The 461,373-nt window shown below is 69.6% G+C and carries 388 protein-coding genes, 7 tRNA genes, 5 pseudogenes and 2 riboswitches (1 of these 402 only partly in view); of the genes and pseudogenes, 218 read left to right on the forward strand and 182 right to left on the reverse strand.

The features are described 5' to 3' along the window. The first annotated feature begins 217 nt into the window (after positions 1-217). Entirely contained in the window at positions 218-667 is a 450-nt protein-coding gene (locus tag B0I29_RS12915; RefSeq protein WP_111649197.1) for a YdeI/OmpD-associated family protein, read from the forward strand. Positions 668-679: 12 nt separating this feature from the next. On the opposite strand, the gene B0I29_RS12920 is transcribed toward B0I29_RS12915, so the two are convergent. After that, a complete protein-coding gene (locus tag B0I29_RS12920; RefSeq protein ID WP_111649198.1) occupies positions 680-1,852 on the reverse strand; it encodes a hypothetical protein in 1,173 nt (390 codons plus the stop codon). A 153-nt stretch (positions 1,853-2,005) separates the two neighbouring features. On the opposite strand from B0I29_RS12920, the gene B0I29_RS12925 reads away from it, so the two are divergent. Then, positions 2,006-2,704 (forward strand): SemiSWEET transporter, encoded by a 699-nt coding sequence (locus B0I29_RS12925; protein ID WP_111649199.1) that lies wholly within the window; start codon positions 2,006-2,008, stop codon positions 2,702-2,704. A gap of 78 nt (positions 2,705-2,782) precedes the next feature. Beyond that, positions 2,783-4,531, forward strand: a complete 1,749-nt coding sequence (locus B0I29_RS12930; protein ID WP_111649200.1) for an alpha/beta hydrolase — start codon at positions 2,783-2,785, stop codon at positions 4,529-4,531. Between the two features lie 3 nt (positions 4,532-4,534). On the opposite strand, the gene B0I29_RS12935 is transcribed toward B0I29_RS12930, so the two are convergent. From B0I29_RS12935 to cbiE, 6 genes are read right to left on the reverse strand one after another with little or no spacing between them, the layout of a single operon-like run. Further along, the gene (locus tag B0I29_RS12935; RefSeq protein ID WP_111649201.1) at positions 4,535-5,251 is read right to left on the reverse strand and encodes an SDR family oxidoreductase; all 717 of its coding nucleotides are present in this window, start codon (positions 5,249-5,251) and stop codon (positions 4,535-4,537) included. Beyond that, positions 5,251-5,691 (reverse strand): hypothetical protein, encoded by a 441-nt coding sequence (locus B0I29_RS12940; protein WP_111649202.1) that lies wholly within the window; start codon positions 5,689-5,691, stop codon positions 5,251-5,253. The genes B0I29_RS12935 and B0I29_RS12940 overlap by 1 nt, the downstream gene beginning before the upstream one ends. Then, positions 5,688-6,200, reverse strand: a complete 513-nt coding sequence (locus B0I29_RS12945) for a hypothetical protein (RefSeq protein WP_111649203.1) — start codon at positions 6,198-6,200, stop codon at positions 5,688-5,690. The genes B0I29_RS12940 and B0I29_RS12945 overlap by 4 nt, the downstream gene beginning before the upstream one ends. 55 nt (positions 6,201-6,255) lie before the next feature. Then, positions 6,256-6,987: a cobalt-precorrin-6A reductase gene (locus B0I29_RS12950; RefSeq protein WP_111649204.1), complete on the reverse strand. Its 732-nt coding sequence runs from the start codon at positions 6,985-6,987 to the stop codon at positions 6,256-6,258. After that, positions 6,975-7,718, reverse strand: a complete 744-nt coding sequence (gene cobM / locus B0I29_RS12955; protein ID WP_111649205.1) for a precorrin-4 C(11)-methyltransferase — start codon at positions 7,716-7,718, stop codon at positions 6,975-6,977. The genes B0I29_RS12950 and cobM overlap by 13 nt, the downstream gene beginning before the upstream one ends. After that, the gene (cbiE, locus tag B0I29_RS12960; protein ID WP_111649206.1) at positions 7,715-8,923 is read right to left on the reverse strand and encodes a precorrin-6y C5,15-methyltransferase (decarboxylating) subunit CbiE; all 1,209 of its coding nucleotides are present in this window, start codon (positions 8,921-8,923) and stop codon (positions 7,715-7,717) included. The genes cobM and cbiE overlap by 4 nt, the downstream gene beginning before the upstream one ends. Positions 8,924-9,082: 159 nt before the next feature. On the opposite strand from cbiE, the gene B0I29_RS12965 reads away from it, so the two are divergent. The 4 genes from B0I29_RS12965 to B0I29_RS12980 are packed head-to-tail and all read left to right on the forward strand — an operon-like array spanning position 9,083 to position 12,425. Next, positions 9,083-10,654 carry a ferredoxin reductase family protein gene (locus B0I29_RS12965; RefSeq protein ID WP_111649605.1) on the forward strand — a complete coding sequence of 524 codons (1,572 nt, stop codon included), beginning with the start codon at positions 9,083-9,085 and terminating at the stop codon, positions 10,652-10,654. A 48-nt stretch (positions 10,655-10,702) separates the two neighbouring features. Continuing rightward, positions 10,703-11,248, forward strand: a complete 546-nt coding sequence (locus tag B0I29_RS12970; RefSeq protein WP_111649207.1) for an FMN-binding protein — start codon at positions 10,703-10,705, stop codon at positions 11,246-11,248. Positions 11,249-11,280: 32 nt separating this feature from the next. Further along, entirely contained in the window at positions 11,281-12,009 is a 729-nt protein-coding gene (locus B0I29_RS12975) for an FAD:protein FMN transferase (protein ID WP_111649208.1), read from the forward strand. Continuing rightward, entirely contained in the window at positions 12,006-12,425 is a 420-nt protein-coding gene (locus B0I29_RS12980; RefSeq protein ID WP_111649209.1) for a GNAT family N-acetyltransferase, read from the forward strand. Before B0I29_RS12975 ends, B0I29_RS12980 begins: the two co-directional genes overlap by 4 nt. On the opposite strand, the gene B0I29_RS12985 is transcribed toward B0I29_RS12980, so the two are convergent. Further along, a complete protein-coding gene (locus B0I29_RS12985; RefSeq protein ID WP_111649210.1) occupies positions 12,412-12,999 on the reverse strand; it encodes a GNAT family N-acetyltransferase in 588 nt (195 codons plus the stop codon). The two genes, B0I29_RS12980 and B0I29_RS12985, sit on opposite strands and share 14 nt — an antisense overlap. Positions 13,000-13,114: 115 nt before the next feature. Here B0I29_RS12985 and B0I29_RS12990 point away from each other — a divergent pair. The 6 genes from B0I29_RS12990 (at position 13,115) to B0I29_RS13015 (ending at position 16,996) form a co-directional block, all read left to right on the forward strand. Further along, a tRNA-Gly gene (locus tag B0I29_RS12990) sits at positions 13,115-13,186 on the forward strand. A gap of 29 nt (positions 13,187-13,215) precedes the next feature. Beyond that, a tRNA-Cys gene (locus tag B0I29_RS12995) sits at positions 13,216-13,286 on the forward strand. A 25-nt stretch (positions 13,287-13,311) separates the two neighbouring features. Continuing rightward, positions 13,312-13,383 (forward strand) — tRNA-Val (locus tag B0I29_RS13000). Between the two features lie 608 nt (positions 13,384-13,991). Further along, positions 13,992-15,200, forward strand: coding sequence for a S1C family serine protease (locus tag B0I29_RS13005; RefSeq protein ID WP_111649211.1), 1,209 nt, complete (start codon positions 13,992-13,994; stop codon positions 15,198-15,200). A 36-nt stretch (positions 15,201-15,236) separates the two neighbouring features. Beyond that, positions 15,237-15,830, forward strand: coding sequence for a transcriptional regulator (locus B0I29_RS13010; protein ID WP_111649212.1), 594 nt, complete (start codon positions 15,237-15,239; stop codon positions 15,828-15,830). Beyond that, positions 15,827-16,996 (forward strand): PEP/pyruvate-binding domain-containing protein, encoded by a 1,170-nt coding sequence (locus B0I29_RS13015; RefSeq protein WP_111649213.1) that lies wholly within the window; start codon positions 15,827-15,829, stop codon positions 16,994-16,996. Before B0I29_RS13010 ends, B0I29_RS13015 begins: the two co-directional genes overlap by 4 nt. Here B0I29_RS13015 and B0I29_RS13020 read toward each other — a convergent pair. Next, positions 16,964-17,599 carry a TetR/AcrR family transcriptional regulator gene (locus B0I29_RS13020; RefSeq protein ID WP_111649214.1) on the reverse strand — a complete coding sequence of 212 codons (636 nt, stop codon included), beginning with the start codon at positions 17,597-17,599 and terminating at the stop codon, positions 16,964-16,966. The two genes, B0I29_RS13015 and B0I29_RS13020, sit on opposite strands and share 33 nt — an antisense overlap. 22 nt (positions 17,600-17,621) lie before the next feature. On the opposite strand from B0I29_RS13020, the gene B0I29_RS13025 reads away from it, so the two are divergent. Next, positions 17,622-18,743, forward strand: a complete 1,122-nt coding sequence (locus tag B0I29_RS13025) for an oxygenase MpaB family protein (protein WP_111649215.1) — start codon at positions 17,622-17,624, stop codon at positions 18,741-18,743. 3 nt (positions 18,744-18,746) lie between these two features. On the opposite strand, the gene B0I29_RS13030 is transcribed toward B0I29_RS13025, so the two are convergent. Then, positions 18,747-20,702: a methyl-accepting chemotaxis protein gene (locus B0I29_RS13030; protein ID WP_146616778.1), complete on the reverse strand. Its 1,956-nt coding sequence runs from the start codon at positions 20,700-20,702 to the stop codon at positions 18,747-18,749. Positions 20,703-20,750: 48 nt separating this feature from the next. On the opposite strand from B0I29_RS13030, the gene B0I29_RS13035 reads away from it, so the two are divergent. Further along, on the forward strand, positions 20,751-21,164 hold the full coding sequence (locus B0I29_RS13035; RefSeq protein ID WP_111649217.1) for an acyl-CoA thioesterase: 414 nt from the start codon (positions 20,751-20,753) through the stop codon (positions 21,162-21,164). A 133-nt stretch (positions 21,165-21,297) separates the two neighbouring features. Here the strand turns inward: B0I29_RS13035 and B0I29_RS13040 are convergent, their stop codons facing one another. Further along, positions 21,298-22,317, reverse strand: coding sequence for a hypothetical protein (locus tag B0I29_RS13040; protein WP_111649218.1), 1,020 nt, complete (start codon positions 22,315-22,317; stop codon positions 21,298-21,300). 209 nt (positions 22,318-22,526) lie between these two features. Here B0I29_RS13040 and B0I29_RS13045 point away from each other — a divergent pair, with 209 nt between their 5' ends. From B0I29_RS13045 to B0I29_RS13060, 4 genes are all read left to right on the forward strand, one after another. Then, on the forward strand, positions 22,527-22,715 hold the full coding sequence (locus B0I29_RS13045) for a hypothetical protein (protein ID WP_181557815.1): 189 nt from the start codon (positions 22,527-22,529) through the stop codon (positions 22,713-22,715). Positions 22,716-22,789: 74 nt separating this feature from the next. Next, positions 22,790-22,861: transfer RNA gene (locus tag B0I29_RS13050), tRNA-Gly, on the forward strand. Positions 22,862-22,899: 38 nt separating this feature from the next. After that, positions 22,900-22,970: transfer RNA gene (locus B0I29_RS13055), tRNA-Cys, on the forward strand. Positions 22,971-22,992: 22 nt separating this feature from the next. Next, positions 22,993-23,064 (forward strand) — tRNA-Val (locus B0I29_RS13060). A gap of 240 nt (positions 23,065-23,304) precedes the next feature. Here the strand turns inward: B0I29_RS13060 and B0I29_RS13065 are convergent. Further along, entirely contained in the window at positions 23,305-23,721 is a 417-nt protein-coding gene (locus B0I29_RS13065; protein ID WP_111649219.1) for a hypothetical protein, read from the reverse strand. 447 nt (positions 23,722-24,168) lie between these two features. On the opposite strand from B0I29_RS13065, the gene B0I29_RS13070 reads away from it, so the two are divergent. The 7 genes from B0I29_RS13070 to B0I29_RS13100 are packed head-to-tail and all read left to right on the forward strand — an operon-like array spanning position 24,169 to position 38,361. Next, the gene (locus tag B0I29_RS13070; protein WP_111649220.1) at positions 24,169-28,878 is read left to right on the forward strand and encodes a type I polyketide synthase; all 4,710 of its coding nucleotides are present in this window, start codon (positions 24,169-24,171) and stop codon (positions 28,876-28,878) included. A 7-nt stretch (positions 28,879-28,885) separates the two neighbouring features. Then, positions 28,886-31,138, forward strand: a complete 2,253-nt coding sequence (locus tag B0I29_RS13075; protein ID WP_111649221.1) for an MMPL family transporter — start codon at positions 28,886-28,888, stop codon at positions 31,136-31,138. 58 nt (positions 31,139-31,196) lie between these two features. Further along, a complete protein-coding gene (locus tag B0I29_RS13080; protein ID WP_111649222.1) occupies positions 31,197-31,682 on the forward strand; it encodes a hypothetical protein in 486 nt (161 codons plus the stop codon). Then, positions 31,682-33,043, forward strand: coding sequence for a hypothetical protein (locus B0I29_RS13085; protein WP_111649607.1), 1,362 nt, complete (start codon positions 31,682-31,684; stop codon positions 33,041-33,043). Before B0I29_RS13080 ends, B0I29_RS13085 begins: the two co-directional genes overlap by 1 nt. Next, complete coding sequence (locus tag B0I29_RS13090) at positions 33,040-34,467, forward strand: vWA domain-containing protein (protein ID WP_111649223.1); 1,428 nt, start codon at positions 33,040-33,042, stop codon at positions 34,465-34,467. The genes B0I29_RS13085 and B0I29_RS13090 overlap by 4 nt, the downstream gene beginning before the upstream one ends. A gap of 10 nt (positions 34,468-34,477) precedes the next feature. Next, positions 34,478-35,590, forward strand: coding sequence for an ATP-binding protein (locus B0I29_RS13095; protein ID WP_111649224.1), 1,113 nt, complete (start codon positions 34,478-34,480; stop codon positions 35,588-35,590). Then, positions 35,587-38,361, forward strand: a complete 2,775-nt coding sequence (locus tag B0I29_RS13100) for a DUF5682 family protein (RefSeq protein WP_111649225.1) — start codon at positions 35,587-35,589, stop codon at positions 38,359-38,361. The genes B0I29_RS13095 and B0I29_RS13100 overlap by 4 nt, the downstream gene beginning before the upstream one ends. Before the next feature lie 403 nt (positions 38,362-38,764). Here the strand turns inward: B0I29_RS13100 and B0I29_RS13105 are convergent, their stop codons facing one another. Further along, positions 38,765-40,822, reverse strand: coding sequence for an endo-1,4-beta-xylanase (locus B0I29_RS13105; RefSeq protein ID WP_111649226.1), 2,058 nt, complete (start codon positions 40,820-40,822; stop codon positions 38,765-38,767). Positions 40,823-41,015: 193 nt separating this feature from the next. Between B0I29_RS13105 and B0I29_RS13110 the strand changes: the two genes are divergently transcribed. From B0I29_RS13110 to B0I29_RS13150, 9 genes are all read left to right on the forward strand, one after another. Next, complete coding sequence (locus B0I29_RS13110; RefSeq protein ID WP_181557792.1) at positions 41,016-41,696, forward strand: Imm21 family immunity protein; 681 nt, start codon at positions 41,016-41,018, stop codon at positions 41,694-41,696. Between the two features lie 10 nt (positions 41,697-41,706). After that, positions 41,707-42,210 (forward strand): hypothetical protein, encoded by a 504-nt coding sequence (locus B0I29_RS13115; RefSeq protein ID WP_111649228.1) that lies wholly within the window; start codon positions 41,707-41,709, stop codon positions 42,208-42,210. Between the two features lie 121 nt (positions 42,211-42,331). Continuing rightward, positions 42,332-43,192 (forward strand): S1C family serine protease, encoded by an 861-nt coding sequence (locus tag B0I29_RS13120; RefSeq protein WP_111649229.1) that lies wholly within the window; start codon positions 42,332-42,334, stop codon positions 43,190-43,192. A 17-nt stretch (positions 43,193-43,209) separates the two neighbouring features. Further along, a complete protein-coding gene (locus tag B0I29_RS13125; protein WP_111649230.1) occupies positions 43,210-44,196 on the forward strand; it encodes an AAA family ATPase in 987 nt (328 codons plus the stop codon). Between the two features lie 3 nt (positions 44,197-44,199). Continuing rightward, positions 44,200-45,072 carry a DUF58 domain-containing protein gene (locus tag B0I29_RS13130; RefSeq protein ID WP_221402029.1) on the forward strand — a complete coding sequence of 291 codons (873 nt, stop codon included), beginning with the start codon at positions 44,200-44,202 and terminating at the stop codon, positions 45,070-45,072. Beyond that, positions 45,069-46,031, forward strand: coding sequence for a VWA domain-containing protein (locus tag B0I29_RS13135; RefSeq protein WP_111649232.1), 963 nt, complete (start codon positions 45,069-45,071; stop codon positions 46,029-46,031). The genes B0I29_RS13130 and B0I29_RS13135 overlap by 4 nt, the downstream gene beginning before the upstream one ends. Continuing rightward, positions 46,031-47,110 (forward strand): VWA domain-containing protein, encoded by a 1,080-nt coding sequence (locus B0I29_RS13140; protein ID WP_111649233.1) that lies wholly within the window; start codon positions 46,031-46,033, stop codon positions 47,108-47,110. Before B0I29_RS13135 ends, B0I29_RS13140 begins: the two co-directional genes overlap by 1 nt. Positions 47,111-47,348: 238 nt before the next feature. Next, complete coding sequence (locus B0I29_RS13145; RefSeq protein ID WP_375790593.1) at positions 47,349-48,623, forward strand: VWA domain-containing protein; 1,275 nt, start codon at positions 47,349-47,351, stop codon at positions 48,621-48,623. 1 nt (position 48,624) lies between these two features. Next, positions 48,625-49,482 (forward strand): peptidase, encoded by an 858-nt coding sequence (locus B0I29_RS13150; RefSeq protein WP_245972493.1) that lies wholly within the window; start codon positions 48,625-48,627, stop codon positions 49,480-49,482. Between the two features lie 11 nt (positions 49,483-49,493). On the opposite strand, the gene B0I29_RS47710 is transcribed toward B0I29_RS13150, so the two are convergent. Both B0I29_RS47710 and B0I29_RS13160 read right to left on the reverse strand, forming a co-directional pair. Further along, positions 49,494-51,464 (reverse strand): DUF6596 domain-containing protein, encoded by a 1,971-nt coding sequence (locus B0I29_RS47710; protein WP_311733528.1) that lies wholly within the window; start codon positions 51,462-51,464, stop codon positions 49,494-49,496. After that, on the reverse strand, positions 51,461-51,784 hold the full coding sequence (locus B0I29_RS13160) for a YciI family protein (RefSeq protein WP_111649235.1): 324 nt from the start codon (positions 51,782-51,784) through the stop codon (positions 51,461-51,463). The genes B0I29_RS47710 and B0I29_RS13160 overlap by 4 nt, the downstream gene beginning before the upstream one ends. 132 nt (positions 51,785-51,916) lie before the next feature. Between B0I29_RS13160 and B0I29_RS13165 the strand changes: the two genes are divergently transcribed. Beyond that, on the forward strand, positions 51,917-52,621 hold the full coding sequence (locus B0I29_RS13165) for a DUF998 domain-containing protein (protein ID WP_111649236.1): 705 nt from the start codon (positions 51,917-51,919) through the stop codon (positions 52,619-52,621). 804 nt (positions 52,622-53,425) lie between these two features. Here the strand turns inward: B0I29_RS13165 and B0I29_RS13170 are convergent. Further along, entirely contained in the window at positions 53,426-54,811 is a 1,386-nt protein-coding gene (locus B0I29_RS13170) for an Nramp family divalent metal transporter (RefSeq protein WP_146616780.1), read from the reverse strand. Positions 54,812-54,832: 21 nt separating this feature from the next. Continuing rightward, complete coding sequence (locus B0I29_RS13175) at positions 54,833-55,639, reverse strand: shikimate dehydrogenase (protein WP_111649238.1); 807 nt, start codon at positions 55,637-55,639, stop codon at positions 54,833-54,835. A gap of 92 nt (positions 55,640-55,731) precedes the next feature. Here B0I29_RS13175 and B0I29_RS13180 point away from each other — a divergent pair, with 92 nt between their 5' ends. Both B0I29_RS13180 and B0I29_RS13185 read left to right on the forward strand, forming a co-directional pair. Then, positions 55,732-56,379 carry a TetR/AcrR family transcriptional regulator gene (locus B0I29_RS13180; protein ID WP_111649239.1) on the forward strand — a complete coding sequence of 216 codons (648 nt, stop codon included), beginning with the start codon at positions 55,732-55,734 and terminating at the stop codon, positions 56,377-56,379. Further along, positions 56,379-58,172 (forward strand): bifunctional sugar phosphate isomerase/epimerase/4-hydroxyphenylpyruvate dioxygenase family protein, encoded by a 1,794-nt coding sequence (locus B0I29_RS13185; RefSeq protein WP_111649240.1) that lies wholly within the window; start codon positions 56,379-56,381, stop codon positions 58,170-58,172. Before B0I29_RS13180 ends, B0I29_RS13185 begins: the two co-directional genes overlap by 1 nt. A gap of 644 nt (positions 58,173-58,816) precedes the next feature. Here the strand turns inward: B0I29_RS13185 and B0I29_RS13190 are convergent. Beyond that, on the reverse strand, positions 58,817-59,995 hold the full coding sequence (locus B0I29_RS13190; protein WP_111649241.1) for an acyl-CoA dehydrogenase family protein: 1,179 nt from the start codon (positions 59,993-59,995) through the stop codon (positions 58,817-58,819). A gap of 64 nt (positions 59,996-60,059) precedes the next feature. Between B0I29_RS13190 and B0I29_RS13195 the strand changes: the two genes are divergently transcribed. Together B0I29_RS13195 and B0I29_RS13200 are read left to right on the forward strand one after the other, a co-directional pair. Beyond that, positions 60,060-61,052 carry a polyprenyl synthetase family protein gene (locus tag B0I29_RS13195; protein ID WP_111649242.1) on the forward strand — a complete coding sequence of 331 codons (993 nt, stop codon included), beginning with the start codon at positions 60,060-60,062 and terminating at the stop codon, positions 61,050-61,052. A 62-nt stretch (positions 61,053-61,114) separates the two neighbouring features. Then, entirely contained in the window at positions 61,115-61,951 is an 837-nt protein-coding gene (locus B0I29_RS13200; RefSeq protein ID WP_146616781.1) for an MEDS domain-containing protein, read from the forward strand. Between the two features lie 4 nt (positions 61,952-61,955). Here the strand turns inward: B0I29_RS13200 and B0I29_RS13205 are convergent, their stop codons facing one another. Continuing rightward, positions 61,956-62,969: a zinc-dependent alcohol dehydrogenase gene (locus B0I29_RS13205; protein ID WP_111649244.1), complete on the reverse strand. Its 1,014-nt coding sequence runs from the start codon at positions 62,967-62,969 to the stop codon at positions 61,956-61,958. A 59-nt stretch (positions 62,970-63,028) separates the two neighbouring features. Between B0I29_RS13205 and B0I29_RS13210 the strand changes: the two genes are divergently transcribed. After that, positions 63,029-63,925: a LacI family DNA-binding transcriptional regulator gene (locus B0I29_RS13210; RefSeq protein ID WP_111649245.1), complete on the forward strand. Its 897-nt coding sequence runs from the start codon at positions 63,029-63,031 to the stop codon at positions 63,923-63,925. Positions 63,926-63,969: 44 nt separating this feature from the next. On the opposite strand, the gene B0I29_RS13215 is transcribed toward B0I29_RS13210, so the two are convergent. Beyond that, a complete protein-coding gene (locus tag B0I29_RS13215; protein ID WP_111649246.1) occupies positions 63,970-64,812 on the reverse strand; it encodes a superantigen-like protein SSL4 in 843 nt (280 codons plus the stop codon). Then, complete coding sequence (locus B0I29_RS13220; protein WP_111649247.1) at positions 64,809-65,315, reverse strand: SigE family RNA polymerase sigma factor; 507 nt, start codon at positions 65,313-65,315, stop codon at positions 64,809-64,811. Before B0I29_RS13220 ends, B0I29_RS13215 begins: the two co-directional genes overlap by 4 nt. A gap of 152 nt (positions 65,316-65,467) precedes the next feature. Between B0I29_RS13220 and B0I29_RS13225 the strand changes: the two genes are divergently transcribed. After that, positions 65,468-66,709 carry an SGNH/GDSL hydrolase family protein gene (locus tag B0I29_RS13225; protein ID WP_111649248.1) on the forward strand — a complete coding sequence of 414 codons (1,242 nt, stop codon included), beginning with the start codon at positions 65,468-65,470 and terminating at the stop codon, positions 66,707-66,709. Positions 66,710-67,257: 548 nt separating this feature from the next. On the opposite strand, the gene B0I29_RS13230 is transcribed toward B0I29_RS13225, so the two are convergent. Both B0I29_RS13230 and B0I29_RS13235 read right to left on the reverse strand, forming a co-directional pair. Next, positions 67,258-67,749 carry a beta-class carbonic anhydrase gene (locus B0I29_RS13230; RefSeq protein ID WP_111649249.1) on the reverse strand — a complete coding sequence of 164 codons (492 nt, stop codon included), beginning with the start codon at positions 67,747-67,749 and terminating at the stop codon, positions 67,258-67,260. Positions 67,750-67,883: 134 nt separating this feature from the next. Further along, on the reverse strand, positions 67,884-70,310 hold the full coding sequence (locus B0I29_RS13235) for a glycogen/starch/alpha-glucan phosphorylase (RefSeq protein WP_111649250.1): 2,427 nt from the start codon (positions 70,308-70,310) through the stop codon (positions 67,884-67,886). Positions 70,311-70,507: 197 nt separating this feature from the next. On the opposite strand from B0I29_RS13235, the gene B0I29_RS13240 reads away from it, so the two are divergent. Both B0I29_RS13240 and B0I29_RS13245 read left to right on the forward strand, forming a co-directional pair. Then, the gene (locus tag B0I29_RS13240; protein WP_111649251.1) at positions 70,508-71,545 is read left to right on the forward strand and encodes a YncE family protein; all 1,038 of its coding nucleotides are present in this window, start codon (positions 70,508-70,510) and stop codon (positions 71,543-71,545) included. 47 nt (positions 71,546-71,592) lie between these two features. After that, complete coding sequence (locus B0I29_RS13245) at positions 71,593-72,228, forward strand: 4'-phosphopantetheinyl transferase family protein (protein WP_111649252.1); 636 nt, start codon at positions 71,593-71,595, stop codon at positions 72,226-72,228. Here B0I29_RS13245 and B0I29_RS13250 read toward each other — a convergent pair. From B0I29_RS13250 to B0I29_RS13260, 3 genes are all read right to left on the reverse strand, one after another. Continuing rightward, complete coding sequence (locus B0I29_RS13250) at positions 72,222-73,685, reverse strand: class E sortase (protein ID WP_111649253.1); 1,464 nt, start codon at positions 73,683-73,685, stop codon at positions 72,222-72,224. The genes B0I29_RS13245 and B0I29_RS13250 overlap by 7 nt on opposite strands. Beyond that, on the reverse strand, positions 73,682-74,677 hold the full coding sequence (locus B0I29_RS13255; RefSeq protein ID WP_181557793.1) for a WxL protein peptidoglycan domain-containing protein: 996 nt from the start codon (positions 74,675-74,677) through the stop codon (positions 73,682-73,684). The genes B0I29_RS13250 and B0I29_RS13255 overlap by 4 nt, the downstream gene beginning before the upstream one ends. Positions 74,678-74,753: 76 nt before the next feature. Continuing rightward, a complete protein-coding gene (locus B0I29_RS13260; RefSeq protein WP_111649255.1) occupies positions 74,754-75,944 on the reverse strand; it encodes a hypothetical protein in 1,191 nt (396 codons plus the stop codon). 269 nt (positions 75,945-76,213) lie between these two features. Between B0I29_RS13260 and B0I29_RS13265 the strand changes: the two genes are divergently transcribed. From B0I29_RS13265 to B0I29_RS13280, 4 genes are all read left to right on the forward strand, one after another. Further along, positions 76,214-77,074, forward strand: a complete 861-nt coding sequence (locus B0I29_RS13265; protein WP_245972494.1) for an iron-siderophore ABC transporter substrate-binding protein — start codon at positions 76,214-76,216, stop codon at positions 77,072-77,074. Between the two features lie 9 nt (positions 77,075-77,083). After that, a complete protein-coding gene (locus B0I29_RS13270) occupies positions 77,084-77,680 on the forward strand; it encodes a hypothetical protein (protein ID WP_146616782.1) in 597 nt (198 codons plus the stop codon). A gap of 92 nt (positions 77,681-77,772) precedes the next feature. Continuing rightward, a complete protein-coding gene (locus B0I29_RS13275) occupies positions 77,773-78,708 on the forward strand; it encodes a FecCD family ABC transporter permease (RefSeq protein WP_281270890.1) in 936 nt (311 codons plus the stop codon). After that, positions 78,705-79,739, forward strand: a complete 1,035-nt coding sequence (locus B0I29_RS13280; protein ID WP_111649258.1) for a FecCD family ABC transporter permease — start codon at positions 78,705-78,707, stop codon at positions 79,737-79,739. The genes B0I29_RS13275 and B0I29_RS13280 overlap by 4 nt, the downstream gene beginning before the upstream one ends. Positions 79,740-79,817: 78 nt before the next feature. Here B0I29_RS13280 and B0I29_RS13285 read toward each other — a convergent pair whose 3' ends face one another. Continuing rightward, positions 79,818-83,609, reverse strand: a complete 3,792-nt coding sequence (locus B0I29_RS13285; RefSeq protein WP_111649259.1) for a non-ribosomal peptide synthetase — start codon at positions 83,607-83,609, stop codon at positions 79,818-79,820. A gap of 49 nt (positions 83,610-83,658) precedes the next feature. On the opposite strand from B0I29_RS13285, the gene fes reads away from it, so the two are divergent. Then, complete coding sequence (fes, locus tag B0I29_RS13290; protein WP_146616783.1) at positions 83,659-84,909, forward strand: enterochelin esterase; 1,251 nt, start codon at positions 83,659-83,661, stop codon at positions 84,907-84,909. Between the two features lie 65 nt (positions 84,910-84,974). On the opposite strand, the gene B0I29_RS13295 is transcribed toward fes, so the two are convergent. From B0I29_RS13295 to B0I29_RS13320, 6 genes are all read right to left on the reverse strand, one after another. Next, positions 84,975-85,613 (reverse strand): isochorismatase family protein, encoded by a 639-nt coding sequence (locus tag B0I29_RS13295; RefSeq protein ID WP_111649261.1) that lies wholly within the window; start codon positions 85,611-85,613, stop codon positions 84,975-84,977. 3 nt (positions 85,614-85,616) lie between these two features. Further along, positions 85,617-87,197 (reverse strand): (2,3-dihydroxybenzoyl)adenylate synthase, encoded by a 1,581-nt coding sequence (locus tag B0I29_RS13300; RefSeq protein WP_111649262.1) that lies wholly within the window; start codon positions 87,195-87,197, stop codon positions 85,617-85,619. Next, a complete protein-coding gene (locus B0I29_RS13305) occupies positions 87,187-88,302 on the reverse strand; it encodes an isochorismate synthase (protein WP_111649263.1) in 1,116 nt (371 codons plus the stop codon). The genes B0I29_RS13300 and B0I29_RS13305 overlap by 11 nt, the downstream gene beginning before the upstream one ends. Positions 88,303-88,358: 56 nt before the next feature. Continuing rightward, entirely contained in the window at positions 88,359-89,129 is a 771-nt protein-coding gene (locus B0I29_RS13310; protein WP_111649264.1) for a 2,3-dihydro-2,3-dihydroxybenzoate dehydrogenase, read from the reverse strand. After that, positions 89,126-89,446, reverse strand: a complete 321-nt coding sequence (locus tag B0I29_RS47405; RefSeq protein ID WP_111649265.1) for a phosphopantetheine-binding protein — start codon at positions 89,444-89,446, stop codon at positions 89,126-89,128. The genes B0I29_RS13310 and B0I29_RS47405 overlap by 4 nt, the downstream gene beginning before the upstream one ends. Positions 89,447-89,541: 95 nt before the next feature. Further along, positions 89,542-91,716 carry an ATP-binding protein gene (locus B0I29_RS13320; protein WP_111649266.1) on the reverse strand — a complete coding sequence of 725 codons (2,175 nt, stop codon included), beginning with the start codon at positions 91,714-91,716 and terminating at the stop codon, positions 89,542-89,544. Between the two features lie 103 nt (positions 91,717-91,819). Between B0I29_RS13320 and B0I29_RS13325 the strand changes: the two genes are divergently transcribed. After that, positions 91,820-93,289: an ArnT family glycosyltransferase gene (locus B0I29_RS13325; protein ID WP_245972496.1), complete on the forward strand. Its 1,470-nt coding sequence runs from the start codon at positions 91,820-91,822 to the stop codon at positions 93,287-93,289. Between the two features lie 581 nt (positions 93,290-93,870). Here the strand turns inward: B0I29_RS13325 and B0I29_RS13330 are convergent. The 4 genes and pseudogenes from B0I29_RS13330 to B0I29_RS13345 all read right to left on the reverse strand — a co-directional run bounded on the left by B0I29_RS13330 (position 93,871) and on the right by B0I29_RS13345 (position 98,707). Further along, positions 93,871-95,064: a CynX/NimT family MFS transporter gene (locus tag B0I29_RS13330; protein WP_111649267.1), complete on the reverse strand. Its 1,194-nt coding sequence runs from the start codon at positions 95,062-95,064 to the stop codon at positions 93,871-93,873. Positions 95,065-95,135: 71 nt separating this feature from the next. Beyond that, the gene (locus tag B0I29_RS13335; protein ID WP_111649268.1) at positions 95,136-95,975 is read right to left on the reverse strand and encodes a siderophore-interacting protein; all 840 of its coding nucleotides are present in this window, start codon (positions 95,973-95,975) and stop codon (positions 95,136-95,138) included. A gap of 997 nt (positions 95,976-96,972) precedes the next feature. After that, positions 96,973-97,518 (reverse strand): annotated as a pseudogene (locus tag B0I29_RS46670) (Pecanex-like protein 1); the annotation flags it as partial. Positions 97,519-97,915: 397 nt separating this feature from the next. Then, positions 97,916-98,707 carry a glycerophosphodiester phosphodiesterase family protein gene (locus tag B0I29_RS13345; protein WP_111649270.1) on the reverse strand — a complete coding sequence of 264 codons (792 nt, stop codon included), beginning with the start codon at positions 98,705-98,707 and terminating at the stop codon, positions 97,916-97,918. Positions 98,708-98,761: 54 nt separating this feature from the next. Here B0I29_RS13345 and B0I29_RS13350 point away from each other — a divergent pair, with 54 nt between their 5' ends. The 10 genes from B0I29_RS13350 to B0I29_RS13395 all read left to right on the forward strand — a co-directional run bounded on the left by B0I29_RS13350 (position 98,762) and on the right by B0I29_RS13395 (position 112,102). Continuing rightward, entirely contained in the window at positions 98,762-100,132 is a 1,371-nt protein-coding gene (locus B0I29_RS13350; protein ID WP_245972497.1) for a GMC family oxidoreductase, read from the forward strand. Positions 100,133-100,275: 143 nt separating this feature from the next. Further along, positions 100,276-102,603 (forward strand): GcvT family protein, encoded by a 2,328-nt coding sequence (locus tag B0I29_RS13355; RefSeq protein ID WP_111649271.1) that lies wholly within the window; start codon positions 100,276-100,278, stop codon positions 102,601-102,603. An 88-nt stretch (positions 102,604-102,691) separates the two neighbouring features. Next, positions 102,692-103,447 carry an L-type lectin-domain containing protein gene (locus tag B0I29_RS13360; RefSeq protein WP_245972498.1) on the forward strand — a complete coding sequence of 252 codons (756 nt, stop codon included), beginning with the start codon at positions 102,692-102,694 and terminating at the stop codon, positions 103,445-103,447. A 127-nt stretch (positions 103,448-103,574) separates the two neighbouring features. Then, positions 103,575-104,402: a glycosyltransferase family 2 protein gene (locus tag B0I29_RS13365; RefSeq protein WP_111649273.1), complete on the forward strand. Its 828-nt coding sequence runs from the start codon at positions 103,575-103,577 to the stop codon at positions 104,400-104,402. Further along, complete coding sequence (locus B0I29_RS13370) at positions 104,399-105,499, forward strand: glycosyltransferase family 4 protein (RefSeq protein ID WP_111649274.1); 1,101 nt, start codon at positions 104,399-104,401, stop codon at positions 105,497-105,499. Before B0I29_RS13365 ends, B0I29_RS13370 begins: the two co-directional genes overlap by 4 nt. After that, the gene (locus B0I29_RS13375) at positions 105,496-107,427 is read left to right on the forward strand and encodes a hypothetical protein (protein ID WP_111649275.1); all 1,932 of its coding nucleotides are present in this window, start codon (positions 105,496-105,498) and stop codon (positions 107,425-107,427) included. The genes B0I29_RS13370 and B0I29_RS13375 overlap by 4 nt, the downstream gene beginning before the upstream one ends. Continuing rightward, the gene (locus B0I29_RS13380) at positions 107,424-108,272 is read left to right on the forward strand and encodes a hypothetical protein (protein WP_111649276.1); all 849 of its coding nucleotides are present in this window, start codon (positions 107,424-107,426) and stop codon (positions 108,270-108,272) included. The genes B0I29_RS13375 and B0I29_RS13380 overlap by 4 nt, the downstream gene beginning before the upstream one ends. Next, positions 108,266-109,660 (forward strand): lipopolysaccharide biosynthesis protein, encoded by a 1,395-nt coding sequence (locus B0I29_RS13385; RefSeq protein WP_245972499.1) that lies wholly within the window; start codon positions 108,266-108,268, stop codon positions 109,658-109,660. Before B0I29_RS13380 ends, B0I29_RS13385 begins: the two co-directional genes overlap by 7 nt. Further along, positions 109,657-110,889, forward strand: coding sequence for a glycosyltransferase family 4 protein (locus B0I29_RS13390; protein WP_111649277.1), 1,233 nt, complete (start codon positions 109,657-109,659; stop codon positions 110,887-110,889). The genes B0I29_RS13385 and B0I29_RS13390 overlap by 4 nt, the downstream gene beginning before the upstream one ends. After that, positions 110,867-112,102 (forward strand): glycosyltransferase, encoded by a 1,236-nt coding sequence (locus tag B0I29_RS13395; protein ID WP_111649278.1) that lies wholly within the window; start codon positions 110,867-110,869, stop codon positions 112,100-112,102. The genes B0I29_RS13390 and B0I29_RS13395 overlap by 23 nt, the downstream gene beginning before the upstream one ends. On the opposite strand, the gene B0I29_RS13400 is transcribed toward B0I29_RS13395, so the two are convergent. The 4 genes from B0I29_RS13400 to B0I29_RS13415 all read right to left on the reverse strand — a co-directional run bounded on the left by B0I29_RS13400 (position 112,042) and on the right by B0I29_RS13415 (position 117,184). Further along, positions 112,042-113,565, reverse strand: a complete 1,524-nt coding sequence (locus B0I29_RS13400; protein ID WP_111649279.1) for a cellulase family glycosylhydrolase — start codon at positions 113,563-113,565, stop codon at positions 112,042-112,044. The genes B0I29_RS13395 and B0I29_RS13400 overlap by 61 nt on opposite strands. 160 nt (positions 113,566-113,725) lie before the next feature. Continuing rightward, positions 113,726-115,333, reverse strand: coding sequence for a precorrin-2 C(20)-methyltransferase (locus B0I29_RS13405; protein WP_111649613.1), 1,608 nt, complete (start codon positions 115,331-115,333; stop codon positions 113,726-113,728). A 31-nt stretch (positions 115,334-115,364) separates the two neighbouring features. Next, entirely contained in the window at positions 115,365-115,982 is a 618-nt protein-coding gene (locus tag B0I29_RS13410) for a precorrin-8X methylmutase (protein ID WP_111649280.1), read from the reverse strand. Then, on the reverse strand, positions 115,982-117,184 hold the full coding sequence (locus B0I29_RS13415) for a precorrin-3B synthase (RefSeq protein WP_111649281.1): 1,203 nt from the start codon (positions 117,182-117,184) through the stop codon (positions 115,982-115,984). Before B0I29_RS13415 ends, B0I29_RS13410 begins: the two co-directional genes overlap by 1 nt. Before the next feature lie 128 nt (positions 117,185-117,312). Then, a riboswitch (cobalamin riboswitch) is annotated at positions 117,313-117,384 on the forward strand. A 54-nt stretch (positions 117,385-117,438) separates the two neighbouring features. Between B0I29_RS13415 and cobN the strand changes: the two genes are divergently transcribed. Further along, the gene (gene cobN / locus B0I29_RS13420) at positions 117,439-120,975 is read left to right on the forward strand and encodes a cobaltochelatase subunit CobN (RefSeq protein ID WP_111649282.1); all 3,537 of its coding nucleotides are present in this window, start codon (positions 117,439-117,441) and stop codon (positions 120,973-120,975) included. Here the strand turns inward: cobN and cobF are convergent. Together cobF and dinB are read right to left on the reverse strand one after the other, a co-directional pair. Beyond that, complete coding sequence (cobF, locus tag B0I29_RS13425) at positions 120,972-121,727, reverse strand: precorrin-6A synthase (deacetylating) (protein WP_111649283.1); 756 nt, start codon at positions 121,725-121,727, stop codon at positions 120,972-120,974. The two genes, cobN and cobF, sit on opposite strands and share 4 nt — an antisense overlap. 16 nt (positions 121,728-121,743) lie before the next feature. Continuing rightward, positions 121,744-122,916, reverse strand: coding sequence for a DNA polymerase IV (gene dinB / locus B0I29_RS13430; protein WP_111649284.1), 1,173 nt, complete (start codon positions 122,914-122,916; stop codon positions 121,744-121,746). Between the two features lie 153 nt (positions 122,917-123,069). Here dinB and B0I29_RS13435 point away from each other — a divergent pair, with 153 nt between their 5' ends. Continuing rightward, positions 123,070-123,420, forward strand: a complete 351-nt coding sequence (locus tag B0I29_RS13435) for an Hsp20/alpha crystallin family protein (RefSeq protein ID WP_111649285.1) — start codon at positions 123,070-123,072, stop codon at positions 123,418-123,420. Positions 123,421-123,467: 47 nt separating this feature from the next. Here B0I29_RS13435 and B0I29_RS13440 read toward each other — a convergent pair whose 3' ends face one another. The 4 genes from B0I29_RS13440 to B0I29_RS13455 form a co-directional block, all read right to left on the reverse strand. Continuing rightward, complete coding sequence (locus tag B0I29_RS13440) at positions 123,468-124,100, reverse strand: carbohydrate-binding protein (RefSeq protein ID WP_111649286.1); 633 nt, start codon at positions 124,098-124,100, stop codon at positions 123,468-123,470. Positions 124,101-124,134: 34 nt separating this feature from the next. Next, positions 124,135-126,810 carry a putative bifunctional diguanylate cyclase/phosphodiesterase gene (locus tag B0I29_RS13445; RefSeq protein WP_111649287.1) on the reverse strand — a complete coding sequence of 892 codons (2,676 nt, stop codon included), beginning with the start codon at positions 126,808-126,810 and terminating at the stop codon, positions 124,135-124,137. Positions 126,811-126,872: 62 nt separating this feature from the next. Continuing rightward, a complete protein-coding gene (locus tag B0I29_RS13450; RefSeq protein WP_111649288.1) occupies positions 126,873-127,523 on the reverse strand; it encodes a response regulator transcription factor in 651 nt (216 codons plus the stop codon). A 2-nt stretch (positions 127,524-127,525) separates the two neighbouring features. Then, complete coding sequence (locus tag B0I29_RS13455; protein WP_111649289.1) at positions 127,526-128,623, reverse strand: sensor histidine kinase; 1,098 nt, start codon at positions 128,621-128,623, stop codon at positions 127,526-127,528. Positions 128,624-128,747: 124 nt separating this feature from the next. Here B0I29_RS13455 and B0I29_RS13460 point away from each other — a divergent pair, with 124 nt between their 5' ends. Next, the gene (locus B0I29_RS13460; RefSeq protein ID WP_111649290.1) at positions 128,748-129,269 is read left to right on the forward strand and encodes a hypothetical protein; all 522 of its coding nucleotides are present in this window, start codon (positions 128,748-128,750) and stop codon (positions 129,267-129,269) included. Between the two features lie 552 nt (positions 129,270-129,821). Here the strand turns inward: B0I29_RS13460 and B0I29_RS13465 are convergent. Both B0I29_RS13465 and B0I29_RS13470 read right to left on the reverse strand, forming a co-directional pair. Beyond that, positions 129,822-130,784 carry a DNA polymerase domain-containing protein gene (locus B0I29_RS13465; protein ID WP_111649291.1) on the reverse strand — a complete coding sequence of 321 codons (963 nt, stop codon included), beginning with the start codon at positions 130,782-130,784 and terminating at the stop codon, positions 129,822-129,824. A gap of 10 nt (positions 130,785-130,794) precedes the next feature. Continuing rightward, complete coding sequence (locus B0I29_RS13470; RefSeq protein WP_111649292.1) at positions 130,795-132,066, reverse strand: ABC transporter substrate-binding protein; 1,272 nt, start codon at positions 132,064-132,066, stop codon at positions 130,795-130,797. A gap of 256 nt (positions 132,067-132,322) precedes the next feature. Here B0I29_RS13470 and B0I29_RS13475 point away from each other — a divergent pair, with 256 nt between their 5' ends. Further along, positions 132,323-132,901 (forward strand): hypothetical protein, encoded by a 579-nt coding sequence (locus tag B0I29_RS13475; protein ID WP_146616784.1) that lies wholly within the window; start codon positions 132,323-132,325, stop codon positions 132,899-132,901. A 1-nt stretch (position 132,902) separates the two neighbouring features. On the opposite strand, the gene rnhA is transcribed toward B0I29_RS13475, so the two are convergent. Continuing rightward, positions 132,903-133,361 carry a ribonuclease HI gene (gene rnhA / locus B0I29_RS13480; protein ID WP_111649294.1) on the reverse strand — a complete coding sequence of 153 codons (459 nt, stop codon included), beginning with the start codon at positions 133,359-133,361 and terminating at the stop codon, positions 132,903-132,905. A gap of 124 nt (positions 133,362-133,485) precedes the next feature. On the opposite strand from rnhA, the gene B0I29_RS13485 reads away from it, so the two are divergent. The 8 genes from B0I29_RS13485 (at position 133,486) to B0I29_RS13520 (ending at position 149,308) form a co-directional block, all read left to right on the forward strand. Then, entirely contained in the window at positions 133,486-134,394 is a 909-nt protein-coding gene (locus B0I29_RS13485) for an ABC transporter ATP-binding protein (protein ID WP_245972500.1), read from the forward strand. Beyond that, a complete protein-coding gene (locus B0I29_RS13490; RefSeq protein WP_245972501.1) occupies positions 134,391-135,152 on the forward strand; it encodes an ABC transporter permease in 762 nt (253 codons plus the stop codon). The genes B0I29_RS13485 and B0I29_RS13490 overlap by 4 nt, the downstream gene beginning before the upstream one ends. A gap of 88 nt (positions 135,153-135,240) precedes the next feature. Beyond that, complete coding sequence (locus B0I29_RS13495; RefSeq protein WP_111649297.1) at positions 135,241-136,080, forward strand: ABC transporter ATP-binding protein; 840 nt, start codon at positions 135,241-135,243, stop codon at positions 136,078-136,080. After that, positions 136,077-136,859, forward strand: a complete 783-nt coding sequence (locus tag B0I29_RS13500) for an ABC transporter permease (RefSeq protein WP_111649298.1) — start codon at positions 136,077-136,079, stop codon at positions 136,857-136,859. Before B0I29_RS13495 ends, B0I29_RS13500 begins: the two co-directional genes overlap by 4 nt. Beyond that, entirely contained in the window at positions 136,856-137,968 is a 1,113-nt protein-coding gene (locus B0I29_RS13505; protein WP_181557794.1) for a sensor histidine kinase, read from the forward strand. Before B0I29_RS13500 ends, B0I29_RS13505 begins: the two co-directional genes overlap by 4 nt. Continuing rightward, positions 137,965-138,582, forward strand: a complete 618-nt coding sequence (locus tag B0I29_RS13510; RefSeq protein WP_111649299.1) for a response regulator — start codon at positions 137,965-137,967, stop codon at positions 138,580-138,582. The genes B0I29_RS13505 and B0I29_RS13510 overlap by 4 nt, the downstream gene beginning before the upstream one ends. A gap of 151 nt (positions 138,583-138,733) precedes the next feature. Then, positions 138,734-146,104, forward strand: coding sequence for a Calx-beta domain-containing protein (locus B0I29_RS13515; RefSeq protein ID WP_111649300.1), 7,371 nt, complete (start codon positions 138,734-138,736; stop codon positions 146,102-146,104). A gap of 200 nt (positions 146,105-146,304) precedes the next feature. Further along, positions 146,305-146,384, forward strand: a riboswitch (cyclic di-GMP riboswitch). Between the two features lie 14 nt (positions 146,385-146,398). Next, complete coding sequence (locus B0I29_RS13520; protein WP_111649301.1) at positions 146,399-149,308, forward strand: Calx-beta domain-containing protein; 2,910 nt, start codon at positions 146,399-146,401, stop codon at positions 149,306-149,308. 466 nt (positions 149,309-149,774) lie between these two features. Here the strand turns inward: B0I29_RS13520 and B0I29_RS13525 are convergent, their stop codons facing one another. Genes B0I29_RS13525 through B0I29_RS13535 form a run of 3 tightly spaced genes read right to left on the reverse strand, consistent with a single transcriptional unit; the run spans position 149,775 to position 154,083 of the window. Next, on the reverse strand, positions 149,775-151,745 hold the full coding sequence (locus B0I29_RS13525; protein WP_111649302.1) for an ABC transporter ATP-binding protein: 1,971 nt from the start codon (positions 151,743-151,745) through the stop codon (positions 149,775-149,777). Further along, complete coding sequence (locus B0I29_RS13530; protein ID WP_111649303.1) at positions 151,742-153,496, reverse strand: ABC transporter ATP-binding protein; 1,755 nt, start codon at positions 153,494-153,496, stop codon at positions 151,742-151,744. The genes B0I29_RS13525 and B0I29_RS13530 overlap by 4 nt, the downstream gene beginning before the upstream one ends. Beyond that, positions 153,490-154,083 carry a TetR/AcrR family transcriptional regulator gene (locus B0I29_RS13535; protein WP_245972502.1) on the reverse strand — a complete coding sequence of 198 codons (594 nt, stop codon included), beginning with the start codon at positions 154,081-154,083 and terminating at the stop codon, positions 153,490-153,492. Before B0I29_RS13535 ends, B0I29_RS13530 begins: the two co-directional genes overlap by 7 nt. A 167-nt stretch (positions 154,084-154,250) precedes the next feature. On the opposite strand from B0I29_RS13535, the gene B0I29_RS13540 reads away from it, so the two are divergent. Next, positions 154,251-155,882 carry an alkaline phosphatase family protein gene (locus B0I29_RS13540; protein WP_221402031.1) on the forward strand — a complete coding sequence of 544 codons (1,632 nt, stop codon included), beginning with the start codon at positions 154,251-154,253 and terminating at the stop codon, positions 155,880-155,882. A 4-nt stretch (positions 155,883-155,886) separates the two neighbouring features. Here the strand turns inward: B0I29_RS13540 and B0I29_RS13545 are convergent, their stop codons facing one another. Next, positions 155,887-156,855 carry an Acg family FMN-binding oxidoreductase gene (locus B0I29_RS13545; protein WP_111649304.1) on the reverse strand — a complete coding sequence of 323 codons (969 nt, stop codon included), beginning with the start codon at positions 156,853-156,855 and terminating at the stop codon, positions 155,887-155,889. Between the two features lie 61 nt (positions 156,856-156,916). Between B0I29_RS13545 and B0I29_RS13550 the strand changes: the two genes are divergently transcribed. Next, on the forward strand, positions 156,917-157,447 hold the full coding sequence (locus B0I29_RS13550) for a GNAT family N-acetyltransferase (RefSeq protein WP_111649305.1): 531 nt from the start codon (positions 156,917-156,919) through the stop codon (positions 157,445-157,447). On the opposite strand, the gene B0I29_RS13555 is transcribed toward B0I29_RS13550, so the two are convergent. After that, a complete protein-coding gene (locus tag B0I29_RS13555) occupies positions 157,436-157,900 on the reverse strand; it encodes a substrate-binding domain-containing protein (RefSeq protein WP_111649306.1) in 465 nt (154 codons plus the stop codon). The genes B0I29_RS13550 and B0I29_RS13555 overlap by 12 nt on opposite strands. Before the next feature lie 136 nt (positions 157,901-158,036). Here B0I29_RS13555 and B0I29_RS45720 point away from each other — a divergent pair, with 136 nt between their 5' ends. The 4 genes from B0I29_RS45720 to B0I29_RS13575 all read left to right on the forward strand — a co-directional run bounded on the left by B0I29_RS45720 (position 158,037) and on the right by B0I29_RS13575 (position 163,867). Then, positions 158,037-159,005 carry a class I SAM-dependent methyltransferase gene (locus B0I29_RS45720; protein ID WP_181557795.1) on the forward strand — a complete coding sequence of 323 codons (969 nt, stop codon included), beginning with the start codon at positions 158,037-158,039 and terminating at the stop codon, positions 159,003-159,005. Positions 159,006-159,567: 562 nt separating this feature from the next. Then, positions 159,568-160,725 carry an NAD(+)/NADH kinase gene (locus B0I29_RS13565; RefSeq protein ID WP_111649307.1) on the forward strand — a complete coding sequence of 386 codons (1,158 nt, stop codon included), beginning with the start codon at positions 159,568-159,570 and terminating at the stop codon, positions 160,723-160,725. Between the two features lie 10 nt (positions 160,726-160,735). Further along, positions 160,736-162,394: an NAD(P)/FAD-dependent oxidoreductase gene (locus B0I29_RS13570; protein WP_111649308.1), complete on the forward strand. Its 1,659-nt coding sequence runs from the start codon at positions 160,736-160,738 to the stop codon at positions 162,392-162,394. 3 nt (positions 162,395-162,397) lie between these two features. Then, the gene (locus B0I29_RS13575; RefSeq protein ID WP_111649309.1) at positions 162,398-163,867 is read left to right on the forward strand and encodes an ATP-binding protein; all 1,470 of its coding nucleotides are present in this window, start codon (positions 162,398-162,400) and stop codon (positions 163,865-163,867) included. Here B0I29_RS13575 and B0I29_RS13580 read toward each other — a convergent pair. The 6 genes from B0I29_RS13580 to B0I29_RS13605 form a co-directional block, all read right to left on the reverse strand. After that, positions 163,864-164,358: a mycothiol transferase gene (locus B0I29_RS13580; protein WP_111649310.1), complete on the reverse strand. Its 495-nt coding sequence runs from the start codon at positions 164,356-164,358 to the stop codon at positions 163,864-163,866. The two genes, B0I29_RS13575 and B0I29_RS13580, sit on opposite strands and share 4 nt — an antisense overlap. 1 nt (position 164,359) lies before the next feature. Further along, entirely contained in the window at positions 164,360-165,025 is a 666-nt protein-coding gene (locus B0I29_RS13585; protein WP_146616785.1) for a hypothetical protein, read from the reverse strand. Positions 165,026-165,126: 101 nt separating this feature from the next. Next, positions 165,127-166,446 carry an MFS transporter gene (locus tag B0I29_RS13590; protein ID WP_111649312.1) on the reverse strand — a complete coding sequence of 440 codons (1,320 nt, stop codon included), beginning with the start codon at positions 166,444-166,446 and terminating at the stop codon, positions 165,127-165,129. Between the two features lie 79 nt (positions 166,447-166,525). After that, positions 166,526-168,328, reverse strand: a complete 1,803-nt coding sequence (locus tag B0I29_RS13595) for a S9 family peptidase (RefSeq protein WP_111649313.1) — start codon at positions 168,326-168,328, stop codon at positions 166,526-166,528. An 18-nt stretch (positions 168,329-168,346) separates the two neighbouring features. After that, positions 168,347-170,116 (reverse strand): N-acetylglutaminylglutamine amidotransferase, encoded by a 1,770-nt coding sequence (locus tag B0I29_RS13600; protein ID WP_111649314.1) that lies wholly within the window; start codon positions 170,114-170,116, stop codon positions 168,347-168,349. Positions 170,117-170,137: 21 nt separating this feature from the next. Beyond that, the gene (locus B0I29_RS13605) at positions 170,138-172,690 is read right to left on the reverse strand and encodes a carboxylate--amine ligase/circularly permuted type 2 ATP-grasp protein (protein ID WP_111649618.1); all 2,553 of its coding nucleotides are present in this window, start codon (positions 172,688-172,690) and stop codon (positions 170,138-170,140) included. A 261-nt stretch (positions 172,691-172,951) separates the two neighbouring features. Between B0I29_RS13605 and B0I29_RS13610 the strand changes: the two genes are divergently transcribed. Next, positions 172,952-174,022 carry an NAD-dependent epimerase/dehydratase family protein gene (locus B0I29_RS13610; protein ID WP_111649619.1) on the forward strand — a complete coding sequence of 357 codons (1,071 nt, stop codon included), beginning with the start codon at positions 172,952-172,954 and terminating at the stop codon, positions 174,020-174,022. A gap of 1,217 nt (positions 174,023-175,239) precedes the next feature. Then, complete coding sequence (locus B0I29_RS13615; RefSeq protein ID WP_245972503.1) at positions 175,240-177,420, forward strand: SulP family inorganic anion transporter; 2,181 nt, start codon at positions 175,240-175,242, stop codon at positions 177,418-177,420. A gap of 58 nt (positions 177,421-177,478) precedes the next feature. Here B0I29_RS13615 and B0I29_RS13620 read toward each other — a convergent pair whose 3' ends face one another. The 6 genes from B0I29_RS13620 to B0I29_RS13645 form a co-directional block, all read right to left on the reverse strand. Next, the gene (locus tag B0I29_RS13620; RefSeq protein ID WP_111649315.1) at positions 177,479-180,790 is read right to left on the reverse strand and encodes a CARDB domain-containing protein; all 3,312 of its coding nucleotides are present in this window, start codon (positions 180,788-180,790) and stop codon (positions 177,479-177,481) included. A 92-nt stretch (positions 180,791-180,882) separates the two neighbouring features. Further along, positions 180,883-182,442: a glycoside hydrolase family 13 protein gene (locus tag B0I29_RS13625; RefSeq protein WP_245972504.1), complete on the reverse strand. Its 1,560-nt coding sequence runs from the start codon at positions 182,440-182,442 to the stop codon at positions 180,883-180,885. A gap of 76 nt (positions 182,443-182,518) precedes the next feature. Beyond that, on the reverse strand, positions 182,519-183,394 hold the full coding sequence (locus tag B0I29_RS13630) for a carbohydrate ABC transporter permease (protein ID WP_111649317.1): 876 nt from the start codon (positions 183,392-183,394) through the stop codon (positions 182,519-182,521). A 1-nt stretch (position 183,395) separates the two neighbouring features. Then, the gene (locus tag B0I29_RS13635) at positions 183,396-184,331 is read right to left on the reverse strand and encodes a carbohydrate ABC transporter permease (protein ID WP_111649318.1); all 936 of its coding nucleotides are present in this window, start codon (positions 184,329-184,331) and stop codon (positions 183,396-183,398) included. A 57-nt stretch (positions 184,332-184,388) separates the two neighbouring features. Then, positions 184,389-185,768: an ABC transporter substrate-binding protein gene (locus B0I29_RS13640; RefSeq protein ID WP_111649319.1), complete on the reverse strand. Its 1,380-nt coding sequence runs from the start codon at positions 185,766-185,768 to the stop codon at positions 184,389-184,391. A 302-nt stretch (positions 185,769-186,070) separates the two neighbouring features. Then, entirely contained in the window at positions 186,071-187,066 is a 996-nt protein-coding gene (locus B0I29_RS13645; protein WP_111649320.1) for a LacI family DNA-binding transcriptional regulator, read from the reverse strand. A gap of 193 nt (positions 187,067-187,259) precedes the next feature. On the opposite strand from B0I29_RS13645, the gene B0I29_RS47410 reads away from it, so the two are divergent. From B0I29_RS47410 to B0I29_RS13670, 5 genes are all read left to right on the forward strand, one after another. After that, the gene (locus tag B0I29_RS47410; RefSeq protein ID WP_111649321.1) at positions 187,260-187,757 is read left to right on the forward strand and encodes a methyl-accepting chemotaxis protein; all 498 of its coding nucleotides are present in this window, start codon (positions 187,260-187,262) and stop codon (positions 187,755-187,757) included. Positions 187,758-187,784: 27 nt separating this feature from the next. After that, a complete protein-coding gene (locus B0I29_RS13655; protein WP_111649322.1) occupies positions 187,785-188,186 on the forward strand; it encodes a YchJ family protein in 402 nt (133 codons plus the stop codon). 22 nt (positions 188,187-188,208) lie between these two features. After that, positions 188,209-189,060 (forward strand): tryptophan 2,3-dioxygenase, encoded by an 852-nt coding sequence (locus B0I29_RS13660; protein ID WP_111649323.1) that lies wholly within the window; start codon positions 188,209-188,211, stop codon positions 189,058-189,060. After that, on the forward strand, positions 189,057-190,283 hold the full coding sequence (gene kynU / locus B0I29_RS13665; protein WP_111649324.1) for a kynureninase: 1,227 nt from the start codon (positions 189,057-189,059) through the stop codon (positions 190,281-190,283). The genes B0I29_RS13660 and kynU overlap by 4 nt, the downstream gene beginning before the upstream one ends. 200 nt (positions 190,284-190,483) lie before the next feature. After that, positions 190,484-191,491 (forward strand): amidohydrolase family protein, encoded by a 1,008-nt coding sequence (locus tag B0I29_RS13670; protein ID WP_245972506.1) that lies wholly within the window; start codon positions 190,484-190,486, stop codon positions 191,489-191,491. A 131-nt stretch (positions 191,492-191,622) separates the two neighbouring features. Here B0I29_RS13670 and B0I29_RS13675 read toward each other — a convergent pair whose 3' ends face one another. Continuing rightward, positions 191,623-192,642, reverse strand: a complete 1,020-nt coding sequence (locus B0I29_RS13675; protein WP_111649326.1) for a Gfo/Idh/MocA family protein — start codon at positions 192,640-192,642, stop codon at positions 191,623-191,625. Between the two features lie 221 nt (positions 192,643-192,863). Between B0I29_RS13675 and B0I29_RS13680 the strand changes: the two genes are divergently transcribed. Then, positions 192,864-193,691, forward strand: coding sequence for a methyltransferase domain-containing protein (locus B0I29_RS13680; RefSeq protein ID WP_111649327.1), 828 nt, complete (start codon positions 192,864-192,866; stop codon positions 193,689-193,691). Positions 193,692-193,778: 87 nt separating this feature from the next. Here the strand turns inward: B0I29_RS13680 and B0I29_RS13685 are convergent, their stop codons facing one another. From B0I29_RS13685 to B0I29_RS13700, 4 genes are all read right to left on the reverse strand, one after another. Then, a complete protein-coding gene (locus tag B0I29_RS13685; protein ID WP_221402158.1) occupies positions 193,779-195,215 on the reverse strand; it encodes a glycoside hydrolase family 130 protein in 1,437 nt (478 codons plus the stop codon). A gap of 44 nt (positions 195,216-195,259) precedes the next feature. Continuing rightward, positions 195,260-196,375, reverse strand: a complete 1,116-nt coding sequence (locus B0I29_RS13690; protein WP_111649329.1) for a glycosyltransferase — start codon at positions 196,373-196,375, stop codon at positions 195,260-195,262. Between the two features lie 49 nt (positions 196,376-196,424). Continuing rightward, positions 196,425-197,591, reverse strand: coding sequence for a glycosyltransferase (locus tag B0I29_RS13695; protein WP_111649330.1), 1,167 nt, complete (start codon positions 197,589-197,591; stop codon positions 196,425-196,427). Between the two features lie 159 nt (positions 197,592-197,750). Beyond that, complete coding sequence (locus B0I29_RS13700) at positions 197,751-198,752, reverse strand: glycosyltransferase family 4 protein (protein ID WP_111649331.1); 1,002 nt, start codon at positions 198,750-198,752, stop codon at positions 197,751-197,753. An 82-nt stretch (positions 198,753-198,834) separates the two neighbouring features. Between B0I29_RS13700 and B0I29_RS13705 the strand changes: the two genes are divergently transcribed. After that, positions 198,835-200,529 (forward strand): alpha-glucosidase, encoded by a 1,695-nt coding sequence (locus B0I29_RS13705; protein WP_111649332.1) that lies wholly within the window; start codon positions 198,835-198,837, stop codon positions 200,527-200,529. On the opposite strand, the gene B0I29_RS45725 is transcribed toward B0I29_RS13705, so the two are convergent. Next, a complete protein-coding gene (locus tag B0I29_RS45725; protein ID WP_181557796.1) occupies positions 200,526-200,675 on the reverse strand; it encodes a hypothetical protein in 150 nt (49 codons plus the stop codon). The two genes, B0I29_RS13705 and B0I29_RS45725, sit on opposite strands and share 4 nt — an antisense overlap. Before the next feature lie 78 nt (positions 200,676-200,753). After that, positions 200,754-202,331, reverse strand: coding sequence for a CocE/NonD family hydrolase (locus tag B0I29_RS13710; RefSeq protein WP_220091308.1), 1,578 nt, complete (start codon positions 202,329-202,331; stop codon positions 200,754-200,756). Between the two features lie 55 nt (positions 202,332-202,386). On the opposite strand from B0I29_RS13710, the gene B0I29_RS13715 reads away from it, so the two are divergent. The 3 genes from B0I29_RS13715 (at position 202,387) to B0I29_RS13725 (ending at position 205,711) form a co-directional block, all read left to right on the forward strand. Next, positions 202,387-203,019: a TetR/AcrR family transcriptional regulator gene (locus B0I29_RS13715; protein ID WP_220091309.1), complete on the forward strand. Its 633-nt coding sequence runs from the start codon at positions 202,387-202,389 to the stop codon at positions 203,017-203,019. Between the two features lie 42 nt (positions 203,020-203,061). Beyond that, positions 203,062-203,550: a TspO/MBR family protein gene (locus B0I29_RS13720; RefSeq protein WP_111649333.1), complete on the forward strand. Its 489-nt coding sequence runs from the start codon at positions 203,062-203,064 to the stop codon at positions 203,548-203,550. A 148-nt stretch (positions 203,551-203,698) separates the two neighbouring features. Then, positions 203,699-205,711, forward strand: coding sequence for a peptidoglycan recognition protein family protein (locus B0I29_RS13725; RefSeq protein WP_111649334.1), 2,013 nt, complete (start codon positions 203,699-203,701; stop codon positions 205,709-205,711). Here B0I29_RS13725 and B0I29_RS13730 read toward each other — a convergent pair. Continuing rightward, on the reverse strand, positions 205,695-206,402 hold the full coding sequence (locus B0I29_RS13730) for an SGNH/GDSL hydrolase family protein (protein ID WP_111649335.1): 708 nt from the start codon (positions 206,400-206,402) through the stop codon (positions 205,695-205,697). The genes B0I29_RS13725 and B0I29_RS13730 overlap by 17 nt on opposite strands. 62 nt (positions 206,403-206,464) lie before the next feature. Further along, positions 206,465-207,352: an NADP-dependent oxidoreductase gene (locus tag B0I29_RS13735; protein WP_111649336.1), complete on the reverse strand. Its 888-nt coding sequence runs from the start codon at positions 207,350-207,352 to the stop codon at positions 206,465-206,467. Positions 207,353-207,423: 71 nt separating this feature from the next. Between B0I29_RS13735 and B0I29_RS13740 the strand changes: the two genes are divergently transcribed. The 6 genes from B0I29_RS13740 to B0I29_RS13765 all read left to right on the forward strand — a co-directional run bounded on the left by B0I29_RS13740 (position 207,424) and on the right by B0I29_RS13765 (position 214,893). Continuing rightward, a complete protein-coding gene (locus B0I29_RS13740) occupies positions 207,424-208,446 on the forward strand; it encodes a class I SAM-dependent methyltransferase (RefSeq protein WP_111649337.1) in 1,023 nt (340 codons plus the stop codon). Between the two features lie 742 nt (positions 208,447-209,188). Beyond that, positions 209,189-211,933 carry an AfsR/SARP family transcriptional regulator gene (locus tag B0I29_RS13745; protein ID WP_146616786.1) on the forward strand — a complete coding sequence of 915 codons (2,745 nt, stop codon included), beginning with the start codon at positions 209,189-209,191 and terminating at the stop codon, positions 211,931-211,933. Positions 211,934-211,968: 35 nt separating this feature from the next. Continuing rightward, positions 211,969-212,484 carry a hypothetical protein gene (locus tag B0I29_RS13750; RefSeq protein ID WP_111649339.1) on the forward strand — a complete coding sequence of 172 codons (516 nt, stop codon included), beginning with the start codon at positions 211,969-211,971 and terminating at the stop codon, positions 212,482-212,484. A 41-nt stretch (positions 212,485-212,525) separates the two neighbouring features. Further along, the gene (locus tag B0I29_RS13755; protein ID WP_111649340.1) at positions 212,526-213,164 is read left to right on the forward strand and encodes a bifunctional 4-hydroxy-2-oxoglutarate aldolase/2-dehydro-3-deoxy-phosphogluconate aldolase; all 639 of its coding nucleotides are present in this window, start codon (positions 212,526-212,528) and stop codon (positions 213,162-213,164) included. Beyond that, on the forward strand, positions 213,161-214,087 hold the full coding sequence (locus tag B0I29_RS13760; protein WP_111649341.1) for a sugar kinase: 927 nt from the start codon (positions 213,161-213,163) through the stop codon (positions 214,085-214,087). Before B0I29_RS13755 ends, B0I29_RS13760 begins: the two co-directional genes overlap by 4 nt. A gap of 380 nt (positions 214,088-214,467) precedes the next feature. Further along, on the forward strand, positions 214,468-214,893 hold the full coding sequence (locus tag B0I29_RS13765) for a PRC-barrel domain-containing protein (protein ID WP_111649342.1): 426 nt from the start codon (positions 214,468-214,470) through the stop codon (positions 214,891-214,893). On the opposite strand, the gene B0I29_RS13770 is transcribed toward B0I29_RS13765, so the two are convergent. After that, a complete protein-coding gene (locus B0I29_RS13770) occupies positions 214,881-215,624 on the reverse strand; it encodes a MerR family transcriptional regulator (protein ID WP_111649621.1) in 744 nt (247 codons plus the stop codon). The two genes, B0I29_RS13765 and B0I29_RS13770, sit on opposite strands and share 13 nt — an antisense overlap. A gap of 34 nt (positions 215,625-215,658) precedes the next feature. Here B0I29_RS13770 and B0I29_RS13775 point away from each other — a divergent pair, with 34 nt between their 5' ends. The 4 genes from B0I29_RS13775 (at position 215,659) to B0I29_RS13790 (ending at position 218,378) form a co-directional block, all read left to right on the forward strand. Beyond that, the gene (locus B0I29_RS13775) at positions 215,659-216,153 is read left to right on the forward strand and encodes a DUF6194 family protein (protein ID WP_220091310.1); all 495 of its coding nucleotides are present in this window, start codon (positions 215,659-215,661) and stop codon (positions 216,151-216,153) included. 68 nt (positions 216,154-216,221) lie between these two features. Then, positions 216,222-216,806, forward strand: a complete 585-nt coding sequence (locus B0I29_RS13780; RefSeq protein WP_111649344.1) for a cysteine hydrolase family protein — start codon at positions 216,222-216,224, stop codon at positions 216,804-216,806. Positions 216,807-216,813: 7 nt separating this feature from the next. After that, on the forward strand, positions 216,814-217,701 hold the full coding sequence (locus tag B0I29_RS13785) for a GlxA family transcriptional regulator (RefSeq protein WP_111649345.1): 888 nt from the start codon (positions 216,814-216,816) through the stop codon (positions 217,699-217,701). Continuing rightward, positions 217,701-218,378: an HAD family hydrolase gene (locus B0I29_RS13790; RefSeq protein ID WP_111649346.1), complete on the forward strand. Its 678-nt coding sequence runs from the start codon at positions 217,701-217,703 to the stop codon at positions 218,376-218,378. The genes B0I29_RS13785 and B0I29_RS13790 overlap by 1 nt, the downstream gene beginning before the upstream one ends. Here B0I29_RS13790 and B0I29_RS13795 read toward each other — a convergent pair. The 3 genes from B0I29_RS13795 to B0I29_RS13805 all read right to left on the reverse strand — a co-directional run bounded on the left by B0I29_RS13795 (position 218,369) and on the right by B0I29_RS13805 (position 222,310). Beyond that, entirely contained in the window at positions 218,369-219,157 is a 789-nt protein-coding gene (locus tag B0I29_RS13795; protein ID WP_245972507.1) for a pectate lyase, read from the reverse strand. The genes B0I29_RS13790 and B0I29_RS13795 overlap by 10 nt on opposite strands. 36 nt (positions 219,158-219,193) lie before the next feature. Beyond that, positions 219,194-219,790, reverse strand: coding sequence for a nucleotidyltransferase family protein (locus B0I29_RS13800; protein WP_111649347.1), 597 nt, complete (start codon positions 219,788-219,790; stop codon positions 219,194-219,196). A gap of 1,029 nt (positions 219,791-220,819) precedes the next feature. Next, positions 220,820-222,310 carry a hypothetical protein gene (locus B0I29_RS13805; RefSeq protein ID WP_245972508.1) on the reverse strand — a complete coding sequence of 497 codons (1,491 nt, stop codon included), beginning with the start codon at positions 222,308-222,310 and terminating at the stop codon, positions 220,820-220,822. Positions 222,311-222,421: 111 nt separating this feature from the next. Between B0I29_RS13805 and B0I29_RS13810 the strand changes: the two genes are divergently transcribed. Genes B0I29_RS13810 through B0I29_RS13830 form a run of 5 tightly spaced genes read left to right on the forward strand, consistent with a single transcriptional unit; the run spans position 222,422 to position 227,188 of the window. Further along, complete coding sequence (locus B0I29_RS13810; RefSeq protein WP_181557797.1) at positions 222,422-223,318, forward strand: hypothetical protein; 897 nt, start codon at positions 222,422-222,424, stop codon at positions 223,316-223,318. Continuing rightward, entirely contained in the window at positions 223,315-223,731 is a 417-nt protein-coding gene (locus B0I29_RS13815) for an ABA4-like family protein (protein WP_245972509.1), read from the forward strand. The genes B0I29_RS13810 and B0I29_RS13815 overlap by 4 nt, the downstream gene beginning before the upstream one ends. A gap of 10 nt (positions 223,732-223,741) precedes the next feature. Further along, complete coding sequence (locus B0I29_RS13820; protein WP_181557798.1) at positions 223,742-224,878, forward strand: sensor histidine kinase; 1,137 nt, start codon at positions 223,742-223,744, stop codon at positions 224,876-224,878. Then, positions 224,875-225,513 (forward strand): response regulator transcription factor, encoded by a 639-nt coding sequence (locus tag B0I29_RS13825; protein ID WP_111649349.1) that lies wholly within the window; start codon positions 224,875-224,877, stop codon positions 225,511-225,513. The genes B0I29_RS13820 and B0I29_RS13825 overlap by 4 nt, the downstream gene beginning before the upstream one ends. 40 nt (positions 225,514-225,553) lie before the next feature. After that, positions 225,554-227,188: a S8 family peptidase gene (locus tag B0I29_RS13830; protein WP_111649350.1), complete on the forward strand. Its 1,635-nt coding sequence runs from the start codon at positions 225,554-225,556 to the stop codon at positions 227,186-227,188. Positions 227,189-227,234: 46 nt separating this feature from the next. Here the strand turns inward: B0I29_RS13830 and B0I29_RS13835 are convergent, their stop codons facing one another. Both B0I29_RS13835 and B0I29_RS13840 read right to left on the reverse strand, forming a co-directional pair. Beyond that, positions 227,235-227,717 (reverse strand): NADPH-dependent FMN reductase, encoded by a 483-nt coding sequence (locus B0I29_RS13835; protein WP_111649351.1) that lies wholly within the window; start codon positions 227,715-227,717, stop codon positions 227,235-227,237. 11 nt (positions 227,718-227,728) lie between these two features. After that, a complete protein-coding gene (locus tag B0I29_RS13840; RefSeq protein ID WP_111649352.1) occupies positions 227,729-228,241 on the reverse strand; it encodes a flavin reductase family protein in 513 nt (170 codons plus the stop codon). Positions 228,242-228,418: 177 nt separating this feature from the next. Here B0I29_RS13840 and B0I29_RS13845 point away from each other — a divergent pair, with 177 nt between their 5' ends. Beyond that, positions 228,419-228,946, forward strand: a complete 528-nt coding sequence (locus B0I29_RS13845) for a winged helix-turn-helix domain-containing protein (protein ID WP_111649353.1) — start codon at positions 228,419-228,421, stop codon at positions 228,944-228,946. A gap of 274 nt (positions 228,947-229,220) precedes the next feature. Next, positions 229,221-230,270, forward strand: a complete 1,050-nt coding sequence (locus B0I29_RS13850) for a S1 family peptidase (protein ID WP_181557799.1) — start codon at positions 229,221-229,223, stop codon at positions 230,268-230,270. Between the two features lie 1,213 nt (positions 230,271-231,483). Here B0I29_RS13850 and B0I29_RS13855 read toward each other — a convergent pair. Beyond that, complete coding sequence (locus tag B0I29_RS13855; RefSeq protein WP_245972510.1) at positions 231,484-232,458, reverse strand: hypothetical protein; 975 nt, start codon at positions 232,456-232,458, stop codon at positions 231,484-231,486. Positions 232,459-232,592: 134 nt separating this feature from the next. On the opposite strand from B0I29_RS13855, the gene B0I29_RS13860 reads away from it, so the two are divergent. Further along, a complete protein-coding gene (locus B0I29_RS13860) occupies positions 232,593-233,516 on the forward strand; it encodes a serine hydrolase (protein WP_311733534.1) in 924 nt (307 codons plus the stop codon). Here B0I29_RS13860 and B0I29_RS13865 read toward each other — a convergent pair. Together B0I29_RS13865 and B0I29_RS13870 are read right to left on the reverse strand one after the other, a co-directional pair. Further along, positions 233,513-234,091, reverse strand: coding sequence for a DedA family protein (locus B0I29_RS13865; protein WP_111649355.1), 579 nt, complete (start codon positions 234,089-234,091; stop codon positions 233,513-233,515). The genes B0I29_RS13860 and B0I29_RS13865 overlap by 4 nt on opposite strands. Further along, positions 234,088-234,864, reverse strand: a complete 777-nt coding sequence (locus B0I29_RS13870; protein WP_111649356.1) for an MBL fold metallo-hydrolase — start codon at positions 234,862-234,864, stop codon at positions 234,088-234,090. Before B0I29_RS13870 ends, B0I29_RS13865 begins: the two co-directional genes overlap by 4 nt. 67 nt (positions 234,865-234,931) lie before the next feature. Between B0I29_RS13870 and B0I29_RS13875 the strand changes: the two genes are divergently transcribed. From B0I29_RS13875 to B0I29_RS13895, 5 genes are read left to right on the forward strand one after another with little or no spacing between them, the layout of a single operon-like run. Continuing rightward, positions 234,932-235,879 (forward strand): diacylglycerol/lipid kinase family protein, encoded by a 948-nt coding sequence (locus tag B0I29_RS13875; RefSeq protein ID WP_111649628.1) that lies wholly within the window; start codon positions 234,932-234,934, stop codon positions 235,877-235,879. Continuing rightward, positions 235,876-236,886, forward strand: coding sequence for a YihY/virulence factor BrkB family protein (locus tag B0I29_RS13880; protein WP_111649357.1), 1,011 nt, complete (start codon positions 235,876-235,878; stop codon positions 236,884-236,886). Before B0I29_RS13875 ends, B0I29_RS13880 begins: the two co-directional genes overlap by 4 nt. 39 nt (positions 236,887-236,925) lie before the next feature. After that, the gene (locus B0I29_RS13885) at positions 236,926-238,380 is read left to right on the forward strand and encodes a phosphatase PAP2 family protein (RefSeq protein ID WP_245972511.1); all 1,455 of its coding nucleotides are present in this window, start codon (positions 236,926-236,928) and stop codon (positions 238,378-238,380) included. Beyond that, positions 238,380-239,150, forward strand: a complete 771-nt coding sequence (locus B0I29_RS13890) for an endonuclease/exonuclease/phosphatase family protein (protein ID WP_181557800.1) — start codon at positions 238,380-238,382, stop codon at positions 239,148-239,150. The genes B0I29_RS13885 and B0I29_RS13890 overlap by 1 nt, the downstream gene beginning before the upstream one ends. Further along, complete coding sequence (locus tag B0I29_RS13895) at positions 239,147-239,656, forward strand: mycothiol transferase (RefSeq protein WP_111649359.1); 510 nt, start codon at positions 239,147-239,149, stop codon at positions 239,654-239,656. Before B0I29_RS13890 ends, B0I29_RS13895 begins: the two co-directional genes overlap by 4 nt. A gap of 20 nt (positions 239,657-239,676) precedes the next feature. Here the strand turns inward: B0I29_RS13895 and B0I29_RS13900 are convergent, their stop codons facing one another. The 3 genes from B0I29_RS13900 to B0I29_RS13910 all read right to left on the reverse strand — a co-directional run bounded on the left by B0I29_RS13900 (position 239,677) and on the right by B0I29_RS13910 (position 244,352). Beyond that, positions 239,677-240,099: a CAP domain-containing protein gene (locus tag B0I29_RS13900; RefSeq protein ID WP_111649630.1), complete on the reverse strand. Its 423-nt coding sequence runs from the start codon at positions 240,097-240,099 to the stop codon at positions 239,677-239,679. A gap of 994 nt (positions 240,100-241,093) precedes the next feature. Further along, positions 241,094-242,665 (reverse strand): GGDEF domain-containing protein, encoded by a 1,572-nt coding sequence (locus tag B0I29_RS13905; protein ID WP_245972513.1) that lies wholly within the window; start codon positions 242,663-242,665, stop codon positions 241,094-241,096. Positions 242,666-242,789: 124 nt separating this feature from the next. Continuing rightward, a complete protein-coding gene (locus B0I29_RS13910) occupies positions 242,790-244,352 on the reverse strand; it encodes a fibronectin type III domain-containing protein (RefSeq protein ID WP_245972514.1) in 1,563 nt (520 codons plus the stop codon). A gap of 74 nt (positions 244,353-244,426) precedes the next feature. Here B0I29_RS13910 and B0I29_RS13915 point away from each other — a divergent pair, with 74 nt between their 5' ends. Next, positions 244,427-245,332 carry a hypothetical protein gene (locus B0I29_RS13915; RefSeq protein ID WP_111649362.1) on the forward strand — a complete coding sequence of 302 codons (906 nt, stop codon included), beginning with the start codon at positions 244,427-244,429 and terminating at the stop codon, positions 245,330-245,332. On the opposite strand, the gene B0I29_RS13920 is transcribed toward B0I29_RS13915, so the two are convergent. The 4 genes from B0I29_RS13920 to B0I29_RS13935 all read right to left on the reverse strand — a co-directional run bounded on the left by B0I29_RS13920 (position 245,321) and on the right by B0I29_RS13935 (position 247,599). Continuing rightward, positions 245,321-245,500, reverse strand: coding sequence for a DUF4236 domain-containing protein (locus B0I29_RS13920; protein ID WP_111649363.1), 180 nt, complete (start codon positions 245,498-245,500; stop codon positions 245,321-245,323). The genes B0I29_RS13915 and B0I29_RS13920 overlap by 12 nt on opposite strands. 71 nt (positions 245,501-245,571) lie before the next feature. Further along, complete coding sequence (locus B0I29_RS13925) at positions 245,572-246,027, reverse strand: RrF2 family transcriptional regulator (RefSeq protein ID WP_092554613.1); 456 nt, start codon at positions 246,025-246,027, stop codon at positions 245,572-245,574. A 65-nt stretch (positions 246,028-246,092) separates the two neighbouring features. After that, entirely contained in the window at positions 246,093-246,962 is an 870-nt protein-coding gene (locus tag B0I29_RS13930) for a helix-turn-helix transcriptional regulator (RefSeq protein ID WP_111649364.1), read from the reverse strand. A gap of 205 nt (positions 246,963-247,167) precedes the next feature. Next, positions 247,168-247,599 (reverse strand): SsgA family sporulation/cell division regulator, encoded by a 432-nt coding sequence (locus tag B0I29_RS13935; RefSeq protein WP_014446635.1) that lies wholly within the window; start codon positions 247,597-247,599, stop codon positions 247,168-247,170. 309 nt (positions 247,600-247,908) lie between these two features. Here B0I29_RS13935 and B0I29_RS13940 point away from each other — a divergent pair, with 309 nt between their 5' ends. Together B0I29_RS13940 and B0I29_RS13945 are read left to right on the forward strand one after the other, a co-directional pair. After that, positions 247,909-248,283 carry a TIGR02611 family protein gene (locus tag B0I29_RS13940; RefSeq protein ID WP_375790594.1) on the forward strand — a complete coding sequence of 125 codons (375 nt, stop codon included), beginning with the start codon at positions 247,909-247,911 and terminating at the stop codon, positions 248,281-248,283. Between the two features lie 51 nt (positions 248,284-248,334). Beyond that, a tRNA-Val gene (locus B0I29_RS13945) sits at positions 248,335-248,409 on the forward strand. Between the two features lie 215 nt (positions 248,410-248,624). On the opposite strand, the gene B0I29_RS13950 is transcribed toward B0I29_RS13945, so the two are convergent. The 3 genes from B0I29_RS13950 to B0I29_RS13960 all read right to left on the reverse strand — a co-directional run bounded on the left by B0I29_RS13950 (position 248,625) and on the right by B0I29_RS13960 (position 252,290). Continuing rightward, positions 248,625-249,929, reverse strand: coding sequence for a hypothetical protein (locus B0I29_RS13950; protein ID WP_111649631.1), 1,305 nt, complete (start codon positions 249,927-249,929; stop codon positions 248,625-248,627). Between the two features lie 151 nt (positions 249,930-250,080). Beyond that, positions 250,081-250,812 (reverse strand): AlkZ-related protein, encoded by a 732-nt coding sequence (locus B0I29_RS13955; RefSeq protein WP_111649366.1) that lies wholly within the window; start codon positions 250,810-250,812, stop codon positions 250,081-250,083. After that, on the reverse strand, positions 250,809-252,290 hold the full coding sequence (locus tag B0I29_RS13960) for an amidohydrolase (RefSeq protein ID WP_260329410.1): 1,482 nt from the start codon (positions 252,288-252,290) through the stop codon (positions 250,809-250,811). Before B0I29_RS13960 ends, B0I29_RS13955 begins: the two co-directional genes overlap by 4 nt. A 511-nt stretch (positions 252,291-252,801) precedes the next feature. Between B0I29_RS13960 and B0I29_RS13965 the strand changes: the two genes are divergently transcribed. The 8 genes from B0I29_RS13965 to B0I29_RS14000 are packed head-to-tail and all read left to right on the forward strand — an operon-like array spanning position 252,802 to position 261,635. Further along, entirely contained in the window at positions 252,802-253,962 is a 1,161-nt protein-coding gene (locus tag B0I29_RS13965; protein WP_260329411.1) for an ATP-grasp domain-containing protein, read from the forward strand. Then, positions 253,959-255,176, forward strand: a complete 1,218-nt coding sequence (locus B0I29_RS13970) for an ATP-grasp domain-containing protein (protein WP_111649369.1) — start codon at positions 253,959-253,961, stop codon at positions 255,174-255,176. Before B0I29_RS13965 ends, B0I29_RS13970 begins: the two co-directional genes overlap by 4 nt. Beyond that, complete coding sequence (locus B0I29_RS13975) at positions 255,173-256,603, forward strand: coproporphyrinogen-III oxidase family protein (protein ID WP_111649370.1); 1,431 nt, start codon at positions 255,173-255,175, stop codon at positions 256,601-256,603. Before B0I29_RS13970 ends, B0I29_RS13975 begins: the two co-directional genes overlap by 4 nt. Beyond that, entirely contained in the window at positions 256,600-257,835 is a 1,236-nt protein-coding gene (locus B0I29_RS13980; protein ID WP_181557802.1) for an MFS transporter, read from the forward strand. Before B0I29_RS13975 ends, B0I29_RS13980 begins: the two co-directional genes overlap by 4 nt. After that, positions 257,822-259,036: an ATP-grasp domain-containing protein gene (locus tag B0I29_RS13985; protein ID WP_111649371.1), complete on the forward strand. Its 1,215-nt coding sequence runs from the start codon at positions 257,822-257,824 to the stop codon at positions 259,034-259,036. Before B0I29_RS13980 ends, B0I29_RS13985 begins: the two co-directional genes overlap by 14 nt. After that, positions 259,033-259,416, forward strand: a complete 384-nt coding sequence (gene speD / locus B0I29_RS13990; protein ID WP_181557803.1) for an adenosylmethionine decarboxylase — start codon at positions 259,033-259,035, stop codon at positions 259,414-259,416. Before B0I29_RS13985 ends, speD begins: the two co-directional genes overlap by 4 nt. Position 259,417: 1 nt before the next feature. Further along, positions 259,418-260,635: a tryptophan 2,3-dioxygenase gene (locus tag B0I29_RS13995; protein WP_111649373.1), complete on the forward strand. Its 1,218-nt coding sequence runs from the start codon at positions 259,418-259,420 to the stop codon at positions 260,633-260,635. Between the two features lies 1 nt (position 260,636). Continuing rightward, on the forward strand, positions 260,637-261,635 hold the full coding sequence (locus B0I29_RS14000) for a methyltransferase (RefSeq protein WP_220091312.1): 999 nt from the start codon (positions 260,637-260,639) through the stop codon (positions 261,633-261,635). On the opposite strand, the gene B0I29_RS14005 is transcribed toward B0I29_RS14000, so the two are convergent. From B0I29_RS14005 to B0I29_RS14035, 7 genes are all read right to left on the reverse strand, one after another. Next, positions 261,610-261,996 (reverse strand): hypothetical protein, encoded by a 387-nt coding sequence (locus B0I29_RS14005; protein WP_220091325.1) that lies wholly within the window; start codon positions 261,994-261,996, stop codon positions 261,610-261,612. The two genes, B0I29_RS14000 and B0I29_RS14005, sit on opposite strands and share 26 nt — an antisense overlap. Before the next feature lie 50 nt (positions 261,997-262,046). Next, positions 262,047-262,544 carry a flavin reductase family protein gene (locus B0I29_RS14010; RefSeq protein ID WP_111649375.1) on the reverse strand — a complete coding sequence of 166 codons (498 nt, stop codon included), beginning with the start codon at positions 262,542-262,544 and terminating at the stop codon, positions 262,047-262,049. Between the two features lie 58 nt (positions 262,545-262,602). Next, positions 262,603-263,676, reverse strand: coding sequence for an N-methyl-L-tryptophan oxidase (gene solA, locus B0I29_RS14015; RefSeq protein WP_111649376.1), 1,074 nt, complete (start codon positions 263,674-263,676; stop codon positions 262,603-262,605). Continuing rightward, positions 263,673-264,947 carry an NtaA/DmoA family FMN-dependent monooxygenase gene (locus B0I29_RS14020; RefSeq protein ID WP_111649377.1) on the reverse strand — a complete coding sequence of 425 codons (1,275 nt, stop codon included), beginning with the start codon at positions 264,945-264,947 and terminating at the stop codon, positions 263,673-263,675. The genes solA and B0I29_RS14020 overlap by 4 nt, the downstream gene beginning before the upstream one ends. Next, the gene (locus tag B0I29_RS14025; protein WP_111649378.1) at positions 264,944-266,188 is read right to left on the reverse strand and encodes an LLM class flavin-dependent oxidoreductase; all 1,245 of its coding nucleotides are present in this window, start codon (positions 266,186-266,188) and stop codon (positions 264,944-264,946) included. Before B0I29_RS14025 ends, B0I29_RS14020 begins: the two co-directional genes overlap by 4 nt. 10 nt (positions 266,189-266,198) lie before the next feature. Beyond that, complete coding sequence (locus tag B0I29_RS14030) at positions 266,199-267,089, reverse strand: LLM class flavin-dependent oxidoreductase (protein WP_111649379.1); 891 nt, start codon at positions 267,087-267,089, stop codon at positions 266,199-266,201. Between the two features lie 97 nt (positions 267,090-267,186). Then, positions 267,187-267,840 (reverse strand): type 1 periplasmic-binding domain-containing protein, encoded by a 654-nt coding sequence (locus B0I29_RS14035; protein WP_111649380.1) that lies wholly within the window; start codon positions 267,838-267,840, stop codon positions 267,187-267,189. Between the two features lie 114 nt (positions 267,841-267,954). On the opposite strand from B0I29_RS14035, the gene B0I29_RS14040 reads away from it, so the two are divergent. The 3 genes from B0I29_RS14040 (at position 267,955) to B0I29_RS14050 (ending at position 272,300) form a co-directional block, all read left to right on the forward strand. Beyond that, positions 267,955-269,124: a HupE/UreJ family protein gene (locus tag B0I29_RS14040; protein ID WP_220091313.1), complete on the forward strand. Its 1,170-nt coding sequence runs from the start codon at positions 267,955-267,957 to the stop codon at positions 269,122-269,124. 133 nt (positions 269,125-269,257) lie between these two features. Then, positions 269,258-271,204, forward strand: coding sequence for a purple acid phosphatase family protein (locus tag B0I29_RS14045; RefSeq protein WP_111649381.1), 1,947 nt, complete (start codon positions 269,258-269,260; stop codon positions 271,202-271,204). A gap of 61 nt (positions 271,205-271,265) precedes the next feature. Next, entirely contained in the window at positions 271,266-272,300 is a 1,035-nt protein-coding gene (locus tag B0I29_RS14050) for a WxL protein peptidoglycan domain-containing protein (protein WP_111649382.1), read from the forward strand. Positions 272,301-273,138: 838 nt separating this feature from the next. Here the strand turns inward: B0I29_RS14050 and B0I29_RS14055 are convergent. After that, a complete protein-coding gene (locus B0I29_RS14055) occupies positions 273,139-275,847 on the reverse strand; it encodes a carbohydrate binding domain-containing protein (RefSeq protein WP_245972515.1) in 2,709 nt (902 codons plus the stop codon). A 258-nt stretch (positions 275,848-276,105) separates the two neighbouring features. After that, entirely contained in the window at positions 276,106-276,765 is a 660-nt protein-coding gene (locus B0I29_RS14060) for a TetR/AcrR family transcriptional regulator (RefSeq protein ID WP_281270885.1), read from the reverse strand. 80 nt (positions 276,766-276,845) lie between these two features. Here B0I29_RS14060 and B0I29_RS14065 point away from each other — a divergent pair, with 80 nt between their 5' ends. Continuing rightward, on the forward strand, positions 276,846-278,294 hold the full coding sequence (locus tag B0I29_RS14065) for an MFS transporter (protein ID WP_111649384.1): 1,449 nt from the start codon (positions 276,846-276,848) through the stop codon (positions 278,292-278,294). 4 nt (positions 278,295-278,298) lie between these two features. Here B0I29_RS14065 and B0I29_RS14070 read toward each other — a convergent pair whose 3' ends face one another. Next, positions 278,299-279,009 (reverse strand): nicotinamide mononucleotide transporter family protein, encoded by a 711-nt coding sequence (locus tag B0I29_RS14070; RefSeq protein WP_111649385.1) that lies wholly within the window; start codon positions 279,007-279,009, stop codon positions 278,299-278,301. Positions 279,010-279,030: 21 nt separating this feature from the next. On the opposite strand from B0I29_RS14070, the gene B0I29_RS14075 reads away from it, so the two are divergent. Genes B0I29_RS14075 through B0I29_RS14090 form a run of 4 tightly spaced genes read left to right on the forward strand, consistent with a single transcriptional unit; the run spans position 279,031 to position 286,683 of the window. Continuing rightward, positions 279,031-280,023, forward strand: coding sequence for a magnesium transporter CorA family protein (locus tag B0I29_RS14075; protein ID WP_111649386.1), 993 nt, complete (start codon positions 279,031-279,033; stop codon positions 280,021-280,023). A 44-nt stretch (positions 280,024-280,067) separates the two neighbouring features. Beyond that, positions 280,068-283,040 carry an FtsX-like permease family protein gene (locus B0I29_RS14080; RefSeq protein ID WP_111649636.1) on the forward strand — a complete coding sequence of 991 codons (2,973 nt, stop codon included), beginning with the start codon at positions 280,068-280,070 and terminating at the stop codon, positions 283,038-283,040. Continuing rightward, positions 283,037-286,036, forward strand: a complete 3,000-nt coding sequence (locus tag B0I29_RS14085; protein WP_111649387.1) for an FtsX-like permease family protein — start codon at positions 283,037-283,039, stop codon at positions 286,034-286,036. Before B0I29_RS14080 ends, B0I29_RS14085 begins: the two co-directional genes overlap by 4 nt. Beyond that, on the forward strand, positions 286,033-286,683 hold the full coding sequence (locus B0I29_RS14090) for an ABC transporter ATP-binding protein (RefSeq protein WP_111649388.1): 651 nt from the start codon (positions 286,033-286,035) through the stop codon (positions 286,681-286,683). The genes B0I29_RS14085 and B0I29_RS14090 overlap by 4 nt, the downstream gene beginning before the upstream one ends. On the opposite strand, the gene B0I29_RS14095 is transcribed toward B0I29_RS14090, so the two are convergent. Beyond that, positions 286,667-287,494: an ABC transporter ATP-binding protein gene (locus tag B0I29_RS14095; protein ID WP_111649389.1), complete on the reverse strand. Its 828-nt coding sequence runs from the start codon at positions 287,492-287,494 to the stop codon at positions 286,667-286,669. The genes B0I29_RS14090 and B0I29_RS14095 overlap by 17 nt on opposite strands. Before the next feature lie 46 nt (positions 287,495-287,540). On the opposite strand from B0I29_RS14095, the gene B0I29_RS14100 reads away from it, so the two are divergent. From B0I29_RS14100 to B0I29_RS14110, 3 genes are all read left to right on the forward strand, one after another. Beyond that, positions 287,541-288,479 carry a ribose-phosphate diphosphokinase gene (locus B0I29_RS14100; protein ID WP_111649390.1) on the forward strand — a complete coding sequence of 313 codons (939 nt, stop codon included), beginning with the start codon at positions 287,541-287,543 and terminating at the stop codon, positions 288,477-288,479. 61 nt (positions 288,480-288,540) lie between these two features. Further along, positions 288,541-290,580, forward strand: coding sequence for a hybrid sensor histidine kinase/response regulator (locus tag B0I29_RS14105; protein ID WP_245972516.1), 2,040 nt, complete (start codon positions 288,541-288,543; stop codon positions 290,578-290,580). A 246-nt stretch (positions 290,581-290,826) separates the two neighbouring features. Beyond that, entirely contained in the window at positions 290,827-292,446 is a 1,620-nt protein-coding gene (locus B0I29_RS14110) for a serine/threonine-protein kinase (protein WP_245972517.1), read from the forward strand. A gap of 35 nt (positions 292,447-292,481) precedes the next feature. Here the strand turns inward: B0I29_RS14110 and B0I29_RS14115 are convergent, their stop codons facing one another. Continuing rightward, positions 292,482-292,856 carry a hypothetical protein gene (locus B0I29_RS14115; RefSeq protein ID WP_111649393.1) on the reverse strand — a complete coding sequence of 125 codons (375 nt, stop codon included), beginning with the start codon at positions 292,854-292,856 and terminating at the stop codon, positions 292,482-292,484. Positions 292,857-293,097: 241 nt separating this feature from the next. Here B0I29_RS14115 and B0I29_RS14120 point away from each other — a divergent pair, with 241 nt between their 5' ends. Together B0I29_RS14120 and B0I29_RS14125 are read left to right on the forward strand one after the other, a co-directional pair. Continuing rightward, the gene (locus B0I29_RS14120; protein WP_111649394.1) at positions 293,098-293,877 is read left to right on the forward strand and encodes an SGNH/GDSL hydrolase family protein; all 780 of its coding nucleotides are present in this window, start codon (positions 293,098-293,100) and stop codon (positions 293,875-293,877) included. An 81-nt stretch (positions 293,878-293,958) separates the two neighbouring features. Beyond that, the gene (locus B0I29_RS14125; protein ID WP_111649395.1) at positions 293,959-294,249 is read left to right on the forward strand and encodes a PLD nuclease N-terminal domain-containing protein; all 291 of its coding nucleotides are present in this window, start codon (positions 293,959-293,961) and stop codon (positions 294,247-294,249) included. Here B0I29_RS14125 and B0I29_RS14130 read toward each other — a convergent pair. Further along, complete coding sequence (locus B0I29_RS14130) at positions 294,246-295,265, reverse strand: LacI family DNA-binding transcriptional regulator (protein ID WP_111649396.1); 1,020 nt, start codon at positions 295,263-295,265, stop codon at positions 294,246-294,248. The genes B0I29_RS14125 and B0I29_RS14130 overlap by 4 nt on opposite strands. Before the next feature lie 142 nt (positions 295,266-295,407). Here B0I29_RS14130 and B0I29_RS14135 point away from each other — a divergent pair, with 142 nt between their 5' ends. From B0I29_RS14135 to B0I29_RS14155, 5 genes are read left to right on the forward strand one after another with little or no spacing between them, the layout of a single operon-like run. Further along, complete coding sequence (locus B0I29_RS14135; protein ID WP_111649637.1) at positions 295,408-297,381, forward strand: beta-galactosidase; 1,974 nt, start codon at positions 295,408-295,410, stop codon at positions 297,379-297,381. Further along, positions 297,378-298,247 (forward strand): carbohydrate ABC transporter permease, encoded by an 870-nt coding sequence (locus B0I29_RS14140; protein WP_111649397.1) that lies wholly within the window; start codon positions 297,378-297,380, stop codon positions 298,245-298,247. Before B0I29_RS14135 ends, B0I29_RS14140 begins: the two co-directional genes overlap by 4 nt. A 26-nt stretch (positions 298,248-298,273) precedes the next feature. Beyond that, on the forward strand, positions 298,274-299,080 hold the full coding sequence (locus B0I29_RS14145; RefSeq protein ID WP_181557804.1) for a carbohydrate ABC transporter permease: 807 nt from the start codon (positions 298,274-298,276) through the stop codon (positions 299,078-299,080). 52 nt (positions 299,081-299,132) lie between these two features. Continuing rightward, the gene (locus B0I29_RS14150) at positions 299,133-300,464 is read left to right on the forward strand and encodes an ABC transporter substrate-binding protein (protein ID WP_111649399.1); all 1,332 of its coding nucleotides are present in this window, start codon (positions 299,133-299,135) and stop codon (positions 300,462-300,464) included. Positions 300,465-300,499: 35 nt separating this feature from the next. Continuing rightward, the gene (locus tag B0I29_RS14155) at positions 300,500-302,524 is read left to right on the forward strand and encodes an alpha-galactosidase (RefSeq protein WP_245972536.1); all 2,025 of its coding nucleotides are present in this window, start codon (positions 300,500-300,502) and stop codon (positions 302,522-302,524) included. A 484-nt stretch (positions 302,525-303,008) separates the two neighbouring features. Here the strand turns inward: B0I29_RS14155 and B0I29_RS14160 are convergent, their stop codons facing one another. Genes B0I29_RS14160 through B0I29_RS14175 form a run of 4 tightly spaced genes read right to left on the reverse strand, consistent with a single transcriptional unit; the run spans position 303,009 to position 306,284 of the window. Next, positions 303,009-303,269 (reverse strand): DUF6510 family protein, encoded by a 261-nt coding sequence (locus B0I29_RS14160; RefSeq protein ID WP_111649401.1) that lies wholly within the window; start codon positions 303,267-303,269, stop codon positions 303,009-303,011. Further along, positions 303,269-303,991, reverse strand: a complete 723-nt coding sequence (locus tag B0I29_RS14165) for a ferredoxin reductase (protein WP_111649402.1) — start codon at positions 303,989-303,991, stop codon at positions 303,269-303,271. The genes B0I29_RS14160 and B0I29_RS14165 overlap by 1 nt, the downstream gene beginning before the upstream one ends. A 7-nt stretch (positions 303,992-303,998) precedes the next feature. Further along, on the reverse strand, positions 303,999-304,598 hold the full coding sequence (locus B0I29_RS14170; protein WP_111649403.1) for a sulfite oxidase-like oxidoreductase: 600 nt from the start codon (positions 304,596-304,598) through the stop codon (positions 303,999-304,001). Positions 304,599-304,634: 36 nt separating this feature from the next. Then, a complete protein-coding gene (locus B0I29_RS14175; RefSeq protein ID WP_111649404.1) occupies positions 304,635-306,284 on the reverse strand; it encodes a S8 family serine peptidase in 1,650 nt (549 codons plus the stop codon). Between the two features lie 119 nt (positions 306,285-306,403). Here B0I29_RS14175 and B0I29_RS14180 point away from each other — a divergent pair, with 119 nt between their 5' ends. Genes B0I29_RS14180 through B0I29_RS14190 form a run of 3 tightly spaced genes read left to right on the forward strand, consistent with a single transcriptional unit; the run spans position 306,404 to position 308,738 of the window. Next, positions 306,404-306,838 carry a nitroreductase family deazaflavin-dependent oxidoreductase gene (locus B0I29_RS14180; protein WP_111649405.1) on the forward strand — a complete coding sequence of 145 codons (435 nt, stop codon included), beginning with the start codon at positions 306,404-306,406 and terminating at the stop codon, positions 306,836-306,838. Positions 306,839-306,881: 43 nt separating this feature from the next. Next, the gene (locus B0I29_RS14185) at positions 306,882-307,964 is read left to right on the forward strand and encodes a DUF5925 domain-containing protein (RefSeq protein WP_111649406.1); all 1,083 of its coding nucleotides are present in this window, start codon (positions 306,882-306,884) and stop codon (positions 307,962-307,964) included. Positions 307,965-307,973: 9 nt separating this feature from the next. After that, positions 307,974-308,738 carry a 3-keto-5-aminohexanoate cleavage protein gene (locus B0I29_RS14190; RefSeq protein ID WP_245972518.1) on the forward strand — a complete coding sequence of 255 codons (765 nt, stop codon included), beginning with the start codon at positions 307,974-307,976 and terminating at the stop codon, positions 308,736-308,738. Between the two features lie 17 nt (positions 308,739-308,755). On the opposite strand, the gene B0I29_RS14195 is transcribed toward B0I29_RS14190, so the two are convergent. Next, positions 308,756-309,280 carry a YfbM family protein gene (locus tag B0I29_RS14195; protein WP_111649639.1) on the reverse strand — a complete coding sequence of 175 codons (525 nt, stop codon included), beginning with the start codon at positions 309,278-309,280 and terminating at the stop codon, positions 308,756-308,758. 101 nt (positions 309,281-309,381) lie between these two features. Between B0I29_RS14195 and B0I29_RS14200 the strand changes: the two genes are divergently transcribed. Continuing rightward, positions 309,382-309,894, forward strand: coding sequence for a SigE family RNA polymerase sigma factor (locus B0I29_RS14200; protein WP_111649407.1), 513 nt, complete (start codon positions 309,382-309,384; stop codon positions 309,892-309,894). Then, complete coding sequence (locus B0I29_RS14205) at positions 309,891-311,087, forward strand: hypothetical protein (RefSeq protein WP_111649408.1); 1,197 nt, start codon at positions 309,891-309,893, stop codon at positions 311,085-311,087. Before B0I29_RS14200 ends, B0I29_RS14205 begins: the two co-directional genes overlap by 4 nt. A gap of 265 nt (positions 311,088-311,352) precedes the next feature. Here the strand turns inward: B0I29_RS14205 and B0I29_RS14210 are convergent, their stop codons facing one another. From B0I29_RS14210 to B0I29_RS14230, 5 genes are all read right to left on the reverse strand, one after another. Further along, the gene (locus B0I29_RS14210; RefSeq protein WP_111649409.1) at positions 311,353-311,646 is read right to left on the reverse strand and encodes a DUF1540 domain-containing protein; all 294 of its coding nucleotides are present in this window, start codon (positions 311,644-311,646) and stop codon (positions 311,353-311,355) included. Between the two features lie 216 nt (positions 311,647-311,862). Next, positions 311,863-313,053, reverse strand: a complete 1,191-nt coding sequence (locus B0I29_RS14215) for an adenylosuccinate synthetase (RefSeq protein WP_111649410.1) — start codon at positions 313,051-313,053, stop codon at positions 311,863-311,865. Continuing rightward, a complete protein-coding gene (locus B0I29_RS14220) occupies positions 313,050-314,009 on the reverse strand; it encodes a hypothetical protein (protein WP_111649411.1) in 960 nt (319 codons plus the stop codon). The genes B0I29_RS14215 and B0I29_RS14220 overlap by 4 nt, the downstream gene beginning before the upstream one ends. 19 nt (positions 314,010-314,028) lie before the next feature. After that, on the reverse strand, positions 314,029-314,946 hold the full coding sequence (locus B0I29_RS14225) for a molecular chaperone DnaJ (RefSeq protein WP_111649412.1): 918 nt from the start codon (positions 314,944-314,946) through the stop codon (positions 314,029-314,031). Positions 314,947-314,990: 44 nt separating this feature from the next. Then, positions 314,991-315,743 (reverse strand): NUDIX hydrolase, encoded by a 753-nt coding sequence (locus B0I29_RS14230; protein WP_111649413.1) that lies wholly within the window; start codon positions 315,741-315,743, stop codon positions 314,991-314,993. A 297-nt stretch (positions 315,744-316,040) separates the two neighbouring features. On the opposite strand from B0I29_RS14230, the gene B0I29_RS14235 reads away from it, so the two are divergent. Further along, complete coding sequence (locus tag B0I29_RS14235; protein ID WP_181557805.1) at positions 316,041-317,195, forward strand: IPT/TIG domain-containing protein; 1,155 nt, start codon at positions 316,041-316,043, stop codon at positions 317,193-317,195. 67 nt (positions 317,196-317,262) lie between these two features. Here the strand turns inward: B0I29_RS14235 and B0I29_RS14240 are convergent, their stop codons facing one another. Both B0I29_RS14240 and B0I29_RS45205 read right to left on the reverse strand, forming a co-directional pair. Next, on the reverse strand, positions 317,263-317,820 hold the full coding sequence (locus tag B0I29_RS14240; protein ID WP_146616788.1) for a hypothetical protein: 558 nt from the start codon (positions 317,818-317,820) through the stop codon (positions 317,263-317,265). 295 nt (positions 317,821-318,115) lie between these two features. Further along, positions 318,116-318,850 (reverse strand): hypothetical protein, encoded by a 735-nt coding sequence (locus B0I29_RS45205; RefSeq protein WP_146616789.1) that lies wholly within the window; start codon positions 318,848-318,850, stop codon positions 318,116-318,118. A gap of 203 nt (positions 318,851-319,053) precedes the next feature. Here B0I29_RS45205 and B0I29_RS14250 point away from each other — a divergent pair, with 203 nt between their 5' ends. Beyond that, complete coding sequence (locus B0I29_RS14250; RefSeq protein WP_111649417.1) at positions 319,054-321,078, forward strand: S8 family peptidase; 2,025 nt, start codon at positions 319,054-319,056, stop codon at positions 321,076-321,078. 51 nt (positions 321,079-321,129) lie between these two features. Here B0I29_RS14250 and B0I29_RS14255 read toward each other — a convergent pair whose 3' ends face one another. Further along, positions 321,130-321,849 (reverse strand): hypothetical protein, encoded by a 720-nt coding sequence (locus B0I29_RS14255; RefSeq protein WP_111649418.1) that lies wholly within the window; start codon positions 321,847-321,849, stop codon positions 321,130-321,132. A 273-nt stretch (positions 321,850-322,122) separates the two neighbouring features. Here B0I29_RS14255 and B0I29_RS14260 point away from each other — a divergent pair, with 273 nt between their 5' ends. Next, entirely contained in the window at positions 322,123-322,347 is a 225-nt protein-coding gene (locus tag B0I29_RS14260) for a hypothetical protein (protein ID WP_221402038.1), read from the forward strand. A gap of 72 nt (positions 322,348-322,419) precedes the next feature. Here the strand turns inward: B0I29_RS14260 and B0I29_RS14265 are convergent, their stop codons facing one another. The 5 genes from B0I29_RS14265 to B0I29_RS14285 are packed head-to-tail and all read right to left on the reverse strand — an operon-like array spanning position 322,420 to position 330,408. Further along, positions 322,420-323,193, reverse strand: a complete 774-nt coding sequence (locus tag B0I29_RS14265) for a class I SAM-dependent methyltransferase (protein ID WP_111649419.1) — start codon at positions 323,191-323,193, stop codon at positions 322,420-322,422. Positions 323,194-323,207: 14 nt separating this feature from the next. Further along, the gene (locus tag B0I29_RS14270; RefSeq protein WP_111649420.1) at positions 323,208-324,368 is read right to left on the reverse strand and encodes a VWA domain-containing protein; all 1,161 of its coding nucleotides are present in this window, start codon (positions 324,366-324,368) and stop codon (positions 323,208-323,210) included. Positions 324,369-324,399: 31 nt separating this feature from the next. After that, a complete protein-coding gene (locus tag B0I29_RS14275) occupies positions 324,400-326,571 on the reverse strand; it encodes a DUF5682 family protein (protein ID WP_111649421.1) in 2,172 nt (723 codons plus the stop codon). Continuing rightward, complete coding sequence (locus tag B0I29_RS14280; protein WP_111649422.1) at positions 326,564-327,625, reverse strand: ATP-binding protein; 1,062 nt, start codon at positions 327,623-327,625, stop codon at positions 326,564-326,566. The genes B0I29_RS14275 and B0I29_RS14280 overlap by 8 nt, the downstream gene beginning before the upstream one ends. Beyond that, positions 327,622-330,408 carry an SWIM zinc finger family protein gene (locus B0I29_RS14285; protein WP_111649423.1) on the reverse strand — a complete coding sequence of 929 codons (2,787 nt, stop codon included), beginning with the start codon at positions 330,406-330,408 and terminating at the stop codon, positions 327,622-327,624. Before B0I29_RS14285 ends, B0I29_RS14280 begins: the two co-directional genes overlap by 4 nt. A gap of 50 nt (positions 330,409-330,458) precedes the next feature. On the opposite strand from B0I29_RS14285, the gene B0I29_RS46680 reads away from it, so the two are divergent. Then, the gene (locus B0I29_RS46680; protein ID WP_245972519.1) at positions 330,459-331,103 is read left to right on the forward strand and encodes an NAD-dependent epimerase/dehydratase family protein; all 645 of its coding nucleotides are present in this window, start codon (positions 330,459-330,461) and stop codon (positions 331,101-331,103) included. 69 nt (positions 331,104-331,172) lie between these two features. On the opposite strand, the pseudogene B0I29_RS46685 reads toward B0I29_RS46680, so the two are convergent. Next, positions 331,173-331,928 (reverse strand): annotated as a pseudogene (locus B0I29_RS46685) (EamA family transporter); the annotation flags it as partial. On the opposite strand from B0I29_RS46685, the gene B0I29_RS45730 reads away from it, so the two are divergent. Together B0I29_RS45730 and B0I29_RS14295 are read left to right on the forward strand one after the other, a co-directional pair. Continuing rightward, positions 331,864-332,010 carry a hypothetical protein gene (locus tag B0I29_RS45730; RefSeq protein WP_181557824.1) on the forward strand — a complete coding sequence of 49 codons (147 nt, stop codon included), beginning with the start codon at positions 331,864-331,866 and terminating at the stop codon, positions 332,008-332,010. The pseudogene B0I29_RS46685 and the gene B0I29_RS45730 sit on opposite strands and share 65 nt — an antisense overlap. Then, complete coding sequence (locus tag B0I29_RS14295) at positions 332,007-332,495, forward strand: MarR family winged helix-turn-helix transcriptional regulator (RefSeq protein WP_111649425.1); 489 nt, start codon at positions 332,007-332,009, stop codon at positions 332,493-332,495. The genes B0I29_RS45730 and B0I29_RS14295 overlap by 4 nt, the downstream gene beginning before the upstream one ends. On the opposite strand, the gene B0I29_RS14300 is transcribed toward B0I29_RS14295, so the two are convergent. Then, the gene (locus tag B0I29_RS14300) at positions 332,482-333,495 is read right to left on the reverse strand and encodes a glutathione S-transferase family protein (RefSeq protein WP_111649426.1); all 1,014 of its coding nucleotides are present in this window, start codon (positions 333,493-333,495) and stop codon (positions 332,482-332,484) included. The two genes, B0I29_RS14295 and B0I29_RS14300, sit on opposite strands and share 14 nt — an antisense overlap. 1,024 nt (positions 333,496-334,519) lie before the next feature. Here B0I29_RS14300 and B0I29_RS14305 point away from each other — a divergent pair. Genes B0I29_RS14305 through B0I29_RS14315 form a run of 3 tightly spaced genes read left to right on the forward strand, consistent with a single transcriptional unit; the run spans position 334,520 to position 337,117 of the window. After that, the gene (locus B0I29_RS14305; RefSeq protein WP_245972537.1) at positions 334,520-335,227 is read left to right on the forward strand and encodes a response regulator transcription factor; all 708 of its coding nucleotides are present in this window, start codon (positions 334,520-334,522) and stop codon (positions 335,225-335,227) included. Continuing rightward, positions 335,220-336,575: a HAMP domain-containing sensor histidine kinase gene (locus B0I29_RS14310; RefSeq protein ID WP_111649428.1), complete on the forward strand. Its 1,356-nt coding sequence runs from the start codon at positions 335,220-335,222 to the stop codon at positions 336,573-336,575. Before B0I29_RS14305 ends, B0I29_RS14310 begins: the two co-directional genes overlap by 8 nt. A gap of 56 nt (positions 336,576-336,631) precedes the next feature. Continuing rightward, entirely contained in the window at positions 336,632-337,117 is a 486-nt protein-coding gene (locus B0I29_RS14315; protein WP_245972520.1) for a hypothetical protein, read from the forward strand. 123 nt (positions 337,118-337,240) lie between these two features. Here the strand turns inward: B0I29_RS14315 and B0I29_RS14320 are convergent, their stop codons facing one another. Then, positions 337,241-338,011 carry a DUF5995 family protein gene (locus B0I29_RS14320; protein WP_111649430.1) on the reverse strand — a complete coding sequence of 257 codons (771 nt, stop codon included), beginning with the start codon at positions 338,009-338,011 and terminating at the stop codon, positions 337,241-337,243. 252 nt (positions 338,012-338,263) lie between these two features. Further along, the gene (locus tag B0I29_RS14325; protein ID WP_111649431.1) at positions 338,264-341,095 is read right to left on the reverse strand and encodes an ATP-binding protein; all 2,832 of its coding nucleotides are present in this window, start codon (positions 341,093-341,095) and stop codon (positions 338,264-338,266) included. A gap of 177 nt (positions 341,096-341,272) precedes the next feature. On the opposite strand from B0I29_RS14325, the gene B0I29_RS14330 reads away from it, so the two are divergent. The 3 genes from B0I29_RS14330 to B0I29_RS14340 all read left to right on the forward strand — a co-directional run bounded on the left by B0I29_RS14330 (position 341,273) and on the right by B0I29_RS14340 (position 346,606). Then, the gene (locus B0I29_RS14330; RefSeq protein WP_111649432.1) at positions 341,273-341,881 is read left to right on the forward strand and encodes an adenylate/guanylate cyclase domain-containing protein; all 609 of its coding nucleotides are present in this window, start codon (positions 341,273-341,275) and stop codon (positions 341,879-341,881) included. A 137-nt stretch (positions 341,882-342,018) separates the two neighbouring features. Beyond that, on the forward strand, positions 342,019-344,076 hold the full coding sequence (locus B0I29_RS14335; RefSeq protein ID WP_111649433.1) for a DNA gyrase/topoisomerase IV subunit B: 2,058 nt from the start codon (positions 342,019-342,021) through the stop codon (positions 344,074-344,076). A gap of 10 nt (positions 344,077-344,086) precedes the next feature. After that, positions 344,087-346,606 (forward strand): DNA gyrase/topoisomerase IV subunit A, encoded by a 2,520-nt coding sequence (locus B0I29_RS14340; RefSeq protein WP_111649434.1) that lies wholly within the window; start codon positions 344,087-344,089, stop codon positions 346,604-346,606. A 497-nt stretch (positions 346,607-347,103) separates the two neighbouring features. Here the strand turns inward: B0I29_RS14340 and B0I29_RS14345 are convergent, their stop codons facing one another. From B0I29_RS14345 to B0I29_RS14395, 11 genes are all read right to left on the reverse strand, one after another. Beyond that, on the reverse strand, positions 347,104-348,072 hold the full coding sequence (locus tag B0I29_RS14345; RefSeq protein WP_111649435.1) for an aldo/keto reductase: 969 nt from the start codon (positions 348,070-348,072) through the stop codon (positions 347,104-347,106). A 123-nt stretch (positions 348,073-348,195) separates the two neighbouring features. Then, positions 348,196-348,396 carry a hypothetical protein gene (locus B0I29_RS14350; protein WP_111649436.1) on the reverse strand — a complete coding sequence of 67 codons (201 nt, stop codon included), beginning with the start codon at positions 348,394-348,396 and terminating at the stop codon, positions 348,196-348,198. Positions 348,397-348,441: 45 nt separating this feature from the next. Continuing rightward, a complete protein-coding gene (locus B0I29_RS14355) occupies positions 348,442-349,269 on the reverse strand; it encodes a class I SAM-dependent methyltransferase (RefSeq protein ID WP_111649437.1) in 828 nt (275 codons plus the stop codon). Beyond that, positions 349,266-350,582: a GH1 family beta-glucosidase gene (locus B0I29_RS14360; protein ID WP_111649438.1), complete on the reverse strand. Its 1,317-nt coding sequence runs from the start codon at positions 350,580-350,582 to the stop codon at positions 349,266-349,268. The genes B0I29_RS14355 and B0I29_RS14360 overlap by 4 nt, the downstream gene beginning before the upstream one ends. A gap of 73 nt (positions 350,583-350,655) precedes the next feature. Then, positions 350,656-351,666, reverse strand: coding sequence for an ABC transporter ATP-binding protein (locus B0I29_RS14365; protein WP_111649439.1), 1,011 nt, complete (start codon positions 351,664-351,666; stop codon positions 350,656-350,658). Beyond that, complete coding sequence (locus tag B0I29_RS14370) at positions 351,663-352,712, reverse strand: ABC transporter permease (protein ID WP_111649440.1); 1,050 nt, start codon at positions 352,710-352,712, stop codon at positions 351,663-351,665. The genes B0I29_RS14365 and B0I29_RS14370 overlap by 4 nt, the downstream gene beginning before the upstream one ends. Before the next feature lie 3 nt (positions 352,713-352,715). Beyond that, positions 352,716-353,696, reverse strand: a complete 981-nt coding sequence (locus tag B0I29_RS14375) for an ABC transporter permease (RefSeq protein WP_111649441.1) — start codon at positions 353,694-353,696, stop codon at positions 352,716-352,718. Further along, complete coding sequence (locus tag B0I29_RS14380; protein WP_111649442.1) at positions 353,693-354,739, reverse strand: ABC transporter ATP-binding protein; 1,047 nt, start codon at positions 354,737-354,739, stop codon at positions 353,693-353,695. Before B0I29_RS14380 ends, B0I29_RS14375 begins: the two co-directional genes overlap by 4 nt. 62 nt (positions 354,740-354,801) lie before the next feature. Next, a complete protein-coding gene (locus tag B0I29_RS14385) occupies positions 354,802-356,490 on the reverse strand; it encodes an ABC transporter substrate-binding protein (protein WP_111649443.1) in 1,689 nt (562 codons plus the stop codon). Between the two features lie 147 nt (positions 356,491-356,637). After that, positions 356,638-357,648, reverse strand: a complete 1,011-nt coding sequence (locus B0I29_RS14390; protein WP_111649444.1) for a LacI family DNA-binding transcriptional regulator — start codon at positions 357,646-357,648, stop codon at positions 356,638-356,640. 112 nt (positions 357,649-357,760) lie between these two features. Further along, positions 357,761-358,636, reverse strand: a complete 876-nt coding sequence (locus tag B0I29_RS14395; RefSeq protein WP_111649445.1) for an NAD-dependent protein deacetylase — start codon at positions 358,634-358,636, stop codon at positions 357,761-357,763. A gap of 254 nt (positions 358,637-358,890) precedes the next feature. On the opposite strand from B0I29_RS14395, the gene B0I29_RS14400 reads away from it, so the two are divergent. Next, positions 358,891-359,580 carry a hypothetical protein gene (locus B0I29_RS14400; RefSeq protein ID WP_245972521.1) on the forward strand — a complete coding sequence of 230 codons (690 nt, stop codon included), beginning with the start codon at positions 358,891-358,893 and terminating at the stop codon, positions 359,578-359,580. Positions 359,581-359,669: 89 nt separating this feature from the next. Beyond that, complete coding sequence (locus B0I29_RS14405; RefSeq protein WP_111649447.1) at positions 359,670-360,725, forward strand: App1 family protein phosphatidate phosphatase; 1,056 nt, start codon at positions 359,670-359,672, stop codon at positions 360,723-360,725. Between the two features lie 48 nt (positions 360,726-360,773). Here B0I29_RS14405 and B0I29_RS14410 read toward each other — a convergent pair whose 3' ends face one another. Further along, positions 360,774-360,953 carry a hypothetical protein gene (locus B0I29_RS14410; RefSeq protein ID WP_111649448.1) on the reverse strand — a complete coding sequence of 60 codons (180 nt, stop codon included), beginning with the start codon at positions 360,951-360,953 and terminating at the stop codon, positions 360,774-360,776. Positions 360,954-360,970: 17 nt separating this feature from the next. Between B0I29_RS14410 and B0I29_RS14415 the strand changes: the two genes are divergently transcribed. From B0I29_RS14415 to B0I29_RS14425, 3 genes are read left to right on the forward strand one after another with little or no spacing between them, the layout of a single operon-like run. Beyond that, entirely contained in the window at positions 360,971-361,621 is a 651-nt protein-coding gene (locus B0I29_RS14415; protein ID WP_111649449.1) for a hypothetical protein, read from the forward strand. Positions 361,622-361,656: 35 nt separating this feature from the next. Further along, on the forward strand, positions 361,657-364,404 hold the full coding sequence (locus tag B0I29_RS14420; protein ID WP_111649450.1) for an ATP-binding protein: 2,748 nt from the start codon (positions 361,657-361,659) through the stop codon (positions 364,402-364,404). 35 nt (positions 364,405-364,439) lie between these two features. Further along, entirely contained in the window at positions 364,440-364,982 is a 543-nt protein-coding gene (locus B0I29_RS14425) for a YceI family protein (protein ID WP_111649451.1), read from the forward strand. Positions 364,983-365,090: 108 nt separating this feature from the next. Here the strand turns inward: B0I29_RS14425 and B0I29_RS14430 are convergent, their stop codons facing one another. After that, positions 365,091-366,626 (reverse strand): DEAD/DEAH box helicase, encoded by a 1,536-nt coding sequence (locus B0I29_RS14430; protein WP_111649452.1) that lies wholly within the window; start codon positions 366,624-366,626, stop codon positions 365,091-365,093. A gap of 247 nt (positions 366,627-366,873) precedes the next feature. Here B0I29_RS14430 and B0I29_RS14435 point away from each other — a divergent pair, with 247 nt between their 5' ends. Beyond that, on the forward strand, positions 366,874-367,737 hold the full coding sequence (locus B0I29_RS14435) for a sigma-70 family RNA polymerase sigma factor (protein ID WP_111649453.1): 864 nt from the start codon (positions 366,874-366,876) through the stop codon (positions 367,735-367,737). 61 nt (positions 367,738-367,798) lie between these two features. On the opposite strand, the gene B0I29_RS14440 is transcribed toward B0I29_RS14435, so the two are convergent. Then, a complete protein-coding gene (locus B0I29_RS14440; RefSeq protein WP_111649454.1) occupies positions 367,799-368,317 on the reverse strand; it encodes a hypothetical protein in 519 nt (172 codons plus the stop codon). A 174-nt stretch (positions 368,318-368,491) separates the two neighbouring features. On the opposite strand from B0I29_RS14440, the gene B0I29_RS14445 reads away from it, so the two are divergent. Continuing rightward, positions 368,492-370,810 carry a HelD family protein gene (locus tag B0I29_RS14445; protein WP_375790595.1) on the forward strand — a complete coding sequence of 773 codons (2,319 nt, stop codon included), beginning with the start codon at positions 368,492-368,494 and terminating at the stop codon, positions 370,808-370,810. An 81-nt stretch (positions 370,811-370,891) separates the two neighbouring features. Here the strand turns inward: B0I29_RS14445 and B0I29_RS14450 are convergent, their stop codons facing one another. Continuing rightward, positions 370,892-371,791: a sigma-70 family RNA polymerase sigma factor gene (locus B0I29_RS14450; protein ID WP_111649456.1), complete on the reverse strand. Its 900-nt coding sequence runs from the start codon at positions 371,789-371,791 to the stop codon at positions 370,892-370,894. A gap of 182 nt (positions 371,792-371,973) precedes the next feature. Here B0I29_RS14450 and B0I29_RS14455 point away from each other — a divergent pair, with 182 nt between their 5' ends. Next, a complete protein-coding gene (locus tag B0I29_RS14455; protein ID WP_111649457.1) occupies positions 371,974-372,471 on the forward strand; it encodes a DUF456 domain-containing protein in 498 nt (165 codons plus the stop codon). Here the strand turns inward: B0I29_RS14455 and B0I29_RS14460 are convergent. Both B0I29_RS14460 and B0I29_RS14465 read right to left on the reverse strand, forming a co-directional pair. After that, positions 372,468-373,700, reverse strand: coding sequence for a D-alanyl-D-alanine carboxypeptidase family protein (locus tag B0I29_RS14460; protein ID WP_111649458.1), 1,233 nt, complete (start codon positions 373,698-373,700; stop codon positions 372,468-372,470). The two genes, B0I29_RS14455 and B0I29_RS14460, sit on opposite strands and share 4 nt — an antisense overlap. Continuing rightward, positions 373,691-374,122, reverse strand: a complete 432-nt coding sequence (locus tag B0I29_RS14465; protein WP_111649459.1) for a hypothetical protein — start codon at positions 374,120-374,122, stop codon at positions 373,691-373,693. Before B0I29_RS14465 ends, B0I29_RS14460 begins: the two co-directional genes overlap by 10 nt. Positions 374,123-374,312: 190 nt before the next feature. Here B0I29_RS14465 and B0I29_RS14470 point away from each other — a divergent pair, with 190 nt between their 5' ends. Then, entirely contained in the window at positions 374,313-374,663 is a 351-nt protein-coding gene (locus B0I29_RS14470) for a histone-like nucleoid-structuring protein Lsr2 (protein WP_111649460.1), read from the forward strand. A gap of 99 nt (positions 374,664-374,762) precedes the next feature. Here B0I29_RS14470 and B0I29_RS14475 read toward each other — a convergent pair whose 3' ends face one another. The 4 genes from B0I29_RS14475 to B0I29_RS14490 all read right to left on the reverse strand — a co-directional run bounded on the left by B0I29_RS14475 (position 374,763) and on the right by B0I29_RS14490 (position 377,821). Then, on the reverse strand, positions 374,763-375,644 hold the full coding sequence (locus B0I29_RS14475) for an LLM class flavin-dependent oxidoreductase (protein ID WP_111649461.1): 882 nt from the start codon (positions 375,642-375,644) through the stop codon (positions 374,763-374,765). Between the two features lie 9 nt (positions 375,645-375,653). Continuing rightward, the gene (locus B0I29_RS14480) at positions 375,654-376,115 is read right to left on the reverse strand and encodes a MarR family winged helix-turn-helix transcriptional regulator (RefSeq protein ID WP_111649462.1); all 462 of its coding nucleotides are present in this window, start codon (positions 376,113-376,115) and stop codon (positions 375,654-375,656) included. Between the two features lie 74 nt (positions 376,116-376,189). Beyond that, positions 376,190-377,326 (reverse strand): PP2C family protein-serine/threonine phosphatase, encoded by a 1,137-nt coding sequence (locus B0I29_RS14485; RefSeq protein WP_111649463.1) that lies wholly within the window; start codon positions 377,324-377,326, stop codon positions 376,190-376,192. Positions 377,327-377,422: 96 nt separating this feature from the next. After that, positions 377,423-377,821, reverse strand: coding sequence for an ATP-binding protein (locus tag B0I29_RS14490; protein ID WP_111649464.1), 399 nt, complete (start codon positions 377,819-377,821; stop codon positions 377,423-377,425). A 132-nt stretch (positions 377,822-377,953) separates the two neighbouring features. Here B0I29_RS14490 and B0I29_RS14495 point away from each other — a divergent pair, with 132 nt between their 5' ends. Further along, positions 377,954-379,783 carry a sigma-70 family RNA polymerase sigma factor gene (locus B0I29_RS14495; RefSeq protein ID WP_111649465.1) on the forward strand — a complete coding sequence of 610 codons (1,830 nt, stop codon included), beginning with the start codon at positions 377,954-377,956 and terminating at the stop codon, positions 379,781-379,783. 9 nt (positions 379,784-379,792) lie between these two features. Beyond that, positions 379,793-380,788 (forward strand): glucose-6-phosphate dehydrogenase (coenzyme-F420), encoded by a 996-nt coding sequence (fgd, locus tag B0I29_RS14500; protein WP_111649466.1) that lies wholly within the window; start codon positions 379,793-379,795, stop codon positions 380,786-380,788. Positions 380,789-380,877: 89 nt separating this feature from the next. On the opposite strand, the gene B0I29_RS14505 is transcribed toward fgd, so the two are convergent. Next, a complete protein-coding gene (locus B0I29_RS14505; RefSeq protein WP_181557806.1) occupies positions 380,878-382,044 on the reverse strand; it encodes a glycosyltransferase in 1,167 nt (388 codons plus the stop codon). Positions 382,045-382,252: 208 nt separating this feature from the next. Between B0I29_RS14505 and B0I29_RS14510 the strand changes: the two genes are divergently transcribed. The 5 genes from B0I29_RS14510 to B0I29_RS14530 all read left to right on the forward strand — a co-directional run bounded on the left by B0I29_RS14510 (position 382,253) and on the right by B0I29_RS14530 (position 386,096). Then, positions 382,253-383,104, forward strand: coding sequence for an LLM class F420-dependent oxidoreductase (locus tag B0I29_RS14510; protein WP_111649468.1), 852 nt, complete (start codon positions 382,253-382,255; stop codon positions 383,102-383,104). Continuing rightward, positions 383,101-383,754, forward strand: a complete 654-nt coding sequence (locus B0I29_RS14515) for an HAD family hydrolase (protein ID WP_111649469.1) — start codon at positions 383,101-383,103, stop codon at positions 383,752-383,754. Before B0I29_RS14510 ends, B0I29_RS14515 begins: the two co-directional genes overlap by 4 nt. A 60-nt stretch (positions 383,755-383,814) precedes the next feature. Further along, on the forward strand, positions 383,815-385,491 hold the full coding sequence (locus B0I29_RS14520) for a sodium:solute symporter family protein (RefSeq protein ID WP_181557807.1): 1,677 nt from the start codon (positions 383,815-383,817) through the stop codon (positions 385,489-385,491). Positions 385,492-385,502: 11 nt separating this feature from the next. Then, complete coding sequence (locus B0I29_RS14525) at positions 385,503-385,757, forward strand: hypothetical protein (RefSeq protein WP_111649470.1); 255 nt, start codon at positions 385,503-385,505, stop codon at positions 385,755-385,757. A gap of 87 nt (positions 385,758-385,844) precedes the next feature. Then, a complete protein-coding gene (locus B0I29_RS14530) occupies positions 385,845-386,096 on the forward strand; it encodes a hypothetical protein (RefSeq protein ID WP_111649471.1) in 252 nt (83 codons plus the stop codon). 3 nt (positions 386,097-386,099) lie between these two features. Here B0I29_RS14530 and B0I29_RS14535 read toward each other — a convergent pair whose 3' ends face one another. Continuing rightward, the gene (locus tag B0I29_RS14535; RefSeq protein ID WP_111649472.1) at positions 386,100-387,212 is read right to left on the reverse strand and encodes a PQQ-dependent sugar dehydrogenase; all 1,113 of its coding nucleotides are present in this window, start codon (positions 387,210-387,212) and stop codon (positions 386,100-386,102) included. 231 nt (positions 387,213-387,443) lie between these two features. Between B0I29_RS14535 and B0I29_RS14540 the strand changes: the two genes are divergently transcribed. Further along, positions 387,444-388,841, forward strand: coding sequence for an alpha/beta hydrolase (locus tag B0I29_RS14540; RefSeq protein ID WP_245972522.1), 1,398 nt, complete (start codon positions 387,444-387,446; stop codon positions 388,839-388,841). An 82-nt stretch (positions 388,842-388,923) separates the two neighbouring features. Next, complete coding sequence (ggt, locus tag B0I29_RS14545) at positions 388,924-390,720, forward strand: gamma-glutamyltransferase (RefSeq protein WP_111649474.1); 1,797 nt, start codon at positions 388,924-388,926, stop codon at positions 390,718-390,720. Between the two features lie 424 nt (positions 390,721-391,144). On the opposite strand, the gene B0I29_RS14550 is transcribed toward ggt, so the two are convergent. From B0I29_RS14550 to B0I29_RS14560, 3 genes are all read right to left on the reverse strand, one after another. Then, positions 391,145-393,322, reverse strand: a complete 2,178-nt coding sequence (locus B0I29_RS14550; RefSeq protein WP_111649475.1) for a sensor histidine kinase — start codon at positions 393,320-393,322, stop codon at positions 391,145-391,147. Positions 393,323-393,476: 154 nt separating this feature from the next. Beyond that, entirely contained in the window at positions 393,477-394,100 is a 624-nt protein-coding gene (gene trmB, locus B0I29_RS14555) for a tRNA (guanosine(46)-N7)-methyltransferase TrmB (protein ID WP_220091326.1), read from the reverse strand. A 76-nt stretch (positions 394,101-394,176) separates the two neighbouring features. Then, a complete protein-coding gene (locus B0I29_RS14560) occupies positions 394,177-395,151 on the reverse strand; it encodes a TolB family protein (RefSeq protein ID WP_111649477.1) in 975 nt (324 codons plus the stop codon). A gap of 761 nt (positions 395,152-395,912) precedes the next feature. On the opposite strand from B0I29_RS14560, the gene B0I29_RS45735 reads away from it, so the two are divergent. Beyond that, positions 395,913-396,218 (forward strand): hypothetical protein, encoded by a 306-nt coding sequence (locus tag B0I29_RS45735; RefSeq protein ID WP_181557825.1) that lies wholly within the window; start codon positions 395,913-395,915, stop codon positions 396,216-396,218. On the opposite strand, the gene B0I29_RS14570 is transcribed toward B0I29_RS45735, so the two are convergent. The 3 genes from B0I29_RS14570 to B0I29_RS14580 all read right to left on the reverse strand — a co-directional run bounded on the left by B0I29_RS14570 (position 396,182) and on the right by B0I29_RS14580 (position 399,013). Beyond that, positions 396,182-397,081, reverse strand: coding sequence for a DMT family transporter (locus B0I29_RS14570; RefSeq protein WP_245972523.1), 900 nt, complete (start codon positions 397,079-397,081; stop codon positions 396,182-396,184). The two genes, B0I29_RS45735 and B0I29_RS14570, sit on opposite strands and share 37 nt — an antisense overlap. Positions 397,082-397,296: 215 nt before the next feature. Then, on the reverse strand, positions 397,297-397,902 hold the full coding sequence (locus B0I29_RS14575) for a hypothetical protein (protein ID WP_181557821.1): 606 nt from the start codon (positions 397,900-397,902) through the stop codon (positions 397,297-397,299). A gap of 208 nt (positions 397,903-398,110) precedes the next feature. After that, the gene (locus B0I29_RS14580; RefSeq protein WP_111649642.1) at positions 398,111-399,013 is read right to left on the reverse strand and encodes a proteasome assembly chaperone family protein; all 903 of its coding nucleotides are present in this window, start codon (positions 399,011-399,013) and stop codon (positions 398,111-398,113) included. Positions 399,014-399,171: 158 nt separating this feature from the next. Here B0I29_RS14580 and B0I29_RS14585 point away from each other — a divergent pair, with 158 nt between their 5' ends. From B0I29_RS14585 to B0I29_RS14600, 4 genes are read left to right on the forward strand one after another with little or no spacing between them, the layout of a single operon-like run. Continuing rightward, positions 399,172-399,840, forward strand: coding sequence for an EcsC family protein (locus tag B0I29_RS14585; RefSeq protein WP_111649480.1), 669 nt, complete (start codon positions 399,172-399,174; stop codon positions 399,838-399,840). 55 nt (positions 399,841-399,895) lie between these two features. After that, positions 399,896-400,474 (forward strand): fibronectin type III domain-containing protein, encoded by a 579-nt coding sequence (locus B0I29_RS14590; RefSeq protein WP_111649481.1) that lies wholly within the window; start codon positions 399,896-399,898, stop codon positions 400,472-400,474. A 54-nt stretch (positions 400,475-400,528) separates the two neighbouring features. Then, entirely contained in the window at positions 400,529-402,103 is a 1,575-nt protein-coding gene (locus tag B0I29_RS14595; protein WP_111649482.1) for a Na+/H+ antiporter, read from the forward strand. After that, positions 402,100-402,363 carry a UBP-type zinc finger domain-containing protein gene (locus B0I29_RS14600; RefSeq protein WP_111649483.1) on the forward strand — a complete coding sequence of 88 codons (264 nt, stop codon included), beginning with the start codon at positions 402,100-402,102 and terminating at the stop codon, positions 402,361-402,363. Before B0I29_RS14595 ends, B0I29_RS14600 begins: the two co-directional genes overlap by 4 nt. 13 nt (positions 402,364-402,376) lie before the next feature. Here the strand turns inward: B0I29_RS14600 and B0I29_RS14605 are convergent, their stop codons facing one another. Together B0I29_RS14605 and B0I29_RS14610 are read right to left on the reverse strand one after the other, a co-directional pair. Then, positions 402,377-403,855 (reverse strand): cation:proton antiporter domain-containing protein, encoded by a 1,479-nt coding sequence (locus tag B0I29_RS14605; RefSeq protein WP_111649484.1) that lies wholly within the window; start codon positions 403,853-403,855, stop codon positions 402,377-402,379. A 9-nt stretch (positions 403,856-403,864) separates the two neighbouring features. Further along, on the reverse strand, positions 403,865-404,092 hold the full coding sequence (locus tag B0I29_RS14610; RefSeq protein ID WP_111649485.1) for a cation:proton antiporter regulatory subunit: 228 nt from the start codon (positions 404,090-404,092) through the stop codon (positions 403,865-403,867). A gap of 223 nt (positions 404,093-404,315) precedes the next feature. On the opposite strand from B0I29_RS14610, the gene glgX reads away from it, so the two are divergent. The 8 genes from glgX to B0I29_RS14650 all read left to right on the forward strand — a co-directional run bounded on the left by glgX (position 404,316) and on the right by B0I29_RS14650 (position 416,024). Beyond that, positions 404,316-406,427, forward strand: a complete 2,112-nt coding sequence (gene glgX, locus B0I29_RS14615; protein ID WP_111649486.1) for a glycogen debranching protein GlgX — start codon at positions 404,316-404,318, stop codon at positions 406,425-406,427. Further along, positions 406,427-408,694: a malto-oligosyltrehalose synthase gene (gene treY, locus B0I29_RS14620; protein WP_111649487.1), complete on the forward strand. Its 2,268-nt coding sequence runs from the start codon at positions 406,427-406,429 to the stop codon at positions 408,692-408,694. Before glgX ends, treY begins: the two co-directional genes overlap by 1 nt. Next, positions 408,691-410,421, forward strand: coding sequence for a malto-oligosyltrehalose trehalohydrolase (treZ, locus tag B0I29_RS14625; protein ID WP_111649488.1), 1,731 nt, complete (start codon positions 408,691-408,693; stop codon positions 410,419-410,421). The genes treY and treZ overlap by 4 nt, the downstream gene beginning before the upstream one ends. A gap of 41 nt (positions 410,422-410,462) precedes the next feature. Then, complete coding sequence (gene yidD, locus B0I29_RS14630) at positions 410,463-410,660, forward strand: membrane protein insertion efficiency factor YidD (RefSeq protein ID WP_111649489.1); 198 nt, start codon at positions 410,463-410,465, stop codon at positions 410,658-410,660. A 24-nt stretch (positions 410,661-410,684) separates the two neighbouring features. Continuing rightward, positions 410,685-411,830 (forward strand): transporter substrate-binding domain-containing protein, encoded by a 1,146-nt coding sequence (locus B0I29_RS14635; RefSeq protein WP_245972524.1) that lies wholly within the window; start codon positions 410,685-410,687, stop codon positions 411,828-411,830. Beyond that, positions 411,827-412,861, forward strand: a complete 1,035-nt coding sequence (locus B0I29_RS14640; RefSeq protein ID WP_111649491.1) for a hypothetical protein — start codon at positions 411,827-411,829, stop codon at positions 412,859-412,861. The genes B0I29_RS14635 and B0I29_RS14640 overlap by 4 nt, the downstream gene beginning before the upstream one ends. Before the next feature lie 81 nt (positions 412,862-412,942). Then, positions 412,943-413,665 (forward strand): PP2C family protein-serine/threonine phosphatase, encoded by a 723-nt coding sequence (locus B0I29_RS14645; RefSeq protein ID WP_111649492.1) that lies wholly within the window; start codon positions 412,943-412,945, stop codon positions 413,663-413,665. 55 nt (positions 413,666-413,720) lie between these two features. Beyond that, positions 413,721-416,024 (forward strand): putative bifunctional diguanylate cyclase/phosphodiesterase, encoded by a 2,304-nt coding sequence (locus B0I29_RS14650; RefSeq protein ID WP_245972525.1) that lies wholly within the window; start codon positions 413,721-413,723, stop codon positions 416,022-416,024. Between the two features lie 114 nt (positions 416,025-416,138). Here the strand turns inward: B0I29_RS14650 and hrpB are convergent, their stop codons facing one another. Continuing rightward, the gene (hrpB, locus tag B0I29_RS14655) at positions 416,139-418,628 is read right to left on the reverse strand and encodes an ATP-dependent helicase HrpB (protein WP_220091327.1); all 2,490 of its coding nucleotides are present in this window, start codon (positions 418,626-418,628) and stop codon (positions 416,139-416,141) included. 118 nt (positions 418,629-418,746) lie between these two features. Between hrpB and uraD the strand changes: the two genes are divergently transcribed. The 6 genes and pseudogenes from uraD to B0I29_RS14685 all read left to right on the forward strand — a co-directional run bounded on the left by uraD (position 418,747) and on the right by B0I29_RS14685 (position 424,635). Further along, positions 418,747-419,235 (forward strand): 2-oxo-4-hydroxy-4-carboxy-5-ureidoimidazoline decarboxylase, encoded by a 489-nt coding sequence (gene uraD, locus B0I29_RS14660; protein WP_111649644.1) that lies wholly within the window; start codon positions 418,747-418,749, stop codon positions 419,233-419,235. Further along, on the forward strand, positions 419,225-419,587 hold the full coding sequence (uraH, locus tag B0I29_RS14665) for a hydroxyisourate hydrolase (protein ID WP_111649494.1): 363 nt from the start codon (positions 419,225-419,227) through the stop codon (positions 419,585-419,587). Before uraD ends, uraH begins: the two co-directional genes overlap by 11 nt. 13 nt (positions 419,588-419,600) lie before the next feature. Continuing rightward, positions 419,601-420,452, forward strand: a complete 852-nt coding sequence (gene pucL / locus B0I29_RS14670) for a factor-independent urate hydroxylase (RefSeq protein ID WP_245972526.1) — start codon at positions 419,601-419,603, stop codon at positions 420,450-420,452. Next, positions 420,449-421,822 (forward strand): 8-oxoguanine deaminase, encoded by a 1,374-nt coding sequence (locus B0I29_RS14675; protein ID WP_111649645.1) that lies wholly within the window; start codon positions 420,449-420,451, stop codon positions 421,820-421,822. The genes pucL and B0I29_RS14675 overlap by 4 nt, the downstream gene beginning before the upstream one ends. Before the next feature lie 107 nt (positions 421,823-421,929). After that, positions 421,930-423,480: pseudogene (aceB, locus tag B0I29_RS14680) on the forward strand (malate synthase A); the annotation flags it as partial. Positions 423,481-423,498: 18 nt separating this feature from the next. Continuing rightward, positions 423,499-424,635 carry a DUF6986 family protein gene (locus tag B0I29_RS14685; protein ID WP_111649497.1) on the forward strand — a complete coding sequence of 379 codons (1,137 nt, stop codon included), beginning with the start codon at positions 423,499-423,501 and terminating at the stop codon, positions 424,633-424,635. Positions 424,636-425,243: 608 nt separating this feature from the next. Here the strand turns inward: B0I29_RS14685 and B0I29_RS45210 are convergent. Beyond that, positions 425,244-425,573 (reverse strand): hypothetical protein, encoded by a 330-nt coding sequence (locus B0I29_RS45210; RefSeq protein WP_146616790.1) that lies wholly within the window; start codon positions 425,571-425,573, stop codon positions 425,244-425,246. A gap of 779 nt (positions 425,574-426,352) precedes the next feature. Next, complete coding sequence (locus tag B0I29_RS14700; RefSeq protein WP_111649499.1) at positions 426,353-426,778, reverse strand: glutaredoxin domain-containing protein; 426 nt, start codon at positions 426,776-426,778, stop codon at positions 426,353-426,355. Between the two features lie 93 nt (positions 426,779-426,871). Here B0I29_RS14700 and allB point away from each other — a divergent pair, with 93 nt between their 5' ends. The 3 genes from allB to B0I29_RS14715 are packed head-to-tail and all read left to right on the forward strand — an operon-like array spanning position 426,872 to position 430,297. After that, the gene (gene allB, locus B0I29_RS14705) at positions 426,872-428,194 is read left to right on the forward strand and encodes an allantoinase AllB (protein ID WP_111649500.1); all 1,323 of its coding nucleotides are present in this window, start codon (positions 426,872-426,874) and stop codon (positions 428,192-428,194) included. 10 nt (positions 428,195-428,204) lie between these two features. Continuing rightward, positions 428,205-429,185 carry an allantoicase gene (gene alc, locus B0I29_RS14710; RefSeq protein ID WP_111649501.1) on the forward strand — a complete coding sequence of 327 codons (981 nt, stop codon included), beginning with the start codon at positions 428,205-428,207 and terminating at the stop codon, positions 429,183-429,185. Continuing rightward, positions 429,185-430,297 (forward strand): phosphotransferase, encoded by a 1,113-nt coding sequence (locus tag B0I29_RS14715; RefSeq protein WP_111649502.1) that lies wholly within the window; start codon positions 429,185-429,187, stop codon positions 430,295-430,297. The genes alc and B0I29_RS14715 overlap by 1 nt, the downstream gene beginning before the upstream one ends. Here the strand turns inward: B0I29_RS14715 and B0I29_RS14720 are convergent. After that, complete coding sequence (locus B0I29_RS14720) at positions 430,294-431,073, reverse strand: transglutaminase-like domain-containing protein (protein ID WP_220091316.1); 780 nt, start codon at positions 431,071-431,073, stop codon at positions 430,294-430,296. The two genes, B0I29_RS14715 and B0I29_RS14720, sit on opposite strands and share 4 nt — an antisense overlap. Before the next feature lie 42 nt (positions 431,074-431,115). Between B0I29_RS14720 and B0I29_RS14725 the strand changes: the two genes are divergently transcribed. Both B0I29_RS14725 and B0I29_RS14730 read left to right on the forward strand, forming a co-directional pair. Continuing rightward, positions 431,116-432,186, forward strand: a complete 1,071-nt coding sequence (locus B0I29_RS14725) for a protein-L-isoaspartate O-methyltransferase family protein (RefSeq protein ID WP_111649504.1) — start codon at positions 431,116-431,118, stop codon at positions 432,184-432,186. 9 nt (positions 432,187-432,195) lie between these two features. Then, positions 432,196-432,768 (forward strand): GNAT family N-acetyltransferase, encoded by a 573-nt coding sequence (locus tag B0I29_RS14730; RefSeq protein ID WP_111649505.1) that lies wholly within the window; start codon positions 432,196-432,198, stop codon positions 432,766-432,768. 3 nt (positions 432,769-432,771) lie between these two features. On the opposite strand, the gene B0I29_RS14735 is transcribed toward B0I29_RS14730, so the two are convergent. Continuing rightward, complete coding sequence (locus tag B0I29_RS14735) at positions 432,772-434,355, reverse strand: phospholipase D family protein (protein ID WP_111649506.1); 1,584 nt, start codon at positions 434,353-434,355, stop codon at positions 432,772-432,774. 100 nt (positions 434,356-434,455) lie between these two features. Between B0I29_RS14735 and B0I29_RS47415 the strand changes: the two genes are divergently transcribed. The 4 genes from B0I29_RS47415 to B0I29_RS14750 all read left to right on the forward strand — a co-directional run bounded on the left by B0I29_RS47415 (position 434,456) and on the right by B0I29_RS14750 (position 437,852). After that, positions 434,456-434,584 carry a hypothetical protein gene (locus tag B0I29_RS47415; protein WP_260329412.1) on the forward strand — a complete coding sequence of 43 codons (129 nt, stop codon included), beginning with the start codon at positions 434,456-434,458 and terminating at the stop codon, positions 434,582-434,584. Between the two features lie 1,312 nt (positions 434,585-435,896). Continuing rightward, the gene (locus B0I29_RS14740; RefSeq protein ID WP_111649507.1) at positions 435,897-436,337 is read left to right on the forward strand and encodes a MarR family winged helix-turn-helix transcriptional regulator; all 441 of its coding nucleotides are present in this window, start codon (positions 435,897-435,899) and stop codon (positions 436,335-436,337) included. Positions 436,338-436,340: 3 nt separating this feature from the next. After that, positions 436,341-437,288 carry a pirin family protein gene (locus B0I29_RS14745; protein WP_111649508.1) on the forward strand — a complete coding sequence of 316 codons (948 nt, stop codon included), beginning with the start codon at positions 436,341-436,343 and terminating at the stop codon, positions 437,286-437,288. Positions 437,289-437,384: 96 nt separating this feature from the next. Continuing rightward, positions 437,385-437,852 carry a GNAT family N-acetyltransferase gene (locus B0I29_RS14750; protein WP_245972527.1) on the forward strand — a complete coding sequence of 156 codons (468 nt, stop codon included), beginning with the start codon at positions 437,385-437,387 and terminating at the stop codon, positions 437,850-437,852. A 6-nt stretch (positions 437,853-437,858) separates the two neighbouring features. Here B0I29_RS14750 and B0I29_RS47715 read toward each other — a convergent pair. From B0I29_RS47715 to B0I29_RS14775, 6 genes and pseudogenes are all read right to left on the reverse strand, one after another. Further along, positions 437,859-438,218, reverse strand: a pseudogene (locus B0I29_RS47715) (Clp protease N-terminal domain-containing protein); the annotation flags it as partial. A 57-nt stretch (positions 438,219-438,275) separates the two neighbouring features. After that, positions 438,276-438,470, reverse strand: a pseudogene (locus B0I29_RS47720) (Clp protease N-terminal domain-containing protein); the annotation flags it as partial. A gap of 1 nt (position 438,471) precedes the next feature. After that, positions 438,472-438,708 carry a helix-turn-helix domain-containing protein gene (locus B0I29_RS14760; RefSeq protein ID WP_111649511.1) on the reverse strand — a complete coding sequence of 79 codons (237 nt, stop codon included), beginning with the start codon at positions 438,706-438,708 and terminating at the stop codon, positions 438,472-438,474. A 106-nt stretch (positions 438,709-438,814) separates the two neighbouring features. After that, positions 438,815-439,429, reverse strand: coding sequence for a VOC family protein (locus B0I29_RS14765; protein WP_342768360.1), 615 nt, complete (start codon positions 439,427-439,429; stop codon positions 438,815-438,817). A gap of 246 nt (positions 439,430-439,675) precedes the next feature. Beyond that, positions 439,676-440,920 carry a cation:proton antiporter gene (locus B0I29_RS14770; RefSeq protein ID WP_111649513.1) on the reverse strand — a complete coding sequence of 415 codons (1,245 nt, stop codon included), beginning with the start codon at positions 440,918-440,920 and terminating at the stop codon, positions 439,676-439,678. A gap of 29 nt (positions 440,921-440,949) precedes the next feature. Next, the gene (locus B0I29_RS14775; RefSeq protein WP_111649514.1) at positions 440,950-443,112 is read right to left on the reverse strand and encodes an ATP-binding SpoIIE family protein phosphatase; all 2,163 of its coding nucleotides are present in this window, start codon (positions 443,110-443,112) and stop codon (positions 440,950-440,952) included. A 295-nt stretch (positions 443,113-443,407) separates the two neighbouring features. Here B0I29_RS14775 and B0I29_RS14780 point away from each other — a divergent pair, with 295 nt between their 5' ends. After that, a complete protein-coding gene (locus B0I29_RS14780; RefSeq protein WP_111649515.1) occupies positions 443,408-445,093 on the forward strand; it encodes a mechanosensitive ion channel family protein in 1,686 nt (561 codons plus the stop codon). Positions 445,094-445,539: 446 nt separating this feature from the next. On the opposite strand, the gene B0I29_RS14785 is transcribed toward B0I29_RS14780, so the two are convergent. Together B0I29_RS14785 and B0I29_RS14790 are read right to left on the reverse strand one after the other, a co-directional pair. Continuing rightward, the gene (locus B0I29_RS14785; RefSeq protein WP_111649516.1) at positions 445,540-446,799 is read right to left on the reverse strand and encodes a helix-turn-helix domain-containing protein; all 1,260 of its coding nucleotides are present in this window, start codon (positions 446,797-446,799) and stop codon (positions 445,540-445,542) included. A 191-nt stretch (positions 446,800-446,990) separates the two neighbouring features. Continuing rightward, positions 446,991-447,347 (reverse strand): DUF6401 family natural product biosynthesis protein, encoded by a 357-nt coding sequence (locus B0I29_RS14790; protein ID WP_111649517.1) that lies wholly within the window; start codon positions 447,345-447,347, stop codon positions 446,991-446,993. Positions 447,348-447,457: 110 nt separating this feature from the next. On the opposite strand from B0I29_RS14790, the gene B0I29_RS14795 reads away from it, so the two are divergent. Continuing rightward, positions 447,458-447,871 carry a hypothetical protein gene (locus tag B0I29_RS14795; protein WP_111649518.1) on the forward strand — a complete coding sequence of 138 codons (414 nt, stop codon included), beginning with the start codon at positions 447,458-447,460 and terminating at the stop codon, positions 447,869-447,871. A gap of 5 nt (positions 447,872-447,876) precedes the next feature. On the opposite strand, the gene B0I29_RS14800 is transcribed toward B0I29_RS14795, so the two are convergent. Continuing rightward, the gene (locus tag B0I29_RS14800; RefSeq protein ID WP_111649519.1) at positions 447,877-448,086 is read right to left on the reverse strand and encodes a hypothetical protein; all 210 of its coding nucleotides are present in this window, start codon (positions 448,084-448,086) and stop codon (positions 447,877-447,879) included. A gap of 100 nt (positions 448,087-448,186) precedes the next feature. Between B0I29_RS14800 and B0I29_RS14805 the strand changes: the two genes are divergently transcribed. Then, entirely contained in the window at positions 448,187-448,939 is a 753-nt protein-coding gene (locus B0I29_RS14805; protein WP_245972528.1) for a hypothetical protein, read from the forward strand. Positions 448,940-448,985: 46 nt separating this feature from the next. On the opposite strand, the gene B0I29_RS14810 is transcribed toward B0I29_RS14805, so the two are convergent. Continuing rightward, entirely contained in the window at positions 448,986-449,450 is a 465-nt protein-coding gene (locus tag B0I29_RS14810) for an SRPBCC family protein (protein WP_111649521.1), read from the reverse strand. Between the two features lie 97 nt (positions 449,451-449,547). Between B0I29_RS14810 and B0I29_RS14815 the strand changes: the two genes are divergently transcribed. Beyond that, positions 449,548-451,137 carry a phytoene desaturase family protein gene (locus tag B0I29_RS14815; protein ID WP_111649522.1) on the forward strand — a complete coding sequence of 530 codons (1,590 nt, stop codon included), beginning with the start codon at positions 449,548-449,550 and terminating at the stop codon, positions 451,135-451,137. A gap of 6 nt (positions 451,138-451,143) precedes the next feature. Here B0I29_RS14815 and B0I29_RS14820 read toward each other — a convergent pair whose 3' ends face one another. Then, positions 451,144-451,332 (reverse strand): hypothetical protein, encoded by a 189-nt coding sequence (locus B0I29_RS14820; protein WP_111649523.1) that lies wholly within the window; start codon positions 451,330-451,332, stop codon positions 451,144-451,146. 351 nt (positions 451,333-451,683) lie between these two features. Between B0I29_RS14820 and B0I29_RS14825 the strand changes: the two genes are divergently transcribed. Both B0I29_RS14825 and B0I29_RS14830 read left to right on the forward strand, forming a co-directional pair. After that, positions 451,684-451,893, forward strand: coding sequence for a hypothetical protein (locus B0I29_RS14825; RefSeq protein ID WP_111649524.1), 210 nt, complete (start codon positions 451,684-451,686; stop codon positions 451,891-451,893). 42 nt (positions 451,894-451,935) lie between these two features. Beyond that, entirely contained in the window at positions 451,936-452,814 is an 879-nt protein-coding gene (locus tag B0I29_RS14830) for a helix-turn-helix domain-containing protein (RefSeq protein WP_146616791.1), read from the forward strand. Here B0I29_RS14830 and B0I29_RS14835 read toward each other — a convergent pair whose 3' ends face one another. Then, positions 452,815-453,246, reverse strand: a complete 432-nt coding sequence (locus B0I29_RS14835; RefSeq protein WP_311733541.1) for an SRPBCC family protein — start codon at positions 453,244-453,246, stop codon at positions 452,815-452,817. 173 nt (positions 453,247-453,419) lie between these two features. Between B0I29_RS14835 and B0I29_RS14840 the strand changes: the two genes are divergently transcribed. The 7 genes from B0I29_RS14840 (at position 453,420) to B0I29_RS14870 (ending at position 459,383) form a co-directional block, all read left to right on the forward strand. Further along, a complete protein-coding gene (locus B0I29_RS14840; RefSeq protein ID WP_111649646.1) occupies positions 453,420-454,616 on the forward strand; it encodes a glycosyltransferase in 1,197 nt (398 codons plus the stop codon). Between the two features lie 82 nt (positions 454,617-454,698). Then, a complete protein-coding gene (locus B0I29_RS14845; RefSeq protein ID WP_111649527.1) occupies positions 454,699-455,613 on the forward strand; it encodes an ABC transporter ATP-binding protein in 915 nt (304 codons plus the stop codon). Continuing rightward, positions 455,610-456,350: an ABC transporter permease gene (locus tag B0I29_RS14850; RefSeq protein ID WP_111649528.1), complete on the forward strand. Its 741-nt coding sequence runs from the start codon at positions 455,610-455,612 to the stop codon at positions 456,348-456,350. The genes B0I29_RS14845 and B0I29_RS14850 overlap by 4 nt, the downstream gene beginning before the upstream one ends. 6 nt (positions 456,351-456,356) lie before the next feature. After that, positions 456,357-457,619 carry a sensor histidine kinase gene (locus B0I29_RS14855; protein WP_111649529.1) on the forward strand — a complete coding sequence of 421 codons (1,263 nt, stop codon included), beginning with the start codon at positions 456,357-456,359 and terminating at the stop codon, positions 457,617-457,619. Then, entirely contained in the window at positions 457,616-458,242 is a 627-nt protein-coding gene (locus tag B0I29_RS14860) for a response regulator (RefSeq protein ID WP_111649530.1), read from the forward strand. The genes B0I29_RS14855 and B0I29_RS14860 overlap by 4 nt, the downstream gene beginning before the upstream one ends. A 36-nt stretch (positions 458,243-458,278) precedes the next feature. After that, positions 458,279-458,788, forward strand: a complete 510-nt coding sequence (locus B0I29_RS14865) for a sigma-70 family RNA polymerase sigma factor (protein WP_111649531.1) — start codon at positions 458,279-458,281, stop codon at positions 458,786-458,788. Continuing rightward, on the forward strand, positions 458,778-459,383 hold the full coding sequence (locus B0I29_RS14870) for a LytR C-terminal domain-containing protein (RefSeq protein WP_111649532.1): 606 nt from the start codon (positions 458,778-458,780) through the stop codon (positions 459,381-459,383). The genes B0I29_RS14865 and B0I29_RS14870 overlap by 11 nt, the downstream gene beginning before the upstream one ends. Here B0I29_RS14870 and B0I29_RS14875 read toward each other — a convergent pair. From B0I29_RS14875 to B0I29_RS14890, 4 genes are all read right to left on the reverse strand, one after another. After that, positions 459,366-459,761, reverse strand: coding sequence for a VOC family protein (locus B0I29_RS14875; RefSeq protein ID WP_311733542.1), 396 nt, complete (start codon positions 459,759-459,761; stop codon positions 459,366-459,368). The two genes, B0I29_RS14870 and B0I29_RS14875, sit on opposite strands and share 18 nt — an antisense overlap. Then, positions 459,754-460,590, reverse strand: a complete 837-nt coding sequence (locus tag B0I29_RS14880) for an AraC family transcriptional regulator (protein ID WP_111649534.1) — start codon at positions 460,588-460,590, stop codon at positions 459,754-459,756. The genes B0I29_RS14875 and B0I29_RS14880 overlap by 8 nt, the downstream gene beginning before the upstream one ends. 63 nt (positions 460,591-460,653) lie before the next feature. Beyond that, complete coding sequence (locus tag B0I29_RS14885) at positions 460,654-461,157, reverse strand: hypothetical protein (RefSeq protein WP_111649535.1); 504 nt, start codon at positions 461,155-461,157, stop codon at positions 460,654-460,656. A gap of 56 nt (positions 461,158-461,213) precedes the next feature. Next, on the reverse strand, positions 461,214-461,373 hold the 3' end of the coding sequence (locus B0I29_RS14890; protein WP_245972529.1) for a class I SAM-dependent methyltransferase. Its footprint extends 854 nt past the window's final position; 160 of the gene's 1,014 nt are visible here — the last part of the coding sequence; the start codon falls outside the window, past its right edge; its stop codon occupies positions 461,214-461,216.

A 461,373-nucleotide genomic window follows, 5' to 3' on the forward strand; every position in this document is an offset into this window, starting at 1 on the left:
GCGTGGCGTGAGGGGACGGTGCGGCGTGGCGTGAGGGGACGGTGCGGCGTGGCGTGAGGGGACGGTGCGGCGTGGCGTGAGGGGACGGTGCGGCGTGGCGTGAGGGGACGGTGCGGCGCTGCGTGGATGGGGAGGTGCGGCGGGGGCGGGCCGGCGCGGCAGGGGAGGGCGGTGGAAGTGGGGGAGGGTGGGGGAGAAGCGTCGTAGGGTGGCGGTTATGGAGTTTCGGGGGGAGTTGCGGGCTACGGGTGGGACCACCACCGGCTTTCAGGTGGCTGAGCTGGTTGTCGAGCAGCTTGGCGGGGGCGGGCGGCCCAAGGTGGTCGTACGGGTGAACGGCTTCGAGTTTCGGTCGTCGATCGCTCGGATGGGCGGGGAGTACTGGCTCGGGGTCAGCTCGGAGCGCCGGAAAGCGGCGGGGATCGAGGCTGGGCAGGTCTACGACGTCGAGGTGGAGCTGGACAGCACGCCGCGGACCGTCGAGGTGCCTGCGGATCTGGAAGCCGCGCTCACCGGGGAGCCGCAGGTGAAGGCGTTCTGGGACAGCCTGTCGTTCAGCAATCAGCGGTGGCATGCCGAGCAGCTGACCTCGGCCAAGACCGACGAGACTCGGGCCCGGCGGCTGGCGAAATCGCTCGACCTTCTGCGGGCTAATAAAAGCCGGTAAAGCTCGCTGATCTCACGCGGTCGGGCGGTACGCCACCTCGGGGTCCAGCAGTGGCACCCAGGACGGGCGGTACGCCGGCAGTCTCGTGTCCATCTCCTCCTGCAAGTTGGTGCGCCACGGGCCGGAGACGCCGTCGTGGTGCCACCAGCTGGGCCAGGAGTCGTACCGTCGCTCGATCTGGACGCCGGTCGCGCTGGTCTCCACCCGCAGGTACAGCCAGCGGCCGTAACGCGGGTCGGACTCGGCTCGGCGCAGGGCGCGAATGAGCTCGGTGAGGCGGCGGAACGCGGCGTACCGCTCCTCGCCCGGGTGGTCGGCGGGCGGGCGGTCGCCGGGCTGGGAGCTGACGCTGGTGGCGTCGGCGTACGCGAGCAGGGTGCATCGGCCGTCGTCCTGCGGTGAGCGTTCCCGCAGCCAGCTGACCAGGGTGTCCAGCTCGTCGGTGGTCGGCGGTGCGGGGCGGCGCAGCTCGGTGGCGTCATGCATGGCGGCCCAGACGAGGCGGTCGTGTTCGCCCTGGCTGAGCTGGCGTACCCGGCGCATCGCAGGACGCTTGCCCGCGGTGATCCGGGGCGCCCGGGTGCCGGGGATCAGCCCGGCCCGCGCCGCGACAGCGAGAGCCGCGTCGACATCAAGATCAAGACCATCGGGAAGCTGACTCAGCAGCGCCTCTAGACCACCCGCGGTGAGCTCCGCGCGTACCCCGGCGTTGAGCAACCGCTCTCCTGCCTCGCGCGTGCTTCCGGCGGTCATCGCGCTCAGCGCGATGATCGTGCTTTCCGCCGTGAGCAACGGCGCGAGCAGCTCGGTCATGCCGTCCTGGAGGCCGTCGCGGTAACGCACGCGGGACCAGCGGCCGTTCTCGTGCCAGATCACGAAGCCCAGCCGGTCGGATTCGGCGAGGGCGGACAGCTCGTCCCAGGGCAGCCAGTCGGGTGCGCCGGTGAGCAGGTCGATCGGGGGATCGGTGGTGGCGCTGTGCTCCCGGTGGTGACCGTAGAGAACAGCGCGTCTGCCGTCGAGCAGGGCGAACCGGCCCCAGCCGCCGTCGTGGTCGTCGAACGCGGCGCCACGGTCGTCGATCGACCACACGGTGGCGTGCCCGATGGCGGTCAATGCGGCGCCCAGTGTCGCCCAGCGGGTCCAGAGCAGTCCGGGCGCGGGCAGGTCCACGTCGGTCAGCATCTGTCCACTGTGCCAAACGCAGGCGGGTGACCGGCACCCCAGGGGCCGGGTTGCGGCTTCGTTGCCGCGGGGTGCCATCCGGTTTCCAGGGGTCAGCGGGCCCGTGACCAGGTCGAAGGGACCAGTGCCACTGACCCCGACCGGAAACGGAACATGCTTACCCACGTCTTCGGCATTCTCGGCGCCGCACTGTCCATGTCCATCGCCTGGCCTCAGGTGTACCGCTCCTGCGTGCGTCGCCGCACCAGCGGTCTCTCGGCCACGGCATGCATGCTGGGTGTCGCGATGCCGGCCGGGTGGGTGACGTACGGGTTGCTGATCAGTGACTCGTTCCAGGTGGTCACGAACACGGTCAGCTCGTCGACCGGTCTGGCGATCCTGGTCGCGCTGCTGGTCACCCAGCCGCACCTGCGTTCCGGCCGGGCGCTGCTGACCAGCGCCGGGATGGCCGGTGGGGTGCTGCTGGCGGTCGTCGCCATCGCCGCGCTCGCCGCCCTGCCGCAGGTCAGTGGTCCGGCCGCGGCCGCGATGCTCGGCACGGTCCTCGCGTCGGTCTCGTTCGTGTCCGCGATTCCGCAGCCGCTCGCCCTGCTGCGCGACCGCACTCAGGACCTTTCCGGCATCTCGCCGCTGCGCTGGCGCCTGGCCGCGGGTGCTTGCGCATCGTGGCTGGCGTACGGCCTCGGCGCCGGTCAGCCGGCCGTCTGGGCGTCCGCTCTCGTGGGCCTGACCAGCGCGTTGGTCGTCAATGGCGTGCTGATCGCCCGCCGCCCGCGCCGCCTCAAAGCCTCCGCGACCGTGTGCTGGCGCCACGACGTGGTCACCCGCAGCCTGGCTACCGCAGGAATCTGAGAAGCCCTCGATAGAGGGACTTGCAAGCGTGCATGGCTCCCCTACGATGCCGTGCGTCATCAAGACAGGGGGCAATGCATGCACATTTCACGATCGCGCTTTCTGGTCGCGGGCGTCGCCGGCTTGGCCGGCATCGCTCTGGCGCTGAGCGCGTCCGTTCCCGCCCAGGCGTTCACGCCGACAGCAGAGGCCGCGAAATCGGCCACCACCAGCAAGGCGGAGCGTAAGCGGCTGGACAAGCTGAAGACGCCGAAGCTGGGCTGGTACAAGTGTTACGGCACCGCCGAGTGCGCCACCGTGAAGGTGCCGCTCGACTACGACAAGCCGAAGGGCGCCAAGACCGAGATCGCGGTCCTGCGCATCAAGGCGAAGAACCAGAAGAAAAAGATCGGTAGCCTTTTCCTGAACCCCGGTGGCCCGGGCGGCTCGTCCACCGAGTTCGCGCTCTTCGCCCCGAGCTTCCTGAGCGACTCGCTCCTTGAGCGGTTCGACATCGTCGGCGTGGACCCGCGCGGCATCGGCGCGAGCGCCAACATCAAGTGCTTCAAGTCGGTCAAGGAACAGACCGCTGTCCTGAACGGCATGAACGTCGCCTTCCCCCTCGGCAAGAAGGAGGAGGCGAAGTACATCAAGTCCGCCAAGGCGTTCGGCAAGGGCTGTTCGACCACCGGCAAGTCCATCGCGGGTGCGATGTCGACGGCCGAGGTCGCCCGGGACATGGAGCTGATGCGTCGCGCCGTCGGCGACAAGAAGCTGACCTACCTGGGCTTCAGCTACGGCACCGCGCTGGGCCAGTACTACGCGAACATGTTCCCGGACCGGTTCCGCGCGATCGCGGTCGACGGCAACATCGACCCGCGGCAGTGGGTGGGCGCCGGCAAGAGCGGCAACCAGATCCTGGACGCGCGGATGAAGTCCGCCGACGGGGCGTACAAGGCGCTCAAGGAGATCCTGAAGCGCTGTGACAAGGCGGGCGAGCAGTACTGCCCGTACGCGGCAGGCGACCCGCTCAAGAACTTCACCGCTCTCGCCAAGAAGCTGCGGGCCAAGCCGCTGGTGATCGAGGACGATTTCGGCAGCTACAAGATCACGTACGCCGACTTCGTCGGGGCGCTCCTCGGATCGCTCTACTCGACGTACGCCGGTGAAGAGGTCGCCTCGATCATCGCCATGGTCGGCCAGGCGGCGAACGGTGGGGCGGCCGCGAAGGCCGGCCTGCTCGAGCGGATCAAAGCCGCCCGGTCGATCGGGTACGACTTCCCGTACGACAACAGCTTCGAGGCACAGAGCGCTGTCATCTGCACCGATGGCAAGCACCCGAAGTACGCCAGTTCGTGGCCGGCGTCGACGGCGCTGCGTGACGTCAAGGCGCCGTACTTCGGGCGGGCCTGGGGCTGGCTGACCGTCCAGTGCGCGACAAACACCTGGAAGGTGAAGGACGAGGACGCGTACCGGGGTCCGTTCAACAAGCGGACCGCCAAGCCGGTGCTGGTCGTCGGCAACTACTGGGACCCGGCGACGAATTACGCCGCCTCGGTCTCGTCGAGCAAGCTCCTGCCGAACTCGCGGCTGCTGACCAGCGACAACTGGGGTCACACCGCGTACGGCACGGGAGTCTGCGCGACCGACGCGATCGACCGTTACCTGCTGACCGGCAAGGTGCCGGCCAAGGGCAAGGTCTGCCGCGCCGCGCACCAGCCGTTCACCGAGAAGATCCCGGCGGACGACGGCGACAAGCTGTCGACCAAGGCCGTGAAGCCCGGTAAGCAGCTGCCGCCGGTCGTCGCGCCGAAGCCGGTCTCGATCCTGACCGGCGGGATTCTTTAGGACCTAGGAACGCCAGACCGCCAGGGTGGTCGAGCCGAGCCGTGCGCCCGGCCCGGCCACCAGGGCGTCGATCGGGATGTCAGCGCCGAAGAACGGCTTGCCGTCCGAGGTGACACGCTGACCCGGCTCGGCCAGCCGGCGGCCGATCTCGTCGAGGGCGAGCACCTCCGGCCCGGCCACCTCGACCGTGCCGTTGACGGGCTCTGACTCCGCCGTCTCCGCCAGCAGAACCACCAGGTCGGCCAGCGCGATCGGCTGGACCTTCACCGGTGCCAGCCGGATTTCGTCGCCGTCGGTGTTCGCACCGAGGATCGCGCCGAGGAACTCGAAGAACTGGGTGGCCCGCACGATCGTGTAGTCCACGCCGCCGCTTCTCACGGCCGCCTCCTGGGTCAGTTTCGCCCGGTAGTAGGCGAGGTCGCTCGCGGGCTCGAGTCCGACGATCGACAGGACCACGTGATGGCGTACCCCTGCTTTGTTCTCCGCGGCGGTGAGGTTCTCCGTCGCGGTACGGAAGAAGTCGTCCTGGTTCTCCGGAGGCGCGTTGGTGACGTCGACCACAACGTCCGCGCCCTCCAGCACCTCGGCCAGGCCCTCGCCGGTGATCAGGTCCACCCCGGTCGACCGAGAAGCCGCAATCGCCTCATGGCCGCGCGTGCGTAACGCCTCGACCAGCAGTGTTCCGGTCTGTCCGGTGCCGCCTGCCACTACAACTCTCATCACGGTTCCCCTTCAGAAGTGGTGAAGAGGGGACGAGATGGGGCCTGCGGATGTGACACCTCCTGCGCGGCGGCCAGCCAGTCCAGCGCGTATTCCAGATCGGTCGCGGCGGCCCGCCGTTTGTAGGATCGGTCGGCCCGGGCCGCCGCCGCGCACGCCTCGATCCGCCGCCGCAGGTCGGCATAGAAGTAGGGGTCGTCGACATCCGCGACCCGCCTCCGGGAAAAAAGAGAAAAACCCGAAAAACGCCTATATCGCCTTACCGCCCGCCGGACCTCGTCGCGGGCCTGGCCGAGCCGCGCGAAACCCACCCGATCCGGCCGGTCCGCGGCCCAGTCCCGGCTCTGCGCGTCGACGACCGCGGCGGTGAGCTCCCGTTCGATCCGGGCCAGGCGCGGCGCCACCCGCCCGGAGAACAGGTCGTCCCGGCGGGCGATCATCCTTTCGCCAGATCGTCGAGGTACCGCTCCATGCAGTCGACGGCCTGGCAGAGCAGCAGATCAGCCTCGGCCAGCCGCCGCGTCACCGGATCGGCCAGCGCCGCGCGCCGCAGCTCCGGTGCGCTCCACCGGCCGGATCCGACGTGCCGCAGCGTTGCCGACACGAGCCGGACCCGGGCGTGCAGCAGGGTCTCCGGCACGATGACCAATCCCGGTCGGCGCGGGGTGTGCCCGGGCACACCGGGCGTCGGGTGACGGGCGAGCCGCCGCCGGCCCAGAGCCATCCGCACCCGCCGACCGGCGAGCATGGAAATCCCGGCCAGCATGGTCACCCCGGCCAGTGGCACCCCGGCGGCCTCGACCAGCACCGCGTCGATCGCGGCCAGCCGTGCGCACGCCGAACGGATCCAGAACTGGCCCATCTCACTGGCGGTGCTCACGTCGGCGAGACCGTGCGCCACGAGCGCACGCACCGCGTTCAACTCGGCGTACAGCGCAGGCCCGGCCATCTTTCGAGCCTCGCATCGACGCCGACCGAGGGGAGCCCCTCGAAGGTGTCGTATTTCAGCGCCGCGCCAAATCGGACAACCAGCCGGCCGCTTCCTCCGGCGTCGCGACCACCGGACCCGGTGGCAGCGACGGACGATCCACCATCACCACCGGAACCCCCGCCGACCGCGCCGCCACCAGCTTGGCGTCCGAGCCGCCGCTGTCCTTCGTGACCAGCACATCGATCCGATGCTCCGCGAGCAGCCGCCGCTCACCATCCACAGTGAACGGCCCGCGATCCAGCAACACCTCCAGCCGGCGCGGCACGTCACCCTCCGGCGCCTCCACCGACCGCGCCAGGAACCAGCATTCGTCAAGCCCGGCAAAGGCCGCGATTCCCTGCCGCCCGGTGGTCAGAAAAACCCGCCGCCCCAGCCGCGGAATCACCCTCGCGGCCGCGTCCAGCGACGCGACGCGGTGCCACTCATCGCCCGGCGACGCGCTCCACCCTTCCCGTCGCACGATCAGATGCGGTACGCCCAACGCCCCGCAAGCCGCCACGCCATGCTCGCTCATCGTGGCGGCGAAGGGATGCGTGGCATCGACAAGCACGTCGATCCGCTCGTCCCGCAGATAGGTGACCAGCCCGTCCACCCCGCCGAACCCGCCGATCCGCACCCGGCCGGCCGGCAGCAGTGGTTCCCGGGTGCGCCCGGCCAGCGAGCTGACCACGTCGTACCCCGCCGGGACGAGCAGCCCGGCGAGCCGGCGGGCGTCGGACGTGCCGCCGAGAATCAGGATCGGCATCGGTCGGTCGAGTAGAGGTGGCTGTCCGGGAACTGGCCCGCCGTCAGCGCCGCGCCGACCACGATCACCGCGGTCCGTTTGATGCCGGCGGCCTTCACCCGGTCCGCGATGTCGGCGAGGGTGCCGCGCACGATCAGCTCGTCCGGCCGGCTGGCCCGCGCCACCACGGCGACCGGGCAGTCCGCGCCGTAGTTGCCGACCAGCTCGGCCACCACCGCGTCGATCCGTTGCACGGCCAGGTGCAGCACCATGGTGGCCCGGCTCGCGCCGAGCGTCGCCAGGTCCTCGCCGGGCGGCATCGCGGTGGCCCGTTCCGCGGTACGCGTCAGGATCACCGTCTGCGCCACCCCGGGAACCGTGAACTCCCGCCCGAGTGAGGCCGCGGCCGCTGCGAAGGCCGGCACACCGGGCGTCACGTCGTACGGCACACCGGCCGCGTCGAGCCGCCGCATCTGCTCGGCGACCGCGCTGAACACCGACGGGTCCCCGGAGTGCAGGCGTGCCACGTCGTGCCCGGCCTCGTGTGCCGCGACCATCTCCGCCACGATCTCGTCGAGGTTCAGGTTGGCCGTGTCGATGAGCCGGGCGTCCGGCGGGCACGCCTCCAGCAGTTCGGCCGGGACCAGGCTGCCCGCGTACAGGCAGACCGGCGCCGACGAGATCAGCCGATGCCCGCGCAGCGTGATCAGGTCGGCCGCGCCGGGGCCGGCGCCGATGAAATGAACGGTCATGACGGGACCACCGACCAGATCGTGACGGGCATGAACGAACGCCAGCCGGTGAATCCACCCACCGGCGATCCGCGCTGCACGGTGAGCCGGGTCAGCTCACCGCCGTACTTCGCGTACCCGGCGGCGAGCACCGCCTCGGACTCGACGGTGACCGCGTTCGCGACGAGCCGGCCACCGGGGCGCAGCGCCGCGAGGCAGCGGTCGAGGACTCCGTCGCGGGTCAAGCCGCCTCCAATGAAGATCGTGTCGGGCGCTTCGAGCCCGTCCAGGGCCTCGGGCGCACGGCCTTCAACAACCCGCAGCCCGGGTACGCCCAGCGAGGCCGCGTTCGCCGTGATCGTGGCGACCCGGTCGGTGGACGACTCGATGGCGATCGCCCGGCAGGCCGGATGACTGCGCATCCACTCGATGCCGATGCTGCCGGAGCCCGCGCCGACGTCCCAGAGCAGCTGGCCCGGGGCGGGGGAGAGCAGGGCCAGGGTCACCGCTCGCGTCTCCCGCTTGGTCAGCTGGCCGTCTCCGGCGTACCCAAGATCTTCGAGGCCGGGGACGCACGAAGCCGGCGGGCCGCCGCCGAGCTCGAGCGCGATGACATTGAGTGGGTCGCCCGGCGGGACCATCCACGTGCCGGCCGTGCCGGCGACCACGCGCTCGCCGGGACCGCCGAGCTGTTCCAGAACGGTCATCGAGGCCGCGCCGAAGCCGCGCTCGTCGAGCAGTCCGGCGACCTCGGCGGGCGTCTGCGCGCCGGCCGAGAGGACCAGGATCCGGCGGCCCGGATTGAGCCATCGGTGCAGCGTGGCGGCGGGCGCGGTGACCAAGCTCACGACGTCGGCGGAGGTCAGGTCCCAGCCCAGGCGGGCCGCCGCGAGGGAGACCGAGGAGGGGTGCGGGAGTACTCGGATCCGGTCAGCGCCGATCAGGCGGGCCAGGGTGGCGCCGATCCCGTGGAACATCGGGTCGCCGCTGGCGAGCACACAGACCGACCGTCCACGTTCGGCTTCGAGGAGCCCGGGCAGGGCCGGGACCAGCGGCGACGGCCACTTCTCGCGGCGACCCGGCACCGATGCGGGCAGCAGGCCGAGCTGGCGGGCGCTTCCGAAGATCACGTCAGCCTCGGTGATGGCGCGCTGAGTCGTACCGGAAAGGTCCGGCCACCCGCCGGCGCCGACGCCGGCAACCGTGACCACGTCCGGGTTGCTCATTCCGGCAACCTATCCCGATCCCGCAGAGCGGAATTTTCCGGATGGTCATTGAGCCAACCGGCAGTCATGCGCGTACCCATTCCTGACGGCCCTCGGGTTGTCACGTCTGGCCGCAGGGGTGGCAGACGCCGTGAGACGACTGCTGAGCGGGTGAGGATGATGGCCATACCGGCCTTCCAGGACCAGCGCGAGCTGCCCGATGACGACGGATACTTCGCTGACCTGCGGAATGACACGCGGCCCAGCTGGGACAACCCGTCGATGCCTCCGTGGCCGGAGCAACAGCAGCAGTACCCGCAGTACGACGCGCAGGACCCCTATCGGCGTGGCGACATCGTGGTGGAGTCGCTCACCGACCCGAGCGGGTGGAAAGCCGGCACCGGCGTGCCGATCCCGGACGACCGGCCGCCCGCCGAGGCGACCAGCGGCAACCGGCTGCTCACCGTGTTGCTGTTCTTCTCCGGCCTCGGCACCAGCATCGCTCTCTGGCTCTTCAACACCAAGGCCGGTGCGGTCAGCGACACCACCAGCATGATGCTCGCGGCCGGGCGGATCACCGGCCTGATCGGCGGCTATCTGCTCTTCATCCAGCTGCTCATGATGAGCCGGGTCTCCTGGCTCGAGGAGTGGGTCGGCTCCCGTGACCTGCTGCGCTGGCACCGCTGGCTCGGAACGTCACTGCTCGCCGCGGTCGTGGCGCACGTCGTGTTCATCGTCTACGCGTACTCGCTCACCGCCGGGACCGGCGTCGTCGAGCAGGGCTGGACCGTGATCACCACGTTCCCGGACATGATCAGCGCGACGATCGCGACCGTGCTGCTCGTCGTGATCGCGATGACCTCGATCCGGTTCATCCGCAACGTGCTGCCGTACGAGTTCTGGCACCTGATTCACCTGAGCAGCTACGCGGTCCTGCTCCTCGGGTACGCGCACCAGATCTCCTCCGGCGCCGACATGAGCGGCAAGTTCGCCTCGGTCTTCTGGCCGGCCCTCGGCTGCCTTACCCTCGCCGCGCTGATCTGGGGCCGGATCGTCGAGCCGGTCTGGCTCAACGCCCGCCACCGGTTCAGCGTCGCCGAGGTGGTCAGCGAGGGCGCCAACACGTTCTCGATCTACATCGAGGGCAAGCGGCTCGACAAGATCCCGGTGCAGGCCGGGCAGTTCATGCGCTGGCGGTTCCTGACCGCCAACGGCTGGTGGCAGTCGCACCCGTTCTCGCTGTCGGCCGCCCCGAACGGGAAGTGGCTGCGGCTCACCGTGACGATCGCCGGCGGGCACACCGCCAAGCTGGCCACCATGCGCCCCGGCACACCGGTCTGGGCGGAGGGTCCGTTCGGGACGTTCACCGCGCAGCGGCGTACCCGGCGGCGGGCTCTGCTCATCGCCGGCGGCAGCGGCATCGCCCCGATCCGGGCGCTGCTGGAGGACATGCCGGCCGACACCATCGTGATCTACCGGGCCAGCCGCCCGGACGAGCTGGTCTTCCGCGCCGAGCTGGAGGATCTGGCCGAGCAGCGGGACGCCTGGGTGCGCTACATCGTCGGCGGTCGTAACGATCCCGGTCCCAAGCGGCTCTTTACCCCGGAAGGGCTGCGGGGCCTGGTGCCCGACGTGAACCGGCGTGACGTCTACCTGTGCGGCCCGCCCGGACTGGTGAACGCCGCGGTCGGCACGCTGCGCCAGCTCGACGTGCCGGACAGCCAGCTCCACCTCGACCCGTTCGAGTTCTGATCTTTGTTTTGGCAAGAACCGACCCCTCTTTGAATCGGGAGTTCCGCGATGCGACGTAGTACCGCAGCAGCTGTCGGCACCCTTACCGGTGCGGCCCTGATCCTCGGGGTGCGCCTGAGCGTGCAGCCGCCGGACGCGCCGGTTGCCACCTCTCCCGTCGCCCAGGAGGCGCCGGCCGACGGCGACTCGGGGGGTGACGCGGGCGGTGATGCGGAAGGCGCTGAGGCCGCCGCCGATCCCTCGCCCTCCACCAGCAAGAAGGCCTCCAAGAAGAAGGAGACCGCGGAAGCGGAGGCTCCCGCCGAGGAGGAGGCCGGGCTGAAGGCCGGCACCTACAAGGGCAAGGCCGTCCAGAACGAATACGGCACCGTCCAGGTCACCATCAAGGTCAGCGGCGGCAAGATCAGCGCGGCGGACGCGACGTTCCCCTCGGACGGCTTCAGCGGGACGATCAACCCGAACGCGGTGAAGAAGCTCAGCGCCTCGGCTCTCACGGTGCAGAGCGCCGACGTCGACGCGGTCTCCGGCGCGACGTTCACGAGCCAGTCGTACGCCGAGTCCCTCCAGGCCGCCTTGGACAAGGCAGGCGCGTAGGGTCAGGCTTCGTGCGCCACGTCGAGCATGTCATGGGTACGGTCGTCAGCATCGAGCTGGCCGACGAAGTACCCGAGTCCGACTTGTCGGGTTTTGTGGACATGACCTGTGCCTGGTTGCACGAGGTCGACGGGCGGTTCAGCACCTACAAGCCGGACAGCGAGGTCTGCCGCCTCCGCGACGGCACGCTGAAGCCGGCCGATGCCTCGCCTGATCTGCGGCTGGTCCTGGACCGGTGCGCCGACCTGTGGCGGGACACCGACGGCTACTTCGACGCGTACGCCGGTGGGGCACTCGACCCGTCCGGCTACGTGAAGGGCTGGTCGGTCGAGGTCGCATCGCAGAGGCTTGCCGCGGCTGGTTCGCAGCGGCACTTCCTGAGCGCCGGAGGCGACATCCGGATGCGCGGGGCCGGTCCCGGTGGCCGGCCCTGGCGGGTCGGTGTGCGTCATCCGTTCGAGGCCGACAAGCTGGCGTGGGTGCTCTCGCTGACCGACGGGGCGGTGGCCACATCGGGCACCTACGAGCGGGGTGCGCACGTCTTCGACCCGCGGACCGGGAAGCCGGCCGCGGGGTTACGCTCGGTCACCGTCGTCGGGCCGGATCTTGCTGTTGCCGATGCCTACGCGACGGCGGCTCTTGCCATGGGCGAGCGTGGGCTGGCCTGGCTCGCCAAGCGGGTCGCTGACGGTTATGAATCGGCGGCGGTCACCGACGACGGGCGGGCGTTCACCTCGCCGGGGCTGCCGGTGGTGTCATGACCCCTGGATACCGGCTTGTGGACGGGCCTCCTTCGATCGACGAGTACCTGATTCTGCGTACCGAATCAGGCCTGACGCCTCCGAGCCGGGAGCAAGCCACCGCGGGGTTGAACGGTTCCTGGGCGGCGGTGCATGTGCGCCATGACGAGAGTGGCGACGCTGTCGGGATGGGGCGGGTGCTCGGTGACGGTGGGTGGTATTTCCATGTGATCGACATGGCGGTGCTTCCCGGGCATCAGCGCAAAGGGCTCGGTGACGCGGTGCTCACCGCGCTGCTGGAGCGGATCCGGCGGGATGCGCCCCCGGGCGCTTACGTGAATCTGCTCGGGGATCCGCCCGGGCGGCGGCTGTACGAGCGGCACGGGTTCGCCGAGACGGCGCCGCACTCGATCGGGATGGCGCTCAGGCTGGGTTGACCGGGTTTCCGCGGTCTCCGGCGCCCGGCCATGGCCCTGGTGTCTCGGTGATCGGGCCGGCGGGGGTCACCTCGGTCTTGTAGAGGCTCATGCCGCGGGCCTGGTAGTTCGCCAGCGCCGCCGGTCCGTCCAGGCTGCACGTGTGCACCCAGACCCGGGTGATCGGCGTCTGATGCGGCCAGCGTTCGTGAAGGCTCCAGGCCCGGCGCAGGCCTTCGGCCAGCAGGTGGCCGCCGAGGTTCTGCCCCGTGAACCCGGGCAGCAGGCCGAAGTACGCGATCTCGACGATGCCGGGGTGACGGCCGTCGAGCTCGATGAATCCGGCCGGGGTTCCGCGTACCCAAGCCACCCAGGTCTCCACCCCCGGAGCTGTCAGCAAGTCATTCCACTGCTGCCATGTCCATGGCAGCCGGTCCGTCCAGAACCAGTCGCCGCCCACCGCCGTGTAGAGGAACCGGCTCAGCTCCGGGCTCGCCAACTCGGCCTGCCGGATCTCCGCGGCGGTGGCAGGCTCACGTCCCGGGCGGATCTGCGAGACGTCGGACTGTTCCAGGTACCAGGTCGTCAACTCCACGCCTCGAATCCTCGTGTGTTTTCCCAGGTGACGACACGCCGGGGTACCCCGGTTTGGAGAGAGCGCCCGGGACCGGCTAATGTTTTGTCCGTCGCCGGGGGAGCCCGGGGAGCATGCGGACGTGGCGCAGTGGTAGCGCATCACCTTGCCAAGGTGAGGGTCGCGGGTTCGAATCCCGTCGTCCGCTCGGAGCGGCCTGTTCCACAGGGTCACCTCGGTGGAGTGGCCGAGAGGCGAGGCAACGGCCTGCAAAGCCGTGTACACGGGTTCAAATCCCGTCTCCACCTCGCAGGATTTCAGCAAGACCTGTGCGGGCGATTGGCGCAGCGGGAGCGCGCTTCCTTGACACGGAAGAGGTCACTGGTTCGATCCCAGTATCGCCCACGAGACCGGGGCCGGAGTGTGTCAGCTGTAGTGCGCTGACCGTTCCGGTCTCGTTTTGTTTTGCGCGACTTCGTCGCGCGTAGCGGGGGCTCCGCCACCCGCACCCCCACTGCCGACGGCCGGTCTGACCGTTCCGGTCCCGCACCCCCGCTGCCGATGGCCGGTCTGACCCGCTCCGGTTCCGCACCGCTTGGCGGAGCCGCGGGCATCGCGCCTCCCCGTGTGTGTCGAGTTGAGGCGCGTAGCGGACCCGTAATCGACACAGGGCGGGCGTTCGCGGGGTGTGTGTCGATTTTGGGGGCGTAGCGGACCCGTAATCGACACACTCGACCTGGCGATGAACCGCCCTGCGCTCGCCGGCGCCAGCCAGGGGCTCGCCGGCGCCAGCCAGGGGCTCGCCGGCGCCAGTCGGGGCTTGGCTGCGCTGTTTGCGGTGATCTTGTGAGTTTGTGGTTGGTATGGCGGCGCCAACTCACTAGATCGGTCCGCTGCCGGGTGGTGGGCCGGTCAGGCTCCGTTGCCGGGCTCATTCTCTGGGGAGGATGTGGCGGGTGGGGCTTGTCGCCTTTGCTGAGCCCGGATGTGGGCTGAGGCGAGGGCGGTTGGGCATGGACGGCGCGGGTGGCGGCGAGTCGATCGGCAACGGACCTGGCACCGGGCCCGGCGGCGGATCGGTCAGCGGGGGTGGCGGCGGCTCAGGCAGCGGGGGCGGCGGTGGGTCGGCGAGCCGCGGTGGTGGTGCTGGGGGTGGGTGGGTTACCTGGGTCGGGGTGGCGGTGGCCGCTGTCCTCGGGGCCGTTGTCGGCGGTGTGGCTGTCTCCTCGAACGACCCTGACGGTTCCGGTGAGCCCGCCGGTGGATCGGCTGCTCCTCTGCCGGACACCGCGCAGACCTGTGCCGCCACCGAGGTCTCGGCCAAGGCTCTGCCCAGCGTCGTGACCATTTCGGCCTCCAGCGGGCAGGCCGCCGGGACCGGGTCGGGGGAGGTCATTCGCAGTGACGGCTACATTCTCACCAACAACCACGTGATCTCACTCGCCGCCGATGGTGGGCAGGTCAGTGTGCTGTTCAATGACGGGCGTACCGTGCCGGCCGTCATCACCGGCCGTGACCCGAAGTCGGACCTCGCCGTGATCAAGGTGGACGGGCAGGGTGAGCTGCCGGTGATCGCGTTCGGCTCCTCCGAGGACGTGCGGGTCGGCCAGCCCGTCGTTGCGCTCGGTGCGCCGCTCGGGCTTTCCAACACGGTGACCTCGGGGATCGTGAGTGCGCTCGACCGGACCATCGAGGTTCCCGGTGACGACGGTCAGACGGCGCTGCTGGTGTCCGCGGTGCAGACCGACGCCGCGATCAATCCGGGTAACAGCGGCGGCGCGCTGGTGAACTGCGCGGCCGAGCTGATCGGGGTTCCGACCGCCGGTGCCGGGATTCCGGACGCGTCCGGTGCGAGCGGTGGTGGTGACATCGGGCTCGGGTTCGCGATTCCGGTCGACCATGCGAAATCGGTCTCCGATGAGATCATCGAGACGGGCACTGTCACCCACGCGTACTTCGGCTTCAACCTCATCACCGTGCCCGCGAACCAGGCCGGAGCGGGTGGTGTCTTCATCCGGGGTGTGGTGGCCGGCGGTCCGGCGGCGCAGGCGGGCCTGAAAACCGGGGACATCGTCGGCGCGATCGACGGCAGTCCGGTCACCACGACGAACGACGTGGCCGCCGTGACGCTCCTCAAGAATCCCGGCGACACGGTCACTGTCGACTACATCCGAGCGGGCAAAGCCGCCAGCGCGCAGGTGAAGCTGGGAGCCCAGCCATGACGTGAGTATCCTGGCGGCAGCCGAGGAGATCACTCAATGACCGTCCTGCACACCCTGCGCTGCATCGGGTACGCCGAACTGCCCCGCGTCTCGCGCATCACCGGCCTCACCGAGCCGGACGCCGAATCCGAGCTGATCGACCTGGCCGTCGCCGGCCTGGTGACACGGACCAAAGGCGAGCTGGGCGGCGGCTGGGGCCTGACCGAGCCGGGCCGGGCCGAGGACGCCCGCCGGACCGCCGCGGAGCTTGAGGACACCGGCGCCCGGCCCGCGGTGACCGAGGCGTACCAGCGGTTCCTGGTGCTCAACCCTGAGCTGCTCGACCTCTGTTCGGCCTGGCAGATGCGCGTGGTCGAGGGGTTTGCCGAGGTCAACGACCACACCGACAAAGATTACGACGCCCGGGTCCTGGCCCGGTTCGCCGATCTGGACCGGCGCGCCGACCCGGTCTGCGCGGAGCTGACCGAGGCGTTGCCGAGATTCGGCGGGTACCGGATCCGGCTCACCGCGGCGCTCGACCGGGTCCACGCCGGCGATCGGGAGTACCTGGCGGACGGGCTGGAGTCGTACCACGCGGTCTGGTTCCAGCTGCACGAAGACCTGCTGGCCACGCTCGGGATCCCGCGATGAGGTCAGCCAAGGAAGAGGGCCTGATCGTTCTCCGGGAGCTGGGACTTCCGGTGCCGCCCTGGTTCGCGATCGACCCCGGCACACCGGAAGACAACCTGAAAGGGGGATTCGAGCAGCTGGGGGTCGCGACCGTCTCGGTGCGCTCCGGTGCCCGAGTGTCGATGCCCGGCATGATGACCACGGTCCTCGACGTGCGCGAAGAGGATCTGGAGCAGGCCGTCCGCACGGTCATCGCGTCCTGGGGCAGCCCGCGCGCCGTCACCTACCGCGAGATCCACGGCATCCCGCACGACCTCGGCACCTCGGTGATCGTTCAGGCGATGGTCTTCGGTGACCGCGACGAGCGCAGCGGCTCCGGCGTCGCGTTCAGCCGCGATCCGAACACCGGCGAGCGGGAACTCTTCGGCGAGTTCGCCCGCCAGGCGCGGGGTGACGTCGTCGTCGCCGGGGAGTCGGACACCCTGCCGCTGACCGAGCTGGCCGACGAACACCGGAAAGCGCTGGCCGACGCCCTGGACCGGGCCGAGAGACATTACCGGGACGTCTGCCACGTCGAGTTCACGATCGAGTCCGGCCGGCTCTGGCTGCTACAGGTGCGGGCCGGCGGACTGTCCGCCCGGGCGGCGGTCCGGGTCGCTGTCGATCTCGCCGACGAGGGCCTGATCGACCGGGCGGAAGCCGTGCGCCGGGTGACGCCACGGCACGTGCGCTTCGCGCGTACCCCAGCAATCAGGGTGACCGGCGCGGACCTGGACGTGATCGCCAGAGGCCGGGGCGCAAGCCCCGGTGTTGTCACCGGACGGATAGCGGTGACTTCCGAGAAGGCCGCGCGGATGGCAGTGGCCGGACCGGTCGTGCTGATCCGGCCGCACACCTCACCGCAGGACATGCGCGGGCTGGCCGCGTCCGCCGGCGTCGTCACCGCGCGAGGAGGTCCCGCGAGCCACGCCGCGGTGGTGGCTCGTTCGATGGGAAAACCCGCGGTGGTCCAGGCAGGCGTCTCTGTCGAGACTTCTGGGGTACGCGTGAACGACCGCACGTTCGCCGAAGGAACCACCGTGACAATCGACGGAACCACCGGCCTGATCGTCCTGGGCGAAGCACCGGTGACCAACGGTGAGATCGACGATCACCTACGCCGTCTGCTGGAGTGGGGCGAGTCCTAGGACCAGCAGTTCGGCGGTGAGGTCGATCATCCGGTCCTCGCTGACGCCGGGCGCCGGATCGAGGGCGATGCGCAGGCAGGCGTTGAGTGTCACGCCCATCGCGAGGTGGATGCGGGCGTCGGCCTCGGCCTGCTCCAGATGCGGCGCGTGCACCGCCACGAAGATCCGGGTGATCTGGGCGAGCTGGCGTTCCACCTCGGGCAGGATGTTGCCGTGCGCGCCGAGCGGCGCCTCGTCGATCATCGCGATCGTGACGGCCCGATGCCGTTTCAGCGCCGCGACCAGGACGGTGAGGACGTGCCGCACGCCGTCGCGGGCCGGCATCGGCACGGCCGCGGTGAGCGCGCCGGTCAGGTCGGCGAGCACGTCGGCCGAGCTGCGGGAGCGGAGCTCCTCGATCAACTCGTTCTTGTCGGCGAAATAACGGTAGAGCGAGCCGACGCTCACCCCGGCCTGGGCGGCCACCCGGTTGGTGCTGAGGCCGGCGTATCCCCGCTCGGCCAGAACCTGAGCGGTCGCGGCCAGGATGCGGTCGATCATCTCGCGGGACCGCTGTTGTTGCGGGGTTTTCCGGTTCGCCGAACGCGAGTGGAAGTCGAGCATTTGCTCACTTTATCGTCGGGGTATGACTCCTACGAGGTTTGGTCTTGACCGGGCCTGGTCCGAGCGGGCCGCTCGTCCGTTGCGGCTGGTGGCCGGCCGGGGTGTTGATCCCACTGATGCGGAGCTGGCCTCGCTGTGTGCGGGGTTGACGCGGCGGGACGAGTTGGCTGCTTCATTGGTGCAGTCGGTGTCTGCCGGTGAGTTGCACAGGTTTTTCGCTTCGCCGGGGGCTCTTCCTGACGGCGAAATGCGGATATTTATCGATAAAGTTGGCACTCGGCCGGACTGGGTCGACGATCGTCTGCTCGAACGCGGCGCTCAGGCCTGCCGTGCCTTCGGGATGGACGCCGGGCTGGTTCTCGCGTACGGATCCCTGCTCGGTGGTTATCGCACGGCGGCCGCGCTGGAGCCACTCGTGCGTACCGGAAGGCTCGCCGGCGGCGAGTCGCTGCGCCGGATCAAGGAGACGTCGATCTGGTGGCGGGCCGTCACCGAGCCGGGCGGTCTCGAACCCGGCGCCGAGGGTTTCCGGCTGACCCTGCACGTCCGCGTCATGCACGCGCTGCTCAACGCCAAGCTCGAAGCCGATCCCACCTGGGACCACGAGCTGCGCGGCCTGCCGATCAACCAGTACGACCAGGCCAGCACGCTGGGCGTGTTCAGCACCAGCTTCCTGCTGCACCTGCGCCTGCTCGGGGTACGCGTCTCCCGCGCCGACGCCGCCGCGGTCATGCACCTGTGGAGTTACATCGGCTGGCTCATGGGTGTCGACGAGGAATGGCTGCCGCACAACGAACGGCGTGGGCGCCGGCTGCTCTACCACTTCCTGGCGAACGATCCGCCGCCCGACGCCAACAGCGTGGCCCTCGCGCGGGCGCTCATCCACATGGCCGACGACCTGCCCGGCGGCCGGGTGCGGCGCGTCTACGAGCGGGAACGGGCGCTCTCGGTGAGCTGCTGGCTGCTCGGCCCGGCGGCCATGCGGGACCTCGGCCTGCCGTACCGCCCACCGTGGTACGGCCTGACCCGGGTCGCCGCGAACGTGCTGGTCAGCCAGGGGCTGGGCCGGCTGCCTGGTGGGCGGGCGCGGCTGCTGGCGCGGGGTGAGCGGCAGGCGCAGGCACAGTTCACCAGATGGGGTTGATTCTCAGGTCTCCGCGTCGTTCATCAGGCGGTCGGCGAATGTGACAAGGCGCTCCGCCAGGGCCTCGTCGGTGACCATGAACTGCAGGCCCAGCTCGTGCTTGTCGATGTTCACCACCCGGGCGTGCACCCGTAGCCGCTCGTTGCCGCTCTCCAGATCCACGTCCATGGTGTCGCCCTCGGCATACGTCGAGTCCGCGGACACCTGACAACGCAGGCCACCCGCGCTCACGTTGATCAGGACGGCCTCGATCGGCGGGTGACCGGGCCGGTGGAGCATCAGCTTGCCGGCCGCCGCGATCCGGTCGTGTTCCCGGCGTTCCAGGGTGCTCGCCAGACCGGCCATGTCCTCGATCCGGCCCAGCGTGGCGGCCATCTGCCCGGCCAGCGAATCCATCAGCCGGCCCTGATCGGCGGCGACGGTCCGCAGCGAGGTCGCGGCGTCACCCACCCCGCCGATGCCCTCGATCATCGTGGTGATGGTGTGCGCCATCTCCGTCGTATCGCTCTTCAGGTCGTCGATGGTCCGGGTGATCTGGTCGGTCGACTCCGCGGTGTGGTTGGCGAGCTGTTTCACCTCGTCGGCGACGACAGTGAAGCCGTACCCGAGATCACCGGCCCGGGCCGCCTCGATGGTGGCGTTCAGCGCGAGCAGCCGGGTCTGCCCGGCGATGCCGGTGACCAGATGCGCTGTCTCGGCGACCCGGCGCAGGCTCTCCTCCAGCGAGGCGATCACCTGCTCGGCGGTCTGCGCCTGGTTCACGATGGCCCGGGTGGCGTCGTCCGCCGCGGTGATCCGCTCGTCGATCACCTCGGACGCGCCGGTCACCTCGCCGACCTTGTCCTGCACCTGCCGCAGCTCCTCGGCGATCACTCCGGTGGACTCGTCGATGACCTCTTGGGTACGCCGCCGGAACTGCGCCTCGGCCTGCCTCTGATGCAGGAACCCGGCGCGTAACTGCTGCTCCCGGGCCTGCGCCGCACCGACCAGGGCGGCGTCCTGCTCCACCAGCCGGGACCGGGCAACCTCGATCGCACGCCCGATGTCGCCCATCTCGTCCCGGCCGGACGGCAGCGGCCTCGGCGCCAGATCGGCTCCGGCGATCGCGGTCACGGCGGCCACGGTCCGGCGTACGTCATGGCTCGTCCGCCAGAGCACGGCAGCCGCGAACCAGAGCGCCAGCAGGAACCCGCCGATGGAGATCGCCAGAACGATGCCGCGTTCCATCCGATATTGATCGACACGGTCGTCGAGCAGCGCGGACAGGCCTTCGTGCAGCGGTCCGACGGCTTCCGCGGCGGCCGCGGCCACGTCGGCCGTCTCGCCCGCGGCCAGCTTCTCGATCTCCTCGGCCAGAGCGGTGACCGGCGCGAGCCGTCCACTGAGCGAGGGGTCGTCGGTGTTCGCGACAGCCGTCGCGACGTCCTTGCGCAGCGACTCCGCGATACCGGCGAGCCGGCCGGCCAGCACCGCGGTCCGGTCGCCGGCCTCCGGCAGTTGCAGGGCCGCGACCAGCGCCTGCGGCAGCTGCACCACCTGCGCGTCCATCACATAGAACGAGTCCAGGTCCGGATCGAGGATCAGATTCGAGTTGTTCCCGATCACCGCCACCAGCTCGGCCAGCCCGGCCGCGGTGCCCGCTGTCTCGGGTACGGCGGACGCGGCCTCCGCGAGATCCAGCTCCGGCGAGGCGGCTGCGGCTTCCCGCACCCCTTCAAGATCGGGGGTACGCCCAGCGGCCACCTCCGCGAGCGCGAGAAGAACCGGGCGCAACACGTCAGCGCCCTCCTGCTCTCGCACACTGAAGTTGATGTCCGAGCTGGTCTCCGCGGTGTACATGCCGGTCGCCAGGCAACCCGGCACCAGCAGCGTCAGCACGACCAGCCCGAGCCGGGTCGCGGTGCGGATCCGGTCGGCGACCGCCACCACCGGACGAAGAGGTGCGGGGACACTGGTCACCCTCACAGCTATACGGAGAAAGTAGGTCCGGTGTGTGAGGATCGGGCGATGTTTCAGGTGCGGATCGCGGTACGAGGGTACGAACTAGACCTTCAAGGACACGTGAACCAGGCTGTCTACCTGCAATACGGCGAGCACGCCCGCTGGCAGTGCTTCCTCGCCGCCGGCCTGTCCCCGGAAGTCCTGGTCGACGCCGGCGTGGGACCGGTGGTGCTGGAGACGACGATCCGCTATCTGAAGGAGCTGCGCGCCGGCGACGAGGTCGACGTGACGTGCGACTTCCAGTGGGGCACGGGCAAGACTTTCAAGGTCGCGCAGGCGTACACGCGTGCCGACGGCACCCCGATCGCGACGGTGACCGGCGTGGCCGGCCTCCTGGACCGGCAGACCCGCCGCCTGGTCGAGGGCCCGGCCGCCAAGCTGCGAGCCCTGTCCAAGGACCCCACCCCCCTGAACCTGTAACCAGGTCTCGTCGCCCGGGCGTCCGGCTCGCGTCAGCGGCCGGGTTTGTGCCGGGGTGGCGGCTCACCGTTTTGCTGGGATGGCGAAGGCGGCGCGACCGGGGGAGTCGCGCCGCCTTCGGGTCATGGGGTGATCAGGTACCGGTGCCCTGCTCGGTTGGGGTCTGCGTCTGAGCGTCCGGCGCGGTGCCGCCGCCCGGGAACCCTTGGCCGGTGGTTCCCTGCTGGGTGGTTCCCTGGTCGGTTGTTCCTTGGTCTGTGGTTCCCTGGTCAGTGGTTCCCTGGTCGGTGGTGCCGCCCGGGCCGCCCTGGCCTTGGCCTTGGCCGCCGAAACCGCCGCCGTTGCCGCCGAAGCCGCCGCCACCGCCTCGCATTCCGGTTCCGGGGCCGCCCTGCTGGACTGTCACTGCCGGGGTGGAGGCGCTGTCGCCGCCTACCGCCGACATGATTCCGGCGGTCAGGCCGGAACTGGCTACTGCGGTGACCAGGACCGCGGCGGCGAGGACGAGCTTGGGGCTCTTGGCGAACCGTTCCCTGGCCGAGGCCTTCGACGGCGGAGTCCACGGCGGCGGAGCCCCAGCTTCCCCGGCCGGCGGAACCCAGCCACCGCCCGCTGCCTCACCAGCGACCGCCCCCACCTGCGGCCCACCCGGCGTGCCCGACCCGCCCAGCGTGCCCGGCGTGCCCGGCTCGCCTGGGACCGCGTCGGCGGCAGGGGTGATCGGTGTTGAGGGGGTGCTGCTCAGTTCCATGAGCTGACCGGTCTTGGCCCAGTCCGGTGGCGTCGGGATGACCTCGGTCGGTGTCACCGGCGCGGTTATCACCTCGGTGACGGTGGTCGGCTCACCACCGCCGTGAGGTGCGTCGCTCTGAGCTGCGCCGCTCTGAGCTGCGTCACCCTGGGTCGCGGCATCCGGCTGCGGGGAGGCGGCCGGGACCACGACCGCGGTTGGCTCGTCGCCGGGGGCTGAGGGAACTGGGGCCGGAAAGTCGGCGGCCGGGGGAGCGGCCGCCGGGAATGCCGCCGGGAAGGTGGGGTTGGGGGCCCAGGGGTCGTGGGCTTCGGTTGTTGCTTCCGGTGCCGCCGGTACGCCTGCCGACGATGGCATCGGCTCGGGGGTGGCGGACTGCTCGGCCTGGTCCTGCGTGTTCATCAAGGCTCCTCGACTGGTCACCGAAGGCAAGCATCGGCAGTCCTGTTGTGCGGAGTCTGTGACCACGGTGGGGGTCGACTGTGGTTGATTCCCGGGACGAAGGTGCTCGTAAATCATCCTCAAGGTGCACAAACTCCGCTACGCGACGCTGCTTTCCAGCTGAAGTCATGACCAGGCGGCGGCTCGGGGCGTGGGAGATTGGCGCCGTGATGGACGATTCTTTGCAGGCGTATACCTCCGGGCACACCGACGGAGAGGCCCGGCGGCATGACCAGGCGCTCGCCGACCACCCGGAGACCGGTTCCGATTACCGCGTCGGCGTTGTCGACGGCAGCGTCGCGGCGTTCCAGACCGAGCTGATCGCCGAGGTGCGCCGCATCCTCGGTGATCCCCGCTGAGGGGACCCGCTTTGCGGCAGGTGGCAGGGCTCGGCTAAGGTTTCATCCGTCGCCGGGAAAGTTCCGGAGGCCGTGCGGACGTGGCGCAGTGGTAGCGCATCACCTTGCCAAGGTGAGGGTCGCGGGTTCGAATCCCGTCGTCCGCTCGGAGAAGGCTGTTGCTGATCCTTGCATCGGCCGCCACGGTGGAGTGGCCGAGAGGCGAGGCAACGGCCTGCAAAGCCGTGTACACGGGTTCAAATCCCGTCTCCACCTCGCACGAGCTTGAGTTTTTGCAGGGCGATTGGCGCAGCGGGAGCGCGCTTCCTTGACACGGAAGAGGTCACTGGTTCGATCCCAGTATCGCCCACGAGACCGGGGCCGGAGTGTGTCAGCTGTTCAGCGCTGACCGTTCCGGTCTCGTTTTGTTTTGCGCGACCTCGTTCTTGGGTACGCCGAGTGGGCACGCGAAAAGCCCCCTGCCTTGTGGCGGGGGCTTTTTCGGTTGGTGGGTACGCGGCCGGCGGCCGGCGGCCGGCGGCCGGCGGCCGGTGATCGGGGCTTGGGGGCTTGCCGATCACCGGCCGGGCTGCCGGGCTTGGCTTGGGTTCTAGCCGATGCCGATGTTGTTGTGTGCGGCCACCGGCATGTAGTAACGGTTGCCGTCGAAGACAGCGTCGTAGCCGTTGACCAGGAGGTTGGCCAGCGACTGCGGCGGCGGGATCGGGCCGTTGCGGCACTCAGCCCAGCCGTTGAGGTCGGTGGTCGCCTCGCACATCGGGAAACGCTCGCCCGTGGTGACGAAGTTGACGATCAGGTTGGGGACGGGACGCCCGCCGACCGTGATGAACCGGGCCTTCAGGCCGAGGGTCTCCCGGGCGATGATGTCCATGGTGCCGTAGTACGCGGTCGCGATGAGACGCTGCCGCTGAACAGTCGGTGCCGCTTGGGCCGGAGCCGGGTTTGCGGCGACGATGCTTGCCACCACTGCTGCGGCAGCCAGCCACCGTTTGGTCATTTGCTTCATGGCGCAGAAAGCTAGGCGCTTCGCAGCCATTCAGCAAAGCCCCGCACTCACGAGGGGCCGACTACTACCCTATCGGGTCAAGATTCGTAACCTTTTTACGAGCGGTCCGTTTTCCCGCGCGGCCGAGATCTCGCTGATCGGTATCTGTGACGGTCCGGATTGAATGTGCTGTGAATCATCGAGCACGCCCGACACCTTCCGATTCCCGTTCCGTTGAGTAGGAGTGCGCCGCGCACGGGAAGGGAATATGAGATTTGATTTCGAATATGAATTGACAGGCGTACCGAATTTAGTGAGTGGCTCGGCTGATCAAGAGCATATCCGCAGCTCAGAGCGGTGCGATATGCGTCAGTCACTGCTCAGTAAGCGCATCCGCCGACGGCTGATCATCGGCGAGGTCGGCGCTTTCCTGCCCGCTTTCAGGTTGAGCCTTCCAGGCACACAAGCATGGGGACATCAGTGGATATAGCGATCGTCGGCCTTTCCTGCCGTTTTCCGGGCGCTCGCGACGTTACCGAGTTCTGGGCTAACTCGTTGAACGCGGCTCAGCAATTCGGGCCGGTTCCGGCGGACCGCTGGAATCATGAGACATTCTTCTCGACCGACTTCCGGGAGAAGTACGCGACGTACACGGACCGGGTGGCGTTCATCCCGGAGGTGGAACGGTTCGCCGCCCTGCACCACCGCATCCCGCCGCGCCGCGCCAAGGCCATGGACCCGCAGCACCGGCTGCTCGTCGACCTGGCTCGCGAAGCGGTGCAGGACGCCGGCTGGGAGCGGGGCGAGTTCGACCGCTCGCGTACCGGGGTCTTCGTGGGGCTCAGCTCATCGGATTACCGGGACATCGCCGGCGCCCGGGTCATCGCGACCATGCTGGCAGACGGCTCCCTCCCGGCCGGTGGGCACGACCCCGCGCTGATCGAGGCGGTGGCCGAGGCCGCCGCGGCGATCGAGCCGGCACAGTCCTTCTCGCTCGCCGGCAACCTGCTCAACATGGCGCCGTGCACGGTCAGCGAGCTGCTCGACCTGGGCGGCCCGGCGTTCGCCGTCGACGCCGCGTGCTCGTCGGCGATGGTCGCCCTGCACGAGGCGGTCAACCACCTGCGTACCGGGTCGTGCACCACGGCGCTGGTCGGTGGCGTGTTCATCAACATGACGCCGAGCGCGCTGATCGGGTTCTCCCGGGTGGGCGCGCTCTCCCCGGCCGGTGTGTGCCGGCCCTTCGACACCCGCGCCGACGGTTTCGTCCTGGGTGAGGGCGGTGCCCTCGCGGTGCTGCGGCCGCTCGACGACGCGATCGCGGCCGGCGACCGGATCTACGCGGTGCTCAACGGCATCGGTACGGCGAACGACGGCCGCGGCGCCGGCCCGATGACGCCGAAGGCCGAAGGCCAGGAAGCAGCAATGCGGGCCGCGTACCGGGACGCCGGGCTTGAGCCGGGCGCGATCGACTTCCTCGAGGCGCACGGCACCGGCACCGCGGTCGGCGACCGGGTCGAGATCGAAGCGATCCGCCGGGTACGCGAGGGGCACAGCGACAACCGCCCCTGTTACCTGTCCTCCGGCAAGGCGACCATCGGGCACACGCTGCCGGCCGCCGGTGCCGCCGGAATCCTGCGCGCCTCGCTGGCCCTGCACCACAGCACCATCCCGCCGCAGCCGGCGATCACCGAGAACCCCGATCTGCCGCTCGCCGCCGCGAACCTCTCGATCACGACCGAGCCACGGGAGTGGCCGGAGGTGGGTGACGACCGGCGACGCGCGGGCGTCAACTCCTTCGGGTTCGGCGGCACCAACGTGCACGCGGTGCTCAGTGAGGCCCCGGACCCGCTCGACGAGGGCGAGAAGTCGGGCCACGACGGACGGCCCTGGCTGGTACTGATCACTGCCGGGAATGTCGAGCTGCTTTCGGCGTACGCAAAGCGCCTCTCCACCATGGTCTCCACGCACCCGGCCTTGACCCCTGCCGCGGTGGCCCGCACGATGGCCACCCGCCAAGCGCTCCCGGCGCGCCTGGCGGTGATGTGCCGGACGCGAGCGGAGCTCGCAGGCCGTCTGGCGCTCGCCGCGCAGGAGCTCGCCACCGGCACGCTGGGCAAACTCGGACCTGGTCTGTACGCCTCGGAGACGCCGCTGGGCGAGGACGACCGCAAGGTCGCCTTCCTCTTCCCCGGTCAGGGTTCGCTGCGCCCCGGTGTGCTGCGTGACCTGGTCGAGCGCTTCCCGCTCTTCGCCCGATATGCCGGACCGCTCGCCGACACCGTCGACAAGCGCACCGGCATCGCGGTCTCCGACCTGCTCTGCGAGGACCCGGGACCGGACGCCGAGGCACAGGTCAGCGCCACTCAGGTCTGTCAGCCGGGACTCGGTGTCACCGGGATCAGCATGACCCAGCTGCTCGCCGACTGTGGTGTCACACCGGACATCGCCCTCGGTCACAGCGTGGGTGAGCTGGTGGCGGCCGTGTCCGCCGGAGCGCTCACCCCGGACGACGGGCTCGACTTCCTGATCGAGCGCGGCGCCGCGGTGACCGCCGGTGACGAGCCGGCACCCGGCACGATGGCCGCGATCAAGGCCGACGCGCGGGCTTTCGAGGAGCTGCGGTCCGGCATCCGTGGCGTCTGGGCGGGCTGTTACAACCACTCCGCGCAGACCGTCGCGAGCGGGCATCGCGAAGCCGTCGAGAACCTGGTGGAGCGCTGCCGCACCCGGGGCATCCCGGCCGTCGAGCTGCGGGTCTCGCACGCCTTCCACTCGCCGCTGATGGCCGAGGTGGACGGACGGGTCGCGGCTTACGCCGCAGACCTTGCCGTGCGTACGCCCACCGCCCTGTTCTTCTCCAGCGTGGATCCGCAGGCGCCGGCCGAGCCGGATGAGTTGCGTACGCTCTGGGGCCGCCAGACGTCGTCCCCGGTGATGTTCCGTGACGCTGTCGACAACGCTGTCGGCGCCGGCGCGCGCATCCTCGTGCAGGTCTGCTCCGGTGACGCGCTGCTCGGCATGGCCGCGCAGATCCCGTCCTCGGCGCCGCTCGACAAGATCGCGCTGATGCCGGCCGAGCCGGACGACGGGTACGCGCTGCTCGAAGGCCTGGGGCGGCTCGCCGTCGCCGGTGTTCCGGTGGACCTGACGCCGTTGTTCGCGGGTCTGGGCGTACCGCTGCTGACCCTGCCGCCGTCGCCGCTCGTGACCCAGCACTACTCGATCCGCCGTGCCCGTGAGGACGGCCCGCGACGAGCCGTCACCCGGGCAGTCCGCCCCGCGGTCACGCCGGCGCCGGTCGCCGAGCTTGAGGTCCGCATCCCGGAGCGCATGGCGCTGCCGGCTGCGACGACCAGGAATGCCGCAACCAGGAATGTCGTAACCAGGAATGGAGATCCGACGACAGTGAACGACGTCATTCTTTTGATGCGGGAGCAGCTCGCCGTCCTGCGCGGCATCGGCGCCGAGCCGGTCCCGGCCATCGAGGCTCCGGTCGTTTCGGCTGCTCAGCCGGTCGCGGCCATTGAAGGACCGCCGCCGGTGGTGGTGAAAGAGGCAGTGGTCAAGGAGGCGCCCGCGCCGAAGCGGCCCTCGGTCCCGGCACAGAAGGCCGCTCCGAGCGACACCTCGCAGATCGTCTCCGAGCTCGCCGTGATGATCGGCAAGATCAGCGCGTACCCGTCCGACCTGGTCCGGGCGGACCAGTCGTTCGGCACCGACCTGGGCTTCGACTCGATCATGACGGCCGAGCTGGTCTCCGCGGTGAAGCGCCGCTGGCCGGACCTGGAGCTGGACCCGGCCGACGTCTTCGAGGTGTCCACTGTCGGCGAGCTCGCGCAGGTGCTCTCGGTGGCTCTCGGCGGCGGCACGCCCGCCCCGGCCCCGGTCTCCGCCCCGGCGCACGCCGCTCCGGTGGTCCCGTCGGCCGAGCGTTCCCTGGTGGCGCCTCCGCGCAAGGAGGTCGCCGACGTGGCGTACCTGCCTGAGGTCGTCGAGTTCCAGCGCCGCGGCGTGATGCTCGACCGGGTCGGCGTGACGAACCCGTACTACCTGGTGCACGACAGCGTGATCGGCCGGGCCACCAAAGTCGGCGGACGTCAGCTGATCTCGTTCTCCAGCTACAACTACCTGGGTCTGTCCGGTCACCCGATGGTCGCGTACGCGGTGAAGGAGGCCGTCGAACGGTATGGCTCCTCGGTCTCCGCGGCCCGGATCCTCTCCGGCAACCGTGCCCTGCACGACGAGCTGGACCGGGCCCTCGCCGAGCTGGTCGGCGCCGAGGACGCGATCACCCTGATCGGCGGCCACGCCACCAACGTCAGCGTGATCGGCCACCTGGTCGGCCCGGACGACCTGATCGTGCACGACGCCCTCGCGCACGACAGCATCCTGCAGGGCTGCCGCCTCTCCGGCGCCGCCCGCCAGCCGTTCGCCCACCAGGACTACGCCGCCCTGGACGCGCTGCTGACCCAGACCCGCGACCGGTACCGCCGGGTGCTGATCGTGGTCGAGGGCGTCTACAGCATGGACGGCGACATCTGTGATCTGCCGGCTCTGATCGCGCTGAAGAAGAAGCACGGCGCGCTGCTCATGGTCGACGAGGCGCACAGCATCGGCGTGCTCGGCGCCCGCGGTGGTGGCGTCGGCGAGCACTTCGGCATCGACCGCGCCGACGTGGACATCTGGATGGGCACCCTTTCCAAGTCCCTGGCGAGCTGCGGCGGGTACCTGGCCGGTCGGCACGAGCTGATCGAGTACATGCGGTACACGCTGCCCGGCTTCATCTTCAGCGCCGGGATGAGCCCGGCGAACGCCGCCGCGGCGCTCGCCGCCCTGCACATCCTCCGCGAGGAGCCGCAGCGGCTGGCCGCGCTGCACAACAACTCCGCGATGTTCCTGCGGCTCGCCCGGCAGGCCGGCGTGGACACCGGTCCGAGCGACGGCACCCCGGTCATCCCGGCGATCACCGGCGACTCGATCAAGGCGCTGCGGCTCTCCGACACGCTGCTCAAGAACGGTGTGAGCGCCAACCCGATCCTCTACCCGGCGGTGAAGGAGAAGCTGGCACGGCTGCGGTTCTTCATCACCGCGGAACACACCACGGAGGACATCGAGCACACCGTGGACCTGCTGGCCCGGCACCTCGACCCGGCGACCGTGCCGCAGCCCGCGTGAGCCTGGAATGACATCGGTTGCCCCTCGGCCGGTCACCACCGGCCGCCGTACCCCGACCACCGGCCCGGCTTCCGGGCCGGTGGTCCGGCTCGTCACCCGCCGTCCCAAGTCCGTGCTGCTCACGGCGCTGCTGGTGGCGGTGGCCGCCATCGTTTTCAGCGGTGACCTGATCGGCGCGCTCAAGAGCGGTGGCTTCGACGACCCGAGCTCCGAGTCGGTGAAGGGCCGGCAGTGGATGGCACAGCACTTCCACGCCGCCGACCCGAACCTGGTCGTGATGATCTCCAAGCCGGGTGGTTCGGTCGACGACGCCGACATGCAGGTCGTCGCTTCCCGGGTGGTCCAGCGGCTCTCCACCACGGAGGGCGTGACCGTCGTCGGCGCGTACTGGAACCCCAAGAAGCCGGTGCCGCAGCTGGCCGGGCGCGATCATGACAAAGGCGTCATCCTCGCGCGGGTGGACGGTGACGAGGATGTCAGCGCCGACCGGGTTGCTGATCTCCACTCGCTGGCCGGCTCCTCCGGGGGGATCGACGTCTCCTTCGGCGGCCTCACCCAGGTCAACAACGACATCAACGAGCAGGTCACCACGGACCTCGCGCACGCCGAGGCGATCGCCATCCCGATCACCCTGCTGCTGTTGCTGCTCGTCTTCGGCACCGTCTGGGCGGCCGGCGCGCCGCTGCTGATCGGCCTCTTCTCGATCGTCACCACCCTCGGCACGCTGCGCCTGCTCGCGGTCTTCACCGACGTGTCGGTCTTCGCCGTCAACATGGCGACCGCGCTGGGCCTGGGCCTGGCCGTCGATTACAGCCTGCTGTTCGTCTCCCGGTACCGCGAGCAGCGGCTCCGCGACCCGGACAAGGTCTCCGCGCTGGCCACCACGATGCGTACGGCCGGGTCCACCGTCGTGTTCAGCGCGGCCACCGTGGCGGTCGCACTGTGCAGCCTGCTCGTCTTCCCGCAGTACTTCCTGCGCTCGTTCGCGTACGCCGGCATCGCCGTCGTGATCGCCACCGTCCTGGCGGCGCTCATGGTGCTGCCGGCTCTGCTCGTGCTGCTCGGCGACCGGATCGACAAGTGGCCGGTGCTGCGCCGCCGGCCGGCCGCCGGTGGGCACGCGCCGTTTTGGGGACGGATCGCCGGGCACGTCATGCGCCGGCCGATCCTGACCGCGCTGCCGGTGATCCTGTTCCTGGTCGCGCTCGCGCTGCCGTTCACCCACATCAAGTTCGGCATCGCCGACGACCGGGTGCTGCCGGAGAAGGCGGAGAGCCGGGTCGTCGCCGACGCGATGCGTTCCGAGTTCGCCGGCACCGGCAGTGGCGCCACCGTGGTCGTCGCACAGGGCTGGGGCACCGGCACGAACGGCATCAAGCGGGCCGCCGTCTACGCGTCCCGGTTGTCCCTGCTCGACGGGGTGTCCCGGGTGGACAGCATGGCCGGGACATACGTGAACGGGACCGTTGTGCCGGGGGCGACAACGGTGCATCCGCGTACCTTCGCCTCGGGCAAGATGGCGACGTACTTCTCGGTGCTCAGCGACGTCGAGCCGTACTCGGCGAAGGGCGCCGAGCTGGCTCGCGCGGTCCGGGTCGTCCCGGTGCCGGCCGAGGTTCCGGTGCTGGTCACCGGGCCGGCCGCGCAGCTTGTCGACATCACCGGCTCGATCGGCGGGCGGCTGCCGCATGCGCTGATCCTGATCGCGTGCACGACGTTCGCGCTGCTCTTCCTGCTGACCGGCAGCGTCTTCCTGCCGATCAAGGCGCTGCTCTTCAACCTGCTGACGATGAGCTCGGTCTTCGGCGTCGCGGTCTGGATCTTCCAGGACGGGCACCTCTCCGGGGTGCTCGGATTCACCGCGACACCACTGACCGTGGCGATCCCGGTGCTGCTGTTCTGCGTGGCTTTCGGACTCTCGATGGACTACGAGGTCTTCGTGCTGTCCCGGATCCTCGAACGGCACCGGCAAGGAGCCGATCTGCGTACCGCGGTGGTGGAGGGACTGTCGCACAGCGGCCGGGTGATCAGCGCGGCCGCCGCGATCCTCTCCGTCTCGTTCCTGGCCATGCTGGTGTCCGGGGTTTCGTTCATCCAGTTCTTCGGGCTCTGCTCGGCGCTGGCGATCATCCTGGACGCGCTGCTGGTGCGTCCGGTGCTGGTGCCGGCGTTCATGCGCCTGCTCGGACGGTGGAACTGGTGGGCGCCGAAACCACTGCGCGCACTGCACGCCCGGATGGGTCTGCGCGAGCACCTCTGAGGGCGTACGGCAGGGGGTCCGGCGTTTTTGTCGGACCCCTCCGATACAACTACGCCCCATGAGTATCCCCTACGAGCGCCGCAGCTCGGCGCCCGTCATCGAGCCCGTGCGATCGCGGAAACTGGCGAAGGTGCCGTTCCTCGAGCTCGCCGAGGGCCGGTTGCAGGGCGTCGTGTCGAGCGGGTCGGACGTCTCCCGGGTCTACGTCTCCTCGATCACCGCCGGCGATCACGGCCTGAGCTGCAACACCAACAACAACCGTCCGTGCGGCGGCCTGAGCGGCGCGTTCGCCTGCAACCACCTGCGGTCGCTGCTGACCGAGGCCACGTTGCAGTACGGCGCGGGCCGCGTCGCGCGATACCTGAAGATCGAGGTGGCCGAGGACGCCGACCTGATCACCGGCTTGCACCCGACCGTCGCGGCCAACCGTGCCGCCGAGGTGTTCAGCAGCTTCCTGCGCCACCTGTCCTACCTGGAGCTGCCCGCCACCACCGACCCGCTGCCCGACCTGGCGTGGTTCCCGGCCGCGGGGGCGGTGCGCTGATGCTCACCGACGCCCTGCGCGCCCAGCCGACCGGCCTCACCGAGGCGCTCGCCCTGATCGACGGCCTCGACGACGCGCTCGTCCACGGTCTCGCCCGGATCGACGAGGACCGCGCCGCCGCGCTGGAGTCGCTGGCCGAGGCGTTCAACGGCTCGCCCCTGGCCGGCCGGGTGTCCGACTCGATCGGCAAGATCGTTTCCGGGACGGTGACCGACGAGCATCTGGCCGCGCTGGCTGGCGCCCGGTCCGCGCTGCTCGGCGCCGCCCACGACGCGTTGCTCGGCACGCTGTCCGGCGCACTGGGCCGTGATCGCCTGCCGTCACCGCCTTCCGCTGCCGGTCCGGTCATCGTGGCCGGTGGCAGCCGGTCCTGGCTGCGGGAGCTGGCGATCGCCGGCTGGCGTGGTGTCGACCACGAGCTGGCCTCGGCCGGTTCACCGGCCGTGCAGGCGCTGCTCGCCGACCCGGCGGCCCGCCGGCTCGCGGTCCTGCTCGACGGGTTCGCCGCCGAGCTGCGGGCGGCCGCGCCGGTCGCAACCCTGGAGCGCATCCCGGTCCGCCGCTGGGCCGACCTCTGGTCCCGCGCCCTGCTGCTCTCCCAGGACGGCTTTCCCGCCGACCCGGGCGAGCCGGTCGACGGCCGTTTCCTGCTGCTCGGCCTCGACCTGCACGAGCACCCGACGGTGTTCCGGGCGCAGGCGCACGGACTCCTGGAGACGGCCGGGGGAGACGTGCGCCTGGTGCGCGTCTCGGTGGCCGCACCGAAAGTCGAGACGATCACCGGGCCGTCCGCCTGGCGGATGCTCGCCGGCTTCCCGATCTTCCGGGCGGCGGTGGCCGAGCACCGCGCGGTCGAGGTCAGCGGCCTGACCCTGACCGGCGGCGGCGATCTGATCTGGGACGAGTCCCGGGTCACCGCCGGCGAGCCGGCCGACCCGTTCGCCACCGCCCGGGTCCGGCTCGGCGCCGCGACCGCCTTCTCCGCCACCCCGCTCGACCGGCACCCGGCCGCGATCGCCGAGCCGGTGCTGCTGGAGGGTTACACGCCGGGGCCGGACGCTCTCGACCTCGGCGGTGTCAGCCTGCCGATCGACACCGACCGGCTGCCCGTGGCCGGCCCGCTCACCCCGGCCCTGATCGCCGCGTCCACCGCCTGCATCGGCCTGCTGCGCTGGGACGCCGGCCGCTGGCTGGTGCAACCGCTCGCCGTGCAGGCCTCGGTCAAGAAGAAAGCGGTCGCCGTGCACACCGGAGACTGGGCGCTCGGCCCCCTCGATGCGAAAGCGGCGAAGGCGGAGGCGGTCGCCGGCACGGCCGTCGACGTGCTGCGCGAGCGCGCGGGAAGGCTGCTGCGCAAATGACGACAGCGGAAAACCGGCGCCAGGTGCTGTATTGGCGACTGCTCGCCCGGCTCTTCGACCCCGAGGAGCAGCCCGCGCTGGAGTCCGGGAGCGTGGCGATCGTCGACGATCTCGGCCTGCCGGGCGCGCTGCTCGACCCGGGCGTCTCGGTCGATACGGTGGTGCAGCGGTTCCCGCAGCTTGAGGCCGAGTTCGAGGGCCTGCTGAGCGGCGCGGAGGGCGACGCCGGCCTGCTCAGCGGCGCGGAGGGCGACGCCGGCCTGCTCAGCGACGCCGGCCTGCTCAGCGGCGCCGGCCCGCTCGGCGACGCCGGTGGCGAGGTTCGGCGGGCCGCGCTCGTCTCCAAACTGCTGCTCAACGTCTTCGGGACCGGCTCGGGCAACGTCACGGCGGGTCAGCTCTCCCGCTGGCAGGCGGACGCCGCCTGGTTCGAGCGGGCGCTCGGCTGCGAGCCGGGCGCGATGCGTGGCCGCGGATCGGGCGGCCCGGGCGGAAACACGGCGGGCACCAGCCCGGGCAGTGGTTTCCACGTCGACCTCGGCCCGGCTCTCGCCTCCATCGAAGCCGACCTGGTCAGCCGGATGCGGTTGCGTGAGGTGCTGGCCGACCCCAAGCTCGCCAAACAGCTCACCCCGAGCATGTCGCTGATCGAGCAGCTGCTCCGCGACAAGGACAACCTCGACGGCGTGGCGCTGGCCAACGCCAAGGCGCTGATCCGTCGCTTCGTCGACGAGGTGGCCGAGGTCTTGCGGACGCAGGTGGCGCAGGCCAGCGCCGGCACGATCGACCGGTCCATCCCGCCGAAACGGGTTTACCGCAACCTCGACATCGACCGGACGATCTGGAAGAACCTGCCGAACTGGGACCCGGCGGAGGAGCGCCTCTACGTCGACCGGCTCTATTACAAGCAGACCGCGAAACGGGTCACCCCGGCCCGGCTGATCGTCGTGGTCGACCAGTCCGGCTCGATGGTCGACGCGATGGTCAACTGCACGATCCTCGCCTCGATCTTCACCGGCTTGCCAAAAGTCGACGTGCACCTGGTGGCGTACGACACCAGGGCCCTCGACCTCACGCCGTGGGTGCACGACCCGTTCGAGGTGCTGCTGCGCACCCAGCTCGGCGGCGGCACCGACGGCACCGTCGCCCTCGACCTGGCCCGGCCGAAAATCGTCGATCCCCGCAACACCGTGGTCGTCTGGATCTCGGACTTCTACGAGTGGCAGGCACAGGCAGTTTTCGACGGGATGGCCGCCATCCACCGCTCCGGCGCCCGGTTCATCCCGGTCGGATCGGTGAGCAGCGGCGGCCAGCAGAGCGTCAACCCCTGGTTCCGCCAGCGCTTCAAGGACCAGGGCACCCCGGTCCTCTCCGGCCGCATCAAGAAGCTCGTCACCGAGCTCAAGAACTTCCTCGCCTTCTAGGAGACACCCCATGAGCGACATGCTGCGTGCACCTGCCGAGATCAAGTACGCCGAGGAGCTGGACTGGCTCGAGTCGGTCGACGACGGGCCCAAGCCGTTCTCCTGGCGGCTCAGCCCGAAAATGGTGCGCCTCTTCATCCTCGGGTCGGAACGCGCCGACGGCCTTGACCGGGAGATCAGCCCGAAGTGGTTCGGTGACCGCAGCTTCGTCGAGCGGTCCATCGTCACCCTCGCCTCCGACCGCGGCCTGCTGCTGATCGGCGACCCCGGCACCGGCAAGAGCTGGCTCGCCGAGCTGCTCGCCGCCGCGATCAGCCGCAACTCGACGCTGGTCGTGCAGGGCACCGCCGGCACCACCGAGGACCACATCAAGTACTCGTGGAACGTCTCGATGGTCATCGCCAAGGGCCAGTCCCGGGCCTCGATGATCCCGTCGCCGATCATGACGGCGATGGAGGGCGGCGTGATCGGCCGCTTCGAGGAGCTGACCCGCTCGACCAGCGACGTGCAGGACGCGCTCATCTCGATCCTCTCCGAGAAGTACGTCTCCATCCCCGAGCTGGACACCGACAACATCGTCTTCGCCAAACCCGGCTTCTCGATCATCGCGACGGCGAACAGCCGGGACCGCGGCGTCAACGATCTCTCCTCCGCGCTCAAGCGCCGGTTCAATTTCGTCCGCATCCCGGTGGTGACCAACAAGAAGAGCGAGGCCGAGATCGTCCGGTTCCGCACCGAGGAGTTGCTGCGCCGGCACGACATCGAGCTGGAGCTCCCGCCGACCCTGCTCGACGTGCTGCTGCAGAGCTTCGCCGACCTGCGCGCGGCTGCCAGTTCGGCGAGCAGCGACGACGAGCGACTGGAGTCGGCGCTCTCCACCGCCGAGCAGATCGGTGTGCTGGAGGACGCGATCCTGCACAGCAACTTCTTCGGCGCCTCCGCGCTCACCGCCGAGGCGCTGGCCGGATCCCTGGTCGGCTCGCTGGCCCGGCGTAGCCCGGAAGACCTGGCGATCCTCAACAAGTACTGGCACGGCGTTGTCGAGCCGCGCAGCCGCGAGCACGGCGGTGAGTGGGACGGCTTCCTCTCCGGCGGCCGTAAGGCGATCGAGACCCTGTCGTGAGCGGTCCTTTCGATTCGCTGCGGGATCAGCTGCTCGGTGCCGCCGACGCACTGGCCGGCGGCCCGGCGGCGCTTCCGGAGATCCTGGCCGGCATGGTCGACGACGTCGATCACGCGCTGCGCGAGCCGCTGGAGATCTTCCCGGTCTGCCATCACTCGCCGGCGTCGGCGCTCGCCATGGCCCGGCGGCTGCGCGAGAAACAGCCGAAAGTGATCTACCTGGAGCTCTGCGAGGACCTCGCGCCGCTCCTCACCGAGCTGCGCAACTGCCGGCTGCCGGTGGCGCTGCAGGCCTTCGCGTCCGAGCTGGACGGCTTCCCCAAGGAGTCGGCTCCGCTCAGCGTGATCGCGCCGATCACCGAGGCCTCCGCGGAATACCAGGCGGTGGCGTACGCGCTGGAGACCCCCGGCGTCGAGCTGGTGCTCGTCGACCGATCCACCGACCACGTCTTCCAGTGGCAACCGGGTGCCTCGTCGCAGAAAGACGGGGACGACCTGCACGGCGACGCGGTCGGCGTGGAGATCGGCGACCTGCGGCCCCGGTTCGCCGAGCTGGAGGAGCACCTGCTGCACCACGGCCGGGTGCGGCACTGGTCCGAGTGGTGGGATCAGTACGTCGAGCAGCCCCTCGCCGGCGCCGACCACGAGACGTACCGGCAGGTCATGGTGCTGGTCGGGAGCCTCTTCCGCAGGCTCGCGCCGCACGACACCCGGCGGTACGCGACCGACGAGGACCGCGAGCGGTACATGTGGACCCGGATCCGGGAACACCTCGCCGCGACCGGCGCCGACCGGGCCGACTGCCTCTACATCTGCGGCGCCTTCCATGCCGCGAGCCGGGTTGCCGAGGCCGGCTCGGAGCCGGGCACACCGGATTTCGAGATCACTGGGCGTACCGCGACGACGTGGCTCTACGGACTCATCCCGTCTAGCCACTCGGCGATCGAGGCGCAGTTCGGCCTGGCGCCCGGCTCGGTCTCGATCGCGGCCGCCACCTGGCAGAAATCGTTGCTGCGGACCGGGGTGAAACCGTTCTCGCTGCCGGCGAAGAAGAGCACGGCGAATAAGAGCACGGCGAATAGGAGCACCCGGAAAAAGGTGGCGGCGCCGGTCACCGCCGGCGGGCCGGTCACCGACCAGCTCAGTGGCTACCTCGCCGGGCCGCCCACCCTCGACGGGCTCGACGAGGAGGAACTGCGCGGCTGGTGTGTCGACATCGTCCGGCTGGCCCGCCGCAACGGTTACCTCGCCAGCACGGCCGACGCCATCGCGGTCTTCGAGACCTCGGTGCTGCTCGCCGGGATGCGCGGCCGGCGGCGGCCCACACCGTACGACTTCCAGGACGCGGCGATCACCTGCATCGAGAAGGAGACCGTTCCCGGCCGGCGCGACGTGCGCCGGCTCTGCGAGATCCTGCTCGGCGGCGACCGGATCGGCCAGGTGGGGTACGACTCCCTGCCACCCCTGGCCCGCGACGTCTACGACCGCCTCGCGCCGCTCGGGCTGAACCTGGGGCAGCGCACGATCCAGCGCGCCCTGCTCGACCTCGCCGCCCGGCCCGAGCTGGCCGCCTGCTCCCGCCTGCTCTGGATGCTGCGGTACCTTCTGCCCGACCAGGCGGTGCGCCCGATCATGGGATCGCGCCGGCTCGGTGAGAAACATATCCAGGAGAGCTGGGACCTCGACATCGGCCGCCACCAGCGGACCATCATCGAGCTCGGTTACGAGGGCGTCACCGTCGAGCAGGTGCTGGAGCAACGGCTGCGCCGCGCCGCCTGGGACCCGAAAGCGACCACCGCCACCGCGCTCAAGGCCGTCGAGGACTCGCTGCTCTTCCTGACCAGCCCACGACTCACCGATGAGCTCGGCGTACGCGCGGTGGAGCTGCTGGCCGCCGAGCGCACTGTCGACGAGGCGCCGGCCGTGCTGCGCCGGATCCGCCGCCTGATGGCCCACTACCGTGCCACCGAGCCGACGCTGCCCGGCTGGTGCGAGCGCTTCGTGACCGAGGGCTACGCGCATTACTGCACCCTGCTGCCGACCGCCTTCGTCGACGAGGACACCGGCGTGCGCCAGGTCGGCGCGATGCTCGGTTTCCTCTTCAGCATGGAAAGCCTCGCCCTGTCCCTCGGCTGCGACCGGACCCAGCTGGAGATCGCCGTCCGGCAGTCGCATCCGGAGACGCCGGCCAAGACGGCCTTGCTCTGGGCGGCGCGCCACCAGCTCGGCGACCTCCCCTTGCCCGACCTTCGGGTACGCGTGGACGACCTGCTCGCCAACCCGTTGGTGGTGCCGGCGTTCCCGCAGTACGTCAGCGGTTTCGTGCAGGCGCTCGAACCGGTGCCGAGGCTGGCACCGTTCGTCGTGGAGACCCTGTCGAAAGCGTTCGGCCGGCTACCCGACCCGGTCCTGCTGCCGTGGCTGCCCACCCTGATCACAACCCTGAAATCACAGGCGGCCGAGCTGGTGCCGGTGCTGACCAAGGAAGCGGGCCGCACCTTCCCCGGCAGTCTGTCCGCCATCGACGAGTGGACCCCACCGTGGCTATCCCGCCCGGCAGCCACCCGCTCCCCTGTGGAGGTTCCGAGCGGCGGTCCGGCCTTCACGCTGCTGGCCGCTCATCCGGTGACATCGGACGCGGTGGCGGCCCTGCTCGGCTGCGAGGGCGAGTGGTCCGAGCCACCCGAGCCGAACCCGAACGACGCGGTGCGTGCCCTCCTGTCCACCCACCCCGAACCCGGAGAGGCGGTGCTCACCCTGCTCACCGCATGATTGACCGCGACCTTGGCAAGCCCGGCCCGCCCGCGCGGAGCGGGGCGTCAACACCCGCGTCGCTCCTGGCGACGGCCGGACCTTGCCCAGATCGATCCGGGCGGCCGGCGCACCGAGGCGGGCCGGGACCATGCCGTCCTCGTCGTGCTGCGGCCGGGCTGCGCGAGCGCGCCGCCCGCCGATCTTGTCGACTTCCTCGGATGCGTCGTCGCTGAACTCAGCAAGATCGAGGAGTCCTGCCCGATCTTGTCGAGTTCGCCGCAAACGCCCCGCTCAAGTCGACAAGATCGAGCGGGGCGATGTGCTGGCTACGGCTTCGACCGGAAGCGCCGAGACCGCGGCTGTTGCGCCTCTTGCGTTACTTGTGCTGCCGGCATCGGGCGCGCCTTTGTTCTGCTCGTGCTCAGAGAACCGTGCAGGCCTTGCCGTTCAGGGTGAAGGCGGCCGGGGCCGGGTTGGTGCTGGTCCAGCTGCCGAGGAAACCGAAGGAGGCGGATCCGCCCGGGGAGAGGGTGCCGTTCCACGAGGCGTTCGTCGCGGTCACGGCGGTGCCGGACTGGGTGACCGAGGCATTCCACAGCTGGGAGATCTTCTGCCCGCCGGTGAACTGCCAGGCCAGTGACCAGCCGTTGATCGCCGCCGAACCGGTGTTGGCGACCTTCACGTCACCCTGGAAACCACCAGACCAGCTACCGGTCACCCGATACGTCACCGCACACCCCGAGACACCGGGCGAAGGAGAAGCCGAGGACGAAACCGACGGCGACGGCGACGACGAAACCGACGGCGACGACGAGACGGACGCCGACGGCGAAACAGAGGCCGACGCCGACGCCGACGGCGAAACAGAGGACGACGGCGACGACGAAACTGAGACCGACGGTGACGGTGAAGCGGAGATCTTTGACGGGTCTACAACCCCCCAGTACGCCGACTTCGCCTGCAACCGCGTGTCGAACAACAGCGGCGCGTCCTTGCGGGTCACCGGGAACGTGTCCAGCCACGTGTTGTCGTCCGCCAGCCCCCACAGCGTCACCGAGGTGATCTCCGCGGCGTACTTGCGGAAGAGCGCGAACGTGTCCCGATAGACGTATGCCTGCTGGAGCAGCCGATCGGCCGGCGGGGTCGGGAAGTTCTCGCCACTGCTGGTGTAGATGCTGACGTCCATCTCGGTGATCTGCTGCTCGACGCCGAGCGGGATGAACTTCTGGATCATCGCCTCGGACTCGGCGATGGTGGGCCAGCTGACGTTGATGTGCATCTGGTGGCCTACCCCGTCGATCGGTACGCCCTCCGAGCGGAGTTGAGCGACCAGGGCGTACAGCTTGTCGCGCTTTGCCGGGACGTTGGTGTTGTAGTCGTTGATGAACAGCTTCGCGTCCGGCAGCACCTCGCGGGCCACCCGGAACGCCGTCCGGATGTAGTCCAGCCCGGCGACGGTGAACCAGGTGCTGCGCCGCAGGCCGTCCGACTGGTTCTCGTCGATGACCTCGTTGACCACGTCCCAGACGGCAATCGAGGCACCGTAATGGCCGGCCACGTTGCGGATGTGGTTCTCCAGGCGGGCCAGCAGCAGCGCCTTGTCCTCCGCGGTGGCTGTCATCGGCTGGCCGTCGGCGCCGGTGAATACCCAGGCCGGCGTCTGGTTGTGCCAGACCAGCGTGTGCCCGCGGATGGCGAGCCCGTTGGACTTGGCGAACGCGATCAGGGGGTCGGCCTGCGCGTACGAAAAGGTGTTCTCGGAAGGCTCGGTGGCGTCCCATTTGAGGGCGTTGCCCGGGGTCACCGACGAGAAGTGCCGCTGGAGAAGCAGACCGTGATCCCCGACGATCTCCGCCCCGGTGATCGCGGCGCCAACCGGAAATGCCGTGACGGCGTCGCGCACCGCGGGGATGTCGGTCTGGATCGGCAGCGCCGGGACGTAGGAAGCGGTCACGTCGTCGATGTAGAACGAGCCGGTCGTCGACGCCGTCTCCACGTAGACCCGGAGGAACTCGACGTCGGTCGCGAGCGTGTAGCGCCCGGTCAGGTTCACCCACCCGCCCGAGGTCACCGCCGTGTTGCCGGCCACCTGATCGTAAGCGGCCACCCCGCCGGTGCGGCGTTCGACACTGAGCCGGGCGTTGTCCGAGGTGGACTCCATGCGTACCCAAGCGGAGATCGTGTAGGCGGTGCCCTTCTCGAAGACGCCGAGCACGTCGAGTGAGGGGCCCTGCCAGGTCGCGGTGCGCCCGCTGACCGCGAGGCTGCCGGTCCCGGCGTGCGCGACGGCGGTGCTGTGCGCGATCGTCTCGGCGGACCGCCCGGACCAGCCCTGGACGGTGCCGTCCTCGAAATCGCTGGTGAGCACGGTGACCGGGGCGGGGTCCTCGGCCGCGCTCGCGGTGGTGGTGATGGTGATGGCGGCGAGAGGAGCCGCGACCAGGAGGGTGGTCACGGCCAGCCGCGCGAGTGCGCGCATCTGGGTGGTCCTTCGCGTTCGGGGGTACGCGGAAAGCACAGTGACGCTCATCGTTACATGGGAGCGCTCCCATTTCAACGCGGTGACAAACCTGTTGCGAGCGGCGCTGTATTCCATGCGGACCCGCAGTGGGCCCGTGCGGAAGGGGTGTGCCGAAAGTGCTGCTTGGACCCGAGGGCGACGGGCCCGAATCGTGCTGATCACGTCGCTGGGCGGTCCGCTGATCGCGATCGGAGAATCAGTGGTCAGCTCCTGGCTCGGCCTGGAGCTGCCCTTCGGCGCGACCCCGCCTTCCGGCGCCGCCCCCAAGGCCGGCGGCGCCGATCAGGGCGGCAGCGCGGATGTGGGCGGCGGCGCGGATATGAGCGACGGCGTGAACGAGGGCGACGGCGTGGACGAGAGCGGCGATGAGTGGGAAGCCGCTTATCAACGTGCCTGCGCGATCTCCGGCGAGGCCGGGATCCTGCCGATCGGCACAGCACAGGCTCTCGTGATCCGGGCGGGCGGCTTGCCGACCGGCTATCTGCCCGGCCACCACCTGATCTTCCAGCGCGAAGCCCGCAACGCCGTGATCGACCCCCGCCGGGACGCACTGGCCGCCGCCGGGCTGGCGCGATGGCGGCCCGCCGGAGTGATCCGGGTCGACGAGCCGCTGCGCCTGTTCGACGCTGTCTTCTCCGGTGACTACGCGATGACCAGGGCACACCTGCTGATCGACGACCTCACCCCCGGCGACTGGGTGATCGAGACCGCCCGCGCCGACCCGGCCCCCGACGTCCGCTTCACCCTGATCCGCCTCACCAGCCCGGCCGCCGAGACACGACCGGTAGCTGAGCCACGATCAGGCGCCGAACTCTGGCCCGGCGATGAGTGAGCGCCCGGCAATGAGTGAGCGCCCGCATCCGGGCGGCGACCTTCCGGCGAGTGGCGCGCTGTCGCCCGCCGACCTTCTGACCGGCACCCCGCACGAACTAGCCCGGCGCGCGGCAAAAAGCACCGGCGCCGACCCCAGGACCGCCGGACCCGGCACCATGCGGCTGCTGATCATCTTTCAGGTGCTGCTCGCCATCCGGTTCGACCATGACCCGTCACCGGTGGACCTGGACGCCCTCGTCGCCCGCGCCCGGCTCGCCGACCTCGGCATCACCGACGAGGAGCGCGCCCAGGGCCTCGCGCTCCTGGCCTTCCTGGCCGGCGACCCGCCCCCGCCGGCCTTCCGCATCGAACCCGCCCTAGTGGTGATAGCAGCCCTCGCCGCCCAGCTCATGCGCGAGATCGGCGCCGAAACGCACGAGGTCACCGAGATAGTCGACGAGGTGATCGAGGAGTCCGGTACCGAGCTCGCGGAGATGTCGCACTCCCTCGCGGCCGCATGGAAACCTGAGTGACCAGGACCGTTCTATGGCATATGGATAAATTTGCGTACCGGAAACCATCAGAAGGCTCATGGCGAATTCCTAGGAATCGCTTTTAGGGTCAACTAATGGAGAGTCTGGCGGTCGTGCCGTGATGACGGTGCTCCGCCCGGAGGGGGTTCCGGCGCCGGAGCCCGCACCGGCGGAGCAGCAGGAGAAGCCGAAGACCCGATGGAACACTCCGGAGCGGCGTCGCAAGCTGCTGATCGGGGCGGTCGTCATCTGGGCTGTGGCGATCACCGCGCTTGTCCTCGTACGAAATGGGGGCGAAACCGAAAGTCCTGCCGCAACCGCTCCCTCGGCCTCTCCGTCCGCTTCGGACGCGCCCCTGACCGTCGCCGAGGTCGCGCAGACCCTGACGCCCTCGGTCGTGCTGATCGAGACGACCGGCCACGACTCGGCGAACCGTCTGGAGGCCGGCACCGGCACCGGTGTGATCGCCAATGCCGACGGCACGATCCTGACCGCGCTGCACGTGGTCGACGGGGCCGAGACGATCCGGGTGACCTACGCGGACGGCAGCCGCTCGGCAGCAGCGATCGCCAGTGAGGACGCCGCGCAGGACATCGCGACCATCGCGCCGCAGACGCTGCCCGAGACGCTGGTGCCGGCCACGCTCGGTGGTGGCGCCGCGGTCGGTGACGAGGTCGTGGCGATCGGCAACCCGCTCGGCCTCGCGTGGAGCACCAGCAGCGGCGTGGTCTCCGGGCTGGACCGCAAGCTGGACCGCGACGAGTCCGACGACATCGAAGGCCTGATCCAGTTCGACGCGGCGGTCAACCCGGGCAACTCCGGCGGACCGCTGATCAACACGCGCGGGCAGGTGGTCGGCATCGTTGTGGCGCTGGCGAACCCGACCGACGCGGGCACCTTCATCGGCATCGGCTTCGCGGTGCCGATCGGCGCGGCCCTCGGCGGCGGCGGCGAAGGCAACGGCCAAGCTCCGCCCCTCTAAGGAAAAAGGACGTTTACATGAGCTGGACCGACGCGCCGGCGGCCACCGCAGGCCCGATCGAGAAAGTCCTCTACGAGGTCAAGAAGACCATCGTGGGCCAGGACATCCTGCTGGAGCGGCTGATCGTGGCGCTGCTCGCCCGCGGGCACATCCTGGTCGAGGGCGTGCCCGGCCTGGCCAAGACGCTCGCCGTGAAGTCGCTCGCCGAGGCGATCGGCGGCGATTTCCACCGGGTCCAGTTCACTCCGGACCTGGTACCCGCCGACATCGTCGGCACCCGGGTCTACCACCAGCCGACCGGTGAGTTCCAGGTCCAGCTCGGCCCGGTCTTCACCAACCTGCTGCTCGCCGACGAGATCAACCGCGCGCCGGCCAAGGTGCAGAGCGCCCTGCTCGAAACGATGCAGGAACGCCAGGTCACGATCGGCCGCGAGACGCACAAGCTGCCGAACCCGTTCCTTGTGATGGCGACCCAGAACCCGATCGAGAACGAGGGTGTCTACCCGCTGCCCGAGGCCCAGGTCGACCGCTTCATGATGAAGGTGGTGGTCGGTTACCCGAGCATCACCGAGGAGTTCGTGGTCGTCGAGCGGGCCCTCGCCCCGGCCGCGGTGATCCAGAAGATCATCAACCCGGAGACGCTTGTCGAGCTGCAGCAGCAGGCCGACCGGGTCTACGTCGACCCGTCGCTCATCGAGTTCGCGGTGAACCTCGCGCACGCCACCCGCGAACCGGCCCGGGTCGGCCTCACCGACCTGGCGCGGTACGTGACGTACGGCGCCAGCCCCCGGTCGTCGATCAGCCTGGTGCTGGCCGGACGGGCGCTCGCCTTCATCCGTGGCCGGGAGTACGTCGTGCCCGAGGACCTCAGCGACCTGGCCCCCGACGTGCTGCGGCACCGGCTCGTCCTGTCGTACGAAGCGCTGTCCGACGAGGTCACCCCGGACCTGATCATCTCGAAGATCCTGGCGAACCTGTCGTTCCCGGAACCGCGGGGCCGCTAGATCATGACCGCTCCCGATCGGCTGCTGCGGCGCCTCGAGTGGAAACTCGGGCGCCGCCTCGACGGGCGCCTCCAGGGCGCGTACCGCACGGTGTGGCACGGCACCGGGCTGGACTTCACCGACCTGCGCGCGTACTCGCCGGAGGACGACGTCCGGCACATCGACTGGAACGTGACGGCCCGGCTCGACGAGCCGCACGTCCGGCAGTACACCGAGGACCGGGAGATGACGGCCTGGTTCGTCGTGGACCGGTCGGCCTCGATGCGGTTCGGCGGGCACGACGGCAAGGAGTCGGTCGCCGGTGAGCTGGCGATCAGCCTGGCCCGGCTGATCGCGCAGGGCGGCAACCGGGTCGGGGCGATCCTGTTCGACAATTCGTCAAAAAAGGTGATACCGCCACGCGGCGGCCGAGACCAGATTTTGCGAATCGCGCGCGAACTCACGCGAACCCAGCCGTCCCAAAAGCAGGCGACGACAGACCTGGCGGAAATGCTCCGTCTCGCCGCCACCACCACCTCACGCCGCCGCGCCCTGATCTTCGTGATGTCCGACTTCATCGGCGATCCGGGCTGGGAGCGATCACTCGCCATGCTCACCCACCGGCACGAAGTGGTGGTGATCCGGGTCGTCGACCCGGCCGAGCTGGAACTGCCCGACCTCGGCCTGGTGCTCGTCGAGGACGCCGAGACCGGTGAGCAGGTCCTCGTCGACACGAGCGACCCCTTGTTGCGCGCCAGGCTCGCCGACCAGGTCGGCGCCCGCGAGGAAGCTCTCGCCGAGAACATGCGCAAGGCCGGGGTACGCCCGCACCGGGTCACCACCGACCAGGACCTGCTCGCCGTGCTGATCGACATGGTGAGGCGGTCCGGACGATGAGTTTCCTCTACCCCCTGGTGCTTGTCGCCGCGGTCCTGGTGACCGGCGCGGCGATCTACGGGTACGTCACGCTGCAACGCCGCCGGTCCGCAGCGCTCTCGGCAGCGGGTTTCGGCACGCTGGCCGGTGGTGGCGTGCGCCGGCACCTGCCGTACGCACTCCTGCTCGCCGCCCTGCCGGTCATGCTGATCGGGCTGGCCCGGCCGCAGGCCGAGGTGTCCGTGCCCCGGGTCTCCGGGACCGTGCTGCTCGCCTTCGACATCTCCAACAGCATGACCGCCGCGGACGTCTCGCCGAGCCGGATCTCCGCCGCGCAGACCGCCGCCGCCGGTTTCGTCGAGGAACAACCGGACACCGTGGACGTCGGCGTGCTCGTCTTCGGCGACCAGGCCCTGCTCACCCAGGCGCCGACCGCTGATCACGCCGCCGCCGTCGCCGCGATCGAGCGGGTCAAGGCCAGTGGCGGCACCTCGCTGGGCCAGGCGATCCTGGTGGGGCTGGGCACGATCACCGGCAAGCCGGTCGCTCTGCCCGAGGAAGGCGGGGCAGCACCGGATCTCGGCTACTGGCCGTCCGCCACGATCGTCGTCTTCTCCGACGGCGAGGAGACCGGCGGACCCGACGTCGAAGCCGCCGCCGAACTCGCGGCTGCGGCCGGCGTACGGATTCAGACCGTCGGCGTCGGCACCGCGCAGGGCGGCACCGTCGAGGTCGACGGCTTCCAGCTCGGCACCGCGCTCGACGAGTCACTGCTCACCGCGATCGCGCAGGTCACCGGTGGCACGTACCACGAGGCCGGCGACGCGAACACGCTCGCCGACACGACCAAGTCGATCGACCTGCGGCTGACCACCGAGAAGGAGCCGCTGGAGCTGACCGCGCCGTTCGCCGCGGCCGCCCTCCTGCTGCTGACGCTCGGCGGGTTCTTGAGCACCCGCTGGCACGGAAGGATCGTCTGATGTCGCTGAGCTGGCCGTGGGCACTGCTCGCGCTTCTGGTCGTACCGTTGCTGTTGCTGGCCAGGTGGCTGCTGAACCGGCGCCGCAAACGGACCGCGATCACTGTCTCCTCGGTGGCGCTGATCCGTGCGGCGCTGCCCGGCCGCACCGCGTGGCGCCGCCGCATCCCGGTCTTCCTGTTCCTGGCCGGCCTGCTCGCCGTCGCCGGCGCGATCACCCGGCCGCAGGCCTCGGTCGCCGTGCCGTCGAACAACACCACGATCCTGCTGGCCATCGACGTCTCCGGCTCGATGTGCAACACCGACATCGCCCCGAACCGGCTCGCCGTCGCCGTCGACGCGGCCCGTGAGTTCGTCGAGTCGCAGGAGGGCGACACCAAGATCGGTCTGGTCGCGTTCTCCGGCATCGCCGGCCTGCTGGTCGCGCCCACCTCCGAGAAGCAGCCGCTGCTCGACGCGATCGACACCCTCAAGACGTCCCGCGGCACTGCGATCGGCCAGGCCATCCTGACCTCGGTCGACGCGATCGCCGAGATCAACCCCGACGTGGCGGCCACCGGAGCGGAACTCGGTGACACGACGACCACGCCCGACCAGCAGGACTACGAGCCGGACACCATCGTCGTGCTCACCGACGGCTCCAACACCACCGGCGTCGACCCGGTGACGGCCGCTCAGGAAGCCGCCGCCCGCCGCCTGCGCGTCTACACGATCGGCTTCGGCACCACCGAACCCCAGCAGCTCGTCTGCACCGCCGAACAGGTCAACGGCGACTCCCCGTTCGGCGGCGGCTTCGGCAACGGCAACGGAGGCGGCGGCTTCGGAGGCGGTGGCGGCCGCGGCGGCGCCCGCGAGATCGACGAGGAAGCCCTCACCCAGGTGGCCGACCTCACCGGCGGCCGCTACTTCAAGGCCGAGGACGCCGAACAACTCACCGACGTACTCGGCGACCTCCCCAGCGAATTCGGCGTCACCAAACAGGACGTCGAAATCTCCTCCTGGTTCCTCCTCGCCGGCTTCCTCCTGGCCGCGAGCGGCGTCACCCTCTCCCTCTGGTGGAACCGAGGCCCTCGCCCTTAACCCTTTTTTGATACGCACGAGGCCGCCCCAACCGCATCAACGGCCTCCCGTGGTCTCTCGACACCTGACGGCCCCTCCCGCCGGCGCGCTTCGCCGCCGGCTCCGGCGGTCCCTCACGCCCCCTCACGCACCCGGAGTGGGTGCCGCTTTGCCCACTGTCACGGGGGTGGTGATGGCTTCGGGGAGGGGGAGGGGCGGTTACGCGTACCCAAGGGGCTGGTGTTTATGATCTTGCCGCGTGATCCACAAGAAACTGTCCATAGTGGCAGCAATAGGATTGATCGCCTCGAATGTGATGCTGGGCGCGAGCCCGGCCCGCGCCGATGAGGTTCCGGAGACGGTGGCCGAGCCGCCGCGGGTGGAGCTGGTGCTCGACGTCAGCGGCTCGATGCGGGCCGACGACATCGACGGGGCGACCCGGATCTCGGTAGCCAAACAGGCGTTCAACGATGTCGTCGACGCGCTGCCCGAGACGACGCAGCTCGGGATCCGCGTGCTCGGCGCCACCTACGGCGGTGAGAACAAGAAAACCGGCTGCAAGGACACCCAGCAGATCGTCGCGGTCGGGCCGGTCAACCGGGTGGCCGCGAAGAACGCCATCGCGTCGCTGAAGCCGACCGGGTTCACGCCGATCGGGCTCGCGCTGCGAAAGGCGGCCGAGGACCTGGGCGACACCGGATCGGTACGCCGCATCGTGCTGATCACCGACGGCGAGGACACCTGCACACCGCCGGACCCGTGCACCGTCGCCCGTGAACTGGCCGCCCAGGGCACCAGTCTGGTCATCGACACGCTCGGGCTGACGCCGGACGAGAAGACCCGCAAGCAGCTCGTCTGCATCTCCACCGCGACCGGCGGGACGTACGCGTCCGCGGACAGCGAGGAGCAGCTGACCGAACGGATCAAGCAGGTGGTCGACCGGGCCGCGCTGCCGCCGCCGGTCGTCCCGGCCGCCGTGGCCGGTGCCGAGGACTGCACGACGGCGCCGCTGCTGGCCGCCGGCGTCTACACCGACCGCGAGTTGATCGGCGAGCACCGGTTCTATCGGGTCGACGTCGCGGCGGGGCAGGAGCTGCGGGCGTCGGTGAGCATCGCGCTGGACCGCGAACTGAACCGTGATTACGGGGTACTGCTCAAGGCGGCAACGGCCGGCGGGCGCGAGTTGGTTCGGGGTGTCGACGCGGGCAGTGGACGGGCTGACGTTCTGTCCACCGGCCTGCGATGGTCGACGGATTCTTCCGACTCGCGCGATTCATCGGACATTTCCGAAAAGTCGCCCGAATCCGTCTGTCTCATCGTCAGCAACTCGTTCGCGTCCAACACCGCCGCCGGCGCACCCGGTATGCCCCTCGAACTCAGCATCGATCTGGTCGACGCCTCCCAGGCCCCGGACGCACCCGGCCTCGGACGCGGCTGGCTGCTGCTCTTCGTGCTCGCGATCGCGGGCCTCATAGCCGGTGTCCTGGCCGGCTGGCTGACCCGCTGGTGGGTCGCCAAGTGGAGGGAGAACTGACATGCGGACTGTTCATCTGACCGCGCCCCGGCCGGCTGCGCCGCACCTGTCCGGCGACGGCGTCGTGTCCACGGGTGTCGTGCCTGCCGGTGTCTTGGCTGCCGGTATCGCTGCGATCTCGTTGGGGCTCGCCGTCCCGTCGGCGGCGCTTGCCGCACCCTCGCCCGCTGCAGTGCCCGGTGTCAGCAGCGCCGGGACGTCGTTCCTCACCGCCGTCGCGATCTCCCCGGCCCAGCCGGTCCGCGTCAGCGCCGTGACCGGTGACTATCTCTACTGGTCGTTCAGTGCGGCGGCCGGCGAGAACCCGGAACTGGCCGCGACTGTCGGCCTGCCCGAACGTACCGGTGCGCAGTCCTGGACCGTCGAGGTCTTCGACGGCCTGCGCCGCCGGCAGGCCTGCGTGGCCGGCGAGCAGAACCCGGTCGCCGCGACGACGGCCACCTCGGTGACGCTCGGCTGCCGGCTGCGCCAGGTGCGGTCGTGGGCCGAGCCGTGGGACGGCGACCCGTTGCCGGGTACGTACTACGTGCGCCTGTCCACCACCGAGATGCCGGAGCAGGATCTCGGACTACCGGTAACCGTCGATCTGACCCTGACCGCCCCTCGTGGTGACACCGGGGCGGACCAGGGCGAACTCGAAGCGCCACTGGTCCCGGTGAATCGGCCGGGCCAGGTACTGACGGCGAGCCCGGCGGTGTCCGCGTCGGCCTCAGCCGCGTCCTCGGACTTCTCGTTGTCAGCGGACTGGGTGCCGGACTTCTCGTCCCGCTGGGTGTGGACGGCCGGCGGCGGCGTGCTCGCCGCGATCACCGGCCTGATCGGCTTCTCCTGGACCCGCCGCCGGGTTCAGGGCGCTTAATTCAAAAGCGGTCACGCGCGGAGGCGGCGCAGAGTGCCGCCGGTTGCCTGTTTGCACAGGTACTCGGCGCGCTCATAGGACAGCCGCCTCCGCCCGGTCACCGGGCAGAGATCCCGGGTCGCCGCTGGGCGGCCCGGTCCGGGCCGTCGTTCGGAGAGAAACACAGGGCCATGGGTACGGTCGGCGACGAGCTCGGTCAACAACCGCGCTGTCGCCGATCGCCATGACACCACGCCGGTGATCGCCCGCCGATCGTCGAGATCCAGGTCTTGAACGTCGAGGGCGAGGATCGCCGTGATCGGGGCGCTGGACTCCCGGACCATCGTCCAGAGTGTCCGTTCCCGGAGTGGCGCACTGTCTGTCCACGTGGCGGACCCTGCTGCCGGGGTCGACGTGACAGGGAGCGGCTGGAGCATTCCGGATATTTCCGTAACATCAGCCCAGGCCGCAAACGAACGCAGAGCCGCGACGTGCCGATTCCACCCACGGGGCATCGCGTCCGCCCACAACACCTGACAGGCCTCGTGAACCCGGGCCCCGGTCAACTCGGACAGCGGTGTGCGCTCGCCGAGAACCCGGGCGATCCGCGACAGCGTCTGACCATAAGCCCTGGCCGTAGCCGGGCTGCTCACCCCAGGACTCCCGAGGAACTCCGCCGTCGCCTCACCGAGACTGCGCCCGCCGACCTCCGGCAGCACCGCGGCCCGCGCCAGCAGGAACTCCCGTTCGGCCGTGTTGGCGGTCAGCCCGGCGGCCCGCTCCAGCTCGTGCCGCGCCTCGGCCAACCGCCCGAGCCGGCGCAGCAGATCACCGCGAACGCTCGGCAGCAGGTGATAATCGGTCAGCCGCGCATCGGCTCGCAGTTCGTCGATCAGGTCCAGGCCGGCCTGCGGGCCACGGGCGAAACCGACTGCGACGGCCCGGTTCAGGCGTACCACCGGTGTCGGCATCAGCCGGACCAGCGCGTCATAGAGCGACGCGATCCGGGCCCAATCGGTCTCCTCCGCGGTCCGCGCCTGCGCGTGACAGACCGCGATGGCCGCCTGCAACACATAGGGCCCGGCCGGTCCACCCGCTTCTCTGGCCCGCAGCATCGCCGCGAAACCACGGCGGATCAGCAACTGGTCCCAGCGGCCCCGGTTCTGCTCGTGCAGCTGCACCGGCTCACCCGCCGGGCCGGTACGCGCCGCCGACCGGGACTGCTGGATCTCCATGAGCGCGACCAGCCCGTGCGCCTCCGCCTGGTCCGGTGCCAGCCCGGCCAGCAGCCGCCCCAGCCGCAACGCCTCCAGGCACAGGTCAGCACGGATCAGATCATCCCCGGACGTCGCCGAATATCCCTCGTTGAAGATCAGATAGACGACCTCCAGGACCGACGCGAGCGCGGCGGACGGTTCGTAAGCCACCCCCGCCTCGGCCAGGGTGCGTTTCGCGCCGGCGATCCGCCGGACGATCACCGGCTCGGCGACGAGAAAAGCCCGCCCGATCTCCGTCGTGCTCAAGCCCGCGACCACGCGCAGGGTGAGTGCCACCCGAGCTTCAGGCTGGAGTACGGGGTGACAAGCCGTGAACATCAACCGCAGCACATCGTCGCCGGCCGGTTCGGGCGCCTGTTCCGGACTCTGGGCGAGAGGTTCGAGCCTCGTGGTGCGGCGCAGGTGATCAACGGCCCGGCGCTTCGCGATGGTCATGAGCCACGCGCCGGGACTGTCCGGAACCCCGTCCACCGGCCACCGCTCCAACGCCGCGACCAGCGCATCCTGGGCGAACTCCTCGGCCAGCCCGACGTCGTGCACCATCCGCAGGAGCCCGCCGACAATCCGCGCGGACTCCTGCCTCCAGACAGCCCCAGCCACAGCCGCCACGCCCCCCGCGCCAACGTTGGCCGCCACGCCGCCCGCGCCAACGTTGGCCGCCACGCCCGAGGTGCCGGCGTTGGCCGCCATGTCGGGCGTGCCGGCGGTGGCCGGGGGCTCAGTCACGGGCCGAAGACCTGGTGAACCAACGTCTCCCCGTCACCCACGATCTTCCGGAACCGCCGGGCGAGCTCGAGCGCCTCCTCCTTAGACCGAACCTCGACCAGCGCGAACCCGCCGATCGCCTCCTTGGCCTCAGTGAACGGCCCGTCGGTGATGGTCAGCTCGTCACCCGCCGAGGCCATCTTGAAGCCGACCGGGTCAAGCCCGCCGGTGGCGAGCAGCACCCCGGAGGCGGTCAGCTCCTCGATGAAGGCGCCCATCTCGGCGTACAGCTTCTCGTCCGGCGCGGCGCCGTGGGCCTTCTGCAGCATCAGGTAGCGCATCGTTCTTCTCCCTCACATCGGTGTAGTCCTGCCCCAGCGTCGATCCAGCCCATGTGACAGGTAATCGAACCATTACCTGTCACCTACCGATAGCCGACGCCACAACAAACCCCGCCGCCAAGGGAGCCCAAAATGCCAACAAATGCCACCACCCCACTCACCACCACCAGCACCACTCCCGGAGCCGGAGCCGGAGCCGGAACCACATTCGGCGTGACCGATTTCCGCCGGGCCGCTCTCGTAGCCGCAGGCCCACTGTGGGCCGCCGTCTCGCTGGGGCAGGTGGCCACCCGCGACGGTTTCGATCTTTCGCGGCACCCGTTGAGCCTGCTCAGCACCGGTTCGCTGGGCTGGATCCAGATCGCCAACTTCATACTGGCCGGCGCACTACTCCTGATCGGCGCCAGCGCCTCGGCCGGCGGCGGAGCAATGGCGGGCGGTGGGGCAGCGGCTGGACGCTGGGCGCCTCGGCTGGTCCGGATCAGCGGTATCGGCATGATCGCCGCCGGGATGCTGGTGATGGACCCGGGCAGTGGATTTCCGGCCGGAACCCCGGACACCGTACCGACCACGATGACCTGGCACGCTCTGGGCCACATGGCCGCCGGCTCGATCACGTTCGCCGCGCTGATCGCAGCCTGTTACGTCCTGGCCCGGCGCTACGCTGCCGCGGGCTCACGCACTCTGGCGACAACCGCTGCGCTGTCCGGCACCGCGCTGCTGTCCGGCGACCTCTGGGCCATGTCCGGCGGCGCCCTAGGCACGCTGACCCTGGCCGTAGGCGCGATCACCGCCATGTGCTTCCTATCAATCGCTGCCCTGAATCCCCGCCCCTGAACATCTCCGCCCCGCGCCTCACGCGACGATCGTGGTCCCCGAACCACAGCCCGACAGGAACGGCAGCCCAAGACCGCGCAGGGCCCCACAGGGTGTGTCGATTTCGGGTTAGCTACGCCCCCAAACTCGACACACACCCTGCGGATCGCTTGCCCTGTGTCGATTTTGGGTTCGATACGCGCCTCAACTCGACACGCACCGGGCGGGATGGTCGCGGCATGTTGCCCTTGACCACGCCGAGCGGGCCGGACCCGGCCCGCTGGACGAGCCAGACGGGTGAGCCGACCGCCTTGGGGGAGCCGGTCGTTGGGTGAGCCGTCGCTCAGATGGGTTATTGGGCTCTGATGAGGTGGCTGAGCTACGGCTGCTGGATGCGAGCCGTAGACCAGATATGTCATCGCGGCCTCATAACGGGTCTGAGCTACGGCTCGCCCCGCGGTGACTAGGCCTTCGGGGGTAGGACACACCTGACGACAGGTCGACGTCACGTATTGCCCGGCGAGCGGCGGATCGCTGAACGGATCTAGGTGGGTTGCGCCCGGATATCGACCACAAGTCGTCTAGATCGCGGTGGTGGTGAGCCACAGACCGGTTGCGCGGACTGTGGCTCACCGTTTGGGCGGTTAGGGAGCGCCGGGGCGGCGGCTTGGGACGGTTGGGGAACGCCCGGGCGGCGGCTTGGGGCGGTTAGGGAGCGCCGGGGCCGGCGGCTTGGGGCGCCGGGGGGAGGGGCCGGCAGGTGTCGGGAGGCCACGGGAGGTGGTTGATGCGGTTGGGGGGATTTGGGGCGTACTGAATGAGGGGCTAGAGGCGCTGCAGTTGGGTGACCACCATGGCTATGGCGAAGAAGCCGTAGAAGGCGATGGCCAGGAGCATTCCTACCAGGCGCCAGCCGCGGAGGCGGATCGCGGCGGGGAGGTCGCGGGTGTTGAGGCGGACCAGGAGGATCGAGTAGAGGAGGGTGACCACTGACGCGGCGCAGGTGGAGACGATGAGCAGGCCGAGGGGTTGGGTGAAGCCGGCCAGCAGGATTGCGGAGCCCAGGAAGATCTCGGCCCAGACCACCGCCAGGTAGAGGCGGGATTCGGTCCAGCGGGCGGAATCGGTCAGGTACGTGCGGCGCAGGAAGTCGGAGGCCAACCGGCCGATGATGTCCAGGAGGCCCATCGCGGCTGCCCAGAGGGAGACCGCCGCTACCGCCAGGAAGAGCAGGCGCAGCCAGCCGCCCACCTCGTCGGAGAAGATCTCGCCCTGGATCCGGAGGAAGGACGGATCCGACTTGAGATCGTCGCGGCCGAAGAGGGTCTCGTAGGCGAGCAGGCTCATGACGCTGATCGTCACGAAGCAGACCGCTACGAAGGTGGCCAGATGCTCGATGTTCGCGCGCTTCCACCAGGTGGCCCAGCGGCTCATCGAAGTCTCGTCGATCGGGAACTCGTAGCGGTCGGTGCCGGCTGCCTCCTCCTGGCCGGTGATGGGGGAGATCAGGCGGGGCACGTGCGCGCCCATGCCATAACGCTTGTCGCGGATCCAATTGGACAGGACCAGATTGTGTACGCCACCCGCGCCCGCAGCACCGATCGCGCTGAGGATCAGGGTGAACGTGATGCCCTCGGGGATCTGACCGAACTCGGTCACGGTGGCCTTCGCGCCCTCGCCCCACGTGCTCAGCGAGATGACGAAGACGACCACGACCGCGAGGAAGAACAGCGTCAGGGCGACCTTGACGATCTCGACCCGCTCGACCGTTTTGTAGATCACTTTGGACACGCTGAGCAGGGCGCCGACCAGGACCAGGCCGATCACCGTGATCCAGACCGGGTCACCGCCGCCGAACAGGTACGTGAAGACCGTCGACCCGCTCGTCGCCCAGCCGGGCCAGACGTACTGGAAGGCGCCGGCCAGGCAGATGATGATGCCCCAGCCCTTCCACCAGCGGGAGAAGCCCATCAGTGCGGTCTGGCCGGTGGCCAGCGTGTATCGCTCGATCTCCATGTTGATGACGAACTGCACGGCCAGTGTGGTGAAGGCGAGCCAGAGCAGGCCGAGGCCGCCGACAGCGGTCAGGTACGGCCAGAGAATGATCTCGCCGGCCGCCATGCCGATGCCCACGGCGACGATGCCGGGGCCCACCATGCGTCGAAGGGAGAGGGGTTCCGGGAGTTCCCGGGTCGTCGTATCGGTAAGCATCTTGATGCTCCTGGAGGACGGTCACGCGAGAAGCACGTCGAGGTGACGCAGCATCCGCTCGGTATCGGGGGCGATTCCGGTGAAGAGGTGGAACGCGGCGGCGGCCTGGTACGCGCACATCGCCGTCCCGCCGACCGTCCGTGAACCGGCGGCACGGGCGGCACGCAGCAGCTCCGTCTCGACCGGCATGTAGACGATGTCGGCGACCCACAGATCGCGGTGGAGCAGCTCTGCGGGCAGGGGGATTCCGGGGTGGTGGTGCATGCCGATAGGGCTGGCGTTGACCAGGCCGTCGGCGGTGTGAAGTGCGGTGAGATCGCTCGGCTTTTGACCGATTTTCTGCGATAGATCGTGGCTTTTCTGCTCGTCGGGATCGATGATCGACAGCTTCTCGACCCCGATGCTCAGCAGTGCGTGCGCGACGGCCGCGCCGGCCCCGCCCGCGCCCAGCTGGACGACATGCTTTTTCGCGACATCCGGTAGATAGGCGTGAAATGACTCAGTAAATCCGTACGCGTCGGTGTTGTGGCCGACCCGCTTCCCGTCGCGAAAGACCACGGTGTTGACCGCGCCGATCGCTCTGGCCTGCGGGGACAGGTCGTCGAGCAGCTCCACGACCTGCTGCTTGAAGGGATGAGTGATGTTGAGCCCGGCGAAGCCGTCGCGCTCGGCGTCGTCGAGGGTGGATTTCAGTGCGACCGGGGTGTCCACATCGAACAGCGAGTAGCTGAGGTCGAGGCCCTGGCGCCGGCCCTCCACCTCGTGCAGCGCCGGTGACAGCGAGGTGCTGATCCCCGTTCCGATCAACCCGCACCGGCAATTCACCATGTCACGCCCCTGGGCCGTCTATGTACTAACTGGTACGTTAGTTATCGTGTGTGACGGGCACCACTGTCAAGACCCCGGGCAGACTTAGCCTCATGACGCAGGAGAAATCGATGCCGGTTGGACGGGTGCGAGACGCCGAGCGCACCCGCGCAGAGCTCCTCGCGGTGGCCACCGACGAGTTCGCCGAGCGTGGGTACAGCGGCGCCCGGGTCGACGAGATCGCCAACCGGACCCGCACCACGAAGCGGATGATCTATTACTACTTCGGCGGCAAGGAGCAGCTCTATCTCGCGGTGCTGGAGCGGGCGTACGCGGAGATCCGTGCCGCCGAACGCGCCGTCGACGTCGAGCATCTGGACCCCGTCGCTGCGGTACGCCGGCTCGCCGAGGTCACGTTCGACCACCACGAGGCCCATCCGGCTTTCATCAAGCTGGTCGGGGTGGAGAACGCGCAGTACGCCAAGCACATGAACCACGTGGCCCGGCTCGTCGATCTGAACAGCTCCGCCGTCGCTCTGCTCGACGCGGTGCTGGAGCGAGGCCGGCGTGACGGTGTCTTCCGTGAGGGCGCCGACGCTCTCGACGTACACATGTTGATCAGTTCGTTCTGTTTCTTCCGGGTCGCCAACCGGCACACGTTCGGCGCGCTCTTCGACCGGGACCTGCTGGATCCGGACCGGCGCTCGTTCTATCGGACCATGCTCGGCGACCTGGTGACCGGATATCTACGGGAGGTCTGATGCGCCGTTCCATCGCGACGGTCTGCGTTTCCGGAACGCTGGAGGACAAGCTGGCCGCGGCTGCCGCGGCGGGTTTCGACGGGATCGAGATCTTTGAGAACGATCTCGTGGTGTCGTCGTTGTCGCCGCGGGAGGTGCGGGAGCGGTGTGCGGATCTGGGGTTGACGATCGAGCTGTACCAGCCGTTCCGGGACTTCGAGGCGATGCCGGATCCGTTGTTCCGGAAAAATCTGGATAGGGCGGCGCGGAAGTTCGAGGTGATGGCGGAGCTTGGTGTGGGGACGATGCTCGTGTGTTCGTCGGTGCACCCGGAGGCCGTTGATGACGACGACCTGGCCGCTGGGCAGCTTTCGGATTTGTCGGATTTAGCGTCTGATTTCGGGGTGCGGATCGCCTACGAAGCCCTTGCCTGGGGCCGGCACGTCTCCACCTGGGATCACTCCTGGCGGATCGTGCAGCGCGCCGATCATCCCTCGCTCGGACTCTGCCTCGACTCGTTCCACGTACTCTCCCGCGAGGTCGACCCGGCCGGCATCGCGGACATCACCCCCGGCAAGATTTTCTTCCTGCAGCTGGCGGATGCGCCCTACCTGCGGATGGACGTTCTCCAGTGGAGCCGTCATCACCGGCTCTTCCCTGGTCAGGGCGCTTTTGATCTCGCGGGCTTCGTGGATCTGACGCTGGCCGCCGGTTATGACGGGCCGTTGTCGCTGGAGGTCTTCAACGACGTCTTCCGGCAGGCCGATCCGGCGCGGACCGCGGTCGACGCGATGCGCTCGTTGATCGCGCTGGAGGATGCGGGGCTGCCGGGCTTTCCGGACCTTTCCGGGTACGCGTTTACCGAATTCGCCGTGGACGCCAACTCCGGCCCGGAACTGCGCGGAACCCTGCGCGGCCTCGGTTTCGCACACACCGGCCAGCACCGCACCAAGCCCGTCGAACTCTGGGAGCAGTCCGGCTGCCGCATCGTCCTGAACAGTGCCGTCGCCCGCCCGCAGACCGCTGCGATCACCGCGTTCGCGATCTCGTCGGCTGATCCTTCTCAGTCATTGCAGCGTGCTGAGGCGCTGTTGGCCCCGGCCCACCCGAACGTTCGCGAACCGGGCGAAGCGGAGTTGGCCGCGATCACCGCCCCGGACGGCACCAGCGTCTTCGTGACCGATTCCGCCAATGACTGGCGCAATGACTTCCTGCCGACGGGCTCGACCGCCGCCGGCGCGGGCCTGCTGGGTACCGACCATCTGGGTCTGGCGCAGCCCTTCGACCACTTCGACGAAGCGGGACTTTTCTACCACTCAGTGCTGGGCCTTTCGCCGTTGTCCACCGAGGAGTACGCGGCGCCGTTCGGCCTGATGCGCTCCCGGGCGCTGACCAACAAGGCCGGCAGCATCCGTCTGGCGTTGAGCGTGTCGCTGCTCCGCCGCGGCGACTGGGCCCCGGCGGTGTCCGATCCGCAGCATGTCGCCTTCACGACGGCCGACATCGTGACGACGGCGTCCGCACTGGACCTGCCGCGGTTATCGATTCCGGACAACTACTACGCCGACTTGGCGGCCCGCTTCGCCCTGCCGGACGACTTCGTGTCCACCCTGCGCTCGCACGGAATCCTCTACGACCGCGACTCCGGCGGCGGCGAGCTGTTGCACCTCTACACCCCAGTCCTGGGCGGCCGCGTCTTCTTCGAAATCCTCGAACGCCGAGGGGGATATGACCGTTTTGGCGAGGCCAACGCCCCGGTCCGCATGGCCGCGCAGCGCCACAGCCGGCTCACTTCTTCTTCGGTACGCCCATAGCCGGCCGCAGGTTTTCGCGCACCCCCGCTTCCGATCGTGTGGTGTTCCCCGAACCGATCTTGCGGGGAACACCACACGATCGGGAAGTCCTCGTCGATCTTGTCGACTTGAGCGGCAGCGTGTTCGGGTAACTCAACAAGATCGAGGTAACCCAGCCACCACCGACCCGGCAAGATCGGCGCTCGACGGTCGGCGGGACGTTGCCCGCGTACCCGTCGCGCGAAAGCTCCACAGGGCGGCGAAGGCTTGCTGGATGGGCGTGGATGGGGTCGCACGGAACGACTCTGTGCGACCCCATCCACGCCAGGGCCGAGATGGGAGCACACGCACGCGTTATGTGTGAGCCCGTCACCGCTTCCGGCCTGTTACGTGTGCCCGGGTCTCGGTTGGAGCTCGGCTGCGGGTAGGCGTGACAGGGGCTCACCGTGTGCTGGCGTCTCGGTTGAGGTGGGCCTGGGCCGGCCGGGTCGGACTGGGCTTGGCCGGGCTAGACCTGACCTGACCCGACCCGACCTGACCCGACCCGACCTGACGCGACGCGACCCGGCCGGCTGGACGCGGCTCGGCTCGGCCCGCCCGGCTGGGTAAAACGCGTTTCGTTCGAATGTGGCTGGTGGGGCTTGGGCGTACCCAAGCAGGGTTTTTCAGCGGAAAGCGGCGTGGCCTGTCAGGGTTTGGCCGATCACCAGGGTGTGGATCTCGGAGGTGCCCTCGTAGGTGAGGACGGACTCCAGGTTGTTGGCGTGGCGCAGCGGTGAGTACTCCAGGGTGATGCCGCTGCCGCCCAGGATCGTGCGGCACTCGCGGGCGATCGAGAGCGCGGTGCGGACGTTGTTGAGTTTGCCGACGCTGATCTGGTGGGGTTTCAGGGTTCCGGCGTCCTTCAGGCGGCCCAGGTGCAGGGCCAGCAGCAGCGACGTGTTCAGGTCGACGGCCATGTTGGCCAGCTTCTCCTGGGTCAGCTGGAAAGCGGCGATCGGCCGGCCGAACTGGATGCGGGTGCCGGCGTAGTCCAGGGCTGCCTGGAGGCTGTCACGGGCGGCGCCGGTCGAGCCGAAGACGATGCCGAAACGGGCCTCGCTCAGGCAGCCGAGCGGCGCGCCCAGGCCGCGGGCTTCCGGGAGGCGGGCCGAGTCGGGCAGGCGTACCTCGTCGAGGATCAGTTCGCCGGTGATCGAGGCGCGCAGCGAGAGCTTCTGCTTGATGGTGCGGCTGGTGAAACCGGGTGTGCCACGGGGCACCAGGAAACCCCGGATTCCCTCTGACGTCTGCGCCCAGACCGTTGCCACGTCGGCGATGCTGCCGTTGGTGATCCACATCTTGGTGCCGGTCAGGATCCAGTCGTCGCCGTCGCGGACCGCGCGGGTGAGCATGTTGGCCGGGTCGCTGCCGAAGTCGGGCTCGGTCAGGCCGAAACAGCCGATCGCCTCGCCGGCCGCCATCCGGGGCAGCCACTCCTGCTTCTGCTCCTCGGAGCCGTATTTCCAGATGGAGAACATGGCGAGCGAACCCTGCACCGAGACGAAACTGCGCAGCCCGGAATCGCCGGCCTCCAGCTCCAGGCAGGCCAGGCCGTACGCGACAGCGCTGGTCCCGGCGCAGCCGTAGCCTTCCAGGTGCATGCCGAGCAGGCCCAGTTTGCCCAGCTCCTGGGCCAGTTCGCGGGGGAACGTGCCCTCCTCGAACCAGCCCGCGACGTGCGGGCGGACCCGGTCGGCCACGAACCGGGCCACCGTCTCCTGGATCTGCCGCTCCTCGTCGCTGAGCAGGCTTGCGACGTCGAGCAGGTCGAGCGGGCCGGTGCCGGTTCTGTGCGTCGTCATCCCCAGATGATGCCCTGGCGGGGGATCAGCGTCTTCCCAGGAGCGATGATCTAGCCTCAAGATCATGACGGTGGTGAACGACTTCATCGACCCGGGTGTCCGGGAAACGATCTCCGGCTTTCTGGGAGACGTGGAGTCCGAGTTGCGCGCCGCGGTGGTCAGCCCGGAGCCGCTGGTCTCCGAGGTGGCCGCGTACCTCGTCGAGGCGGGTGGCAAACGGTTCCGGCCGCTGGTCGTGGCACTCGGAGCTGAATTCAGCGACGGTGGCCGGGACGCGGCTGTCGCCTCGGCCGTCGTCATGGAGCTGACCCACCTCGCCACGCTCTACCACGACGACGTGATGGACGAGGCGCCGATGCGCCGGGGTGCGGCCAGCGCCAACGCGCGCTGGACGAACTCGATCGCGGTCTACGTCGGCGACTTCCTGCTGGCTCGCGCTGCGAGCCTCGCCGCCGGCTTGGGAGAGGATGCGGTACGCCTTCAAGCCCGCACTCTCGCCCAGCTAGTCCGCGGCCAGCTGGCCGAGACGGTGGGCCCGCGCGGCGCCGACCCGATCCGGCACCACCTGCGTGTCATCGAGGACAAGACGGCCTGCCTGATCGCCACGTCCGCGCGCCTCGGCGGGATGGCCGCCGGCCTGCCCGAGCACCACGTCACGACGCTCGACGCGTTCGGCACCTCGATCGGGATGGCCTTCCAGCTTTCCGACGACCTGCTCGACATCACGTCGGAGTCGGAGCAGTCCGGTAAGACGCCCGGTACCGACCTGCGGGAAGGCGTACCGACGCTCCCTGCTCTTTATGCACTTGCCGCCGGTGACACGGGTGCTGACTCGCGGCGGCTCAGGGAGCTGCTCTCGGCCGGCCCGCTCACTGACGACGAGATGCACGCCGAGGCGCTGTTCCTGTTGCGTGAGTCGGCGGCGCTGAAGCAGGCACAGGAGACCGTCCATCGGTACGCCGAGGATGCCCGAGCTCACGCCGGGGCCCTGCCGTCCGGGGCGCCGCGGCGCACGCTCGAGGCGCTGTGCCACTACATCGCCGACCGGAACGGCTGAACGCCTGACCGTCCGTCGTTTCAGCGATACCCGTGGTGCCCAGCCCTGAGTACGGTGACGGCATGTCCGGCCTGCTCGAACGGCTCAGTCCCGGTGACCACGCCTGTCTGGTGGCCGGCGACGAGCCGTCCCTCACTCGCAGCGTGGCCGCGTACGTCCGAGCGGGCCTTCGTGCCCGTCACCGTGTCGTCTACCTCGGACACGGTGAACAGGTCGCCGCGGAGCTCTCCGCGCAGGGCGTGGACGTCCGGTCGGCACGCGCCGCCGGCCGCCTGCAGATCACGCCGGCCGCCGGGGAGTACGTGCACGGCGGCGGCTTCGACGTCGACGGCACGGTTGATCACTGGCGGGGCGAGGCCGAGCGGGCGCGGGCCGAGGGATTCCACGGATTCCGGGCGTTCGGCGACATGTCCTGGGCCGCCCGGACCGGGCGTGCCGCGTTCATGCCGCTGTACGAGGCCCGGGTCAACCGGCTCTTCGCCGAGGGCTTCGCGATGGGCGTCTGCCTGTACGACCGGCGGCTCTTCGGCGTGGCCGAGATGCGCGACATCATCCGCGCGCATCCCTGCACGATCACCGCGGAGACGAACCCGGATGCGGTTCCGCTGCTGCGGGCGGTGCGGATCGTGACACCGGTGGGTCTCGGTGTCCGGCTGGAGGGCGAGGCCGACCTGTCGAACCGGGACGCCCTCCGGACCGTGCTGGACCACCTCGCCGAGGAGCCCGGCGCCGTGCTGACCCTGGACGTCGCCGGCCTGCGGTTCGCCGACTCGGCGGCGGCGCGCACGATGCTGCGGGCGACCGGCAGCGGGCGGCGGCTGAGGATCGTCGGCTGCCTGCCCGCGCTGCGGCGGATGCTGTTGTTGCACGGTGCCGGGCCGGACGTGGAGTTCGTCTAGTTCTTTATGGGAAGGTCACCACGACCTTCTCGGCGGCGCCCGGTGTCGAGCCGAGCTCCAGGGCGCGCTGTGCTTCGGCGTACGGAATCCGGTCGCTGATCAGCAGTTCGTACCGCTCCCAGTGGTCGATGATGTCCCGGGTGACCTCGAAGATCTCGGTGGGGTAACCCATCGAGAGCACCACTGTCAGCTCGGTGGTGAGCAGACTGCCGAAGTCGACAGGCACCGGCTTCTTGTGCACCGCGACCACGCCGACCGTGGCGCCGTGCTTCGCGGCGGCCAGGATGGTCTCCAGCACCACCGGGGCGCCGGCCGCGTCCAGGTAGATGTCGGTGTCCGGCCGCTCACCCCGCACGAAGCTGCGCGGCGCCGTGCCGTGGATCTCGCGCAGCCGGGCGGCCACGTCCTCCTCGGCCGAGTTGATCACGGCATGCGCGCCGACCTTGAGCGCTTTCTCCAGGCGGTTCGGCACGATGTCGACCACGACGACGTGCGCTCCGCGCAGCTGGTACGCGATAGCGGCCCCGAGCCCGACCGGACCGGCCCCGAAGACGACCACCTTGTCCCCGCTTTTCGGCGCGGTCCGGTTCACCGCGTGGCCGGCCACCGCCATTGGCTCGTTCAGTGCGAGCACCGCGAACGGGATGTGCTTCGGCACAGTGACCAGGTGGGTGCCGGCCACGGCGCCCCGGATCAGCACGAACTCGGAGAGCCCACCCTGCGCGCCGCCGCTGCCGATGATGCCGTCGCTCGACGCCATCGGGTTGAGCACCACGTGGTCACCGACGGTGAAGCCTTCAACCTCCGCGCCGACCTCCACGACCTCACCGGCCGGCTCGTGCCCGAGCGGGGTGGCACCCTGCCGCGGCGGGATGCCGCCGACCGATATGTAGAGGCCGTCCGACCCGCAGATGCCGCACGCCCGGATCTGGACGAGCACGTCAGCCGGGCCGGCCACCGGCTTCTCGATCTCCACGAACCCGGTCGTGCCGGGGCCTGTCACCTGTACCGATCGCATGGCGCACTCCGTTTCCGAGGCTTACTTATACGTATTAGTTAGCCGGTACGATAGCTCGCGTGACCACCTCGGCGCGAGTGACGATGCGTGATGTCGCGCGGGCCAGCGGGGTCTCCCAGGCGACAGTGAGTTTCGTGCTCAACGAGACGGCGAACCAGACCATCCCGGACGCCACCCGCGAGCGGGTGCGGCGAGCGGCCGCCGAGCTGGGTTACGTGCCGCACTCCATCGCCCGGGCGCTGCGCGAGGGCGCGTCCCGGATCGTGGTGCTGGAGGCCGGCGGGCTGCCACGCGGCAACAGCCTGGAGAGTTTCATCGCCGGGCTCGACGCCGAGTTGGCGCTGGCCGGGCACAGCCTGCTTGTCTCGTACGGCTCCTCGGCCGCTGCGATCGAGGCCGTCTCACCACGTGCCGTGATCGACCTGCCCGCTGTCTACGCCAGCCCCGACCGGGAGGTCGCCGACGGCGGCTGGATCGACGGGATGGCGGCGCACACGCTGACCCAGATCGGACATCTGGCTGGTCGGGGTCACCGCAAGATCGCGGTGGCGGTGCCTGCCGGCCCCGATCCGCTCTTTGCTTTGATGGCCGGGCACGTGCGGTCGGCGGCCCAGGAGCTGAGGCTGCCGCCACCCGAGACAGTGCTGGTCGACGACCGTCCGGACCAGTTGCGGGCGCTCCTCGATGCGGGGATCACCGCCGTCGCCGGGCTGCACGACGACGCCGCTCTTGGCGTCCTCGCGGCGCTGAGCGACCTCGGGCTGCGTGCGCCGGACGACCTCGCGGTGATCGGTTTCGACGACACCCCGCAGGGCGCGCTCTGGCGGCCACGGCTCACCAGCGTGCGGATCGACGCGCGAGCGTACGGGCGGCGCACTGCCCGTCAGGTGCTCGGCCTGCCGGTCGGCGATGCCACACCGGCGCCGGCCCAGGTGATCGTCCGGGACTCCGCTTAGGACGGGCCGGGCTAAGGGCGGATCGGGCTTAGGGCGGATCGGGCTTAGGGAGTGCTCGCGTAAAAGTTGCCGTACACATCCAGCGACGGCGCCGACGCGGTAGACGCGGTCACCTCGTAGGTGTCGCCGCCGGCGTTGCGGGCGGCAGCCGTGTACTTCGCCGTGAACGTGTACGTGCCCGGATCCAGCGTGTCGGCCGAAGCGAGCGTGAAGCGGTAGAGCAGCGCGTCCGCCTCCTCGGTGACCGAGGCGGTCACACTGCCGCCGGGTGTCTGCTTGGTTGCGCCCCGGGAGACCAGGCCTTCGGTACGCGCGACCCGGATCACCACGTCGAGCGAGGTCAGTTCCTCGGTGCTCTTCAGGGTGATGACGCTCGACCCCTCGGCGACGACCGAACCGTCCGACCAGAGCGGACCCTGCTCGGTGCGGGTGAATCCCGGCTGGCCCTTGGTCAGGGTGGGGCTCGGAGTGGCCGTCGCCGGGGTCTTCGAAGGCGCTGTCGAAGGCGCTGCTGACGACGGCGTTCTCGACGGCGTTTTCGACGGCTTCTCGGACGGCTCTTTCGACGATGTTGCCGACGGTTCCTTTTGCGGCGCGCTCGTCAGCGCCGGCACCGGGGCCGGCGCCGGCGGTGCCGCGTCGTTGCTCCCGGCCAGCGCCCAGTTCGCGAATCCGCCCCCGGCGAACAGCGCCACCACCGCCGTGGCGGCCGCCGCCATTCGCACCTTGGGACCGCGCCGCGGCGCGTGACCCGCTGCCCGGCGGCGCGTGACCGGCTGGGCAGTAGCGGACATGGCGATCCGGTCGAGCATCGCCTCGCGGTCCGGCTCGTGCCCGGCCGCCTCGGCGCGCAACGCCGCGCGCAACTCGTCGTCGGAGAGCCTCATCGCGCCGCCTCCCAACCGTCGATCCGTGCCACGCCGCTTCCACCGAGTAATTCGGCAAGTTGCTTCGCGCCGCGAGAAGTCGAGCTCTTCACCGCGCCGACGGATATCCCGAGGATCGTCGCGACCTCGCGTTCCGGCAGGTCAAAGGCGTACCGCAGAACCACGCACGCGCGCCGGCGGTGCGGAAGGCGACGCAGAGCGCCGCGGACGTCCAGCACCGCCGAGACGTCACTTTCTTTGGTACGCCTCAACGACTCGAACGACAGAAGTCGATCCCTGCCTCGACGGCGAATCCACTGGCGGGCCAGGTTCATCAGGATGCCGTGCCCGTACGCGGCCGGGTCGTCGGCCGTGGTGACCCGATCCCAGTGCCGCCAGCATTCGGTCAGCGCGTCCGCCGCGAGATCGTCGGCGACGTCGGACTCGCCGGTCATCAAGTACGCCAAACGGGACAGGGAGGCATGGTGTCGTTCGAAATACGCGCGGAACGCTTCGTCGCGCACGGAACACCCCCTCCTCGTTCGTCCCGGCACCTTTTCCCGGACCGGCAGACGTTAGAGATCCTGGCAGTCCGATGGCAAGAAGGTGAGACCGGATTATCAGTTCATCGCCCGGAAACATTGACGCCCGTCCACGCCGGGTGATCAGCTCAGGCATGGCTCGGAAATCGCTCTCCTTCCATGTCCTGATCGCCGTCTTCTCCGCATTCCTCCTGTTCGCGCCGGTTGCTCCGGCGCAGGCCGCGCTGCCCGTCGCCGCTGTCGCGCTGGGCGACTCCTTCATCAGCGGCGAGGGTGCGGGCTCCTACGCATCGGTGCCCGACGTCAACGGCGCCGCCCAGGGCTTCCCTGGCTGGTCAGCCGCCAACTCCAACGCGTACTTCTGTCATCGGTCGGCGAACGCCTCGATCTTCCGGGCCGACCTGCCCGGTGTGGCGGCCCGATTCAACCTGGCCTGCTCGGGCGGCCGGCCGTACGACCTGATGGCCGCCTCCAGCACCCGCACGAACGGCCGGCAGGTCACCGCGCAGGCCGACCAGCTACGGGCCGTCGCGCAGACTCACGACATCGACCTGGTGCTGCTCGGGATCGGGTCGAACAACAGCTCGTTCACATTCGGGGACGTGGCCGTGAAGTGTGCCAACCGGTTCATCGCGGACGCTTGGACGGGGTGGTGGGAGTTCTGGGCGTACATCAACGGGCCGGTGCCGCAGGAACCGTGCGCCGCTGACGATCTCGCGACCGCCGCCCAGATCGCGTCCGCGACGGCCGAGACCGTGCAGGCCGTGCGCGGCCTGCTGACCGTGCTCGACGAGATCGACGCGGACGGGCAGCACCGGGTCGTGCTGCAGGATTACACGAACCCGCTGCCGACCGACGTGATGCCCAGCCTGATCGCGGAGGACAGCCGCGAGGACGACCGGGACAAGTTCCGGGCGCTCGGCGCCGAGCGTTACCGGGCCGGCTGCCCGATCCACCGGGCCAGCCTCCCGGCCGGCCACCAGTTCTCGGCGGCGCTCGGCAGCCTGGTCGGGTCGGTCCACAATCAGCTCAAGGACGAGTTCCTGCAGCTGGCACGGCTGAACGTGCAGCACGCCTTCGACGGCGCGCGGCTCTGCGAGTCGAGCACGAACCCGGCAGCGACGCTCGCCACCCCGATCCGCGTGCAGGACGGCCCGAACGGCGTCTTCATCCCGGACCTGGACGGATACGACAAGATCGCCATCCAGCGCTTCGCGAACACCTGCGTCACGTACTACCAGACCTGCCAGGAGTCCTGGCACCCGAGCGCGGCCGGCCACGGCGTACTCGCCACCTGCCTGACAGGCGCGGCGGCAAGCGGGGCGCGAGAGCTCTCCTGCGTACGCAACCCGAACGGCACCCTGACCATCAGCTGACCACCCCGGGGGCACCGCCGGCTGGCAGGGCCACAGATCTTGAGCGATTTTCCACAGTCGGGGGTGCGAAATCGCTCAAGATCCGGTGGGGCCGGCTCGTCCGGTCACCGAGCAGCCGATCTTGTCGAATCGAGCGGCACCGTCGACGAACTCCCGGCGATCTTGGTCCCCCAACCACCTTCCAGCGGGTACAGCGGCCCTAGATCGGCCGGCCGCGGGGGCGAGCCGTAGCTCAGAGCTGTATTCGGGCGGTGATGACATGTCTGAGCTACGGCGCGGCTCACCCGGCCGTAGCTCAGACACCTCATGCGAGTCCGATGACCTATCTGAGCTACGGCTCGCCCCTCGCGGCTCCAAGATCTCCCGCAATGCCAACCGCCCCGTCACGCCGCTCGCACCAATGCCGCTCGCACCACGCCGAGAGCGCACCACGCAGAGATCGCGTCACGCTGAGAAGCTGGCCACGCCGAGTGCGCGTCACGCCGAGAGCGGGGCGCGGCGAGTGCGGGGTGCAGTCGGCCTGTTGTGTGGGGTGGCGGGCGTGCTGGTTAGAGGATTTCGCGTAGCTTGCCGGTTTGTACGTCGTAGACGAAGCCTCGGACTGACGTCTTTGTCGGGATGAAGGGGTCGTCGAGGATGCGGCGGATCGACTGGCGGACGTCGGCGTCGAGGTCGGGGAAGGCCTCCGCGGACCAGGGCGGTTTGATGCCGACCTCGCGCTCGATGTCGGCCTTGAATCCGTCGTCGGTGAAGGTCAGCATGCCGCAGTCGGTGTGGTGGATCAGGATGATCTCGACGGTGCCGAGCAGGCGCTGGCTGATCGCCAGGCTGCGCAGTTCGTCGGCGGTGACGACGCCGCCGGCGTTGCGGATCACGTGGGCGTCGCCTTCGGTGAGGCCCAGGATGCCGTACGGGTTGAGGCGTGCGTCCATGCAGGCCAGGACGGCGACGCGTTTGGCGGGCGGCAGCGGCAGGTCGCCTTTGTCGAAGGTGGCGGCGTAACGCTCGGCGTTGGCGAGCAGCTCATCGGTGACGCTCATGGAAGTCATACTATGCCTACAAACTTGATAGGAGAAGCGCGACCGCCCACCGGTAGCGATGGCCGCGTGACGGCCTCGCACCGGCAGATGGTCGCGCTGGAAAACCGCGGTACCTGTGCTTTGCGCGTACCGAATCAGACGCGGACTGGCGTGACGCGCCAGATGCGGGCTGCGTAATCGGCGACCGTGCGATCGGCGGAGAAGAAGCCGCTGTGTGCGGTGTTGAGGATCGACATGCGGGTCCAGTGATCGGGGTCGCGCCAAGCGGCCTCGACGGCGTCCTGGCAGTCGATGTAGGAGCGGTAGTCGGCGAGCGTGAGGTATTCGTCGTGGCCGAGCAGCGAGCCGGCCACGTCGTGGCCGACGTCGCCGAAGACGCCCGCGTTGATCGCGTCGATGGCCTGGCGTAGTTCGGCGTCCTGCTCGTAGTGGTCGGCCGGGCGGTAACCGGAGATCTTGCGTTCGGCGGCCTCGAAGGCGTCCAGGCCGAAGAGGAAGAAGTTCTCCTCGCCGACCCGGGCGCGGATCTCGATGTTCGCGCCGTCCAGGGTGCCGATCGTGAGCGCACCGTTGAGGGCGAGCTTCATGTTGCCGGTGCCGGACGCCTCCTTGCCGGCCAGCGAGATCTGCTCGCTCAGGTCGGCGGCCGGCACGATCTGCTCGGCGAGGGTGACGTTGTAGTTCTCCGCGAAAACCACTTTCAGGTACGGCGAGACGACCGGATCAGCGGCGATCGTGGCACCCACCGCGTTGATCAGCCGGATGATGTTCTTGGCGGCGTGGTAGGCCGGGGCGGCCTTGCCGGCGAAGAGCACGGTACGCGGAATCCAGTCGCCGTTCGGATCGTTCCGGATCCGCTGGTACTGGGTGATGATGTGCAGCAGTTTGAGCTGCTGGCGCTTGTACTCGTGGAAGCGCTTGATCATCACGTCGGTGAGCGAGTCCGGATCGCCGGCCGCGAGGTCGACCTTGTTGGCCCGCTTGATCGAACGCCAGCGTTCCTGGAAGGACGCGTCGCCGGCGAAGGATTCGAGTTCGGCCAGGCGTTCCAGGTCGGTCAGCCAGCCGTCGTCACCCAGCGATTCGGTGATCAGGTCGGAGAGACGCGGGTTCGCCAGCTTGACGAAACGGCGGGGTGAGATGCCGTTCGTGACGTTCTGGAATTTCGCCGGCCAGAGATCGGCGAAGTCGTTGAGAACGGTCTCGCGCAGCAGTTTCGAGTGCAGTTCGGCCACGCCGTTGACGGCTTCGGTGCCGACGACGGCGAGGTTCGCCATGCGTACCCGGCGTTCGGGCTGCTCGCCGATGATCGACATCCGGCTCAGCCGGTCGTTGTCACCTGGGAACCGCTCCTCGACCTCGCGCAGGAACAGCATGTTGATCAGATAGATGATCTCCAGGTGGCGCGGGAGCAGCCGCTCGAAGACGTGCACCGGCCAGGTCTCGAGGGCCTCCGGCAGCAGCGTGTGGCAGGTGTACGCGAACGTCTTGCGGGTGATCGCCCAGGCCCGGTCCCACTCCAGCTCGTACTCGTCGACCAGCAGCCGCATCAGCTCCGGGATCGCGATCGTCGGGTGGGTGTCGTTGAGCTGGATGACGGTCTTCTCGGCGAACTCGTCCCAGTTGGAGTTGCGCAGCCGGAACCGGCGGATGATGTCCCGCAGCGAGCAGGAGACCAGGAAGTACTGCTGCTTGAGGCGCAGTTCGCGGCCCAGCTCGGTGCTGTCGTCCGGGTAGAGGACCTTGCTGATGTTCTCGGCGCGGACCGCTTCCTGCACGGCCTCGGCGTACTGCCCGGCGGAGAAGCGGCTCAGGTCGAACGAGGCCTCGCTGCCCCGCGCGCGCCACAGCCGGACGATGTTCACGGTGTCGGTGCCGTAACCGGGCACCAGCATGTGGCTGGGCTCGCCGAGCACGATCTCACCGGGGACCCACTTCTTGCGGGTCGACGACCCGGGAACCGGCTCGGTGTGCCCGTAGAAGCCGACGGTCTGCCGGTCGTCCGGCGCCGGGAACTCCCACGGGTTGCCCTGGAACGCCCAGTCGTCCGGGCGCTCGGCCTGCGCGCCGTCGCTGAGCGACTGCTTGAAGATGCCGAAGTCGTAGCGGATGCCGTAACCGACCGCGGGGATGTCGCGGGTGGCCATCGAGTCGACCAGGCAGGCCGCGAGCCGGCCGAGGCCACCGTTGCCGAGGCCGGGCTCGACGTCCAGGCCTTCCAGCTCCTCCAGGGTGCGGCCCAGTGCCTTGACCGCCTGCCCGGCGATCTCGCCGGTGCCGGAGTAGAGGAGGTTCTGTTCGAGTTGGGCGCCGAGCAGGAACTCGGCGGAGAGGTAGTAGACCCAGCGGGGGTTGCTGGCGTAGTGCGCGGCGGCGGTGCGCGCGCGTCTCTCGGCGAGATGGTCACGAACGGTCAGGGAGAGCGTCTCGTACGCGTCCCGCGGGCTAGCCGATTCGACCGTGGTGCCGCGCCGGAAGTAGAGGTTGCTCAACAGGTCCTGCTGGAACTCATCGACGGTCTTGCCGAGTTTGCGAAGACCGATGCCCTGTCGAAGATCCATGCCGCCATTGTGCCGCGTCCGGGTTTCAGATGGCTCGCGTTCTCCGCAGACGCCTTCATGGACAAGATTGCTCAGTGTTTTGTCAACAATCTATGGTCCTGATTACAAAGGACGGTCAGGGTGATGCAAGTTAGGTAAGCCTCTCCTAAGTTGATGCATGACCGCTCTCCACCGAGGGCGCCTCAGTTAGGAGCACCATGTCTGTAACCACCCGTCGCCTGGCGGCAGCCGCCGTCCTCGCCGCCGCCACCGGTGTGCTGGCTGTTCCGGGCACCGCGACCGCCCACCAGGACGTCACCACGGTCACGTCCGCCGACCTGATCAAGGGTCTGTACCAGTCCGATTACTCGCAGCGGAACAAGGCCATCTGGGTCACCGCCGCCGTCGGCCGCCCGCCGGTGCTCAGCTCCGCGCTCCTCAAGGTGGACCCGAAGACGCTCGCCGTCGAGGCCACCATCACCCCGCCGGTCACCAACGAGACCACCGGCGCCCTCGAGGCCGTCTACGGTGTCGCGGTCGACGACGAGTACAACCGGGTCTGGGTGACCGCGACCCGCAACAACGCCGTCGCCGTGTACGACCAGCGGACCGGTGCGCACGTCGCCAGCTTCGCGAACGTGCCGCACGCCCGTGAGATCGTCGTCGACGAGAAGCACAACACCGTGTGGGCCAGCGCGTTCACCTCGGGTGAGCTGGTCGCGTACGACAGCAAGACCCTGGTCGAGAAGAAGCGGGTCGTGGTGACCGGCGCCGGCCCGACCGGCCTCGTCGTCGACGAGAAGAGCGGCAACCTGTACGCCGCCGACCTCAACAACGACAGGATCATCGTGGTGTCGCCGAAGTCGGAGACCCCGAGCTTCATCCCGACCGGCGACGGCCCGATCTCGATCGACCTGTCGGACGACGGCAAGACCGCGTACACCGCGAACCAGACCGCGGGCAGCGTCTCGTTCGTCAACCTGAAGACCGGCACGGTCACCGCTGAGGTGCCGACCGGCGCGGGTGCGCTCTCCGTCGCGTACGAGGAGCGGTCCGGCACGGTCCTGGTGGCGAACCGTACCGCCGCCACCGTGACGATCGTCGACGCCAAGACGGCCGTCGTCGAGGAGAACATCGCCACGGCCGCGAACCCGAACCACATCGAGACCGCGAACGGCAAGGCGTACGCCGTGGACAAGTCCGGCGCCGGCACCGACGGCGTGGACTTCATCTACAAGATCGACCCCGCCAACTGAGGCAGGCCGACGGTGTCCCACCCCGTGCGGGGTGGGACACTCCGTCGGTGCTGGAGTTGTTGCTGCCGTCATCGGTGCGTACCGCCGAGGCGTTCACCGACGACCCGAGCGAACCGTGCTTTCCCGGCGAGGAAGACCTGATCGCGACAGCGGTGCCGGGCCGCCGCCGCGAGTTCCTCACGGCCCGCCGCTGCGCCCGCGAGGCGCTGGCCCTTCTCGGTCAGGCGCCGGTCGCGATCCGCCCCGGCCCCCGCCGCGAGCCGCTCTGGCCCGATGGGGTGACCGGCAGCATCACCCACTGCGCCGGATATCGCGCCGCGGCGGTCGCCGTTACCGCTGATGTACGCGGTCTCGGGATCGACGCCGAACCGCACGCCCCGCTGCCACCGCGTGTCCTGCCCGCGGTGACCACCGCACAGGATCAGGAACACCTCGCGGTTCTGGCGAAGTCGGAGCCGTCGGTGCACTGGGATCGGCTGCTCTTCAGCGCCAAGGAGTCGGTGTACAAGGCCTGGTATCCGGTGGCCCGGACCTGGCTGGGTTTCACCGACGCTCACTTGATCATCGACCCCGGAGGTTTGTTCCGGGCGGAGATCTTGATCGATGGGCCTTTTGAAAAGATCACCGGCCGCTGGGTGATCGAACACGGTCTCGTCGTCACCGCCGTCACGGTTGATCACTGAGACTTCGCCGTCACCTCGTCCAGTACCGCGAAGAGGATGTAGCGCTGTTTCGACGAGAACCTCGGATGGCAGGCGGTCAGCGTCAGCATCGCCACGGTCGGTTCCACGCCCGGTTTCTCCGGGGTCGGCGCGACCACGTCCACCCGGGTCGGCGGCACGATCACGTGCCGCTGAACGCGATAGACATACATGCTCGTCGCGGTCTCCACCATGATCGGATCGCCCGCGCGCAGGGTGTCGATGTCGTTGAAAGGCAGTCCCGCCGGCCCGCGATGCCCGGCTACGGCCATGTTCCCGATCTGCCCCGGCAGCGCGCTCCCCGGATAATGCCCGGGCCCTTTCCGCAGGTCAGCAGTGCTGACACCCTCGACGATCGTGTACTCGGCATGCCATCGAGGCACGTGCAGCACCGCAAAGGGCTGCCCCTGAACGGGCGCCGGCTGGTCCAGGCTGGTGACGGTCGTCGTGTCGTGGTTCTTCGCTTCGGTGGCCGGAGCACCGGCCCACGCCGCCGCCAGCTGACTGTCCAGCGCCGCCTGCGCGCCGGCCGTCTCCGGCCCGGGCAACAGCGTCTGCGCCGCCAGCACCACCGCACAGAGCCCACCCGCCGCGATCAACCCGGCCCCACCGGCTCGCAGCGGCGACATCCGCTTCAGCGACGCTGCCGCCCTGACGATCAAAATCAGACCCAGGGGTACGAGTAAAAGCAGCCATGGCCACACCGCGGTGCTCGTGGTGAACGTGGCTTCGGTGCCGGCCGTGCCGTCGATCCGCCCGGTCAGCTGATATCGGCCGGCCGCCGGGGCTGCCACCGCGAACGGGATCTCCAGCCGCAGCTCGGCACCCGGTGCCAGCGGCCCGATCGGCAGCGCCTTCATCGCCTCGGATCCAGCGGCCCGGCCCAGGTCCAGGCTCAACTCGGACCCGGGGGAGGCGGCGGTCCCCTCGTTGCGCACGGTCACCGTCATCGTCCGGTATGCCGTACCGCCGAGCAGCGACCACAGGGTCCAGCGGTTCCGCACGCCGGCGTCCAGGACGGTGAGCTCCGCGTCGCCGGTGGTGGCGGTGACCGTGGCGGCGTCCGCCACGTCGGTCACGTCGATCGGGGTGTCGGCGATCTTCTCGCCGGTGATTGTCGACGCGCGGACCACGCACGGGCAGCCGACCGGCGGGGCCGAGACGCGCAACCGGAGGCCGGCCTTGCCGGTGGCGGGCACCGAGGTGGACGAGGCGGATTGCACGGCGCAGTCGGCGGAGCCGTCCCGGGCCTCGTTGCCGCAGAGGGAAGCGGTGACGACACCGGCCGGCCAGCCGGTGAGCGAGACGGTGATGGTGTCGCCGATCAGAGTGGTCTTCTGATCGACAGTGATGGCGGGGCCGGCCGCCGAGGCTGATCCGGGGATGGCCAGGAGTGCCAGGAGTGCCAGCGCGGCGGTGAGCGTGGCCGCTCTTCTCATGCCCTCACCTTTCGGCGGCGTCTGACTGCCCAGGTCACGACGGCTGCCAGGAGCAGGATCAGCAGGTAGTACCAGGACCAGGCCCACACGCCCACAGTGGATTTCGCGGTGGCGCGGTCAGGGGAGGACAGCTCGACACTTGCGGTCAGGCGGAGTAGGGCTGGGCGGGCGGTTACGCGTACCGTGCGCTCCAGAGCCGCACCGGGCAGAAGCTCGGGCAACGCGTCGGGGTGGGCCGAATCGGCCGCCAGGCCGAAGAGGCCGGCGACCGTGACCGACTGGCCCGGCGTGATGCGGGTGTTCCCGGTGTTGCGGACGGTGTATGACAGTTCGAGGTCGCCGGTGAACGGCCGCCACCCCGTGCGATAGGTCGCGCGCAGATCGTCCACCCGCAGGCCGGGATGCAGGTCGCCGGTGACTCGCAGGTAGAGACGGGTGCCGACGCGCTGCTCGACGCGAGTGGTGTTGCCGGTGGCGTCCGCCGAGGCCGTGGTGATCGAGGCGACGATGCCGCCGGCGTGGTCACCGGGAGTGGCGTTCTCTGGGATCTTCAGCACGAACGGGATGTCCGCGCGGGAGCGGGCCGGAACGGTCACCGTTTTCGCGCCGAGCTCGATCCATGATCCGACGTCGGTGGATTCGCGGGTGGCCGGGAGCAGGTCGTATCCGCCGGACGCGGTGGTGAACGCGTCGCTGCCGTACACCGTGAAGGTCATCTCCGCGGTGCCGAGGTTGGTGACCGCGAGGTAATCGGTGACCGTGCCGCCGGGCACCAGGTCGTAGGTGAAGAACGGCCGGTTGCCGGGGCCGGTCTTGCTCGAAGGCTGCACGGACCAGGCGGCGTCGGCTTTCGCGGCTTTCGCAGTGCTTGTCGCGGTTTTCACGGCGCTTTTCGCGGCTTCCGCGGTGCTTGTCGCGGGGAGAGCGGCGGACGCGGGCGTGGGCGCGGCGAGCAGCGTGAGCGCGGTGAGCGCGGCGGCAGTCCTGGACACATCGATTCCTTCGCGGTCTTTTACCAACGACAACCGGGACAGGATTCGCGGCCCGTCCCGGTTGTCGTGCGCCGAACTAGATGGCGGTGAGGGTGAGCGTCGCCGAGTAGTCACCCGGCGCCGTGGTGGTGGGCAGGCGCAGTTCGAGACCCGCGCCGAGTGCCGCGGTGCCCCGGCCGGCGCCGGACGCCGCCGTCGCGAGGGCGGACGCCGACTTCAGGCCGGTGCCCGCGGCGACCGCGGAACCCGCCGTGACCTGCTGGCCCGCCGACGTCGTGACGACCTTCGGGGTCCAGCCGAGGTACTTGCCGTCGACGGTTCCGGCCGTGCCGGTGAAGTCACCGATCTGGCCGGAGACGCTCCAGCCCGGGTTCGCGGCACGCAGGTCGCTGACCGTGACGGTCGGCAGCGCGCCGGTGGAGACCAGGGCGTCGAGCTCGGAGGTGACCTGCGGCGTGCTCAGCGCCACCGAGCCGGAGCTGACCTTGATGGCGAGCGCGCCGGTGTCCGGAACGCTGGCCGTGATGGTCACGGTCGCCGACACCGCGCCGGGCTCCTCGGTCTCCTCGGCCGCGACGGTGAAACTCACCTGGACGCTGACGCCGGGGGAGGCGAGGAAGTGCAGGGTGTGCGCGCCCTCCGCGGCGGTCGCCGGCACCGGTACGGCCTGACCGGCGAACGTGCCGTCGGCGCCGCTCGTGAACGTGGTCAGGATCGTGGTCTTGTCGAGCTTCACGGTGACCGTTGTGGACGCCGGATATCCGGCGCCGGAAGCGGTCAGGCTCGCGCCCGCCGTCACCGTGTCGGAGGCGAGGGTCACCGCGGGGGTGGCCGCGGCCGCTTCCACGGTGAACAGCTCGGTGTGCACGCTGCGTACCGCGTCGCCGGCCGCACCGGATCCGGTGAGCATCCGCAGCCAGTGACCGGAACCGGTCACCGAGGCCGGCAGGGTGACCGAGCCGGTGACCGTGCCGGTGCCGTCCGCGGCCTTCACCTCGGCGAAGACGTCGGAGCCGGCGGCGTCGCGCACCACCCCGTCGTCGATCTTCACCATGACCACCGAGCCGGTGCCGTCGGTGTTGACGAAACCGGTGCCGGTGAAGTTGACCTTCCCGCCCGGGGTGGTCGTGGTGGAGACCAGCGCGACGGTGGCGCCGCTGGCGTTGTCCGGCCGCGGATCGGCGGCGAGCGCCGGCGCGGCGACCGCGACGGCGGCGACCAGGCCGGTGATGACCGCTGCCCATATAGGAGGTCGTGAGGGGTTCAAGGCGAGGTCCTTTCCGATTGTGAGTGAGATTGTTGACCAAAAGGTCATCACAATCGTGAAGGAGGTTAGGCTAACCTAACGTCGGCCAGCTAGACAGAGTGCAGCTGGTCACCTGAAGCTTTTGGAGGGCATCGGTGGGAACACGCGGCTTGCGCGTTTTGACTGTCGTGAGTGTTCTCGGAATGGCCCTGACCGCCTGCACATCCGGTTCCGCAAGCGACTCCACGGGTGCTGACGGGCGTACCGTCGTGGATGGAAACGGTGTGAGCGTGACCGTTCCGCGGAGCCCGGCCCGGGTGGTCGCGCTCAGCGAGCCCACACTGGACGGCGCGCTTGCGCTCGGCGTCGACGTCGTCGGCACCACGAGCGGCCGTGGGCAGGGAAGTGTGCCCGGTTACCTGAGCGACCAGGCCGACGGGATCCCGATCGTCGCCTCCGTCGCCGGGCCCAACATCGAGCAGATCCTCGTGCTCAAACCCGACCTTATCGTCACCGACGGCACCGTGGCCGCCGACGAATCGGTCCTCGGCAAGCTCGCCGGCATCGCGCCCACGGTCTTCGTGAGCAAGAAGGCCGCCGACTGGAAAGGCGCGTTCACCAGCCTCGCCGAGGTGCTCGGCAAGAGTGCCGAGGCCGAGAAGGTCCTGGCCGGGTACGCCAGCCGGGTCGACGAGATCCGCGGCAAGCTGGGCGACCACGCCGACGACACGGTCAGCATCGTCCGCTGGGGCACCGGCCAGCCCTCGGTGATCCTCAAGGAGCTGCCGCCCAGCAAGGTGGTCGCCGACGTCGGCCTGCGCCGCCCGGCCGCACAGGACAAGGACGGTCTCGGCCACTCCACGCCGGTCAGCCGGGAGAACCTCGACCAGCTCGACGCGGACTGGATGTTCTTCGGCACCCTCGGTGGCGCGACGAACCCGCAGGGCGGCAATACCGGAACCGCGGTCGGCGTCGAGGCCAGCGCGAAGATGCTCCAGGACGACGCGCTCGTGACTCCCGGGTTCACGCAGCTCACGGCGTACCGCAACAAGCACGTCATCCCGGTGGACGGCTCCGCGTGGGCCAGCGCGGGCGGCCCGTTCGCCGCCACCGTGATCCTCGACCAGCTCGGCACAGCTCTTCTCAACTAAGGATCTCTCATGAGAGTCGCCGTCATCGTTGCTCTTGTCTTCGCCGGCGTTATTACCGGTGGGCCGGCTTCTGCTTCTGCTTCGGCTTTGGTTTTTGCGCCTCGGCCGTCGAACCCGGTTGGTGCGACGGTGTCGCTCGCCTCCAGCAGTGTGGTGGCGGGTAAGACGATCCGGTTCACCGGAACCGGGTTCGTCAATGACAGCGGTCGTGGCCAGGTTGTCACGATCAAGCTGGACGATGTGGACATTCTGCGGACCGTGAACGCCAGCGACAGCGGGGCGATCTCCGGGACGGTGACGGTGCCGGCGGCCACGAAGGCGGGGGCTGAGCACTGGTTGCGGTTCCTGGCCGGGTCCGGGCAGGAGAACGACTCGCCGGCGCGGAGCCTGGCGAGCGGATATTTCGCCGTCACCGGGGCGTCGTCTTCTTCCCCGGCGGCGTCGGTTTCCGCGTCGGCGTCCGCCGCCGCGTCTGTTTCCTCTGGGAACACGCTGCCTAAAACGGGCATTGACGCTGGTCCGCTGCTGGCCGGGACCATCGCGCTGCCGATCGCCGGGATCGCGTTGCTGCTGATCGAACGGCGTCGCCGGCGGGCATCTGCGTGACGATCCTGTCGGCCCGGCCGGCTATTCGTCGCGCTTCCTCCAGCCGTCGCTTTATCGCGCTCGCTCTTGCCGGGGTGGTGCTTCTGATCGCTGTGGTGGCGAGTGTCGCCCTCGGGGCCAGGCCGGTTCCACTCGGACACGTGTGGGCTGCGCTGACCGATTATGACGGTAGCTCTGACGCTGTCGCGGTTCGCGATCTGCGGTTACCCCGTACCCTCCTGGGGGTTTTTGTCGGCGCCGCTCTCGGCGTCGCCGGATGTCTGATGCAGGCGCTGACCCGCAATCCGCTCGCCGAGCCGGGCGTGCTCGGCGTGAATGCCGGCGCCGCCGCGGCGATCGTCAGCGCAATGAGTTTCCTGGGTGTGACCGCACCGGCCGGGTACGTCTGGTTCGCGATGGCCGGCGCCGGCGGCGCTTTCGCGCTGGTCTACCTGCTCGGCGGAGGCGGCCGGATCAAGGAGTCACCGGCCCGCCTCGCCGTGGCCGGAACCGCCGTAGGCGCCGCGCTGACCGGCTTCACCTCAGCCGTAGTGCTTTTCGACTCGACCGCTTTCGATCAGTTCCGTTTCTGGGCCGTGGGTGCCCTCGCCGACCGCGGCATGCCGGTCTTCTGGCAGGTGGCGCCGTTCCTCGCGGGCGGCCTGCTGCTCGCGGCGTCGATCGGCCCGGCGCTCAACACCCTCGCCCTCGGCGACGATCAAAGTCGGTCACTAGGGTCAAACCCCCTTGTGGTACGCGGAACCGCGGCGCTAGCGGCCGTAGCCCTGAGCGCCGGGGCGACCGCCGCAGCCGGGCCGATCGGGTTCGTGGGGCTGGCCGTACCGCACGCGGCCCGCTTCATCGTCGGCGCCGACGAACGCTGGCTGATGGCGTTCTCCGCGCTGGCCGCACCGAGCCTGCTGCTGATCGCCGACGTGACCGGGCGGGTCCTGGGGAGGCCGGGCGAGCTGGAAACCGGGGTGGTGACCGCGATGGTGGGGGCGCCGCTCTTCATCTACCTGGTCCGGCGGTTGCGAGTTCCCGCATGAGATCCGCTGTCCTGCGGGTCGGGCCGGTCTCGACGCGGTTCGCGCCGCGCGCCGTGCTGGCCGGCTTGCTGATCACGCTGGTAGCGGCCGCGACCGCCGTCTACAGCCTCACCGTCGGTGACTATCCGCTGAGTGTGTCCGAAGTGCTCGCCACACTCAGCGGTCACGGCGACCGGGCGTCCGAGTTCGCCGTCTACGGCCTGCGCCTTCCCCGGGTGCTCACCGCGCTCTTCGTGGGGATGGCGTTCGGCATGGCCGGCGCGGTCTTCCAGAGCCTCTCGCGTAATCCGCTGGGCAGCCCCGACATCATCGGCTTCACCACCGGCTCGGCAACCGGCGCGCTGATCGGCATCCTGCTGCTCGGCGGCGGCAGCCTGGTGATCGCCGGCAGCGCGGTCATCGGCGGCCTGGTGGTGGCCGCGCTGGTCTACCTGCTGGCGGTAACGGACGGCGTCGTCCGCCCGGGACAACTGGTGCTGGTCGGGATCGGGGCCAGCGCGGTGCTCGCCTCCTTCAACGGATATCTGCTGACAAGAGCGGATCTGGGCGACGCGATGCAGGCCGCGGTCTGGCTCACCGGCAGCCTCAACGGCCGTGGCTGGGAACACGCCATCCCGGTGGGCGTCGCGGTAGCTCTTGGCGGTGTCGCGGTGCTGTGCCTGGCCCGTCCACTGGACACGCTGGCGCTGGGCGATGACACGGCCGGGGGTTTGGGCGTACCGATCGAACGCGTACGCCGAGCCCTGCTGATCGGTGCCGTAGCCCTGACCGCGGTAGCCACCGCCTCGGCCGGCCCGGTCCCTTTCATCGCCTTGGCCGCGCCCCAGGTAGCCCGCCGCCTGACCCGCTCCCCAGACGCATCACCGCTGGTAGCGGGGCTGACCGGCGCAGCCTTGCTGGCACTGGCCGACTTGGCGGCCCAGCGCTTGTTCGCCCCGGTCGCCCTTCCGGTCGGGGTGCTGACGGCGGCCCTCGGTGGCGTCTACCTGGTCTGGCTACTGGCCGCCCAACGCAAAGCCGGCCGCTGGTAAATCCCCGGCTGCACACCAGGGCCGCCGCCCTGTGCAGCCGGCAGCCGTGGTGTTAAGCCGGCCCGGGGACCTCGGTGTTCAGCCGGCTAGGTGGGGGTTCAGGTCGTTGGCGATGATCTTCAGGGCGGCCGGGGAGACCATGCCCGGGTGGGTGCAGTCCAGCTCACGGACAACCACCTCACCACCGATGTACGACCCCCACGCGGACGCCGACAACCAGTCCTCGGCCCGGGGCGCCGCCGCTACGAAGATCAGCGCGTCGCCGTCGTAGAAGCGGTGCTGGTGCTCGCGCATCATCCGCGCGTTCTCGGCCACGACCAGCGGGATCTTCGCGAGCACGTCGTCGCCCAGCTCGGCGAGCGGGCTGTCCGCCCGCCGCAGAACCCCGACCACGGACTCCACAGTGAGCGGCCCGCCGACAGCGGACTCGTCGCGCCCCGCCATGTGAAGAAGCGCCCGCAACGCGTCCTCGGACGACGGCGCGGGCAGGTCACGCCACTGATCACTGGGGTACGCGTCAAGCAGCGCCAGCATCGACACCTCCTCACCGGCCGCCCGCAACGCCGCCGCGATCTCCTGAGCGAGAACGCCCCCGATCGACCACCCCGCCAGCGCATAGGGCCCACCCGGCCGAATATCCTGAATTTCCGTGATATAGCGGGCGGCTGTCTCCGCAAGGGAAGCCGAGTCATCAATAAAAGCCGTGAACGCCGGCGACTGGATCCCGTAAACCGCCACCGACGGATCCAGATGCGCCAGCAAACCCGAATAACACCAGGCCAACCCACCCGCCGGATGCACCACGAACAACGCCGGCCCGGATCCCGCCCGCAGCGGCAGCACGACACCCAGCCCATCGGTGCCGGCCACTGAAGGATCGAGACGCGCCGCCAGCCCCGCCACCGTCGGCGCCGCGAACACCGCTGCCAGCGACAATTCCGACCCCAGCGAAGCCCGGATCCGCTGCACCAGCGTCACCGCCAGCAGCGAATGCCCACCCAGATCGAAGAAATTGTCGTCCGGCCCCGGCAACGGCACCTCCAGCACCTCGGCCATCAGCCGCGCGACCGCCACCTCCGCCGGCGTCCGCAGCGTGCCACCGGAAACAGCCGCAGCCGGTGCCGGCAGCGCCTGCCGGTCCAGCTTTCCGCTGGGCGTCAGCGGCAGCTCACTCATTTCCACCACGGCGCCGGGCAGCATGTGGTCCGGCACAAGCGGCGCAAGATACGCCCGAACCCCTTCAAGATCAAGATCACCCACTACGTACGCACAAAGCCGCCCGTCAATCAGCGCAACAGCCGCCCGCCCCACGGCCGGATGCTCGTTGAGCAGTGCTTCGATCTCCCCGAGCTCGACCCGGAATCCACGGATCTTGACCTGTCCGTCGGTGCGGCCGAGGAACTCGATCGTCCCGTCAAAACGCCATTTAGCCAGGTCACCGGCCCGATAGAGCCGCCCGAGAAGAGGATCGTCGAGGAACCGCTCGGCGGTCAGCGCCGGTCGGTTCAGATATCCGGAGGCCAGCTGCGCCCCGGCGATGTAGAGCTCACCCGGCACACCCGGCGGCACCGGCCGGCGGCCCGCGTCGAGCAGATAGATCTGGGTGTTCCAGACCGGCCGCCCGATCGGCACCGGCCCGGGCGGATCACTCGGCAGCACCGGCTGATACGTCACGTCGACCGAGGCCTCAGTGGGTCCATAGAGATTGTGAAGACCGGAACCGATCACCGCGTGGAAGCGCCGCGTCAGATCCTCGGGCAGCTCCTCACCACTGCAGATCACCCGGCGCAACGTCGCACGGGTGGATGCGGCGGCCTCCTCGCCGAGGAAGACCCGCAGCATCGACGGCACGAAGTGGACCGTCGTGACGCGTTCCTGAACGATCAGTGATGCCAGGTAGGCGGGGTCCTTGTGCCCTTCGGGCTTCGCCATGACCAGGGTGGCCCCGGTGATCAGCGGCCAGAACAGCTCCCAGACGCTGACGTCGAAGCCGATCGGCGTCTTCTGCAGAACCCGTTCGCCGGGTGCCAGACGGTACTCGTGCTGCATCCAGAGCAGCCGGTTCACGATGCCGCGATGCGGGACGAGCACACCTTTCGGCCGCCCGGTCGACCCCGACGTGTAGATCGCATAGGCCGTGTCAGAAGGCGACGCCTGGCCGATCTCGATCAGCGGAACCGGGCAGCGGGAAGGTAGTTCGCGCAGCACGACGACCGGCTGCGCGTCCTCGACCATGAAGGCCAGCCGGTCGGCCGGATACGACAGATCCAGCGGCAGATATCCGGCGCCCGACCGCAGCACACCGAGCAGCGCCACCATCAGATCGATGCCGCGCGGGATCGCGACCGCGACGAGCGTGCCGGGTTTCGCACCGCGCTCGGCAAGCCACCGCGCCAGGCGGTCAGCGCGTTCATGCAGCTCCGCATAGCTGATCTCGACGCCCTCCGCGCGGACCGCGGGGGCATGCGGCGTCCGTGCGGCCTGTTGCGCCAGGAGCGTGGTCAAGGTCTTCTCGGGTACGCGCGAAGCAGTCTCGTTCCAGGCGCGGAGCACGAGATCTCGTTCGGTGTCGGTCAGCACGTCCACCTCGGACACCACCTGGTCCGGGCCGATGTCGGCGAACGTGGTGAAGAGCCGGATCAGCCGCGCGAAGTGCCCGTCGAGTTCCTCGTCGCTGTAGCTGTCCGGGTTGGCGTCGACGGTCAGGTCGAGCCGCCCGGTGCCGGCGTCCAGCCCGACGGTGACCTCAAGGTCCTCAGTCGGTCCGGTGGCGAGGTAGTGAACCCGCGCGGACACGCCCGGGCCGAGGTCGAGACTGCGGCGGAACGGTTTGACGTTGACCTGCGGCCCGGACAGTCGCCGTCCGGTACCGACCAGCCCGAGATCGCGTTGCAGCCACTCGTACCGATATCGCTGATGGCGCGAGACGGCGCGCAACTCGTCCCGCACGGCCGCGACCAATGCACGCAGAGTGATGCCTTCCGGAGCCGCCAGGCGCAACGGCAGGACGTTGACCACGCTGACCGGCACCCGCGCGGCGCCGGTGCCGAGGCGGCCGGAGACCGGCATGCCCAGGGTCAGGTCGGCCTCGCCGGTGATCCGGTGCAGGTAGAGGGCGGTGATGGCGTACGCGGCCTCGGCCCACGTGACGCCTAGCCGGTCGGCGGCGGCGCGCAACTCGTCGGCTGTGGACTCGGGTAATTCGATGTGCCGGTGTGCGTACCGATGGGAAGTGGGCGCGGGCCGCTGACTGAGGGTGACCGGTTCGCGGGTGTTCTTGAGGCGGTCGAGCCAGAACCTGCGGTCGTCGGCGAACCTGTCGGAGGCGATGTAGGCCCGCTCGTCCTCAGCCAGCGAGTCGACGGTCCGGAACGCGGCCGGGAAAGCGTCCTGGAAGGTCGAACCCCGGCCGAGCGCGGCGTACGCGGCCACGACCTTCTCGGTGACCATCGCGAAGGCGTACCCGTCGAGCAGGATGTGATGCGCCCGGAAGTACCAGACGGCCTGTTCCGGGCCGGTGCGAAGCACCGCCTGGCGAACGAGTGGCGCGCCGGTGAGCGGCAGCGCCTCCGCGAGGTCGGCGTCGATCCAGCGGCGGACGGCGGCCTCGCCGGGCAGATCCACGATCTCCGGTCCGGTGGCCGGCTGCTCGATCCGCCAGACCTGGTCACCCTCGGCGGCGAAGCCGGTACGCAGCACGTCGGTGGCCTCGGTGACCTGCCGGATCGCCTCGGCGAGCCGGTCCGTGTCGAGAGGACCGTCGATGGTGATGCGGTGGGCGCAGAGGTACGACGGGTTCTGAGGATCGAGGAGCTGGGCGAACCAGAGCGCCTGCTGAGGAGCGGTCAGGGGGCGGTGATCAACATCCATAGTTAGGGTAGCCTAACCAAACTAGGTGAGTGGTGTCGTGGAGGTGTGCATGGCTGTGGAGCGGCCGAAGATCGTCCCGCCGACGTCGGTCCCGCCGAGGACTCCGCGCCCCGCGCCGCCGGCCATCGTGGACAGCCCGCGGATCCAGCGGTTGCGTGACGACGGCCCGGACGCGGTCGCACGGTTCTGGGCCGAGCTGACACACGCCGGCACCCCGCTGATCGAGCGGGACGGCGACGCCACGCTGATCACTTTCGTCTGGCGCGAGCGGCGGCCCACCCGTGACGTGCTGGCGCTGGTCAACAAGCTGGCCGACCGTTCCGACCTGGGCCGGTCCCGGATGCGCCGGCTGCCCGGCTCGGATCTGTGGCACCTGACCTACCGGGTACGCGACGACTGGATGGGCAGTTACCACTTCGCGCCGGACGAGTCGGAGCACGAGCCGCTGGAGCTGGGCCCGGCGCACTGGCGCATGGTCGCGACCAACCTGGTGGCCGACCCGCTCAATCCGGTGACCCTGCGGCAGTCCCGGCCGCCGCACAAATCGGTGGCTGCCGGTCCCGCCGCGACACCGTTGCCGCACTGGTGGGAGCGTCGATCCGGGGTGCCCGAGGGAACCGTGGAAACGGTCGAGGCCGGCGGGCGGCGGGTCTGGCGTTATCTGCCGGCGGGATATCGGGGCCACGCTGAGGCGTACCCCATGATGGTTTTGCTTGACGGTGACATCTGGGGTCCGCTGCTTCCGGTGGCGCCCGTGCTCGACAACCTGATCGCGGCCGGCCGGATCCCGCCGCTGGTCGCGCTGCTGCCGGAGAGCGGGGATCAGCCGACCCGATTCAGTGAGTACGCGTGTGACACGGCCTTCACCGAGTTCCTCGCCACCGGACTGATCGCCGAGGCCGGGCATGATCTGAATCTGACATCCGACCCGGCCCGGACCGTCATCGCCGGGCAGAGCCTCGGCGGGCTGGCCGCCGCGTTCGCCGGTTTCACCCACCCGGAGCGGTTCGGCAACGTGCTCAGCCAGTCCGGCGCGTTCTGGTGGAAGAGCGGCACACCGGACGATGTGGACGCCGAGTGGTTCGCGCATCAGGTGGCGCTGGCCGACCGGCGGCCGGTCCGCTGGCACGTCGAGGTCGGCCTGGACGAGTGGGTGAACCTGCGCCCCAACCGCCACCTGCGCGACGTGCTGACGGCACGGGGTTACGAGCTGACCTACACCGAGTTCGCCGGTGGCCACGACCGCCTCTGCTGGCGCGAGCATTTCGGCAACGCCCTGTCCACCCTGCTGCCCCGCTGACCACCCTTCGGCTTGCGCTCGTGGTCGTGTTTCGGGGTCTGGAGCGACCGCGAGCGCAAGCCGGGTCATGCGGGGGTCAGCAGGTCGGCGGTCAGCTCGCGGGTGGACGCGACCACGCCGCAGCGCGTCTGCACGTGGCGCAGCGCGTCGGCGTGGTGGGCCGGGCTGAAGTCGGCGACCGCGTCGGTCACCACGAACGGCTGGACGCCGCGCATGAACGCGTCCATCGCCGTGGCCAGCACCCCGATGTGCGCGTAGACGCCGGTGACGATCAGCTGGTCACGCCCGCCGAGCACCGCGTCGAGGTCGGTGCCGACAAACGCGCTGTACCGCCGTTTCGTCAGCACGACGTCACCCGGCGCGGGCCGCAGCGCATCCGTGATCGCCAGCGCCTGGGCATCCGCCGGCGGCCCGTCACCCCAGAAGTCCTGGAGCAACCCACGTTCCGAGCGGGACTGACCGCCCGGCTGAGCGGAGAAGATCACCGGAATCCCGGTACGCCCGGCATGCTCCCGCAACGTCGCGATGTTGCCGACGACCTTGGAGAGCAGCGCGTTGTCGGCGGTCCCGAACGGCGCCAGGAAATAGTTCTGCATGTCGTGCACCAGCAGCGCGGCCCGAGCCGGCTCGACGCGCCAGTGGACCTTGCCGCCGGCCCGGGTGAAGCCGCTGGGCAGGTGGTACGGGGTGATGCGGGGAAGCACGGCTCAGCCTTTCGATGTGGTGATCAGCTCGCGGAGCAGGGTGCGCAGTTCCCGCCGGCTCGTCTTGCCGACGCCGGTCACCGGGAACCGCTCCACCACCCGCAGCCGGTCGGGGATCTTGTAGGCGGCCAGACCTCGGTCGCGCAGGTGGGCACGGATCTCCGAGAGCTTGGGTACGCGTACCCCAGGCTTGACCACGACGAAGGCGCAGCTCCGCTCACCGAGGTACTCGTCGGGTATCCCGACCACCGCCGCGTCGTGCACGGCCGGATGGGTCAGCAGGTGGTCCTCGACCTCCTCGGCGGCGATCTTCTCGCCACCCCGGTTGATCTGGTCCTTGGCCCGCCCCTCGACGACCAGATAACCGCCGGGCAGCCGCCGCACCAGATCCCCGGTGCGATAGAAGCCGTCCTCGGTGAAGGCGACCTTGTTGTGATCGTCGGCGTTCCAGTAGCCACGGATCGTGTACGGGCCCCGGGTCAGCAGGTGCCCGACGGTTCCGTCCGGCACGTCGGAGTCCTCGTCGTCGACGATCCGGATCTCGTCGTCGGGGGAGATCGGCCGGCCCTGGCTGTGCAGGACCACGTCGTCCGGGTCGTCCAGGCGGGTGTAGTTGACCAGACCCTCCGCCATGCCGAAGACCTGCTGGAGCCGGCATCCGAGGGCGGGCCGGATCCGTTCGGCCACCGAGTCGAGGAGTTTCGCGCCGCCGACCTGGAGGGTTTCCAGACTGGACAGGTCAGGCTTCGTCCGGTCGGCGGCGTCGAGCCACACCAGGGCCAGCGGCGGGACCAGTGCGGTGATGGTGACCGACTCCGCCGAGATCAGCGGGAAGGCCGTGGCCGGGTCGGGCGTCGTGGAGAGGACGACAGTTCCTCCGGTGTGCAGGACACCGAGGACACCGGGTGAGGACATGGTGAAGTTGTGCGCGACCGGGAGGGCAACCAGGTAGGCGCTGTCCTGATTCAGGCGACATATCTGGGCACTGGCTCGGACGCTGTAGAGGTAGTCGTCGTGAGTTCGCGGTATCAGCTTCGGCAGGCCCGTGCTGCCGCCGGAGAGCTGAAGAAACGCCAGGTCCGAGGGCTTGGGCCCAGTAGGGAGCGGGCCATCGCTGTAAAGCGTGTCAAGGGCGATAAACCCACCCGGATCGCCGGCCACGATCGTCAGGCCGTCCCCCGCCAGACTCCGATGATCAAAGCCGTCGTACACATCCATGGTGATGAACGCGACCGCCGACGTGTGCGAACGGAAGTACCCGATCTCCGCGCTCCGGTGCGCGGGCAGGGCGAAGACCGGCAGCGCCCCGATCCGGAACAACGCGAAGATCACGTCGAAGAACTCGGGCACGTTGGGCAGCTGGACCACGACCCGATCACCCGGCCGGATCCCGCGCGCATAAAGGCCCGCGGCCAGCCGAGAGGCACGATTCCGCAGCTCACGGTAGGTGATCCGCTGTTCCCCGGAGACGATCGCGACCCGGTCGGCAAACGCGGCGGCACTCTCCCGGAGCAGGTCGTCGAACGTCTGCCCGATCCAGTAGCCCTTCTCCCGATAACGCGCTGCGAAATCCTCAGGCCACATCGGTCACTCCCAGAGCGCTCAGCATCGTGCCGAGCTTGGCGTTGGTCTCGGCCAGTTCGGCCTGTGGATCGGAACCGGACACGATGCCCGCGCCGGCGTAGACGTCCAGGCCGTCCGGCCCGGCGGTGGCGCAGCGGATCGTGACCGCCCACTCGCCGTCACCGTCCGCGCTGGTCCAGCCGACCATCCCGGCGAAGAAGCCCCGGTCGAACGTCTCCAGCTCGGCGATCGCCCGCCGCGCGGCCGCCGGTGGCGTACCGCAGACCGCCGGCGTGGGATGCAACGCCGCCGCGAGGGCCAGCGCCGAGACGCCCGGGTCGGCGATCTCTCCCGTGATCCGGGAACCGAGGTGCCACATGGTGGGCGTAGCGGTCAGCGCCGGTTCGCTCGGCACCCGTAGATCCCGGCAGAACGGCCTCAGCCCTTCGGCCACCGCCTCGCTCGCGAACGCGTGTTCCCGCAGGTCCTTCGCGGAGGCGAGAAGAGCGGCCGCCCTGCGGGCGTCCTCCGCGGGGTCAAGGCTGCGCGGAATGCTTCCGGCCAGAGGATTGGCCGAGACGGTACGCCCGAAGCGGCTGACCAGCAGCTCCGGACTGGCGCCGAGAAGGGTGCGACCGGCGCCCAGGTCGACGCCGAAGGTGTAGCTGCCGGCGGCGGCCAGTGCGCGTACCACCGGGGCCGGGTCGAAGCCGGGTGCCGCGATGCGCAGGGTGCGGGCCAGGACGACCTTGGTGTACGCGCCGGCCCCGATGTCCGCGACGGCCCGGGCCACGGCGGCCAGATAGGCGTCGTCCGGGATCGCCGGCACGACCGGTCGCGCCGCCGGGGCAGCGGCGCGGGCACCGACCGCCTCGGCGCGGCGCAGGTTCACCGGCACGACCAGGCGGGCCGGGTGGGCCGGGCTGTTCAGCGTGAACGGCGCGGCGCCGAGCACGATGCGGGCACCGGCCCGGAGCAGGGATTCCGCCTCGGGCACGGTGGTGGCGACGGCGCGGGCGCCCTCGGCGAGCAGGGTGCCGCGCGGGGAGGCGAACACCGACGACGCGCCCGGCCGATACGCGGCGAGCAGGCCGGCTCCGTCGAGCGTGGAGCTGACGGCGGACACAGTTGATCTCCCTTGGGGTGGGTGTGGTTCCTGGAAATCAGGCGACTTCGGGTGCGTCAGGCTCGGAGGGTGGCGCCGCCGTCGACGTAGAGGTCGTGCATCGTGATGTGCCGGGCCCGTGGTGAGGCCAGGAAGATCACGGCGTCGGCGATGTCCTCCGGCGTGGCGATCCGGCCCAGCGGGATGCCGGCCCGGAACGTCGCCGGATCACCCGCGATCACCGGCGCGGGACCGGACTCGGTCCAGAGCGCCCGCTGCATCGGGGTGTCGGTGGAGCCGGGCGCGACGACGTTGCAGCGGATGCCGTACGGCGCGAGTTCAAGCCCGAGCGACTTCGTGAACATGGTGCTGGCGGCCTTCGACGCGGCGTAGGCGGCCATCCCGGCGCGCGGGACGCCGGCCGCGTTCGAGGAGACGGTCACGATCGCGCCGGATCCGCGCGGAACCATCCGCCGGGCCACCGCACGACTCGCGTGGAACACCCCGGTGACGTTCACCGCGAACGTGTCCTGCCAATTGTCATCATTAAAGTTGACGACGTCTCCGGTATGCAGCACGCCGGCCACGTTGACGAGCAGATCGATCGGCCCGAGGAACTTCTCGGTGGCGTCCACAACAGCTTCCACCTGCTCGGCCGAGGTGACGTCGGCGACCTGCGGCAGGATGCCCGGGTACTCCTGCGCGAGCTGCTGGACACCGTCACTGCTCCGGTCGGCGGCGGCCACCCGGACACCCTCGCCGGCGAGCGCGCACGCGACCGCCCGGCCGATGCCCTGCCCCGCGCCGGTCACCAGAGCAACCGTCCCGGCCAGCCCGAACCCGGTCACGGGTTGACGTTCTCGGCTGCTTTACCAGCCGCAATATCAGTCGCTTTATCAGCCGCTTCACCAGCTGATTTGTTGGCTGGCTTGCCGGCTGAATTGTCGGCGACGGAAGCCCAGGCCGCGATGGTCGGTTCGTCCGCCAGATCCAGGAAGCCGATATCGTGACCGTCCTCACGCCAGCGCGCGGACAGCATCAGGACACGGATGGAGTCGAGCCCGCGATCGATCAGGTTCTCGTCGTCACCGAGATCGGCGGGATCCTCGTCCAGCACCTCCGCGATGTCCCGGCGCAGGCGTTCCTTGTCCAAGGGCGCGGTCATGCCATCGGCTCCGTTCGTTGTTAGGTAAGGCTAACCTAGCAGCGAATCGGCTTCGTGTAGAAGGTGGACAACATCACTCACCAGATTGTCCACAATCAAGGGCAGGGTGGCGAGACTTGACTGCCTTCAGTCTGGCCGACGCCTGCGGCGAGCAGTAGGAATACGCCCAGGCCGGCCATCAGGCGGCGCAGGCGGCTGGTCACCCGGCGGCGGTCGGCTTCCTGCTGCTCGGCGGCGGCCCAACCGGCCGCCAGAAATTCACCTACCAGCACGTCCGTCTCGTCGAGAGCGGCGGCTTGGTTTCGGGCGGCTCGTTCGCGGGCGGCCAGGAGGCGGGAGCCTTGGGGGAGCAGGTTGGGGTCGCGGCCTGAGCGGGACCAGGCCTGGGCTGCCTCGGTGATCTGGCGGCGCAGGAGCAGGTCCTCGCCGGCCTCCGACACCCACGTGGCCAGTCTGGGCCAGCTGGTCAGCAGGGCCTCGTGGCTGATCTCGACGGTGTCCGCGCCGACCGTTACCAGGCGGGCCTTCACCAGGCGGCGCAGGACTCGGGAGTCGGCGGCGGCGCGTTCGCCGCGCCTGCGGACCGCGGTGCCGGTGGTGGTCACCGTGACCAGGGCCAGCAGGGCGTCGCGGAGGCGGTCGCGGTCGTCGGGTGGCAGCTCCAGGTAGATCCGTTCGGCGGTCTCGGCGATCGCGTGCCGGATGCCGCCGGTCTCCCGGTACGCGCTCACGGTCAGCCGGATGCCCTCCCGCCTGTCCCAGGTGGCTCGCAGGGCGTGGGCGAGCAGTGGGAGTGTGCCCGGGTCGTATCCGTTTCGCCCGTCCGCGCCGAGGTCGCGGAGCAGCAGGTCGGGCAGGCCTGGTTCAACGCTGAGGCCGGACTGCTCGGCCGGTTCGATCACGGCGCGGCGGATCGCGCCGGCGTCCAGGGGGCCCAGCACCATGTGGCCGGCCGCCAGGACCTTTGCCAGTGGCGGCAGCTGCACGCAGGCCGCGTAGAAGTCGGAGCGGACCGCGATCACCACGATGGCCGGGGCGGCGGAGACGAGCTCGGTGGCGTACGCGAGGCGTTCGGCGGGGTCGGGGCACTGGGTGAAGAGCTCTTCGAACTGGTCGACCACGATGATCGGGCGGCGGCCGGCGGCGGTGGCTTCGGCGGCCAGCCGGCCGAGGGAAGACGGTTTCTGTTCGCCGGGGGAGGCCGGCTTCTCTTTGCCGAGGGAAGCCCGTGGATCGGGTTTTGCGATGCCCTTGCTCGCGGGTGCGGCCAGGAATCTCAGACGTTCACGCAGGTGCGCGATGGGGCGTACCCCTGGGCTTGTCAGGACCCACGGCCAAGCCGCAGCTTGCGCGCCTAGCGCGCCTGACACCAAGCCTGGCAGAAGTCCGGCCCTGACCAGGGAGGACTTGCCGGCGCCGGACACGCCGGTTACGACCAGGGGTGGACCGCCGGCGGCTTGTTCGGCGAGGCGGCTGAGGAGCTCGGCTACCTCGGGCTCACGGCCGCGGAACCAGGGGGCATCCTCCGGTTCGAAGTGGACCAGACCGGGGTAGGGCGGGACGGCACCACCAGGGACGTCGGCCGGCGGGCTGTCGTCGGCGGGGAGCTGCTCGCGGGTGATGGCGATCAGGTGGCGGCGGACCTCGGCGAGCTCGCGGTGCAGTCGCAGGCTCTGCGTGGCGAGCTGCTGGCGCAGGCCGTCGACGCTGTCCCGGACGTCGGCGAGCATCCAGCGCAGCTCGTGCACGCCGAGGCCGAGTTCCTGGAACGCCGCCTCCAGGGCGTGCCGGAGCTCCACATCGGTGAGCTCGGCCTCGGAGATCGCGGCGCTGATCGCGTCGACCTCGCGCAGGATCAGGGAGATCTCCTTGTGGAGCGCGCGGCCGTTCGCGCTGGCGTTTTTGTCGGCGTTTTTGCCGGCGTTTTTGTCGGCGGCGGCGAGGCGGGTCAGGAGCTCGGTGGCGAGGGAGTCGCGCCACTGTTCCTGGTCGGCCGGGTCCTTGAGTTTTTTCGCGGTGTCGGCCATCGCGTCGGCGAGGACGTTGCTGCCGATCCCGCCGATCTGATCTAAAGCGGTCGCGAATTCGGCGGGTGCTCCGAGCCCGGCGCCGGCGATCGGTGCCACGGCGGAGGCGGTCAGGAGTGCCAGAATCGCGTACGGGCTGGCGGTGTGGATCCGGGTCCTGCTTCGGCTGCCGGCGTCGCGCACCCAGGCGCGCACACCGGCTCTGGCCTGCTCGGCCGCTGTTTCCGGATCCGGTTCGGGCACGGCTCGCCGTCCTTCATGGACATCGACACCTTTCGGGTTCTCATGATGTCACCCCCGTGCGATGCCGTCGTCGTTCTCGTACGGTATGAGCGTGGTGAATGCGGTGAGCGACGTTGTCCCTACTGAGCGTATCGATATCGTCGGTCGCCGACCGCTGGCCTGGTGGCCGGTCGGGCTGATAGCCGCCGGCGCCACCCTGCTGCTTCTGATCACTGCGAATCGGTACGACTACCACCGCGACGAGCTGTATTTCCGGATGCTCGGCCAGCACCCGCAGTGGGGGTATGTCGACCAGCCGCCGTTCACGCCGCTGCTCGCCCGGCTCGGCATCGAGTTCTTCGGGGACACGGTGTGGGGGATGCGGGTGCCGTTCGCGCTGGTGCTGGGGTTGACCGCGCTGGTCGCCGCCGTCATCGCCCGGGAGGTGGGCGGAGGGGCGGTCGCTCAGTCGATCGCGGCGGCCGGGGTAGTGAGCGCTTTTCCGCTGTCGGCCGCGCATGTCAGCTCGACGGCCGCTGTCGATCTGCTGGTCTGGCTCGGTGTGGTGTTCTTCGTGATCCGGGCTTTGCAAGGTTCGTCGCAGGGGTGGGTGTGGGCCGGGGTGACGGCCGGGGCCGGGCTCTACAACAAGCATCTGGTGGTGCTTCTGCTGGTCAGCCTGGCGGTGGGGTTGCTGGTGGCCGGGCCTCGGCCGGTGTTCCGGTCCCGGATGTTGTGGATGGGGGTGGCCGCTGTCGTCGTGGTCGGGCTGCCCAATGTGGTTTATCAGGTGGTTCATGGTTTCCCGCAGGTCCAGATGACTTCGGTGATCGCTGTCTCCGGGGCTGAGCGGCTCATGGTGGTGCCTCTGCAGTTCGTCCTGATCGTGCTGCCGCCGGTGTGGATCGCGGGGATCGTGATGCTTGCCCGGGATCGGCGGCTGCGATCAATCGCGGTCGCGTACCCGGTCTTGCTGATCCTTGTGCTGGTCTCCGGTGGGCAGGCGTATTACCCGGTCGGGTTGCTGCTCGCGCTTTTCGCAGTCGGGGCGGTGCCTACCACGCGGTGGATGACTCGGCGTTGGCGGCAGGTTTTCCTGTGGACGGGTGTGGCGGTTTCTGCCCTTGTTGCCGTGGTGTCCGGGCTGCCGGCCATTCCTGAGGAGGATCTGGGCGACAGCTTCGTGGTCGCGGTCAACCAGACCGTCGCTGATCAGATCGGGTGGCGGGAGTACGTCTGGCAGGTCGGTGCTGTGTACGCCGGGCTGTCCGATGCTGATCAGCGGAAGACGGTGCTGTTCGCGGGGAATTACGGGGAGGCCGGTGCGCTGGATCGGTATGGGCCGTCGCTGGCGTTGCCTGATGTCTACAGCGGACATAATTCGCTTTTTGACTTGGGGCCGCCGCCTAAGGGGAAGAGTGTGGTGGTGGCGGTGGTGGAGACCGCGCCTCGGGAACTGGGCAATTGTGCGGTGAAGGCTCGGCTTCATAACTCGGTCGGGGTGGAGAACGAGGAGCTTTCGTCGCAGGTTTACGTGTGCCGGTTGAGTCAGCCGTGGAGTTCTGTTTGGCCTGGGTTGAAGCACTATGGCTGAGGTGGTGTCGGTACGTCGCCGGGTGTCGGCAGGGGGTCGCTGTCGGGCTGGCGCGTCCTTGCCCTTTCCAGGGTGTTTGGTCGTGTGGATCTTGTGAGCTTGTGCCGACGGAGCAGCCGCAAACTCACAAGATTGTCGGGCAGAGGCCGGCGTGGTCGGGTTCGCCGTGGAGCGTGAGCGTGAGCGGGAGCGGTTGCGGGGCGGAGGCTGCGGGGCGGCGGCGACTGCGGGGCGGGGTGGGGGCACGTTGCGGTGAGCGTCAGGCGGTCTGGCTGGTGCTCAGGGTTGTGAAAACGGCCGTAAGAGATCACTGGAGGCCAGCTCGTGTCGTCCAGCTAGGTCATCGGGCCCTGATGAGGTGGCTGAGCTACGGCTTGGCGGTGCGAGCCGTCGTCCGGGGTGTAATCGGGGCTTCATAGCGTGGTTGAGCTACGGCTCCGCGGGGCGAGCCGTCGTCCATACGTCTTTCCAGACCCGGATAACAGGGCTGAGCTACGGCTCGCCCTGGGTGGCATGGCTGGGCTACGGCTCGCCCCGGTAACGGGAACTTGGCCGCAGGACGCCGGCCGCTGGGTGGCGGGTTAGACCTGGCGGTTTCGGCCCGCCTGGTAGCCGGCGATCATCTGGGGGACCATCAACGCCACCATCACCGCCAGCGGCGCGCGCCAACCATCCGTCGCGTCGTGCAGGGCGCCGATCACGAACGGGCCCGGGATGGCGATCAGGTAGCCGACGCTCTGGGCGAACGCCGACAGCTTGACCACCGTCGCCGGGTTGCTGCCGCGTAGCGCGATCATGGTCAGGACCAGCGGGAACGCCGTGTTCACCACGCCCAGCATGATTGCCCACAGCCAGGGCGCCGCGCCGGGGGACCACAGCAGGCCGCCCCAGCCGGCCATCCCGAACAGGCCGAGAACCAGCGCGATCAAGCTCTGACTCCGGGTGCGGCCGGCCAGGGACGAAAGAGCAAATCCCAGGGGTACGCCCAAAAACGACGTCACCGCGAACAGGATGCCCGCCTTCGACGCCGAGATCCCCGCGTCCCGATAGATCTGCGGCAGCCACCCGATGATCACGTAGGCGGAGGTGGACTGCATACCGAAGTACACCGCGAGGGCCCACGCGACAGGGCTGCGCGTCACGCGTACCGAAGAAGGCTTTTGATCTTGAGAAGCCGAGAGGGCGGGGGCGGTGCGGGCCAGCAGGAGCCAGGGCGGGAGCGCGATCACGGCGGCGAGCGCCCAGCAGGACAGGCCGAGGCGCCAGTCGTCGCCGAAACTGCTGGTCAGCGGCACGGTCGCGGCTGCCGCGGTGGTCGCACCGACGTTCAGCGCCACCGTGTAGAGGCCGGTCACCGTGCCGACCTGGTCCGGGAAGCGGTCCTTCACGATCGACGGCAGCAGGATGTTGACCAGCGCGATGCCAGCCAGCGCCACCGCGCTGAGCAGCAGGAACAGCGCCACGCCGCCGGCATAGGGGCGCGTCGCGAGACCCACGGTGAGCAGCGCGAGGCCGCCGAAGATCACGCGAGCGGCGCCGAACCGTCGCGCCAGGCGAGGCGCGGCAAGGCCGATTGCCGCAAAACACACCACGGGTACGGAAGTGAGCAGCCCCGCCACGGTCGTGGACATGCCGAGTCCGGTGCGCAGCTCGGTGAGCACCGGGCCGATGCTGGTGACGGCGAGCCGCAGGTTCACCGCCGCCAGCAACAGTGCGATCAGAATGAAGAGCCGACCCTGGCGGCGTGTGATCGCCTGCTGTTCCCGTAATGCCACGGAAACATCATGGCCCTGCTCACGGGCTGGTGCGCGGCAGGGTGTGTACGGTCACAAACGCTGACCGCTGCTTACACCGAGGCGGGCGTCTCCTGCTCGCGCTCGGTCTGCTCGTTGAACTCGCGCTTGCTCGACTGCCAGCCGTCCTCGTTCATGCCGTTGCGCCAATATCCGGAGATGGACAGCTGGTCGAGCGGCATCGCCAGCTCGCGGCGCAGATATCCACGGAGGTCGCGGACCAGGTTCGCCTCGCCGTGCACGAAGACCTGCCCCTGACCCTCGGGGAGGACCGCGGTGCGCACCGCGTCGCAGAGCAGCACACCGACCGGGCGTGCGCCCCGGTGCAGCCAGGTGATCTCGACGCCGGCGCCGGCCGACAGTTTCTGCTCCTCGTCGGGGCTTTCGACCTCGAGGAACACGCGAGCGACGGCATCCTCGGGCATGCCCTCCAGCGCGGCTGCGATGGCCGGCAGGGCGCTCTCGTCACCGGCGAGCAGGTGCCAGTCGGCGTCGGCGCTCGGGGCGTAACCCCCGCCGGGGCCCATGAACCGGAACGGGTCACCGGGCTTGGCCTGCGCGGCCCACGGTCCGGCGATGCCGCTGTCGCCGTGCACCACGAAGTCGACCCACATCTCGTGGATCTCCGGCAGCCACTTGCGCACCGTGTAGGTCCGGACCGACGGCCAGGTCTCGCGTGGCATCGTCTCGCGGATGGCACCCATGTCGAACGGCTCCGGGTAATCGGCACCGGGCTGCGGGAAGATCACCTTGATGTAGTGATCGGTGAACTGGCCGGCCTCGATCCCGGCCAAGGCCTCACCGCCGACCACCACTCGCACCATGTGCGGGGTCAGCTGCTCGACCCGAGTGACCACGCCCTCATGGGCCGGTCGCGCTGGTCTGTTCGCCATACTGCACCTCATTGCCGGTGGGACGATCTCCGGCAGGTAAGGCTACCCTTATTGTCTGTGATCTAACGTGCTGCCTGCTGGTGATTGTGAGTTTTCCCGTCAGGGCGCGGTTTGAATCAGCATCCCGATACACGAAAGGTGAGCCGGGAGAACCCCGGCCCACCTCTTCGTGTTCTTGGGACTACCGCCAGTTGTTGCGGGGGCGGTTGCGCATCAGGGCGGTCGCGATCAGGCCGACCAGCAGGAGCACCGCGCCACCGCCGACCCAGGCGATGTTGTTCGCGATCAGGCTGATCGGGCCGCTCTCCTGTGCCGCGGGCGGTTCGGCCTGCGGCTGGGTGTCGGCCGGGACGTACTCGATCTCGTCCGGAGCGCCACTGTCGCTGTCGGCGGCACCCGAGTCGATGGACTCGGTCGTCTCGGACGCCTTCGGCTTGGCGGCCTTGGTCGTCGTCTTCGTGGTGGCCTCGGTGGTTTCCTCGGCCTCGGTCCCGTCCGTCGAGCCGGTCGACTCGTTCGAGTTCGAGTTCGAGTCCGTGTCCGTGTCCGACGAGCCGGACGAATCCGTCGAGCCGGTCGTCGACTCGGTGGTGCTCTCGTCGCTCTCGTTCGAGTTCTCGTTGTCCGAGTTCGAGTTGTTGTTCGAGTTGACGTCGGAGTCGGTCGTCGCCCGGGTCGTCGTGTTGGTACGCGGCGTCGCCGTGGTCGCCGTCGCGGCCGGCTTCGTGGTGGTGGCCGGCTTCACGGTGCTGTTCGGCTTGGCCGTGGCGGTGGCCGCGGGCTTCGTGGTGGCCGGCGTGGTCGGCTTCACCGTGCCGCTGTTGGTGTTGTTCCCACCGTTGTTGCCGCCACCGGCGTTGTTGCCACCGCCGTTGTTGTTCCCACCACCGTTGTTGTTCCCACCACCGTTGTTGCCGTTGTTGCCGCCACCGTTGCCGTTGCCGCCGTTGTTGTTACCGCCGTTGTTGTTACCGCCGCCGTTGTTGTTGCCGGCGGCGCGGACGGTGATTCGGACCGAGTCGAGGGCCGGGGTCTGGTTGGCGCGCTCCATCATCGGGATGCGGTGCGAGCCGTCACCGGCCCACGACGAGCACTGCGCGGTGCCCTCCTGCGGCAGGCCCGGCACCTGGATGGTCACGGTGTCCGGAGTGGCGCTGCCCTGTCGGTCCTCGGTCGCGACGAAGAACGCCGGGACCGGCTCCGGTGCGGGCGCCTCGTTCGTGCTGGTCAGCATCCGGCACGCGGTGTGGAAGTGGCCGCGGACCAGGCCGTTCTGCAGGACGCTGCTCTCCACGTAGTACCCACCCTGGCCGGCCGCGAGGAAGCGGTCACGGATCAGGTTCCGGGTGCTGATCTGGAGGGTGAACGCGGTGGCCACGTTGACCTGGCGAGGCGCCTGGGTGATCAGCAGCGTCGGGTTGTTGGCGGCCGCGCCGACCTCACCGAACTCGGTGGAGACGCAGCGGTTGCCCTTCTGGAAGCCGTCGTGCGCCTCCAGCCGGCTGTCCACGCAGGTATCGGTGAGGATCGTGAGGTTGTTGCCCACCACCTTGCCGGCACCACTCTCGCCGGCTTTGGTCGACGGGGTGTCCTCGGCGTACGAGAGCTGGGTGAAACCGATGACACCGCCGACCGCGGCGAGAACTGCGCCGGCGGCCAGGAGCCGGGTGCGTCGCATGACGAGACCTTCTTTTCCCCGAGTTCGGCGAATATCTGACGCCCATAGCGGCGCTGACGCCCAGACGTTAGCAGCGGGCTCACAGAAATCAATTCCGCGCAGAAACTTGAGGCATTCTTATGGCGAAATTAAGAAAGAAATATGGGTCCGGTCTTGAACCCCCGGCATCATCCGTTCGGACGATGTCACCGGTTCAGGCGTTTTTGCGCGCCAGGACGCTGACCAGGCACGGTACAACACCAACCTGTGAGGCGGTAGCTCCTCAACGTAACCGGAGGCCGCGGGCTGCAAATACGTCTCGAAGGACTTCGATGCGGTCGGTCATGATGCCGTCGACACCCATATCGAGCAGCGTATTCATCTGTTCCGGATCGTCGATCGTCCAGACGTGGACGGCAAGACCGCGCCGATGCAGATATGCGAGAAAGCGCGGATTCAGAACGGTTATCCGGCCGTGCCGTACCGGGATCTGCGCGGCGACGGCCGAGGCGGGGACGGGCAGCGGGATCCCGGTCATCGAGGCGATCCGGAGACGGGCCACCTCACCCAGGCCCAGCGAGGTCGCCACCCGGGGGCCGGCCAGTACGCGTACCCGGGCCAGGCGGCGGTCGCTGAACGAGGCGAGTAGGACCCGGTCCTCGGCCTTGGCGCGGCGTACTGCCTGGACGGTCGGCTCCACGACCTGGTCGGATTTCACGTCGATGTTGAACCGGATGTCCGGCCAGGCGTCGAGCACGTCGTCGAGGCGGGGGACCGCGGCGGCGCCGCCGACGCGGACCGTCGCGAGGTCGGTCCAGGTGAGGTCGGCGATCCGGCCGGTGCGGCCGGCCACCCGGTCCAGCGCCGGATCGTGGATCACGACCGGGACTCCGTCGGCGGTGGCGTGCACGTCGGTTTCCACGTACCGATAACCCAGCGTGACCGCTCGCTCGAAGGCCTCCGCGGTGTTCTCGTCCCCCTCCGCGGCGCCGCCGCGGTGCGCGAAGGCGAGCGGCTGGGGAGCGTCCAGGTACGGGTGATCCACGCCAGCAGTATGCCGGGCTTTGTTGCGCATAGGTAAAAGACTCCAAGGCCCATTGACCAGCGCCACTCGCGTGAAGATCCTGTCTTGCGAAGCGACCGAAACGACCGGAGCGGGACCACGGGCCACGAGAGAAGGTGGCGCAAACTGGAAACGATCGAGTTCGACGTAGTGATCATCGGTGGCGGCACGGCCGGCTCGGTCGTGGCGTCGCGTCTCTCTGCGGACCCGGACGTGCGGGTCTGCCTGCTCAAGACCGAATTCGATTACGACGATCCGATCATGTCGCAAATGCGTGGAAACTCTTATGTCCGACATTCCCGGGCGAGCTTCCGTGATTGCGGTTTCCTGCCTCCACCGGATGACTTCGCCGCCTGGGTGGCGGCCGGTGCCACCGGCTGGTCGTACGACGAGATGCTCCCGTACTGGGATCGCCTCAGTCCGGTAGCAGTGCGTGACCGGAGCCCGCTCGCTGAGGACTTCGTGGCGGCCTGCCGGACGGCTCTCGGCGTACCGATCCGGGACGACTTCAACGATGGCCCGTTCACCGACGGCGCCGGCTTCCTTCCGGGGCTCGTGGTTCCGCCGTCGCCCGACCGCGACCGTCCGAATCTGACCATCCTCGACGAGACCCGGGCGGAACACCTCGACCCGGGCCGGGGCGTCACGGTCCGCGGCGACCAGCTGATCCGGGCGCGGCACGAGTACGTGCTCTGCGCCGGAGCGATCAGCACCCCGATCCTGCTCCTGCGCTCCGGCATCGGCCCGGCCGCCCACCTGGAGAACGATCTCGGCTTCGAGGTGCGCGCCGACCTGCCCGGAGTGGGGGAGCACCTGCTCGACCACCCGGCATCCGTGATCGTCTGGGAGGCGGCCCGGCCGATCCCCGAGGCGGATGCCGCCGCCGGCCTCTTCGTCCGGCGGGACCCGGCCCTCACCGGCCATGACCTGGCATTCCAGCTACGTCAGACGCCGGAGGAGATAGCGCTGACCGCCGCCGTGCCGCGACCACGCGCCGCCGGCCGGCTCCGGCTCTCCGGCGCCGACCCGTGGGGCAAGCCCGTCCTGGAGCAGCACCCTGACAGTTACGACGAGCGCACTCTCGTTGACGGCATGAGGCTGGCCCGCGAGGTGGCCGTCACCGAGCCGTTCGCTTCCTGGATCACCCGGGAGATCGCGCCCGGACCGGACCTGCGCGGCGACGAGGAGCTGACGGCATACGGACGAGCCGCGCTCGGAAGAACCGCCGGCACGTGCCGGATCGGCGCGGTGGTCGATCCGGAGCTGCGCCTGCACGGCTTCGACAACGTACGCATCGCCGACGCCTCCGTCTTCCCGGAGATGCCGTCGGTGAACCCGGCGGCCACCGTCCTGATGGTGGCCGAGCGGGCAGCAGACCTGATCAGTGAGTCATTCGCAGGCGAAAAAGGAAGAAAGAAAGAAGGCGAGCAACGGTGAGAACGTGTGTGGTGCGCCGGAGTGCCATCAGGCGCCGTCACGTCACCCGCCGGTTCGGGGCCCGTCCCCGCAACCGCCTGCGGATCACGCCGCGCTGGCCGCGGCTGCGCTGGTCCGCCCGGCTGGCGCAGACCCTCTGATCGATGCCGGGACCGAAGGTCGTCGTCATCGGGGCGGGCATCGTCGGCTGCGCGCTGGCCGACGAGCTGACCGGCCGGGGCTGGACCGACGTCACGGTGCTGGAGCAGGGTCCGCTCTTCACCACCGGCGGATCCAGCTCGCACTCGGCCGGCCTGGTCGTGCAGACCAGCCCGTCCCGGACCCTGTCCCGGCTCGCCCGGTACACCAGCGAGAAGTTCACCGAGCTCGGGTGCTTCGCGGCGGTCGGCAGCCTGGAGGTGGCGACCACCCCGGAACGGCTCGCCGAGCTGCACCGGCGCTTCGGGTACGGCCAGTCGTGGGGCGTCAGCTCGGCACTGCTCGACCCGGCGGCCTGCCACGCGCTGTTCCCGCTGCTCGACGCCGGCCGGATCCTGGGCGGGCTGCACACGCCGGCGGACGGCCTGGCCGCGCCGCTGCGAGCCGCCGAGGCGCAGGCCGCTCGTGCCGCCTCCCGGGGCGCCCGGTTCATCGGCAACGAGCGGGTGGTCGAGGTCCTGCGACAGGACGGACAGGTCACCGGCGTGCGCAGCGCGGACGCGACCCATCCCGCCGACATCGTGGTGAGCTGCGCCGGGTTCTGGGGTCCGGCGATCGGTGACCTGGCCGGCCTGACGATCCCGCTGCTGCCGATGGCACACCAGCACGTCCGGACCACCGCTGCCGGCGCCACGAGCAGTCTGCCGATCCTGCGCCACCCGGATCGGGGTCTCTACGTCCGCACCTACGGCGACCGGCTCGGTATCGGCTCCCACCTGCACGAACCCATCCCGGTCCGGCTCGACGACCTGCCCGGTGACGCGCACCCGGCGATGCTGCCGTTCACCGCCGGCACGTTCAAACAGTCCTGGGCGGCCGCGACCGAGCTGATGCCGGGCCTGGTGCGTACCACGCTGGAAGAGGCGTTCAACGGCGTTCTGTCGGTGACCGCCGACGGCTTCCCGCTGCTCGGCGAGTCCCGGGAGCTGCGCGGTTTCTGGGTGGCCGGCGCGATCACGGTGACGCATTCGGCCGGCGCGGCGAAGGCCCTCGCCGAGTGGCTCGTCGACGGTTACCCCGGCATCGACCTGCACGAGTGCGATCTGAACCGCTTCGATCGGGCGCAGCTCGCCCCCGCCTACGTGCGCCGGCGCGCGCTCCGCGCGTACGCCGACACCCTCGGGATCGTCCACCCGCACGACCCGCCCTCGGTGCGTAACCTGCGGCTCAGCCCGTTCCACCCACGCCAGGCGGAGATGGGCGCGGTCTTCGGCGTGGCCGCCGGCTGGGAGCAACCCCTTTGGTACGCGACCAACCCGCCGCCCGAGGAGATCCGGCCCCGTGACGACTGGTCGGCGCGGCACTGGTCGCCGATCGCCGAGACCGAGGCCCGGTCGGCCCGCAAGCGTGCGGCACTGTTCGACCTGACCGGGCGTACCCGGATCGAGGTGACCGGTCCGGTCTCCTTCCTGTCCACGGTGACCAGCGGAGATGTCGACCAGCCGGTCGGCGCGGTGGTGCACACCCTGCTGCTCGACCCGTCCGGTGGCATCGTCGGCGACCTGACCGTGGCCCGGCTCGCCGAGGACCGTTTCCTGGTCGGCGCGGGCGGCCCGCTCGACGTCGATCACCTGGTGCGGCGGGCACCGGCCGGCGTCACCGTCCGGGACGTCACCGGCGGCACCTGCGGGGTCGGGCTGTGGGGGCCGCGCGCCCGGGAGCTGACCGATATCGGTCTCCCCGCCGAGGGTGCGCCCGCGGTCCGGGAGGGCTTCTTCGGGATGATCCCGGTGACCGTGCTCCGGCTCTCCGCCGTCGGCGAGCCGGGCTGGGAGATCTACACCGAGGCGCAGTACGGCCTGCGGCTCTGGGACACGCTCATCGAGGCGGGCCGGGAGTTCGGCCTGGTCGTGGCGGGCCGTCTGGCGTACGAAAGCCTGCGGATGGAACACGGCCGCCGGGTCTGGGGCGTCGACATGACGTGCGAGGACGACCCGTACCAAACGGGTCTTGAATCGGCGGTGCGACCGGGAGCGCGACCGGCGATGCTGCCGGACCGGCGACTGGCTTGCCTTCGCCTGGAGGACACCGGGGAGATCCCGCTGGGCCGCGAGCCGGTCTACGCCGGAGGTTTCGCGGTGGGTCACGTGACCAGCGCCGCGTACGCGTGGACGGCGGGCGGCCCGATCGCCTTCGCCTGGCTGCCGGCGGCGCTGTCGGTGCCGGGCACCCAGGTGGAGATCGGATATATCGATCACCGGATCCTGGCGGCCGTCGCCGCCGAGCCGATCTTCGAACCCGAGCAGGAGCGCCTGCGAAACAAACGGGGGTAATTACCCCAGACTCGGACACACGACTCCTAGGTCTGCCCTACCTTAAGCCAGGTCTTACTCGGGCAAACCTACCGAAATGGAGCATCTCGTGCGTTCTTCCAGGCTCGCGCGGGGCGGCCTACTGGCCTCCGCCCTGCTCTCGATACTGGCCGCCGGGCACGCGGGCGGCGCACACGCCGCCGACTCGACGATCAAGCCGATCGACGCCGGTTACGCGGACTCGCTCGCGCTCAACGGCACCGCCGCCGTCACCTCCGACCGTGGCGACCACCGGGTCATCGAGCTGACCAACGGCGGCTTCAAGCAGGTCGGCTCCGCCTGGTCGACCGGGCGGGTGGACCTGACCAAGTCCTTCGAGACCACGTTCCGGGCGCACCTGCACCACGGCAAGCCGGGTGCTGACGGCATCGCGTTCCTGGCACAGGGCGCCGGCCCGCGCGCGCTCGGCGGCTGGGGCGGTGGCCTCGGATATCGGGGCATCGCCAAGAGCGTCGCGGTCGAGTTCGACACGTACCAGAACACGCCGGACCCGAGCAGCAACCACCTCGCCGTGGTGCTCGGCGGCAACCCGGACCGGCACACCGCCATCGCGGAATCCTCGATCCCGCTGTTCGGCAAGCCGTTCCAGGCCCGCGTCCGGTACGACGGTGCCGCGCACCTCCTCAAGGTCTACGTGAAGGCGCTGACCGCCGGTGCGGCCGAGGAGCTGCTGCTCGACCAGAAGGTGGACCTCGCCGCGCGTATCGGCGGGGCCAGCGGCTGGGTCGGTTTCACGGCGGCCACCGGGGACGTCACCTCGGTTCAGGACGTCTACGACTGGTCGGTCGAAGCACCGCTCGCGTGACCTCGACCGGCGCCGCGGAGCGGCGCCGGCCGTCGCCACACGCTCTCCCTGAGAAATGTGCCCCTCTGTAAGCCCTGCTTCCGGCCCGGCCCGGGCCGGCTCCACCCTGCCCGATCGGAGACAGCTGATGCCCACGGTCGACCGTGTGCTTTCCGACGAGACCGGCGCCGAGCGGACCGGTGCCAAGCCGCCGGCCCCCGCCAGGTCCGAACCCAAGGTGAGCGTGATCGTTCCCGCGTTGAACGAGGCCCGCAACCTGCCGCATGTGTTCGCGCGGCTCCCGCAGGTGGACGAGATCGTGCTGGTCGACGGGGGGTCCACGGACGACACTGTGGCCGTCGCCCGCCGGCTGCGTGCCGACATCCGCATCGTCCGGCAGAACCGCCGGGGCAAGGGCAACGCCCTGGCCTGCGGTTTCGCCGCCGCCACCGGCGACATCATCGTCATGATCGACGCCGACGGCTCCACCGACCCGCTGGAGATCCCCAGCTTCGTCGAGACGCTGCGGTCCGGCGCCGACTTCGCCAAGGGCTCCCGATTCCAGCCGACCGGCGGCAGCGCCGACATCACCCGGCTGCGCCGGGCCGGCAACAAGTGCCTGAGCATGCTGGTGAACCTGCTCTTCGGTACCCGGTACAGCGACCTCTGCTACGGGTACAACGCCTTCTGGGCGCGGCACCTCGACGTCTTCGACCTGGACAGCACGTCGCCGCCGCCGAACAGCACGGACGGCCGGCTCTGGGGCGACGGCTTCGAGATCGAGACCCTGCTGAACCTGCGGGCCGCGCGAGCGCAACTCGAGATCGTCGAGGTGCCCAGCTTCGAGCACTCCCGGATCCACGGGGTCAGCAACCTCAACGCGTTCACCGACGGCATGCGGGTCCTGCGGACCATCGCTCGCGAGTGGCCGCGCCGGCGCGACACCATCCGAGTGGCGGAACGGCAGGTGCGATGAGGATCGGCGTCGTCTCGAACGCGTACCACCCCGACATCGGCGGGGTGGAGACCCACGTGCGGCGCCTCTGCGCCGGGCTCACCGCCGCCGGCGACGACGTCGAGGTGATCACCCAGCACGCGGCCCGGTCGGTGGAGAACATCGACGGCGTGCTGGTCCGGCGATTCCCGCTCACCGTCCCGGCGGGCAACTACCGTTTCTCGCTCCCGCTTCTGCGGTGGTTGCGCACGCATGCCGAGACGTACGACGTCCTGCACGCCCACAGTTACCACGCCCTCGCCGCGCTCTGTGCCGCGCTGGGCAACAGCCGGACCCCGCTGGTCTTCACGCCGCACTACCACGGGACCGGGCACACCCGGTTCCGTGCCGCGCTGCACCGGCTCTACCGCCCGCTCGGGCGGACCATCCTGAACCGGTCGAGCGCGATCGTCTGCGTCACCGCCGCCGAGCGTGAGCTGCTGATCCGGCACTTCCCGGAGGTCGCCGACCGTACCGTGGTCATCCCGAACGGCACCGACCCGCGCCCGGCCGCCTCCGCCGTGCCCGGCCAGGTACGCCGGATCCTCTGCGTCGGCCGGCTGGAGCAGTACAAGCGGGTCGACCGGGTGATCCGGGCGATGGCGCACCTCGGCCCGGAACACCGGCTCGACGTGGTCGGCACCGGCCCGGCCGGCGCCCAGTGGCGTCAGCTCGCCGCCCGGCTCGGCCTCGCCGGGCAGGTCGTCTTCCACGGCCGGCTCGACGACGCCACGTTCGCGTCCTGCCTGGCACAGGCCTCGGCGGCGGTCTCCGCCTCGGCGCACGAGGCGTTCGGCATGTCGGTGGCCGACGCGCTCGCGGCCGGCCTGCCCACGGTCGCCGCGCCGATCCCGGCACACCAGGAAGTGGCCCGGCTCGCCGGTGACGGCGTCTGGCTGCGGTACGCCGACCCGGACGACGAAGCCGACCTGGCCGCCGCGATGATCGAGGCGACGTCGACCGGGCGCAAACGTCCGGCGACCCTGCCGACCTGGGACCACGTGGTCCGCGGAATCCGTGACGTCTACACCGCCGTGGCCAGCAAGCCGGTGGCGGCCGCGGGGGCCGTCGGCGGATGAGTGCCACTACGGCCGGGATCGATGCCGGCCGGTCCTCGCGTACCCGTCTCCCCGGCGCCGGCCTTCTGCGCGGCGGCAGGGAGACGGCCGCGTGCGCGCTCACTCTCACGGTCACCGCGGCGGCCGGTGCCGCCGCACTGGTGGTGGCGTTCCGCCGGGCCGAGTGGGGAGGCAACGACCAGTTCGGCTACTTCTGGGCGGGCATGCTGATCTTCACGTTGCCCGCCGCCTTCTGGGGGGTACGCCGCACCGCGAGCGCCCGGCTGCGGCTGGCGGTCCTCGTCGGGTACGCGCTCTTCACCTACCTGCCGAAGCTGCTGCGCAACCCGTCCGGCCCGCTGTACCACGACGAGTACGCCCACTGGGGCCAGGCACACGACATCCTCCTCGACGGCCGGCTCTTCGAGCAGAACCCGATCGTCCGGGTGATCGGCGAGTACCCGGGTCTGCACGCGACTGTCGCGTCGCTGGCCGCGCTGACCGGCCTGACCGTCTGGCACGCCGCCCTGCTCCTGCTGATCACCACGCACGTGCTCGTGGTGCTCGGCGTCGCGGTCCTCGCCGGCCAGCTCTGGCCGGATCCCCGGATCGGTGTCGCTGCCGCGTTCGTCTACAGCCTGAACAGCTCGTTCCTCTACTTCGACACCCAGCTCGGGTACGAGTCGCTCGCCATCGCGGTCCTCATCTGGGCCCTGGCCGGCGGCCTGCGCACGATGCGGGCCGGCACTCGCGGCGCCCGGATCGGCGGGGTGGTCCTCACGGTGCTGCTCGCGCTGGCGACCGTCGCCACCCACCACCTGACCGCGCTCTGGCTCACCGGCATCTTCGGACTGATCGCGCTGGCCTGCACCGTGGTGTCGGTACGCCGCCGGGAGCTGGTGACCGCCGCCCGTACCGCGTGGGCGCTCACCTCGGGGACCGCGCTGGTGGTCGCGTTCTGGATGGGTGCGGTCGCCCCGCGAACGGGTAGTTATCTCGACCCGTACCTCGGCCGCGCGCTCGGCCAGTTCGGCGGGCTCGCCGGCGGCAGCTCGGGCGGGCGGACGCTGTTCAGCGGTTCGGTCGCTCCCTGGTGGGAGCAGAACACCGCGTTCGTGGCACCGGGATTCGCGCTTCTCGCCATGATCGGCGCGACCGTGCTCTGGTGGCGGCGCCGGCGGTCCGCGGACCCGTTCACCACTGCCGCGAGCGCCGCGATGCTGCTGGTCGGCGCGCTGTATTTCCCGGCGACGCTGCTGATTCTCACCCCGTCCGGCGCCGAGGGCGCACGCCGGTCCTGGGCGTTCAGTTACCTCGGCCTGGCCGTGGTGGTCGCCCCCATGATCATCGCACTCCTGGACCGGCCACGCCGGGTTTTCACCGGGTCTCTCCTCCTCTGTGGATGCGCGCTGATGCTGGTCGGCAACAACGCGGCCGGGATGAACCCGTCGTACCGGTTCCCCGGGCCGCCGGTCTTCGGCTCGGACACCAAGGCGGCCACCCCCGAGGTCCTCGCGGCCGCGGCCTGGATGCGCGAGACGCAGGGCCGGGAGACCCGGCTGGTCGCCGACCGGTACTCCGGCCTGATCTTCGGGTCGTACGGCGAGCAGGAGCCGACGACCGGCTCGGAGTCGTTCCCCACCTACGACCTGTACCTGGCCCAGCCCGGCAAGCCGATCTCCCCGGCGTTGCTGCACCAGCTGCGCAGCTGGCGGTTCGAGTTCCTCGTGGTGGACCGCCGGATGGCCGAACAGGTGCCGGACATCAAGATCTACTTCGAGACGAACGAGCCGATCCCGCACGACGGCCGGCCCGCCTTCACGAAGGCCCAGCTCGCCAAATTCGACACGATGCCCTGGCTGATCAAGGTCTACGACGGCCCGCACGTGGCGATCTACCGCTTCGACTTCGACAGCCTCGGCGCGAAGATCGCTAGGAACCCGCGATGACGACGATCCGCCTCACCCTCCTCGCCTACGTAAGCCTGGGCGGAACCCTGGCCGCCACCGGCCGCTCTCTGGCCGCCGTCCCGTTCTGCCTGTTCGCGCTGCTGATCTGCGGCGAGCTCCTGCTCCGCGCGATCCCCGGCGTTCCGGCCGGGCATCGGGCCGGTGTGCCGGCCGAGACCGGCGTCCCGGCCGCCCGGCTCGGGCTGGCCGCGATGGCCGGGCTGGTCACGTTGCCGCTGGTGGCGCTGGCGCTGCACGCGACCGGCGTGCCGGTACGCGTGACACCACTGGCAGCGGGCATCGCGGCGACGGTCTCGCTGGCGGCTGCCGGGGCGGTGCTGCGGGAACTGCTCCGGCACCGCCGGGCCGACGTGCCCACACAGCGAGGCCCGCACCTCCCGGCCGCGGCCGCGGCCGTGGGCACCGGCACGGCCGTCGCCGTGGCCGTTCCGGTCGTGCTGGCCATCGCCATCGGGGGCGTCGCCGCGCGGATCTACACCGACTCGCCCAAGCCCGAGCAGCCCGGATATCTGAGCGTGGCGCTCAACGGGTGGGCAGCCGGGATCAGCAAGCCGGTGACGGTCCCGCGGCGCGGCCTGGTCGTCCCGGTACGGGTGACCAGCGCCGGCCTCGACCCGGTCACGGTCTCCCTGCGGGTACGGATCAGCGGGCACCTGGTCGGCGCCCGGCCGGTCACCCTCGACGCGGACACCGCCCGGTCGTTCACCATCCGGGTGCCGGCCCTGCCGTCCGACGGCTGCCTGCGGCCGGTGCGGATCAGCGTCGGCGCCACCAGCGCGGGCTTCTACGCGCGAGGCACGGGTAAGGGACGGGCCGCGTGCTGATCAAGGCCGTTCGCCGGATCTCCGGGGACTCACTCGCCCGGAACAGCCTGCTCATCATGGCGACCACTGTCGTCAACGGCGGGCTCGGATATCTCTACTGGATGCTGGCGGCCCGGTGCGTACCCGCCTCCGAGATCGGCACGGCGACCGCGCTCATCTCGGCCGCCACCGCGGTCAGCATGATCGCGAACCTGGGCGCCGGGCACATGTTCATCCAGCGGCTGCCCGGCAGCGCGGCGGCCGACTGGTCGCGGATCGTCAGCGGCGGGCTGATCTTCGCGGCGGCGGCGACCGCGGCGGTCGCCACGGCCGGGGCGATGATCGTGCCGCGGGTGGCCGGCAACTTCGGGTTCCTCGCCGGCGCTCAGGGCGCGGCCGCGCTGGTCTGCGCGGCCGTCGCGGTCACGCTGACCACACTGCTGGACAACGTCTACGTCGCGCACCGGGCCGGGCACGGGATGCTCGTCCGCAACCTGGCCGTCGCGTCCACCAAGATTCTCGCGCTGTTCGTGATCCTCGCGTTCCCGGTGCCCGGTGTGGACTGGGCCGAGGCCGTGCTGATCTCCTGGACCGTCCCGACGCTGCTGGTCAGCGCGCTGACCGTGGTGTTCGGGCCGTCCCGGCTGCGTCCCGGCGCGCGGGTGTGGCCGGCCGGGATCGTCGCGGAGCTGCCGCACCTGCGGACCGCGCTGACCGGGCACCACCTGATCAACCTGACCCAGGCCGGCCCGGCCGCGCTGCTACCGGTCCTGGTCACCGCGAGGCTCGGCTCGGACGCGAACGCGCACTTCTACCTGGCGTGGATGACCGCGTCGATGCTGTTCATGGTCTCGCCGGCGGTGGCGTCCGCGCTGTACGCCGAGCGCACCAACGCCGGCCGCGCCGGGCTCCAACGGGCCTCCGTCGTGGTGCTCGCGGTGGTCGGCGTACCGACGGTGGTGTTGTTCGCGGCCGGGGACATGATCCTCGCTCTGTTCAGCGCTGCCTACGCCATCGAGGGCGGCCTGCTGCTGAAGATTCTCGTGCTGGCGGCCCTGCCGGACGCGGTCACGAACCTCGCGGTGGCGCACTGGCGCTCGGCCGGCGAGTTCCGGCTCTGCCGCCGCCTCAACGCGGTCCGGGCGGCATCGTGCCTGCTCCTGGCCTGGCTTTTCCTGCCGTCGGCCGGTGTCACCGGCGCCGGCGTCGCCTGGCTGATCGGCCAGACCGCCAGCGCCCTGCTGGTCGCCGCGATCGCACTCCGCAGCCGAAGCCACCGAAAGGCGGGCCTCGAAGCTCCGGCTCGCGCTCACGGTCGCGATTCGGACGAAAACACGACCGCGAGCGCGAGCCGGTCGTGCGTACCCACTGGGTCTGGAAAGACGCAGCTGACCCGGAGGATCCGATGAGGGTTTTGCATTTGTCCAATCTCTACGCGCCGGTGATCGGCGGGCTGGAGCGCAGCATCGCGACCAGCAGCGAGGAGATGGTGCGGCGCGGGCACGAGGTCACGGTTCTCACCCTCGCGACGCCCGCCGCGCCGCAGGACGAAGAGATCAACGGGGTACGCGTCCTGCGCGTGCGCAGCGTCGCGAACACGATGCTGCCGATGCTGAACGCCGACCCGGCGAAGCCGTTCCACCCGACCGTGCCGGACCCGCTGACGACGTCGGACATCGCGCGGACGCTGCGCACGAACACGTTCGACCTGGTGCACAGCCACGACTGGCTGATGTACAGCTACCTGCCGCTGCATTTCGGCCGGCTGGGCCTGCCGCACGTGCACACCGCCCACGATTTCGGGCTGACGTGCGTTCGCAAGACGTTCTCCCGCAACGGCCGCCGCTGCGCGTCCGGGCCGAGCCTCGGGAGGTGTGTCGGATGCGCCACCGTCCAGTACGGCCGGCCCCGCTCGGCCATGCTCACCGCGGGCCTGCGCGCCCAGCGGCACCGGGGCATCGACACGTTGACCGCGATCTCCTCGTCGGTGGCGTCCGCGCTGAACCTGGCCCGGCTTCCCGGCGAGCTGCCGGTGCGGGTCCTCTCCAGCCTGGTCCCGGACGGCCTGGACACGCTGGCCCGCGACACACCGCGGCCGGACTGGCTGCCGGACGGCCCCTACCTGCTCTTCGTCGGACAGCTCGGCCCGCACAAGGGCATCGACGTGCTGTTCACCGCCTATCAGCGGCTCGCCGCCTCGGTGCCGGACGCGCCCCGGCTGGTCTGCCTCGGCACCCGCCGGGCCGACACGCCGCCGATCCCGCCGGGTGTGGTGGTCCGCCACGACGTGCCGCACGCCGAGGTGATGGCGGCCTGGCACGGCGCCGCGGCCGGGGTGGTGCCGTCGCTGCTGGAAGGGATGGGCCAGGTCGCGGTCGAGGCGATGCTGGCCGGCACGCCGCTGGTCGCCTCGGCCTCCGGCGGACTGCTGGACGTCGTGCACGACGAGGTGGACGGCCTGCTGGTCCCACCCGGCGACCCGGACCTGCTGCATACCGCGCTGCTGCGGGTGCTCACCGACGCTGATCTGGCCGGCCGCCTGCGGGCCGCCGGCCATCAGCGCGGCCTCGACTTCACCGCGGCACGCGTCGTCCCCGAGATCGAGGAGGTTTACCGTGACTGCATCTCCGCGCACTAAAATTCTGGTCGTCGGCTCCGGCTGGCGGTTCCTCTCCGGGATCAGCTACTACACCTGCCGGCTCAGCAACGCGCTCGCCGAGCGCTACGAGGTGGGCGCGATCCTGATGCGCCGGCTGCTGCCGGCACGCCTTTACCCCGGACGCGAGCGCGTCGGTCACTCACTTGCCGACTTGCGCTATGCGCCTTCGGTACGCGTATTCGACGGCGTCGACTGGTGGGCCGTGCCGTCCCTGGTGCGTGCCGTCCGATTCCTGCGCTCCTACCAGCCGGACGTGCTCGTGCTGCAGTGGTGGACCGGGGCGGTGCTGCACTCGTACCTGGTGCTGGCGCTGGCCGCGCGGTCGCTCGGCATCCGGGTGGTGGTGGAGTTCCACGAGGTGCAGGACACCGGCGAGGCACGGCACGCGTGGGCCGCTCGTTATGTGCGGCGGTGCATCCGGCCGTTGCTGGAGCGTACCGACGGGGTGATCGTCCATTCCGAGTTCGATCGCCTCGCCGTGCGCGACTCGTTCGATATCGGGCCGGTTCCGATGGAGATCGCCCTGCACGGGCCTTTCGACCATCACGAGGTGGCGCGGCGGCCCGGCACACCCGGCGTCTGCCGGCTGCTGTTCTTCGGGACGATCCGGCCGTACAAAGGTCTTGAGGATCTGATCGAAGCCTTTGCCGGGCTCGGGCCGGGTTATCACCTGACCGTCGTGGGGGAGACCTGGGAGGGCTGGACGCAGCCCGGCGAGATGATCGTCGACTCGCCGGTCCGGGACCGGATCACGTTCGTGAACCGGTACGTGGCCGACGCCGAGGTGAACGACTTCTTCGCGGCGGCGGACGTGGTCGTGCTGCCGTACCGGCGCAGTTCGGCGAGCGGTCCGCTGCACATCGCGATGAGCCACGGCGTGCCGGTGGTGGTCACCGCGGTCGGCGGGCTGGTCGAGGCGGCCACGGATTACAGCGGGACGGTCTTCGTGGCACCGGCGTCGCCGGCCGAGCTCGCGAGGGGAATCGCACGAGCCGCCGGCCTGTGTGGCCGGCGGCACGCGGATCCGTCGTCATGGGATCGGACGGTGGACGCTTACTCGCGCCTCCTGTCAGCTCTTGCTGATGGTCAGGCCCTTGGTGGTCAGGCCCTTGATGGTCAGGCCCTTGATGGTCAGGACAGCACCACGTCGTCGAACCAGACCGAGCCGTTGTTGTCGCCCGACTTGAGGTGAAGCTGGACGCTGGCGGCACCGGCCGGCGCGACCGTGTCGATGGTCAGCTTCGTCCAGTTGCTGGTGCCCTTGGCGACCTGCTTCGACACGTTCTGGCCCAGCCACTTGTCGTTCGCGTCGAACCAGCTCAGCGAGATCTCGTTGGAACCGGTCACGTTGAGGCCCTTGGCCCAGGCCTCGGCGTGCCAGGCCTGCCCGGCCACCACCGGGGTGATCGGCGAGGTACGCACCGACGGCAGCGCGGAGCTGGTCCGCCCGGTGTCACTGAACCGTGCCGAACCGGTGCCGGTACGCGCCACGTCACGGACCCGGACGGCCGCGCCCTGCTCGGCCAGGTACGGCCGCCACGGCGAGTTACCGGCGCTCGCCTCGAAACCGAGGTCAAGCACACTGTTCGTGACCTTGCCGCCGGCCCAGTACGTGCGGACCACCGACGCGGCCGGCTTCGCGGCACCGTCGGCCCGGTACAGGCCGAACTTGTACTGCGCGGGCATCTTCGAGACCTGCGAGTTCGACGGGATCGCGCCGGCGCTGAAGTCGGTCAGCGTCCACGGCGCCACCGAGCCCACCTTGGCGATCTTGGCGGCCTGGAAGACCCGGGCCAGGAACGCGGCCTGCTCGCCCTCGCTGCTCGCGGCGGTGCTCAGGCCGGTCTCGCCGACCACGATCGGGGCCGGGCTGACGGCGGCCTGCGCCTTGCGAAGCTCGGCGAGGGAACGCTCCGAGTTGCCGTAGAAGTGGAAGTCGTAGTAGTCCAGCGGGGTGCCGGCCATCAGCGACTTGATCTTCGCCATCGCGGGAGCGCCGCCACCGCCGTCGACCGAGAGGGTCAGCGGCATCTGCGGGACGACAGTGCGGACGGCCGGGATGATCCGCCGGGCCCAGGCCACGCCGGCCTGGTCGTCCGGGTTGAACTCGTTCTTCAGCTCCACCGAGATCACCCGGGCGTCGTTCGCGTACGGGCTGAGCACCGACTTCGCCCAGCCGGCGCTGCCGGCGGCGTCGTTGTAACCGGCCCACCAGTCGAACAGGGTCAGCTTCACGGTCATGCCGTACGAGTCGGCGATGCTGATGAACTTGCGGAGGCGCTCGGCGTACTCCGCTTTCGGGGTGGGGTACCCGAACGCCTGCGGGAAGATGATGATGCGGACGTTGTCGGCGCCGAGCGCGGCGGCCTTCTGCAGGTCCGCGTCGATCCGGTCGGCGTCGAACGAGGTCCACATCGCCGACCAGCCGGCCGTCGACGGGTAGTAGTTGATCGTCTTGGCGGAGAGCGTGGCGTCGAGCCGGCTTTCCAGGGTCGCGACGACCTCACCCTTGACCTTGACCGGGGCGGTGGCCTTGACCGTGTTCTTCGGGGCGGGTGACGGCTTGCTCGCGGCCGTGGCTTCACCGGCCGAGGCGGCCATGGCGAACAACAGCGAGGAGGCGATGATCGCTGCGCGGCTGCGAACAGTCTTCACGGAAGATGAGCCCTTCTTTTCACGGTCGGTGCTGCGGTGACCCTCCTTTCGGTCATTTGCGGTGGTCCAGCAGGCTTCCGTCGAGGTAGTCCGGTTGCGGTGCGGGAGCGGAAAGGTGCGAGCCCTTCATTCCCCAAGTCGTGGCCGATGGTGCGCGGCCTCACTCCTGCGGGTAATGCCTCGGGGTGTAGACCGCGGTGGTGCCGTCGCCCCGGGTGACCGCGCGGGTCTGCGACGAGCCGATGATCAGCAGGCAGCGCATGTCGACCGTCGCCGGGTCGAGCTCGCCGAGCGTGGTGACCCGGACCGACTCGGCCGGCCCGCCGACGTCCCGGCCGACCACCACCGGCGTCTGCTCCGCGCGGTGCTCCAGCAGCAGTTTCCGCGCCCGGACCAGCTGTTCGGTACGGGTTTTCGACGCCGGGTTGTAGATCGCGATCACCAGGTCGGCGCCGGCCGCGGCGTCGAGCCGTTTCTCGATCACCGACCAGGGCTTGAGCCGGTCGGAGAGGGAGAGAATGCAGAAGTCGTGCCCGAGCGGCGCCCCGGCCCGGCTCGCCACGGCCTGCGCCGCGGTCAGGCCCGGCACGATCCGCACGTCGATGTCGAGCCACTGCGGGTCCTCGGCGACCTCCAGCACGGCCGCGGCCATCGCGAAGACCCCGGGATCGCCGGAGGAGACGACAGCGACCCGCCGGCCCCGTTTCGCCAGGTCCAGCGCGAACGCGGCCCGCTCCGCCTCGACCCGGTTGTCGGAGGGATGGCGGCGCTGCCCGGGTTTGGCTGGAACCCGGTCCACATAGGGCCCGTAACCGATCACGTCATCAGCGTCGGCGAGGACGGCCTGCGCCTCAGGGGTGAGCCAGCCGCTGTGCCCAGGCCCGAGCCCGACAACAGTGACACTCCCGGCATCCCCGGTCGCGGCCCCGGCCTCCGCCAGAGCCTCCGCTGTCGCCTCCGCCGTGACCTCTGTCGGGGCCTCCGTCTTGCCCATTTCCGATGTGCCGGGCTGGGCGGCCTTCACGCCGAAGGCGGTCGCGGCCGGGCTCGGTAGCAGGGCCAGCGAGAAGTACGGGACCGTCTCCGGGTCGACGTCGGCCAAGGGCGCTGAGCGCTCCTTGTCGGTGGTGGCGCGTTCGACGTACCACGCGTCGTCCAGGCGGCCGGCCTTTGCCAAGGCTTCGCGGACGCCGGAGAAGGTGCGGCCCAGCTTCATCACGGCGGCCGAGTCGGTGGCCGCGAGGCGGGCGGCCAGCTCGTCCGGTCCGAGGGTGCCGGGCAGCACGGTGAGGACCTCGTCGCGTTCCATCAGCGGGCGGCCGAGGACTGCTGACGCGGCGCTCACCGAGGTCACGCCGGGGACGACAGTGGTGTCGTACCGATCGGCCAGGCGTTTGTGCATGTGCATGTAGGAGCCGTAGAAGAACGGGTCGCCCTCGGCCAGCACCACCACGTCGCGGCCGGCGTCGAGATGCGCGGCCAGGCGGGCGGCGGCCTCGGCGTAGAACTCGTCGATCGCGCCCTGGTAACCGCCCGGGTGGTCGGTGCCCTCGGTGGTGACCGGGTAGATCAGCGCTTCCTCGATCTGGCCCTCTCGCAGGTAACCCGCCGCGATCGCCCGCGCGTTGCTGCGGCCGTGCCGCGCCGCGTGGTACGCGATCACGTCCGCCGCCTCGATGAGCCGTGCAGCTTTCACGGTGACCAATTCGGGGTCACCGGGGCCGAGCCCGACACCGTAGAGCCGGCCGGGCCGGACGTCGTTCGTCATGCTGGTTTCCGTCTTTTCCGTCATGTGACGCTTATTCCGACTCGGACGCGATGGCGTTCACCGCGGCGGCCGTCATGGCGCTGCCACCCCGCCGGCCGCGAACGATCAGATATTCCAGGCCGGACTCGGCGAGCGCCTCCTTGGACTCCGCCGCGCCGATGAAACCGACCGGGATCCCGAGCACGGCGGCCGGCCGGGGCGCGCCCGCCTCGACCATCTCCAGCAGCCGGAACAGCGCGGTCGGCGCGTTGCCGATCGCCACCACTGCCCCGCCGAGCCGGTCACCCCAGAGGTCCAGGGCGGCCGCGCTGCGGGTGTTACCGATCCGGGCGGCGATCTCCGGAACGGCCGGGTCGCGCAGCGTGCAGACCACGTCGTTGGCGGCGGGCAGCCGGGCCCGCGTCACCCCGGACGCGACCATGTGGGCGTCGCAGAGGATCGGAGCGCCGTCGAGCAGGGCTTTCCGCGCGGCGGTCACCACGCCGGGACTGAACCGGACGTCCTCCACGAGGTCGACCATCCCGCAGGCGTGAATCATGCGAACCACCACACGAGCCACATCGGCCGGCAACCCACCGAGATCCGCCTCGGCCCGGATCGTGGCGAACGACCGCCGATAGATCTCAGCGCCGTCGCGCACGTACTCCATCAGACTCTCCTAGCCTCAGCCACCAGATCCCCCAGCTGGGAGACGGGTGCGCCTGTCACGTCATGGGTGGTCGCGCCGGAGTGGCCGACCTGGTAGCCCTGTGCGGTCGCCAGCACCAGCACATGCCGGCCCGCGGGACTGCCGCAGGCTCGGTCGCAGCCGGCCCAGTGGACCGGGAGGCCGTCGGCGAAGCGGGATGTCTCGGTGGCGTCGGCGCGGACGTCGGCCAGGGATTTCGCGCAGCCCGGGCGGCCCGCGCACGCGGTCACGCCCACCCACGGCGAGTCGGCCTCGGTGGCCAGGCCGGCGCCGGCCAGGCGATCGGTCCAGCTCGCTGCCGCGTCGCGAGCCAGGTCGGTGACGAGGATGCCCCGCCATGGCGTCACGACCAGCCGCCCGGCCTTTTCCAAAACCTTCATGGGTACGCCACCGAGGCGCCCCAGCGGCACCAGAGCACCCGCCGACACGAGCGGGCTGCCGGGCTGATCGAGGACGCCGAGCAGGTCACCCGGATCGAGGGTGTCGACCGGGGCCGCCGCCGCGACGTCGCCGGCGGTGAGGCCGAGGGCCTGGCTGACCCGCGCGGACACCCGGGCCGGGCCGTCGGCGAGCTCCCGCAGACGCCAGGCGGTCCCGCTGCCGCGCTCGGTGAGGAACGCGTGCGCCGCCGCGATCAGCGACTCGACCACGCGATCGGCCGGCACTCGCAGCCCGGTGTCATGACCGGCGAGCCGGATCGTGAACAGCGCATCGACCGGGACCGCTGACACGTCGGCGGCCAGGGGGACGTGACCGATGGCGAACAGGAACTTGCCGGGCAGGCGGGGCAGCCCGGGATCGCCGAGGATCGCTGCGTCCAGGCTCCGGGTCAGCGCGCGGATCCTCGGATCGGCCAGTGGGGGCGCCGCTATATTCCGTACCGAATCGTGGGTTGCCGACGGCAGGAGGCCGGCGGCGCGCAAGTGGGTCGCCAAGGTCTCCGCGTCCTCGGCTTTTACGCCTCTGACCTGGAAGTTTGCCCTGGAGGTCAGCTCCAGGAAGCCGTCGCCGAACCGCTCGGTCAGCTCGCGCAGAGCGCCCAGCTGGACGCCGGTCAGCTCACCCGCGGGCAGCCGGACACGCGCCAGGAGCCCGTCGGCGGCGGCGTGAAGCCGCAGCGCGCCAGGGCAGGCGTCGGTATCGGACTGCCGGAGGGGTGCCACGGCCCGGATACTACGGGCGGCCACCGACAGGTTCGCAGCCTCGGGTCAGGAGAGTCACAGCCGGGCCTCGCCTTGACGTCCAGTAACGTGACGCGGAAAGGTGAAAGTTCACCAGCGGCGACGCCGCGGAGGAAGCCGGTGCGAGTCCGGCGCGGTCCCGCCACTGTCACCGGGTTTGTCCACCCGGGAGCCAGGAACTCCGGTCGCTGCGATCTCAACTACCCGGGGCGCGGACCCCGAGGGGAGCGCATCGCGTGTTTCTGCTGCTGTCGACGTCCGACACCGACCTGCTCAGCGCCCGGGCCAGTGGCTCGCAGTGGCGGCTGGGCAACCCGGCCCGGACCCAGGTCTCCGATCTGCCCGCGCTCCTCGACGGCGTCGACCTGGTCGTGGTCCGCATCCTCGGCGGTCGCCGTGCCTGGGAGGAGGGGCTGGACGCGCTGCTCGCCGGCAGTGTCCCGGTCCTGGTCCTCGGCGGTGAGCAGCTGCCGGACGCGGATCTGATGAAGCTCTCCACGGTGCCGGCCGGTGTGGCCGCGGACGCGCACATCTACCTCGCGCAGGGCGGCGGGGAAAACCTCGCCTCGCTGCACGACTTCCTCTCCGACACGGTGCTGCTGACCGGCAACGGGTTCGCCCCGGCGGTCGAGGCACCGTCCTGGGGTGTGCTGGACCGCGCTTTCACCGAGGGCTCACCGACGGTCGCCGTTCTCTATTACCGCGCTCACCACATGGCCGGTAACACCGCGTTCGTCGAGTCGCTCTGCCAGGCGATCGAGGCGAAAGGCGCCCGCGCGCTGCCGATCTTCACGGCCTCGCTGCGCACCGCGGAGCCGGAGCTGCTGACCGAGCTGCGCAAGGCGGACGCCCTGGTGGTGACGGTGCTGGCGGCCGGCGGCACCAAGCCGGCGAACGCGGGCGCGGGCGGCGACGACGAGGCGTGGGACGTCGGTGTGCTCGCCGACCTGGACGTTCCGATCCTGCAGGGACTCTGCCTGACCAGCTCGCGGGCGACCTGGGAGGCGAGTGACGACGGGCTGTCGCCGCTGGACGCGGCCACCCAGGTGGCGATCCCGGAGTTCGACGGCCGGATCATCACGGTGCCGTTCTCGTTCAAGGAGATCGACCCCGAGGGTCTGTCGGTCTATGTGGCCGACCCGGAGCGGGCGTCGCGGGTGGCCGGGATCGCGGTGGCGCACGCGCGGCTGCGGCACATCCCGCCGGCTTCGCGGCGCATCGTTCTCATGCTGTCGGCCTATCCGACGAAGCACTCGCGGATCGGCAACGCGGTCGGTCTGGACACGCCGGCTTCGACGGTCGCGCTGCTGGCCGCTCTGTCCGCGTCTGGCTACCGCATCGGGGATTTCGGGAACTATGACGGCGACGGGCTGATCCATGCGCTGATCGCCGCTGGTGGGCAGGATCCCGATTGGCTGACCGAGGAGCAGCTGGCGGGGAATCCAGTTCGCATTTCCGGAATTTCGTATAAATCGTGGTTCGACACGATGCCTTCCGACTTCCGGGCGCGCGTCGAAGAGCACTGGGGTCCCGCTCCGGGTGAGCTCTACACCGACAACGGCGACATCGTGCTGGCCGCGCTGCGCGACGAGAACATCGTGGTCATGGTGCAGCCGCCGCGCGGGTTCGGCGCCAACCCGGTCGCGATCTACCACGACCCGGACCTGCCGCCGTCGCATCACTACCTGGCCGCGTACCGCTGGGTCGCCGACGAGTTCGGCGCGCACGCCGTGGTGCACGTCGGCAAGCACGGCAACCTGGAGTGGCTGCCCGGCAAGAACGTCGGGATGTCCGCTTCGGACGGCACCGACGCGGCCCTCGGCGACCTGCCGCTGATCTACCCGTTCCTGGTGAACGACCCGGGCGAGGGCACCCAGGCCAAGCGCCGGGCGCACGCCACCCTGGTCGACCACCTGATCCCGCCGATGGCCCGCGCCGAGTCGTACGGTGACATCGCCCGCCTGGAGCAGCTGCTCGACGAGCACGCCAACATCGCGGCGCTCGACCCGGCGAAACTGCCGGCGATCCGGGCGCAGATCTGGACGCTGATCCAGGCCGCCAAGATGGACCACGACCTCGGGCTGTCCAACCGCCCGGACGACGAAGAGTTCGACGACTTCATCATGCACATCGACGGATGGCTGTGTGAGGTCAAGGACGTGCAGATCCGCGACGGGCTGCACATCCTGGGCGCCGCGCCGGTCGGCGAGGCCCGGATCAACCTGGTGCTGGCGATGCTGCGGGCCCGGCAGATGTGGGCCGGCAAGGTCGCGGCGCTGCCCGGTCTGCGCGAGGCGCTGGGCCTGGCCGAGGACGCGTCGACCGCCGAGACGGACGCGGTCGAGGATCAGGCACGGGCTCTGATCATCGCGATGGAAGAGCGCGGCTGGCCTGTTTCCGGCATTGCGGATTTGTCGGAAAATGCGGATGTAATCCGCGTGCTGGAATTCGCGGCCACCGAAATCGTTCCGCGGCTCGCCAAGACCACCGACGAGATCACCCACGTGCTGCACGCCCTGAGCGGCGGTTACGTCCCCGCCGGGCCGAGCGGCTCGCCGCTGCGCGGCCTGATCAACGTGCTGCCGACCGGGCGCAACTTCTACTCCGTCGACCCGAAGGCCATCCCCAGCTCACTGGCCTGGGAGACCGGCCAGGCGATGGCCGACTCGCTGCTGGAACGCTACCGCGCCGACCACGGCGGCGAGTGGCCGAAATCGATCGGCATCTCGGCCTGGGGCACCAGCGCGATGCGTACGGCCGGCGACGACATCGCCGAGATCCTGGCGCTGATCGGTGTCCGGCCGGTCTGGGACCCGGCGTCCCGGCGGGTGACCGGGCTGGAGACGATCGCCAGCGAGGAGCTGGGCCGGCCCCGGATCGACGTGACGGTCCGCATCTCCGGGTTCTTCCGGGACGCGTTCCCGCATGTCGTGGCGATGCTCGACGACGCGTTCGCGATGGTCGCCGCCCTCGACGAGCCGTTGAACAACGTGCGCGAGCACGCGCTGCGCGACCAGGCCGAGCATGGCGACTGGCGACGGGCCACCATGCGGATCTTCGGTTCCCGGCCGGGCGCGTACGGGGCGGGCATCCTGCCGCTGATGGACAGCCGGAACTGGCGGGACGACGCCGACCTGGCCGAGGTGTACGCGGTGTGGGGCGGTTTCGCGTACGGGCGGGGGCTCGACGGGGTGCCGGCCCGGCCGGACATGGAGAACGCGTACCGGCGGATCGACGTGGCCGCGAAGAACATCGACACCCGCGAGCACGACATCCTCGACTCGGACGACTACTTCCAGTACCACGGCGGCATGATCGCCACGGTGCGTGCGCTGACCGGTAAGGCTCCGGCCGCGTACATCGGTGACAACACCAACCCGGACCAGGCACGGACCCGCAGCCTGACCGAGGAGACCGCGCGGATCTTCCGCGCCCGGGTGGTCAACCCGCGCTGGATCGCCGCGATGCGGCGGCACGGTTACAAGGGAGCGTTCGAGTTGGCCGCGACGGTCGACTACCTCTTCGGGTACGACGCCACGGCCGGCGTGGTGACCGACTGGATGTACGAGCAGCTCGCGGCGAATTACGTGCTCGACCAGGAGAACCAGAAGTTCATGCGCGAGTCGAACCCGTGGGCGCTGCACGGCATCAGCGAGCGGCTGCTCGAAGCGGCCGAGCGCAAGCTGTGGGAGTCCCCGGAGCCCTCGACCTTGGCGGCGCTGCAGGAGCTGTACCTGGAGACCGAGGGCGAACTCGAGGACGGCCCGGCTTAGTCCTGGGTGTTTCGCCGCAGGAGGTACGTGTCCATGATCCAGCCGTGGCGCTCACGCGCCGCGGCTCGGGTCTTCAGGATCTCGTCACCGACGTCGGCGACCTTGCCGGAGGCGAGCAGTTCGTCCTCGGTGCTCACGTAGGCACCCCAGTAGATCTCGGCGTCCGGATGCGCGGTGAACGCCTGCTGCGCGTCGAGCATCACGACCACGTCGTCGACACCCTCCGGCCAGCCCTCGGCGAGCCGGCGGCCGGTGGTGACCTGATAGGGCTGGCCGACCCGGTTCAGCCCGATCCGGTGTTTCGCCGCGAGGGCCGAGACGCTGCTGATGCCGGGGATCACTTCGTATTCGAAGGTCTGCTCGCCGCGGGCCAGGATCTCGTCGAGGATCGCGATCGTCGAGTCGTAGAGCGACGGGTCGCCCCAGACCAGGAACGCGCCGATCTCGTCCTCCTTGAGGTTCGCCGCGATCAGCTCCTCGAAGACCAGGGAACGCCGGTACCGCCAGTCGGCAACCGTGCCGGTGTAGTCGGCCGGGGTGCGGTCACGGTCCGGGTCACGGCCCTCGATGATCCGCTTGTGCGGGTGCGCGTAGGCCCGGATGATGCGTTCCCGCAGGTCGATCAGGCTCTGCTTGGTCTCGCCCTTGTCGATCAGGAAGAACACGTTGGTCCGGCCGATCGACTTGGCGGCCTGGAGGGTCAGATGGTCCGGGTCGCCGGCGCCGATCCCGATCACGTAGATCTTCCGCATGGGGAGAAAGTCTGCCTCAGTCGCTCAGCAGCGGCACCGAGGGGGAGAGGTCACGCCCGATCATCGAGCCCCGGCGCAGGGCGTCCGCCCCGAAGCGCTCCCGGACCAGGTCCATCGCCGTATCCAAGCGATCCTTATCAGGAATATCCTGAAAAGGTAATTCCATCTGAACATTTCCCTCACCGTCAAGATTGCTCACCGCGATCCCGACCAGCGTGAGACCGCGCTCGGCGATCAGTGACTGGTTCTCGTCCAGCAACTCGACGGCTGTCCGCAGGATCGCTTCCGTCTGCATGGTCGCCTTGAGGAGACTCCGGGATCGGGTCGCCCGGGTGAAGTCGCCGAACCGGAGCCGCAGCGTGACCGTGCGGCCGGACCGGCGGGCCCGCCGCATCCGCCGGGTGACGCGATCCACCAAAGCCGCCAAGATCGGCACCACGTTGGGGTCGTGCGAGCGCCCCAGCGCGCACTGCGCCCCGATCGACCCGCGGTGGTGGCCGGTGCTGACCCGGCGAGGGTCCCGGTTGTGGGCGAGCGCGTGCAGGTGCCGGCCGGCGTGCCCGCCGAGCATCGACACGAGCGCCGCCTCGCCGATGCGGGCCACGTGCCCGACCGTGTGGATCTGCCGCTCGCGCAGCTTGGCCGCGGTGACCGGGCCGACGCCCCAGAGTTTCTCCACCGGCAGCGGGTGCAGGAACGCGAGCTCCTCGCCGGGCGGAACAACCAGCAGACCGTCCGGCTTGCCGGCGCCGGACGCCACCTTGGCCAGGAATTTCGTGCCGGCCACGCCGACCGTGATGGGCAGCCCGGCCCGCTCGCGCACCTCGGCACGCAGCCGGTGGGCGATCTGCACCGGCGTGCCCCGGATCTTGCGAAGCCCGTCCACGTCGAGGAACGCCTCGTCGATCGAGATCGGCTCGACGATCGGCGTGGTGTCGTCGAAGATCTCGAAGACCAGGCGGCTGGCTCGTGTGTAGGCGCTCATCCGCGGCGGGACCACGATCGCGTGCGGGCAGAGCGCCCGGGCCCGGCTCAGCGACATCGGCGTGGTGACCCCGAACGCTTTCGCCTCATAGCTCGCCGCGAGCACCACACCCCCGCCGACCAGCACCGGACGGCCTCGCAGCGCGGGGTCGTCGCGTTGCTCGACGGACGCGTAGAAGGAGTCGAGGTCAGCGTGCAGGATCACATTCGCAGCATAGTACGTATGTTCTAATCGTGGCGACCGACACGATAACTGGTAGCGGCCGGTTGGCCTGAGTAATTTGAGGGAATCCCGAGGCGAGATTCTCGGTTCCTAGAGTTGAGTCACCCAAGCTCAAGCCTTGAAGGGCCACCAGTCATGTTGCTCAGCAGTCCGACCGTGCGCGACCTCTCGCGCCTCACCGCCCGGGTCTTCGCGGCCCGTGAGTCCGGTGCCAGGCTCGACGCGTACCGCCGGGACCACGACTTCTTCATCGACATCGACCTGCCCGGGACCGACCCCGTCGCGATCGACATCACTGTCGACAGCGAGGTGCTGACCGTCCGCGCCGAGCGTAAGAGCGATGGCACGGCGGCTGCGGGGGGCAACTCCCGCGAGATCCCGCTCGCGGCGTTGCTGGATGTCGACCGGCTGGAGGCGCGCTGTGCCAACGGTGTGCTGACGCTGCTGATCCCGGTCGTGGCGCAGCGGGAGCTGGCCGGCGTCTGAGAAGCCGTCTGAGAAGCCGTTCGAGGAGCCGCTTTCCCAGCGGCTCCTCACCTGCCGAACTGGATCCAGTTCACGTTGAGGAACTCGCTGTCGTCCACCGCGGCGAACGTCACGAACACCGTGTGTACCCCGGTGACCGGCTGAAGCGCCGCGGTGTCGGTACGCCAGACCTGCCACCCGCCGGTGTTGCTCACCGAGACCTCGCCGACCGGGGCGCTGTCCTTGCTGTCGAGGCGGATCTCCAGACGGCCGGTGATCCCGGCGCCGGACGCCACCCGGACCTTCGCCTTAGTCGCCGCCACCTCGCCGAACTCGAAGTTGTCGAACCGCAGGTGGTCGTTCCGGTTGATCCAGCCGATGTTCTGGCCGCCGCCCTCGTCCTCGGTGTCCTGCGCCTCGACGCCGGCCAGCTCGGTCGCCGACTCGGCCTGGAGAGCCGCGTACTCGATGGGTTTCGGCTTTTCCGTCGTCGCCACCGGCGCCGGGGCGGCACTGGTCGCCGGGGCAGCGCTCGCGGGCGCGGCGACCGGCACCTGTGGCAGAGCCTCGGCCGGGGTGTCCTGCCAGCGGCCGAGCCCGTATCCCAGCAGCACCAGCGCGACACCGCCGAGCGACGTCAGAACCCGGCGACGGGCCGTCCACGAGCGCGTGCGGTAGACGTTCGGAGATCGATGGTCCACCGGCAGAATGTAACCGCTGCGCCCGATGCCGCGCTCAGACGGGGGCGCCCTCCAGGAACAGGCGGCCCGCCTCCGACGCCGGCACCGGGCGGGAGAAGTAGTAGCCCTGTGCGAACCCGCAGCCCATCTCGCGCAGCGCCGCCAGCTGGCCGAACTCCTCGATGCCCTCGGCCACCGTCGCCATGCCCAGGCTCTTGCCGAGCCGGACGATCGTGTCGGTCAGCGCCGTGTCGTCGGCGAGGATGCCGAGGCGTTCGACGAACGAGCGGTCGATCTTCAGGGTGTCGACCGGGAAGCGGCGCAGGTACGCGAGGGACGAATATCCCGTACCGAAGTCGTCGATCGCGAGAGTGAGTCCCAGGGCCTTGAGACGGACCAGCTGCTCCAGGTTGGCCTCGGTGTCGGTCATCAGGACGCTCTCGGTCATCTCCAGGCAGAGGCAGTCGGCGGGCATGCCGGTCTCGGCGAGCACGGCGGCAACGGTCTCGGCGAGGTCGGCCTGGTCGAACTGGCGTACCGAGACGTTGACGCTCATCTTCAGCGGGCGGCCGCCGGCGGCGTTGCTCCACTCCATGGCCTGACGGCAGGCCTCGTGCAGGACCCAGCGGCCGAGCGGCACGATCAGGCCGGTGGCCTCGGCGATCGGGATGAAGTCCAGCGGGTTGATCATGCCGCGGGTCGGGTGCGGCCAGCGTGCGAGCGCTTCGAAGCCGACCACCTCGTGGGTGACCAGGTCGACGGTGGGCTGGTAGTGCAGTTGCAGCTCGCCGCGTTCCAGGGCGCCGCGCAGGTCGGACTCGAGCTCGAGGCGTTCCATCAGGCCCTCGCGCATCCGGGGGTGGTACCCGGCGAAGATGTTGCCGCCGACCGACTTGGCGTGGTGCATGGCGAGGTCGGCGTTGCGCATCAGCTGGTCGGCGCGCTCGGTGGCGGACCCGGCGTCGAGGTCGGCGACACCGGCCAGGCCGATGCTGCCCCGGACGTGGATCTGCCGTTCGCCGACCAGGACAGCCGCGTCGAGGTCGTCGAGGATGCGCCGGGCGACGCCTTCGGTCGAGGCCGAGTCCCCGGCGAGCAGCACGCCGAACTCGTCGGCGCCGAAGCGGGCGACCAGGTCGGTGTCGCGTACGCATGCCTTGATCCGATCGGCGACCTGGACCAGGAGCTGGTCGCCGGCGAGGTGACCGAGGCTGTCGTTGACCCGCTTGAACCCGTCCAGATCGAAGTGCAGCACGGTGACGTCCTCCGGGCCGGCCAGAGCCGCCGCGGTCCGGTCGCGGAACAGGGCGCGGTTCGCCAGTTGGGTGAGCGAGTCGTGGTACGCCTCGTGCACCAGCTGCTCCTGCAGCTCCATCCGCTCGCTGATGTCGCGGGTGTTCAGCACGAGACCACGCACGTGCGGGTCGTCGAGCAGGTTCGTGATGGTCATCTCGGCCTGACGGGGGCGGCCGTCGCGGTGCGGCACTGTCAGTTCGAGGACGGTCGTGGCATGCGGGCGGCCGGCGACCTGCCGCAGCGCCTGGGCCAGCCGCATCGCCGACTCGGGGTCGAGCAGCTGGGTGAGGCGGCGGCCGGTGAGCAGCCGCGGCGTGTGCCCGAAGATCCGCTGCACCGACTCGCTCTGGTAGATCACGTCGGCGTCCGTGCTGACCACGGTCACCACGTCGGAGCTCTGCTGGACGAGCGCGTGGAACTGCTGCTCGCGGGCGTACAGCTCGGCGGTCCGGTCGGCGACCCGCTTCTCCAGGTCGCGGGTCAGGCTGCGGTTCTCCAGCTGGGTGAGCAGCTGCCGGCCCACGATCAACAAGATCAGGAACGAGCGTGTGTACGCGACGAAGGGGTGACTGTGCCCGGTCGAGACATGGAACAGCACGCTGGAGGCGAGCGCGGCCAGCACCGCCAGGTACGGCATCAGCACAGCACCGGTGCGGACGCCGCGCGGCAGGTCGATCGGGGCGACGGCGCCGACCCGGGGACGTAGCGCACCCGCCACGATCAGCCCGTAACCGGCCAGCCAGCCGAGGTCGAGCAGCCGTCCGATGCCGTCGTCGTGTACGAGGCCGAGGTACGCGTACCCGATGTCGGAGATCGCGAAAGCGAGCATGCCAGCGCCGAAGAAGGCGAGGTCAGCGCCGCAGCCGTGCCGCCGGCGCTGCTGCGGAAGCATGTACGCCGCCATCGTGGCGATCACGATGTCGCCGACCGGGAAGGCCAGCGTCAGGTAGAAGGGCAGCCCGACACCGGCGTCGGCGATCAGCCCGGCGGCGAAGACCCACGCGACCAGGACGAGCGAGGTCGCGATCATGAGGCCGTCGAGAACGCTGCGGATCCGGTTCGCCAGCGGCTGCGCGCTGCTCGGCATGATCAGCAGCCCGGCCGGGACCAGCACGATCATGCCGATCAGGGTGAGGCTCGGGGTGACCACACCGGTCTCGACGGTCCCACCGGTGTTGATCAGGAACTGGAGTTGCCCGGCGCCCCAGAGGAAGATCCCGGCCGCCAGCGTCGTCCAGCCCACCCGGGTACGCCCGGTGAACTGCCGTGATCGCCACAGGCAGGCGGCGGCAGCGGCGGCCGCCGCGACCGGCAGCGCGACGAACGAGACGGCCGCGCCGCCGAAACCGAGCATCACCGGGGAAACGGCGAGAAGGGCGACGATCAGCGCGCAGGCGAGCGCCCACCGGCGCCCTGGGTTCATGCTGCGTGTCATCGAAGCCTCCGTTTCCGTGGTACCTGGAAATCGGGCACGCGGGGGCCGGGCTGAGAGAAATCTCAGATCAAGCCGTCCTCGTACGCGACGATCACCAGCTGCACCCGGTCACGGACGCCCAGTTTGCTGATGGCCCGGGTCACGTGGGTCTTCGCGGTCAGCGGGCTGATCACCAGCTTCGCGGCGATCTCGTCGTTGGCGAGCCCGGTGGCGACGAGCCGGACGACCTCGCGCTCGCGGTCGGTGAGCACGGCCAGCCGATCACCGCCGGGCGACGCGGCGGCCGGGACCGGGCGGTGGGCGAACTGGCCGACCACCCGGCGGGTGACGCTGGGGGAGAGCAGCGCGTCGCCGGCCGCGACGACACGGACCGCGTTGCGCAGGCCGTCCGGGTCGATCTCCTTGGTCAGGAAGCCGCTGGCGCCGGCGGCGAGGGCGGAGAAGACGTACTCGTCGGTCTCGAACGTCGTCAAGATGATGATCTTGGTGTCCTGTGAGCTCAGGATCTGTCTCGTGGCGGTGATCCCGTCCATGCCGGGCATCCGGATGTCCATCAGGATGACGTCCGGATCGAGGGTGCGGGCGGCGCGGATCGCCTCATCACCGGTCGAGGCCTCGCCGACGACGTCGATGTCCCGCCCGCGGCGCAGCAGGCTGCGGAAACCGGCGCGGACCAGGTGCTGGTCGTCGGCGAGAAGAACGGTGATCGGCACTCTCAACTCCCGACAGGAATGCTGGCTCGAACCACAAATCCGGATTTATCAGGACCAGCCGTCAGGGCCCCGCCCAGCGCCGCCACCCGTTCCCGCATGCCGGCGATGCCATGCCCGTCAACGACCTTTTCCGCCGCCTTTCCGTCATCCTGCACATCCACCACCACCCGGGTCGGCGAGTAACGCAGGGTCACCACGGCACGGGTCGCCCCGGCGTGCCGGACGGTGTTCGTGAGCGACTCCTGCACCACCCGGTAGACGGCGGTCGCGACCGGCGCGGGCACCTCGACCGGGTCGCCGAACTCGTTCAGAGACACCGTCATGCCGGCCGTGCGTACCTGATCAACCAGCTGTTCCAAGCTCTCCAGCGCCGGAACCTCGCCCTCGCGCAACACGCCGACCAGCGCTTTCAGGTCGACCATCGCCCGGTTGCGCACCTCCTGCGCGAGCTTCAGCGACGCCCGCGCCTCCTCGGGATCAGCCTCGAAGGAGTCCATCGCGACGTTCAGATGCACACCCACCACGGCCAGCGTGTGCGAGACCACGTCGTGCAGGTCACGCGCGATCTCCACGCGCTCCTCCGCCCGCCTGCGGCGTGCGTCGATCTCTCGCTGCCGCTCATCCTGCGTGATCCGGTGCGCCACCTCGATGCGCCAGCGCGATTGACTTCGGTACGCGGCCGCGCCCGCGAGTGACGTCGCCAGAACCAGGGTCTCGGCGCCGAGATGGGCGAACATCCAGTTCATCGAATGCGAGCCGGCCGTGACGTCCCAGTTGGCCCAGTAGACGACGGAGAACGCGCCGATCGCGACGGCGGACCTCATCCGGCCGCTGAGCACGACCGCCACGAACGCGGCCGTCGCCGGCCAGATGGCGGAGTAGTCGATCAGTCCGGCGCTGCGGAACGCGAAGACGCTGACCAGACAGAAGGCCAGCACGGACCGGGGCCATCGGTGGCTGAACAGCATCGCCAGTGCCAGCGAGGCCGCGAGTGGCCCGGTGAACACCGCGTCCACGTTGCCGCCGGTGAGTGCGAGGCCGGCCGGGACACCCGCGAGGGTGAGAGCGGCGGCCGCATAGGTGAAGTTCTTGGTAGGCATGTCCGGGACGTTAGGGTCGCCGGGCAGGTCAGCGCGTCGTCCCGCCGTCGTCACCCGCATCCACTCCTCCCGCGTACGAGATACACCATTCGATGTATGCCGCGTTGCTGGTTAAGGTAACGGAGTGACCGCCGCGGAACTGCTAGCCGCTTCCGGCCGCTTCTCCATCGCGCCCGGCCTGTCCGATTCTGAACTGGGAGGGATCGAGCGGGAGTTCGGCTTCACGTTCGCTCCGGACCACCGCGAGTTCCTCGCCGCGGGCGTACCCACCGGCGTCGGCTGGCCGGACTGGCGCTCACCCGACCGCTCCGCCCTGCGCGAGGCGCTGACCGCCCCGGTCGACGGCGTCCTCTTCGACGTGGCCGAGAACGACTTCTGGTACGAAGGCTGGGGCCCCGCCTTCGGCGACCGCCTGGCCGCCGCCCGGGCCGGCCTGCTGATCGCTCCCAGGATGATCCCGCTCTACGCGCACCGATATCTCCCCGCGGCGATACCGGGTCACCCGGTCCTGTCGATCTACCAGACCGACGTGATCGTCTACGGCGCCGACCTCCCGGACTGGCTGAACCGCGAATTCGCCATCGGCGAGCCGGCCACCCACCAGGCCCGCCCCACAGCCACCTTCTGGTCCGCCCTAACCCGCTAACCCGCCGACCCGCCCTGGTCCGCTGGCCGTAGCTGCCTGCCGCCGCCCCCCATTCGCGATCTTGTGAGTTTGTGCCGTCCTGCTGACCGCAAGCTCACAAGGTCGACCGCGCTGGGTGTGAAGCGCCCGCACCGGCCCGGATGCGTGTCGAGTTGGGGTGCGAATTGCGCCTGAAGTCGACACGACGGCCTGGCACGCGGGGTGTGTGTCGACTTCGGGTTCGACCGAGGGCATGTGGTGGACCAGACGACCTGATTTCGGGTACGAGACAGCACCGACAGCCAGCCGGACCCAGCACAGGGCCTGATGCGGGGCGCCCAAGGGACTTCATCCACGCCAGGGCCGGGATGAGAGCTCACCTACGCACTCGGTGAGCCCTGACCACTGCTGTCGAGTCCTTGTGCGTGCCCGCGCGCCGGCCGGCCATTAGCCAGGCCGGCTCGCGCTTGTGGTCGCGTAAAAGCCGGAATCTCGACCACAAGCACAAGCCGGCCGAACCGGCTCGCCCGAACGCCGCAGCACGACGGCAGGGGAACAACCGCGTGGGTGGGGTCAGCTCTCCGCTTCGCGGCGGGCTTTGGCTCGGCGTTTGCCCTCGTGCATGGCTTGGACTCGGGCTACCGGGATGGTGTGGCCCTCGGCGATCAGGTTCTTGTCCAGCGGCTGCGGTGACGGTAGCGCCTCGGCCCACGGGTCGCGGTCGCCCAGTAGACCGGGCGCCGTGTGCAGGGTGAAGTCGGCTGGGGTCACCGTGTCGGCATCGGACCAGTCGACCGGGAACGAGACCGGGACGCCGGGGCGGATGCGAGGGCTGTACGCCGCCGCCACCGTTGCCCCGCCGGCTCGGGTCGCGTCGAGGAAGACTTTGCCGTGGCGGTCGTCGCGGATGAACGCGGTGGTCGCGAGCGCCGGATCCAGGCGTTCGGCGCGGGCCGCGACGGCGCGCTGGGCGGCGGCCACGTCGTCCGGGGCGGCGTCCGCTTCGAGGGGGACGTAGACGTGCACACCCTTAGAGCCGGACGTCTTCAGAGCGCCGGTCATCCCCACATCGGCGAGCACCTGCCGGACCAGCTTGGCGGCCTCGACGGCGAGCCGGAAGCCGCCGCCCTCTGGCGGGTCCAGGTCCATGATCAGGTGGGTGGGGTGGTGCGAGCCGGCGAGCGTCAGCCCGGGGTGGTATTCGATGGCGCGCTGGTTGCCGAACCAGATCAGCGTGCGCTGGTCGTTGCCGAGCGCGTACGTGACCTCGCGGTGGGACGCGTCCGCCCAGATGCTGGTGCGCGGCACCCAGTCCGGGGTGTACTTCGGCAGGTTCTTCTGCACGAAGCGTTCCGGGTCGCCCTTGCCTTTCGACAAGACCCGGATCACCGTGAGCGGGCGGTCGCGCAGGACCGGGATCAGCCGGGCGGACATCGCGTCCAGATAGTCCACCAGGTCGCGCTTCGTGGCGCCGGCCTCGGGAAAGAGCTCCTGGTCCAGGTTGGTCAGCGGTACGCCGTGCCGTTCCTCAGGCATACCCCACAGCTTAGTTCTGATCCTGCTTGATGAACTGCTTCGCGGCCGCGGCCAGCGCCTTGTGCAGCGCCGTGACGCTGCGGTGCTTGGTGGAGTACGCGCTCAGCGCGCTGTTCACCGCGTTCTGCCAGGCCTGGGAGCAGGCTGAGCCGTGCGCGCAGGACGGCACCGGAGTGGCCGTCTTCCAGTCCTCGACCGCGTCCAGCTGGTAACCCGAGAAGCCCTCGGTCGGCGTGTCGGTACGCGCCGGGATCGAGCCCTTGGCCACGTTGAACGCCTGCTGACCCGCGGCTGACGCGACAGTGCCGAGCCAGCACCGGGTGCCCTCCGGGTTGGGTGCGCCGGTGGAGAGCACGAACGAGTCGGCCAGCCACTGGAAGACCTTCCCGTTGCCGGGGAAGGTGAAGTGGTCGTACGCCTTGAAGCCCTTGGCCTCGAGGTCGGCTGCCTCCCAGTCACCCATCAGCTGGTAACCGGCCTTGCCGTCGATGAGCAGCCGTTCGGCGTCCGGCCAGTCCAGCGCGTCCCGGTCGGTGTTGCTGTAATCCACCAGCTTGTCGAAATCGTTGATCGCGGCGGAGACCGCTGTGCTGTTCCAGCTGGTCTCGCCGGTGAAGAGGCCGGAGAACTTGTCCGCGCCGAGCTTGGTGATCAGCACGGCTTCGAGCAGCATCAGCTGGGTCCAGTCGCGGCCCAGGGCGAGCGGCGACTCGATGCCCGACTTCCGGAGTTTCTCCAGGTCGCGCAGGAACGCGGGAAGCGTCGTCGGCGTGGTGTTGATGCCGGCATCGGAGAGGACCTGCGGGTTGGTCCAGACCACGTTGGCGCGGTGCACGTTCGCCGGTACCGAGTAGATCTCGCCGTTGACCGTGAGGTCGTCGACCAGGCCTTCGGGAAGGGCCTGGCGCAGTCCCCACGCGTCGTACTCGGTGGTCAGGTCCTGGACCTTGCCGGCGTCGATGAAGTCGGTCAGCTCCGCGCCGGCGTGCACCTGGAACGTGTCCGGCGGGTCGTTCTGCGCGAGGCGGGCGGTGAGCACCTGCTTCGCGTTGATGCCGGCGCCGCCCGCGACCACGCCGTCGGTGAACTGCTGCCCGGGGCACTCCGCGGTGAACCTGCTGACCAGCGCGTCCAGTCCGGCCTTCTCGCCGCCCTCGGCCCACCAGGTGAAGACCTCCACCTTTGCCGCGCCGGAGTCCTCGTCGCCGGAGCCGCACGCGGCCACCGTCGTCAGCAGGACGAGCCCGGCGAATGCCGCCAGAGCACGTCGCGTGTAGCGCATGGCCAACCCCCTCGTGGACAACTGGGAGTACCGTGCCGCTCAATTCGCAAATGTGTCAACTCGTGATCTATCGCCGCAGTAGTACGCAGAGTGACCATTTAGATCTTGACCTCGGGCGATGCGTTCCCCACCACTGGTTACCCTGCAGTAGAGATCACAACCGATGGTGAACAAGGTTGAGCCTTCGCGCTAATTCCTTCGGGGTACGTCAAACGGGCCATAGCTCACGGTCTATCCACTTCGTCACAATCAAGTCATGACGGCTCCAGGCGACCTTGTGATCCTCTTCGTCCTGCTCGCCGTGTTCGTGGCCTGTTGCGGTTACGCGGCCGGCCGGCTCCACCAGCGGCGCCAGCACGGCGCGGACCGCGCGGAGGCCTACCGCGACGGGTACGCGACGGGCACCAGCAGCGTGTTCAGCATGGCGGCACGAGCAGCGGGCCGGCGACGCGAGCGGGCCTCGGCACGAGCGGCGGTGCCGGTCCCGGAGAAAACGGCGCCAAAAATCGTACCCAAGAAGGATCCCGTACCCAAGAAGGAGCCGGAGGCGGAGAGCTTCCCTGCGCCGAAGGCGCAGCTGCCGCCCGGTTTGCCGGAGCCGGCGGCACCCGGTGGGGTGACCTACTCGACGCTGCCCGACCCGCAGTGGTCCGCTCCGGCGGAGCCGGTTCCGCCGCCGCGAGTCGCGAGGGAAGGCAAGCACACCGTGCCTGAGGAGCTGGTCCGGGCCGCGACCTATCGGCTGCCGCCGGACCGGGTGGCGCGTGCGAAGGTGGCTCAGCCGGGGGATGGCAAGCCGCCCGTTCCGCGTCCGCGGAACGCCGACAAGATCTGAATCAGGCCTTGGCGGCCTCGACCGCTTCGCGCAGGCCCCGGGTCGCGAGCTGGTCGGCGCGCTCGTTCTCCGGGTGCCCGGCGTGGCCTTTCACCCAGTGCCAGCGCACCTCGTGGCGGCGGACCGCCTCGTCCAGGCGTTGCCAGAGGTCGACGTTCTTGACGGGCTGACGGGCGGAGGTCTGCCAGCCGTTCGCCCGCCAGCGCGACACCCACTTCGTGATGCCGTCGCGCACGTAGACGCTGTCGGTGTAGACGTCGACGGTCAGCGGCGCCCGGTTGAGCGACTCCAGCGCGCGGATCGGGGCCATCAGCTCCATCCGGTTGTTGGTGGTCGTGGTCGCCTCGCCGCCGCACAGGTCTTTCTCGGCGCGTCCGTAACGCAGCACGGCGCCCCAGCCGCCCGGACCGGGGTTCGGCGCGCAGGCGCCGTCGGTGTAGATCTCCACGACCGTGCTCATGGTCAGTGAGAATAAGGGTGAGGCATGACATCCCGCGGGACTGCGGTGGTTCGTGCCTGTCGGCCTGAGCCGTATGGTTGCCGTGGGCGGCGATTCTCAAGGGAGCTCAATGGTGGGTGGCGACGTGGCCGCGGCGGTTGAATTAAGCGACGTCGTGGTGAGTTACGGCGAGAAGACGGCCGTCGGCGGAGTGTCACTCAGCATGCCCCGGGGACGGGTCCTGGCGCTGCTCGGCCACAACGGCGCGGGCAAGACCAGTCTGCTCCAGGTCTGCGAGGGTTTCCGGCGGCCGGACGCGGGCTCGGCCCGGGTGCTCGGCCTGGACCCGGTCGGCGACCACGACGAGCTCATGCCTCGGCTCGGCATCATGCTGCAGTCCGGTGGCGTCTACCCGTGGGCCGCGGCCGGCGAGATCCTCCGGCTGTTCGCGTCCTTCGCGGCGAACCCGCTGGACACCGGCATGCTGATGGACCGGCTCGGCCTGCGAAAGGTGGAGCGGACCCGGTTCCGCCGGCTCTCCGGCGGCGAGCAGCAGCGGCTCAGCCTCGCGGTGGCCCTGGTCGGCCGCCCCGAGCTGGTCTTCCTGGACGAGCCGACCGCCGGCATGGACACCGAGGCGCGGCACACCACCTGGCAGCTGATCGAGGAGTTGCGGGCCGACGGCGTGTCCGTCCTGCTCACCACGCACCTGCTGGACGAGGCGGAACGCCTCGCCGACGACGTCGTGATCATGAAATCCGGCAAGATCGCCGCGACCGGCACCCCGGCGTCCCTCACGGCCGCCGCCGGGATCGACCTGCTGGAGGTCCGCGCCGACCCGGGCCTTGATCTCCTGACCTTGCCGTTCCCGGCGAAGGAGGCTTCGCCGGGGGAGTACTCGATCACCGGGGCGCTGGACACCCGGGCCCTCGCCGACGTGCTCGGCTGGTTCGCCGCCACCGGCGCACACGTCACCGCGGTGAGCAGTCGCCGCCGGACGCTCGAAGACGTCTACCTTTCCCTGACCTCTGACCTGGTTGGAGCCTCGCAGTGAGCGCCGGAACGTTCTCGCCCGCTCCCGGCCGGGCGCCGATGCGCACCATCATCGGCAAGCAGATCCGGATGGAACTGCTGCTGACCGCCCGTCGCGGCGAGGCCGTCGTGCTGGCCATGGGCGTACCGCTGCTGGTCCTGCTCGGCGCCGGCCTCTTCGAGGTGACCAATCTGCCGACCGACGACCGGCTCGGCTTCGTGGTTCCCGGCGTCCTCGCGCTGACCGTGATGTCGACGGCCTTCACCGGCCAGGCGATCACCACCGGTTACGAGCGCAGTTACGGGGTGCTCAAGCGGCTCGGCGCGTCCCCGCTGACCCGGCCCGGCCTGCTGCTCGCCAAGACCGCCGCGGTGCTCGTCCAGATCGTCCTCCAGGTGCTGGTGCTCGGCGCGGTCGGTTTCGCGGTCGGCTGGCGGCCGCACGGCGACCAGTTGCTGCCGGCGATCGCGGTGACCGTGCTGGCCGCCGCCGGTTACAGCGGCCTGGCCCTGCTGCTGGCCAGCGTGCTCAAGCCGGAGACGACCACCGGCGCCGCGACGCTGATCTACGTTCTGATGCTCTCGGTCGGCGGCATCATGTTCGCCGCGCCGGACCTCGGCACGGCCGGCTGGTTCCTGCTCCCTCTCGCCGCGCACGCGGAGGCTTTGCGAGACACCCTTTTGTACGACACGTCGGTGCCGTTCGCGATCTGGCTGAGTCTCGGGACGTGGGCCGTGGTCTTCCTGACCGCTGCCGCGCGTAATTTCCGCTGGGAGTAAAGCCCTCGGCTGTCCATCGATCGGTTGACAACCGATGACGGCCGGGCGGTCGTCCCGGCTCCTTTTAAAAACAAGCAGGATCAATGGCATGGAAGCCATTGAGGTAACCGGACTACGCAAGACATACAAGAACCGGGAAGCGGTCGACGGCATCGACCTCGTGGTCGCCCGCGGCGAGATCTTCGCGTTGCTCGGCCCGAACGGCGCCGGCAAGACCACCACCGTGGAGATCCTCGAAGGACACCGGCGGCGGTCCGGCGGCGATGTGCGGGTTCTCGGCGAGGACCCGGGCAAGGCCGGCTCCGCCTGGCGTACCCGGGTCGGCATCGTCCTGCAGGACGCCGCCGACGCGGCCGACCTGACCGTTCGCGAGATGATCCGGCACGTCGGTGGCTTCTATCCCGAGCCGCGCTCCGCCGACGAGGTGATCGAGCTGGTCGGGCTCACCGCCAAGAGCAAGAGCAAGATCCGTACGCTCTCCGGAGGCCAGCGCCGCCGCGTCGACGTGGCGCTCGGCATCGTCGGCCGCCCCGAGCTGCTCTTCCTCGACGAGCCGACCACCGGGTTCGACCCGGAGGCGCGCCGCCAGTTCTGGGAGCTGATCCGCAAGCTTGCCGGTGACGGCACCACGATCGTGCTCACCACGCACTATCTGGACGAGGCCGAGGCGCTCGCCGACCGGCTCGCCGTGATGGCCGACGGCCGGATCGTCGCCGAGGGCACCCCGGCCACGCTGGGCGGCCGGTCCGGTGCTGCCGCGCGGGTCCGCTGGCGGACGGCGGACGGTGTGGCGCACGACGAGCGGCACGAGGACCCGACGGAGCTGATTCATCGCCTCGTCAACACCGGTGTGGACCTGACCACGCTGACGATCACCCGTCCGACGCTGGAAGACACGTACCTGAGCCTGATCGGGGAAGCACGATGAACACGAGCCTTAGCCGCGGCCACGTCGAACTTCTCCAGTTTTTTCGAGATAAAACGGCGCTGGTCTTCACCTTCGCCTTCCCGGCGATGCTGCTGCTCCTGTTCGGCACGATCTTCGGGGACCAGTACAACGACGCCGGCGTCAGTGCGAGCCGCGTCTTCACGGCCAGCATGATCGCGTACGGAGTTCTGAACACCGCGTTCGTCACGATGGGCGCCGGGCTGGCGATGGACCGGGAGGACGGGACACTCAAGCGCCTCCGGGGTACGCCTATGCCGGTTTCGGCGTACCTGGTGGGTAAGGCTCTTCTGGTTCTGGCTTTGAGCCTTGCCGAGACGGCGCTGTTGCTCCTGGTCGGTGTCCTGGTCTTCGACATGCCGCTGCCTGATGCGAGCCACTGGCTCACCTTCACCTGGATCTTCCTGCTGTCGGTGATCGCGTGTTCGCTGCTCGGCGTCGCGGTGAGCGCGCTGGTCCGCAACGCCCGCAACGCCGGCGCCATCCTCAACGTGCCGGTGGTCGCGCTCCAGTTCATCTCCGGCGTCTTCATCCAGCCGATGAGCCAGCTGCCGGACTGGCTGGTCAATGTGGCCTCGATCTTCCCGGTCCGGTGGATGGCGCAGGGCTTCCGGTACGTCTTCCTGCCCGAGTCGGCGAGCAGCCAGGAACTCGCCGGATCCTGGGAACTCGGCAAAGTGGCGTTGGTGCTCGGTGTGTGGTGTGTGGTCGGATTGGTGCTGTGCCTGATGACCTTCCGGTGGAGCGACAGCGACCGATGAGTCTGAGGTTGTGGGACGTCTACTTCCTGGTGGTCGCGGCCGCTGTGACGGCCGCGATCATCATCGTGGACGGCTTCTCGTTCGAGCTCCGGGCCGGATCGATCGCCGCCATCGCCACGATGGCGGCGCTGCACATCCTGGTGGGCCGCCCGCTGGTCCGGCGGGAAGCGGTGGGCACCGCCGCCCTGCTCGTCTGCCTGACCCATCTGCTGCTGTTCGGCATCGCGATCGCCTGCGTACCGCTCGCGACCTGGCTCATGTTCGCGGTCCTGCCGATCTTCTTCATGATGGTCACGCTGCGCCGGGCGATCGCCCTGGTCGTGGTCGCGAACGTGATCCCGGTTCTGCTGGAGCTCCACGCCGACCCCGGTGGCATCGGCATCGACCTGGTCATCGCGGCGATCTCCACCGCCTCCGGGGTCTGCATCGGCGTCTGGATCACCCGGATGATCGAGCAGAGCAACGAGCGTGCCGACCTGATCGCCGAGCTGGAGGCGAGCCGCGCCGAGCAAGAACGGCTCTCCCACACCGCCGGCGTCGCGGCCGAGCGCAACCGGCTGGCCGGCGAGATCCACGACACGCTCGCACAGGGCTTCACCAGCATCATCACCCTGGTTCAGGCCGCCGATCCGGGCCTCAAGGACGAGCGCCTTGCGCTCGCCGTGCGTACCGCACGGGAAAACCTGGCCGAGTCGCGCGCACTCATCGCGGCTCTCTCGCCCGCCGCGCTCGCTTCCGCTTCACTGCCTGAGGCGGTACGCCGACAGGCCGCCCGTTTCAGCGAAGAATCTTCCGTTCCGTCAACGGTACGAGTAGCCGGCGAACCCCGGCACCTGCCGACCCCGGTCGAGGTGGTCCTGCTGCGTGCCGTGCAGGAGGCGCTGACGAACGTGCGACGACATGCCGGAGCCGGTGAGGTGGCGGTGTTGCTCTCCTATGCGGCGTCGAGTGTGCGGCTGGTGGTCCGCGACGACGGATGCGGCTTCGACCCTGCTTCCTCGGAGGGCTTCGGGCTGGCCGGTATGCGCGCCCGAGCCGCTCAGGTCGGCGGCGCGGTCACCGTGCACGGCGCCGAGGGCACGACGATCGAAGTGGAGATTCCCGCGTGATCCGGATCCTGCTCGTCGACGACCACCCGGTGGTCCGGATGGGTCTGCGCGGCATGCTCGACGCCGAGGCCGACCTCACGGTGATCGGCGAGGCATCCTCCGGCTCGGCCGGGGTGACTCAGGCGCTCGCTCTCCAACCCGACATCGTGCTGATGGACCTGCGGATGCCGGACGGCGACGGGGTGGAGGCGACCGGCCGCATCCTCGCGGCCACGCCAGGGGTGAAGGTCATGGTCCTCACCACCTATGAATCGGACCGGGACATCCTGCGCGCAATCGAGGCCGGGGCCTCAGGCTATTTGTTGAAGGACGCGACGCCGGCCGAGCTGGCGGACGCGGTCCGGGCGGCGGCGCGCGGCGAGACGGTCCTCGCGCCCAGCGTGGCGTCGACGCTGGTGCGGCAGGTGCGCGCTCCGGCGCCGCCGGCACTCTCGGCGCGCGAGACCGAGGTGCTGCGGCAGGTGGCGGCCGGCCTGACCAACGCCGAGATCGGAAAGCGCCTGTTCATCTCCGAGGCGACAGTGAAGACGCACTTGCTGAGAGCCTTCAACAAGCTGGACGTGGCGGACCGGACAGCGGCCGTTACCACCGCCATGCGACACGGACTGCTTTAAACCGCTAAACCTGAAACTTCGTCATGAGCGGCTTTTGTGGCGATTAGATTACCGACTGCGTCCCCTGTTTCCGCAGATCACTGAGGTTCCCAGGCTTCGCGCTGCTCCACGCCCGAAATCCGGGCGGTTCCATGGAGAGACGGGGACGATCATGCGCGTACGTCCGAGTGTGCCTTTTCGCCTGTGGGCACCGGCCCGGTTCCGGACCCTGGTGTCGATCGTCGCGGCGTCCGCGGCCGGCCTGGTCCCGGCGGTAATGCTTCCGGCCCGTCCGGCGTACGCGGCCGCCGGCGAGATCATTATCGAGGCGGACATCGAGGACGCCGAGGCCGGCACGTTCGTCTTCGAGGTACGCAGGCTCGGCCCGACTACCGGCCTCGGGTCGGTCACGCTGACCTACGACACGGTGACCTCGCCGTCCAGCGACCTCGTCGGTGCGACACCGAACGTCGACTTCCACACGATCAGCGGCTCGACCACGTTCTCGGAGAGCGGCCGAGACTCGATCAAACGGCTCACCGTTACCGGCATCACCGACCCGAACGACGAGTACGACGAGCGGTTCGCTCTGCGCCTGTTCAACCCCAACGGCAGCCTGCTGACCGAGGCGTACGGAACGATGCTCGACGACGACGTGCCTCCGACGTACACCCTGGGTACACCGGTGACCGTGGGAGAGTCGGACGGCACCGCCTCGCTGACGGCGACACTGTCGGACTTCTCGGCAAAGGAAGTGCGGATCCCGTACGCCACTGCGGACGGCTCGGCCACCCCGGCCGACTACACGCCGGTCACGGACGTACTGGTGATCCCGCCGGAGAGCCCGACCGGCACGTTCACCGTGCCGATCCTGCCGGACGCCCGGGACGAGCTGAGCCCGGAGACCTTAACGGTCACCACCGGCACGCCGGTGAACGCGACCACCACCGCCAATACGGCGCAGGTGCGGATCACCGACGACGACGATCCGCCGGTGGTCGGAATAGGCGCGCCCCCGGACGCGGCCGAGGGCGATCCGCTCAAGTTCCCGGTGAGCCTGAGCGCGGCGTCGAACCTGCCGGTCACGGTCTCGGCCGCGACGAATGGGAACGGGGACGCGACAGCCGACGACGACTACACGCCTGTGGCTCCGACAACGATCACGTTCAGCCCGGGGGACGTCGCGAAGACCTTCGAGGTGCCGACCACCGGCGATCTAGATCCGGAGTCGCCCGAGACGGTGGGTGTGACGTTGTCCGGACCGTCCCAGGCCACCCTGGATCCGGCCGCGACGTCGGTGCTCGGCAACATCGTCGACAACGCCGTGACGGTGACTGCGGTCGGTACCCTCGACGAGAGCTCCCACACGCAGGCCTTCGACGTCACGCTGACGGCGGCCCCGGCCACCGCCATCGACATTGGCTGGGCGGCCTCGGCTGGCGCCGGAAGCGCGACCGACGGGAAGGACTTCGACGCCGACAGCGGAACGCTGACCTTCGAGCCGGGCGAGTCGACCAAACGGATCGGCGTGGACATCCGCGCCGACGAGGTCTACGAATTCGGCGGGGAGACCTTCGAGATCGCGCTGACGAACACCGACAACGCCCGGATCTCCGGTTTCACTTCGCCGACGACGTTCACCCTCCCGGACGACGACCCGGAACCCACTTTGGACGCCTTCACGAGCACCGGCCCTCAGGCCGAAGGCGACTCGGCCGGCGCGGTCACGTTCACCGCGACGCTGAGCAACCCGACCAACGTGCCGGTCACCCTGAACCTGGGGTCTACCGACGGCACCGCTACCTCGGTCAGCACCGGCGACCCGGGCGACGATGACTTCGCCGTACCGGCCACCCTCGTGATCGCGGCCGATGCCCTCAGCGGGACCCAGAACGTGACGGTCAACGGCGACGAGGTCTTCGAGAGTGACGAGAGCGCGGTCATCTCGGCGACCGTCGACTCCGACGCCACCCAGGTCGCGCAGGGATCCCGATCCGGGGCGCTGACGCTGATCAACGACGACGACATGCCGTCGGTTGCGCTCGCTCCGGTCGCCGGTGTCGAGGACATCCCATCGGCGCTGACCGCGACCGTCACCGGCGACGCGCAGGCCCCGCTGAACTACACCGCGGTCCTCGCCGGCGCCCCCGACGGCACCAGTGACCCCGCCGAGCCCACCGACTTCGCCACCGGCGGCATGTCGCTGATCGGTCCGCTGAATCCCGGCGATCACCTGATCGACCTCGGCTCGGTCGGCCTGACGACCGACACCATCGACGAGTACGCCGAGACGATCAGAGTCAGCCTCTCCCTTGGTGGTCAGACCCCGGCTGTCAACTACGTCACGATCGCTGACGACACCGACGACAAGGAACCGATCGTCTCGATCGGATCGCCGATCTCGGTGATCGAGGACGACGGCCCGGCCGAAGTACCGGTGACGCTGGACTTCGACCACGACAGCAACGACGCGGACAGGACCGAGAAGACGATCGAGGTCGCGTACGAGACCGGAACCGGTGCCGGGATGACGCCCGCGACGGCGGACGGCGACTACACCGCGGTCACCGACGGCACGCTGATCTTCGATCCGGCGACCGACTTGCTGGTCAAGAACATCGAGGTGGGTATCGCCGACGACGAGGACTACGAACTCGGCGAGACATTCGATGTAGACCTCACGGCAGCGCCCCTGGCGTACGCCTTCGCGCCCTCCTCCAGCATCGTGACTATCACGAATGACGATGATCCGCCGGGGTTCGAGGTCACGCCCTCGTCCGCGCAGCCGGTAGCCGAGGGCGGTACCGCCTCGTTCACCGTGACCCTCGACGCGCCGGCTGTGGCACCGGTCAACTTCACCCTGGTGACGACGCCGGTGGCGCCGATGACTGGCGCTGACTACACGACCCCGGCCGGCACGTTCCAGATCGGCGCGAACCAGCAGTCCGCGACGGTTACGGTGCAGACCGCGGTCGACACGGTCGACGAGCCGGACGAGGCTCTGACCGTCAGGTTCGCCCTCGACGGCGCGGAGACTGACGCCACCGGTGGCCCGATTGACCGTACGGTCACCATTACCGACGACGATCCGGTGCCCACGCTCGCGTTTGCTAACCCGTTCACCGGCACCGAGGGCGACACCGAGGAACTGGTCGCGACGGTGACCGGGTCGGCGCAGGCGCCGATCGGATACATCGCGACGGTCACCGGAGTCGGCGGGACAGCGGCCGCCGCCGGGATGACCAACCCGGTCCAGGCTGCCGACCTCGACGGATCCGGGCTGACGCTGACCGGCAACCTCACCTCTGGCGCTACCACGCTGGACCTCGGCGACCTCCTGCTGAAGAACGACACGATCGACGAGTACGACCAGACCGTGAAGATCACCGTCACCCTCGCCGGGCAGACTCCGGTGGAGACCACCGTGACGATCGCCGACGACGATGACGACCTGCCGCCAGAAGTGTCCGCCGACGCGTCGGTCGCGGTCGCGGAGAATCTCGGCCCGGCGGCGGTGCCAGTGACGCTGGACTTCGCCCAGGACGGCAACGACGCGGATTCGACCGAGAAGACGATCGTGGTCGGGTACGCCACGGCTGTGGGCACGGCGACGGCGGGCGCGGATTACACCGCGACGGCGAACGGCACGCTGAGCTTCGATCCGGCGACCGACTCGCTCACCAAGGACATCGAGATCGCGGTCACGAACGACGCGGACTACGAACTGGCCGAGACGTTCGGGGTGACGCTGACGTCGGCGCCGCTGGCAGACACCATCAGTCAGGCCGACAGCACTGTGACGATCACCAATGACGACACCGCACCGGGCTTCACGATCACACCGGCGTCGCCGGTCCCGGTGGCCGAGGGCGCCGCGGCCACACTCACCGTCACCCTGGCCGCCGACGCGGTGGCGCCGGTCGACTTCACGGTGGTTACGACCGACGGCACGACGATCGGCGCCGACTACACGACCCCGGCCGGCACCTTCCGGATCCCTGTGAACCAGCGGACCGCGACAGTGTCGCTGCAAACCTTCGCCGACCTGGTCGACGAGCCGGACGAGGACCTGACCGTCACGATCGCCCTGGACGGCGCGGAGACCGACGCCATCGGTGGCCCGGTGAACCGCACGATCAGCATCACCGACGACGACCCGGCGCCTACGCTCTCGTTCGCGGGCCCGATCACCGGCACCGAGGGAGACACGAAAGCGCTGGTCGCGACGGTCACCGGAACAGCGCAGTCGCCGATCGCCTTCACCGCGACGGTCACCGGGGTGGGCGGGACCGCGGCCGCCGCCGGGATGACCAACCCGGTCCAGGCCGGCGACATCGAGGGATCCGGGCTGACGCTGACTGGCAACCTTGCACCCGGCGCGTCCATGATCAACCTTGGTGGCCTGGTGCTCCGCGACGACCTGATCGACGAGGACGCCCAGACCGCCGAGGTCTCGATCACCCTGGCCGGTCAGAGCCCGGTCACGACCACCGTCACGATCACCGACAACGTGGACGACGCCGAACCGGCCGTGGTCGGCCCCGGCTCGCTCGCGGTCGCCGAAACCAATCCCGCGACGCTGCCGGTCACCCTTGCCTTCGCCGGCGCGACCACCTCCACCGAGAAGGAGGTGACGGTCCGGTACGCGACCACGGCCGGCACGGCCACCGCCGCCGACTTCACCGGCGCGACCGACCAGCTGCTGACCTTCACGCCCGGAAACGGCACCGCGAACATCAGCATCCCGGTCGTCGCGGACACCCTGCACGAGAACAACGAGCAGTTCGCCCTGACCCTCTCCGGCCAGAACGCCGCCGCCTCTGCGATCACCACGCCGCAGTCGACGATCACCATCACCGACGACGACAGCACCGTCCCGGAGTTCACGCTCTCGGCGGAGAGCCCGGTCGTCGAGGGCGGCACCGCCACCTACACAGTCGAGCTCGGCTCGGCGGCCGCCGAGGACATCGACTTCGACGTCACCCTGACCGGTAGCGGCGCGGCCGCCACCACCGACGGCGGCTCGGACCCCGGCAAGGACGACTTCGGTACGGTCGCCGCGACCGCAACCGTGCTGAAGGACGCGACCACTGCGACGATCAGCATCCCGGCCACGGGCGACAACGTTTACGAGGGCGCCGAGACCGCCACGCTGTCGGTCGAGCCGGCGTCGACCGAGGACGACGTGGCGGACCTGACGCGTACGCGGGCCGTCACGATCAACGACGCCGACCCGGTGCCGACCGTGGCCCTCAACGTGGCGAACGGCGACTTCTACGCGGTTGCCGAGGCCGGGCACTTCTACGTGACCGCGACGACGACCGGTGTCGCCGAGCGGAACATGGACTACTCGATCTCGGTCGACGGGTACGGCCTGAACGGGGAGAACCCGGCCGAGCCCGCCGACTACCAGGTCGAGGACGCGACCGACACGATTCCCGGCGGCAGCGCCTCCGGCACCTCGTGGACCGTCGGGCACGTCCGGTTCCTCGCCGACACCGTCGACGAGGCGACCGAGACGATCACGGTGACCGCGCACAACGACACCTCGGCCACGGCGGACGTCAGCACCCACTACAAGATCACCGACGACGTCAACGACCGGCCGCCGACACCCTCGCTAGGCCCGGTGACGATCGCCGAGGGCGCCGGACCGGCGTCCGTCCCGGTGACCCTCAGCTACGCCGACAACCAGGCCCTCTCGACCGAGCAGGACCTCACCCTCAGCTACGAGGTGCTGGCCGGAAGCGCCGCCGCCAACGACTTCGGCACCCCTACCAGCACCAACCCGCTGATCATCACGGCCGGCTCGCCGTCCGGCGCGATCGTCGTACCGATCACCGACGACCTGCGGTACGAGCAGAACGAGACGTTCCAGGTCCACGCCACCGAGGTCGGTCCCCTGGGAGCGGCGCTCGGCACCGACACCGCCACGGTCACCATCACCGACAACGACCAGAACTACCCCCGGCCGTCGTTCACGGTCGGTTCGGCGTTCGCCTCGGAGAGCTCGACCGGCGCCACCTTCACGGTGACCCTGTCCGGGGTGGCCCAGGACGACGTCGACTTCACCGTGTCGATGGCGGACGGCTCGGCCACCGGCAGTGGCACCGGCCCGGGCGGTGACGACTTCGACGACCCGTCCGGGACGCTGCGGATCGCTCAGGGAAGCCTGACCGGCTCGATCTCCGTACCCTTGCGCTCGGACACCGTCCATGAGGGTGACGAGACCGCTCAGCTGACTGTCGCGCTCGCCGCAGGCGAGCAGGACGCGACCGGCAGCGCCCAGCAGGGCACGCTCGGGATCGCCGACGACGACGCGCGGCCCACCATCGCGCTGAAACCGGGCAGCGGCGCCGAGGGGGAGCGGGTGTCGATCACCGGCGTGGTCACCGGAACGGGGCAGAGGAGCCTTGGCTTCGGCACGCTGTCCGGCACCGGCGCGGGGGACGCCGCCGCCGGAGCGGCCGACTACCAGCTCCCCACGTCCTCGGTCTACGTCTCCGGTGGCACGTCCAGCGGCAGCACCGTCGACCTCGGGTCGATCGCTCTCGCCTCGGACACCGTCGACGAGAACACCGAGAGCGTCGTCGTCAGCCTCGGCGGTCAGACCGCGACCTATCGGATCACCGACGACCCCGACGACACGCCGCCGACCATCACGATCTCCGACGAGGACACCCGGGAGAGCTCCGCCTCGGTCGACCTCACGGTCTCCCTCGGCTTCGCCGGCAGCACCACGGCCACCGAGCGCCGCATCACGGTCCCATGGCGTACGGTCGCCGGCACCGCTGAAGCCGGCTCGGACTTCACCACCTCATCGGGCACGGTGTCGTTCGCGCCGCCGGACACCCGGTCGATCGTGTCGATCCCGCTGCTGCACGACAACCTCAAGGAATCGGACCAGACCTTCACCGTACGGTTCGGGACGCCCTCACCCAGTGACGTGAAGACGGCCAAGGCCGAGGGAACCGTCACGATCGCCGACGACGACAAGGCGAAGACGCCGACGCTGACCGTCCCGTTCACTGTCGTCAACGGCTCGGTCCGGATGACGCTCAGCGGCACGGCCGGCGCCGGGTCGGCGGTCGAGCTGCTCGGCGCGCCCGGCCTCACCGGCAACACGTGGCGGGTGATCAGCACGACCGAGGCGGACACGGACGGCGCCTACAGCTTCCGGCCCAACTTCACCCAGGGCTACCGCCTCGCGGTACGCGCGGACGACCTGGTCTCGGCGACCCGGATCGTCCAGATCGCCCAGCAGCCGGTCCTGGCGGCCACCTCCACGGCGAAGGGCGTCGTGAGCCTGACCGTGACCGGTGACCCGGACAAGGCCGGCCAGGCGGTGACCGTGCAACGCCTGAACAGCGGCGACTGGGATCCGGTCGCCACCGGCAAGCTGAACGCCGACGGCACCTTCACGGCCACCCAGCGCTCGCTGCGGTCCGGTACCTCGTACAGCTACCGCGCGGTGATCGCCGCGACCGCGAGCCTAGGCATCCTGGCCGGCACCTCACCGGCCCGATCGGTCCGCGTTCGCTGATCGGCCGGCCTCCATCCCGAACGATGGTTTCTCGGTAGATAGATCCGTATTTAGACCGAAAAAAGCATTCCGCCGGTAACGGACGGATACGCGAGTTAGATTACGGATGGCGCGGCGTCATGCCGGACCAATAGTTCCGGTGTTTCCGCTGCTCAACCCGTATAAGACGGGTGCACGACGAAGCGCCCCCTCAGGCGCGGTACCCGAACAGGCAAACCCGTTGTAAGGCGGGGACGCAAAGCCAGGGGCCTCCCCGGACGGAGGTAGCCCAGCCGCCGAAGGAGAAAGAAACACATGCGCTATCAAGAAGCCCATGCGGCCAGGAGCGGCTCGGTTCCGTTCACGCTGTATGGCAAGAAGACCCTGCAACGGGTCCTGTCCACGGCTGTGGCCGGTGTTATCGGCCTGGCACCCGCAGTTCTCATCTCGTCGCCCGCTCTGGCGGCGAATGCGGTTGCCGACGACGTTACTTTCACCACCACACCCGTGGTTGTCACCGAAGGCGGTGTCGCAGCCCTCGAGCTGACGTGGGTCGGGACAACGACCGGTGCCACGCCGGAAGCGGACCTGACCTGGAAGACCGAAACCTCGGGCACTGCCACAGCGGGATCGGATTACACAGCCGTCAGCAGCACGCTCATCACCTTCGATGGCAATAAGAAGGCCACTCTGAGCGTCACCACACTGCTGGACAGTCTCGATGAGGCCTCACCCGAGACCATCAACGTGAGTGTGTATGACCCATCGGGATCGACTTCTGTTCCGATCAAGACGGCCGTCATCAACATCACTGATGACGACCCCGAGCCGAGCTACACGTTCACCGCGAACCGCACCAGCGTTCCTGAGGACGGCGGCACGGTGCGGGTCACTGCTCGGTTGTTGACCGCGTCGGGTCGCACGATCAACATTCCGTACTCGACGGAGGATGGCACCGCCAAGGCGGGGCAGGACTACGTAGCCACTTCCGGAACGTTGACCTTCGCCCCGACCGAAACCGAGAAGTACTTCGACGTCACGATCACGGATGACGCCCTTTATGAGGGCACTACCCCGCAAACGTTCGTTGTCAAGGCCGGCTCGGCTGATGGTGTGGCCGCCACCGCGACCCCGATCACGATCAGCATCGTCGACAACGAAACCACTCCGAAGGTGGGCGTCGTCGCTGCCTCGCCCACGGCGGTTGCCGAGGGCCAGTCGCTGAGCTACCCGCTCACGCTGATCCCTGGATCGGAGACGGCGGTCACGGTCAAATACGGCACCACTGACACGCCGACGCCGCTGCCGAGTCACGGTCCGGCCACTTCAGGCTTGGACTACACCGCGGTCACTCCGCCGCAGACGGTTACCTTCTCGCCGGGTGTCACGGCAGGCCCGACTGCGCAGGTGATCACGAAGAACGACATCCTCGACGAGCTTCCCGAGGACGTCACGGTCGCGCTGAGCGAGCCGTCGGGCGCGGTCATCGACCCGACGAAGGCGAGCGCGATCGGCACCATCACCGACCAGGTCGTGTCCCTGCCGGTCGTCAGCCTCACTGATGCCTCCAAGACCATCGCGGTCGAGGGGAACAGCGGCACCAAGAAGCACACGGTTACCGTTCAGCTCAGCCAGGCATCGGGGCAGGAGCAGAAGTTCACCTGGGCGGCGGCCAACTCGGGAAGCGTGTCTGCCGAGTCCGGCAAGGACTTCGTGGCTGGCAGCGGGGCCCTGACCTTCGCTCCGGGTGACACCACGAAGACCTTCGACGTCGAGATCATCGGCGATCTGATCGACGAGGGTGACAGCGAAAGCTTCACGATCACCTTGGCGAGGACCGCTGGCACTGCGACCGGAGCCGGGGCAAACACCATCGTCATCACGGATGATGACGCGAAGCCGACGATCAGCCTGGAGCAGACCGACCTGAAGATGCCTGAAGGCAACGGCTACTCTGCCGCGCTTCTTCAGGTCAATCTTTCGAACCCGAGTGCGCAGGGCGTCAGCTGGACGACCGCCCTTGCCACCGACCCGGGTACTGCCACGGACGGTGCCACCCTGACGGGCGGGCAGACCGTCGGCGCCGATGATTACGACATCATCTCGGTGGTCTCGCCTACGGCCCAAACCATCGCGGCCGGCCAGACTTCCGGTTATGTCCTGGTACTGGTCAAGGGCGACACTGTCTTCGAAGGCGATGAGACCATTCGACTGACTGCTGCCCTCAATACGGGGGAGACCGACGCCACGGGCGGTCCGCTCTCCGGCACGATCACCCTGACCAACGACGATCTCGCCCCGGCGCTCGTCGTCGACTCGGCGAACGCGGTCGAGGGTGACGCTCTCGCTCTCACCGGCACGACGCTGGGATGGTCGCAGAGTGCCACCCTGCTCAACGTGACCCTGGCCGGGGAGAAGCACGGCACCACCGCCGCTGCTTCGAACAACGACTTCTCGCCGAACGTGTTCTCGGTCAACATCCCGGCCGGCACGGACACCGACAAGAAGGTGCCGATCGGTACGGTCAACATCGTCAACGACCCGACCGAGGAGCCCGCTGAGGCGATCAAGGTCTCGGGTTCTGGCTTCGGTGGGACCGGCACGGTCAAGGACGGCTGGATTGTCATCGCTGCCAGCGACGGCGCTTCCGAGCCGACCGACCCGGAGGAGCCGGGTGAAGAGGAGCCGGGCAAGCCGACCATCGCGACCGGGAGCACCACGCTCACCGGCACCGGGACCGTCACGGTCACCGGCAAGGTCGCCAAGGGTGCGGACGTCGAGTTCTACGGCCGTCCGTTCGGCACCGAGGAATGGCTGAAGATCAAGACGGCCAAGGCTGACGCCGAGGGTCACTACTCGTTCGCTCGCTGGATCGGGACCGGTTACCAGTTCCGCACCATGAGCAGCGAACTCTGGTCGGACATCCTCACCGTCCGGGTCAAGCAGAACCCGGTGCTCACGGTGACCTCGCCGAGCAAGGGCAAGCTGTGGGTCGGCGTCGCCGCCAACCCGAAGGACGCCGGTCAGGCCGTTCTGGTCCAGAGCTGGGTCAGTGGCGCCTGGAAGACCGTCTACAAGGGCACGACCAACGCCAGCGGGGCGTACTCGATCACGTCCTCGATCGCTTCGGGCAAGAGCCTGACGCTGCGGGCGTTCGTCGAGGGTGACACGTCCGAGGGCCTGCTGGGCAACTGGACCACCTCGAAGAAGATCACCATCAAGTAATCGCACTGAGCATCAAAGCGGGGGCGGCCATTCGGCCGCCCCCGCTTCGCGTATCCACAGCAGCCCCGTGAGGGAACCGCACCCCAAGACCGCGGGGGCCGGGCGGAGACCGGACCCGACCACTGGCAAGCCGTGCCGGCGGGCAAGCCGAGCCGTAGCTCAGATACGTCATCCGGGTTCCAGAACAGTCCTGGACTACGGCTCAGGCAGGCGAGCCGTAGTCCAGACATGTCATTCGAGTCCGATGACCTATCTGAGCTACGGCTCGCCTGCGGCAAGCTCGCCACCGAGCAGCGATGCCGGCGAATCCGGAGCCGGCTTGTGCTCACGGTCGTCCGCAGGCCGAAAACACGACCGCAAGCGCCAGCCGGACGCAGGCGGCTGTACGCCACGGCTGCCGGCTGTCACGTACGGCGACCGTGGCGTACAGCCGACCTTGGGACTCGCGGCCACGGCGAGCGGGGCGTCAGTCGACCTCGACCACTGCCTGGGCGAACTGTGCCGAATAAAGCCTCGCGTACGCCCCATCCGCCGCGATCAGGTCGTCATGAGTGCCCTGTTCGACGATGCTGCCGTTCTCCATCACCAGGATCACGTCGGCGTCGCGGATCGTGGACAACCGGTGGGCGATCACAAAACTGGTCCGGCCGGTGCGCAGGGTGCTCATGGCCCGCTGGATCAGCACCTCGGTACGCGTATCGACCGAGCTGGTGGCCTCGTCGAGGATCAGGATGCTCGGCTCGGCCAGGAACGCCCGGGCGATCGTGATGAGCTGCTTCTGCCCGGCGCTGATGTTCGAGCCCTCTTCGTCGATCTTCGTGTCGTAGCCCTCCGGGAGCATCCGCACGAAACCGTCGACGTGGGCGGCCTCGGCGGCCTCGACGACAGCGGTCATGTCACGGTCGCCGGAGTCCGCGGAGGCGCCGTATGCCAGGTTGTCCGCGATGGTGCCGCCGAACAGCCAGGTGTCCTGCAGGACCATGCCGATCTGCTCGCGCAGCTGCTCGCGGGGCATCGTGGCGATGTCCACGCCGTCCAGCGTGATCCGCCCGCCGGTCACGTCGTAGAACCGCATCAGCAGGTTGACCAGGGTGGTCTTGCCGGCGCCGGTGGGTCCGACGATCGCGACGGTCTGGCCGGGCTCGACGACCAGCGACAGGTTCTCGATGAGCGGCTTGTCCGGCAGGTACCGGAACGAGACGTCCTCGAACGTGATCCGCCCCTGGATGCGGGGCATCTCGACGGGCGCCGGGTCCGGGCTCTGCTCGGGCGCGTCGAGCAGGGCGAAGACCCGCTCGGCCGAGGCCACGCCGGACTGCACCAGGTTCGCCATGCTGGCGACCTGGGTGAGCGGCTGGCTGAACTGCCGGGAGTACTGGATGAACGCCTGCACCTCGCCGAGCGACAGGGTGCCGGACGCCACCCGCAGGCCGCCGACGACCGCGACGAGCACGTAGTTGACGTTCGAGATGAACATCATCGCGGGCTGGATCAGCCCGGAGACGAACTGGGCGCGGAAGCTGGACGCGTACAGCTTGTCGTTGTGCTCGCGGAACGTGTCGGCCGCCTCGTGCTGCCGGCCGAAGACCTTGACCAGCGTGTGGCCGGTGAACATCTCCTCGATGTGCCCGTTGAGCTGGCCGGTCACCTTCCACTGGGCGACGAACTGCGGCTGGGACCGCTTGCCGATCGCGGTGGTCAGCCAGATCGACAACGGCACCGTCACCAGCGCGATGAGCGCCAGCAAAGGCGAGATCCAGAACATCACCCCGAGTACGCCGATGATCATCAGCAGTGCCGTGACCAGCTGAGCGAACGTCTGCTGGAGCGTCTGCGCGATGTTGTCGGTGTCGTTGGTGGCCCGGCTGAGCACCTCGCCGCGCGCCTGCTTGTCGAAGTAGGAGAGCGGCAGCCGGGACAGCTTGACCTCGACCTGCTGACGGAGGTCGTAGACGGCCGTCTGCACGACCCGGGCGGTGAGCCGGCCCTGCAGGACGCCGAACACCCAGGCGAACAGGTAGATCGCCGCCACCCAGACGAGGACGTGCCACAGCTTGGTGAAGTCGATGCCCTGACCGGGCACCGCGCCGGAGCCGGCGAGCACGTCGGCGATGCCGTCGTCGCCGCGGGCGCGGAGCCCGGCGATCGCCTCGGCCTTGGAGGTGCCGGCCGGGAACATCCGGCCGATCACGCCATTGAAGATCACGTCGGTGGCCTTGCCGAGCAGGTACGGCCCGATCACCGAGAGGGTCACGCTGGCGACGCCGAAGGCCATCACCGCGGCGACCAGGGCGCGCTGCGGTTTCAGCAGGCCGAGCAGGCGCTTTGTCGAGCCCTTGAAGTCCTGGAGTTTCTCCGGCGGTCCGCCTGCCATCATCATCCGGGCGGCCGGCGGGCCACCCATGGGCCGCGGCTGCGGCCGGTTCTCGGTGCTCATCGAGTTACCGCTTCCTCTGCCGTGAGCTGCGAAAGAACGATCTCGCGGTACGTCGGGTTGGACTCCATGAGGTCGTCGTGCGTGCCGGTGCCGACCACCTTGCCGTCGTCCAGCACGATGATCCGGTCGGCCTCGCGGATCGTGCTGACCCGCTGGGCCACGATCACCACGGTCGCCTGGTTCCCCTCGTCGGCGGTCAGGTACTCGGTCAGAGCGGACCGCAGCGCCGCGTCGGTGGCGTAGTCGAGCGCCGAGAACGAGTCGTCGAACAGGTAGATCTCCGGCCGGTGCACCAGCGTCCGGGCGATGGCGAGCCGCTGCCGCTGACCGCCGGAGACGTTCGTGCCGCCCTGTGCGATCGGGGCGTCGAGCTGCCCGTCCATCCGCTCGACGAAGTCCTTGGCCTGGGCGATCTCCAAGGCTTTCCAGAGGTCCTCGTCGGTGGCGTCCGGGTTGCCGTACCGCAGGTTGGAGGCGACGGTTCCGGTGAACAGGTAGGGCCGTTGCGGCACCAGGCCGACCGTGCGGGAAAGCAGGTCCGGGTCCAGTTCGCGGACGTCGACGCCGTCGACCAGTACCGTGCCACCGGTCGCGTCGAAGAGCCTGGGGACGAGGTTGAGCAGGGTCGTCTTGCCACTGCCGGTGCTTCCGATGATCGCTGTCACCTCACCGGGGTGCGCTTTGAGGCGTACCCCGGAAAGGACCGCGGCCTCGGCGCCCGGATAGCGGAAGTCGACGTCGGCGAGCTCGAGCTCGCCGTGGCGAGCGAGCGAAGTGATCGGCGCCGCAGGCGGCGTCACGCTGCTGTCGGTGTCCGTCACTTCCTTGATGCGCTCGGCGCAGACCTCGGCGCGCGGGATCATCATGAACATGAAGGTCGCCATCATGATCGACATGAGGATCTGCATGAGGTAGCTGATGAACGCGGTCAGCTCGCCGACCTGCATGCCGCCCGAGTCGATCCGGTGGCCGCCGAACCAGACCACCGCGACGCTGGAGATGTTCACGATCAGCATCACGGTCGGGAACATCAGTGCCATGATCCGGCCGACCCGCAGCGAGACGTCGGTCAGATCGTCGTTGGCGACGCCGTATCGCTGCTGCTCGTGCTCGTCGCGGACGAACGCCCGGATCACCCGGATTCCGGTGATCTGCTCGCGCATCACCTGGTTGACCCGGTCGAGGCGCACCTGCATGAGGCGGAACAGCGGCCGCATCCGCGAGATGATCAGGCCGACCACGATGATCAGCAGCGGCACGATGATCAGCAGCAGCGAGGAGAGCGGCACGTCCTCGCGCAGCGCCAGCACGATGCCGCCGACGCACATGATCGGCGCCGACACCATGAGCGTGAAGGTGAGCAGCACCAGCATCTGGATCTGCTGGACGTCGTTGGTGGTCCGGGTGATCAGCGACGGGGCGCCGAACTGCCCGACCTCGCGAGCCGAGAACGTCTGGACCCGATCGAAGATCGAGGCGCGCAGGTCACGCCCGACGGCCATCGCGGTACGCGCACCGAAGTAAACAGCCACGGACTGAGCGGCGATCTGGAGCACCGTGATGCCCAGCATGCCGCCGCCGACCCGCAGCACGTAGTCGGTGTCGCCCAGGACGACACCCTTGTCGATGATGTCGGCGTTGAGCGCCGGCAGGTAGAGCGTCGCCAGCGTCTGCAGGAACTGGAACGCCACCACGAGGGCGATCGCAGTCCGGTAAGGACGCAGGTGGACGCGAAGTAGTTTGATCAGCACGTCGTCCGATCCCCCCGCTTGTCGTCTTTGATCAGGATTCCGTCCAGAAGCAGCGTCGCCAGATCGGTGCCGCGGAACTCCTCCGGGTCACCGAACGGGCCGAACGCGTTCGCCCCGCAGTGCAGCAGGAGCAGCCGGCCCGCCTGGTCCGGCGGGATGCGCAGCAGGCTCACGTCCGCCTCGAAGATCTCGACGACCGCCTCGTGCATCTGCCGCCGGGAGTCCACGATGCGCTGCTGCGCGTCCGCGTCCGGAGCTGTCTCGAAGAACAGCCGGCGTGCCGCGTGCATGAGGTGGGCGCCGTCGATGAACCGGTTGTGCACGATCTCGGCGGCCTCGGCGACCCGCTGCCGCAGGCCGGCGCCGCGATCGATCGCGGCCAGCGCGTCCAGCGTCGGCTGCGGATCGAGCGCCTTGACCAGCGAGCAGACCACGAGCTGGCTCTTGCTCTCGAAGACGCCGAAGATCGTGCCCTCGGCGACGCCGGCGGCGCTCGCGATCTGGCGGGTGCTCACGTCGGTGCCGTGCGCGTGCAGCAACGGGATGGTCGCCGCGATGAGAGCCTCGCGGCGTTCCTCCGGTGCCATGGCAGGCACCCGCCTGCGCCTGTTTTCCATGTCGGCCACTCTAATGAGCGAGTACTCACTCAGCCACTGACTTTTGTCATGGGGGTGCCCGTCGAACCGGATCGGGTGCCTTGGCGTATGAACAGAACGTGAGCCACGAAAAGCCGTACCGCCGCGTTGCAAGGCACTTGACCACGGGATTCGCTGCCGTTCTGGTCTTTCTGGCACTGATCGTGCCGGACCAGATCTTCCGTCTGCCGCCCGGAAATTCGGTCTTCACCGCCCTGTTGCGCGTCCCGGTCGAGGCATTGGTGGCCGGAGCGATCCTGCTCCTGCTCCCGCAACGGGGGCGCCTCGGCCGGGCCCGGCGGCCGCTCGCCGCCGGATTGGGTGTGCTGCTCGGCCTGCTCACCGTTGTGAAGCTCATCGACATCGGGTTCTTCGCGGTGCTGGCCCGCCGGTTCGACCCGGTCCTCGACTGGATCCTGGTCGACGACGGCTTCAACTTCCTGACCGACTCGATCGGCAAGGCCGCCGCGATCGGGGCGGCCGTCGGCGCCGTCGTGCTCGCCGCGGGCCTGATCGCCGGGATGACCTGGGCGGTCATGCGGCTCAGCGGTGTGATGACCGCCCACCGCGTGGGGGCCTGGCGGGGCCTCGGCGCGGTGGGTGTCGCCTGGGTCGCGCTCACCGCGATCGGTTTCCAGCTGATCGGCGGCATCCCGGTCGCGTCGTACACCGCGGCCGAGCTGGCCGCGCACACCGCGCTGGCGCTGCCGAACGACCTGAAGGACCGCAAGCGGTTCGCCGAAGAGGTCCAGATCGACGCGTTCCGCGACCGACCGGCTGACCAGCTGCTCACCGCGCTGCGGGACAAGGACGTGGTGGTCTCGTTCGTGGAGAGCTACGGCCGGGACGCGCTGGAGAACCCGCAGTTCAACGGCGCGGTGCAGGCCAGCCTCGCGGCGAACAGCGACAAGCTCGCGAAAGCCGGCTTCACGTCGCGCAGCGGATTCCTCACGTCATCGACCGCGGGCGGCGGCAGCTGGCTCGCGCACGCCACGTTCCTCTCCGGGCTGTGGATCGACAACGAGCAGCGGTACCGCAGCCTTGTCTCCACCGACCGGCTCACCCTGACCAGGGCGTTCGCCAACTCCGGGCATCGCGCGGTCGGCGTCGAGCCGGGCATCACGTTCGCCTGGCCGGAGGGCCAGTTCTACGGGTACGACCACATCTACGACTCGCACACCCTGGGATACAACGGCCCCGTGTTCAGCTGGTCCACGATGCCCGACCAGTTCGTGATGTCCGCCTTCCAGAAGCTGGAGTACGCGAAGAAGGACCGTGACAAGCTCCTCGCCGAGATCACGCTGACCTCCAGCCACACCCCGTGGTCGCCGGTACCGAGCATGGTCGGCTGGGACGAGGTCGGCGACGGCAGCGTGTACGGCCCGATGGTCACCGGCGTCGAGTCACCGCAGAGCCTGTGGAAGGACAGCGACCGGGTCAAGACCGAGTACGCGAAATCGATCGCGTACTCCCTCGACAGCGTCCTCGGCCACACCGCCGAGTACGGCAAGGACGACCTGGTGATGGTCTTCCTCGGCGACCACCAGCCGGCGCCGGTCGTGGTCGGGCAGAACGCCACCCACGACGTGCCGATCACGATCGTCGCGAAGGACCCGAAGGTCTTCGACCGGATCACGTCGTGGGGCTGGACCGACGGGCTCCAGCCGGCTCCGGACGCGCCGGTCTGGCGGATGGACACCTTCCGGGACCGATTCCTGACGGCGTTCGGCCCGGACGGCGACCCGCATTGATCAGTTAATCCGCGATCTCGATGACCTGGTCGCTCGGCAGCCGCGGCGTTGTGGGCGGCGCCGAGTGCGCCGGGTCCAGGTTGCCGAGGCGCACCGCGAGCAGTGGGTACCCCAGTCCGCCGAGCATCTGGCGCAGCGCGGCCCGGCTCGACGCGATCTCCACCGGCCCGCTGAGCGGGAGCAGGTTCACCGCCTGCTCGGCGGCGGCCAGCCACAGCCGGCTCAGTGCCTCACCGCCACGCAGCCAGTCGGCCTGGTCGTCGCCCGTACCGTAGAGAACCGCGTACGTCGCGCCCTGATCGTGCCCCTCGCCTGCCGCAAGCGTTCCGCGGGTCTGGAAGTCGCGTTCCGCGACGGTGGTGAGCGGCAGCTCCTCGGGCAGCGCCGATGCCGGGATGCCGGAGCCGTCCGGGCGGTCGCCGCCGACCCAGATCGCCGTCTCGGCGCGCAGCCGCTCGTCGGTGTCCTGCGCCTTCTGCGCCTGGTCCACCGCGGCGGCCAGCTCCAGCACCTGGTCCCGGCCGAGCACGTGCAGCCGGGAGCCGGCCTGCTCGGCGGCCTTCGCCAGGAATGCCAGCACGTCCTCCGGCACGGCGTCCTCGGTCACCGTGCGCCGATCGGTACGCCGGACCCGCAACATTTGGAGGTGGCGGGTCGCCTCCGGCTGGATCGGCTCCCGGACGGTCGGCCGGATCACCGCGAGCGGACCCTCCTCGGGCCGGCTGATCTCGTACCGCCAGCCCTCGGCGTCCAGCGCCACCTGGGCGTGGTGCAGGGCCGTGCCGCAGCTGAGCAGCAGCATCCGCCCTTCCGGATCCTGCTCGGTGAGCTGCCGCTCGGCGACGCCGAAAAGCCTCAGCTCGCCGCCCCGCACCACCCAGCGCCACGGCTGCGTGTTGTGGATCGAGGGAGCGAACCGTGCGGCGTCCGCAGCCTGCACCAGGGCCTTCTTGACTTCTTCCGCATTGCTCATGACACCAGTGTCCCGCCGATGGGAGGCTCCGCGCACGGCCGAAAGGCCCTAGTCTTCCGAGGTGCTCTCACATGATCTAGGCGATGGCGCCGAGCTGCGCCCGCTCGAACCCTGGCAGGCCGAGGAGTTCCTAGCGCACATGGACCGGGCCCGCGAGCTCGTCGACCCGTGGATTCCCTGGGCGAGCGTCAGCACCGACCTGGCGAGCGCGACCGCGACCCTGCGGCGTTATGCCGACAAGCAGGCCGCCGACACCGGCCGTCTCTTCGGCATCTGGCTGGACGGCGTGCTGGTCGGCGGCACGATGTTCGTGGCCTTCGACGCGAACTCCGGCAACTGCGAGATCGGCTGCTGGCTGGAGCCGGCCGGGACCGGGCGCGGCCTGATCACCACGGCGGTCCAGGTGCTCATCGACTGGGCGCTGCACACCCGCGGCATGCACCGGGTCGAGTGGCACTGCGACCCGAAGAACGTGGCCAGCTCGAACGTCGCTCGCCGGCTCGGCATGACGCTGGAAGGGACGCTCCGGTCCGCGTACCCATGGAATGGCTCTCGCCGCGACACCGAGATCTGGGCGATCTTAAGGTCGTAGGACCCCGGTGTCGATGAGCGCCCGCTGCGCTGACGCGTCACTCAGATAATCGACGAAGAGCTCGGCGGCGGGCGATTCGTCGAGGGCGGCGACGGTCAGCCGCCCACTGCCGAACGTCGCCTTTTCGCTGCTCACACCGCGCAGCGCCGCCGCGTCATCGGTCGCGACCACATCCGGCGGCTCGCCGCCGGCTATCTGCCGGGTCAGGCTTTCATTGCTTGTGTACGCCATAACGACGAACGCCCGCGGGTTTCGAGCCTGGAAACCGTCCCGGATCAGGTCGAACGCCTCACTGAGCGTGTCGGACGCCAGCACCGTGATCTCCCCGGTGGCCTCCGGCGCGAGACTGGTGGCCGGCACCCCGCCGATCCCCTCGTCGCCCTCGCTCTCGACCGCCGGCGACGCACAGCCGCCGAGCGCCAGCACGGCCATCAGCAGAATCTTCACCGTCATGGGCTCTCCGACGCATCCGCTCCGGATTCGGTGCCGTGTCCGGCTTCTCGTACGGCTTCTCTTACGGCAAAACGTGGCAAATCACCCGACGTCCAGGGCGTTGCGTACGTCACTGTGACGCCGCATGCTGGTGTGCGTGCCAGAACGCATCGCCGAAGTCACCGCCCTGCTCGCCGAGGTGCTGGCACCGCGCGCCCCACTCACCGTGATCGTCGACGGGGGTGATCCCGGTGCCGCGGCATCCTTCGCCTCGTGTCTCGCCGCCGCGTTCCCGTCCTCGTCCCGGGCCTGGAGCATCGACGCCGTGCTCGGCGTGACCGGCCCCGGCGGCGGCCTGTCCGACTCGGCGCTCAACGTCCTCGAGCCGGCCACCGACCGCATCCTGGTCTTCCTGCGCGGCGGCCCGCGCCACCGCTTCGCCGAGGGTGACGGCGAGCGCCGCGCCCAGGTGGTGATCGACCACCGCGACCCGGAGTGGCCGGTGATCCGGCAGATCCACCCCGACCTGGCCGACCCCGACCGGTGGTACCTCTCGGAGAGCCGCGCCTTCTTCGCCGCCAAGGCCACCGGCTGGGACACCAAGTTCGGCGACGACATGCCCCGCTATGCCGAGGCGGTCCGCCTGGCCGGCGTCCGCCCCGGCGACGTGGTCCTCGACGTGGGCTGCGGCACCGGCCGAGCCCTACCCGCCCTGGCAGCCGCAGCGGGCCGGGTGATCGGCCTCGACTTCACCCCGGACATGCTGGACGCCGCCCGTAAGGCCGGCCGCGACCAGTGCGCCGACCTGGTACTCGCCGACGCCCGCAGGCTCCCCGTCGCCGATGCCGCAGCGGACGTGATCTTCGCGGCCGGCCTGGTCCACCACCTGCCCGACCCGGTGGCCGGCCTGACCGAGCTGGCCCGAGCCACCCGCCCCGGCGGCACCCTGGCCATCTTCCACCCCACAGGCCGAGCCCAGCTCGCAGCCCGGCACGGCCGGACGTTACGCCCAGGCGAGCCGATGAGCGAAGACCGCCTCGGCCCTCTGCTGGCCGAGTCAGGCTGGCAGCTGAACTCCTACGAAGACGTCCCCGACCGCTTCCTGGCCCTAGCAACCCGCCACTGACCCGCCGGCCGGCCCGCCCACCACCGAGTGTGTCGATTTCGGGTGCGGTTCGAACCTCAAGTCGACACGCGCCGCCGGTTTCCGTTGTGTGTGTCGACTTGGGGTGCGGATCGCACCCGAAATCGACACGCATTCGGTGGGGGCCGCGCGGTCGTGGGCTCCGCGCCGCTCTGGCTCGGCGGCCTTCGAGATCTTGAGTGATTCTCTACTGCGGGCTGGTGAAAATCGCTCAAGATTCGGAAGCAGCTCGCTCTCACAGCTGTCGCGCGGCCGTCGAGGCAGCCGTCAGAGCCAGCTGGTGCCGTTCAGCTGGCTGTCAGCGCTATCGCACGGGCGCGTTGGGGACACTTGAGCGCCAACCGGACCGGCTAGTGCTCGGCGACGGCTGGGCCGCATGCGGCGGCCAACCTCGCGTGACGGGCGGTTTGTCAACGAAAATGGGGATTTCACCGGCCGGAAACATGGGCGGCGGCGTGTGCGCCGACACTGCTGGGACTGTCGCCGAAGTAGGTGTGGCGTGCAAGGCTGCATAGGGTTGTGACGGGAGAGCGGGGAATCAGCCATGGGAATGGTCAAGGTCGTGGGGCTGGTTCTGCATCCGCGACGGGACTGCGGTTCGGCGGTCGACGCGATCGTGAACTGGGCGGCCGAGCGGGGTGTCACCGTGCTCGGGTTGCCGGACGAGATCACCAGGATCGCGTGCAGTGCTGTCGCGGTGCCCGTCGAGGAGATGGTGGAACGCGCCGGGCTGCTGGTCAGCCTGGGTGGCGACGGCACCATGCTGCGGACGATGCGCCTGGTGGAGGGGCGGAAGACGCCGGTGCTCGGCGTCAACGTCGGCCGGCTCGGGTTCCTCGCCGAGGTGGACCTGCCCGACCTGGGTGAGGCGCTGTCGTCGATCGACGAGCATCGGTACAGGGTGGAGTCGCGCACCGCCGTGCGGACCATTCTGCCGGACGGGCGTGAGGTGACCGCCTTCAACGACATCGCTCTGGTCCGGGTGCCCGGGCACGGGCTGGCCGCGGTGGGGATCCGGGTCGAGGACCACGGTTTCGTCAACTACGCGGCCGACGCCGTGATCGTCGCCACGCCGACCGGTTCGACCGCGTACAGCTTCTCGGCCGGCGGGCCGATCGTCTCGCCGAACGTCGAGGCACTGATCGTCAGCGCGGCCGCCGCGCACTCCTCGTTCAACCGTTCGCTGGTGCTGGACACCTCGGAGAAGGTCAGCCTGGACGTGCTGCCGACCAGCGGCCGGCTCGCCATCGAGGTCGACGGCATCATCGAGGGGTACGCCGAACCCGGCGCCCGCCTGGAGATCCAGCCGCTGCCGGCCGCCGCCCAGGTGATCCGTTTCGGACGCACCTCGTTCTACGAGCGGGCCCGCCGCAAGCTGCGGGTCGAGGGCAGCGCCCAGGTCGGCTCGGCCGAGCCCGGCGACGCCGTGGTCGTCGACAGCTTCGAACAGCAGCGCTACGAAGTGATGCTCGGCGGCGAGGTCGCCGGAGTGCTGCACTACCGCCGCCACGCCGACCGGGTGGAGCTGCTGCACACCGAGGTCGACCAGGCGTTCTCCGGCCGTGGCCTGGCCGGGCGTCTCGCCTCGGCGGCGTTCGCCGACGCTCGCTCGCGCTCCGCGGCGGTCGTCGCCACCTGCCCGTTCGTGATGTCCTATCTCGAACGCCATCCCGAAAACGCCGACATCGTGACCCAGAGCTGAGGTATTGACTATGGGCCAGCCCGCGATTCTCACCGTCGACGACGACCCCTCGGTCTCCCGGGCCATCGCCCGCGACCTGCGCCGCCGGTACGGCGACAAGTACCGGATCATCCGGGCCTCGTCCGCCTCCGAAGCTCTCGATGTGTTGCGGGAGCTGAAACTGCGCGGCGGCCGGGTCGCGGTGATGCTCGCCGATTACCGGATGCCGCAGATGAACGGCATCGATTTCCTGGAGCAGGCGATGGACCTGTTCCCGCACGCGCGGCGGGCGCTGCTCACCGCGTACGCGGACACCGACGCCGCGATCCAGGCCATCAACGTGGTCGACGTCGACCACTACCTGCTCAAGCCGTGGGACCCGCCGGAGGAGAAGCTCTACCCGGTGCTGGACGCGCTGCTCGACGCGTGGCAGGCGACCGGCGACACCGAGCTGCCGGACATCCGGGTGGTCGGCCACCGGTGGAGTGAGCCGTCGTTCCAGATCCGTGACTTCCTGGCGCGCAACCTGGTTCCGTACCGATACTTCGGCGCCGACGAGCCGGAAGGCCGCCGCCTGCTGGAGGCGGCGAACGCCGGGCCGGAGTCGGTCCCGCTCGTGGTGACCGCCGAGGGCCGTGCGCTGAGCCGGCCGACAGTGCAGCAGGTGGCCGAGGTGGCCGGCCTCTCCACCAGCCCGGGTCGCGACTTCTACGACCTGATCATCGTGGGTGGCGGGCCGGCCGGGCTCGGCGCGGCTGTCTACGGCGGCTCGGAGGGCCTCAAGACCCTGCTGGTCGAACGGCAGGCGGTCGGCGGGCAGGCCGGGCAGAGCTCCCGGATCGAGAACTACCTCGGATTCCCGGACGGGATCTCCGGCGCCCAGCTCACCGAGCGGGCCCGGCGTCAGTCCGACAAGTTCGCGGCCGAGACGCTGAACACCCGCGAGGTGGTCGGTCTGCGTGCCGACGGCTCGGCGCGGACGCTGACCCTCGCCGACGGCCGGGAGATCTCCTCGCACGCGATCCTGCTCGCCACCGGTGTCTCGTACCGTCCGCTGATCGCCGACGGCGTGGCCGACCTGACCGGGTCCGGTGTCTTCTACGGCTCGGCGTCGACCGAGGGGCCGGCCTGCTCCGGCACCGACGTCTACATCGTCGGCGGGGCCAACTCCGCCGGTCAGGCCGCGCTCTTCTTCTCGAAGTACGCGCGGAAGGTCACCCTGCTGGTCCGCGGCGACTCCCTCGAGTCGTCGATGTCGTACTACCTGATCCAGCAGCTCGCCCAGATCGAGAACATCGAGGTGCGTACCCGCTGCGAGGTGATCGGGGCGCAGGGCGACGGGCACCTTCAGGCGATCACCATCTGTGACAGCAAGGACGGGACGAAAGCCACCGTCGAGTGCGGTTACCTCTTCGTGTTCATCGGGGCGGAGCCGCGTACCGATTGGCTCGGCGACACCCTGGTGCGTGACGGGAAGGGCTTCATCCGTACCGGTCCGGATCTTGTCGGAAACGGTGAGCGGCCGCGGGGATGGGATCGCGACCGGGATCCGTTCTATCTGGAGAGCAGTGTCCCCGGCATCTTCGCCGCTGGCGACGTCCGGGCCAACTCGATCAAACGAGTGGCCTCGGCGGTCGGCGAGGGAGCGATGGCCGTCGCGCTGGTCCACCGCTATCTGGAGGCGCAGTAACCCATGACCATCGAGACTGAAGAGATCCGGCTCGAACCGTGTGAGCCCGGTGCGCTCACCCCGGACGAACTGCGCACCCTTTTCCTCTTCGAGAAGCTGACCGACGAGCAGCTGCGCTGGCTCGCCGACCACGGCTGCACGATGCGGGTGCCCGGCGGTGGCCTGGTGGTGCGTGAGGGTGACCCGGCCGAGTCCTTCTTCGTGCTGCTCACCGGGACGATCGCGCTCACCCGGCGCGTCGGCGCTGATGACGTCGAGACGACCCGGACCGAGCAGCGGGGCGTCTACATGGGCGCCACCCAGGCCTATCTGCGCGACGACGGCGTGCCCCGCAAATATCAGGCGTCGATGCGGGCGCTCTCCGACTCCGAGTTCTTCACGGTCTCCGCCGCGGACTTCGGCCGGCTCATGCGCGAGTGGTTCCCGATGGCGATCCACCTGCTCGAAGGCCTCGCGCTCGGCATCGCCAGCTCGCAGGCGGCGATCGGGGAACGGCAGCGGCTCGCCGCGCTCGGCGCCCTCTCGGCCGGCCTGATGCACGAGCTGAACAACCCGGCCGCCGCGGCTGCCCGGGCCACCGGCGCGCTGCGTCAGCGGGTCGCCGCGATGCGGATGAAACTCGGCAAGCTCGCCGCCGGCAAGGTCGCCCCGGACCGCCTCACCGCGCTGCTCGAACTCCAGGAGGAGGTCATCGAGCGGGCCGCGAAAGCCCCGGTGCTGACCGCCATGCAGACCGCCGACCTGGAGGACGAGCTCGGCGACTGGATGGAGGAGCACAACATCACCGGCGGCTGGGACGTCGCCCCGGTCTTCGCCCAGGGCGGCATCGACACCGAGTGCCTCTCCCAGATCGAGGCCCGGCTCGCCTCGGCGGAGTTGCTGGACCAGGCGATCCACTGGATCGGGTACGCCTTGGAGACCGAGCAGCTGATGACCGACATCGAGGACGCCACCGGACGGGTGTCGTCGCTGGTGTCGGCCGCAAAGCAGTACTCGCACCTGGACCGGGCCGCCCACCAGTGGATCGACGTGCACGGCGGGCTGGACAGCACCCTGGTGATGCTCGGCCACAAGATCGGTGAAGGCGTCCGGGTGGTCAAGGACTACGACCGGACGCTGCCGCAGGTCCCGGCCCACCCGGCGGAGCTGAACCAGGTGTGGACCAACCTGATCGACAACGCGGTGCACGCGATGAAGGGTCAAGGGACGCTCACCATCCGGACGTACCGGGAGGACGACACGGTCGTGGTGTCGGTCGCCGACGACGGGCCGGGGATGCCGGCCGAGGTACGCAAGCGGGTCTTCGAGCCGTTCTTCACCACGAAGCCGGTGGGCGAGGGGACCGGCCTGGGGCTGGACATCTCGTACCGGATCGTGGTGAACGGCCATGGCGGGGACATTCAGGTTTCGTCTGAACCGGGGAACACCCGTTTCCTGGTGCGGCTCCCGATCACGGAGCCCGCATCCGTCTAAAGCAGTCCCCGCACGTAAGCGGCCTGGCCGGCATGCTGGGCGTCGTCGTCGATGATGCTGACGAGGCGTACGCCCAGCGTGACCGGCGGGTCCCAGTTGTCGTCGACGACGCGGCCGAGGTCCGTGACTCCGCGCAGGTATTCCAGCGTCCGGGCGTGCACGGCCGCGTAGTAATCGATCAGAACCTGGGCGTTCTCCGGGGCCACCGCCGCGACCTGCTGCGGTGAGTGGCCGTAACCGCTGTCCGACGGGTCGGCCTTGAGGCCGAAACGCGGGGCCCAGTCGCCGGTGAGATAGACCTGGTCCTGTTCCAGCAGTTCGGCGATGTGCGAGTCCTGCACCCGGGTCAGGTGCCAGACCAGCCAGCCGATCGTGTTCGCACCGGGTTTCGGGGCCCACCGGAGTTGCTCGGGTGTGAGGTCGTGGACGGCGGTCTCGACCAGCTCGGGCAGCCGGCCGTGCGCCTCGATCAGGATGTCCCTGGCGTCCATGTCACTCACCCTCGGTCGTCGTCTCGGTCCCGGTGTCCGTCTGCTCCTCCGGCGCGGCGGTCGGCTCGGCCTCCGGAGCTGCGGTCTCTTCCGTCGCGGGCGCCTCGGTTGCGGGCGCTTCGGTGGTCTCCTCGTCCGTGGGCTGGGTGGCCTCGCCGGTCGGCGCAGTCGTCGCCTCTTCTGGAGCCTGCTCCTGCTCCTTGGTCTCTTCCTTCTTGTCCTGCGCCGTGTCGCCCTTGTTGCCGGACAGCTGGAACACGGACGGGTTGCTGCCGCTCCCGCCGCCGGTGGCCTGCCCCGCCGACTGTCCGGCGACCAGCTCGACCGCGGTCAGCGTGCCCAGGCCCAGGACGAAGAGCGCGCCGGCCACCACGCCCACCCGCTTCCAGCGGATCTGCCGCGGCGGCTCCGGCTGGGAGGGCGGCTCGGGCGCTGCCGCGACCTCGGGCGTACCGACCGCGGCCGGGGCGGTGACGAAGGCGGACTGCAGCTTCTTCGTCCCATGATCCAGATAGCGGTGGTAGACCTCGGTGCCGACCGAGCTGATCAGGCTCGCCACCGCGGCACCGATGATCGTGCCGGCAACACCGAGGTACGAGCCGACCACCGCCGCCGAGACAGCGGCCAGAGTGCCGGCGAGTGTCTTCGGGACATCGATGTTCGGCAAGATCCGAGGTTGAGCCTGGTCGGACATTTCCCTCCTTCGGGAAGTGCGGGTATCAGCGCCAGCTTCTAGCCTTTACCACCCGCCCCAGGGCTAAACCGGGCTCAACGCCTGCCGGTCAACTCCCGGCGGTCGCTCAGGGTCTTCCGGAGGGACGGAAACACGACGCCGTCCTCCTGCTCCATCTTGCGACGCGCCAGGCGACGGGTCCGCAGGATGCCGATCACCCCGATCGCCGCGACGGCGAACTGCACCGACATCGCGACCCGGAAATCAGCGATGTGATAGTCGGCACTCCCACCCGTACGTGCGTCGAGGATCAGTCCGATCAGCAAGATCGTGAGCAGTGAGGCGACGAAACCGCCCACGTTCACGACGCCGGTAGCCGTACCCAATCTGCTCGGGGGGTTGAAGGTCCTCGCGTAGTCGAAGCCGATCATCGAGCCGGGGCCGCCGAGGCCGAGCGCGACGACCAGCAGCACGAGCAGCGCCATCGGCGCCTGGCCGGGCCAGGCGATGACCAGAGCCCAGGCGCCCATGTTCGCGGCGACGATGCCGAGCACCAGCCAGGAACGCCGCAGCGGGTGCCGCTGGGTCAGCATGCCGAGCACCGGCCCGGACGCCATGCCGGTCAGCACGAAGACGATCAGCAGCGAGCTCGCCGCGCCCCGGCTCAGCCCCTCACCGGCGATCAGGAACGGGACACCCCACATCAGCGCGAAGACCGTCCCGGTGAACTGGGTGGTGAAGTGCGTCCACAGACCCAGCCTGGTCCCGGGATGCCGCCACGCGCCGCTCAGATCGGAGCCGAGCCGCCGCCAGGTGATCGCGCCGCCGCTGTTCACCCGGCGCTCCGGCGTGTCGTGCAGTGCCGCGAACGCCACCAGCGCGACGAAGACCCCGGCGCCTGCGGCACCGGCGAAAGCGGTGGTCCAGCCAGGACCGGCCAGCAGAGCAGCCAGGGGTACGGCGGACAGCAGCTGACCGATCTGTCCCACGATGCCGGTGACCTGGGTGAGCACCGGCACCCGTTTCGCCGGGAACCAGTGCGGCACCAGCCGCAGCACGCTGATGAACGTCATGGCATCGCCGGCGCCGACCAGGACCCGCGCCACGACCGCACCGGTCACATCGTCGGTGAACGCCATGAGCGTCTGCCCGGCCGCCATGAGCAACGCGCCGGACAGCACCAGCCGCAGTGATCCGAATCGGTCGAGCAGCATCCCGACCGGGATCTGCAGGCCGGCGTAGACGAGCAGCTGAAGCACCGCGAAGCTGGCCAGCGTGCTCGCGCCGATGTCGAAGCGGTGCTGAGCGTCGAGCCCGGCCACACCGAGCGAGGTCCGGTGCAGAACGGCGATGACGTATGCGGCGAGTCCGGCGGACCACACCGCCCAGGCCCGGGTTTCGGGACGCAGGGGCATGGTTCGCCTTCCGGTAAGGGGGCAGGAGCCCCCCAAGCCTTTCTCGCCGCACCCTCGCCGACAACGTGCGTTTGTTCACTCAGGCATGCAGGAGGTGTTTGTCGAGCCAGGTGAGGACCTCGCGGAGGTATTCGGCGCGGGAGGAGCGGTGCAGCAGCTCGTGGCCTTCGCCGGGGAAGAGCAGGTAGCGGTGCTCGACCCCACGGGAGGCCAGGGCCTTCACCACCTGCTCGGCCTCGATCACCGGGACGTTGCTGTCGTTCTCGCCGTGCACCACCAGCAGCGGCGCCGTGAGCTGGTCGATCCGCTTGATCGGTGACAGGTCGGCGAGCAGCTCGGCGTCCAGCACCGGGTCCCCGTATTTGCTGACCGCCGCCGCGGCGATCCACGGCTCCGTGTGCTGATAAAACGTGGAAAAGTTGGACATGCCGCATACGTCGACGCCTACCGCGAACAGGTCAGGGAACGTCGTCAGCGCCGCCAGCGTCAGGTAGCCACCGTACGACCGCCCCATGCACCCCACGGCCCCGGCGATCCCGGCATCCCGGAGGTACGAGACGCACGTCCGGACGTCCTCGATCGCCGCGTACCGCCGCGCCCCGTTGTCGGCGTCGACGAAGCTGCGCCCGAATCCCGACGACCCCCGGACGTTTGCCGCGAACACCGCGATGCCCCGGTTCACCAGCGACTGGAACAGCGGACCGTGCCCCGGCCGTTCCTGCGCCTCCGGCCCGCCGTGCAGCCACAACACGGTCGGATGCGGTCCCGGCGTCGACGGCTGGAAAAGCCACCCGGTCAGCGTCAAACCGTCGTGAGCAGGGAAAACCTCCAGCGTCGGCCGGACCGCTTCGGGCGAGGCCGGCTCGGCCGACACCGCGCGGACCTCACCGGCGGAACGCACCCAGACACCGTGCGGCTGCCCCGGCCCCTCCGCCGTGAACGCCAGCGCCGCCCCGTCGAAACTCCACGCGAGCTCACCGACCACCAGACCCGGCAGCGGCGACACCGGCACCGGGACGCGATCTCCGTCGTGGTCCAGGCCGATCAGCGCGACCTCCGACTCCCCGCCGCGCACGTTCCACAAGACCGCAGCGGTACGCCCATCGGCGGTGATCGTGAAGTCCTCGACCTCGCCGGAGACCGGGAACGAACCGCCGGCACCACCGGTCAGCACCTCGACGGCATCCCCGGCGACCCGGATCAGAACGGGCACTTCACCGTCCTGGCTGAGCGCGTAGACATTGCCGCCACCCGGGCTGAACACGGCCCGTTCGCCACGCGTGACCGGCTTCTCGGAACCGGTCGACAGGTCCCGCAGGACGATCTCACGACTGCCCCGCGGCCCGTACCGAAGAAGTGCGAAGTGTCCGGCCGGGTCCACATCGAGGAGCGAGAGAAGGTCGCCGTGCGCGACCACCGTCCTGGTTCCTGCGACCACGTCGAGCAGGACGGCGGTGGTCAGGTTCTCGGTGAGAGCGAGCACCGGGCGGCCGGGCAGCCACCGCATGTTCTCCGCGGTGTCCGCGCCGAAGCCGGCGACCTGGTGCAGGTCGGAGCCGTCCGGGCGGACCAGCCAGACCTCGTGCCGGGGCGCGCCGCCGGGGGTGATCTCGCAGGCCAGCCAGCCGCCACCGGAGGACCACCGCACCGCGGTGACCGGTTCGCCTCCGGTGTCGACGCGGAAGGTCAGCTCGCTGCCGACCGGCTGCACCCAGACGGCCGGGACGCCACCGCGGTCGGAGACGTACGCCAGGTGCCGGCCGTCGGGAGACAGCGCCGGCGACCAGTTGCCGGCGACCTCCGATTCGGTCTTCGGGCCGGATGGGCGGCTCCAGCCCACCGGCAGCACCGTGACGTCGTTACGGCTGAGCTGACCTTCCATCCAGACCTCCTGCAGTCTCTAAATGCCCTTGTCCTGCAACCACATCTCCAGCAGCGCGAGCTGCCACAACTGGTTCGCTCCGAGCGTCGTCCGCGGCGTGTTCGGATCGGCGAGAAGTGCTTCCACGTACTCGGTCCGGAACAGCCCCCGTTGCCGGGCGGCCGTCGCGTGCAGCGCGTCGCGCACCTTTTCCAGCATCGGGCCTTCGAGATGCCGGATGCCGGGAACCGGGAAGTATCCCTTCGGCCGATCGATGACCTCGTCGGGGACCAGGCCACGCGCCGCGTCCTTGAGTACCCCCTTGCCGCCCTGCGCCAGTTTGATCTCCGGCGGGCACGCCGCCGCGAACTCCACCAACTCGTGATCCAGGAACGGTACGCGTGCTTCCAGGCCCCACGCCATAGTCATGTTGTCCACCCGTTTGACCGGGTCGTCGACGAGCATCACCTGCGAGTCGAGGCGTAGTGCGGCATCGACCGCGGTGGTCGCCCCGGGTCGTCCGAAACTCGCCGCCACGAACTCCAGCGACGGATCGTTCTCGGTCAGCCACTCGGGATTGAGCTGTCGAGCGAGCGCGCCGTGCGGGCGGTCGAAGAACTCCTTCGCATATGCCTCGACGGCCTTGTCGCGATCGACGCCGGCGAGGGGCGGGTACCAGCTGTATCCGGCGAGGATCTCGTCCGCGCCCTGCCCAGATTGCACGACCTTGACCTGCTTCGCCACATCTTCGCTGAGAAGGTTGAAAGCGATGCAGTCGTGACTCACCATCGGCTCGCTCATCGCCGCGACGGTCCGCTCGACCGCCGGCAGGAAGCGTTCCTGTCCGATTCTGATCTGGTGGTGCGTGGTGCCGAACTTCCGCGCGATCAGGTCCGAGTACTCGAACTCGTCGCCGCTCTCGCCGCCGCCCGCGTCGAACCCGATGCTGAACGTGGTCAGCCCGGTCTGCCCCTGCTCGGCGAGCAGGGCCACGATGAAACTCGAGTCCAGGCCACCGGAGAGCAGCACGCCGACCGGCACGTCGGCGACCATCCGCCGTTCCACCGCGAGCCGGAGCCTTTCCCGCAGCTCACCGGCCCAGTCCGCCGGCGCCACCTGCAACCGGCTGTGGTTCGCCTCCCAGTACACCCGCTCGGTGGACGTACCGTCCTTCTGGATCACCCGTACGGTGGCCGGCGGCAGTTTCCGGATCCCGGTCAGCACCGTGCGCGGCGCCGGTACGACCGAGTGGAACGTCATGTAGTGGTGCAGCGCCACCTTGTCGATGGTGGTGTCCACACCGCCCGCCGCCAGCAGCGCCGGCAGCGTCGAGGCGAACCGCAGCCGCCCCGGCGTCTCGGCGAGGTACATCGGCTTGATGCCGAGACGGTCCCGGGCGAGCGTGACCGTCCCGCTCGCGTGCTCGGCGATCGCGAACGCGAACATGCCGAGGAAACGCGTGACACAGTCGGCGCCCCAGCGGTGGTACGCCTTCAGGATCACCTCGGTGTCCGACGTCGAGAAGAACGTGTAGCCGTACCCCTGAAGCTCTTCTCGAAGCTCTTGATAGTTGTAGACGCAGCCGTTGAAGACCACGGTGAGGCCGAGCTGCTCGTCGGTCATCGGCTGACGACCGTTGTCGGACAGGTCGATGATCCTCAGCCGCCGGTGCCCGAAGGCCAGGCGGCCGTCATCCCAGAGCCCTTCGCCGTCCGGTCCTCGGCTCTGCAAGCAGGGCATCATCCGGCGGACCGCTTCGGTGTCGGCGGGCCGGTCGCCGTAACAGATCTCGCCGGCTATCCCGCACATGTACGACCTCCTATGGTGGGTTTATCCGAGCAACCAGGTGTCCTTGGAGCCGCCGCCCCGCGATGAATTGACGATCATGCTGCCGGCCGGGGCGACCCTGGTCAGCGCCGCCGGGGCCACCGTCGAGTGCTTGCCGGTGAAGACGAACGCGCGCAGGTCCACGTGCCGCGGCGCGAGCCGGTGACCGTCGAAGACCGGGTGGGTGGAGAGGTGCACCAGCTCCTGGGCCACCCAGCGGTGCGGTGCCGTCTGGATCTGCCGGCGCAGCGCGTCCAGCTCGTCGGCGCTGGCGTGCGGGCCGATCACGATCCGGTCGCCGCCGTAACCGTCGACCGGCTTGCAGACCAGCTCGTCAAGGCGGGACAGCACCTCGACCCGCTGGTCCGGGATGCCGCACAGGTACGTCGGCACGTCGGCCAGGATCGGCTTCTCACCCAGGTAGTACTCGATCATCTTGGGCACGTACGCGTACACGGCCTTGTCGTCGGCGATCCCGTTGCCGAGAGCGTTCGCCAGCACGACGGTGTCCGCGTGCAGCGCGGACACCAGGCTCGGTCCCAGCGGCATCCCGTCCGCACCCGGCGAGTGCACCAGGCTGTCCTCGCCCATCCGCAGGTAGATCACGTCGACCGGGTGACGGTGACCGTCACGCAGCCGCCAGACCCGGCCCTCGTCGACGAATATCTCGGTGCTGCGGCAGACCGGGACACCCATCGCCTCGGCGAGCATCTTGTGCTCGAACCAGGCCGAGTCGTCCGGGCCCTGGCTCAGCACCACGATCGCGGGCTCGTCCTGCGCGGCCGGGCCGGCCGCCTCCATCAGCACCCGTTTGAGCAGCTTGGGGGTGTCCTCGACCGAGAGCAGGTTCGCCGGTCGCGGCAGCTCCGGCAGAACACTCCAGGTCAGGCGCCGGTTCTGCATGGCGTACGCGATACCGGACGGCACCCGCAGGTTGTCCTCCAGCACACACCACTCGTTCGTGACCGAGTCCAGGACGAGGTCGACGCCGGCCACCTGGCACCGCACCGCCCGCCGCCGGATCAGGGCGCCGCTGGCCCGCAGCTCCGGCGAACCGTTCACCACCCACTCCGGGACGGCGCCGTCCCGCACGATCTGGCGTTCGCCGTACACGTCGTTGAGGAACGCGTCGAGCGCCTGCACCCGCTGGGTGAGGCCGGTACGCAGGTGACCCCAGTCGGCCGACGGGACGATCCGCGGCACCAGGTCGAACGGGAACAGCCGGGTCGCCGCCTCGCCGGCCACGCTGAACGTGATCCCGCGGGCCCGCTGCTCGTCGTCCCGCTTGTCCTCGCGCTGCCGCAGGCCGGTCGCGCCGAGCGCGGTCAGCACCGGCAGGATGCCCGCGTATCCCTGGGCCACCCGGCCGTCCGGGAACGCCTCGTCGCCGCTCTCGCCGTACGTTTCGAGGCGGTCCGGCGCCGGAGTGCCGGCCGGGCCGGTTCCGACCACGCCGCCACGGGTGTCCGCGACGAGCAGGTCCACCACGTCGGCGAGCCGGCCACGCCGGGCCAGCGCGCGACGCTGCCGGGCCGCCGAACTGCCCCGGCTCAGCGTCCGCAGCGACAGGTCGAAGACCTGCTCCCAGTCACCGAGCTCCTCCAGCTGCGGGCGCAGCTCACCGATCAGCCGCTCGACCGCCACCGCGGCCGGCACCGGAACGGGGGAGCGCGGCAGATCCAGCAGGTCGCCCTCCAGCCCGGACCGGGCCGCCCGCCACATCGCCGCCCGGTGCAGCGGCGGCCGGGCCGACGGCATCGGCTCACCGGCCCGGTGGTCCTGCAGCGCCCGCAGCACCAGACCCCGGAACAGGCCGGCGATCAGCACGACCGTCTCGGTGTCCGGGCTCGCGTCGGTCACCCGCAGCTCCACGGTCGGCACGTGCGCCGACGGCCGGACGTCGAAATAGACCATCTTCGGGTCGCTGATCGTCCCGGAGGCGATCAGGTCGCTGACCAGCTCCTCGTGCTCGGCCGCCGAGCTCAGCGGCCCGCTGTCACCGGCCGTCGGCCAGCGCATCCAGACCAGGGAGCGGACGCTGGCGTACCCGGAGTCCTCACCCATCCAGTACGGCGAGCTGGCCGAGAGCGCGAGCAGCACCGGCAGCACCGGCGACACCCGCTGGGTCACCGCGACCGCCTCGTCCCGGTCGGCCACCCCGACGTGCACCTGGGTGCCGCAGATCAGCTGCTCGCGGACGAGCATCTGATATTCGTGCAGCATCCGGTGATATCGGCTGGTCGGCGTCACCGGCAGCCGGTCCAGGTCCACCAGCGGGACCGTGCCGGCCGCGACCAGACCCAGGCCCAGCGACTCGGCCACCGCTATCGCCGACCGGCGGCGCTCGGTGATGCCGTCCCGCAGGCCGTCCAGGGTGTCGCTCACCGGCGTGTTCGTCTCCACCACCGAGCGGTGCAGCTCAGCGGAGAAGTGCGCGGCGTCCAGCCGGTCCAAGATCTCAGGGGCCTGGGGTACGAGTTCGCGCGTACCCAGATCGACGACGTGGAGCTCTTCCTCCACCCCGAGCGTCAGGTCGGTCTTTCGTCCTTCTGGCATGGCGTCCATTGGACTCGCTGCCTGAAGAGAATCCGTCATCGACCGCCTCCGAATGAGTTCCGGCAAAGGGTTCGTATCCGCCGGAGCTTTCCCATTTGATGTAGCGAATCTGTGACGTGCCCGTTTCGCGCGCTCGCCAAGCATTACTCCGTACATGAGGAAAGTCTCGTCCTGGGGTAGGTGCCGACCGGCCGGTCCGGAGCGTGCCGGAGATGTGTAACCTCGGCCGGTGGCTGGTTTGTGCGTCTCACGGAGGTCCTGATGAGCAGCGTCGTCGTAATCACCGGATCGGCCGGCCTGATCGGCTCCGAGGCGGTTCGGCACTTCGCCGGGCTGGGCATGGACGTGGTCGGGCTCGACAACGACATGCGCGGCTACTTCTTCGGCGCCGACGGCTCCACCAAGGGAAACCTGGAGCGGCTGACCAAGGAGATCGGTGACCGTTACACCCACCACGGCATCGACATCCGCGACCGCGAGGGCCTGGACAAGCTCTTCGCAGGCCTCGGCAAGAACATCGGCCTGGTCATCCACGCCGCCGCGCAGCCGAGCCACGACTGGGCCGCCCGCGAGCCGTTCACCGACTTCGACGTCAACGCGGTCGGCACGATCAACATGCTGGAGGCGACCCGGCGGCACGCCAAGGACGCCCCGTTCATCTTCACCTCGACCAACAAGGTCTACGGCGACCTGCCGAACTCGCTGCCGCTGATCGAGCAGGACACCCGCTGGGAGCTGCCCGCCGACCACAAGTGGTACGGCGGCATCGACGAGACCATGTCGATCGACCAGTGCCTGCACTCCGTCTTCGGCGCGTCGAAGGTCGCCGCCGACGTGATGGTCCAGGAGTATGGCCGCTACTTCGACATGCCCACCGCGGTCTTCCGCGGCGGCACGCTCACCGGACCGGGTCACTCCGCTGCCGAACTGCACGGCTTCCTTGCGTACGTGATGCGCTGCGTCATGGAGCAGCGCCTGTACCGGATCTTCGGGTACAAGGGCAAGCAGGTCCGCGACGCCATCCACTCCAGCGACCTGGTGTCGGCGTTCGAGGCGTTCCACGCTGCGCCGCGGGTGGCCGAGGTCTACAACATGGGCGGCGGCCGCACCTCGAACTGCAGCGTCCTCGAAGCGTTCCAGATCGCCTCGTCGATCGCCGGCGTCGAGGCTCAGACCGAGTACGTCCCGGAGAACCGCGTCGGCGACCACCAGTGGTGGATCAGCAGCACGGCCCGCTTCGAGGAGCACTACCCGGACTGGAGCGTCAAGTACGACGTCCCGATGATCCTCCAGGACATGTACGAGTCCAACAAGGACCTCTGGAAGCCCTGACCCGCCCCGACGAGCCGGCCACGGCTGGCTTGCGCTTGTAGGTCGTTTTTCAGTGCTCCGCGCGACCGTGAGCACGAGCCGGCTCTGACTGGCTTGTGCTTGTGGTCGTTTTTTAGCGCTTCGCGCGACCGTAAGCGCGAGCCGGTTACGGCTGGCTTGTGCTTGTGGTCGTTTTTCGGCGCTTCGCGCGACCGCGAGCACGAGCCGGGGTGGGGCTGAGCTCGGCGGGTTGCGGTGGGTGCCGGGTCGAGCTGGATCGCCAGGCGGGGTGGGTGCGTGTCCGGGCCGTTGCGCCGCTCGAGCTGCGTGCGTGGTCTCGGCCGTGACGCGGGCTGCTGCAACTTGGGGCGGCGTTCGCGCGCTGCCGCCACGTTCGCTGCTGCTGCTGCTGCTGCTGCCGCCGCCGCCGCGTTCGTGCTGCCCGTGCTGCGTTCGCACTGCCGCCGCGTTCGCGCAGCCGGGCGGGCGCGAGCCGTAGTTCCGGCACGTTATCGGGCCGGTATTCCGTTGCTGGGCTACGGCCGAGCGGCGTCAGCCGTCGCTGAGGCCTGTTATGGAGCGGCCATTCCATGTCTGAGCGACGGCTCGCGGGATCACGGCGCGCGCGTTCACGTTGCGCTGGCTCACGGCTCGCTGGTTCACGGTGCGCTGGGACGTTTGCGTGCTGGGAGGCCTGCGCGGCTGGGGAGGCTGCGTGCTGGACCCGGCGCTGCCTTGCGGTGTGCTCATGGGTAGGCAGTGGCCGGTGGGCTGCCGGTTGATCTAGTGAGTTTGTGGTTGGCGTGGCTGCGTAACCGCACAAGATCTGGGGGAGCGGGCGGCGCTTCCGGGGTGAGCCGTCGCTCATGTAGGTCATCGGGGCCGATGACCTACATGAGCTACGGCTCGGCGGTGCAGCGTGGCTTGGGTCTCGGCTTGTGGGAAAAGGGCGGGGTGGCACAGCGGGTTGTTGGTGGGACTGAGCGGGCGCTGAGGCGTTTTGTGGAGTTTGTGGTCATCGGGTAACGACACGGCAGGGCCTGCGGCTACAGCGCATGATCACCGGAGGATCTTCGGGCGGGCGGCTGCCATGCGGGGGGATCTTCGGGGCTCCAAGCGAGGGAGTGATCCACATTTTGCTGGGATGTCCCTGAGCGCCAGGCGGCAGTTTGCTGTGTTTTGCAAGTAAGGGCCGGTTGCGTAATGACCCGTTAACCATTATTCGGTATTTTGCTGAAATGTCCGACTTGACGCAGTTGTTGCGCCGGGACTTGCCGGCGTCCATCGTCGTGTTCCTGATCGCCATCCCGTTGTCGCTGGGTATCGCCGCGGCATCCGGGGCCCCGCTGTTGGCGGGGTTGGTCGCCGCGGTTGTCGGCGGCATCGTCGCGGGCGCCCTAGGTGGCGCCCCATTGCAGGTGAGCGGCCCGGCCGCGGGTCTCACCGTGATCGTCGCAGGAGCCGTGGCCGACTTCGGTTTCGCCGGCACGGCCGCGATCGTCGCGGTCGCCGGGCTCATCCAGATCCTGCTCGGCACGTCCCGGATGGGCCGTGCCGCCCTTGCCCTCTCTCCCGCCGTCGTGCACGGCATGCTCGCCGGGATCGGGCTGGTCATCGCGGTCAGCCAGATCCACGTGCTGCTGGGTGGCTCGCCGCAGAGCTCCGCCTGGCAGAACCTGCGGGACCTACCCGCACAGATCGCCACCCATCACGGGGTCGCCGCGCTGCTCGGCGGGCTGACCGTGGCGATTCTGATCATCTGGCCGCGCGTTGTGAAGATCTCCCTGCTGCCCGCCGCGCTGGTGGCGGTGGTGTCGATGACGGCGCTGGCTGCCGCGATCGGCGCCGACGTGGAGCGGGTCAACCTGCCGGACGAACCGCTCGCCAACCTGATCCGGCCGGCCTGGCCTGATGCGCCGCTGCGTGAGATCGCGGTGGCCGCCATCACGATCGCCCTGGTGGCGAGCGTGGAGTCGCTGCTGTCGGCGGTGGCGGTGGACCGGATGCACGACGGTCCGCGGGCCAGCCTGAACCGGGAACTGGTCGGTCAGGGTGCCGCGAACACGATCTCCGGCCTCCTTGGTGGCCTGCCGGTGACCGGGGTGATCGTGCGGTCGTCGACGAATGTGGCGGCGGGTGCGCGTACCCGGGCCTCGGCGATCATGCACGGGCTCTGGATCGCGGCGTTCGTGCTGCTCTTCGCCGGTCTGCTGGAGACCATCCCGATGGCGGTCCTGGCCGCCGTGCTGATCGTGGTGGGTCTGCGGCTGGTCAGTCTGGCGCAGATCAAGACCTACGCCCGGCATCGGGAGTTGCCGACGTACCTGGTCACCGCGCTCGGCGTGGTCTTCACCGACCTGCTGACCGGTGTCGCGCTCGGCATGATCACCGCGGCGGTGATGATCCTGTGGCGGCTCACCCGCTGCGAGATCCGCCGGGTGCAGCAGGCCGACGGCGAGTGGCTCGTCACGATCACCGGAACCCTGGCGTTCGTCGAGTCGGCGCGGCTCATCCGTGAGCTGGGCGCGCTGCCGAAGGCCGCGAAGGTCGACGTCGAGCTGCACCTGGATTACCTGGACCACGGCGCCTTCGAGACGATCCGGGACTGGCAGGAGTCCTACGAGCGCTCCGGTGGCCGGGTACGGATCCGGGAGGTGCACGACTCCTGGTTCTCCCAGGCGACGTCCGGGCGGCTGGGCGGCGGTAAACGTACGCCCCGGCTGGTCGGTTCCTGGTCGCGCTGGCAGGGCATGGACCACCAGCGCCGGGACGCCATGGCGGCCGGTATCGCCGAGTTCGAGCGTTCGGTCGCCCCGATGGTCCGGCCGCACCTGGCCGATCTGGCCCGCGACGGTCAGAGCCCGGAGCAGCTCTTCATCACCTGCGCCGACTCGCGCCTGGTGCCGAACCTGATCACCGCGAGCGGTCCGGGTGACCTGTTCTGCGTGCGTAACGTCGGCAACATCGTGCCGCGGCACGGCGCTGCCGACTCCTCGGCCGGCGCGGCGATCGAATACGCGGTTGACGTCCTGGGAGTCTCCACGATCACCGTCTGCGGTCACTCCGGCTGCGGCGCGGTGCGCGCTCTGATGAGCGACGCCGCCGGGAAAGGCTCGGCCCTGGGCGATTGGCTCGCCCTTTCAGGGGTACGGTTCACCGACTCCAGCGACGAGGAACAGTGCTGCACCGACAACGTGATGCAGCAGCTGGCGAACCTGCGGACGTACCCGACGGTCCGGGCTGCTGAGGCGGCCGGCCGTCTCCGGCTCACCGGTCTCTTCTTCGACCTGGCCGAGGCCCGGATGTACGAGGTGGATCCGGACCTGGGCGCCCGCCCGATGGCCGTCCGCCCGCCCAGCACGCAGAGCGGCAGTCCCGAGAACAGTGAGGACGACCGCCTCACCGGCGCCGCCGCATAGCTGACACGACCCAAAAGGGCCCGCGCCGAGATCGGCGCGGGCCCCCTTCATGGAAAAACTAGTTCCGGGTGATCGTGAACGTGCTGGTCGGGTTCTCGATGTCGCGGAAGTTGTTGCTCATCTGCAGGTTGTTGAAGGTCACCGAGCCGACCGCGGGACCCTGCCCGGCCTCCGGCAGCGGGTTGGCCCAGATGCCGTAACCGGACTTGGCGTCGTACGCGTCACCGCTCTTCTGCGCCCCGGTGATCGTGACGTTGGTGAAGACGGTGTCCTTGATGATGTTCTGCGGCTGACCACCGACGTAGTTGGTCTGGAACATGATCCCGGAGTACGTCGGGTCGACGATGTCGACGTTGCTGACCCGGATGCCCTGGAACACCTTCGACGCGCTGAACACCCAGATCGCCGGGAAGACCTGAGCGCCCCAGAAGTGGCCGCCCGCCCGCACGATCGAGATGTTGTCGAAGCTGGTCGGCGGGGAGGCGCCGAACCCGTTCATCGGGTACCCGAAGTCGAGCGAGCTGATCGTGATGCCCGAGTAGACCAGGGTGTCCGCGATGTAGATGTTCTTGAACGTGTTGGCGTAACCGCCGTAGACCGCGAGGCCGGCGGCGCGCCAGGTCAGGATCGACGTGAGGTTGGAGAAGACGTTGTTGATCTCGTCCGCGCCGCCCGCGTCGATCGCCGAGAACAGCGCGAAGCTGTCGTCGCCGGTGGCCCGGGCCTCGTTGTTGTCGACCAGGTTGTCGGTGCTGCCGTTTGTCATGTTCACACCGTCGGCGAACGTGTTCCGGATGCGCGAGTTGGTGATCTTCATGCGGTCGGTGTTGGCGCCCCAGTAGAGGCAGACCACGTGCTCGGCCCAGATGTTGTCGATCGTGACGTCGGCGACGTTGGCGAAGTCGAACACCTTGCCGGGGCCGTCGATGCGGATCGTGTAGTTGCCGAAGAACGCGAAGTTCGCGAACGTCGACCCGTTGGCGGTGGCGTCGGCCCGGAAGCCGGCGTCCGTCTCGGTCTGGCTCTCCGGGGTACGGAAGCGGGTGAACCACGGACCGGCGCCGACCACCTTGATCGACCGGCCGTAGACCTGGAACTTGTTCGAGGTGGAGTAGTCACCGGCCGGCAGGTACACACCGAGCTTCGAGGTGTCCTGGCGGGCGGCGTCCAGCGCGTTCTGCACCGACTGCTGATCAAAACCGGACGGCACGACGTAGCGAGCCGCATCCGGGTTCGGCAGGGCCGCGACCTGCTCGGTGTTGATGAAGTCGATCGCGATCGGGCCGGAGTTCGCCCCGTCCTTCTGCAGCTTGATCGTGCTGCCGGCCGGGAACGAACCGGTCAGCAGGATGTTCGCCTCGTCGTAGATGTGCCGCGGCCCGGTGCCGGAGTTCTGCGGGGCCGCCTCGTTGCCGTAGAGCCATGCGTACTTGGAGGTCAGCGGCAGGGTCTTGTTGAGCGTGCCGTTCACATACACGTTGATCGAACTACTGGAAAGATCCGGGATGGAGAACCGCGCGACCACCGTGTTGGTGGCGGCTCGGGTCGTCCACTGGACGTAGGCGCCGGTGGCGTTGAGCGTCACGGCCTTGCGTCCGGACGCCTCGCCGGCCAGGTCGCCTACCGTGCGGTTCGGTCCGACGACCGCCGCGCCGCCGCCGGTCTGCCCGTCCTCGGCCTCGTAGAAGTCGAACGGCATGTTGGCGCCGCGACCCACGAAGAACGGCTTCTCAGCCGTGTTGTTGGCCTGCTTCACCGGCAGCTCGTTGCCGTCGTTCGCGATCACCGTGCGGACCGTGTACCGGCCGTTCGCCGCGGTCCAGGTGCCCAGGTTGATCGCCGGTGAGGAGGCCCCGGCGGCCAGGGTTCCGGTCCAGGAACCGGTCAGCGTGCGGACCACTGTCGAGCCGTTCAGCACGGTCAGCGTGACGTTGTGCGCGCCACCGGCCGAGGCGGCCGAGCCCTGGTTGCGAAGGGTCACCGAGAACGTGACGGTGTTGCCGGCCGCCGGGGTGCCCGGGGACCAGCTGACCGCCGAGGCGACCAGGTCGGAGCTGCTCACCGGGGTGACGACCAGCGCCGACGGGTGGGTCCAGCTGTTGTTCGCCTCGTTGGTCTCGAGGACCGTGTTCGCCTCGTCGACCTTGGCGGACAGCTGGTAACTGCCGGCGTCCCGGGCGCCGATGTTCACCGAGACCGTCGTGGATGCCCCGGCCGCGAGAGCCGGCACCGCGACGGTGCCCGCTTTGGGCGTACCGACGTAGAAGTTGACGTTTGTTGCTGCGGACGCGGCGGAGCCCGCGTTACGCACCGTGGCCGACGCGGTGATCGCGTCGGTCTCCACCGGCGCGGCGGGGGTGAAGCCGGTCGAGGTGATCGTGAGATCCGGGTTGGGCGCCAGGGAGCCGAACGCCTGCACCTCGGCGACCTGACCGCTCGGCGCACCGCTGTTCGCGGTGAAGGAAAGACGCAGGTCAGAGATGGTTGCGCTGACCGGGATGGTCACCGTGTTGCCACTCGCGGGATTGAATGTGTACGCGGCACCGGCCTTCACCGTCGTGAAAGAGGTGGCCGACTGCTCCCGTCCCAGGATCGCGAAGCTCTGGGTCCGGGTGCCCCAGGCACTGCTCGGGTTGAGCTTCACGACGACCGAGGTCAACGCAGCGTTAGCGCCGAGCTTCGTGGTGAGCGTGGCCGGGTACGCGCCACCCTCCCAGTACGTCGCGGTGTCCTCGTCGTTCGCGTTGGTGGCGACGAACGTGTGCACCGTCGACGACGCCTCGATCGGCTTCTTGGCCGCGAGGTTCGTGCCGGTCGGCGGCGGCGTCGTGGGGTCCGGATCCGGGTCCGGGTTGCCGCCGGTCGGGCCGTAGACCTCCAGCTCGGAGATCTGACCGGCCGGCCAGCCGGTGTTGCCGGTGATCGTCAGCCGGACGTAGCGGACGTTCGCCGTGCTGAAGTCGATCGTCACGGTGTTCGCCGAGCTCGGGTTGAAGACGTAACCCGCGCTCGCCTTGAGCGTGCTGAACGACGAGCCGTTGGTGCTGCCCTGCACGGTCAGCGTCTGCGTGCGGGTGGCCCACGCGGTCGCCGGCGGCAGCTTCAAAACGGCCTGGTTGACGTCGGCGGCGGCGCCGAGGTCGACCTGCAGCCACTGCGGGAAGGCGTTGTTCGCGCTCTCCCAGTACGTGTTCGCGTTGCTGTCACCGGCGTTGCCGGCGCCGTAGACGTCCGAGGTGCTGCTGGCGGTGAACGTCTTGCCGGCGGCCAGGTTGGGACCGGCCGCCGATGCTGCCGGCGCGTGGACGAGCGCGGCGACAAAAGTGGCCGCGGCCGTCGCGGCGATGATCCTTCGTCGTAGTCGAGACATCTTGGGGAGCGCCTCTCTGAACGGGGACGGGGGTGGTGCAACGCCGGGCGTCACCGGCGGTGGACCCGTGACGCCCGGACGACTGAGCGGCTTTAGAGCCGCAGCCAGGCGGCGGTATCCACCGGGAGGAGACCGCTGTCGTCGAGGGGGCTGCTGAGCAGCAGCGGAGTGGTTCCGGCCGGCAGCGCGATCGGACCGGCCGACAGATTGAGCACGCAGGCGAAGTCCGGTCCGCGGGTGTAGGCCAGCACGTCCGGGCCGCCGTCGAGCCAGGTCATCGCGGGTGCGTGCAGGCCCGGCTCGGCCCGGCGCAGGGTGATCGCCGAGCGGTACAGCTCCAGCATCGAGCTGGGGTCGCCGGACTGCGCCTGGACGGTCCGGTCCTTCCACTCGGCGGGCTGCGGAAGCCACGGGTCACCCTCGGTGAACGTGTAGGGCGGCTCGTCACCGGACCACGGCAGGGGCACCCGGCAGCCGTCACGGGTGTGGCCGCGTCGCGCGTACATCGGGTCCTGAATTTGATCTTCGGGGATGTTCTCGTTCTCCCAGAGACCGAGCTCTTCGCCCTGGTAGACGTAGGCGGAGCCGGGCAGCGAGAGGGACAGCAGTGCGGCGGCACGGGCCCGGCGGGTGCCCAGCGTGAGGTCCACCGGGGTGCCGTCGAGGTTGTTGTCGAAGCTGAACGTGGTGTCGGCGCGGCCGTACCGGGTCACGTGCCGGGTGACGTCGTGATTCGACAGAACCCAGGTGGGCGGCGCGCCCACCGTCGCATGGGCTTCGAGGGTACGGTCGACGCACGCCCGCATCAGCGCCGGATCCCAGGCACAGCCGAGGAAGTCGAAGTTGAACGCGGCGTGCAGCTCGTCCGGGCGCAGATAGTTGGTGAAGCGGTCCACCTCGGGCATCCAGACCTCGCCGATCAGCGCCCGGTCGGGATATTCGTCGGCGACCCGCCGCCACGAGCGGTACACGTCGTGCACCGCGTCCAGGTCGTGGAACGGGTGCGGGGCGCCCTCGGTCACCTCGGGGAACGTCGTGTCCTTGAAGAGCAGCGCTGCCGAGTCGATCCGGATGCCGTCGACACCCCTGTCGAACCAGAACCGCAGGATGCTCTCGAACTCCTTCCGGACGTCCGGGTGCTCCCAGTTGAGGTCGGGTTGTTCCGGGGTGAACAGGTGCAGGTACCAGTCGCCGTCAGGTGCCTGGGTCCAGGTGGTGCCACCGAACTCCCCGGTCCAGTCGGTCGGCATTTTTCCGTCTTTTCCGGGGCGGAACCAGAAGTAGTCCCGCTCCGGCGCGTCCGGGGAGGCCAGTGCGGCCTGGAACCACGGGTGCGCGCTGGAGATGTGGTTCGGGACGATGTCGACGATGAGCTTGATGCCGGCCGCGTGCGCTTCGGCGACCAGCGCCTCGGCCTCGGCGAGGCTGCCGAAGACCGGGTCGATGTCACGGAAGTCGGCGACGTCGTAACCGGCGTCCGCCATCGGCGACGGGTACCAGGGGCTCATCCAGATGGCGTCGACCCCGAGGTCGCGCAGGTGCCCCAGACGGGCTCGGATGCCACCGATGTCGCCGACACCATCGCCGTTCGAGTCGGCGAAGCTTCGGGGGTACACCTGGTAGATCACCGCGCTCTTCCACCAAGAGGACACGAGCACCTGCTTTCTGGGACGTTTTTGGGCGTGCTGAACCTGGCGGACCACATCGTCCACCCTGATAAATCCGGATTTAACCTTTAAGGCTGCCCGAGGTGAGGCCGGACATGATGTTGCGCTGGAAGATCAAGAAGATGATCACCGTCGGGATGGCCGCGATCACCGACGCCGCGATCACGACGTTCTGCGGCGTGCCGCCGGCGAACGCGTAGATGCCGACGCTGACCGTACGGGTCTCCGGTGACGGCATGACCAGCTTCGGCCAGAGGAAGTCCTTCCACACCGCGGTCACCGAGAAGATCGCGACCACGCCGAGGATCGGCCGCGACATCGGCAGGATGATCGACCAGAGCGTGCGCAGCGGCGACGCGCCGTCCACCATCGCGGCCGCCATCAGGTCTTCCGGGATCGAGTCGAAGAACCGCTTGAGCAGGAAGATGTTGAACGCGTTCGCGACCAGCGGCAGCCAGATCGAGAACGGCGAGTCGAGCAGGTTGATGTGCAGGATCGGCAGGTCGATCACGGTCACGTACTGCGGGACGATCAGCACCATCGCCGGGATCATCAGCGTCGCCAGCATGAGACCGAGGATCACGTTGCCGAGAACCGGCCGCAGCTTCGACAGCGAGTACGCCGCCGCCGTGTCGAACACCAGCTGGAACACCACCGCCCCGGCCGCGTAGTAGAAGGTGTTGAAGAGCAGCTTGCCGAGGGCCAGGTTGGTCCAGGCGTCGACGTAGTTCTGCGTCTGCGGGTCCTGCGGCCACAGCGTCGGCGGGGTCTGCGCGATCTCCTGGCCGCTCTTGAGCGCGCCGGTGACCATCCAGTACAGCGGTCCGAGGAAGACCAGGGTGAAGCCGAGGACGACGACCGACAGCAGGGTCCAGTACACGACCTTGCCGCGGCCACGCTGCAGTTGTGCCTGCGAGACGAGGGTCCGGGACGACATCTCAGTTCTCCTTCGTGCTCAGCCGGACGTACACGGCGGAGAAGGCGGCCAGGACGACGAGCATGATCACGCCGAGGGCGGCCGCGCCGTTGAGGTCGTTCTGGAAGAAGCCGTGCTGGTAGATGAGGTACGCGACCGAGGTGGCCGAGTCCTGGGTGCCCGCGCCGTTCGCCAGGATCAGCGGCTCGATGAAGAGCTGCATGGTGGCGACGATCTGGAGCATCGCGAGCAGCGCCAGGATCAGCTTGGTCTGCGGGATCGTCACGTGCCAGATCCGTTTCACCAGGCCGGCGCCGTCCAGCTCGGCGGCCTCGTAGAGCTCACCCGGGATGTTCTGCAGCGAGGCCAGATAGATCAGCACGGCGCTGCCCATGTTCATCCAGGTGGACGCGATGACCATGGCCGGGATCGTCATCGTGGGTGACTGCATCCACTCCGAGGTGGGCAGGCCCAGCCCCGCGAGGATCGCGTTGAACAGGCCCGCCTCGCTCGGGTCGTACGCATAGAACTTGAAAAGGAAGAGGGCCGAGGCCGGCGGCAGCATCACCGGCAGGTAGACCAGGATCCGCAGGTAACCCTTGGCGTGCCGGAACTCGTTGAGCAGGATCGCCACCAGGAACGGGATCACGTAACCGAGGACGAGCGCGAGAACCGTGAAGTAGAAGGTGTTCTGCCAGGCGGTCCAGAAGCTCGGGTCGGCCACGATCCGGACGTAGTTGTCCCAGCCCACCCAGGTGGTCTCACCGCGCCGGGTTCGCTGGAAGCTCATCACGACGCCGCGGATCATCGGGTACCACATGAAGAGGGCGAAGCAGATGACCGCCCCGATCAGGAACGCGTGCCCGGTGAGGTTGTCCCGGATCTTGCGGCGGCTCTTGGATGAGGTCGAGGGTGCTGCCGTCGTCCGGGGCGGCGCGGGCGCGGTCATGATCGCCAAGGGAAACTCCTAGTTCACAGAGGTGCGGGGGCCCTGCGGCCCCCGCACCCATCCGGGTCAGCTACCAGCGGCCAGCAGCTGGTTGACCTTCTCCTCAGCGGTCTTGAGCAGCGTGTCGATGTTCGCGTTCTTGTCGGTCAGGACTCCGGACATCGCCGAGTCGAGCACCGCGTAGATCGCCTGCGCGTTGCGCGGCTCGCCCTTGATCGCGACCGGGGTGGCCTCGAAGAGCGCGAAGTTCGCGGTGTCCACGTTGGCGTTCGCCTTACGCAGGTCGAACTCCTGCTTCTGCGCCTCGGTGCCGTTCGCGAAGAGCAGCGGCTGGGGCAGGCCCACCGGGTAGTTCTGCGGCTTGGCCCGCTCGTAGTCGAACTGGCCCTTGCCGGGGGTGAGCTTCTGGTACGCGATCCACTTCAGGCCGGCCTTGACCTGCTCCGGAGTGAGGCCCTTCTTGAAGAAGTAGCCCTCGCCGCCGCCGAGCGTGCCCTTTGCCGCACCGGTCTGACCGGGCAGCGGAGCCATCGCCCAGTCCTCGAACTTGCCCTGGAACTGGCTGACGATCGCCTGGGTGGCGTCCGGTGCGCCGACGAACATGCCGACCTTGCCGGCGCCGGCGTTGGTCAGCAGGTCGCCCCACTGCAGCAGTTGACGGCTGCCCATGCTGTTGTCGCCGTACCGCATGTCCTTGAGGTTCTGCAGGACCTGCTTGCCCTCGGCGGTGTTGAAGGCGGCCTTCTTGCCGTCCTCGCTGAGGATGGTGCCGCCCTGCGAGTAGAGCAGCGAGGTGAAGTGCCAGCCGCCGGTGTTGCCGGCGCTGTACTCCGAGTACCCGGCGACGCCGTCACCCAGCGCGGAGATCTTCTTGGCCGCGTCGCGGACCTCGGTCCACGTCTTCGGCGGGTTGGCGGCGTCGAGGCCCGCCTTGGCGAACAGAACCTTGTTGTAGACCAGGCCCATCGAGTAGTTCTTCACCGGCACGGCGTAGAGCTTGCCGCCGTCGGTGAAGACCTCCTTGAGGGCCGGGTCGACGCTGTCCCAGGTCGGGACGTTGTCCTTGGTCGCGAACTCGGTGATGTCCATCGCCTGGCCGGAGTCCAGCACCTGGCCGAGGTCGGTCATGTACCCGTAGAAGACGTCGGTCATGGTGCCGCCGGCGAGGCGGGCGGTGAAGTCCGGCGGGTTGTTGCACTGCTCGCCGACGCTCACGCTCTTGATGATGATGTCGGGGTTCTCCTGCTGGAACGCCGCGACGTCCTCATTCCAGTTCGCCAGGAGCTCCTTCTGGGCACCGACCGGCTGGCAGTCGACAGTGATGGTGACCTTGCCGCCGGCCTCCTGTCCGCCGTCGTCGCTTTTCGTGGAGCACGCCGTGAGGCTGAGCCCCAGGCCGGCCACGAGCGCCAGCGCTGCGACCTTCCGGTATTGCGGTACGGACATCGGTCCATCCCTTCGGGAGCGGGTGTTATCCACGGTCATCGCTTGAAATCAGTGAGGTCCCACGGAGTGCGTTCGGTGGCTTGCACTCCGTGGGGGAGTGAGTGGAGTCACTGTAACCAGAGCAACTTATGTCGGCAAGGTTTCGATCGTGCTTTGCAAAGACACGACTTAGATTCGGCAGATCCCGACAGTGGACCGTTTTGAGGGGAGTGGCGTGTTTCGGCCGTGTTTCACGACCTGATTTTGGGTACGCAAGAAGGCCGCCGACCGCTGGAAGCGGTCGACGGCCTGCTGTGCCTTTTCTAGTGCGTGGGTGCCGGCCCCGTGGAGCCGCGGACCACCAGCTCCGGTTCGAAGAGCAGCTCGTCGCTGAGGACCCGGGCCTCCTCGATCTGGCTGACCAGGATGTCCACCGCTGCCTGGCCCATCGTCTCGATCGGCTGGCGCACCGTGGTCAGCGGCGGATCGGTGCAGGTCATGAACGCGGAGTCGTCGAAACCGACCACCGACACGTCGGCCGGCACGGCCTTGCCCAGCCGGCGGGCGGCCCGGATCGCGCCCAGGGCGAGCACGTCGCTGGCGCAGATGATGCCGGTGACGCCGCGCTCCACCAGTTTCGTCGCGGCGACCCGGGCGCCCTCCATCGAGAAGCTGGAACGCTCGACGAACGAGGGGTTGTCGCCGGCGACCTGGATCATCGCGGCGAGCTTGCGGCCGGACGGGACGTGCCCCTCCGGGCCGAGGACCATGCCGATCCGCTCGTGGCCCAGCGAGCGCAGGTGGCCCCACGCCTGCTCGACAGCGACCGCGTCGTCGGTGGAGACCCGGGGGAAGCCCAGCTCGTCGACGCCCGCGTTGACCAGCACGACCGGGAGGCCACGGTCGGTGAGGCGGCGGTAGTGCTCGTGCGAGGCGTCGGTCAACGCGTACGACCCACCGGCGAATATGACGCCGGAGACCTGGTGGTCGAGCAGCATCTCGACGTAATCCGACTCGGGGACGCCGCCGATCGTGCGGGCGCAGAGGGCCGGGGTGAAGCCGCGCTGCGCCAGCGAGCCGGTGACCACCTCGGCCAGGGCCGGGAAGATCGGGTTCTGCAGCTCGGGCAGGACCAGGCCGACGAGGCGGGCGCGCTCGCCGCGGAGTTTGGTGGGCCGCTCGTAGCCCAGCACATCGAGGGCGGTGAGAACCGATGTGCGGGTGGCCTCGGAGACGCCGCTGCGCCCGTTGAGCACCCGGCTGACGGTCGCCTCACTGACCCCGGCTTTCTTTGCCACCTCGGCAAGACGTTTGGTCACGTCGGAATCCTACGTCAGAAACTTGCAAAAACTGAACCGTGCGAAGCGCTTCGAGGGAGGCCGATTTGGCTGTGCTTGCAAGCGGTGAGCAGCGGTACGGCGACCAGCGCACCCGTGTTCAGGCAAAACGCCCCGGAAGCGGTGGTCCGGATGGGATGTTTTACGACAACCGGGAGAAAGGGGCCGCCACCACATGTCCGACTGGCAGCAGGACGAAGCCGTGCAGGACGACTGGTCGGCGGGTGCCCAGGGGCGGCAGCGCGACTCCGTGTTCCGGCTCGCCAACGTCAGCAACGACATGGCCACCGCGACCCAGGCGGCGGTGCGGGCGGCCGAGACCGCGGTCCAGGTGATCCAGCGGCTCGAAGCGAGCAGCACCGAGATCGGCAAGGTCGTGCAGCTCATCGCCACGATCGCGAAACAGACCAACCTGCTGGCGCTCAACGCGACCATCGAGGCGGCACGGGCCGGTGACGCCGGCCGCGGGTTCGCCGTGGTCGCGAGCGAGGTCAAGGACCTGGCGAACGAGACCGCCACGGCCACGAACGACATCGGTACGCAGGTCGGCGGGATCCGCTCGGACACCCAGAACGCGGTCTCCGCCATCGAGGAGATGCAAGGGCTCATCGAAGAGCTGGACCGCTGCCAGAAGGTGATCAGCGGCATCGTCGTGGAGCAGCAGGCCGGCTGACCCGGCGGGTTTGCAACAATCCCCGCCATGGCGAAACGGCGTGCTTCCTCCTCGACCTGTTCGTGCGGCTCTCCGGCGTACCAAAGCTGTTGTCAGACCTTGCACGACGGGAAGCCGGCGGCGAGTCCGGAAGCTCTCATGCGCTCGCGTTTCAGCGCGTATGCGCGGGGACGCACCGACTACGTCTACCGCACCTGGCATCCGGAGACCCGGCCGGAGCACGAGGCCGACCTCGCCGACGAGCCAAACCTTTCTTGGGTACGCCTTGAGGTGCTCGACACGACCGGCGGAGGCATGTTCGACGCCGAGGGGACCGTCCGCTTCCGTGCGCATTACCGGGAGGGCGGCAAGCCCGGCGTGATGGAAGAGCTGAGCCGCTTCGTCCGGCACGAGGGACAGTGGGTTTACTGGGGTCCCTTACCGCTGTAGATCGTCGACGAGGAGAACGAAGATGCCGGCTCAACGGCCGCTCGAGGACGGGATTGTCCGCGACTTCAAGGTCAACCTCTCGTACGGGGAGTACCTGCACCTCGACGAGATCCTCGAGGCGCAGCATCCGGTGAGCCGGCCCGCGCACCACGACGAGCTGCTTTTCATCCTCCAGCACCAGACGTCCGAGCTCTGGCTGAAACTGGTCATCCACGAGCTGCGGGCGGTGCAGCAGTACCTGGCGAAGGACGAGCTGCGCCCGGCGCTCAAGGGCCTGGCCCGGGTCAAGCACATCCAGCGCACCCTGACCGAGCAGTGGTCCGTGCTGGCCACGCTCACCCCGACCGAGTACGCGGAGTTCCGCAGCTTCCTCGGGACGTCGTCGGGTTTCCAGTCGTACCAGTACCGGGCGATCGAGTTCCTGCTCGGCAACAAGGACCGCCGGATGCTGACCATCTTCGACGAGCAACCGGCCGCGCGGGCGCTGCTGGAGGACGCGCTGGCGACCCCGTCGGTCTATGACGAGTTCCTGCACTTCCTGGCGCGGCGCGGCCACGATGTGCCGGTGGAGATCCTGCAGCGGGACGTCACCGAACCCTGGGACTATCGATCGGATCTTGTCGCGGTCTTCCGGCGGATCTACGAGAACGCGGACCAGAACTGGGACGTCTACGAGGCCTGTGAGGAGCTCGTCGACCTGGAGGAGAACTTCCAGCTCTGGCGGTTCCGGCACCTCAAGACGGTGGAACGGACGATCGGCGTGAAACGGGGCACCGGCGGTTCGAGTGGGGTCTCGTTCCTGAAGGCGGCTCTCGATTTGACATTCTTCCCGGAGCTTTACGCCGTCCGTACCGAGATCGGAGTACCTCGTTGAGCGACTTGCTGGGCCGTGCCACGGCTTTGGATGCGGCTGACCCGCTCGCGTCGTACCGGGACAGGTTCCTCACCGCGCCCGCGTCCGACCTGCTTTCGTACCTGGACGGCAACTCGCTGGGCCGGCCCCTCGAAGCGACCGCCGCCCTGATGGAGGACTTCATCCGCCGGCAGTGGGGCGGCCGGCTGATCCGTGGCTGGACCGACGGCTGGCTGGACTGGCCGACCACCCTCGGTGACCGGCTCGGCTCCATCGCCCTCGGTGCGGCGGCCGGACAGACCGTGATCGGCGACTCCACCACGGTGCTGATCTACAAGCTGGCGCGGGCCGCCGTCGACGCCCGTCCGGGCCGCGACCGGGTGGTGCTGGACACCGACAACTTCCCGACCGACCGCTATGTCCTGGAGGGCATCGCTGCCGAGCGGGGCCTGGAGCTGGTCTGGATCTCGACGGACCCGGTTTCCGGTGTGCACCCCGATCAGGTCTCTTCGGTTGTCGACGAGCGGACCGCGCTCGTGCTGTTCAGCCACGTCGCCTACCGGTCGGGTTGGCTTGCCGACATCGCGGAGATCAACCGGATCGCCCACGCGGCCGGCGCGCTGACCATGTGGGACCTGTGCCACTCGGCCGGTTCGGTGCCGATCTCGCTCGACGAGTGGGGTGTCGACCTCGCCGTCGGGTGCACGTACAAGTACCTCAACGGCGGGCCGGGTGCGCCCGCTTTCGCGTACCTGCGGCGGGAGCTGCAGGACTCGCTGCGCCAGCCGATCCAGGGCTGGATGGGACACCGGGCGTCGTTCGAGATGGGACACGGCCACGAGCCCGCGCCGGGGATTCGCGCGCTGCTCAGCGGTACGCCGGCGATCCTCGCGATGGTTCCGCTGCACGCCAACCTCGACATGCTGGCCGAGGCCGGCATCGAGGAGGTCCGGACCAAGTCGCTGCTGCTGACGGATTACGTACTGGATCTGGCGGATCAATGGCTCGCGCCGTTCGGGGTCGAGGTCGTGAGCCCGCGTGAGCAGGCGCGGCGCGGTGGGCACGTGACGCTGCGGCGGGCCGGGTTCGAGGCGCTGCTGGAGCCGCTCTGGGACAGCGGGGTCATCCCGGATTACCGGCGGCCGGACGGGCTGCGGATCGGGCCGGCGCCGTTGAGCACCAGCTTCACCGAGGTGCACCAGGGCTTGGCGGTGCTGCGCGATTTGCTGGAGAAGCAGCGATGAGCGCTGCTCCTACTGATGGTGGCGCGGCTGGCACGGCGGCGGCGGACGGCGCGGCTGGCGCCGGCGCTGGCGCGGCGGGCTTTGGCGCTGGTGCGGCGGTGGACGGCGCGGCTGGCTCTGGCGCCGGTGGTGGTTGTTGCGGTGGGCTTTCCGGTGGCGGGTGCGGGGTCTCGGCTCTGCGGGACGGCTGCGCGACGCCGGTGAAGTGGCTGATCGCGGACTCGGTCTGGTGGGGTGGGCGGCTCCGCAAGGGCGTCGCGCTGCGGGTCGGCGACGACGGCGTGATCAAGCCGGTCCCGGCCGAGCTGGCCCCGGTCTCCGGGACCCGGCGTTACCCGGGGACGCTGCTGCCCGGCCTCGTCGACGCGCACGTGCACTCGGCGCTGGTTGATCTCGGTGCCGTCCGGGCCGGTGGGATCGGGTCGGTGTGGGACCTCGGCGGCGTACCGTCGGCGGTCGAAGATCTTGCCGCACGCGCCCGGCAGCCGGGCTCGAAGCTGCCACGCATTCGCTATGCCGGTCCGTTTTTGATCGCTCCTGGCGGTTATCCGAGCGACCGTCCGTGGGCGCCCGCCGGTAGTTGGCGCGAGATCAACTCGCCCGCTGACGCCGGTGTGGCGGTTGCCGAGGCCTGGTCGTCCGGCGCCACGCTGATCAAGGTGACCGCGCACGCCGGCGGGCCGATGCTGCCGCAGGACACGCTGCGGGCGCTGGTCGGCGCCGCGCACGCGTCCGGGCTCGAGGTTGTCGCACACGCCGAAGGCGCCGGAACGGTAGCCGCCGCACTGGCCGCCGGAGTCGGCATCCTGGCGCATACGCCCTGGACAGAGCGGCTCGATGGGGCACTCACCCGGGCCTGCGCTTCGCGCATGCGATGGATCAGCACGCTCGACATCCACGGCTGGGGAGATCCGGACCCGGCGAGGGAGATCGCCGTCGACAACTTGCGGCGCTTCCTTTCGTACGGGGGAAGCGTCCGGTACGGCACCGACCTGGGCAACGGCCCGCTGCCGGCCGGCGTCAACACGCGCGAGCTGGAGTCGCTGCGGGGCGCGGGCCTGAACCCGAGTGCGATCCTGACGGCGATGACCGAAAGCGATAGCTCCGAGGTGGCCTGGGTAGCGGCCGGCCTGGAGCTGGACCCGGACGGTTTCGCCGCGTCACTGGCAACCGCCCGGGTGGTAGACGAGACCGTCCGCCCGCACTGACAGCTCACGCTCCCTGTGTGTCGACTTCGGGCGCGGATCGCACCCAAAGTCGACACGCGGGGGTCGCACGCCTGCTGTGTGTTGAGTTGGGGTGCGGAGTGCACCCGAACTCGACACGCTGGGAGTGGGGGTCAGAGGGTTACGGCGGTGCCTGTTGTGGCGGACTGGCGGGCGGCGTCGAGGACCTCCATGGCGCGTACCGAGTCCCAGGGGTCGACCGGCAGCGCGCCGGTGCCCAGGACGGCCTCGGCCACCGCGGGGTAGAAGGAGTCCCAGCGGCCCCGGCAGCTCTCCACCGGCGCGCCGGTCGCGCCGCGGAAGAGGTGGCCCCAGCGGTGCTCGGGCTCGACGCCCCAGCGGTCGCCCAGCTTCGCCGGGGTCTTGCCCGCCTTGAGCAGGGTCTCCTGGTAATCCAGGTCCGGTGAGATGAACGTGCCGGCCGTGCCGGTGACCCGGAAACGAGGACCCGGGCCGGCCTGGCGCCAGCTGCCCCACAGGTGCGACTCGACGCCACTCGCGTGGTGCAGGGCCACGAACCAGTCGTCGTCGAGGGGCTCGCCGCGCATCTCCGCGTAGACCCGGGTGGCCGGGCCGTGCAGCTGCAGCGCCTGGTCGACCAGGTGGGAGCCGAAGTCGAGCAGCGTGCCGCCACCGGCGGCCGGGGGCTCGCGGTCCGGCGCCCAGCGTTCCATCCGCGACTCGAAGCGGCGGATCTCGCCGAGGCGGCCGTCGTCGATCAGCTTGCGGATGGTCAGGAAGTCGGAGTCGTACCGCCGGTTCTGGTAGACGGTGAGCAGCACGCCCGCCTCCTCGGCGGACGTCACCACCTTGCGGGCGGCCGCCGCGTCCAGGGCGAAAGGCTTGTCGACCACCACGGCCAGGCCCGCCGCGATGGCCTCGGCGGCCAGCTCGGCATGGGTGGACGCCGGGGTGGAGATCGCCACGGCCTGGACGCCGGCGGCGGCCAGAGCGGCGATGGAGTCGTACGCCTCGACACCCGGCAACTGCTCCGCGACCTGGGCCCGGCGCTCCGCGGAGGTGGTGACCACGCCGACGAACTCGATGTTCGGAGCAGAGGCGATCAGGGGCGCGTGGAAGACGCGTCCACCGGTGCCGTAGCCGACCAGCCCGAACTTAACCCGCTCGATCATGTCCGGAAGTTTTTCACATCCGTTGCCATCCTGTTGCACACGATCTCCGCCGTTACGTGTGATGCACGCCCCATCACTCAGGGTGTATCGCAAGTCGAGGCAGTTCGTCGTGCGGATTGCGCACACAAGGACGTGCGATCTAGCGAAAGGGCAGGTGCGGCCCCTGTCAGATGGATGACGGGGGCAGCCGATCGGGCTCTCGCCGATGTTCAATCGGTCCCATGGAACCCGCACAGAAGGAACGGACCCCGTTCGCCGACATCGACGGCTTGCCGGCCTCGATGTCCGCGATGGTGCTCGACGCCCTCACCGAGATGGGCCGGCATACCGAGATCCGGCGGGTTCGCCGTGTCGCGTTCGACATGCTGCGCCCACGCCCGGGTCAGCGGTTGCTGGACGCGGGTTCCGGGAGTGGCGATGTGGCCCGCCGGCTCGCCGCCGAGGTGTCGCCCACCGGCGAGGTGATCGCCCTGGACCACTCGGCGTCGATCACGGCCGCCGCGGTCGCCCGGCACGACGGCAGCAACGTGCGGTACGTGACCGGCGACGTCGGCGCCATGGACCTGCCCTCGGACAGTGTCGACGGGGTCTGGTGCGAGCGCGTCCTGCAGCACGTGGACAGCGCCGATCGATCGATCGGCGAGCTGATCCGGGTGACCCGGCCGGGCGGGCGGATCTGCCTGATCGACACCGACTGGTCGTCGCTCGGCTTCGACGGGATGCCGGCCGGTCTCGGCGAGGTGGTGATGGCCCACGTCCGGGGTCACTTCACGCCGAAACAGCACGACATGGGGCGTACGCTGCGGCGCCGCCTCGTGGCGAACGGTCTGAGCGGCATCACCGCGACGCCGGTGACCTGTGTTTTCACCACGCCGGAGTCGGCGGCCGTGGTGCTGCCGATGGTCAACCCGCGGGTGCCGGAGGAGACCTGGGCGACGCCGCCCGGCCTGCGCGACGAGTGGCTGGCCTGCGTCGACGCGGCCGGAGCGAGCGGGACGTTCCTGGCGGTGCTGACGATCTGGGTGGTCGCCGGCACGGTGCCGGGCTGAAACGGTGCCAGCGCTGAAACAGCGCCGGCCTGGACAGCGCCGGGCTGAAACGGTGCCAGCGCTGAAACAGCGCCGGCACCGTGATCATCAGGTGATCGGCTGCATGCGGTGCAGGAGCCGGTCCAGCGGCATGCTGGCGAACGCGATCCGCACGTCGCTCGACGCGTACGGCAACCAGAACCGGCCGTCGTGCACGAGACCGCCGCAGGAGTAGAGCACGTTCGGCACGTACCCCTCGCGCTCGATCTCGTCCGGGTCGATCAGGCCCTGCGGGAGATCCGCGATCACCTTCGACGGGTCGTTCAGGTCGAGCAGCATGGCGCCGATGGCGTACCGGCGCATCGGGCCGACGCCGTGGGTGAGCACCAGCCACCCGGCCTCGGTCTCGATCGGTGAGCCGCAGTTGCCGACCTGGATCAGGTCCCAGCCCCGATGCGGCACGAGCAGCGGCCCGGCCGGCTGCCACCGGTGCTTCTCGTCGCGGACGGCCAGCCCTAGGGTCTCGCCGTCGGAGCGGCAGAGCGCCATCTTCCGCCCGTTGATGTACCGCGGGAACAGTGCCATGCCCTTGTTGCGGGCCGCCGGCCCGTGCAGCGTGGTGACCTCGAAGTGCCGCAGGTCCCGGCTGTAGATGACCCGCCCGGAGATGTTGAACCCGTCATAGGCGGTGTACGTCGCCTGATAGGCCGGCCTGCCGTCCGGGTCAATCACCTGGACGAACCGTGCGTCCTCCATGCCCCGGCTCTCGCTCGGGGTGGTCGGCCACATGACCCGCTGGTGCAGCGGCATGGTCGGCGGGTAGGTGACCGCGTAGTCGTCCATGACGATCCGCCGGATCAGATCCATGGTCATCGGCGTGTTGGGCCGGGCCAGGATCTCCGGCGGCAGGTGGCTGAGGATGTCCTCGAACACCTGGTCGTCGTACCGCTCGGGCAGGGCCCCGAGAATGTACGCGGACGCCTCGGTGTCGATGTCCTCGTCGCCGAGCGCGGCGAAGAGCTGATGCCGCATGTGTTTGGCGCCGACCCGCTGGCCGATGCCGAGCGGGCCGTCCCGATCCTCCAGCCGGATGGCTCCGCCCGGCCCGAGGATCACGCTGCAGAAGCCGATGGACGAGATGTGCCCCTCGCCGATCTGCCGCAGGCTGAGCGCCGCCCGCAACTCGCCGGGCGCGAGATCGGCCTGGTCGGGGTGCGGGACGATCGACGGGTTGCAGAGCGCTGCCGCCTCGACCGAGAACTCGTGGCTGAAGTACGCCCCGATCAGCGTCCGGGCCGCCGGCGACAGCTCGATCTCCGACGGGACACGGTGCTGGACGACCTCGTAGTGGTGCTGGAACGTCGACAGGATGTCGTGATGCCGCCCGGCGAAGCGGTTCAGCACGTCGTCCAGCAGCGCGTTGATGTCGCTCTCGTCGAGCTGCAGCATCCGCTCGATCATGCAGGCCGCGCGGTTGTGCGTGGCGTGCGCGTCCTCGCCGGGCACGAACAGCTTGATCACGACGCGACGGCCGTCGGGCGTCATGGTGAGGTTGTGACGGGTGATGTCTTGCGTATTCACGGTTGCGGTCACGCTAGGCCGCCTGACGGTCGGGTCGCGCTCCGGCTCGCCAGCCTGCGGGCATGCTGCAAGGTGGAGACGAGCGCGAGGGTGGATTCGGCTCCTTGATTCAGATTAGGACCATCAACCGTCAAACCGTCATAACAACCAGAAGTCTCGCTGTCCCACATCACCGTTCCGGTGTCGTTGTCGCCCAAAAACCAGGCGATCGACTGAAAGAGCGGGGCATCCCAGCGTTCGTCGCCGGTGACCGCGGCCGCTGTGGCGCAGGCGTCCGCGGTGGCGGCCGCCTCGATCGGCTGCTGGTCGAGCAGGTCGGGCGCGAGCGAGCCGATGTCGCCGATCCGGCTGCGGTGCTTGCCGGCCCGCCAGCCACAGACCGGGACGGTGGAGAGGTGGCCGTGGTGCTCCTGGACCTCGCAGAGCCAGGCCAGCATCCGCAGCCCGTCGGTGAGCATGCTCTCGTCGCCGAGCAGGTCGCCGGCGGCGATGACGACCTCGGCGAGGGATGCGCTCGCGTACGTCAGCTCGCGGTCCGGCCAGATCCAGTGCGGGTCGGATCCGGGCATGCCGATCACGGTGGCCGCGTCGCCGAGCAGCTGGGCGGCCTCGCGGTCACGGGGGTCGGCGCGCAGCACCTCGGCGGCGCCGAGCCCGGCGAACGCCATCGCCTTCGGCCACGGTGACCGGCAGCGCACGCTCTGGCGGAACGCGTGCATCGCCTCCCGGCGCAGCCACGGCGTCCGGGCCCGGGCCGCGGCGGTGCCGAGTCCCCAGAGCGCCCGGCCCCACCAGTCGCCCAGCGAGGGTTCGTCCTGCCAGCGGCGGTCGTAGCCCATCCGGTTGCGGAAGCCGCCGGCCGCGCCCTGCGCGTGGGTGAGGAACGCCAGGTAGCGCTCGGCGTGCCGGACCAGCTCGGGTCCGGGCCGGGGGTCGCGCACGGCCACGAGCAGGCCGCGGGACACGTCGTCGACGCAGTATCCGTGCTCACGCCGGGCGATCGCGTTACGGGCGTGTTCGAGCAGGCCGGTGTCGTCGGAGAGCCGGAACACGTGATCCCAGCGGGGTTCCGGAACATCACGCAGCTGAATCGGCGGCGGAATCAGCCTCAACGGAACGCTCATGCTGCCAACTCCACTGAATTCATGCGTCCGCATGAGCTCGCAAGCTCGCTCATGCGGAAATCGTCTGCGCTGCGAGCGGCCGGCGGTCGGCGGTCAGGCGGGCGGCGAGCGAGGAATATCGCGCGGCCACGGCGGGCCAGCGCAGCGTCGGGCCACCGGCCAGGCCGGTGAGCCGGCCGGGCAGGCCCGGCTCGGCCAGAACCCTGCGGATGGCCATCGCCATCGCCTCCGGATCCTGATGGGGTACGAGCAGACCAGGCCCGTCCGCAAGCAACTCGACCGCGTGCGGGAACTCGGTCGCCACCACCGGGATCCCGGCGGCCACCGCCTCGATGAGCACGCCCGAGGTGACCTGCTCGGTGGAGTCGTAGGGCAGCACGACCGCGTCGGCCGAGGTGATCAGCCGGGACAGGTCGTCCGGATCGAGGTAGACGTCTTCCCACCGGACGCAGTCGGCGACACCGCGGTCCTCGGCGATCGCCTTGAGCGAGTCCCGGTACACGTCACCCTGCTGCTGGAGGACGGACGGGTGGGTACGCCCAGCGACCGTGTAGATCGGCCTGGGCTCGACGTCGTCAAGGAACGCCAGAGCGCGCAGCGCCCACTCGATGCCTTTGCCGGGCCCGAGCAGGCCCCAGGTGAGCAGGTGCGGCCGGTGGTTCGGCTCACCCGCGTCCGACCGGGGCAGGCCCGCGTGACTGGCCGCGCCGTGCGGAATCACGGTGATCTTGCGAGGGTCCACGTCGTAGAAGCCAGTGAGCCGGGTACGCGCGGTGTCGGTCATCGTCACCACGGCGTCGGCCGTCGCGACGATCTGCTCCAGGACGGTGCGCTGCTGCTGGTCCGGGTGGGTCAGCACGGTGTGCAGGACCACGATCACCGGTACCCGCAGGCCGCGCAGCACCGGCAGGATCTCGGCCCCGGCGTCACCGGGGTAGATGCCGTACTCGTGCTGGACGATCACCACGTCGAAACGGTTCAGGGCGGTGGTGGCGGCGACCCACCCGCCGGGGCGGTCGGTGTGCCAGGTGTGTACGACCCGTGGGGCTGCCCCGTCGAGCTCGATCCCACCGCTCGTGTTGTCGCTGGCGAGCAGGCGTACGACGCCTGAGCCGGGGGTCCCGGACACCAGGTGGGTCGCGAGTGCCGCATTGAATGTCGCCAAACCGCATTGCGTGGGGGGATATGTGCTCAGAAACCCGTATGTCGCGGGCATGACAGGGCCTTTCTCCTCGGCCGGCTGCCTCCCCGCAGCACGGACTCAGCGCGCGCGGGCACGGTGTCGTAAACCGCGCGGGAACGGCGCAGAGGCGGTCCGAGAAAAAGGGCCGGTTAACGCGCAATTCACATTGGGACGTTAACAAGATCCAGCTAATCAGCTGACGATTTTTCGGTAAATCGCCAAGTACTCCTCGACCATGCGGTCGGCGGAGAAGCGTGACCGCGCGCGTGCCGAACAGGCCGCTCGATCGACCGCGGCGATCCTCCCGACCGCCGCCACCGCCTCGTCGACGGTATCCACGACGTAACCGGTGACACCCTCGTCCACGACTTCCGGCATCGACCCCTTTCGGTACGCGATCACCGGTGTGCCGCACGCCATGGACTCGACGACGGAAAGCCCGAACGGTTCGGCGAACCTGATCGGGTGCAGCAGTGCCGCGCCGGAACCGAGGATGGCGCCGCGTTCCTCCGGGCCGACCGAGCCGAGATAGACCACGTGTTCGCCGTCGATCTCCGGCTCCACCTTTTCGGCGAAGTAATCACGATCCTGCACGATTCCGCACATGATGAGCCGCCGTCCGGCTCTGCGGGCGATCTCGATGGCGATGTCGGTTCCTTTGTCGGGATGGATGCGCCCGAAGAGGATGAGGTCGTCACCGCCGTCCGGATGGAACGGTAAACCGCTCAGGTCGATGCCGTGATGAACGGTTGCCACATATTCCAGATCGGGAGAACGGTCGCTGTCGGAGATGCTCACGAAGTGCGAGCGGCTCCTTCGGTAAGCCGGGAGGATGTTCTGTCCGGAGAATCCGTGGATGGTGGTGAGCATCGGCGCCCGGCAGTGTGCCGAGAAGGCGAGCGGTAACCAGTCCAGGTGGTTGTGGATGAGGTCGAACTCGCCGGACCGTTCGAGCGCGTGGCTGACGTGGATCGCCTCCCACACCCGGCCGTCGATCGTGTCGTTCTCCTCGTACCCGGTGGGTACGACGCCGTCCAGGGTGGCCGCGGTGACCGAGTCCAGGGTGGCGAAGAGCGTGACGTCGACACCGCGGGCGACAAGCCCCTCGGCGATCAGGCTGGTGATCAGCTCCCACGGGCCGTAGTGCAGCGGCGGCGTACGCCATGCGATGGGGCCCAGGAGTGCGACCTTCATGACAAATCACGTGTTCCGGTCGTAACCACGTCGACAGTATGCCTGGCCGGTATCAAGCGCGTTCTCGTGTTAGAGAAGAGCAATGACGGATTCGTGGTGGAAGAAGGCAGTCGTCTACCAGATCTACCCGCGGAGCTTCGCGGACTCGGACGGCGACGGCATGGGCGACCTGCGGGGCATCGTCGGCCACCTCGACTACCTGGCCGAACTCGGCGTCGACGTGCTCTGGCTGTCGCCGATCTATCCGTCGCCGCAGGACGACAACGGGTACGACATCAGCGATTACCAGAACATCGAGCCGCTCTTCGGTGACCTGGAGGTCTTCGACGAGCTGCTGGCCGGCGCGCACGCCCGCGGCATGAAGCTGATCATGGACCTGGTGGTGAACCACAGCTCCGACGAGCACCAGTGGTTCCTGGAGAGCCGGTCGTCGAAGGACAACCCGAAGCGGGACTGGTACTGGTGGCGCCCGGCCCGCGACGGCATGGAACCGGGAACGCCCGGCGCCGAGCCGACCAACTGGGGTTCCGTCTTCGGCGGCCCGGCCTGGGAGTACGACGAGAAGACCGGCGAGTACTACCTGCACCTGTTCTCGAAGAAGCAGCCCGACCTCAACTGGGAGAACCCGGAGGTCCGTCAGGCGGTCTACGCGATGATGCGCTGGTGGCTCGATCGCGGGGTCGACGGCTTCCGGATGGACGTCATCAACATGATCTCCAAGGTGATCGGCGAAGACGGGTCGCTGCGCGACGGACGGCTCAGCGCCGGCTCGGCGTACGCGGACGGCTCGGACTCCTTCATCGGCGGCCCGCGGCTGCACGAGTTCCTTCAGGAGATGCACCGGGAGGTCTTCGCCGGCCGGGAAGGCCTGCTGACCGTCGGTGAGACGCCCGGCGTCACCGTGGAACAGGCCCGGCTGCACACCGACCCGGAACGGCACGAGGTCGACATGGTCTTCCAGTTCGACCACGTGTGGGTCGACCGGGGCCCGGACCCGTGGCTGCTGATGCCGCTGCAGCTCACCAACCTCAAGGCGATCTTCGGCCGGTGGCAGGCCGGGCTCGCCGACCTGGGCTGGAACAGCCTGTACTGGAACAACCACGACCAGCCGCGCGCGGTCTCCCGGTACGGAGACGACAGTAAGCAGTACCGGGTGGCGTCGGCCAAGATGCTCGGCACCGTGCTGCACCTGCACCGCGGGACGCCCTACATCTATCAGGGCGAAGAGCTCGGGATGACGAACTACCCGTTCGCCGGGATCGGCGACTTCCGCGACATCGAGGCGCTCGGCCAATATCGGCAGGCCCTCGACATGGAGGGCCGGAGCCCGGACGAGGTGCTGACGGTCCTACGGGCGCGGGGGCGGGACAACGCGCGTACCCCGATGCAGTGGGACGGCTCGCCGCACGCCGGATTCACCACCGGGACGCCCTGGCTGGCGGTCAACCCGAACCATACCGAGATCAACGCCGCTGCCGCGCAGGCCGACGCGGATTCGGTCTTCCACTGGTACCGCAAGCTCATCGAGCTGCGGCACACCGAGCCCGCAGTGGTCGACGGCGATTTCACCATGCTGCTGCCGAACGACGAGCGGCTGTACGCCTTCACCCGGCGGCTCGGCGGCACCGAACTGCTGGTGATCGGCAACTTCACCGGCGAGCCGGTCCGGGCCGAGCTGGACCTGACCGGCGAGCTGATCCTGAACAACCTGCCGGGGGCGCCGGCGGATTCGACGATCGCCCCCTGGCAGGCAGTGGTCTACCGGCGGAAGGTCTAGCCCTCGGTGAGGGTCGGCCAGGAGTACGCGAGCAGGGCGAACGCCGCGCCGAGCAGGGCCAGGCTGACGCCGCGGGTGCCGATCGGGAGCGCCGCGAGGACGAGCAGGATGATCGCGATCAAGTAAAAGAGTCCCTGGATGGACATGAGTGCTCCTCGATGAGTGGGGGTAGAGCGGCGACGCTGTACCCCCACGGCGATGAGCGCTAAACCGAAAGCCCTCGCTTATACGACCGGAAGGACCACGAACGAGGTGTTCCGGACTGTCGTATCGGTGGCGATCATGCGGGTGGCTGGGCCGGGTGGCTCGCCGGTCCCGTAATTGCGCAGGAACCTCGGATGCGCGCCGCCTGCCACCAGCAGCCGGATCCGGTGCCCGGGCCGGAACCGGTGCGCCGTGGAGCCGAGCGACACCTCGGTCCGCCCGCCGGTGATCCGGGCCAGGCCGTCGCACACGTTTATCGACTTGCCGTCCGGGGACACGTCGCAGAGCCGGGCGAAGAGATCGCCGCTGGCCGCGGTGGTCGACGCGTCGGCCACGAACCGCACCTCGCCCATCACCTCGACCGCCTCGGTCAGTGCCTCGGTGTCGAAGAGGATCACATCGGACCGTTTCTCCAGCTTGGCGTTGTCGTGAGTGCCCTGTGTCGGCGACTGGAGAGCGCCTCCGATCGACGGCGTCGGCGAGTTTGGATCGTACCGAAATGTGGTCGAACCGGGACCGGCCTCGGAGCGCAACGTGCCCGCGGAGAGGAAGAGTGTGGAAGGGCGCCCGGAGGGCGGCCAATCGGGGAGGTCGCGCCATTCGTCGACCCCACCCATGTGTACGCGGACCGGCTGGGCCGGGGTCTCGCCCCGCAGCGTGCGCAGGGCCTGGGTGAACGTCTCGGTCCAGCCCTCGCCGAGCGAACTGGTGTGCGTCCACGGGCCGATCAGCAGCTCGACCGGCATCCCGGAGGCGTGCCGCCGCCGATAGAGCTCGATCACCTGCTCGGTGGCGAGGTCGTGCCAGCCGGTCATCAGGGTGACCGGGATGGGCAGCGCCGCGGCCGAGTCGGTGACGTCGGCACCCGCCCAGTACGGATCGGCGGCGTCGGGGGCCTCCAGCCAGTGCTCGAACTCCGCGCGCCGGCCGCCGAACGGCGCCTGGTAGGCCTCGGCGAGCGGCAGGCCGAGGGTGGCCCGGCGCAGGTGCCGCTGCAGGCGCAGGACTGCCTTCACGTTGTCCCAGAAGGTGGCTGCCTGACCGAACATGGCCAGTCCGCCGACGAGCGAGCGCTCCAGCGCGAACGCACCGCCCGGCCAGAAAAACGCGTGCGGATCGATCAGGCCGACCTGGGCGATCGCGCCACGCCACTCGGGCGGCGGCTCGGCGGCCAGGCTGAGCTGGGTGTAGGTCATGTAGCTCGCGCCGAGCGTGAACAGATCACCGCTGAACCACTCCTGCTTGCGGATCCACTCGACCGCAGCCTGCCCGTCCGGCGCCTCGTTGCGCCAGGTGTGGAACTCACCGTCCGACCCACCGGTGCCCCGGGTGCTCTGCAGCAGCACGTGGAAGCCCTGCTCGGCGAAGAGGGCGCCGTACAGGTAGTTCCACGGGAAGCCGCCGCGCACGTAGGGCGCGCGCAGCAGGATCGTCGGGCACGGCTCGCCGGTGACCGGCGCGTAGTGGTCGGTGAGCAGGGTGTTCCCGTCGGCGCCGGGCACCGGCACGGCCCGCTCCCAGGTGACGTCGTAGCGTGCGGCAGGGCCCTTGCGGGCCCGCCGCCGCATCAATCGGAGGATCAAGGGCAGCTGCTGCATACGTCACGCTCCCTTTTTCGTACGCTGTACCGAAAACAGTACCAGGAGGTTCCCTGTGCCACGAGGCCGTCCACCGCTGCGCAACCGTGAGCAGGTGCTCGCCGCCGCGGTCCGGCTCGCCGACGCGGACGGCCTGGACGCCGTCACGATGCGGCGGGTCGCGTCCGAGATCGGCGCCGGGGCGATGTCGCTCTACACCTATGTGCCGGACCGGGAACACCTCATCGACCTGATGGTGGACCGGGTGGCCGGCGAGATGGAGCTGCCGGCGCTCACCGGCGATTGGCGGGCCGACCTGTTCGCCCTGGTCGGCGCCCAGCGGGCGATGATGCTGAAGCACCCGTGGCTGACCGGCGCACTCGCCGGCCGGTCGGTGATGGGGCTCAACCTGCTCGCCTATCTGGAGCACGGGCTCGGCGCGCTGGAGCCGTCCGGCCTCTCCGGCGGCACCCGGATGGCGGTGCTCGCCCTGCTCACCGGCTTCGTCGCGTCGTACGTGACCGCCGAGCTGGCCGGCGACTCGACCGGCACCGAGCAGGTCACCCAGATCGTCGCGGCGATGGCGAGCGGCGACTTCCCGCGGCTCGCGGCGGCCTTCGCCGAAGGCGGCAGCGAGCCGCCGGACTTCGAGCGGATCGCGGACTGGGTGATCACCGGACTGGTTAACCAGGCGACCGGGAATTCTTGATAATCGAGATTGATTGGCGAGCGGCCGGGTAATTCCGAGGGCATGAGCAGTCATGTGGTGCGTTCGGAAAGGCGCGTCTCGCCGTGGCTCGCCTTGGCCGGCTTTTTCGTGGCCGTCACGGTGGCCGCGCTGATCGGCGGGCTCGGCGTGGCCGGGACCGCGAACGAGTACAACAACCTCGTCCAGCCGTCCTGGGCGCCGCCATCGTGGCTGTTCGGCCCCGTCTGGACCGTTCTGTACGCGATGATCGCAGTGAGCGGCTGGCTGGTCTGGCGCCGTACCGGCTGGTCCACCGCGCTCAACTGGTACGCCGCACAGCTGGTCCTGAACGCGATCTGGACCCCGATCTTCTTCGGCGCCGGTCAGTACGGGCTCGCGCTGATCGACATCGTTGTGCTCTGGGTGCTGATCGTGGTGACTATCTGGAAGTTCCGGCCGATCTCGAAGGTCGCCGCCGGGCTGCTGCTGCCGTACCTGGCGTGGGTCTCCTTCGCCACTGCCCTGAATGCCGCGATCTGGTCGGCTAACTGAGCTTTTGGACGTAAAAAAGCCTCACGGGTAAAAATCCGAGCTTTTTTCACGGAACTCCCCACGCGTCACTCGGTCCACCGGCAAGGTGGCACATGGTCGCCGGAAAGCCCCGTTTTGACCCCTTCCGCCGGTGGCCGGGGGAGTCTCCATGCGTCGCCTGCTTGCCGCCCTGGTCGCTGTCACCCCGGCGGTCGCAGTTGCCGTAGCCGTGGCGAATCCGAGCGAACCCGTCACCACGGGCCCGGTGCTGCAGACATTCGGACTCGCGCGCGAGGACGGCCTGCGGCTGGCCGCAGGCGGGTACGCGGCACTCGCCCGCCGTGCCACCGACCCGTTCAGCATGGTCGGCGTGACCTGGGCCGATCCGCGCGCGGCGAGTGAGGGCCGGATCGAAGTGCGCACCCGGGAGGCCGGGACCGGCCGGTGGACGCCGTGGCAGCTGCTGGAGACCGACAACCCGGACGCGTCCGGCGGCACCGAGGGCGCCCGCGGGGCCAGCGATCCGCTCTGGGTCGGGCCGTCCGACGGGGTGCAGGCCAGGATGGCCGGGAAACACGTGCCCGACGACCTCCGGGTGGACCTGATCAACCCGGACGGCTCGTCCTCGTCGTTTTCCGAGGCGGCATCGCTGGAGCTCGTTTCGGCCGCCGGCGAGGCCCGGCGTAACCCGAAACTGCCGGCCCGTCCGGTCCCGAAGATCGTCACCCGGGCCGGGTGGGGCGCCAACGAGGCCATGGTGAAGGGGGAGACCGCCTTCACCGGGCCGATCCAGGTCGTCTTCGTGCACCACACCGCGTCCGGCAACGGATACAGCTGCGGGCAGTCGGCGAGCATCATGCGGGGCATCGAGGCGTACCAGGTGAAGAGCAAGGGCTGGAACGACATCGGGTACAACTTCCTCGTCGACAAGTGCGGGACCGTCTTCGAAGGACGCCGGGGCGGGGTGCACCGCTCGGTGCTCGGCGCGCACACCCTCGGCTTCAACAGCAACGCCAGCGCCATCGCGGTGATCGGCGACTTCCGGGCCACCGGGATCCCGGCGGCGGCACGGGCGTCGGTCGCGCAGGTCGCGGCGTACAAGCTCGGGGCGTGGGGGAGCCCGCCGGCCGGACGGGTGTCGTACGTGTCCGGCGGCAGCAACAAATATCCGGCCGGCAAGGCCGCGATCCTCAACCGGATCTCCGGCCACCGCGACGCCGGGTCCACCGAGTGCCCGGGCAACGGGCTGTACGCGCAGCTCCCGTCGATCCGGGCGATCGCCGGCGGCGCACCGATCGGAATGCGGTTCCAGGAGCTCAGCGGCGCCAGCGCGTACGCCGGGAAGTTCTACACCCGGGGGCTGGTGCAGCCGCTCTGGACGCTCTCCACGCCCACCCGGATGATGGATCGCTTCGAAGTCTGGCTCGACGGGCGGCTCTTCACCGCCGTGCCGGCCGGGCACCGGCTGTCCCGGCTGCAGCTGCCGGCCGGGGCGCACACCGTCGTGGTCAAGGGCGTTCACCTCTCCGGTCGCACGTCACTGGCGAGCGCGCGGATCCTCGCCGACCCGGTGCCGCCGGAGTTCGCGGGCGAACCGCAGGTGACGTTGCGGACCGGCTCGATCACCGGCACCGTCCCGGTGCGGGTGGCCTGGACCGCCGCCGACGCCAACGGCCTGCGATCGGTACGCGTCACCGGAACCGGCCGTGGCGTGCTCGGCGGCGCCGCACGGACGTTCGACTCGGCCGTGCCGCTCGGCGAGAACGGATCGTGGACTGTGACGGCCGCGGACCGGGCGGGGAACGTGGCGAGCGCTTCGGTTACGCGTACCCTCGCGCTCGTCGCCGAAGCCGGAGCACGACGGACCGGAACGTGGCGCACGCAGCGCGACAGTGCTTTCATCGGCAGCGAAGCTGCCGGGTCCTCCGCCCGCGGCGCGTCGCTGACCTGGACCGTCACCGGCCGGTCGGCCGCGCTCGTGGCCGCACGCACGGCGACCTCCGGCAAGGTGCGCGTCTTCCTTGACGGGCGTGATCAGGGTGTGGTGGATCTGCGGTCGGCGACGCCGATGTTCCGGCAGGCGGTGTGGACCCGGATGTGGCCGGCCAGTGGCACGCACACGATCAAGGTGCAGGTGGAGAGCGGGTCCGTGTCGCTGGACGGCGTCACCTATCTGGAGTGACCGGGGTCGTCATCGGCAGGACCTTGCGCAGGCCCTGGTACCACTGGGCGGCCATCTTGCGGTAACCAGCCTGGCTCGGGTGCACGCCGTCCACGGTGTCCGACGCCGGGATGACCGACATGTCGACGAGCGTGACCTTGCCGGGGTGACGGGCCGCGGCCTTGGCCAGCTTCGCGTTGAACGAGCGGAACTCGCGCTCGTGCTTGCCCTTCACGATCAGCAGTTTCGCCAGGACGATCCGGGTGTCCGGATCGGTCGCGATGATCTTGTCGATCAGCTTGTCGAGGCGTTGCGGCGCACCGGGGGCCTGGTGGCGCAGCAGGTCGTTGGTGCCGATGTCGAGCAGGACGACCTGCGGCTTGTACTTGCGCATCCAGTACCCGGTGTGCCGGGTGATCCAGGAGATCCGCCAGCCGGGGTGTCCTTCGTGGGCGGTGTCGGCGCCGGAACCGTTGGCCTGTGAGCCGACGAAGTCGGTGTCGACACCGGCGGCGGTGAGCCAGGTGTGCAGATCGGTGCGGTACCCGTTCTCGGTCCGGTCGCCCTTGCCGAAGGTGAGGCTGTCGCCGAGCGGCATGATCCGGATCGGGGTGTTCTGGGCTTTCATCGGCGCTGCTTCTGCCGCGTGCGGGACGGCCAGGGATACGACGGCGGCCAGGGACACGGCGACGAGGCGGTTCAGCAGGCGCATGCCCGGCGATTCGACGCGTCCCGCCGGGCGCTGAGCGGGTGATCCAGAGCTGCAACCGGCGGCTACTCTCCTGCTCCCGTGGTCACCACGACCTTGCCGCGGCCGTGCCGGGACTCCACCGTGGCGTGCGCTTCCGCGACCCGCTCCCAATCGAACTCGCGGATCGGCATCCGCAGGCCCGCGATGTTGATCGTCTCGGCGAGCCGCTGCGGCGAACGCCCCGCACGCACCACCCGGGCACCGTGCTCGGCCGCCGCCTTGTCGTCGACGATCGTGCCGACGCGCTCCGCCGGGACGCCCAGCGCGATCGACCAGGCGATCGCCTCGCCGCCTGCGGCGTCGAGAGCGACGGTGGGTCTCAGGCCGGTGGCACGCACGGCTTCGATCAGACCACTGCGGTACGCGACCGGCAGCGCGCCCAGTTCACGCAGGTAATCGTGGTTGTTCGGGCTTGCCGTGCCGATGACCGTGGCGCCCGCTCGGATTGCCAGCTGAGTGGCGATCGTGCCGACCGAGCCGGCGGCGGCATGCAGCAGGAGGACGTCGCCGGTGCCGATCTCGAGTTCCTCGATCGCGCCGCTTGCCGTTTGTGAGGCGGCTACCAGGCCGGCCGCGGTGGGGAAGTCGAGGTGGTCCGGTTTGATCACGACGTTCTCGGCCGGGACGGTGAGTTTTTCGGCCACGGCGTTGAGCATGGTGGAGCCGAGGACGGGGGTGCCAGGCGGTATGTCGCCTTTTATTACTACTCCTGAGTATTCTTGGCCGATCTGCTGGGGAAATCGGGCCTGCACCCACGGCATGCGCCCGGTCCGGACCGCCACGTCGAACGGCTGCACCCCGGCCGCGTACACCTGGATCAGGACCTCGCCCGGCTGCGGCTCCGGATCGGGCAGGTCGGCGAAGCGCAGGACGTCGGGCGGACCGTATCGGTCGAAGACCACAGCTCTCATGTGACCACCCTGCAAGCTGAACTCACGTTGAGGTCAAGCGTTCTGCACGCGGATGGGTTTCTCCTGGTCTCATGACTGAAGTTGATGCGTTGGGCGAACGTCTTTTCGGTGCCCTTACCGGCGCTCTGGAACTCTTCACCGTGGAGATCGGGCGGGAGCTCGGTCTGTATGCCGCGCTGCGGGACGGCCCGCTCACCCCGCCGGAGCTGGCCAAGGCCGCCGGGATCGACGAGCGGTACGCCCGGGAGTGGCTGGAGCAGCAGGCCGCGGCCGGTTTCCTGACGGCTGACTTCGCTCTTGCCCCGGGTGTCGCCGAGGTGCTGCTGGACGAGGGCGGGCCGGCCTACGCCGGTGCGGCAAGCCAGTTCGCGGTGGGTGTGGCGCTGCTGACTCCGCGGGTCATCGCGGCGTTCCGCAGCGGGGAGGGGGTGCCGTACTCGGCGTACGCGCACGTCCGGCACGGGATCGCCGGGTTCAACCGGCCGATGTTTGACCATCTGCTGACCACCGCGTGGTTGCCGGCGGTGCCGGAGATCGAGGCAGGGTTGCGGTCGGGGGCGCGGGTGCTCGATCTGGGCTGTGGGATGGGGTATTCGTCGGTGGCGATGGCTTTGGCATACCCCGCCGTTACGGTGCGCGGTGTTGATCTGGATGAGGACTCGATCGCCGTGGCTCGATCGGTGGCCGCGGCGGCGGGGGTGGCCGACCGGGTGAGTTTCACGGTCGCTGACGCGGCTTCGGTGACCGGCTCGTTCCACCTGATCACTATTTTTGAGGCATTGCACGATATGGGGGATCCGGTGGGGGTACTCCGGAATGCCGGTGGACTGCTCAGCCCCGGCGGCAGCGTCTTCATCGCCGACGAGCGGGTCGCCGACGAGTTCACCGCCCCGGCCGGCGAGGTGGAACGCCTCCAATACGCGTTCAGCGTCCTGCACTGCCTGCCCGCCACCCGGGCCGAGAACCCGGTCCTCGCCAACGGCACGGTCCTGCGAGCCCCGACGCTGCTGGGGTGGGCGCGGGAAGCGGGCTTCTCGTCCCCGGCGGTGCTCGACATCGACAACGACTTCTGGCGCTTCTACCAACTCCACTGACCCACCCTGCCGGGCCGCTGGGCGCACACGCTGGGCGCGCGCTGGGCGCCAGCCGGTCCGGCTGGTTCTCAGAGCTGACCATGCTGGTCAATGGAGGGATCCAGCTGGCTGAGTGAAGGCGACGTCGGCGTGGGTGGCGGGGCTGAGCCGTAGCTGAGACCTGTTCTGGGGCTGCGATTACGTGGCTGGACTACGGCTGGTGTCGCCCGGCCGTACATCAGCCACGTTATGAGGGCTTCAAATCGTGGCTGGGCTACGGCTCGCGGCGTGGTCAGGCCCGGTTTTCCCGCACGGAGCCCTGAAGCCAGGACATCGCGGACTGCCGCGCCGACGTGCGTGTCGAGTTGGGGTGCGTATCGAACCCGAAATCGACACGGACAGGCGGTTCGCGGAGTGTGTGTCGAGTTTGGGGGCGTAGCGAACCCGAAGTCGACACGCCCCAGGCGGCCCGCGCGATCTTGGGCGGCTGGTCCCGCCCGGGATGTGGTCCGGGGACCACGATCGCCACGATAGGACCAGCGGAAGACAATCAGGACCGCGGCCACCACTACCAGCGGGATTTCCATTAACCAGCAGGGTCAGAGCTGTCCCACTGCTCACGCGACGGCACTGACAGCCAGCCGGGCCAGCCGGACCGGCCGGACGCGAGGGCTTGGCGGGTTGTGCGGGGGGAGTCGGGTTTTAGCGGTTTGGTGGTTGGTGGGTTGCGGTGGGTGTGGTGGGGCGGCCTACCGTCGTGGGCGTGTTGGTCCGAATGTTGGGGCCCTTCGAGGTGGAGGGCGAGAACGGGCCGGTCGTGGTCGCCGGTGCGTCTCAGCGTGCCGTGCTGGCGTTGCTCGCACTGCGGGCCGGTCGGCCGGTCCCGGTGGCCGAGCTGGTCGACGCGCTCTGGCCGGATGATCCACCGGTGTCGGCTCGGAACACGCTGCAGTCCCATGTGGCCCGGCTGCGTTCGCGACTCGGAGCGCCCGGGCTGATCAACCATGGGCCGGCCGGTTATTGCCTGGATCTGCCGCGCGACGCGGTCGACGTGCTTCGATTCGAGTTCCTGGTACGCGGCCGGCGGGAAGACGCGGCAGCGATCGGGCTGTGGCGTGGTGCGCCGCTCGCCGAGTTTCCGGGCGAGCCCTTTCGCGGGGTCGCGGCGCGGCTGGTGGCGCTCCATCGGGGTGCGCTGGTCCGGCATGCGGGGACGCTCGCGCCCGCCGACGCGGTGGAACTGTTGCGGGAACCGTCCGGGGCTGACTCCTGCTGGGAGGACGGCGCGGTCGCGCTGGCCGGGGCGTTTGTCGCGGCCGGGTGCCGGGGTGAGGCGCTGGAGGTGCTGCGCCGCCACGCCGACGCGACTGTCGACCGGCTGGGGCTCGATCCCTCCGACCGGGTCCGGCGGGTTCAACAGGGGCTGCTCCGTGGCACGCATGTCGTCGACAAGTTGGGTGAGTTGCAGGTCTGGCCGGAACGGGCGGCACAGGCCTGGACCGGCGCTCAGGTCGCCCCGGAGAACCAGAGGGACCGGGCATTGTGCGTACCTCTGCGGTTTTCGTCTTTCATGGGTCGGGAGAGTGAGCAGCGGCAGCTGGCGCGACTGATCGCGGAGCCGGGCCTGGTGAGCGTCGTCGGGCCTGGTGGGGTGGGTAAGACGCGGCTGGTGGCGGAGACCGTGCGGGCGACGCCCGGGGTGGCGTGGGTGGATGCGGCCGATGTGCGGGAGGCGGACTTTCTGGAGGCCGTCGCTGTCGGTGTCGGTGCGCGGGTGGCGCCGCATGACGAGCCGCTGGCGGTGATCGCTGAGGCTGCCGCCGGGCGGGCTGTCGTGGTTCTGGACAACTGTGAGCATGTGCTGGGTGCGGCCGCCGAGCTGGTCGAGGCGTTGCGTGGAGTTCGGGTCGTGGTGACCAGTCAGGAGAGTCTCCGGGCGGACGGGGAGCGGGTGCTCCGGCTGGGGCCGCTGGATCCGCAGGCGGCGCGCAGGCTGTTCTGCGAGCGTGCCCGCGTCGTCCCGTCCGGTGTCGTCGGGGAGATCGTCGAGCGGCTGGATCTGCTGCCGCTCGCCATCGAGCTCGCCGCCGTGCAGGCCGCCGCGCTCGGTGTGGACGAGCTTGCCGCGCGGCTGGACGATCGGCTCGACCTGCTTGATCGGGGGCGGCGGGGTGCGGATCCGCGGCATCGGACGTTACGGGCCGTGGTGGAGTGGTCGTTCGGCCTGCTCGATGTGGCCTCGGCGCGGTTGCTGCGGCGGCTCGCGGTGTTCGCCGGTGCGTTCACGGTGGCCGCGGCAGAAGCGGTGGCGGGTGACGATCGGTTGCCGCGCACCCGGGTCGCCGGGCTGCTCGCCGGACTGGTCGACCGGTCGCTGGTGGTGCGGCACGGTCCGGGGCGGTTCCGGCTGCTGGAGACCGTGCGCGCGTATGCGCTGGAACAGGTGGACGCCGAGGTCACCGCTGCGCAACAGCGGCACGCCGCGGCCATGGCCGCGGCGGCCGAGGACCTCGACGCACGCATGCGGGGGGTCGATCAGGCGGCGACGGTACGCGAGATCGACGCACTTCTGCCCGATCTACGGCTGGCGTTCACGCGGGGTGACGACGGGGTGAAGGCCCGGCTCACGGCGGCGATGTATCGATATGGGTACCGGTGTCAGCAATACGAGGTGCTGGCCTGGGGCTATTCCGCGTCGTCGGGACACAACGCCGCGGCCGCCACCCACGCCTGGGGACGGGGTGACCTGGTCGAAGCCCGCCGCCGGGCCTCCCTCTCCGACCCGCTCGCCCATGAGGTCCTCGGCGATGTGGCCCTCGTCGAGTGCGACGTCGAGACCGCGCTCACCCACTACCGGGCGATGACCGGCGAACCCGTCGCCCGGGTCTCCGGCATGGTCGGCGAGGCGCTGGTCCTGGCCTGGTCCGGCCGATCCGACGAGGCGGTCGCGCTCGGCCTCGCCGCCGTCGAGCTCGCCGACAGCACCGGAAACCCGGGTGCGCGGGCCGAATCCCGGTACGGCCTCGGCGAAGCCCTCGGCGACCTCGACCCGCCGCGGGCGCTGGAGCTCCTCGGCGAGGCGAAGATCCTGGCGGCGGCCGTCGACGACCGGCTCTTCCAGGCCGCGTCCGGTACGGCAGCCGTCGCGATCCGCAGCCGGCACGGTGATCCGGCGCTGGCGCTCGCCGCGTTCCGGGACGTGCTGCGGCTGTGGCGGCGGGCCGGCAACACCACGCTCCAGGCGGCCGCGCTGCGCAACCTGATCGTGCTCCTGACCCGGGTCGGTGAGGACGAGACGGCGATGCTGCTCGACGCGGCGCTGCCGCCGGCCCGGGTGTACCCCGCCGAGGCGGCACGTTTGGAACGAGCGCGCGGGGCGGCCCGGGAACGGCTCGGTGAGGCCCGGGTCGCGGAGCTGACCCGGCGCGGCGAGGTTCTCGGAGCGGCCCGGGTGACCGAGGAAGCGGCCCGTTCCATCGAAGCCGCGCTCACGCGAGGGCGTGGTTGACAGACCGCTCGTCCCCGGGTCGATACCGTTATCGCGTGTCTCAGATCCCGTGGTGGGGACTTCCCCTGGTGGCCGTCGTATTCGCCCTTGCCGGGGCGGCGGCCGTGTACCTCGCCGCTTCCCGTAACACTGAAATGTTGACCCGGCGCCGTCGTAACCGGCAGTGGTATGACGAGCGCAAAGCCGCATATGTCCAGCTATTGGCTGCTTTCGAGCGGGCCACCTACCGGCTTCGTGCGGCATATGACGCCGGTGAGAAGACTCCGACCCCCCTCGACTACATGGATCAGGTCGGTCCGGCGCTCATGCCGGTCCGGTTGCTCGCGTCCGGGCCGGTGCGTTCGGCCGCGCTCGCCGTGCACCTCCAGCTGGAACGGCTGCACGGTGAGATGAACCCGGCCGCGGTGGTCGGTGTCGAGCCGCGTACCCACTTCCGGGAACTGCTCGCCCAGGTGCCGCTGGTGATGCAGGAATTCGAAGCGGCGGTCCGGGAGGAACTCGAGATCAAGGACACGCCGCCGGTGTCGCTGAACGGTCTCCGCCGGAGCTGAGGGCCTTTTTCCCTGCCATAGACATCGGGCAGGATCGAGGTGTGACCGACCAACGCGCACCCCTCGATCCTGTCTCCGCCGCCATCGCCGACGCGGGCCTCGTCGCCATCCTGCGGGCGCCGACTGCCGCGGCCTTCTCCGCCGTTGCCGACGTGCTGGTCACGGCCGGTGTCACCGCGCTCGAGATCACCCTCACCTCGCACGGCGCCCTGGAGGCCATCGCCGGTCTGCGCCGCCAGCTGCCATCGACGGTCCAGGTCGGCGCCGGCACGGTGCTCACCGACGACGATGCGAAAGCGGCTGTCGGCGCGGGCGCCACCTTCCTGGTCTCGCCGGCGTCGGTGCCGATCGCGACCGACGTGCCGTTCTACCCGGGCACGTTCAGCCCTACTGAGATCTTCGCGGCGTACCGGGCCGGCGCACCCCTGATCAAACTCTTCCCGGCGGGTGGCCTCGGGCCGTCGTACCTGCGCGATCTGCGCGGCCCGCTGCCGGACGTCCGCGTCATGCCGACCGGCGGCATCGGCCTCGGTGACATCGCGAAATGGCTGGAGGTCGGCGCGGCCGCGGTCGGCGTCGGCGGCCCGCTGATCGGCGACGCCGCGTCCGGCGGCAGCCTCACCGCCCTGGCCGCCCGCGCCCGCCACGCGGTCGGCGCCGTAGCGTACGCGCGCTCATGAGCTCTCTTCTCACGTTCGGCGAGGCCATGGGAATTTTCGTTGCCGACGGCATCGGGACTCTCGATCACGCCCGCGGATTCACGCTCGGCGTCGCCGGCGCGGAGAGCAACGTCGCGATGGGCGTGGCGCGTCTCGGCGGCGACGCCACCTGGCTCGGCCGCCTGGGCAAGGACGCCACCGGGTCGCTCATCGCGACTCGCTTGCGCTCTTCGGGGGTACGCGTGATCGCCCTCGAAGACGACGCGTTCACCGGCCTGATGATCCGGTACCGGCGGTCCGGCCAGTTCATCCACGCCGACTACCACCGGGCGGGCAGTGCCGGGTCACGTCTCAACCGGTCCGACGTACCCGAGGCCGAGATCGCGGCCGCCTCGATCCTGCACGTCACCGGGATCACGCCGGCGCTGAGCGACAGCTGCCGGTCGGCGGTCTTCGCCGCGGTGGAGACGGCCCGGTCCGCCGGCGTCACGGTCTCGGTCGACGTGAACTACCGCAGCAAACTGTGGTCGACATACGACGCGGCGCCGGTGCTGCGCGACCTGGTGAGCCGCGCCGACGTGGTGTTCGCCGGCCCGGACGAGGCAGCGATATTTTTGGGCTCGGCGGATCCGGTCGAGGGCCTGGCCGGTCTGGGCCCGTCCGAGGTGATCGTGAAGGACGGCGCCCGGGGCTGCGTCGCGCTGATCGACGGCTCCCGCTTCTCGCTGCCGGCCATGTCGGTCTCCTCGATCGACCCGGTCGGCGCGGGCGACGCGTTCGTGGCGGGCTACCTGGCGGACCGGCTGGCCGGCCTGCCGGCGGCGAACCGCTTGCGCACGGCGATCGAGGCGGGCGCGTTCGCGGTAACGGTCCCGGGCGACTGCGAGGGCCTGCCAACCCGAGCCGACCTCCAGTCCCTGAGCGGCACCGACATCAACCGCTGACCGCAACCACGAAGCCCCAGCCCGCCAGCCCGTCAGTTCGTCCGCCCGTCAGTTCGCCCATCCGCCAGCTCCCCATCCGTTCGTCCGCCCATCCGTTCGTTCGCGCGTTCGTTCGTTCGCGCGTTCGTCCGCCCGTCCGCCGCCTGCTCTGCCCCGACTGCTTGCCTGCTTGCCGGCCTGTCCCGTCGCTTGTTGCCTCCGGATCTTGAGCGACTTTGCACATCGGACGGTTGAACATCGCTCAAGATTTGGAGAGCAGCAACGGTGAGCGGTGATCCTCCTTGCGGGGCGTCGGTACGCCGGTCGGGCTGTGGGGTTTGTGGGGTTGGGGTGGGGGTACGGGTTGGGGGACGCCAATTCATCTATGTGAGGAGGCTGTGATGCAACCAACGCCGTTCACTCCCTGGTCGTGGCGGGATCCGGCGGGACCGGCTGGGAGCGACTATGACCCGGCCGGTGTCGAGAGCCTGGATGAGAGCGAAACCGGGCGGTCCGGTGTGGACCTGGTCGGATTCAAGGTCGAGGCGACCGATGGGCACATCGGTTCGATCGACCAGGCCAGTTACGACGTCGGCAGTGCGTACCTCGTGGTCGATACCGGGCCGTGGATTTTCGGGCGGAAGGTGATTCTGCCGGCCGGCACGGTTCAGAACATCGATCACACGGACCGGAAGGTCTATGTGGATCGTACGAAGGAGCAGATCAAGAGCTCTCCTGAGTATGACAAGGAGACGTTCGAGACGCAGGACTACCGCGAGTCGGTCGGTGAGTACTACACCGGCAACTACCGCGACTATCCGCGCTGATCGTCGCTGAGGACCGCTGCCCCGCCCGTAACCCCCACGGGCGGGGCAGCGTATTCCAGGTAGGCGGCGAGCCGCGCGGAGCCCGTCAGCATCAGCCGCGCCCGGGTGTTGATCCGGTCCTGCCAGCCGGCCAGGGACGCCGCGAGCGGTTCCGGGCCGCCGGCCGAGCGGACCTGCCGCAGCACCGACGCGATGTGGCCGAGCAGGTACCCGCCGCGGCGCAGCAGATGGGCCAGGTCGGCATCCCGTACGTCGGCCGGTGAATAGACCCGGGCCGTGCGGTCGCGGGCCGGCGTGAGGATTCCGGCGCGCTCCCACTTGCGCAGCGTGGCCGGCACGACGCCGAGCCGGTGCGCGAGCACACCCACGGTGACCGGCGCCGACCCGGTGAACGCGGGAGCGGCCGGATGGGCAAGAACGGACACCGTCTCGGAGACCGACTCCAGGGTTTCCCGGTCGCGCTGCAGGAGCACGTGTGCTCCGTCGATGGCGGCGAGCGCTCTTGGAAGATCAGCCTCGTGGACGAGCCGCATGATCTCGCCGGCCGTGCGGTGCCCGTACCCCGCAATGAGCGCGAGATAGGCGCCGAGCGCGACCACATGCTGGTCGGTGTAGAGGCGGTAGCCGGCGGCGGAACGGCGCGCCGGCGGGAGGAAGCCGTCGCGCTCGTAGTTGCGGACGGCCTGCGCGGAGAGCCCGTGCAGCTGGGCCAGATCCGCAGGACGATGGATGCCCTTTTGAGACTTCAGTCGGAGCCTCCGTGCGATGAGCGATGAAACGTTCAATGGGAGAGTCAACGATACGGTAGAGGTCATGAGCGTTGAATCTCTTGCCGCCCGGATCCTCGCGCTGCCCGGGGTGGCGATGACTCGCATCGAGCCGGAGTCCGACATGCCGGACTACACCTGGGGTGACTGCTTCTTCTTCGCCGGTGCGGACCGGATGCGGCCGTTTGCCACGATCGTCGGGCACGACATCCCGGGCTTCGATGAACAGTCGCGGCTGAACCGGCCGGACACCTTCCGGATCAACCTGGAGCTGGGGCGTGACGAGTTCCGGCGGATGTTCGGTTTCGGTCCGGAGGAGCTGGCCGCGAAACGGGCGGAGATCGACTTCGCGGCGGAGGACGTGTTCGTGCCGCACCCGGCTTACGGCGTGCAGAGCTGGGGGAGCGTGGTGAACCCGGGACCGCGCACGGCCGCCGAGATCGACCGGCTGGCGGAGTACGCGCGGGAGCGATCCCTGAACCGCCAGTCGTGACCGGATCAGTCCGCCCCTGGTCCCGATGATGCCTTCTGCGACGACCACGAGCGGCGTTTGATTGAGGCATGACCAACGCGCTCATCGTGATCGACGTACAGGAATCGTTCCGGGCCCGGCCGCTCTGGAAGACCAACAGCAACCCGGACGTGATCGAGAATGTCGGCCGTCTCGTGGACGCCGCGCGAGCCGCCGGCGACGCGGTGATCTGGGTGGTGCACTCGGAGCCGGGCACCGGCGGCGTCTTCGACCCGGAGAGCGGTTTCGTCCGGGTGGTCGACGAGCTGAAGCCGGCCGCGGACGAGCCGCTGCTGGTGAAGTACGTGCACAACGCGTTCACCGGCACCGATCTCCAGCACCGGCTCACCGTCGGCGGGGTGCGGGCGGTGACCGTCTGCGGTCTGCGTACCGAACAGTGCGTGGAGACCACCGCGCGGGTCGCGTCCGACCTCGGGTACGACGTGACGTTCGCCGTCGACGCCACCTCCACGAGCCCGATCCCGCACCGCGACGCCCCGGCCGACCAGACCGTGGAGGAGCTGCTGGCCGACCCGCGTACGCTTTCCGCGCAGGACGTGGTGACCCGGACCGAATACGCTCTGGCCGGCCGGTTCGCCACGATCAGGACCGTCGCGGAGATTCTCGGGGAGTGACCGGATCGTGAGCAGGGTGCTCTTCGTGCTGACGCCTCAGGTGCATCTGCTCGACCTGGCCGGCCCGGCGCAGGTGTTCGCCACGGCGCCGGGTTACGAGCTGGCGTACGTGGCCGAGCAGTCGCCGGTGCCGACCTGGCAGGGCGTCGCGCTGCACGCCGAGCTGACCTGGCCGGAGCTGGACGCGGACGACCTGGTTCTGGTGCCCGGCTGGCGTACCGGATATGGGTTCTTCGCGCCGGAAACGCTGGACCGGATCGCCGCGCATCACGCCGCCGGTGGCACCGTGGCCAGCGTCTGCTCCGGCGCCGACGCTCTCGGCCGGGCCGGTCTGCTCGCCGGCCGGCGCTGCACCACCCACCACGACCTGCAGGAACGCCTCGCTCGCAGCCACCCGTCGGCGACCGTGCTGCCGGACGTGCTGTTCGTGTCCGACGATCGTGTGGTCACCTCGGCCGGCATCGCCAGCGGCATCGACCTGGCGCTGCACCTGGTCGCGCTGCGGCACGGCCCGGCGGTCGCGGCGCAGGTGGCCCGGGAGATGGTGGTCTACGCCCGGCGCAACGGCGACGAGCAGCAGGAGAGCGCGATGCTGCGGCACCGCTCGCACCTGTCCGACGTGGTTCACCGGGTGCAGGACCGGATCGACACCGGCTTCGCGGAGCCGCTGCCGCTGGGCGATCTGGCCGCCGATGCCGGGGTGAGCGAGCGGACGCTGACCCGGCTGTTCAGCACGGCGACCGGGCAGACGCCGCTGCGCTATCAGCAGCAGCTGCGGCTGGAACGCGCCGAATATCTGATCGGCCACGGCTCCACCGTGGAGTCGGCGGCTCGTGCCGTGGGATTCGGTGACGCTCGGATGTTGCGGCGCCTGCGTGCCCGTACCCTTGTTTGATGATCTTGAATGGGGTTCTCTTCGACCTGGACGGCACGCTCGGTGATCATGACGGGTCCGTCGAGGCCGCGCTGGGCGCGTGGCTGCCGTCGATCGGTGTGCCGGCCTCGGCGGAGAACCGCGCGCTCTGGGAGAAGATCACCGAGCGGCATCTCGCCGCTTGGCGGCGGCGGGAGATCGGGTACGCCGAGCAGCGCCGGCGACGGTTGACGGAGTTCCTGCCGCTGGTCGGTGTTTCCTGCGAAGCAGACGAACTGGATACTATTTTTTCCGGTTATCTGGCTCATTACGACACCGGCTACCGGGCCTACGGCGACGCGGTCGCTGCGGTGGCCGCGGCTGTCGAGGCCGGCCTGGCGGTCGCGGTGCTGACCAACGGCAGTGCTGCTCAGCAGCGCGGCAAGCTGGCTCGGATAGGCCTGAGCTCCATCGCATCGGTGTTCACTCCCGACGATCTCGGGGTCGCCAAACCCGATCCGGACGCGTTCCGCATCGCCTGTTCTCGATGGGGAATCGCGCCCGGATCGGTGCTCAGCGTGGGCGACAATCACGCGTTCGACGTGCTGGCGGCACGGGCGGCCGGCCTGCGGGCGGTGCACCTCGACCGGACCGGCGCCGGGCCGGCTTCCGAGGCGCACCGCATCAGCACGCTGCGTGAACTGGCGACCTACTTGTAGGTGATGTTCGCGGTCGTGTACTTGCAGAAGGTGCCGTCCGGGCCGCTGCCGGTCTTGGTCGGCTCTGCGCCGGTCTTGTTGCCGGTGAAGCGGTCGCAGATCGAGATCTTCTTCTTGCTGTCACCGGTGATCGTGATGCCGGAGAGCGTGGCGGTGTCGCCGAAGTTGGTGTTGATGCCGACCAGGGTCTTGCCCGGGGCGGCGACCGTCACGTTCTTCACGATGACGGTGCGCTTGTACTGCGTCGAGCAGTTGCCGCAGGAGCGGTACAGCTTGCCGAAGTCGCTCACGTCGAAGCTGCTGATCGTCAGCGTGCCGCCACCGTTGTGCTGGAACACCTTGTCGCTTGCCGACTTCGCGCCGCCGCCGGTGACCGTGTACTTGGCGCTGGAGCCACCCTTGAACGTGGCGGCGTCCTCGCCGACGTTCTCCCACCACACGTTCTGGATCGTGCAGGAGCCCTTGCAGTGCACGCCGTCCGCGGCCGGCGAGCCGATGATGACGTTCTTCAGCACCGCGCCGTCGGCCAGCACGAACAGCGGGTCCTGGCCCTCCTCCTGCGAGTCGCCGCCGAGCGCGCCACTGCCGACGTACCGCTTCAGGCCGCCGTCCAGCGTGCCGGAGACCGCCTTGCTCGCGGTGAGCTTGACCGTGCCGGTGGCGCTCGGCCAGGTCGCCGCCGAAGCGCCCTGGGTATAGACCACGGCGCTCAGGCCCAGTCCGACCGCGGCGACCGCCACGATCCCGGCACGCCAGCGCTTCCGCAGATTCTTGAACACAGTCAAGCCTTCCCTCGAACTTCGGTGTCGAAAGGCTCAGTGGTCCCCAGCCGCGGAAAGGTTGCCCGGAAAATCAAAATCTTCGTCATCGGCCACATCACCAACATCAACGACCAAGACCTCTTGGGTACGCAGATAGTCGCGCGCGCCTCGATCCCCGGTAGCCGTGGTGGATATGGCGGCCCAGTGGTCCCGCCCGAGCAGAACGGGGTGCCCGCGGCGTCCGTGGTAACCGCCCATGACAAGAGCACCCGGTGTTGCGTGGGCGACGATCCGGCGGACAGCTTCGGCGCTGACCCCGGGCATGTCGACGAGCATCACGACGACAGCGGTGGGTTCCTCAGGCGCTTGCTCGCTCGGCGCTTGTGTCAGCGTGGTCAGCCCGGTGCGCAGTGAGGACGCCATGCCGGTCTCCCAGTCCGGGTTGACGACGGTTTCGGGAAGCCCGGGCGCGGCAGCCCGCACCTCGTCAGCGGCAGCGCCGAGAACGACGAGTACTCGGTCGCAGCCGGCCTGACGCAGGGTGTCGGCGGCCCGTTCGACGAACAGTTGCCCTTCGTGCCGGACGAGAGCCTTCGGCATCCCGTAACGACGCCCAGCCCCAGCCGCCAGAACCAGCCCAGCCACACCCATCCGCCGACGATAGCGCCCCCAAGATCGCCCCCGACCGCTCGCCCGGCCGCTTCTCGAAGGCTCGGCACGCGCTCGGCACGGACGCTCGGCAGGAACGTTCGGTAGGAACGCTCGGCGGGCGATTGGCAGGCTGTTGGCGTGCGCGTGGTCGGTGGAAGTGCCGGACTTGAGTCCGGTTTATCCGGATGGGATGGGATGGGATGCCGGTCGTTCGCCGCGCTAGATAAAAGGAGCTAATTGACGTGGGTGGCCCCCGGCTCGGTCTCGTGTGCTCCCACGGTAATTTTATAAAGCCGCGGACTTGCCTGGACGATGGGTTTCGTCGCCGTTGATAATTGAGTGACTGCGGTTTTGAGCCGGCCTCCGTAAAGTTTCCAAGAACTGCGTCGACGGAATGCTCCGCGGCATCGTCAGGAGGCCGGACGATCCAGGCCGGAGTCCGGGTGGCACCCGCCACGGTCGCTTTGCGCCTTGTCGGCACGCCGTCGGGATGAGCAGCCTCGCCACCTCGCCGAACCGACGCCGGCGATGCGCCTTGAGTGAACCTGCCGGGGCCTCGTCGTTTCGGTCCGCTCGCCACGGTCGTCTGGCTCCCCGGAGGCGCAGCCGAAGCGGTTCTCGTCGCAGCCGAGGCCGGCGCGGTGCCCTTTACGGGGCGGCCCGGAGCAGGGCCTGCTGCCGTGGCCGGATCAGGGCCCGCTGCCGGCTGGGGCGGTGGGGTTTCGCTGGCTTTCTCGCGGCAGCGGGCAAGTTTCTCGGCGTGGCGGCGCTGCAGGCCCCACGCTCGATCCCGCTCGTGCCGCCGCCGGAACGCCTCAGCCTCGGCCGAGTAATTGCGACGCCGCGTTCGATCGCGCATCGTCGACAATTCGGCCCTGCTGAACAATTCCCGCTGCCCCCGCATGCCTAAATTGTTTCAGGCCCCGATCCGCACCGATAAGCGATTGATCTCTCCAACTGGAGACCCAATTTCCACATGACGCCAAACCAGATCGCAAGCGAAGGCTGGACCCCGACCGCACAAGGTCTCTAGGGACGGACCAGGCCTCGCACCGCCGCCAGCGGCAGCGCTGTCCGCGGGTGGTAGGCCGAGCGCCACAGCCCACCGTGTGCCGCCGCCACCGCTTCGTCCTTCCAGGCGGCCGGGTCGGCCGGGCGGGGGCGGCGGATCTGGTGGACCATCAGTGCCGCCATCAGCCGGCTGGCCGTCGCGGGCTCGAAGATCTCGACGTCGAAGAGGTGGGCGCCCGCGTACGCCGCGGCGAGCAGGCGGTTGCTGAGCACCGAGCGGGTACGCGTAGGCGGCGCCACGTTGAAACTGACCACCCCGTCCCGCCGGGCGACAGTGGCCCGCCAGCGGTGGATGCGTTTCGCGAGGGCGTAGTTCGGGCCCTGCTGCGGCACCAGGCTGTCATTGATTCCGGGCACGGCGTCGTACGCGTAGTTCGGCCGCAGCAACCGCCCGCCGGAGAGCAGAGCCCCGGCCCGGGAGCGCTGGGAGCGGGCCGCGAACCGGGAACGGCTCTGCTCGACCGCGCCGGCCGGTACGGCGTACACATCGGTGGGCGTGGCGAGGAAGGCCAGCGCGGTGTCCGGCCGCTGGTGGCGGACGTGGACGAAGAGGGCGTCGAGGGCGGCGGCCAGCCGGGGATAGGTGCCGCCCGGCGCGTAGACGTAGTTGCCGAGGATCAGCCGCTCGTCGAACCCGAGCAGCCACTGCACCACCGGTCCGAGGTCGCTGAGCAGGTCCGCGCCGGGAACGCCGGCGACCGGCCGCGGGATGGCCGACGGATCGGCGGCGTCCACCGGATCGTCGACCGGGCCGGTGGTGGCGGACAGCGGGGCCAGCAGCCGGCCGGCCGATTTCGAGGCCAGCGCCGCGGTGCGCTCCCAGAGCCTCTGGCTGGGCAGGTCGACGGCGAGGACCGTGCCACCCCAGCTCAGCACGGATGCGAGCGGGCCCATCTCGGAGCCGGCGCCGAACGTCACGAGCCGCTGGTCGCTGAGGTTCAGCCAGTCCGGGTTGGCGGCCACCTCCTTGACGGCCTCGGCGGCCGACTCCTCGATCGCGCCGGTCATCACCCAGAGGTCGAGCTGCCGGGACAACTCGTCGCCGCGGAGCGCCGCGCCCTGGAACGGCAGGACCAGCTCCTTCTCGGCGGCGCCGCTGCCGGCCACCTCGACCGTTTCGAGCGGCCGTTCGGGCGTCGCCATCAGCGCCTGGGCGAGGGTGAACTCGCCGTCGTCGCGGCGGTACCGCATCCGGGCCTGCACCGAGGCCAGTCCGGCCTCGGCGATCTCGTACGCCGCGGCACCGTCCGCCGACAGCCCGGTCTCGACCAGGGCCTTGAAATGACGCAGGTATCCGCGCCTCCAGTCGGTCTCCCGCTCCGCGGCGTCAGCCGCGGCGGGGTCGGCGGCGCGGAGCGCGTCGGCGACGACGGCCTGGCCGAAAGCGCTGCTGCTGCGGCGACCGGACTCGTCGGCGGGGAAGTCGGTCAGGGCGGGGGAGTGAGGCACCGCGCCAGTATGGCGGTCTCCTACCAAAGTACGAGAGAGGCTCGGACGTGTGGCCGGGAGAGCGGCCGCCGGTCGGGCGATTCGGCTCCCGCGCGGCGAGAGGCTGCCGTTATGACAACGGTCGATACCCTCGCTCTGCGCAGCCCGGTGCGCTGGAACCGGGCCCTGCTGGCGCTCACCGTGGCGTCGGTGGTCCTGGCGATCGTCGCCGGAATCGGGATCTTCACCGACCCACGAATCCTGACCGGCGTGCCGATCTGGCTGAAGCCGTTCAAGTTCGCCGTTTCGTTCGTGGTCTATTCCTGGACGCTCGCCTGGATGTTGGCGATCCTGCCGAAGCGCAGCCGTGCCGGCGAGTGGGCCGGCATCGTGATCCTCGGTGTCGCCGTGCTCGAGCTGACGATCATCGTGTTCCAGGTGATCCGGGGCCGGACAAGTCACTACAACGTGGCGACGCCGCTCGACGAGATGCTCTGGTCGGCCATGGGAACATCCATCATGGTCCTGTTCTTCGCGCACGTGGTGATCGCGGTCGCCGCGCTGCGCCAGCGGATCGCGGACCGGCCGGCCGCCTTCGCGATCCGTCTCGGCCTGCTGATCTCGCTGCTCGGCATGGCCCTCGGGTTCCTGATGACGTCGCAGACCGGCGTCGGCGGCACGCTGGGCGCGCACTCGGTCGGTGTGGCGGACGGCGGGCCGGGCATGCCGCTGACCGGGTGGAGCACCACCGGCGGCGACCTGCGGATCGGCCACTTCATCGGCATGCACGCGCTCCAGGCGTTGCCGATCGTCGCCTATCTGCTGAGCCGTACCCGGATCGTGGCCGTCGTGCGGGCACGTCTCGTGCTGATCGCGGGTGGGGCGTACACCGTACTCGTGCTTCTCCTGACCTGGCAGGCGCTGCGAGCGCAACCGCTGCTGGAACCGGATGGGACCACCATGATCGCGTTCGCGGCCCTGGCCGCGGTGACCGCGGGCGCGACCTACGCAGTAACAAGAAGGGCATGACGGACATGACCGGCTTTCTGTTCAGCTTGACGTTCATGCTGGCCGCGCCGTTCTGGGCGCTGATGATCCTGCTGCCGCGGTGGTCGTGGACGAACCGGATCATCAAGAGCCCGCTGATCGTCCTGCCGATCCTGGTGATCTACGCGGTGCTGGTGATCCCGGCGTTCGGCGAGGTGCTGCCGGCCGTGACGAACCCGACCCTGGACGGGGTGGCCGCGCTGCTCGGCTCGCCGGCCGGCGCGGCGGCGGGATGGGCGCACATGCTCGCGTTCGATCTCTTCGTCGGCCGGTGGGCGTTTCTGGACAGCCGGGAGCGGGAGATCTCGCCGCTGGTGATGGCGCCGATCCTGCTGCTCACGATTCTGCTCGGGCCGCTGGGACTGGCCGCCTATCTGGCGGTCCGGAAGCTCTAGGCTGACCACCATGGGGCGTCTCTTCGACGTCCGGGAGACCTTCACCCGGATGCTGCTGCTGAACACATCCGGCGTGGTCTATCTGCTGCTCGCGCCCCGGCAGACCGGCGTACCGGTCAGCGGTCCGCAATGGACGCTCGCGGTCGGCGCGTTCCTGGCGGGCGTGCTGCTGCACCGCCGTCCACCGCTCAACATGGTGGCGCAGACCGCGCTCTTCGCGGTGGCGCTCGCGACGCTGGACGACACCACGATCAACCAGGTCGGCACGGCGTGGGCGCTCGGCGAGATGGCGCTCTGGGCGCCGCGCGGGCGCTATCTGTGGGGGACGGTCGGCGGGGTCTCGATCGTCTACCTGATCTTCAACCGGCAGGCCGACGGGCTCACCGAGGCACTGGTCGGCCTCTGCATCAATCTCGGCCTGCCGGTGCTGATCGGCACTGTCGTCCGGACCACCCGGGAGCTGGGCGTCCAGGCCGAACGCCGGATGATCTCCGAGCAGCGCGCGGCCCGTGCCGACGAGCGCAGCGCCATCGCGCGCGAGCTGCACGACGTCGTGGCCCACCACGTCGCGTCGATGGTGCTGCGGGTGGGCGTGGCCCAGCATGTTCTTCCCAAGATCGACCCCGCCGTGGACGCCGTCTTCGACGACGTCCATCGGACGGGGACCGCGGCCTTGGCGGACCTGCGCCGGCTGGTTGCCGTGTTGCGAGACCCCGATGGGGTACGCGGAGACGCCGCACTCACCGCGATCGAACCCTCTGCTCTCCCGGCGGCACTCGACGGTGCCGTGGAGACGGCACGGCTGGCCGGGGTGATCGTGGAGGCGGAGATCGACCCGGCGGTGGCGTCGCTGGATGCCGTACGGGGGCTGGCGGTGTTGCGGTTGACGCAGGAGGCACTGACAAACGTGGCAAAACATGCGGGCCCGGCCTCGGTCGCGCGTCTGTCTGTTGTTGTGCGGGAGTCTGATGTGGAGTGGGGAGTCGCTGATGACGGAGGCTCTTCCGCGGCCGGCGCTTCTCTGGGCGGTGGGCACGGCCTCATCGGCATGCGGGAAAGGGTCGCGGTGCTCGGCGGGACACTGACCGCCGGACCCTCCGGCAAAGGCTGGCGGGTCGCGGCCGTTCTACCAGGGGAGACTTCGTGATCAGGGTGCTGCTCGTGGACGACCAGCAGCTGGTCCGGGCCGGGCTGCGGATGCTCTGCGACGCCGAGACCGGCATGGAGGTGGTCGGTGAGGCCGGCGACGGCCGGGCCGCCGTCGAGCTGGCCGCCCGCCTCACCCCCGACGTGATCGTGATGGACCTGCGGATGCCCGGCGTCGACGGGATCACCGCGACCAGCCGGATCATCGGCGAGCGGCCGTCGTCACGGGTGCTGGTGCTGACCACGTTCGGCGACGACGACCATCTGTACCCGGCGTTGCAGGCGGGCGCGTGCGGCTTCCTGCTCAAGGACGCCCCGCCGGCCGAGCTGCTGAACGGGATCAGGCTGGCCGCCGCGGGGGAGAGCCCGTACAGCCAGGACGTGCTGCGCCGGCTCGTGCGGCGTGCCGTCGACGCGCGTCCCGAGCCACCGCGCCGGCCGGCCGGGCTGACCGCCCGCGAGCTGGAGGTGCTCGACCTGGTCGGCGAGGGCCTCAGCAACGCGGAGATCGGCGAGCGGATGCACATCGGGGTGACCACGGTGAAGACGCACATCACCGCGCTGATGACCAAGACCGGCAGCCCGAACCGGGTGCGGCTCGCCCTGCTAGCGGTTCGCAACCAGGCTGCCTCCTAGCCGCTCTTAGCCGCAATCCGAAACGTCCGATCTCAGGGGCATGCGTCAGTGGACCCTGGGTTCGGCCCTCACCGCGGCGGTCGCCGCCGCCTTCGTCGTCGCTCCGATGCCGGCTCAGGCCGCGTCCACGGACCGTTACATCGTCACGCTTCGCGAGCGTTCCGAGATCTCCACGTTGAGCACCGGTGCGGGACGGGTGCTGCACCGTTTCAGCCGGTACCCCGGCTTCACCGCCTCGATGACGACCGCTCAGGCCCGGCGGCTCGCCGCCGACCCGGCGGTTCGCGGCGTCGAGAAGGACCGCGTGGTACGCCTCACCGGCACCCAGAAGAACCCGACGTGGGGTCTGGACCGGGCTGACCAGCGCAGCCGTTCGCTGTCGAAGTCGTACCTGCCGTCGGCTGACGGGGACTCGGTGCACGCGTACGTGATCGACACCGGGATCCGGACCACGCACAAGGAATTCGGCGGGCGGGCCGTCTCCGGCAAGGACTTCGTCGACCGGGGTACCTCGGCCGACGACTGCAACGGGCACGGCACCCACGTGGCCGGCACGATCGGCGGCAGCACGTACGGGGTCGCGAAGAAGGTCAAGCTGGTGGCCGTACGGGTGCTGGACTGCGACGGCGCCGGCTCGCTCGCCGACGTGATCGACGGCATCGACTGGGTCACCGAGAACGCGGTGCACCCGGCCGTGGCGAACATGAGCCTCGGTGGTGACAGCAGCACCGCCCTGGACTGGGCGGTTCGCGGAGCGATCGCGTCGGGCGTGACGTTCGTGGCGGCAGCCGGCAACGAGAACACCGACGCCACGCTGAGCAGCCCGGCCGGCGTGCCCGAGGCGATCACCGTGGCGGCGACCGACAAGCGGGACAAGCGGGCGTCGTTCTCCAACTACGGCAGCATGGTCGACATCTTCGCCCCGGGTGTCGACATCACCTCGGCGCTCTCCACGAGCAACACCGCGAAGGCGACCTGGAGCGGCACGTCGATGGCCGCCCCGCACGTGGCCGGCGCCGTGGCGCTGGTGCTCGACGCCAACCCGGCGCTGACCCCGGCCCAGGTACGCAACAAGCTGGTCGCCGACTCCACGAAGGGCAAGGTCACGTCCCGGGCCGGTGCGCCCGATCGGCTGCTCTTCGTGCCGGCCCCTCCGAAGGCACCGGTGATCGCGACATCACGGACGTCGACGGCGATGGTCGGTCACGCGTACACCATGAAGCTGGCGCTCGGCGCAAGCCGGCGCGGCAGCTGGCAGCTCGCGGGAGGAACCTTGCCGGCGGGTTTGAAGCTCTCGGCGGCGGGTGTGCTGTCCGGCACGCCGACCACGCCGGGAACGAGCACGGTGACCGTTCGTTTCACCGATTACGTACCGCAGGCGGTGACCCGCAAGGTGGTGATCCCGGTGGTGCTCTCCGCGCCGTCGATCGTGGAGACCGTGCTGGACGACGCGGTGACCGGTTCTGATTATGCGCAGCAGCTCACTGTCGCGGACGGGCGCTCGGGTTCCTGGACGCTGGAGTCGGGCGCGCTGCCGGAGGGGCTCACCCTGGATTCGACCGGGCTGATCAGTGGCGTGGTGAGCGCTTCTTCTGGTTCTTTTGATTTCACCGTGCGATTCACCGACAGTTGGAACAGCACAGTGACCAGGTCTTTCACGGTTTTTGTGGGCTGAGTTCGTGACCGAAGGGCGGGCCTCTCCAGGCCCGCCCTTTCGCGTTTCACCAGTCCAGCGCCGCCGCGTACTTCTGCGAGATCGCCACCGACTCGGCGAGATCCGCCTCGATCACCGGCAGTCCCGGCCGGACCGCGATGGCACCGAGCTCCACGAGCAGCTGCCGTAGCAGCGCTTCCGCGGCGGTCGCCTGCGGCGCCACGCCGGCGGTCACCACCGGCACCGCGAGCTTCCCGGCCAGGGCTTGCGCCGGGAGATTGTCCAGCAACACCTTGAGTACGCCGGTGTAGCTGCCCTTGTACGTAGGAGTGGCCACCACCAGCAGGCTGGCGTCGGTGATCGCCGCGAGGGCGGCCTTCGTCGCCTCGTCGCCGGGGGTGAGCAGTCCGGCGCCGAGTGCGCCGACCTCGATCAGGTGCGGCTCCGGCGATCCGATCCGCGCGGCGATGGCCGCACCGACGGCCGAGGCCAGGGTGGAGGTGCGTGAGCCGGCGCGGGGGTTGCCGGAGATCACCACGATTCCTGTCACGATATGTCCTTTCAGGCTGCTCTGCGCAGGTTGTGGTAGGTGCCGTCGTGGTAGACCAGCGGCGTCGCCGCGAGGTCGTCGTGCACAGCGCCGGCCACCGGGGAGGCCAGCACGATCGTGTGGTCACCGGCCTCGACCCGCCGGACCACCCGGCAGACGAGGCGGGCGAGAACACCGCCGAGCAGCGGTACGCCACCGGGGCCGGGCTCCCAGTCGCCGTGCGCGGCGAACCGGTCGATGCCGCGTTTCGAGAACGTCCGCGCCACGTGCTCCTGCTCCTCGGTGAGCACGTGCACGGCGACGACGTCGGCGTTCGAGACGGCGGGCCAGGCCGACGCGGTGTGCGCCAGGCAGAAGGAGACCAGCGGCGGGTCCAGGGAGACCGACGTGAACGAGGTCGCGGTGAAACCTGCCGGCTGCGTGCCGGGCTGCGGCTCCGGGGCGGTGATGACGACCACCGCCGCGGCGTGCCGGCGGAGCAGGTTGCGGAAGAGGTCGGCGTCCACGAGTGAGCTGACGGTCATGGGGGTCCCCTTGGGGTGCTCGGCTAGGCGTCTCTATATCCTAGTAAACCTATGGGGAATTAGCACCATGCTGGATGAGACGCCCGCCACTGCGAACCGGGATGCCTATCTAACAGATAGGAAATGTATCCTTGCTCTACCCCGTCCACTGGTTCGACCACCGTCGAAGGAGTTCAGATGTCCGCTCTCGCTATCGCACATCCGCATGCCACCTACCCGCGCCCGGTCCGGCTGCGCCCGGTTCCCTCGCTTCGGGAGGAAGAGCCGCCGGTCACGGTGACGATCAGCATCAGTGGTGGCGCCAGCGGTCGCGAGCGGGTGCTCGCCGCGCTGCGCGAGCTGGTCGACGCGGCCGGCCCCACGGCCGCCGTCGAACTGGACCCGGCCGTGGCGGAGCCGCGTGTCGACGGGGAGATCCAGCTCGACCCGCGTGCCCGTACCGCGTTCCGGGACGGCCGGCTGCTCGAACTCAGCCGCCTGGAGTACGACCTGCTGCTCTTCCTGGCCCGCCACCCGCGCCAGGTGTTCAGCCGGGCGCAGCTGCTGACCCACGTGTGGGGGCACCGGCACACCACCAACCGCACGGTCGACGTTCACGTGAGCCGGCTGCGTACCAAGCTGGACGACCCGGAGCTGATCACGACGGTGTACGGGCTGGGTTACCGGCTCGCCGACGAGGCCCCGATCTCCGTCGTGGACCGGTAACAGGAGACGCCGTGTGTCGATGTAGCAACCGGAAAAAATCGGTCGGTGGCCCCGGTGCCACCGGCCGATTTTGTTTTCGGCTGTTCATTACTGATTCATCCCGAACGAGTCATAGGCCCGCAGTATGGGGCGGTCGTTTCGCCTGCTCAGTACCGTGTTGATCGCCGTTTGGTGATCCACTCCGACCCTTGCTATTAGATTGATCGATTTAAATACTTGCGAGCACGGGTACGCCTGACCGGCGTGCCAACCACCCGTCCCCCTGGGAGGAACCGTGCTCAACCCGAAGCTGCGCCGGCCGATCGTCGGCCTGGCCGTGGGCGTGCTCGTCGGCAGCGGACTGGCCGCCATGCCCGGCCCCGCCACTGCCGCCCCGGCCGCCGCCGACGGGCTGTATGCCACGTCGACCCTGGCCACCAACCTCGACACCAAGCTCGGTACGCGTGACGCCGGTTCGTATGTGGACTCCTCCGGCAAGCTCGTGGTCAACGTGACCGACGCCGCGACCGCCGCCGAGGTGACCGCGGCCGGCGCGACCCCTCGTTACGTGACCCGCAGCGGCGCCACCCTGACCGCCGCCGATAACTCCCTGAAGGCCGGCCTGAAGACGCCGGGCACCGCGTTCGCCGTCGACCCGATCAGCAACCAGGTCGTGGTCAGCGTCGACGAAACCGTCACCGGCGCGAAGCTCGCCGCGGTCAAGGCCACCGTCGCGAAGCTCGGCTCCGCGGCACGGATCGAGTCCGTCGCCGGCAAGATGACCATCAAGATCTCCGGTGGTGACGCGATCTACGCGCCCAGCGGCGGTCGTTGCTCGCTCGGCTTCAACGTGCGTAACAGCGCCGGCACCACGTACTTCCTGACCGCCGGCCACTGCACCAACATCTCGTCGACCTGGACCAACGGTTCGGCGACGCTCGGCACCCGGTCCGGCACCAGCTTCCCGGGCAACGACTACGGCATCGTCCGCTACACCAACACGACCATCACCAAGACCGGTGGCGTGGGCACCTCGATCGACATCACCTCGGCGGCCACCCCGGCCGTCGGCGCCACGGTCTCCCGCCGCGGCTCCACCACCGGCACCCGCTCCGGCCGGGTCACCGCGCTCAACAGCACGGTGAACTACGCCGAGGGCTCGGTCTCCGGCCTGATCCGCACCACCGTCTGCGCCGAGCCGGGCGACAGCGGCGGCTCGCTGTACTCGGGCAGCACCGCGCTCGGCCTGACGTCAGGCGGCAGCGGCAACTGCTCTTCCGGCGGCGTCACGTACTTCCAGCCGGTCGTGGAGGCCCTGAACGCCTACGGCGTCTCGGTCTACTGAGTGTTGGGTTCGGTTAGCACTAAAGATTGATAAGTCGCACAAATCCGGCGCCTTCCGGGCGCCGGATTTGTGCGTGAGTCGACCGCTGCCGCTGCCGCTGCCGCTGCCGCTGCCGCTGCTGCCGTGGTTCCGTGGTTCCGCGCATGGTGCACCGGGCTGAGCCGTAGCTCCGAGAGGTCATCCGGCCCGATGACCTCGCGGAGCTACGGCTCGGCCTGCTAGCGGCTTTGCTTGCTCAGTAGCCGGGCCTGGCTTTCCGCCCGACAGAGCCGAAGCCGACACGCCGCGAGCACGCCTCCGCCAGTGCGTGTCGAGTTTGGGCGCGTATCGGACCCTAAATCGACACGGCTGTCCTGATCCGCGCGATGTTGGGCCCCGGTTCCCATCTGGCTGTGGTCCCGGGACCAAGATCGCCGCGGGCGACCGAAGCGGGACGGCGGCGGGGACGAGGCGCGGAGTCAGGGCCGTTCGGACGACGCTTCCAGCTGCGGAAACGTCGATCAACCGGCCGGGTCAGCTATGAGAGCCAGTCGGATAGGCCCAGCCCGCAGCCCGCAGCCCGCAGCCCGCAGCGGTAGGCGCAGCCGCAGCCGCAGCCGCAGCGGTAGCGGTAGCGGTAGCGGTAGCAGTGCCCGCCGCCCAGATGGCTGGGCGGTTGCCGGCAGGGCGAGCCGTAGGTCAGACCTGTTATCGCGGCCTGATGAGGTGTCTGGACTACGGCTCAGCGACGTGAGCCGTAGTCCAGACATGTTCTGAGGCCCGCATTAGGTGCCGGAGCTACGGCCCGGCGCCGCGTAATGATCACTGGCCAGCCAAGCCGTGCCACTACCCCCGCCCAGGCGGCCATCGGCACGCCTCGCATCCAGACAAAGGTCAACTAGTCGATCAGAGGCCTTCGTGCAGGCCCGGCTGGCGCTCACGGTCGCGCGGCAGCCAAAAATGCGACCACAAGCGCAAGCCACTGCCAGCCGGCTTGTGCTCGTGGTCGTTGGGAGGCCGAAATGGCGACCGTGAGCGCGAGCCGCTGCGGGCTGGCTTGTGCTCGTGGTCGTTCGGGGGCCGATATCGCGACCACAAGCGCGAGCCGTTCGCTGTCGGCTTGTGCTTGTGGTCGTTGGGGGGCTGATGTCGCGACCACAAGCACAAGCCGTTCGCGGGTTACGGGCGATGGGGCTCGGTTATGGCTCGGGCGGTGCTTCTGGGGGTCGGTTGGTCAGGACTCGTGGACTCGTTCTTCGCCTCGGCGGCGGAGCATTTTCAGGCCGGGGAGGCCGGCGATTGCCAGGTGCAGGTCTTCGGTGACTTCCAGCAGCTTGTGCAGGTCGGGTCCGACCTGGTCCAGCTTGCCCAGCAGCGGCATCACGTCGTTGATCAGGTGTTCCTGGAGCTGGGGGAGCTGGTCGACCATCCGGATCGCGGCGGTCACCTCGTCGGGGGTCAGTTCGGAGACGAAGCGGGAAGCGAGCGGGGCGGCGTCGCGCAGCGTCTGCGAGTAGCCGCCGAGCAGCTCGTTCACCTCGCCTGAGATCGCGCCGGCCCGGGTGACCACGGCCTGGGCTTGGTCCGCGACTCCGGACGCCGTCGTGATGATCTCCCGCGCCGACCCGGTGATCCCGGTCGCCTCCGCCACCACCCCGGACGCGGCCGTGGTGATCGCGGTGACCTCGTCAATCGCCGACGAAGCGGCTGTCGTGATCGTGGAGATCTCGCCGATGGCTGACGAGGCGGCTGTCGTGATCGACGAGACCTCGCCGATCGCCGACGACGCGGCTGTCGTGATGGCCGTCACTTCGCCCAGGGCTGAGGCGGCGTCGCCGACGACCACGCTGGCTGCTTCGGCGGTGGTGGAGGCTCGGCGTACCAATGAACCCGCCGCGGCTGAGATGGTTGCCGCCTCCTCGACCGTGAGGGCGGCTGCCGTGGCGATCGCGCGGGCGTCGGAGACCGTCGACTCGGCGGCGGCGGCCACCGTGCCGACCCGGGCGATCAGGTCCTCGGCCTGGGCCACCGCCAGGTTGACCCGGTTGATCAGGAGTTCGGCCTGGCCGATCAGGCCGACCGCGCGTACCGGGATGGTCGCGGCGGTCGCGGCGGTCTCGATCACCTGGCCGATCGCGGACCGCGTGAGGTCGGCGGCCACCGCAGGGGCCGCCAGGGCGGCTCGGGTGAGGGATACGAGAAAGGCCATACCTCCCATCATGCGTCAGAGATGCACCCGAGATCGGTGACGCACGGTACGGGCGCACTGGCGTACGGTCGAATTTATCTTTTCCACAGGGTTCTGGGCCGCATCAGGGGCCGGGGACACGGCACTATGCATGGGTGCGACGTACCCGGAATCTCATCATGGTGGTGGCCGCTGTCGGCATCCTGGGCGGCGGCGTCCTGGTGGCGCGCGGCATGACCGGTGGCGAGCAGGGTACGAGCGCGCTACCCCTGGCCGGGGTGTTCCAGCAGACGACGCCGTCACCGTCCGCGTCGCCGTCACCGACCGGTCCGAGCCCTGAGGAGCTGGCCGCGCAGGCGCGGGCCAAGCGGGTCAAGGCGCTCGACGCGGCGTTGAAGAAGTACGCGAAAACCGTCCCCGAGTTCTCCGTGGCGGTGCTCGATCGGGAGACCGGCGAGACGTACGCGTTCCGCGGCGACGAGAAATACGAAACGGCCAGCGTGGTGAAGGTGCAGGTCCTGGCGTGTCTGCTACTGACCGCGCAGGACAACGACCGCAAGGTCACCTCCAGTGAGGACGCGCTCGCCAAGAAGATGATTCGGTACAGCGACAACGCCGCCACCACGTCACTCTTCAGCAAACTCGGCCGGGCCAGCGCGATCGGTGCCTGCAACAAGCGGCTCGGTCTCACCCAGACCAAGGTCAGCAGCTCCTGGGGCCTGACCCGGACCACGGTCAAGGACCAGGTGAAACTGCTCGACGCCCTGGTCGACGACGACGGCGAGCTGAACGCCAGCTCCCGCAAGTACGCGGACACGCTGATGAGCACGGTCTCCGCCGATCAGGACTGGGGCATCCCGGCGGTCGCGGCAGCGGGCGAGGAGGCGACAGTGAAGAACGGCTGGCTGTCCCGCTCCACCGAGGGCGGCCTCTGGATCATCAACACGGTCGGCCGGGTCACCGGCGACGACGTGAACGTCTCGGTCGCGGTGCTGTCGCACGCCAACAAGACGATGTCCGGCGGGATCAAGGTCGTGGAGAAAGCGGCCAAGCTGACCAGGACGAACCTGAAGTACTAAGCCTCTGAAGTACTGGCCCGGGCTTCCCGCCACTTGCTGATCCAGGTCATCGACTGGTTGACGATCAGGATCAGCACCACGGCGGCCACCACGCCCTGCCACGGCTCCGGGAAGATCGAGCCGCCGGCCAGGCCGATCGCGGCGTACACGACCGACCAGAGCGCGCAGGCCGGCGCGTTGGCGACCACGAACGTCCGCCACGGCAGGCCGACGAACGCGGCGGCGAGCAGCACCGGCACCCGGCCGCCAGGGATCAGCCGGGACACCAGCAGCACCGGCACCTGCTTCTCCTCCAGGCGGTGTTTCACCGAGGCGAGCCGGTCCTCGTCGCGCAGCCAGCGCAGCCGCCGGGCCAGGGACTCCCCGCCCTGCCGGCACATGGCGTAGACCACCAGGTCACCGAGGTACGCACCGATTGCGCCGGCGGCCACCACCAGCACCACTGTCAGCGGCTGGTTGTGAAAGGCGAGAGCGGCCGCGCCACTGACCGCGGCACCGGTCGGCACGATGGGCACGATCGCGCCGAACAACACGACGAGTAAGAGCCAGCCGATGGTAGCCAGTTCCTGAATCATGCCGCCGGTTCCAGGGTCAGCGTCTCGCCGTGGGTCAGCACCCGCACCCGGGTCTCCGGCGAAACACGCCCGGCGTGCTCAGCAAACCGCGCCCCCGGCTCGTCGAACATGTGCCGCCGGATCCGGCCGATCCCGGCCGGCCAGAACGTGCCGTAATGCACCGGCACCGCCCAGGACGCCTTCACCCGGCGCAGCGCCTCGGCCGCATCCATCGGGTCGAGGTGGCCGTGCGCGCCGAGGGTCGGGCCCCAGCCGCCGACCGGGATCAGGGCGAGGTCGAGCGGTCCGATCCCGATCATCTCCTCGAAGAGCCCGGTGTCGCCGGCGAACCACGTGCGGGCGGCGCCTTCGACGACGAAACCGATGGCGACCGCTTTCTCCCGGGACCACGGGCCACGGCCACCGTCGTGACGGGCGGGCACCGCGCGTACGCGTACCCCTGAAATGGCTGTCTCGTCGCCTGGGGCGAGCTCGATGATGCGCTGGGCCGCGTCGCGGCCCAGGGCTTTCGCGGCGAAGGAGCCGGCGCCGCGCGGAACGATCAGCAGCGGCTCGCCCGGCAGGGACTTGAGCGAGGCGACGTGGAAGTGGTCGGCGTGCAGGTGGGAGAGGAGCACGGCGTCGGGCGTGCCGGGCAGGACCGGCGAGGGACCGGCCATCCGGCGCAGGTGCACGAGCCGGTCGGTGAGCACCGGATCAGTGAGCAGCGTGACGCCGGAGTCGGCGAGCCAGACGGTGCTGTGTCCCCACCAGGTGACAGATGTCGCGCTCACGGGGTAACGGTACCCAGACCCTGTTGGCCGGGTCGCCGGGGTGCTCGGTGTCCGGCAGACTGACCCTGTGACTGGACCCCGTTCCGCCGTCGTGTTCAACCCCGTCAAGGTGGCTGATCTCGATCACTTGAAACGCGTCGTCGGCGGCAGCCTGGCGAAAGCCGGCTGGCCCGTGCCGAGGTGGTACGAGACCACGGCCGAGGACCCGGGTCGAGGCCAGGCCAAGCAGGCCATGGCGGACGGCGCGGAGCTGGTCTTCGCGTGCGGCGGCGACGGCACGGTGACCGCGGTGGTCACGGCCCTGGCCGGTACGAAAGTGGCCCTCGCCGTGCTCCCGGCCGGCACCGGCAACCTGCTCGCCGCCAACCTGGGGCTCGGCAGCGACCCGGCCACCGGCCTCCAGGTGGTCCTTGAGGGCGGCCGCCGCCGGATCGACGTCGGCATGCTCGACGACAGGTGTTTCGTGGTGATGGCCGGGATGGGGTTCGACGCGCAGATGCTGGAGGGCACGTCGGAGACCGCGAAAAAGCACATCGGCTGGCTCGCGTACCTCGGCGGCGGCGCGAAACACCTGATGGACCGCCCGATGCGCGCCCGGATCCGGCTGGACGGCGGCGCGCCGATGCCACGCCGGCCGCGTGCCGTGATCGTCGGCAACGTGGGCCGGCTCCAGGGCGGCGTCCGGCTGCTGAGCAAGGCCGAGCCCGACGACGGCAGGCTGAACGTGGCGATTCTGAGTCCGGCTAACCTTGCGCACTGGGCGGCGCTGACCTGGGCCGTGCTGCGCAGGCAGGACCGGGTGCCGCTGATGGAGACATACACCGCATCGCGTGTTGAGATCTACAGCAACCGGGCACAGGCACGTCAGCTCGATGGAGACCTGATCGCACCGGGGAAGGTCATGAAGATTCACGTACGCCCGAAAGCGCTGCTGCTCTGTGTGCCGCAGCCCGATGCGGACCCTGACCTGGCGTACGACGCGGACGCCGTCGCCGACCGAGCGGAAAATCTGTGAGCAGTACGGAACCCGTACCCGAGACGCGCTCGATGTCCGGGGACGAGCTCTCCGCCGACGACGCGTTCCTGGCGTTACGTCACTACGGCCGCTGGCCGCTGCTGCGTGACGCGTTCATCCGGTTCCGCTACGGCGACGGCTTCAGCCACTCCCGGGCGTTCGCGCTGCAGCTCTGCCTCGCGACCGTGCCGTTCCTCATCGCGCTCTCCGGCCTCGCGACCGACCTGGGTGTCGAGTCCGGCGGGCAGGTGGTGGCGGACACCGTCATCGCACTCACCCCGGGCGCGAGTCAGGAGGTCGTCCGCGAGCTGCTGGACGGCGGCGAGCGTACCGAAGACGCCGGTGAGCTGGCGCTCACCCTCGGTATGATCACCGGCCTGGTCGCGCTCACCACGGCCATGGCGCAGGTGGAGCGGGGTGCGAACCGGATCTACGGTGTGGAGCGGGACCGCCCGGCGCTGCAGAAGTACGCCCGGGCCGCGGTCCTCGCGGTCACGGCCGGCCTGCCCGCACTCTTCGGATTCCTGCTGCTGGTGGCGGGCCGGGAGGCCGGCAATTCGGCGCAACGGGAGTTCCACCTGGCCGGCGGGATCCGGGTGGCGTGGGACTTCGTCCGCTGGCCGGTCAGCCTCGTCCTGATCGTCTTCGCGGTCGGCGCGCTGTTCCGATATTCACCACGCCGCAAACAGCCGGCGCTGTCCTGGCTGCTCTTCGGCGCCGTGGTGGCGACAGTGCTGTGGTGGGTCGCCAGCTCGCTGCTGGCCGGTTACGTGCGGATCAGTGACAGCTTCGGCGCCACCTACGGCCCGCTCACCGCGATCATGGCGTTGCTGCTCTGGGCGAACCTGACCGGGATCGCGTTCTTCCTCGGCCTGGCCTTCGCGGCCCAGCTGGAAGCGAGCCGGGTGGGCGCCCGCCCCGCGCAAGAAGATCAATGGGAGCCGTCGTCGACGGGCGAGATACCCGTTCAGCGCGTACCCGGTGTGCCCGCCGAACCGCCTGGGTAAGAACGGCGCGTGGCCGATAATCAAGCTGACAATCAAGTGGTGGAACGCACCGGCTGGGCGCCGGTGAGGCACTTCGCCGAGCGCAGTGTCCTGGGACTGTTGGCGATCATCGCGGTCGGTCTCGGGTTCGGCGCCCTGCTCCTGCTGGTCAGGTTCCACTGGGGACCGCTGCAGAACCTGGACCGGTCGGTGGCGGACGGCCTGAACCGCTGGGCTTCCGGCTCCGAGACCGTGGTCGCGGTGCTTCAGCAGATCGCCTCGTTCGGTGGGCGCGGATTCATGATCCCGCTGGTCGCGCTGCTGGTCCTGATCCTGCTGATCCGGCGCCGGCCGCGCCCGGCGATCTATCTGATCGTCACCGGCCTCGGCGCGGCGATCCTCGACCCGTCGCTCAAGGCGCTGATCGGCCGGGTACGCCCGGTCGTCGAGGCCCCGGTCGCCCAGGCCCCGGGCAACAGCTTCCCGAGCGGCCACGCCCTCGGCTCGATGATCGTCTACGGGATGATCGTGCTGGTCTTCCTCCCGGCGGTCCGGCCGAAGTGGCGCCCGTTCTTCATCGGCGCGGCCGCGGTGATCGTCGCGGCGATCGGCTTCACCCGGATCGCCCTCGGCGTGCACTTCGTCTCCGACGTGCTGGCCGGGTGGCTGCTCGGCGTGGCCTGGATCGGGGTCACGGCGTACGCGTTCCGGATGTGGCGGCGTGAAGCCGGCCGCGATCTTGGAGAAATCACCGAGGGCCTCGAACCGGAATCCGGCCCCGACCTGCGCCTCGCCCCCGCCGAAGGACCGGTCCTGCCGCACCCGTGGGCCAAGGCCGCCGAGATCCTGGTCGGCTGGGTCTTCGTCTTCGGCCTGCTCTACCTGGTCGGATACTCGGTCACCCGGTGGACGCCCGGCTTCGACGCCGGATTCGTGCGGTGGTTGCAGACATTCCGTACCCCGCAGCTCGACGAACTGAGCTGGGCGGCGAGCAAGGCCGGCGACACGCACGCCATCCTGCTCATCTCGCTGATCTTCTGCCCGCTCGCGCTGGCGCTCTGGCGGCAGTGGCGTCCGGTCCTGTTCCTGGTGCTCACCATGGTCGGCGAGCTCACCCTCTTCCTCTGCGCGGCGGCCGCGGTCGACCGTCCCCGCCCGCCGGTCGAGCAGCTCGACGGACAGATGCCGACCTCGTCGTTCCCGTCCGGCCACATCGCCGCGACCATGTGCCTCTGGGCCGCCATCGCGATCATCACGATGGCCCGGATCCGGCAGCCGTGGCGCTGGATCTTCCCGGCCCTCGCGGTGATCATGCCGCTCATCGTGGCGCTCTCCCGGATGTACCGCGGCATGCACCACCCCACCGACATGCTCGGCGCCGCGCTGCTCACCACCGCCTGGCTGACCGTCCTCTGGTTCACGATCCGCCCCAACGCGCATCCGTCGTCGGCCACCGAGGCAGCCGAGGAAGCCACCGAGGCGACCGAATCCGATCACCTGGAACGTGTCAGCTGATGCGCTTCATGACCTGGAACATCCGTACCGGCGGAGGAGATCGCCTTCCGGCGATCATCGATGTGATCAAGGCCGAGCGCCCCGACATCCTGGCGGTCCAAGAGCTTCGAGACTTCCATCGGTACGCGGGAAAGCGCCTCCGTCACTTCGCCGGATCCGTGGGCATGACGCCGCATCTCGCCCGGTCGGTGCTGGGCCAGCCGGTCGCGGTGCTGGTCCGCCCACCGTTGGTCATCATCGGCCGATCGACCGTGCGGTGGCGTCTGCACCACGCGGCCGCCTCGGTCGTGTTGTCCACTCCGGCCGGCCCGTTGACCGTGGTCAGCACCCATCTCAATCCGTTTTCGCCGTACCGGAGAATGCGCGAAGCGCGCTGGCTGGCCGCCCGTTACGCGCCCTCGCGCGGCATGGTCCTGATCGCCGGCGACCTGAACGGCCTGGCCCCGGGCGAAGACCACACCGAAGGTCTGGCCGGCCTGGCCCCGCTCTACCACCGCCGCCACGTCAATGCCGCCGGCGAGGCCGACACCCGCGCGGTCGGCGCGTTCCTCTCCGCCGGATTCGCCGATCTTGGCCTCGGCGCCGGCCCCACCGTGCCGACCCCCGGCCTCGGCGGCAAGGAATTCGGCCCGATGCGCCTCGATCATGTGCTGGCGAGCCCGCCCCTGGCGGCCGTCGCGCGCGACCTCCGCGTCATCCGAGGCGGTGCCGCGGATTCCGCTTCCGATCATTTCCCGGTACGCGTGAACCTGGACCTGGTTCCGAGGTGAGCATCGAATTCCCGTCGCCGTCCGTACCCGCTGACGGCCGCGCCGAAGTCTTCGTCCGCTACTTGGACTACTACCGCGAGACGCTGCTCTCCAAGGTCGCCGAGCTATCGTCGCTGGAGCTCCGCACGAGCCGGCTGCCGTCCGGCTGGACCCCGCTGGAGCTGCTGAAACACCTCCGCCACGTGGAACGCCGCTGGATCGTGTGGGGTTTCGAAGGCGTCCTTGTGCCGGACCCGTGGGCTGACCGGCGCGACGACCGCTGGCACGTCTCACCGGCCGAGACGCTGGAGAGTTTGACGGCCGAGCTGCGCGAGCAGGGGTCGCATACGAGCTCAGTGGCGCTGAGCCACGATCTGAGCGAGGTGGGCAGGCCGGGCCCGCGCTGGGACGGAGCCGCCCCGGCAACCCTGGAGAGGGTGCTGTTCCACCTGCTCCAGGAATACGCCCGCCACACAGGCCACATCGACGTCGTCACCGAGCTGGCAGGCAGCCCAGTAGGCGAGTGACCACTCACCCAGGCGCCTTTTTAGTAACCGAAGTCCTGGGTGTAGTACGGGGTGCCGTTCGCGGAGTAGACAGCGCCGACGCCGACGGTCTTCGACTTGCAGTTGAGGATGTTGGTGCGGTGGCCCGGTGACTTCATCCAGCCGTTGACGACCTCAGCGGCGTTGCGGTAACCCCAGGCGATGTTCTCGGCCGAGGGGTTGGTGAAGCCGGCGGCCTTGGTACGCGCCACGAAGTTGGAGTTGCTCCGGCCGGTGTGCGAGAACTTCCCGGTCTGCGCCATGAACGCGCTGTGCCCGCGGGCGGCGACGGTGAGCTTGGCATCGACCTTGAGCGCGGCGCAGCCGTGGGTGGTGCGCTGGACGTTGATGAGCTGGTTGATCTGGGTCTGCAGGGTGGTCTCGCTGGTCTTCGCCGGTGCTGCCTGGGCGGGGCTGGCGGTCATCGTGGCGAGGCCGAGGGCGGCCGGGGCGATGAGGGCAGCGGCCAGGGCGAAGCGGCGAAGAGCGTTGCGCAAGAGGTCCCTTTCGGCAGGTGTTCGTTGCTTGCGCTGTTCTTTTCGGCCCTGCCGGGGCGGCCTGGATTAGCGACCCGGAGCGCATCGGTCACCGTCCGGTTGCGGGTTCCCCGCCCGCCCGCGGTTGAGATCGGGCTGCCCAATCTTCGATCGAGGTCTGTGTAGCGACGGCCCAGCGGCCCACTTGCTCAGCGGCTCGGCTCGCTCGGCGGCTCGCTCGCTCAGCCGCCGGCCCGTTTTCCGCCCGGTGGAGCCGAAGTCGACACGCAGCAAGCGCCCTCCACCGGTGCGTGTCGAGTTTGGGCGCGTATCGAACCTGAAGTCGACACGGGCGGGCGCCTTGCGGTGTACGTGTCGAGTTTGGGTGCGTATCGAACCCTTAATCGACACAGACGTCCTGACCAGCGCGATGTTGGGCCGTGGTTCCCGTCGGGCTGTGGTCCGGGGACCAAGATCGCAGCGGAAGGCCGCAGCGGGACGGGCTGCGGGGTCGGCGGAGCGGAGTCAGGGCCGCTCGGACGACGCTCTCGCTGTGGAGACGTCGATCAACCAGCCGGGTCAGCCCTGCCGTGCAGCCACTTTCGTCCGGCTGAACGTCACGGTCGCCGCCTGTGACAGCTGGCAGCCGTGGTGTGCAGCCGGGTCTGGGCTGAACGTAATGGTCGCCGCCCACGACAGCTGGCAGCCGTGACGTTCAGCCGCCGGGAGCGTGGACGCTGCCAGCCGGCCAGCCGGCCAGCCAGCCAGTCAGTCAGTCGGTCAGTCGGTCAGCCGGGAGCCGGGAGCGGGAAGCGGGAACCCCTAGAAGAACAAGTTCACCGCCACCGTGCAGGTCAGCGTGAGTACCACCGCCACGACGATCAACAGGCTGGCGTGGCGGGCTCGCATACCGCCCTACATACCCCCGAACCCACCACTCACCTCACTCTGAGGCAGCCGTCACGCAAACGTCGGCCATCACCCGGTCCCGGCCGCTGCGTTTGGCCGCGTACAGATTGCGGTCCGCCTGGGCGAGCAGCACGGTGAACGTCCCCCGTCCCTCAGGCGCGGTGGTCACCCCGACGCTGGTGGTCACCGGGAGAGCGCCGGTAAACGGCTCCCACCCGTGCGCCCGGATCCGCAGCCGGAGCCGTTCGCACCGCTGCACCGCCTCTGGAGCGTCCACACCCGGATAAACCAGCAGGAACTCCTCGCCACCCATCCGGGCCGCGATGGCCGGGCCGTCGGCGGCTTCCATCAGCAGTTCGGCGATGTGCTGCAGCACCGTGTCGCCGGTGCTGTGCGAGAACGTGTCGTTGACCCGCTTGAAGTGGTCGAGGTCGACGATGGCCAGCGAGATCGGCCTGCTCCGGGCAGCGGCGTCGGCGAGCAGAGCGGGCACCCGCTCGTTGACGTACCGCCGGTTGTAGAGGCCGGTCAGCGCGTCCCGGTGGGACAGTTCGCGGAAGTGTTCGGTGGCCCGGCGTGCCTCGTTCGCCTCGAAGACGGCCTGCATCGCGCGGGCGCGGGCGTCACGCTGCGCCGAGTGCAGCGCGGTCGCCTCGTTGTGAAAGGCGCGATGCTCTTCGTACGCCTGAGCGAACAGCCCGTTCGCGGCGTACAGCGCGGCCTGCTCCTCGCGGACCCGGGCGTTGACGGCGGCGAGTTCCCGGTCGGCGCAGAGCGTGCGGGCGGCGTCGAGGGCTTCCTGGGCCTTGTCGAAGCGCCCGTTCTGGCGGCGGGCCAGGGCGAGCGTGAGCAGGCACTCTGCGATGGCATCGCTCTCGTTGGCGAGCACCTGGTCGGCCAGCACCGGGCCGAGAAGTTCCTCGACGGCCTCGTACCCATTGCCCATCAATGCGACGCGGGCCATCGTGTCGACCTCGTTGGCGCCGAACCGGTGTTCGTTGCGCGCACCGATCTCGCGCATCTGCTGGACGAGGGCCCGCGCGGCCGGCTCGTCATCGAGCTCGAACGCGCTGTACGCCATGTTGTTGAGCACGAGCAGCGTGAGCTCGATGTCGCCGGCGGTCGCGGCGAGGGCGAGGGCTTCGCGGGCGCGGCGTTCGCCGTCCTCATACGACCCGCCCTCCTCCAGCGCGACGGAGAGGGACAGCAGGTGCCGCGCGCGTACGTCACCCGGCACGTCCTCGGCGAGCAGCGAGACACCCTGCACGGCGTGGGTGAGGCCTTCGGAGAAGTCACCGACGGCCCGATAGAAGATGGAGAGCTCCCGGTGCGCCCGGGCCTGCACGTACGGAGATTCGTGCTCCTCGGCCCAGGAGCACACCTGGTGGGCGAGCTGACCGCCCTCACCGGTGCGGCCCAATCGGAGCAGCACGGCGGCGCGGAGCAGCACGGCACGCTGCGCCAGCTCGTCGGCGCCCAGCTCACGGGCTTGCCGTTCCAGCTCGGCGGCGGGCTCGCGCACAGTGCGGAACTGCGACATGGGGCGACCTTCGAGCTCCTCCGCCACTCTTTCGAGCGCGCCGAGGTCGGGAACACAGGTCGTCACTGCCCCTACTTTCCGGTGGTCGCGGTGACGACGACTGAAGCCGCCGTGACGACCAACACTGCGAGGCCACGGTGGCAAAACGGGTCGCTCAGGGTTGCGGATCGGTAGCGACCCAAAACCCAGCTCACCGGCGTGTGCAAACCGGCGCGGAATCAGCGATCCGATCCGCGCTGTACTCGACCGCCACCCGGAAGCAGTAGTTGGCGCTCTCGCTCAGGCTGTACACCACGTAGTCCGACGCTCCGGCCCGCAACTCCTGGAACTTCCGGGGCTCCGCGCCGTCCTTCCCGGCCGCGAGATGCACCGCCCCGTCCGCGCCCTTCGGATAAACCCACTGCAGCGACACACTGTCCCCGTTGTCGCGCAATCGCACGTTCTGCGGCGCGCCCGCGTCGCCGACGACGGGCGCGGACTCCAGCAGCACGGAAGGTGTGGGGACAACAGGCGCGGCTTGCCGCTCGGTCGCTCCGTCCGCGTCCGGGAGCGTGATGATCACGACGGCGGCCGCGGCAGCGACGCCGCCTGCCAGCACGGCCGCAAGAATCAGTGGGTGCGCTGAGCGCGCACGCTGCGGCTTCTTCCCGGGTACGCGTAAAGCCTCACCCACCGGAGGAGCAGTACCGACCGGAGCAGGTTTCCCCTCCGAGTAGTCCGGCGCACGATGGCCGGGCAGAGGCGGCGGCGTGTCGGCCCGCGCGTGCCGGCCGGTCAGATCACCGGGCAGCCGATGCACGTCGCTGAGATAGAGCGGCTGCTGGTAGACGTTGCCGTTGGGATCGGTGGGCCGGTCGTCCGGCGCCGGCATGTCCGAGAAGAGATCGTCCTCCTCGATCGGATAAACGGTGCCGTTCGGATCGGTGGGCCGATCGTCAGCCGGCGGCATCCCGGGCGCATCGGCGGGGTACGGCGACGGGCTGGCCGGCCCCGGATCAGGCACCGTCGGCCGGCGCGGGAACGGCCGGAAGGACCTGTCCCCGGTCGTCTCCACCCGGCCGCAGGTGTGCCGCCCGGACGGTTTGGCCTGGGCGAGTTTCGCGGCCTGCCGGGCCAGCGGGTGGTCGGACGGCAGATATCGGGCGCTCAGCTCCTGCGCCTGCGTGAGGTGCTCGGCCGCTTCGGCGTCGCGCCCGCACTCGCGTTCCATCGCGCCGAGCCGGGCCAGCATCTTGATGCCGGCCGGCGCCGCGTCACCGTACGCGTCCCGGTGCAGCCGCCAGGCCCGCGCGAGCCGGGCCCGGGCCGGGCCGCAGTGACCGGCCGCGTGTTCGGCGATCGCCAGGTCGGCTTCGGCCGCGAGCACCCGGGGTGCGTCCGGCCCGTCGATCCGGGCGAGTTCGCCGACCAGGTCGTTGTAGACCATCGCGGCCCGGCCGTGCTGGCCGATGAGCTGGAGCACTGCCGCGTGGGTGGCGGCCGCGGCGATGGTGCGTTCGTCGCGGGGGCCGTGCAGCCGCTCTTCGGCGGCGTGCGCGAACCCGGCCCAGAGCCGGGCGGCCTGCGGGTCGCCGAGGGCGATCAGCACCCGGGCGTGCAGGGCGGCGGCGACGGCCAGGTCGGCGGTGGCGCGGCGGGGGTCGGCGTTGGCGTCGCGCAGCACGTGGTCGAGAACTTCCCGGGCGCCCGCGAGGTCGCCGGCCGACGACAGCGTCTGCGCCTGGGCGGTCAGTTCAGCGAGCGGAGGGGCCATGTATCTCATAGTGCTCGGTTGAATACCGTAGGTACAAGTTTCGGGTAGCGAAGTGGACAGGGTAGAACTTCGGTATGTCCCCGACTGCGACCGTGAAACGCGAGCTCCTGGTTCGCCACCTGCAAGCATGGGCGGCCGGCGCGCTGCATCGAGCGCGGCGGGCGACCTATGTGCACGGCTATGCCGACGACGACGGGGGCGCGGCTGCCGAGGCGGCGGTCCGGGTTCTGGCCGATTTGCCGGATCTTGCCCGGGGGCGCGAACTGTCCATGGTGGCGGTCGGTGCGGACGTCACCGCGCTGGGGGAGAGGCTGGTCGCGGCGCAACGGGACGCCGGCGCGGGGGCCGGGCTGGCGGTGCTGCCGGTCGGTGGCGGAACGGATGCTCGGCTGCCGGTGGCACTCCGGGCTGCCGGTGCTTCGCGCGTACCGTTGCTGGCTTTTTTGGATGCGACGAGCGCGAGTGAGGCGCCTGCGGTGACCACCGTCGGGGCCGTGGCCGCGGGAAAGCCGGCCGAGGTCCTGCTGATGCTCGCGCCCGGCGTCTCGGTGGAGCCCTATCGGGCGATCGGGTTTCCGCTGGTCACGGCGGCGGAGCTGGCGACCGGTGAGGAGCCCGGCGAGGTGGTGGCGTTCGCCACCACCTCGGCGAAGAGCATGGAGAGCTTCAAGGAAGCGCTCTGGGCGGTGGACGAGTTCGCGGGGGTACGGCTACGCGACCCCGGTGACCCGGAACGGCACCTGATCGACATCTCGCTCAACCCGCACCCGGGCCCGCTGCGCCGCGAGATCCTGGCGCATCTGGGCGAGGTGGGCTCGGCGACGGTGACCGAGTTGCGCACGTTCGCGCTGACCGAGACCGTTTACCGGGCGGCGGATGCCTCCCGGGTGCTGCACACGCTGGTCGACGCCGGGACGGTCACCAGGCGGCCGGAACACGGCCGCCTGGGCGGTGACGTCACCATTGCCTTATCGGCGTGACTTGTCCTGCTTCCAGGACATCGGGCCGGGCAGGTCGACGCGGTGGGCGCGGGTCTTGGAGTTCCAGGACCAGCGGCCGATCTTGAAGCTCCACGACGAGTAGCCGTTCTCGGTGAAGTTCAGGATCAGCGGGCCGAACTTCTTGCGGCTGCGGAACACGAGTCCCATCGGAACGCTCCCATCTCGTAACGGATGAGCGGACGATTCCCGATCTCTCGGATCCACAAACGTCTTGGAGATCAGCGGGGTTGCCAGGCGTCCGGACGCGTCGTCAGTTTGCGGACGTGCGCCGGCATCCGGCCGCTGATCAGCTCGGCGAGGCTCACCTCGTCGACGACCTCACGGACGGCCGCGCGCACCGCGACCCAGAGGTTGGGCAGGTTCTCGGCGGCGCCGGTGTACTGCGTCTCCTCTGGACGGAGACCGCGCACTCCGGCCAGCGGGCCGTCGACGGCCCGCAGGATCTGGCCGATCGTCACATCCCGTGGTGGGTGGGACAGCGTGTAGCCACCCTCGGCGCCACGCTGTGCCCGCACCACGCCGGCACGGCGAAGGTCGGCGAGCACTGCCTCGAGGAATTTCCGAGGCATCTCTTGGTCTTGGGCAATGGCCTGGGCGGACATCAAGGCGGGATAGGCCTGCGCCAAACTGAGGGCGGCCCGGACCGCGTAGTCACCGCGCGCGGAGATCTGCACCTGACTATCATGCCCCTACCGCGCATCCCCGACGCACATACCCCACGGGTTTATGGGAATTACCGTCAGTCAGAAGGACGTCGCTGACCGGGTATACCCCCCTGGGGCTCGTCGGTGTAACGTCCGCGAAATTGCCCGGGACTGAATCCGGTCTCCCGATGGAAGAAGCGACCGAAGTTCGTCGGCTCCCCGAACCCCAGGCTGCGGCCCACCTCGGCGACCGAGAGCGGCGTCGCGGCGAGCAGCCGCCGCGCTTGCAGCGCGACGCGGTCGTCGACCACCTGCTTGGCGGTGCGCCCGCTGAGCGCGAGACTCGCGCGAGTGAGGGTACGCACGGAGCACCCCAGCTCAGCCGCGTAGTCCTCGACCCGGCGGGTGTGCGGGTAACCCTGCTCCAGGCGGCTGCGGAACCGCTCGAAGGTGCGGCTCTCCACGTGACCCGGCGGGATCTCGCCCGGATCGAGCAGGCTGAGACGCAGCAGGAGTGCGGCGAGCAGATGCTTCGCGAGGGCGTCGCTGGTCTCGGCGCGGTCCGGTGGGCCGGTGGCGTCGTGGGTGAGGCTGTCGAACTCGGCCCGGTTCTCCAGGGCGATCGGCTTGCGCGCCGGTCCTCCCGGATCGTCGGGTGCGAGACCGGGCAGCTCGTCCGGGCCGAACAGGCCGGGCCGGAAGACGACAGTGGTGGTCTCGTGTTTGCCGGGTTCCAACCGGAGGGTCTGCCCGGGACGGATCCAGAGCAGGCTGCCCGCGCCGCAGCGGTGGACGGTGAAGTCCACTTCAGCGGTCACGGGTCCGGTATTGGTCAGCAGGAGGGCATGGTGGGCGAGGAGTCCGGTGGCGGCGCCGGCGGCCACTGGAAGGGCGCAGCTGCCGATCCCCGCCCGGTCAGGCGGGGTGTACGCGGGCGCCGTATCGGCAGTAATGAGTGCGTGCATCGTGCCTGACGGTAACCGTCGATGACCGTCTACGCATCCACTAGTGCCCGACTAAGGCTTTTGTCCGTTTTCCTGCTCGGTATTCGCTATACGTCCGATTCCGATTTGTTTTCGGAGATCGATTACTTTTCCGGATAAAGGGCGACCCGCTCGGATCGGCAGTGTCCGTGCGAGTCGCCCTTTGATCGCGTACGTTGACGCCTTCTTATCTGCCTGCCAGCAGCCGGTTGACGGCCGCGTCGACGTCCAGGTGGTCGGACTCCCGCCCCCGCGGGACGACCACATAGGTACGCCGCAGGAACCGGACCAGGACGCTGCGAGGTACTTCGAACAGTGCGTTGCCGTCAGGTGACGACAGCGCGAGGGCGACGAAATCGCCCCGCGGCGTGGCCCACGGCCACACCCGTACGTCGCCGATCCCAGCCGGCTCATCAAGCCCGGTCACGAGTAGTTCCCGCGCGAAGGACCAGCTCACGGCTTCCCCACCGGCTGATTCTGCGTGGAACAACACGTGGACCGCATATGGGTCAGCTGGGTCGTACCGCAAACTGGCGCGTACGGGCAGTGCCGTCGCGTCAGGCGCTACGAGCCGCAGCGAGGTTTCGACCTCGACGGTCGTTGGACGAATGGTACTCATGGACGAACTCCCCCCGGCACCGCTGCGAGGCTGGTGAACCCCGCGTTTCCCATACTCAGGTGATCCCTGTCATTACGCTCCGCCATACGCTGATCTCACCCAGTAGTGGGAAGACGGTTCCGAAAACGCCTCCGCGCAGGACGTAAAGCGATATCTTGTCCTGTTCTGCCCAGGTACTCAGTTCCGCCCGGCGTCGGGTGGTCCAGCAGTTGACTTACTCCGGTAACGTCCATTTCCCCCGGGTAGTGACGGGGCTCCCGGACACTGAGGGATGAAATGGGTCCAAAAACGGACGACGGGGTTTCAGACGTGCGTGTGCTCGACCGTATCCGTTCCAACTCAACCGGGCGGCTGGCTCTCAAGATCGGTGTCGGGATTGTCGGTTCCCTGGTGGTGGCCATCGGCATCGTGCTGATCCCATTCCCGGGTCCCGGCTGGGCCATCGTGATCCTCGGCCTGGCCATCCTCGCCATCGAATTCCACTGGGCCCGAGGCGTCCTCGCCTTCACCAAACGACATGTCCAGAGCTGGACCCACTGGATCGGCCGCCAGTCCCTGCCGATCCGCGCCCTCATCGGCCTGGTCGGCATGATCTTCATCAGCGCGGTCGTGTGGGCAAGCGTCCGGGTCAGCTTCGGCATCGATCTGGTGCAGGTCGCCCTGGATTGGCTGGCGGCGCGCTGACCCCTGGTTAGCGCGCCCCGGCCTCTGTCTAGTAGAGTTCCTACTCGTTGAGGGCGATTAGCTCAGCGGGAGAGCGCTCCGTTCACACCGGAGAGGTCACTGGTTCGATCCCAGTATCGCCCACCATGCCAGTTCCGGGGCCGAGCCCCGGAAGCCCCACGTTGCGATGGCCGCCCTTTCGAGGGCGGCTTTTTGCTGTCGCTGGGTTGCGGTTGTCATGCGTGGCCCAGGTGAGTGGGATCGGTTCAGGGCCGTGCCGGGAGACCCGCTGCCGGGATCCTTCTTCCCGCGTGGGGCACCGTGAAGGTGCCAAGCCTGCTTCGCGGCCAGCGCGGTCAGCCTCAGGACTCCTCTTTGCTGCCGAGCTGGCGCTGCGCCTGCCCGGCGATCTCGCCGGAGACCTTGCCCATCATCGATTTGGCCCGGCCGAAGGCCTTCACGCCGAAACGACTGGCGGCGCCGACGCCTTCCGCACCGGTCTCCAGGACCTTGTCGCCCACCGTGGTCCCGGTGTCGATGACCTTGTCGCGTACCTCGGCACCGGTGTCGAGGACCTTGTCGCGCACTTCCACGGCCGCCTCCAGCCATCGCCGGGCATTCCATGACTGACGATCGCGCTCGATGCCGAGCCGTCCGTTGAACTCGACGACGGTGGTCGCGACGTGGTTGGTCGAATGCACCACGGCGCGCGACGAGGTCGGGTTCAGCAGCACCTTCGCATTGGCGGTGCCGGCGGCCGCGTCCATCCGGGCCAGCAGGCGTTCGGTGCTGCGCGAGATGAGCTCAAGGCGGTTGCGCCGGGCGATCCGGATGGCGACGCGATGCTCCTCCAGCTCTTCCGGTGACGCGTCCAGCACCCGGTCGAGTTCGAGGACGGCGACCGCGTCCTGGAGCTGGAAGCAGCGGGCCAGGACGGCGAGCCATTCCTGGACCTTGACCTCGGCTTCCTTGGCCGTCCGGGACAGGTCGCCGACGTTTGTCGTCTCCAGTTTTTCGGCGATGGCGTCGAGCTGCCGCACCGCGTACGCCTGGGCCCGGGCCAGCGGCATCGGAGTGGCCTGCACCTTCGACCAGGTGATCTCGGAGACCCGGCCGACCTTCTCCCGGATGGTCAGGGCCTCGCTGATGACGAGTTCCACCCCGATCATGTCGGCGACCACGGCATCGGTCTGCGCGCGGAGTACGGCGTCGACCTTCGCGTCGATCACGGCGAGATAGTCGGTGATCTCATCCATGGTCTGCTTCATCGCGAGTTGCGCCATCAGCCCGGCGGCGCCGGTCAGGAGCGCCGGGTTGGCCAGCATCGCGGCGTTCGGAGCCGTCACGATTTCGAGCAGGCCGCTGATCTTGCCGTGGTCGGTCAGCACCGCACGGCTGACCTGGCTCGTCGAGCCGGTCATCAGGTCGTACTTCTGCATCGCCTTGGCGGACTCCGCGGACAGCTGGACCCAGCGACCGGACTGCTCGGCGATCTCGGAGCCGGCCTTGGCGATCTTCGATCCGGTTCCGAGGGCGGAGACGAGCCGCTTCAGTCCGAGGTCCTTCGACGGCAGTCGCTCAGTGGTGAGGAAGCGATCGACAGCCGCTGGATGCCCGATGACCGCCAGGCCATCGCCGTCACTGATCAGCTGAATCTCGTTCGCCACCGTCTGCTCCTTGAGGGTTTGGGCACGGATCGGGCTCACGCTACCGACGGCGCCATCAGCCTCACCATGGTCCACTCGTCTCGATGATCATCAAGATCGGAGGATGTCAGTGGCACGGGTCGCGTACGCCGTGCCGCCGTTCGGGGTGTGGTTACGTGAGTGAGCCGGCGGCCGCGGCGGCTCGGTCGGCGGGCCAGGCGAAGGCGCGGCGCAGGTCGATCGGGCGGGCCACGAGCATCGTGCCGGCGAAGCGGGCTGCCGCGGCGGCGTCGCGGTCCGCACGAGGGCCCAGCGATGCCAGCGGGAAGACCCGGGTGGAGAGCTCCAGGACGCAGCTGTCCCAGCCCGGCCCGGACTCGACGCCGAAGTTGGTGATCAGCAGGCAGCGGCCCAGCTCGGCGATCGCCTTGTCGACGGTCTTCGGCGCGAAACCGAGGACGGATCGCAGCACCCGGGTCGAGGTCGGGCCCTCGTCGAGCAGGTGGCTCGCCAGCTTGCGAGAGGCCGGCGAGAGGTCCGGCACCGCCGCGAAGTCGTCGTCGTCGCCCGGCCAGTCGTACAGATCGGCGAGAAGCGCGGGGGAGAGCAGCGTCTGCTTGCCGGAGAGGTACCGGCCGAGCCACGCCTCGCCACGGACCGGCAGCTCGTCCTTCCAGGTCCACATCGCTTCGATGTCGGCGCCCCAGCCGGAAGGCTCCCGTTCCACCGAGTCGTCCCGGGACACCTCGCGCAACGAGGGGTAACGGGCCTGCGCGCCGCCGAACAGCAGGCACAGGTGCAGGTCCTCGACATAGGCGCGGGCCTCGTCGAGGGTCCGGATCGGGGGCCGGTTCAACCACCACCGTTCGAGCCGGGCCTCGGTCAGGTCAGTCGTATCGGTCATGTCCACTCGCCTCGCCGGTCGTACACACAGGCTCCTTCGCGGATCGTCAGGTCGACCACAGCCTCGCCCAGCGACTCGTCGCCGAGGGCGACGACATCCCGGTCGAGCACCACCAGATCCGCGGGCGAGCCCGGCGTGAGCGCGGCGGTCCCGTGCGTCACCTGGGCCGAGCCGCTGGTGTACGCGTGCAGAATCTCCGTCCCGCTGATCCGTTCACCCGGGTTGAACGGCACACCGGTGAAGCCGGGTCCCAGCCACGGCGCGCTCGCCAGCGCGGGCAGACGGGTCGCCGCCACGTACGCGCCCCAGAGCGGGTTCGGGCTGCTGACCGGCCAGTCACTGCCGGCGGCGAGGGCGGCTCCGGCGCGGAGCAGGCTGCCGAACGGGTACTGCCTGCCGGTCCGCTCCGGCCCGATCATCTTGTCGTACCGCTCGCGCATCCCGGGGATCTCGGCCGCCCACAGCGGTTGCACGATAGCGGTGACCCCGAGCTCGGCGAACCGGGGCAGGTCCGCGTCGGCGACCAGCTGAACGTGGGCGATCTGATGCCGTCCGTGCCGGGCCTCCGGGTCCCGGCGGGCCACCGCGACCGCGTCCAGGCACTCGCGGACCGCCCGGTCGCCGACCGCATGGAAATGCACCGCGAAACCGGCCCGGTCGAGCGCGACCACCGCCTCGGTGAGCTCACCGGCGCTGAGCCGGCCGGGCCGGGTGACGGCCCGGTCGAGGTACGGCGACAGCAGCGCCGCCCAGCCGTTCTCGCAGATACCGTCCTGCATGATCTTCACGTGGCCGGCGCTCAGGCCGGCCGAGTCCGCGGCCGCTCGCCGTTCCCGCAGCTCGGGCACCTGCTCCGGGCCGCGTGCCGGGTCCCACCACAGCGCCAGCGTCACCCGGCCGGTCAGCTCGCCGCGGCGGGCGAGCTCCAGATATTGCGGCAACGGGTCGGGCAGGCCGAGGTACGCCCCGACGAGCGCGTCCTGCCAGGCGGTGATGCCGTTGCGGTGCAATGTCCGCTGTGCGGTGAGGAGCGCCTGGCGCACGGTGGCGTCGTCCAGCGGTGGCAGATGCCGGGCCACCAGGTCGGCGGCGGCCTCGTGGAGAGTGCCGGCCGGCGCGCCACCTGTTGTGCGGGCGATCCGGCCGCCGGCCGGGTCGGGCGTACCGGCGGTGATGCCGGCGGCGGACAGAGCGGCGGAGTTGACCCAGGCGTCGTGCAGGTCGGAGCCGAGCAGGTAGACCGGCCGGTCGGGAACGATCCGATCCAGCTCGGCGGCCGTCGGCTCATCGCCGGGGAAGAACGCCGAGTACCACCCGCCGCCGACGATCCAGGGCAGCTCGGGGTGGCGCGCCGCGTAGTCGCGGATCAGATCGGCGTAACCGGCGGTGTCGGCGGCCGGCCGCAGATCGCACCACATCTCCAGCAGCCCGGCGGCGAGCGGATGCACGTGCGCGTCTTGGAAACCGGGCATGACCATGCGGTCGCCGGTGTGGATTATTCGTGTTTCCGGGCCGGCCTGGCTGAGTATTCCGGCGCTGTCCCCGACGCTCTGTATTCGGTTTCCGGATATCGCGATAGCGTCGGATACGCCGTTTCCGAATACGCGTCCGCCGGTCAAGATCAAGTCTACATTCACAGATTTCCTATGGAGTAAGTGCGAATTGTGGCGCGATCTGTTTCGGGCACGTTTCGCGCCGGGTAAGGACCGATTCGGGCTGGTTCGCCTGGCGGAAAACGTCCGGTCGAACAGCACGCTAGCGTGCTCACGCAATGCCTGCGACCCCGTGCGTCTCACATCCACAGGGATGTCCAGTTTGGACCCACTATGGTGGTGAGTGATCGTTAAGTGTCGTCAATCAGATGGTCGATCACCGATGTCTTGCATCCTTCTGGGGATCGCGGCATAGTTCCTCTCCGTTACCCGAGGAAACCACCTAATACAGCGGGGGCTTGTGGTGGGAAGAATCCTGATGGTCGGCTGTGGATGGATGGGCAGGCCCTATTTGCGGCGTGCTCACGAGCGAGGGATGCGAGTCGCGATCCTCGATACGCCGGCCGCGTTGTCCTGGGACGAGACCAAGGCGGCGATGGGTCCCGGCGACCGGGGTTACCCGGTGACCGGCACCGACGACGAGGGCTGGCTCGCGGCCGCCACGGCCGCGCTCGCCGACGGCCCGGTGGACGGCGTGGTGGCGTTCTCCGAGCCGCACGTGGTGGCCGCCGCGCTGATCGCGGAGGAGCTCGGCCTGCCCGGCCCCGGTGTCCGCGCCGCGGTCGTCTCCCGGAACAAGCTGATGCAGCGGGAGCTGTTCGGCCGGGCCGGGCTCGCCCAGCCCGCACACTTCCACGCCCGGGACGCGGATGCCGCGGCCGGGTTCGCCGCCGGGCGCTGGCCGGTGATCGCCAAGCCGCTGTCCGGCTCGGGCAGCCACGGCGTCCAGGTGCTGGGCGACGAGTCCGAGCTGCGTGCCTGGGCCGCCGGGCACGGCGACCGCGAGACGTTCCTGGTGGAGGAGTTCCTGGACGGGCCGGAGGTGAGCGTCGAAGCGCTGCTCGTCGACGGCGAGGTCCGGTTCAGCAACGTCACCGACAAGACGGTGAGCGGCCTGCCCTTCCGGGTCGAGCTGGAGCACCACGTGCCGGCCGCCCTGGCACCGGCGGTACGCGCGGCGATCGAGCGAGTGCTGATCGGGGTCACGACGGCGATCGGGCTGCGCACCGGCGTGGTCCACCTGGAGCTGATCCTCCAGGCCGGCGGGCCGTCCGTCGTGGAGATCGCGGCCCGGACGCCCGGCGATTACCTGATGGACGTCATCGAGGCGGCCACCGGCGTCGACCTGTACGACGCGGTGATCGCCGCGGCCTGCGGCCTGCCGCTGGAGATCGGCAAGTCTCGGCCGGACGTGGCCTCGGTCTGGTTCCCCACCCCGGCTGCCGGCACCGTGGAGTCGATCGAGGGCGCCGAGAGCATCGACCGGATGCCCGGGGTCGTCAAGATCGAGATCGACGTGCTGCCCGGCGACGAGGTGCACCCGCTGCGGTCCTCGATGGACCGGGTCGGGATGGTGATCTACCGAGCCCCCGACCGGGACGGCCTCGACGATCTGCTGACCGCGATCCGCAGCCGGCTGATCTTCAAGATCCGATGAGCGGCGCCTCGGAACCGCCGGTCGTGCTCGTCGACCCGGCGATGACCGGCCGCGGGTTCAAGGACGCCTGCCGCCGGCGTGGCCTGCCCACTATCGCTCTCTACACCCTCGACGACTCGTTGCTGACCACGTACGACCGCGACTACGGCGACGGCGACCGGCACGTGGTCCGGGCCGCCGACTCGGCCGCCGCCCGGGCGCAGCTGCCCGCCGTGATCCGCGCGGTGGTCCCGACCAGCGAGCCGTCGATCGTGGTGGCCGACGAGCTCAGCGAGCAACTGGACCTGCCGGGCAACCCGGCGGCGACCGCGCCGGCCCGGCGCAGCAAGGCGGCGATGCGCGAGCGGGCGCTGCACCACGGCGTACGCGTACCCGCCTTCGCCGTGACCGCCCGCCCGGATGTGTTCGCGGCAGCGCGGCGGATCGGTTTTCCGGCGATCGCGAAACCACACACGGGCGCCGGCTCGCACGGTGTCGTGCTCATCCCGGACGCGGCCGCGCAGCCGGAGCTGATCGGCCACGACCTGTTCGGCCACCGCGCCGGCGAGTGGCTCGTGGAGCGTTACGTCCGCGGCCGTGAGCTGGCGGTCAACACGTTCAGCCACCGAGGCCGGCACCGGATCCTGGACATCTGGGAGTACCGGCAGCCCACCTCCGCCGATTACGACCAGCCGTACTGGGACGTGGTGCAGGTCCGGCCGGAGGACCCGGACTGGGCCGTCGCCGCCGCGTTCGTCGAGCGGGTTCTCGATGTGTTCGGTGTGGACCTCGGCCCGGGACACACCGAGATCAAGATCGACGAGGAGGGTCCCTGCCTCATCGAGCTGGCGAGCCGCCTGCCCGGCGCGCACATGGTCGACCACTGGCAGGCGCACAGCTCGATCCGGCCGTACGACGACACCCTGGCCGCGTACCTCGGTGAGGATCCCGGTCTGCTCGACCGGGACCTGGCCTTCGACGCGGTGCTGGGCATCTGCTGCCTGCGCAACGACGAGCGGCCCGGCGTGATCGAGGACCTCATCGGGCTCGACGAGGCCCGGCGGACGCCCGGCGTCGACGCCGTCATCTGCGACCTGGCCCCCGGCGACCACGTGCCGCTCACCCGCGACCTCGGCTCGCTCGTCGGTTTCGTGCTGGTGCACGGCGACGACGAGCGGGCTGTCGCCGAACTGCTCCGCACGGTCCGTGACAAGGTGCGATTGGAATTGAAGTGATCAACTTTCTGCCCGGCAAGACCCTGATGAAGTTCGACCGCCAGCTGCCGTTCTACAACTGGCTCTATCCGATGAAGGGCCAGGAACTCGACACCGTCTCGCACCACGACTTCCACACCGGGGTGCGTACCGACGGGGTGCGCTCGCGGGCGCTCTACTTCCACATCCCGTTCTGCGACACGATCTGCACGTTCTGCACGCTCAACCGCGGACTCGGCAGCTCCGGTGACGAGCAGATCGAGACGTACGTCCAGGCGCTGCTCAAGGAGATCGCCCTCAAGGGCAAGTACGCCGAGGTCACGTCGGTGCCGATCCGGGCGATCTTCTTCGGCGGTGGCACGCCGACCACCCTCACGGCCGGGCAGATCACCCGCATCGGCCGGGCGATCCACGACAACTTCGACCTCAGCGCGCTGGAGGAGTTCACCTTCGAGGCGGAGGTCAAGAGCGTCACCGAGGAGAAGTGCGCGGCGATGCGCGACATCGGCGTGAACAAGGCGCGTTTCGGTCTGCAGAGCTTCGATCCGCTGTACCGCGAGATGTTCAACATCACCGCGACGATCGAGCAGGAGCACGAGGCCGCCGCGCTGTTCGCGCGCTACTTCGACTACACCAGCTTCGACATGATCTACGGGATGCACGGGCAGACGTTCGAGCAGTTCTCCCGGGACATCGAGTACGCGACCAGCATGGGCACCGCCACGATGGAGCTGTACCCGATCAGCAACGTGGTGACCCAGGCGCCGCTGCACCGCAACTACGCCGCGCGCGGGCTCGAGCCGCTGAGCTTCATCGACAAGATGGCGCAGAGCATCTACCTGAACCAGTACCTGCGCGCCTCCGGGTTCCAGCAGCACAACGGCCACGGCTTCCTGCGGCTGCCGGACGGTGCCCGGCCCGGCCCGCACTTCATCAACCGCGATTACGTGAACCTGTACAACACGCACACCTGGTCGCACCACGACGACGAGCTGATCGGGCTGGGCAACAGCGCGATCTCGCAGGTCGCCAACCACACCGTGATGAACGACGACAACCGGGCGACGTACGTGAAGAACCTGCTCGACTCGAACGACGTGAAGATCAACCTGAGCATCGGCGACGGTATCCCGTACGAGCGCGGCATCATCCTCTACCTGCCCTACTTCGGCTGGCTGGACAAGAGCCGGATCGCCTGGGAGCACATCCCGTCGGAGATCACCGACAAGCTCGGGACGCTGGTCCAGGAGGGGATGCTGGAGGAGGACGCCCAGGAGTACCGGATCACCGAGCTCGGCTGGGTCTGGTACGTGAACATGATGTATTACCTGTCCCCGGCGTCGGACCAGAAGGTGCTCGACGAATTCACCGCGCTGAAGCGGCGGACCAGGGGCCTGACCGACGGCGACGACCGGATGCTCCCACTGCTCCAGGTCGGTGCCCGTTGACCGAGCCGGAAAGCAGCCCCAAAGCCGAGAAACCTGTTCCTCTCTGGAAACTCGACGGGCCGCAGGCGCTGCTGGCCGCCGGGTCCTTCCTCAACGCGGTGGCGTTCTTCTCCGCGCTGCCGTTCGCCTCGCTCTACCTGGCCTCGTACACCTCGATGTCGAACGCCGCGATCGGCGCGGTCGTCGGCGGCATCGCCCTGATCGCCTCGATCGGCGGCGTGGCCGGCGGCATGCTGGTGGACCGGGTCGGCGCCGTACCCCTGATGGGTGTCGGCCTGTCGCTCTACATCGCGATCTACGCCGGTCTCAGCGTCGTCCGCGACACCTCGGTGATCATCGGGTTGCTGCTCGGGCTCGGTGTCGCCCGGCTCTTCGTCGAACCGGGTGGCAAGAAGCTGATGTCGCTCGCGGCCGGCGCCGACGGCCGGATCTTCCGGCTGCGGTACATGATCCTGTGCGGCGGCGCGATCGTCGGCCCGGCGATCGGCGGCCTGCTCTACGCGATCAGCCCGAAGGTCTTCTTCGCGGTACCGGCCGTCCTGTACGCGATCTACCTGGTGCTGATCGTGGCGCGCCGGTCGATGCTGACCCGGCTGGAGAACCGGCCGGACGAGGTGACCGGCCACTTCCCGCTCAGCGCGGCGCTGCGTGACGTCCGGCTGCTCGCCGCCACCGGCGCCGGCCTGGCGATCTTCTTCGTGTTCTCCCAGCTCGAATCGATCATCCCGCTCTACATCAAGGGCGAGTGGGGCGACGACGCGGTCAAGTACTTCGCCGGTCTGTTCATCACGAACGCGATCCTGGCCCTGGCTTTCCAAGTACCGATCGACTGGGTCTCCAACCGGATCTCGCGTACCGGATTGGTCTTGATCGGATGTTGTGGCTTCGCGGCGGCGTTCCTCTGTTTCTGGGCGAGCGGCTTCGCCGGCCTCGCGCTTCTCTACCTCGGCATCGTGTTCTGGACGATCGGTGAGGGTGTGCTGCTGCCGATGCCGGACATCGCGGTGCACGAGATCGCGACCGACGACCGCAAAGGCGCCTACTTCGGGTTCGCGGAGATCCGGTACCTCGGCTTCTTCGCCGGGCCGTTCGCCGGCGGTGTGCTGCTGAGCGGGCGCGACCTCGGTTACTTCGCGATCATGGCGGCGTTCGTCTTCCTCTGTGTGCCCCTGCTGCTCGCCCGCAGATTCACGGCGGCACCGGCTGAGGGGAGCGTTCATGCCCAGGCCTGAGTCCGGCCTCATCGTCGTCGCCCATCGCATCCCGGCCTCGGTCACACCGCTGGCCGGCTGGCTCGCGGACGTCGCGGACCGGGTCGTCCTGATCACCAGCGAGGCGGCGGCACCCGGGTACGCCGGCCGGTTCGGCGAGGTCATCCCGGTCGCGGACTACACCGGCTCGGACGAGGTGGCCGATCATCTCGACCGGCTGTGCCGCGACGGCCGGGTGGCGAGCATCGTGCACGGCACCGAGGACGACATCCTGCGCATCGCCCGGGTCCGCGACCGGCACGGCATCGCCGGCCTGAGCTATGACGACGCGCTGGTCTTCCGGGACAAGCACCGGATGAAGGTGGCCGCGGAGGCGGGCGTGCGTACCCCGCGGTTCCTGGCGCCGGGTACGCCGGCGGAGGCCGTCGCGTTCGCCGCGAGCGCCGGCTGGCCGGTGGTTGTCAAGCCCCGGCTGAGCTTCGGCTCGCGCGGTGTCGAGGTCGTCGCCGACGAGGCCGGGCTGCTCCGGCTGATCGCCGAGCGCGGCCTGGACGACATGCTGGTGGAGTCGTACGTGCCGGGCCTGGTGTACCACGTGGACGGTCTGATGAGCGACGGCCGAGTGCTGGTCGCGGTGCCGTCGCGGTACGTCAACGACTGCCTGTCCTTCACCGACGGCTCGTCGCTGGGCAGCGTGCAGCTGGACGCCGACGATCCGCTCGCGGCCGCGCTGACGGACTTCACCGAGCGGGCCGTCGCGGTCATGCCGGCCACCGGGCCGACCCCGTTCCATCTCGAAGTGTTCCGCCACGAGCAGAGCGGTGAGCTGTACTTCTGCGAGATCGCGGCCCGTCTCGGCGGCGGACACATCTACGAGACGCTCACCCTGGCCATCGGCCGCGACCCGGTGGAGCTCTGGTTCCGCCACCAAGCCGGTCTGGACGCCGGCGGCACCACGTTCACCCGCGACCCGGAGCGTTACGGCTTCCTGCTGGTGCCGCCCCGGGCCGGAACCCTGGAAGAGATCAAGGACATCCCCATGCCACCTGCGGTGTTGCGGCACAGCACACCGGACGACCTGCCACAGACCTATCAGGCCGCCACGGCCTCGACCGACACGGTCGCCTCCTTCGTCGTGACCGGCGCCGGCGCCGCGGAGGTCGAGGCCTCGGTCCGCGCCTGCATGCGATGGACCGAGGACGCGTTGAGGTGGTCCGCGTGAGCGAATACGACTTCACCGGCACCCACGTGCTCTGCGACGTGACCGGCATCGCGCCCGACCGCATCGCCGACAACGCGCTGATCCTCGACGCGATCCGCCGCGGCATCGAGGAGTCCGGCGCCGAGCTGTGCGGCGTGCAGACGAAGAACTTCGAGCCGTCCGGCGTGACCGCCGTCTACGTGCTGTCCGAGTCGCACGTCTCCGTGCACACGTACCCCGAGTCGGGATCGCTGTTCATGGACGCGTTCACCTGCGGGACCCGGTGCGAGCCGCAGCGGATCGTCGAGGTCCTGCTCGACGCGCTCGGCCCGTGCGAGTACCGCACCAGCGTGGTCAGCCGCGGCCGCCCGGTCCGTTCCCTGGTCCCGGCGGTCGGCTGAGATGCTCCCGGCCGAGATTCTGGGCGCGGAGGCGGCGCTCACCGAGCGTGGTGTGGGCGTCGGCGGGATGAGCGCCCGCGCGGCCAACGCGAGCGCCGCGGACCGTTCCGGCTCTGCCGCGCACGCGGCTCTCGACACCTTCCACACGATCAAAACCACCTTTCCGTACGCCGAAACGACCGCCCATCTGTGTGCGGCCGGCCGGATGAGCGCCGATCGGCAACTCGTCACCCGCCTGGCCGGACTCCGCGACGAGCTGGCCGGCGCCGTACCCGGTTCCCGGCCCGGCCGGCTCGCGGCGTGGTTGCCGATGACCTGTGACCAGGACACCGGCGGGTACACCACCTATGCCGGGCTGGAACCGCATCAGGCCCTGACGGCAGCCCGGCCGCCGGCGGACTGGCGATCCGCGACGGACGAGGTCTGCGTGGCGGCCCTCGCCGAGCTGGCCGCCACCGAGGCGGCGGCGCTCGGCCACGAGGACGCGGTGGTCCGGGCCCGGCTGCGCGGTGTGGCCCGGCTGCTGACCCGCGCCGACGTCCTCGCACCCGCGTTCCCGCTGGAGGACCTGGGCGTCGCCGCTGTCCTCGCCGACGCGGACGAGTCGCTGCCGGCCCTCGCCGACGCGATGGAACGAGCCGCCAAGTCGGTACGGGATCAGGTCGCGAGCGACGTGGCCGACGTGGTGGCGACAACCGCGCTGCCCACCACCCGGCTGCACGACGAGATCATGTTCATCCGCACGATCCAGATCTTCGAGACCATGTACGAGCAGATCGGCCGCTCGGTGGTGGAGGCGGCCGACGTCGCCGGCGAGGGCGACCCCGCGGCCGCGGCGGATGTGCTCGCCGCCGCCACCGAACGGCTGGGCGCGGTGTCCGCGCTCTTCCGGGTGCTGGGCACCATGCCGGTCGAGGTGTTCGCGGTGATCCGCGGCTTCACCACCGGCCGTAGCGCGGTCCAGTCGGTGACCTATCGGCAGATCGAGGAGGCCTGCGCGCAGGACGTCTACCTGCGCGTTCGCGGCACCGGGCCGGCCGAGCGGCTCGCCGGTGAGATGCGCCGGCTGGACGCGGCCTGGCGGCGGATGAAACGCGGCCACTGGGGCCTGACGCTGCGCATCATCGGCACGGTGCCCGGGACCGGCGGCACCTCCGGAGCGTCGTACCTGCGCGGGGCAGCCGAGACCCCGCTCTTCCCAGCGCTGACGGGAGCGTGACATGAACCAGGACAACAACGCCCAGCTTCGGCGCAAGATCATGGGCTATCTCGTGTCGCAGGCCATCTTCGCGGTCTGTGAGCTGGGCGTACCGGACCGGCTGGCGGCCGGCCCGATGCCGTTGCCCGAGCTGGCCCGGGACCGCGGCGCCGATCCGGACGCGCTGCGCCGGTTCCTGCGGGTGCTGGCCGGCGAGGGCCTGTTCACCGAGCCCGCCCCGGACCTGTTCGCCCTCGCCGAGCTGGGCGAGCTGCTGTGCACCGGCGCCGACGGCTCGCTGCACCACCTGGCCGGGTTGATGAGCGGTGAGGCGTACCAGGCGTGGGGGGCCGCGCCGTACTCGGTCCGGACCGGTGCGGCCGGGTTCGACCAGGTCTACGGCATGCCGTACTTCGCCTGGCTGGCCGAGAACCCGGCCGAGGCCGAACGGTTCGATCAGGGCCAGGCCGGGCTCGTCGAGGTACGCCTGCTGCCGCTGCTCGACCGCGACTGGTCCGGCGTGACGTCGGTGGTCGACGTCGGCGGCGGCAACGGCATGCTGCTGGCAAGGCTGGCGGCACGGCACCCGCACCTGACCGGTGTGGTCTTCGACCTGCCGCACGTCGTGGAGAGCGCCGGACCGGCGTTGACCGAGGTGGCCGACCGGGTGGGCACGGCCGGCGGCGACTTCTTCGACAAGGTGCCGCCCGGCGCTGACGCGTACGTGCTGTCGCAGATCCTGCACGACTGGAACGACGAGCGGGCCGGGGTGATCCTGGCGAACTGCCGGCAGGCGATGCCCGGCAACGGCCGGCTGTTCATCGTCGAGCAGATCCTCGATCCGGATGCCGGGTCCGGGCCGGCGGCCCTGCTGGACCTGCACATGCTGGTGCTGCTCGGTGGCCGGGAACGCACCCGTGCGGACTGGGAGCGGCTGCTGCACGAGACCGGGTTCGTCCTGGAGTCGGTCACCGCCGGTCCCCGGTCGTCGCTGCTTACCGCGCGGCCTCGGACGAGCTGACCCGAGCGGCGCGGCGGGCGTCGTAGATCAGGGCCAGACCGGTGACGACCGCTCCGGCGGCCTCCCACAGCGCCACCCCGATGAAGCCGGACGGCGCCACCTCGGTCACCACCAGGGCCGTGAACACCGTGAACGTCAGCAGCCGGAACGGGACCGTGAAGCGGAAGAACGGCCGCCATTCGGTCGCGGCGGCCACCACGTAGTACACGCCCATGTTCAGCGACGCCATCGACGACGCCGCCAGGAAGACGCGGGTGTAGTCGAACTGCGAGCGCTGGTTCGCCGGGATCGAGGCGAGGCCCATGTTGTCCAGCACGACCGACGGCAAGGCCAGTCCGAGGGCGCCGAAGAGCGCTGCCATGACGCCGAAGACGGCGATCGTCCAGCCTGCTGCCGAGTGCGGGAAGAATCTCACGGGGGTGAATCTAGTAGGCGGCGGTACCGGCTGCCGTGGAAGACCAGGGGCGCGACGTCCGGGTCGGCGTCCAGGTCGTGGACCCGCAGCAGCACGATGTCGTGGTCACCGGCCGGGATCTGCTGCTCGATGGAGCAGTCCAGCCACGCGCTGGAGCCGTCGAGCAGGATCGCGCCGTCGGCACTGGCCTGCCAGTCCAGCGCCGCGAACCGGTCGGTGTCACGGGCGCTGAGCTGCCGGCCGGCGTTCTCCTGGTGGGCGCCGAGGACGCTCACCCCGATCCGCGCGGCCTCCCGGAGCACCGGCCAGGTGGTCGAGGTGTGCGCCACGCAGACCGAGACCATCGGCGGGTCGAGCGACACGGAGACGAACGAGTTGGCGGCGAGGCCGGTGGGCACCCCGTCGACCAGCGCGGCGAGGACGGTCACGCCGGTCGGGAAGGACCCGAAGACCCGTCGCAGCCGTAGTGGTTCGAGCGCCGATCGCATGGTCATGTGGGTGCTCCTGTTCCGCTGCTTCGAGGCTATGCGCGGTTTCGTCCCGATGGGTGATCTAGGGATGCACATCACGGGCGGCGAACGAGAACCGGTGCGGCCCCGATGCCCCACCGGCCAGGTCGGCGACCAGCTCACCGATCGCCGGCGTGAACTTGAACCCATGCCCGGAGAATCCGGCGGCAACCACCAGCGGACCGGTCCGGTCGACAATGAAGTCCGAGGTCGGCGTCGTGGTGTAGGTGCAGCTGATCGGCGCGGCCGTCGCCGGATCCACGCCCGGCACCCACGAGCGGACGTAATCGGCCAGCTGCGCGGCACGCGATGGCTCGGCGGCGAAGTCGCGCGAATCCGGGTCGACCGGGATGCCGGTGCCGTGCAGGCCGACCTTCACGCCCTCACCCGGCGTGAGCATGCCGTAGACCTCGTGCCCGTGGTGGATGAAGCTGGGCCACCGGACGTCCTCGGAAAGCGGGGTGAAATGCGCCGGCTGCTCCTGCGTCACCGTCAACGAAACCGGAAACGGCAGCAGCTTGGACGTCCACGCTCCGACCGCCACCACCACCCGGCGCGCGTGCACCACACCGTCATCGGTGACGACCTCGGCGTGGTCGTTTCCGCGTACAACAATGTGCCGGACCGGAGTCTCGTGCTTGACCACCGCGCCCTGCGAGGCGGCGGCCGCCTGCAGGGCGGTGACCGCATGGTCCGCGTGCACCCGGCCGGTGCTGGGGTGGAAGAAGGCCGGACCGTCGAAGCGCAGGCCGGGCCAGCGTTCGGCGGCCTCGTCGCGGGCGAGCCACTGGCCGGGAACGCCCGCGGCATCCATCGCGGCGGCGATCGGCTCGACCAGCGCCGGATCGCCGTGATCGACGCCGCCGGTCAGATCCAGCAGGTCGGTGCCGGTCGCCGACTCGAGCTCGGACCAGAGCGTCAGGGCGCGGCGGGCGAGCGCGATGTAATCGGGTTCCGCGTAGACGAGCCGGAAGATCCGGGACGCGCCGTGCGAGGCGCCCTGGTGATGGCCCGGCGCGAAGCGTTCCAGCAGCAGCACGTCCTTGCCGCGCCGGGCCAGCTGCCACGCCGCCGCGGAGCCCATCGCTCCACCGCCGACCACCACGACGTCGATCATGTGGGTTCCTCCAGGCCGAGATTCGAGCGCAGTGTCGCGCCCCGGTAGTCATCCTTCACGATGCCGCGTTTGCGCAGCTCATGGAGCAGACCATTAACGACGAAATCATGGGTACGGTCGTCGGCCAGCCCACCCAGCGACAGCACGTCCAGCACACCGGCCCGGAACCGTTCCTCGACCGCGTCGGCGAGCTGCTCCGGCGTCCCGGCCACCGACCAGTGCCCGGTGTCCTGCGCTGCCTGGATGAGTTCGCGCAGCGTGCGGCCTTCCCGGATCAGCCGGCTGAAGATCTCGGCTCGCCCTCGCCGCCGGTTGATGCCAGAAATATCCGGAATCAGGACCTCGGGCAGCGGCTCGTCCAGCTTCGCCTCGGTCAGATCCACGCCGCCGCCGAGCATGTCCGCGACCAGGGCGCGTCCGGCTTCGTAGTCGATCGCTTCCCGCCGTTCCCGGACCAGGCGCTGAGCCTCCGACTCAGAAGCCCCGAACGTCGCATGGAAAGAACTGAAGATCAACGGCCCTTGGGTACGCCCCAACGCCCCGGCCTGTGCCCGAATCTCCGAGGTGAACCGATGCGCGTCGGCCAGTGTCGCCAGCGCGGTGAACACCACTTCGGCGTACCGGGCGCCCAGTGCGATCCCGGCAGCGGACTGGCCGGCCTGGATGAGCACCGGCCGGCCTTGCGGCAGCGGCGGGATGTTGATCGGTCCCTCGACGCTGAAGAACTCGCCCTCGAAGTTCACCGGCTTGATCAGCGACGTGTCGAGTACCGCCTTGCCGCCCGGTCCGAGCCGCAGCGAGCCCGGTTTCCAGCTGTCCCAGAGCGCGTTCACCACCTCGATCGTCTCGGCTGCGCGGGCGTACCGCTGCTCCGGCGACGGCAGCCCGCCGGGACCGAAGTTCTGCTCGCCGATCGACGAGGTGACCAGGTTCCACGCGGCCCGGCCGTTGCTGAGATGGTCCAGCGTGCCGAAGAGCCGGGCCAGGTTGAACGGGTGATGGAACGTGGTCGACACGGTCGCGATCAGCCCGGCCTTCGAGGTGACCTGGCTGAGGGCGGCCACGAACATCAGCGGCTCCTGTGCCCCGATCGTGCCCTGCGCGCCGAAGACCAGCAGGTCCGGCACGAAGAGCGCGTCGATCCGGGCCGCCTCGGCGCGCTGTGCCACGAGCCGGGCGGTGTCCAGGGTGGATCGGGTGGGATCCAGGGCCAGTTCGTACGGGCCCGGGTGCCCACCGGCCGAGGCGATGGTGGACAGGAAGCGGGTCACCGCAGGTCCAGGTGCTCACGCAGGGTCGAGCCGGAGTACGCGGTCCGGTAGACGCCGCGTTCCTGAAGCGCCGGGACCAGCTTGTCGACCAGGTCGTCGATCGTGCCGGGCAGCTGCTGCGGCACGACGTTGAAGCCGTCCACCGCGCCGGCTTCCAGGTACCGCGTCCACTCGTCGGCGATCTGGCCGGGCGTGCCGATGAACGCGTTGTGCCGGGGCGTCACCCTGAGCACCAGCTCACGGATGGACAGGCCCCAGCTCCGCCACTCGGCGATGCGTTCCCGCTTGCCGGTGCGGTGCTCAATCGCGATGGTGCCGCGGGACGGATCAAGCTCGCCCTCGGCCGGCTCGACGTCCGGCAGCGGGCCGTCCGGGTCGTACCCGGAAAGGTCCTTGCCCCAGTACTGCTCCAGGAACGCGATGGCCCGCGGCCCGTTGACCTGCTCCCGTTTGAGCCACTCGGCCTTCTCGGCGGCCTCGGCCGGGGTGTCGCCGATGATCACCTGCGCGCCCGGGAGGATGCGCAGCGAATCCGCCGAGCGTCCGTGCTTGGCGAGGCGTTCCCGCAGGTCAGCGGCGTACGCCACGGCCTTGTCGAAGTCGGTGTTGGCGGAGAAGACGACGTCGGCGTGTTTCGCGGCCAGCTCACGGCCGCCGGGGGAGTCGCCGGCCTGGAAGAGAACCGGCCGCCCGGTCACCGTCGGCGTGGCCGTCACGTCGATCAGGTCGGTGTGCCGGTCGACGGACTGGCCCGCCCACAGCTCACGGGCCGTCGCGACGAACGCCTCGGCCCGCTCGTACCGGCGCTCGTGCGGCAGCCAGCCGCCGTGCCGGAAGTTCTCGCCGGTCCACGCGTTGTCGGTGGTCACGATGTTCCAGCCGGCCCGGCCGCCGGACACCACGTCCAGCGAGGCGAGGCGGCGCGCCAGGTCGGCCGGGTAGTTGTAGGTGGTGTTCTGGGTGGCGACCAGCCCGATCTTCTCGGTCACCGCGGCCAGGGCCGCGAGCTGCGTGATCGCGTCAGGCCGTCCGGCGACGTCCAGCTCGTGGATTCGCCCGCGATTCTCCCGTACGCGCAAGCCCTCACCCAGGAAGAACGCGTCGAACAGCCCGCGTTCCAAGGTTTGCGCCGTGCGTACGAAAGTGTCGATGTGGGTGTGTGCCGCGAAGGCCGGATCGGTCCAGATGAGCTGGGGCCCGACGCCGGTGAAGAACACTCCCAGGTGCAGCTGGCGTGACATGTTCGGGCTCCTAACCGGCGACGGCGAACTGGTTGGCGGGCCGGGGCAGCCCGAGGGTGTCCCGCAGGGTCGGCCCGGCAGGCGGGCGTGTTTTCAGCAGATCGGTGACCAGCGGAATGTCGGCCACGCGGATCCGGACACCGTCCACCACCCCATCCAGGTGGCGCAGCAGCGACGCGTCGGCGGACGGCAGATCGGCGAAGACCAGCGCGGCGCCGTCGGCCCTGGCCAGCGCGGTGCGTTCGGTCAGCTCGCCGAGGCCGGCGGCGGTGTCGGCGGTGTCGACCAGCGCGATGTCCAGTCGCGACGTGACACCGAGGGTGTCCGCGCCGATCACCACGACCTGGCCCTGCGGTGGCCGGGGTGTGATCAGCGGCCCGCTCACGGTGAAGCGCGCACCGGTGAAGTTCACGTGGTGCACCCGGTCCGGGTCGAGGAACCGGCTGGTGGCCCGGTCCCGGATCACCGCGTCGTCCTCCCACGAGTCCCAGAGCTGCCGGGCCACGTCGATCACGTCGGCGATCTCCCGCCGCAGATCAGATCCGGTCAGCACGGGTTCGCCGACGGTCGCGGCCGCGGCGGCGGAGCTCTCCGCGCCGACCACCCAGGCGGCCCGGCCGAGCGAGGCGTGATCGAGTGAGGCCAGCTGCGTGGCCAGATGAAACGGCTCGGTCACGCTGGCGTGCAGGGTGGGCGCGAGGCCGATCCGGGTGGTGCGCCGGGACAGGTACGCGGCCCGGACACCAGCCTCGATCCGCACGCTGCCGTCAGCGGGTGGCAGCGGCGAGTCCGCGATCGTGACCAGCGCGAATCCGGCGGCCTCGGCCGCTGTCACGTGTGCGGTCAGGGCGGCGACGTCGGCGCCGTCACCGTCGACCTCCAGGGCGAGGTGCAAGGACATGGCGACTCCCCGTTCTCGTTATCCCGCAAATCCTATGGCCGAACTAGGGTTAACGGCGAGGTCGCGTTTTTCACGAGAGTGGCGGGAATAAAGACGCTCAGCTGATCCAGATGACGAACCCGGTCACCTGGTGCAGAACGGCAGCCGCGCCGGCCCGGATGGCCCGCGCGCTGCGCTCGGCGGTGAACGACGCCGGGTCGTACGCGGAGGCCGCACCCAGTCCCTCGCCGCGGAACGACGCGCCGGTCCAGTCCACCGCCGTGACGTTGCCGGTCGGCTCGGCCAGCTCGGCGCCGACGACCAGGAACTGCTGGTCCAGGTGGTTCGGCGTGACCAGCGCGAGCGGGTCGACCAGGCCGTCGCCGGCGCTGACCACGAGATCCGGCTTCAGATCCATCGCCTCGACGATGCCGTCGACCGGGTTGGCGGCGTCCGCCGTGACGGTCCGCAACGACACCTCCTCCGCGTCGGCCCACTCCGTCACGGCGGTGACGAGAGCCGAGGTCGGGGCGTCAGAACCGGTGGTGAGCAGCACCACGCGGTAACCCTCGGGCGGATGCACGCCGTCCCACGAGCCGGGGCTGGGCGTGATCGTCGACTCGGGGGCGGGCAGCGAGGCGGTGTCGACGAAGCCGGCGCCGAGCGCGCCGATCGGGACCGGAACCGGCCGTGGATCGGACCAGTCGTCGGTGGACGAGCAGCCGGTGAGCAGGAGAGCGGCCACGAGAGACGCGGCTAAGGGGCGGAACACGGGTCCTTTCCTACACGGGTGTGATCCACATCCGGAACGCCACGGCCAGGATGTCTCCAGCGGTTCGCCCAACATCTTGATCTTGTTAACCCGAGGGGTGCAGCGTGTCCCGCCGTGCGACACCTTCTCCTCCGTACCCTCGCCCTGGCCTTTGGTTGTGCTTTCGCCTCCGCGGCCATGGCAGGTCCCGCGCTCGCCCACGGGTTCTCCTCCACCGTCTACGCCGACGTCACGCCCGGGGAGTCCGGCCACGTCCGGACCGCGCTCGAACTCGAATACGACCTCCTCGTCGTCTCCGCCGCCGATTACCGCGACGACGACCAGCTCTTCCAGGACGGCACCGCGGCCTTCGACGCCGGCGACGCCGCCGCTCAGGCCGCCGCGCTCAACGCGCACTCGGCCGCGGCTCTCGGATATGTCACCGACCGTTTCTCGGTCACCGCGGGCGGAGACGCTTGCGCGCCGTCGGCCTCCGGGCCGTTTACCTTGGGTACGCGCGAAGGAGTGCCGTACACGACGCTGGTGCTCGACTGGACGTGTGCGCAGCGCACCGGTGAGCACGAGATCCGCAGTGGACTCTTCCCGGACGCCGAGACATACGTCCGCGACACCAAGACGATCGTCACGTACGAGATCGACGGCCGGGACGGCAGCGCCGCGCTCGACGCCGGGAACCCGGTCTTCTCCACCGCGCAGAGCTGGCAGCAGCGGTTCGGCGAGTTCTTCGTGCTCGGCGCCGAGCACCTGCTCTTCGGCATCGACCACATTCTGTTCCTGCTGGCGCTGATCGCCGGCTCGCGACGACTGCGGGAGATCGTCCTCGCGGCGACCGCGTTCACTGTCGCGCACTCGGTGACGTTCGTACTCGCCGCTCTCGGGCTGGTCTCGGTGCCGGCCCGGGTGGTCGAGCCGATCATCGCGTTGTCGATCGCCGTGGTGGCCGGGTGGCATCTCGTCCAGGTGCGTCGAGGGGGTTCCGTGAGCCCGGGCGCCGGGTGGGGCCGGCTCGCCGTGGTGTTCCTCTTCGGGCTGGTGCACGGGCTCGGGTTCGCCGGGGCGCTCGGCATCGACGAGGCCTGGTCGTGGACGTTGCTGTGGTCGCTGCTGGTCTTCAACGTGGGCATCGAAAGTGTGCAGATCGGCCTGATCCTGCTGGTCTTCCCGGCGCTGACGCTGCTGCGCCGGCGCGCGCCGCGGGCCGGCAACTGGGTGACCGGGCTGCTCTGCGCGGGCGTCGCTGTGATGGGGCTCATTTGGTTCGTCGAGCGGATCTTCGCGTCCTGAGCACCGTTGATCTTGATCTTGTTCACCTGCGGTTCAGGACACGGGACGACCTTGATCCCCGCTTCTCTTCTTTCCCAATGGGAAGCGTTTTCTCTCATCAGCGGTATCGCTTGATCCAAAGGAACGGACACCGGTGAGAACCCATCTGTCCCGCCGCCGTCGTGTCGCCGCAAGCGCCACGGCCGCGGTCCTCGGCGTAGCGGTCGCCCTCGGCAGCGGAGTGGCCACCCCGGCCCTCGCCGCCGACACCGCCACCCTGAGCAGCGTCATCCTCGGCGTCGGCGCCAACGAGACCCAGCGCATCGTGAGCTGGTACTCGTCGGCTGACAACGCCCAAGCCATCCAGCTGGCGCCCACCGCCGACCTGGTGAACGGCGAGTTCCCGGCGACCGCGGCGACGTTCGCCGCCGTCGGTGCCGCGAACATCGCCACGAGCGGCGGCTACAACCGGCACGCCACGATCACCGGGCTCAAGGAGAACACCGCGTACTCGTACCGGGTGGGCTCCGAGGGCAACTGGTCGTCGGCGTACGCCTTCAAGACGCAGGACTTCGAAGGCGACTACGACTTCCTGTTCTACGGTGACCCGCAGATCGGCGCGTCCGGCAACGTCGCCAAGGACCAGGCCGGCTGGACTGACACCCTCGACGTGTCGCTGGCCGCCAACCCGAACGCCGAACTGCTCGTCTCCGGCGGTGACCAGGTCGAGACGGCAAACACCGAGTCGCAGTGGAACGCCTTCCTGGCCTCCGACAAGCTGCGCCAGTACCCGTGGGTGGCCACCATCGGCAACCACGACGTCGGCGGTAAGGCGTACGAGCAGCACCTGTTCACCCCGAACACGGACCGCTCGGCCGCGTACTACTCCAACGGCCAGCCGGCGTCGAACACGTCCGGTGGCGACTACTGGTACATCTACAAGGACACGCTGTTCATCGACCTGAACAGCAACAGCTACGCCACCTCACAGGGCGGCGGCGGCGACGCGGCGCACGTCGCGTACGTCACCGACGTGGTCAAGCAGCACGGCGGCGACGCCAAGTGGACGGTGCTGGTCTACCACCACTCGATCTACTCGGCCGCCTCGCACGCCAAGGACTCGGACGCCAAGGTTCGCCGGACCGACTTCCCGAAGACGTTCTCCGACCTCGGTGTCGACCTGGTGCTGCAGGGCCACGACCACGTCTACGCCCGCAGCTACCTGATCAAGAACGGCGAGAAGGCGAACGCGGCCGAGCAGCCCGCTGCCGAGGACGTCTTCGCCGGTCCCGGCGGCGTGCTGTACGTGACCGCGAACTCGGCCTCGGGCTCGAAGTACTACGACATCACGAAGCCGGACGCCAGCGGCACCAACGGGCCCGACCCGCTGAAGCCGAGCGACTACTGGTACAGCTCGGTCCAGAACCAGGAGCACGTCCGCTCCTACGTGAAGGTCGGCGTCCGCAGCGACAAGCTCGTCGTGGAGAACATCCGCAGCGGCTCCTGCGCCGCGCCGAACGCGTCGGTCGAGCTCGGTTCGTCCTGCACGAACACCACCGAGGCCCAGCCGGTCGGTTCGGTCGTCGACAAGGTGACGGTTCACCCGTACCACGGCGACAGCCAGGACATCCAGGTCAACGTCCCGAACGCGAAGCCGGGCGAGTTCGGCTGGACGATCGACGGATACAACGGCCTGGTCGACCTCGGCACCGCGGTCGAGCAGCCGGGTGACTACTTCACCGCGGCCGGCAAGATCAACCCGATCAAGGTGTCGGACTCGCGGCGCTCCCTCTCGCCGTGGTCGCTCTCGGCCAGCGTGGGCGACTTCAAGGACGCCGACAAGACGTTCTCCGGCTCGTACCTGGGCTGGGCGCCGTTCGTCGCCGACGCCGGTGCGGGTGCCTCGGCCGGCGCTGCCGTCGAGTCCGGGTTCGGCACCGACGGCAAGGGCCTGTCGGTCTCCCGTGGCCTCGGTTCCGCCGCGCAGGGCCACGCCCGTGGCTCCGCCCGTCTCGGCGCCGACCTGGATCTGAAGATCCCGGCCGACGTCGCCAAGGGCAATTACCGTACGACCCTCACGATCACTGCTCTGAGCAGCTGATTCGGTTGGCGGGGCGGTCGTCTCCGGGCGGCCGCCCCACCGCTGTCCACTAAGGATTTTGATGCGCATCGCTTTGGTTCTGGCGGCCGTTGTCGCGGCCCTGTCGCTGGGCACGCCCGCTCTCGCCGCCGACGGTGACGTGACCTGGACGGTACGGACCGCGTCGAACAGTTACGGCGCCGACCGGTCCAGTTACACCTACGCGGTCAACGCCGGCGCCAAGGCCTCGGACGCCCTGGTGGTGGCGAACCACGGCACCGCGCCGATCACGCTCGCCGTCTACAGCGCCGATGGGTACACCACCGGCGAAGGCCAGCTCGACCTGCTCACCGCCGACAAGAAGTCGGTGGCGATCGGCGCGTGGGTGCACGCCTCCGCCGCGAAGGTGACGGTCCCGGCCGGCGCTTCGGCCGAGGTCCCGTTCACCGTGGACGTTCCGGCGAACGCGACACCCGGCGATTACGTGGGCGGCATCCTGACGTCGCTGACCCAGGCCTCCCAGGAGACCATCAACGTCGAGCGCCGCCTCGGCATCAAGATCAAGCTGCGGGTGGGCGGTGATCTCGTACCCGGTCTGGCAGTTGAAGATCTCAAGGTGCAGTTTGACGGCTCGCCCGAGGGCTCTGTGGCCGGCGCCTTCGGCAAGGGCGACGCCACGGTGAGCTACACGATCCGCAACACCGGCAACGCGGTCGAGTCGGCCCGCCAGCACGTGTCGATCGCCGGCCCGTTCGGCTGGCTGCGCACCGACGCCGGCACGATCGACTCCCCGCCGGAGCTGCTGCCCGGCGAATCCTGGACGGTGACCGTACCCGTCCACGACGTCTCCCCGGCAGTCCTGCTCTCCGCCACCGCAACCCTGACCCCACTGCTCACCGACGCGTCCGGCTCGACGACATCCCTGGACCCGGTGACCGCGACAGCCCGGGTGTGGGCATTCCCGTGGCCGCTGACCGTGCTGCTGGCCGTGGTGATCGCACTCGTGACCGCCGGCGTGATCCTGACCCGTCGCCGTCGTGCCACGCGCAGGAAGCGCGAGGACGAGCGAGTACGCGAGGCGGTAGCCGAGGCGCTACGCGAAAAGGCAACCACCTGACAAGAAGCCAACCACCCGCGCGAGGAGGCGGGCGCTTGCGCGAGAGGGCGGGCGCTTGCGCGAGCGGGTAGGCGCCTGCGTGAGAAGGCGGGCGCTTGCGCGAGAAGGCGGGCGCTTGCGCGAGAAGGCGGGCGCTTGCGCGAGAGGGCGGGCGTCTGAAGAGTCGACGGCCGATCGGGCCGACCGGTATGTCCCGCCATCAAGCGATCGTGTTGTCCGCAGGCCGAGTCGCAATTCCCGGCCGAAGTGGCGACCCGGTGTCTAGTTTGTCCGGATGCGCCGAGTGATTGGCGGCGATCTTGTGCGGTTCGGCCGTCCGATCGACCACAAACTCACGACTTCCGGGAGCCCGCCGCCGCGGCGTGTCGATTTCGGGTGGTATGCGAACTCCCGGTGACTCACTGCCACCACAAAGGTGGAGTGCGCTGGCTTTGTGGAGACCTGTGGGGGCCAGAGCACCCACAGGTCTCCAAGATCGAGCAGAGTTCAAGGCGCGCCCGGCCAAATCCCTCACCCTCAGTGAGGACCGTCCGGAGACGTTGTGCGCCCCGGCATCAAAGGCGGCCCGCCGCTGGGCCCAAACGTGGTGCGCCCCGGCCCCAAACGCGGCCGCCTGCGGGGCCCAAACGCTGTGCGCTGCGGCTCCTACGCGGCGCGCCGCCGGCGAACTGCCGACGGCGCGCTTACTGCATTGGTCCACGTATTGACGCGATCCACATGTTGCCCAGAACGTGTTGACTTGACTTGCATCAAGTCGAGTCGGGACGAAGCGGAGTCGAGCTCAGTCAAGTCGAGTCGAGGCAGGGCGAATCGAGACGGGTAGACGCGGCTCTTTTGTCTACTTGAGGTAGGTCGTGTCTGCTCCGACCTTGCCCGGGGCCGGGTTGCCGGACTGCGACAGCACGTACACCCGCAGGTTGCCCTTCTGGTTGAGGCTGATCGTGAGCGAACCACCCGTCACCGTCTTCGTGTCGCCGGTGACCGCGTCGACATACGTACCGTTCGGGATGCCGCTGAACGTCGCGCCGCCCGACACCGAGATGAGCGCGAAGCTGTCCACGCTGCCGGATGTGTACCGCCGCTTGTACGCCATCCCGCCGCTGACGCCCTCGGTCGAGTACTGGCCCATCTGCAACGCCGGCACCGCACGCCGGATCTGGTTGAGCCGCTGCAGGTGCTTGACCAGCGGCTGCGACAGCGTCGTGGCGACCGCTCCACTGGACGAGCCGACAACACCGTAATCAGAAGCGGTCACCGAGCCGGCCAGATGGCTGCCGTAGTACGCCCGGCCGGTCGTCTCCAGCGGGCACGACGGACCGCAGTCGATCTTTTGGCCGGCCTTGAACTCGATCTCCGAGCCGTAGTACAGCGTCGGGATGCCGCGGAACGTCCACATCAGCGTCATGTTCTCGGCCCACGCGTCGGTGCCACCGGCATATCGGGTCGACGACTTGTTCGGCCCGTAGTCGTGCGAGTCGACGTAGACCGTGTTGTACGTGGCGTCGTTCACCGAGTCGTCGGAGTCCTTGCCGTTGTAGAACGCGTTCGACGCATCACCGAAGTTCATGTGCATCCGCATGTCGATGATGTTCATGCCGGAGAACTGGCTGTAGTCCGGCGCGTGGTAGTTGTTCCCCGACAGGAATGCGTTTGTGCTGGTGGGCTGATTTCCCGTACCCAGGTTGTTCTCGTAGTTGAATTGTTCGAGCGCGGCAGCGACGTCGTCGGAGGAGTACTCTTTGCGTTCCTTCCAGGTGAAGAACTGCGCCGAGTGGTTCACCGAGCCGCGGTTCCACTTGTCGTTCACGAACGCGGCGACCTCGCCGAAGATGTAGAAGTCCTTGGCCTTCGTGGCGCCGTACTTCGACGTGAGGTGCGCTTGCAGAGCCGGAAGGAACTTGCGGTTCCAGGTGACGCGCGGGATGTGCACCGCCGTGTCGATGCGGAAACCGTCCACGCCCATGTCGATGTACTTCTTGTACGCGCCGATCAGGTAGTTCTGCACTGTCGCGTTCTCGGTGTTCAGGTCGGCCAGGTCCTCGTGCAGCCAGCAGGACCGCGCGTCCTCACCCTCCCAGTTGCCGATCCAGCACTGGTGGAACAGATCGGCGGGGAACATCTTGGCGGTCGGTGACGGCCACTGGCAGTTGTAGAGCGCGTACCCCTCACTGCTTTTCGCCCCGGTGGCGAGGCCGTAGTTGGGGCAGGTGTTGCCGGCCGGTGCGGTGCTGCTCCACAGATCGCCGTTGTACGTGTTGCCGGTGGCGTTCTCCTCAAGCGGGTTGTACTCCTTGCCGGCCACCTTCTCGCTGTAGTACCAGCTCCACTGGCTGTCCCGGACGCCGTAAACGGTCGGCGTGAACAGGCCTTTCGCACCCCAGCGGGAGGTGTGGTTGAAAACCACGTCCTGGTAGATCTTCAATCCCTTGGCGTGCGCCGTGTCGATCAGATCCTGGTACGACGCACCGTCCGACTCCAGTCTCGGGTCCACCTCGTAGAAGTCCCACCCGTGGTAACCGTGGTAGTCGTAGTCCGACCGGTTCAGCACCACCGGCGTGATCCAGACGGCGGAGAATCCGAGCGCCTTGATGTAGTCCAGCTTGTCGACGAGGCCCTTGAAGTCGCCGCGGAACATCGGGTCGTTGTTCGCCGCGTTCCCGGACTTGGTGTTCTGGCTGCCACCCCGGTTGTTGGCGCTGTCCCCGTCGTAGAACCGCGCGGTCAGTACGAAGTAGATGCTGTCCTTGCGCGGGTCACCACCGAGCATCGAGCCGGTGGTCGCCGGCGTGGAGGTCGACGGCGTGGGCGAAACGGTGGGCGACACCGACGGCGAAACAGAGGCCGACGGCGAGACAGAAGCCGACGGGGACACCGAAGCCGACGGCGAAACGGAAGCGGAGACCGACGGCGACGGCGAGACGGCGGCACACGGTGAGCTCGTGTTCCCCGTTACGACACCACCGTTCACCGTGGTCACCCCGGCACCGAGCCGGTAGTTCTGCCCGGAGTTGTTGTCCCACGTACCCGATCCGTTGTTGAACGTCGCCTGCAGCGCGCTCGCGCTGCCCAGGCTGACCGTCTTCAGAGCCCAGCCCGCACAGGCCGTCTCGTTCATGACCACGCCGGGGGAGATGGTCCAGGAACCCGCGGCGGGCGCCCAGTGCAGATACGTCGCGGTCCACGCGGTCTTGTAGTAGATCGACGCGGTGTTGGCCGTCCCGCACGGAACCGCCGACCCCACCGTGCCGCCGGCGATCGTCACCACGCCGGTGCCGGCGCTGTAGTTGCGCCCGGAGTTGTTGTCCCAGGTCCCGGCCGCGTTGTTGAACGTCAGCTGGGCGCCGGTCGCATCACCGAGATTGATCTCCTTGCGGAACCACCCGGCACAGCTGTCGGCACTCATCGCCACACCGGGCGTGGTGGTCCACGACCCGCCGGTGGGTGCGTAGTGCACGTTCACCGCGGTCCACGTGGTCGCCGGCTGGTAGTAGACGGTCAGCGAGTTCGCCGCAAGCGCTGCCAGCGGCGGAAAGAGCACAAGAAGCATGGGTACGGCCGCAAGGGCGGCCAGCAATCGTCGTCGCAGCGGAGATCGGGGGGTTTTAGGCACGGCGGAGCCTCCAACGTCGGGGATGGCGTTGTTTCAGCAAGGGGACGGGCGTAATCCTGCGTTCACATTGGAACGCAAGCTAGCAACTTCTTGCACACGTTGGAAGAGCTTGCTCGCCGATTGGAAAAAGATGCAGCCCTATGAACGACAAAGGCGGCCGTCCATGGGGCGGCCGCCGTGGTGCTGTGGAGATGTCTACCGGGAAGCGGCCATCGTCTCGACGCCGCCGACGATCAGGTCGATGCAGAACGCGTAGTACCGATCCATGTCCGGCTCGGTTTCGTACGACGCCGCGTACTCGACCAGCTTCGGATAGCGGTCGGACGGCAGCAGTGACATCTGCATCCGCTTCTGGCGGCGCCACTCCTCGGTCTGGTCGGCCGGGACCCCCGGCGGGCAGCCCGGCTGGCCGGACACCAGGCCGATCGCCGCGTGCAGCAGGTGGGTGGCGACCCAATATCCCTCTTCGAGTGTGAAACCGGCGTCGCTGAGCAGGGCGAGGGTGTCGTCGGTGGCGCGCGCGAAGCTGCCCGTCTGGGTCTTGTCGACCGCGAACAGCAGGCTCGGCAATGACGGGTGCTCGCGCATCACGCCGACCACGGTCTCGAACAGCGTCCGCAGCCGTTTCTGCCACGGGTCGCCGGCCTGCGGGTCGGCGCGAACCTCGGACAGCGCGTGGTCGATGACGCCGAGCAGCAGTTCGTCCTTGTTCTTGAAATGCCAGTACAGCGCCATCGGGGTGACGCCGAGCTCCTTGGCGAGCCGGCGGATCGTGACCGCCTCCTGGCCCTCGGAGTCAGCGAGCCGCAGGGCCCGCTCGGCCACTGCCGCCTTGGTAAGTCGATCACCCGTCACTTGACAACCATACAACGTACAGGTCTCATGTACGAGGTACATGTACGTTGTATATGTACGCCGTACAGGGGGAGAGGTCGATGCAGAAGAAGTGGTGGGCGCTCGTAGCGGTAGCGCTCGGTACGTTCATGACGTACCTGGACAACAACGTCGTCAACGTGGCATTACCCAGCATTCAACGCGATCTCGGACTGAGCATCGCGGGCCTGGAATGGATCACCAGCTCGTACATCCTGGTCTTCGCCGGGCTGCTCCTGGCCGGCGGTCGCATCGCGGACGTGCTCGGCACCCGGCTCGCGTTCCTGTCCGGACTGGTGGTCTTCACCCTCGCGTCGGTCGCGGCCGGCCTCGCCGACAGCCAGGGCCTGCTGATCGGGGCCCGCGCCGTGCAGGGCATCGGCGCCGCGCTGCTCGCGCCCGCCTCACTCGCGCTGCTCCAGGAGCTGTTCCCGGATCCGAAGGAGCGCGGCACCGCGATCGGCGTCTGGGGCGGCGTCGGCGCGCTCGCCCTCGCGGTCGGTCCGTTCACCGGCGGCGTGCTCAGCGAGCACGTCTCGTGGGGCTGGATCTTCCTGATCAACCTGCCGATCGGCCTCGCGACGCTCGCGATCACCCTCTTCAGCGTCCCGGCCTCGCACGACGCGGCGAAGCGGGCGACCGGCCGCGCGTCCGGGGTCACTCGCGCCTTGCGGCGCCTCGACCCCGCCGGCTTGATCACATCGTCTCTCTCACTCTTCGCCCTGACGTACGCGTTGATCGAGGGCGACGCGGAGGGCTGGACCTCCGGATTGATCCTCGGTTCGTTCGGCGTGGCCGCCCTTGCCGCCGTGGCGTTCCTGGTCGTGCAGAGCCGCAACGCCGACTCGATGGTCGAGCTCTCGTTCTTCCGCTCGCGGATGTTCACCGGCGGGCTGCTCGCGATGGGCCTGTGGGCGTTCGGCGTGTTCGGCATCTACTTCTACATGGCGATCTACCTGCAGAACGTCCTCGGGTTCTCGCCCACCGGCGCCGGTGCGGCCTTCGTCCCGATGGCGATCATCACGGCGATCGGCGCGGTCCTGGCACCTCGCTTCGAAGCCCGCTTCGGCGTGGCCCGGGTGACCGCTTTCGGTCTCGCCGTGATGGCCGCCGCGATCGCCGGCATCGCCCAGTACGGCGAGGGCACCTCGTACGCCGACCTGCTGCCCTGGTTCGCGCTCTACGGCGTCGGCGGCGGCCTGCTGATCCCGCTCAGCACCGTGGTGGTCGACGCGCTCCCGCCCGGCCGGGCCGGCATCGCCTCCGGGATGCTCAACGTCTCCCGCGAGGTCTTCGGCCTGCTGGGCGTGACGGTCCTCGGCGCGATCCTGAGCAACCGGGCCAACGCGGCCGAGGGCGCCGAACTCCACCGCTTCCTGGAGGGCTACCAGTTCTCCCTGATCATCGCAGCCGCCCTGGTAGCAGCCGGCGTCCCACTGAGCCTCTGGATGCTGCGCCGCGGCAAGGCCACCGAGAAAGAGCAGCCGGAGAAGGTGCTCGAAACGGTGTGAGGGGTCAGGCCGCGGCCGGCTGGACGGCCGGTCGCGGCTCGGCCGCGGTGCGGGAGATGCGGAGCCAGACGGTGAAGCCCCAGATCACGAACAGGGCGTAGACGCCGTAGAGGATCGCGGAGGGGTAGTAGCCGAAGTGGATCAGCTCGGGGACGCCGACCAGGTCCACCGCGATCCAGCAGAGCCAGAACTCGACCCAGCCCCGGGCCATCGCGTACGTCGCGAGCATCGAGCCCACGAAGATCCAGGAGTCGGCGAGGTAGTACCACCAGGGGACCGGGAAACCGGCGCCGATCGAGCGGAAGATCAGGAAGCAGCACCCTACTGCGAGCAGCGCCAGCGGGATGAGGATCATCCGCTGCCGGTGGCCGGCCCAGCGGGGCACGACCGCGGTGCCGTGGTCGCGGCGGCGGTTGCGCTGCCAGGCCCACCAGCCGTACACGCTGGTGGCGAGGAAGAAGACCTGGCGGGCGGCCTGGCCGTACAGCGGGGTGCCCTGGTCATTGCCGAGCGCCTGGCCGAGGAAGACGGTGAGGAGCAGCAGGTTGCCGACGATGCCGACCGGCCACGCCCAGTAGTTGCGGCGCAGGCCGAACAGTGCGGAGCCCAGGCCGAACGCGTTGCCGACGATCTCACGCCAATAGATCGCCTGGTCGGCGGTCACCTGCCACTTGGCGTGGTAAAAGGTGGTCAACAGGTGATCGATCCAGGTCACACCGCATCCTAATGTGGTCCGGTGAGCGAAACACCCACCCGAACGCGGCTCTATGCGCACGGTCACGTCATCGCAGAGGACTTCCCGGTCGCCGAGACCGCGGCCCGGCTGCGCGAGAACACCGAAGCGGTCGCCTGGATCGACCTGCTCGACCCGGACCAGGCCGAGCTCCAGCCGCTCGCCGACGACTTCGATCTGCACCCACTCGCGGTCGAGGACGCGCTGCACGAGCACGAGCGGCCGAAACTGGACCGCTACGACGGCCACCTGTTCATGAACATCTATGCGGTCCGGTACCACCACGAGGGCAGCTCGGTCGAGGCCAACAAGATCGAGATCAGCGCGTTCGTCACCGACCGGGCGCTGATCACCGTGCACAAGCAGGCCGGCGATCTCGACCGGCTGGTCGCGCGCTGGGACGCCGACACCGGGCTGGCGGCCGCCGGAGGTCTCAACTTCCTGGTGTACGGCCTGCTCGACACGGTCGTGGACAGCCAGCAGTCGGCCGCTCGCGCGCTCGACGAGGCGATGGACGCCGCCGAGGACTCGCTGCTGGAGGAGGGCGGCGCCCCGCGCGCGGTCCGGATGTACGGCTTCGCGATCCGCAAAGCCCTCTCCTACCTGCGCCGGGCCGTGGGCCCGATGGCGGACGTCGTCCGCGAGACCGTGCAGGCCGACATCGGGCTGGGCGCCGAGCAGCTGCGGCCGTACTACCGCGACGTCGAGGACCACGCCCAGCAGGCCGCCGAGCTGACCGAGCACTCGATCACCCGGATCAACGAGCTGCTCGACGCCGACCTGGCCGAGCAGAGCAACGTACTCAATGAAGTGACCCGCAAGCTGGCCGCCTGGGCCGCGATCATCGCGGTGCCGACCGCGCTCACCGGTTACTTCGGGCAGAACCTCCCGTACCCGGGATACGACGACACGAGCGGCTTCGTGGTGAGCAGCGTCCTGATCGTCGGTTCCGCCTCCGGCCTCTGGGTTTTCCTGAGAAAACGCGGGTGGCTCTAGAAATGTGAGGTGTGTAACGTCCCCGGCGAAGCGGGGGTGTGTCGATGTTCATGCTCGTCATCGGCGCGGTTCGAGCGAGAACCGCGCAGGCGTTGACGATTTTCCTTCTGGCCGCGCTCGCCACGGCGGTCGCGGTGGCCGGCCCTTGGTACGCCTTCGCCGCCGCCGGCGATGCTGCCGAGGCGGACCTGGGTGCGGCCAGTGCGGTCGACCGTGTCGTGTCGGTGCGCACCGGCGCCGACACCCAGGGGCTGGCGGAGGAGGCGTTCACCCGTTTCACGAGCGACGTGCGGAGCAAGTTGCCGCCCGAGTTCGGCGACCCGATCGTCGGGATCACGGTTCCGCTGAGCGTGCGCGAGGGCTCGTCCACCGCGGCCATGGCGGTGGCGCACCGGGACGGGTTCTGCGCGAACGTACGCCTGGAAGGCTCCTGTCCCCAGGCCAAGGGTGAGGTGGCGCTCACCCACGAGGCCGCGCAGCGGCTCGGGGTGAAAACCGGTGACCAGCTGTCACTGACCAGCTCGATCACGAACCGGCCGCTCGTCGTACGGGTGGTCGCGCTCTACGCCCTGACCGGCGCGTCCGGGACCTACTGGGCGGGCGAGGTGTTCCGGACCCGGACCCAGATCGACCCGATGTTCACGGTGCTGGCGACGTTCGAGGAACGACCACTCTGGAACACCACGCTGGTCTACGACGTGGAGCTGCCGACCGCGCTGCTCCGCGGCGACGGTGGTTACGACCTGGCGGCCGTGCTCGCCGCCACCGACACCCAGCTCACGGCGGCCCGGTTCCGGCTGCAGAGCAACGCGAAACCGCTGCTCCAAACGGTGGCGAAGGATCGCGCCGCCATCCTGAGCGGGGTCCGCGCGGCCGGCGTACAGACGCTGATCCTCACCTGGTTCGCGGTCGGCCTGGCCGGTTGGTACACGTTGCGCGACCGCCGGGCCGACACGGCGCTGCTCAAGCTGCGCGGCGTCAGCCGGTTCCGGACGCTGCGGCTGGCCTGGGGGCAGCACGTCGTGCCGCTGCTGCTCGGCGCGGTGATCGGCGTGCCGGCCGGCTATTTCCTGGCCCGGCTGCTGGCCGGTGCGGTACGCGTGACGCCCGACCGGGCCACCGCGCTGACCCAGAGCGCCGTGGCGGTGGCCGCGGTCCTGATCGGCAGCCTCGTGGTGCTCGCCGCGGTCGAGGCCGCGATGCTCGGCCGGCCGGTCGCGGCGCTGTTGCAGCGGTCGCTTCCGGGCCGGGGCGACTGGCGGTCCGCGCTCACCGACCTGCTGCTGCTCGCGATCGCCGCGGCCGCGATCTACCAGGCCCGCAGCGACGCCACGAACAGCGGGCTCGCCGGGGTCGCACCGGCGCTGGTGGCGCTCGCGCTCGGGCTGTTGCTGGCCCGGCTGCTGCGCCGGATCGCCGGGCAGGCCGGTTCGATCGCGCTGCGCGCGGGACGCCTGCGCCTCGGCATGGCCGGTCTCCAGTTCTCCCGGGCGCCCGGCGCCGACCGGGTGTTCACCCTGGTCGTGGTCGCGGTGGCGCTGTTCGTGACGGCGGCCGGCGGCTGGCAGGCGGACCGGGTCGCCCGCGACGAGCGCAGCGCCGCCGAGCTGGGCGCGACCCGGGTCCTCACCGTGGAGTCGACGAACCGGACCACGCTGCTGCACGCGGTCCGCACCGCCGACCCGGGCGGCCGGGAGGCGATGGCCGTGGTGCGTAACCGCAACGACGACAACGTGGAGATCCTCGAGGTGGACACCGCCCGGCTCGCCGCGGTGACCCTGTGGCGCCCGGAGTACGGCGTACCCACCGTCCTGAAGCCGCTGGAGGACGCACCGGTGGTGATGGCCGGCCGGTTGACCGCCGAGGTGCGCCGGGACAGCGTCCCGCCGGTGCAGCTCGCCCTGGTGCTCCAGCACGACGGCACCGGGGCCCGGGTGACCGTCCGCTTCGGCACCCTGAAAGCCGGGGAGCAGAGCGTCAGCGCGCCGGCCGAGGGTTGTGCCGCGGCGCCCGGCTGCCGGATCGTGCGCTGGGAGGTCACCCTGCCGCCGGACCGCATCGGCCGGTTGAAGCCGGCGCCGAAAGGCTCGTCCGTCACCGTGCGGAGCCTGACCGGGCTGGACACCGCCGTCCTCGGTGACGTGGCCCGGTGGCGGCCCGGCACCGACGGGGCCAACATGAACATCGCGATCGACGGCGGGCTGCGGATGGCCGCCGACGAGAACTCCACCGAGCTGAAACTGGTCGGCACGGCCGTCTACGCCGCTGACACCCCGATGCCGCTGCCGGTGGTGCTGGCCGGGCCGGCCCCGGATCCGTGGCGTTACAACGACCAGCTGCTCAAGTCGTACGGTCCGTCCGCGCCGGTGCGGATCGCCGGGGTGGTGTCCGGCCTGCCCGCGCTGGGCCAGTCGGGTCTGCTCGCCGATCTGGACTCGATGCGCCGGCTCGCCGCCGACACCGACCCGGGTGGTGAGTTCCAGGTGTGGCTCGCCGCCGCTGCCCGGCCCGGCCTGATCGCGGACCTCACCGCGGCTGGGGTCACCGTCACCGGCGACCAGTCGGTGACCGACCGCGCCGAGTGGCTCGGCGCACAGGGACCGGCCGCCGTGGCGCGGTTCGCCCTGATCAACGCGCTGGCCGTGCTGCTGCTCGCGGCCGCCACGATCGCGGTGGCGGCCACCGTGGACAACCGGTCGCTGGGCGCCCAGCTGCGCGGGCTGCGGGCGCAGGGCCTGTCGGCGCGCATCGCCGTCTCGACCAGTTACGCCGGGACGGCCGCCCTGCTCGCCGCGGGTCTCGCCACCGGCGTGGTGGCCGCGCTCCTGGCCGTCCCGCTGGCCGGCGGCGTGGTGCCGCCGTTCGCCGACGGCTGGCAGGTGCTGCCACCACCCGATCCGCTGATCCCGGTGGCGCTCGCCGTCGCGGGGGCTGCCGCTCTGGCGGTGCTCGGCCTGGCCGGATTCCTGGCGGTGTCCCCGCTGGCCCGTGAGCTGCGTAAGAAGAACATCCGATGATCAACGTGGTTCTCGCGATGATCTGGTCCCGGCGCGGCCAGGCCGTCACCCTCGCCCTGCTGGCGATGCTCGCTGTCGTCTCGTCGGTCGCCGCCCCGGCGTACCTGCTCGCTGTGGAACGTGCGGTGGCGAAGGGACAGATCGAGACGGCCGACCTCGACGAGCTGCGGTTCCAGCTGCGGGCCGCGAGCGACGCCACGGCCGCCGACCAGACCGGCGCGACCGTCGACATCAGCTCGGCCGGCGCGGCGCTCGACGCGATGACCGGCTTCTCCTTCATCTACTCCGAGGAGATGCCGGCGGTCGGGCTCGAGCCGAACGACATGTTCCCGTCCCGGGTCGTGTTCCGCCAGGACGTCTGCGAGCATCTGGTGCTGGTCGCCGGGCGCTGCGTGTCTGGCGAGGGTGACGTGCTGATCGGCGCGGCGAGCGCGAAACGGCTGATGCTGAAACCCGGCGACGCGTTCGAGCTGCGGGCGGCACAGATCAAGGGTGATACCCGGCCGCCGACCTGGGTCGCGGGCGCCGAGCCGAAGACGTACATGATCGCCGGCACCTACCGGGTGCCGAACCCGTCGGAGTTCTACTGGGGAACGCACGGCTACTTCATCAGCGGGCCGTTCATCGGGCCCGGCGAGCCGGTCTTCACTACGAAGACCACGCTCAACGCGGTCCAGCGGACCCTCTCGATCGCGGCGATCGACGGCTTCGCGGACCCGGGCACGCTCGACATCGACCGGCTCGACACGGTCCGGGCCGACCTCGCGGCGCTGGAGTCCGTCACCGAAGCGGTCTCCGGGATCAATCTGGACACCGGTATCCCACGGCTGTTCGAGCGGATCGAGAGCGGACGGGCGGAGGCGCGGTTACTCGTACCCGTGCTGGCTCTTCCTCTTGTGCTGCTCGCCTGTTTCAGCATCTATCTGACAGTGGGTCATGGCGCCGAGGGGCGCCGGGACGAGATCGCCGTGGTGGCGCTCCGCGGCTCCCGATGGTGGACCCGCTGGTGGCTGGCGACCGGGGAGAGCCTCGCCGCGGTGCTGGCCGGCGCTCTGGCCGGCTGCGTCGCGGGCCAGCTGCTGGTGAACGCGGTGTCGGCGGCGATCTTCCCGGGCGCCGGCGCCGATCCCACGCTCTCCTCACTGCGGTACGCGCCGGCCGCCACCCTGGTCGCGCTGGCCGCGGCGCTGCTGGCCCAGCGCGGACCACTGCTGAGCCCGGTGTCCGCGCTGCTGCAGCGGACCACCCGCAACCGGCGTCCGATCCCGGTGATCGAGGCGGTGGTCCTGGTGCTGGCGGTGCTCGCCGGGGTGCAGCTCTACCTCTCCGACGGCTCGCTGGACGGGCTCGGCACGTTCGCGCCGGCCCTGGTCATGCTGGCGCTCGCCCTGCTCGCCGCCCGGGCCGTGCTTCCGCTGGTCAGCCGTTACGCGGGCCGGGCGCTGCATCGCGGCCGGCTGGGTGCCGGGCTGGCCGGTCTGCAGCTGTCCCGCCGCCCCGGCGCGGGCCGGCTCTTCGCGCTGCTGGCGGCGGCCGCGGCGGTGGCCGGGTTCGCGACCTGCGCGGTCGACACGGCCTCGCAGGGCCGGGAGGTCGAGGCGCGGCTCGGCACCGGCGCCGACCGGGTGCTGCGCATCGAGACCGGCCCCGAGCCGACGCTGTCCCGGCGCCGCCTGCTCGACGCGGTCCGCACTGTCGACCCGGAAGGCCGGTTCGCGATGGCGGTGGCCGAGCTGCCCAGCGGCGGCAGCGCCGGGGTGCCCGGGCTCGCTGTGGACTCGTCGCGTCTCGCCGCGGTGGCCTCCTGGCCGGCCGGTGGGCCGGCCATCGCCGAGGTGGCGGCGAAACTACGCCCGGAGGCGGCGGAACGACCGTCGTTCAAGGACGACGAGATCGTCGTCGACGTGACGCTCAGTGAGATCGCGCGGGACCGGCGGCTGCTGCTCGGGATCGCTGTCTCCTCGCAGGCCGGCCTCGGCGAGACGATCGTGGAGATCGGGGTGTTGAAAGCCGGCCGTAACACCTACCGGCAGCCGCTCTCGCTCTGCGCGAAGGGATGCTGGATCAACGGCATCGGCATCTCCGGCCTGGGCAAGGCGACCGAGACCACCGGCAAGGTCGTCATCAATGACGTGAGCGGAATTCCGCTGTCCAACGGTTGGTGGGCCTCACAAAAAGCCCAGATAACCACGGAGAGCAGCATCGTCATCAACGCCAGCGTCCGTGCCGCCCCGGCCGGGACCGCCTGGGTCCGGCCCAAGGCGACCCCGACCCCTGTGCCCCTTGCGTACGCCGGAGCGGGGCCGCCGGGTGGTGTGATCACCAGCCTGGGCGGCGACCCGATCCCGATCACCGGGGTCGCGTCGTTGCCGGCCGTGCCACGGGCCGGGCGTAATGCCGTACTCATGGATCTGGAACTTGCCGACCGCCTGGCGGTGGATGGTCACGGAGCGCAATCACCGCAGGTTTGGCTCGGTCCGGAGGCGCCCGCCGACATCGTCGAGCGGATCTCCGAGCAGGGCCTGACGGTGCTGGGTGACACCGACGCGGCGCAGGTGCGGGAACGGCTTGATCGGCAGGGGCCGGCGCTCGCGCTGACGTTCCACATCCTGGCCGGGGTGCTCGCGATCCTGCTCGGGGCGGGTGCGCTGGTGCTGACCGTCGCGGTGGACCGGGACCGGCGGGCCGGCGACCTGTCGGCGCTGCGGGCACAGGGTCTGCCGGCGCGGGTGGTCCGGCGGGCGACACTCTGGACCTATCCGGTGCTGGTCGGGTTCGCCGTGGTGACCGGTCTGCTGGTCGGCGTGGCGACCTGGTGGCTGACCGGCTGGGCGTTGCCGCTGGCCGGTCTGACGCCGCCGGACCTGCCGATGCCGGGCCTGCCGCGTCTGCCGGTGCTGCTCGCGGTGGCCGGCCTGGTGCTCGCGGTGTTCGTGGTGGTGGCTCTCGCCGGTGGGCGTGATCTGTGGAGACGGACCGAGAAGGGGTTGTCGTGACGACGTTGACGGTGGAGGCGGCCGAGCTCGCCCATGGCGCGGGCGCACCGGTGCTGAGCGGGGTGACCGTGACCGCGAGGCCCGGTGAGTTGCTGGCGGTCACCGGTACCTCCGGCGCGGGCAAGACCACCCTGCTCAGCGCGATGGCCGGGCTGCTCACGCCGCGATCCGGGACGGTGACCGTCGACGGGACGGCGCTCGGCGACCGGGACCAGGCGGTGGCCCGGGGCGTGGTGCTGATCCCGCAGGAGAACGGGCTGGCCGCGATCCTGACGGCGGCGGAGAACATCGCGGTCGCGGTGATCGCCACCGGCGGCACCCCGGCCGACGCCCGGCGGCGCACCGCCGAGTCCCTGGACGCGCTCGGCCTCTCCGGGCAGGCCAATCAGCTCATCGACGAGCTCTCCGGCGGTCAGCAGCAGCGTACGGCGATCGCCCGCGGCCTGGCACTGCGTGGCGACGTGCTGCTCGCCGACGAGGTGACCAGCGAGCTGGACGCGGCGAACCGGCAGAAGGTGATCGACCTGCTGCGCGCCGAGGCGGATCGGGGTGTGGCAGTGGTTCTGGCCACCCACGACCCGGAGACGGCGGCTGCCTGCGACCGTGAGGTGCACCTCGCCGACGGCGTCCTCAGCTTCCGGGAATGAGTGTCACTTCGCCGTCGATGTTCTGCACCGTGAAGAGCGTCCCCGGCGGGTAGGAGCCGAGAACCTCGGGCGGCAGCTGCACGGTCCCGTCGCCGGCCACCACCGCGAAATCCTGCCCGTCGCGGCCCTCGGCACCGACCCGGCCGTCCCGGATCGTCACGGCCCGCCCGAGCCGGGCGCCCACCTCGTTGTCGTGGGTGACCACCACGATCGTGGTGTGCCGTTCCTGATTCACCGTTTCGAGTGCGTCCAGCACCTCGTCGCGGCCCGCGGTGTCGAGCCGGCTGGTCGGCTCGTCGACCAGGAGCAGCCCCGGACCGGCGGCGACACCGACCGCGAGCGCGGCGCGCTGGCGGCCGCCGGGGGTGAGGTCGGCGAGCCGGCGCCGGCCCTGACCGGGCAGGCCGACCAGATCGAGGATGCGGTCCGGGTCGTCGAGCTGGATGCCCCGGGTGTGCGCGGCGCGGCGCTGGGCCAGCCAGATGTTGCGGTGCAGGGACGCGTACGGCAACAGGTTGCGTGCCGCGCCCTGCAGGACGACGCCGATCTCGGTGCCCCGCAGCCGGGAGATCTCGCCGTCGGAGAGTTTGCCCATGTCGTACGTGCCCACGTTGATCCGGCCGGCGGACGGGCGCATCAGCCCGGACAGCAGCGCGATCAGCGTCGACTTGCCGGAGCCGGACGGCCCGACCAGGGCGAGTGTCTCGCCCGGAGCGATGGAGAGATCGACACCCGCCAGCGCCACCACGTCGCCGGCTTCGGCGCGATAGATGTGCACCACCCGGCGGCAGGCCACGGCCAGTCCGTTCATGACGCCCAAACTAATCAACATGCGCAACTATGAATAGGGTGTCACCGTGCGCGACATCGCCGTTTTCACCGGATCAGCTCATCCTGAACTCGCCGCCGAGATCTGCGAGCACCTCGGTGTTCCGCTCAATCCGACTCGGATCTCCCGGTTCGCCAACGACTGCATCGAGGTGCAGCTGCAGGGCAACTGCCGGGAACGGGACGTCTTTCTGATCCAGCCGCTCTCCCCGCCGACCCAGGAGCACCTCGCTGAGCTGCTCTTCATGCTCGACGCCGCCCGTGGGGCGTCAGCCGGACGGATCACCGTGGTCCTGCCGCATTACGCGTACGCACGCAGCGACAAGAAGGACGCGCCCCGCATCTCCATAGGGGGCCGTCTCGTCGCCGACCTGCTCACCACCGCCGGTGCCGACCGGGTGCTCGCGATGACCCTGCACTCGCCGCAGGTGCACGGCTTCTTCAACATCCCGGTCGACCACCTGCACGCGCTGCGCGAGCTGGCCAACCACTTCCGCCGGTACAACCTGGAGAACGCCGTCGTGGTCTCACCGGACCTCGGCAACGCCAAGGAGGCGGCCGCGTTCGCCCGGATGCTCGGCATCGAGGTGGCGGCCGGCGCGAAGCAGCGGTTCGCCGACGACAAGGTCGTGATCAGCTCGGTGATCGGTGAGGTCGCCGACCGGGACGTGATCGTCCTGGACGACGAGATCGCGAAGGGCAGCACGGTCTTCGAGCTGCTGGCCCGGCTCCGCGAGCGCAACGTCCGCAGCGTCCGGGTGGCCTGTACGCACGGGCTCTTCACCGGTGACGCGGTGCAGCGGCTCTCCGCGGAGAAGGAGATCGAGGAGATCGTCTGCACCAACACGGTGCCGATCCCGGTGGCCAACCACACCGACAAACTGACGATCCTGTCGGTCGCGCCGGCTCTCGCGGAGGCGATGCGCCGCATCCACAACGGTGAATCGGTGAGCGCGCTTTTCGGGTAGAAATCCCGCGAACCGCCCTCACAAAGCTGATCCAACGCGAATCATGACCCACATGGGTGTCATGGCTTACCCCCTCCGGTACGCGCTCGCCGATCTCGCCCTCGCTCTCAGCCGAGCGGGGGCGAATCCGGCCGAGGTCAGTTCCACGGCCGCCCGCGCCGCCGCCGACATGATCGGTGACGGCGCGGGCGTTCAACTGCTCCGCGACGACGGCCGGTACGAGAACATCGCGTACCACCACGTCGAAGACGATCGCTCCGCCACCCTGGGCCGTGCCCTGGACCGGGTCGGCGAGTCTCCCGACGACGAATACTCCACCGCCCTGGCCGCGAGCCGCCGGCCGATCGTGCTGGCCGGCGAGCCGGCGGCGGCGCTGGCCACCGGCGAACACCAGATCACGGCGGCCGTGCTCTGCCCGGTGATCGTCGACAACACGTACTCGGGCTTCCTGCTCCTGACCCGGCACACGCCGGACGCGTTCTATTCGACGCCCGAGGTGGAGCTGGCCCGCGACATCGCGGGCGAGGTCTCCCTGGCGGCCTCCTCGGCGCGCGCGCAGGAGCGGCTGAAGGCGGCCGAGGAGCGGTACCACCGGGTCCTGGAGACGATCCCCGAGGGTGTGCTCCAGCTCGACCCGGACGGCGTCGCCACGTACGCGAACGAGCCGATCGGTGTGGTCCTGGGCATGCCCCGCGCCGAGTTGCTCGGGGTGTCGCTGCGCGGCTTCCTGGACAACGTCGGGCAGAAGGAGCTGGACCGCCGGATCGCCGAGTGCAAGACCGGCCGGTCGACGGTGGGTGCCACCCGCCTGATGCGCGCCGACGGGTCGCGCCGCAGCGTGCGGATCAGCATGATGCCGATCCGCGACGACCACGGCGAGTTCGCCGGGGTGCTCTGCATGATCACCGACACGACCGATCACATCGACGCCCGTGGTCTCAAGCGGCAGCTCGACCACCTGCGCCGGCTGGACAGCCTGGGCCAGCTGATCGGCGGCCTGTCGCACGACTTCAACAACCTGATGACAGTGGTGGCCGGCTCCGCCGACATGATCCTGACCAGCACTGACGAGGACTCCTCGCAGCACGCGCTGGCGAAGGACATCCTCGACGCGGTGTCCACCGGGCGCACTCTGACCCACCAGCTGCTCGCGTTCGGGCGCAGCGAGGGCAACCGCCCCGAGGTGATCCCGATCCCGGACCTGCTCACCGACGTGCAGTCGCTGTTCAGCCGGACGCTCGGCGAGCGGATCGGCCTGGACCTGACGTTCGGCCCGGACGTGTGGCCGGTGAAAGCCGAGCGCGGCCCGCTGGAGCAGGCGCTGGTCAACCTCGCGGCGAACGCCCGGGACGCGATGCTGCACGGCGGCATGGTCCGGGTGACCGCCACCAACGAGGTGATCGAACCCGGTCAGTTCGCCGCCGAGGGCGCACCGAACGGCAAGCTGGTGCACCTGGTGGTCACCGACACCGGCGTCGGGATGGACGAGGAGGTCCGCCGGCGGGCACTGGAGCCGTTCTTCACGACCCGGCCGACCGCAGCCGGGCTCGGCCTGGCCACCACGGCCGGCATCGTGACGAACCTGGGCGGCCACATCGAGCTGGAGTCGAAGCCGAGGATGGGCACCACGGTGCACATCTATCTGCCGGCCGCCGAGGAGCGCAAGGTTCCGGAGGGTGAGGGCCGGACCAAGCAGGCGGTGATCGGCCGGGTCCTGATCGTGGAGGACCAGCCGGACGTGGCCCAGCTGGTGCAGCGGCTCATCGCACCGGCCGGTTACGAGATCGCGGTCGCCACCGACGCGCTGATGGCGGTCACCCAGGTGGCCTCCGGCGCCCGGCCCGACCTGCTGATCACCGACGTGGTGATGCCGACGATGACCGGCCCGGAGCTGGCCAGCGCGCTGCGCACGCACCAGCCGGACCTGCCGGTGCTGTACATGTCCGGGTACTCGGCGGCGTCGCTCGGCCCGCAGCTGCACCTGGACGACAACAGCATGTTGCTGGAGAAGCCGTTCACCCGATCAACGCTGCTGGGTGCCATCCGGTCACTGTGCGGCCCGCAGCCCGTACGCCAGAACGAGGAGCCGCCGACGAAGTGACGGCGGGGCGGTCACTCTGCCCTAAGGGTGCGAACTTCCGTCTGTGGGCTTGCCAGCTTATCCGGACAAACAGCATCATTCCGGGGCATTGCCGCCGTCGGAAGGACCGGAGTGGACAACAACCCCGGAGCGAACGACCCCGGAGAGGATCCCACGGACCACGGCCCTGGCACGCAACTCGCCGGGCGGTGTGTCGGTAATTCGTACCTTTTGGTCAGGCCGATCGGTCAGGGTGCCACCGGAACCGTGTGGCGCGGCGAAGACCGCGCCACCGGTGAGCCGGTAGCGATCAAGCTGTTGCACGACAGCCTGCTGAGACAGCCCCGCCTGGTCACCCGGTTCGTCCAGGAGCGCACGATCCTGCTGATGCTGCGGCATCGCAACGTGGTGCGGGTCCGTGACCTGTTCAGCGCGGGGGAGAGCCTCGGCCTGGTGATGGACCTGGTCAGCGGGGGCAACCTGCGCGACCACCTGCACCGGAAGGGAACCGTTCCGCCCAGCGAGGCGGTGCGGCTCGCCGGTCAGGTGGCCTCGGCCCTCGCCGAGGCACATGACCTGGGCATCATCCACCGCGATCTGAAGCCGGACAACATCCTGCTGCGCGACGACGACGGTGAGCTGGAGACCCGGCTCACCGACTTCGGGATCGCCCGGATACTCGCGCTGCCGAGCATGACCACGCCGAACGCGGTGGTCGGCACGCCGCACTACATGGCCCCCGAGGCGTTCCACGGGGCCACACCCAGCCCGGCCACCGACGTCTACGCGCTCGGGGTGCTTCTCTACGAGCTGGTCAGCGGCCAGCCGCCGTACCGCAGCGACTCGATACCGGAGCTCATGCGCCTGCACGCCGAGGGTGCTCCGGAACGGCGTACCGGCATCCCCGACCCGCTCTGGCGGATCATCACGATGTGCCTGGCCGTGAAAGCGCGTCAGCGTCCGAGCGCCGCTGACCTCGTCACCGACCTGGGCTTTCTCGCCCGCAATCTCAGTGACACGCCCGCGCTGTCCCGCCCGGGCAGCCCTCCGGAGCAGTCGCTCGTCTTCGAATCGGTGCCGCGGCCGGTCGTACCCCGGCGTCGCCGTTTTCGCGGCAACGCTGCGCCCGCCGGCCGATTTTCGCGTCCCGGCGTGACCGCGTTCGCTGTCACCGGCGCCATGCTCGCCTCCGGCATCGCCACCAGCGCCTGGCATCTGAGTCGCCCCGGTGGTGATCCCCAGGAGGTGCCCACGGTGGTCACCGCGCCCAGCCGGCCCCTGCTGGCGGCCTCGCCGCCGGTCTCGACGCCGGCTCGGCCGGCTTTGTCGGCGGCCTCGGTCGCCGCGCGCGATGCCGCGGCCCCGCGCCCGCCTGCGGCGATCACCACCACCCGGCCCGCGCGTTACCCCAGGTCAGCGACGGGCGTCGCGCATTCCGCGCCCAAGCCTGCTTCGGTACGCACAAAGCACCCGGCCTCCTCACGAAACCGCGGCCGGTCTCACGTCCCGGAGGGCAAAGCGGCAAAGGGTCGATGGCAGTGCTCGCCGGGCCTGATCCTCGACCTGCGCACCCGTGCACCGCTGGGCCCGCGACCCTGTCACCAGCTGGGCGACGAGATCCAGTTCCGGGCGGCACTGACCGCACCGGCCGGCGGCCGGGGACGCATCTCGGTGGCGTTGCAGGACGCCCGCACCGGCCGCACCGTGGCCGGGCCCCGGACCTGTGACGACCTGTCGTTCACCCGGCGCTCGATCACCCAGGACTGCGGCCCGCTGATGGCCGAGCCGCGGCGGGGCCGGCAGTACGCGGTCGTGATGACGTACCGGTACGTCAGAGACGGCCGGACCGCGTCGCGCACGGCCGTGGGCCGGCCGTTCCGATGGTGAGGGGTTCCCGCCTTGCCGGACCTCTCGGCGGCCTTTCAGCCGCGGAAGCTGGAGCGCAGGCGGTCGGCGAGGCTCGGGGGTGGCGGTGGCGGCACCGGGCGACGCGTGGACGGCGGCTCGGAGCGGCCGATCGGGCGGTCGTAATCGGTCACCGCGATCGCCTCGATGATCTGCTCCTCGGTGAAGTGCTCGGAGCCGGGGATCGTTTCGACGAACCCGACGAGGACCCCGTTGCGCATCACCTGGGCCTGTAGCCCGGCAGCGCCGGCCTCCCACTCGGCCTCACGGCCGTCGGGCATGACGACGCGAATGCCGTAACCAGCGCCGCCGGCGCGGGGTAGCCGGACGTGCGCGAAAACGTTGCGGTCCCGCAGGGTCTGCACCAGGCGCCGGGTCCGGCTCTCTTCCATGACGGAAAATCTAGCTCGCGGATCTGAGGACACGCTGAAGATCGGCTCGACGGCCGTTGTACGTCAGTCACAGAGAGAACATGAAACATCACCCGTGGACGTAACCCCAGGTCACATCGACGCATGTTACTCCCCTGTAACAGGAATGTCACTGGATTCCTTTTCTCGATACCTTGACTTACTGTTCGGTAACCGAAGCGCTTCGGCCCTGAAGTCCCCACGCGGATATCGGAGGCCATCGATGAGAACGGCTACCGTCCTCGCCACTCTCGTCACCACCGCACTGAGCCTCGTCCTCGCCGCACCCGCCCAGGCGGCGAGCACCGTCGACTATGTCGCCCTCGGCGACTCGTACTCCTCCGGCGTCGGCGCACCCGGCCAGTCCGGAACGTGCCTGCGCAGCAACAACAGCTACGCGGCACAGTGGGCCGCACGGAACTCACCCGCCTCGTTCCAGTTCCTGGCCTGCGGCGGCGCGGTCACCGACGACGTCCTCAAGACCCAGGTGCCGGCCATGAAGGCCGGCGCCGACCTGGTCAGCATCACGATCGGCGGCAACGACGCGGGCTTCGCGCCGACCGTCATCACCTGCCTCACCTCCAGCGACTCGGCCTGTGCCGCCAAGGTCGAGTCGGGCAAGACGTACGTGAACAACACGCTGCCCGGCAAGCTCGACGCGGCGTACCAGGCGATCCGGGCGAAGGCTCCGGACGCGCGGGTGGTCGTCCTGTCGTACCCACTGATCTTCGACACGACGTCGGTGCTCTGCGAGATGAGCATCGCCAAGCGCAAGTCGCTGAACAGCGGGGCACAGGTCCTCGACGAAATGATCAAAAGCCGGGCCGCGGCGGCCGGTTTCGTCTTCTCCGACGTACGCGACGAGTTCAGCGGCCACGGGGTGTGCTCGTCCCGCCCGTACCTCAACGGCCTCACCGTGATCCCGCCGCAGAACTCCTACCACCCGAACACCAGCGGCTACACGAACGGCTACCTCCCGGCGCTGTCCGGCTCAGCCGGCTGACGATCCCTCGCGGAGTGCCGCAACCCAGCGGCACCTCGCGGGGACCGGAACCGCCGCCGGGCCGCATCAGGATCGTTTCCTATGGCCCGACTGAACACGCTGCTCTTCCTGGTCGTCGTCGCGCTCAGCGTGGTCGCCCTGATCGACTGCCTGTCGACTGACCGGGCCCGGCTGAGGTCGTTCCCGCGGGGCGCCTGGATCGTGCTGATCCTGCTCTGCCCGGTGGCCGGCGCGATCGCCTGGTTCCGCGCGGGCCGCGCGACGTCATCGAGGGACATCCACGTGCCGGTGGCCGTGCAGGGCGCACCCATCGGCCCGGAGGACGACCCCGAGTTCGTCAAGATGCTGGCCGCCCGGATCTCCGGGGTCTAGGCGGAGTCGCGCCAGATGATCGGGGTGTCCAGCAGTTCGCCGTGGTGTTCGACCTGTTCGCCGGCGAGCTGGCGGAGCACCAGCTGGGCCGCGAACGAGCCGAGTTCCTTCGCCGGCTGGTGCACGGTGGACAGCTGCGGCTGGCAGCGGACCGCCCATGTGCTGTCGTCGAAGCCGACGACACCCACGTCGCCGGGTACGCTCCGGCCGGCCTCGCGCAGCGCTTCCAGGGCGCCGGCTGCTATTGCGTCGGATGCTGCGAAGACGCCGTCGATGGCGGGCTCGCGTTCGAGCAGGAGCCGCATCCCCTTGACCCCGGACCCGTAATCGTAGTGCGGTACGTCCGCCACGAGGCTGGGGTCGAATTCCGTACCCAAGGCGTTTTTGAAGCCGGTGAGGCGGTCCAAGCCTGAGTCGCGGTCGAGCGCGGCCGCGATCATGCCGATGCGTCGCCGGCCGCTTGCGGCCAGGCGCGCGGTGATCGAGCGTGCCGAGCCGACGTTGTCTATCCCGACGAACGGGATGCTGTCGCTCAATTCGGGTGGATGACCGACAAATGCCGCCGGAATCCGCAGGTCGGCGATTACCTTGATGATCGGATCCCGGGTCCGGGCCGACACCACGATCGCACCGTCGACGAAGCCTCCGCTGAGGTAACGGGCAACCCGCTCGGTGTCGCGCGCGGACTCCACCACCAGGCTGACCATCTGGTGGTCGGCGAGGGAGAGCGCGGCGTTCGCGCCGAGCATGATCGCGCCGATGTTCGGGTCGTCGAGGAAGAGCGAATGCGGTTCCAGGGCGACGAACGCGACCGCCTGCGAGCGGCGCATCTTCAACGTACGCGCGGCGTTGTTCGGCACGTAGCCGACGTCGGTGATGGCGGCTTCGATCGCGGCGCGGGCTTCGGCCGAGACATATCCGCCGTTCAGCACCCGGCTCACGGTGCCTCGGGACACGCCCGCGGCAGCCGCGATGTCGTGCACGGTGGCGCGTTTCTGAGGCTTCGGCCGGGACATGCGATCAATGTAGCGCCGCAGCTATTGACCGAGTGCCAGGCCAGTCCTACTGTGTGCACGTTCACACAACCGTAACGGCCGGTTAGGTCCGCGGAAATGTGTGCACGTGCACACACCTGTGACCAGGAGTTTTATGTTCACCATGCCCATACCGGGAATCAGCCTCGGCTGTGATTACAACCCGGAGCAGTGGTCGCCTGATGTTTGGCGCGAGGACGTCGCGTTGATGCGCCGGGCCGGCGTCGATCTCGTGGCCGTCAACATCTTCGGCTGGTCGAACCTGGAACCGAGCCCCGGCCGGTACCACTTCGACGACCTCGACGAGGTCGTCGGCCTGCTGCACGACAACGGGATCAAGGTCAACCTCGGCACCGGCACCTCATCGCCGCCGCCGTGGCTCAGCACCCTGTACCCGGAGATCCTGCCGGCCGCGGCCGACGGCACCCTGCGGTACCCGGGTGGGCGTCAGGCCTGGTGCCCGAGCTCGCCGGTCTTCCGCGAGCGGGCGTTCGCCCTGGTCGAGCAGGTCGCGCAGCGGTACGGCGAGCACCCGGCCGTCGCGCTCTGGCACGTCTCCAACGAGCTGGGCTGCCACAACGCGCTCTGCTACTGCGAGGCGAGCGCGGATGCGTTCCGGAATTGGCTCCGCGAGCGCTACCGCAAGATCGAGACGCTGAACGAGGCCTGGGGCACGTCGTTCTGGAGCCAGCGGTACGGCGACTGGTCCGAGATCCAGCCGCCGCGTCTCGCGTTGTCGCTGCGCAACCCGGCCCAGATCGTCGACTTCCACCGGTTCAGCTCCGACGAACTGCTCGGTTACTACCGGGGCGAGACGGAGATCCTGCGCCGGTACTCAGCCGCGAAGGTCACCACGAACTTCATGGTCACCGCGCACATCCGCAACCTGGACTACTGGTCCTGGGCGCCGGAGATGGACGTCGTGGCGAACGACCACTACCTGGACCACCGCCTCGGCGACCCGGTCGCGGAGCTGGCCTTCGCCGCCGACCTGACCCGGGGCCTGGCCGCGGGCAAGCCGTGGATGCTGATGGAGCAGGCGGCCGGCGCGGTCAACTGGCAGCCGCACAACCTCACCAAGGCGCCGGGCGAGATGATCCGCAACTCGCTCACCCACGTGGCCCGCGGCGCCGACTCGCTCTGTTTCTTCCAGTGGCGCGCGTCGGCACAGGGTGCCGAGAAGTTCCACTCGGCGATGCTGCCGCACGCCGGCACCGACACCGTCGCCTGGCGCGAGGTGCTGCGGCTCTCCGAGACGCTGGACCGGATCGGCGAGGTCGCCGGCACCCAGGTCGAGTCGGACGTCGCGCTCGTCTTCAGCTGGGAGTCCTGGTGGTCGGCCGAGGGTGAGGCCCGTCCGTCGCAGGCGGTCACCTACCTCGACCAGGTGCACAAGGCGCACCGGGCGCTGCGCGAGCTGGGCGTCACCGTCGACGTGGTCGCGCCGGGGGCCGATCTCAGCGAGTACAAGCTGGTCGTCGTCCCGTGCCTCTACATGGTGAGTGACGCCGACGCCGAGAAGTTCGAGGACTACGCGGCGGCCGGCGGGAGCCTGCTCGTCACGTTCTTCTCCGGGATCGTCGACGAGCGGGACCGGGTCCGCCTCGGCGGTTACCCGGGCGCGTTCAAGAACGTGCTCGGCGTGCACGGCGAGGAGTTCGCCCCGATGCTGCCCGGCCACCAGGTCCAGCTCAGCAACGGCGCGACCGGAACGCTGTGGACCGAGCGCCTGCGCACCACGACGGCCGAGACGATCGCGACCTATTCCGACGGGCCGCTGCCGGGTGTTCCGGCGATCACCCGCAACGTTCTCGGCGAAGGCACGGCCTGGTACGTCGCTACCGAGCTTGACCCGCGAGGCCTGCGCGAACTGGTCCGCAACGCGGTCACCGAGGCAGGCGTGACACCCGCCGGGCCGGAGTCGAACGGTGACCTGGAGGTGGTCCGGCGTTCCGGCGACGGCCGCTCCTACCTGTTCGTCGTCAACCACGGCACCACCCCCGTGGCGATCGAAGCGGGCCATGACCTGGTCACCGGCGTGCCGATAACAGAGGTCGCCGCCGGCGGCGTCGCGGTGATCAAGGAGGAGAGGAAATGACCAGGAAGCGGCCGGTAGGCGCACTACTCTTCTTCATTCTCCCGTTCGGGCTGCTCTTCGCGGCCTTCTACCTGGCGCCGATCGCGTACGCGATCAAGCAGTCCCTCTACAAGGTCGAGCGCACCGGGACATTCGGCCCGGCCCGCGAGGTCTTCGGCGGACTGGCCCAGTACGAGCGCGTCTTCGCGGACGGGCCGTTCTGGGAGTCGATCGGCCGGGTGCTGCTGTTCGGCGTGGTCCAGGTCCCGGTGATGCTTGGCCTGGCCCTGGTGCTGGCCCTGCTGCTCGACTCGGGACTGGTCAAGGGCCGGCGGTTCTTCCGGCTCGCGTTCTTCGTTCCGTACGCGGTCCCCGGTGTCGTCGCGGCGATCATGTGGGGCTTCCTGTACTCGCCGAACCTGTCGCCGTTCAGCAGCGTGACCAGCGCGGTCGACCTGCTCTCCGCCGACCTGGTGCTCTGGGCCATGGCGAACGTCGTGACCTGGGTCTACGTCGGTTACAACATGCTGATCATCTACTCCTCGCTGCTGGCGATCCCGCAGGAGGTGTACGAGGCGGCGAAGATCGACGGCGCCGGGGCGATCCGCACCGCGTGGTCCATCAAGATCCCGCTGGTGATGCCGGCGATCGTGCTGACCACTGTCTTCTCGATCATCGGCACGCTGCAGCTGCTCGCCGAGCCGGCCGTGTTCCGGACCTTCAGCTCCGCGGTGACCAGCGCGTACACGCCGAACCTGACCGTGTACTCCACCTCGTCCATCCCGAACTTCAACCTGGCGGCGGCGTTCTCGGTGGTCCTCGCGCTTGCCACGTGCGTGCTGTCCTTCGCCTTCCTGAAGGTCACCCAGCGAGGAGGCGACAAGTGATCTCCCCTTTGAAAAGAAGCCTCCCCATGCTGGTCATGGGCGCCTGCACCCTCTATTTCCTGGTCCCGATCTGGTGGCTGCTGGTCGCGGCCTCCAAGAGCCGGTCCCAGTTCAGCAACACCGACCCGCTCTGGTTCGCCGACTTCTCGCTGTTCGACAACCTGAACGAGCTCTTCTCCTACCGGGACGGCGTCTTCCTGCGCTGGATGCTCAACAGCGTCGTCTACACCGGCGGCGCGGCCCTGCTCGGCACCGTGCTGGCCGCGATGTGCGGGTACGCCCTGGCGAAGTACCGCTTCCCCGGCCGGGAAGCGATCTTCAACGTGGTGCTGAGCGGCGTCCTGGTGCCGGCCACCGCGCTGGCCCTGCCGCTGTTCCTGATCTTCAGCCAGTTCAACGCCACAAACACGTTCTGGTCGGTGTTCCTGCCCAGCCTGGTCAACCCGTTCGGTGTCTACCTGGCGCGGATCTACGCCACCGCCAGCGTGCCGGACGAGCTGCTCGAAGCGGCCCGCCTCGACGGCTCCGGCGAGGTACGGACGTTTTTCACGGTCTCCACCAAGCTGATGTTCCCGGCCCTCGTGACGATCTTCCTGTTCCACTTCGTCGCCGTCTGGAACAACTTCCTGCTGCCGCTGATCATGCTCGGCAACGAGCGGCTCTTCCCGGTGACCCTCGGCCTCTACTCCTGGAACACGCAGGTCAACCAGATCCCGGAGCTCCGGATGCTGGTGCTGACCGGCGCGCTCGTCTCGATCATCCCGCTGGTGATCGCATTCCTGCTTCTCCAGCGGTTCTGGCGCAACGGCCTCGGCTCAGGCGCCATCAAGTAAGTCGCACGAAACCCCTCTCACCCCATCCAAAAAAACGAGAAATGAGAAGTCAATGCGCCTTCCCATGCGCTCACTCGGCATCCTGCTGACCTCAGCACTTGCCTTGACCGCCTGTTCGTCCGGCGGCGACGACGACGCGGCGACCACGGCCGGTGCGGCCAGCTGTGCCCCGTCGTCCGGCCCGGTCACCCTGAACTACACCACCTGGATCCCCGGGATCGAGAACGTGGTGAAGGTCTGGAACGACGCCAACCCGAACATCCAGGTCAAGGTGCAGACCGGCCCGAACGGCAACGGTGGCACCTACCAGAACTTCTTCAACCAGCTGAAGGCCGGCAACGCGCCCGACCTCGGCCACATCGAGTACGACGCGCTGCCCAGCTTCCGGGTGCAGGACGGCCTGGAGAACCTGGCCGGCTGCTCCGAGGTGACCGCGGCCAAGGACCAGTTCGTCGACTGGACCTGGGGTCAGGTCACGTTCGGCGAGGAGAACTCGGTCTACGGCATCCCGCAGGACGCGGGCCCCATGGCGTTGTTCTACCGCAAGGACCTGTTCGAGAAGAACAACATCGCGATCCCGACCACCTGGGACGAGTACGCCGCTGCCGCCGAGAAGGTGAAGGCCGCCGGTGGTTACATCACCAACTTCTCGCAGAGCGACATCAACCAGTTCGCGGGTCTTGCCTGGCAGGCCGGCGGCCGCTGGTTCAGCAACGACGGCTCCAAGTGGACCGTGAACCTGGCCGACGAGAACACCACCAAGGTCGCCAACTACTGGCAGGGCCTGCTCGACAAGAAGCTCGTTTCGAGCGTCCCGCCGTGGACGACCGAGTGGGACAACGCGTACAACACCAGCAAGGCGTGGACCTGGGTCTCCGCGGTGTGGGGCGCCAACTCGATCATCTCCGGCGCGCCGGACACCTCGGGCAAGTGGGCCGTCGCCCCGATGCCGCAGTGGACCGCCGGCGGCACCGTCGCCGGTAACTGGGGTGGCTCGGCCACCGCGGTCTTCAAGGGCTCGAAGCACCCGTACGAGGCTGCCAAGTTCGCTCTGTGGCTGAACACCAACGAGGAGGCGCTGACCCTGCTGAACAAGGAGGCGCAGCTCTACCCGGCGACCAAGGCCGGCGCGTCGCTGCCCGCCCTGAAGCAGGGAGTCGACTTCTACGGCGGCCAGGCGATCTACGATGTGTTCGCGCAGGCCTCCGGCCAGGTCGCTGCCGACTTCGTCTGGGGACCGACGATGACCTCCACGTACACCTCCGCCTCGGACGGCTTCAAGGGCGCCGTCTCCGGCAACGGCACGCTGCTCGACGCGCTGAAGAAGGCGCAGACCTCGACCGTCGAGACCCTCAAGTCTCAGTCGATCCCGGTCGCCGAGTGACCGTGCTCCACCTCCGCGCCGCGGGCGTCAGCCTTGTGCTTGACGCCCGCGGTGGCGTTCCCTGCGTCATCCACTGGGGTGCTGACCTCGGCGAACTCGACGACTTGGCGCTTGCCGCCCTCGCCGATGCGGTAGTTCCCGCTGTGCCGCCGAGCTCTGTCGACGTACCCCTGCGGTTTTCGCTCTGGCCTGGCCTTGCAGAAGGCTGGAGCGGAAGGCCTGCCTTGGCAGGCCACAGGCAAGGCGTTCCGGCGCCGGCTCTGCGATTGGTCGCTCTCGGTGATTCTTGGGTACGCGCTAAGAGCGCCGATGATTCGCTGGAGCTGACCACCGAGCTGGAGCTGACGCCGGAGGGTGTCCTGCGAATCCGGCACCGGCTGACGAACCTCGGTGACACGGACTTCGAGCTGTCCGGCCTGAACATGCTGCTGCCGATCCCGGAGCAGGCTTCTGAACTGCTCGACTTCACCGGCCTCTGGGCACACGAGCGGGAGCCGCAACGCGGTTCGCTGCGGCACGGCGTGTGGAGCCGCGAGAGCCGGCACGGCCGTCCCGGGCACGACGACGCGTTCCTGATGATGGCCGGCGAGCCCGGCTTCGGGTTCCGGCGCGGCCGGGTCTGGGCCACCCACCTGGCGTGGAGCGGCGACAAGCAGATCTGGGCGGAACGGTCCGCGCTCGGTTACGGCGCCCTCGGTGCCGGCGAGCTGCTCGAACCGGGCGAGATCCGGCTGGGTCCCGGGGATTCGTATGAGACGCCGTGGCTGATCGCGGTCTTCTCGGACAGTGGCATCGACGGGTTGTCCGACCGGCTGCATCCGTGGATCCGCTCGCGTTCGCCGCTGCGCCTGCCCCGGCCGGTCGTGCTGAACACCTGGGAAGCCGTCTACTTCGACCACGACTTCTCCGTGCTGGGTCGCTTGGTGGACGCGGCCGCATCGGTCGGCGTCGAGCGGTTCGTGCTGGACGACGGCTGGTTCACCGGGCGTCGTGACGACAAGCGGGCGCTCGGCGATTGGTACGTGGACTCCTCGGTGTGGCCGGACGGCCTGCACCCGCTGATCTCCCGCGTCGTGTCGGCGGGGATGGAGTTCGGCCTCTGGGTCGAGCCCGAGATGATCAGCCCGGACTCCGACCTGGCCCGCGCCCATCCGTCGTGGATGCTGGATTCGTCGTTGACGTGGCGCTGGCAGCGAGTTCTCGACCTCAATAATCCTGATGCGTTCGCTTTCGTGCGTGATCGACTGGCCGCGCTGCTGAGTGAGTACCCGATCGCGTACCTCAAGTGGGACCACAACCGGGACGTGCTGACGCCGGGCGCCACGCATCGTCAGACCCACGCGCTATACCGGCTTTTATCGGAATTGCGAGCTTCCTTTCCGAACGTGGAGATCGAGAGCTGCGCGTCCGGCGGCGCCCGCATCGACCTGGGCATCCTTGACCTGGTAGACCGCTTCTGGACCTCGGACACCAACGACCCGCTCGACCGGCAGAAGATCCAGCGCTGGACCAGCGTCCTGATCCCACCGGAATATCTGGGTGGTCATCTGGGCGCCGGCGCCGCCCACGTGACGGGCCGGAGTTCGGCGCTGGGGTTCCGCTTGGCGACAGCCCTGTTCGGCAGCGCCGGCATCGAGTGGAACCTGAACGCGGCGTCGCCGTCCGAGCTCGCCGTGATCGCGGAGTGGATCGCGGAGTACAAGCGCCTGCGCCCCCTGCTGCACACGGGTGTGGTGGTCCGGGCCGATGCCGCCGACCCGGCGAACGAGGTCCACGGCGTGGTGTCACAGGACCGGTCGTCGGCGGTGTTCGCCCTGGTAGCACTGGGCACGCCCCGATCCGCCCTGCCGCCACCGGTCCGCTTCCCGGGCCTGGACCCGAACCGGGTCTACACGGTCCGCCCGATCGGAACCCCGCCGAAGATGGTCCAGGACGCCGCGCCGGCGTGGCTTTCGGTGGGTTCGGTGACGCTGCCGGGCCGGGTGCTGTCCGAACTGGGCTTGCCGTCACCACTGCTGGCCCCAGAGCAGGCAATCCTCCTCTCCGTCGACGCAAGCTGACCCCCAACCACAGCCCTACGTCCCGGTTCCACTCACGCCTGCCCCACGTAGGCGCGTGTCGAGTTCGGGTGCGGTGGGCGCCTCAATTCGACACACGGGCTGGCCTCGCCCCGTGTGTGTCGAGTTGAGGTTCGAATCGCACCCGAACTCGACACGCTGACGACTTCTCCGCCACTCACGGGAGGCGAGAGTCCGACCTTGTGAGTTTGCGGCTGATACCGCGGCAGAAGCTCACAAGATCTCCGAGCGGCATCCGCCCTGAGTGGCGTTCGCGCTGAGCAGTGCCCGCGCTGAGCAGTGCCCGCCCCGCGAGGTGGGCCGGTTGGTGTGGTGGGTGCGCGCTGTGCGGCCCGTGGTCTGCCGCCGGATCTTGAGCGATTTCGCACCCTCTGATGTGGAAATTCACTCAAGATCGCTGAGGCGACGGCGGGCCGGCGACGGCGGGTAGCTCGGCGGTGGGTGGTGGCTTGGTGTTTGGGGTGGGCTAGGGCTGCTCTACGGGGATCTCCAGCCGGCTGGCGCCGGTCAGGGTCAGGAACACCCGGGTCGGTGTGCGGACCAGCCGCACGATCACATCCGTGCAGTTCGGGCAGCGGCCCACCAGCCCCGGCGCCGGTTCCCACACGCGCAGCGTCGCCACCACCCCGGAGTGCTTGCACCCCGCGCACACGAAGACCGCGTCGGTCACATCAGTCGCGAAGACCGTGCTCAGGTCGCCGCCGAGAGCGTTGCCGTCCAGCTCCATCACGCGCCGCCGAAGCGTTCGGTCCGCACCCGGGTCGGGGCATGGCCCAGCGCCACCAGGATGTCGGCCGCCGTCTCGACGAAACCTGTCGGGCCGCAGACGTAACAGTCCGGCTCGAAATCGGGCGGCCAGCCATGAGAGTTGATCGTGGCTACGTCGATTCGTTTCGGGGCGCCGGCGCCCTCCGGTGCCTTGCGCGTATAGACGAAGTGCACGTCCAGGCCGGGGTTCTCGCGTACCCGATGGCGCAATTCCTCAGCGTAAGCGGCATCCTCTGGCGTGCGCACCGAGTAGATCAGCCGGAAAGGCTGACGGCCGCGGGCGCGGATCATCGCCATCAGCGGGACCACGCCGGAGCCGCCGGCGATCAGCAGCACGGGCGCGGTCTGGGTGTCGCGCCAGACGAACCAGTTGCCGATCGCGCCGCGCACCTCGATCTTGTCGCCGACCTCGACCACGTCGGTCAGGTACGGCGACACCTCGCCGTCGTCGAGCCGCTGGATCGTGAGTTCCACCGACGGGGAGGACGGCGACCAGGCCGACGCGATCGAATAGCTGCGCTGGGCGACATATCCGTCATCGGCCGTCAGCCGGATGTCGACGTGCTGCCCGGGCAGGTGACCGCTCCAGCCTGGCACGTCGAGTACCAGGGTGCGCGCCGTCTTCGTCTCCCAGCGGACCGCGGTGACCGTCGCGGCCCGCCAGGTGATGCGCTTGATCATGGAACGATCAGTCGCCCTGGTAGCGCTGCTCGCGCCACGGGTCGCCGTACATGTGGTAACCGCCGGCCTCCCAGAAACCGGGCTCGTCGTCGTTGAGCATCTCGAGGCCGTTGACCCACTTCGCGGACTTCCAGAAGTACAGGTGCGGCACGATCAGCCGGACCGGTCCACCGTGTTCCGGGTGGAGCGGCTCGCCGTCGAACTCGTACACAAGCCAGGCTTTGCCCTCAAGGAGGTCGTCGAGCGGCACGTTCGTGGTGTAACCGCCGTAGCTGTGCGCCATCGTGTAGTCCGCCGCCGATTCGACGTCCTCGAAGAGGGTGTCGAGCGAGACGCCCTTCCAGGTGGTGCCGAGCTTCGACCACTTGGTGACGCAGTGGATGTCGACGGTGAATTCCTCGGACGGCAGAGCGGTGAACTCTTTCCAGTCCCAGGAGTGCTTCTCGCCGGTCTCCGTGGTGATCGTGAACTTCCACTTGTCCAGCGGGATGCGCGGGGTCGGCCCGGCGGAGAGCACCGGGAAGTCGTGAGTCAGGTACTGGCCGGGAGGCAGGCCGGGCAGCGACTCACGCCGCCGCCCGCCGAAGCCGCGAGAGATGATGCCCATGACAGGAAGTAAACAGCACTCGCATTACCTACGGGGTCAGGCTTTGACCGTGCCGCTGGTTACGCCCGCCACAGTCTTGGTGCCGGCGATCACCACGCGATAGCTCGCGCCGCTCACCAGGCCGGTGATCGTGCGGGTCGCGGTCGTGCGGAACGTCCTCACCGTCTTCCACTTCTTGTTCTGATACCGCTGCACCGTCATGGTCTGGCCGGACGCTCCGGCCACCTTCACCGTGATCACACTCTTCTTGCTCCGAACCGCCGTGACCTTGGCCTTCACCGTGTAACTCGCGGTCGCTGCGGCCGCAGCAAAATCAACAGACGAGGGTACGAACAAACGAGCGCGGTAGTGAGCGTTCGCGACCCTGGTGAACGTGTACGTCCCGGCTGAACTCGTCGTGACAGGCGTGCACGTGAAGGCGGCGCCGGCCACCGAGAGGCACGCCGACACTGTCGCGTTCGCGAGCGGCTTGCCGCCGGTCATGGCAGTGAACGTGGTGGTGGTCCGCGTCCCGTACCCGACGGTCCGGGTGCTGACGGTCGACGTGACGTACTGTCCGGCGGCGGTGAGCGCGGCCACCGCGTCGACCCGCCCGTTGCCATAGTTGTAGTCGAACCCGGCAGCACCGAGGTCGACCGCGGACGCCTCCAGGATCTTCTCGATCTGGCTCGGGTTGAGCGCCGGCTGGTACGCCTCCAGCAGTGCCGCCACCGCCGCGACCTGCGGTGCGGCCATCGAGGTGCCGCTCATCGCGGCATATTCGCCGCCGGTCAGAGCGGTCGGGTACGTACTGACGATGTTGCTGCCCGGCGCGGCCACGTCGACGTAGCTGCCGGCGTTCGAGTACGACCCGTACCGGTCGGCGGAGTCGGTAGCGGCGACCGCGATCACCCCGGTGTCGGCGGCCGGATAACTGATCGGGCTGCCGTCCTCCCGCTCGTTGCCGGCGGCGGCGACCACGGTGACGCCCTTGCCCCGGGCGTACGCGACAGCGTCGGAGAGCGCGCTGAGTTTCGTGGTGGAGCCGAGCGACATGTTGATCACGTTGGCACCGTGGTCGGTGGCCCAGACGATGCCTTCGACGACGTCGGACATGTATCCGGCCCCGTTGGCGCCGAAGACGCGTACCGGGAGGATCTTGGCGTCCGGGGCGACGCCGGAGACGCCGACGCCGTTGCCGGTGACCGCGCCGATGATGCCGGCCACGTGGGTGCCGTGCCCGTTCGCGTCGGTGGTGCCGCCGGCCTTGCCGTTCAGGACGTCGTACCCGGCCAGCACCTTGCCGGCGAGGTCCGGGTGCGCGGCGTCGACACCGGTGTCGATAACGGCGACGGTCACCCCGGCGCCGGTCGACGTCGCCCAGGCCGTCGGCGCCTTGATCTTGGTGAGCCCCCACTGCTGCTTGCGGTACGGGTCGGAACCGGTCGGCGCGGCGGCCACCCTCACCGGGACGTCGAGCTGCGCGTTCGGCACCGTCGCCAGCAGTTCGGCGGTCTCGGCCCGGTCGGTCGCCTCGTGCACGGTGACCACGGGCCGGCCGAGCGCGTCGACGGTCGTGCCGACCACCCGTGCGGGCTGGGCCTCGGTGACCGTGGCGGGCACACCCGCGTACGACACGCCGGGGAGCGCGATCGCGCCCAGCCCGGCCGCCAGGGAGATCGCCAAGGTGCCGGTGAACAACCGCACGTAAAGCCGCCTTCCGCTCGTCGGTCCGACCTTTGGAGCCGGTCCCGACTACGGTCCGTGGCGTGGAGAGCTTTACGGGCAGGCCCGGGGTGCGGTCCGGGTGCGGCTAAAGTCGCCTCATGCCGTTGAGTGGTGAGTACCTGCCGAGCACGTCGGACTGGGCACGCAAGCAGGCCGAGAAGTACGAAGCGACGGATGGCGCACAGGCGAACGACATCCAGGGAATGCCGATCATCGTCCTGAGCAGCATCGGGGCGAAAACCGGAGCGCTGCGCAAGACCGCGCTGATGCGCGTCGAGCACGACGGGGAGTACGCGGTCGTCGGCTCGCTGGGCGGCGCCCCGAAGAACCCGGTGTGGGTCTACAACGTCCGCAAGAACCCGCACGTCGAGCTCCAGGACGGCGAGGCCAAGCAGGACTACTCGGCCCGCGAGGTGGAGGGCGCCGAGCGCGAGATCTGGTGGGAGCGGTCGGTCGCCGCGTACCCGCCGTACGCCGACTATCAGAAGAAAACCGACCGCCTCATCCCGGTCTTCGTCCTGACGCCCCGCTGAAAAAGCGGATGCCTCAGCAGGCCGCAACGCGGATCATGAAGTGATGGACACCCCCCACCAGCTTCCGGTCGCCGGCACCGTGGATGACGGCGACCGGCTGGTGGACATCGTCGACCTGATCGCCCTTGACCCGTTCGTCACCGGCCGCGAGCCGTACGGCCGGACCACCCACCTGGAGAACGTCCGTCCCGACGCGCTGCTGAGCGTGCCGGACGGGACCGTCCTGCGTGACGCCGTCGAGGAGGACGGCCACAACCGGATCATCGTGGGCGACGGCTGGACGCTGCACGTGATGCGCTGGAAGCAGAGCCGCCGCGCCCGGGTGACGATCACCGCGACCAGCGCCGAACTGGCCGAGAAACTGCTCGGCGAAGCGGTGGCCGACGCGGTCGAGGAGCCGCCGGCCGAGGCCGGGACGGTGCCGATCGGGTTCTGGCACTTCGGCCAGCACGGCCCGCGCCGCGCTGAGCGGCAGATCGACGCGGAGCCGTGGGAAGACATCCGCCGCAACTACGCCGCTCCGGTCGCGGAGACCCTGGAACGGCTGATGAAGCTCGACAACACGTCGATCACCGGCCGGATCCTGCTGCTGCACGGCGAGCCCGGCACCGGCAAGACCACCGCGCTGCGAGCACTCGCCCAGCAGTGGCGGTCCTGGTGCCAGGTCGACTGCGTTCTCGACCCGGAGCGGCTTTTCGCCGATCCGGCGTACCTGATGAGCGTGGCCCTGGGCAGCGGCGACGACGAGGAGCCGAAATGGCGGCTGCTCATGCTGGAGGACTGCGACGAACTGATCCGCGGCGAGGCCAAGGCGAGCGCCGGCCAGGCGCTGTCCCGGCTGCTCAACCTCACCGACGGCATGCTCGGCCAGGGCCGCAACGCGCTGATCGGCATCACCACGAACGAGGACCTCGCGACGATGCACCCCGCCGTGATCCGGCCGGGCCGGTGTCTGGCGAGCATCGAGGTGGGCCGGTTGCCGTACCAGGAGGCGGTCTCCTGGCTGGGCTCACCCACCGGCGTCTCCCCGGACGGCGCGACGCTCGCGGAGCTCTACGCCCTGAAGACCGGCGCCAAGCCGGTCACCGTCCCCCAGCAGGCAACCCCGTTCGGCATGTACCTCTAGAGGCATCTCGTGGACTCGACGATCAAACGGATCAAGGCGTGCCTCAACGGCGGGCGGTCCCGGGACGAGCATCCCGCCGTACCGGTCACGCCCGGCGAACTGGCCGCCGACGCTGCCGCCGCGGTGGCAGCCGGCGCTGAGGCATTGCACGTGCACCCGCGCGAGCCGGGCGGCGGCGCGCAGTCGCTGGATCCCGGCGATGTGGCCGCCGCCGTCACCGCGGTGCGCCGGGCTTGTCCGACAGTGCCGGTGGGGGTGACGACCGGCTTGTGGATCAGCGACGGCGACATCGGGCGGCGGCTCGCGACGGTGGCCCGCTGGGCCGGCCTGCCACCGGCCGCCCGGCCGGACTTCGCGTCGGTCAATGTCAGCGAGCCCGGTTTCGCCGACCTGGCCGAGGCGCTGCAGCGGGCGGGCATCGCCGTCGAAGCGGGGGTGTGGTCGCCCGCCGACGCCCGGACGCTGGCCGCCACCCAGGGATCCTGGCTGCGCGTCCTGGTGGAAATCATCGACGGTACGGCCGAGACAGCCGTCGCCGCGGCCGACGCGATCCTCACCAGCCTCGATGATCTCGGGGTCACCGCACCACGGTTGTTGCACGGCGAGGACGCGACGTGCTGGCCGCTGGTCGCTCACGCGGGCCGCTTGGGGTTACCCACACGCATCGGCCTGGAGGACACCCTCGCCGGCCCGGCCGGCGACCCGGCCACCGGCAACGCCGACCTGATCCGCCAGTCCCTGACCGTCTGGACCGCGCCGCCGCCGCACCGATGAGTGCGGAGAGCTGGTGCTCAGTCGAGCCAGCAGATCACCGCGTCGCCATCCTTGGCGGCTGCCGCGAAGAAGCTCTTGACCCCCGGCAGGAAGTGGGCGACCCACAACAGCTCACCCGGCCTCTCCCAGGTGCCGGGGTAGATCTCGGCCCGATTCAGCTCGGCCTGGTCGACGTCACGAATCAAGTCGTCTTCGGTAAGCGGAGCGAGTCGCGAAGCCGCGACCGCCACTTGGGTCGGCGTCAGATAGGCAGGTGGCCCGTAGCCCCAGTCGTGTTCGAGATTTTCCAGGAAGTCGAACATCTCCTCGCTGTCCGGCTCGGCGTCCGGAAATTCGACGAAGTTCTCCGCGCCGAGGACCAGCGAATCTTCGAAGCCGAGCCGGTCGAGGAGGAAATCGAGACCGTTCCACGCCTTGCCCGTGCCGGTCCAGCGAGGGGATTCGCCGTCCTTCTCCGTGGTGGCGAGTTCGTGGGCCCACTCGAGGTCGGTCCTGGCGTGTTCCAGTTCGTCCGGGGACACGCGCAGCCAGTTGCCGTTCATGCTCACGAGGCAGCAGCCTAAACGCCGCTCTGTGGTGCAACCTTCCGCCGGGCCTGCCGCGACAGTAGAGCGACAGGGAACAATACCGACGGGGGAGAGGGATGCGCTCCGACGAGGAACGTGAGTACGTCGAGTACGTGAGCGGGCGCCTGCCGCGCCTGCATCGTGCCGCCTACCTGCTCTGTGCCGACTCATTCCAAGCGGACGACATCGTCCAGACCACGCTCACCTCGCTCTATCTGGGATGGCGCAAGGCCGTCCGTGCGGACAACCTCGATGGGTACGTGCACCGCATCCTGGTACGCCGATTCCTGGACGAGAAACGCCGGCCGTGGACGCGGGTGCTTCTCGGCGATCGGATCCCGGAGACGCCGGCCGTGGCCGACCGGGACGTCGAGGCGCACGACTCGCTGATGGCCGCACTCCGCACCCTGCCGAAAGGACAGCGTGCGGTGATCGTGCTGCGCTTCTTCAGCGATCTGTCGGTCGAGGCGACCGCGGAGGCGCTCGGCTGCTCCACCGGCAATGTGAAGAGCCAGTGCTCCCGCGGTCTGGCAGCCCTGCGCACGGTCCTCGGTGAGTCGGCTCTGGAAGGAACGAGGTACGAGGCATGAGTGACGAGCAGAGGCTGCGGGACGGCCTGGAGTTGATTGCCGTACCGCCGGGCCGGGTCCAGGTCGAGACGATCCTGCCGATCGCCCGGAAGAAGGTGTTCCGCCGCACCGCGGCACGGGCCACCGTCGGCGCGGCACTGGCCGTCGGTGTGCTGGTGGCGGTCCCGTCGATACTGCTGCGGCCGACCGCGGCGAAGGATCCGGCCCCGGTGATGCCGGCTGATCGGGTCGCCACCAGCCCGGTGCCGGTGGCGTGCCGGGTCGCCGAGCTTCCGGTCCCGGACGGGGTGGAAGGGGTGTCCGCGTCCGCTGTCGACCCGACCGGCCGCTACATCGTCGGCAACGGCACGGAGGGGCAGGACTTCCGTCCGGTGCTCTGGACCGACGGCCGGCCGCAGGCGCTGCCGGTGAACGCGGACTCGGTGCAGGCGACCGCCGTCAACTCCGCGGGCGTGGTGGTCGGCCTGGCCACGCGGAACAACCGGGACAGCGTCTTCCGTTTCGAGAACGGCCAGTACACCGAACTGGACCTGCCGAAGGGCGACTGGCACCCGTACCCGGAACCGGCGATCAACGCGGCCGGCGATGTGGTGATCAACGCTGAGCCGCAAGGCAACATCGAGGGCAAGGGTGCGATCGCGCTGCTCTGGCCGGGCGGCACGACGACCCCGATCACGCTGCCGCTGCCGAAGGGCGGGCACGTCCAGGAGATCCTCGACGACGGCCGGGTAGCCGGTGGGATCTACGTCGACGGGTCGGGCACCGAGCCGTGGGTCTGGAACCAGGACGGCACGGGGCAGAAACTGGCCGTGCCGAAGGGCCACAAGGCCGTCGCGTACGCGATCAGCGGCGACTGGGTCACCGGCGGCATCTGGGAGCCCGGATCGGTGGCCCTCTGGAACCTGCGCACCGGGAAGCTGACCCAGGTCAAGGGCGACCAGAACGTCGGGTTCGCGGTCAACGCCGAGGGCTGGGTGGTCGACGGCGAAGGCCGGCTGCTGAGGGACGGAAAGGCCGCGGATCTCCCGGTCACCGACAAGAAGCAGGAGGCGCTGGCCACCGACGTCTCGGACACCGGGCTGGTGGTCGGCCAGGTGATCGAACGACGCTCGGACGCCGAGGACAAGGACCTCTTCGAAGCCGGCGGCACCATCCCGGCCGAACCACAGTCCCCCCGCACCTGGCAGTGCTGACCGACGGGACCGGCGCCGCCACGGGGCAGCGCCGGTCCCGGTGGGACGTGGCCGAGGTTGTGGCAGTGGTCGGCCCAGATGCCGGGTACGCCGTCGAGGAATCCGATGCGGCGGTCGATCCTGTAGTCGAGCCGACCAGCTCAGCATTGGCCGGGCATGGGGGATGGGCAATACGCTGCGTGACGCATTCAGGGGTACGGCGTACGGCGTACGAAACAGGCCCGCCACCTCAGAGGGTGGAGGGCCTGTTGCGAGGCTGTCGAACTCAGGTGCGCGAGTAGGTCAGGCAGTCGGCCTTGTCGGCGGAGGCGCCGACAGTGATCGCCGGGGCGCGGCACTCAAGGTTCTCGTTGTACGTGCAGTCGGCCCGCTTGCAGGCGCCGACCTGGGCGGTGGCGACACCCATGCCGCCTTTCTCGCCCGAGCCGATGAAGGTGTCACACTCGGCGGTCTGCAGGCTGCCGATGGTGATCGCAAAGGCGGTACAGCCGTCGTGGTTGTAACCGCATGCGGCGACCGTACAGGTCTGGACCCGCGGCATGTTCATCATCTGCGTCATGGTTTCGACTCCCCTGATTGTTATTGGCCTCGGCTCGACCATAACCCCATTGGCGGCGTCTATTCCAGTTATCAAATGATGTTGCCGTAAAAGATTCGTTACATAAGGTAAGGCAACCCTAAAGGTCTTAGGTAAGGCATGCCTTATTCGATTAGGTAAGGCTTCCCTCTGCTCTGACCAGGGGTTGTTTGCTGCCGAGAACCCCAGGGTAACTCGTCAGATGCGATTTCCGACAGCAATTCTTTTATCGCTGGAACGCGGCCCGTACGATTCGATCTCCACCGGCGCATCAAGTATTTCAGCGATTTCTTCCGTCCAGTTCCCCGGATGGCGCAAAGTGGCCGGGACGGTTTGGTTAAGGCGCTCGGTGAGCCGTTCCTGGTAAGCCAGATCGCGGTGCGGGCCGGGCTCGATGCGGTCCCAGATCACCTCGCCGGTGCGGTACGAGGTGCACATCTTCAGCCCCTGGACGTCCAGGTGGGTCACGGCCAGGGCGTCGACGCCGCCGGCCACCTCGGCTGCGTACCGGTGGGCCACCGCGTCGAAGTGGCCGGTCCGGAAAGCGCCCTGCCAGGCGCCCTGGCCGTTGTGCGGCTCGTCGAGTCCGAGCGGCGCCTCGGTGACGAACGGTCCGGCGCCGTGCCGGGTGGTGTAGGTGCGGACCACACCCAGCCGTCGGAACGAGCCGCAGAGCTCGGTCACGTTGTCGAACGTCGTGGTCGACCAGGTCGTGTACGGGTGCCAGCCCCGCCACTCGTCGAGCAGGACTCCCTGGGCGCCCTCGAAGACGCACGGGCCTTCGCTGAGCAGGCGGTCGGTGTGGTCGCTGCCGACGATTCGGACGGCCTCGCCGAAGGCGGTGAAGGCATCGATCACGTCATCGAGCTTCAGGCCGTCGCAGGGGAGCGCCTCGGCGACGGCTTCCAGCCGCCGCCGCAGCCGTGTGGGGGAGAGGACGTCGGCGACTCTTGGCGCGTCGGGGTGCTCCAGTGCGTACGCCATGGTCTCGCCGATGCCCATCCCGCACGAACCGTGACGTGAGGCACCGCGCTGGGTCTCGCGGAGCTGATTCGCGGCGCGATGCCACGGAGTGGCGAGCAGTGCGTCCCCATCCACCGTGAGCAGGTGAAACGGGTTGCCGAGCGCGGCCGCCTCGGATGCCAGCGCCAGCGGGTCGACGATCATGAAGCGGGTGAGGTGGGTCGGGACGCCACGCAGCGTGCCCGACCCGAACTGGGCGAACGTGTGGTGCCGGCCATCCTCGGTGATCACGTTGTGGGCGGCCTGGGCACCGCCGTTGAAGCGGATTACGGCTCTTGTGGGGGACGACGAGCAGATCGCATCGACAATCGTGCCCTTGCCGGCGTCCCCATATCCAAGATCTACGACCGCGACGTGCTCTCTCACAGCCGCTGATTCCCGCCCTGACCAGCGGAGATCTCGAACGACTCGCCCCGAACCACCGCGTTGCGCTGCAGCGGCGCGAGCGCCCGGCCCACCGAGCTGCCGGCCGGCGAACCGACGTCCTCCAGGTCGGCGATGCCCTCGTCCAGGTCGATCGCGTCCTCGCCGAGGCCGACCGTCAGCGCGATCGTCTCGCAGACCGCGTCCAGGTCGTCGAGCTCCAGGACGTTCTGACCGAGCAGCTCACGCCAGCGGGCCAGCACCTCCTTGTCGCCGCCCCAGCCGGCCGCCGTCGGCAGGATGTAGTAGACGTCCCATTTGCGCTGCAGCTCGGCGATGATGTCCTCGATCGCGATCGGCTGCTTGATCGTGTCGCCGATGACCGCGTTCACCTCGCGGGGCTTGACCCTTGGGTACGGCATTTCGTCGCCGATCAGGAACAGATAGCCGCGACGACCGCGATTGACCATCGAGTCGATGATCGTGTGCCGGGCCATGAAGTACAGGGCCAGTTCGTAGGACTCGTGCTTCTGGCCGCCGCCGCCACCCTCCAGGCAGATCTTGGCGAGGTCCTCGTCCATCCGGTTGTCGGACTCGAACTGCCCCATCTGCAGCGGCGCCCGGTCACAGGTCGCGTCGCCGATCGCGCCGAACATGATCTGCGGGTCGATCGCGTAGTTCTTCCTCGTCAGCAGCCCGAGCAGCTGCGGGAGCTTCGTCTGCAGCACCCGCGGCACGTTGCCCATCGAGCCGGTCACGTCGAAGAGGACCGTGATGGGCGTACTGAAGGGGTGCTCTTCGGAGTCCCGGGCCTCGCGCATGAAGACGCCGCTGGGGTCCAGATCCGGGTGGGTGCGGCGGGCGCCGCTGTCGCTGTAGTCGAAGGCGCTCCGGCCGGTCGCGGCGCGGTACGTCGCCGCGGCGGTGTAGACGTCGGTGGACCAGTGTCCGCTTCCCATCGCTTACTCCTTCAGTCCTTCAGTTCCGGAATTTCGCGGGGATCAGCTCGTCGAGTTCGCCCAGCAGCGCCCAGGCGTCCTGGGGCCGCATCCGCGGGGCGCTGTAGCAGCAGCCCGCGGCGAACCGCCGCAGCGGTTCGGGCAATCGGGACGGGCCGATGACCCGGGTCATCAAGCCGGTCGCCATGTAGATGTCAGTGGCCGGGCTCGCGGTCCTTTCGTGAAGCACCTCAGGCGGATAGACCGCCTTGCTTGCACTCACTATCGCTCGCGGTCGATTCCCGGCATAGCACCAGTCGAGAAGCACCAGGCCGCGGCGCTCCGGGTGGATCAGGATGTGGCTCTCCAGTACGGCGCCGTGGGTGATCCCGGCGCGGTGCGCCCAGCCGAGTCCGATCAGCAGCCGCCGCCAGATCCAGATGCCGTCCTCGATGCTGATCTGGCCGGCTTGATCGAGGCGCAGCATGCCGCGCTGCCGTTCGAGGACGTTGATCCTTCGCCGGCGTTTTGCCTGGTCCTCGTGGATGAAGCTCTCGATCAGCTGGGGTGCGTAGGCGCGGAATCGTGGATCTCCACGATCTTGTAGATCTTGGAGTGCTGTGGCTTCCGCTTCCATCAGGTCGTTGTCCGCGGGGTCGCGGGGGATCTTCAGCAGAGCCCGGCCGTCGGCGTAGATCTCGGCGATGTCGCCGCTCGCGAAGACCGGTCCTACCCGATATGTCGCGGTTTTCGTCCTGAGCGTCTTTGTTTTTGTGGGGACGCTCGTGTTGTAGAGGGCGGAGAGCTTGGCGAAGGCCTCCGTCGCGCTTGCGCGCCGTTCCGCGCCGGCGGCATCCGGGTGCACGATCTTCGCCCATTGACGGTACGAGTGCTTCTTGAGGTCCTCTGCTGTCCTCGCTGCGGCGATCGTGGAGACCGCGCTATCGAAGCTCGTCATTCTTTCCTCATGCCGCCGTCGCCGCTCGGCGCCCACCAGCGTGCTCATCGGACCCGGTCCTCACGAGTCGGCCGCAGCAACGCCGGATGCAGCAGCTTCGCGTCACCGGCCCGGTAGAGCTTCGCTTTCGGACCGCCACGCTCGCCCCCTCGCGAGGTGGTGGTCCCGGTGCTCTCCACGAAGCCGGGGACGCTGAGAACCTTGCGATGAAAGTTCCCGGCGTGCAGGTCCTCGCCCCAGACACTGGCGTACACCTGCCGCAGCTCACCGATCGTGAACTCCTCGTTGACGAAGGCGGTCGCGAGCGGGGTGTATTCAAGCTTGGCCCGGGCCCGCTCGAGCCCGTCGGCGAGGACGTCGTCATGGTCGAACGCCAGGTCCTTGGCCTCGTCGACCGGCACCCAGTAGGCCAGCGCCGCGTCGCTGCCGGCCGTGGGGTCGGGCAGGCTCGGCGCGAACGCCAGGTAGGCGACCGAGACGATCCGCATCCGGGGGTCCCGGTCGGGGTTGCCGTAGGTCTTGAGCTGCTCCAGGTGCACGCGCTCGAGGTCACCGTGGCCGGGTTTTACGCCGGTCTCCTCGGCGAGCTCGCGTTTCGCGGCGTCATCCAGGGTCTCCTCCTTGACGAAGCCGCCGGGGAGGGCGCGTTGGCCGGCGAAGGGCTGGGCGCCGCGCTCGACGAGGAGGACGCAGAGCTTGGCGTCGCGAATGGTGAGAGCGACGACGTCGACGGTGACCGCGAGCGAGGGGTATTTGCTGGGGTTGTAGCCCGCTAGGTAGCTGTCTTGGTCCTGCATGGCGGCCTCCCTTAGTTCGTCTCAAGTTGAGTAGTACTCGATGTGAGAACAACGTAGCGCGAGCGTGGGGCGGTGTCAACCGGGTCGTCCGGTTGCTCAAGTCAAACCTCGGTAATGGTCTGACATATGAGGATCTTTCTGACTCTGCCATGACGAACCGGTGCGAATCGTTACGCTTCCGGCGAGACGGCCCGGCGACGGTTCTCGCGACCGGGCCTCACAGACCCGATCAATGCGGCCCTTAGTGCCGTAGGAGGACCCCGCATGTCAAAGTCTCAGTCCCAAGCCCGGAGTCGCGTGATTCGCGCCGGAATCGCAGCAGCGACGGTCACCGCTGCCACTGTCGCTTCTGCGGCTCTCCCGGCCGCTGCGGCAACCGTGCCGTTGACTCTCAGCTCGGCGAACGGCCCCACCGGCTCGGCCACGGTGACGATCACTGCGTCGCATTCGACTGCATGGCTCACCGGCGTCAGCTCACCAAATGTGACGCTGTCTATGCCTGCTTGCCAGACGACGTACAACACCACCGCGAGTTCTGCGGTGACCCCGTCTTCGGCGACTGTCGGCAACATCGTCACCAGTGTTACGGCCTCGAAGATCAACAACTTCAAGGCCGCGTTCCTGCTGCCGTCGCTCGACCAGGCTCCGAACACCGCCACGAGCACCAAGTACAACATCTGTGTTTACAGCGGCACTGGATCTAGTGACGTATTGATCGGTAACGGAACATACACGGTGGCCTCGCCCGCAGCTCTGGACGTCACCACCCCGATCCTGCCGGCCAACGGCCCCGCGCTCGGCGGTACGACGGTCACGGTCATCGGCACGGGCTTCCCGACCACTGCTACCGGTATCACCGCAACGCTTGGCGGAGCGGCACTCACCGGCATCACGCCAATCAGCTCCACCAAGTTCACTGCAGTGACCCCGGCGCGCCAGTCCGGTAGCGCAGCGCTGACCGTGACTACGGCAGCTGGAACGGTGACCAAGTCGGGTGTGTTCACCTACTCAAACGGCATCGCCATCACGCCGAACACGAACCCGACAGTTCCTAACGGAACTCCGGCCCTCAACCCGACCATCGACATCATCGGTGTCGGATTCCAGTCGTCGACCTACGACTTCAGCGACACGCTAGCCGCTGCTGCCAAGTCGCATGTCTTCCTGACCGAGGGGGCATATGCCGCGGCCGGAACTCAGGCCACCCCGGTCTGGACCACTCCGCCCGTGACTGACTGCACGGGTGTGGTCGTTATCAGTGACACTGAGATCATCTGCAAGCTGAACCTCAACAAGTCGCTCGGTTCCGCATCGCCCACGGCTTTCACCGCAACGCAGGTTCCTGAGGGGACCTACACGCTGACGGTCGTCGCAAATGGTGCCCCGGGTGCCATCACGCCTAACCCGTCGGACATCTCCTCGGGTTCTACCTTCACGGTTTCGGCTTACTGATAGTTGAAAACCTCGCATTAGGTTAATGTGGCCCGGAGCTCGGCTCCGGGCCACATTGAATTTCCGGCTAGCCCATTTTCTTCCAGTGATCATGGACGGTCGCCAGGCTCTTCTTCAAAGAAGGGTTGCCGTCCATGTCGACCATGACCGTGACAACACTGCGCTCGGCGCTGGTGCGCCAGCAGACGAGCATGTTGTCGCGTTTCGCCGCTGGCTTGTTCGACATGAACTGGAAGGTCTGTGAGCAGTCCACGTTCCCATGGGCAGTCACCCCGCCGGCTATCCACGCCAATTCTTCCTGCCCTGTCAGATCCCCTCGCGCGGTCACTACCCGGAGGCTGCCGTTCTTGTCCCTTGTGTTGACGGGCGTGGCGAGGTCGCTGGCCGGAGTCGCGAATTGCTGCACGCGGGGCCGCTTGACCTCGACGTGATGCTTGGCGGCCTCGCTGCGTACTGTTGCGAGGTGGGAGGCCAGGCTCGGCGGCAAGGCCGAGGAGATCGGTGGAAGGTTGAGTCCCGGCGTGCTTGAGGTCTCGGTGCTGCCGGCGGTTGGAGATGTGGCGCCAGAAACAGTGGTGATGGTGGCGGACGGCGTAAGCGCCTGAGTGGGTGTCAACGCCGCCAAGTCCCGCCCCGTAGACCCCTCGTCAGGGGTAGCCACATCCGTGGCGATGAAAGTTCCGATCGCCAGAATGGCTAGTCCTGCGGTTCCGATCGCTGCCCGTCTAGTGTTCTTGGATCGGCGTGCTCGGGTCGCTGATGTCTTATTCGAAGCCTTATTGGGCATCCCTAGTTCCTTCTACGGATATCGGCATTGGTCGCACCGCGATTCACGGGTGCAGTTGTCATATTTCATAGGCTGTGGCTAAGGAAAACCGCGGCTGGGCGCTCAGCCCGGCCGCGGTTCGCTGATACGTTAATCAGCCGAGTTTCGCCCATTCGCTTTTGATGATATCGACGCTCTCGGCTGCCGGGGGCGTCCCCCTTGGTGCCACTGCCATTGTCACAACGCTTCGATCCTTCGAGGTCCGCCAGCACAGCAGCAGTGTCGGTTTTTCGCTTGCGGGTGCTCCTGCGCTAAAACGAACCTTGTTCGTGCACTCGACGCCGTCACCGGCTGACTCGCCTTTTTCCGCAGCCAGCAGTCGTTGGCCCTGGTTCGACAGGTCGAACTTCGCGCTTTCCACCTGGACCGTGCTGCTGCCGACCGTTACGGTGCGCCGAGTTGCCTCACCTTTTGACTCTGCGGTCAAAGCGCGCTGCACTGAGACGCCGTCCTCGGCCATCTTCTTGCGGGCTTCCCGGATTTCCTCGCGGACCTCTTCGTCGCTCTTCTCGTCCTTCTTCGAGGCGGTGGTGGTGGCGCTCGCTGACTGGCTCGCCGTCGCGGAAGCGGTGGCTGAAGCAGAAGCCGACGCTGAGGCCGACGCCGACGACAGCTCCGATGGCGCCGCCTCCGCAGGTGGCACCACCTCACTGGCGGTAGCCACCACCGGCGCCGCCGGTGGTTCCTTCAGGCTTTCCGAATCTGAACTCCCCATCTGCGCCGACGCATAAGCCGCGCCACCGGCCAGCACCACAGCCGCGCCTGCGGTTCCGATCAGGATGCGCCTGCGGCGGCTGCTGGGAGCAGTAGTCGAGTCGTTCTCTGTCATGTCACCGTCCTCCGGGGTTTTTGTCGCTTTTGAAACACCCACTCTTCCAAAAGATGAGGACATATCGCATGGAATCCGGATAATCGTCAGCTAATCACCAGGCTGGGTAGACGCTGCTACCCAGCCGCAACCGGACGCGATCTCATGACCGACCCCCGGCCGCCGATCCTCGAACCCGACGCCAACGTTAGGGGACGACGACGATGAAGGTTCAGCTGCGCAAGTACGCTGCCGGTGCTGTGGCAGCGGGTGCGCTTGCGGCCGTGGGTGCCGTCGCCCTGCCGCTCGGGAGTCACGACTGGCAGCCGGTCACGTACGGACTGACCCAGAGCCCGGCGGAGATCCTTCCGGCGACCGTCACCGAAGCGGAACCGGCCCGGGTCGTCTCCACCACCCTTGACGCCGCCGGCCGGCCGGTTGTCACCGTTCAAGAGGCGACCAACAAGGCTGACGCCGCGAAGATCGTCGAGAAGGCGCAGAAGGCCAAGAACGCGGTCGGCGTGGAGATCGACGCCCCGGTACAAGCGCTCGGTGTGCCGACCGGCTCGGACACGTACCGCAGTCAGCAGTGGGACTTCACCACGATGAACGTGGCGAACGCCTGGCAGAAGTCGACCGGCGCCGGTGTCACGGTCGCCGTCATCGACACCGGTGTCGACGCGAACCACCCGGACCTGGCCGCCAACGTCCTCAGCGGTTACGACGCCATCGCCAACACGGCGGGCAAGAGCACCGACGCCAACGGCCACGGTACGCACGTGGCCGGCACGATCGCGGCCGTGACCGGCAACAACGTGGGCATCTCCGCGGTCGCCCCGGACGTCAAGATCCTGCCCGTGAGGGTGCTCGACGCCAAGGGCAGCGGGTACATGTCGGACACCGCCGAGGGCATCATCTGGGCCGCCGACCACGGCGCGCAGGTGATCAACATGTCGCTGGGCTCGTCCGCCAAGGTCGCCGCCGTCACGAACGCGATTTCGTACGCCCGCAGCCGCGGCGTCACCGTCGTAGCCGCCGCCGGCAACAGCCGCACGTCCGGCAGCCCGACCAACTACCCGGCCGCCGACGAGGGTGTCATCGGGGTGGCCGCGACCGACTCCGCCGACAAGGTCGCTTCGTACTCGAACGCCGGCAGCTACGTGGACGTCGCCGCGCCGGGCAGCGCGATTCTCAGCACGTACCCGACCGCGCTGGGTAACGCGTACATGAACATGAACGGCACCTCGATGGCCTCGCCGCACGTCGCCGCGGCCGCCGCGCTGCTGAAGGCGTACAACTCGGCGCTGACGCCGGACCAGATCGAGGCGGCGCTGGAGAAGTCCGCCGTTGACCTCGGTGCCGCCGGCAAGGACACCGACTTCGGGTACGGCCGGATCGACGCCGCCGCCGCGCTCGCCGCCGTCACCCCGGCCACCACCGCGCCGACCACGGCTCCGACGACCGCACCCACCACGACGGCTCCGGCGACGACGGCCCCGACGACAGTTCCGACGACCGCTCCCACCACCAGCGCGCCGGTCACCACGGCCCCGACGACCGCCCCGACCACCAGTGCACCGGTCACCACCGCCCCGACGACCATTGCCCCGACGACCGCGCCGACCATCGCCCCGACGACGAAGGCCCCCACCGTCGCGCCGACGACCAAGGCACCGACTGCCACCCCGACGCCGAGCAAGACCACCACCCCGGTCAAGGTGACCCCGGTGGTGACCATGAACGTCAGCACCCGTGAGGTCGCCTACGGCACGTCGACGGTCACCACGTTCACCGTGAAGGCGGCTGGCAAGGCGTACGTGTCCAAGTCAGTTTCGGTCTGCCTGACCGATTCCAGCGGTGCGCTCTCCTGCACCGACACCAAGACCACGACCGCCGGCACGGTCGCCGTCACCCGGGTCGCGACCGGGGGATACCAGGTCTACCTGACGGTTCCGGCGACCGAGACGACAAACGCGGTCACCTCGGGCACGGCGACCTACAAGGTGCGGGTCAAGGCTGCCGCCACGCGTACCGCCAAGGGCGTCATGTCGGTGACCCTGACCGGTCACGCCGGGCAGCTCGTCGACGTGCAGCAGTACGTCTCGGGCACCTGGCGGAGCGTGGGCACCTACACCGCGACCACCGCCAAGGCGACCGTGAATGGCCTGGTCAGCGGCCAGAAGTACCGGGTCGTGGTCCCCGACACGACCGCGATCCTGGGCACGACCAGCGCCACGGTTACTGCCTGACGAAAACGATGAAAATGGGACAGGGCCGCGAGGCTCTGTCCCATTCGTCGTTCACCCGAGCCGCGCCCACTCCTTGCCGATGATCTCGACGCTCGAACTCGTGGGCGGCTCACCGGACGGTACGACGGCCATCGTGACGACGCTCCGCGCCTCCGACGTGCGCCAGCAAAGCAGCATCGTCGGCCGTGCGCTCGCGGCGGCACCTCCGCTGACCCGTACCTTTGTGGTGCATTTGACCCCCTGGCCGGCAGGCCTTCCGCGGTCGGCGGCGAGTGAAAGATCGCGCTCGCCGCTCAGGTCCCGGGGCGCCGAGACGATCCGGATCGTGCCGTTCTCCAGCAGCTCGGTGCGCTCGGAGACCGGGTCGAGCTCCGCGCCCGCCGCGTTGAGCTGGGCCTCTGCCGCTGCGGAGGCTGCCGCCTCCGCAGCGGACACGCTGTCCGAAGGTGACGGGACCGGGCTGATCTCCACTGCCTCCGCCGCCGGCTTGGTGGTCTTTTTCGGGGTACGCGTAACCGAAGGCTCAGGCGTCGGAGGCTCCGTGGTCTCTTCGGTCTGCGGCGCCAGGGCCGCGGGCTCGGGGAGTGTCGGCTGGTCGGAGCTGGTGAGCTGAAGCGCGAGGAACCCGGCGCCGGCCAGTACCGCGGCAGCGCCGACGACCCCGACGACCGCCTGCTTACGCCGCAGGCTGCGACGCTCCGGAGTGTCGGCGACGGCCGAGGCGTAGAGGCCGCCGCTGGTCGTGGGTTCGTGCTGCTCCTCGTCGGCCATGTCGGCGTCCTCCCATCCAAGAGCGAATCACCATGCTCCCAAAGAATGAGGACATATCGGGCGGAAATCTCCAAGGTCTCGCCGGTCCCCGGCGTGGGCCAGCGCTGTCGGATCGAGGTCAGCCGCCCTGGTCCGCGCGTTCTGCGAGGTCACCTTCTTCAGGGACGGGCGTTGACCGGGCATCGGATCGCCCCCAAGGTTGTGGGGATATGGGTGCGATGGCGGCGGACTCGAGCCGTTCCCTCATGCCCGGATGACGGGGAGGAGGGGCACTTGCCCGGCGACCAGGTGGAGCACACCCCCGCGCGGCCGTCCTGGGACTGCCAGGCCTGCGGTCGTCCCTGGCCCTGCGACCCCGCCCGAGACCGGCTGTCCCGCGAGAACGGCCGCGTCGAACTGGCCGTGAAGATGTGGGACCACATCGAGGAAGCCGCCCGCGACATGCCGCAGTCCCCGGCGTCGGAGTTGTTCGACCGCTTCCTGCGCTGGACCGACTGACCCCACCGGCTTAACGCCACGGCCCCCGGCTGAACGCCACGGCGACCGCAGCGTTAAGCCGCAAACACACGCTCAGCGGACGCCGGCCACCGCCGCGTCCGTGCCGCCTCGCCAGATCACGCCGGCCTCGCGGAACCCGCCCGTCAGCAACGCCGAAACATGCCACGAAGCCGGCGGCGTCCACTCCTCCGCGTCGTGCTCCCGCTTCGGGTAGATCCGCTCCCGCTCGACCGCCTTCGGCGCGAGCACCGGGTCAGCCGCCGCACGGGCCCACCAATCCGGCCACGACGTCGAAGCGCCGGACGCGTACCGTGCCTCGCGCTGAACCCGCGCGTGATCGCGCAGCTTGACCGAGAGTTCTGGCAGGCCCTCCTCGGGCATGTGGTCGGCGTTCGCGAAGACGCCGCCGGGCCGCAGCACCTCGCGGATCTCGGCGTAGAGGGCGCTCACCCGCGCCGCGGGCAGCCAGTGCAGTGCCGTCGCGGTCAGCACCGCGTCGAATCCCTCGGCCGGCAGCTTGGCCCGCCAGCCCGGGTCGCTCAGGTCGGCGTCGACGATCGTCGCGCGGTCACCGAACGTGTGCAGCGAGGACTCGGCGATCGTCAGCAGCACCGGGTCCTGGTCGAGCACGGTGACCTGAGCGCCGGGGAAGCGGGCGAGCGTCCGCAAGCTGATCGACCCGGTCCCGCCGGCGAGATCGAGCAGACGCGGAGCACCACCGCCGGTGACAGCGGCGACGGCGTCGAGCATGGCCTCGAGCCGGTGCTCGCGGTCCGGCATGAACGCCTCTTGCTGCCGGTCCCACGACTCCTGCCACACGGCGGGGTTGTTCAGGTAAGCACTCATGCCCCTCAGGGTAGTTACATCCGGGCGGCGAACGCCATCAGATCCCGCCTCTCGATCGCCGCCGCCATCAACTCGGGGAAGGCGTCCGGTGTGCACGCGAACGCCGGAACACCCAGAGCCGCGAGAGCCGCCGCGTTCTCATGGTCGTAAGTGGGCGCGCCCTCGTCGGAGAGCGCCAGCAGCGCCACGACCTGCACCCCCGCCGCTTTCATCTCGGCGGCCCGGCGCAGCATCTCGTCGCGCACACCACCCTCGTACAGATCGCTGATCAGCACGAAGATGCTGTCCCGCGGCCGGGTGATCAGCTGCTGTGAGTACGCCATCGCCCGGTTGATGTCCGTCCCACCGCCCAGCTGCGTCCCGAACAGCACCTCCACCGGATCGTTCAAAACAGGTGTCAGGTCCACCACCGAGGTGTCGAAGACGACAAGCGACGTCCGCAGCGACCGCATCGACGCCAGCACCGCCGCGAACACCCCGGAGAACACCACGGACGCGGCCATCGACCCGGACTGGTCGACGCAGAGCACCACGTCCCGCTGTACCGCGGTGGTCCGCCGTCCGTAACCGATCAGCCGTTCCGGGATCACGGTCCGGTGTTCGGCCTGGTAGTGCTTGAGGTTGGCGCGGATCGTCCGGTCCCAGTCGATGTCCGCGTGCCGGGGCCGGTTGATCCGCGACGCCCGGTTCAGCGCACCGGTCACCGCCGACCGGGTCTGCTGGGTGATCCGCCGCTCCAACTGCTCGACGACGGTACGCACCACCTGCCGCGCCGCCTGTTTCGTCGCGTCCGGCATGACCCGGTTGAGCGAGAGCAGCGTGCCGACCAGGTGCACGTCGGGTTCGACAGCGGCGAGCATCTCGGGTTCGAGCAGCAGCCGGGTGAGGTCGAGGCGTTCGATCGCGTCGGCCTGCATGACCTGCACGACAGTGCTGGGGAAGTACTCCCGGATGTCGCCGAGCCAGCGCGCGACCTTGGGCGCCGAGCTGCCGAGGCCGGCCGACCGCTGTTTCGCCGAGCCGGAGCCGGAGTCGCCGCCGTCGTAGAGCGCGGCCAGCGCCGCGTCCATCGCGCCGTCCTTACCGGCGGCGGCCCTACCCAGCGACTCGTCGGCCTCACCGCCGAGAGCGAGCCGCCAGCGCCGCTGCCGCTCCCGCGAAGCATCCTCGGTCATGATCCTTCCCTCCCAGAAGAAAGCCACGCGATCACGAACGAACCCCCAAACCACGGCCGAGCAGCGCACTCAACGTCGGCAGCACGGAAACCGCCCGCTCCCGATCCAGCTCTACGACCGCGTCCACCCCGCCACCACCCCGAACCCCGCGAGCCACCCGCTCACCGATGGCCCGGCGCTCACCCGCGTCGAACCCGCCGAACGTCCGCCGCAGCAACGGCAGCACGTCCTCGAACGACTCCGCCGGAATGTCCGCCATCCACTCGTCCACCAGCGACAACAGCGCCTCGTCATGAACCAGCAGCAGCCCGCCACCGGCCAGGAACCCCTCCACCCAGGCCGCAGCGTTCGCTGGTGAACCACCGACGGTCAGCGGCAGCCGGAGCCGCCGCCGCACCTCGGCGCTGTCCAGTCGCCCGGCGTCGAGCAACAACCGGGTGAGCCGCCCCGCCGGCAGCCCGTGCAGACCGGGCCGCATCGCCAACAGGGAGATCGTGGCCAGCCACTGCTCGCGCAACCGTTCGTCGGCGAGCAGACCGACCGCCTGGTGCACGCCGTCCATCCCGTTGCGGAGATCACGAGCCGCCTCGTCGGACAACGATCCGGCCGCCGACGGCAGCCCGGCGCAGATTCGCCCGAGCAGGCCGGCGGTCACCACCGACAAACCCGAGACGTCGGTACGCCGGACGTCCCCGTACCGCAGAGTCCGCGCCAAAGCGGGCAGTGCGGCCATCAAATGGTGCACGTCGGCGTCGAGCGCGGCCCGGGTGTCCAGCGCCGCGAGCACCGCCGGATAGGCGTCGGGGAGGTCCGCCAGCAGGCAGATCTCGACCAGCTCGGTGACCTCGGCGAGCGTGCTGGCGGCGTGCGCGCGCCGGGTCACCCGGGCCGTAGCGGCGGAGACGACAGTGGTGCCCCACATGCTCGACTCGACGAGCCGGACCGCGAACTCCGGCTGCCAGCAGATCCGCCACTCCTCACGGAACGTGCCGGTGCCCCGCCGGCCGGGCGTGCGCTCGCCCCACGCCAGGTCGAGGGTGCGCAGCCGGTGCAGCAGCCGGCTGCGTCGCAGGTCGATGTCCCGCCGCAGGTCCAGGTCGAGGGCGCGCTCGGTGGGTTCGGGCTTGAGGCGCACGGATTTCTGCTGCGCGGCCAGGTCGCGGGCCAGCGGGACGGCCGGCATCTCGTCGGGAACCGTGCCGAGCCGTTCGCCGACGACGAGCCGGCGGGCGATCAGCTCGGTGCGCAGCGGTTCGCCGTCGCACATCACGGCTTCGGCCGCTTCGGTGACCTCGGTCAGCCCGGCCAGGGGCCGTCCGCGCATCGTGGCGAGGGCCTCGGCCAGCCGGGTCGCCTCGATGACGTGCGCCGAGGAGGTCGGCACACCCTCGGACCGCAGCACCCCGGCGGCGTCGACGAGCCAGCGCGGCACCACGTCACTCGCCGCGGTGAACAGGTGGTGGTACCAGCCCGGCGACCGCACACCCGCGCCATAACCGGACCAGGACGCCAGCCGCCCATACGTCCATGGCACCCAGGTGAACGCGACCTTCGCCTTCTTGCGCCCCTTGAGCAGCGCGACGTCGTCCTTCACCGGCACCTTGCGCGCCAGCGCCGGCACATGCCATGCCCCGCACACCACCGCGATGTCGTCGTGCCGCCGCCGCTCCTCCCGTAGCACCTGCCGCATGTGCGCCTCCCGGACAAGATCCGAAGGATCTTCCTCGGCAGTGTCGCGAATCGCAGTCATCGCCTCCTCGATCGCCGCGAAAACGGGCACCCCGCGATGCTCGACCACGTCCTCCCACCAGCGCTCCGGATCGTCATAACCCGCTGCGGCCGCCAGCTCCCCGATCGGATCAACAGGCCGTCCCACTCGCCCTTCAAGATCCATTTGGTACGCGTAAGGCAGGTCGAAGAATCGAACAGGAACACCGTTTCGTACGGCCCAGCTGATCGCCTGCCACTCCGGTGAGAAGACGGCAAACGGCCAGAAGGCGGCCCGCCCCGGATCGTCGACGGCATAACCGAGCAGAGCCACCGGCGGATTCAGCCCGCTGTCAGCCGCCCAGCGCACCAGATCGTCGGCTTCCGGCGGGCCCTCGATCAGCAGCACGCCGGGCCGCTGCCGTTCGAGTTCGCGCACCACGGCCCGCGCCGACCCGGGCCCGTGATGGCGTACGCCGTAGAGCCGTTCAGGCATCGCGGGCTGCCCGGTAGAAGTCGAGCCAATCGCTGCGCTCCCGGACCACCGTCTCCAGGTATTCGCGCCAGACCACCCCGTCCGACACCGGGTCCTTGACCACCGCGCCGAGGATGCCGGCGGCCACGTCACCCGGGTGCAGCGTGCCGTCGCCGAAGTGCGCCGCGAGCGCCATCCCGTTGGTGATCACCGAGATCGCCTCGGCCGTGGAGAGCGAGCCGGTCGGCGACTTGAGCTTGGTACGCCCGTCCTCGGTCACCCCGGAACGCAGCTCGCGGAAGATCGTGACGACCCGCCGGATCTCGTCGAGAGCCTCCGGCACCTCGGGCAGTTCGAGGGACCGGCCGAGCTGCGCCACCCGCCGGGCGACGATCTCCACCTCGTCGTCGGCGTTCGCCGGTACCGGCAGCACGACCGTGTTGAACCTCCGCCGCAGCGCGCTGGACAGCTCGTTCACCCCGCGGTCCCGGTCGTTCGCCGTGGCGATCAGGTTGAACCCGCGCTCCGCCTGCACCTCGGTGTTCAGCTCCGGAACCGGCAGCGTCTTCTCCGACAGGATGGTGATCAGCGCGTCCTGCACGTCGGACGGTACCCGGGTGAGCTCCTCGAGCCGGATGATCGAGCCGAGCCGCATGGCCCGCATAACCGGGCTCGGCACCAGCGCCGCGTCGCTGGGTCCGTCGGCGAGCAGACGGGCGTAGTTCCAGCCGTACCGGATGGACTCCTCGGCTGTGCCGGCGGTGCCCTGCACCAGCAGCGTGGAGTCGCCGGAGATCGCCGCCGCGAGATGCTCGGAGACCCAGGTCTTCGCGGTGCCGGGCACACCGAGCAGCAGCAGCGCCCGGTCGGTGGCGAGCGTGGCGACGGCGACCTCGATGAGCCGGCGCGGCCCCACGTATTTCGGGGTGATCTTCGCGCCGTCGCCGAGCAGGTAGGTGACCACGGCGTGCGGGGACAGCCGCCAGCCCGGCGGCCGGTTCCGGTCGTCCGCGGCGGCGAGCAGGGCGAGCTCCTCGGCGTACTGGTCCTCGGCGTGCGGTCGCAGTGCGGTCACTGGAGCTCCTGAAGCATCTCGTGGCGGAAGGTGAGAGTGCGGGCGAGGTCGGCCACCGGCCGCACCCGCGACGGATCAAGGGACTGGTCCAGGTCGGCGGCGAGACGCCCGGCCAGGTCGGCGTAATCGGGCGGCATCGCGAGCGCCGCGGTCCGGCACAGCTCACCGAGCTGCCAGGTGTGCCGATCGGTACGCGCCCGCGCCGCCACCGTCTCCAGAACAGCTACGGCGAGCCGGTCCGGCCACGGGCCCGGATGCAGGCTGAGCAGCCGGTGCGCGGCACCGTCCTCGGTACGCAACGCCTCGGCGGCGAGCCGCGCCAGCTGCTCGGCCGGCAACACCAGATGCAGGTCCCAGCGCACCGACTCCCGCAGAGCGGCCGCGTCCGCGGCGAGCAGCGCGGCAGCCCAGACCGGGTCACGCTGGTTGATGGCGGCCTTGGCCCAGCCGTGCAACAGCGGATTGACCCAGTCATGCCCCCGAGCCACCCCAACCCACCCCGCAGCATCGAGCCCGGTCCAGGTGTTCAGCGGTGTGCCCGCCACGACCTCCTCCAGCAGCCACGCGCCCGCGCCGACGCCCCGGGGTGGCGCCGCGCTGACGCCGTCGCGGCGCAGGCCGCCGTCCAGTTCCTCCGGGGGCTCGACTGCCAAGCGGTTACCGTCCCAGCGCACCGCCGCGTGGGCCCGCGCGGCCATCCGGACGCCGACAGCCGCGCCCGGCAACCCCCGGAGCAGGTCGAGCGCCGCCTCGCGGACCTCTTTGCGACGGTCGTCGAGGGCGCGTTCCAGCAACGGTTCGTCCCGGAGGGACAGTCCGGTGCCGAACGTCCCGAGGAATCGGGCCCGGTCGTCTGACGACTCCTGCTCCCAGGTGCTCTCCAGGAGCTCCCGGGCCCGATCGGGACTGGCCCGGCGCAGCGTGACCAGCAGGTTGAGTCGGATGCTGCCGGTGCCGGTCCGCCACTCGTCGCCGACTCCGGAGAGCGGCAGGCTGCCCGGAACGGCCTCGTCGAGCAGCCACCGCCAGTCGCCGCGCTGCCCGGCCAGCCACGCACCGCGGGCGCCCGCGACCTGGGCGAGGGAGCCACGGATCGTCGTGTTGCGCCGCCCCGCGTCGAGCAGCGCGGGCAGCAGCGCCGGCCGGACCAGGCCACCCCGGGCAGCCGCGGCGTCCAGCCACTGGGTGAGCAGCTCCTGCTCCAGATGCCCACCACCGGGCGCGCCGCCGGCGAGAATCCGCGCCAGCCGCAGCGAAGCAACCACCGGCAGGGGAGCGACAACCTCCTCAGGCGCCGCACCCACCGGCTGCCGCCCGGTCACCGGCTCCACCCCAGCCCGCCGGCTGACCAGCGCGACAGCCGCGGCCTCCAGAAGCTCGGCCGAAGCCCCCAGCGAAATGCTCAGCGAGCCCGCCGCGACCGACTCGCCCGCCCACGGTCGCCGCGCTGTCCCGACCAGGGCCGCCGCCAACAGCTCCGCGGGAAGCTCCGGCTCGCCGCGCGCACCCGGATCCTGCGCCGGCGGCCCTGCCACCACGAAATCGCCGTCGACCCAGGCGGCCAGCGGACGCAGCCCTGCCGGTGACCACTCCGCCGCCACGTCGGCCGGGCGCCCACCGGCGGCGGCCAGCAGCCACCACGGCTCGCGGTGGCCGGGCGCGAGCGGCAACGCCGAACCCTCCCCGTCGACCAGGCACCCCTCGCCGAAGCGGACTCCGGAGAGGAGCATCGGTCCGTCGTACCGAAATGGCTCTGTGGACAGAAGGCTCGCCCAGCGTGAGAGGGCCGCCCTGATGGAACCGGCGCCCGGCGGTGAGCCGAAAGGCTCGGCGGCCGAGGCGCGGTCGGCGACGAGGGCGCGCAGTGGGGCCGCGCCGGGATAGAAGCAGAGGTCGCCGCGGAACTCGGTGCCCGGCACCAGATCGGACACCAGCGGCTGGCCGGGCGCGGCGAACGCCAGGACCAGGGCGAACCGGTCGGAGCCGGTGCCGTGCAGCCAGGTGCGGCGGGTGGTCAGGGCGCCCTCGTCGATCTCGACCTGGCCGAGGACCTGCCAGCGGTCGGTGAGCCGGGGGCCGGCCAGCACGTCGTCGGTGGCGGTGGGGAAGCCGATCCGGGAGCGGACGGTGGCCGCGAGGGCGGGATCGAGCTCGCCGAGCCGGGCGTGGCCGTCGACCAGCAGGCGGAGCAGGGCCAGCTCGCCGAGAACCCGGTCGGCCCAGTGCGGGCCGGCGCCCGCGACGCCGGCGAGCCGCCGCACCGCGCTCGCCGCGCCCGGCGCCTGCGCGTCGACCAGACGGGCCGCCATCGACTCGAAGGCCTGCCGGCCGTTCCGGGAGAACGAAGCGAGGCCCTGCGAAACCTGGTCGTCGAGCCATCGCCGCAGCTCAGCCATGCCACCGGCGACCCGCTCGGCACGATCCTGAGCCCGCTTGGCAGCGGCGACCGGATCAGGAGGGCCGGATCGGGCCGGCCGGGAACGGGCCGCCTGCCACGCCGTCACGAAGGAGGGCGCCGCACGATCGGAAACCCCGTCGGAGGACCAGCGCAGCAACAGCCCCAGCACATGCTTACAAGGAATCTTGCGACTCGGGCAGGAACATTTGAACGCCGGCCCGGCCAGGTCGGCCGCCACCTCATAACCCCGGCAGACACCCCACACGATGTCGTCGAGCCGGCCCGACGCGGTGACCTGGCCGGTGACGCCACGCGCGTTACGCAGCGAACTCGCGTCGGGTGCGAGAGCCTCGACCTGGGCGGTTGACCATCGTTCCAATCCCACGGTGAGACCCTAGGCCGGGGGTACGACGTTTCCGGCGCTGAGGAGCGGGCATGCGGGTGATTGTTTTCGGGGCGACCGGAATGGTGGGTCAGGGTGTGCTGCGGGAGTCCCTGCTCGCGCCGGACGTGACCGAGGTGCTGGTGGTGACGCGTACGCCGACCGGGGTGCACCATCCGAAACTGCGCGAGGTCATCCTCGCCGACTTCTCCGACCTGAGTTCGATCGAGGGCGAGCTGTCAGGGTACGACGCGTGTTTCTACTGCCTCGGCATCTCGTCGCTGGGGATGGACGAGGCCTCGTACACCAAGGTTTCCTACGACTATCCGATGGCCGCCGCGCGTACCCTCGCTCCTCGTAATCCGGACATGGTCTTCATCTACGTCTCGGGTGCCGGCACCGATGCGAACAGCCGGATCATGTGGTCCCGGGTCAAGGGCCGCACCGAGAACGAGGTGATGGAGACCTTCCCGAACGGGTACGCGTTCCGTCCCGGCTTCATCCAGCCCACGCACGGCGCTCGCTCGAAGACCGGCTGGTACAACACCGCTTACGCGCTGACCGCCCCGCTCGTGCCGTTCTTCCGCAAGATTGCTCCCGGCCAGGTCACCACCACCGACGCGATCGGCCGGGCGATGCTGCGCGCGGCCCGCACCGGTTTCCCGCGCCGCGTCGTGACGAACGCGGACATGCACTGACTGACCCCAGATCACCGCGGCGAACGCGACAGTCATCCCGGCCAGCTGGATCGGCGTCAGCGCCTGGTCCAGCACGGCCCATCCGATCACCGTCGCGCTCAGTGGCGACAGCAGGTTGAGCAGCGAGACCTTCGCGGCGGGCAGGCGCTCCAGACCACGGAACCAGATCGTGTACGCCAATGCTGTGCCGATCAGCGACAGGTACGCGTACCCCATGATGTTCGTCGAAGTGAGCGTGAGCGGAAGTCCTTCCGCGACCAGCACGACCGGGACCAGCAGCAACCCGCCGGCGGTGAGCTGCCACCCGGTCGCGGTGAGCAGTGAGACGCCCGGACGTCCCCAGCGCTTCGTCAGGACCAGGCCGAACGCCATCGAAGCGGTGCCTGCCAGCCCCGCGAAAACCCCGATCGGGTCAAGCCTGGCGGTAGCGGTCAGCACCGCGAGCGCGACGCCGACGGCGCCGATCAAACCCGCGACCAGGGTACGCAAGGACACGCGCTCGGCCAGCAACAGTACGCCGAGACCGGCCACGATCAGGGGCTGAGCGGCTCCGAGAACGGCCGCCATGCCACCCGGCAGGCGGTAGGCGGAGAGGAAGAGCAGCGGGAAGAAGATCCCGATGTTCAGCGCACCGAGCACCGCCGACCGCCACCACCACGATCCGCGGGGCAGCTCCCGGGTGATCGCGAGCAGCAGAAGCCCGGCCGGAAGGGCCCGCAGCATGCCACTGAGCAGCGGACGTCCGGGTGGGAGAAGTTCGGTGGTCACCGCGTACGTCGTCCCCCAGATCGCGGGCGTGAGCGCCGTGACCAGTAGCGGCTTCATGACCAACTCCCTCGACGTAAAGTATCTCGACGTAAAGATAACTCTTGTCGAGAAGCTCGTCATCGAGAGAATGGGCACATGACCGAGAGCGACGGCGTCGACCGCATCATCGAGCAGTGGGCCGTTGAACGCCCCGACCTGGAAACCACGGCGATGGGCGTGTTCGGCCGGGTCTACCGCCTGGCCCGGCTGGCGGAGATCGCGACCGAGCGCGCTTACGCCGCGTTCGGCATCGGCAGGCCGGAGTTCGACGTTCTGGCCACGCTGCGCCGGGCCGGCAAGCCGTTCCAGCTGTCACCGGGCGCACTGGCGGCGTCGATGATGATGAGCAGCGGCGGGACGACGGCGCGGCTGGACCGCTTGGAGAGGGCGGGTCTGGTGGCGCGCTCACCCGACCCCAACGACCGCCGCGGTGTCCTGGTCAACCTGACCGACAAGGGCCGCGCGATAGCCGACGCCGCGGTGTCGGCCGGCCTGGCCGAGCAGCAGCGCCTGATCGCTCACCTGTCACCTCGGCAGCAGACCGACCTGAGCGCCCTGCTCGGCACCGCCCTCAACGGCCGCTGATTGTTCCGTGGGCGGCGGGGACGGTTTCCTCGGGTTTGGGCGGGGGCGGGGGAGTGCCGTCGCCGAACGGGCGGCCGCCCAGCGACTCGCGGCCGTGCGGCTCCAGCCAGCCGCTCAGGTCCGGGCCGAGCGGCACGACGCCGGTCGGATTGATGTCACGGTGGACCTCGTAATAGTGCTGCTTGATGTGCGTGAAATCGATCGTGTCGCCGAAGCCCGGCGTCTGGAAAAGATCCCTTGCGTACGCCCACAGCACCGGCATCTCGGCCAGCTTCGACCGGTTGCACTTGAAGTGGCCGTGATAGACGGGGTCGAAACGGGCCAGCGTGGTGAAGAGCCGGACGTCCGCCTCGGTGATCGTGTCGCCGACCAGGTATCGCTGTCCGGCGAGCCGCTCGGACAGCCAGTCGAGCTTGCTGAAAAGCCGTTGGTACGCCTGGTCGTACGCCTCCTGTGATCCGGCGAAACCGGCCCGGTAGACGCCGTTGTTGACCTCGGTGAAGACGCCCTTGTTGACCTCGTCGATCTCCGTACGCAGGCTTTCGGGGTAAAGCTGCGGCGCGCCGGGCCGGTGATGAGCCGTCCACTCCAGCGACAGGTCGATGGTGATCTGCGCGAAGTCGTTTGTCACCACCTGGCCGGTCGGCACGTCCACCATCGCCGGCACGGTGATCCCCTTGTCATAGTCGGGGTACCGCGCCAGGAACGCCTCCTGCAACCGCTCGATGCCGAGCACCGGATCCCGGCCGCCCGGATCGAGGTCGAACGTCCAGCTCCGCTCGTCGTGCGTCGGCCCGGCGATGCCCATCGACAGCGCGTCCTCCAGCCCGAGCAGCCGGCGCACGATGATCGCCCGGTTCGCCCACGGGCACGCGCGGCTCACCACCAGCCGATATCGCCCGGCCTCGACCGGGAACCCGTCCCGCCCGTCCGCGGTGATCCGGGTGGCGATGTAACGCTGGTCGCGGGTGAACTCCCCCGCCGGATTCACATAGGCCATGCCTTCATCCATACCCCCAAAACCCCCGCCATCCCGCCAAGTCCCAGGTTGCCGCCAGCCTCACCCTCGCCCAGCCTCGCCCTCGCCCAGCCCGGTCTCGCCCTGCCTCGCCGATGACGAGGTCGCACGGAGTGCGTGTGCGAGCCCCGGTCTCGGCCCTGGCGTGGATGAAGCCGCACGGTGCCGTTGCGTGCGACCTCATCCACGCGGAGCACCCGCCGCGCGCGGGCGTGTGAGGGGTCCCAGCAGCCATGTCGGATTTGCCGGACACCAACCTCCCAACCGAGCCGTCCGTCGCTCGTCGCCCGACGACCGCGGCAAGCGCGCGGGGTGAGGCGGCGAGCACGGGGAGTGTGGGTCGGTGAGCACATGCAAACGCGACGCGGCGGCGGTGAACGCACGCAAAACGCTTGCGCTCACCGCCGCTCTGGGGGCGACGAGCGCACGCGAAACGGTTGCGCGTGCGCTCACCGCCCCTGCGCAAGCCTCCCGGCCGGCCCTGCTCCTCGTCGATCGAAGCGCACACGAATCAGGCGGTACAACCGAGCCGAAGTCGTGAGTTTGCGCCGTCATGTCGGCCCGAAGCTCACAAGATCTCGGAGGGGTGGTGGGTCAGGCGTGGCTGTCTGCGGTGCCGCTCCGAAAGTCGTGAGTTTGCGCCGTCATGCCGGCCAGAAACTCACAAGATCGGGCGGCGAGGTGGTGAGGCGAGTGCGGGCGGAGCGTTTGGGGGAGGGAAGGGCGAGGCATCCCCCCGTGTGTGACGCCTCGCCCGGCTCTCGGGGCGATGACTCTGCCCGGCGCACGTTCACCATCCGGCGCTTCGAAGCCCTGGAAAAACTTCGATACGCTCGGAATCCGTTGAAGCGATGGCCGGCATCAGCCGGCGGCGTGCACGTTCGCCTTTATAGCACGTGCGGGAGAGCGCTTTCCGGATTTTGGGAGCGTTCCCGGACAAACCTCCGATCGGGCTACCGGCGGCTTTACCTTCCTCGAACACCACCGGCGCGGGCCCGGCGGCATGATGAACGCCGTGACCGACACGCCTGACAAAGGCAAAGGGCTCGTCCTCGTGGTCGAGGACGAGCGGCCGATCGCCGACCTGGTGCGGCTCTATCTGCGCCGGGAAGGGTTCGGCGTGCAGGTCGAGCACGACGGCGCGGCCGGGCTCGCCGCCGCGCGACGGTTGCGGCCGGTCGCCTGCGTGCTGGACATCGCGCTGCCCGGCCTGGACGGCACCGAGATCTGCCGCCGCCTGCGCGCCGACGGCGACTGGACGCCGGTCATCTTCCTCACCGCGCGCGACGACGAGGTCGACCGGATCCTCGGCCTTGAGCTGGGCGGCGACGACTATGTCACCAAGCCTTTCAGCCCCCGCGAGCTCGTCACCCGGGTCAAGGCGCTGCTGCGCCGCGCGGCCGTTTCTTCGGACAACACCGCTGGGGTACGCGTACTCGGCCCGCTGACGCTCGATCCCGGACGTCGTGCGGTGGCCGTGGACGGGCAGGCACTCGTCCTCACCGCGACCGAATTTGATCTGCTCGCGCACCTGCTGGGCCGGCCCGGCCGGGTCTTCACCCGGGAGGAGTTGCTCGCCGCGGTCTGGGGTTACGCGTCGGCCGCCGGGACCCGGACCGTGGACGTGCACGTGGCGCAGGTGCGCGCCAAACTGGGCGACGCGGCGGCACTGATCAGGACCGTCCGCGGCGTCGGGTACACGGCCGATGCGTGACTTCTTCGGTACGCTCACCGGCCGCGCCGTCCTGGTCACCGCCGCCACCGCGGTGATCGCCGTGATCGTCACGTCGCTCGTCGCGGTGCCGGTGGCGGTCCGCTCGGTGAACCTGCAGAGCCGCGCCGAGCTGATGGCGAAGACCGCTCTCGCCGAGGAGTTGCTCGCCGACGAGCGTCCCGCCGCCCGGGCCCGGATCGCCGAGCGGCTGCGTGCCGACCACATCGAGATCTACCTGATCCGGCGGGGTGCGCCGGACCGGGCCGGCCTGCCCCAGCGGGTGGTGACCGCGGTGGCCGGTGGCGACGTGGTCGACACCCGAGCGGTGCTGGGTGGCCGGCCCGTCTTCGTCGCCGGCCGCCCGCTGACCGGCCGCGACGCCGGCGTGGTGCTCACCCAGCAGTCGTCGAGCGGCACGGCCGGCCGGGTGTTCGGCAGCATCTGGGTGGCGCTGCTGGCCGGCCTGCTCGGCGGCATCGTGGCCGGTGCGCTGCTGGCCCGGTTCGTCACCCGGCCGATCGAACGGGCCGCCGCCGCGGCCGGGCGGCTCGCCGCCGGCGACCGGACGGTACGCATCTCCCGGCGCGGCCCGGCCGAAGCCGCCCGCCTCGCCGACGCGATCAACCAGCTGGCCGAGGCGCTGCGGACGAGCGAAGGCCGCGAACGGGAGTTCCTGCTGTCGGTCTCGCACGAGTTGCGTACGCCGCTCGCGACGATCCGGGGTTACGCCGAAGCGCTCGCCGACCGGGTGATCGAGGCGGACGGCGCCGCCGAGGCCGGGAGCACCATGCTCGCCGAGGCGGACCGGCTGGACCGGCTCGTCTCGGACCTGCTGGTCCTGGCCCGGCTGGAAGCGGCCGACCTGCCGCTCGACGTGGTGCCGGTGGACCTGACCGAGCTGGTCACCGAGGCCGGGCAGGCGTGGCGGGCCCGCTGCGGCACCGACGGCCCACGGCTGGTCGTCGAGCTGCCGGACTCACCGGTCACCGTCGACACCGACCCGGGCCGGATCCGGCAGGTCATCGACGGCCTCTGCGAGAACGCGCTGCGCGTGATCCCACCCGGCGCCCCGCTGGTGCTGTCGGTCCAGGCCGGAGCGTCGTCCGGTGTCGTCGAGGTGCGCGACGGCGGGCCAGGCCTCACCGACGACGACCTGGCCGTCGCGTTCCAGCGTGGCGAGCTGAACCGGCGTTACCGCAACGTGCGGGCCACCGGTTCCGGGCTCGGGCTGGCGCTGGCCGCGCGGCTGGTGGGCCGGCTCGGCGGGCGGATCACCGCGGGTCATGCCCCGGAAGGCGGGGTCCGGTTCACCGTGGAATTGCCTTACACAACTCGAACATCGGGCTGACGTTCGTCGATCGGCGCGGGCCGAGACTCGCCGGTATGAGACGTCAACCTGGCTTTGTGCGTACCCAAGTGGCTCTGGGAATTTGTGTGGTGCTCGCGCTCGGCGGATGCGCCGGAGGTGGGGTCGCGGAGGCCGTGCCGGACAGCGGCCTTGAATCGGTCGCGTTGCAGGCCGCCGGATTCGCGGAAGGGCTGGACGAGGTCGAACCGTCGCCGTCGGAAGCCGAAGGACCGCGGCCGCGAGCCATTCGCAAACTGCTGCGCAAGAACACATTGCACGGCGAGGTCGTGGTGCAGGGCCGCGACGGGGAACAACGCACCATCGTGGTGCAGCGGGGTGAGGTCACCGCCGCGGACGACGCCGGATTCACCGTGAAATCGACCGACGGGTTCGAGCTGACCTGGACGTTCGGTGAGCCGCTGCGGGTGGTGCAGGACCGGAAGAAGGCCGAGCGCAGTGCGGTCAAAGCCGGTGTGCAGGTCGCTGTCGGGGGAGCGCGTGACGGTTCGGTCACCGCTGCCCGGCTCGTCGTCGTCCGCTGACCCTGCCCCCCAGGGCCAGCGGACGACGGTGAAGCAACGCCCGGCCGACCTTGCCCCCAAGGTCGGAAAATGGGCGCCCACGCAGTGACTTTCCGCTGATCCTGCCCCCAGGATCAGCGGGTTTCACTGCAAGAAATCGGCGAACGGTGACAGCAGCAGCTTGCCGAGACCGGTCGCGGTGTCGTCGAGACGACGGCGTTGCTTGTCCAGCGCGATCATGTCGTGCCGGATCGCCCAGATCTTCTGCGAGTTACGCCAGGCGACGTTGCGGGTGTACTCCACCATCTCGCCCTGCCACCAGTCGTCCAGCTCGCCGTTCATCGTGTCGATGAGCAGCTGCCAGCGGTCGAGGTAACCCCGGCGCAGACCCGGGATCTCTTCGTTGAAGATGTCGTTGACCTGCAGGTAGTCGTGGTGCTGGTCGCTACCGTCGATCGGGTCGGTGCCGAGGTGATCGAACGTGGTGACCAGCGCGAACGGCAGGTCGAAGTTGATGTGCGCGTTGACGCCGGCGACGGCCGACGGCAGTGGACGGGCGTCCGGGCCGGGGATGCGGCCGAACAGTCCGGCCCACACGCCCGGGCAGGCCGGGCTTCCATCGGTCCAGTACCGCAGCGCGTCGAAGTACCGCGCGGCGAACTCGACGTCCAGCCGGGACAGGAATCCCGGGTCCTTGAACTTGCCGTCGTACAGACGCTCCAGCACGTTCTCGGTGATCGTCAGGTACAGCTGGTTGAAGTCGGCGAGCGGGTTGCTGTTCAGCAGCGGCGGCACTCGGCACAGGACTTCTTGCAGCTTCGTCAGCTGATCGACGACGCCGGGCACGTCGTCGGGGTGCCGCTTGAGCAGGTCGGACATCTCCTGCTGGACGGGGCCCCAAATGGCTTGGGTCATTTTCGGATCCTCCACGGGTAATGCAGAACTGCGGAGGGCCCCCAGCACCACCCGGCGGTTATGCCGCCGGGTGGTGCTCCCCCGTGACGCCCACCCTTCCACCGGGGCCGAGCCGGCGGATCGGTAGAACGACGTATTCTGCGTACGTATGTCACGCGCAGATAACGATCGAACTTTTTTCAACCTGGCCCGGCCCGCCGAGCTGGCGCCGAGCAACGCAGGCCGCCAGGTTGAAAAAGGTTCGTCGCCTGTTCAGGCAGCTGTTAAATAGACGCGACTCGCCTGAACCCGGGTACGTACCTGCAACTTGTCGAAGATATGTCCTAGGTGGACACCGACGGTACGTTCGCTGATGAAAAGACGCTCGCCGATTTCACGATTGGTGAGACCCTCGGCCACCGCGGCCAGGACCTCGCGCTCCCGGCCGGTCAGCAGCGCCAGCTCGTCGACCGGCTGGTCGGGCAGGGACATCGGCACGGTCGGCATGTCGTCGGCCAGCACCACGCGGAACCGGTGCGCGATCCCGACGATCTCGGCGGCGAACGGGCGGGCGCCCATCGCTGTGGCTGTCGCGTACGCCTGGCGCAGTCCGGTGACCGCGGCCGCGCGACGGACCTTGCGTTGCAGGGAGGCCTCCGCGTGCCGCAGGCGCGCGTAAGCGGCGGGGTACGGCTGCTGTCGCCGATCCCAGATCGCGGCTGCTCGCGCCCACGGCTCCGGGTCGTGGCGGCCCTCGATCCGGCTCAGCTCGGCGGCGCAGAGATCCAGATAGGCGTCGATGATCGCGCGGGCCGCCGGACCGGCGTTGCCGGCGCCCGAGGCCATCCGGTCGCGGACCATCAGCAGCCGGCGGATCGCGCCCTGGTCGACCGGTTTGCCGGCCGCGTGCGCCTCGGCCTCGGCGCGCAGGCCGTGCCAGGCCAGGACGCCGAGCAGCACCAGGTCGTCGGACCGGGTCTCGGTCAGCCCGCGCTGCACCGCGGCCCGGGCGTCCGCGTGCTCGCCGAGCCACATCGCCAGGCCGGCCCGCAGCGTCAGCATCGGCAGCACGTGCCGGGCGCCGCCGCCGGCCAGCAGGGTCGCGGCCGAGTCCAGGTCGCGGGCGGCGTCTTCCAGGTCGCCGTAACCGACCAGCAGCCGGCAGCGCGCGAGCAGCAGCTCGACCGCCTCGGCGCCGGACGGGCGGTGCCGCATGGCGGCTTCCAGGACGGCGTCCGCCTCGGTCCATTGCCCGATCCGGAAAAGTCCGTTCGCCGCGATCGCCAGCAGACGGCTCTGGTGAGCACGGCCGCCACCGAGCGTGGACAGCCGCTCGGCACCGCGGCGGGCCACCAGGATGCCCTCTTCGATGCTGTTCAGCGGGCCGGTCAGCAGCTCCGCGAGGTGCAGGTACGCCACGCCCAGGTCGTCCGGGTGGCCGGAGCGTTCGGCGATCTCGACGGCGTGCCGGATGACCGCGAGGCCGGCGTCCGGATCCTCCCGGAATGCAGCGCTGAAACCGAGAGCCGCACTGGCCCGGACCAGGTCGGCCGTGGTGCCCTGGACGGCAGCGAGTTCGAGAGCCTCGCGGGCGCGCTCGTGGGCGTCCGCGTACCGCGCCAGCTGGACCAGCAGCTCGGCCAGAAACGCGGCGGCCGAGGCGCGCAGCTGCGGGGTGCAGTCGGCGGACTCCAGGGCCAGTTCGTACTCGGTTTCGGCGGTCGCGGTGCGGCCCGCGGCGGCCAGGTAACGGGCCCGGCGCAGGTGCAGGTCGCCCTGACCGGGCGCGTCCTTGCGGCCGGCCAGCTCCTCCAGCCGGGAGAGCGCGAGCAGGTGCTCGCCGCACTGGTGGGCCGACTCCGCGGCGTTGCCGAGCAGCGGCGTGCGGTCCGCGTCATCCTCGCTCACCAGCTGCAGCGCGATGCTCCAGTACCGATGCGCCTCCGCGAAGCCGTACATCGCCTCCGCGGAACGCGCGGCGGCCACCACCGGCGGCAGAGCCCGCGAGGGTACGCCCGCACGCTGCCAGTGGTGAGCCAGACGGGCGTGGTCCGGCTCGCCGGGTTCGGACTCCAGCGACTCGGCATAACGCCGGTGCAGCGCGGCGGACTCGGCGGGCAGCACCTCCTGCTCCAGCACCTCGGCGACCAGGCGGTGCCGCAGCCGGTAACCGTCGCCGTCGCTGGACACGAAGCGGTGCGCCACGGCGACCCGGATCGCCTCGAGCAGCTGGTCCTCGGGCAGTTTCACGACCCGGGCCAGCACCGCGTGGTCGACCGGCTCCACACCGGCCGCCATCGCGTGCACGACCTGGTGCGCGTTCGGCGGGAGTTCGTCCACCCTGGTCAGGAAGATCTCGCGGAGCGTGTCGGAGAGCTCGACCTGGCCGTCGCGCAGGTCACGAGCGAGTTCCTCGGCGACGAACGGGTTGCCGCCACTGCGCTTGTAGACCCGGTCGGCGTCCTCGATGGCGACGTTGCCGCCGACGATCGCGGTCACCAGCTCACGGGTCTGGTCCTGGTTGAGCGGGGCCAGGTCGACGACGCGTACCGAACGCAGGCGGCGCAGCTCGGCCAGGACCCGGCGCAGCGGGTGGGTGCCGTGCAGGGCCTCGGCCCGGATCGCGGCGAGGACCGAGATGCGTACGTCACCGAGGCCGGCCAATAGGTAGAGCAACAACTGCCGGGTGCTGCGGTCCGCCCACTGCAGATCGTCGAGCACGAGCAGCAGCGGTTTGTCGCCGGCGATCGCGCGCAGGTCGTGCGACACCCGGTCGAGCAGGGCGCCCGCGTCGTCCGCGCCGGCGGCAGCGGTGCTGGTGGCGGTCGTGTTCGTGGCGCCGCCGTGCCGGCGCAGGGCCTGCAGCACCGGGTGCAGGGGCGAGGCGTCGCCGATGTCCAAACAGGTGCCGGACAGCACAGCGAAGCCCGTCTCGCGCAAGGCGTCGGCGGTCTCGCGCAGCAGCCGGCTCTTGCCGACACCGCTCTCCCCGGTCACGAAGACCGCTGCTGTTCCACCGGAACCGACGTTGCGCAGGTCGGACTGGATGTCGGCCAGCGTGTCGGTGCGTCCGACAAGCGGCCCGTCGTCCCCCTGGCTGGCCATGCCCGGCAGCCTAATGCGAAACGGCGTATCACGTTGTCGTCGGTTCGGCCTGTTCTGCGTCACAAAAATGACGAGTGACGATGCTGTCAGAGATACGTCGTTCTGCGGATCCGCGTCTTCACCAGGGCTGGCACCGTACTCCCGGTCAACGCAGTGAGCTGGGGGAGCGTGAGACGCATGACCACCATCACCATGGCCGGCCAGGAGCGGCGCCAGACCGTCACCGTGCTGTTCATCGACATCGTGGGCTTCACCACGCTGGTCGACAGGCTGGACTGTGCGGACGTCCGTGCGCTGCAACGCGACTACTTCTCCACGGTGTCCGCAGTGGTCCGTGAGTGCGGCGGCATCGTCGAGAAGTACGTCGGAGACGCGGTGATGGCGGTGTTCGGCGCCGGGGACGACGGCTTCGGGCCGGACGCCGCCGCCTGCGCCGTACGAGCGGGCCTGTCGGTCCAGGAGTCGTTGAGGGGGCGTCTCCTGGCCGGCAGGTTCCCGGTGCGTACCCGGGTGGGCCTGGCGACCGGCGAAGTGATCGTCGATCCGCTGGCCGCCTTCGACGGCGGTTACGCCATGGTCAGCGGGAGCGTGGTGAGCACGGCGGCGCGGCTTCAGGCGTACGCGCCGCACGACACCGTCGTGGTGTGCGCCGCGACACGTGAGGTGACCGACGCGTCGATCGCTTATCAGGAGCTGCCGCCGGTGCTGGTGCCCGGTAAGTCGTACCCTCTCGATCTCTTCCGCGCGCTGCAGCCGCAGGCTGCTCCGCTCGCCGTGGCTTTTTAAGACGGTTTTTGGGTTTTTTGTACCGATTTAGGCCACGGTGTGGTTGAGACCTGGCTCGCCTGGGGCAGAAGTGTCACAGGCGCCGGGTAGGCTCGCGCCGTCTTGACCACCCATGGGCCGATCGGGAGTACTGCCTCGTGACCGCACAGCCAGACACCTTGTACGGGGCTGACGACCTCACGCACCTGGAAGGGCTGGACGCTGTCCGGAAACGCCCAGGTATGTACATCGGCTCCACGGACAGCCGCGGCATCAACCACCTCGCCAACGAGATCATCGACAACTCGACCGACGAGGGCGTCGCCGGCCACGCCACCAAGGTCGCGGTGACCCTGCACTCCGACGGCTCGCTCCAGGTCGACGACGACGGCCGCGGCATCCCCACCGATGTGCACGCCAAGTCCGGCCTCAGCGGCGTCGAGCTGGTGCTCACCCGGCTGCACGCCGGCGGCAAGTTCGGCGGCTCCGGCTACAAGACCTCCGGTGGTCTGCACGGCGTCGGCGCCTCCGCGGTCAACGCGCTGGCGCTGCGCTTCGACGTCACCGTCAAGCGGGACGGCAAGGTCCACGAGATCTCGTTCCAGCGCGGTGTGCCCGGCGTCTTCGACGGCCCCGGCCCGGAGGCGGCGTTCACCCGCCAGCCCGGCCTGCGGGTCGCCCGCCGGATGAAACGCGGCGAGCCGACCGGCACGTCGACCCGCTATTGGTACGACGCGCGGTACTTCGAGACCGGCGCCCGCCTCGACGTCGACTCGGTCCGCGCCAAGCTGCGCAACACCGCGTTCCTGGTCCCCGGCGTGCAATACACGATCTTCGACGCGACCGCCGAGGAACCGGCCACCGAGACGTTCCACTACCCCAACGGCCTCACCGACATGGTCGAGTTCCTCACGCCGTCCAACGAGAAACCGGTCTCCGGCATCCTCATGGTCGACGGCGAGGGGACCTACAAGGAGAACGCCGCGGACGCCAACGGCGTCATGCAGTCGAACGTCGTCCGCCAGGCGCAGATCGAGGTCGCGTTCCGCTGGGGGACGGGTTACGAGCGCAACGTCGAGACGTTCACCAACACGATCCGCAACCTGCACGGCGGCACCCACCGCAAGGGTTTCGAGCGCGCCCTGGTCCGGTCCCTGACCGAGGCCATCCGCAACACGCGTGGCCTGCTCAAGCCCAAGGAGGAGCCGCCGGTCCTGGACGACCTGCTGGAGGGCATGACCGCGGTCATCCACGTGCGGGTGCCGGAGCCGCAGTTCACCTCGCAGACCAAGGACGAGCTCTCCACGGCCGGCATCACCCGGGTGATGCAGAGCCTGGTCGAGGCGTACGTCAAGGAGTGGATCGAGAACCGGAAGACGAAGGCCGAAGCGCGTACCGTCCTGCAGAAAGTGGTGGACGCGGCCCGCGTCCGCCTCACCCAGAAACAGCAGAAGGACGCCGCGCGCCGCAAGACCGCCCTGGAGGGCGCGTCGATGCCGGCCAAACTGGTCGACTGCCGGGCCATCGGCATCGATCGCTCCGAGCTGTTCATCGTGGAGGGTGACTCGGCTCTCGGCACCGCCCGGATGGCGCGTTCCTCGGAATATCAAGCGCTGCTGCCGATCCGCGGCAAGATCCTCAACGTGCAGAAAGCCAGCCTCCAGCAGGTCCTGGACAACGTGGAGTGCTCGGCGATCGTCCAGGTGCTCGGCGCCGGCTCGGGCCGCACCTTCGACATCGGCGCGATGCGCTACGGCCGCGTCATGATCATGGCGGACGCGGATGTCGACGGCTCGCACATCCGGACCCTGCTGATCACGCTCTTCGCGAAGTACATGCGGCCGGTCATCGAGCACGGCCGGCTCTTCGCCGCGATGCCGCCGCTGCACAAGGTGGTCACCAAGGGTCGCAACGGCGAGACGCTCTACACGTACACCCAGCAGGAAATGGAGAGCACGGTCTCCAAGATCGAGCGCGCCGGCCGGCAGGTGCAGAAACCGGTGCCCCGGTTCAAGGGCCTCGGTGAGATGGACGCCGACGAGCTCTGGGACACCACGATGAACCCGGCGGCCCGCACCGTCCGGCGGATCACCATCGAGGACGCCGAGCGCGCCGAGGCCACCCTCGAACTGCTCATGGGTGAGCGTGTCGAACCCCGCAAGAACTGGTTGATCGAGGCCGCCGGCCGGATCGACCAGGAGACGATCGACGCCTGAGAGGTTTTTGATGGCACGCCGCAAGTCCGAGAACCGCGTCGACCTGTCCGCTTTCGATCAGGCAGGCGCCCGGGTCATCGACAACCCACTGACCACCGAGGTCGAGGACTCCTACCTGGAGTACGCGTACTCGGTCATCCACTCACGAGCGCTGCCCGACGCCCGGGACGGCCTCAAACCGGTGCACCGGCGGATCCTCTGGTCGATGTCCGAGCAGAACCACCGGCCCGACCGGCCGTACGTGAAGTCCGCCCGGGTGGTCGGCGACGTCATGGGTAAGTACCACCCGCACGGTGACGTCGCGATCTACGACGCCCTGGTCCGCCTCGCCCAGGACTTCTCGCTCAACACGCCGCTCATCGACGGCCACGGCAACTTCGGCTCGCCCGACGACGGCCCGGCCGCCGCTCGGTACACCGAGGCGCGGATGTCGCCCGAGGCGATGCTGCTGGTCGGCGAGCTCGGCGAGGGCACCGTCGACTTCCGGCCCACCTACGACGGCTCCGAGCAGGAGCCCAAGGTGCTGCCGGCGGCCTTCCCGAACCTGCTGGTCAACGGCACGTCCGGGATCGCGGTCGGGATGGCGACCAACATGATCCCGCACAACCTCGGCGAGGTCGTGGCTGCCGCCCGGCACCTGATCACCAACCCGGACGCCGACCTCGACGAGCTGATGCGCTTCGTGCCCGGCCCCGACCTGCCCACCGGCGGTCAGCTGCTCGGGCTCGACGAGGTGCGGCGGGCGTACGAGACCGGCCGTGGCGTGGTCCGCATGCGTGCCCGCGCCCAGACCGGCCTGCTTGAGGGCGGCCGCGGCCGTCAGGCGATCACGGTGACCGAGCTGCCCTACGGCGTCGGCACCGAGAAGATCATCGAAGCCATCACCGACGAGGTGAAAGGCAAGCTGATCACCTCGGGCCCGCGGCGCGGCCAGCGTCAGGCGGCCCGCCTGGTCGGCATCTCCGACGTGAAGGACCTGACCGACCGCGAGCACGGCACCCGGCTCGTGATCGAGTGCAAGATCGGCGTCAACCCGCAGGCGCTGCTCGCCGACCTCTACCGGCTGACCCCGCTGGAGACCTCGTTCGGCATCAACAACCTGGTGCTGGTGGACGGTCAGCCGCGGACGCTCGGCCTCAAGGCGCTGCTGGAGGTGTTCGTCCAGCACCGCTACGAGGTGGTGACGCGGCGGACGTTGTTCCGGCGTACCAAGCGTGAGGATCGTCTGCACCTCGTCGACGGCCTGCTCATCGCCCTGATCGACATCGACCGGGTGGTCGCGTTGATCCGGTCCAGCGACGACGCGACGGCCGCCAAGGCCGGCCTGATGAGCGAGTTCGGGCTCTCCGAGATCCAGGCGACGTACATCCTGGACACCCCGCTGCGCCGGCTCACCCGGTTCGACCGGATCGAGCTGGAGACCGAGCAGGAACGCCTGCGCGGCGAGATCGCCGAGCTGACCCTGATCCTGGACAACGAGGACGTGCTCAAGCAGCTGGTCTCCGACGAGCTCGCCGCGGTCGCCTCCGAGTTCGGCCGGCCCCGGCACACCACGCTGATCGACGGCGACCTGAAAGAGGTCCTCGCCGCCTCGGTCCCGGCCGGCCCGCTCGAGGTCGCCGACGACCCCTGCCAGGTGATCCTCTCCGCGACCGGGCTGATCGCCCGGACCGCCGCGGAAAGTGAGGAGAGCACCGAGGCGCGCAAGCGCAGCGGCCGGGTCAAGCACGACGCGGTACGCGCGGTCATCCACTCCACCGCCCGCGGCCGGATCCTGCTGGTCACCAACCGGGGCCGCGCTTTCAAGACCGACGTGCTGACCCTGCCGGTCCTCCCCGAGCAGTCCGGCACCGTCTCGATCCGCGGCGGCATGTCCGCCTCCGAGCTGGTGCCGCTGGACAAGGGCGAGCGCGTCGTCGGCATGGCCCCACTCACCCCCGGCGACTCGCCAGGCCTCGCCATGGGTACGAAACTCGGCATCGTGAAGGTGTGCGCACCGGAGTGGCCGGTCCGCTCCGACGAGTTCGAGGTCATCACGCTGAAAGAGGGCGACGAGCTCCTCCAGGCGACCTGGCTCACCGACGGTGCCGAGGCACTGGTCTTCGTCACCTCCGACGCGTCACTGCTCCGATTCCCGGCCAAGCTGGTCCGTCCGCAGGGCCTCAAGGGCGGCGGCATGGCCGGCATCAGCCTCGGGGCCGAGTCCGAGGTGCTGTCCTTCAACGCGGTGTCCACGTCGGACCCCCAGCACGGCGAACCGATGGTCGTCACCTCGACCGGCACCCAGGTGAAGGTCTCCCCCTTCGCGTCCTACCCCGCCAAGGGCCGGGCGACCGGCGGCGTGCGGGTGCAGCGGTTCCTCAAGGGCGAGACGCAGCTGACGGTGGCGTGGGTCGGCCCGCGCCCGGTCGGAGCGTCAGCCACAGGCGACCCGGTGGAACTGCCCGAGCCGGACGCCCGCCGAGACGGCTCAGGGGCGGCAGTAATCATGGGCCCCCAGCTGATCGGCCACCTGATCGAACGCGACTGAGCATCACCCCCTTCGCTGGCCGCCGGGCGTTTTCACCCGGCGGCCCCAGCACTGCCTTTCTTGCTCTTCCGCCTCATCGCGGCCCGTAACGCGCACCGGTCATCACCAAGCCAGTAGCCGCTGGGGTCCGGTTATGGCCGCCCGCGCGCTGGCACACGGCTGAGGCTCAGCTTGATCGGCTTGAGGCAGGAGCGGCGAGCGCCCGTTCAGGTTCGCTGACCGCGGTCTTGGGGCGGTGAGCGCCTGTTCGCGTGCGCTGACCGCCGTCCTGGGGGCGGTGAACCGGAACGCGGGCACACGCAATCGACCGGCAGCGATGATGAGGCCTCACCGATCGCGTGTGTGAGCTCCTGTCGTGGCCCTGGCGTAGTCGAAGACGCACCGTTCCAATGCGTGCGACCCCATCCCCGCGAATCGCGCCCATCCGTGCGGATCCGTCCCCGCCCGCTCGCGCCGGACCGGACACGATCGGCAACCGACTTGTGCCCGGAGCTCTCTCAGCGGGCTTCTGTCAGCGCCCGGATCGTGGACACCTCGGACGGCGTCAACCGGCCCCGGGCCTCCGCCGCCACGCACTCCGCCAATTCGGCACGGTTCTTGACGCCCAGCACCACACTCGAAACCCCCGGCACGCTCAGCGCATACCGATGCGCCAGCACCGCCGCCGGCTCGCCCCACTCGGCCGCGAGCTTGCGGAACCCCGCCGCCCGGGCGAAGTCCACAGCAGCCGGATGATCAGCCGGCACCGCGCGATCCAGCGAACCAGCGAGTGAACCCGCCGCCACCACCCGAATGCCCAGCACCGGCACACCCTGCGAACCAGCCGCCGCGACCAGCGCCGGACCATCAGGCGTTACATCCGGATAAATCCACATGTCGCCGTTCAGATCGAGCGCGTTCACGATCACCTGAGCGGCATCCGGCCGCGGCGACGACGTCAGCGCCTCCACCGTCGACGCCGGATGCCCGACCGCCGTGATCCCCCACCCCCGGATCAGGCCCTCAGCGCGCAACCGCTCGAACGCCGGCACCACAGCATCCTGATACGACGAGAAGTGGATCGTCCCAGCAGCCGTAGCCGACCCGTCCAGCGGCAGCAACTGCGTGTGCAGCAGCAGGAGATCAACGTGCGACCGGCCCAGCCGCGAAAGGCTGCCGGACAGACTGCGCCGGATCAGCCCGTCGAAATCCCCACCCGGCGGCACATCGTGGACCTGCACCTTCGTGGTGACCAGAACATCAGGCGCCGGCCGGGCCCGCAGCGCCGCACCCACCACCCGCTCCGCCTCGAAATCGTCGCCATAACTGGGCGCCACGTCCAGCATGGTGATCCCCGCGTCGACAGCGGCGTGCACGGTCGCCACCGCCTCGTCGCGGTCGGTGCTTCCCCAGACGCCGCCGAGCCCGCCACCGCCGAGGGTGAGAGCGCTGATCTGCCCAAGCCTGCCGAAATCTCTGCGTTCCATAATCCCGACGCTAGAACCTGGAGCGCACTCCAGGGCAACCCCGAAAACCGCGAGAGAGCGGAGCCGCGGCCATCTGCCGCGCCTTCCGCTCTCCGGTGGGTTCAAGCCCCAGCGTGGGTACGCCTATTCGCTGGGCGCCGGAACATCGCAGGTGATCTTAGGGTTGACGCCCATCCAGTTGAGCGGCCCGGCAAGCGTGGTGACGATGACCGTGCCCGCCTCCGCACAGCTCGCGTCGCCGGAATCCTTGAAGTAGCCACGTTCGAATGCCGCAACGACACCGAGAACGAGCCAGATGACAACTATGACCGCACCGATACGCATCGGGGACCTCCTCAGCCGGGGATGCGCGGCTGATACCCCGCAGCGTCAGTTCCCCAAACGCCGCGCCTGCAACGTGTATGAATGCGGCAACCGTTCCGGCTTCTCGATCAGCTGGTTCTCGCCGCCGCCGATCTGGTGCATCCGGCCGGGGAGCGCGTCCCACGGGACCGATTGATGCTCCTCAAGCCCGGTCACGGTCAGGCCGGCGTCGAGGACCGCGGTGACGATCTCGCCGAGCCCGTGGTTCCACTCGTGGGTCGTGGTGTGCTGGAACTCGCTCTCGGTCGACACGTACGTGCCGGCCTCGTCGTAGATCTGCGGCTCGGCCTGCTCGAAGTACGGCTCGGAGATGGCGAGCACCCCGTCGGTACGGTAATAGTCGAGCGACCAGAGCACCGGGTGACCTTCCCGGATGAACAGCCGTCCGCCCGGGGCGAGCAGCGACGCCACGGTCCGCGCCCAGCGCCGGATGTCGGGCAGCCAGCCGAGCGCGCCGATCCCGGTGTAGACCAGGTCGAACTCGCCGTCGAGCACGTCCCGGGCGGCGTAGACGTCGCTCTGCACATACGGAATCGAGGCCTTGGCCCGCTCGGCGATGGTCCGGGCCTGCTCCAGCGAGGCGCCGGAGAAGTCGAGGCCGGTCATGGTGGCGCCGAGCCGCGACAGCGAGACCGTGTCGGTGCCGATGTGGCACTGCAGGTGCACGCCGCGCAGCCCGGCGATGTCACCGAGGCGGGGCCTGTCGAATCGGACGACCTCACTGAGGTACGCGGGATCGCTCGCGAAGTCCTCGACGTGGTAGTCGGGGGAGGCGGCATGTGCGGGTGCGCGCTCGTCCCAGTTCGCGCGGTTGACGTCGAGATACTCGGTCATGCGCCGGAGCGTACGCGGTCACGGAACCACAGTGCGCTCCTTTTCGGCGTCCGCACCTGGGTCTCGTAGTCGACGTGCACCAGGCCGAACCGTTTCGCGTACCCCTCGGCCCATTCGAAGTTGTCCATGAGTGACCAGGCGAAGTAACCGCGCACGTCCGCGCCGGCGGCGCGGGCGGCGAAGACCGCGTCGACGTGGGCCGCGATGTACGCGGTCCGTTCGTGATCAGCGATGAACCCGGTCGCGTCGGGGACGTCGTCGTAGACGGCGCCGTTCTCGGTGACGGCGAGCGGGATGCCGTAGTCGTCGTGCAGGCGCCGCAGCAGCGTGGTGAACCGGTCCGGGGTGATCGGCCAGTTCAACGCGGTCCGGGGTACGTCGGGGTAGATCTCCCGGACCACGGGCAGGCCGGCCGCGTCGGCCGTGTTGCCGTCGAGGTCGTACCCGGAGAAGTCCTGTCCGAAGTAGAAGTTGACGCCGAGGATGTCGATCGGCGCCGAGATGATCTTCAGGTCGCCGTCCAGGATCGGCAGGGCGAAGCCGCGCGCGTCCAGATGGGCGAGCACGTCGTCGGGGTAACTGCCGCGGGCGATCGGGTCGAGGAAGATCCGGGTGCCCATCCCGTCGGCGAGCCGGGCGGCCGCGACGTCCAGCGGATCGTCGGAGGCCGGGGTAGCGGTGCCGATGTTGAGAGCCGGCCCGACGATGTTCCCGTCGCGGCGGAGGGAAGAGGCCACCAGGCCGTGTCCCAGCAACAGGTGGTGCGTCGCGTCCAGGGCCGCCCCGAAATCCTTGCGGCCCGGGGCGTGCACCCCGTGCTCGTAGCCGAGATAGGCCACACACCACGGCTCGTTGACGGTTCCCCAGTTGCGCACGCGATCCTGGAGGCGATCAACAACGAACGACGAATACTCGGCGAACCGATAGGCCGTGTCCCGGTTCGGCCAGCCGCCGGCGTCCTCCAGCTCCTGCGGCAGGTCCCAGTGGTACAGCGTCAGCCACGGGTCGATCCCGGCGGCGAGCAGCTCGTCGACGAGGCGGTCGTAGAAGTCCAGCCCGGCCGGGTTCGCCGGACCGCGGCCGCCGGGCTGCACCCGCGTCCAGGAGACCGAGAAACGGTACGCGTCGACGCCCAGGCTCTTGATCAGCTGAACGTCGTCGGTCATCCGGTGGTAGTGGTCGCACGCCACCTCACCGGTCTCACCGACCACGTCCCGGGCGAAGGTGTCCCAGATGGACGCGGTGCGCCCGTCCTTGAACGCGGCGCCCTCGATCTGGTAGGCCGAGGTGGCCACTCCCCACGTGAATGTCACGAAGTATCCCCTAAAAAGAAGACCAAAAAGACAAAGTGAAGGCCGGTCCCGACGGCATGGGACCGGCCTTCTGTCAGAGGCCGACGGGCTGTGCCGTCGGATGCAACCAACATGCGACCGAGCGCGTGGAACCGTCCGGGGTGTCCGGGCGGCCGAGCACCGGGATGTTCGAGGCACACGGATCGAACGCCTTCGGGCAGCGCGGGTGGAACGAGCAGCCGGTCGGCATGCCCTTGAGGTCCGGCGGCGAACCCGGGATGCCGGTGAGCTCGCGGCGCGGGCCGCGCAGCGCCGGGAACGAGCCGAGCAGACCCGCCGAGTACGGGTGCAGCGAGTCCCGGTAGATCGCCGACGCCGGCGCCTCCTCGACGATCCGGCCGCCGTACATGATCGCGATCTTGTTGGAGAACTCGACGAGCAGCGACAGGTCGTGGGTGATGAAGATGACCGAGAAGCCGAGCCGTTCGCGCAGCTCGATGAGCTGACGGAGGATCTGCCGCTGCATCACCACGTCGAGCGCGGTGGTCGGCTCGTCCATGATCACGACCTGCGGCTGCAGGATCAGGGCCATGCCGATCATCACGCGCTGCCGCATGCCGCCGGAGAGCTGGTGCGGGTACGCGTCCATCCGGTCCGCCGCGATCCCGACGAGCTTGAGCATCTCCCGGGCCCGGGCGTTGCGGCTGTGCTCGCTCATCGTCGGCTCGTGGGCCCGCAGCACGTCGGTGAGCTGAGTGGAGATCTTGTGAACCGGGTTCAGCGAGTTCATCGCGCCCTGGAACACGATCGCCGTCTCGTTCCACCGGAACTCGCGCAGTTCACGGTCCGAGAGCCCGAGCACGTCGTACGCCGGGCCGTCGGCGGGGTGGTAGATCACCTGGCCGCCGGTGATCACACCGGGCGGCGGGAGGAGGCGGGTCAATCCGTACGCGAGGGTGGACTTGCCGGACCCGCTCTCGCCGGCCAGGCCGAGCACCTCGCCGCGGTGCAGCGTGAGGTTGACGTCGCGGACCGCGCGGACCGCCTGGTCGCCCAGGCCGTACCCGACGTTGAGATTGCGGATCTCGAGAACCGGTTCGCTCATGGCGCGACCTCTTTCATGACCGGCGTCACCGAAGCGTGGGTCAGTGGCTCGGGCGAGTTGCTCAGGACCGGGGTGAAGCCGATGCGCATCCGGACCGTCTTGCCGGACGCGGTCTTCAGCTTGGTCTTGCCCATGCTGCGCAGGCGCGGGCTGACGAACTCGTCGATGCCGAAGTTGATCAGGGACAGCGCGGTGCCGAGGAGCGCGATGGCGAGACCGGCCGGCACGAACCACCACCAGGCGTTCTGGGCGAGCGCCTGCTGGCCCTGCGCCCAGAACAGGATGGTTCCCCAGTTCCAGGTGGTGGCCGAGGTGACGCCGATGAACGCCAGGGTGATCTCGGAGAGCACCGCGAAGATGACCGTGCCGACGAAGCCGGAGGCGATCACCGCGGTCAGGTTCGGCAGCAGCTCGAAGACGATGACCCGCCAGGTCCGCTCACCGGTCGCCCGGGCCGCCTCGACGAAGTCGCGCCGGCGCAGTGAGAGGGTCTGCGCCCGCAGCACCCGGGCGTTCCACGACCAGGAGGTGAGGCCGATGACGAGGGCGATCAGCCAGTCCTCGGCGCTCTCCAGGGTGGACGTGATGATGATGATCAGCGGCAGGGCGGGGATCACCAGGAAGACGTTGGAGAGCGCGGAGAGACCCTCGTCGGTCTTGCCGCCGACGTAACCGGCGGTCACGCCGATCAGCACCGACAGGATGGTCGCCACGATGCCGGCGAAGAAGCCGACGAAGATGACGCTGCGGGTGCCGACGAGCAGCTGGCTGAACACGTCCTGGCCGAGGTGGGTGGTGCCCATCCAGTGGTCGGCCGACGGCGGCTGGACCAGCTGGTTGCCGCGGGCGCCCGGATCGTACGGCGCCACCCACGGCCCGATGACCGCGATGAGCAGGTAGACGCCGAGGATGATCAGCCCGACCGCGGCCTTCTTGTTCGAGACGAACCGGAAGCGCTGCCTCCTGGCCTTCTTCGCCGTCGCCGGCTGCGCCATCGAACCCTGGCCGGGAATGACCTGCTCGATGCTGGAGGTGGGGATCGTCAAAGCTCAGCCCTCCTTGCGGGTGCGCGGGTCGAGGAGCAGGTACGCGATGTCCGCCAGCAGGTTCGCGACCAGCACCGAGATCGTGATGATCAGGAAGACGCCCTGCATGAGCGGGTAGTCGGAGGCTCCCAGAGCCTGGAAGAGCTGGAACCCGACGCCCGGGTACGAGAAGACGATCTCCACGAGCAGCGTGCCGCCGACGATGAACCCGAGCGACAGGGCGAACCCGGACACGTTCGGCAGCAGCGCGTTGCGTGCCGCGTAACTCATCGCCACCCGGCGGTCGGTGAGGCCCTTCGCGTGCGCCACGGTGATGTAGTCCTCCGAGGCGACGGTGACCATCATGTTGCGCATGCTGAGGATCCAGCCACTGACCGAGGAGATCAGGATGGTCAGCGCCGGCAGCAGGCTGTGCTGAATGGCGCTCGGGATGAAGTACTGGTCCCAGGCCGGCACCAGGCCACTGTCGAAGCCGCCGGACGACGGGAAGAAGCTGTCCGGCCCGGTGAGCAGGTAGATCGCGATGATGCCGAGCCAGAAATACGGCACCGACGACAGGAACGTGGTGACCGGCAGCAGGCCGTCGGCCCACGAGCCGCGCCGCCAGCCGGCCAGGATGCCGAGGCTGGTGCCGAGGAAGAAGCTGATCACCGTGGTGATGCCGACCAGCAGCAGCGTCCATGGCAGGCTGCTGGCGAGGATCTCGGAGACCGGCGTCGGGAAGAACGTGAACGACAGGCCCAGGTCGCCGCGGAGCAGCTGCCCCCAGTAATCGACGTACTCCTGCCAGATGTTCGCGTCCTTGTCGAGTCCGAAAAGGACGTACAGCGAGTCGATCGCCTGGCTGCTCAGCTGACCCTGGTACTTGGTGATCAGGGCCTGCACCGGGTCACCGGGGATCATCCGGGGGATGAAGAAGTTCAGCGTGATCGCGGCCCACGCGGTGAAGAGATAGAAGGCCAGACGCTGCAGGAAATACTTCACGACGCCACCTCGGCCTTGTCGTACAGCCAGCAGGCTGCCCAGTGTCCCGGCACGTCACCGATCTCCAGGGGGACCGGCAGGTCGGTCGAGCAGCGCGGCATCGCGACCGGGCAACGCGGGTGGAACCGGCATCCGGTGGGCGGATGGATCAGGCTGGGCGGCTCGCCGTTGCCGCGCTCCTCGCCTGCGGCTTCGGAGGCTCCGGCGAGACGATCCGGGTCGGGCGCGCTTTCGATCAAGAGCCTGGTGTACGGATGAGCAGGCGACTGTGTGACCGTTTCTGAATCGCCGCCCTCGACCATCCGGCCGGCGTACATGACCATGGTCTGGTCGGCGAAGTAGCGGGCCGAGGCGATGTCGTGGGTGATGTACAGGATGGCCAGGTTCAGCCGCTCCTTGAGATCACGCAGCAGGTTGAGCACGCCGAGCCGGATCGAGACGTCCAGCATCGACACCGGCTCGTCGGCGAGCAGCGCCTCGGGCTGGGCGCCCAGGGCCCGGGCGATCGCCACCCGCTGCCGCTGACCACCGGAGAGCTCGTGCGGGAACTTGTCCAGGTACCGCTCCGGCGGCGTCAGCGAGACCCGCTCCAGGAGCTCGTGCAGCGCGGTCTCGAGATCGTCACCGGCGTTGCCGTGGATCTGCAGAGACCGTTCCAGGTGGTACCGGATGGTGTGCACCGGGTTCAGCGAGGCGAACGGGTCCTGGAAGATCATCTGAACCCGGGCGCAGTACTGGCGGAACGCCGAGCCCGACTTGACCTTCGTCGACACGCCGTGCAGCCGGATGTCGCCGCCGGTACGCGGATAGAGCTGAGCGAGCAGCCGGGCCACTGTGGACTTGCCCGAGCCGGACTCGCCGACCAGGGCAACCACCTGACCGCGGCGGAGCGTGAGGTTCACATCGTCGACGGCGTGAACCGCATCGTGCCGGTTGGAGAAGAGGTCGCGCAGTTGCCGGCGGACGGGGAAGTGCTTGGTCAGGCCGATCGCCTCGAGCACCACCTCGTCGGCCGGCGCCTTGGCCTCCGGGATCGACGTCATTCCGGGTGTCCTTTGAACATGAGGAGCGGGCGCCCCGGCGAACCGGGGCGCCCGTCAGGCGATCAGGATTTGGCGGGCTGCAGACGCAGGACCACCTGCAGTGCGGCGGCCTGAGTGGGCTGCGCGGGCGCGTACGAGTCCGCGTCCGAGGGCCAGCCGACCCAGTTCTTGGTGCTGTACGCGGCGCCGACGTTGTCCGAGCCGACCGGCAGCATCGGAGCCTGCTCCACGAAGATCTTCTGGATCGTGGCGAGCGCGGTCTTGCGGGCCGCGTCGTCGGTGGCGTTCGAGTACGCCTTCAGCGCGGCGGTCGCCTCCGGGCTCTGGAACCGGCCGAAGTTGCCCTGCTGAGCGGCGGTGCCGATCGGCTTGTAGAGGTCGCCGTCGAGCACGGTCTGGTAGATGTCGAACGGCGTCGAGCCTCCGTTGGTCCAGCGCATGCTGGCCTCGAAGTCGCCCTTCTGGATGTTCGCGTCCCAGACGTTCTGGTTCGGCTTCTCCACCGTCGCGGCGATGCCGATCTCGGCGAGGTTGCTCTTGATGATCTCCAGCGTGGTCTGGTAGTCCGACCACGGCGCCGGGTCACTGAGCTTGATGGTGACGGCCTTGCCGGACTTGTCCTTCAGCGTCGTGCCCTCCAGCTTGTAGCCGGACTGGGCGAGCAGCGCCTTGGCGCCCTCGACGTCGACCGAGAAGGTCTTGCCCTTGTACTCGTCGGCGATGTACGCGTCGCCGGCGCCCTCGGGCAGACCGGTGACGCTCTTGATCTCCGGGTGGAAGTAGCCGGCCTCGGCCTGAACGAAGATGTCGTTCCGGTTGATGACCATGTTCATGGCGCGGCGCAGGGCCGGGTCGTCGAACGGCTTCTTCGTGGTGTTGATGTAGAGACCGTGGATGCCGAGCACGCCGGGCGCCCAGACCTTGTAGTTCGCCGGGTCCTTTGCCACGAACGTCTGCTCGTAGTTCGGGATGAAGACGAAGCTCCACTCGGCCTGACCGGTCGCCAGGGCCGTGGACTGCGCGTTGTTGTCCGCGTAGGAGGTGTAACGCAGCTCCTTGACCTTGGGCGCGTCACCCCAGTAACCGCTCTCTCGGGCGGTAAGGATCGTCGCCTGCTGGGAGAACGACTTCAAAACGTACGGGCCACTGCCGACCGGCTCCTTGATGGTGTCGGTGGCCGGGTCGGCGATCTTCTCCCAGATGTGCTTCGGCACGATCGGGATCTGGCCGATCACCTTGTGCTGGGTGGTGAACTGGGAGGTCTTGAACGTGACCTTGACGTTGCTGCCGGTCACCGTGATCGCGTCGAACGGGATCGCGAAGATGTTCAGCGCCTCGTTGCTCTTGACCAGGTTCAGCGTGAACGCGACGTCCTCGGCGGTCAGCTTCTGGCCGTCCGACCAGGTCGCGCCGTCGCGGATCACCAGGTCGACGGTCTTGAAGTCCGGCGACCACTTGATCTCGCTGGCCAGCCACGGGGTCAGCGGGTCGGCCGGCTTGGTGTTGTTCCACTGGCCGAGCGGCTCGTAGATCATCCAGCGGTAACCGAGCGCCGCGCCCGCGGAGGTGCCGACGAACGGGTTGTTGTTCTCGGTCACCGTGCCGTTGGGCATACCGATCGAGAGGAAGTCGACCTGGTCACCGTTGCCGGCGTTCTTGGCGTTGTCGTTCGGTGATTCACCGCACGCGGCCAGCCCGCCCGTGGCGAGGACACCCGCCAGGGCGACCGCGAACAGTTTCCTTCTCTGCATCGCAAAACTCCTCAGGATTCAATGCCGGGTGAGAGGGGTGAGAGGGGTGCCCTAAGGCGTGCGGCATCGCTCGACCGGCATCAGCCGGTCGATGGGTGCCGCGGTGTCCCGGCCGTCATAGCGGCCGGTGGATATGGGTGACGCCGGTTACGAAGCGGGGGCTGTCGAGTTACGGACGGTGAAGGTGGCCGGGATTATCGTCGGCCGGTTCGGGAGCGGAACTCCCTCGAAGTGGGCCAGCAGCGTGCGTGCCGCCGCCTCGCCCATCTCCCGCAGAGGCTGGTGAACCGTGCTGAGCGACGGCTTCGCGTGCGCCGCCATCGGGATGTCGTCGAAGCCGACCACCGCGACGTCCTCGGGAACGCTGCGGCCGCTGTCCTGGATGGCCTGCATCGCGCCGAACGCGGAAAGGTCGTTGTGGCAGAAGACCGCGTCGAACTCGATCCCGGCCTTGATCGCGAGGTTGACGTTGTCCACCCCGGACCCGAACTTGAAGTCGCCGAGCATGACCCGGTCCTCCGAGATCGGGAATCCGGCGCCGGCGTACGCCGAGACGAAGCCGTCGGTGCGCTGCTGGGTGCAGCCGAAGCGGGACGGCCCGGTGATCACGAGCGGCTTGTGGCGCCCGATCCCGAGCAGGTGGTGTGCGGCGTCGGCGGCGCCGGTGTGGTTCGTGGTGCCGATCGTCGCGATCGTGCCGCCGGAGAGCTGGTCGCGGTCGTCGATGAGAACCATCGGCAGACCCCGGGAGTGCAGGGTGGCGATGTAGTCGAGGGTGCCTTCCGGCTCGATCACCAGCAGGCCGTCGAAGGATTTCGCGGCGACCTGAGCGCCGAACTGCCGCATCGAGTCGTCACCGCGGTTGCACGTGAAGAGCAGCAGGCCGTAGTTCTCCGCCTCCAGCACGTCGACCGCGCCCTGCAGCACCTCGCCCATCCAGGGCCAGGTGAGCGAGGGCACCAGCATGCCGACCACCCGGGTGCGGCCGCGGGCCAGGTTGACCGCCCGCGCGCTGGGCACGTAGCCGAGCTCGTCGATCACCGCGCGCACCCGTGCGGCGGTAGTCTCGTCGAGCTCGCCCTTGCCGTTCAGCACCCGGGACACCGTGGTCTTACTGACCTTGGCCCGGGCCGCCACGTCGGCGATCGTGATCGGCACTGCTCCTCCGAGGATGTATCCAGGTGGTTGCCCGTAGGTTTCGGAACCGGTTTCGGTACCGGTTCCGGCAGTCAACCTCAGTGAGGGCCGTCACGTCAATGTGCCGAGGGATCTATTTAGATTTCGAGACGGTAACTGTGTTTACAAATCGGCGGTTATCGGTTTCCGAGGCAAGATTCGGAAGCACGATGCCGAGCGGGGCATCGATGACCATGTTCGCGTAAGGCTCGCCGCGAGTCACTCCGCGGTTCACGATCGCGACCCGGACGCCCTCCCGGACCGCGCGCAGGACGAACCGCCGGCCGGACATCACGGTCAGCGAAGAACCGAGAACCAGCAGCGTACGGGCGTTTTCCACAAGGTCGAACGCGGTCGCGACCCGGTCCGGCGGCACGGTCTCGCCGAAGTACACGACGTCGGGTTTGAGCACGCCGCCGCAGGACCGGCAGTCCACCACCGTGAACCCGGTCAGCTCCGCGTCGTCCATCTCCACGTCGCCGTCCGGGTTGATCCCGGTCGCGACTGCCGAGAAGTCCGGGTTCGCGTGATCCATCCGGTCGGTGAGCTCGGTCCGGGAGGTCAGTTCCCGGCAGTCCAGGCAGACGATCCGGGCCAGGTTGCCGTGCAGCTCGACCACGTCCTGCGCGCCGGCGGCCTGGTGCAGGCCGTCCACGTTCTGCGTGATCAGGCCGGAGAGCAGGCCGGACGACTGCCAGCGGGCCACCGCCCGGTGCCCGTCGTTGGGCCGCGCGTCGCCGATCGTGCGCCACCCCAGGTGGCTGCGCGCCCAGTACCGCCGGCGGGCCAGGGCGTCCGAGGTGAAGGTCTGGTACGTCATCGGGGAGCCGCGCCGGGCCGAGCCGGACGGACCCCGGTAATCCGGGATTCCGGAGTCGGTCGAGAGGCCCGCCCCGCTGAGAACCGCGACGCCGCCCTCGGCGATCCACGCGTCCAGAAGCGCCACCTGCTCCACCACTGACAAGTCCATGGCACCTATGGTCCCTCGTCCGCGTGACCACCCGTGCCATCCGTACGGGTGGCCGTGACCTCAACAGGCGGTGCGCGTTCACCTGCGCTTTAGTAGGTTGAGTGGTGTGATCGTGACGCAAGAGCAGGAAGGACGTCCCTGGGACGCCCGTCGCCTGTCGCGTTTCCTCACAGGCCCGCGTCGCCCCCGAGGCGCCGGCCGCGCAGGCGACCCGCCCGGTGGCCCTTACGTGGGGGTGTTCGATGGATTCCGCATTGCAAAGCTTTCTCAGCGCCGTGCCGCAAGCCGCCGCTATCTGGGTGACGATCCTTCTTCTGCTGGCCATCGCCGTGGTCGGTGCCAAGCTGCCCCGCGCCAAGGCGTTCGTGCAGCCCGAGCCCGACGAGAACCCCTACGCCGCTGAGGTGGAGAGCGCCGCCGCCGAGGCCGCCGAGGCAGCGGTCCGCCGCCGCACCGAGTGGTCGGCCGCGCAGGAGGCGGTCGAGGCCACCTGGGCGGCGTACGAGGAGGCGGAGCTGCAGACCCGGCGGATCGCCGCGGCCACCGCGTTCCCGCTGATGAGCCGCCGCCGCAAGCCGGGGGACAACATCGACCGGCAGCGCTACCTGCACCGGGCCGCCACCGAGCTGTGCCGGACCCAGGACCTGTCGATCGCCCAGCTCAACGACGTCTTCGCGCACCGGGGCTGGAACCCGCGCCTGCACCCGGTCCAGCAGGAGGCCGTGCTGCACGGCGCGGTCCGTGCGCACCGGCTCGAGGCGTACCGCAAGGCGGTGGCGCGGGAGCAGGCGGCCTGGCGCGGCGCCGAGGCGGCCGCGGAGACGCTGCGTGACCTGCGTGCCGAGGCGGCCTCCGCCCGGCTGCGCGGCCCCGCCTCCGAGTCCGCCGACCAGCAGTGGTGGTCCGAGCAGTGGACCGGGGCGGAACTCCCGGCGGCCGCCTGATGTCCATCCTGGACCCCCGTACCGTTCCCTGACGCTCGTACAGACGGCCCGGGTAACGTGACCTCGGGCGGTCTTGGGGTAAGGAGGCGATGGTGACGGTAACTCCCGCAGACGACAGGGCCTCAACCAGTGCGGTTATGACCCGGATGCATCGTGCTGCCCTGGTCGAGGACGCGATTCACGGCATCATCGAGCGCCGGCTGCTCGGCCGGGGCTGGAAACCGTCCATCACGGCGTACACCGGTTACGGCGCTCCCGGCTGGGCCCGCGTGATGGGCCGGGTCCTGCTGGCCCGCCCCGGCACGGTCAGCAAGCGCCGGGAGAAGGTCCGTGGCTGGCGCAGCTTCACCACCACCCCGGCCAGCGGTGCCGTGGTCCGCATCGAGCTCGGCGGCACGGTGACCGAGACCCGTTCCGACCGCAGCGGTTACGTCGACTGCAAGGTCAAGGGCGACCTGGAGCCCGGCTGGGGCACCGCCCGGATGTTCACCGAGGGCGCCGCCCCGGTCGACGCGCCGATCCGGGTGATCGACCCGGCCGTGCGGTTCGGCGTCCTGTCCGACATCGACGACACGGTCATGGTCACCACCCTGCCGCGCCCGCTGCTCGCCGCGTGGAACACGTTCGTGCTGGACGAGCACGCGCGCACCGCGGTGCCAGGCATGGCGGTGCTGTACGAGCGGCTGGTCAACGGGCACGCCGGCACCCCGGTGGTCTACCTCTCCACCGGTGCGTGGAACGTGGCGCCGACCCTGACCCGGTTCCTGAGCCGGCACCTCTACCCGGCCGGCCCGATCCTGCTGACCGACTGGGGTCCCACGCCGGATCGGTGGTTCCGCAGCGGCCAGGAGCACAAGCGCAACTCGCTGCGCCGGCTCGCCGAGGAGTTCCCGCACATCCGGTGGCTGCTCATCGGCGACGACGGGCAGCACGACCAGGAGATCTACTCCGAGTTCGCGCGATCCCACCCGGAAAACGTGGCCGCCGTCGCGATCCGCCGGCTCTCGCCGACCCAGGCGGTGCTGGCCGGCGCCATCCCGGGTCCGGACACCGCCGAGATGGTGCCGTCGGGCGGCAAGACATGGTTCTCCGCCCCGGACGGCGCCGGACTCTGGTCCCTGGTCCGCGACACCGACTTGGTCTGAGCGGCCTGGTGTGAGCCGATCTGCTGTGAGCGGGCCGGGCGACTATCCTCAGTCGACGTTCTTCTCCGGGGTGGCCGGCTCGGCCGCCTCACTGACCCGCTCGTGCAACTTCTGCCGGATCTCGTCCGGGGTGTACGCCCGCCGCCGTCGCTCGGCCCGGGCGATCACCGCCCCGGTCGCCGCGACCCCGGCCAGTCCTGCAAGTCCTGCTACCTTCCACCAACGCATCAGCTGAGGATAGACACGTGGTTGCCGAACTCAGCCTCGACGAGGCGATCGAACTGACGCGTACGGGTGACATCTGGATCTTTCGCGGCCGTTCCGGGCCGGATCGTGCCATCCAGGCGCTCACCAACAGCCCGGTGAACCATGTCGGGATGTCCCTGGTGATCGAGGACATGCCGCCGCTCATGTGGCACGCCGAGCTGGGCCGCTCGCTGCCCGACATGTGGTCCGGCAACTTCCAGCGCGGTGTGCAGCTGCACGACCTGCGCGACGCGGTCACCGTCTGGGCCCGCCGGTACGGCCAGCGCGGCTGGCTGCGCCAGATGGAGCCCGGCGTCACCCGTGCCATGGAGGACAAGGCGCTCAAGACGGTGGCCCGCCTCGATGGCACGCCGTTCCCGTCCACGTCGCAGCTCGCGTTCCGCTGGGCGCGCGGCCGGGTGCCGCAGATCCGGCTGCCCTGGCAGCAGGGCGAGGTCAGCGACGCGACCCTGGAGAAGGCGTACTGCGCCGAGGTGGTCGCGGTGACGTATGAGGACATGGGCCTGCTGCCGCGCAACCGCAAGGCCAATTGGTACGACCCGGGACGTTTCTGGTCCGGCGACGAACTGGAGCTGACCGCCGGATTCACCCTGGGGGACGAGATCTCGGTCAGCGTGCCGGAGGCCTGACAGTCAGGACCGCCCATCGGGCGCACAATGCCCGCATGGGTACTCCGCTGGTGGCCCGGGTCGCCGAAGTGGTCGCTCTGGACCGGCTGCGCGCGGACGCCGCCGCCGGCACGGGCGGGATCGCTCTGCTCACCGGCGAGGCCGGGATCGGCAAGACGGCCGTCGTGGAGGAGGCCGTGGCCCGCGCGGCCGCGGCCGGCGCCACGGTGCTGACCGGCCGCGCCGATCCGGACCAGGGCGCGCCCGCGTTCTGGCCGTGGCTGCGCCTGCTCGACAGCGACGTACCGGGCCTCACCCCGAATCTGCTGAACACCGGCGACAACAACGGCACCGGCGGCAGCGGTGAGGATCCGGTGGCCGCCCGGTTCCGGGTCATGCAGGACACGCTGCGGGCGTTGCGGTCGGCCGCCTCGGTAACCGATGGCGGCCTGGTCTGTGTGCTGGAGGACCTGCACTGGGCCGATCCGGGTTCGCTCGCCCTGCTCGGCCTGGTCTGCCGTGAGGTGGGCGGCACCCGGCTGCTGGTGATCGCGACCGCTCGTACCCTCGATGTGGAATTGCCCGGCGCCGAATCACTCACCCTGACCCCGTGGGATCCGGCGACCGTCGCGACGTACCTGGCGCAGCGGGCCGGTTCGCCGGTGCACGCCTCGTGGCCGGCCGTGGTGCATCGGCTCGGTGGCGGCAATCCGCTCTACACCCGCGAGCTGACCCGGCTGCTCACCGCGACCGATCGGCTGCGCCATCCGGCCGGCGCCGTCGATCTGCCGGACGGGCTGCTGCGCCTGGTCGGCCTCCGGATCGCCGCGCTCACCCCGCCGGCTCGGGAGCTGCTCGGTCTCGCCGCGGCCCTCGGCACGGATATCGACGTGCCTACGCTGGGCCGGATCGCGGCGAAACCCGTCGAGCCGCTGCTGGCCGAGGCGATCGGCGCCGGGATCCTGGTCGAGGATCCGTGGGCGCCGGCCCGGCTGCGGTTCGCCCACGAGCTGGTCCGCGAGGCCCGCTATGCCGGACTCTCCCGGGCCGAGCGGATCGCCGCGCACACCCGGATCGCCGAGGAGTTCACCGCCGCGGGCGCCCGGGCCGGCGAGACGGCACGTCATCGGGTCCGGGCGGCCGTGGACGAGGCGTCCCGGCGTACCGCGAAGGAGGCCTGTGAAGCGGCGGCGCGTGCCACGACCCGGCAGCTGGACCACCGCGCGGCCGCGACCTGGCTGGGCCAGGCTCTCGACCTCTTCCCGGACGACCCGTGGCTGCGCCTGGCCCGGGCCGAGGCCGCCTGCCTCGACGGACGGCTCGCCGTCGCGGTCGCCGACTGCGACGCGGCCATGGCGGTGGCCGAGGCCGCGAGGCGGCCCGATCTGGGTGCGGCGGCGGCATTGACGGTACGCGGATTCGGCGGCCCGGTCGCGTCGTCACTGCTCCGGCTGTGCGAGCGGGCGCTGGCGCTTTTCGGCGTACCCTCGGGCCCGGAATTTGATCTTGATCTGGGGTTGGTTCCGGCGCGGCTCGTCGCGCAGTACGCGATTCTGCTGGTGGAGACGGGTGGGCATGCGCGTGCGGAGCCGCTGAGCAGGCAGGCGATGGCGCTCGCCGAGGCCGGCGGTGACGCCGGCGCGATGGCCGCCGCGGTGCACGCGCGGCACGAGGTGCTCGATCTCGCGACCGACGCGGAGGAGATCCTGGACCTGGCCCGGCGCAGTCTCCGGCTGGCGAACGGCGGCGGACCGGTCGACGCCGAGCTGTGGGGGCGGCTGTGGCGGCTCGACGCGCTGCTCACCATCGGTGATCTGACCGGTTACGACGCCGAGACGGCGGCGCTGGCGGCCCTCGCCGAACGGCTCGGGCGGCCGGTCGTGCGCTGGCATCTGCTGCGGGCCCGTGCCGCGCGGATGCTGCTGGCCGGTCGCCCGGACGCGGCCGGCGCTCTCGCGGACGAGGCGCTCGCGCTGGCCGGAACGTTCGACGGGCAGCCCGGCCCCGAACTGCACGCGGCGTTCCACGCCAGCCTCGGACCGTTCACCGGGCGGGTGCCGCGGTGGCCCGGCGGACTGCCCGGTGCCCTCGCCACGCTCGGCGCCGAGCCGGTCGCGGTGGCGCAGATTGCCCGGCTCGCCATGCTCGACGGCGACCGGGACACGGCCGGCGCGGCCTGCCGGATCCTGCGGGACGTGCTGCCCGGCCTGCCACCGGACAGCCGGCGCGGGTTCGTGCTGCTCAGCGCCGGTGAGGCCGCGGTCTGGCTGGACCAGGTGGATGTGGCCGCGGCCGTTTACGAGCTGACGCTGCCGATCGCCGGGCGGTACCTCAACACGATGACCGCCTGCCATGGCTCGGTGGACCGGCCGCTCGGGATGATGGCCGCGCTTCTGGGCGACCGGCAGGCCGCCGAGCGGCATTTCCGCAGCGCCATCGCGATGGAGGAGCGGATCGGCGCGGCACCGTTCGTCGCGCAGGCGCAGCTGGCCTACGCCTCGATCTGTGACGGACGTCCCGCCCAGGTGCTCGCGTCCGAGGCGCTCGCCACGGCACGCCGGCTCGGGCTGGGGCCGATCGCCGTGGCCGCCGCCGCGCTCAGCCGCGACGACCTGACCGGCCGGGAACGCGAGATCGCCCAGCTGGCCGCCGAAGGTATGGCGAACCGGGAGATCGCCGCGCGGCTGCACATCTCCGAACGGACCGTGGAGACACACGTCCGCAACGCGCTCGCCAAGCTCGGCGCGACCAACCGGACACAGCTGGCGGCCCGGTTGCGTGCCGGGAATCAGTACCAGCACTGAGTACTGGCGCGGCCCGCGGCGGCACGCTGAACAGCATGAACACACTCATCGACATCAGCGCCGGAACGTACCGCATCGACCCGGCACGGTCCGTCTGCCGGCTCGTCGCCACCCACGCGTTCGGCCTTCATCCGGTCACCGGGACCATGGCGGTGAGCGGCGGGACCGTCACGGTCGCCGAGGATCCGGAGCGCTCGATCGCCTCGGCCGAACTCGACGCGGCCAGTTTCACCACCGACGATCCGCGCCGCGACCGGGACATCCGGGGGCGCAGATTCCTGAACACGGCTGATCATCCGGAGATCGGGTTCCGCAGCACCCGGTGCCGGCGGGTGGCGGACGGCTGGCAGCTGATCGGGGTGCTCGCGGTCCGCGGCGGGACCTGCGAGGTGGTCCTCGATCTGTCGCCGGCGGAGGCGGCCGGTGACGGGTTCCGGCTGGTGGCCCGGTGCGCGGTGGACCGGGTGGCGGCCGGGGTGGGCGCGGGCCGGCCCGTCATCGGCCGGACCGTTCGCGTCGAACTCGACATCCACGCCGTCCCGGTCCGAGCCCGAACCGGCCACGCCATGGCCGGCTGACTCAGGCCCGGCTTGTTCTCACGGTCGTTCCGGGGTGGCAGAAACGACAGTGAGCACCAGCCGGGCTCGGCTGGTGCTCACTGTCGTTCAGGATGCTGGAACCTCGGGTCAGCGGCCCGAACGGCGGCCGCTGCTCCGGGAGGAGAAAGCGGCTGCGCCTCCGGACGAGGCGGGGCGCTGCTGAGGCGTACCCGAGCGGGTTGCCGAACCACGCGCCTGGCCGGAGCCGCGCGATGAGCTCGCGCTGCGCGCCTGGCCGGCGTTCTGGCTCTTGCCCGCGCCGTCCTTGGCCGGTGCCTGCTTCGGGGAGCGCGACTCGCCCTGCGTGGCCGAGGCCGGACGGCGGCCGCGACCACCGCGACGACGCCGGGAAGCACCCGCGCCCGCCTCGGAGTCGCCGGCCGGCTCGGAGGAACCCCGGGCCGGAGCGGACGCCGCGGCAGCGACGGCGAGAGCCGACGAGATGGCGGCGGGGGAGACGAAGATCCGCTCGCCCGGTGCCAGTTTCGCCAGGATCGTGTCGCCGGGCCGGGTGCGGTGCGTGGCCGGGCGGATGCCGGCCTTGCGGGTCAGGTCGCGCACGTCCGCCTGCTGGTCGTCGGTCATCAGGGTGATGACCGTGCCGCGGGCGCCGGCCCGGGCGGTCCGGCCGGAACGGTGCAGGTACGCCTTGTGCTCCACCGGCGGGTCCGCGTGGATGACCAGGGCCACGTCGTCGACGTGGATGCCCCGGGCCGCGATGTCGGTGGCCACCAGCGTGCCGGCCGTGCCGTCGGAGAACGCCGACAGGTTGCGGTTACGCGCGTTCTGCGCCAGGTTGCCGTGCAGCTCGACCGCCGGCACACCGGCCGCGTTCAGCTGACGGGTCAGGATCTTCGCCCGGCGCTTGGTCCGGGTGAACACCACCGATCGGCCGGGCGCGGCGAGCAGCTCGACGAGAACGTCGAACCGGTCGTCGTGCTGGACGTGCAGCACGTGGTGGTCCATCTCGACCGGCGCCTGCGCGGCCGAGTCGACGTGGTGCGTGATCGGGTTGCGCATGAAGCGCTGCACCAGGACGTCCACGCCGTTGTCCAGAGTGGCGGAGAAGAGCAGCCGCTGGCCGCCCGCCGGGGTCTGCGACATCAGCCGCCGGACCACCGGGAGGAAGCCCAGGTCGGCCATGTGGTCCGCCTCGTCGAGGACGGTGATCTCCACATCGTCCAGAGCGGCGTGACCGTTGCGGATGTGGTCGTCGAGCCGGCCGGGGCAGGCGACGAGCACGTCGACGCCGGCTTTCAGCGCCTTGATCTGCGGGTTGGCGCCGACTCCGCCGAACACCACGAGGGTGCGCAGCCCGGCCGCGTCGGCGAGCGGCTTGAGGGTGGCCTCGATCTGCGTCGCCAGCTCCCGGGTGGGAGCGAGGATCAGCGCGCGCGGACGGCCGGCCCGCGGCTTGCGGGCTGACGTGGCCAGACGGGCCACCAGAGGGATCACGAATGCGTAGGTCTTGCCGGAACCGGTGCGCCCGCGGCCCAGCACGTCCTTGCCCGCGAGGGTGTCCGGAAGCGTGGCGGTCTGGATCGGGAACGGAGAGGTGATGCCGAGACCGGTGAGTGCCGTGGCGAGAGCGGCGGGCACGCCGAGCTCGGTGAAGGTGGTCATTAAGTTACGAACTCCAAAGGGTCGTCGAGGTCGTCCCGCCCGGCGCTGGCCACTGGTGGCCGCGGCGCGTGGTGGTCGATCCGAGGGCGGCCCTGGTGAAAGAGTGCTGGCCGCTCCCGATCATTGTACTCGGGTACGGTCCGCAACCTATTCGCACCTGATAGCGAACCTCACCGCACTCAACAGGCCGGATCTTTCTTCTCAGCGCCGGGATCCCCGCCCGGCAGGCGATCGAGGAGACCCCCTGATGACCGGTGAGGCACCTGCCGCGGAGAGGCGTGGCGAAGACATCGTGCGGGCGAACATGCCGCTCGTCGGGCATCTGGTCCGGGAGATGCTGGCCCGGGTCCCCGCCCACGTGAACCGCGACGACCTGCTCTCAGCAGGGTACGCGGCTCTGGTGGCGGCCGCTCGTGGTTTCGACCGCGAGCGTGGCGTTCCGTTCCCCCGGTTCGCCGCGACCCGGATCCGCGGAGCTCTCCTGGACGAGCTGCGCGGGCTGGACTGGGCCAGTCGTTCGGTGCGGCAGCGCGCTCGGCGTACCGATTCGGCCCGCGAGGAGCTGATCGGTGAGCTGGGTCGCACACCGACCGTCCTGGAGGTGGCGGAACGGCTCGGCTGCACGGTCGAGGACATCGAGGCGGCCGAGGACGACGTGCACCGCGCGACCGTTTTCAGCCTCCAGGGCTTCGCGACCGCGACCGCTGACGACATCGTCACCGAGCCGGGCGCCGGGCCCGAGGAGATGCTGCTGCGCCGGGAACGGCTCGGATACCTCCGCAACGCCGTCGACGTGCTGCCGGAGCGGCTGCGCGCGGTGGTCCAGGGCTACTTCTTCGAGGAGCGGCCGATGGCGGAGATCGCCGAGGAGCTCGGGGTGAGCGAGTCACGAGTGTCACAGTTGCGGGCCGAGGCGCTGGTGCTGATGCGGGACGGGCTCAACACGCTCCTGGAGCCGTCGCTCGCCGCGCAGAACCCGCCGAAGGAGGGCTGCGTGGCCCGCCGGCGGACCGCTTACTACGAGAAGATCGCGACCCGGGGAACGCTGCGAACCCGGCTCGCCCTGACCAGCCCGGAAGGGTTGCCGGTGCCGGTGCCGGTCGCCGCATAGACGGATCAGGTTGGACGGCGCCCGCCGCGGTTCGCGGCGGGCGCCGGCTCTGTTCCGCGCGTCACGCGTTGGCGCAGGTGCCTGCCTTCTTCTGCACCGCGATCGCCTTCACCGCGCCGAGCTTGTAGAGAGCGAGACCCTCCTTGGCCGGCTCCAGCTTCCAGGCGTCCTTTTCGTAGGCCATCGTGTAGGACTGCGCCGCGACCAGCTGCTTCGCGATCACGATGGCCTTGTCGGCGCCCTCCATCCGGGCGCTGGTCAGCTGGATCGCGAGGCCCTTGCGGGAGCAGGCCTCGTTCAGCTTGATGTAGTCGGCCTTGCTGATCGCCTGCTTGCCGGCGGCCGTGTACAGCTCCCAGGCGCCGGCGAAGTCCCCGCCGCTGAACCGGTCGAAGACCGTCTGCGCGGCGGCCTTCGCGCCGTCGACAGTCTTCGGCTCGGGGCCACCACCGGCCGCCGCTGCGGCGTTGCCGGCCGGGGCCTCGTCGGAGTCGGAGGAGCAGGCGGAGGTGACGCCCAGGACAGCGATCGCGGCGAGGGCCACGGCGGGAAGGCGACGGGTCAGGGTGGTGTAGTTCATGCCCCGGTTAATGGGCGCCGGGCGCCGCGCGTAACGCTCCGGCGTGTCGATGACGGATTGCGGACACTCGAACCGCAGGCCGTAACTTCACCGGGATCGGCTAGTCTGGTCGTTTGCCGAATGCTTTGGCGGAAACACAAAATGGCAACCATTGAAATGGTTGCCAGCGCCGGAATGATAGCACGAAAAGGGGCGACTTTGTCAAGCTCGGACGCCGAGATCGATTCTGAACAGGCGTACTTGACCACGCTCTACGGGCGACTGGATCAGTTGCGTGAGCAGGCCGACCGCCGTTTGCGCGGGATCCTGCTGGAGGCCGGCGGCACCCCGCAAGGGCGAGCACAACGCGAGGCCACCCGCAGCCATTACGCCGAACAGCTCGCACAGTTCAATTCGGTCGAGAACGGTCTTCTCTTCGGCCGGCTCGACTTCTCCGCGGACACCCCTCGATACATCGGCCGGCTCGGTCTCTTCGCCGAGGACCGTGATCAGGATCCGCTGCTGGTCGACTGGCGTGCCCCCGCCGCCCGGCCGTTCTACCTCGCCACCGCCGTGCACCCGGACGGCGTCACCCGGCGCCGCCACCTGCGGACGCGTGGCCGGCTGCTCACCGGCATCGACGACGAGGTGCTCGACATCGAGGCCGGCGACGGCACCGGCCGGGAGGACGTGACCGGTGAGGCGGCGCTGCTCTCGGCGCTCACGGCGAACCGCACCGGCCGGATGCGCGACATCGTCGAGACCATCCAGGCGGAACAGGACGAGGTGATCCGTTCCGGACTGCCCGGCGTCCTGGTCGTGCAGGGCGGGCCCGGCACCGGCAAGACGGCCGTGGCACTGCACCGGGCGGCTTACCTGCTCTACACGTACCGGGAGCAGCTGACCCGGTCCGGCGTGCTGATCCTCGGCCCGAACACCACGTTCCTGCGGTACATCTCCCAGGTCCTGCCGTCGCTCGCCGAGACCGGTGTGCTGCTGGCCACGCTCGGCGACATGTTCCCCGGTGTGCGCGCCCGCGCCGTCGAGAAACCGGCCGCCGCCGCGCTCAAGGGCACCCTGCACATGCTCGACGTGCTGGAGAACGCGGTCGCCGACCGGCAGACGGTTCCGGACGAGTTCGTCGAGGTCGACCACGACGGTTACCCGGTACGCGTCGAACGCGCGTCGCTGGAGGAGGCCCGCGCCGCGGCCCGCCGCTCCGGCCGCCCGCACAACGTGGCCCGGCAGATCTTCGTGACCGAGGCGATCCACGCCCTCTCGCTGCAGATCGCCGACCGGATCGGCGCCGACCCGCTCGGCGGCGACAACCTGCTCTCCGAGGCCGACCTCGCCGAGACCCGCCGCGAGCTGCGCGAGGACGTCGACGTGCAGCAGGCGCTCTTCGAGTTCTGGCCGGTGCTCACCCCGCGCCAGGTGCTGCGCGACCTGCTGTCCGACGACGAGCGCCTGGAATCGGCCGGGTGCACCCCTGCCGAGCGCGCGCTGCTGCTGCGTTCGCGAGAGGCCGGCTGGGCGCCGGCCGACATCCCGCTGCTCGACGAGCTCGCCGAACTGCTCGGCATCGACGACACCCTCAAGGTGCGTGAGCAGCAGCGCCAGCGCAACGCCGCGATCGAGTACGCCGAGGGCGTGCTGGAGATCGTCGAAGGCTCCCGGTCACTCGACTTCGAGGACGAGGGCGCCGAGAAGGACGAGATCCTCTCCGCCCTGGACGTCGTCGACGCGAGCGCCTTCGTCGAACGCCACGAGGTGATCGACACGCGTACCGCCGCCGAGCGCGCCGCCGCGGACCGGACCTGGGTGTTCGGCCACGTGATCGTCGACGAGGCGCAGGAGCTGTCGCCGATGGCCTGGCGTCTGCTGATGCGCCGCTGCCCGAGCCGGTCGATGACGGTGGTCGGCGACGTGGCACAGACTTCCGAGCTGGCCGGCACCACCGGCTGGGAGCAGGTCTTCGAGCCCTACGTGGCGCAGCGCTGGCGCCTCGTCGAGCTCACCGTGAACTACCGCACGCCCGCCGAGGTGATGGCGGTGGCCGCGGACGTGCTCGCGGCGGTCGACCCGGCCTTGCGGCCGCCTCGCTCAGTGCGCTCCGCCGGCGTCACACCATGGGCACGCCGGGTGCCTCCGGTCACCCTTTCCGAAGAACTGATCGCAGACGTACGCAAGGAAGCGGCCTCGATCGAGGAAGGACGCCTCGGCGTGCTGGTGCCGGAGGGGCTGGAGGAGTCTCTCGGGGCGGCCCTGGTGGCTTCCGTACCCGGCGCGGCCGTGGGGGAGCAGCCCGACCTGCTCAACCACGTGGTCCTGATGACCGTGCGCCAGGCGAAGGGCCTGGAGTTCGACTCGGTGCTGGTCGTCGAGCCGGGCCAGATCATCGCGGAGAGCCCCCGCGGACTGTCCGACCTTTACGTGGCGGTCACCCGGGCAACCCGGCGCCTCGGCATCCTCTACACCGGCGAGCTCCCCGAGGTCCTCGGCACACTCGCCTGAGTTCGTGCGTACCCAAGAAGGCTCGGCGTCTCTGGGACGCCGAGCCTTTTCGGTGAGGGTGAGGGTGAGGGTGAGGGTGGGTTACGCGGCGGTGGTTGCGAGGGTGCGGGTGTGGCCCTGGGCGTTGGTCATCGCGAGGCGGCTGCGCATGGACGTGTTGGTCGCGATGTTGTTGTAGTAGGTGGCGCGGCGGCGGGCCACGATGCTCTCCGGGTTGTCCGGGACCGGCGCCATGTCCGGGTTGAGGTGGGTGTTCAGGCCGTCCTTGAGCAGGGACAGCGCCTCGGCGCGGAGCTGGCTGACGCGGCTCTCGGTGACGCCCAGGTCGGCGGCGATGTCGGCCATCGGGCGCTCACGCAGGAAGTACTCGGTGACGACGGTCTGCAGGCGCTCCGGCAGCGAGTCGATCGCGTGGTGCAGGTAACCGATCTGCTCGCGGCGCAGCAGCATCTCCTCCGGGCCCGGGGCGCGCTCGGTGACCATGTCGTCGGCGCTGCTCGTGGTGAAGCCCTGGAGGGAGAGAACGGTGGCGCGCTGCACGTCGGTGTCGGTGCGCTGCAGGTCGTCGGTGGTGGTGCCGAGCGCCTGCGCCAGCTCCTCCGGCGTGGGGGTACGGCCCAGCGTGGTGATGAGCTGCTGGCGGGTCGTGTCGGTGGTGCGGGCCTTCGAGCGCACCGAGCGGGTCGCCCAGTCCAGCGAGCGCAGCTCGTCGAGGAGTGCGCCGCGGATGCGGGTTCCGGCGAAGCGGTTGAACGGGACGCCGCGCTCCGGATCGAAGCCGCGCGCCGCGGTGACCAGGGCGTGCAGACCGGCGCTGGTCAGGTCGTCGCGGTGGATGTGGTTGGGGATCCGGCTCAGCATGTCCCGCACCAGGTGACCGACGAGCGGCATGTTGGTACGGATCAACTCCTCCTGCTCCTTGGCGGAAAGCACCGAGCTGGTGGTGGCGGCAAGGTCTGCAGCGATCGCTACGTCGTTCATGTCGTCTCCCCCGTTGTTGTCGGCGCCTTGCGGCACCGGCTGACATGGAGAAGATTCGCGAACGCAGGGTGCATGGCCGGGTCACTCACGGTTGCGTACCGGTTGTACCCGGCAGGCCTTCCGCGGCGTTGTCCAGCTATCGGCGGCGGGGAGGGCGGCTTGAGGGTTCTACTCTGTGCCGCATGGATCTGAGCGACACCGGTTCGACAGTCAATATCCTCGCCGGCCTGCTCATCGCGATCGGGGCGATCGGCGTCATGCTGCCGGTCATCCCCGGACTGCTGCTCAGCTGGTCAGGAGTGCTGCTCTGGGCGCTGCTCGGCAGCGGGAGCGGTGGCGTCCGGTGGACCGTGCTGGGCGTCGCCACGCTGATCGCCGGCGCCGGCCTGGTGATCAAGTTCCTGTGGCCGGGGAAGAAGCTGCGCAACACGGTGCCGAACTCGGCGCTGCTGGCCGGCGGTGTGCTCGGGTTGATCGGGTTCTTCGTGGTGCCGGTGGTCGGGCTGGTGCTCGGGTTCGTGCTCGGCATCTGGCTGGTCGAGGTGAACCGGCTCGGCTCGGAGCGCGCGTGGCCGTCGACCCGGTCGGCGATCGCCGCGGTGGGGTTGTCGCTGCTGGTGGAGTTCGCGGCGGCGCTGGGGATCGCGGTCGTCTGGGTGGTCGGCCTGATCCTGAGCTAGAGACGGGACAGGCGGCGTCTGCGGCGCTGGATGGCCAGGAGCAGCAGGGGCGCCACGGCGAGCATCACCGCGACGGAGAGTGCGGCGACCACCGACAGGGCGCGCGGCGCCTCGTCGGGGGACGTCGCCGCCGGCCGTTCGCCGGCGGCCTCGCCCTTGGGCGCCGACTCGGGCTCCGGCTCGCCCGCCTGGGCTGAGGCGACCTCTTCCGGCGTCACCAGGTTGCCGACCGAGGTGCCCTGCGGCAGCGAGAAGCCCCAGTCCAGCAGCGCGGCGCCCTGCTCCCAGCCGCGCTGCGGCCGGGCCTCGGCGCCGAGCAGCGTGGCCACCAGGCGGCGCCCGCCCCGCTCGGCCCCGCCGACGTAACTGTGCCGGGCGAGCGTGGTGAAGCCGGTCTTGCCGCCGAGCGCGCCGTCGTAGTTGTAGATCAGCTTGTTCTCGTTCTGGAACTGGAAGCCGCTCGCCTTCGGCTTCTTCTGCGCCGGCATCTTCGCCACCTTGGTGAGCGCGTACTTGCGGAAGTCAGCGTTGGCGAAACACACCCGCGCGATCAGAGCGAGGTCGTACGCACTGGTGAACTGCCCCTTGCCGTCCAGCCCCGAGGGCGTCACGGCGTGCGTCTGGTACGCGCCCAGCGAGGCCGCGAGCGCGTTCATGTCGCCGACGGTCTTGGCGACGCCGTCCTTGCCGCCGCCACCGGCCATCCGGGCGAGGGCGTTCGCCGCGTCGTTGCCGGAGTTGAGGAGCAGACCCAGCCAGAGCGTGGAGATCGGGTACTTGCCGCCGACGACCAGGCCCACCGCGGAGCTGCCCGGCTCGATGTCCAGATCGCTGCGCACGATGGTGACCTGCTGTTTCGGATCGAGACCGGCGATCGCGGTGGCGGCCAGCAGCATCTTCTGCACGCTGGCCGGCGTCTGGTGCACGTGCGGGCCGCAGGCGCCGAGGATCTCGCCGGTGTCCAGGTCGGCGACCATCCAGGTGGTCGCGGTCAGGGCCGGCGGGCTCTTCACGCCCTGGGGGACGACCAGGCCGTGGGTGGCGAGGTCGTCGCCGCCGACCACCATCTGTTCGGCGTTCTCCGCCGGCGGGACAGGCCGGGGCGGAGCGCTCGGCTTGGCGACCTTGGGCTTGGGGCAGGGGATCTCAGCTTTGCCAGCTGCTTGCACCGGAGCCGGGATCAGCAGGAGCAGGGTGGCACTGAGGGCCGCAAGGATCTTCACGGCCAACGAACTCCCGCCTCCAGGCGCCGGTCGAGCAGTTGCTTCAACGGGATCGGCTCACCGTCGCCGCCGCCCGCGCCGACGATCAGGCGGGGCCGGCTCGGTGAGAGGTCGGCGCCGGTGAACCGGGCGCGCAGTGACGACGGCACGGTGAGGATGTAGTACTCCCCGTCCTCGCCGACGGCGACCGAACGGTCCGACTTCAGGTACCACCCTTTGACCCGCGTCCGATAGGTGGAGCGGCCGGACAGGGCACGGGCACTCAGCGGGGACGGCGTGAGGCCGTGCTCCCGCGCCTGCCCCACGAAACCATCGAGCAACGCCGAGGCCTGCCGTGCCTCCGCCGCGCGGTCTGCCTCCAGGGCTGCCGCGCGACCGGCCACGGCCTGCTCGCGCTGTTCCCGCCAGGCGGCGTCCTCGTCCCGCATGGGGCAGACCCTAACGCGACAGCCGGGGCGTCGGTCAACCCGGGTTTTCTCGCCGATTCGGCGCTATTACCGGGTCGCTATTCGGTAAAGAAGCGAAGAAAGAATTGCCGGATCGCGGTAGGGAGTTGCGCCATGTGCCAGTCCCGAGCGAGACTGGGCGCGGTTGATTAATAATCTCTCGGGAGTCGTTATGGCGCGGCAGGTAATCACCACCCTGATCGACGATCTGGACGGCAAGAAGGCGGATCGGACGGTCGAGTTCAGTCTCGACGGCGTCAGCTACACGATCGACCTTTCCGAGGCCAATGCCGGAAAGCTGCGTAAGGTGCTGGACCCGTACATCTCCGCGGGCACCCGGCTGGGCCGGACCACGAGTGGCCGAATCGGTTCGCGGGCGCTGGCACCGGCCCGCACTGCCGGTTCGCGCGACGAGAACCGCTTGATCCGCGAGTGGGCGATCGCGAACGGGCACAAAATCTCCGAACGGGGCCGCATTCCCCAGGAGGTAAGCAACGCGTACCGGGCGGCCAACGGCCGCTGATTCACCTCGTGATGCTGTGCCGGTGCCGCGCCACCGGCACAGCCTCCGTGAGAAATCCCACTGGGCGCGTCCGAAATGGACGTGAAGTGCCCGGATAAATCAGCTGCGGCGGATCCGCGGGAGCTCGGCCGCAACGGCCTCGAGCACCTTCTCGTCGCCCGCGTACCAACTGGACTCGCGGGGCCAATGCGTGATCACGTCGGTAAATCCGAGCTCGCGTGCCCGACCGGTCGCGTCGGTGAAGGCTTCCACGCTGCTCAATGAGTAAACAGGCGACGAGTCCAGGTTGAGATAACGGTCCACCGCGTCCAGCGGGCGGCCGGCGGCAGCAAGCGTCGCGTCGAACTTCTCCCGGGTCTCGGCGACCGAGGCCCACCACTGCTCTGCGGTGTCGCACGCCTGCGGGCCGGTGGTGACCCAGCCGTCGCCGTACTTGGCGGCCAGGCGCAGCGCTCGCGGCCCGTTGGCGGCCACCACGAACGGCGGCCGGGGCTGCTGGACCGGGCCGGGGGTGCTGCGGGCGTCGACGGCGTCGTAATAACTGCCCGACCAGGTCGTCGACGGGTTGCGCAGGATCGTGTCGAACAGCTCCAGGAACTCGGCGAACCGGTCGACCCGCTCGCGCGGGGTCAGCTCCGGACGGCCGAGGACCGCCGAGTCGAAACCGATGCCACCGGCGCCGAGGCCGAGGATCAGCCGGCCGCCGGAGATGTCGTCGATCGCCGTCGACTCCCGGGCGAAGTGCACCGGGTGCCGGAAGTTCGGTGAGGCGACGTACGTACCGAGGCGGATCCGCTCGGTCACGGCGGCCGCGGCGGTCAGCGTCGGGACCGCGTCGAACCACGGCCCGTCGACGAGGTCACGCCAGCCGAGGTGGTCGTACGTCCAGGCGTGGTCGAAGCCGTACTCCTCGGCGAGACGCCAGCGTCCGCGGGATTCGGACCAGCGCTGGTCAGGAAGGATCACGATGCCGATTCGCACGTGCCCAGCCTAGGCCGTACGGAGGTTGCCGTCCGACTCGGCCTGGGGAGCGGCCGCCGCCTCGAACGCCTGCAGTGACCGCAGCAGGTCCTGCCGGGCGGCAGCCGGCATCCGGTCGAGCACCTCACCGAGCGCGGCGCGCCGCCGCTCCTGGAGGTCGGTGAGCAGCCGGCGGGCCGCCGGGGTGAGCAGCAGCCGCACCTCCCGGCGATCCCGGGGGTCGGCGACCCGGCGCAGCAGCCCGGTCGCCTCAAGGCGGTCACAGAGGCGGCTGGCCGAGGACGGGACGACGTCCAGCGCCTCGGCCAGTCTGCTCATGTTGGTGTGCCGGTTGCCGGCCACGATCGTGAGCACCCGCAGCTGGGCGGGTGGCACGGTGGGGTTCAGGGCCAGCCGGGCGCGTTCGAGCACAGCCGTCAAGGCTTCGACCGACGCCTCTACGGCGTCGGCTAGCTCAGTGGCGCGTTCCATGCCGATCCCCGTTGTCGAAGTCGCGGACCCGTAAGTCTGCACCTCTACCCGGTGGTGTGCCGATCGAACCGGGGTCAGCGCCGCCAGTCGAGACAGACCGTCACAGCGTCGTCCTCCGGATCAATTCCGGCGTGGTAGTCGTGCAAACCTCTCATCACGGTACCCACCGCTTCGGTCGCCGGCTGCAACCGTGTCCGGCGAATCGCGTTGAGCAGCGCGGATTCACCGAACGGGGAACGCCCACCGGGTACGGCGGCGTGCACACCGTCACTCACCACGAGCATCCGGTCGCCCGGTTCGAGGCGGAACCGCTGGATCTCGTAATGCGCCTCCGCGAACATCCCGAACGGCAGTTGCTGTTCCAGGGCGACCGGCTCGACCTCACCCTGCCGGGCGATCATGCAGCGCGGTGATCCGGCGTCGACGGCGGCCACCTGCCCGCTCACCAGGTCGATTTCGAGCAGCAGGGTGGCGACGTGCTCGGCACCGCCGCGCAGCGCGTGCACCGCGTCGGAGGCCAGTTCGGCCTGCTCGACGACGTCGGCGCCGCAGCGGCGGGCGTTACGCATGGCGTTGACCGCGACGGTGGTCAGCAGCGCGGCCTCCATGCCGTCGCCGGAACCGTTCAGCACCGTGATGGTGAGGCGGTCGCCGTCCAGCGCCCAGTCGAAGTGGTCGCCGTGGACGTCGTACGCGGGCTGAAGCTGCCCGGCCACCAGGAACCTCTCGTCACCGAGGGATCGTCCGGGCAGCAGCTCCCACTGCAGCTCGGCGGCCATGGTGAGCCGGGCCTGGCGTTGCGCGCGGCGGTACCGGTCGGTGCTGGTGTCGGCGGCCCGCAGCGCGATGGCCAGCTCGTCGGCGATGGCGGCCAGCTGCTCGGCGAGCTCCGGCTCGGGCCGGGCCGGCAGGTCCAGGCGCAGCACGCCGAGCCGCTCACCCCAGCTGTTCAGCGGCAGATGCATCCGTGTGGCGCCGCCGGCCGAGAGCTCGACGGCGACCTGCTGACTGCCGAGGCAGCGCATGGCGGCCGGGTCGGAGGCGTCCGAGCCGATCAACGGGCACAGGCGGGTCAGGGTCAGGTCAGCGAGGAACACCTCGCTGGCCTCGGCGGCGAAGTGCCGGCGCAGATGTTCGGCGGTGACCTCGGGCAGGCGATCAGGCGGCGCAGCACGAAGCAGTACGCCAAGGGGAACTGGTTGGTCGGACACCGCAGACACTCCTCTCCAGGGATCGGTATTTGTTATACGGCAAGCAAATTTGGCGCCGGACGGGCCCACTGGCCCATCCGACGCGCGGGAGTTACCTCAGGCGAAGGACTTCTCGAAGTGGATGAGACTTCCGGTCCGCGCGCTCGACTGCATCCGCACGTTCTCACCGAGCGCCCGGATCAGGAAAAGGCCGCGTCCGCGCTCGCTGTCGGAGCTCGGGGACGTGTCGCTCGCCTCGGTCAGGTCGAACCCCGCGCCGTCGTCGACAACGTCGATCGAGCAGCGGTCCTGTGCGACGTCGAGGTGAACCTCGAAGTTGTTCGCACCGGTGGCGTGATGGACCACGTTCGCGCACGCCTCGGTTAGGGCGATCTCCAGATCGGCACCGGCTTGACGATCCACTCGCAGGATCGTCAACGCGCAGCGCAGCAGCCGGCGCACGGCGGGGACGCTGTCCACCTCGCGTGGCAGATTGAGCCGGACCGACATACGCATGGACATTCTGTTCCCGCTCCGCCCGCCGGCTAACCGCCGGCCCTGAACAAGCTCCCCGATTCGTGTTATCCATGGTCCTCGCACCCGTCTCCCTATGCGGTGGATGCGTGTATGCCCAGGAAAGGCGGAACCATGGCTCGACAACCCGACATCGCGACGGTGCTGGCCGCCCGTGCGGGGGATCCGGCCGCTGTCGACCGTCTGGTCGCCGGTTATCTGCCGCTGGTCTACACCATCGTGGGCCGGGCTCTGGAGGGTCACGCCGACGTCGACGACGTCGTGCAGGAAGTCATGATCCGGGTCCTGCGCAACCTCGGTGAGCTGCGCGAACCCGAGGCGTTCCGCTCATGGCTGGTGGCGATCACGGTGCGCCAGGTGCGGGAGAGGTTCCGCGGCCGGCACAGCACCGCCGACGAGGTCCTCGACCCCGACCTGCGCGATCCGGGCGCCGACTTCACCGATCTGGCGATCACCCGGCTCGAGCTCTCCGGCCAGCGCCGGGAGACCGCCGAGGCGACCCGCTGGCTCGACGAGGAATACCGCGAGCTGCTCTCCCTCTGGTGGCTGGAGGCCTCCGGCGAGCTCACCCGCGACGAGATCGTCGACGCGACCGGGGTCGGCCGCCAGCACGCCGCAGTCCGCATCCAGCGGATGAAAGGCCAGCTGGAGACGGCCCGCGCGGTGGTCCGGGCGCTGCACCGCACACCCCGCTGCCCCGAGCTGATCTCTCTGCTGGCCGGTTGGGACGGCCGTCCGGGCGCGCTCTGGCGCAAACGCATCGCCCGGCACACCCGCGAATGCCGCCTCTGCGGCGCCGCCTGGCACGACCTCATCGCCGCCGAGCGGCTTCTGGCGGGCATGGCCTTGGTGCCATTGCCGCCGGCTTATTTCACCAACCTTTCTGGTACGGCTACCAGCGCCACAACCGCATCAAAAGCCGTACCCGTAAAGCTCGCGGCGAAAGCGGGCGGATCAGTCGTGCAGAAGGTGCTCGTCGGCACCCTCGCGGCCGGTGCCGTTGCCGGAGCCGGTGGGCTCGTGGTGGCGTACCAATCGCCTTCTTCTCCCGCCGCATCACCGGCCGCCCTGGTCGTTCCGGCGGTCGCTTCTTCGTCACCGGTGCCCGCCATTTCGGCCTCACCGTCGCCATCCGTCTCGCGGTCGCCCTCGGCATCGGTGTCAGCGTCGCCGTCGGCATCCCGGAAACCGACTGCGGTGCCCGCTGCCACCAGTGCGAAAAAGGGTGTCGGCGTCTGGAAGTTCACCGGCGCGAAAGCGGCGCTCAAAGACGTCGGCGCGGGCTGGTACTACGACTGGGCGCCGAACGACAACGAGGTGCCCGGCCCGGCCGGCGTGGAATTCGTGCCGATGATCTGGGGCGCCGCGAACGTCACCGACGCCACCCTGAAACAGGCGAAATCCGAGGGCGACGTGCTGCTCGGATTCAATGAGCCGGACCTGGCCGAGCAGTCCAACATGAGCGTCGAAGCGGCGCTGGACGCCTGGCCGAAACTGGAGGCGACCGGGATGACTCTGGTCAGCCCGGCGGTCGCGTTCGGCGGCGACACCGCCGGCGGCTGGCTGGACCGATTCATGTCCGGCGCTGCGGCGAAGGGCCTGCGGGTCGACGCGATCGCCCTGCATTGGTACGGCTCCGACTTCAGCAAAGCCTCGGTCAACCAATTCCTCGGGTACGTCGACGCGGTGCACAAGCGGTACGACAAGCCGATCTGGATCACCGAGTTCGGCCTGATCAATTTCGGCGCCACTCCGCGCTATCCCAGCGACGCGCAGAAGGTCGCGTTCATCAAGGGCGCGACGGCCGGCCTGGAGAAACGATCGTTCGTCCAGCGGTACGCCTGGTTCGGCCTGCCCGCCGTCGACGACAGCGTGGACTTCGGGCTCTACAAAGATGGGAAGACCCCCACCGAGGCAGGTAAGGCGTACCGCGCAGCGGGTTAGTCTTCGTTCATGATTCGGTTCGGATATAAGGCGTCGGCTGAGCAGTTCGCACCGGCTGAGCTGCTCAAATACGGGATTCTCGCGGAAGAGCTGGGCTTCGACTCGGTTTTCGTCAGCGATCACCTTCAGCCGTGGCGGCACGACGGCGGCCACGCGCCGGCGGCACTGCCGTGGCTGGGTGCGCTCGCTGCGCGTACCGAAAAGGTGTTGATCGGAACCAGCGTGCTGACGCCAACGTTCCGTTACCACCCGGCTGTGGTCGCGCAGGCCTTCGCCACGCTGGGCTGCCTGGCGCCGGGCCGCGCCATCCTCGGCGTCGGATCCGGCGAGTCGCTCAACGAGGTGCCGCTCGGCGCCCAGTGGCCGGACGGCAAGGAGCGGTTCGCCCGGCTCAAGGAGGCCGTGCTGCTGATCCAGAAGCTGTGGGCCGAGGACCGGGTGACGTACGAGGGGCAGTTCTACAAGACGGAGAACGCCACCATCTACGACAAGCCTTCGACGCCCGTCCCGATCTACATCGGCGCCTCGGGCCCGGCCGCGACCCGGCTCGCCGGTCGCATCGCCGACGGCTTCATCACGACCAGCGGCAAGGGACACGGCCTCTACACCGACACGCTGCTGCCGGCCGTGGCCGAGGGCGCGGAGAAAGCCGGTCGCAAGGCCGACGACCTGGACCTGCTGATCGAGGTGAAGGTGTCGTTCGACGACGACATCGACCGGGCCCGCAACGACACGCATTACTGGGGCGCGCTCGCCCTGTCGCCGGAGGAGAAGACCGGCGTCGAGGACCCGGTCGAGATGCAGCGGCTCGCCGACGCGCTGCCGGTCGAGCGGACCGCCACCCGGTGGATCGTCTCGTCCGACCCGGAGGAGCACGCCGCCAAGGTCACCGAATATCTGGACATGGGCTTCAAGCACCTGGTGTTCCACGCGCCGGGCCCGGACCAGGAGCGTTTCCTCCGGCTGTACTCCACCGAGATCCTGCCCCGCCTGCGCAACCGCTGACGGTCGCTCTCCCACGGACAGCCTCGCTGGCGGGAGCCCGCGAGCCGGCTCGCGCCCCACCTCCACCCGGGATCGCGGCAGGGTTGCGGTCAGACGGAGCGCAGGTGGCCGTTGCGGCGGGTGGCCGAGCCGGTTCCCTCGCCGTTGATCACGCGGAGGTTGGGGCGGCCGGCTCCGGTCTCGCGGACGTTCTGGTCGATGCGGTTGTCGCGCCACTGGCGGCGGGCGAGGTTCTCCGGGGCGTCCAGCCGGGGCTTGCCCCAGCCGCGACCCGCGAACGGGAGATCGGCACGACGGCGGTCCTGATTTCCGGTGGCCCGGGCGCGGTCGCTGTTGCGACGCTCGCCGCCGGTGCGGCGGTCGACGGAACCGGGTGCGCCGGGGAGCAGTCCGCTGCTGTTGGTGTGATCGGCGGCGGTGGAGGCGGAGCGCTGGTTCGGTGCGGGCCAGGTCACGCCGTTCGCCGAGACCGGGCGGGTGCTCGCACGGGGCTTGTTGATCAGCGGGTGGGTCGAGGCCGGATTCACCGCGGCCGGCTTGCGGGTCGCCGCGCTTTGTTTGCCGGCTGCCGCGGACGGCTTGCCGGTCAGGACGACGATGCTGGCGGGGGTGGCTGCCCGGGCGGTGCGGCGGCGCTCGAAGTGCTCGGCGATCAGCGCTCGCACCGCGGTGAACGGCGAACTGCCGGATGCCTGCGGATGGACCGTGATGGGTACCTCGGCGCCGTGCAGGCCGGACGAGGCGGTGCGGACGGCCAGCAGGGGCTCGATCTCGGCGCCGTCGCCGCGTACCGGATCCAGGCCGGCGACCCGGGGGAGGCCGAGCTGGCCGGCGCTGTCCCGCCAGAAGGCGCGGAACCCGTGGCCCGGGTCGGTGGGCCGGCAGTCGAAGAGCACCCGCAGGAACCAGAGCACGACCATGTCGAAGACACCGGGCCGGCCGGTCAGGTACCGCGAGCCGTGCACCACGTCGGCGCCGTCGCGCAGCGCGTCCAGCAGCCGGGGCATCTCGGCCGGGTCACAGGAGCCGTCGCCGGGCAGCGCGACCACCACGTCGCCGGTGCTGGCGTCGACCCCACAGGCCAGAGCGTTGCCGGCGCCGGTACGCGTCTGCCGGATCACCCGAGCCCCTCGGGGCAGCGCCCGGGTGGTGTCGTCGTTGCGGCCGACCACGACGATCACTTCGTCGACCGGTGGCAGCGCGCCCAGCAGCACGGGCAGCTTGGCAACGTCGCCGGCAGCGATCACTACGCTCACGGAGGGTGATATTGATCGGGCGAAGTGACTCGGCTGAACTGGCATGGTGCGGCGGCTCCCGGCTCGGCTGCGGTGCAGAGCCGAAGCTACCCGCCTGCAACCCCGTAGCAACCGGGCCTAACGGTTGATAGTGATCATCACATTGGGCCGAAAGCGTCGAACCCGCCAAACCGGTTACCGAGCGTACACATGGGGTAAGGTCTTCGATGTGAAACTCGGTCTGCACATCTCCAATTTCACGTGGCCGGACGGCGCGCAGCGCCTCGGCCCGACCCTCGCCGAGGTGGCCTCGGCCGCCGACCAGGCCGGTTTCGAGCGAATCAGCGTGATGGATCACGTCTGGCAGATCGGTGTCCACGGGCCGCCCGAGCAGGAGATGCTCGAGGCCTATACCGCGCTCGGATTCCTGGCCGCGCACACCCGCACCGCGAAACTGCTCACCCTGGTCACCGGTGTCGTCTACCGCGAGCCGGGGCTGCTGGCGAAATGTGTCACCACCCTCGACGTGCTCTCCGGCGGCCGGGCCATGCTCGGCATCGGCGCCGCGTGGAACGCGGAGGAGTCGGCCGGCCTGGGCCTGCCGTTCCCGCCGACGGCCGAGAGGTTCGAGCGCCTCGAGGAGGCGCTGCGGATCTGCCGGCAGATGTTCGACGGCGACGAGACCGCGTTCCAGGGCAAGCGCTACCGGCTCGACCGGCTGCTCAACTCGCCACTGCCGCTGCACCGCCCGCCGATCCTGATCGGTGGCGCCGGTGAGAAGAAGACGTTGCTGCTTGTCGCGAAGTACGCGGACGCCTGCAACCTGTTCCCCGGCCCGGAGCTGCAGCACAAGCTGGACGTGCTGAAACGGCACTGCGACACGGTCGGCCGGGACTACGACGAGATCGAGAAAACGGTGATCTACCGCTTCCCGGACTCGCCGGCCGAGATCCTGGAAGCTGCCCGTGGCTTCCAGTCGATGGGCTTCACCGTGATGCACGGCGGGGTGCGCGACGCCTGGGACACCAAGAAGTTCGAGCTCTACCGCGACGAGATCGTGCCCGCTCTGGAGGCGCTGTGAGCAAGGTCAAGGCGGTCGTCTTCGACCTCGACGGCGTGATCATCGATACCGAGGAGGTCTGGGAGGAGGTCCGGCGGGCGTACGTCGCCGAGTTCGGGCGCGAGTTCCTGCCGGACAGCCAGGACCGGATGATGGGGATGAGCACCGGCGAGTGGTCGGCGCACCTGGCCGACGAGGTCGGCGTCCCGCGGACCGCCGAGCAGGTGGCGGCCGACGTGCTGGGCCGGATGGCGGAGCGCTACAAGGAGGCGCTGCCGCTGATTCCCGGTGCCGTCGACGTGGTGCGCTCATTGACGGACTATCGCCTCGCCCTCGCCAGCTCCTCCGCGCGGATCCTGATCGACCAGGTGCTGGCGACGGCCGGGATCACCGACGCGTTCGAGGTGACCCTCTCCACCGAGGAGGTGCCGCGCGGCAAGCCGGCGCCGGACGTCTACCTCGCCGCGGTCCAGAAACTCGGTCTCACCCCGGACGACTGCGCCGCGATCGAGGACTCCAGCAACGGCCTGCGGTCGGCCGCGGCCGCCGGGCTCGCGGTGATCGCGGTGCCGCACGGGGTGTACCCACCGGCCGCCGACGCGCTCGCGCAGGCCCGCCTCGTGGTGTCCGGTATATCCGAGATCACACCTGAGGCGATCGCCACCCTGTGAGTCTCGTGTGAAAAAAGTTCGTTAAGGGCATAGCACGGGCCGACCAATGGAGGTGGGCCCGTGCGAACACTGGCTGCGGAGGGTCTTCGGCTAGATGTCGGCATCGTCGATTACCTGATTCTCACTCTGTATTTCGTCACGGTGCTGGGGATCGGCTTCGCCGCCCGCCGTGCGATCAAGAGCAGTGCCGACTTCTTCCTGTCCGGGCGGTCGATGCCTGCCTGGGTGACGGGTCTGGCCTTCGTATCGGCCAACCTGGGTGCCCTGGAAATCATCGGCATGGCCGCCAACGGCGCTGAGTACGGCCTGATGACCCTGCACTACTACTGGGTCGGCGCGGTGCCGGCCATGGTGTTCCTCGGCATCGTGATGATGCCGTTCTACTACGGCTCCAAGGTGCACAGCGTCCCCGAGTTCCTGCGGCGGCGCTTCAACCGGCCCACCCACCTGTTCAACGCGCTGAGCTTCGCCCTCGCCCAGGTCCTGATCGCCGGCGTCAACCTGTACGCCCTCGCTCTGATCCTGCAGGCACTGCTGGGCTGGCCGCTCTGGTTGTCAATCGTGATCGGCGCGGCGATCGTGCTGATCTACATCACCCTCGGTGGTCTCTCCTCGGCGATCTACAACGAGGTGCTCCAGTTCTTCGTCATCCTGGCCGGCCTGATCCCGATCACGGTGATCGGCCTGGTCAAGGTCGGTGGCATCGACGGCCTGTTCGAGAAGGTGCGGCAGACACCGCTCGGTGAGGCCGGGCTGCACACGTTCGCGAACACCGGCAGCACCGACAATCCGCTCGGCGCGAGCTGGATCGGCATCATCTTCGGCCTCGGTTTCGTGCTCTCCTTCGGGTACTGGACCACGAACTTCGCCGAGGTGCAGCGGGCCCTGAGCGCCAAGGACATGAGCGCGGCCCGGCGTACGCCGATCATCGGCGCCTTCCCGAAGCTGCTGATCCCCGCGGTGACCGTCATCCCCGGTCTGATCGCCCTGGTGACCATCCAGGGACTCGGCGCTGACAAGGGCGACCTGGTCTACAACAACGCCATCCCGCTGCTCATGCGTGACCTGCTGCCGAACGGTGTGCTCGGCGTGGCGGTGACCGGTCTGATCGCCTCGTTCATGGCCGGCATGGCGGCGAACGTGAGCGGTTTCAACACCGTCTTCACGTACGACCTGTGGCGGCCGTATGTCCGCAAAGACCGCGACGACGCGTACTACATCCGGATCGGCCGGCTCGCCACCATCGGCGGCATCGTGGTCGGCATCGGCACGGCGTTCATCGCGGCCGGCTTCTCCAACATCATGAATTACATCCAGGCTCTGTTCAGCCTGTTCAACGCGCCGCTCTTCGCCACGTTCATCGTCGGCATGTTCTGGAAGAAGATGACGCCCTGGGCCGGCTTCTGGTCGCTGTTGCTCGGCTTCCTGGCGTCGCTGACGCTGTACATCGGCCACCTCACCGAGGTCATCCCGTTCAACTCCGACCTGTCGGAGAGCTTCTGGGGCGCCGGCGCCGCGTTCGTCACGGCGGTCGTGGTCGCGGTCGTGGTCACCCTGTTCACCAAGGGCACCAGCAAGTCCGACGACGAGCTGCGCGGCCTGGTCTACGGACTGAGCGGCGATTCCACCTCCGGCGAGACGATCATCGCCGGGGAGAAGGTCTGGTGGCGCAACCCGGTCCTGCTCGGCGCGATCGCCGTGGCGCTCGCCATCCTTCTGTACATCCCGGTCTGGTGAGGAGCTGAACCATGTCCGACAAGAATCGCTTGTTCGACGTACGCCTGGTGATCGGCGGCCTGTTCGTGATCTACGGCCTGATCGTCACCGCGATCGGGATCTTCGACACCCAAGCCGAGATCGACAAGGCGCAGGGAGTCCGGATCAACCTCTGGATGGGCCTCGCCATGCTGGCCCTGGGGGTCTTCATGCTGGTCTGGCTGAAGCTGAATCCCATCAAGAACGAGCCCGCGGAGCCTCTGGAAGGGGCCGACCGGGAGGTTTAATGGCCAGCTCGGTGTGCCCGGGTTGCGGTCGTGTTGCACAGGGTCCTCATATCTTGGACCGGTACGCCCACGACCGATAACCCGGGCATGCAAGCACTCAGCTCACTCAGCAGCCTCGCCTCGGGCGGCCGTCGCGACCCTGGTTGGCAGGTCCAGCTCCGCGTCGACTACGTCGTCAACCAGGTCTCGCTGACCCACCGCGGTCAGTCCGAGGACGTCATCAAGGACGCGATCCAGGAACAGCTCCGGGTTTACGGCGTCGTCCCCAACAAGCGCCAGGTCAGTAAGTACGCGCAGGCCATCTCGGCCCTGCCTCAGGTCCAACCGGCCAGCAGGTAAGCGTCATCGCGCCGGGAATCGAAGGATCCGGTCGTCGCCATCGCGCCGGTCGCCGCGGCCGTCGGTGTTCGATGTGGTCAGCCACAGCGAACCGTCGGGGGCCACGGCGGCCGTACGCAACCGCCCGTACTCGCCGGTGAGCTCGGCCTTGGTCGAGCCACCGCCGAGCGGGACCGTCCACAGCCGCTCACCGCGCAGTGCCGCCACGTACAGCGTGTCGCCGGCCACCGCCGCGCCGCTCGGTGAGGCCTCGTCGGTGGTCCACTGCACGAGCGGCTCGGCGAACCGGGAGTCGCCGCCCCGGCCCTCCACCTCCGGCCAGCCGTAGTTCCTACCCTTCTCGATCACGTTGACCTCGTCGTATTTGTTCTGCCCGAACTCGATCCCGTACATCCGGCCCTGGTCGTCCCAGGCCAGGCCCTGCACGTTGCGATGACCCAGCGTCCAGACCGGTGAGCCCTCCCACGGGTTGCCGGGCGCCGGGTCGCCGTCCGGGGTCAGCCGCAGGATCTTGCCGCTCGGGTCGTCCCGGTCCTGCGAGCGTGACTCCTCGCTCGCGTCGCCGGTGCCGGCGTAGAGCATCCCGTCCGGTCCGAAGGCGATCCGCCCACCGTTGTGCCGGCCGCCCTTCGTGATGCCGTCGAAGATCACTTCTGGCTGATCGTTTCCGGTCAGCTTGAAGCGCACGATCCGGTTGTCCTGATCGCCGGTGAAATAGGCGTAGACCCAGTCGTCCTTCACGGCCAGCCCCAGCAGCCCGCCCTCGCCGCCGGCGTCCACTCCCGGCACGGTGTAGACCTCGCGCGGCTCGCTGCCCGGCGTCACCTGGAGCACCCGCCCGCTGTCACGCTCGGCGACCAGCGCGCTGCCGTCGCTCAGAAACGCCAGGCCCCACGGCACGCCGATGCCGGTCGCGATGGTCTCCGGAGCCGACAGATCCAGATTTTTCCGTTCTTTTTGATTCGACGGCTGTGCTGTGGGCGAGACCGCCGAGACCGCTGGCACCGGCTGCACCGTCGGCGCCGGCCCCTCCCCGCCCTCCGAGCTGGAGCACGCCGTCAGCAGAGCGGCGCCGGTCGCCGCGAGGGCCAGGCGCGAGGTGCGGATCACATTCATCAGTCAACGTTGCCACGAACGTGCACGACTGGCCCGTCCCGCCCGCACCCGAAGACGATCTCAAGGCTGCTCAATCTAAGCTGAATGTAGCGATTTGCCGGATTAGGGCGGAGATGGGTTTTGCGAGCGGGACACCAAAGATCACTGCGGCCGGTCACGGCCGCGGTCCTCACCCTCACAACCCTCCTTCTGTACGCGCAACGCCCCGCCCACGCCGGCCCGGCACACACGGTGCCCCCGCCACAGCGGTACGACAACGCCGCCGTCATCCGCTGGGAACCGTGCCCGGAGGATGCCAAGGCCCAGTGCGGCACGATGCGGGTGCCCGCCGACTGGTCCCAGCCGTACGGCTCGTCGATCGAGCTCACGCTGGCCCGGCGACCGGCCGGCGACCCGGCCCGGCGGATCGGCGTACTCATGGTCAACCCGGGCGGACCCGGCGCCTCGGCCGTCAACCAGGCCCTGGACACCGAGTTCTTCGGCAGTGAGGTGGAACGCCGGTTCGACATCGTCGGCATCGACCCGCGCGGGGTCGGCCGCAGCGCGCCGATCCTCTGCTCCCAGGACCTGGTCGACGCGAAACCGTCGCCGCTGGCCGCGAACGAGACCGAGTTCGCCCGGCTCGGCACGTACAACCGGCGGCTCGCGAAGGACTGTGCGTCGCGCAGCGGCCCGGCCTTCCACCACGCCGGCACCGACAACGTGGCCCGCGACATGGACGCGGTCCGGGTCGCCCTCGGCGAGCAGAAGATCAGTTTCTACGGCGCCTCGTACGGGTCGCTGATCGGCCAGCTCTACGCCGAGCGATACCCCACCCGGCTGCGGGCGCTCGTGCTGGACAGCGTCATGGACCACAGCTCCGGCATCGAGGACTTCCTCGGCCGGACCGCGGAGTCGGCACAGGACTCGTTCGAGCAGTTCGTCGTCTGGTGCGGCCGGGACACCCAGTGCGCGCTGCACGGCCGCGACGTCAAGGCGATCTGGGCACGGCTGATGGAACGGGCGGCGGCCGGCACACTTAACGACCCGTACGACCCGCCCGCCAAGCTGCGGGTCTGGGAGCTGATTTCGGCGGCGTTCAGCGCGTTCTACGACCCGCAGTGGTTCTCGTTCGCCCATTACCTGAAAGAGGCGTACGAGCCCGCCCCGGCCGGCCGCCGTGCCCTGCCCGACCTGGACCTCACCCCGCACGCCTTCCCGGCCGTGATGTGCCGGGACTGGGCGCTGCCGGTCGGCGGCTGGTCCGGGTACCAGAAACTGCTCGCCGGAGCCGCCGCCAAGGCGCCGCAGATGCGGGCCTCGCCGCTGGCGCTCACCGCGGTCTCCGGCTGCGAGGGCTGGCCCGACCCGCCGTCCGATCCGCAGCACCCGATCCCGGCCTCCGACGTGCCGGTGCTGGTGGTCAACTCACGGCACGACCCGGCGACCGCGTACGCCTGGGCGAAGAACGTGGCCCGGCAACTCGGCCCGAAAACCCGGCTGGTCACCTACGACGGATGGGGTCACGTGGCGTACGGGCACAGCGATTGTGTGTCCGGCGCCGCCGACCGTTATCTGACCGCGCTGACCCTGCCGGCGACCGGAACCACCTGCCCGCCGGTCGAGCCGGTGCCCTACGGCGTCGGCTGAACCTGGTCTCTGCGGTTGTGCCGCGATGAGATCCCCGGTAGGCAGGGAATCGACAACCGACACTGTCCTGACTGGAGGGCCGATGCGGTTCCTGCCCGCGTTGACTGCGCTGTCCCTGACCACACTGGGAGTCGCGGTCGCGGCTCCACCGGCTTCGGCGGGCGGCGGAGCGGCCGCGCTCGGCCCCACTGCCAGCGGTTATGGCGGCGCGATCGCCACCGTGGACCCCACCGCCACCGCGGTCGGCCTCGACGTCCTGCGTCACGGCGGCAACGCGGTGGACGCCGCGATCGCCGCGGCGGCCACCCTAGGCGTCACCGAGCCGTTCTCGGCCGGAATCGGCGGTGGTGGATTCTTCGTCTACTACGACGCCAAGCGCCGCAGCGTCTCCACGATCGACGGGCGGGAGACCGGCCCGGCCACGATGACCGAGAAGTACTTCATCGACCCGGCCGACGGGTTGCCGTACGACTTCGCCGAGGCGCGGGTCAGCGGGCTCTCCGTCGGCGTGCCCGGCACCCTGGCGACGTGGGAGGCGGCAGCCCGCAAATGGGGGACCCGCTCGCTCGCGGCCGGCCTCAGGCCCGCCGCGGACGTGGCCTCGCGCGGATTCCCGGTCGACGCGACGTTCCGGCAGCAGGTCACCGACAACGCTGCAGCGTTCGGTCAGTTCGACTCGACCCGGGAGATCTACCTGCCCGGCGGGGCGCCGCCCGCGGTCGGCACGACGCTGCGGAACCCGGACCTCGCCGACACGTACCGGCTGATCGCGCGCAAGGGCACCGGCGAGTTCTATCGCGGTGCGATCGCCGACGATCTGGTCTCGACGGTGCAGGATCCGCCGGTCGCGGACGTGCCGACCGGTACCTGGGCGTACCCGATCCGGCCCGGTGAGCTGACCAAGGCCGACCTGGCCCGGTACCAGCTCCGCTTCCCGTCGCCGACCCGCTCCGACTACGAGAACCTGACCGTGTACGGCATGAACACCCCGTCGTCCGGCGGCATCGCGGTCAGCGAAGCGCTCAACATCATCGAGAAGGGCCTGCCGGCGTCGGCCACCGCGACGGACAAGCTGCACTACTACCTGGAGGCGTCGGCGCTGGCCTTCGCTGATCGGAATCGCCACGTGGGGGCGTACACATCGCAACAGGTCGTGAAGCAGCTGGTCTCCGACAGCTGGGCCGCGAAGCGGGCCTGCCAGATCGATCCGGCGAAGGCGTTGGTGAAGCCGGTGCCGCCGGGTGACCTGACCGCGTCCGGCTGCACGCCGGCGGCCGTCGGCGGACCGACCGAGCAGGGCCAGAGCACCACGAACCTGACCGTGGCCGACCGCTGGGGCAACATCGTCGAGTACACGTTCACCATCGAGCAGACCGGCGGCAACGCCATGGTCGTTCCCGGTCGCGGCTTCCTGCTGAACAACGAGCTGACCGACTTCAACTTCGCGCCCACCCAGGGCACCGCCGCCGACCCGAACCTGCCCGGCCCCGGCAAGCGCCCGCGCAGCTCGATGTCCCCGACGATCGTCCTGAAGGACGGCAAGCCGTTCCTCGCCCTCGGCTCACCGGGCGGCGCGACCATCATCACGACGGTGCTCCAGGTGCTGCTCAACCGCGTCGAACTCGGCATGACCCTGCCGGAGGCCATGGCGGCGCCGCGCGCCTCACAGCGCAACAGCGCGGGGATCCAGGCCGAGGCCGCTTTCCGTACGCTCCACGGCCCGGAGCTGATCGCCCGAGGCCACACCTTCGGCCCCGACGTGGCGGAGCTGGGCGCGGCAACAGCAATCGAGTTCACCCGCCGAGGCGGCTACATCGCCTCGGCCGAGCCCACCCGCCGAGGCGGCGGAGCGGCAGCAGTGGTCCACCCGAAGCGCTGACGATCGAAGCCGGCTAGCGCGGCCCAGCCGGGTGTGTCGAGTTCGGGTTCAGTACGCCCCCGAACTCGACACACACCCCGTGATCCGCCCGCCTGTGTCGATTTCGGGTCCGATACGCGCCTCAACTCGACACGTACCCCGTGTTTCGCCTGCGTGTGTCGCTTTCGGGTCCGATTCGCGCCTCAACTCGACACGCACCGGGCGAGCAGGGCGCCGGGCGAGCAGGGCGCTGGGCGAGCCGTGCGGTGGGCGAGCCGGCCGTCGCCGGGGCGAGCCGTAGCTCAGATAGGTCATCGGACTCGTATGAGGTGTCTGAGCTACGGCTGCTGGGCGCGACAGGACGGTGGCAGCGGCACACCGTGTGCGCTGGTTTGGGCTCGCGTAGCGGTGACGGCGGCACACCGTGTGCGCTGGGTTGGGTGGGTCAGCGGACCTCTAGTGGCAGGCGGATCAGGATTGTTGTTCCGGTGTCGCTGCCGGTCAGTTCCACGCTGCCCTGGTGTTTCTCGACCACCGCTCGGCTCAGCGTCAGGCCCAGGCCGCTTCCGGGGATCGCCCGGTCGTTGCCTCGGCTGGTGCGGTAGTGGCCGGTGAAGATCTGCTCTCGCTCGGCTCGGGGGACATCCGCCGCCGCGTCGGAGACGGACAGCTCGGCCGCTCGGCCGGTGCTGCGCAGCGAGATCGCCACGTGGCCGCCGTCGGGGCTGTAGCGGACCGCGCTGCCCAGCAGGTTCTGCACTATGTGGCGTAAGCGGTCCTTGTCGCCCGGCACGATCAGCTCGCCGGGCAGGTCGGTGTCGATGACGACCGGGGCGCCGTCGATGGCGCTGCGGGTTCGGTCCACCACGTCGCGAACCACGGCGGCCAGGTCGATCGGGGTACGGCGGACGTCCGCGTGGCCGGCGTCCAGAGCGGACAGTTCCAGCAGCTCGTTGATGATTTCGCGCAGCGCCGTGGTGTTGCGTTCGATGACCTTGATGAGGCGGGGGCCGTCGCGGACCAGGGTGGCCTCGTCCGCTTCGCCGAGCAGTTCGGTGTACGCGCTGATCGACGTGAGCGGAGTCCGCAGCTCGTGCCCGATCAGTGCCAGGTACTCGTCCTTGCTCCGGGTCAGCTGGCGCTGGAGGTCCTCGACCCGGCGGCGTTCGACGAACTGGCCGAGGTGCGCCGCTATTCCGGAGATCAGGGCCAGCAGCTCGTCCTCCGGGTCCTCGATCGTGTCGGCGAAAACGGTCAGTACGCCGATCGGGCCGGAGCCGTCGTGCACCGGGATGGCCAGCGCGGTGTGCAGCCCGCCCGCGGCGGTCTCCGGTGAGATGAGGCTCTGCGGCCGGCCCACGTCACGGATCCAGAGTGGCTTGTCGACCTGCCAGGCACGGCCGGCCAGGCCTTGGCCGTACGCGAGACGTTCCGGCACCGGGATGCCGGCCGGCAGACCGGGGGCGCTCCAGCGGGCGGCTGCCCGGACATCACCCTCGTCGACCAGCCACAACTCGGCGTGCACCCAGTCGAGGGCACCGACGATGGCTTCGAGGACCCGCGGCCCGGCTGCCTCGATGCTCGGTGCTTCGGCGAGGGCGGTCGTCACGGCCAGTTCACAGCTGCGGAAACTCTCGGCCCGGCGCTGCCGGGTCACGTCCTGGACGGCCTGGACCGCGCCGGTCACCCGGCCGTCGAGGCCGTGGATCGGCTGGGCGTCCATCACGTAGTGGTGGATGCGCCGGCTGCGGCCGTGCAGGGCCAGGTGCTCGTCGCGGATGACCTCGCCGCGCAGCGCCCGGACCAGGCCGAGGTCGTCGCGGGTGAGCGGGGTGCCGGTCGCGTCGGTGAGGCCGGGGACCGCCTCGGTGCCGAAGACGGTCTCGCCCCAGAGGCGGCGCATCCGCTCGTTGACGATCGCGATCCGGCCGGAGGCGTCGCAGGCGACCACTCCGTCGTGCAGGCTGTCCAGCACGGCGTCGAGGAACCGGTGCTGCTGCTCCAGCTCGTACCGGGCGATCTGTTCGCCGATCAGCAGGGTCGCCACCTCGGAGGCCTCGTTGACCGCGGCGATCTGGTCCGGCGTCCACGGGCGCGGCCGGTGGTCGTACGCGAAACACACACCGAGGACCTTGCCGGCCCGGTCGTGCACCGGGCAGCCGAGGTACGCGCCACCGCCGCGCCGGAGCAGTCCGTCCGGGATCCGCGGGTCGTCCTTGGCGTCCTCGACGATCAGGCTGGTGCCGGAGTTCACGACGAGGCCGCCGAGGGAGTCCTCCAGCGCGCTCTCGGTGACCACTTCCCAGTCGGCGGCGACACCCCAGCTGCCGTAGAGGCGCAGGGAGTCGTCCTCGACGAACTGGATGCAGGCGCTCGGCGCACCAGCGGCCCGGGCCACCAGGGCGGCGAGCTGGTCGGCGGAGCCGCTGGTCAGCACGCCCCGATGAAGGGCGAAGACGTCCCGGAACGAGCCGGCGCGACGAGGCGCGGCAGCCGCCGGCGGATGTCCATCACCGGCGGCTGTCCCCCCGTGAGGCCCGGCCGGGCGCGCGAGAGTCGCGGCTTCGGCCGTACTGGTCCTTGCGGACCGCCCGGCGTCGATGCCGGCGTCATCTCGGCGCATGGCTGACCTCCACCATCAAGGGTAGAGGTGCGAATCGGTTAAAAGGCGCAAAATGCCAGAGCTGGAGACGGGTGCCGTTGCGGCGTCCCGCCGCTGTGGGAACGGTCGTCCGGCGGATCGGCTTCGGCGGACGGCCCTGCTCACTCTTGAGCGCTCAGGTTCTCGCGTACCGTAAATCGCTGATAGGGCGACCGGCGTCGGCGCCGCGCTTCTCGAACTTGGTCTTGGGCCGCGCATGCGGCTCGGCGGTCGCCGGAAGGCGACGCAGACCGGGAGCGGCGTCGAGGGTCTCGGCCATCGACTCGGCGTATTCCGGCCAGTCCGTGGCGCAGTGCAGCACGCCGCCGGGACGCAGGCGGTCGCGCAGAAGCGCGACGTTCGACGGCTGGATCAGCCGCCGCTTGTGGTGCCGGGCCTTGGGCCAGGGGTCCGGGAAGAAGACGTGCACGGCGTCGAGCGACTGCTCATCGATGCGATGCACCAGCTCCATGGCGTCACCGTGCGCGACCCGGACGTTCGTCAGGTGCTGCTCACCGACGAGCGCCAGGAGGTTCCCGATGCCCGGAGTGTGCACCTCGACACCGAGAAAACCCCGGTCCGGATCTGCCGCGGCCATGGCCGCGGTCGCGTCACCCATGCCAAAACCAATTTCGAGTACGACCGGAGCAGGGCGGCCGAACAGTGCCGTGAGGTCGAGCCTGCTCCGATCGCCATCGACGACGGTAAGTCCGAATGTCGGCCAGAGCTCGGCGTGAGCGTCCGCATGGCGGGCACTCATCCGACCCCGGCGAGGGTGGAACGTGCGAATGGGCCGGATGTTCGTCTCAGTCATGGCGGCCCAAGTGTAAAGGCAGTTATCGGACCACCGGCTGGACGCTCGGCTGCTCGCCCGACTTGAACGGGGTGCGCAGGCCGGTCGCCAGGCCGACAACGGTGACCCAGGTGGTTCCGGCGTTCTGGCTGGTCACCACGGCGCGGGAGGCGTCGACGTAATCGAGCTCACGGTCCATCGCGTTGCCGATGGTCCGCTGCGCGCCGGTGATCGCGTCGTACTCGACCAGGTGAACCGGCTTGCTCTCGGTCGCGGTCTCACCCTCCTGGTACGCGGTGAAGGCCAGCTTTGCCCCGTCTGAACGCCAGCTCGGCACGACAGCGAAACCGCTGTTCTGCACGCCGCCACCGCCGAAGGCCGCCACGGTCTTCTCACCGCCGGTCTTCACGTCGCCGACGCTCAGGCAGGAGTCGTAGATCGACTCGCAGTTGCCGCCGCGGAACGCCAGCTGCACGCCGTCCGGGGACCAGGCCACCGCGTTGTCGCTCTTCAGCTCCTTGGCCACGCTCTTTGCCGCCTCGGTCTCGGCCGGCAGAGCTTCGGTACGGCAGTCCCGCGGGAAGAGGACCTTCTCCTTCTTCGTGCCGTCGGCCGGGATGCTGTACACACCCGGGCCGCCGTTGCAGGACAGCGAGGAGAACGCGATCCACTTGCCGTCCGGCGACCAGGACGGTCCGGCCGCCGGGCGGGTGGAGAGGCGGCGCTGGCCGGTGCCGTCCGCCTTCATGGTCCAGACCTGGCCCTTCTTCAGGAAGGCGATCTGCTTGCCGTTCGGCGACCAGCGCGGCCGGGCGTGCGAGCCGCCGGTGGTCAGGCGCTGCTCGGTGCTGCCCTTGCTGGCGTAGACGTCGCCGTTGCGGACGTACGCGACCATGCTCGGCAGCTGGCTGCTGGGCGCTGCCGCCTGCACCGTCGACGGGTTGCAGACCACGCAGCAGAAGCTCGCCGCCGCCGCGATCGCCACGTTGCCCGCTACCTGACCGAAGTTCTTCTTCATGGCCGAACGCCCCCCGAAGTTCTGCCTGCATTCCGCTTGCACCGGAAGCATCGTCGCAACCCGCGAGCTGCTGAGCGGGAACCACGCGGATACCGAAAAATCACATCTGATCGGGCGATGTGGTGATGGATGAACGGGTGGTGGGGGGCTCGCGCGGGGATGACCAGGCGGTTCGCAAGGTCAGCGCCGTTCCGCGCCCGGGGTCGTGAGTTGTCCGCGCGGGGCCGCGGGTTCTGCGCGCGGGGTCGCGAGTTCCGCGCCCGCGGGGCCGGGGGTTCCCCGCGCGGGGTCGCGACTTGTCCGCGCGGGTCGCGGGTTCTGCGCGCGGGGTCGCGAGTTCCCTGCGCGGGGCCGCGAGTTCCGCAGGCGCGGCTGTACGCCGCGGTCGCCGTAGGTGACAGCTGGCAGCCGTGGTGTGCAGCCACGGCCTGGCTGTACGTCATGGTTGTTCGGCTGGCGCTCGTGGTCGTGTTTGAGCCCTGTCGACGACCGCAAGCGCTGGCCGGTGGGGTGTGCCGGACTGGCAGGAGCTCCAGGTTGGCGGGCGCTTCGGGCCCGTGGGCGCTCTGGGTTGGCAGGGCGCTCTGGGTGGTTGGCGGGCGTTCCGGGCCGGCTGGCGCTCCGGGTTGGCCGTGTCGCCTGCTCGGTGGCGGGGCTGTCGCAGGCGAGCCGTAGCTCAGATATGTCATCGGACCCGGATAACACGTCTGGACTACGGCTCGCCGGCCTGAGCCGTAGCCCAGGACTGTTCTGGGGCTCTGATGACATGTCTGGGCTACGGCTCGCCCCGGCCGCTCCAAGATCTGCAACCCGCGACCCGTGCCCTCGTATCCGCATTTAACGGTCACCACCAACCGCCACCGCCACCACCAACCGCCACCACCAACCGCCACCGCCACCACCAACCGCCACCACCAACCGCCACCGCCACCGCCACCGCCACCGCCACCGCCACCGCCACCGCCACCGCCGACGTCGACGCCACCGTCGACGTTGCACGTGGCACGTGGCACGTGCTGGCCGGACACGCTCAGCTGGTGCTGGTGCTGGTGCTGGTGCTGGTGTAGAGCGAGATCACCGCACCAAGCAGCAACGCTCCACCAATGATCGTGGCCCCGCCCAGCGGTTCGTTGATCAACAGGACCGCGAGCAGTGCCGCCGTCAGTGGCTCCAGCAGCGTGACCACCACGGCGACACTGCCCGTGGTGCGTCGCAGGCCGGTGTAGAACAACGCGTACGCCAGGGCCGTGGTGATCGCTCCGGCGTAGAAGAGCAGGGCGAGCGAAGTCGTCGAGGGGGCGAAGACCAACCCCTGCGCCGCGGCGATCGGCAGCAGGGTGACCGCGCCGATCGCGCACGACAGTGTCGTCAGGATCAGCGGCTCCACGCCCTGGGTGGTGTGCCGGCTCAACGCGGTCGACGCGGCGTAGACGATGCCGGACCCGACCGCGGCGAGCAGCCCCAGGCCGGCGGCGGCCGTGCCGGTGTCGGCGGTGGCGCCGGCGATCAGGGCCAGCCCGGCGATCGCCGCCACCGAGGCGCCGAGCACACCGGTGCTCGGACGCTGCCGGGTGCGGGCGGTCTCCCAGGCGCTGAGCAGCACCGGGGCGATGCCGAGGCTGACCACGGTGGCGATGCTGACCCCGCCGAGGCGTACCGCGATGAAGTAGAGCGCCTGGTAGGACGCCAGGCCGGCGCCGGCCAGGGTGATCGCCAGGGGTGCGCTTCGATAGGCGGCGATGATCTGGCGCCGGGCGGGCAGGCCGAGCAGCAGCATCACGGCGGCGGCGAAGAGAAGCCGGTAGAAGCCGATCGCCACGGCTCCGAGGCCGGTGTCCTCGGCGACGACCTGGACGACGACGCCGGCGGTACCCCAGAGGATGCCGGCGGCGGACAGCTGTAAAAGGCTGAGACGGGATGAGAAAGACACGTGCGCTCCGATGAGGTGAGTCGGTCAGGGTTCGGCCGGCAGCGGAGCGCAGGGGAAATCAACCGGTCGAGCAGGACAGCTCGAACGGTGTGGCGCGCGCTCCGCTCAGGAGCGCGGCGGCCCGAGGTTGCCGAGGTCGAGGGACAGACTCACGGGTCGCAGGTTAGAACAAGGGCCCGCTGGATGGCGGGCCCTTGCTCAGTCAGTGGGACACCTCAGGCGGCGGTCGTCCCCCACATCGAGGTGAAGGCGGCTGCCTCGCCGGCCAGCCAGGCCTCGATGTGCGCGGGCTGGGCGGCCGTGTCGAGGCGGTGGGTGACGCCACGCCGGACGTCGACCAGGACCGGCTCGGCGTTGGGCAGGATCTGGTCCATGTGGCGGGCCATCAGGTGCAGCATCGCGGTCAGGGCCTCGGCGCTCGGCGGCGCCTCGTCGAAGTGCAGCCGGACGGCCTCGCGGTGACCGTCCTCGAAGCGCAGGCCGAAGTGCGGGTTGATCTTCACGGCGAGGGGGCCGACCGTGGCGATCGCGTCGCGGGTCTGCGCGAGGCTGACCTTTTCCGGATCGCCGAGGGACGTCAGATATTCCTGAGCGCCGGTCCGTAGCGTCGAGTAGAGGGGCTGCCACCGGTCTTTCACCAGGCCGACGACGCCGGCCAGGTAACTGCCGCCGGTGCGGAAGGCGATGTCGGTTTTCAGAGCCTTGACCAGCTGGCCGTGCGGGTTGAAGCCGGAGCGGCGCTCCCGCTGACGACGCAGGCCGCCGACGAACGTCGCCTTGGCGGGACCGGTGCGAGACACGTACCTCGTGAAGCCGAGCATCGTCGCATAAGGGGGGATCGTGGACAGGGTGGAGGTGGTCACGTGGTCTCCTCACTCGCGCTGATCTCCGGCAGAGAACGCCTGAAGATCAGCAGCTCAGGGCCCCTCTTTCGTACATACATACTAATCGACGGGTACGACATTCCCCAACGCGAAAGCGGCGGTGCTTCCGAAGAAACACCGCCGCTCAATAAGTCCGGAATGCCGGTTATTCGTCCCGGGCCTGTTCGGCCAGGAAGCGCTCCAGCTCGGCGCCGAGCTCCTCGGCCGTGGGCAGCGGCGTGTCGGTGTCGGCCAGCAGGTTGCCCTGGCGGCCGCGGATGAACGCGTCGTACTGCGCCTCCAGCGAGGTGACCAGCCGGCCCGCCTGCTCGTCGTCGGCGATCTGCTTGTCCACCTCTTCGCGGACCAGCTTGGCCGACTCGCGCAGCCCGCCGGTCGGCAGCGCCAGCCCGGTGCTCGCCGACACCGAGTCCAGCAGCAGCTCGGCGGCGGCCGGGTAACCGGTCTGCGCGAGGTAGTGCGGGACGTGTGCGGCGTACCCGAGAGCGTCGTGACCGCTCAGGCCGAGCCGGAACTCCAGGAGATTGCCGACGCTGGCCGGCACCTGGACCCGCTGCAGCCAGGACTCGTGGTCGCCGATCAGGCGCTTGTCGGTGGCATGGGCGGTGAGGCCGACCGGGCGGGTGTGCGGCACGGCCATCGGGATGGCGTTGAGGCCGACCGTGACGCTGACGTCCAGGTCCTCGATGAGCTCGGTGACCGCCGCGATGAACCGCTCCCACTGCAGGTCCGGCTCGGGGCCGGCGAGCAGCAGGAACTTGGTGCCGAGCTGGTCGGTCACCAGGTGCAGCGCGAGGTTCGGCTCCTCGTAGCTCTCGAAGTGGTCGGCCACGAAGATCATCGGGGGGCGTCGGGAGCGGTAGTCGAGGAGCTGATCCAGGTCGAACGTCGCGACGACTTCGCTTTCCAGGTGCTCCAGCATGTGGTCCCGGGACAACTGGATCGCGCTGCCGGCGTCGACGAACCCGGTGAGCGCCTGGAGGAGCACCGGGCTGTCCAGGACCGGAAGCTCACCGATCACCTCGTAGAGCCCGTGTGGGTCGAGCACGCTGCGGACCTCCTTGAGAGTGGATTTTCTTGCCAACACCGAAACCGGCTTGCACATTCCGGCATCACGAATTGTTACTCACCACCGTGAAGGCGGACGTGCGCGCACCACGCACAATGGGGAACAGATCCACTTCTACGCCCCCCTCGGAGTGATCGGTGAACCAACAGGTACCAGCCATCCTCGAGAACACCGCACCACCGAGCACGCTCTGGGCCCGGATGCGAGCCGACCCTCAGTACGCGCCTGAGCACCTCGCCCTGGAAGCGGTGCGCCGGCTCGGTCCGGAGGCCGCGCGCTGGCACGCCCGGATGCGTACCGAACGTCCTGATGCCGGTCCCGAGGAGCTCGCCGCCCTCGCCGTCAAACGCTTCACCACGCTGGCCCGGGTCTCCGGCGCCGTCTCGGGCGTGGCCGGCCTGCCCGGCGCGGTGATCGACGTCGGCGTGCTGGCCTGGACCCAGGCGCGGATGGTGCTGCACGTCGCGGCCGCTCATGGCGCCGACCCGACGGCTCCGGAGCGCGCCACCGAGCTGCTGGTCCTCCAGCGGGTGCACAAGGTCGCCGAGACCGCGCGGACCGCTCTGGGTGTCGCTGCCGGCCGCGAGCACGCCAGCCGGATCTTCACGGGCGCTTCCAGCGCCCCGATGGCCCGCGTCCTGGTCACCCTGGGCGTTCGTCTCGCGCAGATGGCTGGGGTACGCGCAGCCAAGCGCGTGGTCGTGAAGATGATCCCGCTCGGCGGCATGATCCTCGGCACCTGGGCGAACTCGGTGGCGACCCGTGACCTGGCCCGTCGCGCCCGGGAGCACTACCGCAAGGGCTAAGTAATCCGGATACCCGCCCGAACGTCCTGACGTGCGGGAAATCCGTCGGAAGTCCATGCTGATCCTGTTGGCCGCGTCGCTGTCGCTGCTGCTGCTGGTCGCGGGCTGCTCGTCGGCGGATTCGCCGGCACCGTCCGCGACCGAGGACCGCAGCGGCACCGACTGGATCAACACGGACGCCGGCAAGCGGACCCCGTCGCCGGCGACCCGGTACGGCACGGCGTCACCCACCCCGGAGGTGACGCTGCCGACAGCCGCCACCACCACGTCGCCGACGGCGAAGGCGAGCCCGTCCTGCACCACGCCGCCGAAAGGCGCCGGCGGGATCAACGGGCTGGACGTGCGGCCGAGCAGTACCAGCGCCATCGTGACCTGGTACTACCCGGGCGGCGGCAACATCGTCGATTACCGGGTGACCGCGTTCAGCCAGGACCTGATCGCGGGCGAGCAGGAGCCGGTCGGCTGGGCCACGGTGACCCCGGTCACCTGCGGAGACCTGAGCGCGACGGTCACCGGCCTGACCCCCGCGACGAACTACATCTTCGTCGTCGACAAGGTGATGACACACGCGAGTGGCGTGGACGGCACGTACGCGAAGACGATCGCACGCTCGGGCGTGGTGAGCACCACCTGAGCTCCACTCCTGCGGGAGCAGCCGTTGGCGGGATGACTCTCTAAGCTTCCCGGAATGGAAGCCATCGTCGACGTGGTCGTGCTCGTAACGATCTCCGTGGTCGGCGCCGCACTGGCCCGACGCCTCGGCTTCGTGGCGCCGCTGGTTCTGCTGGTCGCCGGCCTGGCGCTCTCGTACCTGCCCGGGTTCCCGGAAGCGCACCTGGAGCCGGAGCTGGTCCTGATCGGGATCCTGCCGCCGCTGCTCTACGTGGCGGCGTTGCAGACCTCGGTGCCCGCGTTCCGCCTCGCGCTACGACCGATCCTGCTGCTCGCCGTGGGCCTGGTGACGCTGACGGCGTTCGTGGTCGGTTATCTCGTACACATGCTGTTGCCTGAAGTGCCGCTCGCGGCGTGCGTCGCGCTCGGCGCGATCGTCGCCCCGCCGGACGCGGTCTCCGCGACGGCGATCGCGCGCCGGGTCGGGTTACCGCGCCGGGTGGTCACGATCCTGGAGGGCGAGAGCCTGCTCAACGACGCGACCGCGCTGGTCATGGTGCGGGTCGCGGCGGGCGCGCTCGGCGGTCTGGCGGTCGGTTTCACCGACATCGCCACCGAGGTGGCGCTGAAGGCCGGCGGCGGCCTGGCGATCGGGTTCGCGATGGCGGTCGGGGCCGCCTGGCTGCACCGCAAGATCGAGGACTCGCTGCTGGACGACGCGGTGTCGATCCTCACGCCGTTCGTCGTGGTGATCGTCGCCGAGAAACTGCACACGTCGAGCGTGGTGGCCGTGGTGATCGCCGGGCTCTACCTGGGCCACCGGATGCCGTACCTGTTGTCGCCGACCTCCCGGCTGCAGATGGAGGCGGTCTGGCGGCTGGTCAGCTTCCTGCTGGAAGGTGTGGTCTTCCTCCTGGTCGGCCTGCAGCTGCGCAGCGTGGTGGGCAGCATCGAGACCGACATGAGGACCACGCTGCAGGTCACCGGCACGGTCTTCGCCGCGCTGGTGCTGCTCCGGTTCGCGTGGATGTACCCGGCCACGTACCTGGCCCGGCTCGTGCCGCGGATCCGCAACCGCGAGGAGCGTCCCCGCCCGGCCGTACCGACCGTGATCGCCTGGGCCGGCATGCGCGGCGTGGTGACCCTCGCCGCCGCGCAGACGCTGCCGGTGCCCGGGGAGAACGGCGTGCCTGAATACCCGCGGGAGCTCTTCATCTTCGTCGCCTTCGCGATCATCGTGCTGACCCTGCTGATCCAGGGCACCACGCTGCCCACGCTGGCCCGGGTGCTGAAGGTCAAGGAGGACAACAGCAGCCAGGACGCCCTCGCCGAGGCCGGCGTCCAGCACACCGCGAGCCGGGCCGCTCTGGAAGCGCTCGACGCGCACTCCTCCAGCGCGCCGACCGCCGTGGTGGAACGACTGCGCGGCCTGATGGAGAGCCGTTCCAACAACGCCTGGGAACGGCTGGGCAGCCAGCAGCAGGAAACCCCGTCGGCAGCGTACGGTCGTCTCCGGCGAGAGATGATCAAAGCCGAACGGCACGTCTTCAAGATCGCCCGCAATGAGGGGCGAATCCCGGAAGAGGTGCTGGTACGCGCCCAGCGTGAGCTCGACCTCGAAGAATCCCAGCTGCAACGGAGTGAGCATTGACCTGTGAGCACCTGAAGGAGGCCGGCAACCCGGCCCCGCTCGCGCCCTACGACGGCGGATGCCCCCAGTGCGTCGCCGGTGGCTTCAGCGACTGGGTGCACCTGCGCGCCTGCCTCACCTGCGGGTACGTCGGATGCTGCGACTCCTCCCCGCGGCGACACATGTCGCTGCATCACGACGAGACGAGCCACCCGGTGATGCGTTCCTACGAGCCGGGGGAGACCTGGCGCTGGTGTTACGTGGACCAGCAGCTGGGCTGACCGGCTTCAAGGATCAGCTTCGGGACGACCCGGCCGGCTCGCGGATCAGCGCGCCGTCGACGTAGCAGTACTGCCACCCGTCGCCGTCCTGCAACGAGCGGATGATCGGGTGCCCGGTGTCGGCGAAATGCGCGTCCGCGTGCTTGTTGACCGAGTCGTTGCAGCAGCCGACCTCGCCGCAGGTGAGGCACATCCGCAGCTGCACCCACGTGTCGCCGGACTCGACGCACTGCGGGCAGACGTCGGTGTCGGTCTCGGTGATCTGGATCCGGTCCATGTGGGTGCAGGCCGTGCTGATCGTCTCCTCCCGCACGTACCGCCAGCGGTCGTGCAGGAGCCGGTCGGGCAGGAACCGGGCGAGCATCCGTGAGTTGGTCGCCAGGATCGGCGCCAGCACGGCGAGGATCAGCACGTACAGCGCGATGAACGGGCCGATCCGCTCGTCCAGGCCGGCGCCGAGAGCGAGCGTGGCCAGGATCAGTGAGAACTCGCCACGCCCCAGCACGGTCAGGCCGACGTTCGCCGCGCCGCGCTGGTTCAGGCCGAACAGCCTCGCGGTGATCAGGCCGGCCGTCACGTTGGTGCACACCGTGATGGCGACCGCGATCAGCACCGGTACCAGCACCCCTCCGATCGCGCCGACGTCGATGCTCATGCCGAACGCGATGAAGAAGACCGCCGCGAAGACGTCCCGCAGCGGCAGCACCAGGCGTTCCGCCCGCTCCTTCACCGACGAGCGGGCCACCACCAGGCCGATCATCAGGGCGCCGATCGCGTCCGAGACACCCACCTCGGCGGAGAGCCCGGCGACCAGCACGACCAGGCCGACCATCAGGATGGCGAGCAGCTCGTCCTCGCGGCTGTCGATCACCTTGCCGACCAGCCGGGCGCCCCAGCGGGCGACCGCGAAGAGCAGCGCCAGGTAACCGAAGCTGATGCCGATCCGCAGCGCCAGCTCGCCGGCCGAGTCGGCGCCGGACAGGATCGGCGTGAGCAGGGCCAGGTAGAGGGCGAGGAACAGGTCCTCGATCACGATCACGCCGAGGATCACCGGCGTCTCGGCGTTGGCCAGCCGGCGCAGCTCGATGAGCAGTTTCGTGGCGATCGCCGACGACGAGATGCCCACCGCGCCGGCGATGACGAACGCCTCGGAGGTGCCCCAGCCGAGCGCGAAGCCCAGGCCCAGGCCGGCGCCGATGTTGATCCCGATGTACGCCCCGGCCGCCGCGAAGAGGCGTTTGCCGCTGCCCAGCACCTGCTCGACGGGGAATTCCACGCCCAGGTGGAACAGCAGCAGCACCAGCCCCAGCAGGGCCAGCATGTCCAGGTCCTCGGGGTGGTCGAAGAGAACCAGCCCCGGGGTGAAGGGGCCGAGCAGGATGCCGGCGAGCATGAAGAACGGCACGGTGGGCAGCCCGAAGCGGCGGCCGAGCCGGGCCAGCAGGCCGGCGGCCAGGATCAGGGCGCCGAGACCGATGAGATTCGCGTGCACGAGCCTGCCCTAGTCGGTGAAGAACGTGCCGGCGAGCACCGCGCCGACCTTGCGGGCCTGCTCCTCGGTCAGCTCCAGGACGGCGCCCGGCTCGTCCCCGCTGTTCTCGAAGACGTAGAGGTGACGCTTGCCGTCACGGGAAACCACGATGGACACGCGCTGGCCGCCACCGCCGAGCGCGATGTCGTACCGGGTGCCGACCCCGGGAAGTTCCTGGATGTGAACGCCTTTACCCATAGGCGGGGATCCTAACGGTGCTTTCTGACAGCTGTGGTTCCTGAAGGTTTGTGTGACGAGAGATAACACCGGCCAACCGGACAGTCGGACCGCCGATCGCGGTCACATCCGGGGAGAATTACGGCAGGACGCGGTCGGTCAGGGTTAGCTCCACCGATTGGTGGGCATTGCAGCCCGCGCCGGTCGTGCGCGCGGAGATGACCGAGGGGTAGGAGCAACCGATATGCAGGTCTGGCCTGGTCACCGGTATCCACTGGGTGCTACTTACGACGGGACGGGCACGAACTTCGCGATCTATTCCGAGGTTGCCGAGGCGGTGGAGCTCTGCCTCTTCGACGCGTCGGGCAACGAGCGCAAGGTTCAGCTGCACGAGCAGGACGCCTTCGTCTGGCACGCGTACCTGCCGGGTGTCGAGCCGGGTCAGCGGTACGGCTACCGGGTGTACGGGCAGTACGAGCCACACCGGGGCCTGCGCTGCAACCCGCACAAGCTGCTGCTCGACCCGTACGCACGAGCCGTCGACTCGGATATCAAGTGGCACCCGTCGATGTACGCGTACGACATGGCGAACCCGGACCAGATGTCGGACCTGGACTCGGCGCAGTACATGCCGAAGGCCGTGGTGGTGAACCCGTACTTCGACTGGGGCAACGACCGGCGGCCGGACATCCCGTACCACCACTCGGTGATCTACGAGACGCACGTGAAGGGTCTGACCCAGCGGCACCCGGAGATCCCGCGGGACATGCGGGGCACCTATTCGGCGATAGGGCATCCGGCGATCATCGAGCACCTCAAGGGCCTCGGCGTGACCGCTGTCGAGCTGATGCCGGTGCACCAGTTCGTCCACGACAACCGCCTCGACGACCTGGGGCTGCGCAACTACTGGGGTTACAACACGCTCAGCTTCTTCGCGCCGTACCACGGGTACTCGTCGACCGGGACGCTCGGTCAGCAGACCCAGGAGTTCCGCGGCATGGTGAAAGCGCTGCACGCGGCCGGCATGGAAGTCATCCTCGACGTGGTCTACAACCACACCGCCGAGGGCAACCACCTGGGCCCGACGCTGTCGCTGAAAGGCATCGACAACCGGACGTACTACCGGCTCGTCGAGGACCAGCCGCAGTTCTACATGGACTACACCGGCACCGGTAACAGCCTGAACGTGCGCAGCCCGCAGAGCCTCCAGCTGATCATGGACTCGCTGCGGTACTGGGTGACCGAGATGCACGTCGACGGCTTCCGCTTCGACCTCGCCTCGACGCTCGCGCGCGAGTTCTACGACGTCGACCGGCTCTCCACGTTCTTCGAGGTGGTCCAGCAGGACCCGGTGGTCGGCCAGGTGAAGCTGATCGCCGAGCCCTGGGACGTCGGCCCCGGCGGTTACCAGGTCGGCAACTTCCCGCCGAACTGGACCGAGTGGAACGGGAAATACCGGGACACGGTCCGCGACTTCTGGCGCGGTGAGCCGGCCACCCTGGCCGAGTTCGCCAGCCGGATCACCGGCTCCGCCGACCTCTACCAGGACGACGGCCGCAAGCCGTTCCACTCGATCAACTTCGTGACGGCGCACGACGGGTTCACGCTCAACGACCTGGTCGCGTACAACGACAAGCACAACGAGGCCAACGGCGAGGAGAACCGGGACGGCGAGAGCCACAACCGGTCCTGGAACTGCGGCATCGAGGGCCCGACCGACGACGCGAAGGTCCTGGAGCTGCGGGCTCGCCAGCGCCGCAACTTCCTGGCCACGCTGATGCTCAGCCAGGGCGTCCCGATGATCTCGCACGGTGACGAGCTGGGCCGTACCCAGCAGGGCAACAACAACGCGTACTGCCAGGACGATGAGATCAGCTGGATCGACTGGGAGAACGCCGACGAGCACCTGCTGGAGTTCGCCCGCAAGCTGACCGCGTTCCGCCACCGGCACCAGGTCTTCCAGCGCCGCCGGTTCTTCACCGGCCTGCCGGTGACCGCGCGCGGCGGCGGCGACCCGCTGCCGGACCTGGAGTGGTTCACCCCGGACGGACGGCCGATGGCCGGCGACGACTGGGGCAACGACTTCGGCCGGGCGGTCGCGCTCTTCGTCAACGGCGAGGGCATCCGCGAACGCGGCCAGTACGGCCAGCGCCACGTGGACAGCTCGTTCCTGCTCTTCTTCAACGCGCACGACGCGCCGCTCGAGTTCACCACGCCTCCCGCTGAGTACGGGGAGAAGTGGGAGAAGGTCATCGAAACCGCCGAGCCGTCGCCGGACAACCCATCGGTCGTCGAAGGCGGCCACAGCATCTGGGTCCCGGACCGGTCTCTCATCGTGCTCGACAGGACGGTCTGATGCGCCCCAGCAGTACTTACCGAGTCCAGATCCGCCCCGACTTCCCGCTGACGGCCACCGCTGAGATCGCTGATTACCTGGCCGATCTAGGGGTGAGCCACCTCTACTCGGCACCGCTGCTCACATCGGCGCCCGGTTCCGAGCACGGTTACGACGTGGTGGATCACTCGCAGGTCAACCCGGCGCTGGGTGGCGCCGAGGGGCTGCGGGCGCTGAGCGAGGCGCTCAAGGGCGCCGGACTGGGCCTGATCGCCGACATCGTGCCCAACCACGCGGGCGTCGCCGTCCCGGCCGCCAACCCGACGTGGTGGGACGTGCTCAAGAACGGCCAGAAATCCGCCTACGCGCACTTCTACGACATCGACTGGTCCCGGGGACGCCTCCTGCTCCCGGTCCTCGCCGACTCGGACACCGCTCTGGACGACCTGCGGATCGAGAACGGCGAACTGCACTACTTCGACAAGCGGTACCCGATCGCCGACGGCACCGGTGACGGCAGCCCGCGCGAGGTGCACGACCGGCAGAGCTACGAGCTGGTCAACTGGACCCGCGGCGACAGCGAGATCAACTACCGGCGGTTCTTCGCGATCGTCGAGCTGGCCGCGCTGCGGGTGGAGGACCCGGACGTCTTCGACGCCACCCACGCCGAGATCCTGCGCTGGTACAACGAGGGCATCATCCAGGGCATCCGGGTCGACCACCCGGACGGCCTGCGTGACCCCGGCGGATACTTCACCCGGCTCCGCGAGGCCGCCCCGGAGGCCTGGCTGGTGGTCGAGAAGATCCTGGAGCCGGGCGAGAAGATGCCCGGCTGGCCGGTCGCCGGCACCACCGGGTACGACGCGATGGCCGAGGTGAACGGCGTCTTCGTCGACGGTCACACCGAGACGTTCTTCGACACCCTCGACCACCACCTGACCGGGACCGAGACGTCCTGGCAGGACCTGGTGCACCAGACCAAGAAGACCGTCGCCACCACGCTGCTCGCCGCCGAGCTGGCCCGCCTGGCCCGGTTCGTGCCGGACATCCCGGACGCGCCCCGCGCCCTGGCCGAGCTGGCCGCCTGCTTCCCGGTCTACCGCTCGTACCTGCCGTTCGGCGGCCGCCACCTGGCACAGGCCCGGTCCGAGGCGGGACGTCGCAACCCGCATCTGATCGGCGTGCTGGACAAGCTGACCGCCCGGCTGCGCAACCCGGACGACGAACTGGCGATCCGGTTCCAGCAGTTCACCGGCGCGGTGATGGCCAAGGGCGTGGAGGACACCGCGTTCTACCGCTGGACCCGCTTCGTCGCTCGCAACGAGGTCGGCAACGACCCGGCCGACTTCGCCGTCACCACCGACGAGTTCCACGAGGCCGCCGAGGAACGCCAGAACGACTGGCCGGACTCGATGACCTCGCTGGAGACCCACGACACCAAGCGCGGCGAGGACCTGCGTGCCCGTCTCGCCGTCCTCTCCGAGGTGCCCGGTGACTGGACCGAGGTCGTTCGCCGCTGGGTCCGGATCGCTCCGCTCCCGGATCCCTCGCTGGCTCATCTGATCTGGCAGGTCGCGGTGGGTGCGTGGCCGGTCTCCCGAGAGCGACTGCAGGCGTACGCCTTGAAGGCCGCCCGTGAGGCCGGAGCAGCGACCACCTGGCAGCGCCCGGACGAGGCGTTCGAGCAGGCGCTGCGGCAGATGGTCGACCAGATCTACGACGACCCGGCGCTGCACCGCGAGATCTCTGATTTCGCGGCGTCGATCGCGCCGCCCGGCTGGTCCAACTCGCTCGGGCAGAAACTGGTGCAGCTCACCATGCCCGGCGTGCCCGACGTCTACCAGGGCAGTGAGCTCTGGGACCACTCGCTGGTCGACCCGGACAACCGGCGGACTGTCGACTTCGCGCAGCGCCGCGAGCTGCTCGGCCGCATCGACGACGGCTGGCTGCCGCCGGTGGACGAGACCGCAGCGGCCAAGCTGCTGGTCACCAGCCGGGTGCTGCGCCTGCGCCGGCAGCGCCCCGAGCTGTTCACCGGTTACCGCCCGGTCTTCGCCGACGGCCGGGTCGGCGAGCACGTGCTCGCCTTCGACCGCGGCGGCGCGGTGGCGGTGGCGACCCGCCTGCCGGTCGGATTGTCACGACACGGCGGCTGGCACGACACGACCCTTTCACTCGACGGACACAGTTGGACGGAAGTGTTCACGAATACCAGTTACGGTGGCAATCGCCTGGCTGTGGCCGAGCTTCTGCACACGTATCCCGTCGCGCTCCTGGTGAAAGAATGACTGTCTTCGAAGTCTGGGCACCTGAGAAAACTCCCCGTCTGCTGATCGGCGGGCAGGAGCACGCGATGGAGGCCGGTGAGTCCGGCTGGTGGCGTCTCGACGTGCCCGACGCCGGCCCCGGCGCCGATTACGCGTTCCTGCTCCCGGACTTCCCGACCCCGCTGCCCGACCCGCGCTCGCCCTGGCAGCCGGACGGGGTGCACGGGCCGAGCCGGGTCTACGACCACGCCGATTTCGCCTGGACCGACCAGGGCTGGAGCGGCCGGCAACTGCCCGGCGCGGTGCTGTACGAGCTGCACATCGGCACGTTCACGCCGGAGGGCACGTTCGACGCCGCCATCGAGCGGCTGGACCACCTCGTCGAGCTCGGTGTCGACCTGGTCGAGCTGCTGCCGGTCAACGCGTTCAACGGCACCTACAACTGGGGTTACGACGGCGTCTGCTGGTACGCGCCGCAGGAGACCTACGGCGGCCCGGACGGGCTGAAGCGCTTCGTCGACGCGGCACACGCGAAGGGCCTCGGCGTCGTCCTCGACGTGGTCTACAACCACTTCGGGCCCAGCGGGGCGTACGCGCCGATGTTCGCGCCGTATCTCTCCACCGGCAGCAACACCTGGGGCAGCTCGCTGAACCTGGACGGGCCGGAATCGGACAGCGTCCGGCGGTACATCGCGGACAGCGTGCTGATGTGGCTGCGGGACTACCACGTCGACGGCCTGCGGCTGGACGCCGTGCACGCGCTGCACGACGAGGGCGCCGTGCACCTGCTGGAGCTGCTCGCCATCGAGGTCGAGTCGCTCTCCGCGCACGTGCGGCGGCCGCTCACGCTGATCGCCGAGTCGGACCTCAACGACGCCAAGCTGATCACCCCGCGGGAGGCCGGCGGTTACGGCCTGCACGCCCAGTGGGACGATGACGTGCACCACGCCCTGCACGCCCTGCTGACCGGCGAGCGTCAGGGTTACTACGGCGACTTCGGGTCGCTGGACTGTCTGCGTACCGTCCTGGAAGGCGCGTTCTTCCACGCCGGGACCTGGTCGAGTTTCCGCGGGCGGCGGCACGGCCGGCCGGTCGACCGGCAGCGCACCGCCGGGCACCGGTTCGTCGCGTTCCTGCAGAACCATGACCAGATCGGCAACCGGGCGATCGGCGACCGGCTCACCGCGAGCCTCTCGCCCGGCCTGCTCAAGGTCGGCGCGACGCTGCTGCTGACCTCGCCGTTCACCCCGATGCTCTTCATGGGCGAGGAATGGGCGGCAACCAGCCCCTGGCAGTTCTTCACCAGCCACCCCGAGCCGGACCTGGCCGCCGCCGTGCAGACCGGACGGCGCCGCGAGTTCGCCCGGCACGGCTGGGACGAGGCCGACGTGCCCGACCCGCAGGACCCGGCCACCTTCGAGCGTTCCAAGCTGGACTGGTCCGAGCCGGAAAAGCCCGGCCATGCCGAGATCCTGGACCTCTACAAGCGGCTGATCAAGGTACGCCGGGCCGTCCCGGACCTCACCGACCCGTGGCTCAGCGACGTCGAGGTCTGGCACGGCGACCAGCACGTGGTGATCCGCCGCGGGTCGTACGTGGTGGTGGCGAACCTGGCCGGGGTGGAGCAGACGGTCAGCGTCCGCTCGCCCGTGCGCTCGGTGCTGTTCACCACCGAGCAGGGTGTCGTGGTCCAGCGTGACCGGCTGGTGCTTCCGGCGGAGAGTGCGGCAGTGGTCGCGGTGCGGTGACGCGTACCCAAGGGGCTGGGAAAGGCTGGGGAGCACGGGCCGTGAGGCGCGGCATCGTGCTGTACCGGCGGGTGTCGCCGCGTCTCGCGACCCGCTGCCGTTACACGCCCACCTGCAGTGCCTATGCGCTGGAGGCGATCGAGCGGTACGGGCTCGGCAAGGGCGGGCGGATGGCGCTGGCCCGGCTGGCGCGGTGTGGGCCGCGGGTCCCTTTCGGTACCTCGGACCCCGTTCCGTGACATCGGTGTAGCACCATGTCCGGCATGGTCGACCGGGACGAGAGTGAGATTGAACCGGTGGGGCGGCGGTTCCGGCAGTGGACGCCGCCGGATCTGCCGTGGCTGCGCCGCCGGATCGTCCCGCCTCTCGATGTGACCGCCGAGGAGATCGCCTCACGGGACATCGCCGAGCAGGAGGTCTTCGAGGAGGTCATCGAGGAGGTTCAGCTTCGCTCGATCGCCGACTGGGAGTACCGGTTCCGGGCGTGGCGGCTCGCCGGGCTGGGCCTGCTGCTGGTGGTCGTGCTGGTGGTGACGATGAGCCGGCTGCTGGTCGGCGGGCCGCCGTCGGTGGCCGAGCTGCGCGAGCAGGCCGGAGTGGACACCTGGACCACGCTGGACATCGGCGTGAAGGACGACCAATACGGGACGGCGTTCTTCGATACCAAGTCGCGGTTGTGGTCGGGGTTCGACATCGACATCGCTTACATGATCGCGGAGGACCTCGGGTTCCGCCGGGACGACGTGCGGTTCTACGGGATGGAGAGCGAGGACCGCGCCCGGATGCAGGCGAACGACGCCAAGGGCAACCGGGTGCCGGTGCAGCTGGTGATAGCCAGTTACAGCGTGACCGATGCGCGTCGGGCTGCCGGGGTCAAATTCTCGGCGCCCTACCTGTTCACCGAGCAGTCGGTGATCACGCTCAAGGATCATGCGCCGGTCTCGGCGCTGCAGGATCTTTACCGCAAGAAGGTCTGCACCTTGTCCACATCGACGAGTCAGACCGCACTGGACGACGTCAAGGCCATCGTGTCGCGGAAGAACCGGGTCCGGGAGTGCTTCGCCGAGCTTGATAAGGGTGAAGTGGATGCGATCAGCACGGACGCGGCGATCCTGGCGGGGTGGAAACACAAATTTCCCGAAAAATACGTACATTGGGATTTGGGTCTTGATTCGGTCGAGCGGTGGGGGATCAACGTCGGTGACAACCCGGCGCTGGAGAAGCTCGTCAACCTGACGCTGTACCGGTCCTACGCGGACCCGGCCGACGACCGCTGGGAGCTGGCCTACCAGAAGAACCTCCAGTCCGAGATCGACGACGACAAGCCGGTCCCGATCGCCGAAGGCATGCAGCCCCGCGTCGAACGCCCCGACGTGCGGCACCTGCCCTGGGAGGATCCGCTGGGATGAGTGAGATTCACACCGGCGCTGTCTCCAAGGAGCGGCACGGCGCCCGGCCCCGCTATCGCGCCGAGCTCAACTGGCTGCTCGCCGTCCTACCTGGTTTCCCGCTGCTGCTGCTCGTGCTCCGGCTCTGGTACCTCAGCCGTCAGGACATGGCCACGATGTTGCTGCTCGTGCAGTACATCAATCCGCTCGGGATGGTCGGCGCGCTCTTCATCACGCTCAGCTGGACCATCCCGGCGGCCATCCTCGTGGTCCGGATGCTCGGCGGCATTCTGCTGGTCAGTGTGCCGGGGCATGCCGGGACGTCGTACCTGGCGGTGGCCGCGCTGCGGATGCCCGGCTGGGTGGTGGCGGTGGCCGCGATGATCGCCGCGTTCACCTGGCAGTTGCAGCTGCTGCCGCTGCTCGCGCTGCTGGTCGTCGCGATCCTCGGACTGACCGCGGCGCAGAGCGTCCAGGGCGAGCGCGTGCTGATGTTCTGGATCACGATCGGCGTACCGGTGGTGGTGGGTGTGCTGGTTTGGATCTTCGTCTGGCCGGGCATCGTCCAGGCTGTGAACGGTGGCGAGTGGTCCACTGCCGCTCTGCTCGCCCTGCCACCGTTGTTCGGTCCGGTGCTCACCGGGCCGGTGCCGGCCAAGTGGGCGCGGATGGCGACGTACTGGCCGGCGATCGGTGCGGCGTTCGCCCTGCCGTTCGTGGTCGGCGTGGTCTTCCTGCGCGCCCCGGTCCTGCCCGACAGCGCCGTCGAGGTGGGCGCCGAGGGCAAGGCCATCACTGTCGTACGCGGACAGCTGATCTCGGTGGACGACAACTCCACCACGATGCTGGAGGCGGACGGCGAAGTGGAGTTCATCCCCAACGGCGAGGTGCGATCCCGGACCCTCTGCCCGGACACGGCACCGCCTTCGTACAGCGGTGTGACGGTCCGCGGATGGCCCGTGGAGGCATCGGCGCTACGGTGGATCGCACCGACACGAGCGGTGACCGAAGTCGATCCAAGATGCCTGGGACGTCCCCTTGATCCGAGCTGAGTGTATTTTCGACAACGACATGTGCGACGCGCCGCCCACCACGTGCAGACAGCGTGGCATCGACCTGGCAGGCTGCACGCCATGACCTTGCACCTCCGGTGGGCGGCCGTCACCGACCAAGGACACGTCCGGAGCAACAACGAGGACTGTCACTACGCCGGTGACAACCTCCTTGTTGTTGCCGACGGCATGGGCGGGATGGCCGCCGGCGATCTCGCCAGTCGCCTCGCCATCGAAGCCATGGTCTCGCTCGACGTGCCGATCGCCACCGACCACCAGATGGACGCGCTGCACAAGGCGCTGGAGACGGCCAACGGCCGGATCGCCGAGCAGGTCGCTGCCGACCCGAGCCTTCAGGGGATGGGCACCACGCTGACGGCGGTGCTCTTCAACGGCGAGCGGGCGGCCATGGCCCACGTCGGCGACTCGCGTGCGTACCTTCTCCGCGACGGCCGGCTCAACCAGCTGACCAAGGACGACACGTACGTCCAGATGCTGATCGACCAGGGCCTGCTCAAGCCCGAGGAAGCGGCCGGGCATCCACGCCGGGCCGTGGTGACCCGGGTCCTGCAGGGCGAGCCGGTCACTCCCGCGTACGTCATCGTGGAGCCGCAGCCCGGTGACCGCTGGCTGCTGTGCAGCGACGGTCTCACCGGCGTTGTCACCGACGCGACGCTGGAGCAGGAGATGCGCAGTGTGCCCGACCCGAAGTCGTGCTCGGAGCGCCTCGTCGACCTCGCGCTGCGCGGCGGCGGCCCCGACAATGTGACCGTTCTGGTCGCGGACGTGACCGCCGGAGACTGACCAGGTATTTTACTCCGGCCGCGGTACATCGGGCGCGGCCGGAGAAAATCTGGTGGTGATTGCGAGCGTGGTCGTTCTCGCCGACCTGGCTCAGCTCGTCGTCGGGCTGATAGCCGCGGTCACCTGCCTGATCGCCGCCCGGGGCCGGGCCGGGGTTCCCCGGCACTGGCGGCACCTCGCCGCGGGCGGGCTGCTGGTCTGGTCACTGACCCGGCTGTGGATCTCCGACCCGCCGGAGCTCGTCTCCGACCTGGGCTTTCTCGTGCTGCCGGCCTGCATGCTGGTCGGGCTGCTGGCCGCCGCGCACACCCGGCCCCGGCCGGTGCCGACATCGCCGCGGCGCGACCAGCTCGCCCTGATCATCGACAGCGTGCTGATCACCGGGTCGCTGCTGGCGCTGATCTGGTCGTTCTGTGACGACGTCGCCGCCGGCTGGCCGGTCGCGTACCCGATCGTCGACCTGGTCCTGGTCACCATGGTCGTGCTGCTGCTGACCACCCGGCCCGACTCGCCGGCCGGGCGACGCCCGCTCGTGCTGATCGGGGCCGCGATACTCGCGTTCGGCACCGGCGACACGCTGCGCCTTCTGGACACCGGGCCGGCCTGGCTGGAAGTCACCGGGCACCTGCTCGGGCCGGTGTTCATCGCCCTCGCGGCGCTCAACCCGGCCCGGCCGGTCGTCGTGGGGCCGGACACCACGCTGCTCGAACACCCCTGGTTGCATCTGCTGCTGCCGTACGGGCCGGTGGTGGTGGTCGGGGGACTGCTCGTGGCGCAGACGATCGGCGGGGAGCCGCTGACCGCGTCTCAGGCGTACCTCGGCTGGTTCGGCCTGGCCCTCGTCGTCACCCGGCAGATGCTCACCATCATGGACAACACCGTGCTGCTCGACCGGATCGCCGAGGCGCAGCAGCGGTTGCACCATCAGGCGTACCACGATCCGCTGACCGGGCTCGCGAACCGGGCGCTGTTCCGGGAACGGCTCGGCCTGGCACTGGAGGCGAACCAGAGCCGCGGCGCGCCGGTCGCGGTGCTCTTCGCCGACCTCGACGACTTCAAGCTGATCAACGACACGTTCGGGCACGCGATGGGCGATCGGGTGCTCACCGCGGTCGGGGAGCGGATGCGGTCGTGCGTACGGTCGCAGGATCTGGTGGCCCGGCTCGGCGGTGACGAGTTCGCGGTCGTGCTCGGCTTCGGATTCGAGACAGCGCAGGCTCCGCGCCGGCGCCGCGGCCGGTTCCGGCCACGACGGTACGTGTTGTCGGCCGCCGGGGTACGCGTCCACGACGGGATGGATCGGCGGGTCTCGGCGGGACGCGTCACGGCGGAGTTGCCGTACCCGGTCTGGGTCGCCGAGGCTGAGGCGATCGGCCAGCGGATGCTCGCCGAGCTGCGGGAGCCGTACCAGATCGACGGCCGCTCGGTCGGCGTCGGCGTCAGCGTCGGCCTGGTCGCGGCCGAACCCGGCGACCGGCTCTCCGCCGACATCCTGCTGCGCCGCGCCGACGCCGCGATGTACGCGGTGAAGCGGCGCGGCAAGGGCGCCCTGGTGACCTATGCCGGCCCGCGCGACTCCACCCCGAACGCCGACCTGCCGCAACTGCTCGCCGGCGCGCTCTCCGACGGCGGAAGCCCGGCCGAGGCCGGCTTCCAGGTGTACTACCAGCCGATCGTGCGGCTGTCGGACTCGACCACGGTGGCCGTCGAAGCCCTGGCCCGGTGGACCGACCCGGTTGCCGGCCCGGTGCACCCCGACGTCTTCGTCACCATGGCCGAGCGGACCGGCCTGGTCGCCGCGATCGACGACTTCGTCCTCGACCAGGCCTGCGCCGACGCGGCCCGGCTCGCCGAGGTCTACGGCCGCCCGATCGACATCCACGTCAACGTGTCGGCCGGCCGCCTCGGGCAGCAGGGTCTGCAGGAGGCGGTGTCGGCAGCGCTGCAACGCCACGGTGTGCCCGCGTCCCGGCTGATCGTGGAGATCACCGAGACGCTGCGGATCCCGGACCTTCCCCGCGCCGCCGCCGTTCTGACCTCGTTGCGGGGACTCGGGGTGCGGATCGCGCTGGACGATTTCGGGAGCGGGTACAACGCGCTCGCCCAGCTGCACTCGATGCCGGTCGACATCGTGAAACTGGACTCGACGCTGACAGATGTGGACGCGGAGCCGGATCGGGCCGGCGCGTTGTGCCGGTCGGTGCTGGCGATTTGCGCGGAGCTGGGGATCGCCGTGGTGGCCGAAGGGCTGGAGACGGTCGAGCGGTCGTCGGGGATGGCGGCGCTGGGGTGTCCGCTGGGCCAGGGTTATCTGTTCGGCCCCCCGGTCCCCCTGAACCGCCTGACCCCGACGCCCTGAACAGGGGTTTCGCGCCTTTTCGGCGGAGTCGGCGGGCCCTCATAGATCTTGTGAGTCTGAGCCGTCGGGGCAACCACAAGCTCACAAGATCCGCCGGGATGCCGCGATGTGGGGTTAGCGGGAGCGGGGGTTCAGGCGGCGGGTCGGGGTTGCCGTCGTCGGGTCCTCGGGCCAGGGGTGGCGGGGGTATCGGCCTCGGAGCTCCGCCCGCACCTGCGGATAGCCCTGTACCCAGAACGACGCCAGGTCGCGGGTCACCGCTACCGGGCGGCCGGCCGGGGAGAGCAGATGCAGTAGCACCGGGATCCGGCCTTCGGCCAGCCTGGGTGCCGAACGCCAGCCGAACGCCTCCTGGACCTTCACGGCCAGCACCGGCGCGGCCGGGTCCGCGTAGTCCACGCGCACGTTCGACCCGCTCGGCACCGGCAGGCGTTCCGGGGCTACCTCGTCGAGGCGGCCCGCCACCGACCAGGGCAGCAGGCGGCGCAGGCCGTGTGCCACGTCGACCTTCGTCAGGTCGGCGCGGCGGCGTGCGGTGCGCAGGTCGAGCCAGTCGGCCGCCGATGCGAGCAGGGCAGAATCGGACACGTCGGGCCAGGGTGACCCGAGGGCCGCGTGGGCGAACGCCAGCCGTTCGCGGAGCTCGGACGCGGTCCGGGTCCAGGTCAGCAGGCTCAGGCCCTCGTCGCGCAGGCCGGTGAGCAGGGCTTCCTGGAGCAGTTCCGGGTCGGGGCGGGTGATCCGTACGCTGGTCAGGGTTATCGCGCCGAGCCTTCGCACCTGCCGGGCGACCACGTCGCCGTCGATCCAGCCGATCTCGGTGGCGTCGGTGAGCAGGGTGGCGGCCACCTCCCGCGCGGTGGCTTCGTCCAGGGGCGCGGCGCTGCGGATTCTCGCGGTGCGGGATCCGGCCGCGCGCTCCGCGCCGGCCACGGCCAGCCAGGGTGCGCCCATCAGCGAGCTGCCGCCGCTCAGCTCCGCGGCGGTTCCGCCCACCATGAGGTACGCGGAACCGCCCGGTTCGCGAGCTTTAGCCACCCGTTCCGGAAAGGCGAGCCCGACGATCAGTCCGGCCGCGAGGTCGTCCGGGATCCGGGTGTCTGCCATGCCATTGGAAGCGGGGGTTGTGGAGCTTGACCGGGTCAGGGTTGCCGTCAATCTCCGTACCTCGGCCTGGAAGGGTGGGTCGTTCGCGGCGCGCGCGCGGCGCCAGAGGGTGACCACGTCGTCGCCGGCGGATCTGTCGTCGTCGATGGTTGCGATGATCTCGGCGGCGCGGCGGGGGCCGACCAGGGTGGAGCCGTCGAGCAGGGCGCGCGCGAGGCGGGGGTGCAGGCCCGCGTCGGACAGGGCGCGGCCACGGAGCGTGACTTTGCCGTCGTCGCCGATCGCGCCGAGGTCGTGCAGGACGGACGTGGCGGCGCGCAGCGCGCCCTGCGGAGGCTGGTCGGGGAGGGCGAGGCCGGTGCCGTCGGGGTGGCCCCACAGCGCGAGGTCGAGGGCAAAACCGGTCAGGTCGGCTGCGGCGATTTCGGGTTCGGGCTGGGCCGGCAGGCGGTCGTGCAGCGCTTGGGGCCAGCAGCGGTAGACGCGGCCAGGCGCTTCACGGCCGGCGCGACCGGCGCGCTGCTCGGCACTCGCGCGGGATACCGGCACCGTGGCCAGGGTGCCCAGGCCTCGGGAGTGATCCATCCGGGGTACCCGGCTGAGCCCGGCGTCGACGACGGCTCGCACGCCGGGGACGGTGAGGCTGCTCTCGGCGATCGCGGTGGAGAGGATCACCCGGCGGCCTTGGCCGGGTCGTAGTGCGGCGTCCTGGGCAGAACCGGACTGGCGGCCGTGCAGGGTGATCACTTCGGCGTCGACCCGGAGGCGGCCGGCCACGATGTCGATCTCGCGGGCGCCGGGGAGGAAGACCAAAATGTCGCCGTCACCCTCGGTGAGCGCGCGGCGGATCGTGGCGGCGACGTGATCGAGCAGGCGTGGATCGACGCGCACGCCGAGCGGCGGGGCGACCGGGCCGGGCGGCGGCGCCCAGATGACCTCGACCGGATAGGTGCGAGCGTGGGCGGTGAGTACCGGAGCGGGGTCGCCGAGGACCGCTGCCAGCCGATCAGAATCGGCCGTCGCTGACGTCGCGAGCAGTTGCAGCTCGGGGCGGAGCTCGGCGCGGACCTCGGCCAGGAACGCGATCGCGAGGTCCGAATCGAGGTGCCGTTCGTGGCACTCGTCGAGCATCACGACGGCGGTGCCGGCCAACTCCGGATCGTGCTGGAGGCGACGAACCAGCAGACCGGTCGTCACCACCTCGACGACGGTGTCCTTGGAGACCTGACGGTCGCCGCGGACGGCGTAACCCACCCGGCCGCCGACGCGCTCGCCGATCAGCGACGCCATCCGCCGGGCCGCGGCCCGGGCGGCGACCCGGCGCGGCTCGGCCACGATGATCCGATTCTGCTCCGAGGCGAGAGCCAGGGGTACGAGTGTGGTCTTGCCCGTTCCCGGCGGAGCGACGAGGACGGCCGCTCCGGCCCGCTGGAGCGTCGCGACCACCTCGGGCAGCACGGGGCGGACCGGAAGATCGGGGAGCGCTTCGGCGGGTATCAGCACGGGCAAGGTTCCGTTCATGTTTCGTGGCAATGTGTCTGTTAATTCTTGCGTCTGCCTATCCAATCGGCGGACGCTGCCTGCTTGACTGATCAACATTGACGAGGGGGTGACGGTGGAGAGCTTCAACGCGTTACCTGCTGAGCGTCTCAAGAGTGAGTTGCTCGCCTGTTTGGCGGCGCCGGCCTGGGGAGCTGAGGTCGCCGCCAAGCGACCGTACCGTGACCGTGCCGAGCTGTTCGCCGCCGCGGATGCCGCGGCTGCCGGGCTGAGCTGGGACGATGTGCTTCTCGGGCTGTCCGCGCACCCGAGGATCGGCGAGCGTGCCGCCGGGGCGTCGAAAGAGGCGGCCTGGTCGAGGGCCGAGCAGTCGGCTGCCGCTGCCTCTACGGATAAGTCGGAACTTATTGAAGCCAATCGGCTTTATGAGGATAAGTTCGGGTACGTGTTTTTGATCTTCGCGAGTGGCCGCAGCCAGGCCGAGATCCTGGCGGCGGCTCGGGAGCGGCTCGGCAACGATCCGCTCGCTGAGCGGGCCGTGGTCCAGGGTGAACTGCGCAAGATCGCGCTGCTCCGGCTGGAGCGGGTGCTTGATGCCCTCTGACGACGGCACGGCCGCCGAGTTCCACGCCCGGATCTCGACACACATCCTGGACACCGTCACCGGTGACCCGGCCCGCGACGTATACGTCCGGCTGGAACGCCGCGACTCCGAGGGCTGGCAGACCGTGGCCGAGGGGCGCACCGACGGCGACGGCCGGTTCCGTTTCCAGGTCCCGGTCCGCGACTGGCAGGCCGGTGGTTACCGCCTCTTCTTCTACGTGGAGCCTTATCTCGGCGCGGACAGCTTCTTCCCGGAGATCACCGTCGCTTTCCACGTCCACGACCCGGACCGTCACTACCACGTGCCGCTGCTGCTCAGCCGGTACGGCTACACCACATATCGAGGGAGTTAGACCGTTGGCGATCGTGCTCGGACCCAACCGATACGGCAAAGCGGAGACCCGGCTCGTCCGGGTTTTCCGCAACGGTGACACCCACGGCCTGGTCGACCTCAACGTCAGCGTCGCCCTCTCCGGCGACCTGGAGGCGACCCACGCCACCGGCGACAACTCCGGGGTTCTTCCGACGGACACGATGAAGAACACCGTGTACGCCTTCGCGAAGGAGCACGGAGTCGGTGAGCCGGAGGAGTTCGCGCTCCTGCTGGCCCGGCACTTCGTGGAGAGCCAGCCACAGGTGCACGGCGCCAAGGTGTCGATCGAGTCGTACGCGTGGGACCGGCTGGGGCCGCACTCTTTCTCGAAGCGTGGCGATTACACGCGGACGGCCGTGGTGAACGTCAGTGACGCCGGCACCCAGGTGGTTTCCGGGGTCATCGGGCTGACGCTGCTGAACTCGACGGCGTCGGAGTTCCACGGGTTCCCCCGGGACAAGTACACGACGCTGCCGGAGGCGACCGACCGGATCCTCGCCACGGCGGTGGATGCCCGGTGGCGGCACGCCGGTTTGTCGGCGGACTGGGCTGCCTCATTCGGCGGGGCACTGGACGCGCTCAAAAGCGGATTTGTCGGTACCTATAGCTATTCACTGCAGCAAACGCTGATGGCGATGGGCACCAGCGTGCTGACCGAACGGGAGGAGATCGCCGAGGTGCGGCTGGCGCTGCCCAACAAGCACCACTACCTCGTCGATCTGTCGCCGTTCGACCTGACGAACGAGAACGAGGTGTTCATCGCGGGCGATCGGCCCTATGGGCTGATCGAGGGCTCGGTCGTGCGGGATGACGCGCCGGCGGCGACGACGGAGTGGTGGCTGTGATCATCATTGAGAACGTCGCGGTGGCGACGGTCGACGGCGCGGGGACCGAGTACGCGGACGGTCACGTCGTCATCAGTGAGGACGGCCGGATCACGGCCGTCGGCGCGGGGCGCTATGGCGACATTTACGACAAATCCGAAAAGTCGGGGCAAGACGCTCTGCGGGTTGTCGACGGCACCGGCTGTCTCGTCACCCCGGGGCTGGTGAACTCCCATCACCACCTCTACCAGTGGGCGACCCGCGGCCTCGCGCTCGACGAGACCCTCTTCGGCTGGCTCACCACGCTCTACCCGGTCTGGGGCCGGCTCGACGCCGACGTGGTCGGCGCGGCGGCCGGCGCCGGTCTCGGCTGGCTCGCGCTCTCCGGCTGCACCACCTCGATGGACCACCACTACGTCTTCCCGCGGGAGGGCGGCGACGTCCTGGAGGCCGAGATCCTGGCGGCCCGTCGCGTCGGGCTCCGGTTCCACCCGACCCGCGGCTCGATGGACCTGAGCCAGAAGGACGGCGGCCTTCCGCCGGACAACGTGGTCGAGGAGACCGACGAGGCCCTCGCCGCCACCGAGGCCGCGATCGACCGCTGGCACGACCCGTCGCCGGACTCGATGCTGCAGATCGCAGTGGCGCCGTGCTCGCCGTTCTCGGTCACCACCCGTCTCATGGAGGAGGCGGCGGTGCTGGCGCGGCGCAAGGGCGTACGGCTGCACACCCACCTCGCCGAGACCGACGACGAGGAGGCGTTCTGCCAGGACCGCTTCGGCTGCACCCCGACGGAGTACGCCGAACGCGTCGGCTGGCTCGGTGATGACGTCTGGCTGGCCCACGGCGTGCACTTCGACGACTCGGCGATCAAGAAACTGGGCGCTACCGGTACCGGGATCGCACATTGCCCGAGCTCCAATGCTCGGCTGGGTGCGGGGTCGGCGCGCGTACGGGAGCTGCTCGACCACCGCGTACCCGTCGGCCTAGGTGTGGACGGCGCCGCGTCGCAGGAGTCCTCGCGTCTGTCCGACGAGTTGAAGCAGGCGCTCTACACGGCCCGGCAGCGCGGCGGCCCGCAGTCGATGACCGCCCGCGAGACGTTGCGGATGGGCACGATGGGCGGCGCGCAGTGCCTGGGCCGGCAGAACGACATCGGCTCGATCGAGGTCGGCAAGCTGGCCGACCTGGTGCTGTGGCGCCTTGACGGCCTGGGCCACGAGGGCATCGACGACAAGGTGGCGGCGCTGGTCTTCGGCCCGCCGGCGCCGGTCGAACTGGCCCTGGTCGGTGGCAAGCCGGTGGTGGAACGGGGTGAGCTCGTCAACGTGGACGAGGAGACCCTGACCCGGGAGGCGCGGCGGGTGCATCGTAAGCTGCTGCCGGGTTAACGGTATACCGTTAACCGTCGCATGATCCCGGTGCCCGTGCGGAACCATGAGCGTGAATAATGCTCGACTACGGTACGGGGGAGTAACCACACCGAGAGGAACCGTCAACGATGACCGAGATCCTGTCCGACGAGGCCGTGGCGTTCGTCGCCGACCTGAACCGGCGATTCCGGCCTCGCCGCAACGAGCTTCTTGAGGCTCGCGCCACCCGCCGCGCGGAGATCGCGGCCGGCGCCAGCCTCGGCTTCCTCGCGGAGACGGCGGACATCCGTGCCGCCGAGTGGACCGCCCCGCCGGCACCGGCCGACCTCCAGGACCGGCGCGTCGAGATCACCGGCCCGACCGAGCGCAAGATGACGATCAACGCGCTCAACTCGGGTGCCAAGGTGTGGCTCGCCGACCTGGAGGACGCGAACACGCCGCACTGGTCGAACGTGGTCGACGGCCAGCAGAACCTGTACGACGCGATTCGTCGGACTATTTCGCTGGAAACCGAGAAGAAGACCTACGAACTCGGCGATGGTCCCTACCCCACCATCGTGATGCGCCCGCGCGGCTGGCACCTCGACGAGCGGCACCTGCCGGTCGACGACGAGCCGGCCGTCGGCGCACTCGTCGACTTCGGCCTCTACTTCTTCCACAACGCCGCTGAGCTGCTCTCCCGTGGCAGCGGGCCGTACTTCTACCTGCCGAAGATGGAGTCGCACAAAGAGGCCGCCCTCTGGAACGACGTCTTCACCTACGCCCAGGAGAAGCTCGGCATCCCGGTCGGGACCATCCGCGCCACCGTGCTGATCGAGACGATCCCGGCCGCGTTCGAGATGGAGGAGATTCTGTACGCGCTCCGGCCGCACATCTCCGGCCTGAACGCGGGTCGCTGGGACTACCTGTTCAGCATCATCAAGTACTTCCGGGACAACCCGAACATGATCCTGCCGGACCGGGCTGCCGTGACGATGACGGCGCCGTTCATGCGCGCGTACTCCGAACTGCTCGTCTCCACCTGCCACCGCCGTGGCGCGTTCGCGATGGGCGGCATGGCCGCGTTCATCCCGAGCCGCCGCGACCCGGAGGTCAACAAGGTGGCGCTCACCAAGGTCCGCGAGGACAAGGAGCGCGAGGCCGGCGACGGTTTCGACGGCTCCTGGGTGGCCCACCCCGACCTCGTGCCGGTCTGCGCGGAGATCTTCGACCGGGTGCTCGGCGACAAGCCGAACCAGCTGGACAAGCAGCGCCCGGACGTGGCCGTTTCCGCGCACGACCTGCTGGGGGTCTCCTCGCTGAAGGCCTCGGTCACCGCGGCCGGCCTGCGCAACAACGTCAACGTCGCGCTGCAATATCTCGAGGCCTGGCTGCGCGGCAACGGCGCGGTCGGCATCCACAACCTGATGGAGGACGCCGCCACCGCTGAGATCTCGCGCTCACAGGTGTGGCAGTGGATCCACAACGGGGTACGCCTCGAGGACGGCACGTTGATCACCGCCGAGCTGGTCGGCCGGATCGAGGACGAGGAACTCGCCGCGATCCGCGAGTCGATCGGCGACGAGGCGTGGACGGCGGGCCGCTACGACGACGCTCGCAAGCTGTTCGAACGGGTCGCCCTGGCCGACGACTTCGCGGACTTCTTGACGAGCGCCGCTTACGACTCGATCGACTGATTTCGCTAGGGAGAAAAAGTGCGCCTGTCCGATTCTGATTACCAGGAGATCGACGGGCGCCTGGCTGCCCACGACGCGTTCCTCCGGGCTCGTTACCCGGGGGAACGCGCCGGTAGGCAGCCGATCCACACCGTCTACGTACCCGCCGACAAGCTGTCCGGGTTTGCCGACTGGGGCGCTCAGGCGCTTGCCGCCATGGACGAGCACGACTTCCCGTGGCCGGATCCGACCATCCGGGCGAAGCTCGAACTGGAACCGATCGAAGACCTCCGCGTCGACTTCGAAGACGGTTACGGCGTGCGCGACGACGCCCAGGAGGACGCCGCGGTCAGGCAGGCCGCGCTCCTGCTGGCGAAAGGCCCGAAACCGCCCTTCCTAGGCATCCGGATCAAGTCGTTGGAAGCGGCCACCCGCCACCGCTCGCTGCGCACCCTCGACCTCTTCCTGGACACCTACCAGGAGCTTTTCACCATCACGCTGCCCAAGGTCAGCGGCACCGACCAGGTCGCCACCATGGTCACCCTCTGCGAGAAACTAGAGCGTGGGTACGGGATAAGCGCCGGCTCGCTCACCTTCGAAATCCAGGTCGAGCTGCCGTCCGCCGTCCTGGCCGCCGACGGCACCGCCACCGTGGCCCGCCTGATCACGGCAGCCGACGGCCGGTGCACGGGGTTGCACTACGGCACCTACGACTACAGCGCGGCAGCCGGAGTGGCGGCGGCCTATCAGTCGATGGAACACCCGGCCGCCGATTACGCGAAGGCCGTCATGCAGGCAGCGGCCGCCCAGACCGGCGTACGCCTCTCCGACGGCTCCACCAACGTCCTCCCGGTCGGCTCGTCCTCGCAGGTCCGATCGGCGTGGGAGCTGCACCACAGGCTGGTCCGGCGTTCGCTGGAGCGGGGTTACTACCAGGGCTGGGACCTGCACCCGGCCCAGCTGGCCAGCCGTTACGCGGCCACCTACGAGTTCTTCCGCGACGGCCGGGACGTAGCGGTCGAGCGCCTGCACCGCTACCTGAACCGCCAGGAGAGCGGCATAGCCGACGAGCCGGCCACCGCCCGAGCCCTGGCGGGTTATCTGCTGCGCGGCCTGGACTGCGGAGCCCTGGCAGACGCCGGCTTCCCCAGATCAGAACTGGCATCCCTGGCCTGACCGCCCCTCTTTGCGTTCCCTTCCGCCGCAGATCTTGTGAGTTTCCGCCGCCACGTCAGCCACAAACTCACAAGATCGGCGGCGCTCGGTGGGCTCTTGTATGCGCGTGGCTGGGGGCGCACGGTGGCGTTCTGTGCGACCTGATCCACGCTGCGACCTGGCCCATTCCCGCGACCGGCCGGAGTTCAGCGCAAGGCCCTCGCCGAACTGTGGACGTGACCACGGCGGGCGCCCTCAGATCGGGGACGCTGTCGGCAGGGCCCTTGGGTCCTGTCGGGCGGCGTGAGGTCCACGATCCTCGCCTCGTAGCCGACCGGCGTTACTCGGATTGCCACGGAGGGTGAGCGCGAGACAAGGGGTGCTGTCGTTGCCGTCCGGATCTTGGAGATCCGTGGGTGTTCTGTGCCCCACAGGTCTCCAGGATTCGGTGCTTTCCACCCTTTGTGGTGGCAGCGCGTGACCAGGGTGCTCGCAGACCACCTGAAATCGACATGCCACGGGCGAAAGCCGAGCACCGGGCGGCGATGAACGCACGCGCAAATGTTTTGCGTGAGCACACCGCCCCTGGGTGAGAGTTGGTGGGCAGCGGGTCCCCGGCTGTGGCCGAGTCAGCCGCGGCGGCGGAGGTAGAGCTGGCGGACTGCCAGGGCGATGGCGCACATGACTACGACGATGGTGACGCTGCCGATGACGCGGCTGGAGCCTGGTTCGGCGAACCAGTTCGGTACGAGGCTGATCAGCGCTACCGGGTCGAAGATGATCATTCCGAAGACGACCACCACGGCGATGGCGAGTGCGCCTACCAGGGCGCTCAGCATCACCAGTTGCGGGTCGCGGCCTTCGGCGGGCTCGGCTTCCGGCTCTTCCCGGGGCGGGGCGTTGAGATCGATGAGCGGCTCGGCACTGATCTCACCGGTCGTCTCACCATCAAGCTCCACGACCGGCTCGGTCTCTGCGACGGGCTCGGTCTCTGCGATCGGGGCGGGCTCGTCGACTGGCTGAGGTTCCGGGGCAGCCTCGGATTCAGTCGGCTCTGGCTCGGCCGCAGCGGACGCCTCGGCGGCGGGCTCTGCGGTCGGCTCACTGTCGGCGGTCGGATCGCTCTCTGTGACCGCGGCGGGCTCTGTGACCGCGGGCTCTGCGGCTGCGGCGGGCTCTGTGGCCGGCTCCGGGTCCTTCGTGGACTCCGGCTCTACGGCGGCAGCGGCATCGGCCGCCGAGCCGGCGGTGGCTTCCGCTGCGGGCTCTGCCGCCGCCTCTGCTGCCGACTCCGCTGCGGGCTCGGCCGCCGGCTCGGTGGCCGGCTTCGCTGCCGCAGGTGGGGTCTCTGTTGATTCGATGTTCTTCTCGTTTGGCGCCACGATAACCCCCGTTACTTGATCGTGACGTTGGACCTTAGCGCATGCCTAATTCGGTGTGGGGTCGAACGATCCGGGGTGTGGCCGCGTGCTACCTGTCAACCACGCGGGGAGGCATTCGGTGAGGTACATATCCTTCAAGCCACGCAGATCGGAACACATCTGGCAGCGTCCATCGTGGAGCTGCCGGGCGTGCGGCCGGGCATGGCCGTGTGCTCCGGCGCAGGAGCATCTCACCGAGGGCGCCGACCGGGTTTCGCTCGCCATGTACATGTGGGGCAACCTGGATCAGGCCGTGAACGACCTGCCGCGACGGACGCCGGCCGACCTGTTCGAGCAGTTTCTGGGGTGGACCCAGGTCAGGCCGCCGGGACGACCTGGTCCTTCAGCCACGACGGGTCCGGGTTCACGAAACCCTCACCGGCGATCACTACCGTCGGTACGGTCTCGTCACCACCGGTGATCGCGCGGACGGCCGCGGCGCCTTCCGGGTCCTGCCAGATGTCCACCCAATGGAGGCGGCCGGCGTCGGGGCCGAGGCGGGCGCGCAGCCGCAGGCAGAACGGGCAGCCGGGCCGCCAGTAAACCACCGGCCGGCCGTCCAGGACGGCGTCGGCGGCGCGCTCCGGGCGTGGGAAGACGCCTGGTGACACGGCCAGGGCCAGGCCCAGGAAGAGCAACAGCAGGAAGGCGGCTCCACCAGGGGAACCGTCACCGATCTTCACGGCGGCGACGAGCACGCCACAGATGGCCGCCAGGATCGCGAGCCTCCACCGACGCAACATGGAGCGGGACGCTACACCGCTACCGCGGGTAGCGAAATCCCCGGCTGGGCGGATGATCTCCTGAGTGAAACAAACCCCTAATAGGGTCTGTACATGGTTGATCTGGTGGTGCGGTCCCGGCGGGTTCTGACCCCCGAGGGCGAGCGTGCGGCAGCGGTTGTGGTCCAAGGCGGAAAGATCGTGGCGATCAGTCCTTATGACGCCGAGATCGAGAACGTGACCGACGACGTCGATCTCGGTGACGATGCCCTGCTGCCCGGCCTGGTCGACACGCACGTGCACGTCAACGAGCCGGGCCGGACCGAGTGGGAGGGCTTCGCGTCCGCGACCCGGGCCGCCGCGGCCGGTGGGGTCACCACGATCATCGACATGCCGCTGAACAGCCTGCCGCCGACCGTGCACGCCGAGGCGCTGAAGATCAAGCAGGCGGCCGCGACCGGTCAGATCCACGTCGACGTCGGTTTCTGGGGTGGCGCGATCCCCGGCAACGCCGCTGACCTGCCCGAGTTGCACGCGAACGGGGTTTTCGGCTTCAAGGCGTTCCTCGCCGACTCCGGGGTGCCCGAGTTCCCGCCGGTCGACGCGGACGAGCTGGCCCAGGCCATGCATGTGGTCGACGCGCTGTTCGTGGTGCACGCCGAGGACCCCGAGCACCTCCAGGAGGCGGAGAGCTCGGCCGCGTACTCGGACTTCCTCGCCTCCCGCCCGGCCGACGCCGAACACGCCGCGGTCGCCACCGCGATCGCGGTGGCCCGCGCCGCGGGCCGCCGGGTGCACATCCTTCATCTCTCCGCCGCTTCCGCTCTGCCGCTCATCGCGGCCGCACGAGCCGATGGGGTACGCGTAACCGCCGAAACCTGCCCGCACTACCTGACCCTGGACGCCGAGGCGATCCCGGACGGCGCCACCGAGTTCAAGTGCTGCCCGCCGATCCGGGACGGCGCGAACGCGGATCAGCTCTGGGAAGCCCTGGCCGACGGGCTCATCACCTGCGTGGTGAGCGACCACTCGCCGTGCACGCCGGAGCTGAAACGGCAGGAGTCCGGTGACTTCGCGGCGGCATGGGGTGGAATCGCCTCGGTGCAACTGGGTCTGCCCGTGATCTGGACCGCAGCTCAAGCCCGTGGGTACACCCTCGCCGACGTGGTGAAATGGATGTCACGCCGTCCCGCCGATCTGGCCGGGCTGCGGCAGAAGGGACGGATCGCTGTCGGCGCCGACGCGGACCTGGTGGCATTCCAGCCGGACGAGGAGTTCACGGTCGACGCGCACGCACTGCACCACAAGAACCCGGTTACCCCGTACGCGGGCAGGGTCTTGAAGGGTGTTGTGGGCACGACCTGGCTGCGCGGCAGCAGGGTGACCGGCGACGAGGCAGGCGGCCGTTTCCTTCTCCGCGGCGAAGGCGCGGAGTAGAGGAGATTTGATGGACGAATTCACCGGGCTACCGGACCTGGCATCGCGGGCTTTCGGCGGTGGGGTGGTCTACGCCAACGACGAGTTCTTCGCAGCGGCGGACCACCTGGTCCTGCCGGCGCCGGCGGGGCACGCGCCGAAGACGTTCGACCACAAGGGACAGGTCTACGACGGGTGGGAGACCCGTCGCCGCCGCGAGGCCGGGCACGACTTCGCGCTGGTCCGGCTCGGTGCGCCCGGCATCGTCCACGGGGTCGACGTCGACACCTCGTTCTTCACCGGCAACTACCCGCCGGCCGCGTCGGTCGAGGCGGCGTCGGTGGAGGGATACCCGAGCAAGGACGAGCTGGAAGCGGCCGAGTGGACCGAGCTGGTCCCGCGCTCCGAGCTCAAGGGCGACGGCAGCAACCTGTTCGCGGTCGCCGACCGGCAGCGCTGGACCCACGTCCGCCTGCGGATCTTCCCGGACGGCGGGGTGGCCCGGCTGCGGGTGTACGGCGAGGTGGTGCCCGACCCGGCGCTGCTGCCGAAGACGTTCGACGTGGCCGCCGCGCAGTACGGCGCGACAGTGGTCGACTGCAGCAACATGTTCTACGGCCACCCGCAGCGGATGCTGATGCCCGGCCTCGCGCAGAACATGGGCGACGGCTGGGAGACGTCCCGGCGCCGGGACGACGCCAACGACTGGATCATCGTGAAGCTGGCGGCCCCGGCCGTGCTGCGCTTCGCCGACCTGGACACCAGCCACTTCAAGGGCAACGCGCCCGGCGCGGCCCGGCTGACCGGCCGGGACGAGCGGACCGGCTCGGAGGAGTGGGTGGAGCTGCTGCCCCGGGTGGCGCTGCGGCCGGACACCCCGCACCGGTTCAAGATCGAGAAGGTGCCCGCGGTGACGCATGTGCGGCTGGACATCTTCCCTGATGGCGGGATGGCGCGGCTGCGTCTGCTGGGTGACGCCGACCGAGGGTATTTGAAGGCCAGAATGGCGTAGTGAGAACCGTTTCGCTCGTCCTGGTCGACCCGGCTGGCGTCGTGCTCGGCGCGCTGCCGCCTTTCGAGGTCGTCACCCCGTGGTGGCAGGAGGTCGCCGAGGTCGTCACGAAGGCCGGCGTCGAGGTCACCGTGCTGCGTTTGCTGCACGGTGACCGGCCGGCCCCGCCGGGTGGGCACGTGACCTATCTGGCTTCGACCGGCGCGCGCCCGGCCGGCCTTGTGCCCGTCGAGGTTGATCTCGCCGATCATCCGCTGCGGGCGCCCTACGCCGAGATCGGTGGGCCGGCCGCGTCGCTGGCCTGGGCGGCCGGCGCGCTGGATCGGATCGGTCTCGGCGGGGCGGTTCCGGTGCAGCAGCGGACCTGGAACCTCTCCGCGATCTGGCGGTTCGACCTGCCGGAGGACGGCAGGCCCGTTGCCTGGCTGAAGCAGGTGCCGGGGTTCTTCGCGCACGAGCCGGCCGTGCTGCGGATGGTCGACGCGGTGTCGCCGGGCCTGGTGCCCTATGTCCTGGCGGCCGGTGATCAGGGGCGGACGCTGCTGGCGCACGTGCCGGGGGAGGACCGTTACGGCGCCGGGCCGTCGTTGTGTGCCGAGGTGGTCGCCGCTTTTCACCCGGTGCAGGCGCATTTCGCCGGACGGGTCGGCGAGCTGGCTGGTCTTCCGGACCACCGGGTCTTCGATCTCGATGCGATAAAACCGTATGTAGGCGAAATATCCGGCTTGGCGGACCTCCTCGACGGCCTCCCGGATCGGCTCGCCGCCGTCGCCGAATGCGGTCTCCCGGACACCCTCATCCACGGCGATCTCCACCCCGGCAACGTGCGGACCAGCGCCGACGGCACCCTGACGATCGTCGACTGGGGTGACGCGGGCATCGGCAACCCGGCCTTCGACATCCTGCGCCTCAGCGACGACCCCGGGGTGCTGCGCGACTGGGCCGACCGGTGGCCGGGTTGCGACGCGCTACGGGCCGTCGAACTGCTGCGTCCGGTGGCGGCGCTGCGGTCGGCCATCACCTACGCGGGTTTCCTCGCGAAGATCGAGCCGAGTGAATGGCCCTATCATGCGGCTGACGTGGAAGTGGCGTTGCGGGCCGCCCTCGATTAACCGCGCAGCTGCACCAGCTCGTGGTGGTCGTCGAACGGCAGATCGCTGGCGGCCACCGCGAAGATCTCGGTGCGGGGCAGGGTGAGCATGCCGGACAGCGTCGTCGCCAGCGCTGTGTCGGCGGCGTCCCGGCCGGTCACGATCCGCATCAGTGTCTGGCGGGGTGCGAGCCGGGTGGCGTCCCAGACCGTCCAGCGGCCGTCGATCGCGGCCTCGGCGACCAGGTGGAAGTCCATCGGGGACAGCCCGGGTGCGTACACCGCGGCGACCCGGGCCGGGATGTCGCAGGCCCGGCAGAGCGTCACCACGAGGTGGGCGTAATCGCGGCACACGCCGGCGGCGGCCAGCAGGGTGTCGACCGCGTCGGTGGTCGGCCCGCTCACCCCGCCCTGGTACGCGAGATGCCCGAACACCCAGTCGGTGATCGCCCGCACCGTGGCGGCGGTGTCGTCGCCGAAGCCACCGAATCGGCTCAGGGCGAAGCCGCCGAGCCGGTCCGACGGGCAGTACCTGCTCGGGCGCCCGGCGACGATCCGCTCGACGTCGCTCACCGGGGGCGGCGGGTTGCCGAGGGGGACGGTCGCTTCATAGGTGACGGTCAGGACGCCTTTCGGTACGCGTACCAAATGTTGTCGTCCTGGAATCTCGCGGACCGGGACGTCGGCGCTCAGGGTGAGTGATTCCGTCGCGGGCGAAGCCGCGGCGATCTGCAGCACGATCTCCGCGGGCTCGGTGACGTCGAATTCCAGAGTGCAACCAACCAGCGCGGCATCCACGATTCTCACCGTATAGGCGTCAGGTTTCGTACGGTGTCATTCATGGAGGACGCCCGCCGGCACTACCTCGATCTGATCCGTCACGACGGTGTGCGGCTGTCACCCGCGCTGGCGAAGGCATTCGGCGCGGTGCCGCGGGAGGTTTTCGTGCCGGACGGCTTCCATCGCCGCGACGGCCGGCTGGTGCTGCCGGCCGATCCCGAGTTCCTGCGTGCGGTCTACAGCAACGACGTGCTGGTCACCAAGCTGCGCGGGCAGAAACCGATCAGCTCCTCCAGCCAGCCGTCGCTGATGGCCGTGATGATCGAGGCGCTGGACGTGCGGCCCGGTCAGCGGATTCTCGAGATCGGCGCGGGCACCGGATACAACGCCGCGCTGCTCGCCACGCTCGGCGCCGAGGTCACGACCGTGGACGTGCAGGACGACGTCGCGGATCGGGCGCGCGCAGCACTTGCCCGAGCCGGGATCACTGGGGTACGCGTGGAGACCGGCGACGGGTACACCGGTGGCCCGGACGGCCGTTATGACCGGATCATCGTGACGGTCGGCGTGGCCGGGATCTCGCCGCACTGGATGAATCGGCTGCCCCGGGACGGCCGGATCGTCGCGCCGGTCGAGCACGCCGGGATGCATCCGGTTCTCACGGCCGGGGCGGCGGGAGAGTTGTCGGTGGTGTGCCCGGCCGGCTTCATGAGCGCCGCCGGGCCGCTGGGTGCCCGGCATCCGGGTAGTCATCCGCCGCCGCCGGATTCGCCGCTGACCGGGTTGGAACCGGTGGTGCCGCCGCGCTGGGGTGCTCCGCTGGAGGCGATGGCTTATCGGGATCTGTGGTTCGCGGCGGGGGCGTGGCATCGACAGGTCACCTATGCCACGGTGCCCGGGCGGGAGCAGAGCCTGCTGGCGGTCCTGGCCTCGTCGTCGTCCTCTGCTGCTGCTGTCGTCCTTCCGGATGGCGCGATCCTGGCATCGTCGGAGCATGCTTGCGAGGTCGCGCTCGCTCTCAGCGACCGCTGGTGGACGCATGGCCGGCCGCCGATGAGCGCCTGGCGGGCCGCCCTGGAACCGGCCGGGCCTCTGCTCGTGCCGCGGACGTGGCGGCTCCACCGCCCGTAAACTGCGGAGATGGACATCTCCGTCGTCGCTGCCAGCGAGGCGACCTGGTCCGACCTTCAAAAGATCTTGGGTACGCGCGGAGAGCCGGCCCGCTGCCAGTGCCAGTGGTTCAAGATCACAGCCGCTGAGTGGGGTTCGGTGCCGGTGCCGGAACGCTCGCGGCGGCTGCGGGCGCAGTCGGCCGGAGGCAGTGGTCTCGTCGCCTATGCGGATGGCGAGCCGGCCGGGTGGTGCGCGGTCGAACCCCGGACGGTTTATCCGCGGTTGTCCACGGCCCGGGTTCCGTGGACCGGTCGTGACGAGAACCGGCTGGATGCCGCGGTGTGGGCCGTGACGTGCTTCGTCACGCGTACCGGATATCGGCGGCGCGGGGTGAGCCGTGCGCTGGTCGCCAGCGCTGTGGGGTTCGCGCGGGAGAGGGGCGCGCGGGCGCTGGAGGGTTATCCGATGGTGGTCGCCGCCGGCCGGGAGTACAGCTGGGGTGAGCTGTATGTGGGCAGCCGGAAGATCTTCGAGGAAGCGGGGTTCGTCGAGGTGAGCCGGCCTACGCCGCGACGCGTGGTGATGCGGGTCGAGTTCTAGCTCTCACCATTTGCCTTCGCGGCGGTCGCGCCACGGGCGGCCGTCCGGGTCGTAGACCAAGCGATAAGCCGGGACCGCCCAGAACCGCTGGTACCACGGCATCTTCTTGGTCTCGTGCGGCACCAGCCGGCCCGGCGGGCGCGGACCCTTCTCGCCGCCGAGATGCCAGTCGCGCAGCCGGTCGGCCGTCTCGGTCACCGCCCGTACCGCGTCGAGCGGGTCGAGCAGATCCGCGTCGTCACCGTCGGCCCGGTCCAGGTGCTCCCGCAGCAGCGACAATCTCAGCTCCCGCGGGAACCGCCGCGCCTCGTCACCGAGCCCGGCCGGATCCCGGGGCTCCCGGCCGTCGCGGGTGCCGTCCAGCGTCGCGCAGGACAGTTCGCTGTCGTGCGTCCACGAACGACGGTTGAAGTTGTCGCTGCCGACACTGCTCCACACGTCGTCGATGACGCAGACCTTGGCGTGCACGTAGATCGGCGTACCCACGTGGTTCTCCAGGTCGAAAACGTGCACCCGGTCGCCGGCGGCTTTCCGGCAGAGATCGATCGCCTGTTCGCGGCCGACCTGGTTGGGCGGCAGCGCGAACCTGCCGTCCACATCCGGGTACCGGGGCACCACCGCGATCAGATGCAGGTCCGGCTGCTCCCGCATCGCCTCGGCGAACAGCTGGGCGACCTCCTTCGACCAGAGATACTGGTCCTCCAGGTAGATCAGCCGGCGGGCGCGGCGGATCGCCTTCGTGTACCCCCGTGCCACGGTGCGCTCACCCAGCTTCGCGAACCCGTACGCAGGGCGCATGGCCGGATAGGTGCGCAGCACCTGGACCGTCATCTCGCCGGCCGGCGGCGGGTCCGGCGGCTGCGGCGGGAGCCGGTCGGCGCGCATGTCCTCGTGCCGGAGCATGTCGGTGGCCGTGGAGATCGGGCCGTGCTGGTCCAGCGGCGCGGGATCGTTCCAGCGCTCCCGGAAGGAGAGGTCGAGGGTGCCGACGACCGGCCCCTTCAACGCCAGCTGGATGTCGTGCCAGGGCGGATTCGATCCGTACGCCCCGGCCATCGACACCGCCTGCGGGTCACCGTGGTGCTGGTCGTCGTCGCGGCGGCTGTGGCACAGGTCGATGCCACCGGCGAACGCGACGTCCAGCTCCTCCCGGCCGGGATGCCGGAGGACCACGAGTTTCTGGTGGTGTGAACCGCCCCGGCGTACCCGCTGGTCAAGCAGCACTTCGCCGCCACCGGCCTCGATGTCATCGCTGAGGGTGCGGTTCTCCTCCTCGCTGTACGCGAGTTTGTCCACATGGGAACGCCACAGCAGTCCCTTGACGATCACGCCGCGCTTGGCCGCGCCGGCGAAGAGCTCGGCGATCGTCGGGCCGTCGTCCCGCAGTCGCTCGTCCGGGTCACCCCGCCAGTCGGTGAAGAAGAGGTGATCACCCGCTTGGAGGGCCTCCACTTCCGAGGCCAACCGATCGAAGTACCTTTGCCCGTGAATTAATGCTTCGACCGTGTTTCCCGTGTTCCATGTGGGTATGGAGGTGTCCGGGTTGCCGCGCTCAGCAGCGGTGAGAAGCCATTCTTGCGGCGGCACTGCAGCCCCTTCGAGGTCGACGACGCCCTCACCGTAAGCCTCCTGACCGTCGCTCGCACGCGGAGCGCCGACCCCCCTTTCCTGCGGAGGAACAGATCACATGAGCAGTGAGCCGCTGGTCACCACGAGTGTCGCTGACGCTACCGAATCCACCGAGAGGGGCCTGCTGATCGCGGTCCTCCTGTTGGTCCTCGCGGGAACAGCCGCCATCCTCATGACAATGCCCTGACCCCAGGCGTTTAGTTTTGGCGGGGTATCGCGCTGACCATCCAGAACGAGCGATTCACGGGTGCCCGATGACGGCAGGGGCACGAGCTTCGACGGAGGCCGTTACGGGTCGGCGACCGTGTGCGCCGCGTGCCAGTGGGTCGGGCTGATCCCGGGTGGTCCGGGTGGTCCGTGTGGGGTGGACCGGGTGGACCGGTTGGTCTGGGTGGACCGGTTGGTCTGGATGCTGCGGGTGGTGCTCAGTGCTGCGAAAACGGTCGTAAGACAGCGCTGGAAGCCAGTTCGCCCCGGCAGTCGGCTCGTCCGGCGCTCGGCCCGTCCCGGCGGCCAGCTCGTCCGGCGGTAGGGGCCGGATCTCCGCCCGTCGGGGCCGAAGACAACACGCCGCGAGCACCCGCCGTCCCGCTGCGTGTCGAGTTGAGGCGCGTATCGAACCCGTAATCGACACAGGGCAGGCGGTTCGCGGGGTATGTGTCGAGTTAAGGCGCGTATCGAACCCGTAATCGACACAAGGCAGGCGATCCGCGGGGCGCGTGTCGAGTTTGGGGGCGTAGCGAACCCGAAGTCGACACGCCCGATCTGGCCCGCGAGATCTTGGGCCGCTGTTCCTGTCGGGGTGTGGTTCGGGGACCACGATCGCCACGGGAGGACTGGGGCGGAGAAAGTGATCACGACGAGTGTCCGCTGCCAGCGGGATTTCCATTGACCAGCCGAGCCGGCCGGATCCTGTCGCAGGGTAGATCAGGTCGCACATATAACGCCACCGTGTGCCCGGGTCCACGCCCTGGCCGTGCTGAAGTCACACAGACCGCAACCGTGCGACCCCATCCACGCTGAACCGAGCATCCGTGCGCTCCCGTCCACACGCCCCGAGCCGCGAGCCCACCGTGTGCTCCCGTCTGTGGTTGCTGCGAGCCCACCGTGTGCTTCCGTCTCCGGTTGCTGCGAGCCCACTGTGTGTTCCCGTTTTCGGTTGTCGCGCGCCTACCGTGTGCCTTCGGCCCGCTCGTTGCCGCGATCTTGTGCGCTTGTGGTTGACGGGTGGGCGCAAGCTCACAAGATTGGGTGCCGGGGCGCGGGACTGATGCCGGAGCGGCGCGACCTTGGCGAGTTCCGGTCGAAATGCGAGCGCCGAGCGCCCCCGAGCACCGGGCCCGAGCGGCGAGCGCCGAGCACCCCCGAGCACCCGAGCGCCGAGCACCCGAGCGCCGGGCCCGAGCACCGAGCACCCACCCCGCGACGGCGCGCGCTTCACCCTGTACCCAAGAATTTCAGTTTTGAAGTTTCAGATTTTAAGTAGTATGCTTCGGGGCATGGCCGAACCGCTCAGCGTGACCCAGTTGCAGCACTGGCGCACCTTCCTCGAGAGCTCCTGGGCACTGCACACCCGCCTTGAGGACGAGTTGCGCGCCGCGACGGGCCTGAGCATGAACGATTACCACGTCATGGTCGAGCTTGCCGACGCCCCTGACCGGCGGATTCGGATGGGTGAGCTCGCCAGCCGGCTGGTGCTCTCACCGAGCCGGGTCACCTATCAGATCAACTCAATGATCAAACGCGGTCTTGTTCGCAAGGAGAGTTGTCCCGACGACGGGCGCGGCCAGGAGGCTGTGCTCACCGAGGCCGGGCTGCAGACGCTGCGCGACGCCGCCCCGGCGCATCTCGCGACTGTGCGAGAGAGCTTCATCGATCATCTGGACGACGAGGAGCTGGCCGTTGTCGGCCGCGTCTTCGCCAAGATCAGGAAGGTGTGAATCATGCCCGCCATCACCGTCGAAGACGTCCTCGTCCTGCCGCGCCTGCCCCGGCTCGACCCGATGACCGATTTCCGCCCGGTTCGCCGGCTCACGACAGCTCCGCAGGGTTTCGAGGGTGAGGGATTCCCGGTGCGGCGCGCGTTCGCCGGGGTGCCTCTGACCGAACTTGATCCCTTCATCCACCTGGACCAGATGGGCGAGGTGGACTACGCGCCGGGCGAGCCGAAAGGCACCCCGTGGCACCCGCACCGCGGGTTCGAGACGGTCACCTACATGATCGACGGCATCATGGACCACCAGGACTCGCTGGGTGGCGGCGGTTCGATCAGCAACAGCGACACGCAGTGGATGACGGCCGGCGCGGGGATTCTGCACATCGAGGCCCCGCCGGAGCACCTGGTGATGAGTGGCGGACTTTTCCACGGCCTCCAGCTCTGGGTGAACCTGCCGAAGCGCGCCAAGATGCTCGACCCGAAATATCAGGACATCCGGGGAAAGCAGTCGGCCCTCCTGACCACTCCCGACGGCGGCGCGCTGATCCGCGTCATCGCCGGTGAGATCGCCGGGCACGTCGGGCCGGGCTCCACCTACACCCCGATCAACCTGGCCCACGTCACCATGCAGCCCGGCTCCCGCCTCGACCTGCCGTGGCAGCCCGACTTCAACGCGCTCGTCTACGCACTGTCTGGCGAGGGCTGGGTCGGCACTGACCTGCGTCCGATCACTCTCGGACAGCTCGCCACGTACGGCCCCGGTGACGCGATCCGCGTCGAGGCGAAGACCGAGCTCGACCTCTTCATCATGGGCGGCCAGCCGATCCGCGAGCCGATCGCCCATTACGGCCCGTTCGTGATGAACACCCGCGACGAGCTCAAGCAGGCCTTCGAGGACTTCCAGAAGGGCCGCCTCGGCACCGTCCCGGCGACCCGCCTCCCGCACACCGACTGACGATGGCCCACCGACTGACGATGGCCCAGCAGGGCGGTCCGCTTGCGCTCCCTAATTCGGTACGCGCAAACGGCCGCCCTTGGCTAGCCTCGCGACGTGCAGATCCGCCAAGCGACACCCGGCGACGCCACTGAGCTGGTTCGTCTCCGCGCTGTCATGCTCCAGAGTTTCCCGCAGCCCGGCTGGAACGACGACTGGCGCGAGCCGGCCCTCCAGACGCTGGTCGAGCGCTTGTCCGAGCCGGAGCCCACGATGGCCGCGTTCGTCGTGGACCGTGCGGACGGCGCCGGCCTCGCCGCCTGCGTGATCGGCATCATCGAGAAGCGGCTGGGAAGCCCCAGCAACCCGGGCGGCCTGGTCGGTTACGTCTTCAGCGTGGTCACCGACGACGACCAGCGTCGCCAGGGGTACTCGCGCGGATGCATGAACGCGCTGACCGACTGGTTCCGTTCCCGCGGGGTCGGCGTCGTCGATCTGCGAGCCTCGCAGGACGGTGAGCCGCTGTATGAATCGCTCGGCTTCCGCCGCACCGCCGACCCGGCGATGCGGCTCCGCCTCACCTAGAGATTTTCAGGCGGCCCGGGACTCCAGCGAGCCGGCCAGGTCGGCGCGCAGCTTGGCCGGGTCGGCACCCAGCTCGGTGAGCACCAGCATCGCCAGGCCCTGCCCCTCGCGCAGGATGCCGAGCAGGATGTGCTCCCGCGCGATGTAGTTGTGTTTGAGCCGCAACGCCTCGCGCAGTGACAGCTCCAGGACCTTCTTGGCGCGCGGCGAGAACGGGATGTGCCCGCTGCCCGCCGAGAAGCGTCCGAAGATCCCCCTCTTCTTCGGCGCGGGATGAGGCAGCCGCAACGAGCCGGCCCCGAAATTCTCCTCGATCGCAGCCCGGACCGCCTCCAGGTCGATGCCGATCGCCTTGAGCGCGGCCGCGTCCTCGGCGTCGCGATCGGCGAGGGCGGCGGCCTCGGTGGTGTGGTCGCCGACGTGCCGGACGATCGCGTCCCGGACGTGTTGCCGGTCGGCGCCGGCCTCGCGCAGCAGGGTGGCGACCCCGCTCTGCTCGTCGCTGGTCAGCGCGAGCAGCAGGTGCTCGGTGCCGATCGTGGTGTGGCCCAGCTCGCGGGCCTCCTCCTGGGCGAGAACGACGGCGGTGCGGGCGCCCTTGGTGAATCGCTCGAACATGTCAGCCCTCCCGTGGGTCCTGCATCGGCATCAACCTGGCGTGTTTCTTGTGGACGCCCTGCCGGGTCACCTCGAGGGCGTCGGCGATCTCCTGCCAGGACCATCCTTTGGCGCGGGCGTTGGCGACCTGGAGATGCTCGAGGCCCTCCAGGAGGCGGCGGAGCGCCACGACCGCGCGGAGGCCGACCCGTGGGTCGGCGCTGCCGGCGGCGGCGGCGAGGTCGGTTGCTTCGGTCATGCCGTCAACTTACGTTGACAGATGGCCGCGTGTCAACTTTGGTTGACGTCGAGGGCAAAAGAAAACCGGCCCCGGGGGCCGGTTCGCTCTTATCGAAAAATCCCGTTCACTCCCAGGCGGGGAGCGTGCCCAGCGACACGGTGAGCTCGACCGGGTGGAGCACCGGCGCGGCCACCGTGAACCGCGCGCCCCACGGGTCGCGCAGCTCGGCGAAGGCGCTCAGCCCCGCCTCGGCCGGCTCGGAGATGATGGCTCCGCCCAGCCGCTCGCAGAGATCGGCCGCCTCTTCGATGTCGGCGACCTGGAAGGCCGCGCGCCACCACGCGCCGCGGAAGCCGGCCGCCAGCCCGGCGATCGCGTCGTGCCCGTGGTTCAGCCACTCGCCGGTGCCGAACTCGTGACGCAGCAGCCACCCGAACGCGGAGCCGTAGAAGCGGGCCGCGCTGCTCGGGTCGTCAGTGATGAGTTCCGGCCACGACATCGTGCCCGGTTCATCGCGAGCCTGTGCGCCCGCGAAATCGGCCGGTTCCCACAGGCCGATCGTGCCGCCGGCCAGGTCCGCAACGATCGCGCGCCGGCCGCCGTGCGCCTCGGAGGGGCCGCTCAGGCAGTAGCCGCCGGAAAGGGCGACCTGCTCAAGCGTCTCTTCGAGGTCGGGAGTGCTGATGTGCGTGAGCCAGCCGTCGGACCGCTCCGGCGTGCTGCGGGTGAGCCCCGCCACGGCCCGGCCCCCCAGCTTGAACCGATCACCCGCAGACTCCCAGCCAAACAACTCTCCGTAGAACTCCGCAGCCCGTGCGGGGTCCGTACTCGCCAGTTCCACCCAGCAGGGTGTCAAGGGTGCATAGCCTCTGATCCGCATGTGCCGCTCCATGGTGGACATCCCCAGTTACCTGAGCACTCTACGGCACTGAATACGCTTCGTCACCACCGCACGGTTCATTGTCCGGTTTAGAGCAGAAAAGTATTACCTAGCGTGAGCGGTCGAGTGATCCAGGTAACGCATCACGGGCGTCGCGGCGATTCCGTGAAGGACGACCGAGACGACGACGACGAATGCGGCAGTCGCCCATACGAGGTCGGCGCGAGGAAAATTCGCGTGTGTCATTGCGTACGCTAAGTAATAAAAGGATCCGATGCCACGGATCCCGAACGCCGCGATCACCCAGTGTTCTGCCCGAGTGCCCGGTACGCCCTGCAAAGAGGCAAAAGCGGCCAGCGGGCGGACCAGGAAGATCAGGACGAGACCGGCGCCGGCGGCCTGCCAGGTGAGCGGCGCCAGCAGGCCGCTGACCATCGCGCCGCCGAGCAGAAGCAGCAGAAGGACGGTCAGCAACCGCTCGGTCTGCTCCGCGAAATCGTGCAGCACCTGGTGGTACTCATGCGACCGTTCGGCAGCGCGGATCGCCCGAGCCGCCACGAAAACCGCCAGGAATCCGTAGCCACCGGCCACCTCGGTTACCCCGTACGCAAGGAAAGTGGCAGCGAGAGCGAGGAAGCCCTCGGAGTGTCGGGAGAGTCGCAGCGCGTCGCGCTTGGCGCGGAAGAAGAGTTTGCCGAGCAGCCATCCGATCAGCGCGCCGCCGGCGAGACCCGTCAGGCCCTTGTAGAGGACGTCCTTCAGTACCCACTCGCCGAGCCAGCCCGCCGGGTCCAGGCCGTGGGCGGCGATCGCGATCGCGGCGTAGACGAACGGGAACGCCAGGCCGTCGTTGAGGCCGGCCTCACTGGTCAGCGCGAACCGGACCTCGTCCTCCGAGTCCTCCTCGTCGGTCGGCTCACCCACCTGCACGTCCGCGGCGAGCACCGGATCGGTCGGCGCCATCGCCGCGCCGAGGAGCAGCGCGGACGCCGGCACCAGGCCGGCCCACCACCAGCCGAGCAGTGCCGTCGCGGCGATCGTCACCGGCATCGCGATGATCAGCAGGCGGCCGGTCGACGCCCACCGGCGGCGGCCGAACGGGCGGTCGATCTTCAGACCGGCGCCCATCAGCGCGACGATCACGCCGATCTCGGTGAGGTGCTCGGTCAGCTTGGCGTTTGCCAGCGGATCGGCGTCCGGCAGGCCGAGAGGCAGGCCGAACACGATCAAGCCCAGGGCGAGGAACGCGATCGGCATGGAAAGCGGTCGTCTCTCCAGCAGGCGAGGGAGAACACCGGCGAGCAGAGCGCCCACCCCGACCAGGGCGAACACCACATCGGAGAGCTGCATAAGCCGCTCTTACCCCGAGATGATCTCGTTCACCTGTCCGGGTCGTCGCGGGTCAGCAACATCTCGAACCAGACAGTGGAACCCCGGACCGTCGGGTCGGTGCCCCACGAGTCGCTCAGGTCCTCGATCAGCCCGAGGCCACGGCCCCGGCTCGCCATGGTGTCGGCCCGAGCCCTGATGACGCTGCCCCGGGTGCCGGTGTCGGCGACCGAGACGAGGAGGCGTTCGCCGTTCAGATCGATGTGCACCTGGGCGGGTGTGCCGGCGTGCAGCAGCGCGTTCGTCGTGAGCTCGCTGGTGCAGAGGATGGCCGCGCCGATCACCTGCTCCGGCACCGACCACTCGCGCAGCCGCGTCGACATCCACTGACGGACCCGGCTGGGCCCGGTCGGCTCGGCCGGCACCCGCATCGTCGCCGACCGGCTCATCGCCACGGCGTGCTCGACGGCGAGCACTGCCACGTCGTCGTCGGTGGTGCCCGCGACCGCGGCGGTCGCCAGCGAGCACATGTTGCGCGGGTCGCCGCTCGCCGAGGCGGCCGCGGCCGCGACCAGCGCGTCCAGGCCGTCGTTCAGCGGATGGCCGCGACGCTCCACCACGCCGTCGCTGAACATCAGGATCGTGTCGCCCGGCTCCAGCCGCAGCGTGCCGGTCTGCCAGCGGCCGCCCAGGCCGAGCGGTGCGCCCGGCGGCACTTTCACCAGCTCGGCGGTGGCCGGCTCGCCGTGGTGCCCGGCGCGGCGCAGCACCGGCGGCGGGTGACCCGCGCTGGCCAGCGTGATCGTGCCGTCGGCCGGGTCGAGAACCCCGTAGACCACGGTCACGAAGATCTCTTCGTTACGCGACTCCGCGCCGAGTGAGGTGACCAGCCTGTCCAGCCCGGCGAGCACGCTCGGCGGCGCCGGGTCGGTCAGTGCCATGGCGCGCAGCGCGGCCCGGACCTGGCCCATCACCGCGGCCGCCCGCACGTCGTGCCCGGCCACGTCGCCGAGCACCATCGCGAGCCGCCCGTCGACCAGGCGGAACGCGTCGTAGAAGTCGCCACCGGCCGCGTTGCCGTCGACGCCGACGTCGTACCGCGCGGCGATCCGGAACGTGTCGAGCTCGGGCAGGTGCTCGGGCAGCATGCTGCGCTGGAGCAACTGAGCCGTACCGTGCTGGGCCTCGAACCGCCGCGCGCGCTCGGCGGCCTGCGCCACCAGCTCGGCCGCGGCGTTGAGCAGCGCCCGCTCGGCGGGCAGCCAGGTGTGCGCCCGGGTGAACCCGACGGTGAACGCGCCCCGGACCGAAGGCGTGCGCAACGGCAGGACGGCCAGCGCGCGGACCCGGCGCTCATGCCGGTCGGTCGCCACGTCACGCAGCGGCTCGCCGTCGGCCACGAACGTCGCCCGCCCGCTCTCCGCCGCCGCCACCATCGGCGCCACCGGATCGGCCGCGGCATGCCGCCAGACCGGTGGCAGCCGCTCGTCCGCCTCGTCCAGCATCTCGCCACGAATGCGGCGGACATAGCGATAGGCCAGGCCGTCGTCCACCGCCAGCACGCAGTGATCAAGATCAAAAGAGGCCATTGCGTACGCGAGAACGACGCGAGTCACATCGTCGATGGTCAGCGCGCCGGCCAGCCGGGCGGTGAGCTGGCCGAGGCTCTGCAGCCGGTGGATCACCTGGGTGGTCTCGGCGGCCACGGTCAGCACGCCGGCGATCGCGCCGCGCGAGTCCCGCACCACGGAATGGCCCTGCGTGTAGAAAGCGGGCTCGGTGTCGCCGGGCTGGATCGGGACCTGGCTCTCCGGCTCCAGAACGGCCCGGCCGGTCCGGTAGACCTGGGTGATCACGTCGCCCATGCCGTGCCGGCTCCACGCCTCGCCGAACGCCTCCGGGGCGGGTTTACCCAGCGTGCCGGGGTGCAGATCGTCGAGCACGTCCGCGTAAGCGTCGTTGTGCAGCACGAGGGACTCGGGGCCGTAGGTGAGCAGCATCGGCACCGGGGACGCCAGCATCAGCTCGACGGCCGCTCGCACCGCCGGGTCCCAGCTCGTGATCGGGCCCAGTGAGGTGCCCGACCAGTCGTGGGCGTGGATCAGCGCCGCGCAGCCCCTGCCGGTGTGCTGTGCCCCGACCCCCTGCACGGGCAGCGTTGAGATCGCAGCCGGGCGAATGCCGCCCGGCCCGATCGCTCCCGAGCCGACCATGCAGAAAGCCTATCCCGAGTGGTCCGTTTGTACGATGCCGCACTGTCCGACCGTCCGATTCTTGACCGTACGCAGGTCGTGTGTCCGACGTGTTTCGCGCTCAAGGGTACCGAAGGTGATCTTGGGAACGTGTATCGAGCTTGGGTTCGGTGTCGTGGCCGTCGGTTTCTGCTCGTCGGTTTCTGCTCGTTCGTTTCTGCTCGTCGGTTTCTGGTCGTCGGTTTCTGTCGGAGGCGCGTGGTACTCCTGAGCCCTAAGGTTCGAAGCAGGCGATCCTGCGACCGAGGGAGGGCGGATGACCGGGGACGGGCTGAGCCGTGGGCTGAGCGACATGTGGCGGTCGGTGGTGTTGTTCCTGCCATACGCGCTGGCCTTCCTGGCCATTCTGCTGGTGGGCTACCTGCTGGCGAGGCTGGCCCGCACGGTGACCCGCAAGGCGCTGCAGCGCGTCGGGTTCGATCGGGCGGTGCAGCGCGGTCCGGCCGGCCGGCTGTTCCGGGGCGGGGCATCGAGCCCGGCGGAGCTCTGCGCGCGGCTCGCGTTCTTCGTGGTGCTGCTGTTCGCACTGCAGCTGGCCTTCGGGCTCTGGGGGCCGAACCCGGCCGGTGACCTGCTCAACGACTTGATCTCATGGCTCCCGCAGGTCTTCGTCGCGGTCGTCATCGTGGTCGTCGCGTCGGCTGTCGCGGGCGCCGCCCACGACCTCATCGTCAACGCGCTGGGCGGCCTGGGATACGCACGGGTGCTCGCCAGAGCGGCCGCCGTCGTGATCGTCACGCTGGGTGTGATCGCCGGCCTCGACCAGGTCGGCATCGCCACATCGGTGACCCGGCCGCTGCTCATCACGATCCTCGCCACGGTCGCCGGCGTGATCATCGTGGGCGTCGGCGGCGGTCTGATCAGGCCCATGCAGCAGCGCTGGGAGGGCTGGCTCGACCGGGCTGCCACGGAGTCGGCGGTTATCCGGGACCAGGCTCGGGCGTACTCGGAGGAGCGGACCCGGCAGGCAGCGGAAGAGGAACGCCTCGCGGAGGAGGCCCGCAGGGCCGAGGAGGCCCGGCGAGCTGAGGAAGCGCGCAAGGCGGAAGAGGCGCGCGTCGCCGAGGAGGCCCGCAAGGCGGAGCAGGCGCGGCTGGCCGAGGAAGCGCGCCTGGCTGAGGAGGCCAGACTGGCCGAGCAGCGTCGTGCCGAGGAAGCGCGCCGGGCTGAGGAAACGCGTAAGGCCGAGGAGGCGCGCCTCGCTGAAGAGGCCCGGCAGGCCGAGGTTCGCCGTGTCGAGGAGGCTCGCCGGGCTGAGGCCGCCGAGGAGGCTCGCCGGGCTGAGGAGGCGCGGGTTGCCGAGGCGGCGCGGGCTGCTGAGGCGGCGCGGGTTTCCGAAGCGGCGCGGCTGGCCGAGGAGGCCCGGCTCACCGAGGTGGCCCGGCTGGAGCGGGAACGCCGCGCCGAGGAGGAACGCCGCGACTGGGAACGCCGCAGCGCCGACGAGCAGTGGGCACGCACTTCCGGCGAGGACTCGGGCGACCAGACCCAGGTGATCTCGCTGCCGCGCGACGACCGGCCGCACTTGATTCCCGGGTTCGACCGGGACGAGGAGGACACGCCGCCGCTGATCCGCGAGACCGAGGTGATCTCCCGAAACCGCCCCGGTTCGGGGTCGGGGTCGGGGTCGGGGAGCGTGACCGGGACTGGCTCCGAGACCGGGACCGGCTCTGGTTCCGGGTCGGGGACCGTGACCGGCTCTGGGTCCGGGGAGACGACCGTGATCACCCAGGGTTCGGACGACGAGGAGCCGACCGTCGTCCGGATGGCGGAAGAGGACTCGACAGTGCTCCTCACCGGCGCCGACGAGGGCGAGCGGACCCAGGTGGTGAACCTGCCCGCCCAGGAGAAGACCCAGGTCATCGCCCCGGACCCGGACGACGAGGTGACCGAGCCGCTGACCAAGGACCGCCGAGACCCCGGCTCACCACCGAAGAGGTAACCACCCGAGGTGCGCACGGCGTCCGCGAGGCCGTCGTGGCATTCGGCTGTCCGGCTGCTGTCCGGTGCAGCGACGAGAGGCCCAGCCGTCGGCCGTCCGCGCCTGGCAGTCGTCGGCGCTCCCGGTCTGGCGGTCGTCGGCCGGGATGCGGGCACACGCAAGCGGTCGGCGGCGGTGATGAGGGCTCACGGAACGCGTGCGTGAGCTCCTGTCTCGGCCCTGGCGTGGATGAAGCCGCACGATGTCGTTACGTGCGGCTTCATCCACGCGAATCGCCTGGTTACGTGTGTCCTCGTCCACGCCGGTCGGCGATCCCGGGGCGGTGAGCGTACGCGGGAAGCTTGCGTCTGGGCGGTGAGCGCCGGACCGCTGCGGCTCGTCTCTGCTCGGGGTGGCTTGTTCGTGCTCGGGGTGGCTTGGTCGGTGAGGGCTGCGGGCGTGTGGCATCAGGTGAGTTGGAGGCGTTCGGCCAGGGCTCGTAGTTCGGGGCCGCCTGCTGCTCGGCGGGAGCGGTCCAGGAGGGCGCGGGTGGTTTCCTGGGCCATCGCTGACGTGTGGATGTGCTGGGGCGCGACCCGTTCGGCGATGAGCAGGAGGCGGATCGCCTCGCGGTCGCGGCCGCGCAGGCGAGCGAGGGCGCGGGCCGTGTCGGCGTAGTAGAAGACCTGGCGGAAGCCGGCCGGCACGATCGCCGGGTTGGTGGCGCGGGCGATCTCGGTGGCCCGGCCGGGGTCGCCGCCGTCGGCTTCGATGCCGATGCGCCAGATGCCGACGTTGGTGGGGCCGAAGTACAGGCCCATCGTGGTGGTCTCGCCGGTGCGTCGGGCCAGCTCGCCGGCCTCGATGGCCCAGGCTCGGCTGTCGTCCAGGAGCTTCAGGCCGCGGCTCGCGTGCGCACACTGCAGTTGCAGCGATCCGCGCATTTCCAGCACCCCCGTACGGGAGGAGTGCGGCTCCAGATCGTCGAGGGCGTGGGCGGCCAGCACGAGCCCCGAGCCGAACGAGCCGCACGCGGTGGCCGCGCACGACCGGGCGTACGCCGCGTATGCCAGCAGTACCGGATCCTCGGTCGCACGGGCCGCGTCCCGGCAGCGTTCGGCGGCGAGCCAGGCGTCCGCGGGATGGCCGAGGTTCCGCAGCACCGAGGACGCCATGAAGGTGACGTCGCAGAGCAGGCGCATGGCCGGTGCGCGTTCGGATCCGGTGGTGGCGGCTCGCAGCTCGCGCAGCAGGTCCGCGGTGAGGCGGGCTGCCCCGGCGTAGTCGCAGGCCTGCCGCAGGCTGTCGAGAAGCGCTACGGCACGGGCCAGCTCAGCGACTGGGCGCCCAGGCTCGCCACGGGAAATCGAGGGCTCACGGTGTGCCCTCGTGACGGCGGTGCCACCGGGAGTGGGTGGGATGGTGAGGTCCAGGTCGATCAGGGCCTGGCGGATGGCGTGGACTGCTGCGTGGGCGGCTACCGCTGAGCGGTCGCTTGCCGGGACCGGGGCGCCGGCCAGTTCGGCCGGGGAGCATTCGAGGGCGGTTGCCAGGTCGGCGAGGACGAAGCGGTTGTCGGCGGCCAGCAAGCCGCGTTCGATGCGGCTCCAGGTGCTGTGCGAGATTCCGGCTCTGCTGGCCGCGTACCGAATGCTCCATCCGCGCAGCAGGCGGCGAGCCTGGATGCGCGACCCGATGCTGGGGTCGGCGGTGTGTCGGGGAGTCATGTTCTGACGGTAAGCGCGGGGTCACCCGAGGTGGTGCGAGCACGCACCAGGGGCAATAGCGAAGGGGCCGGCTCGTGAGAGCCGGCCCCTTCTACGGTCGGATTCGGTCGGGGATGGGGCCGAGGACCGGCCGTTGATCAAGGCCTCAGTGCCTCAGCGCCTCAGCGCCTCAGCACGTCAGCGGAGCAGGGTCAGCTCGACGCGGGGAGCGTGCGGGCCAGGGAGCAGACCGCGAGCAGGCGGCGCAGCACCCAGTCGTCGCCGGACCAGTCGATCTCGCCTTCCGGCGCCTGCCAGCCGTGCTGGAGGGCGGCGTCGCGGACACCTTCGGCGTACGCGGCGAGCAGGATCGCCGTCAGCGGCCGGGTGTCGGCGTTGAGGCTGTCCCGCACACCGGCGGCGTGCTGGTCGATGACGGACATGAATCCGGGGTTCTGCTGGGCAGCGGCGAGGCCGCTGACACCGACAGTCGCGGTGAGGTCGGCGAGCGACGCGTGGGCGGAGCGCTGGGCGGAGCGGGCGGCGGCGTTGCTGAACAGGCCATTCATGAGGAGAACGTTATGGAGCGAGAGTTTGCGAACGGGTCCTCGTTCGGGTGCGGCTCGGTTGAACCCGGCAGGGCGGGGAACGATCAGGAGCGGACCGAAGGAGGACCAGGATGACCGACGAGCAGCACACCCGGCCGGACGGGCTCGACGACACGACCGTGCAGGCGCTGGGCAAGCTGAGTGAGGCCCTGGAGACGGTCGAGAGGGTACGCGGACACCTGTACTCGATGCACCAGCTGACCGGCACCGCCGACTTCATGCTGGACGAGGCGGTGTCGCTGTTCATGCAGTCCGGGCACACCGACGTGGCGGAGCGGATCCAGCGGGAGCTGATCGGGCGCAACGTCATCCCGGGCCACTGGACGTTCCAGATCGTCGAGGAGTACGACGACGGGTACTACACGGAGTTTCGCACGGTCGAGCGCGACGCCCGTGAGCAGTTGGCTCAGGGGCGCCGGCACCTGTATGAAGCGGAACTCAAGGACCAGCGGCGAACCCACGGGCGGGCCGGCCACGAGGCCTGATCGAATTACTCCGCGTAGTCGACTGACTCGGGGCGGCGACGCTGGGCGTCGTCCGCGATGATCACGGTGGCGACGAGCATCGCCACGACGACGGCGAAGAACCACGACGCGTCGTCGATCACCATTGCGGCCAGGGGCGCCTGGAATGCGGCGAGCAGGAAACCCACCCACGCGAAACGGCGCTGACGTTCAGACAGAAATCCGGCAGATCGCACCCGAACAGTTTGCCTCGATCAGGACGGTTCGCCGTCACCCGTTCGGCCGATTCCCCGTTGTCCGATGGTGCCCACCGCCTCGCACTGCCGCCGTCGCAGCGTGCTACTGCCCAGCCTGTCGTTGCTGGCCGGAGCCCTTTTGACGGCATCCTGCACGATCAGTCAGCCGACACCAGCCCCTCCGAGAATTCCTGATCCCAAGACCATCGCGCCGGCCGCGCCCGCCGTCGATCGGCCGGCCCGGGTGCTGGCCGGCCCCCTGCAGGCCAGGACCGGTGCCTGGCTCACCGTCGGCGACGCGGCAAGCCGGGTACGCGTCCGCTTCGCCCCGTTGCCAGGTCAGCTCTACCGGATCACGACGGCGCCGGATGCCGGAGTGACGCCGGTGGTCTTCCGCCGGGGCGGCCGGGTCGTGGTACGCCTACGGGTCACCGACGGTGATGGCCTGGACGAGCTGCGGATCGTGCTGAACCGGGACGTCCGCTGGGACATCCGGCTGCCGGCCGGCGCGGGGGAGCAGCAGCTGAACCTGCGGCAGGGCCGGGTGAACCGGGTCGTCCTCGGCTCGTCGGGCCTGGCCGAGCTCTCGCTGCCGGACCCGGTCGGTACGGTGCCGGTCACGTTCACCGGCGGGGTGGGCGCGGCGATCGTCACGGCGGCGACCGGGGCGCCGTTCCGGATCCGGTTCGATCAGGGCGCCGGGTCGGTGGTGACGCCGTGGACCGCCAACAACGGAACCCCGGCAGGGACGGTGCTGCGCGAGCCGGGGTACCGGCGGGCGGCGGACCGCTATGCCATCCGGGTCAGGTCGGGCCTCGGCGACATGACACTGCGCCGCCGAGACCCAAGATGACCAGAGCCAAGATGACCTAGGCCCCATCAAGGCCGAGGATCGAAAATCAGATGCCGGGCCGGTCCACCTGGCCGCGCCAGGCACCGGTCTCGATGCCGCCGCGGCTCTCGATGAACTCCTTGAACCGGTGGAGGTCGCCCTTCACCTTGCGGTCGACGATGCCGAGCTTGTCGCCGGCGATCTCCACGAAGCCCTGCGGGTCGAAGTCCATCTGGACGGTGACCCGGGTGTGCGTCTCGTCGATCCGGTGGAAGGTGACCACACCGGCCTGCTTCTCACCGTCGGTGGCGTGCCAGGCGACTCGCTCGTCCGGCAGCTGCTCGGTGATCTCAGCGTCGAATTCGCGCTTCACGCCGGCGATCTCAGTCTTCCAGTGGGTTCGGACGTCGTCGAGCTGGCTGATCTCGCTGACACCTTCCATGAACCGGGGGAAGTCCTCGAACTGAGTCCACTGGTTGTAGGCGGTACGTACCGGGACGTTGACGTCGACGAACTCGGTAACGGTGCTCACGTGGTGCTCCCTTCATCGCTTCCCGTGATCTTTGGGTGCCCGGGGCGGGACGCGCTAAACAAGTTTTGCCGGGCGTGCGACGGGTAGCGTCCGGGCTGTGGAGACCGTGGATGCGATCGTTGTCGGCGCTGGGCACAACGGTCTGGTGGCGGCGAATCTTCTCGCCGACGCCGGCTGGTCGGTGCGGGTTCTCGAAGCGACCCCGCAGCCCGGAGGCGCGGTCCGCTCCGGTTTCGTGACCGCGCCCGGTTACCTCTCCGACCTCTTCAGCTCCTTCTACCCCCTGGGGTACGCCTCACCGGTGATGAAGTCGCTGCGCCTCGACGAGCAGGGGCTGCGCTGGACGCACGCCCCCGACGTCTTCACCCACCTGCTCCCGGACGGCCGGGCCGCCACGGTCAACCGCGATCTCGAACGCACGATGGCGTCGATGGAGCAGTTCGCCCCCGGCGACGGGGAGCGGTGGCGCACCGCCTACGACGAGTGGCGCTCGCTCTCAGCGCACCTGCTGGACACCCTCTTCACCCCGTTCCCGCCGGTCCGCAACAGCGCCGGCCTGCTGCGTGAGTTGCGCCTCAGCGGCGCCTTGCGCTTGGCGCGGCGCCTGGTCCTTTCGGTACGCGACCTCGGCGGCGAGTTGTTCGACGGAGAAGGCGCCACCCTCGCCCTGGCCGGCTGTGCCCTGCACACGGACCTCTCCCCGGAGCAGGCCGGCGGCGGGGTCTACGGCTGGCTGCTCACCATGCTCGGCCAGGAGTACGGCTGGCCGGTGCCGATCGGCGGCGCACAGCAGATCACCGAAACGCTGGTCCGCCGTCTCGAGGCCCGGGGTGGTGAGGTGGTCTACGACGCGCCGGTGAGCCGGGTTCTGGTGGCTCGCGGGCGGGCCATGGGTGTGCGTACCCACGATGGCCGTGACTGGCGCGCCAAGCGCGCCGTGATCGCCGACGTGCCTGCCCCGGCGCTCTTCCTCGACCTGGTCGGCGAACGCTGGCTGCCGCCTCGGATGGTCGAGGACCTCGACCACTTCCGCTGGGACGGCGCGACCCTCAAGGTCGACTGGGCGGTGCCTACCAAGATGCCGTGGAAGAACCCGGCGGCCGCCGGCGCCGGCACCGTGCACCTGGGCGCCGACCTGAACGACCTGACCAAGTACGCGGCCCAGCTCGCGGCCGGTGAGCTGCCGCCGAAACCGTTCCTGCTGCTCGGCCAGATGAGCACTGCCGACGCGACCCGCTCCCCGGAGGGAACCGAGTCGCTGTGGGCGTACACCCACCTGCCGCACCGCAAGTCGTGGAAGGCCGACGAGATCGCCGAGCACGTGCAGCGGATGGAGCAGGTGATCGAGCAGCACGCGCCGGGCTTCCTGAGTCAGGTGGCGGGCCGGAACGTGTTCTCCCCGGCGGACCTGGAGCGGGAGAACCCGTCCCTGGTCGGCGGGGCACTCGGCGGCGGCACGTCGGCGGCGTTCCAGCAGCTGTTCCTGCGGCCGATCCCGGGCCTGGGGCGCGCGGACACCCCGGTCGACCGCCTGTTCCTGGGCAGCGCGTCGGCCCATCCCGGCGGCGGGGTGCACGGCGCCCCGGGCGCCAACGCCGCCCGGGCCGCCCTGGCGAGGGACCGCGCACTGACCGGCGACCTGTACCGAGCCGTGATCACCGGCGCGAACCGGGCGGTCTACGGCTGAGCGCGGTCAAAGGCTGCCGGCCAGGGAGACGATCACGAGCGCGAATGCTGTGACGAGGGCGAGTACGACGACGGTCACAGCGCCGGCTACCCGTAACAGCGCACCCATCGGCGTGAGGATGCGTTTGACCATGTGCAGCGCGAGCAGGATGCAGGCGGCGACGGCGATGTACAGCAGGTTCTGGTGCGGCGACATGGTGGACCCCTATCCCTGAACCACAGAACGGTGGAGGCGGAGCGGTATGACGGGCACCCGGCCGGATGAATTACGAGGCGGTGCAGCGCGCCTCTGCATCGAAGACTGCATGACATCTGAGATCCAGTGCAATGCACTGTGCGGAAGGTGCAAAACCTCGATGGCCTTCTAAATGACCAGCTAGATGGCATTTAGGCGGGATGCAGATTGCCACATGGCGAAGAAGGCTGTTGATGTCGGGGCGGGGCCGCTAGCGTCATGCATGCACGGACGGGTGCGTGCGTTGCACCTGGACGAAGCTGCATTTCTGCAAGATCTCTGTGAGACTCTGGCGTCATGTCAAATGATGAAATGTCAGGTCTTGTCCTGACCCCGCTTGCTGTCACCTGCGCCACCGGCACATGCCCCACGGTCTACTCGACGAACCGCGGCACCCTGGTGGTGCAGGGGTACACGGTCACCCCCGCTGAAGCCGGCGTCCGGACACCCGATGGGGAGCAGCTGGTCGAGATCCCGATCGAGCTGCTGGCTGACGCGCTCCGTGCCGGGACGCCGTCCTGAGTTCACGGAGCTGACCGAAACCGACAGAGCGGGAGGCCGGACTTGACCGACGAAGACCCCGAGTCCGGCTCTCCTGGGAATCATCCGGTCGGCCGCGTGCTCCGGGATCGCCGGGAGGCGATGCGACTCAGCGGCAGCGAGCTGGCCGAGCGTACGGGTCTGACCCAGGCCAAGGTCTCCCGGATCGAGACCGGCCGTACCGCGGTGACGCCGGAAGACGTGCGCACGCTCGCTGAAGCGCTCCGGATGTCCGCTTCGGAGATCGAAGACCTGGTCACGCGTGACGGTGTCCGCCGGACTGATGCGGACCGGATGACACAGTGGCGGCCGGGGGAGAGCGGGCTGGCACGCCGCCAGGCCGACATCGCCAAGGTGGAACTGGCTTGCCGGGAGATCTGGGTCTTTCAGCCCGCACTGGTGCCAGGACTGCTCCAGACCAGCGGGTACGCCGAAGCCGTGATGCGTCCGCGCAAGCCGGACGGCGCTTCGGAGACAGCTGAGGCCGACCTGGCCGACGCCGTCGCCGGACGGCTGCGACGCCAGCGCATCCTGAAGATCCCCGACAAGAGCTTCCGATTCATCATGACCGAGTCGACGCTCAGCAACCGGCTCGGCAGCCCCGAGGACATGGTGGCTCAGGTGCGGAGGATCCGGGACATCGCGAAGCGGCCGAACGTCTCGATCGGCATCATTCCCGCCGACGCGGCCCTGGCCCTGCCGCCGTTGAACGGCTTCGAGCTGCTCGACGACAAATGGGTGATGATGGACCTTTTCAACACCGCGCTGTCATCTCAGGTGGTGTCGGACGTTCAGTTCTATCGCGACGTCTTCGAGGAGTTCGCCGATGTGGCGTTCACCGGGATCGGTCCGATCCTGGACCGCTACGCGAGGCTCTACCTCGACCGCTCGGCCCAGCCCTGATCAGTCGCTGCGTTCGGCGATGTCGGCCAGGCGGCGGAGGGTCTCGATGTTGCGGCGGTGCAGGAGCAGGTCGTTGAGCTTGTTGCTCACCCACTGCAGCGGGCCCGCCTCGAAGTCCTCCTCGATCACCACCCGGGTCGAGGCGCCTCCGTCGGCCGGTTCCAGGCGGATGTCGACGATCGCCTCGCCCAGCGGCCACAGGCCGGCCTTCAGCCGCAGCGCCTTGTCCGGAGTGCAGGAGAGCACCGTCGACGAGTCGTGCAGGGACAGCGGCCAGGGCCCTGCCTTGTGGTGCAGTTTCGAGCCGGGGTTCGGCCAGGACTTGTCGACGTCCCGGATGTGTACGGTGCCGACCACCCAGTCGCTGTACGTCCAGCCGTCGGCGAGGACGGCGAAGACTCGTTCGGGTGGGGCCTTTACGGTACGCGCCACGATTGCCACGGATTCGGGATTACCCTGCTGGAGGGCCTTGTAACGATCGGCCGATGTTTACGTATGAGGCTCTCGGGCAATCCGGTCCGCGTACTCGAGCTCGCTCTTTCCGCCCCGCTTACGGCGTGCCGGAACGACCGGAGCCGGAACCTGAGCCGGTGGAGGAGATCACTGTGCGGATCGCGATGATTTCCGAGCACGCCAGCCCGCTGGGTGCGGGCGGTCAGCACGCGCACGTCGCCGAGCTGTCCGACGCGCTTGCCGAGCTCGACCACGACGTGCGCGTCTACACCCGGCGCACGGATTCGGAGACCGCTGAGGTCGCGATGACCCCGAGCGGTGTGCGGGTGGTGCACGTGGCCGCCGGCCCGGCTCAGCCGCTGTCCGAGGATCTTCTGCTGCCGCACATGGGCGAGTTCGCGCGGCTGCTCGGTGAGCAGTGGAGTGGCGACTGGTCGCCGGACGTCGTGCACGCCCATTTCTGGACCAGTGGCCTGGCCGCGGTCACCGCGGCGCGCCAGATCGGCGTCCCGGTGGTGCAGTCGTTCCACGAACTGGCCGGCCTGGACGATCGGCCGAAGGACGCGCGAGGCCCGTCGCGGTCCGGCTACGAGCGCGCGCTCGGCCGCGCGGTGGACCGGGTCGTCGCACAGAGCCAGGACGAGGTACGCGGACTCGTGCGCATCGGCGTACCGAGGGAGCGTCTTTCGATCGTCCCGGCCGGTGTGAACAGTGACCGTTTCACCCCGGACGGCCCGGCCATGCAGCGGAACCCGGAGCGGCCCCGCATCCTCTCGGTCGGCAAGCTTGTCGAGCGCAAGGGCTTCGGTGACGTCCTCGAAGCGATGCGGTACGTGCCCGGCGCCGAGGTCGTGGTGGTCGGTGGCCCGCCGCCGGAGCAGCTGAAGTCGGACCCGGGCGCCAAGGTGCTGCGGGCGCTCGCCGAGCAGTTCAAGGTGGCGGACCGGTTCCGTCTGGTCGGCTCGGTCGCGCACCGGGACATGCCGGAGTGGTACCGCTCGGCGGACCTGCTGGTGGCCGCGCCCTGGCAGGACCAGGACGCGCTGGACCAGTCGGCGCTGGAGGCGATGGCCTGCGGCGTGCCGATCATCGGCACCGCGGTGGGCGCGCTGAACGACACCGTGGTGGACGGGCTGACCGGTGACCTGGTCCCGGCTCGTGACCCCCGGGCTCTCGGCGGTGCGGTGCGCCGGCTGATCAACGACAAGGTGCGCCGGTTCACGTACGCGACAGCCGCGCTGGACCGGGCCCGTCAGGCGTACTCATGGCGCCGGGTCGCGTCCCAGGTCGGCTCGGTCTACTCCAGCCTGCGCCGGACGCCGGCCAGCACCGAGGAAGCGGTGGCGTAACCCGGCATCAACCGATCGGTGGACGACCGGTCTCACTCGCCGGTCGATTCGGACACCGAGTCCCATAGTTGATGATGTATGCATGACAGTCATCGAGGTCAAGAACCTCAGTAAGCGGTACGGGGACACCGTCGCTGTCCGAGACGTTTCTTTCGCTGTCGAACCCGGCGAGATCTTCGGCATTCTGGGCCCGAACGGGGCCGGCAAGACCACCACTGTGGAGTGCATCGCGGGGCTGCGCACGCCCGACTCCGGCACGATCACGGTGCTCGGTCGCGAGCCGCGGGACCGCTCCTTGCGTACCCAAGTGGGTGTGCAACTGCAAGAGAGTGAGTTGCAGGAGAAGCTGACCGTCCGGGAGGTGCTGGAGCTCTACAGCGCGTTCTATCCGGACCCGGCCGACTGGCGCAAGCTGGCCGGTGACCTGGGGCTGGACGAGAAGCTGAACGCGTATTTCGGCAAGCTCTCCGGCGGGCAGAAGCAGCGCCTCTCGATCGCCCTGGCGCTGATCGGCAATCCGCGGATCGCGATCCTGGACGAGCTGACCACCGGCCTCGACCCGCAGGCACGCCGGGACACCTGGGAGCTGATCTCCTCGGTCCGCGACCGTGGGGTCACGCTGCTGCTGGTCACCCACTTCATGGAGGAGGCCGAGCGCCTCTGCGACCGGATCGCGGTGATCGACCACGGCGAGGTGGTCGCCCTCGACACCCCGGCCGGCCTGGTCGAGCAGACCGCCAGCCCGGACCAGACGATCCGGTTCCGGCCGTCCGCCCCGATCCCCGACGAGATGCTCACCGCGCTGCCCGAGGTGAGCCGGCTGACCCGGCACGGCGAGCGGATCGAGGTCACCGGCACCGGCAACCTGCTGCACGCGGTCACCTCGGTGCTCGCCGTCAACGGGATCGTCGCGGTCGAGCTGCGCCTGGAACAGGCCACTCTCGACGATGCCTTCGTCCGCCTCACCGGCCGCACCTCCGAGGAGTCATCGTCATGAAGGTCTTCAGGAAGCTTGTTGTCGCCGAGTTCCGTACCGCGCTGCGTGAGCCGGTCTACTTCTTCTTCGCGTTCCTCTTCCCGGTCATCCTGATCACGATCCTCGGTGCGGTCCCGTCGTTCCGGGAGCCGAGCGCCGAGCTGGGCGGCCTGCGCGTTGTCGACGTCTACGCCGGCATCGTGATCGCGCTGAGCATCGCCATGATCGGTTTGCAGGGCATGCCGACGGTGCTGGCCACCTATCGGGAGAAGGGCATCCTGCGCCGGCTCGCCACCACGCCGGTCAGCCCGGTCGCGCTGCTCGGGGCCCAGCTCACCTTCTCGGCGATCACCGTGGTGCTCTCCTCGATCATGGTGTTCCTGGTGTCCGGGATCATTTATGGCGTACCGCTGCCGGAATCGCCGCTCGCCTTCCTGGTCGCCGTGCTGCTGGCCGTCATCGGCGTCTTCGCGGTGGGCCTGCTGATCGCGGCGCTGGCGCCGAGTGGCAAGGCGGCAAACGCGATCGGCCTGATCCTCTTCTTCCCGCTGATGTTCCTGGCCGGTCTCTACGCACCGCGCGAGGTCATGCCGGACGTGGTGCAGCGGATCGCCGACTTCACCCCGCTGGCCGCCGGCGAACGTCTGATGCACGAGGCGATGACCGGACACTGGCCGAACCTGCTGTCGGTTACGGTGCTCCTGGGGTACCTGCTCATCTTCGGTGCGGCGGCGGCGAAGCTCTTCAGGTGGGAGTGAGGCGGGATGCTGGCGACGGCGGAGCAGGAGGGCTCGGTCCGTGCCCGTGAGGCGTGGCGGACCTGGTTGCCGTACGGGACGCTTGTCATCTCGACGGCGCTCGTGCTGGCCGTCGGCCCGAATTTCGTCGACAAGCCACCGGTCTGGGCGATCCTGTCGGTGTCCGCGGCCGCGGCGGCCTGGATCGCCTTCTGGATCACCGGCCATCCACAGTGGGAGAAGCGCCGCGGGCCGATGCTGATCTTCCTGACCGGGATGATCGGCTTCTACGCTCTCATGGTCTGGATGCATCCGCTCTTCGGCTTCTTCACCTGGACCGGGTACCTGTTCATCGGGCTGGCGCTCGATGGTTTCTGGCGGCTGTTCGGTGTCCTCCCGGTGGCGTCGATCGCGGCGCTCTCCCAGGTCGGTGGCGTGCCCACCCTCTCCGCCGAGGGTGGGTACATCTTCTGGGGCTTCGCGATCGCCCTCAACGTGCTGATCGCCGGCGTGATGTTCTACGTGGAGATCAAGACCGAGAAGAACTCCATCCGCCGGGCGCAGGTGATCGTGGAGCTGGCCGAGGCGAACCGGAAACTCGAGACGGCGCTGAAAGAGAACGCCGGACTGCACGCCCAGCTGCTCGTCCAGGCCCGGGAAGCCGGTGTGCTGGACGAGCGGCAGCGGATGGCCGGTGAGATCCACGACGTGCTGGCACAGGGCCTGACCGGCATCGTCACCCAGCTGGAGGCGGCCGAGGCCGGCGCCGCCGGCCGGGACCACCACCTCACCGCCGCGAAGCGGCTGGCCCGGGAGAGCCTCGCCGAGGCACGCCGCTCGGTGCAGGCCCTGCGCCCGCAGCAACTCGACGGCACCGACCTCCCGGACGCGCTCGGCGAGGTCGTGCAGACCTGGTCGCAGCGCGCCGGGGTGAACGCGAACCTGACCACCACCGGCGTTCCCCGCCGGCTGCTCCCGGAGATCGAGGCCACGCTGTTGCGTACCGCCCAGGAAGGGCTGGCGAACGTCGCCAAGCACGCGAGCGCCGGCCGGGTCGGCCTCACCCTCTCCTACATGGAGGACGTGGTGACCCTGGACGTCCGGGACGACGGTTCCGGCTTCGACCCGGAGCAGCCGCGCGAGGCGAGCGAGGAGGGCGGGTACGGCCTGCACGCCATGCGTGAACGGCTGACCCGCATCGCCGGCAGCCTCGAGGTCGAGTCCGAGCCGGGCGGCGGGACCGCGCTCTCGGTCTGCGTCCCGGCGATCACCATCGGGGTGGCCGCATGATCCGCCTGCTGATCGTCGACGATCACCCCGTGGTCCGGGACGGGCTGCGCGGCATGTTCGCCGCCGACGATCGGTTCACGGTGCTCGGTGAGGCCGGCAACGGCCGGGAGGCGCTGGCGGTCGCCGCCGCGGTCACCCCGGACGTCGTGCTGCTCGACCTGCGGATGCCGGTGATGGACGGCGTGACCACGATCCGCGAGCTGAAAGCGGCCGGTTCGGCGGCCCGGGTGCTGGTGCTGACCACGTACGACACCGACGGTGACGTGCTTCCGGCGATCAAGGCCGGGGCCACCGGTTACCTGCTGAAGGACACCCCGCGTGAGGACCTGTTCCGGGCCGTCGTCGCGGCACACCGGGGTGAGTCGGTGCTCTCCCCGGCGGTCGCCGGCAGGCTCATGGGCGAGCTGCGGTCACCGGCGAAAGAGCCGCTGAGCCAGCGCGAACTGGAGGTGCTGACGCTGATCGCGCAGGGCTGCACGAACCGGGAGACGGCCGGACGGCTCTTCATCAGCGAGGCCACCGTCAAGACACACCTTCTTCATGCGTACGCGAAACTGGGTGTCCGCGACCGAGCGTCCGCCGTCGCCACCGCGTTCGAACGTGGCCTGCTCGGGAAAAACTGATGCAACCGCCCCACCTGCATCGGTGTGTATCCAAGTATGCGAAGACCTGACGGGGAGAGCGCGGATTTCGACGCGTTCTATACGGGCACCGCGCGCCGGGTGCTCTTACACGTGTACGCCGTCTGCGGTGATCTCGGCGATGCCCAGGACATCACCCAGGAGGCGTACGCCCGAGCCTGGCAACAGTGGCCGAAGGTCTCCGGATATGACAGCCCGGAGCAGTGGGTCCGCAAGGTGGCCTGGAACCTGGCCGCGAACCGCTGGCGTGGCCTGCGCCGCCGGCTCGCCGCGCACATCCGGCTCGGCCCACCCGGCGACGCCGCGGCCGGACCGTCACCGGAACGGGTGGCCGTGGTCGCCGCGCTCCAGCGGCTGCCGGAGGCACAGCGGCAGACCATCGCCATGCACTACCTCCTCGACATGTCGGTCCAGGAGATCTCGGCCAGCGCGGGTGTACCGGCCGGCACCGTGAAAGCCCGGCTGTCGAGGGCCCGTGCCGCCCTCGCCCTGCTGCTCAGCGACGTGGAGGTGAGTGATGTCGCGTGACATCCGTGAGGTGCTCGGTGAGCTGGAGGACGACGTGAACGGTGTGCTGCTCGCCCCGGCCGCGGACGTCCGGGCACAGGGCCGCCGCCGCGCGCTGCGCCGCCGGACGGCGGCCGCCGGAGCGGCGTTGTCGCTGGTCGCCGTGGTGGCGGCCGGTGCCCTGGTGACCCGGCAGCCGCCGGAGGTGGACACCCCCGGCAACGCGTTGCCGGTCACGATCTGCGCTGTCCCGGTCGACCTCACCCTTCCGAGCGCGCCCGGCGACGTCACGATCCGGGTCGTCGGCGACACCCGGGCCGAGGAGGTGGCCGGGGACTTCCGGACCCGGGGATTCGTCGCGAGCGGGCAGACCGCGATCAACCCGCTGCCCAACGACACGGTCGCGGTGATCCGGTACGGCCCGGCCGGGGTCGGCAAGGCCGTCCTGGTCCAGGCCTATCTGATCGGGCAGGCCGAGACGGTGTTCGTGCCGGGGCAGGGCGACGACACCGTCGAGCTGATGCTCGGACCGGCCTTCCAGCAGGTGGCCACGCCGACCGAGGTCAACCAGGCCCTTGCCGCGATCGGCCCGGACGGGTTACCCCACCCGTGCTGATTCGCCGCGGTACGTTCCGAAGCTCCACAGGTTGCCCTCCGGGTCGCGGGCGGTGAAGTCCCGTGACCCGTAATCGGTGTCGAACGGCGGCTTGAGGATCTCCGCTCCGGCCGCCGCGGCCCGTTCGTGCAGCTTGTCGACGTCGTCGGTCACCACGTAGGCGCCGAACGTCCCCGGTTTCAGCGACCACACCGAGCCGGGTTTGCCGGAACCCAGCATGATCCCGCCGCCCAGCGGCCAGTCCAGCTGGGCGTGGTCCACCTGGTCGCCGTCGCCGTGGACGACGTTCTCCTGGAAGCCGAAGGCGTCGATCAGGAACCGGATCAGCGCCCGGGCGTCGTTCGCCTGCAGGGTCGGCCACACCATCGTGTCAGTCATGAGACCCATCGTCGCCCGGTGACAGCGGCATGGCTTGGACGAAACCGAACTCGTCGGCCAGCCATGTCGTCGGCGAGCACCCGGCGAACGCCTGGAAGTCCCGGACCAGGTGGGACTGGTCGGCGTACCCGTGCGTGGCCGCCACGTCGGCCAGCAGCACCCCCGGCCGCAGCGACCTGCGGGCCCGGTCGAAACGGGCGATCCGGGCCGCCTGTTTCGGGCGCACTCCCAGCTCGGCGTGGAACCGGCCGGTCAGGTGCCGCCCGCTCCAGCCCACCTCACCGGCCAGCTCGGCGATCGGCACGTCGTGGCGCAGCAGCCTGCGGTACGCGTACCCGATGGGATGGAAGCCGGAAGCGTCCCGGGCGAGCGAGCCCAGCATGGTGTCGAGGACCGCGAAGCGGGCCGGCCAGTCCGGAGCCGCCACCAGACGCTCCCGGATCTCGCCGACGAACCTCTCGCCGAGAACGGCCGCGGCGTCCACGTCGAGGTTCGCGAGTTCGGCGGCGGGCAGACCGAGCAGCGCGCGGCACCCGTCCGGCGAGAGCGCGACCTGCACGCCGGACTGCCGGCCGTCGTGGGTGATCAGCGCGGGCGTCAGATGCAGGCCGCCGAGCAGCGCGTCGAACCGGCCGGGCGCCTGGCGCGGATCCGGATGCGCGGCCACGACGAGAGGATCATCGATCGTGAAGATCAGGGTGAGGTACGGCGAAGGGAGCCCCCGATGCCGTCCCGGCGGCAGACCGCGCTGCCGGTAACCGGAGTAGAACCCGATGAACGGCCGCAGCGGCGCGGCCGGGCGGGCCTGCGCATATTCGTCGACCGTCATTCTTCGATGGTCTCACCTGCCTGGCCGCGATCCTGACAGGATCGCGGCCAGGCGAGCGGGTGTTCAGCCGGCGAGGATCTTGGCCAGATCGTCGCGGAAGGTGCGCTCGTTCTCGGTGACCGTGTCGCCGCCGATGCCCAGCACACCACCCGTCGAGGCGGCGCCCACCACCTCGTCGGCGATCTCGACGAGCCAGTGCTTGTAGGTCTCCGCGTCAGCGGCCGACGCCTTGATCGAGAGCAGCGTCGCGACCTCGGCGGCCCGGCCCAGCACATCAGCGGCGTAACCGGCCGGGTCACTCGGCTCGATGACCGGCGGTTCCTCACCCAGCTCCGGGTCACCGGCCTCGCCCACAGCGGCGGACGCGGCGGCGGAGACCAGCTGACTGGCCGACGCGCGGGCGTCCGAGATGCGGTCGAGACCGGCAGCCACCTCGGCACGGGTCTTGCGGGCGCTGTCGTGGGTGGCGGCGCTCGCCGCGGTGAGCACCGACTGCGGCAGGCCGGCGATCAGCCCCCACTCGGCGTCGGTGAATCCCAGCTTGGCGTAGAGCGGTACGTCCGTCACGCGAGGTCCTTTCCCTTGGTCGACAGCATTATCTACCCGCTCACACAGTGATCAATTCATGGACGAGCTTCGTAGGCGATGTTGAAGGGTGTTTCGGCGGCCCGGCGGAAGCGGGTGAAGCCGGCGTCGGTGACCAGCCGGCGGATCGGCTCCTCGCCGGCCTGGGCGCCCAGCGAGTAACCACCCTCCTGGGAAAGCGCGCTGGGTACGCACAGG

It is taken from the genome of Actinoplanes lutulentus, assembly GCF_003259845.1.
Taxonomy (GTDB): Bacteria; Actinomycetota; Actinomycetes; order Mycobacteriales; family Micromonosporaceae; genus Actinoplanes; species Actinoplanes lutulentus.

Coding starts and splice junctions, on each gene's coding strand:
- B0I29_RS12915 (WP_111649197.1), top strand. CDS start 218: ATGGAGTTTCGGGGGGAGTTGCGGGCTACGGGTGGGACCACCACCGGC.
- B0I29_RS12920 (WP_111649198.1), bottom strand. CDS start 1,852: ATGCTGACCGACGTGGACCTGCCCGCGCCCGGACTGCTCTGGACCCGC.
- B0I29_RS12925 (WP_111649199.1), top strand. CDS start 2,006: ATGCTTACCCACGTCTTCGGCATTCTCGGCGCCGCACTGTCCATGTCC.
- B0I29_RS12930 (WP_111649200.1), top strand. CDS start 2,783: ATGCACATTTCACGATCGCGCTTTCTGGTCGCGGGCGTCGCCGGCTTG.
- B0I29_RS12935 (WP_111649201.1), bottom strand. CDS start 5,251: ATGAGAGTTGTAGTGGCAGGCGGCACCGGACAGACCGGAACACTGCTG.
- B0I29_RS12940 (WP_111649202.1), bottom strand. CDS start 5,691: ATGATCGCCCGCCGGGACGACCTGTTCTCCGGGCGGGTGGCGCCGCGC.
- B0I29_RS12945 (WP_111649203.1), bottom strand. CDS start 6,200: ATGGCCGGGCCTGCGCTGTACGCCGAGTTGAACGCGGTGCGTGCGCTC.
- B0I29_RS12950 (WP_111649204.1), bottom strand. CDS start 6,987: ATGCCGATCCTGATTCTCGGCGGCACGTCCGACGCCCGCCGGCTCGCC.
- cobM (WP_111649205.1), bottom strand. CDS start 7,718: ATGACCGTTCATTTCATCGGCGCCGGCCCCGGCGCGGCCGACCTGATC.
- cbiE (WP_111649206.1), bottom strand. CDS start 8,923: ATGAGCAACCCGGACGTGGTCACGGTTGCCGGCGTCGGCGCCGGCGGG.
- B0I29_RS12965 (WP_111649605.1), top strand. CDS start 9,083: ATGGCCATACCGGCCTTCCAGGACCAGCGCGAGCTGCCCGATGACGAC.
- B0I29_RS12970 (WP_111649207.1), top strand. CDS start 10,703: ATGCGACGTAGTACCGCAGCAGCTGTCGGCACCCTTACCGGTGCGGCC.
- B0I29_RS12975 (WP_111649208.1), top strand. CDS start 11,281: ATGGGTACGGTCGTCAGCATCGAGCTGGCCGACGAAGTACCCGAGTCC.
- B0I29_RS12980 (WP_111649209.1), top strand. CDS start 12,006: ATGACCCCTGGATACCGGCTTGTGGACGGGCCTCCTTCGATCGACGAG.
- B0I29_RS13005 (WP_111649211.1), top strand. CDS start 13,992: ATGGACGGCGCGGGTGGCGGCGAGTCGATCGGCAACGGACCTGGCACC.
- B0I29_RS13010 (WP_111649212.1), top strand. CDS start 15,237: ATGACCGTCCTGCACACCCTGCGCTGCATCGGGTACGCCGAACTGCCC.
- B0I29_RS13015 (WP_111649213.1), top strand. CDS start 15,827: ATGAGGTCAGCCAAGGAAGAGGGCCTGATCGTTCTCCGGGAGCTGGGA.
- B0I29_RS13020 (WP_111649214.1), bottom strand. CDS start 17,599: ATGCTCGACTTCCACTCGCGTTCGGCGAACCGGAAAACCCCGCAACAA.
- B0I29_RS13025 (WP_111649215.1), top strand. CDS start 17,622: ATGACTCCTACGAGGTTTGGTCTTGACCGGGCCTGGTCCGAGCGGGCC.
- B0I29_RS13035 (WP_111649217.1), top strand. CDS start 20,751: ATGTTTCAGGTGCGGATCGCGGTACGAGGGTACGAACTAGACCTTCAA.
- B0I29_RS13040 (WP_111649218.1), bottom strand. CDS start 22,317: ATGAACACGCAGGACCAGGCCGAGCAGTCCGCCACCCCCGAGCCGATG.
- B0I29_RS13045 (WP_181557815.1), top strand. CDS start 22,527: ATGGACGATTCTTTGCAGGCGTATACCTCCGGGCACACCGACGGAGAG.
- B0I29_RS13065 (WP_111649219.1), bottom strand. CDS start 23,721: ATGAAGCAAATGACCAAACGGTGGCTGGCTGCCGCAGCAGTGGTGGCA.
- B0I29_RS13070 (WP_111649220.1), top strand. CDS start 24,169: ATGGGGACATCAGTGGATATAGCGATCGTCGGCCTTTCCTGCCGTTTT.
- B0I29_RS13075 (WP_111649221.1), top strand. CDS start 28,886: ATGACATCGGTTGCCCCTCGGCCGGTCACCACCGGCCGCCGTACCCCG.
- B0I29_RS13080 (WP_111649222.1), top strand. CDS start 31,197: ATGAGTATCCCCTACGAGCGCCGCAGCTCGGCGCCCGTCATCGAGCCC.
- B0I29_RS13085 (WP_111649607.1), top strand. CDS start 31,682: ATGCTCACCGACGCCCTGCGCGCCCAGCCGACCGGCCTCACCGAGGCG.
- B0I29_RS13090 (WP_111649223.1), top strand. CDS start 33,040: ATGACGACAGCGGAAAACCGGCGCCAGGTGCTGTATTGGCGACTGCTC.
- B0I29_RS13095 (WP_111649224.1), top strand. CDS start 34,478: ATGAGCGACATGCTGCGTGCACCTGCCGAGATCAAGTACGCCGAGGAG.
- B0I29_RS13105 (WP_111649226.1), bottom strand. CDS start 40,822: ATGCGCGCACTCGCGCGGCTGGCCGTGACCACCCTCCTGGTCGCGGCT.
- B0I29_RS13115 (WP_111649228.1), top strand. CDS start 41,707: ATGAGTGAGCGCCCGCATCCGGGCGGCGACCTTCCGGCGAGTGGCGCG.
- B0I29_RS13120 (WP_111649229.1), top strand. CDS start 42,332: ATGACGGTGCTCCGCCCGGAGGGGGTTCCGGCGCCGGAGCCCGCACCG.
- B0I29_RS13125 (WP_111649230.1), top strand. CDS start 43,210: ATGAGCTGGACCGACGCGCCGGCGGCCACCGCAGGCCCGATCGAGAAA.
- B0I29_RS13130 (WP_221402029.1), top strand. CDS start 44,200: ATGACCGCTCCCGATCGGCTGCTGCGGCGCCTCGAGTGGAAACTCGGG.
- B0I29_RS13135 (WP_111649232.1), top strand. CDS start 45,069: ATGAGTTTCCTCTACCCCCTGGTGCTTGTCGCCGCGGTCCTGGTGACC.
- B0I29_RS13140 (WP_111649233.1), top strand. CDS start 46,031: ATGTCGCTGAGCTGGCCGTGGGCACTGCTCGCGCTTCTGGTCGTACCG.
- B0I29_RS13150 (WP_245972493.1), top strand. CDS start 48,625: ATGCGGACTGTTCATCTGACCGCGCCCCGGCCGGCTGCGCCGCACCTG.
- B0I29_RS13160 (WP_111649235.1), bottom strand. CDS start 51,784: ATGCGCTACCTGATGCTGCAGAAGGCCCACGGCGCCGCGCCGGACGAG.
- B0I29_RS13165 (WP_111649236.1), top strand. CDS start 51,917: ATGCCAACAAATGCCACCACCCCACTCACCACCACCAGCACCACTCCC.
- B0I29_RS13170 (WP_146616780.1), bottom strand. CDS start 54,811: ATGCTTACCGATACGACGACCCGGGAACTCCCGGAACCCCTCTCCCTT.
- B0I29_RS13175 (WP_111649238.1), bottom strand. CDS start 55,639: ATGGTGAATTGCCGGTGCGGGTTGATCGGAACGGGGATCAGCACCTCG.
- B0I29_RS13180 (WP_111649239.1), top strand. CDS start 55,732: ATGACGCAGGAGAAATCGATGCCGGTTGGACGGGTGCGAGACGCCGAG.
- B0I29_RS13185 (WP_111649240.1), top strand. CDS start 56,379: ATGCGCCGTTCCATCGCGACGGTCTGCGTTTCCGGAACGCTGGAGGAC.
- B0I29_RS13190 (WP_111649241.1), bottom strand. CDS start 59,995: ATGACGACGCACAGAACCGGCACCGGCCCGCTCGACCTGCTCGACGTC.
- B0I29_RS13195 (WP_111649242.1), top strand. CDS start 60,060: ATGACGGTGGTGAACGACTTCATCGACCCGGGTGTCCGGGAAACGATC.
- B0I29_RS13200 (WP_146616781.1), top strand. CDS start 61,115: ATGTCCGGCCTGCTCGAACGGCTCAGTCCCGGTGACCACGCCTGTCTG.
- B0I29_RS13205 (WP_111649244.1), bottom strand. CDS start 62,969: ATGCGATCGGTACAGGTGACAGGCCCCGGCACGACCGGGTTCGTGGAG.
- B0I29_RS13215 (WP_111649246.1), bottom strand. CDS start 64,812: ATGAGGCTCTCCGACGACGAGTTGCGCGCGGCGTTGCGCGCCGAGGCG.
- B0I29_RS13225 (WP_111649248.1), top strand. CDS start 65,468: ATGGCTCGGAAATCGCTCTCCTTCCATGTCCTGATCGCCGTCTTCTCC.
- B0I29_RS13230 (WP_111649249.1), bottom strand. CDS start 67,749: ATGAGCGTCACCGATGAGCTGCTCGCCAACGCCGAGCGTTACGCCGCC.
- B0I29_RS13235 (WP_111649250.1), bottom strand. CDS start 70,310: ATGGATCTTCGACAGGGCATCGGTCTTCGCAAACTCGGCAAGACCGTC.
- B0I29_RS13240 (WP_111649251.1), top strand. CDS start 70,508: ATGTCTGTAACCACCCGTCGCCTGGCGGCAGCCGCCGTCCTCGCCGCC.
- B0I29_RS13250 (WP_111649253.1), bottom strand. CDS start 73,685: ATGAGAAGAGCGGCCACGCTCACCGCCGCGCTGGCACTCCTGGCACTC.
- B0I29_RS13270 (WP_146616782.1), top strand. CDS start 77,084: ATGAGAGTCGCCGTCATCGTTGCTCTTGTCTTCGCCGGCGTTATTACC.
- B0I29_RS13280 (WP_111649258.1), top strand. CDS start 78,705: ATGAGATCCGCTGTCCTGCGGGTCGGGCCGGTCTCGACGCGGTTCGCG.
- B0I29_RS13285 (WP_111649259.1), bottom strand. CDS start 83,609: ATGGATGTTGATCACCGCCCCCTGACCGCTCCTCAGCAGGCGCTCTGG.
- fes (WP_146616783.1), top strand. CDS start 83,659: ATGGCTGTGGAGCGGCCGAAGATCGTCCCGCCGACGTCGGTCCCGCCG.
- B0I29_RS13300 (WP_111649262.1), bottom strand. CDS start 87,197: ATGTGGCCTGAGGATTTCGCAGCGCGTTATCGGGAGAAGGGCTACTGG.
- B0I29_RS47405 (WP_111649265.1), bottom strand. CDS start 89,446: ATGACCGCGCCCTTGGACAAGGAACGCCTGCGCCGGGACATCGCGGAG.
- B0I29_RS13335 (WP_111649268.1), bottom strand. CDS start 95,975: ATGGCGAACAGACCAGCGCGACCGGCCCATGAGGGCGTGGTCACTCGG.
- B0I29_RS13345 (WP_111649270.1), bottom strand. CDS start 98,707: ATGCGCAACAAAGCCCGGCATACTGCTGGCGTGGATCACCCGTACCTG.
- B0I29_RS13355 (WP_111649271.1), top strand. CDS start 100,276: ATGCCGGGACCGAAGGTCGTCGTCATCGGGGCGGGCATCGTCGGCTGC.
- B0I29_RS13365 (WP_111649273.1), top strand. CDS start 103,575: ATGCCCACGGTCGACCGTGTGCTTTCCGACGAGACCGGCGCCGAGCGG.
- B0I29_RS13370 (WP_111649274.1), top strand. CDS start 104,399: ATGAGGATCGGCGTCGTCTCGAACGCGTACCACCCCGACATCGGCGGG.
- B0I29_RS13375 (WP_111649275.1), top strand. CDS start 105,496: ATGAGTGCCACTACGGCCGGGATCGATGCCGGCCGGTCCTCGCGTACC.
- B0I29_RS13380 (WP_111649276.1), top strand. CDS start 107,424: ATGACGACGATCCGCCTCACCCTCCTCGCCTACGTAAGCCTGGGCGGA.
- B0I29_RS13390 (WP_111649277.1), top strand. CDS start 109,657: ATGAGGGTTTTGCATTTGTCCAATCTCTACGCGCCGGTGATCGGCGGG.
- B0I29_RS13405 (WP_111649613.1), bottom strand. CDS start 115,333: ATGACGAACGACGTCCGGCCCGGCCGGCTCTACGGTGTCGGGCTCGGC.
- B0I29_RS13410 (WP_111649280.1), bottom strand. CDS start 115,982: ATGGAGTACGTGCGCGACGGCGCTGAGATCTATCGGCGGTCGTTCGCC.
- cobF (WP_111649283.1), bottom strand. CDS start 121,727: ATGCGGAAGATCTACGTGATCGGGATCGGCGCCGGCGACCCGGACCAT.
- B0I29_RS13435 (WP_111649285.1), top strand. CDS start 123,070: ATGTTGCTCAGCAGTCCGACCGTGCGCGACCTCTCGCGCCTCACCGCC.
- B0I29_RS13445 (WP_111649287.1), bottom strand. CDS start 126,810: ATGACACGCAGCATGAACCCAGGGCGCCGGTGGGCGCTCGCCTGCGCG.
- B0I29_RS13455 (WP_111649289.1), bottom strand. CDS start 128,623: ATGCCTACCAAGAACTTCACCTATGCGGCCGCCGCTCTCACCCTCGCG.
- B0I29_RS13465 (WP_111649291.1), bottom strand. CDS start 130,784: ATGCCTGAGGAACGGCACGGCGTACCGCTGACCAACCTGGACCAGGAG.
- B0I29_RS13470 (WP_111649292.1), bottom strand. CDS start 132,066: ATGCGCTACACGCGACGTGCTCTGGCGGCATTCGCCGGGCTCGTCCTG.
- B0I29_RS13475 (WP_146616784.1), top strand. CDS start 132,323: ATGACGGCTCCAGGCGACCTTGTGATCCTCTTCGTCCTGCTCGCCGTG.
- rnhA (WP_111649294.1), bottom strand. CDS start 133,361: ATGAGCACGGTCGTGGAGATCTACACCGACGGCGCCTGCGCGCCGAAC.
- B0I29_RS13495 (WP_111649297.1), top strand. CDS start 135,241: ATGGAAGCCATTGAGGTAACCGGACTACGCAAGACATACAAGAACCGG.
- B0I29_RS13500 (WP_111649298.1), top strand. CDS start 136,077: ATGAACACGAGCCTTAGCCGCGGCCACGTCGAACTTCTCCAGTTTTTT.
- B0I29_RS13505 (WP_181557794.1), top strand. CDS start 136,856: ATGAGTCTGAGGTTGTGGGACGTCTACTTCCTGGTGGTCGCGGCCGCT.
- B0I29_RS13515 (WP_111649300.1), top strand. CDS start 138,734: ATGCGCGTACGTCCGAGTGTGCCTTTTCGCCTGTGGGCACCGGCCCGG.
- B0I29_RS13520 (WP_111649301.1), top strand. CDS start 146,399: ATGCGCTATCAAGAAGCCCATGCGGCCAGGAGCGGCTCGGTTCCGTTC.
- B0I29_RS13525 (WP_111649302.1), bottom strand. CDS start 151,745: ATGAGCACCGAGAACCGGCCGCAGCCGCGGCCCATGGGTGGCCCGCCG.
- B0I29_RS13535 (WP_245972502.1), bottom strand. CDS start 154,083: ATGGCACCGGAGGAACGCCGCGAGGCTCTCATCGCGGCGACCATCCCG.
- B0I29_RS13545 (WP_111649304.1), bottom strand. CDS start 156,855: ATGAGCAATGCGGAAGAAGTCAAGAAGGCCCTGGTGCAGGCTGCGGAC.
- B0I29_RS13555 (WP_111649306.1), bottom strand. CDS start 157,900: ATGACGGTGAAGATTCTGCTGATGGCCGTGCTGGCGCTCGGCGGCTGT.
- B0I29_RS13565 (WP_111649307.1), top strand. CDS start 159,568: ATGGGAATGGTCAAGGTCGTGGGGCTGGTTCTGCATCCGCGACGGGAC.
- B0I29_RS13570 (WP_111649308.1), top strand. CDS start 160,736: ATGGGCCAGCCCGCGATTCTCACCGTCGACGACGACCCCTCGGTCTCC.
- B0I29_RS13575 (WP_111649309.1), top strand. CDS start 162,398: ATGACCATCGAGACTGAAGAGATCCGGCTCGAACCGTGTGAGCCCGGT.
- B0I29_RS13580 (WP_111649310.1), bottom strand. CDS start 164,358: ATGGACGCCAGGGACATCCTGATCGAGGCGCACGGCCGGCTGCCCGAG.
- B0I29_RS13590 (WP_111649312.1), bottom strand. CDS start 166,446: ATGCCCCTGCGTCCCGAAACCCGGGCCTGGGCGGTGTGGTCCGCCGGA.
- B0I29_RS13595 (WP_111649313.1), bottom strand. CDS start 168,328: ATGGAAGGTCAGCTCAGCCGTAACGACGTCACGGTGCTGCCGGTGGGC.
- B0I29_RS13600 (WP_111649314.1), bottom strand. CDS start 170,116: ATGTGCGGGATAGCCGGCGAGATCTGTTACGGCGACCGGCCCGCCGAC.
- B0I29_RS13605 (WP_111649618.1), bottom strand. CDS start 172,690: ATGCCAGAAGGACGAAAGACCGACCTGACGCTCGGGGTGGAGGAAGAG.
- B0I29_RS13610 (WP_111649619.1), top strand. CDS start 172,952: ATGAGCAGCGTCGTCGTAATCACCGGATCGGCCGGCCTGATCGGCTCC.
- B0I29_RS13615 (WP_245972503.1), top strand. CDS start 175,240: ATGTCCGACTTGACGCAGTTGTTGCGCCGGGACTTGCCGGCGTCCATC.
- B0I29_RS13620 (WP_111649315.1), bottom strand. CDS start 180,790: ATGTCTCGACTACGACGAAGGATCATCGCCGCGACGGCCGCGGCCACT.
- B0I29_RS13630 (WP_111649317.1), bottom strand. CDS start 183,394: ATGTCGTCCCGGACCCTCGTCTCGCAGGCACAACTGCAGCGTGGCCGC.
- B0I29_RS13640 (WP_111649319.1), bottom strand. CDS start 185,768: ATGTCCGTACCGCAATACCGGAAGGTCGCAGCGCTGGCGCTCGTGGCC.
- B0I29_RS47410 (WP_111649321.1), top strand. CDS start 187,260: ATGTCCGACTGGCAGCAGGACGAAGCCGTGCAGGACGACTGGTCGGCG.
- B0I29_RS13655 (WP_111649322.1), top strand. CDS start 187,785: ATGGCGAAACGGCGTGCTTCCTCCTCGACCTGTTCGTGCGGCTCTCCG.
- B0I29_RS13660 (WP_111649323.1), top strand. CDS start 188,209: ATGCCGGCTCAACGGCCGCTCGAGGACGGGATTGTCCGCGACTTCAAG.
- B0I29_RS13675 (WP_111649326.1), bottom strand. CDS start 192,642: ATGATCGAGCGGGTTAAGTTCGGGCTGGTCGGCTACGGCACCGGTGGA.
- B0I29_RS13680 (WP_111649327.1), top strand. CDS start 192,864: ATGGAACCCGCACAGAAGGAACGGACCCCGTTCGCCGACATCGACGGC.
- B0I29_RS13685 (WP_221402158.1), bottom strand. CDS start 195,215: ATGACGCCCGACGGCCGTCGCGTCGTGATCAAGCTGTTCGTGCCCGGC.
- B0I29_RS13690 (WP_111649329.1), bottom strand. CDS start 196,375: ATGAGCGTTCCGTTGAGGCTGATTCCGCCGCCGATTCAGCTGCGTGAT.
- B0I29_RS13695 (WP_111649330.1), bottom strand. CDS start 197,591: ATGCCCGCGACATACGGGTTTCTGAGCACATATCCCCCCACGCAATGC.
- B0I29_RS13700 (WP_111649331.1), bottom strand. CDS start 198,752: ATGAAGGTCGCACTCCTGGGCCCCATCGCATGGCGTACGCCGCCGCTG.
- B0I29_RS13705 (WP_111649332.1), top strand. CDS start 198,835: ATGACGGATTCGTGGTGGAAGAAGGCAGTCGTCTACCAGATCTACCCG.
- B0I29_RS45725 (WP_181557796.1), bottom strand. CDS start 200,675: ATGTCCATCCAGGGACTCTTTTACTTGATCGCGATCATCCTGCTCGTC.
- B0I29_RS13710 (WP_220091308.1), bottom strand. CDS start 202,331: ATGCAGCAGCTGCCCTTGATCCTCCGATTGATGCGGCGGCGGGCCCGC.
- B0I29_RS13720 (WP_111649333.1), top strand. CDS start 203,062: ATGAGCAGTCATGTGGTGCGTTCGGAAAGGCGCGTCTCGCCGTGGCTC.
- B0I29_RS13725 (WP_111649334.1), top strand. CDS start 203,699: ATGCGTCGCCTGCTTGCCGCCCTGGTCGCTGTCACCCCGGCGGTCGCA.
- B0I29_RS13730 (WP_111649335.1), bottom strand. CDS start 206,402: ATGCGCCTGCTGAACCGCCTCGTCGCCGTGTCCCTGGCCGCCGTCGTA.
- B0I29_RS13735 (WP_111649336.1), bottom strand. CDS start 207,352: ATGAGAGCTGTGGTCTTCGACCGATACGGTCCGCCCGACGTCCTGCGC.
- B0I29_RS13740 (WP_111649337.1), top strand. CDS start 207,424: ATGACTGAAGTTGATGCGTTGGGCGAACGTCTTTTCGGTGCCCTTACC.
- B0I29_RS13760 (WP_111649341.1), top strand. CDS start 213,161: ATGAGCTCTCTTCTCACGTTCGGCGAGGCCATGGGAATTTTCGTTGCC.
- B0I29_RS13765 (WP_111649342.1), top strand. CDS start 214,468: ATGCAACCAACGCCGTTCACTCCCTGGTCGTGGCGGGATCCGGCGGGA.
- B0I29_RS13775 (WP_220091310.1), top strand. CDS start 215,659: ATGAGCGATGAAACGTTCAATGGGAGAGTCAACGATACGGTAGAGGTC.
- B0I29_RS13780 (WP_111649344.1), top strand. CDS start 216,222: ATGACCAACGCGCTCATCGTGATCGACGTACAGGAATCGTTCCGGGCC.
- B0I29_RS13790 (WP_111649346.1), top strand. CDS start 217,701: ATGATCTTGAATGGGGTTCTCTTCGACCTGGACGGCACGCTCGGTGAT.
- B0I29_RS13800 (WP_111649347.1), bottom strand. CDS start 219,790: ATGGGTGTGGCTGGGCTGGTTCTGGCGGCTGGGGCTGGGCGTCGTTAC.
- B0I29_RS13810 (WP_181557797.1), top strand. CDS start 222,422: ATGACAACGGTCGATACCCTCGCTCTGCGCAGCCCGGTGCGCTGGAAC.
- B0I29_RS13815 (WP_245972509.1), top strand. CDS start 223,315: ATGACGGACATGACCGGCTTTCTGTTCAGCTTGACGTTCATGCTGGCC.
- B0I29_RS13820 (WP_181557798.1), top strand. CDS start 223,742: ATGGGGCGTCTCTTCGACGTCCGGGAGACCTTCACCCGGATGCTGCTG.
- B0I29_RS13830 (WP_111649350.1), top strand. CDS start 225,554: ATGCGTCAGTGGACCCTGGGTTCGGCCCTCACCGCGGCGGTCGCCGCC.
- B0I29_RS13840 (WP_111649352.1), bottom strand. CDS start 228,241: ATGACCGTCAGCTCACTCGTGGACGCCGACCTCTTCCGCAACCTGCTC.
- B0I29_RS13845 (WP_111649353.1), top strand. CDS start 228,419: ATGTCCGCTCTCGCTATCGCACATCCGCATGCCACCTACCCGCGCCCG.
- B0I29_RS13855 (WP_245972510.1), bottom strand. CDS start 232,458: ATGGCCTTTCTCGTATCCCTCACCCGAGCCGCCCTGGCGGCCCCTGCG.
- B0I29_RS13865 (WP_111649355.1), bottom strand. CDS start 234,091: ATGATTCAGGAACTGGCTACCATCGGCTGGCTCTTACTCGTCGTGTTG.
- B0I29_RS13890 (WP_181557800.1), top strand. CDS start 238,380: ATGCGCTTCATGACCTGGAACATCCGTACCGGCGGAGGAGATCGCCTT.
- B0I29_RS13900 (WP_111649630.1), bottom strand. CDS start 240,099: ATGACCGCCAGCCCCGCCCAGGCAGCACCGGCGAAGACCAGCGAGACC.
- B0I29_RS13910 (WP_245972514.1), bottom strand. CDS start 244,352: ATGGCCCCTCCGCTCGCTGAACTGACCGCCCAGGCGCAGACGCTGTCG.
- B0I29_RS13915 (WP_111649362.1), top strand. CDS start 244,427: ATGTCCCCGACTGCGACCGTGAAACGCGAGCTCCTGGTTCGCCACCTG.
- B0I29_RS13920 (WP_111649363.1), bottom strand. CDS start 245,500: ATGGGACTCGTGTTCCGCAGCCGCAAGAAGTTCGGCCCGCTGATCCTG.
- B0I29_RS13930 (WP_111649364.1), bottom strand. CDS start 246,962: ATGCACGCACTCATTACTGCCGATACGGCGCCCGCGTACACCCCGCCT.
- B0I29_RS13935 (WP_014446635.1), bottom strand. CDS start 247,599: ATGAGTACCATTCGTCCAACGACCGTCGAGGTCGAAACCTCGCTGCGG.
- B0I29_RS13955 (WP_111649366.1), bottom strand. CDS start 250,812: ATGACCGATACGACTGACCTGACCGAGGCCCGGCTCGAACGGTGGTGG.
- B0I29_RS13960 (WP_260329410.1), bottom strand. CDS start 252,290: ATGGTCATGCCCGGTTTCCAAGACGCGCACGTGCATCCGCTCGCCGCC.
- B0I29_RS13965 (WP_260329411.1), top strand. CDS start 252,802: ATGGGCAGGCCCTATTTGCGGCGTGCTCACGAGCGAGGGATGCGAGTC.
- B0I29_RS13970 (WP_111649369.1), top strand. CDS start 253,959: ATGAGCGGCGCCTCGGAACCGCCGGTCGTGCTCGTCGACCCGGCGATG.
- B0I29_RS13985 (WP_111649371.1), top strand. CDS start 257,822: ATGCCCAGGCCTGAGTCCGGCCTCATCGTCGTCGCCCATCGCATCCCG.
- B0I29_RS13995 (WP_111649373.1), top strand. CDS start 259,418: ATGCTCCCGGCCGAGATTCTGGGCGCGGAGGCGGCGCTCACCGAGCGT.
- B0I29_RS14000 (WP_220091312.1), top strand. CDS start 260,637: ATGAACCAGGACAACAACGCCCAGCTTCGGCGCAAGATCATGGGCTAT.
- B0I29_RS14005 (WP_220091325.1), bottom strand. CDS start 261,996: ATGGCAGCGCTCTTCGGCGCCCTCGGACTGGCCTTGCCGTCGGTCGTG.
- B0I29_RS14010 (WP_111649375.1), bottom strand. CDS start 262,544: ATGACCATGCGATCGGCGCTCGAACCACTACGGCTGCGACGGGTCTTC.
- solA (WP_111649376.1), bottom strand. CDS start 263,676: ATGATCGACGTCGTGGTGGTCGGCGGTGGAGCGATGGGCTCCGCGGCG.
- B0I29_RS14025 (WP_111649378.1), bottom strand. CDS start 266,188: ATGTCACGCCAGCTGCACCTGGGAGTGTTCTTCACCGGCGTCGGGCCC.
- B0I29_RS14030 (WP_111649379.1), bottom strand. CDS start 267,089: ATGTCCTTGCACCTCGCCCTGGAGGTCGACGGTGACGGCGCCGACGTC.
- B0I29_RS14050 (WP_111649382.1), top strand. CDS start 271,266: ATGCGCATCGCTTTGGTTCTGGCGGCCGTTGTCGCGGCCCTGTCGCTG.
- B0I29_RS14055 (WP_245972515.1), bottom strand. CDS start 275,847: ATGCTTCTTGTGCTCTTTCCGCCGCTGGCAGCGCTTGCGGCGAACTCG.
- B0I29_RS14065 (WP_111649384.1), top strand. CDS start 276,846: ATGCAGAAGAAGTGGTGGGCGCTCGTAGCGGTAGCGCTCGGTACGTTC.
- B0I29_RS14080 (WP_111649636.1), top strand. CDS start 280,068: ATGTTCATGCTCGTCATCGGCGCGGTTCGAGCGAGAACCGCGCAGGCG.
- B0I29_RS14085 (WP_111649387.1), top strand. CDS start 283,037: ATGATCAACGTGGTTCTCGCGATGATCTGGTCCCGGCGCGGCCAGGCC.
- B0I29_RS14095 (WP_111649389.1), bottom strand. CDS start 287,494: ATGAACGGACTGGCCGTGGCCTGCCGCCGGGTGGTGCACATCTATCGC.
- B0I29_RS14105 (WP_245972516.1), top strand. CDS start 288,541: ATGGCTTACCCCCTCCGGTACGCGCTCGCCGATCTCGCCCTCGCTCTC.
- B0I29_RS14115 (WP_111649393.1), bottom strand. CDS start 292,856: ATGGAAGAGAGCCGGACCCGGCGCCTGGTGCAGACCCTGCGGGACCGC.
- B0I29_RS14120 (WP_111649394.1), top strand. CDS start 293,098: ATGAGAACGGCTACCGTCCTCGCCACTCTCGTCACCACCGCACTGAGC.
- B0I29_RS14125 (WP_111649395.1), top strand. CDS start 293,959: ATGGCCCGACTGAACACGCTGCTCTTCCTGGTCGTCGTCGCGCTCAGC.
- B0I29_RS14130 (WP_111649396.1), bottom strand. CDS start 295,265: ATGTCCCGGCCGAAGCCTCAGAAACGCGCCACCGTGCACGACATCGCG.
- B0I29_RS14135 (WP_111649637.1), top strand. CDS start 295,408: ATGCCCATACCGGGAATCAGCCTCGGCTGTGATTACAACCCGGAGCAG.
- B0I29_RS14140 (WP_111649397.1), top strand. CDS start 297,378: ATGACCAGGAAGCGGCCGGTAGGCGCACTACTCTTCTTCATTCTCCCG.
- B0I29_RS14145 (WP_181557804.1), top strand. CDS start 298,274: ATGCTGGTCATGGGCGCCTGCACCCTCTATTTCCTGGTCCCGATCTGG.
- B0I29_RS14150 (WP_111649399.1), top strand. CDS start 299,133: ATGCGCCTTCCCATGCGCTCACTCGGCATCCTGCTGACCTCAGCACTT.
- B0I29_RS14160 (WP_111649401.1), bottom strand. CDS start 303,269: ATGGAGCTGGACGGCAACGCTCTCGGCGGCGACCTGAGCACGGTCTTC.
- B0I29_RS14165 (WP_111649402.1), bottom strand. CDS start 303,991: ATGATCAAGCGCATCACCTGGCGGGCCGCGACGGTCACCGCGGTCCGC.
- B0I29_RS14170 (WP_111649403.1), bottom strand. CDS start 304,598: ATGGGCATCATCTCTCGCGGCTTCGGCGGGCGGCGGCGTGAGTCGCTG.
- B0I29_RS14180 (WP_111649405.1), top strand. CDS start 306,404: ATGCCGTTGAGTGGTGAGTACCTGCCGAGCACGTCGGACTGGGCACGC.
- B0I29_RS14185 (WP_111649406.1), top strand. CDS start 306,882: ATGGACACCCCCCACCAGCTTCCGGTCGCCGGCACCGTGGATGACGGC.
- B0I29_RS14195 (WP_111649639.1), bottom strand. CDS start 309,280: ATGAACGGCAACTGGCTGCGCGTGTCCCCGGACGAACTGGAACACGCC.
- B0I29_RS14200 (WP_111649407.1), top strand. CDS start 309,382: ATGCGCTCCGACGAGGAACGTGAGTACGTCGAGTACGTGAGCGGGCGC.
- B0I29_RS14205 (WP_111649408.1), top strand. CDS start 309,891: ATGAGTGACGAGCAGAGGCTGCGGGACGGCCTGGAGTTGATTGCCGTA.
- B0I29_RS14210 (WP_111649409.1), bottom strand. CDS start 311,646: ATGACGCAGATGATGAACATGCCGCGGGTCCAGACCTGTACGGTCGCC.
- B0I29_RS14220 (WP_111649411.1), bottom strand. CDS start 314,009: ATGGGAAGCGGACACTGGTCCACCGACGTCTACACCGCCGCGGCGACG.
- B0I29_RS14225 (WP_111649412.1), bottom strand. CDS start 314,946: ATGACGAGCTTCGATAGCGCGGTCTCCACGATCGCCGCAGCGAGGACA.
- B0I29_RS14230 (WP_111649413.1), bottom strand. CDS start 315,743: ATGCAGGACCAAGACAGCTACCTAGCGGGCTACAACCCCAGCAAATAC.
- B0I29_RS45205 (WP_146616789.1), bottom strand. CDS start 318,850: ATGACAGAGAACGACTCGACTACTGCTCCCAGCAGCCGCCGCAGGCGC.
- B0I29_RS14250 (WP_111649417.1), top strand. CDS start 319,054: ATGAAGGTTCAGCTGCGCAAGTACGCTGCCGGTGCTGTGGCAGCGGGT.
- B0I29_RS14255 (WP_111649418.1), bottom strand. CDS start 321,849: ATGGCCGACGAGGAGCAGCACGAACCCACGACCAGCGGCGGCCTCTAC.
- B0I29_RS14265 (WP_111649419.1), bottom strand. CDS start 323,193: ATGAGTGCTTACCTGAACAACCCCGCCGTGTGGCAGGAGTCGTGGGAC.
- B0I29_RS14270 (WP_111649420.1), bottom strand. CDS start 324,368: ATGACCGAGGATGCTTCGCGGGAGCGGCAGCGGCGCTGGCGGCTCGCT.
- B0I29_RS14275 (WP_111649421.1), bottom strand. CDS start 326,571: ATGCCTGAACGGCTCTACGGCGTACGCCATCACGGGCCCGGGTCGGCG.
- B0I29_RS46680 (WP_245972519.1), top strand. CDS start 330,459: ATGCGGGTGATTGTTTTCGGGGCGACCGGAATGGTGGGTCAGGGTGTG.
- B0I29_RS14295 (WP_111649425.1), top strand. CDS start 332,007: ATGACCGAGAGCGACGGCGTCGACCGCATCATCGAGCAGTGGGCCGTT.
- B0I29_RS14300 (WP_111649426.1), bottom strand. CDS start 333,495: ATGGCCTATGTGAATCCGGCGGGGGAGTTCACCCGCGACCAGCGTTAC.
- B0I29_RS14305 (WP_245972537.1), top strand. CDS start 334,520: ATGAACGCCGTGACCGACACGCCTGACAAAGGCAAAGGGCTCGTCCTC.
- B0I29_RS14310 (WP_111649428.1), top strand. CDS start 335,220: ATGCGTGACTTCTTCGGTACGCTCACCGGCCGCGCCGTCCTGGTCACC.
- B0I29_RS14320 (WP_111649430.1), bottom strand. CDS start 338,011: ATGACCCAAGCCATTTGGGGCCCCGTCCAGCAGGAGATGTCCGACCTG.
- B0I29_RS14325 (WP_111649431.1), bottom strand. CDS start 341,095: ATGGCCAGCCAGGGGGACGACGGGCCGCTTGTCGGACGCACCGACACG.
- B0I29_RS14330 (WP_111649432.1), top strand. CDS start 341,273: ATGACCACCATCACCATGGCCGGCCAGGAGCGGCGCCAGACCGTCACC.
- B0I29_RS14340 (WP_111649434.1), top strand. CDS start 344,087: ATGGCACGCCGCAAGTCCGAGAACCGCGTCGACCTGTCCGCTTTCGAT.
- B0I29_RS14345 (WP_111649435.1), bottom strand. CDS start 348,072: ATGGAACGCAGAGATTTCGGCAGGCTTGGGCAGATCAGCGCTCTCACC.
- B0I29_RS14350 (WP_111649436.1), bottom strand. CDS start 348,396: ATGCGTATCGGTGCGGTCATAGTTGTCATCTGGCTCGTTCTCGGTGTC.
- B0I29_RS14355 (WP_111649437.1), bottom strand. CDS start 349,269: ATGACCGAGTATCTCGACGTCAACCGCGCGAACTGGGACGAGCGCGCA.
- B0I29_RS14365 (WP_111649439.1), bottom strand. CDS start 351,666: ATGAGCGAACCGGTTCTCGAGATCCGCAATCTCAACGTCGGGTACGGC.
- B0I29_RS14380 (WP_111649442.1), bottom strand. CDS start 354,739: ATGACGTCGATCCCGGAGGCCAAGGCGCCGGCCGACGAGGTGGTGCTC.
- B0I29_RS14385 (WP_111649443.1), bottom strand. CDS start 356,490: ATGCAGAGAAGGAAACTGTTCGCGGTCGCCCTGGCGGGTGTCCTCGCC.
- B0I29_RS14395 (WP_111649445.1), bottom strand. CDS start 358,636: ATGGACTTGTCAGTGGTGGAGCAGGTGGCGCTTCTGGACGCGTGGATC.
- B0I29_RS14405 (WP_111649447.1), top strand. CDS start 359,670: ATGGTGACGGTAACTCCCGCAGACGACAGGGCCTCAACCAGTGCGGTT.
- B0I29_RS14410 (WP_111649448.1), bottom strand. CDS start 360,953: ATGCGTTGGTGGAAGGTAGCAGGACTTGCAGGACTGGCCGGGGTCGCG.
- B0I29_RS14420 (WP_111649450.1), top strand. CDS start 361,657: ATGGGTACTCCGCTGGTGGCCCGGGTCGCCGAAGTGGTCGCTCTGGAC.
- B0I29_RS14425 (WP_111649451.1), top strand. CDS start 364,440: ATGAACACACTCATCGACATCAGCGCCGGAACGTACCGCATCGACCCG.
- B0I29_RS14430 (WP_111649452.1), bottom strand. CDS start 366,626: ATGACCACCTTCACCGAGCTCGGCGTGCCCGCCGCTCTCGCCACGGCA.
- B0I29_RS14435 (WP_111649453.1), top strand. CDS start 366,874: ATGACCGGTGAGGCACCTGCCGCGGAGAGGCGTGGCGAAGACATCGTG.
- B0I29_RS14440 (WP_111649454.1), bottom strand. CDS start 368,317: ATGAACTACACCACCCTGACCCGTCGCCTTCCCGCCGTGGCCCTCGCC.
- B0I29_RS14445 (WP_375790595.1), top strand. CDS start 368,492: ATGATAGCACGAAAAGGGGCGACTTTGTCAAGCTCGGACGCCGAGATC.
- B0I29_RS14450 (WP_111649456.1), bottom strand. CDS start 371,791: ATGAACGACGTAGCGATCGCTGCAGACCTTGCCGCCACCACCAGCTCG.
- B0I29_RS14455 (WP_111649457.1), top strand. CDS start 371,974: ATGGATCTGAGCGACACCGGTTCGACAGTCAATATCCTCGCCGGCCTG.
- B0I29_RS14465 (WP_111649459.1), bottom strand. CDS start 374,122: ATGCGGGACGAGGACGCCGCCTGGCGGGAACAGCGCGAGCAGGCCGTG.
- B0I29_RS14470 (WP_111649460.1), top strand. CDS start 374,313: ATGGCGCGGCAGGTAATCACCACCCTGATCGACGATCTGGACGGCAAG.
- B0I29_RS14480 (WP_111649462.1), bottom strand. CDS start 376,115: ATGGAACGCGCCACTGAGCTAGCCGACGCCGTAGAGGCGTCGGTCGAA.
- B0I29_RS14490 (WP_111649464.1), bottom strand. CDS start 377,821: ATGCGTATGTCGGTCCGGCTCAATCTGCCACGCGAGGTGGACAGCGTC.
- B0I29_RS14495 (WP_111649465.1), top strand. CDS start 377,954: ATGGCTCGACAACCCGACATCGCGACGGTGCTGGCCGCCCGTGCGGGG.
- fgd (WP_111649466.1), top strand. CDS start 379,793: ATGATTCGGTTCGGATATAAGGCGTCGGCTGAGCAGTTCGCACCGGCT.
- B0I29_RS14525 (WP_111649470.1), top strand. CDS start 385,503: ATGTCCGACAAGAATCGCTTGTTCGACGTACGCCTGGTGATCGGCGGC.
- B0I29_RS14530 (WP_111649471.1), top strand. CDS start 385,845: ATGCAAGCACTCAGCTCACTCAGCAGCCTCGCCTCGGGCGGCCGTCGC.
- B0I29_RS14535 (WP_111649472.1), bottom strand. CDS start 387,212: ATGAATGTGATCCGCACCTCGCGCCTGGCCCTCGCGGCGACCGGCGCC.
- ggt (WP_111649474.1), top strand. CDS start 388,924: ATGCGGTTCCTGCCCGCGTTGACTGCGCTGTCCCTGACCACACTGGGA.
- B0I29_RS14550 (WP_111649475.1), bottom strand. CDS start 393,322: ATGCGCCGAGATGACGCCGGCATCGACGCCGGGCGGTCCGCAAGGACC.
- trmB (WP_220091326.1), bottom strand. CDS start 394,100: ATGAGTGCCCGCCATGCGGACGCTCACGCCGAGCTCTGGCCGACATTC.
- B0I29_RS14560 (WP_111649477.1), bottom strand. CDS start 395,151: ATGAAGAAGAACTTCGGTCAGGTAGCGGGCAACGTGGCGATCGCGGCG.
- B0I29_RS45735 (WP_181557825.1), top strand. CDS start 395,913: ATGACATGTCTGGGCTACGGCTCGCCCCGGCCGCTCCAAGATCTGCAA.
- B0I29_RS14575 (WP_181557821.1), bottom strand. CDS start 397,902: ATGCTCGGCTTCACGAGGTACGTGTCTCGCACCGGTCCCGCCAAGGCG.
- B0I29_RS14590 (WP_111649481.1), top strand. CDS start 399,896: ATGCTGATCCTGTTGGCCGCGTCGCTGTCGCTGCTGCTGCTGGTCGCG.
- B0I29_RS14595 (WP_111649482.1), top strand. CDS start 400,529: ATGGAAGCCATCGTCGACGTGGTCGTGCTCGTAACGATCTCCGTGGTC.
- B0I29_RS14610 (WP_111649485.1), bottom strand. CDS start 404,092: ATGGGTAAAGGCGTTCACATCCAGGAACTTCCCGGGGTCGGCACCCGG.
- glgX (WP_111649486.1), top strand. CDS start 404,316: ATGCAGGTCTGGCCTGGTCACCGGTATCCACTGGGTGCTACTTACGAC.
- treY (WP_111649487.1), top strand. CDS start 406,427: ATGCGCCCCAGCAGTACTTACCGAGTCCAGATCCGCCCCGACTTCCCG.
- treZ (WP_111649488.1), top strand. CDS start 408,691: ATGACTGTCTTCGAAGTCTGGGCACCTGAGAAAACTCCCCGTCTGCTG.
- B0I29_RS14635 (WP_245972524.1), top strand. CDS start 410,685: ATGGTCGACCGGGACGAGAGTGAGATTGAACCGGTGGGGCGGCGGTTC.
- B0I29_RS14640 (WP_111649491.1), top strand. CDS start 411,827: ATGAGTGAGATTCACACCGGCGCTGTCTCCAAGGAGCGGCACGGCGCC.
- B0I29_RS14645 (WP_111649492.1), top strand. CDS start 412,943: ATGACCTTGCACCTCCGGTGGGCGGCCGTCACCGACCAAGGACACGTC.
- uraH (WP_111649494.1), top strand. CDS start 419,225: ATGCCCTCTGACGACGGCACGGCCGCCGAGTTCCACGCCCGGATCTCG.
- B0I29_RS14700 (WP_111649499.1), bottom strand. CDS start 426,778: ATGTTGCGTCGGTGGAGGCTCGCGATCCTGGCGGCCATCTGTGGCGTG.
- allB (WP_111649500.1), top strand. CDS start 426,872: ATGGTTGATCTGGTGGTGCGGTCCCGGCGGGTTCTGACCCCCGAGGGC.
- alc (WP_111649501.1), top strand. CDS start 428,205: ATGGACGAATTCACCGGGCTACCGGACCTGGCATCGCGGGCTTTCGGC.
- B0I29_RS14725 (WP_111649504.1), top strand. CDS start 431,116: ATGGAGGACGCCCGCCGGCACTACCTCGATCTGATCCGTCACGACGGT.
- B0I29_RS14730 (WP_111649505.1), top strand. CDS start 432,196: ATGGACATCTCCGTCGTCGCTGCCAGCGAGGCGACCTGGTCCGACCTT.
- B0I29_RS47415 (WP_260329412.1), top strand. CDS start 434,456: ATGAGCAGTGAGCCGCTGGTCACCACGAGTGTCGCTGACGCTACCGAA.
- B0I29_RS14740 (WP_111649507.1), top strand. CDS start 435,897: ATGGCCGAACCGCTCAGCGTGACCCAGTTGCAGCACTGGCGCACCTTC.
- B0I29_RS14745 (WP_111649508.1), top strand. CDS start 436,341: ATGCCCGCCATCACCGTCGAAGACGTCCTCGTCCTGCCGCGCCTGCCC.
- B0I29_RS14760 (WP_111649511.1), bottom strand. CDS start 438,708: ATGACCGAAGCAACCGACCTCGCCGCCGCCGCCGGCAGCGCCGACCCA.
- B0I29_RS14770 (WP_111649513.1), bottom strand. CDS start 440,920: ATGCAGCTCTCCGATGTGGTGTTCGCCCTGGTCGGGGTGGGCGCTCTG.
- B0I29_RS14775 (WP_111649514.1), bottom strand. CDS start 443,112: ATGGTCGGCTCGGGAGCGATCGGGCCGGGCGGCATTCGCCCGGCTGCG.
- B0I29_RS14780 (WP_111649515.1), top strand. CDS start 443,408: ATGACCGGGGACGGGCTGAGCCGTGGGCTGAGCGACATGTGGCGGTCG.
- B0I29_RS14785 (WP_111649516.1), bottom strand. CDS start 446,799: ATGACTCCCCGACACACCGCCGACCCCAGCATCGGGTCGCGCATCCAG.
- B0I29_RS14790 (WP_111649517.1), bottom strand. CDS start 447,347: ATGAATGGCCTGTTCAGCAACGCCGCCGCCCGCTCCGCCCAGCGCTCC.
- B0I29_RS14795 (WP_111649518.1), top strand. CDS start 447,458: ATGACCGACGAGCAGCACACCCGGCCGGACGGGCTCGACGACACGACC.
- B0I29_RS14820 (WP_111649523.1), bottom strand. CDS start 451,332: ATGTCGCCGCACCAGAACCTGCTGTACATCGCCGTCGCCGCCTGCATC.
- B0I29_RS14825 (WP_111649524.1), top strand. CDS start 451,684: ATGTCAGGTCTTGTCCTGACCCCGCTTGCTGTCACCTGCGCCACCGGC.
- B0I29_RS14845 (WP_111649527.1), top strand. CDS start 454,699: ATGACAGTCATCGAGGTCAAGAACCTCAGTAAGCGGTACGGGGACACC.
- B0I29_RS14850 (WP_111649528.1), top strand. CDS start 455,610: ATGAAGGTCTTCAGGAAGCTTGTTGTCGCCGAGTTCCGTACCGCGCTG.
- B0I29_RS14855 (WP_111649529.1), top strand. CDS start 456,357: ATGCTGGCGACGGCGGAGCAGGAGGGCTCGGTCCGTGCCCGTGAGGCG.
- B0I29_RS14860 (WP_111649530.1), top strand. CDS start 457,616: ATGATCCGCCTGCTGATCGTCGACGATCACCCCGTGGTCCGGGACGGG.
- B0I29_RS14865 (WP_111649531.1), top strand. CDS start 458,279: ATGCGAAGACCTGACGGGGAGAGCGCGGATTTCGACGCGTTCTATACG.
- B0I29_RS14870 (WP_111649532.1), top strand. CDS start 458,778: ATGTCGCGTGACATCCGTGAGGTGCTCGGTGAGCTGGAGGACGACGTG.
- B0I29_RS14875 (WP_311733542.1), bottom strand. CDS start 459,761: ATGACTGACACGATGGTGTGGCCGACCCTGCAGGCGAACGACGCCCGG.
- B0I29_RS14880 (WP_111649534.1), bottom strand. CDS start 460,590: ATGACGGTCGACGAATATGCGCAGGCCCGCCCGGCCGCGCCGCTGCGG.